Genomic DNA, 372,445 nt, shown 5'->3' with positions numbered 1-372,445 from the left:
GAGCTGGGGTAACGGGCAGTACAGGTGCGACCGGAACAGGTGTGACGGGAGAGACGGGTGCAACAGGAACAGTAGGAGTAACCGGAAGTACCGGAGCCACAGGGATCACAGGTCAGACAGGAGCCACCGGAGAGACGGGTGCAACAGGAACAGCAGGAGTGACAGGAAGTACCGGAGCTACGGGAATCACAGGTCCGACAGGCGCGACCGGAGAGACGGGCGCAACAGGAACAACGGGAGTGACGGGAAGTACCGGAGCTACGGGAATCACGGGTCTGACAGGCGCGACGGGAGAGACGGGTGCAACAGGAACAGCAGGAGTCACCGGAAGTACCGGAGCAACAGGAATTACAGGTGTGACAGGAGCCACCGGAGAGACAGGCGCAACAGGAACAACGGGAGTGACGGGAAGTACCGGAGCTACGGGGATCACGGGTCTGACAGGTGCAACAGGAACAACAGGAGTGACAGGAAGTACCGGAGCTACGGGAATCACAGGTCCGACAGGCGCGACCGGAGAGACGGGTGCAACAGGAACAACGGGAGTGACAGGAAGTACCGGAGCAACAGGAATTACAGGTCCAACAGGAGCCACTGGAGAGACAGGTGCAACTGGAACAACGGGAGTGACAGGAAGTACCGGAGCTACGGGAATCACAGGTCCGATAGGAGCCACCGGAGAGACGGGTGCAACAGGAACAGTAGGAGTCACCGGAAGTACCGGAGCTACGGGGATCACGGGTCTGACCGGCGCGACCGGAGAGACAGGCGCAACAGGAACAACGGGAGTGACAGGAAGTACCGGAGTCACGGGAACCACTGGACTAACAGGAGCCACTGGAGAGACGGGTGCAACAGGAACAACGGGAGTGACAGGAAGTACCGGAGCAACGGGTATCACGGGTCTGACAGGCGCGACCGGAGAGACAGGCGCAACAGGAACAGCAGGAATGACGGGAAGTACCGGAGCCACGGGAACCACTGGACTAACAGGGGCGACAGGTGCAACAGGAACCACTGGCTTAACGGGTACAACTGGGGCAACAGGTCTGACGGGAGCAACAGGAATTACAGGGGCTACGGGGACGATCGTAGGAACTGATGGGTTCTCCGCGTTTCTTCCTGCGGTGTCTACTTCGACTAGTACTCAATTGACAGGATGGACAGTCACTGCCCCTTATTACGATAGTGCGACATTTAATGAAGCTACAGGGAACTTTACAGTTCCGACAACAGGCCGTTATACGATTAATGCGACCATCAATTATTCTACTACCGCAGCACTCTCTATTTCCTTAGGAGCAGGAGTTAATCCCGCATTTGTTGTGCAAAGAACCTCGCCAACAACGACACCATTGATAAGTGGATTATTCCCTGTTCTCAACGTTAACGTGGCCTTAGTTCTTACTTTAAGAGCCATTCTCGGAAATGGAACGGTCACACTAACAGGGGATGTACAGCTCACGGCAGGTGACGTTATAGGGCTCTTCTACGCAGCTAATGGCTTAACTGTTGCTTTGGATCTTGGTGGAGCGGGTACTCCAGGGATTGTGTGGTCCATCCACCGTATTTCATAACATCCTATAAGTATAGGTACCTCCATTTCAAAAAAAAGAGCTGGCCGAATGGCCAGCTCTCTTCATGCTTCATCTGTAACTATGATAGCTTAGTCTTATTTTTTGAGAATAATTTCTTTGGCAGAGTTCAGCTCAGGCAACTGAGTGAGCTTCTCAAGGACTTCCTTAGGAACTTCCTTGTCGACAGTCAGGATCATGATAGCTGCTCCACCCACAATTTTCCGTCCTACCTGCATGGATGCGATATTAACATCGTTCTCGCCAAGCAGAGTACCAACGCGGCCGATAATACCCGGTTTATCGTTATGTGAGATGAAGATCTGATGCTCTTCCGGTGCAAAGTCGACAGGGAAATGATCAAGTCTTACGATCCGCTCGCCGTATCCCGCAAGTAAGGTTCCAGCAATACGACGTTCTTGTTCCTTCTGATTTTTGAGCGTTACGGTAATCAGATTAGTAAATCCTTTTGTACGAGGTGCTTGAGATACGACTACATTAATCTCCCGAGTCTTGGCAAGATGCAGGGAGTTAACGATATTCGCCTCGCTTCCAAGATGGCGTTCAAGAATCCCCTTCAAAATGTAACGCGTCAACTGCTGAGTGTCCACCTCAGACAATTCTCCTGCATAATCAACATGGATCTCTTGAACAGCTTCATTAGAGATTTGAGCAGCAAAACTACCCAGAGTTTCACCCAGTTTGAAATAAGGCTGGATTACATTCATGACACTTGCTGCAACAGGAGGCATATTTACCGCGTTTTTGAACGGTTCGTTACGCAAGATATGAAGCACCTGCTCCGATACGTCAATTGCTACATTTTCCTGCGCCTCAACAGTGGATGCACCAAGATGCGGAGTTACAATAATTTTAGGATGAGTCAAGAACGGATGATCCGCTTGAGGGGGCTCACTTTCGAATACGTCAAAAGCAGCTCCTGCCACGATTCCTTCGTCAACCGCCTCAACGAGTGCCATTTCATCAATGATCCCACCGCGTGCACAGTTAATAATTCGCATACCTCTTTTCATAACCTCGAATTGAGGACGCGCAATCATATGCTTGGTCTCAGGTGTCAGTGGTGTATGCACCGTCATAAAGTCGGCCTGACGCACAATTTCATCCACGCTAGCAAGAGTGATTCCCATCTTCTCAGCACGTTCTTGAGTAAGGAATGGGTCATAGCCCAGAATGTTCATACCGAATGCTTTGGCTCTCTTCGCGACCTCACTTCCGATTCGGCCCATACCGAGTACGCCAAGCGTCTTGTTTCTTAGTTCAACGCCAAGGAAGGTTTTGCGATCCCAGGTCCCGTTAATGGTCTTGGCATAAGCTTGAGGAATATGTCTGGCCAAAGCCATCATCATGGCAAAAGTGTGTTCACAAGTGGTAATCGTATTACCGTCAGGTGCATTAATAACGATAATACCTCTCTCTGTAGCAGCTTCCAAATCAATGTTATCGACCCCTACACCTGCACGCCCAACAACCTTCAGGCGACTTCCTGCCTGCATAATCTTACGCGTTACTTTAGTCTGACTGCGGACCAGAAGCGCATCATAATCACCGATAATTTGTACAAGCTCCTCTTCGCTAAGTCCCGTTTTCTTGTCAACACTTACATCTTCAGCATCCACCAGCTGCTGAATTCCCAAATCACTGATCGGATCAGATACCAATACTTTTAACATGAATCTCTTCCTCCTTGATCATTGTAACTAATATAGATTAAGAAGCGGCGCTCTAATATAACATTTGAGCAGGGCCATTTCATAAACTCGGTAAAATAGTAATGCGTCGCAGTAATAGAGTGTGATGCTGTAAGGATTTGTACTTCGTGAAAATAATCTGAATACACAAAAAAACTCCCAATCCTCATACTATCTCCATAGTAAGGGACGAGAGTTGTCGTGGTACCACCCTAATTCGCGATTGCTCTCACAAGCAAAAGCCTCAATGGTCATTTATACATGACCGGATTCTTAACGGGAATCATTCGATTGCACCTACTTAACGTTCAATGCAATAACTCAGGAGTGCTAAAGGTTCTCCGATTAATTACCGATTTCCACCTGCCATCGGCTCTCTGTTATATTACCCGGACCTTCTCTCCGTCTTCGTATTTCGTATTCATATTGAATTTTTTCATAATGTATCATGGGTTACATCACCATGTCAATAGTTGACCCACTAAACAAGATGAACGTCGTTAAACGTCGATTTGCCTCTTGTATAGACAGCTCTTTGGATGTGTTTCTTGAATCTCTCATCTATTTTGGCTATCATTTAATTAGACTACTATTGTTCAGTATACAATTTTTAGAATAGGAGTAAGAAGAGGCGATAATGAAGAAACAACAGCGCAGGAAATTTAAGTTGCAAAGGATAGAGCCTCATCAACTGACAGATCGCCTTTTGCTTATCAACTTGTATTTGACTCAGGGACTTACCCTGATCATCGGACTGGTATGGATTTTTTTTCAGCAGCGAAACCCGCTTGATCTCCTTGCACTGCCGGATGGATGGAGCTTTGTCATATACGGCTTAGGTCTTGCTGCGGTTATGCTCATCATTGATTTTCTCTTATCATCCTTCATGCCCGAGGACAGCATGGATGATGGTGGAATTAATAACATGCTGTTTCAGAACAGGCCGATCTGGCATATTGTATGTATAGCGGCTATTGTCTCTGTCTGTGAGGAATTATTGTTCAGAGGAGCAATTCAGCATGCCTTTGGTCCCTATTGGACAAGCATTATTTTTGCATTGATTCACTTCAGATACCTTAATCATTGGCTCCCAACCGGTTGGGTATTCTTGTCAAGTTATGGTTTGGGATACATCTATGAGCAATCCGGAACACTATGGGCCCCAATACTGTGCCATTTCTTAATCGATTTGATATCCGGACTCGCCATTCGTTTTCGGAGGGGAAAATGACTAATCAACTTAGCAGGGCGGAAACATACGGCCATCGTAAAAAGAGAGAAACCAAGCAGCGAAGCAAGAAGGATCATCATCAGCCTAATAAACCGACTCGCAGTAATAACACGGCAAAGAGCGCACAGCACAACTTATCAAAGAAGGTAGCTTCTGCTCCTGCTACATTATCAAGAGTGCAGAAGAAACAGCAGCCTAATACAAAAAAATCATCGCAAAAAATACAGGAAGCAGAAACTCTTCCTACAAGATCTGACTTATTTCCTTCACAGCGAATACGTCTAAGCAAATGGTTTGTTAATTCGCTTATTATCATATTTATATTGCTCACTGGAGCCCTTGTGTATTGGGGAATCATAGGCGCACCGCCGCTTCGAACGTTGCTATGACTTATAAAGTTTTAATCATTTGGAGAACTTCCTGTATTTAATACGCATGAGTTTGTCGACATAAGCGAACAATAGATGTGCATTAATCATACAAGGAGGTTTTTATCAATATGAGAACATCTTCTTTTCTGCTCGGTATAACACTGGGTGCTGTCGCAAGCTCGCTGCTCGCTAGAAATGTACACATGCCTACATCAGGGGATGCCCGCAGAATGCTGAACAACACGAAGGAAAAGATGATGGACATGACCTTTCCTGGTATGGAAAGCATGCTGAGCAAAGCAGGAATTGACTCACATGTCATTGATGCAAAAAGCACAGTTGTCAAACATCAGGTTTCACCGAAAGAAAGAGAAGAGAACATGAACTTGATCAAATCCTTTATTCGATCAAACCCAGATGTCAAAAAAGAAGTCGAGCAAGTGCTTAAAGAATCACACACGGTGATTCCAGGCGTGTAAAAAAGCAAGGGATTTGACATGGAATCATTACAGATCCTTTTTTAAAAGGGCTGCTAATGATTCTTTTTTTATCATTTTTATTGCGTGCAATTGTGGGTATAAAATGATAACATACTTACATAATCCATTTTCAGCACACAACACGAAATAGCAACATATTTTATTTATAACACATGCATGATACAAGGGGAGGATCCTGTATGAAAATAGAACGCTTAAGCCACGATAAGATACGGATTTTCCTTACTTTTGACGATTTAAGCGAGCGAGGCATCCAAAAGGAAGATATGTGGCAAGAGGAGCCTAAAGTTCACGAACTGTTTACAGAAATGATGGATCAAGCATATACAGAACTTGGATTTGATGCTACAGGCCCACTAGCTGTTGAGGTTTTTGCTTTGCCTGCTCAAGGAATGGTCGTTATTGTGACCAGAGGGAAATATGATCGCGAACGTTATGGCGCAGGGCATGAGGATGACATCGCGGATGAAATTTACGAAATGGAAGTGACACTGGAACAGAGCGATTCGGTCATGTACACTTTCAAGGATTTTGAAGTTCTGATTGAAGCAGCTCATATGCTTCGCAATAAAGTGACTGGAGCCGGTCGGTTGTATCATTATCAAGACAAATGGTTCCTGCACCTTGAACCGGATGAAGTTGATACAGAGCAGCACGGTGCGTTAATTGCTCTGCTTGCTGAATTTGGAGAAGGAAGCTCGGTGACGACGGCAGTCCTTCAGGAATATGGAAAGCTGGTAATGGCGGAGAATGCGGTCGCCACAATTTGTGAGCATTTTAAACGTCATGACGCATAATAAATAAATGTTAAGGAAAACAATTTGGAGGGATGAACGGTGCTTCTGTTTTCGGTCTTAACCGCAGCAATTGCTCCGGGACTCGCCTTGCTGACCTATTTCTATCTCAAAGACCGTTACGATGCAGAGCCGCTTCATGTCGTTATTCGGATGTTTTTTTTCGGTATGCTGACCGTATTCCCAATTATGATTATCCAGCGGGGACTTGAACTATGGCTTGGTCATAATCCATACCTTCATGCTGGGCTCATCTCAGCGGGTGTGGAAGAAGTGATTAAATGGCTCGTTATGTTTCATTTCATTTATCACCACACTGCGTTTGACGAACCCTATGATGGCATCCTTTATGCAGTAGCCATATCACTTGGATTTGCTACAGTAGAGAATGTATTGTATTCATGGGCTGGAAATGCCTCATTTGGACTTATGCTGTTTCGTGCTCTATTACCGGTCTCGGGACATGCGATGTTCGGCGTTATTATGGGGTACTACACAGGCAGAGCCAAGTTCTCTGACTCCCAGAAACTTAGGAACAAATTCCTCGCCATGTCTCTCATCTTGCCAATATTCTGGCATGCAATATATGACATTGTGCTGAATAAGGGTGGAGGCTGGTATTGGTCTATTCTTCCCATTATGGTCATTCTCTGGTATGGAGGGATGGGCAAGGTTTACCGGGCGAATAATCGCTCTCCGTTTCGATTCGTTAAGCGAGAAGAAGAGGTTAATCTGTAATTTATATGGACACACTTGTTGTATTCAAGCAGTTTTCAAGCTGCTTACAACGAGTGTGTTTTTTTGTTGTCTACAATGAATTTAAATGTGAAGAGGAAGGTGGCTTATTAATGAGAGTGAAGGTAAGGATCCGCTGCAAGCAGTGCGGCGAAAGATTTGTGCTCCGGGGAAAGAAGGAACGTGGAAAGATCGAGACCGGCTTCAAGCAATGCATTTGTGATAATCGAGATCGGTTTGAGATTGAAGAGGACGTAATTTGAATTTTAAGTACGATGATGAATAAGCTTCCTTTCTTCTTGTCACAATAAGGTCATCTTACCTGAAGGAAGGAGTAACGATTAAGATGTACAGACGAATAAGCTCGGTTCTGTTTCCTATTGTGACAGTGCTGCTCATAGGTGCTATCATCTGGGGATATCAGCTAAACCAGCAAAAGAACAGCGTCATGGTTCAATCCGAGAATCATTATCAAAGAGCGTTTCACGACTTATCCTATAATATGGACCGGATTCACTCCGAGCTGGGGAATACACTTGCGGTCAGCTCTGCATCTGAAGGGATGCACCGAAAGGGGCTTATGAATGTTTGGAGGCTGAGCAGTGAGGCGCAGAACGAGATCGCGCAGCTTCCAATCAGAACACTTCCATTTACGGAAACTGAGGAGCTGCTATCACGCATTTCCAAGTTTGCTTACCAAGCATCGATTCGTGATTTAACGAAAAATCCGTTGACGGATGAAGAGAAAAAGAACTTGCAAACCTTGTACAAAAATACGGAAGAGATTAACAAAGATCTGGATAATGTACAAATGAGCGTACTCAATGATCATCTGAAGTGGTCGGATGCTGAAATGGCGATGACGAGTGATAAAGAAGTGAAAAATGGAATTGTGGATGGCTTCCGCTCCGTCAATAAAAAAGTCGGGGAATATCCGCCGCTTGAATGGGGGCCTTCGGTATCGAGCTTGTATGAACAGCGCCAGGTTCGCAAATTGAACGGTGTACCAGTTACCACTGCCGATGTTAAACGCAAAGCACAAAAATTCGCTGACCTGAATCAAGAAGAGATTCAAGTGACGGAGAACGGAAAGGGAACAGATCACAGATCTTATACCGCTTCGGCCGTTCATCCGAACGGACATAAAGTAAGTATGGATTTTACTGCTGACGGTGGTTTGCTTATTTCTTACAATGATGAGAGAGAAGTGGGTCCGAAGAAAGTCGACCGAGAAACGGCAATGAATAAGGCAGATCAATTTCTGGTGAAGAAGGGCTATCGCGAGATGGAGGCGGTTGCTTACAATGAATACGATAATCTCGGGAATTTCACCTATGTTCGTCAGCATGAGGATGTACTTGTGTATCCCGAAAAAATTACGGTGCGTGTAGCTCTTGATAATGGTGAGGTCATCGGCCTACAGGCGACAGAGTTTCTGAATGAACACCAAGAAGATCGGAAATTTGACGCACCGAAAATGAAAATGAAGGATGCCAAAGCGAAGCTGAATCCTGACTTCAAAGTCAGCATGGTTCGTAAGGCGCTCATTAAAAATGAGTTCAGCGATGAAGTGATGTGCTATCAGTTTGTAGGCAAAATTAATGGTTCGCAGTATCGGATCTATCTGAACAGCGATACAGGTATAGAAGAAGCGGTAGAGGTTGTGCCAGGACAAACCAACCGTTTATAGTGTTACTAAGGTAAGCTTCTCTCTTGATAAGAGAGGAGCTTATTTGCATATACGTATGATCTTCATCACATGGTATAATATCCCTTAGTGTTATGAATAAGCTCTAAGGTGGAGATTGGCATTGAATCCGAAAGTAAATGAAGTTTTATATGTTCAAATTCCTTCAACAGAGGACAAAGAGAAGAAGCTGGAATACAAGTCAAGAGTAGCCGAGGTTGAAGAAGATTCGATTAGTATAGAAGTGCCCATGCTTGAGGGTAAGTATTTGCACCGATTGAGACTAGGAGATGAACTGGCGGCTAGTTTTGTGTCGGAAGGCGGAGTTAAGCATTTTTTTAATACATATGTCACAGGATTTAAAGAGGATGTTATTCGACTAATCAAGATACGCAGACCTTCTAAAGATGAAATATCTCAAGTTCAGCGCCGCAATTATTTACGCGTTCAGGCGAAGCTGGAGCTCGCTGTCAAATTCAAGCATGACTTCACAAGATTCTTAGCCTATACAGATGATGTAAGCGGGGGAGGACTTTCATTCTTTGAACACAACAGTTACAGTTTGGAACAAGGACAGAGCCTGTCGTGCTGGTTATTGCTTCCCTACAAAAATGGTGAGATTGAGCATGTCCCCTTTGAAGCTTCTGTCGTAAGAATTCAAGAGCTGGAAAGCGGAAGACGCTTAGTTATGTTAGAGTTTATAAGTATCACAGATATGGAGCGCCAAAAAGTAATTAAATACTGTTTTGAGCGTCAGTTGGATTTTCGCGGAAGATAAAAGAAGCCACAGAACAGAATAAGCTAGTCTCTCCCAGGGCATAATTTACCAAACTCTAAGTCGGAGGGACTGCAGATGAGCCGCGATCAGGAAGCAAGTCAGGAATATGAGAAGTTGTTCGCCGAATTCAGCAACAAAATAGAGCATGTTATCAAGCGGATCATAATCGGCCTAATAACCCTGCTGGTTATTATTCAAATACTGCTCCATATACCCGGGCTTGCCCCTTTATTATCCCCTGTATTCAACATGGAAGGAATTCCTCTTCAGCCCGCTTTACGATCTGAAATTAGGGGTAATGAAGAGTGAACGCTTTTGCATCAGCGTAGGTTGTGTGGTATAATTTTCACGTCGCAGGCAATGCCTGCTTTTTTCTTGAGGCTTAAGTTTGAGGAGGAATGGCCCGTTGACAAGCCAGAAAGCAGCAGAGAACGGGAAGTTGAATGTGGCTATTGACGGTCCGGCAGGTGCGGGAAAGAGCACAGTGGCCAGACGTGTGGCGAGTGAACTCTCATACATATACGTAGATACCGGAGCCATGTATCGAGCGGTTACCTACTATATGCTTCGCCATGAAATTGAACCGGAAGATGTAGATTCAGTTCTTAAGCACTTACGGGAGCTCAGCATAGAGCTTGTCCCGGATGCGAATGGGCAGAAAGTACTCCTTAACGGTGAAGATGTGTCGGGACCTATACGATCAAGAGAAGTAACCGGGATTGTGTCTCTATATTCTCAGATTGAAGATTTGAGAGCACATCTTGTTGAACTGCAGAGAGTTATGGCGCTCCGTAAAGGAGTGGTTATGGATGGCAGAGATATTGGTACTACCGTGTTGCCAGATGCAGAAGTGAAGATTTTTATGACTGCCAGCGTTAAGGAACGTGCACTTCGGAGGTTCAATGAATTGGAGAAGACCGATGACCTGACATTGGAACAGCTTGAATCAGATATTGCTGCTCGGGACAAGCTTGACCAGGAACGGGAGATTTCTCCACTCCGTCAAGCAGATGATGCCATCGTACTAGATACGACTTCGATGAGTATTGATGAAGTTGTTGAGCATATTGTGTCACGCTGTTACGAAGTCGGGAGAGAGGTCGATTTATGATTTATTCAATCGGTCGGGGTTTGCTGAGATTCATTTATACAGTATTATTCCGTTTAGAAGCTGTAGGAAGAGAAAATATTCCCCGTGACGGTGGAGTGGTGTTATGCTGTAATCACATCAGTAATTACGATCCGCCTACACTTGGGATTAAGATTGAACGCAAGGTAAGGTTTATGGCGAAGAGCGAGCTTTTTGATATTCCGGTCCTTGGCCCTGTCCTGAAGGCTGTTGGTGCTTTTCCTGTAAAGCGGGGAGGCGTCAGCAAGGAATCGATCAAGACGGCCCTTAACATACTGCGAGACGGACAAGTGCTCGGTATTTTTCCACAAGGCAGCCGCAACAACGATGGAGGAATTGGCAAGAAGGGGGCAGCGAGCTTCGCTTTGCGCAGCGGCTCAGCAGTGGTGCCGGCGGCAATCATCGGTGAATATAAGCTGTTCCGCAAGATGAAAATTGTCTATGGCAAGCCTGTAAATCTTGATGAGTTTAAAGATGATCCTTCAGGTGATGCGCTTGAAAGGGCTACAGAGAAGATTATGTCCAAGATTGACGAGATGACCAAGACGGGAGTACCTTCTCAGCCATAATAAACGCAGATGCATGATTCATTATATTTTATGGAAAGCTACGATTAACAGGTTTATGCAGTAATGTTTTGAACTCTGCCTTGGCAGGTTTAAATAAATGGGGTTTTTGAATTGAGGAGGGTATTGATATGTCGGAAGAGATTAAAAATCAAGAAGTAACAGAAGCAGCAACCCAAGATGAGCTGGATTCATTCGTATCTTTGAAAAAAGGGGATACTGTTAAAGGAACCATTGTCAAATTGGAGGATAACCAGGCTTATGTAAGCATTGGATATAAATATGACGGTGTGATTCCAGTTCGCGAGCTTTCTTCCCTGCAAGTGGACAACATTGGCGATGCTGTACAAGTAGGCCAAGAGGTAGAGTGCAAGGTAGTAAGCATCGATGATGAAAAAGAAAGACTGGTTCTTTCCAAACGCGCTATCGACAGCGAAAATGCTTGGGAGCAGCTTGAGAAACATTTCGAATCTGGTGAAGTATTTGAAGTTACCGTTTCTGATGTTGTAAAAGGCGGCGTGGTAGCAGACGTAGGCGTACGCGGATTTATCCCTGCTTCTATGGTAGAACGCCATTTCGTTGAAGATTTCAGCGACTACAAAGGACGTACACTTCGCGTTAAAGTTAAAGAGCTTGATCGTGAAGCGAATAAAGTCATTCTTTCTCAAAAAGATGTACTGGAAGCTGAGTTCGAAGCGAACAAACAAAAAGTGATCGCTGAGCTGAAAGAAGGCCAAGAAATCGAAGGAACCGTACAGCGTTTGACTCAATTCGGCGCATTTGTTGATGTAGGCGGCGTTGATGGTCTGGTTCACGTTTCCGAGATTGCTTGGAATCATGTGGATAAACCAGCTGATGTCCTTTCCGAAGGCGATAAAGTCAATGTTAAGGTTCTGAAAGTGGATCCTGAGAAAGGCAAGATCAGCCTTAGTATCAAGGCAGCTCAACCGGGTCCATGGGAAACGGCTTCTACGCAATTTAACACGGGTGACATCGTGTCTGGTGTTGTTAAACGTCTCGTGCAATTCGGTGCGTTTGTAGAGATCGCTCCAGGTGTAGAGGGTCTTGTTCATATTTCCCAGATCTCTCATAAGCATATCGGGACTCCAAATGAAGTGCTAAAAGAAGGTCAAGAAGTGCAAGTGAAAATTTTGGAACTCAGCACTGCTGAACAGCGTGCTAGCCTGAGCATCAAGGAGACAGAAGAAGCTCCGGCTCCAGCTGCTCGGGCAGAGAAGTCCAAAAATGCACCTCGTGAGGAAATCGACAACCCTAACGTTTCATTGAGCAACCAAGGACTTAGCATTACACTTGGTGAGCGTTTTGGCGACAAGCTTAGCAAATTTAAATGATCATCACTTTAACATAAGATTTATATCTGGCAGTGTATAGTGGCTAATGGAATTGGCGAACCCTCCGGGGTTCGCCGATTGTCGTTCGAAACGTGTTTTTTAGGATAACAAGGTCACAAAATATATACGTTTTGTTTTTGAATCTTTAGTTCTATGTATATAAATGAACTATTTTTTGCTATGATATGAGCGTAAGATGTGACAGGAGGAGTGTATTTATGGCAAGACCCGTTGTGGCTATAGTTGGGCGACCGAATGTGGGGAAGTCAACAATCTTTAACCGTATCATCGGCGACCGGCTGGCCATTGTGGAAGACAAGCCGGGCATCACCCGTGATCGGCTATATGGTGTTGCAGAATGGAACGGCAAGCCTTTCAGCGTCATCGATACCGGAGGTATTGAAATTGACGGTGAGGATGTTATTATCAAATCCATCCGTATGCAGGCTGAACTCGCCATCGAAGAAGCGGATGTTATTGTATTTATGTGTGACGCGAAGACAGGTGTTACGCAATCAGATGAAGAAGTAGCTCAAATGCTGTATCGCTCAGGCAAGCCGGTAATTGTAGCTGTTAACAAAGTGGATAATATCGGTCGAAGCGATCTGATTTATGAGTTCTACTCTTTAGGTTTCGGGGATCCAATTGGTGTATCAGGAAGTCATGGTACCGGGATTGGCGACCTGCTGGACGCCATTACGAACAATCTGCCTGAACTTGAAGAGGACCAATATGATGAGGATGTTATTCGGGTTGCTCTGATTGGACGTCCGAATGTAGGAAAATCCTCATTGGTTAATGCGATTTTGGGCGAGGAACGAGTGATTGTCAGTGACATTGCGGGTACGACCCGGGATGCCATCGATACTCCGTTTGAAAAAGATGGACAACGTTATGTATTAATTGATACGGCGGGTATGCGTAAACGCGGTAAGGTATATGAAACGACCGAGAAATACAGCGTAATGCGTGCGATGCGTGCGATTGAACGAGCAGATGTTGTTCTCATCGTGATTAATGGTGAAGAAGGCATTATCGAGCAGGACAAGCATATTGCAGGGTATGCGTATGAGGCGGGTAAAGCCTCCTTGTTTGTTGTGAACAAATGGGATGTTGTAGACAAGGATGACAAAACAATGCATGAGTTTGAGAAGAAGATCCGTGATCATTTCCTATTCATGACGTATGCTCCTATCGTATTTTTGTCTGCAAAAACGAAACAGCGTTTACAAAAATTGCTTCCTGTTGTGCAGCATGTATCTCAGCAGCATGTTATGCGTGTACAAACACATCTGCTTAACGATGTTGTATCCGATGCAGTTGCAATTAATCCGCCACCAACGGATAAAGGAAGAAGGCTGCGGATTAATTATGTAACACAAGTAGCCGTCAAGCCTCCGACAATCGTTGTATTCGTGAATGATCCAGAATTAATGCATTTCTCATATGAGCGCTACTTGGAGAACAAAATTCGTGCTGCCTTTAATTTTGAAGGTACACCGATCAGAATATTTACTCGGCGCAAGTCTGATGAGAGTTAGGAGAGAATCAATGTGGTTTGGTCAATCACAGCTGTAATCGTCAGCTATCTTCTGGGATCGGTAAGCTTTAGCTTTTTATTTGGCAAGCTGATGAAGGGTATTGATATTCGGGATCATGGAAGTGGAAATGCAGGTGCCACGAATACGCTGAGAACGCTTGGCAAAGGGCCGGCCATACTTGTACTGGCCCTCGATATTGCCAAGGGGATTGCAGCCGTATGGATCGGTAAATGGCTGGGAGGCGATTCGGCCTGGGTTCCCGCACTTTCCGGTATCAGTGCCATTATAGGTCATAACTGGCCCGTATTCTTCCGATTTCGTGGTGGAAAGGGGATCGCGACCGCTATTGGTGTATTAGCGACCCTCTGTTTTCTGCCTGCTTTGTATGCAGGAATTATCGCGATTCTATCGATTTTCATCACAAGATATGTATCGCTCGGCTCTTTAATATTCGTCTTTTTGACGCCATTATTTTTGCTTATTCTTCTATATCCATGGCCTCTCTTTTGGTCAAGCTTAATCATTTGTATCTTTGCATTTTGGAGACATCGTACAAATATTACGAAGTTGATTCAGGGTAAGGAGAATAAGTTAGGATCGAGTTCTTCGAAGGGAGGAAACCGGGTTGTCTAAAAAAGTAACGCTCTTGGTAGCTGGAAGCTGGGGAACTGCACTTGCAAGCGTGCTCGCTGACAATGGACATGATGTATTTGTGTGGACGAGAAGTGAACAGCAGGCGGCAGAAATTAATCTGCAGCACACAAACAGCCGTTACCTGCCCGGCATCACTCTGTCAGATCGTATTGTAGCCTCCAGTGACATGGAAGAAGCCGTAAAGGGCACGAGCGCTATAATTATTGTGGCTCCTTCTTCTGCGATGCGGACTGTGGTTCAGCAATTGAAACCGCACTATACTAAGGGTACGCTCATAATTCATGCAACCAAGGGTTTTGAGCTTCCCAGCTTAAAAAGGATGTCCGCAGTAATAGCGGAAGAATTGGATTCCGCCGAAGGCGATATTGTTGTCTTGTCAGGGCCAAGTCATGCCGAAGAAGTGGTGAAACGGAATCCTACAACGATTGTTGTGGCGGCATTAAACGATGAGAAGGCAAACTATGCAAGAGATCTATTCATGAATGTTAACTTCAGGGTCTATACCAACCGGGATCAAGTGGGTGTTGAACTGGCTGGAGCACTTAAGAACATCATTGCTCTCGGTGCAGGAATGTCGGATGGGCTTGGCTTTGGAGATAATGCTAAAGCGGCGATTATAACGAGAGGGCTTGCCGAGATTTCGAGAGTCGGTGTCCAAATGGGAGCGAATCCGCTCACCTTCTCTGGACTCGCGGGTGTTGGGGATCTTGTCGTAACTGCGACGAGTAAACATAGCCGGAACTGGCGGGCTGGATATGCGCTCGGTCAGGGCAAACCGCTGAATGAAGTGCTTGAAGCAATGGGGATGGTGGTGGAAGGTATCCGTACTACGGAGGCCGCTCACGCCATATCGATCAAATTCAATGTACAGATGCCGATTGCCGATCAGCTCTATCAAGTGCTGTTCACAGGCAAGGACAGTCGTACGGCAGTAGAAGCACTTATGGGTCGAGATCCGAAGACGGAGATGGAAGTTATGAAGCTTGAGACCTGGGAGCAATGGCATAAATAAAGAATTTAAGCTCGCTCGTTCTCATCGTAGGCTGGAGCCCTAGAATTGTGGAGTCCATCACCTTTCCCTAAGACAGCTCATATGATATTGTGAGTTTTTGTCTTGAGGAGGGGAATAAATGGGAGATTTTTCTAAGGATGCTTTGGATGCGATTAACAAGAAGACCGGTAAGAAAATATCCGAAGGGGCCGTCAAAAAATTGGCCAACACGGTTAAGCCTTCTACAATGCAAAATGAAGCACAGCTGCGGACATTAATCAAGCAGGTCTCTGCCATGGCCAATATACCGGTCAGTGAAGAAACGATTAAAGAAATCGTAAATGCTGTCAAAAAGAGCGGTATGAATCCAAGCAACATGGAAGCAATCATGAAAATGATGATGAAAAAGAAATAAGGTCTGATCTAGAACAAAGAGCGAGGCAGCAGCCTGTGATCTTTGTTCTTTTTTTCTTTTATTTGGAAGTTCAGTACTGTTTTTCATGATATAATAGGTCATGTTTATGGACAAACGTACCTAAAATAATGTTGCAGCGAAAGGGAGCAAATCATGAGTGCAATGGATAAAATGTGGCTTTCCATTATCGCAATTTTGATTATGGGAGTGTCTGTTTTTCTCATTACTTTTGCCAGAGCCAAAACTAAGGGTATAATAAAAGGGATTTTATCCGTCATTGCTTTTATTATCATGTTAGTTGGTTTCTTCAGCGGCGTAGTGTCAATCATGTAGCAACGATGAATGATATTGATGAATCCCTGCTATAACATATATGCGGCGAGCTTACTGAAGCATCAAGATATATACTTAAAGGATAAAAGGGAAGGTGAGCCGATTGGCAGGGCTATTTTCACCAAATGAATGGAGTCATGATGAGGTGCTGGATCGATCTTTGAAATTATTAATCAACATGTGGAATACAAATGACTATCTCTGGTTATTGGGAGGAAGCAGCAGTTTAATGCTCCAAGGTGTTGGACTCTCTAAGCCTCCGAATGATATTGATATCTATGCGGATCTTCGGGTTGCCAAATTACTGCATAGGCTCGCTCTAGACAAGCAAATAGACGAACAGGTCTTGGACAGGAGCGGCACCTACACTTCTCTGTTAAGCCATTATCGAGTTGAGGATTCCGCTGTTGAGCTGTCCGGTGGGTTTGAGATATGTACTGAGGGGTCATTTTATCGCACAGAAGTCGAGCTATTAAGCTCATATGCAATACCATACAGCGTACGGGGAGCTGCAGGCATGGTGAAGTTAACTCCACTGAGTCATGAGCTGCTATTCAATGTACTGCGTCAAAGAGAGGATCGTTACATTCCCATCGCTACAAAAATCAGTGAGAGCTTGGAGCAGCATTTGCCCCTTATTCAAGAGCTCATTGCCAGGAATGTTTGGTCAGATCAAGATTTAAGAAGGATAGAGGGGCTGCTAAATACTAGAATTTAAACACTAGCTTCAGCAGTGAAAATGCTTGCAGGAAGGAAGTTAATGATGAGTGTGAAGGTAACGTTTTTGCCGATGCGCAAGGAAATTACGGTCAAGCAGGGCACAACGTTGCTTCAAGCTGGGCGAAGAGCAGGAGTCCATATTCCTACTCGCTGCGGGGGGAAGGCGGGCTGCCTGATGTGCAAGGTAACTGTTCAAGAGCAGGAGCGCAAGAACTTGAGTGATCCAAGTACGGCTGAGATAAACAAGCTCGGAACTTGGCTGAATGAAGGAACCCGGCTTGCTTGTCAGGCGGTGATCCGTGATTCAGTCGTCGTAGAGCTTCCAGAGGACAAATTAAAGGCCGCAATCCGCAAGCAGCTTGAGAAACAGCAGGCTGAACGTGATGAATTGTGGTAATTTGGATATGCTTTTTTAACGTATTCACATATTGATTTAGAATAGGACGGACTTTGCGATGTCACATAATCAAGTACGATTCGCTAAGGGGAAGCTTCGGGTTGTTGTTCTCGGCGTACTTCTTCTGACCCTGGTCATGCTGACAGGCTGTATGTATCCGGGGACAAGCAGTGAATCAGAGGCTGTAATTGTGAACTATGACGACAGTGTTAACAGAATTCAGAATGCGATTGATTCCTTCCAGTCAGACCAGCATATTTTACCTATGATTACGGCTGGTAACGAGACTCCAAGATACGAAAAGTTTCGAATTGACCTGAACAAGCTGGAGCAGCAGGGATACCTGGATGATATACCGAATACTGCATTCGAAAAAGGAGGCAGCGTATATTATCTGCTTCAGAACGAAGAAACAGACCCGGTTGTAAAGGTGATGGACCTTACAACGGTTCAGCGTGTAAACGATGTTCAGCGTTCTGTTCAGACATATAAATCTGCACATGATGAATGGCCAGTCTCAGAGGAGGTATCACCCGGTATATTTCGGGTGGATCTGGACAAGCTGCAGAGCGGGGCCAATCAATTGCAGGAATTAAAGAGTGTATACTCTGGAGAAGTTCTTCCCTATCTGCTCGATGATCACGGAAATGTATATGCCGATTATGCTGTGGACATCATGCAGGTGATTGAGCGGGAGCAGCTTGCCCCTTCCGAAACTGAGGATCTTAGAGAACTGCTAACGGAGCGTTCACATCATGTGCCAGTAAAATCATTGCCGTATCATTGGGATGGCTCTGCCCCACTTGCAGTACTAGAATAAATATATCCAAAGCCGCCAGATTGGCGGTTTTTTTTGTGCCTAGAAATGGCAGCGCCTTGTGCCCTTGAGCGAAGTATCTCTTTAAGCAAAGTCCCCCCTCGAGCTACCTACAAAAAACCTCAGTGGAATTTTTAGATCCCAAACGACTTTTGCGAAGCAACCGGAGAGAGGGAGATAAAAATGGAACGCCTGAGAGGAACTAAAAATGGAACGTCGCGAGGAGCTAAAGAAGGAATGCGTTTAGTCCTTTAAGCGAACGACCACCTCGAACTACCTACAAAAAAACTTGAGTGGAATTTTTAGATCCTGAACGACTTTTGCGAAGCAACCGGAGAGAGGGAGATAAAAATGGAACGCCTGAGAGGAACTAAAGAAGGATGCGTTTAGTCCTTTAAGCGAACGACCACTTTCGAGCTACCTACAAAAAACCTCAGTGGAATTTTTAGATCCTGAACGACTTTTGCGAAGCAACCGGAGAGAAGGAGATAAAAATGGAACGCCTGAGAGGGAGGTAAAAATGGAACGCCAATAGCCGAACGTTCTAAAAAGCTCCTGAGAGTCATATGTTTAGTGTGGATGGACTGCAGAGGGTGACGTCTATCATCAGAAAAATCCGGTCTGGTGATAGAAATTTTAGAAAAGGCGTCATACCGCAGTGGTCATGTACATACTATGATACTAGTCCAAAAGCATGTACGAGTTACGCCGCTCATCTTCTCTCTTTGATCAGAATGTGATTGTCGGCGGCGGACGACTTCCGGGCAATTTTTATAAGCTGTTCTACCGCTTACAGGGTTTAACGTCTGATTGAAAACGAAGCGGATGCTCTTTAGCATTTTTCCTTCGGAGTATTTTTAGGAGGGGATTTCACTTGGAAAAAGTAGACATTTTCAAAGACATTGCCGAACGCACTGGCGGGGACATTTATCTCGGTGTTGTCGGCGCAGTTCGCACAGGAAAATCCACATTCATTAAACGCTTCATGGAAACGATCGTATTGCCAAACATTACGAGTGATTCCGATCGTGTCCGCGCAGTAGACGAATTGCCGCAGAGCGCTGCAGGTAAAACCATCATGACCACAGAGCCCAAATTTGTGCCAAATACGGCAGTGCAGATCAAGGTAGCCGACGGTCTTGATGTCAATGTGAGACTGGTAGACTGTGTAGGCTACGCGGTAGAAGGAGCAAAAGGCTACGAGGATGAGAATGGACCACGGATGATATCGACGCCATGGTTCGAGGAGCCAATTCCTTTTCAGGAAGCAGCTGAGATTGGAACACGTAAGGTAATTCAAGAGCATTCGACGCTAGGTGTTGTCGTAACGACAGATGGAACGATTGCCGAAATTCCGCGGGAGTCCTATGTGGAGTCCGAGGAGCGAGTCATCGCTGAGCTCAAAGAGGTCGGCAAGCCATTTGTTCTGATCATCAACTCCATCAAGCCAAAAAGTGAAGAAGCACAGCAGCTTCGTGCCGAGCTCGCAGAGAAATATGATATTCCAGTAATGACCGTAAGCGCAGCAACCATGACAGAAGATGATGTAACCGGCGTACTGAGAGAAGTACTCTATGAGTTCCCGGTTCATGAAGTGAACGTCAACTTGCCGAGCTGGGTCATGGTGTTGAATGAAAATCACTGGCTGCGTTCGAATTATGAAAATTCCGTGCGCGATACAGTCAAAGACATTCGCCGGTTGAGAGATGTCGATCGTGTGGTGTCTCAGTTCATGGAATATGAATTCATTGACCGCGCTGGACTCAGCGGGATGAATATGGGGCAGGGCGTTGCAGAGATTGATCTCTACGCACCCGATGAATTGTATGATCAGATTCTGTATGAAGTGGTGGGTATTGAAATTCGGGGCAAAGACCATCTGTTACAGCTCATGCAGGACTTTGCTCATGCGAAAAAAGAATATGATCGCTTTGCCGAAGCGCTCGAGATGGTAAAAACGACAGGCTACGGCATCGCCGCACCTTCGCTTGCTGAAATGGCGCTTGATGAGCCGGAGCTGATCCGTCAAGGAACCAGATTTGGTGTCAGACTGAAAGCGACTGCGCCTTCGATCCATATGATTCGGGTGGATGTCGAGTCTGAGTTCGCGCCGATTATAGGCACAGAGAAGCAGAGTGAGGAGCTTGTACGATACCTCATGCAGGACTTTGAGAATGATCCGATTAAGGTATGGGATTCAGATATGTTTGGCCGTTCGCTTCATTCCATCGTACGTGAGGGCATTCAAGGCAAGATTGCCATGATGCCGGATAATGCAAGATACAAGCTGCAGGAAACACTCGGACGCATTATTAATGAAGGCTCTGGCGGACTGATCGCCATCATTCTGTAACTTCAGGCTAGTCACTAAAATAACCGAAAGGATATATCCTTTTCGGTTATTTTGCTTGTCCATAAACGGTGTAATGGACCATTAGCTCATAAAACGGCGAAGAATCTATCAATTTTAACTATATATAGCGCTGAATTCACTTGAAATTGTATTCTGACTGTATTACTATAAAGTTTGTCCGTTCAAGAGAAATATAGTCCTGTGACTAGATATTTCCCCTTCTTGGCGCGGATGTAATGAGCCGGGCATATGAACCTATTAGTATAAAAATAGCCTAGCCACGTATATTTTGCGGTAAAACGGAAACACAGTATAACACTTAAGATATTTCAGGAGGTGAATACACTTGAATAAATCTGATCTGATTGCACAAGTTACAGAGGCAACTGAATTGTCGAAGAAGGATGTTACGAAAGCAGTGGATGCTGTATTCGAAGCCATTTCCGAAGCTCTGCAAAATGGAGATAAAGTACAACTCGTTGGTTTCGGTAACTTTGAAGTACGCGAGCGTTCTGCACGTAAAGGACGTAATCCGCAGACAGGTGAAGAAATCGAAATTCCTGCGAGCAAAATTCCTGCTTTCAAACCAGGCAAAGCGCTCAAAGATGGAATCAAATAAGATTTCTACATACGACCAGGTAACCAAAAAGACCGTGAATACGTTCACGGCTTTTTTCATTTAATTGAAAAGGGGCAGTGGGCATGGAAATTCCATTAGGCGGCGATTATATCGTGATTAAGGCAAAAGAGAACGGTGTGCACGTCATTGGACTGACCCGAGGACATGATACAAGATTTCATCACACGGAGAAGCTCGATAAAGGTGAAGTCATGATCGCCCAATTCACAGATCATACTTCAGCAATCAAAGTGCGGGGCAAAGCAGAAGTGATGACCAAGCATGGGAAGATCGAAACAGATCAATAACCGCTTATTTTTACGCGACTTCAAAATGCAGGCATAGCCTGCTTTTTTTCTTTGTACAATGAGGTATGGGCCTTGTCTTACGAGCTCACAATAGGAAATGGGAGGCGAATCTTTTTGAAGAAGAAAAAAGTCATTCTCATAGTCCTTTCCATCTCATTAAGTACACTCATGCTGCTAGCTACATTTGTTTCCATTCAAAAAGACTCCTTTCTTCAGGATGCCCGCGAGGTTCTGCAGAGCAGGGATCCGATTAGACTGGAGGACCACAATCTGGTCGATTACTTGCATGAATTGAAGCTTGAGGCACAGATCAGCAAAGTGAATTGGAACAGCAATGTTCTCACTATTGATTTGAGAGCAGCAGATGAATCAAGTGATCCATCTGATATTTACGAAGATATAGCGACTGTCGCATCCTTTTCTTTTGAGGAGACCGCTAATGTGCAGCAGCTGATGCTGCGGGTTCTGGCTCAGGATGATTGGACGGGAAGCCGTCATCTGCTGTTATCGGCAGATATCAGGCGGAGCGAGTGGAGTCTTGAAGCACTGCAATTGCTTGAAACCTGGAAGAGCGCTGAGCTCCCTGAGGAGCTTAAAATATGGTTTCATATGTCGGAGACGAATTTATGGCGCAGACAGTTCATTTTACGTTGAAAAGGGTTAATGATGCTTGTGCGATCATTTCGATCGTATGCTATAATAGATAAGATTGTGAATATATGCTATTTGAATTAATTTCTTATTTATGCAATTGATACGTTACTTATTTAATGGCTCGGAGGATCAGGATGACTACATACCGCGTACCTAATCTTGCAAAAAAATATACAAACTATGATATGATTCAGCGGCATACGGAAATTCCGAATTTTCCTGATGGCCGTGTACGGCTGCTTGCGTTTTTTTTGAATCGTGGACCGGTTCGATCAGCGGAGCATAGTGAGTTATATTCCCTCGTTACTGCACTTGTACAAATGGGTCTTGATACACATGAGATGATCGATGTTCATGAGGAGGATCTGAAGGAACAGGAGATGCGATCTCGTCAGCTAAAAGTACTTGGTGGCGATTATTTCAGCGCGAGGTTCTATCAACTTCTGGCTGCAGCAGGTCAAATCTCCGTTGTAGCATCCCTCAGTGAAGGAATCTGCATCGTGAACGAGCGGAAAATGAATCTGTACAATCGAATGAGACGACAGCTGGTTACAGCAGAGGAATACGTTAACGAATCCGTGCAGCTGAAGAAGCAGCTGTTTCTTTCTTTTCAGAGCATGATCTCAGCTGAAGAAGTCTCGTTGTTCGATCGAGTCCTCAGCGCATTTAGTTTGTTCGATATGCTCATTGAGGAGATTGAACATGTGAGAGATATGGAACGCTCTCGTTATCGTCTCGCTTATTATCAGATTCTAGGCCATACGGATTCCAATGTTAAGGGAGCCCTTAACAGGAATGAGCTTGAGCCTAATGAATGGATTCAGCTCACGCTTAAGCACAGAACACAGGAATTTTTAACGGACAAGCTTCGTCATTCGGTGAATGATACTGAACGATTTATTGAGAATGAAATAAGCGATCAGGTGGTTGTACAGGAAATCTTGAAGATGATGGAATCGTACCGTACATACAGAGCACCTGGCAAAGTTGTTTGATAAGTGAATAAAAGGTGGTTCGAACATGCAGCATGAAGGGGAGAATCCGAAGGAGCAGCACGTTCATTCGGTGTTTCAAAGCATTGCTACTAAATACGATTTTATGAACGACACGCTCAGCTTCAGGCGTCACAAGGCTTGGCGAAAGTTCACCATGAAGAAGATGAATGTGCAGCGTGGGCAAACGGCGCTGGATGTATGCTGCGGGACCTGCGACTGGACGATCAGCCTTGCAGAAGCAAGTGAAACAGGTCACATCAATGGACTGGATTTCAGCAGCAATATGCTTGCAGTCGGACGGGAGAAGGTGGCACAGCAGGGTCGAGATCAGCAAATTACGCTTGTTCAAGGAAATGCCATGCAGCTTCCTTATGAAGATCATTCGTTTGATTATGTAACCATTGGCTTTGGTCTTCGCAATGTCCCGGACCTAAGACAAGTGCTGTCAGAGATGCAGCGGGTCGTCAAGCCGGGTGGAATGGTCGTATGTTTGGAGCTGTCAAAGCCGACGTGGCAGCCTTTTAAGGGGATTTATTATTTTTATTTTAGACGTATTTTGCCTTTTATGGGTAAGCTTCTTGCTAAACGCTACGAACAGTACAAATGGCTGCCTGACTCTCTAGCGATGTTTCCTGGAAGAGAAGAGCTTGAACACATCTTCAGGGAAACGGGACTCAAGGATGTGAGGTCCTATCCGCTGACAGGCGGAATCGCAGCATTACATATTGGGAGCAAGGAGAGTCAGCATGTTTAAAAAGATCGGTGTTTTTCTGGAAATGATTAAAATAGAGCATACCTTATTTGCTCTGCCATTTGCTTTTATGGGAGCCATCCTTGGTTCTACAGAAATAAATGAAAGGCTGCCATTCTGGGCTGAGATTGGATGGATTCTGCTCGCCATGGTGGGAGCTCGGAGTGCAGCCTTCGGCTTAAACCGAATGATAGACCGGGTGATCGATGGCAAAAATCCGCGCACAGCCGGAAGAGCCATACCTGCAGGACTGCTCAAGATAAGTGAAGTTGTTATTTTTGTAATCATATCGTTTATTCTGTTATTCTGGGCCGCATCACAGCTTAATCCCTTATCGATGAAGCTGCTGCCTATTGCGGTGTTTATGCTCGTAATATACTCGTATACTAAACGGTTTACATGGCTGTGCCATGTTGTGCTTGGATTGACGATTGGACTAGCCCCGCTCGGCGGGTGGGTTGCTGTGACGGGGGAAATAAATCTTGCTGCAATTGTGCTATATCTCTCTGCCGCCTTTTGGACGGCTGGCTTTGATATAATATATGCTTGTCAGGATATCGATTTTGACCAGAAGGAAGGCGTGTATTCCATCCCTTCCCGATTTGGAACCCAAGGTGCATTGAATATCGCAAAATATTTTCATATCATAACGGCAATCGGATTTATTTCCTTATTTTTCATGACCGATTTGAGCTGGATATATGCAATAGGTATACTAATATCATGCGGACTTCTAATATACGAGCATATGATTGTGTCACCAAACGATATGAGCCGGGTACAGACCGCATTCTTTACGCTGAACAGCTGGGTCAGCATGGTCATTCTATTGTTTACTCTTATCGACGCGGTGGTGATCTGACCTATGAATAGATTAAAAAGACTCGCTGTCGGCATAACGGGCGCGAGTGGCAGTATTTACGGAGTCAGGCTGATCGAGACATTGCTTGATCAGGATTATGAGATACATCTTGTCGTTTCGAATGCAGGCTGGCGTGTGTTAAAAGAAGAACTAGGCTGGAATGTTTCGGACCGGGAAGGGATTTTGAACGAGAAGTTCGGGAACCGACCCGGTTCTCTTATATATCATCCTGTTAGCGATATAGGGGCTTCTATTGCAAGCGGATCCTTCTTAATGGATGGCATGATTATAATGCCGTGCTCAATGGGGACGTTATCAGCGATAGCGCATGGAGCCTCGGACAACTTGATGGCCAGGGCGGCTGATGTCATGATGAAAGAAGGACGTCCACTCGTACTGGTGCCCCGGGAAACTCCGCTTCATGCGATTCACCTGGAAAATATGCTGAAGCTGAGCCGGCTTGGTGTGAAAATGATTCCAGCGATGCCGGCATTCTATTATCATCCTAAAACGATGGATGACCTTATCCATTTCTTGGTGGGTAAAGTACTGGATGTTCTTCACATCGAGCATAACTTATTTAAGAGATGGGGGGAGGAGAATTGAAGGAATTACATCAAGTAACCACCATCGGAAAAATAAGCTACACCAATGCATGGCCTATGTATCACTACTTCGAGCCGGCTGGGCTTACGAATCCGGCAGAGCTGGTCACTGAGGTGCCTGCCAGATTGAATGAACGAATACATGAAGGATCACTGGATTTAAGTGCGATGTCTTCCTTTGCATACGGCATGGCATCGGATCGATTATTCCTGTTACCGGATATTTCAGTCAGCAGCCGGGGAGAAGTGAAATCCATTCTGCTATTCAGCAAGGAACCCATTGAATCTATCGTAAACCGTACGATTGCACTGACCAATACTTCAGCAACCTCAGTAAATTTGCTCAAAGTGATTATGACGAAGTTCTATGAGGGTAATCCTGATTATATTACGATGGAGCCTGAACTTGAGAGTATGATGGAGAATGCAGATGCTGCTCTGCTTATTGGAGACCATGCCATCAAAGCTTCCTGGGCAGACCATGATTATTATGTTTACGATCTGGGTGAGTTATGGTATCGGTATACTGGGCACCGGATGACTTATGCCGTGTGGGCAGTAAATCGAAGTTACGCGGACAACAATGGAGATGCTGTAAAAGAGATTGCTGATGCGTTTTATAGCAGCAAGACTGCAAGCCTGCGTGATCTTGCACCCGTTGTTAAGCATGCAGTACAGCACATTGGCGGTTCTGAGGCATATTGGTATGCGTATTTTAGAAATTTGGTTTATGATTTTGGCGAAAATGAGTTGCAAGGGCTGCAACTGTATTTCCGTTATGCACATGAGCTTGGTCTCATGGAGCATGAGGTCCAGGTGGATCTCTGGAATGAGAATAAGCTGATACGGGTGACGGAATGAAACTACTTGATATTTTGACAGCACTAAAAAAGGATATAAGTTATATAGAGAAAGAGTTATACCGCGGTGTAGAAACGAGTGAGCCTCTGCTTGCCGAAACGTCACTGCACTTGCTTAAAGCAGGCGGCAAACGGCTTAGACCGGTCTTTGTCCTGCTTGGGGGGAAGTTTGGGAACTATGACATCGAGGTATTGAAGCACGTGGCAGTTCCGCTAGAGCTGATCCATTCCTCGTCGCTTGTTCATGATGATGTAATTGACAATGCGGAAACAAGACGAGGACAGCTTACCGTCAAATCGAAATGGGACAACCGGATCGCGATGTATACGGGTGACTATATCTATGCACGTGCCATGTCGATTATAGCGGAGCTGCCTAATCCGCTGATCCATCAGACGATGGCGAAGGCTATGGTGCAAATGACGATTGGCGAAATGGAACAGATCAGGGACTTCTTTAACACCGATCAAAGTGTACGTAACTATTTGCTGCGGATACGGCGCAAAACAGCACTCCTTATCGCGATCAGCTGTCAGCTTGGGGCTGTGGCAGCCGGTGCCGATAAAGAGGTGTGCAGAAGACTCTACAGCTATGGCTACAATGTAGGCATGGCCTTTCAGATTCAGGATGATCTGCTTGATCTGAGAGGCACAGAGAAGCAGCTCGGCAAACCGCCCGGTAGTGACATGCTTCAGGGCAATATTACGATACCTGTTATTTTCGCGTTGCAGGAAGAGCGTATTCGGGAGGACCTGCTCCAGCTTATTCATCGGATTCATGAAGATGGAGACAAGGGGTCCGTGCAAGCTGCAGTAGGCATGATTCGTGAAAGCGATGGAATGGCTAAAGCTGAGGCGCTCGCTGACCGATATATGAATAAAGCTCTTGATGCACTGGAAGGACTTCCTGACATTAAGACGAAGAAAAATCTACGGGATATCGCTCATTTTGTTGTAAAACGTTCATATTAACCTGGCAGGAACATCAAGAAAGCAAGTCGAAAGTCATTATGCAGCTAGCTGGGGCGTGTCTTATAACTCACTGGAGTGGAATTTGTTTTTTGTGTTTAAGATACGCCCTGATTCTTAAACAAAGCCTGGAGGGAATAGACGATGGAGCGTACTTTTTTAATGGTGAAACCAGATGGGGTTCAGCGTGGATTGATTGGACGTATTATTAGCCGGTTTGAGGACAAGGGGTTTAAGCTGGTGGCAGGGAAATTTGTACAGGTCACAGATGAACAAGCTAAACGTCACTACGCCGAGCATGATGGCAAGCCTTTCTTTGATGACTTGGTGTCCTTCATTACTTCCGGACCTGTATTTGCGATGGTATGGGAAGGTGAAGACATTATCACTCTATCACGGATGCTCATCGGCAAGACAAATGTGAAAGAAGCGCTTCCTGGCACGATTCGGGGAGACTTTGCGGCGATCACTCCACATAATTTGATTCATGGCTCTGATTCCCCAGAGAGTGCGGCCAGAGAACTCCGTAATTTCTTTGCAGAAGAAGAACTGGTTGCTTATGATAAAACGATTGCTGTCTGGACATAAAATGTGCGGTTCTTTTCCTAAGAAAGAAGGTTTCATGTGTCCAATCTAGAGATGGAAACTACGCAATCCGATTACTTGCTATTTGTTCGTAATGTAAAACAGGCCACGGGTATTGATCTTTCGCAATACAAAGAAGCCCAAATGAAACGAAGACTTACGACGCTTCGTAACAAGCACGGGCATGAGGGCTTTGCATCCTTTTTTGATGAAATGACCCGCAACAAAGCTTTATTTCTTGAATTTCTGGATCGAATGACCATCAATGTCTCTGAATTTTGGCGGAACCGGAACAGATGGGAAGTACTTAAGGATCGCATTCTGCCCAGCCTGACCCGGGATCAACAGAAGCTCAAGATCTGGAGTGCCGCTTGTTCTACAGGCGAAGAGCCGTATACATTGGCTATGATTGTTGATATGTTGGGCTTGTTAAGTCAGACGGAATTGCTCGCAACTGATATTGATGAAGGGGCTCTGGCCAGAGCCAGCAAGGGTACATATCTGGAGCGTTCACTGAGAGAAGTGCCTGAGTCCGTGTGCAGACGTTACTTTACAGAGGATGGGCTTCAGTTTCATATTGATCGCAGGCTGAAACAGGCGGTGCGCTTTAGCAAGCAGAACTTGCTGTCTGATACATTTGAGGAAGGTTTTGATCTCATCGTTTGCCGAAATGTCATGATTTATTTTACGGAAGAGGCGAAGCATTTACTGTATCAAAAGTTCGCCAAGGCGCTTAGACCGGGCGGGGTATTGTTCGTGGGAAGCACAGAGCAGATCTTTTCTCCCGCTCAATATAACTTGGTTTCGGCAGACACCTTTTTTTACCAAAAGTCTATTTAAGTATAGTTCTAGTATGAATTGCCCAATACTGGAACTATCTGCGTAAAGACTTTTTGGGGGTAAAAGAATGGACAAAAGAACGGTAATCACTGCATATAGACAAGGGTTAATCAATATCCGGGAGTGTGCCCAGATCATCGGGCTGGACACGACTCAAATGGAGCGGATGCTTGGTGAGATCAAGTCTCAGTCTGATGCTGATCGTCATGAGCTGTCATGGCGGGCTGGACTAACGACTGGCAAGTAATGGAGCATATAAAGAAACGCCTGTCCCGTTATGAGGATAGGCGTTTCTTCATATCCCCATTCGAATAACTGGAATGGGGCGAAAACAGATCCATTCTTGTCAAACATAACATGCTATACTATAATGATCAAAGATTAAACATTTTAGCAGTTTAAAGCTTAACAGTATAAAGGGGGAACGTATTATGAGTCTTCGTTATTTAACCGCAGGGGAAACGCACGGACCCCAATTGACAGCAATCGTAGAGGGACTTCCAAGTAATATGAAAGTAGATTTTGAGGAGCTGAATTTTCAGCTGCATCGCCGCCAGAAGGGGTACGGACGCGGGCGTCGGATGCAAATAGAGAAGGACACAGCTGAATTTGTTGGCGGTATACGCCATGGATATACAACAGGAGCGCCGGTAGCACTGGTCGTTGAGAATAAGGACTGGACGCACTGGCGTAATATTATGAACATTGAGCCGATTGAAGGCACTGATGAAGAGAAGCGTAGAATCCATCGTCCAAGGCCAGGACATGCAGATCTGAATGGAGGACTTAAATACAATCTGAAGGATCTCAGAAATGTGCTTGAGCGCTCCAGTGCTCGGGAAACGACGGTACGAGTGGCGGTGGGAGCCATTGCACGTCAGCTTCTGGCTGAGTTCGGGATACAAATTGCCGGCCGCGTGCTGCGAATCGGTGAGATCGAAGCTCCGTATGAGGAACTCCCGATCGAAGAGCTGCGCAGCCGTACAGAAGCTTCCTCAGTTCGTGTAACCGATCCTGAAACAGAGAAGAAGATGGAAGCTTACATTGATCAGATCAAGAAAGATGGGGACTCCATTGGCGGCATTGTAGAATGTATCGTGGAAGGTGTTCCTGTCGGGCTTGGAAGCTATGTACAGTATGATCGTAAGCTTGATGGACGTATTGCACAGGCCGTCATGTCAATTAATGCCTTCAAGGGTGTCGAGATCGGTATTGGATTTGAAGCGGGTACGATTCCGGGATCACAGGTTCATGATGAAATCCTGTACAGTGAGGATAAGGGATACCATCGTGCATCCAATCGCCTGGGCGGGTTTGAGGGCGGTGTGACGAACGGCATGCCTGTTGTAGTACGCGGTGTAATGAAGCCGATTCCTACGTTATACAAGCCACTGCAAAGTGTGGATATTGATACGAAAGAGCCGTTCACGGCTCAAGTGGAACGTTCGGATGCTTGCGCAGTTCCTGCTGCGAGTGTAGTCATGGAGCATGTGGTTGCCTGGGAGATTGCCAAGGCGTTTCTGGAGAAATTCGGCGGAGATTCCATTGAGGAGATCAGAGCCAATCTGGATAACTATAATGCACAATTGGAGCGTTACTAACCATGAAGACGCTGAATGTTGACCTGGGCGAGCGTTCATACCCTATTTATATTGGAAGCGGGCTGCTTGCTAAGACAGGCAGCCAACTGGCTCAGCACGGAGTAAGCAGCAAGAGTCCGATCATGGTTATTACGGATGATCAAATAGCACCGTATTATTTGCAGATTGTGAAGGATTCCTTAGAGCAAGAAGGCTACAAGGTTGTATCCGCCGTGGTTCAGAGCGGAGAGACGTCCAAGTCTCTCTCCGTTTACACGGAAATGATGACCCTTGCGATCGAAGGAGGTCTTGATCGAAGCTCGGCTATTCTAGCCCTTGGCGGAGGAGTCGTCGGTGATCTGGCTGGCTTCGTAGCCGCTACATATATGCGTGGGGTTCGATTTGTGCAGATTCCGACAACAATCCTTGCTCATGACAGCAGTGTAGGGGGTAAGGTAGCGGTCAACCATCCGCTTGCCAAAAATATTATCGGTGCATTCCACCAACCTGAGTTTGTTCTGTATGATGTGGATACGCTGAAGACGCTGCCTCCACGGGAAGTTTCGGCAGGTCTTGCAGAAATGCTGAAGCACGGACTGATTCAAGACGAGGATTTTGCCTACTGGTGTGAAGAGCATGCGAATAAGCTGCTCTCCTTAGATAAGGACTCACTTGTGTATGGGTTGCTGCGCGGCTGTTCGATCAAGGCAGATATCGTATCCCAGGACGAAAGAGAAAATGGGATTCGGGCAACGCTTAACTTGGGTCACACAATTGGTCATGCGATTGAAGCGATCGCAGGTTATGGCAAATTTCTTCATGGTGAGGCGATCTCGATCGGGATGGTTGGTGCCGCACAGCTCGGAGTATTAAGAGGAGCTGATCCGGCGCTATACACTACGACCAAGCGCATGCTTGAAGCATTGAATCTGCCGACTTCACTTCCGGCAGACATCAGTACAGATGATATTCTGGCTGCCATGATGCATGACAAAAAATTTAGAGAAGGCCTAATGGTCTTTATCATCCCGACCAAGATCGGTGAAGTTGTCGTTGCGAATGATGTTCGGGTACAGGACGTCAGGGATGTTATAGATGGGCTGAAGGAAAGAGGCGTAAACGTATGATGTACACAAGAGGTATACGTGGGGCAACGACGGTAACGAGCAACACGGAAGTTGAAATCATGAAGGAAACTTCGAAGCTGCTTGAAGAGATCGTAGAACGTAATCAGCTTGAGCCGGAAGCAATCTGCAGTGTATGGATTACACTTACGCAAGATCTTGATGCTGCATTTCCAGCCAAAGCGATCCGTGAGCTGGATGGATGGGAGCTTGTGCCCTTAATGTGCTCCCTGGAGGTTCCTGTCAAAGGGGCACTGGAGAAGTGCATTCGCTTTATGATCCATGTGAATACAGCGAAATCACAGAAGGAAATTCAGCATGTTTATTTAAACGGTGCGAAGGCACTGCGTCCAGATTTGGCTGCTTCCGCTGAAAGCTAAAGGGTAAATAGAACCTTGCCAAAACGAGTTAAACTATGTATAGTGAACTGTAGCAGAGATGAGAAGAGTTTAGACGTTTGATGAGTAGAGCAGAGCTTAGCCATTATCAGAAGGCTGTGGCCGGCAGTGCATAAGGCATGACGGTAGCATGGCTGATGAAATGGGAGAAGTCCTTGGCCTTTAAGCATAAGGCAAGGCCTTTGAAGAGTTGAGAAACAGGAAGAATAAGAATATAGATACCCTGATTAGCTGTAAGTACAGGATTATTAATAATAGATTCTGCTACTGATGTTATTGGCGTAATCACTATAGGGTAAGTATATTTTCTTTGGGTTTCTTATGCTTACATACTCATATATTCGTTAATGAACCTCTACAGTCTCGTAGAGGTTTTTTTGCATACACGCATACTTCTTGAACTTCATCTTTCGCCCATCTTAAGCTCAAGGGAGTGTTTTAAGGATGTTGAATATAGAAGCACAAGAGGTACTTAGACAAGCCAGGGAATATAATCTGATTCCTGTCGTTAAGCGAATTCTTGCTGATATGGAGACACCCATCCGATTATTCAGCCGGTTCGCAGAGCAGGAATACGCATTTTTGCTAGAGAGTGTGGAAGGCGGGAGCAATTGGGCGAGATATTCATTTATCGGCACCGATCCATTCATTACGATCTCCGGTAAGAACGGAGTTATTACTGTAGAGCACGATGGACGAAGACAACAAATGGAAGGCAAGCCGATAGAAGAGCTAAAGGCGCTGCTCAGGCAGTACCGAAGTCCTATGGTGGACGGATTGCCGCCGTTTACGGGCGGAGCGATCGGTTTTTTCGGATATGACCTGCTGCAGTATTACGAGAAGCTGCCGAAGCATGCGGTTGATGATCTTCAGATGGATGATATTCAGTTTATGTTCTGCGACCAGGTCATTGTATTTGACCATGTGAAGCAGCAGCTGCTGTTAATAGGCAACGTTCATGTAGCACCAGGGGATCGGGATGAGGATATTCTGCGTAATTATCAGCTAGTGGATCAGAAGCTGGAGAAGCTCGCAAGGATATTAGCGGATGAAGGACCGAAGGAAAATGCCAATCGTCATTCTATGCCAAATGGGGTGGAACTTGGTGATGTGAAGTCAAATCTGACAAAAGATCAGTTTATTTCCAATGTTGAACAGGCTAAGGAATATATCCGTGCAGGGGATATTTTTCAAGTAGTGCTGTCCCAGCGCTTTCATATTGAGACCGAGGTATCTCCGCTTCAGGTATACCGGGTGCTTAGAACACTGAATCCATCACCGTATATGTATTATTTAAAGCTTGGAGAAGAAGTAATCGTGGGCACCTCGCCAGAAGCGCTTGTCAAGGTCGACGGCGGAAGGGTTCAAACTAGGCCAATCGCTGGCACGAGACCGAGAGGAGCAACAGCTGCGGAAGATGAGCGTCTAGCTCAAGACCTGCTTCAGGACGAGAAGGAATGTGCAGAGCACCTGATGCTCGTTGATCTCGGCCGTAATGATATCGGAAAGGTCAGTCAGTTTGGAACCGTAAAATGCGATTCATTTATGGAGATTGAGAAATACTCGCACGTCATGCATATGGTGACGAATGTATCCGGTACGATAAGGGAGGATAAGGATTTCTTTGATGCTTTTCTATCCTGTCTACCGGCAGGTACTGTATCCGGTGCACCGAAGCTGAGAGCCATGCAGATCATTGCAGAGCTGGAGCGTGAAGCACGTGGTGCCTATGCTGGAGCGATCGGATACTTAGGCTTCAGCGGGAATATGGACTCCTGTATCACGATTCGCACGATTATATTCAAGGAAGGCAAGGCCTATGTTCAGGCAGGGGCTGGCATCGTCTGGGATTCGGTTCCCGAGATGGAATATGAAGAGACAGTAAACAAAGCGAAGGCACTTCTAACGGCAATTCGATATGCTGAACAAATGTTTCCAAAAGCAGCTGTGCCACAGAACTACGCGAATCAAGACTATATTTATACATCTAACTGATAAGGAGGAGATCACGATGAGCACCATCATCACAGGAAATGCTGTTCAGCAAGGCCTCATGAGCATCATGGAAGGCAAAGATCTAACGCAGATTGAAGCAAGGAATGTCATGGGTCACATTATGAGCGGAGAAGCGACTGCAGCACAAATCGGCGGACTGCTGACGGCTCTGCGGCTAAAAGGAGAAACGGTTGATGAAATTACTGGATTTGCTGAAGCAATGCGAGAATCCTGTTCGAGAGTCCACACAGAGCAGAACAATCTGCTGGATACCTGTGGAACCGGGGGATCAGGGATCAGCAAATTCAATATTTCAACGGCTTCCGCCATCATCGCCTCCTCTTTATCCGTACGGGTTGCGAAGCACGGGAACCGTTCTGCAAGCGGAAGAGCAGGGAGTGCGGATGTACTCGAAGCACTAGGAGTTAACATTCATCTGAATCAAGAGCAGGCGAGAGACTGCCTGGATGCGATCAATATTTGTTTTTTATTCGCTCAGGTATATCATCCTTCCATGAAGTATGCGGCTGCACCGCGTAAGGAACTGGGGGTAAGGACGATCTTTAATCTGCTTGGGCCGCTTACCAATCCAGCTGGAGCAGACCGGCAAGTACTCGGGGTATATGACGTAACCAGAACAGAAGCCATTGCGGAATCGCTCGGCAGACTTGGACTGAAACGGGCACTCGTCGTAGCAAGCTATGATGGACTTGATGAGATTAGTATTTCAGACCGGACGAAGATATCGGAATTAAAGGATGGAGCTGTTCAAACCTATGATATTCACCCTGATGATCTGGGACTTAAGGTATATCCTTTGCAGCAGGTCCTTGGAGGAACAGCTACTGAGAATGCAGACATTATTAAACGTGTGCTCTCCGGCGAGCAGGGAGGATATCGGGATATCGTTCTTGCAAACGCAGGGGCTTCCATCTATGTAGCAGGACTTGCAGGAAGTATCGCAGAAGGGGTTCACTTGGCCAAAAATGCCATTGATTCCGGTAAAGCATCCGATAAATTGACACAGCTTATACAGAAGACGGGAGAGTATGAATATGTATCTTGATCGAATTGTCGCAACGAAGAAGGAAGAAGTCGCAGCATTATCCAGTGTATTCGACATGAACGAGGCAGAAAAAAGGATTGCGGCACTGTCGGCTACGAGAGGCTTCGAAAGAGCATTGTCCAAGGAGCATGCGAGGGGAATGGGGCTGATTGCTGAAGTAAAGAAGGCCTCTCCGTCAAAAGGATTAATTCGGAGTAATTTCGATCCTGTCGACATAGCCCAGGCATATGAGGCCGCAGGTGCAGATTGTATGTCGGTGCTGACAGATATCCATTACTTTCAAGGGAAGCCCGAATATTTGACAGCAATCCGTCAGCAGGTTAACGTTCCGCTGCTGCGCAAAGATTTTATTATTGATGAGAAGCAAATTGCGGAAGCCCGGATCATCGGTGCGGATGCGGTTCTGCTTATTGCAAGCATACTGGATTCAGCCCAGCTGTCTAAATATATAAGCTATGCACGGGATTTGGGCCTGGATGCACTCGTAGAAGTTCATGATAAGGAAGAGTTACTACGTGTTCTGGATATTGGCAGCGCAACTCTAATCGGGATTAACAACCGCAATCTTCGTACATTTGAAACTCGACTTGAAACGACCGCTGAACTTGCAGACCTTGTGCCTGAGCATGTCACCTTAATCAGTGAGAGCGGCATTCGCACACCGGAAGATGTGGAATATGTGAAGCAGGCAGGTGCCAAAGGCATCCTTGTCGGCGAGCAGTTTATGCGCCAGGATAATGTGAGTCAGGCTGTTCTTGAGCTTATGGGTGCAGGGGAACAGGTGAGGAAATGACGGTACAGAAGGATCAACCACTTCTAAAAATTTGTGGACTTCAGGACGTTGAAGTGCTAAAATCAATGAAGCACTTAACTGTTGATTTTATTGGGTTTGTATTCGCGAAGTCAAGACGCCAAGTATCTGCGGAACATGCAGCGCAGCTCTGTAAGGTACTGAATGAATGGGAAGCCATACCTTCTCCCAGATCAGCAGGGGTGTTTGTTAATCCTGATTGGGAAGAGCTTACAGACGTACTCGATCAAGCTCCACTGGACGTGATTCAGCTGCACGGACAGGAATCCCCGGATTTTTGCCAGAAGGTCAGAGAAGTGCTTGGGGTACAGGTGTTTAAAGCTTTCTCCATTCACGAGAATCAGACTCCAGGCATGAGTGCCCATGATCAGCTGAACCCGTATAAAGGTAAAGTAGATGCCATTCTGCTCGATACTTACGATGGAGTATATGGCGGGGGATCCGGTAAGACCTTTGCTTGGGAGAAGAGCCTGCCCTATCAGCAGTGGGCTGATCGTACGGGAATTCCGCTGTTTGTAGCCGGCGGACTTGATGCGGAGAACGTAACCGGGCTTGTGCGTCGTTATGCTCCGGACGGAGTAGATGTTTCAAGCGGCGTTGAGACAGATGGACATAAAGACATCGTTAAAATGACAGCTTTTGTGGAGAGGGTGAAGAAGGCATGACGCAATTACCGGATGAATATGGTCGTTTTGGTCCTTTTGGAGGGCGGTATGTGCCGGAAACGTTAATGAATGCCCTGATCGAATTAGAGCAGGAGTATAAGCGTTTTTCAGAGGATCCTGAGTTTAATGAGGAATTGAACTATTTGCTGAAGCAGTATTCGGGCAGGGAAACTCCTCTTTATTATGCAGAACATTTAACCCAGCAGCTTGGCGGGGCCAAAATATATTTGAAGCGTGAGGATCTAAACCATACGGGTGCTCATAAAATTAACAACGCACTGGGACAAGGACTGCTTGCTAAGCGCATGGGTAAGAAAAAGGTCATCGCTGAAACAGGGGCAGGACAGCATGGGGTGGCAACAGCAACGGTTGCAGCACTGCTGGGCTTGGAATGCAAGGTGTTCATGGGAGAAGAGGATACGAAGCGTCAGCAGCTAAATGTATTTCGGATGAATATGCTGGGAGCTGAAGTTGTTCCCGTCACATCGGGCACCCGGACGCTGAAGGATGCAGGGAATGAAGCTCTTAGGTACTGGGTGAGTAATGTAGAGGACACCTTCTATATTCTCGGTTCAGCAGTCGGACCCCATCCATATCCGCTGATGGTTCGTAATTTTCAGCGCGTCATCGGAGACGAAACGAGAAGACAGATTATTGAAGCAGAAGGAAGACTGCCTGATAAGATTGTAGCAGCTGTCGGTGGAGGCTCTAATGCAATCGGCATGTTCTACCCATTTTTAAATGACGACTCCGTAGAGCTTATTGGCTGTGAAGCTGCAGGCAAAGGCGTCGATACGGAATTTCACGCGGCTACGATGAGCAAGGGAACACATGGCGTATTCCAAGGTTCAATGAGTCTCTTACTCCAGGATAAATTCGGACAAGTTCAGGAAGCACACTCAATTTCAGCCGGGCTGGATTATCCAGGGGTCGGACCCGAGCATTCCTATCTCAAAGAGATCAAGCGTGCTCAGTATGTTCCGATTACAGACAAGGAAGCGCTGGATGCACTTCAATTACTCAGCCGTACAGAGGGAATTATTCCTGCGCTCGAATCCGCTCACGCAGTGGCAGAGGTGGCCAAGATTGCACCAGCCATGGAGAAGGATCAGATTGTGGTCATCTGTCTATCCGGCCGGGGAGACAAGGATGTTGAATCCATCATGAAATACACGGGAGGTCAACTCTCATGAGCATACAGTTGAATCTAATGGATCTTACGTTTGAGAGGCTCAAATCTGAGGACAAAACGGCACTGATTCCTTTTCTTACGATTGGTGATCCCGACATCGAGACAAGTATTGAAATTATACTCGAGCTGGAAGCAGCAGGAGCTGACGTCATCGAGCTTGGTGTTCCATATTCGGATCCTCTTGCAGATGGACCTGTTATCCAGCGGGCTTCTGAGCGTGCATTGAAGCAGCATATTACCATTCGCACATGCATGGAGGCAGCAAGAAGAGCCAGAGAAGCAGGGGCGAAGCTGCCGTTTGTACTGTTTACTTATTATAATCCTGTTCTACAAACCGGACTGGAGACTTTCTTTGAATTACTGAAAGCTCACGATATCAGTGGAATCATTATACCTGATCTGCCAATTGAGGAGTCGGAAGAAATTAGAGCCTATGCAGACAAAGCTAATATCCACCTTATACCTCTGGTGGCTCCGACATCAAAGACAAGAATAGAGAACATTGTTAAAAAAGCAAGAGGATTCATCTACTGCGTATCATCGCTCGGTGTGACAGGAGAAAGATCCTCGTTCCACCGGGAAGTTGAAGAGTTTATTGACACGGTAAAATCGTACACTTCTCTTCCCGTTGCTGTTGGCTTTGGCATTTCAAGCCGTGAGCAAGTGGAGCGGTTCTCTAAGCTATGTGACGGGGTTGTCGTAGGGAGCGCGATCGTTAGACAGATTGAGACAAGCATTCCATTACTGTCAGATCCGGCAACCAAGCAAGAGGGGCTTTTGCAAATCCGGAATTTTGTGGCACAATTAAAGCTGTAGCGAATGCTGCAGCTATTCTTATTAAGTATACAGAGGAGGGGCTTTAACAATGAAACCTAAATCACAGATCGTTAACATACCCGTCTATAAACCAGGGAAGCCCATTGAAGAAGTCAAACGTGAACTGGGGTTAAGCGAAGTGATCAAGCTTGCCTCCAATGAGAACCCTTATGGCAGCTCGCCAAAAGCAAGAGAAGCGATTCAGGCTGAGCTGATGAATTTAAGTATTTATCCTGATGGAAGTGCCGGAGATCTGACAGCTGATCTAGCTGAGCATCTTCACGTAGGCAGAGAGCAGATTATCTTCGGAGCAGGCTCGGATGAAGTCATTGCCCTCATTACCAGAGCGTTCCTTGTGAGCGGGGATGAGACAATCATGGCCGACCAAACATTCTCCGTTTATAAGAGCAATGCTGATATTGAAGGCGCAGTTAGCATAGAGGTTCCGCTGGTTGATGGCAAGCATGATCTTGAAGGAATGCTGGAGAAAGTCACCTCAAAGACGAAGATTATCTGGGTATGTAACCCAAACAATCCAACGGGAACGATCGTATCGGAAGCTGAGCTCGTATCCTTCCTGGACCGAGTGCCACAGGATATCATGGTAGTGCTTGATGAAGCATATTATGAGTACGTAACGGATGCAGCATATCCGCAAACGATTCCTCTTCTCGCTAAATACGCTAATCTTGTGGTGCTGCGCACATTCTCTAAAATATATGGACTTGCTGCGCTTCGCATTGGCTACGGTGTTGCACAGCCTGAGGTTATCTCGCTGATCAATAAGGTAAGAGAACCGTTCAATACGAATCGATTGGGGCAGTCCGCGGCCCGCGCAGCTCTGAGTGATCAGGCTTTTATTACACAATGCCGTGATCTAAACCGTGAAGGAGTAACGTATTTGCAGGGCGAATTCGAGCGTCTTGGAATCCACTACTTTGCTACGCATGGCAACTTTATTATGGTGGATACAGGCAGACCGGCCGGAGAGATGTTTGATGCTTTGCTTAGACAAGGGATTATTGTTCGTCCAGGTTTCCAAGTCTATCCAACCTATATCCGAGTATCTGTCGGTGCCAAAGAACAGAACGAGGCTTTCATCAAGGCACTGGAGCAAGTGCTGAAGGCTGAAACAACTGGAGTGTAACGGCTGCTTATGAATGGATCAGAGAATCATACACAAAAAATAGCCATTTTCGGGGTGGGACTCATTGGTGGGTCCCTTGCCTTGTGTTTCAGAGGAAAACCCGGAATTACCGTCGTAGGATATGCTCACGAGCCTGCCCTCCAAGAACGATACATGCAGAGCGGCGTATTGGATGAAGTAACGTTGTCAATTGAGGAAGCCGCTATGGATGCGGATTATATATTTTTAAGTGTACCGGTTGGAATGCTAAATTATTATCTTGAACATCTCAGCAAGCTTCCGCTTAAGAAAGGCTGCGTCATTACGGATGTGGGGAGCACCAAAGCTTCAATTACCTCGGCTGCAAAATCCCTTGATTTCCAGGATGCTTATTTTATCGGTGGCCACCCCATGGCTGGGTCCGAGAGGTCGGGTGTTGAGGCGGCTTCTGCCTTGCTGTTTGAGAATGCATATTATGTATTAACTCCTTTGGAAGGGGTTCCTGAGCATGTGTATAATGCACTGAAGGAGCTGCTTGCCCATACGAAAGCACAGGTCATTCGAGTTGATCCGAAGCATCATGATGATATCGTTGGAGCGATCAGTCATTTGCCGCATATCATCGCGGTAGCTCTGGTCAATCAGGTCAGCGGGTATAACGAGGCAGAGCCGCTGTATCAGCTGCTTGCAGCCGGAGGCTTCAGGGATATAACCCGGATTGCATCCAGTGATCCTCTTGTATGGAGAGATATATTATTAAGTAATCGGGAAGTGCTTCTGCGATTGTTCAAAGATTGGAATATGCAGATTCAGCGGTTTACTGATATGATAGAGCATCAAAATGGGGAAGCGATTGAAGAGGCATTTCGGTCTGCAGGCGCGTTTCGTAATCAGCTTCCAGAGCGAAGAAAAGGCGTTATTACCTCATTGTTTGATATTTATATTGATGTACCGGATACGCCAGGAATTATTGGCAGGATTGCAACAGAGCTTGGAACAGCGGCCATCAATTTGAGCAACATGCAAATTATCGAAAGCCGGGAGGACGTGCCGGGGATCTTAAGGCTGTCATTCAGGCAGGAAGAGGACATGGAACGTGCGGCACAGCTGCTGATCTCCCAGAATTACACCGTTAGAAGCTAGGAAGCGTGCAAGCGGCTTTCTGGCTTTTTATATTGCCTTCAACATGATTCTCAAACCTAATAAAATCGCTTTAACTGAGCAAATGAACAAGATAATAAATTAATGTATAATAATGGTTGACAAAATGAAAACGTATACATATAATAAAAGTACAGTATGGTTTCTCTCCACTCCTATCCAATAACTGAGTTGCTCTGAAAATGGGCAACGGGTCGTGAACTCGGTTCACGGCCTCTTTTTTTTATGAAGAGGAGGAGCTGTTCCAGCAGTAAAATATTATCTTCATGCGTCAATCACTTCAGTGAACCTCTCACTTATATCGTTTAAATCACAGAGGAATTCTCCCGCTATATAATTGATTTCTTTATTATGGGAAAGTCGCTCCTAACGAGCGGCTTTTTTTTGCATTTTAATATATTTCTTCTTTGCGATTTAAGCATAATTCAAAAATTAAATTCCAATTTACCTGCAACTATTTCCAGTTCAATTCCGTCTTTAATTTAGTAGTCGTTTAAGGTATGGATATGAAGAAAAAGGCTGGCCTAGGCTGAAAGTAACGATGTATATGAAGTTTACAAAAATTTAACTATTTTATTGGGAAACTATGGTCTGTTATATGGTATAATGTTCCTTGGTCATAAAGTCATGTTTAGGAAAGTGTTACTACATATGGGATGGAAATATGCAGCAAGTACAATCTGCACCTCCTTTCTACCATTACATTTTTGTCATTTATTTATAAATTTTCAATTTGGATGAAGATTCAAAATTCCTTTCAACGAAATTTGTCTGCCGTTTCTATACGGTCTGTCTTTATAACGGATTGTTAGACGTAATTATAGAAAGCGTGATCCCAATACTTATAAGTTGTTCTTAGATGCCTTGCATGGGAGCAGGCTAAGGATAGGCAAGGAGGAGTATAGGCCTAATGGATGATTCAGAGCTGATCAAGGAGATTAAAGAGGGGAATATTGATTTATACTCAGAATTAATGAAGCGCTATGAGCGTAAGATGTATGCTTTCGTATATCACATGTTGAGAAGTTCAGGACTTGAACATTTAGCTGAAGATCTAGTATCTGAAACTTTTTACAAAGCCTACCGGAGCTTGCATTCTTTCCGTGAAATTGATGCATCCTTCTCTACATGGGTGTATACTATTGCTAGAAATACGGTTCTTAGTGAGCTTCGCAAACAACGAACTGCAAATATTCCACTTGAAGAGAGCGGCTTTATGCCAATTGCTTCTGCAGACACAGTCCCTGAACAGGCGATGCTTACGAGTGAACGTGTTGTGAAGGTGCGCGAAGCAATTAACAATCTGCCTGACAAGCAGCGTACTGCAATCATTTTAAGAGAGTATGACCAACTAGACTATCAAGAAATATCTAATATTCTAGGACAGACGGTAAGTTCTGTTAAATCCTTGTTGTTTCGTGCTCGAATGAGTGTCAAGAATCAATTGCAGTCTTATTTCTTTGAACCGATTTACGAGGAATACGAGGGGATGAAGAATCAATGAATTGCAGCGATGCCCGAGAGCATATGGCAATGATTTGGGATCTGCCTGCACATCACCCAATAAGGCTTGAATTTATGCAGCATATTCAGGGATGTAAGGCATGCAGGACAGAGTATGAGGAATGGACTGAATTGTATGAGCTGATCCCTATGACTGCTGAACCAATACCCGAGAAGAAGATCCAATCTATGCATACCAAAGTCATGGATCGGATCTATAAGGATAATCCGAATATTCAGAAGAGCGATGTGAGAACCTATCCATTGTTGCCACAGCCAGTGAACCATCGGTTATCGATTTGGATATCTGCATGCCTGGCATTGTTTCTGTGCAGTGTTGTCTTTATGACTTCAAGTCTGGGCTCTGGCATGGGGGAAGTTGCCAAGCAGCAATCGGGTATTGTTCCGACGGCTGTAGCGAGTTCCTCTACATCGTTATCTTTTTGGCATCAAGATGAAATTAGAACAAGCGGTATAATGGAACCATTAGTCGTTGGAATGAAGGCGTACCCTGAACATTGGATGATTCTGTCTCTAATTGCTTTGGGAGTGGCGTTATTCTCTCTTCGACGCATCCATCATGGTCGGGCGATCACTTCTCGAGAAGGGAGCAAGCAATGAGAATAGGTCTTATTCGTCATGGATTGACTGACTGGAATGTATTAGGTCGTATACAAGGTCAAAGTGATATTCCGCTGAACGAGGAAGGAAGGCAGCAAGCAAGACTGCTGGCTAACAGACTTCTTGAGGAAGCTTACAAGTGGGATTACATCATTACCAGCGGATTGTCACGTGCGCAGGAGACAGGTGAGATTATTTCCGGCATTTTGAATACACCTATGCTGCCTCCAGATGAGCGTCTTAAAGAAAGATCCTTTGGTCAGGCTGAAGGACTTACTGCTCTGGAACGTGAAGAGAAGTGGGGAGTGGATTGGAACCTGCAGGATCTGGGTCAAGAGAAAGAACCTGCAATGCAGGCGAGAATCTTGTCCTTCATGAATGACTTAGCAGAGCAATACCCTGATCAGCATATTCTAGTGATATCCCATGGTGCACTGCTTGCTCAGTTGTACAGGGCTTTGTATGAAGACCAGTATTCGGAGCGGATCGGCAATTTGTCACTAACGATTCTGGAGAAGGCCGAGTCGGATTGGAATCCACTATTATATAATTGTACGAAGCATTTACTAGCAGCAGATTCTGTTCACGAGAAGTAGCTTTAAGCGGTAACCCGATAATATTTCGGGTTATTTTTTTTTGCGAATTTGGAATAAATGTTGTAATAATTCCCATAATGGTAGTAAAACGGCGAGGCGATGGAACAATGAATTTAGCGGATCTTCTCACATATGCCGATATCGGTCAGCTGAACCGCATTGCGGACCATTATGAGTGCTCAAGTAAAACCAATTCAAAACATGAATTGATTCAAAGCATCTTAATTACGTTAGGCAGCAAATCCTTCGTTGAAGAACAGGTGGAGAAGCTTCCGATCGGACATCTTTGTTTTTTGAATGCTTTGTTATTTGACCCAAGAGCCAGCTTCAGCATGGAAGAGCTGACTGCGCTTGCCAGACAAGCCATTGATCCGAAGGGCGGACAACCCGTCTCATTTTTCAGAGATATCATTGTCCATTTCACCAAGTCCGGATGGCTATTTAATGGCTCGACTCATCAGACGCGGTATTTGTATCAAGTACCTAATGATTTAAAGGTTAAATTTCTCCGCATATTGCAGGAAAGATTTTTACACTCGATGGTAAACATAAATGAACCTTCTGCTTATCGGGATGAACACCACCTGTTGGCCGAGGATCTCAGACAGATGTTAAAGTACATTGATCAATATGAGATTCCTTTGAACCAGGAAGGTTTTATGTACAGGCGTACTCAACAACAGCTGATGGAATTTCTGAACATTCAGGAATCTCTTCTCGGAAAGGGAGGGTGGCGCTTTGGATATGGCCGCACTTATAAAGAATACCCGGACCGATTAGCTCTCCTGTACGACTATGCGTACCATCATCGATATGTAACTGAACATGATGGACTGCTTGAACTGACTTCAGAGGGCAGAGCCTCGATGGAAAAAGCACTGGAAGAAGAGATGATACAGCTATTCCGCTTTTGGTTAAGACAGTATAAAGGGGCTATACCCAATGTAGCATCCGTCGTTTATTGGATTGGCAGGTGTGCTGAGAGGTGGGTCACAGTATCATCGCTGTTGGAAAGCATAGGGGATTTGGTACATCCGTTCTACTATGATTCCAAGGAAGTCGTTTTTACGCAGCGTATATTACAGATGCTCTTGCATTTAGGAATGATAAGGTGCGGAGATTCCGAACAGGAAGGTCAGGCTATACAAATGACGGCCTGGGGGAGCAAAATATCCAGCTCCAATGTCATCCTTCCTTGATTTCGGAGAAAATTGGATAAAACAATTGGTTGGAGGTGCATCCTATGGATAAAATGAAAGTTACTTACGAGGTCATGTTAGGACTGGCTGCTGAGATGGTGTGGGACGAGGCATTAAAGAAACATCGAAGTGAAAAGCTCTTGGATGAAATTGATAAAGCACTGGCATCGGGGGATGAAGTGGCTTTTCGTAACCTGACGGATGAACTGAGATTAATTAACTAACGAATAAAGGTCATGTTTTGCCTATAGACCCTAGTCAATTTCATAACTCATTTAGTTCAACCCCGCTTATATATATGGCTGGAGTCTCACCATATAATAAGTGGGGTTTTTGTGTTTTGTAAATATCATTCAATTCCTTGAATCTCTTTCCATCTGGTAGAAACAACCATTATAATAGAGACAGAATAACAAGCATGATAGGGAGGAATATACGTTTGAAATTCAGCGAGATCAGACCAGAAGAATGGGTGGAATGGAAGCCTTACTTGGATACATGTATTATTCCCTATACAGGCCTAACGGGACAGGAATCTCCTATTGAAGCTGTAAGCGCTTTAGAAAATCTAAGAGATTTTCTTGATATCGTTGAAACTCCATTCAAAGGACGGGTAGTCACGTATCCGGCATTTCATTATACGGCGGAGGAGCATTTGAACTCCTTAAATGATGTATGCAGACAATTGAAATCGAGCGGATTTAAGTTTGTCATCATCATGAGCACAGGACAAGAGATAAATCCCACCGAGGTTTCTGCTTCAGATTTGATATTTACATGCCCTAAATGTGAAATTTCGGTGAGAAGCAGCAAGGAAGAATCAGCAGAAAAAATCAATCAACTGTCACAAAAAATACATCGTGAGGTGTATCGATTATGGGGATTACAATAGATTGAAATAAATTGTGACAAAATACCAACATTTTCAATATAACGCTTCCATTCTTTATTTTAAAATGTGTGACAAATTCTTGACGGTCAATGGAGGCTAATATATGATTATGTATGTCCTAGTAATTTGTGGAATATTTTAAAAGAACAATGAAATAATTGGATGAAAAAGGGGGTTGGAAGAGGATGAGCAATCATAAAGACAAAGAGCACCAACTGCCAAAACCACCCGGTCGTAAAGAGATGTCACGCAGACAGTTTCTAACTTACACTTTGGGCGGTGCGACGGCTTATATGGCTGCGGGTGCAGCTCTGCCGATGATCCGTTTTGCTGTAGACCCGATACTGCAGAAGGATGACGAAGGCGATTTTGTAAAAGTCATTGAAGTGAGCAAGGTCACGGATGAGCCTCAGGAAGTGACTTTTGAGCTTAAGCAGCAAGATGGCTGGTATCTAAGCAATTCGTCCTTGGTTGCCTGGATCAGGAGGGGTGAGGATGGAGTCATTTACGCCTTATCGCCGATCTGCAAGCATCTGGGTTGTACCGTGCGATACAATAATAACCCGACATTCCCAGACGAATATTTCTGCCCATGTCATGGTGCGCATTATACGAAGGAAGGCAAGCAGCTGGAGGTTGCTTCAGCGCCGCTTGATGAATACACCGTTAAGGAAGAGGAAGGCTGGGTGTATCTCGGAAGCATTGTTCCAAATACTAGAGTCCAATAGGGAGGGCGTGAGTAGATGTTTAAGAATATTTACAACTGGGTCGACGAACGTCTGGACATTACCCCGATTTGGCGTGACGTTGCTGACCATGAAGTACCTGAACACGTGAATCCCGCTCATCACTTCTCGGCTTTTGTTTACTGTTTCGGCGGACTTACGTTTTTCATTACGGTAATACAGATTCTATCCGGCATGTTCCTCACGATGTATTATGTACCGGATATCATTAACGCTTATGCGAGCGTAGAGTTCTTACAGACCCAGGTTGCATTCGGTCAAATTGTACGGGGCATGCACCACTGGGGAGCTAGTTTGGTTATAGTTATGATGTTTCTACATACGATGCGGGTGTTCTTTACTGGTTCGTACAAAGCGCCTCGCGAAATGAACTGGGTAGTCGGGATGCTGATCTTCTTTGTCATGCTTGGCTTGGGATTAACAGGATATCTGCTGCCCTGGGACAACAAAGCGTATTTTGCGACTAAGGTTACACTTGAAATTGCAAACACGGTGCCTGTACTTGGCCCGGTTATCAAGGAACTTTTACAAGGCGGGTCCATTGTTGGAGCGGAAACTTTAACTAGATTCTTTGCTCTGCATGTATTCTTCCTTCCGGCTGTTCTGCTCATTCTGCTTGTTGGGCATTTTATCATGATTCGCAGACAAGGTATCTCCGGACCACTATAATCGAAGGGAGGATAAGCCTATGGCACACGGGAAGAAATCAGATGAGAAGGTTGTATTTGTTGGTGATTCTCGGGTTCGCAAGGGAGAGGGCTTTATTACTCCGCCTGACTATACGTCATATCCGGGTAAATCCGAAGCATTCATTCCTAATTTCTTATTGAAAGAATGGATGGTAGGTGTCGTCGTTCTGGTTGGTTTTTTAGTACTGACCATTTCGGAGCCTGCTCCACTCGGATATCCAGCTGATCCAAGTGCTAACGTCATACCGATGCCGGACTGGTACTTCTTATTCTTATATCAATACTTGAAATATCCATACGCATCAGGAGATTATGTCGTACTCGGTACACTCGGTGTTTCTGGGGTCGCGTTCGGTGCACTGCTCCTGGCTCCTTTTCTTGACACGGGTAAGGAACGCCGCTTCTATAGAAGACCGATTGCCTCCTCGCTCATGCTGTTGTCGATAGTTTCGGTTATCTACTTAACGAATGTTGCCTGGACACACTACAAGCATGAGCTTGAAGCTACGGGACAGGAGCCGGAGCATATTCAGCGGGAGAAGGAAGCAGAGGAGAGGCACGCGGCAGGCGAGTCCACATCATTTGCTCCGTCTCAGCAGGAGGATGAGATCGCGATTGTCGAGCCCGATGCTGCGGGAGCTGAGATTTATAAGAAAGCGACCTGTGTAAGCTGTCATGCCGTGGACTTGAAAGGGCAGGGTGCTCCGGCGCTGCTAGGCACCGGTGATAAGCACAGCCAGGAAGAAATTCTCACGATCATCAAAGAAGGTGTAGGTGGAATGCCGGCTCAATATGATAATAATATTGCCCAAGGTCTCACGGATGAAGATATTAACACCTTGGCAGAGTGGCTTGCACTTCAGAAAGCAGGACAGTAAAATAAAGGTTATAGCTGAAAGCCTGACTGCAGCCGCAGTCAGGTTTTTTTTCAGAATGTAGACATAATGTACATACTCTACTTCATATTGCAATTTTGTCAGAGGGGGATACAGGTGTTTTCGATTTCTTTTTTATGGAGCCGGGCCTTTCTCATGCATCGCGGTTTTCTCTGGTTATTATTTTTGTGTAACCTACTGGGAACGGTCTATGGTTATATATGGTATGGAGGGCAGCTGGAGTCCACGCTGGACAATTATCCTGTATGGCTCATTGTATTTGTTCCTGACAGCCCGACAGCAAGTCTGTTTTTTACCATATCACTTCTGTTCTTAATGTATCCTGCATCATCGTCTTGGTTGAAGAAAACAGGACATGTGATTCAAGCTTTGGCTTTTGTCACTTCATTAAAATACGGTATATGGGCAGTTGTAATGATTGTTGCAGGCTGGTCTCTTGGAGTAGACATGATCTGGTCGGATTTTATGCTGATTGCCTCTCACCTGGCGATGGCTGTCGAGGTGTTACTGTATGCTCGATTCTTCGGATTTAGACTGGGCAGTCTTGTGTTTGCTGGTGTATGGACGTTACTCAATGATACGCTAGATTACACGAAAGGCATCTATCCAGGTCTTCCGGATGCTGTTGACGTCTACATAAACCGTGTACGAAATTTCACAGTAGTGCTCTCACTGGCCTCCATCCTTACCGGCTTCATCGCGCTCAGACAAACCAAACGATTATAGTACTAGGCTCTCACATCCCCTCATACGATAAGGTAGGAGGGGATGTCCATGTTTTCGCTTATCAAACGATCTTCCTGTGTAATTACAGCTGTGCTCTGCTGTACGCTGCTCAGTGGTGCGATTGTTTCCAATGTGTCTGCTGCAAGTGTTCAGGAGACACAAGCTGATTCAGAGCTTATGAAGCAGCTGAACGATACAGCAACTTCATTGTACCGGAAATCCCTCGAGAACAATCTTGTCGGTGTTCGGGAGGATGTTCAGTTAATAACTACTCAGGTTGGGCAGATGTCCTATGATGGGGTAACGAGTGTAGAAGGGATGCATGCACTGACCGAAACCATCGTTGAAGTCAAGGAGGCATCCGCAAGTACGGATGCAGCTGCCGATTCTCTGCAGCATGCTTCTGCGAAATTAAGGCTGGCTGTGGATAGTCTTGCTCATCCCGAGAAGCCGCTGTGGCTGCAATATTATAAAATATTGAAAGAGGATATTGCCGCTGTTCAAGAAGGGGCGCTGAATCATCGAGCGGATTCACTCATGGTTACATATGGAGAGTTTGAGCAGCATTATGAAACCATTCGTCCTGCGGCAATCATCAAGAAGCAGCCTTATGAAATTGAACGTTTTGATTCGTGGATGTCCTATTTAAAGGGGCTGACGATGCGTTCAGAGCCGAACTATGAAGCGGTGGGTGAAGCCTTGCAGCAAGGAGATGAATTTGTAAATGCCCTGTTTGGCAAGGAAAAGGATGAAACGGCCTTCACTCCGTTTGCGAGTGGTCCTGAGCCTTGGGCTGCCGAGCTGTTCATAGGCTCCACCATTATGGCAGTATTGGCTTATGTAGGGTATCGTAAATTTCAAGGCACAGAAACGGCTCCATTTACAAGAAGATAGGTTATTGAAGATTGTGAATCAACGATAATTATTGGTAATCGATGTTAGTCTCATGTCATTCCGTATCGAAAAAAAGCCCGGTGATCCGGGCTATTCCTCTTTAAAACCCTCGCCATATACATCCTGCACCTCCGAGATAATCACAAACGCTTTGGCATCTGCCAATTTAATGATCTCCTGCAGCTGTCTAATCTCCTGTCTTGCAACCACACAATAGGCAACATGCTTTGCTTGTTTCGAATAAGCCCCGACAGCCGGCACTAATGTGACCCCTCTATCCATTTCAGCCGTAATTTTCTCTGCAATCTGCTCCGCATGATCACTTATTATAGTAAAGGATTTAAGGGAGTAGGCGCCTTCCTGAATAAAATCAATTACCTTAGAGCTGATAAAGACGGACACGAGTGTATATAAGACCTTATCCAGAGGAATGAAAAAAAGGGAAGATCCAATAATGATAATATCAATGCCGAGCATCACTTTACCGATACTGATTCCTGATCTGCGGGATAAGATTCTTGCGATGATATCGGAACCGCCTGTTGTGCCTCCGGCGCGAAAGACGATGCCAAGTCCTGTCCCAATCGTTACCCCTGCGTATAGAGCAGCGAGCAAAAAATCATGTTCTGTCTTAAACGGTACAATATAGCCTGCTTCAATCAGTCTCTCAAACAGGCCAAGAAAGACAGTGAGCAGAGCAATACCGATGCCAGTGTAAAGAATTTGTCTTCCACCGAGTACCTTCCATCCCAGGATGAACAGCGGGATATTGATGACTAAGGTCGATAAGGAGGGAGAGATACCAAACGCATAATTAAGCAGAACGGTGATTCCGGTTACTCCACCTTCCATCAGCTGATTCGGAATGATGAAGTACAGCAGACCAAAAGCAAAAACGGCGGTGCCGAGCATAATAGGAAGGATGATTTTTAATTGGGCAATCCATTTATTTTTTATCATCAATATACCTCACTGAGCTGATTGTTCTTTTACATGCATTTTATAACCCGTGATTTTACTCGTTAAAGTAGTCTGAGGGGTGTACAAACGTAGTATGCCTGTTTCCTCCCCAGATTAAAAAAATGATTTGTTTTCACTATCTCAATACGTTAACATTGGAATAAAGCAAATTTATCGGTAAGGAGCTACAACTGGTATGGAGAAAAGTCTTGCTGAAATTCAACGGGAAGTGGACCGTTACATTTCACAGTTCAAGGAAGGGTACTTCAGCCCGATGACGATGCTTGCGAGAATGACAGAGGAAGTAGGCGAGCTTGCCCGTGAGGTCAATCACGAATACGGGGAGAAGCCCAAGAAATCTACGGAGGCTGACAACTCCATTGAGCTTGAACTTGGGGACATTTTATTTATTACCCTTTGTTTTGCGAACTCACTCGGCATTGATCTGACGGAGGCTCACAACAAAGTGATGCATAAATTTAATACGAGGGATGCGAATCGCTGGACCAAAAAGGACACCGAATAATCCATCCTTACATATGCTGTACTAACCCATATCCGGGAGGTACAGCAAGCATGAAATCTTATCCTTATATCCAAGAAGCATACAAAGCTATTTTGCATGGTGATTACGAGCTTGCGGTTTATTGGTTCGAGACGGCCATTGAGAAGGAACCAGACAATGCCGAAATCCATTATCGCTGCTCCATTACCTATGCACGCAATGGGAAGCTGGAGCAAGCTTTGCTTCATGCTCAAAAAGCAGCAGAACTTGCTCCAGACCATGGTGAATATATGATGCATCTAGGGAGTCTTGAGGCGAAGAAGCTGACTGCAGGTGCACGGCTGCTCATTGAAGCTTCCGCGTCTGATTTGTCTAAGGCCAGAGAGGATATACTCGCACAGCTGAAGAAGTCGATCGAGCTCGATCCGCTATATACGGATGCATACGTGTGGCTAGCCATTGCCTATGCCGAAATGGATGAGTACATCCTAGCTATCGCGGTGCTCAAAGAAGCGATATCGCTGGAGCCGCAGAATGATCAATTAACACAGTTATTGCAGGATTTCCACAAGCGAATGAAGTCTAAATAAGAATAATTCATCAAGCTAGAATATAAGGAGTGTTTCTAAAGTGGCAGAGAAGTTGAAGGTTGTTGTTGTAGGCGCGGGAGGGCGCATGGGACGTGAAGTCGTCAAGCTAGTTCTGCAGGATGAGGAACTTGAACTGGCTGCAGCCGTTAATCGTTCCGGAGCAGGCGAGGATGCTGGCAGGCTGGTTGGTCTAGAGCCTTGCGGTGTCCTGGTTACGGATCAGCTGGAGGATGCGCTGAGAGAATCTAATGCGGATGTTATGGTTGATTTTACTACACCCCAATATGCTTATGAGCATACCTCCCTCGCTATTTCATACGGTGTAAGACCTGTTATGGGGACAACTGGATTTACCCCAGAACAAATTCAAGATTTGGACAAGCAATGTCAAGATAAAGGCATTGGAGGGCTGATTGCACCCAACTTCTCAATCGGGGCTATTCTAATGATGAAATTTGCAGCGCAGGCTGCTAAATATATGCCTAATCTCGAAATTATTGAGTATCATGGCGATCAGAAGCTGGATGCACCATCAGGAACGGCGATCAAAACTGCCGAGATGATTGCGCAGAACCGAGAGGAACTTCGTCAAGGTAACCCGAATGAAGAGGAGACGATTGAAGGGTCACGAGGCGGGTATTACAACGGATTCCGCATACATAGTGTGAGGCTGCCCGGTGTATTTGCACAGCAGGAAGTCATTTTTGGTGATTTTGGACAAACCTTGAAGATTAGACATGATTCTTATGAACGGGCTGGATATATGCCTGGTGTTAAGATCGGTATTCAGAAGGTGATGGAGTACTCCGGCATGATTTACGGTTTTGATCATTTTATTGACTAAACGGAATTGTTCATCATACCATCAGTGCTTCAACTCAAGTGATCAATCAAATTAAACTGCTTATACAGATATCAAAAGGGAGAGAACATATATGCTTAATATCGCTTTTATTGCTCATGATCGTAAAAAAGATGAAATGGTTAACTTTGTAACGGCTTATGAAAAAGCATTTGAAGGCAATAACTTGTTTTCTACAGGAACGACCGGTCAACGTATCATGGAAGGAACGAACCTTAAGATTCATCGGTTTATGTCCGGACCTTTAGGCGGCGATCAGCAGATTGGAGCGCTTGTGGCTAAGAACGAAATGGATTTAATTATCTTCCTTCGTGATCCGCTTATGGCACAGCCGCATGAACCGGATATCAATGCGCTGCTGAGACTGTGTGATGTGCAGGGAATACCACTGGCTACCAATGTAGCAACGGCTGAAATCCTTGTTAAGGCTTTGGAACGTGGTGATTTTGGCTGGCGCGAGCTTGTACATAAATATAAGCCAGGATCCGATATGGAAGTATAGGTCCATACAACGCTCGATTTAATATATGATCAGCATGGTTTATCGACATCATTATAAAGGAGGCCCTTCCCTTTGAATCAAGCGGGCAAACATTTAAAAATCGGGATTACCTGTTATCCGTCACTGGGCGGTTCTGGAGTCGTGGCAACGGAGCTTGGAAAGCGACTCGCCGAAAAAGGGCACCAAGTTCATTTTATTGCGAACAGTATCCCTTTCAGACTAGGCAAATTTCATCGTAATATCTTTTACCATGAGGTGGAAGTGAATGATTATTATGTGTTTCGATATCCACCCTATGATTTATCACTAGCGACCAAAATGGCGCAGGTTGCCAAGACACAACAGCTGGATTTGCTTCATGTTCACTATGCAGTTCCTCATGCCGTGTGTGCCTACCTGGCAAAGCAAATGCTGCCTGATGATCTGAAGGTAGTTACAACACTGCATGGTACAGATATTACGGTGCTGGCTCAGGATGAGTCACTGAAGGACTTGATTGAGCTTGCTATTAATAAGAGCGATGCAGTGACAGCGGTATCGCAGGATCTCATCCGTGAGACACATGAGCTGCTGGATGTTAAACAGAAGATTGATCTGACCTACAATTTTATAGATAACAAAATTTATTATCCACGTAACAGCGCATCACTTCGGGCAGAGTACGCTTCCAAGGATGAGAAGGTGCTGATGCATATCTCGAACTTCCGTCCCGTTAAACGAACGCTGGATGTCGTCGATATCTTTGCCCGGGTGAACAGAGAGCTCCCGACAAAGCTCATACTCGTCGGTGAAGGTCCTGATCTGCCCAAGATTCAGTGTAAAATACAGGAAATGGGATTGACAGATCGAGTACACTTGTTAGGCAAACAAGACGATGTCGCACAGGTTATCTCCATGGCCGATCTGCTGCTCCTTCCCTCGGAAAAAGAGAGCTTTGGCCTTGTAGCCTTGGAAGCCATGGCCTGTGGAGTTCCTACAATCGGCTCAACGGCTGGAGGAATTCCGGAGCTTGTTACGCATGGAAGTACAGGTCTGCTTGCCGGTATTGGAGATACGAAGCAAATGGCAGAATATGCATTAATGCTGCTGCGTAATGAAGAAATGATGAAGAGCTACAAGCAGGCTTGTCTTGACAGATCGAGTGATCATTTTGATATCGATAAAATTACAGCTCAGTATGAGCAAGTATATAGCCGCGTACTTACTCAGCAAAATGTTGGGGTTGGGCTGGAGCATTGATCGGAGATTTATAAAGGAGTTTAGGAAATGAACAATTGGAAGCATGTCGATCCTGCCATGGCAATTCAGGGCGAAGAGGTGCTTAAAAGGCTTAATGATCATGGCCATCAGGCCTTTTTCGTAGGTGGTTGTGTTCGAGATGAGATAATGAATAGGCCCGTAACGGATATGGATATAACGACTTCGGCCAAGCCTGAAGAGGTGATGGCATTATTTGAGGGCTCCATACCGACAGGGCTGCAGCATGGAACAGTAACCGTTCGAATGAACGGTTATCATTTTGAGGTGACGACTTTTCGTACGGAGAGCGGTTATGAAGATTACCGCAGGCCATCCGAGGTTCAATTTGTAGACCAGGTGGAAGAGGATCTTAAGCGTAGAGACTTCACCATGAATGCCATTGCACGAGATTATGTAGGACAGCTCATCGATCCCTTTAATGGAGTGACTGATATTGAACAGCGGATTGTTCGCTCTGTCGGCCTTGCAGAAGAACGATTTAGAGAAGACGCCCTTCGGATGCTAAGAGGCGTTCGTTTTGCATCCATTTTTGATTTCGACATCGACTCCTTAACCTGGGATGGAATTCTAGCGGAACGAGACAAGCTCCCTCACATCGCAATGGAACGAGTACGGACCGAAATGGACAAAATGCTGGCAGGACCATATCCTGCAAGAGGAGTCTGTTTACTTATGGATAGCGAGCTGCTCCATTATGTAAAGGTGCCAGTCGAATTATCCGGGCTGGATCGTACGGCTCTCAGCTTGTTAGATAAGCTGCCACAGGCTACAGAATTCAGATTGGGACTTCTGTTGTTGCTGCTGGGTGCAAATTCCTCTGATGCAGATCAAAAGCTTAGAGCGTGGACCTATTCGGGTAAAGTAAAGGATAGAATGACAAAACTTCTTGAACTTCATGAAGCTGTTCTGAACTCTATTTCAAAGATTGTGAAGGATGTTCAGGTGGGACAGTATAGAAGACATTTACAAGAAGAATGGAAACAATCCGTTCTTCGCTACGGTGTTTTGGCAAGTGAAGACTGGCATGTCATTCATACTCTGCTTCCTCAGTCATTCTATGATATGACCGGGGAGGAGTATCTGCTGCTGAAGGAACTGGTGGAGCATGCAGCGGAATGGATCGAGGAGATGGGAATTTACAGCTTGAAGGAGCTTGAGCTGTCAGGTTCTGATCTGCTTCGTGTCACTGGCCGTAAGGGTGGTCCTTGGCTCGGTGAAACGATGAATTGGCTGCTGCAGCAGGTGGTAACAGGACAACTCGTCAACAAACATGACATATTGCTTGAGGCAGCGAAGAAGGTGACATCTGATGAAAAATAAATTGCTGCTTGATTTGTTTTTGCAATCATCCCAAACCTTTATTTCAGGTGAGGAGATTAGCAGAAGACTCAACATCAGCAGAACAGCAGTCTGGAAACAAATCAATCAATTGAGAGACATGGGCTATGAATTTGAGGCGGTATCGCGGAAGGGATATCGAATGACATTTATCCCCGATTTTTATAAAGTGACTGATATTGAAGCGAAGTTAAACACCAAAGTATTGGGCAGGAAGATCCAGATTATGGAAACCACGACCTCTACTCAAGTGGATGCCATGACCCAAGCGGAGAGCGGTACAGAGGAAGGAGCACTGTTCATTGCTGAGCAGCAGAGCTCGGGAAGAGGAAGGCTTGGCAGAAAGTGGTTCTCTCCAGCAGGTAAAGGCATCTGGATGAGTCTGGTGCTTCGGCCGGAGCTTCCTATCCGATATATGCCTCAGCTTACGCTTCTGACGGGAGTTGCTGTCTGCAAAGCGATTCGCAGCGTGACAGGCGCAGAAGCAGCGATCAAGTGGCCTAACGATATATTGATTCATGGGAAGAAGGTATGCGGGATTCTTCTGGAATCGGCAACGGAAGATAATAAAGTAAAATACTGTATTGCGGGAATCGGAATCGATGTCAATCTATCCGCTGAGGATTATCCAGAGGAATTAACGGAGATTGCCACGTCGCTCAAGCTGGAAACAGGACATACTATAGACCGAGCGCTCCTCATAGCAGAAATCCTGAACGAAATGGAGCTTCTCTATAATCGTTATACCAGTGAAGGGTTCACCCCTATTCAAGTGGAATGGGAAGAGCATTCTGTATCGATCGGTCAAGCGGTACGGACTGAGACTTTGACGGAGACCATACAAGGAGTCGCGAAACGACTTGATCCGAGCGGGGGGCTAGTTATTGCTGCACCCAGTGGTGAGGAGAGAGTGGTGTATTCCGGTGAGGTTGAAATTATATAGCAGCAGTAAGCGTTTAGCTTGCTGCTGTGTCCTTTTTTGTAATGGATTGGCTGATGCACGATTTGGGTTATTTAATTAGAGAGAACCAATTTTTTAACTTTTTATAAGTAGACAATTACTTTATTTTTGGTATACTTTCTTGGTGAGGCGGTATTGATTATGTATCGAACTGCACTCATCAGTCAGTTATCATGAGTTTCAATACAATTGAATCGTATGCCAAGTTGTTGGATTCTGCTCTGAGCCGAAGAGGACCGAGACAGAAGGGACGATCGCGAGTGACTCTTTTTTGACTTATGGGACCTTTTTAGTTTGATACTAAAAGGTTTTTTGTGCGTCTGGATTGGGCGCCATCCCCGTTAGATCGGCTGAAGCACATCCGTAGGACACAGCTTTAGACATGGCATCAAAAATCTACGGTATTTCAGAAAAGAAGGGAGCCACTTGTATGGCAGCAACCAAAAAACCGCTTAATATTGTGAAAATGAAAAAAATGAAAGAAAATAAAGAGCCCATTACGATGCTCACTGCATATGATTATCCTTCTGCTGTGCTGGCTGAAGAAGCTGGTGTAGATATGATCCTGGTAGGGGATTCTCTTGGAAATGCAGTGCTCGGATATAATTCCACCATCCCGGTTACGATTGATGATATGGTATACCACTCCCGTGCCGTTGCTAGAGGTGCACAGAGTACATTTATCGTAACGGATATGCCCTTTATGACGTATCACGGCGGAATAGATGAGACCCTGAAGGGTGTGCGCCGCATTATGCAGGAAGGCCACGCCCATGCGGTGAAGCTTGAGGGCGGGGCTGAAATAGCAGACACGGTTAGAGCTGTTGTGAAGGCAGGCGTGCCCGTGCTGGGACACATCGGACTTACACCTCAATCTGTGAATCAAATCGGTGGTTTCAGGGTGCAGGGGAAGGACGCTGCGGACGCCAAACGACTGCTTGAGGATGCGAAGGCACTTGAAGAAGCCGGTGCATTTGCCATCGTACTGGAGCTGGTTACCGAGGCAGTTGCCGAGGCAATTTCCAATGAGCTGTCGATTCCAACAATCGGAATTGGTGCTGGGCGTGGTACGGATGGTCAAGTGCTCGTCTTCCACGATGTTCTGCAATATGCATCTCCATATATGCCTAAAAGATTTGTGAAGACTTATGCAGATGTAGGAACCATTATTCGTGACAGTATCGGAAATTATGTACAGGATGTCAAAAATAAATCCTTTCCTGCTGAGGAGCATGTGTTCACTGCTGAAGATGGTGTAGTTGAATCCTTATATGGAAGCAGTAAAGCAAAGGTGGAGAACAGATCATGATAACAGTTCGGAATATTGAAGAGCTGCGGGCACATATAGCCTCCATGAAAAAGAATGTTTGCGGAAAAGAACCGGCAGTTGGACTCGTCCCAACGATGGGATTCCTGCATGAAGGACATGCAAGCTTGATGCGCGAAGCTCGAAAGAATAATGATATCGTTGTTCTGAGCATCTTCGTGAATCCTATTCAGTTTGGTCCGAATGAAGACTTTGAAACGTATCCACGGGATGAGCAGCGGGATTTGGGGATTGCTAACAAAGAAGGAATAGACATCGTATTTATTCCAACTGTAGAAGTCATGTATCCTCATCCTACCAAGACTAAGATTAGAGTGGCTGATATTACAGACCGCCTGTGCGGCGCATCACGCCCTGGTCACTTCGATGGTGTAACGACCGTGGTCGCGAAGCTGTTCAACATTGTACAGCCTAACAACGCTTATTTTGGGATGAAGGATGCGCAGCAAGTAGCTGTTCTATCGCAGATGGTATCAGACCTTAATATGCCGATCAATATTGTGCCTTGCCCGATTGTTCGCGAAGCAGATGGGCTTGCACTCAGTTCACGTAACGTGTATCTGAACGCTAAGGAGCGCAATGAAGCACTTGTCTTGTCCCGCTCACTAAGAATGGCTCAATTGAAGTCTGAGGAGCAGGAAGATGCGACTGTGGGTCAAATTCGCAAGCTTATTATAGATGAGATCAACACGTCCGAAACGGCTGTTATTGATTATGTGGATATTTTAACCTTCCCAGGACTTGAGCCGATTGAAGATCGTGTGCAGATTACAGAGCCGGATGATGTAATTATTGCTCTGGCTGTTAAATTCGGAAAAACAAGGCTGATCGACAATCATCGGCTGCAGAAAGCAGAGGTGCTCTCCCGTGTTTAGAACATTGATGAAATCTAAAATTCACCGTGCAACGGTAACGGAAGCAAACTTAAATTATGTAGGCAGTATTACCATTGATCGTAACTTGATGGAAGCTGCAGATATTCTGGAAAATGAAAAGGTTCAAATTGTCAATAACAACAATGGAGCAAGACTGGAGACTTATGTCATTCCTGGGCCGCGCGGAACAGGTACAATTTGCCTTAATGGTGCTGCTGCACGGTTGGTTCAGCCTGGAGATACAGTTATTATTATTGCTTATGCAATGATGTCCAATGAAGAAGCAGTTCAACATAAGCCGACCGTTGTATTTGTGGACGGGGGGAATAAGCCGGTTCAAACCATGCATGAAGAAGTTCATGCGACCATTTTGTAATCCATGGAATGAAGAATGAAAAGTGCCCAAAGAGCAAAAAATGTGATTAGGTTACTGCACTAATCCATTTTGCTAAGGGTGGGATGCATGCCATGTTTCAACATCTATTTGCGGAAATGAATCAATCGCTTGATGAGATTGCCAATTACTACACCGCCGCACCCGTCGAGAAGAAACAGGAAATGCTGCAGCGATGGAACCTGCTTAAGAAAATGAGCGACGGCATTATCGACGAATGGATGTCATTTGAAGAGAAAATGGCCAAGATTCGCGAAAGTGGAATTTTCCGAGGGACAGATCCTTTTACATCGATTCCGGAGCTGGAGCTTCATACCTTTGTTAAAGGACTTGGTTATTTCAAGCTGCTCATGTATCAGCATGCTGCCGAGGAGTTTGGCAAAGTGGTGGAAGTATATCCCGATAGCCTGTTATCGAGGCTGTACCTCGCGATGTGCTACCTTCACCTGGAACAAATGCATACCGCATCTGCGGAGCTGAATCGGATCATTCTTAGCTGTGATCAGCCCAGAATGAAAGCCATGGCATACAATGCACTAGGTTGTATTCATGCGAAGCAAATGGAGCTCAAGCAGGCCCAGTCCTGCTTTGCACTTGCATTAGAACATGATCCATCCCTGCCGGAGCCGCTCTACAATCTGGAAGCATGCCGTTCCAAAAATGCCGTACTCCAGTATGGAACACAGCTGCTCTCCCTCTCCTAAGCACCTATTGAAACAGCGCAATCGCAAAAGGCGATGTCCTGACAAGACATCGCCTTTTTGTCTGTTTCATGTTCAAAAGTCTTTTTTTTTGCTATGCTACTAAAGAGACTGTAGAAGGGAACGTTTACTCATCATGAAATTTGCTGTGCTTGATTTTGAAACAACAGGTACTCAGTCCCTTGGTGAAATTATCCAGGTTGGACTTGCCATCATAGATCATGATTATACAATTAAAGACACTTTCAGCTCCTATGTGAATCCCGGCGTTCCCATTCCTCCATTTATTACGGGGTTAACGGGAATTACGGACAATGATGTGAAGGATGCTCCGGAGCTTGAGGAAATGATGATGGAGCTCGTTCCATTGCTGGATGATGTCGTACTCGTAGGGCATAATGTGAGCTTTGATTTTCATTTTTTACAAAATGCGCTTGACCGATGCGGGTACTTGCCATTTACAGGCCGCATTTTGGACACTATGGATTTCCTGAAAATTTGCTTTCCGTCCTTATCCTCCTATCAGCTGGGTTACGTAGCAGGCGAATTTGGATTCACCCATGACCGTCCACATCAGGCAGATAGTGATGCTCTGGCAACAGCACACATTTTCTTAAAGAGTCTTGAGGAGCTTAAGAGCCTGCCATTGATCACTTTACAGCGGCTTACCGATTTGTTTGCTGCGGAAGATAGTGATTTGGGCTGGTTTTTTGATGGGATTCTTTCAGAGAAAGAAATGGAGCCTATTCACGATCTGGATAATCAGACCTATTATAGACAGCTCGCGCTTAAGATTGACGATTGGTCACAGATCGCTCCGCCCAGGGATGAACATGAACCCAATCCATTAGAAAAATTAACTTTTCAAGAATATATGGATGAGGTTCAGCTGCGCCTGAAGCAAACACTGCCTCATTATGAGGAACGCGAATCCCAGAATATGATGTTCACAGAAGTGACGAAGGCGATGGATGAGGACAAGCATTTACTCATTGAAGCCGGGACAGGCACGGGGAAGTCACTGGGTTATTTGCTGCCTTCGATTTATCATAGTGTCAGACAGGAGACGAAGGTAACGGTAAGCACACATACGATCAATCTTCAGGAGCAGCTTCGTGAGCGGGATATTCCGCTACTCACGGAGGTGGTTCCTTTTCCGTTCAAAGCTGCTGTGTTCAAAGGAAGAGGGCATTACCTGTGTCTGCGTAAATTTGAACAGAAGCTGAACAACAAGGAGTTTGTAACCCCGAAGGAGGACGTATTTACTGCTGCACAGATGCTGGTATGGCTGACTCAAACCGAAACCGGTGATGATGAGGAGCTCAATCTAAGTTATCGCGGCGGTGATTTTTGGGAAACGGTACAAAGCGATTCGGATTCCTGCCTGGGCCGAAGCTGCCCTTGGTTTAAGAAATGCTTTTACCATCGTGCAAGACATGAGGCCGGCATTGCTGATGTAGTGATTACCAATCATTCCAAGCTGTTTACGGACGTTAAGGCTAGTCACCAATTGCTTCCTGCTTATGAGCATCTCGTCATAGATGAGGCGCATCAATTCGAGGAGGTCGCCGGTAAGCATCTTGGAATGCATATGAAATATTTTACGGTGGTTCATGCGCTTACCCGATTATTTAAAGATAGTCGGAACGGACAATTCCCTGCTCTGCGTCAAAAAATAGCGCAGTCCAGCCATGAGCAGATGGTGGAGTGGACCTCTGCTATTGATCAGCTGTTCCCATCCGCTCTAGAAGCGAAGGAAACTTGGGATCAGCTCAGTGAAATGCTGTTCAGCTTACTGCCAGAACGAAGTGATGCAGCCCCTGGAGAAGCAGGACAGTTCACATTAAGACTGAAGCCGCAGAACAAACCGAAGAAGTGGGATAAGCTTGCAGCAGTTGAGAATCAGTTCTATGTGACGGTTTCAGAATTGGTTCGTAAGGCAGATAAGGTTCTTAGTGAAGTAAGAGAAGATCTCGACGATTATACGGCCGACAGCCTTATTACAGACGTTACCGGGCTCGTTAAGGATCTGGCTGGCTTCAAAGATCAATTAAGACATTTCATGCGCCTTGATGATGCAGGGACCGTATATTGGCTGGAGGCCAGCGGACAATTCAAGAGCAAGTCGCTTCAGCTGTATGCAGTTCCTGTAGATGTAAGTCCTCAGCTGAAGGAAATGTTCTTTGATAAGAAGCGAAGCGTTATTTTAACCTCGGCTACTTTATCGGTAGATAAATCGTTCCAGTTTATGATCGATCAGCTTGGACTGACCGAAGCACAGGAGCAGCAGAGATTGCTCACATCACAGCTGCCGTCTCCGTTTAATTACCGGGAACAAGCTCTTCTTGTGGTTCCGCGTGATTTTCCAAGTGTGAAGGGCAGTGTGGGTGATGATCATTTTGTCAGTATGCTCGTCAAATCTTTGTCAGAGGCCGCACAGGCAACGAAGGGCAGAATGCTTGTCCTGTTTACCTCTTACAAGATGTTGAGACAAGTACATGAGCCGCTGAAGGAAGCTCTCGCCTCAAGTGATATTTCCGTGTTTGGACAAGGGGTAGACAGTGGGAGCCGGACCAAGCTGACGAGAAGATTCCAGGAGGCCAAAGCTTCTGTATTGCTTGGAACGAGCAGCTTCTGGGAAGGTGTCGATATTCCAGGAGAAGCTTTATCCTGTTTGGCTATTGTACGGCTGCCTTTCCAGCCTCCTAACCATCCTGTTGTAGAAGCCAAGAGCGAACTGCTGCAGCAGGAGAAGAAAAATCCGTTTATGAAGCTCTCGGTACCTCAGGCGGTTATTCGGTTTAAACAAGGTTTCGGAAGACTGGTGCGAACCGCTAAGGACCGAGGCATCGTTATCGTGTATGATACAAGAGTCATTGAATCGTATTATGGCAAGTACTTTTTATATTCCCTGCCAGGTCCTAAAATGGAGCATATGACAACGGACAAGATGGTTCCGCGTATCAGCGAGTGGCTAGAGGAACATGTAACGAATGAAGAGAAGTAATAGAAAGCACGGACACTGCTTGCAGTTGTGAGGGGGAATTGTAATTGAAGTCGGACAAAATTTCAGAGGCTGTCGTAAGAAGACTGCCAGTATATCTGCGTTATTTACAAGAGCTGTACAAAAGAGAAGTGACCACTGTATCTTCACAGGAGCTTGGTCTCAGACTGGATTTGAATCCAGCGCAAATCCGTAAGGATCTCGCTTATTTCGGGGATTTTGGACGCAAAGGCATCGGCTATGATGTAGCTTATCTCATCGATAAAATCAGACAAATCTTGAAGCTGGATCAACAGATTAATGTGGCACTTGTCGGTGCTGGTAATCTCGGACATGCCTTGTCGAACTATAATCGATATGTAAAAGACAATATGAAGATTGTCGCCGTATTTGATTCCCAGCCCTCGAAGATTGGCTCCAATATCAATACGCTCACGGTTCAGCCTATGGAAGAGCTGGTGAAAACAGTAAAGGATCTGAACATTAGAATCGGCATTATAACGGTTCCGGATTCGGAAGCTCAGCGTGTGGCGGATTATCTGGTGGAGGCGGGAGTTGAAGCGATCCTTAATTTTGCCCCGATTATTATCAAGGCTCCTGCTCATATCCGGATTCATACAGCGGACTTCACTACAGATCTGCTTAGTCTGGCTTATTATCTAGAGAACGAAGCAGGGAAAGAGGAGGAAGAGGATGTCAAATAAGTGGCTCATCAAGAACGGCAAATTTGCAGTAAGTGATCCTGAATGGCGAATCGTCAGCGGTTATATGCTGATTGAGGATGACCGCATCTCATATATAGGTGAAGATCTACCTGAAGGGACAGAAGGTCTTCCGGTTCATGACGGCAAGCACCAGCTGTTTATTCCTGGCCTTATCAATACACATGGTCATGCAGCGATGTCACTTCTACGCGGCTATGGCGATGATCTTGCTCTTCAGGTCTGGCTTCAAGAAAAAATGTGGCCGATGGAGGAAAAGTTCACAGCTGAGGATGTCTACTGGGGGACCTCGCTATCTGTTCTGGAAATGCTGAGAGGTGGAACTACCGCCTTCCTTGATATGTATGATCAGATGAATCAGGTGGCGAAAGTGGCACAGGAGTCGGGCATTCGCGCAAGTCTGATGCGGGGAGCGATTGGCTTCGGTTCAGATGAGCTGCGTGCATTTAAGCTGAAGGAAGCAACGACCTTTGCCCGGGAATGGCATAATCAGGCAGACGGACGTATCACGACGATGCTGTCCCCACATTCACCATATACTTGCGGACCAGAGTTTATTGAGAAATTTGTAGAAGCGGCACATGAGCTGAATTTACCCCTGCATACACATATGTCCGAAACGGCCGCTGAAGTAGAACAGAATGTAAAAGAGTATGGGCTGCGTCCAGTAGCACATCTGGAGAAGCTTGGCTTCTTCTCTAGACCTTCTCTCGTGGCACATGCTGTACATTTAACGGATGAAGAAATAGAGGTGCTCGCCAAATACAATGTGGCTGTTGCTCATAATCCTGGAAGCAACCTGAAGCTGGCGAGCGGTGTTGCGCGAGTACCTGAGCTGTTAAAAGCAGGGGTTGTTGTATCGCTTGCTACAGATGGTGCAGCAAGCAACAATAATTTGGATATGTTTGAAGAGATGCGCCTAGCTGCTCTGATTCACAAAGGAGTCAGCGGTGATCCAACCGCCGTACCTGCCACAGAAGCACTGCGTATGGGAACTGAATATGGAGCGAAGTCCATCTACATCAAGGATACGGGAGTGCTGGCACCAGGCAAAAAAGCTGATTTTGTTGCCATTGACCTGGATCAGGCTCATTTCCTGCCCTACACCGATTTGATATCACATGTCATCTATTCTGCAAGCAGCAAGGACGTTCAGCATGTCTGGGTGGATGGCAAGCAGTTAGTTAAGAACGGTGAGATGCTCACGATGGATGAAGAACGGATTAAACGCGAAGCACAAGCTGCTTTCGAAGGACTGACGTCCCGCTGATTGATGCTGGGGGCAAGAAGGGAGTTCAGCCTTGAGAAAAAAAAGAAAGTGGATACTCATCAGCATTGTGGCTTTCTTACTCGTGCTCTTAGGTATTTATTTATTTTATGAATATGTAATGAAGGATACATGGGCAGAGGAAGAAGCTGCAATCGCTATTGCAAAGGAAAAAGAAGAACTGGTTACGGTAACAAAGACACAAAAATCGGTCTGGTCTGAGGATGCCATATATTGGACAATTGAAGGTGTAAATGCCGACAATGAGCCTGTTATGGTGTGGGTACAATACGGTACTGACAAGAAGCCAAAGACAGATGAAAATAGTGTGCACAGTGAGAAGATTGAAGAAGGAACGTCGGAGGAAGAAATGCGGTCCAAGATCAGCTCACAGCTGCCTGGCATTGAAATCGTCAGACTGCAGCCGGCAGTTTATGATGAGACTTACGTCTGGCAGTTATTTTATAAAGAGAAGGACCGGTACTACTATCGTTTCTATCGTTTCAGTGATGGAACCGAGTTAGAGGAAGGATTTCAGCTTCCGATCACAGAATAAAGCACACAAAATATACCCTGAAGTGGTCGCAATTGGCCATTTCGGGGTTATTTGGATTGGAAACTGTGAAAAATAATTCATAGTTTAGATTTGGACGTCTGTATATGGTATGCTATATCTATATCCCATATCAATAATAAATAGAGTGGGTAAAATAGATGAGGAGGTTGTCACTTGAAATTACGTCCTATTCGGATAGCAATAACGGTTATGGTTACGGCTACGCTGCTGTTTGGAGGATGGTTTGTGTACCGTCAGGTGGCCCTTGAGAAGCCAATAGAGAAGTTGGTTGCCGACTATGACGGCGTAAACGATGTTCAACTAGATATTAACCAGAATCAAGTTGTTTTGAATCTCGATCTCGAGCCGAATACCAATATAAGAGGTCTTGTTGATTATATCCGCACAGATGGCAAGGAGCTTCTGAACGGAAGAACGATGAAGCTGGAGGTAAAGGATCATTCGACGGAAACGCTGGATGATTTCTGGTCCAATGCGTTATTTACCGTTGCTGAAGCAATGGAGACTAGACAATACACGCAAATTCCTGAGAAGCTCAAGGAAATGAGCGAAGGCAGCATCCAGGTTGACTATGATATTGATAATGAGAACGTATATGTAAGCCTGTCAGATGGAGAAGCAAGCAAGTATATTATTCTGCCGAGACAGCCGGCTACGATGGGAGTGTGGCCTAATGCCTAATTGGTTAAAGGAGATTTTAATCGGGGTCGTTCCGGTCGTGCTTCTATTTCTTGTCTTTATAGGAGTTAATATTATTCCAGTACTGCTTATTGCCCTGCTCGCAGGCGGTGTAGTCTTCCTGATGCAGACACGCGGCGGACTCGCCGTAGGAGCAAGCAGTGAGAAGAAGCGCAAGAAAGCGGGTCCCGCCAAGCTCACCTTTGAGGAAATTGGAGGACAGGACAGCGCTAAACAGGAGCTCCGTGAAGCACTGGACTTCTTAGTAAGACACGATGAAATTCAGAAGTTTGGCATTCGTCCACTGAAGGGTATATTGCTGACAGGCCCTCCGGGTACAGGGAAGACGCTGATGGCGAAGGCCGCTGCACACTACACCAATTCTGTATTTATCGCTGCTGCCGGCAGTGAATTTGTAGAAATGTATGTTGGTGTCGGGGCAGGACGTATCCGTGAATTATTTAAAGATGCCAGAACAAGAGCAGCCAAGGAAAACAAAGAAAACGCCATTATTTTTATTGATGAGATCGATGTCATCGGTGGTAAAAGAGAAGGCGGGCAGCAGCGCGAATATGACCAGACCCTGAACCAGCTGCTAACGGAGATGGACGGCATATACAATTCTGATGCACCGCGGATTCTGATTATCGCAGCGACGAACCGCAAAGAAATGCTCGACAGCGCACTTCTTCGCCCGGGTCGTTTTGACCGGCATATCCAAGTGGAGCTTCCGGATAAGAAAGGGCGTAAGCATATTCTGGAGCTGCATGCCAAAAATAAACCGCTTGCTGACGATGTAAGCCTGGATAAAATTGCGGAGGAATCCTACGGCTTCTCCGGGGCGCAGCTCGAGAGCTTGATGAATGAGGCTGCAATCTATGCGATGCGGGATAGTCTGGAGTTTATTACGCAGCGAAACCTGTCTATGGCCATTGATAAGGTGATGATGGGTGAGAAGACAGATCGTGAGTCCAATGCAGACGAGAAGAAGCGGGTTGCCATTCATGAGCTCGGACATGCAATAGCAGCAGAAGCGGTTCGACCGAACAGCGTGGGCCAGGTGGCACTCAGTCCGCGAGGACAGGCTCTCGGCTATGTTCGACATAATCCGCAGGAAGAGCAGTACTTGTATACGAAGGAGTTTCTTGAAGCTCAGATTATGATTGCACTCGGCGGTGCCGCTGCGGAGGAGATCTATTATGGAGGGCGCAGCACCGGCTCCAGAAATGACTTTGAACAATCGCTTGATATTGTCAAAACCATGATCAGTTCTGGACTAACTTCGCTCGGTATTGTTAACCTTGACATGGTATCCCAGGAAGATATGATGAGAGAAAATAACTACATTTTGAACGAGCTGTTTGCCCGTACAAAAGATCTCTTGCATGAGCATGCCACTATTTTTGATGAGTCGCTGGACATCCTGATGAAGGAAGAAGTATTGTCCGGTGGTCAATTCCGTGAACTATTTAAGAAAAATGCACTTTTGCCAGCATAATTATTTATGCTGGTTATTTTTTTTTACTTTTGATTCATGCTAAGATATTATTATATGTTGGGTCATAAAAATGTATTTTTCGACAAAGAAGGATACACACTATTCAGAAGAGACCAGGAAGGGATGGAGCAGTAACCATGTTGTTTAAAAAGATAGGAGTTATCGGCGGAGGTACGATGGGTCAAAGTATTGCCGAAATGCTGGCAGCTAAAGGCCTCGACGTTATGCTGGTAGAGCTTTCCCCGAACAAGCTTGATTATTCCATCGGAATGATCGAGACAGGGTTAGATAAAAAATTGGAGAAGTGGGCGATTACTCAGGCAGAGAAGAAATTGATCTTATCTAGAATTCATAGAGCGAATCTTAGTGATCTTTCTGCTTGTGATCTAATTATAGAGACCATTACTGAAGACCTGGAAGCAAAGATCAAATTGTTCAAACAGCTTGAGGAGATTGTGTCTGAAGATATCATTCTGACAAGTAATACCTCTACGCTGAGCTTGACTGAGCTTGCAAGTGCTACTAATCATCCTGAACGGGTGATCGGCCTGCACTGGATTTATCCGGTATCAAGTATTGATGTTGTCGAAATTATCCGCGGACTAAAAACTTCAGATGATACGTTTGAATTCACGAAGAAATTTGCTGAGGAAGTATTGGAGAAAAAAGGCGTTATGGTCTATGAGTCTCCTGGATTTGTAACTTCCCGGCTTATTTGCCTTCATATCAACGAAGCTCTTCATCTGCTTGAAGAAGGAGTGGCATCTGCCGAAGACATCGATCAAGCCGTTCGTATTGGATACAAATTCCAGCATGGACCATTTGAAATGGCAGACCGTTTTGGCCTCGATTCCGTTCATGCTGCACTTGACGGTATGTTCCGTGAGTTTGGCGAACTGAAATATAGACCTTCCACTATACTTAAGAAAATGGTTCGCGCAGGGCAATTGGGTGTGAAGACGGGCGAAGGCTTCTTCAAGTATGACAAGGATGGTGACCGGATATGAAAGTACTCGTAATTAATGCGGGAAGTTCTTCCCTGAAGTATCAAGTGTATGATATGACTGACGAATCTGTACTGGCAAAAGGATTAGTTGAGCGGATCGGTATGGATTCCTCCATTCTTACACATAAGCCGACAGGCAAAGAAGAAGTGACCGAAGTTAGCGAAATTCTTGAACATACGACAGCGATCCGTAAAGTATTGGACAAGCTCGTACATGCGGAGCACGGCGTGTTGTCTTCAATTGAAGAGATTCAAGCTGTCGGGCACCGGGTTGTTCACGGCGGTGAATTCTTTAACGAGTCTGCCCTGGTAACTGATGAAGTCAAAGCGAAGATTCGTCAATTGATTGACCTTGCACCGCTTCACAATCCAGCTGCGATCATGGGTATTAATGCTGCTGAATCCAATATGCCAGGTGTTCCTCAAGTGGTTGTATTTGATACGGCATTCCATCAAACCATGCCAGAGTCTGCGTATCTATATGCGATTCCACGCGTACTGTATAACAAGTACAAGGTTCGTCGTTATGGAGCACATGGTACTTCCCATTATTATGTAAGCCAGATCGCTGCTGAATTCTTGGAGCGTCCGATTGAGGACCTGAAGATCATTACGTGCCATGTTGGTAACGGTGGAAGTCTTACAGCGATTCAAAATGGTGTGTCTGTCGATACATCCATGGGAATGACGCCACTGGAAGGACTTATGATGGGAACGCGCAGTGGAGATCTTGACCCTGCGATTGTCCCTTATGTAATGAATAAAGAGGATTTAACGCTGAATGAAGTGAACTCTATGCTTAACAAGCACAGCGGACTGCTTGCCATCTCTGGAATCAGCAGTGATATGCGTGAAATTACAGAGGGTATGGAGAACGGAGATCCGAATTCTACACTCGCATTTAACATGTACGAATATCGTCTTCGCAAGTACATCGGTTCCTATGCTGCGGCGATGAATGGAGTAGACGTCATTGTCTTCACGGCTGGGGTTGGAGAGAACTCCGTAGTCCTTCGTCAAAGAGTACTGGAGCAGCTGACATATCTCGGAGTAGAGCTTGACGAGGAGCTGAACAAGATTCGTTCTGGCGAGCCTCGCCGTATTTCTACTGCGAATTCCAAAGTGGAAGTGTTGATCATTCCAACGAATGAGGAGCTTGTTATTGCTCGCGACACGAATCGCATTGTAGAAGAGTCAAAGTAAATTTTGAATTTGAATTTTAATAGAACGGGGAGAGATGAGACATGAGCACAAAGAGCGACATTCGCCATGTCAGTCAGCACGTTGGAGAAACGGTAACGATCGGTGCGTGGATTAACAATAAGCGCTCCAGCGGCAAAATTCAGTTTTTGCAGCTTCGGGATGGTACGGGCTATATCCAAGGGGTTGTTGTAAAAAGCGAGGTTTCTGAGGAAATCTGGAATAATGCAAAGAGCTTGACTCAGGAAAGCTCATTATACGTAACGGGTGTGATCCGCGAGGAGCCACGCAGTCAATCTGGTTATGAAATGACTGTGACGGATATCGAAATCATTCACTTAACGGAGAATTATCCGATTACTCCTAAGGAGCATGGGGTCGACTTCCTCATGGATCATCGCCATCTGTGGCTGCGTTCTTCCAAGCAGCGTGCGATTATGATTATCCGTGCTGAGATCATTCGTGCGGTTCAGGAGTATTTTGATACGAACGGATTTACGATCGTGGATCCACCGATTCTGACGCCTTCTTCTGCAGAAGGAACAACGAATCTGTTCCATATCAAATATTTCGATGAGGATGCGTACTTGACACAGAGCGGTCAGCTGTACATGGAGGCTGCTGCAATGGCGCTTGGTAAAGTGTATTCCTTCGGACCGACGTTCCGTGCAGAGAAATCCAAGACACGCCGTCATTTGATTGAATTCTGGATGATTGAGCCAGAGATGGCCTTCGTAGATCATGAAGAGAGTCTGCGTATTCAGGAGCAATTCATCGCGCATGTCGTACAGTCGGTAGTGAAGAACTGTCGTACAGAGCTTGAAAGTATCGGTCGTGATGTATCCAAGCTGGAGAATGTTACAGCTCCATTCCCGCGAATCACTTATGACGATGCGATCCAATTCCTGCAAGGTGAAGGCTTTGATATTCCTTGGGGTGAGGACTTTGGTGCGCCGCATGAAACAGCAATTGCAGAGAAGTATGACAAGCCTGTATTTATTACGCATTATCCAGCTGGGATTAAAGCATTCTACATGAAGCCAGATCCAAATCGTCCTGAGGTCGTTCTATGCGCCGACATGATCGCTCCTGAAGGCTATGGAGAGATCATTGGGGGCTCCCAGCGTATTGATGATCCGAAGCTGATGGAAGAGCGTTTTGAGGAGCATAATCTCTCCCGTGAAGCCTATCAGTGGTATTTAGATCTTCGCACGTACGGCTCAGTACCTCACTCCGGATTCGGTCTAGGACTTGAGCGGACGGTAGCTTGGATTTGCGGACTTGACCATGTTCGTGAAACGATTCCGTTCCCACGGATGCTGTATCGTCTATACCCTTAAGTCCAGGAGGAAAATGAATGAGCGAACCTAGCGTAGGAACTTGGGCGGACGGTGTCGCTTATGGCATGGCAATGGGTAGCGTCCAGCTTCCCTATGCACTGCTTCGTTATCATGCCCGGCTGGGATTATCAGAAGGAGAATTACTTCTTATACAGCATTTGCTTGGATTTCAGCAGGTGGAAGGAAATGAATTTCCGACGCTTCAGGAGCTGGCTGATCGGATGGGGATCCTTCCTGATGAGATAGCCAAACGGCTACAGCGCCTTATGAAGGAAGGTTTTATCCGGATTGAAGAGGACATGGATGCAGTGCAAGGCATTCAGTATGAACGATATAATCTGATCGGGTTGTATACCATACTGGCTCAGTGCATGTCAGAGGATCGAACCGCTCCGCTGTCAAAGTCATCTGTTCGCAGAAGTTCCTTGGAGAATGCCTTGAATCCGACTGCTGAGGAGCAAGAGGAGAAGAACATCTTCCGTATTTTTGAGAAGGAATTTGGCAGACCCTTATCTCCAATGGAGCTTGAACGAATTTCCAGCTGGCTGGATCAAGATCGATATCCTGATGAGTTAATTCTGCTGGCGCTAAAAGAAGCGGTATTTGCCGGCAAAGTCCACTTTACGTATATCGACCGTATATTGCTTGAATGGAGCCGCAACCGGGTTAGAACACCACAGGATGTGAAGGCTTATGCAGCTCGTTTTCGCAATGGAGGACGTTAAATAAATATCTGTTATTTATTCGAGATAGACATTCCTTATTTTGAGGGGTGTCTATTTTTGTTGCGATACTTCAGAATATCAACCATACCCATCCATTTTGCGAATTTTTATAGGATGAATATGAAACGATATTATTTTTTCGAAAAAATGCAGGGTTATACAAATAGCCGTCGTCTATATAAGTGGGGAAGGAGGAGAGAAGCCATTGATGAAGCAAGTTTGATCGATCAAATATTAAAGGGTGACCATGCTAAGTTTCGCGAGATTATTGATCGCTATGGCAGGCATGTATATCAGGTAACTTACTCCGTGCTTCACCAGGCACAGGATGCAGAGGACGCGGCACAGGAAGCGTTTATTCAAGTCTTTAAATCTCTCCCCCAGTACCGATCCGAAGGATTCAAGACATGGATTACCCGCATTGCTTTACATAAGGCAATTGATTTAAAAAGAAAATTGAATCGCAGGGAGGCGGAAGTGATTGGCCGTGAGGATGAGGTTGTACAAATGGCCGATCACCAGGCCGACATCATACATCAGCTGTTAAAGAAGGAGAGAAAAGAGACGCTGCTTCACAAGATATCCTCACTTCCGGCTCAGCATCGCGATATTATTGTTGATTTTTATCTGAAAGAAAAAAATTATGAACAAATTGCAGAAGAATCACAAATTGCCATAAAAACTGTAGAATCCAGACTATATCGGGCACGTCAGTGGATTAGAGCGCACTGGAAGGAGGGATCTTGGCGTGAATAAACAAGAACAGCAAGACTGGAAACGGTATATACAAGGCGAATTGCCGGAGCACGAGCGTGAAGCGATGGATAAACGCCTGCTGGAGGATCAAGAAGCTCTTGAGTCTTATTTGGCAGTCCTTGAACACACCTCAGATACGGGGTTAAGGGATGCAGAAGCCTTTGAAAAGCAAGTCATGAGCCATATCGAGCATGAGTGCAAGAAATTACAATCCAGCTCCAGTGGAAGAAACATTCAGTTTAAAAAATGGCTGAATCATAAGCTGGTCCATTATACCCTTGCCGCCTCCATAACGCTGCTATTCTTATCTACAGGCGTATTTGACCGAATGTTACCCGGACAGCTAAACGTGGATTCAGACGATAAACAGCCCTACAGCGAACAAATGGTGAGGAAAGCAACCCATTGGCTTGATGAAATTAAACCTGACCCGAATCAATTTCATAAATCAATAAAAAGGTGAATTTGAAACTATATATAGATAAATTAAAAGGTGAAAGGAATGAAGAATGTGCAGCAAGATCGCAGCAAGCTGCTTGCTTTTCTGCTTAACATGGTGCCTGGCTTGGGACATTATTACTATAGAAGCCGGGTGAAGGGATTTATTTATGGATTTATATTTTTTGGGCTGTTAGGCATCGGTTTTCTTTCGCTCGTTGGTGGAGGGGAGGAAGTAACCTTACTCTGTATTCTAGCGGCAGGAATTCTATGGTTAATCAGTATGTTTGATCTTGTCATCAAGCTTATCCGAGAGCCCGACCCTTCGGCTTATGCTCATTATCCAGGGTACCCGAATCACATCCCGCATGAGAACATGTACTACGGACATGAAGGAATACAAGATGAACACGGTATTCCCTTTCATAATCCGGAAGATCCAGCAGCGTCACCTCCTTACGGATTTCCGCCGCGTGAAGGATATGTCTATCCTGATCAGGGAAGAGGACGTGGTAAAGAAAGTGAACGGTTCTATACCATTCTCCTATCCTTTGTTCCGGGCTTAGGCCATTTGCATCTTGGTCTGCTGCAGCGAGGGCTATCCTTTCTCATTGGGTTCTTTGGGCTCGGCATCATGCTGTTTTTTGTCACTGCCATTACAGGACAGGAAATCTTTCTTCTCTTCCTGCTGCTGCTGCCGATCATGTGGCTGTACTGTATGTTTGATGCGGTGCAGCATGTGAACCGGAAGCAAGCCGGTGAGATTCTGGAGGACAAGACGTTATTTGAGCAGCTTGAACATGGCACAAGCAGAGGCAAGAAGAGCAAAGTCATTGCAACCCTGCTGGCAGCATTTCCAGGAGCCGGACATATGTATCTTGGACTGCAAAAAAGAGGACTACAGCTGATGCTGATCTTCCTTGGAAGCATTTATGTTCTAGATTTACTCGGTCTGTCCTTGTTTCTTTTTCTCATTCCAATCATTTGGTTTTATAGCTTTTTTGATGGATTACAGCAATCGAGCAAGTATGGTAGAGAGCGACTATATGATAAACCGGTCATTGAGAGCTGGACGCGATATCAGAAATGGATTGGGATTGCACTCTTGTTCCTCGGTGTTTACTATATACTAGTCCGGCTTGTTGTTCCTGAATTTGGAGATCCGTTTGGAGCTTACATCTATCGCATCCAGTCGCACATGAATACGATCATTGTATCTTTGCTGCTCATTGGCGGAGGCATCAAATTGTTATTTAAGCCGAGTAGAAGAGAATATGATGGAGAGCAGCTTCTTAGAGATTTGGAACGTGATTTGGAAGGCTCGCCATTTTCAGACGAACGAAAAAAATAGGATAGCTTCAGAAAAAAAGACCGGAGGAAGCATCACCGTTTAACAGGTGATATTCCCCCCGGTCTTCTGTTTAAATTAGACTGCAAAGCCGTATCATACATATGATGATCCAAGTTGTTGATCTGCTTGTTGTATTTTATCTCTACCTCGCTGCTTCCTTCAATTCTTCGCCCATCTCACGAGATCGTTCGGCACACCGGTGGACTGCTGCAATAACCGTCTCACTGAAATGACCTTTGGCCAGAACCTCAATGGCAGCCTGGGTCGAGCCATTAGGTGATGTAACGTTCCTCCGAAGTGTAGCAGGCGCCTCTCCTGTCTGCTGTACCATACGTGCTGCTCCCAGCACAGTCTGCACGGTCAGATCATGCGCTTGTTCGGCAGTGAGGCCACCTCTTACGCCTGCTTCCACCATCGCCTCCATCATATAGTAGATATAGGCCGGGCCACTGCCCGAAATTCCGGTCAAGGTCTCAAAATGCTCTTCTTCAATCAATGTAATTGTTCCAATCGCTTCAAATACAGTGTTTACAATCTGGCGATCCTCGTCCGTCACTTCTGGTGAGAAGGCGATTCCTGTCGCACCGAGTCCGATAGAACTGGATGTATTGGGCATAGTGCGAACGACAGCTGCTGGACGTCCAAGCAGGCTCTGAATTGTTTCTATAGTGAGCCCAGCAATGACAGAAACGACAACCTGCCGTTTGGATAGCAGAGGTCCCAGATATCGAAGCGATTCAGCCGCATCCTTCGGCTTCATGGACAAGATGATCAGATCAGCTTGTGTAAGCGCAGCTTCTTTGCTAGACGCATCTGCCGCCGTCGTCACGTTGTATTTGCGATGCAGCTCCACAAGACGGTCTTGGTTACTGCGATTGAACATCGTTATTTTCTCGGGAGAGATTACTTTTCGCGCGATGAGACCTTTAGCAATAGCTTCAGCCATAGCTCCGGCACCAAAAAAAGTGATCTTACGATTGATTAGAGATTGGGTTCCACTCATATTAATTCCTCCAGCTATGTCTAATGTTTAATTTGTCCAGAACCATAGATTCGATACTTTGTAGATGTCAGCGCAGGAAGACCCATTGGACCCCGTGCATGCAGCTTCTGAGTACTGATGCCGATTTCTGCACCGAATCCAAATTCGAACCCATCTGTAAAACGGGTAGAGGCATTATGATACACTGCAGCGGCATCTACTTCCTCCATGAACTTGGCGGCAGCGTTCGGGTCTCTAGTCACAATGCATTCAGAGTGCATCGTTCCATATTTTCGGATATGTTCTATCGCTTCTTCTATGTGATTGACTATTCGAACATTTAAGATATAGTCGTTATACTCGGTAGCATAGTTCTCCTCAGTTGCAGCTGTCGCCCATGGGACCAGCTTAAGGAAAGATTCACAGCCTCGGAGCTCGACAGAGGTATTTTTGAATTGCTCCGCAAGCTCCAGGATCGAATCGGCACCGTAATCACTGTGAATTAGCAGTGTCTCCATCGCGTTGCACACCGAGGGGCGTTGAACTTTCGCGTTAAGTGCAATCTGCAGTGCCATTTCTGGATCAGCCGCAGCATCGATATAGGTGTGACAAATACCCGCACCGGTTTCGATGACAGGAACCGTCGAATTCTGTACGACATTTTGGATTAAGGACGCTCCGCCTCTTGGAATGATGACATCAAGATATTCATTACATTTTAACATTTCATCCACACTAGAGCGATCCGCATCCTCCACCAGCTGTATTGCATCGGCAGGCAGGTCTGTTTTGGCCAGCGCTTGCTTCAGCACATGGATGATCTGCTTGTTGGAAGACAAGGCAGAGGAGCCGCCTCGCAGCAGAACGGCATTTCCTGTCTTCAGCGACAAGCCAACAGCGTCAACCGTCACGTTGGGACGAGCTTCATAGATGATGCCGATCACACCAAGAGGAACACGTTCCTTCTCAATGCGAAGCCCGTTAGGCCGTTTGATGACTTCCAGAATATCGCCAATCGGATCTGGCAAATCGATGATTTGACGCAGTCCTGAGGCAATCTCTTCGATTCGCTCATCCGTAAGGGAGAGTCTATCCAGCATAGGTAGAGCAGTTCCGTTCTGTCTACCCCGTTCAAGATCTTCTGCATTTGCCTCGATGATGGATGCCTTCTCAGCAATCAAAGCATCGGCCATTACCGACAGTGCTGCGTTCTTCTTCTCTGAGCTCAAACGGCCCAGTACCAGGGAGGCTTCTTTGGCAAGTCTTGCTTTATCATTAACTTCACTCATCATATTTACACTCCTATCTGTATTAAATGAATATCACTGTTTTGCACATATCAGTACACTAGCAATAAAATCACTTTAAAGTAATCCATTCATCGCGATGAACGACCTCAAGCCTGTGAAGTGATCCCTCCAGCTTTTTAAGCACATCAGGACTCGGCAGCCCAATAATGCTCCGCAGCTGTTCTGCATCATAATTGACGATGCCGCGTCCAATCAGGGAACCTTGAAGATTAACAACCTCGATTACATCACCAGCATGAAATTGTCCTTCAACCCGTCTGACGCCAACCGGAAGCAGGCTGTGTCCACCATAGATGAGCGCTTCTTCAGCACCTGGGTCAACATGGATGGAGCCTAACGGTGAGGAGATGAACCCAAGCCATTGTTTTTTTCGAGAGAGTGAATTCTGCCGTGTGTCAAAATAAGTACCCTTGCCATGGTCAGCTGTAGCGGCGAGAAGGTCGCCTGGCTCGTTTACACGCCCTACAAATACAGGGACACCGCCCCGGGTAGCGACTTTGGCTGCATCTACTTTGGAACGCATCCCTCCAGTGCCTACCAGAGAACCGCTTCCTCCGGCCACCTCGTAAATTTCAGCCGTTATCTCATCAATGCGATCATAGTGCTTCGCATCCGCATGATATCTTGGATCTGCTGTGTATAATCCGTCCGTATCGGTTAATATGATCAGTTTCTTGGCTTTGGTTAAGCCTGCAACCAGGGCAGACAGCATGTCATTATCCCCGAATTTGAGCTCGTCGACAGAGACGGTGTCATTCTCATTAATAACCGGAATCACATTCTGTTTGAGGAGCTCATCGATGGTCATTCCGGCGTTACCCATTCGCTTCCGATTCGTAAAATCTGTGCGTGTAAGCAAGATCTGCGCTGTTTTGATGTGGTGATGCGCAAAAGCCTGCTGATATGCCTGCATAAGCAGTGCTTGACCTACAGCAGCCGCGGCTTGCTTCTCATGAAGCAGCTTAGGCCTGGTCTCGTAGCCGATATGTCCAAATCCTGCAGCTACAGCCCCTGAAGTGACCAGCAGGACTTCATGCCCGGCTTGATGGAGAGCCGCAATTTCGGAGGCGTAAAATGACACGGCCTCGTGATTCAGTGATCCGGAATCCGTAGTGAGCGAGCTGCTGCCGATCTTGACAACAATTCTAGATGACAAGAAGCATCAACATCCTTTCTTGTGATAAAAAAAATAAAAACTTTCATCCTTGGCTGCTTAGCAAAGGACGAAAGTTTATTCTTCCGCGGTACCACCTTTATTGATGAGGGTATCATCCGACTCTTAAGCCTTATAACGTTAAGGCAACGTCCTGTATGAACAGGCCGCTCAAGGGGTAGGTTTCAGAAAAATCCGCGGTAAATTCTCTCAGCCTACTGGAATTTACTCTCTGCAAGCACGGAATTGAATTTCTTACTGGTCCCTGTCAGCACGTTTTCGCAATTTAAATTAATGATAGAATACCATGGAACCTCACTTGATGCAAAAAGAATCTAATAAAAGATATTAAAACAAATTTAGTCTGCCTATTCGTTGAACCGCTTCACGCAATCGTTCCTCCTCACTTAGGAGGCCGACCCTGACATAGCCTTCTCCATGCCTGCCGAAACCACTCCCAGGTGCGACAGCAACCTTTGCCTCTTTCAGCAATAAGTCAGCAAAGGATTCTGAGGAATAATCGGCAGGAACAGGGAGCCAGCTGAAGAAAGAACCCTGGGGCCGATTGGCCTTCCATCCGATCTGATCCAGCTCACTGAAGAGCGCATTCCGACGAGATTCATAGCGGTAAACAAGTTCTTTTACACTATCCTGTGATGAAGTCAGCGCAGTCGCGGCCGCGGCTTGGATCCCACCGAATAAGCTGACATACATATGATCCTGAAGTAGATTGATGAGGCTGATGATCTCTCTGTTGCCAAGTGCAAATCCGACACGCCAGCCTGCCATGTTATAAGACTTGGATAGAGTGTAGAATTCGATTCCTACTTCTTTAGCACCTGGTGTTTGAAGAAAGCTTACAGGCCGCTCTTCGTCAAATCCGATGGCTCCATAGGCAAAATCACTTGCTACGACGATATTGTGCTGTGCAGCGAATTCGACAGTATCTTGATAAAATGACAAAGGAGCAGTGACTGATGTCGGATTATTCGGATAATTAAGAAACATGAGCTTTGCTCTGTGAAGCTGGGGGCTGGCAATTTCATTATAATCAGGTAAAAAGTCGTTTGACTCAAGAAGGGGCATACATACCATTTCTGCTTTGGCCAGCGCTACTCCTGACCAATAATCAGGATAGCCTGGATCAGGCACCAGGCAAATATCTCCCGGATTAAGCAGTACTTGAGGAAGCTCGACAAGCCCTCCCTTCCCCCCGAACAACACAGCCACCTCCTTCTCCGCATCGAGCTCAACACCGTAATCTTCCTTATACCGATGAACAATTGCTTCCTTCAAAAATGAATATCCGCGAAATGGCGAATATTTATGATACAAAGGATTGGCTGAGGCTGTTTGCAGAGATTCTACAATGTGGTCCGGCGTTTTTGTATCCGGATTTCCTTGTCCTAGATTAATGACATCGTGTCCTGCAGAAATTTCTTGGTTGACTTTTTGAACGAGCGCAGCAAAAAATTGAGTAGGTAAGCTCTTCATGACCTCTGCTGGCTCGATATGAAATGCAGAGGCAGTGAAGGATTCTCGAGCAGACTTCATTTCATCACTCCGGTTCGGTTTGTTAAATAAAGTATTATTAATCTATCATGCTTACTCCAAGCTGTATAGATCATATAGAGTGCTGAAGAGTGATCAGGAATTGGGAAGGGGTGCAGGATGAGTATTCAAAGTCTGGATACAGAAAGCGTACAGCATCATAACAAAATAAAGCTGGCATTGCTGCAGTGCGATATTACGGTGGGCGATACCACAGCTAATCGGGAACGGATACAGCAATTGATTCATGAAACGATGCAGAAGCACCCTGATGTGCAGGTGATTCTTCTGCCTGAAATGTGGAACACCGGTTATGCCTTGACCGAAATTCATGAGCTTGTCGATGATGAGGGACGGATCGAACGCCATTGGATCAGCGAGTATGCTGCAAGCTACAAGGTAAATATTGTGGCAGGCTCCATAGCGGAGAAAAAAGATGGGAAAATATATAATAGTATGTACGTGTTTGACATGAATGGAGAACAGATTGCACGTTATGCGAAGCTTCATTTGTTCCGACTAATGGATGAGGAGAAGTATCTGGCTGCAGGAGATGAACCCGTTACGTTTACCTTAGATGAAAAATGGTTCTGCGGAGCGTCGATATGCTACGATATTCGATTTCCTGAGCTTATAAGATCTCTTGCTCTCAAGGGAGCGAAAATGCTGTTTGTACCGGCAGAGTGGCCTCAGCCAAGACTACATCACTGGCGGACTCTGCTGATGGCAAGAGCGATTGAAAATCAGATGTATGTTATTTCCTGCAACCGGGTTGGAACAAGCGGCAGCACCTCCTTCTTCGGTCATTCTATGATTATTGACCCGTGGGGCGAGATTGTTGCAGAAGGTACGGAGAATGAAGAGATTCTGGTGGGAAGCATAGATCCTGCTATGGTAGATGCAGTGAGAGAGCGCATTCCGGTATTTGAGGACAGAAGACCAGAAATCTATTTCAAAAAAAATATTTAAATTTGAATGATGATGTTTCGATTCCTTGGGACAGGTTAATATATAGTATCCCGTCACCAAAGGAGGATGATCACCATGGATTACCGCAAGGCTAACCATCTGGAAGACAAACTCAGGCGACAGGTTCACAAATTCGTAAGAGATGATAGGCACAGGCCCTTCTTAGAGAGCCGTGATGGAGATTTATCACCCCCGTGAATACTTTGAACCGCCGGATACAAATCAAGCAAACCGATTGGATTCCGGTAAAAGATTTCAAACCTACAAATGATGATTGACACTTTGTTCTTTAAGAAAGTAAAAATGCTGTAACGAAATAGCCAGGCGGCTCGGGAATGTATCCCGGGCCGCCTGTGCTGTGTATCGCTCTTATTTTCTTATTACATAATTTATCGCTCGGATCGTTAGTCTAACAGAGCCTGCATGGTTTCCTTAAAGGTTTGAATGAACGCTTCTGCTGCACCGGACAGGTACCGTCCCTGCCGATAAGCAATAACGAGTGTACGGCTAGGCGCAGGTGCAGTTAAAGGAAGATAAACCGGGACAAATTCACTGCGGGGAGCTCTTGCAATAAAACGGGGGACGAGCGTAATGCCCATGCCGGTTGCGACCAGTGATTTGACCGTTTCCATATTGTTGCTCTCAAACACGACTTTGGGCTCGAAGCCCGCTTGCTGACATAGATCAAAGGTCAGCTTGCGAAAGCCTTGTCCCTTCTTAAGAACAATGAATGATTCATCTACGAGTTCTGCGATGTCGACCGTCAAGTCAGGATACTCCTCCCATTTACGAGCAAGCGGATGCTCCTTCGGAACAGCAAGATCAATTTGCTCTTCTGCAATTTCTACATAAGAGAGGGAGGACTCCTGAAGCGGAAGGGATAGCAGGCTTAGATCCGTCTTGCCGCTGGCCGTTAATTTTTCCAGATTCATAGAAGAGTCCTCAAGCAATGTAATTTCAATATCAGGATAACGCTCACGAAATGCTGGGAGAACATAAGGCAATAAATGAGAGCCTGTAATCGGCATGCTGCCAAAGATGACTTTGCCCTTTCTCACTTGGGAGATATCGGCCATCTCTTGCTTTAGCAGCTCTACAGCATCTAAAATATTGCTCGCCTTAGATACGAAGGAAGCTCCCGCATGTGTCAGCTCTACCGAGCTTGTATTGCGCTGAAACAAGAGAACGCCAAGCTCCTTCTCCAGCTTAGACAGCTGCTGACTGAGTGATGGCTGAGCAATATGCAGCTTCTCGGCCGCTCTGGAGAAGTTTTTTTCGGATGCGATTTGTAAGGCGTATTGTAATTGTCGAAGTTCCATGGGAAGGTCACGTCCTTAAGAAGATTTCCGAATGTGGAGTACCATGATATCTATTATATAGGAATTTCCTCTAAAGCGATAACATCTAATCACCGTAATCTATAAGACATATTTTTCTTATTCTTACAGCACAATATGCAGATGATTTCCAGAAGATCAAATGAAGATTGCAAAGGAGTTAATACTTATGAAAATGATCTTTTCCCGTTTGGTTACAGTTGTCTTGATGTCAAGCCTGCTTATTGTTTACTCTGCCTTTACTACCCATCTCACAGCAGTTGAAGCGGCTGAACCTGAGTATGCACAGTGGGGGAACATCGCTGTTCAGGAGGCAAAGAAGCATTACAATGCGGTGATCACGGACTATCAGCATTTGGGACGCACGGTGCTGACAGACAAGACAGCAGAAGAAAGATTTCGTTTAATTGTGAAAAAGGACGGTACAGAGTTTCCAGTTACGGTTATCGTAAAATTTAATTCGGTCAGTAATGAGCTCATTGATGTGAAATTCAGTGAATAAGAAAATGATACGGAATTAGTACATGGACTGGAATTTGTCTATAGGGCAATCCTATCAGATCTATAGTTTTTATATCTTGGAACAATATGTCTTGCTCATGTTATATTGGATCTAATAAAGCACGGCATGACCTTGCCGTCACAATAGATCGAATAATAACTTTGAGGTGAGAATAATGAGCAAAAAGACGATGTTCGAGAAAATCTGGGATAATCACGTCATTACGCAGGAGGAAGGAAAACCAAGCATCCTCTATATAGATTTGCACCTTGTACATGAAGTAACTTCCCCGCAGGCGTTCGAAGGTCTTCGTCTCAGCGGACGCAAGGTACGCCGCCCAGAGCTCACTTTTGCAACGATGGATCATAACGTGCCAACACAAGACCGTTTCAATATCAAGGATCCGATCTCTAAGCAGCAGATTGATACATTGTCTAAGAACTGCCGCGATTTTGGCGTAACATTGTTTGACCTTGATACGATTGATCAAGGGGTGGTACACGTAATGGGACCGGAGCTCGGACTTACGCATCCGGGCAAGACAATTGTGTGCGGTGATAGTCATACATCTACACACGGTGCTTTTGGAGCACTTGCATTTGGTATCGGTACCAGTGAGGTTGAGCATGTACTGGCAACACAGTGCCTTCAACAAGCCAAAGCCAAAACGATGGAAGTGCGCTTTGTAGGCAATCGCAAGCCTGGAGTAACGGCTAAAGATATGATTCTCGGCGTTATTGCGAAATATGGTACAGACTTTGCTACCGGTTATGTCATCGAATACACAGGAGAAGCCATTCGGAGCCTTAGCATGGAAGAGAGAATGACCGTCTGCAACATGTCCATCGAAGGCGGTGCAAGGGCAGGGATGATCGCTCCTGATGAAACAACCTACGCTTATCTTCAAGGCAAGCAGTATGTTCCACAAGGTGAGAGCTTCGAAGAAGCCAAACAAAGATGGGACGCTCTTACAACAGACGAAGGTGCTGAGTTTGATGTAGTGGTGGAGTTTGATGTTGAATCTCTTATCCCTCAGGTTACTTGGGGAACCAGCCCGGGTATGGGTACGGATATTACTTCCCGTGTGCCTGTTCCAGCAGAGCTTCCGACAGAGAATGAACGCAAAGCAGCAGAGAAAGCCATTGAGTACATGGGTCTTGTGCCAGGCACGCCGATGTCCGAAATCGAAATTGACTATGTATTTATTGGATCGTGCACGAATGGACGGATTGAGGATTTACGGGCTGCAGCACAAGTCGCACGCGGCTACAAAGTATCCGAGCGGGTAACGGCAATCGTCGTTCCAGGCTCCGGACGAGTGAAGCTTCAAGCGGAGAAAGAAGGACTTGACGTTATATTTAAGGAAGCCGGGTTTGAATGGCGGGAAGCGGGATGCAGTATGTGTCTTGCAATGAATCCGGATGTGCTCCAACCGGGTCAGCGCTGTGCATCGACTTCCAACCGGAACTTTGAAGGCCGTCAAGGACGTGGAGGAAGAACGCATCTGGTATCTCCGGCAATGGCTGCAGCTGCAGCTGTTGAGGGACGGTTTGTTGATGTTCGTGACTGGAAGATCAAAGAAGAAGTAATGAACTAGTGATATATAGAACGAATTTGGTTATCTTTTGAATCGAGAGGAGAATACAAGCATGGAGGCTTTTACGAAATTAACAGGTCTTGTTGCACCTGTAGACCGAGTGAATGTGGACACGGATGCGATCATTCCGAAGCAATTCTTAAAAAGAATTGAGCGTACGGGATTCGGACAATTTTTGTTCTTTGAATGGAGATTTGACGAGCAGGGGAATGAAATTCCCAGCTTCTCCTTAAACCAAGAACAATATAAGGGGGCGTCCGTTCTCATTTCTAGAGCTAACTTCGGCTGTGGATCGTCTCGTGAGCACGCTCCATGGGCAATTCTGGACTACGGATTCCGCTGTGTTATCGCACCTTCGTTCGCGGATATCTTCTATAATAACTGCTTCAAGAACGGGATCCTTCCAATCAAGCTGTCGGAGGAGCAAGTAGAGGAGTTATTCCAGCGTACGAATGCGAACCCGGGTTATGAGCTGAACGTGGACTTGGAGAACAAAACGATTACAGATCAACATGGCTTGTTGATTTCATTTGAACTTGATGAGCACCGCAGACAATTCCTGCTGCAAGGGCTTGATGATATCGGCTTGACGCTTCAGCATGAGGACGCTATTTCTGCATACGAGCAGAAGCATGCTGCTAAATTGTTTGCATAATACAATCCATCTCAATGGATTCAAGAGAATAAACATATCAGTAAGCAGGTCTGGATAGAGATATCCGGGCTTGTTTTTTTATACACAATAGGGCTACATTTCTCGTTAATGTAATATGAAAGTAACATAGTTGATAGCTGGCATGCTAAAATATGACAAATTCGTAGCACCACAACGGATACTTTTTTGATATGATGAGATAGATCCGCAACTTTTATCCATTTCTGTCGTCTAATATTTTGTTAATAGTTGGATTCTTTCTATATTTAATAGAAAGCGAGCTATGTTCAAAAAAAGCAGAATTGGAAGGGTGACGGATGAAAAAGTTAAAAGTTTTAGTCGCATTGCTATGTTTCATGTGGATCTTCCCTGGTCTCGGACAAGCAGCGGCAGACATCAAGATCGTTCTCGATGGCAGTCAGTTGAGTCTACCCTCTGGCGTAAAGGCAGAGAATATTAACAGTAAAGTTATGATACCCATTCGTGTCGTCTCAGAGAAGTTAGGTTACAGTGTCGGTTGGGAGCAGAAGACGAAGACGGTTACTATAAAACAAGATCAAACAGTGATTAAAATGGTAGCTGGCAAGAAGACAGCGACCGTCAATGGTTCTACCGTCAATCTTGACGCTGCGCCAATCATCAAAAATGGAACAACGCTTGTACCCATCCGCTTCGTAGGTGAGACCATGGGATTACAGGTAAGCTGGAACAATCAAACGAAAACCGTATACCTCAATTCAAACAGCGGCTCAGGCGGAAGTGAAATTCCTCCTGCAGGCGGTAACGGCAATGATTCGAATTTGATTCAAGTGAATGGAATCAGCTTTACGGACAGTAAGCTTATGATTGCGACGAGCGGAGGAGCAGCTCCGACTGCGTTCAAAATGTCTGCCCCAGACCGAATTGTTGTAGACATTCCGAATGCCGAATTCAGCAGCTTGTTCGCAGATACACAAGCGCTCGACATCACCAAGAGTATTGCCGGGCAAATTGTCGTCGATGGTTATGAAGGTGTAGAGAAAGTAAGATATGCGCTTTTCAGCAATGATCCTTCCACAGTACGAGTGGTTATTGATCTGAGCTATGCGATGAATTATAAGATGACTTCCTCGAATGCAGGTTTGATTACCGTTACACTGGATACGGACAGTGGTACAACGACACCGCCGACGACGAAGAAGAAAACGGTTGTCATTGATGCAGGGCATGGAGATCAGGATCCAGGCGCAATCGGAGTAACAGGCAAATATGAGAAGAATTTTACCTTGACGATGGCACTCAAGATCGAACAGCTCCTCAAAAAGGAGCCGGGCATTAACGTTATTACGACTCGTGATGATGATACATTCCTTACACTGTCCGAACGAGTTAAAGTCGCAAACAATGCAAAGGCAGATGTATTTCTATCGATTCATGCGAATGCCGGACCGGCATCGGCAACAGGCTCAGAAACTTACTATAACCGTTCCAACAGCAAGTCACTGGCGAACACAGTGCACAAGTACATGGTACAGGCTGCAGGTCTTAGAGACCGTGGGGTCAAAACAGGTAATTTTGCAGTTATAAGAGATACGACAATGCCTGCAATATTGCTCGAGGTTGGATTCCTCAGCAACAAGAACGATGAAGCAGCACTCTTTAATACGACCTTCCAGAATCGTGTAGCAGAAGGCGTAGTGAAGGGCATTAAGGAATACTTAGGAATGTAGAATCCACAGCATGTAGTTGCATGAGTTTGTGTACGAAAGAAATGACAGTCCTTATACGTCTCTACAATTAGAAGACAGTACATTCTTCGTTCGAACTATATAACAGCTGACAAAAAAGGGTGATAGAGATGATGAGAAAAAAATGGTGGATGGTCGCATTACTGGCTGTATCACTGACTACACTTGCAGCCTGCGGTAACAATCCAACCGCCTCTCCACCGAATTCCGATTCGGAACAGCAAACAGGCAGTGAAACGGATCCGCAAACCGATGATACACAAGAACAAGAAGAAACGGAGCCGTCTAACGAAACTCAAACTCCTCCCGAAGAGAGCAACACTTCTGGAAATGGAGGGACAAGCTCCGGCGGCACGAATGGAAGCTCTGGTGAGCAAGCTGAGAATGTAGAGACCAAGGAAGCAAACATTCAGGTCTATTATACCGATCCGGAGCTGCTTGAGTTGAAGTCTGCGATGCAAACGATCTCTTACAAAACGGATTGGAGTAAATATGAAGCTGCCTTCAAGGCGCTTCAGCACAGTGACAGCGAAGAGCTGGTTCCGCTGTGGTCTGAAGAAATTACCATCAATAAGCTGGAAGTTGATGGAGGAAATATTACCCTTGATTTGAAAATTCCAGCGACCGCAAATCTGGGCTCTAGTGGAGAATCCTTTGCTATTGATGGGCTGAAGCAGACCTTCTTCCAATTTGAAGAAGTAGAGTCACTTGAGCTGCTTATCGATGGTGAGCAGAAAGAAAGTTTGATGGGACATGTGGAATTAGAACATCCCATGACAAGAGAATAGACATAGATGAATCCATTTCATAAACGTAAGACTTTTATGGAATGGATTTCAGCTATACAGCAATATCTTGCTGACGATCATGGTATACAAATTGATGTGCACGTATAGAGAGGAGAAGTAATCTTGACTTTCAAACCTAGCAATATCAATGCCAAGCATTCCAAAAAAATGGTATCTGCCATGCTCGCCAGTCTGATGGCGCTGAGTGCCGGTGCGGGAGCAGCGGGAGCTGACACAGCTCCCGCTGCTGTAACAACGGCGGCTCAAGGCGCATTCAGCGATGTAAAGAGCGGATACTGGGCCGAAAAGCATATATACAAGCTTGCATCCCTAGACATCTTGGTGGGAGACAGAGGGCTGTTTAGACCAGGAGATGCAGTAACCAAGCAGGAAGCTGTGACGATCGCCATTCGATTCATGAACCAGAAATCCAACCTGCCTGCTGGCAGCAGCATTAAATTGCCTGAAGGCATTAGCACGAGTGAGTATGCCAAATCCTATGTATCTCTTGCTTTTGAACTGGGCCTCTTAGAGGAAGCAGAGGAAAGCAAGGAGATTTTAGAAAAGCAAATTTGGGGACAACAGGCAGCTTCGAGAGAATGGATCGCGAAGCTTGTTATCAGAGCCATTGGTAAAGAAGCCGAAGCAAACGCTGGAGGAAATGCGAATTCGAGCTTTGCTGATGACAGCCTAATTACGGCAGCGAATAAGCCTTATGTCAATCTGGCAGCAGAGCTTGAGATTGCGCAAGGAACAACAGGTAACAAATTTAATCCGCAAGGCACTGTAACAAGAGCAGAAATAACTGCGTTTTTCAACCGCGGAAGTGAATACACCGATTATGAGTATGACAATCAGTACAAAGGATACATAACCGAACGAACAGACAGCAAATTAACTTTGTACACAGGCAGTGAGTATGTAAGCTTTACAGTGAATCCAGCTACAGCGTTTTATAATAGTTCATCTTCATCCAAAATCGCACCATCTGACATTAAGCTGTACACACAAATCGTTGTGTCAGGTTCTAATTCCAATGCGGCTTATGTGGAGAGCATGAGTGATACACCTCAAGTTGAAGTCATCGAGGGAAGCTTTGAACGTCTAACCGGCAGCAAATTATGGATGTTCACGGGGAATACGTATCAAGAGTTTGCATTTACAGACCTTACCGTGTTTTATGATCAGAATGGACAAGTCATCAAGCCAGAGGATATTACCGCAGGCAGCATCGTTGAATTACAGCGGGAAACCTTTACCTCTGCCAAAAATCCGGTTGTTGTACAAGTTAAATCCGGGATGGTGAACAAATCGGCAGAAGGTACCATTCAATCTATTGATTCAGCTGCAAGCACGGTGACTGTACTCAACAGCACGGGTACTACGGATGTGTTAAAGGTGCAAGAAGGAACGACCGTCATTCGTTATCATAACGAGATTGTAGCGTTAACGGAGCTTAAAGCAGGAACTGTGATTAAGTATTCCATAAAAGACAGCGTTACCCAATCCATTGAGGTTACAGCCGGTGTCGAACGTACAGTGCGTGGAACCCTCTATGAGCTGGGCTCAAATCTATCAACCATTACTTACGATCGAAACGGCTCGCTTGAAGTAAAGCTGCTTGCACCAGATCCGCAAATCGTAATCAGTGGGATCGATACTCCAAAGCTTACAGATTTACTTGCTGACAAAACCTCTGGAGATGAAGTAGAGCTTACACTGAATGCAGAGGATCAAGTGACCAAGATCCAAGTGCTTAATCGCCAGATGGAGCCGCTGAATATGGTTACGGTTGTATCCTATAACAGCAAGACCAAATTACTGACGGTGCTTGATTCTAACCAGAAGCCGCATGTGTTTACACTAAATGATGCAACAAAAGTAGATTACAACAGCACCAAGCCGACGTTATCCGGAATTGAGCCTTATTTGACGGACGGAAGAAAAGTGAACTTAACCACGATTGGTACACGTGCGCTTTCCATTAGCATTGTGTACAAATACGAAGGTACGGTGTCGGAGATTAATACCTCTTCCAAGATAGTAAAGCTGATTCAATCTAATGGGCAAACCATCAGCATTCCATATCAATCAACACCAACAGTTGAATTATATGGCAAAGCTTCGGCGTCCTTGTCTGATGTAAGTATAGGAGATCAGGTGACAGCAATGCTTAGCAGCAATCAGGACAACTTAAGCAAATTGTATGTCAAATCGGCCGCTCAATTTGAGGTCGTATCACTGAATACTTCAAATTATCGGGCAGAAGTGAAAAAAGACGGCGTAACGAGCTCCATATATGTGGATAGTCTACCGATCACGAATGATAACGGTGCAGTCATTAAGCCTTCGGATCTTCAGAAGGGGATGCTGATTAACGTATCTTTTGATGGTTCTTCTCCAACGGCTGTATCTGTAGTTAAGCAAATATGGGGCGAAATTAGTTCCATTAATGGTGGAGTTGTAACCTATAAGACAACGACTGGTTCAAATGAGACGATAAATGCGGGAAGTAAAGTGAAGGTTGTAAAGAACGGTACTACATCGAGCAGCATGAGTACACTGATTGAAGGCGACCATGTCATTGTGACTAAGGATGCTGATGGAACACCTGTATTCCAGGTGCTGACACCGCTCAGCAAAACGTTCTGGAAATACAATGCTGCAGCAAATGAATTACAGGTCAAGCGTGCATCCATGACAGATAATAACTATCGCTTTAATTTGTCACCAAATGTTTACATTCATGAAGGAGACACGACTTTAAGCGTGCAATCTCTCAAAGATAATGATAATATTGTAGTGTATCTGCTCAATAATGTAGTTATCGAGATTTCTAAACAGTAGTCATTTCTTTAAACGGCAAGCGAAAGAATGACCGTCTTGATACGGACCAAACGTATCAAGACGTTTTTTTTGTGGGAGGTAAGCTCTTCATGAATGCAGCGACAGTACGTCACATTCTTGATACGATCGCAAATATGTTTCCAGACGCTCATTGTGAATTGAACCACAGCAACGCGTTTGAACTCACCATTGCTGTATTGTTATCTGCACAATGTACGGATGAGACTGTGAATAAAGTGACAGCCGATCTATTCCAGAAGTACAAAACACCGGAGGATTATGTCTCCGTCCCGCTCGAAGAGCTCGAGCAGGATATTCGGAGAATCGGATTGTACAGGAACAAGGCAAAGCATATACAAAATTTGTGCCGGATTCTAATTGAACAGTACAGAGGAGAAGTTCCTAGCAAGCATGATGAGCTGGTTCTGCTGCCGGGAGTGGGCCGTAAGACAGCGAATGTGGTCGTTTCAAACGCATTCGGAGTCCCGGCCATAGCGGTAGATACCCATGTTGAGCGTGTATCGAAACGGTTGGGATTGGTGAATTGGAAGGATTCGGTGCTTGAGGTCGAGAAAAAGCTGATGAAGAGAGTTCCAATGGATGAATGGACGCTTACGCATCACCGTTTGATCTTCTTCGGTCGATACCACTGCAAAGCACAGGCTCCCAAATGCCAGGTGTGCCCGCTTCTCGATGTATGCCGAGAGGGCAAGAAGCGTATGAAAACGTCCCAAATCAGGAAAGATAAGGAACGTAGTTCATCTGCTTTACCTAAAAAAATTGCAAATGAATAGTAGAGGATGAGTTAATCATGAAATGTATTTCCGTGTATACTGACCAATTTGAAGCTTTTTCTGATATTTTTGAAGAGATCGTTTCAACTGAAATGAGCGAAAATGAAGAAAAAGAAATCGAGGGCATCACAGTGAGTCATTCCGGAGATGTACCTGAGCATTACTTGGAGCGCATGTCTCAGAAGCCTGAAGTAGTTGTTATGAAGGATAAGAGCAGAAATATTACCATTCTTCAGCATGGACAAGTGTTCGAAATCCTGCTTCCTGCGATGGAAAATGCGGTATAACGAAACGATTAAAGCTTAAGCTATTCAATAGCTGAGCAGCTATAGGCAACAGATTATACATTGACCGGGCACCTTTCACTAGGTGTCCGGTTATTTGGTATGAAGAACAATTTGAGCCGCGATGGTTCATTTCTATCAAGGTCAGTGATAAAATATACATATTTAACGAGATGAAGAGAAGGAGTCTTTAGAGGACATGCTGACGAGTGTAAAGAGACAGAACGACGATTTGCGTATGCGTTTACAAGATTTGCAGAAGCTCTTCCTAGACCATGATGATTCGAAAGCTGCAGCGTCAATTGCTGATCTTGAGGGAAAGGCGGAGGAGGGTGAACTGACCCTGGCTTTTTGCGGACATTTTTCGGCAGGAAAATCAAGTCTCATTAACCGCTTATGCGGCAAAAAAGTGCTGCCTTCGAGTCCGGTGCCGACAAGTGCAAATGTCGTAGCCATCCGGAATGGTCCGAGGCAAGCGAAGATTCATCGAACTGCACCCATATCGAATCGAGGCGAGCTTTCGGATCAGCCTAACCAAAACATCGATGCGGTGAATGCTGCGAGTCCGGATCCCATTACGGTGTCACCTGATGAGCTGGACGAATACTGCAAGAACGGAGAGCAATATGCTTATATTGAAGTGTGGGAGGACGTAAAGCTGCTCCAGGAACGAGCAGTTCTGCTGGATACGCCTGGAGTGGATTCCACGGATGGCGCTCACAAGCAAGCGACTGATTCAGCACTGCATTTGGCGGATGCGGTGTTCTATGTGATGGATTATAACCATGTTCAATCCGAGAATAATCTCTCTTTTGCGAAAAGTCTGTCAGATTGGGGCAAGCCGCTCTATCTCATCGTCACTCAGATCGACAAGCATCGAGATGAGGAGCTGTCTTTTGGTGAGTACCGGGCTGCGGTAGAAGCTGCATTTAATGCATGGGAAGTCTCTTATGCTGGGCTGTTGTTTACCACTTTACGAAAGCCTGAACACCCATATAACCAGCTATGTGTCCTTCCGAACGTTATTGAGGAGCTCCTGTCTATTCGAACCGAGCTGTTGAATCACAGCCTGGCATCCTCTGCGATCCATATATCGAAACAATTTCTAATGAGATATGAGGATGGAAGAGAGGAGCGTAAAGCAAGGCTCCTGACAGAGCTCGGTGGAGAAGAAGGCGCCGCGAGGCTTACCGCCCGCAAGGAGGCGATTGAACAGGAAATCCAGGCTGTCACGGAGCTCCCGCAGCTTGAACTCAACCGGATTCGAGAAGAAGTGGATCGTCTGCTTCAGAACGCGAATTTGACGCCTGCTGATGTCAGAGAGGCTGCCGGTAAGTATATCGAGAGCCGTCGCCCTGGCTTTAAGGTGGGATTTCTTTTTTCGGCAGGCAAGACAGAACAGGAGAAGCAGGAACGCTTCAATCATTTCTGGTCCTTGTTCAGCAAGCAGGCTGAAGGTCAAGCGGCATTCCATTTGAGAACGATGCTGCGTCAATTAGGCAACGCACACGAGCTGTGGAATGAGGAGTGGGATCAGAAGCTGGATGAACAGCTGTACAGTATCGATGAAGGGCTAATCACCTCGAAAAGTACTCCAGACGGAACCGTAACGGGTGAGTATGTGCTGAATTATTGTAAAGAGCTTCGAGCCGAGCTCATTGCAAGGTATCGCAAGTCTGCACTGGAGCTTGCTGAACAGCTGCTGGAGGGCTTAAAGTCGCGGGCTGCAAATCAGCATGAGGTGTTGTTAAGGGAGCTGGAAGAGCTCCGCAAACAATTCGCTGCAGCCGAGGCGTTAACGGCGATCGAGCAGGAGATCGCCGCGATGTCCGCTGCCGTGCAGGCCCTGCTGCCGGCAAAAGACCAGCTGACCGCAGGTGTGCTGCCTGCGGTCCCAGACCCTGCTGTGCCAGAGAATCTCGGCACAGCCCCGGCCGGAATATCAGCCATGTCCACATCGGCTGATATTCCGGCCGCAGCACGCGAGCCCCGCACGAGGCTCGCGCATGCGCCCTTAGCCGCTCGCAGGCACGAGCGGCTAGCCGCTGCGGCAGCCGGCCTTACGCAGGCGGCTGCCCTTGCAGCCCCGTATACCGCCATGAAATCGGCGGTACGGGGGCTCACCGCCCGCGCAGCGTCTCTTGCGGGCGGTACCTTTACCCTGGCGCTGTTTGGTGCCTTCAGCGCCGGGAAGTCTTCCTTCGCCAACGCCTTGCTTGGCGAAGCGGTGCTTCCGGTATCGCCGCATCCAACGACCGCGGCGATCAACCGGATTATGGCGCCGGCCGAAGGGGCGGCACACCGGACGGCCCGGGTTGCGATGAAGACCCATGATGCCTTATGGCAGGACCTGACCTTCTCTTTTGATCTGCTTGGACTCGGGAAGGCCGAAGAGCATTCCTGGAGAGAAAAGGTTGCTGCGCTGACTCCCCAGCAGGTACACCCGGCAGGAAGACCTCACTACAGCTTCCTCAAGGCAGCAGCTGCTGGATACAATGAAGCAGAACCTAGGCTTGGAAGTGCCTGGATTGCCAGCATGGACGAATACCGTGCCTATGTGGCAGAGGAGAAGAAGTCCTGTTTCGTGGACTCAATTGATCTGTACTATAACTGTGAGTTGACCTCGCAGGGAATTATATTAGTCGATACGCCTGGGGCGGATTCCATCAATGCGAGACATACGGGTGTAACCTTTAATTATATGAAAAATGCGGATGCTCTCGTATTTGTCACTTACTACAATCATGCTTTCTCACAAGGTGACAGGCAGTTTCTAAATCAGCTTGGAAGAGTCAAGGATGCCAAATCACTGGATAATATGTTTTTTGTCATCAATGCAGCAGACTTGGCATCCTCGGAGGAAGAGCTGGAATTGGTTAAGGAGCATGTTACAAACCAGCTGCAGCATAATGGTGTACGCGTTCCTAAGGTCTATCCGGTATCCAGTCTGATGGCGCTTCAAGCCAAACAGCAAGGTGATGAAGCCAAGCTGGATGCATCTCGGTTCACTGTATTTGAACGTGCCTTTAGTCATTTTGCGGGGGATGAGCTCCCTGATCTTGCAATCCATGCAGCCAGCAAGGAAGTCGGTCATGTTCGACAGCGTGTAGAGCAGTGGATTCGTGATGCCCGTCAGGGAGAAGCGGAGCGCCTGGCCCGCAAGCAGAAACTGACGGATATCAAACAGCACGGACTTGAGCTATTATCGGCTTATGGCTCATCTAACAAGGATGCGGAAATTGCCCAGGAAATGAAAGAGCTGCTATTCCATGTCGGACAGCGTATCAGCTACCGGATGTCTGAGTTTATGTCTGAAGCTTTTCATCCATCTGTATTGAGAGAAGACCAAGGCGATCTTAAAGGGATATTCCATGCCTCGGGAAGAGAGCTTCTGCGAATACTGTATCTCGAAATTGAGCAGGAGCTGCTGGCTACAACGCTGCGGATGGAGAGCAAGGGTCAGCGGCTGACCCAAGAGGAAGCAGAACGAACAAGCAAACGACTCGCGGAAATATCGGATGGAATTCAAGTGTATTCCGAAGTTACAGGGCATTGGGACACACCAACACTCAAACGAACCGATGTGAAAGAGCCGATTGCTTGGAAAAATGTCTGGAAATATTTCAAAAATCCAAAGCACTTTTTCGAAGGTCCTGGGAGGAAACAGCTCCAGGCGGCATTGGAGCCGGAATTAAAAGCTCTTCTTCTTCAGGAGCTTGAACACAACGAAGCGCATCTGATTACGTACTTTCAGAATTTAACTCGTGCCTCTCTAATGGATCATAAAGAACGAATGGAAGAGCAGTGGTCCGAGGAGATCTCTGGTCTGATCGGTGCATTGGAATATGCAAGTGATATCCGTACACTGGAAGAGCTGGCCTCACAATTAACTCAAGTCCAGGAAAGTTTATTTTAAACTGTTTATTACCTTGAGAAGCATCCCTCCTTTCGGGGCAACCGAAAAGGGATGCTTTTATGTTGATATCACCTAGCTAAGCTGAGAATATCCGACTATTTAATTGAGAGTTGCCCATTATTTCCTGATATTGCCCTTTCAAACCAAAAGAAGCCTGAAAATGAGGTCTTTTTCGCTTTGCCGGGGGTTTAAGCCGGTGATAAACTTCATTAATGTTCATAAGATTTTATACAAGATGAGTAAGATTTTTGAGGAGGAGAAACATGGATGTTCTCAGGCAGCTGCAGGGCTTCTTCTGGTCTAAACGGAATTTGATGTTTATGTCTATTCTGTGTTTGGCCATTGCCACTGCACTCGGGCTCGTGTACCCGAACCTTCTACGCGTGCTGATTGATGATGTCATTACCCCCGGGAATTATGAATACGTTCCCATGCTTGCCCTATCGGTACTAGGTGTAGTAATCATCAAAGCATCATTTCAATTTTTACACGGATTTCTTGGTGCAAGACTAGGGAACTACCTGGCTTATCGTCTGCGGAATGCATGCTATGAGAAGCTGCAATTCTTGTCTTTCCGTTACTATGATACGGCCAAGACGGGTGACCTGATGTCACGGTTAACCGGAGACTTGGAGGCAATTCGTAACTTTATTGGATTTGGATTTGCCCAGATTCTCAATATGGTGCTTATGGTAGTCTTTGGAGCCGTTATGATGATCTCCATCAACTGGCAGCTGACATTACTTACCCTCATTTTTATGCCTGTACTGGTCATTGTCGCCTTGAAATTTGAAACCCAGATTCACCCCGCATTTCAGGAAATGCGGCTGGCCATGAGCTCTCTGACAACCGCTGTCCAAGAGAACATTACCGGAGTACGTACCGTTAAATCCTTTGCCCGAGAGCCTTACGAAGTAGATAAGTTCTCTCTTCGCAACGAACGCTACAAATCGAATCAAATATTCGCCTCCTCACTGTGGGCCAAATTCTTCCCAGTTATGGAGCTGCTGGCATCCCTCAGTGTTGTTCTGCTGCTTGTTATCGGAGGAAGACTCGTCATCCATCAGGAGCTGACACTAGGTGAGCTTGTTGCCTTCTTTAGTTTAATTTGGTACATAATCGGACCGATGTGGAACATCGGATTTCATATCAATAACTATACTCAGTCCAAAGCATCTGGTGAACGCGTGCTTGAGCTGCTAAACCAGCCCATTGACGTACAGGATGGAGAAGATCCTATTACACTGGTGCCGGAGCAGGTCAAAGGGCATGTCACCTTCGATCATGTTACGTTTGCCTATGGTAACAAAATTCCTGCTGTTGTGGATATCAATCTGGATGCACCTCCAGGAACAGTGGTCGGGTTTCTAGGAGGCACCGGATCAGGTAAATCGACGATTATCCAGCTGCTTATGAGAGCCTACAACATTTCGAGTGGAACGATTAAGATTGATGGAATAGACATTAATGATATGAATATCAAGAGCCTGCGCAGTCAGATTGCGGCGGTCTTTCAAGAAACCTTCTTGTTCTCCTCCAGTATCCGAAACAATATTGCCTACGGCATGAAGGATGTGTCGATGGATGAAATTATTCGTGTATCCAAGCTGGCAAAAGCCCATGATTTCATCATGGAGATGCCGTTAGGCTACGATACTGTTGTTGGTGAGCGCGGAATGGGGCTGTCCGGAGGACAGAAACAGCGGATCGCCATCGCAAGAGCGCTGCTGCTGAATCCGAAGATTCTTGTCCTCGATGATGCAACCAGCGCGGTGGATATGGAGACCGAGCATGAAATTCAGTCCGGATTCCAGGAAGTGATGCGGGGAAGAACGACCTTTATTATCGCCCATCGTATCTCTTCGCTGCGTCATGCGGATGAGATCCTTGTGCTGAATGAAGGCCGTGTCGTTCAGCGGGGCACACATGAAGAGCTCATCAGCTCTCCTGGACAATACCAAGATGTATATCATATTCAATACGCAGATCATATTGCCCGCATCAAACGGGCGCCTGGAAAGCAGGTGACACATGAGTAACGATGCAGCTGTCGAAAAACAAAACATTCCCGGTGTGAAAGAGAAGAAAACACAGGAGCGCTTTGTTTATCAGGACGATGAAGTCATTGAAAAACCGTTTAACTGGGGTCAGTTTTCACGACTCTTTTCCTACATGAAACCTTACGCCAAACAGCTGCTTCCGATTGTTATTGTCATGATGGTGTTAGGAACAATTACAAAATTGACCGTTCCTTATCTTACCAGTCTGGCTATCGACAGGGCGATCGCTCCGACGGATGGAAGCAGTCCGAGTCTGACGCTGCTGTATTGGATCGCAGGTGGTATCCTGCTTCTCTATATTATCCAATGGGTAGCAGCCACAATCCGGATCAAATATACGAATATCATTGGTCAGCGGGTAATTTACGATCTAAGATCGGATCTGTTCAAGCATATTCAGAAGCTTTCCTTCTCGTTTTTTGATAAACGGCCGGCGGGCTCGGTTATGGTCCGGATTACAAACGACATTAACTCGCTTCAGGATCTGTTTACGAACGGGGTAGTCAATCTGCTGATTGACTGTGTTCAGCTCGTCGGAATTATTGTTATTCTGATGTTTATTAACTGGAAGCTGGGTCTTGCCGTCGTTCTAACAGTACCGCTCATGTTCTTTATTTCTACGAAATTACGGGTGAAGATTCGGCGGGCATGGCAGGACGTGCGTATGAAGAACTCACGTATCAACTCCCACTTGAATGAATCTATTCAAGGCATTCGTGTAACCCAAGCTTACACGCAAGAAGAAGAGAACATGAAGTTCTTTGATCAAATGAACATGACGAGCCGTAAATCCTGGAACCGTGCTTCCACGATGAACCAAGCGTTTGGTCCACTGATTGAAATTACGGGCGGAGTTGGTTCCCTCATTTTGTTCTGGTTTGGTGCTTATTTAATTCAAGAAGGAGAGCTAACCATCGGGCTTCTTGTTGCCTTTGCCAACTACGTCGGCAACTTCTGGGATCCGATTAACCGCTTGGGTCAAATGTACAATCAGCTTCTTGTAGCGATGGCATCTTCTGAACGCATTTTTGAATTCATGGATGAAGAGCCGGGCATTGCTGATAAACCAGGAGCGAAGCCGATTCCGACGATCCAAGGGAATATTAAGTTTGAGAACGTCATATTTGAATATGAGAAGGGACGGCAGGCTCTCAAGGGAATTGACCTTGATGTCCAGGCAGGTCAGTCGATCGCTCTAGTTGGTCATACGGGATCAGGAAAGAGTACAATCATCAATCTGCTGAGCCGCTTCTATGATGTAACGGAGGGCAAGCTGACCATTGACGGTTATAACATTCGGGATATTACGATCCGCAGCCTGCGCAGTCAGATTGGTATTGTGCTGCAGGATACGTTTATATTCTCAGGCACGATCCGTGATAATATCAGGTTCGGACGATTGAATGCGACAGATAAGGAAGTCGAGGCAGCTGCCAAAGCCGTCAATGCACATGAATTCATCATGAAACTGCCTGGAGGCTACGAAACGGAAGTGGAGGAACGAGGCAACGTTCTCTCCATGGGACAGAGACAGCTGCTGTCCTTCGCCAGAGCACTCCTTGCGGATCCTCGGATACTCATACTCGATGAAGCGACAGCGAGCATTGATACCGAAACCGAGCTTAAGATTCAAGATGCGCTGAAGGTATTGCTTGAAGGAAGAACATCGTTTATGGTAGCCCATCGCTTGTCCACCATTCGTAATGCGGACAATATTATCGTGCTTGATCACGGTGAAATTAAAGAACAAGGAAATCATGAACAGCTTATCCAAAAACAAGGGATTTACAATGGTTTGATCGAAGCGCAGTTCAGATTTTTGTAAATTTTATTCGCGAAATTTAAAATTTCCATGTAATATTCACAAGAAATAAGTCGAGCACTCTTGCATTATGTCTCAAGTTCCCCGAAAATAGAGAAATAGATATAGATTTCTCAGGTAGGGGGATTAGAGAGAAAATGTGGGGTGCTCCTTTTTCGGCAGAAACCAAAAAAATGCTGCTGCTTGGCAGCGGTGAACTGGGCAAAGAAGTCGTTATAGAGGCACAAAGACTGGGTGTAGAGACGATTGCTGTCGATCGCTATGACCATGCTCCTGCGATGCAGGTCGCCCATAGGTCCTACTGTATTGACATGCTGAACGCAGAAGCACTAAAAGATTTGATTCGAAAGGAGCAGCCTGATTTTATCATTCCCGAGATCGAGGCGATTGCCACAGAGGCACTCCTGGAGCTTGAACAAGAGGGATTTCGGGTTGTACCTACTGCAAGAGCAACTAGACTAACGATGGATCGTGAAGGTATACGCCGGTTAGCAGCTGAAGAGCTGGGCTTGCCTACGGCAGCTTATCGTTTTGCTGATAGTCTGGAAGAACTAGAGAAGGCAGTGCAAGAACTCGGCACGCCTTGTGTAGTCAAACCGCTCATGAGCTCTTCTGGTAAGGGGCAAACAGTATGCCGTGCTCCAGAGGAGGCATCAGCAAGCTGGAATGCTGCACTAGAAGGAGCAAGGGCTATAGCAACACGTGTCATCGTAGAAGCTTTTGTTGAATTTGAGAGCGAGATCACGCTGCTTACGGTTCGTTCCTCATCTGGTACTGTATTTTGTCCCCCCATTGGACACATACAGAAGGATGGAGATTATGTAGAATCGTGGCAGCCCCATTTCATGAACGAGGAACAGTTGGTCCAAGCACAGCATATCGCTAAGCGTATTACCGATGAGCTTGGTGGGTATGGTTTGTTTGGCGTAGAACTCTTCTTGACAAGAGAAGGGGTCGTATTCAGTGAAGTTTCTCCTCGGCCTCATGATACAGGGATGGTAACGATGGTTACGCAAGATTTATCGGAATTTGCCCTTCACGTAAGAGCAGTTCTCGGTTTTCCGGTGACGGGTGTTGAACTATTGACACCAGGCGCATCTGCAACGCTGAAGGCAGATGAAATTACAGCATCTTATACGATTCAAGGTGTTCCGGAAGCACTCGCCCTGCCTCGTACCCAGGTTCGCATTTTTGGTAAGCCTGAGACGAAGGTTGGAAGAAGAATGGCTGTTGCACTTAGTGCAGCCACCAGTGTAGAAGAAGCACGCGAAACGGCAACACAGGCCGCAAATTTGCTGAAAGTGGAGGTAAACCATGTTAAGTAATGTAGAAGCCCCAGTTCTGACCATTCGCTCATGTGAGAAGCAGGATGCAGAGTGTGTTACACATCTCATGCATGAGGTCAGCTATCCAACGACGCCAGGAGTTATGCGGGAGAGGATTGAATCTGCCCAGGTGAATGATAATACCTGTATGCTGGTGGCGGAAATGGATGGAGAGGTTGTAGGAATGCTAGGTCTGCAGTGTGTTCAATCGCATTCAGATCCAGAACAAGCGGCACAAATTACATCTTTGATTGTATGCAAAGCGCATAGAGGAGAAGGTATTGGCCGTAGACTTTTGGAACATGCGGAATCTTGGGCAAGCGAGCACGGCAGTCAGAAACTGCTTATTATCGAAGGCAATCGAGAACAGCATAAGCCGTCTTACAGTTTTTATGAGCATCTTGGCTTTACGAAACATGGATACCGGTTCAGCAAGAAGCTGTAATCCAAATAGATTATTTTATATGTCAGGCAGGTCCCTAATAAGACACTGCTAACTCAACCTAACGATCACGGATCGTTAGGTTTTTTTGTTTTCGCACTTTACGCAGATCGAATCTATAAAGTGAAGAGATAGAAAACTAGTAAAATTGAAACTAGCTGTCGAAATTATTACATTTTGGTTACGTAAATTTAATCTTTTCCAAAATTTATGGGTTAACAAATGTCGAAAGTGCTGTTATAATCCTAAGCATACCAGTTACAAAATTGTAATATTTAATACTTAGGAGCTGATATTTTTGAAGAGATCGTCTATTAAGAAAACTGTCATCGCTGGTAGTTTGAGTGCAGTTCTTGCAGCAGGAATGCTTCTGCCAGGCGCGGGTGTAGCTTCCGCTTCTCCAGCTAAGGATAAGCTCGAAAGCTATCAGCAATCCATTTTAGATTTCCTTAAGGAAAATGGTCATGAGGTGAAGGTTGACGGTAATACGATTACGATCGGCGGGAAAGTCATTACCGTTGGTGGTAACACAACTCAAAAACCGGATACAGGATCTAACGCAGGTTCGAATACTGGATCTGAAACAGGGTCTAGCAACGGTTCTAACTCCGGATCTAACACTGGTTCAAATACGGGATCTAATAGTGGTTCCAACTCTAACTCTGGTAACACTTCTACAGACTCCAGCTCTGTTGTATCCGCATATGCGAAGGAAGTTGTTGCTTTGGTTAACAAGGAACGTGCAGCAGGCGGTCTCAAACCGCTTACAATTCATACGAATCTGACAAAAATGGCCGTAGCGAAAGCGAAGGACATGAGTGACAACAATTACTTCAGTCACACATCTCCAACTTACGGTTCTCCATTCGATATGATGAAGACTTTCGGTATCAGCTACAGCTACGCTGGTGAGAACATTGCCAAAGGGCAAAAAACACCTGCTGAAGTAGTTAAAGCATGGATGAACAGTCCTGGACACAAAGCCAACATCATGAACAAAAACTTTACACTTATTGGTGTAGGGTATGTGAATGGCTACTGGGCTCAGGAATTTGTCGGAAAATAAGTTATTGTTGAATCTAATTTCATAACCCATGAACAAGGAATTATGAAGTTGCTTTAGTTAGTAAGGCTTTAAATGACCCTTAAGTCATCTCAAGCAAAATGCCATATTTTTTAGGTGCAAACATATTATGCTGTTGTTTTGGGATCTCCGTAACTGGAGGTTCTTTTTTTTGGACATTATTTGCAAATGGAGGCCTGAAGTTTTATGTTTATCATGAGAACCCATTTTACAATATGAAATTATTCATTATCGGGTTGTAAGTTTAGAGTCAAATTGGACGATCCTAATAATCCGGATTTTACATAAAACCTCATTTCGTACTTTTACCAGAAATTTTATGAATAAATTGTTGTGGAGGGAAGGTCCTTGTGAAATCTTCAACAAAAATATGGGCAATTGTAAGTACGACTTCGATTATAGTAACCATCGTTCTTATCACCGGTTTTGTCCTTGCGGTGCAGGATATTATCGCTCCATCAGGGAATACCGTACTTATGGAAGATGAAGGGGCAGATCGTGAAGTGCCCTTGGCAGCGCCAATGGAGCAAAGTAAAGAAATAAAAGTGGCAGCCATTGGAGATTCTCTGGCGAAGGGAACCGGAGATGACGATGGAAAAGGCTTTATTCGTCGTGTCGTCGGAATGCTGCAGGATGAAGAGAATGAGGTTCGAGTTACGGCCAATCTAGCTATTAATGGATTGACTACAGAAGGGCTGCTGCCGCAGCTCGATGAGACGGGAGTACAGTATGTTTTAAAGCAATCTAATTTAATTCTGCTGTCTATTGGAGGCAATGACTTATTCAAGGCAGCTCAGGCGTATGAAGAGGGCGCGGCAGAGCTGCCTGATGCTGAAGAGCTGTATGAAACTTTGCCGGGTGGAACGACTAATCTCAAAGAAATTTTACGAAAAATTGCAGAGATTAATCCAGAAGCCTGGATTGTATATGTAGGGTTATATAATCCTTTCAATGATTTGCCTGATATGAAGCTGCTGGGCAATACAGTGGTGTCGGCTTGGAATAGTCAGGCGCTGCAGCTTATTAATACAGACGATCAGATGATGATGGCGGAAACGTTTGATCTATTTGAGCATAGTGTTCCGCAATTGCTGTCTTCCGATCATTTTCATCCAAATGCACAGGGATATGAGGAAATCGCAGAACGGATCATTGAAGTGCTGGGAATTCACGATGTACATGGTCAGAGGGTGAAGACAGATGACGAGTAATTCAAGAGAGATTGTGTTGTCAGTTGAGCACTTAAAGAAGAGAATCAAGAAAAAGTGGATCATCAAGGATGTTTCATTTGAAGTTCGTGCTGGAGAAGTATTCGGCTTTCTAGGTCCCAATGGAGCGGGAAAGACAACGACGATCCGCATGCTCGTTGACTTGATCAAGCCCACGGAGGGTGTTGTGAGTGTATGCGGCTATCCCGTGCATCGACAGCCGGAGCAAGCGCTGAAATATGTAGGCTCCATCGTGGAGAATCCGGAAATGTACTCCTATTTGACCGGTTATGAAAATTTAGAGCATTTTGCGAGAATGCAGCCAGGTATTGCTGAAGAACGCATTAATGAAGTAACCGAGATTGTGGGTCTTGATCAGCGAATTCATGAGAAAGTCAGTACATATTCTCTTGGCATGAGACAGCGGCTGGGGATTGCCCAGGCCCTTCTTGGTAATCCAAAGCTGTTAATTCTGGATGAGCCGACCAATGGCCTTGATCCAAAGGGGATCAAGGAGCTCAGGGCTTTTATACGCAAGCTTGCGGATGAAGGACTTGCGGTGTTTGTCAGCAGCCATCTGCTTAGTGAGATCCAGCTCATGTGTGATAGAGTTGCGATTATAAGTAACGGAGAGATCCTCACGGTAGGCAAGGTCGATGAGCTTATTGAGGATCACAGCAATATCACGATCTGGCATTTATCTCCAAGGGAAGAAGGAGTTCGCTGGCTTCTCAGCCATTCACAGGTAAGAGAGCTGGAGGATGCAAGTATGCTGGACGATACTTTGACGGCGAGCCTCGGTAATAACGCCATTATCACTGAAATGCCCGAAAGCCTAATTCCCGATATGGTAAAAACCATGGTTCGTGCCGGAATACAGGTAGAAGGTGTACAGAAAGTCAATCCTACGCTCGAACAATTATTTTTGAAGATGACAGAAGGTGAATTGTTTTGAATAGTGTGCTGCCTCTTGTTCGTAATGAAGTCATCAAAATGATCAAGAAAAAGAGGTTTTATGTCATTCTGCTAGTATTAGTCGTACTAACACCGATGTTTACCTATGCTCAGATGAGAGAAGCTGAAACAAAACGTGAAAAGTTCGGACAGGACTGGCGGCTTGAAATGCAGCAGGCAATCACGGATAATCAGAATTCACTAGGCAGTGATCGTGTGCCGGAAGAGTGGAAGCAATATCGGCGAATATACATTCAACAGCTTCAGTACTATTTGGATCACGATATTAATCCGAATGAACCGAGCGGTGTCACGTTTACAAGAGAGTTCATGAACAATTCTATCAATTTGTTTATACCTTTGCTCGTGGTCGCCATGGCTTCTGATCTCGTGTCCGGCGAGAGGACGACAGGGACGATTAAGATGCTGCTGACAAGGCCTGTCAAGCGGTGGAAAATACTGCTGAGCAAACTAATCACACTGCTGATGTTTGTATCTCTTATTGTTCTTGCCGTATTTATCATTTGTTATTTTATTTCAGGTCTGTTTTTCGGATTTAAGGGCTTTACCTTCCCCATTTTTACCGGTTTTCAGATTAATGGCTCTGATGTGGATATGAGCAAAGTGCATGCAGTGGAGCAGTGGGAGTATCTGCTGATGCAGTCCGGATTAATATGGTTTGTTAGTATCATTGTGGCAGTGCTGTCCTTTATGGTGTCTACGCTGGTAAGAAGCACATCCGCAAGCATCGTTATTATGATGGCCGCACTGATCGCCGGCACAATATTGACGAATATGGCCGCCTCTTGGGACAGCGCAAAATATTTATTCATGGTAAATTTGAATCTGACCGGCTATTTGGCCGGAAATTTGCCGCCAATAGAAGGCATGACGCTTCTATTTTCGCTCTGTGTGCTGAGCATATGGGGGATAAGTTCGCTTGTTGTTTCATTCCTTGTCTTTACGAAACGGGATATCTTGAATTAAAATGGACAAGGATAAGAAACATCTGTTTGCATTTTTAAGCTGAGAACAGCATAGCTTGAAGACAACTTTATTCGTTCTTTATCTCTATCAATTTCATAAATCATTAAAACGGTGATTTTGAAGCTATATATACCTTTGATTGAAGCAGCTAAAGGTATTATGAAATTGATTTATTTATCTAAATATATTTTAAAAGTGTGATCATTCATGAAGAGTGAAGGCATAAGAGGGGGAGCATTCATGACCCAAGAGATGGATCTATCTGCTGACGTATCCGGGAATAACGGCTATGGAGCAGACGACATTCAAGTGCTGGAGGGACTTGTCGCTGTACGAAAAAGACCGGGTATGTACATTGGCAGCACAAGTAGCTCTGGCTTACATCATTTAGTCTGGGAAATTGTCGACAACGCTGTCGATGAGCATTTAGCAAAATACTGTGACAAGATTGAAATTACGCTACATAAAGACGCATCTGTTACGGTGCAGGATAATGGACGAGGCATTCCGACTGGGATGCACAAGACAGGTATTCCTACACCCCAGGTCGTGTATACGATACTGCACGCAGGCGGCAAGTTTGGCGGAGGCGGTTACAAAAAATCCGGTGGACTCCATGGTGTTGGTGCCTCGGTAACGAACGCTTTATCCGAGTTTCTCGAGGTGGAAATTTATCGAGAGGGTAAGATTCACCGGCAGCGCTTTGAATACTGGGTAGATAAGAAGGGAACCGAGCATGTCGGGGAGCCGGTTACAGGTCTTGAAGTTATCGGTAATACACGGCAAACCGGGACCAAGGTAAGATTCAAGCCGGACATCAAAGTTTTTAAATCCGGTATTGCTCTTAGCTACGAGACACTGGCTGATCGTTTGCAGGAGATTGCATTCCTGAACTCTGGGCTGAGAATAGTGCTCAAGGATGAGCGCAGCGGCAATCAAGACGAGTATTATTACGAAGGCGGTGCAAGTCAATTCGTAGCCTATCTGAATGAAGGCAAGGATCTACTGACAGATGTTATCCATTTTAATGCGGAAAAAGAGGACATCGAAGTCGAAATTGCGATCCAGTATAATGCGGGATATACCGAAACGATTGTATCGTTCGTTAACTCTATACCTACACGCGGCGGCGGAACACATGAAACAGGCTTCAAGACGGCATATACGCGAATCATGAATGAATACGCAAGACGTACGAGCATGATTAAGGAAAAAGACAAAAATCTGGAAGGAAACGATCTGCGTGAAGGCATGATGGCAGTCATCAGTGTTAAAATGTCTGAAGTGGAGTTTGTCGGCCAGACTAAAGATCAGCTTGGCAGTGCGTCAGCGCGCAGTACAGTGGATCAAGTCGTTACCGAGAGCATGCAGCGTTTTCTCGAAGAGAATCCGCAGGTTGCACAGACCTTGATCAAGAAGGCAGTTCAGGCTTCGAAAGCGAGAGAAGCGGCGCGTAAAGCCAGAGATGATATGCGATCCGGCAAGAAACGGAGTGAAAGCTCTAATCTGGGCGGGAAGCTGACACCGGCACAGTCCAAAGATTACTCTCGGAATGAGCTGTTCATCGTTGAAGGTGATTCCGCAGGCGGCTCAGCGAAGCAAGGGCGCGATTCCAAGATTCAGGCCATTCTGCCGCTCAAAGGCAAGCCGATGAATCCGGAGAAGGCAAAGCTGGCCGATATTATGAAGAACGAAGAATACCGGGCAATTATGTCTGCCATCGGTGCAGGAATCGGCACTGAGTTTGCTGTCGAAGACAGCAATTACTCCAAGATCATTATTATGACGGATGCGGATACAGATGGCGCTCATATCCAGGTATTACTACTAACCTTCTTTTATCGCTATATGAAGCCGCTTATTGATGCAGGGAAGGTGTATATTGCGCAGCCTCCTCTCTATAAGATCAGCCGGAAGACAGGTAAGCTTGAAACGGTCCGTTATGCGTTTACGGAGGATCAGCTGCAAATTTATGTTAAGGAATTCGGCAAAAATTACGAGTTACAGCGTTATAAAGGTCTGGGCGAGATGAATCCAGAGCAGCTGTGGGAAACGACGATGGATCCGGATACCCGTACCTTACTGCAGGTGAAGATTGAAGATGCAGCCAAGGCCGAAAGAAGAGTAACCACTTTGATGGGTGATAAGGTTGATCCGCGTAAGCGCTGGATCGTTGAGAACGTAGATTTTACAGAGTACGAAGAATAGAAGGTGCTTTGAATGAGTTTATCTGAACAGTTTTTACCAGCATTTCTAGAAGAAGTTGTAGGCGATCGATTCGGTCGTTATTCTAAATACATTATTCAGGATCGGGCGATACCTGATGTGCGTGATGGGCTCAAGCCCGTTCAGCGTCGTATCTTGTATGCCATGTACGATTCAAACAATACGCCTGACAAACCGTACCGCAAATCTGCAAAAACCGTTGGTGATGTGATGGGTAATTATCATCCCCACGGGGATTCCTCCATCTATGAGGGAATGGTGCGTATGGCGCAGCCTTGGAAGATGGGACATGTGCTTATCGATGGACATGGAAACTGGGGTTCTCAGGATGATGATCCAGCGGCAGCAATGCGCTATACCGAAGCACGCTTGTCACCGATTGCAATGGAAATTCTGCGCGACATTGAGAAGCGTACGGTTCTATTTAAAGACAATTTCGATAACACGGCCAAAGAACCGGTCGTTCTCCCATCTCGTTTTCCGAATCTGCTTGTGAACGGGGCAAGCGGGATCTCGTCCGGCTTCGCTACAGAGATTCCAACACATAATTTAAGAGAAGTAATTGACGCGTGTATTGCTGTGATGGAGAAGCCTTCCATCTCTCTTGAAGAAATTATGACCTTTATCAAAGGACCGGACTTTCCAACAGGCGGCATCATTATGGGTGGAAGTGGAATTCTGGACGCCTATCGTACGGGTAAGGGCCGCATCTATATTCGTTCCAAGACGGAAATTGAAAATTTGCGGGGCGGTAAGCAGCAGATCGTCATTACCGAAATTCCTTATCAGGTCGTTAAGTCACGGTTGGTTACTGCGATGGAAACGATTCGCCTGGAGAAGAAGATCGAGGGCATTGCTGAGGTGCGAGATGAGAGCGGGCGTGAAGGCTTGCGTATTGTCGTTGAGCTCAAAAAAGAAGCAGATGCCCAAGGAATTCTTAACTATTTGCTCAAAAAAACCGATCTTCAAGTCACGTATAACTCCAATATGGTGGCGATCGTGAATAAAGCACCTCATCAGCTTGGGCTTAAGCCGATACTTGAAGCTTATATTGCGCATCAGCGTGAGGTTGTCACTCACCGAACGCAATACGATCTCGAGAAAGCCGAGGATCGGGCTCATGTTCTGGAAGGACTTGTCAAAGCGCTTAACATTCTGGATGAAGTTATTGCTGCCATTAAAGCATCCAAGAATCGCCAGGATGCCCAGAACAATCTGGAATGGATGTTTGGCTTTACCGAGCGGCAGGCAGACTCCATTCTTACGTTACAGCTGTATCGTCTAACGAATCTGGAGATCACTACGCTGCAAAAAGAGCTGGATGAGATCCAGAAGAAAGTCGCCGAGCTTCGGAGTATTCTCGAAAGTGATCGGAAGCTCATCAGTATCATTCGAAAGGAGCTTAAGGAGATCCGTGAGAAGTACGGCATAGAACGCCGTTCTGCCATTCAGGAAGAGGTAGAGGAGCTGAAGGTTAACCTTGAGGTTCTCGTCAATTCGGAGGACGTGCTCGTGACGTTGTCCAACGAAGGATACATCAAGCGCACAAGTATGCTTTCCTTTACCCGTTCAGGAGGAGACCGGAGCAGCTCGGGTGTGATTGAAGGTGATGTCATCTCTTCGTATTATGATGTAAATACGCTGGATAATTTGCTTGTGTTTACACAGCGGGGACAATATTACCTTCTGCCAGTCCATCAGGTGCCGGAATTCAAATGGAAGGATCCGGGGACTGCGATCGTTAACGTTATTCCATTATCGAAGGAAGATCGAGTTGTCAGCATCATACCGGTACGCAGCTTCGAGCAAGAAGAGGCAAGTCTCGTCTTCGTAACACGGAGAGGGCAGATCAAGCGAACTGCATTAAAAGATTATGTGACCAAGCGTTCTTCGGCAGTTGCCGCATGCAAGGTCGGTGCAAATGATGAGGTTATCCGTGTTCATCTCAGTACGGGAGGAAGGCACATTCTGCTTATCTCCAAGCTGGGACAAAGTGTAAGATTCCTGGAGGATGAAGTGAACCCAATGGGCCGTGTATCCGGCGGTGTGAAAGGGATACAATTAAAAGACGAGGATGAGCTTGTCACGGCTGTATGGGTTGATGAGGATGAAGGAGAAATCTTTACCATAACGGATCTTGGTTATGGAAAGAGATCCCTTCTGCTTGATTATCCGCTGCAATCCCGCGGCGGTAAAGGTGTTGCCACCTTTGAATTCAAGGAAGGCAAACGTGTCAAGCCGAATGGCAGCCAAATCGTCGCTGCATACCATGTCAAAGAGCCACTGCAGCTGATCGCGTTGACAGAACAAGGCAAAATGCTAGGATTTTCTACAGAATCGGCACCGATCTCTGATAAGAGAAGTACAGGCAAAGCGCTGGTCAGCGTAGAGAAGAATGACTCGATTGTACGGGTCATAGATAATCGGGCGGTTGATTCGACATCCTAAATTATGTCATAAGAGCCTCTGATACGCCAGAAAACGGCATCAGGGGCTTTTTTTGACGTTACAATGCAAAGAATAAGAACCTTCGTCGATACCGGTCGAGTCGCCGAAATGGGGCAGGAATTGCATCAAAAAGAGCGAAATGATTCATCAGCTAAATAGTTAATGACTAAAGCAAGCACTTAATCTCTACAAGAGAGGGGAGAAGAACAGATGCATTCTTCTGAATTCGCTAAACTATGGGCAAGGCTGACGAAGGACTACAAAGCCCATATGGATCAGGCCCTTGCTCCTGCATTAACTGAGGCTCAGCTGACGGTGCTTGAACTGCTATCCGAGCAACCCCGTATGAAGCCGTCCGAATTCATTCCTTATCTGTCTACAACACCTGCAGCTATAACGATGCTGCTCGATCGTATGGAGAAGAATGAGCTTATACTTCGCAGCAGGGACGATCGCGATCGCCGAATTGTATGGGTCACATTAACAGAGAGAGGAAAACAAGAGGCACAGCGCGGAATGATTATCCGTGAAGATTTTATTAGCGGGACACTTGGCAAAATTTCTTCGCATAATCAACAGCTGCTTGTCTACCTGCTGACCAAGATCACTTCCCAAAGCTCCCCAACCAAGCAAACTTCTTGATAAAGATGAATTGGTTTATCCTTCTAATGGGATACGCGCTGCGTATTCCTTTTTTGTTTGGGCAATATAATTGATAAGAAAATAATTACATATAGAAGGTGTTGACTATTTTTTAAAACGGTCTATAATATTACTTTGTACTCCTTATATTTCGTATACGAAATATTTTATAAAATAATTATTTTGTAGCAAAGGTGAGTATCATGCTCGAATACGATGAGATGTATCAGATATTCTCGTCCTTTCGTCAGGTGAACCAGAGCTTTCATCGACTATTCTGGAAACAGGAAGAGGAGATGGAGATTACCCGTATTCAAATGCTGGTATTATCTATCCTAATTGAGCATCCTAACATTGGGTTGGCTGAATTAGCGGAGCTCTGCCATATGGGAAGCAGTACAACGAGCGGTGTCGTTGACCGTCTTGTTAAGGCTGAACTCGTGGAGAGAGACAGATGCCTTCATGATCGGAGGTCTTTGGAGCTTCAGGTTACGGTGAAAGGGAGAGAAGTGCAGAAGAGAGTCTATGAGCTATGGATGTCAAAAGTATCTCATATGATGGATTTACCGAGGGAAGATATCGACAATTTGCTTCGTATTCATTCCTTGATGCTTGAAAAGATGGAGAAAGAGAGATGATTGATTAATATGAGTAGTATTGCTGCAAATCAGTCTGGAAAGACGATCGAATTCAAAAAAGGTCCAATCTTATTTGCGATGCTGCTGGGTGCGTTTGTTGCCTTTTTGAACCAAACATTACTTAACGTTGCTTTGCCTAAAATTATGGAGGACCTCAGCGTAGGTGCAACCACAGTCCAATGGTTATCCACTGGCTTTATGCTTGTAAACGGCGTTCTGATTCCCATTACTGCGTATTTGATGGCGAAGTTTACGACTAGACAAATTTTTATTACCGGTATGACTTTATTTACACTAGGTACTTTGCTGTGTGCACTTAGCCCTACCTTTGCTGTCCTTATGACTGGGCGCGTTGTTCAGGCAGCAGGTGCAGGTGTGATCATGCCGCTGTTATCTGTTGTTATCCTTAATATTTTCCCGATTGAACAGCGCGGACGCGCAATGGGTATGATCGGTATTGCGATGATTCTGGCTCCGGCAATTGGCCCTACATTATCTGGATGGGTCGTCCAAACCTTCGACAGCTGGAAATTGCTATTCTATATTATTCTTCCAATTGCTGCGATCGCGGTGCTTGTCGGAATGAAGTTTGTTAAAAATGTTACAGAAGTGTCCAATCCGACGCTCGATATTACTTCGGTAATTTTATCAACGATCGGTTTTGGCGGACTGTTGTATGGCTTCAGTGATGCGGGATCTAACGGCTGGAACGATCCGATCGTTATTACTTGCCTAGTTGTAGGTGGTGTATCCTTGCTGCTGTTTGTACTGCGTCAATTCAAGATGGATGTTCCATTACTCGAGTTCAGAGTGTTCAAGAACCCAATGTATACGCTGAATACAGCGGTTCTCATCGTCGTAACGATGGCCATGTTCTCAGGTATGATTCTCCTGCCGATTTATTTGCAAACGATTCGTGGAATCAGTGCTCTTGATTCCGGGCTGCTGATGCTTCCAGGTGCAATCGTTATGGGTATTATGTCTCCTATTACGGGCTCCTTGTTCGATAAATTTGGAGCAAAATGGCTTAGCATTATCGGTCTGATTATTACGATCATAACAACATGGGAATTCAGCACGTTAACAATGGATACGTCTTATACACAGCTAATTATCGTGTATACGCTCCGGATGTTCGGTATGTCACTTCTCATGATGCCGGTTCAAACCGCTGCCTTGAATGATATACCTCAAAATTTGAATGCTCACGGAACGGTGATGCTAAATACACTGCGTACCGTATTCGGAGCCATCGGAACGGCTATTTTCATCACCATATTCAGTAACCGTACGACTCATTATGTGGATACGCATATGGCAGATATTAATCCACAGGATCAAGCTGCCATGCTTCAACTAGCAAATGATGCGCAAATCAACGGTATTAACTTCTCGTTTATTATTGCTACATGGGTTACCGTAGTGGCACTGGTACTCGCCTTCTTTATTAAGAGATCTGTACCGAAGGATGCAAAAGGCGTGGCTATGAAGGTGGCAGAAGTTAGCACTAGTGATAACAAATAATTAGATGAATCAATTTCATGAATCAGCAGCTAAAGTTATTATGAAATTGATTTAATAATATAAAAATCCCGATCTGCTTGAATTGCAGATCGGGATTTTTACGTATATGCATATTTTATACGAAAGGCTGAGTCGCTGCACTTTTATACAATGGTTCAGGCCATTCGCTCCATGGAAATTTGCGGGGCGGAACGGAAATCAGCTGCACGTGTTCCTTCGTTACGGGATGAGGAAAGCCAACGGACACGGACCAAAGCGCGAGCTGTTGTCCTGGCTTGTTTAATTCCGCTCCATATTTTTGGTCTCCATATAAGGGACAGCCCATTGCCAGACATTGAACTCGTATCTGGTGCGATCTCCCTGTATGCAGTACTACCTGAACGAGTGACAGCTTGTCTGTCTGTCCCAGCACGTAATAATCCAAGATCGCATTCTTTCCGCCAGGCGTACCTTCCGGCACAACAGATACGATGTTTGTCTTCTCGTTCTTCAGCAGTGTATGCGTAAGTCTACCCTGCTTGGCAGGAGGAGTTCCGTGAACAACAGCCATATAAGTCTTCTCAAACTTTCGGGTTCTGACCGCATCCGATAGCCTGGATGCAGCTTTTGAAGTTTTAGCAAAGATCATAGCTCCTCCAACAGGTCGATCCAGACGGTGAACGAGGCCAAGATATACATTTCCCGGCTTTGAGAATCGGACTTTAATATCCTCTTTGAGAATGGACAACATGTCCATATCACCGGATGCATCGGCCTGTGTTGGCACATTGACGATTTTTTCGACACCAAGCAGGTGGTTGTCCTCGTATAATATAGATAGCGGCTGTGAATCACTCATCGGATCAAGACTCCCAGCGACCCAAGATTCCACAAGGCAGCATCATATTGGATGCTGTAATCGGAAGCCCGATCTCACCAGATGAAATTTTACCGCCGTATTTATTTTGCATCGTCATCGTTAACATATTAGACAGCACGGTTGGTGAGATTCCTGTTGTATACGAATTAATGAGAACAAACAGGGGGTTATCCGTCAGAATGCCTGTGCATGATTCCAGGAATGGGTAGAGGTTCTGCTCCAGCTTCCAAGTCTCGCCATTCGGTCCACGTCCATAGGATGGAGGATCCATAATGATTGCGTCGTAGCGATTACCTCGGCGATGCTCGCGTTGAACGAATTTGAATACATCGTCTGTTATATAACGGACAGGCCGGTCGCCAAGTCCAGAGAGCTGTACATTCTCCTTAGCCCATTGAACCATGCCCTTCGCTGCATCAACGTGTACAACGCTGGCACCAGCGTAGGCACTAGCTACAGTGGCACCACCGGTATAAGCGAACAGATTCAGTACCGAGATCGGTCTGCCGGCATTTTGAATCTTGTCGATCATCCAGCTCCAGTTCGCTGCTTGTTCGGGAAATAAGCCCGTATGCTTGAAATTGGTTGGCTTAATGTAGAATTTGAGCTCTTCATAAGAGATTGTCCAGCGTTCGGGGATGGGCTTTTTCATATCCCAATTACCTCCGCCGGAGGAGCTGCGATGATAGTGGCCATGGACGTTTCTCCAGGCTCCAGTTTCCTTCTCAAGCGGCCAGATGATCTGCGGATCGGGTCTGCGGAGAATAATATCTCCCCAGCGCTCAAGCTTCTCCCCGCCGCCTGTATCTATGAGTTCATAGTCTTTCCATTGCTGTGATGCGTACATGTAATAATCCATCCTTCAAGTTCATTTTCATCTTATATTTACGAATTGCTATAATTACAATTAGGTACTATTGTACAACAATTACGTGTTTTCATGCCAGTATTCCCCGTTTTTTGCGTTATATTAGCTTGAGCTGGAATTCAAAAGGATTTTGATTCATTGGAAATGTGCTTAATCACCTCTTTTGGGGTAAAGTAAGAGAAGGGAGGTTTGATGATGAGTAATAGCAGAACATGGATCGCAGTAACTCTTGTCGCCCTTGGTATATTCTCCATCGTGTTGTATACATACTCATTTGTTTCGATGCAATCCGGATTCGATCTCGGATTTGTGCTATTCGGTGCTGCACCGCTAGCTTACGGCCTGTATGAGCTCTCTTCAATGAAGAAGAGACGGGAGCTTGCCCTTGAAAAGGAGCTTATGAAGCTCGCGATGAAGCATGAGTATTTATTAACGATATCTGAAATATCGCTCTACACGGACCTTCACAGCAAGGAAGCAGAACACATTATAGCCAGCTTGCGAAAAAAGGGACTGGTAAAGATCAAGGTTGCGGAGAATGGAACCTGGGTATATGAATTTGAGCCTTTGCTGACGAAAGAACAAAAAATGACCGCTGAACGCGTATAGATAGTGTTGTGACAAGCCTGTATTAATATAGAACTTAGTATAGAAAGGTTGAGCCGTTTTCTCTTTAGAGAAAGCGGCTTATTTTGTGTCGGAAATTTCAGCAGAATACACGATTTTCATTCATTTGTCGCAGGATAGCGGATCAGGCTGTCGTTCATTTACTGTTGACAATGAGAATCATTATCAAATATGATGGTTCCATATCAAAAGTAAATGAGGGATAATTAGCGATGGCAAACATCTTAATCGTATATGCAAGTTTAACAGGGAATACAGAAGAAATTGCGGAGCTTATTGCAGAAGGAGTACAGAATGCAGGTCATACAGCTGTACTGAAATCAGCGGAGAATTGTAACGCCGATGAAATGCTGAATTACGATGGCACCATGATCGGTCTATACACCTGGGGAGACGGAGATCTGCCGGATGAGTTCCTTGATTTTTATGATGAACTGGACGAAGTGGATCTGAGCGGCTATAAAGTAGCCTTGTTTGGAAGCGGAGATACATCCTATGACTTGTTCTGCGGCGCTGTAGATACGGCTGAAGCCAAGCTTAAGGAGCGTGGAGCCATTGTTACGGAGCCTTCACTAAAAATAGAGTACAGCCCGCTGGACGAGGAGAAGAAGGACTGCAGGGCGCTGGGTGAGCGGTTTGCCGGAATTTTAGCACATGTATCCTAATTTGTGAAATTGATTCAGATTATAACTAGACAGAGGCATAAATGGAGAAGAGCTTAAGGGAGAAGGAGAGAGATATCAATGGAGAGACCTTCTGAAGCGATACCACATAAGAGGATATTAACAGATTATAAGCTGGAGGAAATGTTATGGTCTGAAAGATCCCTTAACCGACTAAGAAATTTAGCCAAGGGCAAGCAGCAGAGCCTGGAATGGAGACATCGGGTTCAGTATGCTGTCAGTCATACCATTAATGATTACTACAGCTTGACTCCGGAGGTTCGCAGAGAAGTACCCATTCAGTATTTGCTAGAGAAAAGATGGCCTAAACATGCTACAGGTTTTGAATCCAGCGATCATTTTTGGAATGTGAAATGGGGAGTAACCGATGAGCTTGTCCGACTGCTAACACAGCATACGGAGCTGTTACAGCCTGTCCTGCTGTATGAAGAGCACAAAGCTTGTATATCAGACTTAAATATGGACCTGTCTGTTATCTTCCAGGTGGCATGGCAGCCTGATCGTATGGTGCGGAAAGGGCTCTATATCCAAAAATATATTGTCAATTATCACGAAGAAGTCATTCGGGCATACCAAAACATGATGATTGTATTCTGCCACCATGCTTTTGGATGTATTCCGGAACGAATCGAAGTCAATTGTTTGCTGGACCGGCGCAAGATAACGTTAATCCCGGATAAGCACAGATATGATGAGGCATTGGATTATGTCAAGCTCGTTACCCCTCTATGTCTCGATACAGTTGGAGCGTCGGATATTCCGCTATACGACGCCCCAAGCAAAGTCAATTAACAGCTCCGAGATCATGTATCTCGATTAGCTAGAAAGTTATGAATCAGCTGGCGATAATCTTCATGATTATCATAGCTGTTGTACATACGAATGTGAACCGTTTGGGCGCTTCCAAAAAAGAAGCGTTCAAATTGGCTTTGTCTTCCTCCAAATGGGCCGACAGTAAGCTCCCAAACCAGCCTGAATAATGCAATACGATCCTTGGCCTCCGTTGTGAGGCCTTTTAAATATTGATTCACATATAGACTTGGTTCTGATGAAAGATCATTTTTCATAGGGGACATAATGATGCCGCTGGATCCAAGCAATTGGAGCATATTGATTACTTCAAGATAAAATGGAGGAAACTGAACGCTCGCAGCGAGAAGTGGACTGCTTGAAGGGATCAGGATTCCCTGTTCATCCAGCTCGGCAGAAGTTTCAGAAGCAAGTCTCAGTGCTTTGAAGTTCTCCAGCATGGTCATGATTTTTGAAACATTGGCAACAGAAAGAGGCTCCAGCCCAACATTTTGTTCATCTGCCAAGGCCTCAAATAAACCCAGAAGAAATTCAGTTTTGGCAATGTAACGTGATATAATTTGATGTCCAATATGGGTATGAAAGTGGCCATCATGAAAGAGCCTGAAGCCAAAGGTTTCATCCCCATAATAGAACATGCGGTTATGCGGTACCAATACCCTGTCAAAAATAACTAGTGTATCCATCTCCTCGAATCTTGAGCTCAGTGGATGATCATAGGATGATTCTGATGCATGACTTTCGCGACAAATAAAGGTCATTCCCTCAAGAGTATTTGGAACGGCAAAAGCAAATGCATAAGGGTTCACTTCATCCTCAGGAGCAAGAGAAGGGGTAGGGAAGACAATCATCTCGTCACAGGTTGGTCCTTGCGTTGCCATCATAAAGGCTCCGCTGACGACGTAACCTTCCTCGGTAATTTCTTCAACTTTTGCAGCGATGGAATCCTCGAACTGATCGATTTGACCGGACCATTTGCTAGCAGGAGGCTGAATAAAGGCGTGGGATAAAGTTATGTCGTGATCTCTGCAATAGGCATAGTAATCTCTTAAGTTTTGAGCAAATGCGGGGTTATGCTCCTCCAGCGTATGTGCGGCGGTATAGAAGGACATCATCGCTGTATTCATGTAATCTGGTGATCTTCCAAGAAAACCATGATGCTCCCTTGACCATAGCTCAATCATCTTTCTTCGTTTCTGCAAATCTTCCAAGCTTTTTGGCGGTAGATACGATAGACCCACGGACTCACCCGTGTCTGGAGATAAATAAGTCATTTGATCTTTATATTTGTCATCACACTGCATGTCATACAACTTGGCCTGCGTTTGCATGAGTCCACTAAATACGGGATGCTTAGATAATGGACCATTAACTCGTTCGCCATTATACCATAAGTTAATATGTTGGCGATCGATTCGTTCAATGTACTGTTTACCGTTTTTGATAGGCACATCGCTCACCTCTTTGGGTACTGTTCACTCATGCGTCCCGATTTTATTTTTAGCATAATGTACGGGAGAACGAGTTCATAAGTACCTTGTACCTGGGCTTCTAGCCGAAGAAAGGGCGTTTGCCTGCATGATTAACAAAAATTGGATGGTAATCGTTAATCCACATATATAACGAGAGGAGCTTCTGGAATTTGAAACTTTTGCATAATGAAGATTTGCTAATGAGGTTTATCCAAACATATGAGCTGGATATACTGCTGAACACTGTAAATATTCACGATATGAAGCTGTATGAGCTTATGCATGGAGATCGGGTGTGCTCGAGCGGCGACGAGATCGACCATTTGTTCTTCCTGGTACAGGGCAGGCTTAAAGTCTATACGACCATGTCAAATGGAAAGTCTCTTGCCCTCCGGTTCAATGATCCACTCAGCTTGATAGGAGATGTGGAGCTGGTGACGAAGAATAAGGCGAGTACGACAGTAGAATGTGTAAGACCCGCCATTTTGATTGGAATCAGCTATTCAGCTCTTAATCAGCATTACATCAGTCAGCCTGCATTTCTGCATTTCCTGCTGGAGCATATGTGCTACAAGCTGACGAGTCTGAATCGTTCGAGCAGTGTTAATTTGCTCTATCCATTAGATAAGAAATTTGCGGGTTATTTGACCTCTATGATGTTGGATTCAGAGACGGGGGTTGTCTTGAATAAAATATCCAGCCGAAGCTTGAACGAAATTGCGGACTTGCTTGGTACAAGCTATCGTCATTTAAATAGAGTGGTCAAACAATTTACGGAGACCGGCATCTTAGAGCGCAGACGAGGGGAGCTTATACTGTTGGATGAACAGAAGTTGAGAGATATGGCACCTGATGATTTATATTTAAAGCGATAGCACAAGCATCAAAATAAAGATGACAGCATTTCGCTGTCATCTTGAATCAATCATTCTATGGTTAATAATAATATAGCTTAATAAAATGGCTGATTAAAGCATGCCGTTAATTGAGAAACGGAAGCATTTTTACGCAAAGACTCAAATAAATGGATGGCTTTTTTGAAATAATTGTCATTGTTAAGTCTGTCTGCTGCCCATAATGTATAGACTGCTGTACACAGCGCCTCAGAATGCTGATCGTTCAGCTGTTCATACTGAGCAAGCAAATATTGATACGATAAATATTGGGAAGCCATATTACGTTCTGCATAATAATCATAGCTGTTGATATTTTGCTTAAACCGCAATAATTGTCGATCAATACAGTAACCGTGTTCAATGGCAGATTCAAGCAGGATCGAGAGACCGATTAGGACTGCATAACCTGAATAATTCTCAAGATAAGCTTCATATTCGGGCAGTTTGCTAACATTTCCACGTAATATTTCAAGTGTTAACAAGTGAGCGGCAGCAAATGATTTGAATTCCTCAATTACGGCTTCTCCCGCCTTCGTACCATCACTAAGCCAGCTCAATTCCGAATAATAAGAAATATATTTGATCGACTCAGAGTATTGTTTTAGCTTTTGATAAGATAAGCTCGACATCAAGTGACTATAGGCAAAATAGTAGATGATATGCTTGTTGTATACATTGGTGGGACCATTTCGATGTACAATATCAAAATGTACCAGTTCAGCAGCATGTAGCAAAGCTTGAGATAAAGTAATAACTTCTTCCCAGTCCTCATGTGCGCAGCTTACTTCGATACTTTTAATAAGTGAATCCATATTGTTAGCTCTAACAAGTATATCAGGATCTACAACCATACTCACCTTCTCCTCAGTCTCACAAATTTACTTTATTTTACATATAGGTATACCAAAGGTCAATATATTCGTGAAAATTGTTAGTTAATTAGATTAGAAAAATGTAAAGCTCATATAGCTAAATTAATTAGGGTTTAGGTTAGTGAATGATGTAAAGGTAGATGTAATAGGATAACGATGGTTGAGAAGAAAAATAGAGGTAGATAAATATATAAATTTGCATTGCTGACGATGGAACTTAATTATTATTTAAACAATTTTTCGAAATATAAACAAGATTAAAGAATTTTTTCTGACGACATTCAATAAATGGTCAATATTAATTCAGTGCTTCATATTGTAAGTTTCTGTTGAAGTATGAATAAGTGCATTAGCCGTTATCTTAAACAGATTATCGTAGAAATGGAGGAGCTTATGATTAGAGAAACGGAAGGTCATCATTTAAATCGAGTCATTCAAGAAAATGAACAATATACGGCTGCAGCTGGCGAAGAACTTCTACACGGGGCCTACCGTCAGCTGGAGAATGCCTTTGATTCCGAACTCGGAAAAACTGAAGCAGGGCACCAACCTTTCTCTCCTGTTCAACTCATGTTCTTAATGAATTATGCCAGGGTATATAGCCAGGCCAAAGCCTTAGAAATGGTGGAACATACCCTGCATCGATTGTACCGAAGCAGTATTTATGATCATGTGGGTCATGGTTTTTTCACATATTCAACAGATGAGAGGGGCCTTGTTCCGTATTTTGAAAAAATGTTAAATAACAATGCCTTGCTTGCAATGACTTACCTTGAAGCCTATCAGTTAACAGAGCATCCGCTGTATGCGGAGATCGCAGAATCCATTTTCTCTTATGTACTAAGAGAGATGACTTCGTCTGAAGGAGCCTTTCATGCTGCAGAAGGTGCCAACTCGGAAGAGGAGACTGGACGATATTATGAATTTACCCGCCAGGAGATTGAAGATGTACTGGGTGTAGAGGAGATGCATCGATATTGTAATGTGTACGCTATTGAGCCTGAAGGTGATTTCGCAGGACTGAGCATTCCCAGTCTGATGAAAGGAACTCCTGAGGAGCAGGCGGAGCGGAGAGGTTTAAATCCACTCGCCCTGCGCAATTTGCTGGAGGAAGACCGGCAGAAGCTGCTGCAATATCGTGAGACGAGGGTGCGTCCAGTCAAGGATAACTGTGTACACACTGCTTCGAATGGTCTGATGATCGCAGCTCTGGCCAAGGGGGCTAAAGCGTTGCAGCAAACGAGATATGCAGATGCTGGAGCAAAAGCGGCTGATTTCATATGGAACAAGCTGCGTGATCAAGACGGCAATCTGCGTTCAGGCTATCGAGATGGAGAACTTGTGCATCCAGCGAATATAGAAGACTATGCATCTTTGTCTTGGGGACTGATGGAACTGTATGAAGTGACAGGGCAGCCTGCTTATTTGGTTAAAGCATTGGAGCTTAAGGATGCACTGTTCGGACGGTATTGGGAACCCACAGAAGGGAACTTCCAGCGGTCAGGAGTAGATCGAGAGCAGCGATATACTGACGGAAATGGGATTGATGGAGATGCATTGCCTGCAGGTACTACTATGGTTCTTTCGTTGCTGATTACCAAATGGGCAGCTATAACTCAGGATAGAGAGCTGATGCAGAAGGGAGAACAATGGCTTCATTCTATGGCAGGAGAAGCGAGTTTCCATGCTGATCGTCATGCGATGTATCTGCTTGGCATGTCCTACGCACGACTCGGAGGACGCCAAATTATAATCAGTGGAAGAACGAATGATATCAAGATGCAGGAGATGATCTCTATCATCCACAAATCATATACGCCTGATGCTTCCCTTATCATTAACTATGAAGGCGAGTCAGAGTATGCCCTAGCCGAACTTATTCCTGGTCTAGTCGACAAGCCCGCCATTAATGGAGAAGGGACTGTGTACATTTGCCGGGGCTTCTCCTGCAGCGCTCCTATAACGTCAACGGAGCAGCTTCGAGAAGAGTTTAGGCCTGTGAACTAATGAGCAAAAATAAAACCGCCTCGAGCATAAGCCCGAGGCGGTTAACGTTCATTGACTACGTACGAATTCTGGCTGTAATTTCTTCATCAAGCTCTAGTGTAACATCCTCACGGTAGGCACGGATATTATACTCCTGATGTACATATCGCAGAATAGCTTCAATCATATTGGATTCAATGAGATATTGGCTGCGTCCCTGAGCCCAAACCTCGGCTGAGTAGCCTGTATCTTCATCCCAACTAAGCTCCACCTGTACATCTGTCGGTTTGATCTGCTTACGTTCAGCGATATGAAGACATATGGCATTAACAATCTCATCCATTGTGATTACCATAGAGCTTAGTACCGTCCGTTTCCGTCATAGATGTTGCGGGATTTTTCTTTCTCTTCACGACGTCTCTTGATAGCTCTGTAGATACCTACACCAAGGCTGATTAATACAAAGATGGCAAGAAGGTTAATTGCAAGACCAAGAAGTTCTCCGAAGAAGCCCATTCCTCCGAACAATCCCCCGAAGAGCATACCTGCAAGTCCACCAATCATTAGACCTTTCATAAGTGAGCCGCCGCTGAAAAATCCGCGGTTTTGGTTCGTTGTAGAATTGGTAGCATTGTTATTACGGTTCGTTGTGGAATTTGAGACATTGCTGTTACTATCATTCGAACGATTAGGTGTATTTGTATAAGATTTAGTTCCGGATTTGAAACCGCCGCCACCACGACGTGCATCTGCATTATCTGGAATTGCTACAGTCGAGAAGATCAAAGTAAATGCCATCATGACCATAAGTAAACGTTTTGAACTGAACCATTTTTTCATGTGAGAAATGTTACCTCCTAAGAGTGATTTTTAGTGTTTAATACTTACATACGCTTAAAAAATATGTTGGTTTCATATTTTTAAATTTTAGTGTGAATTGGATACTTTTTGTTCAGCATGACCGGAACGAATCAGGTCGGATACCCAATCACACCATTCCATTCCTGCCTTGGCTTTCATTGCTGCCTTCGTGTTGACAATATAATCACCGAAATAGGAATGTGTAGGCTGTACAGCTTCGTCTGGAAGCGCTTTGAGAAGATCTTCGTAATAATCTTGACGAATCTGGTACCACTGTCTGCGTTCTTCAATCCATTGTCTGAGCAGGGCCGGATTCGTGATTTGAAAACAAATCAGCCGAAGACTCAGTTCGTCCCGAATAGGCGATGTAGATACGGGTGTATACATCCATTCCAATAATACCTGTATTCCCTTATCCGTGATCTTATACATCTTCTTATCCGGCTTATCTGTCTGCTCAATCCAGCGTGAAGAGAGAAGCTCATCCTCTTCCATACGGGACAGCAGCGGATAAATCTGACTGTGCTTGGCAGGCCAGTGGGGCTGAATCCTCAGCATGAGATCATAGCCAGATGATTCATCACGTGTCAATAACCCGAGCAAACCATAAGACAGTATGTTCAAGTGGACATGTCTCCTTTACTAAACTATAGTCTTGAATAACAGCGTAAAAGCGTTTTCCAGGACCATATATGTTTAAAAGTGTACACCACGACTGTATGGTTTGACAACCGTTATTGCCGTATGACGAGTAAACTGTTGTTATAAATGTCACAGAAATTTAATAAAAAAATGGCCTGGACTGCTGATTAGCAATCCAGACCCAAGGGATTAGAGAGATGCCTGGTTCTCATAACCATCCACAACAAGATCGAGAGCGCCTGTCTTAGGATCAATGATCATGCCGTGAACAGGAGTACCTGGGGGCAATAGTGGGTGATTACGAATCAACTCCACAGTTTCCATTACCCCTTCATGGACATTGTCAAACCCGCGCAGCCAGCGATCCAGCTTAATTCCTGCATGGTCGATCGTCTTGAGCACCTTCTCGTCGATGCCACGTTCTACCATATGCGAGAGCATCGCTTCACCATTTAGAGAGGCCATGCCGCATTCATGATGACCGACTACGACGACCTCGTCAGCACCCAGCTCATATAGGCCGACTAGAACGCTTCGCATCGCACTTCCGAATGGATGTGAGATGATAGCGCCGGCCGTTTTAACGATCTTGACGTCACCATTCTTGAAGTTCATCGCTTTGGGAAGCAGCTCAACAAGACGGGTGTCCATACAAGTTACGATCATCATTTTCTTCTGTGGGAATTTATCGGAGATATAGGCTTCATATTCTTTTTTCTCCACAAAGTTACGATTATGCTCCATGATTTGACTAATACTGTTCATTGTTTATACCTCCAGTTAATGAGTAATTATTTTCTAAGCATTAACCGCACGTTCATCGCGCGGAAAAATGTATAAACCATAGTGCTGACCACTGCTGGACAGACGTAAAGACAGGTCTCCGGGATCGGTTCCCAAATTCAGCTCTTCTTCAAAAAAAACAGCCTTTTGGCTGTCCAAAATAAACGTTAGATCCGGAACGTTCGTATCCAATACGATATCCCCGTCTTCTTGCTCATCAACAATACGAAACGCAGGAACTCCGCTAACCGCACAGCCGCACCCCTCGCTGTCATACATCAGTCGAATGAAGCCTGGCCTGTTACCGAGAACTTTGGTCAGGAGTTCTTCAGCTGCCTTACTAAGATTGATTTTCATAATTTAGGCCCACTCCTTTACTTGGTCATTTAGGGCTTATGTTATAACCCTAGTTAACGCTCTTAAATGTTGATTATAATCTTAGCTAAAAGTATGATCAATAGGTAGGCGAATTAAAATATGGATGGGGTGACACTGATGAGCCAGCAATTACAGGCTAAATTAGAGCAATTTCTGGATCTGAACAAAAAAATTAAAAGCTACAATGAAGCAATTGGACTCCTGCACTGGGATATGAGCACGGGTGCACCGCGTAAAGGAATTGATACCCGTTCAGAAACGATAGGGATGCTGTCATCGGAAGCTTTTAAACTGCAGACATCAGAAGAAATGAAAGATTTGATCTCTTTTTTGAAACAGGAGAACGAATTTGCCGCTCTGTCTGATGTACATCAGCGATTGATTAATGATTGTAAGAAAGAGCTCGACCGTACACAATCTGTTCCAGCAGAGAAGGTTCGCGAATTCAGTGTTCTTACGGCCCAGGCTCAAGCCAAATGGGAAGTAGCCAAGGAAAAGGCTGATTTTGCGTCGTTTGAACCCTACTTATCTCGAATTGTTGCTATGCAGAGTGAATTTATTGACTACTACGGTGTGAAAGATACACGTTATGACACACTTCTGGATATGTATGAGCCGGATTTGACGGTAGAGAAGCTGGATGAAGTATTTAGCCGACTAAAAGCTCGAATTGTTCCCTTACAGGAAGCAATTAGTCAATCCGTACATAAACCGGACACTTCCTTCCTCAAACAATCCTTTGATATTAAGCAGCAGTCCGAGTTCAGTAAATATATATTAAAGGAAATGGGATATGATTTTGAGGCAGGCCGATTGGACGAGAGTGTACATCCTTTTGCTATGGGATTGAATCCCGGCGATGTTCGTATTACCACTCATTATTATGATACAGATGTGGCGAGCGCCATTTTTAGCTCTCTTCATGAAGGCGGTCATGCCCTCTATGAGCAGAATATTGATTCAAATCTGGCAGGGACTCTTCTTGCCGAGGGAACATCCATGGGAATCCATGAGTCTCAGTCAAGATTATGGGAGAATATGATCGGCAGAAGCCGGGCTTTCTGGGAGCATTATTATCCGATATTACGGAGTTATTTTCCCAATCAACTGGAGAACATATCTCTGGATCAATTCTATGAAGCCATCAATAAAGTAGAGAGCTCGCTGATCCGCATTGAAGCTGATGAGCTCACTTATAATCTTCATATTATTATCCGCTATGAGATCGAGAAAATGCTCTTTAATGAACAGCTGGACGTAAAGGACCTTCCGCAGGTATGGAACGAGAAATACAAACAATATTTAGGCGTTACTCCTCCTGATGACGGAGCTGGTTTGCTTCAGGATGTACATTGGTCAGGCGGAGACTTTGGTTATTTTGCCTCTTACTCGCTTGGTAATATGTATGCAGCCCAAATCATGAATACACTGGCCAAGGAGCTCCCGGAATACGAGAATTATATAAAGGAAGGGAAGCTTGCTCCACTCAAAGAGTGGCTGACGGACAAGGTTTATCAATATGGCAAGTCCCGCAAGCCTTCCGAATTAATAGTTGCTATTACAGGGGAAGAGCTGAATCCGGATTATCTTGCTAATTATCTGGAGAACAAATATAAAGAAATCTATAAACTATAAAGAGATAACAGATAACCGAAAAGTTAAACATATCCCAAAAAGCTGAAGGATTCTACAAGAGTCCTTCAGCTTTTTTTGTGTGAATAAGAGCTTAGTTTAAGAGAGTCAGTACCTGGCTGATTAACCAAATGGGAATGGACTGCATAATTATAGTTCATACATTCTTTATTTCAAGGGAGGGCTATTCAATGAAAGGAAAAGCTTGGTGGATGCCTGCTGCAATTCTGCTGCTCTTATTCAGCGTCGTCCTAAGCGGCTGCAGTTCAAGCAGCAGCGGTAACGTTAAGGTTAACGTTGGCGAAGTAACCCGCTCTGTTTTTTATGCACCAGAGTATGTCGCTCACGCGCAGGGCTTCTTCGAGGAAGAGGGTCTGGATGTTGAGATCCAAACCACGGCGGGGGGAGACAAGACGATGGCGGCACTGCTTGCAGGCTCCATCGACATTGCGCTGGTAGGTTCTGAAACGTCAATCTATGTGTATCAGCAGGGAGCGGAGGACCCGGTCATTAACTTCGCACAGCTGACACAAACGGACGGCACCTTCTTATTTGCGAGAGATCAATCGGCGGAATTCGATTGGGATCAGCTGAAGGGGAGTGAGTTCCTCGGCCAAAGAAAGGGCGGGATGCCGCAAATGGCCGGTGAGTTTGCCCTAGGTAAGAAAGGGATCGATCCACATCAGGATCTGACACTGATTCAGAACATTGACTTTGCCAATATCACGTCTGCGTTTGCATCAGGAACAGGCGATTATGTACAGCTGTTCGAGCCGCAAGCATCCATCTTCGAAAAAGAAGGAAGAGGCAAGGTCGTTGCTTCCTTTGGAGTTGAGAGCGGCAAGCTTCCGTATACCGTATTTATGACCAAACAGAGCTTCATCAAAGACAACAAAGATGTGGTCAGCAAATTTACGAAAAGTATTCACAAGGCTCAATTGTGGGTCGAAGAGCATACGGCAGAAGAAATAGCCGATGTCATCATGCCATATTTCAAAGACGCGGATCGTGACATTATTGTGAGCAGTGTACAACGCTATAAGGATCAAGGCACGTATGCTTTGGACCCGATTATTGACGATAACGAATGGAATAACCTGCTTGATGTAATGGAGAATGCTGGCGAGCTGCAGGAGAGAGTCCCTGCGTCTGCGATAGTAGACAATACTTTTGCTGAAGAAGCTGCTGGAAAGTAAGGTTCGCCGTTCATAAAAAGGATGTGAATAAATGACACGGATAGAACTGGATCAAATTACACATGTGTACGTAACGGAACGGGAGGCAAAGCTGGCTCTGGATTCCATTAGTATGGAGGTCGAGGCTGGCGAATTCGTCAGCCTGGTAGGTCCAAGCGGATGCGGTAAAACAACCATTCTGTCCATGATTGCAGGCCTGCTGCAGCCAACGAAGGGGGAGGTGCGTCTGGCCGGAGAAAAGGTCACTTCACCTTCTTCCCAAGTGGGCTATATGCTGCAGCAGGACTATTTGTATCCATGGCGCACAATTTTGGCAAATGCCTCGATTGGACTTGAGCTTACCGGACAGCTCAGCGAAGCTTCGCTTCTAGCAACGCGTGATCTGCTCGCTGAGATGGGGCTTGCAGGTACAGAGGACGCATATCCGCAGGCATTGTCAGGCGGAATGCGTCAGCGTGTGGCTCTGGTAAGAACGCTAGCAACGAACCCTGATCTGCTGCTGCTCGATGAGCCCTTCTCGGCTCTGGATTATCAGACCAAATTGCAGCTGGAGGACCTGATCTCAGATACGCTGAAGAAGCAGGGCAAGACGGCCATTTTGGTTACACATGATCTATCTGAAGCCATTGCCGTAAGTGACAGAGTCATCGTGCTGGACAAAAATCCGGGACGAATCCGCAAAACCTTTGAGGTTCCTGCATCCATCAGGGATGTCCAGCCGTTCCATGCAAGGGAGCAGCAAGGCTTTAACGACCTGTTTAACGAAATTTGGGGAGAGCTTGATGACTCCGGAGGAAAGAGGTGATCATGCCTAATGGAAGCAAAACCGTTGGAAGCAGCACCTCATGAAAAAGCGCAGGAAGAGCAATGGCTTCACAGCATTCATCTCCAGCACAAGAAACGGAGAAGAAGATGGAGAAGATATGTCAGTCTGACGCAGATTGCGATTCTTATTATGATGTTCCTGTATTGGGAAATCGCGGGCAGATTAAGATGGATTGACGTGCTCCTGTTCAGCTATCCTTCCAAGATTGGCGCACAGCTGTGGAAGGATGTGGTCAGCGGCGAAATTTGGCTCCATACCTCAGTCACGGTGTTTGAAACGATTGTCGGCTTCCTGCTGGGCACACTGCTTGGCACGCTCATCGCTGTACTTATCTGGTGGTCCCCTTTCTTATCGAAGGTGCTTGATCCTTACTTGGTAGTACTGAACAGTATGCCGAAGGTAGCCCTTGGACCCATCTTTATCGTCATGTTTGGCGCTGGCTTTACTGCAATTGTCATGACGACCATATCTATTACAGTTATTATTACAACGCTTGTTGTGTATAACAGCTTTAATGAAGTAGACCCAAACTATGTAAAGGTTGTACGCACATTTGGAGGAAACCGAAAGCATATTTTTCGCAAAGTAATCTTTCCTGCATCCTTTCCTGCGATCGTCTCCACACTTAAGGTAAATGTAGGTTTGGCCTGGATCGGAGTTATTGTGGGAGAATTTCTTGTCGCGAAGGAAGGCTTGGGATATTTAATTATATATGGTTTTCAAGTGTTTAATTTCACCCTCGTTATGTCGAGTCTCATTGTAATTGCTGTAGTGGCGACGGTAATGTATCAGCTGGTAGCGTGGCTCGAGCGTAAGCTGATGAATGGCAGGGAGTATTAATCCGCTCTTGACTGAACTATGGATTCTATCTCACATCCGTAAATATGTCTGTGACATGTCACATTGTTCCAGAAGGAAAAATCGTGTACGATTGATACCTACGATCTGATTGGGTACTAATATAATGGAATCATTATTTAATGTACTCGCCTTATAGAGAGAAGAGAGGGTTATCATACATGGGTTTCCGCGTTATCAAAACAGCGATTGCTGCCTTAATGGCTGTGCTGCTGGCTGATGCTATGCAGTTAAAAGGACCAACGTCGGCAGGATTGCTGGCCATTCTGGGTGTCGATGTTACTCGTAAAAGAAGCCTGAAGACGATCTCGGCGCGATTTTTTGCGTCCGTAGTAGGGCTTCTTTTTGCTTCAGTACTTTTTTTCCTGTTTGGATTTCATTATTGGGTGCTGGCCATTTATATCCTGACGGCATTTCCTGCCATTGTGCGGTTTGGCTTTAAAGAAGGCATAGTCACAGGGTCCGTCGTCGTCTTCCGTGTGTTTAGCGGAGGAGAGATGAGCCTCGAAGTCATCTGGACACAAATACTACTGCTCATTGTTGGGCTTGGCTCGGCGATGGTCGTTAATTTAGCTTATATGCCAAAATCGGATAACATGCTCTTCAACATCCGTTCAGAGATCGATGAGCTGTTTTCGGTAATTTTCACCCAGTTTGGCCGCACACTAAGAGATCCCTCATACGTGTGGACGGGTGCTGAATTCATGGAAGCTGAGAAGGCAATAGATAAGGGAGTCGCAGCCTCCAAGCTGTATCTTGAGAATCAAGTGATCCATCCGAACGAGGAATGGACTGCATACTTTTATATGCGCAAGACCCAGCTGGATTCCATTCAGCATATGATGCATTTAATATCACAGGTATATACGACCATGCCGCATGCGGAAATGGTAGCTGAATTGTTCGAGCAGTTAAGCGATGATGTGTGCAATGAGTTCTATACTGGAAGGACCGAGAAACTTCTAAGCATGGTAGAGCAAGAGTTTAGAACGATGGATCTGCCCACAACAAGAGAAGAATTCGAGATTCGTTCGTCGATCCGTCAGCTGTGCCGGGAACTCGCTTTGTACTTGAAGATTGCGAAAAAGGACAAGGCACCGTTCCCTGTCCCTGCAAAAGGAAATTAGCTTATTCAACATCTAAGCCGCTATAAATTAAAAGTTATCTTTTTCAATTATATTTATCTGTAAATTGGTAACAAACGCCCATGTCCTGCATACATATAAATGGAATGATTGTATGGAGGAGGTTCAAAGATGTCATTGAGTCATAAACATCAATGTAGAGAGATTATAACGAAGGCGATCTGCGGCAAGGGTCGTAAGTTCTCTACCGTAACACATACCGTGACTCCGCCACATAATCCTACCAGTATTTTGGGGGCATGGATTATTAACCACGAGTACGAATCGGTCCCGGCAGGAGACGGAATTGAAGTTATTGGTACTTACGATATCAACATTTGGTATTCCTATGACCAAAACTCTCAAACCGATGTAGCGAAGAAGACAGTATCCTATGTAGAGAACATTCCACTATCCTATCTGGATCCTAAGCATCGTGCCTCCACTGTTGAGGTCTCTGCGGATGCAACGCAGGAACCGAGCTGTGTAGAGGCGACGGTAGCTTCGGGCGGAGGCAGTGTTGTCATCCGCGTGGAACGTGAATTTGCAGCCGAAATGGTTGCTGAAACCAAGGTTCGTGTTGTCGTGTGCAAGAACAACTGCAATGAAGAAGCAGACAAAGATTATGATTTCGGCTCACTTGATGGTGATTTTGACGAGCTTGATCCTGACTTGCTGGATGATGAGATCTAATTGGTGCTGCAATACCTATATGGCAATATATGCGCCGAACCCTTCGGCGTAGAGGGCGGCAGCCCTCCTTTTTTTATTTCTTTTTTAGGGGAAGGACGGTCTAGATGCCATGTTAGTAATTCGAAATTCGGAACATTACGAGTCGATGACAATGGAGGAGCGTGAGGCAAGATTAACCCGCTCAGGACTTCGTTCTTCCCTGATTCATCCTAAAGAGAATAAGCTGCAGTTCCTTGTGACTTATGAAGTCTTGATCAGTCAGCTTCATGCGTTAAGAATCGTGAAAAAGAGCTATGCCGGAATTCGGGAAGGCAACAGGACGGTGCTGCATAGGGAGGACAACATTTCGCTCTACAATCGAATTGAACGTGCTGCTGTTCGAGCGGCATATGCACTGAATCTGGAGCATGCAGAGGTTGTGCTGCAGGCTGGAGGACAGCAAGGCATTAGCGTAAGCAGCGTTCATTCACAGCCATGGTTAATTAGAGAAGGGATAGCAGAGTTGTACGAACAGGCGATGATGGAGAAGCAGCTTGCTCTTGAGGCAGAGAGAAATTTACATACGTCTCCGGTACTCGGTATGGATCCGGAATTTCTGCTGATTAGCCAACAGGAGGAGCGAGTTGTGCCTGCTTCTTTATTTCTAGAACGAACGGGCGAAGCCGGGTGTGACGCGGTAACTCGAGGCGGACGAAGATCTTACCCTGTCGCGGAGCTTAGACCTATGCCAAGCTCAGAGCCTCGGGAGCTCCTCGCTCATTTGATGCACGCGTTCTTAACTGCTTCAACGCTGATTACGGATCACACGCTGTTATGGAGAGCAGGCGGGCTTCCGGTAAGCGGTCTTCCGCTGGGTGGACATGTGCATTTTAGCAGAGTGGTTCTAACCTATGATCTGCTCCGTGCTCTCGACAATTACTTGGCGCTTCCGATCGCCATATTGGAGGATCCTCGCAGCAGCGGCCGAAGACCGAAATACGGCTACTTGGGTGATTTTAGAACTCAGCCCTATGGCGGCTTCGAGTACAGGACACTTCCGAGCTTCTTGGTATCTCCAATGATTGCCAAAGGGGTGGTATCCATTGCTTATCTGGTCGCTGCCAATTACCGGCTGCTTCAGCGAAGACCGCTTGATCTTACTGAGAATCATGAAGCTTTTTATAAGGGGAATAAACAAGTTCTTCGCGGACTGGTTCATCCCTTGCTGCAGGAATTAACAGCTCTGCCCGATTACAATCGGCATCATAAATATGTGAATCCCTTGATTACGGCACTCTATCAAGGGAAGACATGGGATGAATCCAAGGATATAAGACCTCTCTGGAATATTCAGCAAAAGCCATGAATAAGAGGTCTCTTTTTGATATAATAAGCGGATGAATCCGTATCATCGTTTTGATGAGCTATAACATTCATTTGGATAACCTAATATATGTGTTACCAGATGGATGATAGGACTCGAAATTATCGATGCAAATTGTGTGGCAGGAGTGGTATAATTCATGGCTCAATACACGCCAATGATTGAACAATATTTGAAGGTAAAAGAACAGGCGCAGGATGCGTTTCTTTTTTTTAGACTTGGTGATTTTTATGAGATGTTTTTTGAGGATGCAACCCTTGCTGCGAAGGAACTCGAGATTACGTTAACCGGCCGTGAAGGTGGTGGCGGAGAACGTATTCCCATGTGCGGCGTGCCTTATCATTCCGCCGATAATTATATTCAGCGATTGATTGAGAAAGGGTACAAAGTTGCGGTATGTGAACAAATGGAAGATCCGGCCGCAACCAAAGGAATGGTACGCCGTGAAATTGTGAGAGTGATTACGCCGGGCACCGTCATGGAAGGCAAGACGATTGGCGAGAAGTCAAACAATTATATGATCTGCTTGACACAAACCAGCGGTGTTTTGGCGATTGCTGCCTGCGATTTATCTACAGGAGAGCTGTATGTTACCTCTGCTCCATATTCTGAAAAGTGGCTTAAGGATGAAATTGGCATCTATGAGCCCTCTGAGCTGATCGGAGATGCTGAGCTGCTGCAGACGGTGCAGTCCGAGATGCTGGCAGGCAACCGGAAGATCACCTACACGGCTTGTGACAAGAGCAAAGCTGAGCTTGTTATAACCCAATTCGGTGAAGCTGCATGGGCCCGTCTGGGGGAAGAACGCAGACATTGTCTTGCGACGTTGTTTGCCTACCTGAATGAGACCCAGAAGCGCTCATTGGGGCAATTGACTCAAATCCAGACGTATGAACCCGATCATTATATGATTCTGGATCCATTCACGCGAAGAAATCTGGAGCTTGTGGAAACGGTGCGTGACCGCTCCAAGAAGGGCTCCCTTCTATCCCTGATAGATAAGACAGAGACCTCCATGGGAGCGAGAATGCTCAGACGCTGGATTGATAAGCCGCTTCTCCAACGACAGAAGATCGAAGAGCGTCTTGAAGCGGTGGACAAGCTGTACAACCAGTTTATTCTGCGAAGCGACATTCGTGAGCAGCTGAAGGAAATTTATGATCTGGAACGACTGGTTGGACGAATTGCATTCGGCAATGCCAATGGACGGGATTTGAATGCGCTCAAGGTGTCTCTTGAAATGATACCTGCGCTTGCCAAGCTGTGTGCAGATTCTCCTTCTAGCACCTTGCGCCGTATTGCAGAAACGATGGATGATTGCTCCGATTTGCGCGAGATGATTCATCATGCCATCGTGGACGAGCCGCCCGTCTCTGTCAGAGAAGGCGGAATGATACGCGAAGGATATCATGAACATTTGGATGAGCTGCGTTATGCAAGCGTGAATGGTAAGCGCTGGATCGCCGAATTAGAAGCACAGGAACGCGAAATTACGGGGATCCGCTCACTTAAGATCGGTTATAACAAAGTGTTCGGCTACTATATCGAAGTGACCAAATCGAATATTTCATCCCTGCCTGAGGGCAGATATGAGCGCAAACAAACATTGGCTAATGCCGAGCGATATATTACACCTGAGCTGAAAGAGAAGGAATCTCTCATTCTGGAAGCTGAAGATAAGATGGTAGGGCTTGAATATTCATTATTTATCGAGATTCGTGATCAGCTTAGCAAGGAGATTAAAAGATTGCAGAAGTTGGCTGAGCAGGTCGCAGAGATTGATGTGTACCATTCACTTGCTGCCGTCAGTGCAGAACGCGGTTTTGTTAAACCGAGCATCACGGATGGATTTGACATGAAGCTTATTGGAGGACGGCATCCTGTTGTAGAATCGGTCATGCGTGATGGTGCATTTATGGCAAATGATACGGTGTTAACACAGGAGGATCCACGAATTCTGCTGATTACTGGGCCGAATATGGCGGGGAAGAGTACGTATATGCGTCAAGTGGCGCTCATCTCTATTCTGGCTCAAATTGGCTGCTTCGTTCCTGCTGTGGAGGCTGAGGTTCCGATCATGGATCGAATATTTACGAGAATTGGCGCAGGTGATGATTTGATCGGCGGTCAGAGTACCTTCATGGTAGAAATGGCTGACATTCAGGTGATGACGGAAAAGGCAACTCCGCGAAGCCTGATTATTATCGACGAGCTGGGGCGCGGAACCTCAACGAGCGAAGGTATGGCGATTGCTCAGTCGGTCATTGAATATGTGCATGATCACATCGGGTGCAAAGCTCTGGTCTCTACTCATTTTCATGAGCTTGCCCATCTGGAGGATAGTCTTCCTTCCCTTCGAAATTATTCAATGGCCGTGCAGGAGAAGGAAAATGAAGTGCAGTTTCTACGCAAACTGATCCCTGGTGCGGCAAGCAGCAGCTATGGGATTTATGTCGCAAGACTGGCTGGGCTGCCGAGTTCGATTATTGATCGTGCGAGCAGGCTGATCCACACCATTGAAGAGCACTCATTTGATATCGTTGCTGAAGGGCATAAGGAGCCGTTCCAGAACGATTACCGTCAAGCCGAGAAGGAAGCGGCAGCTTCGTCAGATCAAATGATGCTGAAGGAGACGAAATTAGCTGCGAAGACGTTTGCAAATGAAGAAACGGAAGAGCCCGCTGCTATGTCAAATGAAGTTGTGCAGCTGTCGATATTTGGAGATGAATGGCCTGAGCCGAAGAAGAAAGGTGCGCAGGAAGCTCATGAGCTGGACCCTGTTGTCAAGCAGCTGATAAAACGGATTAGGAACGCGGATTTAATGAACATGACGCCGCTTCAAGCGATGCAGCTTGTAAATGAATTGAAAATGAAAGTAACAGATATGTAAGGTTATGAACCTATAAATAAAAGGGAGGGGTAAAAGGTGGCTAGAATTCATGTGCTGGACGAGCATATTGCCAATCAGATCGCTGCCGGTGAAGTGGTGGAGAGACCCGCTTCTGTCGTTAAGGAGCTTGTGGAAAATTCCATTGATGCAGGAAGCACCCGTATCGATGTATCCGTACATGAAGGAGGGCTCCAAAGCATCCGGATCACCGATAATGGAGGCGGAATTGATGCAGAGGATATGGAAACCGCCTTTTACCGCCATGCGACGAGTAAAATTGCCAACGGTCGGGATTTATTTGAGATCACGAGTCTTGGTTTTCGGGGCGAGGCCTTACCGAGTATTGCTGCCGTATCCAAAGTAAGGCTGATCAGTGCGACTGAATCCGACGGACGTGGGCGTGAGATTGTCATCGAGGGCGGCAAGCTGATCAAGCATGACGATATTACTGCCTCTCGCGGGACCGATTTTTTGGTTGAGGAGCTGTTCTACAATACCCCAGCCAGATTGAAATATATGAAGACGATTCAGACGGAGCTTGGGCATATTTCGGATGTCTTGTACAGAATGGCGTTATCTCACGCCGATATCGCATTCACGTTAAGACATAATGGCAACCTGCTCTTGCAGACCCTAGGCAATGGAGATCTGCTTCAGGTCATTGCTGCGGTATACGGAACCTCCGCTGCCAAAGCGATGCTCCCGATCAGCGGCGAGAGTCTGGATTATCGAATCAGCGGTTATGTAAGCAGGCCAGATCTTACAAGGGCTAATCGCAATGGCATATCGACCATCATTAATGGCCGTTATATTAAAAATTATGGGCTGAACCAAGCTCTGCTTAAAGCCTATCATACGCTGCTTCCGATTAATCGGTTTCCGCTTGCCGTACTGCAGCTGGACATGCATCCGTCATTAGTGGATGTTAACGTCCATCCGGCCAAATTGGAGGTTCGATTCAGCAAGGAGCCTGAGCTGTATACTTTTGTGGAGGAGCACACTCGCGCTGCACTTAAGCAGGAAGTGCTCATTCCCCAAGTAATTAAACAGAGTATTGGAAAGCCGGAGAGTAAATCGTTTATACAGGAGCAATTTCATTTTACAAAATCGAAGCCGCATGAAGTGCATGCAAGTGCAACGAATAAGGAGATATCTGGAACCTCATCCTTATCAAGCCCTGTGAAGAAGATGTACAATCCGACGGATAAGCAGGGCATTAGCCCACCTATTTATGAGAGGGATATGACCCGTTCCCAGCCTCAGCCAAGCAATGCTGAGAAAAGGGAACGTTTAAGCACAGCAAATACTGATCGTGCAGCAGGGAGTTCTTCTGCTGCACCGATTGAAGATATAGATGACAATTACACTGTGCGCGATTCGTTCAAGCAGCAGGTCATCAGAGAAACGAGAATGAATCGTGCGAATGGGGATTATTACCGGGACAGTGCTGCGCTTAAGTCAAAGAATGTACAAGGAATGATCAAAGATCATTATGGACAGCTAGCGGGTACAAAGGCAGAGCTGCCACAGTTTCCTGAGCTGGAGCTGATCGGTCAGCATCACGGAACTTATTTGATCGCACAAAATGAGAACGGGTTGTATCTGATTGACCAACATGCTGCACATGAGAGAATTAACTATGAATTCTACTACAACCAATTCGGCAATCCGGTTGAGGCATCTCAGGAGCTCCTGCTCCCGATCACTTTGGAGTTCACACCCTCGGAGACAGAGCAGCTAAAGGACAAGCTTCATTGGTTTGAACAGGCTGGAGTTTACCTGGAGCATTTCGGTGGACAAACCTTCCGTGTTACATCCTATCCTTATTGGCTGCCCAAAGGCGATGAAGAGTCAATCATTCTGGAGATGGCGGAATGGGTGCTGTCAGAGCGGGGAATTGATCTGTCTAAGCTCCGTGAAGCCGCGTCCATTATGTGCTCATGCAAGGCATCAATTAAAGCCAATCAGAAGCTGACAGATCAGGAAGCGGTCGTGCTGCTGGAGCGGCTCGCGGGCTGCAAGCAGCCGTATACTTGTCCACATGGAAGACCTATAGTCGTCTCGTTCTCAACCTATGATCTGGAAAAGATGTTTAAAAGAGTGATGTAATGTGGAACAACATGAAGTAGTTGAACTAAATCAGATGATAATGACTAGGAGAAAATAAATGATAATTACAACAGGCGATACGAATGCAAAGACGCTTGCGGAGCGTGCGGTTCGTCTTGCCGAGGTTACCCATTCAAGCTATGTTCAGCGAAATAAAGCTTCCCTGGCCAAGCTATCGGAACAATATGGCGATGAAGATATTATCGTTGTTGTAACCAATGGTGTTCGTTTGATCAGTCCGGGGGAGCCTGTGCTCGAATTTCATCCAAGCATGGGATTCGTTCGGGCGAAGCGCGTACTAAAAGGAGAGAGCGATCCTATGCTGGAAGCTGCGAAGTTCCAGAAGGGTGACTCTGTGCTGGACTGTACGGCAGGTCTTGGTACGGATTCGCTGGTCTTCGCCGTCGCTGCAGGAGGAGAAGGGCATGTCACCGCTTGTGAGAGTTCACATACTTTGTACACCGTACTGCTAGAGGGCATGAAGTATTATCGGAGCGGCAACAGCCGTGTGGATGAGGCGCTAAGATCCATTCAGGTGAAGCACAGCAACCATCTAGAGCTGCTCCGCGGCATGGGTGACAATAGTGTCGATGTCGTATATTTTGACCCGATGTTCCGTGAGCCTGTTATGGATTCAAATGCGATTCGTCCTTTGCGCAGATATGCGAATAGTTCGCCCTTGGCGCTGGAGAGCATCACAGAGGCCAAGAGAGTGGCTAGAAAGACAGTGGTTATGAAAGAAAAAAGGGACAGTGGTGAATTTGCGAGACTCGGTTTTAGTGCCGTGAATCGTGCCCATTCAAAAACAGTGTACGGAGTGATTGAACTTGACAGAAACTCGAAAGCCTAAGCTGCTTGTGCTGGTGGGACCTACCGCAGTAGGCAAGACAAAAATGAGCATCGAACTGGCTAAGACCTTTCAATGCGAAATTATCTCAGGCGATTCCATGCAGGTCTACAGACGGATGGACATCGGGACGGCGAAGATCAAGCCAGAGGAAATGGGAGGTATCCCACACCATCTTATCGACATTCATGAGCCGGATTACCCATATTCTGTCGCGGAATTTCAAGAGGAGAGCCGCAGGCTGATTCGAGAGATACATGAGCGGGGCAAGCTGCCTTTTATCGTAGGAGGGACCGGGCTGTATGTTGAATCGGTATGCTATGATTTTCAATTCTCTGAAGCAGGCTCTGATGAACAATTTAGAAAAGCCCAGTTTGATTATGCGGAAGCAAACGGAGCGGAGGCATTGCACCAGAAACTACAAGAGGTAGATGCAGACAGTGCCTCAAGACTTCATCCAAACGATGTGCGCAGGGTGGTGCGATCCCTTGAAATATATCACATGACCGGAGTCAAACAATCCGAACAGCTGGCTGCCCAGAATAAGCAGTCTCCCTACGAACTCTGTATCGTCGGTTTGACAATGGATAGAGAAATGCTATATAACCGTATTGAAGACCGTATTGACGAAATGATGAAGGAGGGGCTGGTAGAGGAGGTTGCTTCACTTCTCAGCCAAGGTGTGGGTCCCGGCTTTATTTCCATGCAAGGCCTCGGTTACAAAGAAATCGCTGCCTACCTGCGTGGAGAAGTACCACTGGATACAGCAGTAAGTGAACTGAAGAGGGATACGCGTCGCTTCGCCAAACGACAGCTGTCCTGGTTCCGTCATATGAAGGATATTCAATGGGTGGATATGACGGACACAGCAAATTTTTCTACGAACTTCGCTACTATACGTGATATAATAGCAGATAAGCTGAATTTGGAGCATGATTATTCTTCAAATCAATCTAATTGAACTTATTGGGGGTACGGCTAATGACCAAGTCCATCAACATCCAAGATACGTTCTTGAATCAAATGCGCAAAGAAAATATTCCAGCTACCATTTTTCTCGTCAACGGTTTTCAAATTCGCGGGACTGTCAAGGCATTTGATAACTATACCATTGTTGTCGACAGTGACGGACGCCAGCAAATGATTTACAAACATGCCATATCCACCTTTACACCACAACGGAATATTTCTCTTATGCAAAATGGCAGTGGTGAAGAATAAAATCAATCATTGAAACTTTTAAATTGTCCATTTCGTTTAATACGTATAGGATTGAGGCGGAGCAACCTGTAAAGGTTGTTCTTTTACTTCTCAGGAGAAAGTTTACAAATTGGTTTCAATTCTATGAAAAAAGATTTAAAGACTAGCATGAAGATGCTACACCTACAAGGGAGTCAGGAGGTACCATGTCAAACGATACATTGTCTAGGTCCGGGAATCGTAAGAATAATCAAAAAAAAGAGAAGAAACCAGGACCTCAGAAAAAGAAAAAAATATCGGGTAAACGTGTAGCCTGGACATTGTTTTTTACAGCTGCTTTTGCTATCTTTGTTGCGCTTGCCGGCTATCTGTTTATTATGGTGAGCGGAGAACGGATCTTACAGGCCAACTTTGACAAAATGACGGTGAATGAAACATCTAAGGTATATGACCGAAATGGTGAGGAGATCAGTGAGCTCTCTATTGAGAAGCGTGATCCTGTAGAAGGTGAGGAGATTCCTCAGATCTTAAAAGATGCCTTTATTGCGACAGAGGATAGAAGGTTCTACGAACACAATGGTGTTGACCTATGGGCGATCGGTCGGGCAGCAGTAACGGACATTATGGCCCGTTCTCTGGTTGAGGGCGGAAGTACAATCTCTCAGCAGCTTGCCAAGAACGTGTTTCTGACACGAGACAAGACGTTCTTCCGTAAGGCGACAGAGATGTCCATTGCGCTCGCGATCGAACGGAACTATTCAAAAGATGAAATCTTGACGATGTATTTAAACCGTACCTGGTTCGGATACCAGAATTATGGGATTCAAACCGCTTCGGAGTTTTATTTCGGCAAGAGTGACCTGAATGAGCTGGAGATTTGGGAAGTTGCAACGCTGGCGGCGATTCCTAAGGGTCCTTCTGCTTATAATCCAGCAGGTAATCCTAACGACTCCAAAGAAAGAAGAGGGGTTGTCCTTCAGTTAATGTATGATCAAGGATACATTTCGAAGGAAGAGATGGATGAGGCCAAAGCAGTGGATTACGCTTATGAGCGCCCGGAAGAGGAGAAGAAATACGTTGCTTATGTCGATTACGTGCTGAAAGAGGCTGAGCGTGTAACAGGTAAAACAACGGATGATCTGAACATCGGTGGTTATAAGATCTATACAGCGATGGCTCCTGAGGCTCAAGAAGCTGTAGAAGCCGCTTTTAAGAATGATGAATTGTTCGAAGAAAGTGCATCGGACCAGAAGGTGCAGGGTTCCATGGTCATCATGGACCATGCAACGGGCGGTATCGTTGCGATGCAGGGTGGCCGAGATTATCAGCGTCAAGGCTGGAATCGGGCGACAAGCAGTTATCGTCAGCCAGGCTCTGCGTTTAAGCCGATTGCTTCCTATGCACCGGCACTTGAAACCGGTGATTTTACAATGAATACACCACTCAGCAACTCGGAGCAATGTTTCGGTGATTATTGCCCTCGAAATCTGCACGGTTATTCTAATACGATTGGAATGGCGGATGCCATTACGACGTCTGAGAATATTCCTGCTGTATGGCTGCTGAATGAAATCGGCGTAAATACGGGATATGAATTTGCCGAGAAGCTGGGTATTACGATGACGGATGGTGATCGCAATCTATCCATGGCGCTTGGCGGCTTGGATAAAGGAACGAATACACTTGAGATGGCTGCGGCATACAGTGCTTTTGCGAATCGAGGTCAATATCAGGAAGGTCACGCCATTACACGGATTGAGAACAGCGATGGCAAGGTGATTTATGAATATGAATCAAACGCGGAGCAAGTGATGAGTGAGCAAACGGCGTATCAAATGACAGAAATGATGCAAGAAGTTGTCAATAGCGGTACAGGAACAAGCGCGAAGCTGGATCGTCCTGTGGCAGGTAAAACAGGAACGACACAGAGCGGTTACGAAGGAAACAGCTCGAACCGTGATGTATGGTTCGTCGGCTATACGCCTGAATATACCGCCGCAGTCTGGATGGGATATGATAATCCGGATCAGCAGCATTTGCTGAAGAACAGCAGCCGGCTTGCAGCTACTTTCTTCAAGACAGTGATGGAAAAAGCACTTGAAGGAGTAGAACGCAAGGAATTCTTTGTGCCGGATAGTGAAATTCCAGAAGTGACTGAACCGCCAGTTGAAGAGGAAGAGCCCGAAACGGATCTGACGGTTAGTGGACTGAGTGCTTCTTACGATAAAGAAGCTCAAGCCGTATCACTGAGCTGGAGTGGGTCATCAACTGAAGGTTTACAATACCGAATCTATCGTAAAGAGACGTCAGAAGGAAGCTTCAGTCGAATCCAGGATCAGATCTCGGGAACATCGGCAACGGACACGGGAGCTCTACCGGGTCTGACCTACGAATATTATGTCACCGTTATTAATCCGGAGAACGGGGAGGACGCAAGTGAGTCCAACCATGTGTCACTGTTTATCGAACCGGAAGAGGAAGCTCCTGTTACTCCGGAGCAGCCGGAAGTACCAGAGAATCCAGGTACAGATCCAGGTCAAGGTGAAGAAAACCCGGATAATAACGGCAACGGTAATGGAGAAGGGACCGGAGCTGAGACCGGTGAAGGAAACGGCCCAGGTAATGAGGGTAACGGTGGAAATGGTTCCGGCAATGGCAATGCGGGTAATGGCGAGGGTCAAGGAGGAAATGACACTGGCAATGCTGGTAATGGTACAACAGAGCCTCCTTCTAATGGAGGGGGAGGTAATAACGAAGGTGGAGAAACTCCACCGGAGGAAACTACACCTCCATCTGGTGAAATCTCACCTCCAGGTGAAGATAGCCCGCCAACCACTACAGTTCCCGGTACAACGACACCTTAATAATATTGGCGAAAAGACCTGCTGTCACAGTGACGGCAGGTCTTTTTTTCGCTCAAGGGTACTGATTTTATTGGATACGAGTAAATTTTGAGTGTATAACTTAAATATGGTAAGCTGTTTTTATTAAAGCGGATATTGGATGAGTAAAGAGGGATGAGGATGAAGAGAAAATTTGGAGACAGGGCGAACTGGCGCCGGATTACGAATCGGCAATTCACCTGTCGATATGTAGAGAGCGAGGAGTTTACCGGCTATTTATCCCTTTATACCATCCATGAGTTAAAGGAACCACTATGGAAAACATATGGAGGGTATACGTTCTGCACAGCGGATAAAGGGTATTCCTGGCTTCAGTATTTTCCAAAGGATGAGCACTTTGTTGTGACGGCGATGTTTGATGACCAGGAACGGATTATTGAGTGGTATATTGATACTTGCCGCAGTCAGGGAGTCACAGATCAGGGTGTTCCGTGGTTTGATGACTTGTATTTGGATGTTATTGTTCTCAAGGATGGTGAAGTATTCCTACTGGATGAGGATGAACTCGACGACGCTTTGGATAAGGGACATATTACGACCACAGATTACGAATTGTCCATGCGGACAGCGCAGTACTTGCTGCATTCAATTGATGCGCATTCGTTCCCTTATTTCCAGATGTCATTGGAACACCGTTCTACTTTGTTCGAGAATGGGGAATTCAAGGAGTGAGCTATGGCATTTGAGCAAGCAAAATCCATAAATAAAAAACCCAGGAACACGAAATTTTTGCAACATGCATTTAGGATATTAGCAGCACTCGTGATTATCGGACTGATCTGGGTTGTTTATGTACAATGGAAGATTTTTAATCCGAATGAGACAACGGAATTTGCGGATCCTGTTGACGTGGGCATTGTGCTGGGGGCGTCGCTGTGGGGCGACGAGCCCAGCCCGGGTCTCGCTGAACGGTTGGACAAGGCACTTGAGCTATATGAAGCAGGAAGCTTCCGATACTTTATCGTTACCGGCGGATTGGACAGTCCACAGCATCGACTTACCGAGGCCGAAGGCATGCAGCGCTATCTTGTAGAGCACGGGGTAAATGCCTCTCATATTTTCCTAGAGAACGAAGCGACCAGTACTTACGAGAATTTACTGTTCAGCCAGAACATTATGACGGATCAGGGCTTCACTTCATCGATCATAATTACACATGATTTTCACGGTATGCGATCACTTGAAATCGCTGAGTTTCTTGACTATGAAGCACCTGAGGTCGCACTCGCTGATTCTGTGGTTATGCCATTTTTGCCAAGCCAAATAAGGGAAACGCTTGCTTATACGAAATGGAAGCTGGATGCCGCTCTCCTAAGCTTACAGTAACAATTTTTTAAGGGAAACTTCTAATAACATTGAACTAACTAGAATACTTTAGATAGAGAAGTTAGCCCCTTATGGAGTTGAGGTGAGCGTGTATATGAACGGAAGAGCGATGGCAGCAGGAGAGCGGCCGGAAGGCAGACCTTCCCGGCAAATTAATGTTGTTTTGCGGAATCAGACAGAAGGCTATGGTCTGAACAAAGAGTCCATATCAGATCCGGAAGAGACTGCCGCCTCTTTAAAGAACAATCCGCAGTTTGCGATGTATCAGGATATACAGAAGGAATTGGATCAGCTGGTGGGCCTCGAGAGTATTAAGGATTTTGTGTTTGAAATTTATGCATTTCTGCAAATTGCGCAGATGAGATCTGATGCGGGACTCATGAGCGGTTCTCATGTGTATCATATGGTGTTTAAAGGCAATCCCGGTACCGGCAAGACCACGGTTGCTCGTATCGTCGCCAAGCTTTTTCAGAAGATGGGAGTCCTGACCAAAGGGCATCTTATTGAAGTCGAGAGAGCTGATTTGGTCGGCGAGTATATTGGTCACACGGCTCAAAAAACGAGAGATTTGGTGAAAAAGTCGTTAGGCGGCATTTTATTTATTGATGAAGCCTACAGCTTGGCACGCGGCGGTGAGAAGGATTTTGGCAAAGAGGCGATTGATACGCTTGTAAAAGCAATGGAAGACCACAAGAATCAATTTATATTGATACTTGCAGGTTATTCTGACGAAATTGATTTCTTCATGCAGACGAATCCTGGACTGCCGTCCAGATTTCCGATTCAGATTGAATTTCCTGACTATTCAATTGATCAGTTGATTCAGATTTCTGAGCTTATGGCTAAGGATCGAGATTATATTTTGATGCCTCAGACCATACTCAAGTTAAAGCAGCATCTGCTTGATGAGAAAAATGAAACGTCACAAGCGTTCAGCAACGCACGGTATGTTCGCAATTTGATTGAGAAGTCAATCAGGCATCAGGCGGTCCGGCTGCTGAATCAGTACTCCTCAGGAAACCCAGGCAAGCTGGAGCTGATGACGCTACGGGTTGAGGATTTGAAGCTAGACAAGAAATGAGCGATAATAGACATTCACTTACATTCCATAGGGACTGAAATTGTAGACGTTACCTATATCTGAAGGAGCTTAAGAAATGAATAACTCCACACATGAAACATCCACGGAGATAAAAGATAAGGCTGTATTAGTCAGCTTAGTTACCGATGAAGTTAAGCGGTCAGGCATTAACCCTGAGTATTCGCTGGAAGAGCTCGTTAAGCTTGCTGAAACAGCAGGCGTTGAAGTGCTGAGCGTCATATCTCAGAATCGGGAGACTCCGGACTCCAAGTGGTTTATCGGTAAAGGTAAGGTGGAAGAGCTTCGTGCAGCAGCAGAGGAGCTTGGTGCAACGACCGCCATTTTTGACCAAGAGCTGTCTGGAGCGCAGGTGCGTAATCTTGAAGAAAGCCTTGATCTCAAAATTATAGATCGAACCCAGCTCATCCTGGATATTTTTGCACAGCGTGCTCATACGAGAGAGGGCATTATTCAGGTAGAGCTGGCACAGCATTCTTACCTTCTGCCAAGACTGTCTGGACACGGTAAGAACCTGTCACGCCTTGGCGGGGGGATTGGCACAAGAGGACCGGGTGAGAGCAAGCTGGAGACGGATCGCAGACATATTCGCGGACGGATTAACGACTTGAAGCGTCAATTAGAAGAGGTGACTCGTCACCGCAAGCTGCACCGGGAACGCCGTAAGAAGAGCGGTGTAATTCAAGTGGCATTGGTTGGCTATACGAATGCTGGTAAATCTACACTTCTTAAACAGCTGACTTCTGCTGATGTATATATTGAGAACCAGTTATTCGCAACCTTGGATCCTACTTCCCGAACGATGGAGCTGCCAAGCGGTAAAGAAATTGTGTTAACGGATACAGTAGGGTTTATACAGAACCTTCCGCATGAGCTGGTTGCTGCATTTAGGGCAACGCTCGAAGAAGTGAATGAGGCAGACCTGATCCTGCATGTTGTTGATGCTTCTTCTACGATGAGAGAGGAACAAATGAATGTCGTTGAACAACTGCTGCAGGAGCTGGGTGCTTCCGATAAACCACAAATTGTGCTCTTTAATAAGAAGGATGCTTGTTCTCCCGAGCAGCTGCAAATGCTTCCGTCTGGCAAAGGCTATAGAAAAATCAGTGCATTTGATGAGCAGGACCTGCTGAGCATTCGTGAATTAATACAGGATGAACTGACTGGAGATACGGTTAAGTTTAGAATTCCTGCGGAGCGTGGAGATATCACTTCTGTCGTCTATCGAGTCGGCGATGTAATCGAAACGACATATGATGAGAATGATGTTATCTATGAGGTTCAGGTCCAAAAGGGCGAATATGAGAAGCATGGATATTTGTTAAAGGATTTTATTGATTCGTCAATTTGATGTAATTTTGCATACTAATAATGTAACGCACTAAAGTAATGTTGGTGTTAGTTTTGTGAGGAGAGAATAAAGAGGAATGGGTGTTTTTTCAGCAGATATTGTTAAGCTACAGCAAACGATTGAGCACAAGATAGAATCACGGCTGCGAGAAGTAGACCTAATCATCGACAGCAACCAATGGAAGGTAATAGATGCATTTCAGAAGCATCAAGTAAGTGACTTCCATTTTGCAGGCTCTACGGGCTACGCATATAACGATCGCGGCCGAGAAGTATTAGACGAAGTATACGCCGACGTGTTTGGAGCGGAGGCGGCTTTGGTGCGTCCGCATTTTGCATCCGGGACGCATACGATTGCCACCGCTCTTTTTGGTGTGCTAAGACCTGGAGATGAGCTCCTGTACATTACGGGCAAGCCTTACGACACGCTTCATAAGGTGATCGGCAAGCCAGGCGATGGCACAGGATCTCTGTATGATTTTGGGATTACATATCGCGAAACGGATTTGACTCCTGAAGGGCTGGTGGACTTCGCAGCAGTAGAACAGTCGATTCATGTAAATACCAAGGTCATTGGCATTCAACGTTCACGAGGATATGACTGGCGCTCCTCCTTTACAGTTCAGCAGATCAAAGAAATGATTGAGAAAGTAAAAGCGATCAAGCCGGATGTCATTGTATTCGTCGATAATTGTTACGGAGAATTTACAGAGGAGCAGGAGCCGACGGAGGCAGGGGCTGACTTGATAGCGGGTTCTCTGATCAAAAATCCAGGTGGAGGTATTGCCGAGACAGGGGGGTACATTTGCGGAAAAGCAGAGTACGTTCAGCTGGCTGCATACCGCTTAACTGCACCTGGCATTGGGGGAGAAGTGGGTGCAATGCTGGGTACCACCAGAGGGATATATCAGGGATTGTATCTAGCTCCATCTACCGTTGGACAAGCCATCAAGGGGAGTATCTTTGCCTCAGCCATGTTCGAAGCGGTCGGCTTTGAAACGAAGCCGGCATGGAATGAAGTGCGAACCGATTTGATTCAGGCGGTTTCCTTTAGTGGACCAGAGCATCTCATTGCGTTCGTACAAGGTATTCAGCGTGCCGCTGCAGTGGACAGTCATGTCGTGCCGGAGCCATGGGATATGCCGGGATATGAACATCCGGTAATTATGGCTGCGGGAACCTTTATTCAAGGAGGCAGTCTCGAGCTCTCGGCTGATGCGCCGATTCGCGAGCCTTATATTGGCTACATGCAAGGCGGACTTACTTATTCTCATGTGAAATACGGTGTGCTCATGGCGTTACAAACGATGAAAAATCGTAATTTACTGTAAGTTTACCTAACACATCATTGACACTTGGTATCATAAAAATGTACAATGATGATATCTTAGAATACTTGGAAGGTAGATGAACGAGATGGGTGACGAAATACGCAGAAACATGGCCTTATTTCCAATTGGTATTGTGATGAAGCTTACTGATTTGTCTGCACGCCAGATCCGCTACTATGAACAGCATAATTTGATCGTACCTGCACGTACCTCGGGCAATCAAAGAATGTTTTCTTTTAATGATGTTGAACGATTGCTTGAGATTAAAGCCCTCATTGAGAAGGGTGTAAACATAGCTGGAATCAAACAAGTGATGAATCCTGTCACGAAAGAGTCAGAGGAAGCAACGATCATCACAGCGGACACCGAAGTGAAGCGCAGAGAGCTGTCCGATTCACAGCTCCACCGTTTACTCAAGCAGCAGCTGGTGTCTGGCGGTAAACGCCCGGGTCAGGTATCCCTGATTCAAGGCGAGCTGTCAAGATTTTTTAACAAGAAGTGATGTTAGTTAACGAAGGGGAACGGGTATAAGGATAACAGGATAAGAAGGCTTAAGCGCTCGTAATCGCTTTCTTGACATCTTATCCTTTGCCTGTGACAATGAATGGGACCCATCATTTCTTGCAGCTCTGTAGTGGCGTTATCTGCGGTATATCATCAATCTGCAATAGCAATACTTGTTGTAGCTGATACTTTTAAGAAGAAGAGGGAGAGGATATAGTGAGTTATACAAAAGATGACATTCTCCGCATAGCGAAAGAAGAAAATGTACGTTTTATTCGTTTGCAGTTTACCGATCTGCTCGGAACAATTAAGAACGTTGAAATTCCCGTAAGCCAGCTGGAGAAAGCACTCGACAACAAGATGATGTTCGACGGCTCCTCCATTGAAGGCTACGTTCGTATTGAAGAATCAGATATGTACTTGTACCCGGATCTGGACACATGGGTTATTTTCCCGTGGGTAACAGAGAATCGTGTTGCGCGTCTTATTTGTGATGTGTATATGCCGGACGGAACTCCGTTTGCGGGGGACCCACGCGGTATTCTGAAGCGTGTGCTGACAGAAGCAGAGCAAATGGGCTACACTTCGATGAATGTAGGTCCAGAACCTGAATTCTTCCTGTTCCGTACGGATGCTAATGGTAATCCAACGGAAGAGCTGAATGACCAAGGTGGTTATTTTGACCTTGCTCCTACCGATCTTGGAGAGAACTGCCGTCGTGAAATCGTGCTGACACTTGAGGAAATGGGCTTTGAAATTGAAGCTTCACACCATGAGGTTGCTCCTGGGCAGCATGAGATTGACTTTAAATACGCCGATGCCATTAAGGCTGCTGACCAGATCCAAACCTTTAAGCTGGTTGTCAAAACGATTGCTCGTCAGCATGGACTGCATGCGACATTTATGCCTAAGCCGCTGTTCGGTATGAATGGTTCGGGTATGCACTGCCACCAATCTCTATTCAAAGACAATGTGAATACATTCTATGATGAATCCGATACTTTGGGACTCAGCAAGACAGCTCGCCACTACATGGCTGGTATTCTCAAGCATGCACGTGCTATGGCAGCAATTACGAATCCGACAGTGAACTCTTACAAACGTTTGGTTCCTGGTTATGAAGCACCTTGCTATGTAGCATGGTCTGCAAGTAACCGTAGTCCGATGATCCGTATTCCGGCTTCCCGCGGGCTGAGTACTCGTGTTGAAGTACGTAATCCAGACCCTGCTGCGAACCCTTATCTGGCACTGGCTGTTATGCTCAAAGCCGGATTGGATGGAATTAACCGTGAGCTGAGTCTACCTGCTCCAATCGACCGCAACATTTACATCATGTCTGAAGAAGAGCGTATTGAAGAAGGTATTCCTTCACTCCCAGCTGATCTGAAGGAAGCATTGCATGAGCTGATCCGCAGCGAAGTTATCACTGAGGCGCTTGGAGATCATGCCCTGGCTCACTTCTATGAACTGAAAGAAATCGAGTGGGACATGTATAGAACACAAGTACATCAATGGGAACGCGATCAATATTTGACGCTTTACTAAAACCGGAAACCCTTGGCGCTCTAAGCGCTCAAGGGTTTTTCTTTTTTTGGTGAGAAAACAATTTAAACAATATTATGACTAGTAGGCTTCAAATTCTTGCTCGTAACGACTGAATGCAGTGCTTAATCACCCGAGTAGGCGAGTAGAGAGCATGCTGGATATTAGTATTTCAGAAACTACTTACATCTTACTACAAAATAAGCCGAGATCTTCTCAAGAAGATCTCGGCTTTGTACATACTATACTAGAAATAAAAGAATGGCAAATTAATGAAGGAAGTCACGGAACAAGCCGATAACCTTACCCAAAATGGTTACTTTCGTAAGCCGGAGAGGTTCGTATGTAGGATTCTCTGGCTGCAAGCGAATATGGTCCTTCTCTTTATAGAACGTCTTAACGGTAGCTTCATCATCTTCCGTCATCGCGACGACGATGTCTCCGTTATTCGCTGTTTGCTGCTGGCGGACGATAACATAGTCACCATTCGAAATTCCCGCCTCAATCATACTGTCCCCGACAACAGATAGCATGAATACCTTCTCCTCGCCAACATATTGCATCGGCAGTGGGAAATAATCTTCAATATTCTCTGTAGCTGTGATTGGAATACCAGCAGTGACTTTACCAACGACAGGAACACGAGCAACTGTCTGCGTAAATTGAAGAACATTATCATCACTATCATCTTGACCAAGCAATTCAATAGCCCGTGGTTTAGTAGGGTCTCTACGAATTAACCCCTTCTTCTCCAGACGATCCAGGTGTCCGTGAACGGTTGAACTGGAGGCCAGACCAACAGCTTCACCAATCTCTCTTACGGACGGCGGATATCCTTTCAATCGGACTTCATTGCGTATAAACTCCAGAATTGCTAACTGCCTGCTGGATACCTTCGACATACCGTATCAACTCCACATAATAACGTTTGGGAAAATTATAGCATAGAACCTCCGTTCGTACAAACATTAGTTCTAAAAAAATACAGAACAATTGTTCTCAAAAACTATTGCCCAAAACACATGTTCGTGTTATAGTGAGTTTTGTAAGGAATGAGAACAAACGTTTGGAGGTTGGAATAATGCTTAAATACAGCACTTATCACAGCATACATTCTAGAACAGATGAATCGACTAATAATAATTTGGGTGAGACGATACATATTATAATGAAGAAGAACAAGCAGAGACTAATCCGTTTGATATTGATAGCTTCAATCCTTCTTCTGAGCTTAACGGGTTTCATGACGGTATTTGCAGACGCGGGTCAAGAGGTAGCATACGAGAAGATTGTTGTGGAGCCTGGCGATACTTTATGGGCGATCGGTACAGAGCATAAGCCGGAAGGTATGGATATAAGAGATTATGTTAATCAAATTCAGCATATTAATGGTTTATCCAGCTCTCATATACAAACAGGACAGCTGTTAAATCTCCCTTATTTTGATTGATATGTATAATTCGTTTATAATTTATAACATGCTAAGGACGCGGCTTAATCTGCGTCTTTTTTTCTATTCTGCATCAAATGCTGACTATACAGGTATTTACCTTGACAACCTTTTCTAATCATGTCAAAGTTAAAGAGACTATGCATTTTGGAGGGGAAGAAAGTTGGATATTGAAAGTCTAGTTGCGCGGATTAATGAGCTTGCCCGCAAGCAGAAGGAATCCGGGCTTAATGATGCAGAATTGGCTGAACGGGCTGAGCTTAGAGAGATCTATTTGAACAACATCCGCAGCAACTTCCGTCAGCAGCTGGAATCCATTGAAATTGTGGACGATGTAAGCGGCGACACTTATTCAAAAGGAAAATGATTCAATAAATAGGTACATGCTTTTGTTATAGATTGAAGGAGGATACTCATGGCGAGTTCATTTGAAAGATCAGTGAAGAAAAACCAGCAGAAAATTAATAAAGATCGTAAAAAAAGAGGCCAGCCATCCATCGGATCTGGTGTTGAACAAGAGGATGTATTTAAAGGAAGAGCCTTTTTGTTCCCATTTGTACTCGTTGTCCTTTCATTTATGTTCCTGACCCTTAGCGGCTTGACTACAGGTGGAGTAGGGGCATTTGATTGGGTCGTATTTGCGCTTTATCTTGGACTTGCTCTGATGTACTTTATGCGCCGGCCGTATCTCAAAGTCGGTAAGAAGCGGATTAAGACGATTAAGCTAAGCAGAGAACGTTCCATGGGTGCAGAGGATATTAAGAAAATTGTGTTGGAAAAAGGTTCTGTCATTGTTGAGCGCAACGGTAAAGGCGGTCCTTGGGTGTTCAGCAAACTGCTTAATCTATACGATGTAGAAGCGATGGGAGCACGACTTGTGCAATACGCACAGAATCATCAAATACCTGTCGAAGATAAGAGAGTGTAGTAAGAAGCCTAACATACGATACCATACTTTCGGGGGAGAGAGAAGCATGTCTATCAAAGCAGTGCTATTCGATTTGGATGATACACTCTTATGGGATGAGCGGAGTGTAGAGGAAGCTTTTTATGAAACATGTCTAGTTGCATCGAAGCAAACAGGCGTTGATCCTCATGAACTGGAGACTTCTGTCCGCAATGAAGCAAGGAAGCTGTATGAATCGTATGAAACGTTTGCTTTTACAAAAATGATTGGCATTAACCCTTTTGAAGGATTGTGGGCTAATTTTAATGGAAGTGACAGAGCTGAATTCAAGCAGCTTGAAGAAATTGCTCCTACTTACCGTAGAGATGCTTGGACCAAGGGTCTTCTTGCTCTGGGTATTAATCAGCCGGAACTCGGAGCGGAGCTAGCCGAGCATTTCGGTAAAGAACGCCGAAACCGTCCTTACATGTATGATGAGACGTTAGAGACGCTGGCTGAACTGCAAGGGAAAGTGAAGCTTCTCTTGTTAACCAATGGTTGCCCTGCTCTTCAGCAAGAGAAGCTGGATGGGGTTCCTGATCTGGTTCCTTTCTTTGACCATATTGTGATCTCAGGTACATTTGGCAAAGGAAAGCCGGATCCTTCTATTTTCAAGCATGCTTTGGAATTGCTGGATGTATCTCCGGAGGAAGCGCTGATGGTTGGCGATAAGCTCACTACAGATATTAAGGGAGCTCTTGCGTCTGGAATCAGAGCGGTTTGGATTAACCGTAATAACAAGCTGAACGAGGAAGCCTTCACTCCAGACGTAGAAATAAAGCATTTATCTGAAATAAAACAAATGATATAATCTTCCAAGTAACCGCATCTGCTGCAGAGCAGCGGCGGTTTTCTTTTTACTAGAATACAGGAAGGAAGATGAAAATATTGAAACTCTTCTTGACATCGAACAACTTCAATCCTATCCGGCGCCAAATATCGATGGGTTTCATTATATTAACTCTATGTATTCTAATCTCAGGATGCTCATTTGAAGCTTCTTCGGAGCCGGCTGCTCTCATGGAACCGATTGATGTCAAGCTGAGTGCGTCGAGTCAACAGATAAGCCTGAATGAAACCGTACATATGGAGGCTGTGGTGACTCAGCAAGCAGATGTCATAGATGATGCGGACGAAGTCATGTTCGAGGTTGCTACATCGGATGGTGTTAGTATGGAGTTTGAGGCGGAGCACCAAGGGGAAGGAGTCTATGTATTTGACTATCAGTTTAAAACTGCGGGAGAATACAAGGTTACTTCTCATGTTACAGCAAGAGGCTTCCACGCTATGCCATCTGTGCAGATTGTGGTGGAAGAATAGTGTCAACTAGAAGTATAGGACAAGCAAGGAAAAACTAGGACAACCTCAATGAGGTTGTCCATTTTTAATGTAAGCGGGATCAGGGTAAGGAGATAGGGTCCAACCGTTTTCTTTAATAGTTAACCGTACGGCAATGACCTCCTTGTTCTTCATTAGAGCAAATGAATGGGGAGTGTTCTCAGGAATCACAATGACATCCCCTGCGGTTAGCTCTATATCGAAATAACCTGAATTATCATCCTTCATACTTAAAATACCGTTGCCTGACAGAATGGCATGAGCTCCTTCATCTCCATGTGCATGCATTTCATCGAGCTCAGCAAGCTCCCCTTCGAGATTGGCAGTGGCATTTGACAAGGAAATGACTTCCCATTGTTGATAGCCGTGACGACCAGCCAATTCAGAAATTTCTTCTTTATAGAGGTCCAAGACCTGCTTTTGTTCTTCGTCAGACAGCAGCTTGTGGCCCTTGAGTTCTGCAGGCAGCTTGGTTGAATCCCATTGCTCATAGAGTACATTACAGTCTTTGAGATAATTACGAACATTCTCCACTCCGCTAATTCTTTCATTCGTGTTTTTGATCAATAGTTCTGGCATGATTATTCCCTCTTTTCAAATTGGTTTAATGAATTATTTATTCTGCCTTTGCTAAGTGTTGTTCGTGGATAATATGAATTGTAACTAGGCTTGAAGCCGATAACGCTGACATGACGCTGATTTTCTGTCGATGATTTACCTTCCCAACAGGTGGTGTTTCTGCTAAACTAAGATTTAACGTTTTGCGGGAGGTATGACAGTGATCAAGAGTGACTTAAAGGATGCGTTGAATAAACGAATATTAATTCTAGATGGCGCCATGGGCACCATGATCCAGCAAGAAAACCTGACTGCCGAGGACTTTGGCGGTGAAGAGCTGGATGGCTGTAATGAAATACTTGTGCTGACTAAACCGGAATTGATTCAAAATATACACGAACGTTATCTTGAAGCTGGCGCTCATCTTATTGAAACGAACACCTTTGGAGCCACTTCTGTCGTGCTAGCAGAATACGATATACAGCATCAAGCAAGAGAAATTAATCTCGCTGCGGCAAAGCTGGCTAGAGCAGCTGTGGATAAATATAATTCACCAGAATCTCCACGATATGTCGTAGGAGCTATGGGCCCAACGACAAAGACCTTGTCCGTTACAGGAGGGGTAACTTTTCAAGAGCTGATTGACAGCTATGAAGAGCAGGCTATCGCATTGATCGACGGCGGTGTCGATGTGCTTCTGCTGGAAACCTCTCAGGATACACTCAATGTCAAAGCTGGCAGCATCGGTATCCGGCAGGCGTTCGCCAAACGGAGCATCGAGCTTCCCATTATGATATCAGGGACAATTGAGCCAATGGGTACAACGCTAGCAGGTCAGAACATTGAAGCGTTTTATATTTCCTTAGAACACCTTAACCCGATATCGGTCGGGCTAAACTGCGCAACCGGTCCTGAATTTATGAGAGATCATATTCGTTCATTATCGTCCATGGCAGGAACAGCGGTCAGCTGTTATCCCAATGCTGGCTTGCCGGATGAGAATGGACAATATCATGAATCGCCTGATTCGCTGGCAACCAAGATTGCAGCTTTTGCAGAACAAGGATGGATCAATATTGCAGGGGGATGCTGTGGTACGACACCGGATCATATCAGGGCTCTTGCTGATAAGCTGGGAACGATGAAGCCACGTCCGCTAACTGGAGAACATCCTCCAGCTATTTCGGGTATAGATCCTGTGTATGTAGAACAGGATAATCGTCCTTATATGGTTGGTGAACGAACAAATGTACTCGGTTCCCGTAAATTTAAACGCCTGATTGTAGAAGGCAAGTATGAAGAGGCCTCTGAAATTGCGCGTGCTCAAGTTAAGAATGGAGCGCAGGTTGTTGATATTTGTGTGCAGGACCCTGATCGAGATGAAGCCGAGGATATGCGTAATTTCCTTGAGCTTGTTGTTAAGAAAGTCAAAGTACCTCTAATGATAGATACAACAGATAGTGAAGTCATTGATCTAGCCCTTCAATATTCCCAAGGAAAAGCGATTATCAATTCTATTAATTTGGAAGATGGCGAGGATAAATTTGAGAACGTAACGCCGATCATCCATAAATATGGAGCAGCTGTCGTTGTGGGAACGATTGATGAGCGAGGGCAGGCAATTAGCAGGGAAGACAAGCTTGACGTTGCCAAACGATCGTATGATCTTCTCGTGAATAAATACGGTCTTAAACCGGAAGACATTATATTTGATACCCTTGTGTTTCCTGTAGGTACAGGAGACGAGCAGTATATTGGATCTGCGGCTGAAACGATTGAAGCCATTCGGTTGATCAAGTCCGCATTACCAGGAACACATACGATCCTTGGAGTAAGTAATGTTTCCTTTGGACTGCCTGAGGCAGGGCGTGAAGTGCTCAATTCTGTCTTTTTGTATGAATGCACCAAGGCAGGACTTGATTATGCGATCGTTAACACAGAAAAAGTAGAGCGTTACGCCTCTATTCCAATTGAAGAACGTAAACTTGCCGAAGATTTAATCTACCGTACGAATGATGAAACCTTAGCTGCTTTTGTAGCCGCATTCCGTAATAAAAAAGTAGAGAAGAAAGTCCAAATCTCTAATCTGACCTTGGAAGAACGTTTAGCTGCTTACGTCGTTGAAGGCAGTAAGGAAGGACTCATCCCTGATCTGGAGCTGGCAAGAGCGAAATACAGTCCACTTGAGATCATCAACGGACCTCTGATGAAAGGGATGGAGGAGGTTGGAAGACTATTCAACAACAATGAGCTCATTGTTGCTGAGGTACTGCAAAGTGCAGAGGTAATGAAAGCTTCTGTTGCTCATCTGGAGCAATTCATGGAGAAGAACGAAACCTCGGTTAAAGGTAAGATTATGCTCGCAACGGTGAAAGGTGATGTGCATGATATCGGTAAGAACCTTGTCGAGATCATTCTCGCGAACAATGGTTACCAGATCGTCAATTTGGGTATAAAAGTACCACCAGAACGTATCATTGAGTCTTATCGTGCAGAGAAAGTAGATGCGATAGGTTTATCGGGTCTGTTAGTCAAATCGGCACAGCAAATGGTGCTCACTGCACAGGACTTAAGGAATGCAGGAATTGACGTACCCATTATGGTAGGTGGAGCAGCACTGACAAGGAAATTTACCAAAACTCGGATCAGACCTGAATACAGCGGAATGGTTGTATATGCGAAGGATGCCATGGACGGACTTGACATCGCCAACAAGCTGATGAATCCGCAATCCAGAGAGCTGATGCTGAAGGAAATGGAGCTTGAGAAGGAGAAGGATGCCGCAGCTGTTAGTAATGTGATCCCCTTACCCGAGCTGACGAGAGTGGAACGCTCCAAAGTTTCTCAAGAGGCACCTGTATATTTGCCGCCTGATCTAGCTAGACATACCATTCGGAATTATCCGATTAGTCATATTCTTCCTTATGTTAACATGCAGATGCTGCTGGGGCATCATCTGGGATTAAAAGGCAACGTGGAGCAGCTGCTTAAATCAGGTGATTCCAAGGCAATTCAGCTTAAAGAAACCGTCGATCAAATTATGGATGAGGCGGTCAAGGACGGAATCATTAAGGCCAATGCAATGTATCGGTTCTTCCCAGCGCAGTCTCAAGGAAATGATATCATCATCTATGATCCGGAAGATCATTCAAAGGTATTGCACACCTTTACTTTCCCGAGACAAAAAGTCGATCCATACCTTTGTTTGGCCGATTTCCTAAAGCCAGTTGAATCGGGTGTTATGGATTATGTAGGATTTTTAGTGGTAACCGCAGGACATGGCATTTCAGAGCTGGCTGCGGAGTGGAAAGAGAAAGGGGACTATCTCCGGTTCCATGCTCTTCAGTCCATTGCGCTGGAAGTGGCTGAAGGCTTGGCGGAGCGTGTTCATCATATGATGAGAGATACATGGGGATTCCCTGATTCGGCAGATATGACCATGAAGCAGCGTCTTGGAGCAAGATATCAAGGAATACGAGTTTCTTTTGGCTATCCTGCCTGCCCAGATTTGGAAGACCAGGAACCGCTATTCCGCTTGATGCGTCCTGAAGATATCGGCGTAGAGCTGACAGAAGGGTATATGATGGAGCCTGAGGCATCCGTATCGGCAATGGTGTTCAGTCATCCGGAGGCTCAATATTTTAATGTAGAGAAGGCGTAACAAGTGAAATGCTTGAGCTGATCTTTTCCTCCGATTCCACAATCGGAGGATTTTCATTTATAATCATATAATTAACCTTGATGGCCTATCATTATAAGCTGATTGTAATCCTTGCATGGTTCCGGTCTTATCTATCTATACTAGAATCAATTTCATATCCCATTAAAAAGGGGAATTAAAAACTATATATACTTTTGATTTAAGCAGCTAAAGGTATTATGAAATTGATTCTCTAATCCAAATATAACGAGGTGATACAATCGTGGAACTATATTTTTTGGGGACCAATGCGGGTGTTCCATCTTTACAGAGAAACGTTACGGCTGTTGCACTTCGCATGCTGGAGGAACGTCGTTCTATCTGGCTGTTTGATTGCGGAGAAGGTACACAGCATCAATTCTTGAAATCTCCACTCAAACTAAGCAGACTCGAAAAAATATTCATTACTCATCTGCATGGCGACCATCTCTTCGGACTTCCGGGTCTGTTATCCAGCCGTGCTTATCAGGGAGGAACGACACCTCTTACGTTGTACGGGCCGCCGGGAATTAAAAAATATGTGGAAATATCGCTTGAGCTTAGTCAATCTCGAATCAATTATGAGCTGAGCATTATAGAGCATGAGGGCGGTATGATCTTCGAGGATGATACGTTTATCGTGGAATCGGCTCTTCTAGAGCATAGAATCGACAGTTATGGCTATCGAGTAATGGAGAAGGATCGTCCGGGTAGTCTTGACCCCAATAAGCTCGCAGTTCATGGCTTGAAGCCAGGTCCGCTATTTGGCAAGCTGAAGCGTGGTGAAAGTGTGGATCTTGGAGATGGTCTTGTGCTTCATGCCCAGGATTTTTTGGGTGCTCCAAAACGAGGGAAGATCGTTACGATTCTCGGGGACACTAGGCCGACCGCTCATGTAGTGCCTTTATCGGCTGGAGCGGACGTCGTCGTTCATGAAGCGACTTTTCTGCATGAATTGGCCTCTACAGCGCATGAATACTATCATAGTACTGCCAGACAAGCAGCGGAAGCGGCAAAAGAGGCAGGTGCGAAGAAGCTGATTATGACGCATTTCAGTTCAAGGTATAAGGATGAGGAGCAGCTTCAGCCGCTATTAAGCGAGGCGAGTGAAATATTTTCAAATACGATACTCGCAGCTGAGCACGAGCTGATTCAGGTCTAACCAGGGTAGGCAGAGGCCCTGCTACTCACGTTTTGCAATCGATTTAAAAAGAATGTACGATGGGCATAATGCTTATCTAACAGCGTACATACTGCGGTTTTATTCTTTTTTTGTAAGGAGTGAAATGAATTGTCACAACCGAAAGCCTACTTGCTCGACTTGGACGGAACTATATATCATGGGAAGCACCGGATTGATGGAGCAGATGTGCTCATTCAGCATTTGCGGAATTCAGGCATTCCGTACTTATATGTAACAAACAATTCTTCAAGAACTCCGGAAGGAGTGGCTGAGCATCTGAGGTCCTTGGGCATTGAGGCGGCCGGGGAAGAAGTATGTACGTCGGCAGTGGCCGCGGCTGAGTATGTAGCTAAGGAATCACCAGGTGCCAGAGTAGCGTATATCGGAGAGGATGGATTGTATCAAGCCATTCAAGCTGCGGGACTTGAAATAACGGAAACGTCTCCCGAGTATGTGATCCAAGGAATTGATCGTGAATTTACATACCATAAGCTCACTCAGGCTCTGCGCTGGATTAACGGTGGAGCTCAGTTTATCATGACGAATCCTGACTTGCAGCTTCCTGCAGATGACGGTCTGACGCCGGGAGCTGGAACCATAGGGGCTGCAATTGAGGCAGCTACGCAGGTGAAGCCAGTCGTCATTGGCAAGCCTTCAAGCATTTTGATGAAGCATGCAATTGACAGATTAGGACTGCCGGCGGCTGAGGTTGCCGTCATTGGAGATAATATGCGTACAGATATTGCAGCTGGGGCAGCAGCAGGCTGTTCATCGATACTAGTGCTGACGGGTGTAACGACGAGAGAGAATATGGATGCCCATGTTCGTGCGACAGGCATTAAGCCAGATGAAATTTATGAAGATTTACACAAATTGGTGAGCAGCATCTAGTGAATGGCGTATAATGTAACATGGACAGCAACAAGTGAAAGGAAGAATGCAAAGATGCCGGAACTACCGGAAATGGAGAATTACAAGAAGCTATTATCTGATCGAATATTAGATATTCCGATAACTAAAGTGACCCTTAATCGTGAAAAATCTATAAATGTCACTTCAGACGAATTCACATCTTCACTACTAAATACACGAATCGTATATATCGAGCGCCGGGCAAAGCATTTGATATTTCACCTGAGCACAGGCCGCAGATTGGTATTGCATTTGATGCTTGGCGGTATTTTATATTTAGGAACAGAAGATCAGCGTCCAGATCGTAATACTCAGATTGAGATCCAATTCGGCGATATAACTTTATATTTTATCGGACTAAGATTAGGATATTTGCATCTGCTGAGTGCGAAGGAAACGGATGAGGCTATGTCAGAATTAGGGCCAGAACCGCTTGATTACCGCTTCACTGAGGATAAGCTCAGAGCTGTGCTGAAAGGTAGAAGAGGAACAATCAAATCGACGCTTGTTAATCAGGAGGTCATTGCGGGAATTGGTAACTGTTATTCAGATGAGATCGCATTCGCAGCAAGTCTCACACCAAGCACGAAGATCCAAAAGATATTGGAATCTGGTGAATTAACAAGCAGGCTGTACCGATCGATTCAATCTGTCTTGAGAGAAGCCACGGCAGGTGGAGGATATATGGAAATGCCGCTGTATGAAGGTGATGAACTCACTGGTAAATACAACGAACAATGCAGAGTATACGATCGTGAAGGGGAAACCTGCACGCGCTGCAATAAGGGGATCATTACCAAGACGCTGATTACGGGCAAGAAAGCTTTTTACTGTCCGGAATGTCAGAAGGAAGAAGCCTGATTTGTACATTGGGGGACATGTAAGCACGAGGGGCGGATATAAACAGGCTGCAATGAGGGCGTATGACATGGGAGGAACCTCATTTCAGTATTTTCCAAAGAACCCTCGTGGTCTAGGGACCAAGGCCTATGATCAGACGGAGGCTGCAAGATGTAAATTGTATTGTACTGACCATCATATCCAGTCTATTGCACATTCGCCTTATCCTACGAATCCCGCTGTAGGGAAGTTAAAAGGAACGGATCTGTACGAGTCGATGGTTGCCTCTCTCAAAAATGATCTGGAGATTGCAGAGGCTTGTGGCTCAGCAGGTGTGGTTGTCCATTTTGGACATGCGAAGACAGAAGATCCGCTGCAGTCCTATCGCAATGTGATCCAGTTTATGGATGAAGTATTATCCGGCTGGTCTGGTAAGGCCAAGCTCCTGATTGAGAATCAGGCAGGGGATCATGGTCCAATGGGCACAACGATGGAAGAAATCGTTCAGATTCGAAACTTGTCGAGTCATGCGGAAGCGATCGGATTCTGTCTCGATACTTGCCATGCTTTTGCAAGCGGGTTATGGAATGGGACGACGGATGACCATATGATACAAAAGGGACATGAGACGGGGTATTGGGCTCAGCTCGTTGCCGTCCATGTCAATGACTCCAAATATGGCTTCCGGTCGTTTAAAGATCGGCATGAACGGGTCGGCAGAGGACAAATCGGGGCGGAAGGACTGTCATGGCTGTTACATCGTCAGGAGCTCGCAGACTGCATTTGGGTTCTCGAAAGTGAAAAAGGTGACGATGGCAGTCACAAGGACGATATCGAGCAAATTCGCTCCTGGCTAATGAACTAACGAGGAGAGGAGAGCGGTTCATGAATATATTTATGGATGATTACCGGGCATGCCCTCCAGGATTTACACTCGCACGAGATGCAGATGAATGTAAGCTGCTGCTAAATGAATATGGTGTAAGCATTTTGTCATTAGACTACGATCTGGGTTATGGCAAGCCGACAGGGCTTGAGATCGCTTCTTTTATTGTAGAACACAAGGTGTATCCCGAGAAAATATACCTGCATACCTCCAGTGACTATGGCAGAAGAGCCATGTATGAATTGCTGTATTCAAACAAGCCTGAAGATGTGGAAGTGCATAACGGTCCCATTCCTTATGAATTGCTTGAGAGCATTGCACGGACAGTGGGGCAGGATTAGCATGATTGAAGCTACTGAACAGGAAATTTTGAAGATGGCTTGGGAGGGACAAGCTTTTGCCTTGTATGTCTACACTCCCTTATGCGGTACATGTCATGCAGCTCGGCGTATGCTGGAGGTATGTGAGCACCTACTACCTTCAGGCATTCTATATGAAGCGAATATAACCCAGATTCAAAGTCTCGTGCAGCAATATCAGATCAGGAGTGTCCCTGCCGTGTTGCTGTTTAGCGGTGCAAAAGAACTCCCTAAATCGATATATCGAATGGAATCCGTAGAGCATCTGCTCTCTCAAATCAGGAGGGTAATCATATGATCGAAATGGAGCACGTCAGTCTTCGCCGGGGAGACAAGGATATATTGAAGGATGTCAACCTTGAGATGAGGAAGGGAGAGAACTGGGTCATTCTTGGTAGAAATGGCAGCGGTAAAACGACCATACTTGAGATGATCATGGGCTATATGTTTCCCTCTGAGGGCAAGGTGAAAGTACTGGATTATTTATATGGTGAATGTGATGTGCGCGAGGTACGCAAGGAGATTGGCTATATCAGTCAAACACTGATAGAAAAGCTTGCTTTGAAGGATCCCGTATGGGAGGTTGTAGCCACGGGTGCTTTTGCGTTTTTACGCTTCTATCAGCATATTCCTGACGAAGTGAAGGAGCAGGCGCATGCCCGGCTGGCCGAGATTGGATTCGCTCATTTGGCGGAGCAGCCATTTGGGACATTGTCTCAAGGTGAAAGAAAAAAGGTGCTCCTCGCCCGCTCGCTCATGGCACAGCCTAAGTTGTTGATTATGGACGAGCCGTGCTCGGGTCTTGATTTATTCGAGAGAGAAAAAATGCTGTCAGCGGTTGATGAGATCGGGAAGAAAGATATTTCGGTCGTATATGTTACTCATCATATTGAAGAAATTATGCCCTTATTTACTCATATTGCGCTTATTAAGGATGGCATGGTTGCGGCCGCAGGGCCTAAGAAGGAAGTATTGACAAAAGAAACAATAATGCATACCTATGGTATTGCTGTAGAGCTGGATTGGTTCGAGGACAGACCATGGATACGGGTATGCAGTGGAGGTTAACCTATTTTGACTAATCAAGAACAATACGCAGAAGCACATTCTGCAAGATTCATTTGTACCGCAAATCATGGGTTTGCCCCGTATGCGCAAGAAGAGCTGCGAAGAGTATTTGGGAGTGTGAAAAGCTCAGTTATAGTACAGAGCGAAGTCTTCCTGGCGACCCTGCCGAGAGAGCAGACAGCAGTTAACGAGCTGCTCACGAGGGAGCCGCTCATATTCTTAAGACATGTGTTCCCGGTTCAGTTTGAAGAGAATGTAGAGGATCAAGAGGCTTCATTTGCCCGCCTGTATCGCTATTTACTGGCACATCCTGCTCTTCAAGAAGGGACATTTGCCTTGCAAGTGCGTAAGACCGAAGAAAGCGCATGGACGGAAACCTCGGGTGCATTAAAGCAGCATATTCTTGCCGACATTGATGGATTGCATGCAGAACATACGGTTCAAGAGGCCGACAGGGTTGTTTCTGTTTATCTTACAGGAGAACGTTTGTATGCCGGTGTTTCTGCTCCTGCGGATAACTTGTCCGATTGGAATGGAGGTGCAGTTCGTTTTCAGAAGGAAGAGGGACAAATCTCAAGAGCGAAGTTCAAGCTGCTGGAGGCCGAAAAAACGTTGGGAATCCCTTTCTCGTCCTTTCATCGTGCACTCGATATCGGCGCGGCTCCGGGGGGCTGGACTTCATTCCTTCTGGAAAGAGGCCTTCATGTCACAGCGGTAGATCCGGCGAAAATGAACCCTTCCCTGCTGGACCATCCGAATCTGAAGTACCTCTCCAAGAATGCGGGTGATGTCAAATTCAGAGATAATGAATTTGATCTGCTCGTATGTGATATGAGCTGGAGTCCGAAGCTTATGGCCAAACTGGTTACAGGCTTACTGGATAGTCTTCAATCAGGAGGAACAGCGGTCGTAACGGTTAAACTTATGCATAAGAAGCCGATGGCCCTAATCCGGGAAGTTATCGAAGTATTCGAGAATTCCCGAATGCAGGTGCAGAGAGCTAAGCAGCTGTTCCATAACCGTGATGAAATCACGCTTTATATGATTAAGTACTAAGCCGCATGATCTTATATAGAGGGTCCGTCTATTATAGCCGTGATCCTCTTTTGCTATATAAAGTAAAAAAACACTTTACATATCCCTGTCTATGTCATATAATTAACCCAAAATTAACCAGTATGGAAATGGGAAAGCATCCCTATAGCAAAGGTTCAGCAGGACACTGCAGACCGCTATAGGGGCTTTCCTTTTTTTGTGCCTGTTAGGGGGTTTTGGATGAAGCAGCCTTCCCGTTTGGAACGAGGCTCTGTCCTCGGAGGGAGATATCATGTGATTCGAAAAATTGGAACTGGCGGCATGAGCCATGTTTATCTAGCTGAGGATTTGAAGCTGCCCGGCAAGAAATGGGCTGTCAAGGAAAATGTAAGCCGTCCAGAGTTCCATGGGAGTATCGTGTCAGAAGCGGAGACCTTAATTACATTGCAGCATTCCAGACTGCCGCACATTGTAGATTTTTTTGCACCGGATGAGGAAGGATACAGTTATTTGGTCATGGACTTCATTGACGGAATAACACTCCAGGAGTACCTGCATCAGAAGAAATTTCAGATACCGGTGAATACGATAACTAGAATCATTCATCAAATTATGGAGGTGCTGGATTATTTACATGGGCTCACTCCGCCGATGATCTATCGTGATTTGAAGCCCAGTAATATTATGATCGCCCAGCATGATGAGATTCGATTGATTGATTTTGGAATCGCAAGGAAGTACAAGCTCTCTGGTAATGAAGATACCGTGAAGCTTGGTACGATCGGATTCGCAGCTCCTGAACAATTTGGTTCAGGGCAGACGGATGCAAGGAGCGATTTATACAGTCTGGGGGCATTATTTCTGTACATGTCAACCAGAGGCGCACATAGTGAATGGATCGCTGGTGTGGAGCAGCTGCTTAGGAACGATAGCGTTCGTAAATATATACCCGTTATGAGACGTCTATTAAGGTATGAACCACAGGCCCGATATCAATCGATCAAAGAGCTTAGAGAGGAAATGTACAGATTATCTGAACACTATGAGCACGGAAATGTGATTAGAGCGTCTGGCGGTATGATGCAAGGTACTCGAATTATCGCGCTCATCGGTACAGCAGCTGGAGCAGGTGTAACACACACCGCAATTGCGATAAGCCATTATTTAGCCAGACTGGGCAGCAAGGTGGCCGTAATTGAGATGTCGAAGAGGTCCGTTGCTTTTTCCAGGATTAAGGCGATTGCATACCGTGATGCTGAACTTATGCAAGCCAAGAGCTTCGATATTGAAGGAGTCCATTACGTCCAGAGGAGCAGCAAATATGAGATGGTTGAGCTGCTTGGAGGCAGCTATCAATATGTCGTCCTAGATCTGGGGAGCGAGAGGGACTATAGCCAGATGGAAGAATTCTTCAGAAGTGATCTTCCTATAGTTGTAAATGCTGCTGCCGAATGGAAGCAGGATGACATAGCATCGTTTTTGCAATCGTATCCTAATCAGCCCAAATTAAAATGGACGTATCTGCTGCCCCTTGCCTCCAAGGAGACGGTGAACAGAATGAGAAAAAGGATAGATACACCTAGAGTATATAGTATTCCACCACATGTTGATCCTTTTGACCGTACAGAGCATATGGATGAGGTATTGCAGGAGCTGTTAGACACGATTAAACCTATTAGCAAGAGAAGAAGGTTCCTATTCAAAAAAGCATAAGAAGAGTTTAGTAAAGGAGACCCCACGAGTGTCTAAACTTCGTAAACAGAGCAAGAAAAAAATAGTTGCCGGATTAATCGGAGCGGGAGCAGCAAGTATTTTATTTAGTGGATTACTGTTGTACGACTGGAAAATGGACAAGAACACCGCAGATTCACTTGAATCGAAGCATGAACAGGAACTTCTGGAGATCAAAAAGCAGCTCGTAGCCGAACAGAAGGATAGCAGGACAGGTTATGTCATGGTACATGATATTCCGGCAGGTGCTTTAATCAAAGATACAGATGTAAGGGCCGTGAAGGTGCCGCAAGGACAAGCGCCAGTCAATTTAATAAGCGAGCTGGATGATATTGCAGGAAGTGTATCGAAGATTGAGCTCAAGGCCGGGACTTCGCTGACTGCGGCAATGCTATATGAGGAGGAGCCGACACCCGATGACTTGAGGAATCGTGAAATTTCAGTTATAGCTCGTCCCTCACTATTGAATGCAGGAGATCGGATTGATGTGCGAATTCAGTTCCCGACAGGTCAGGATTACATTGTACTATCCAAGAAGAAGGTTCACGATCTGGATGGAGCTACGATGTGGATGACTTTAACAGAAGCAGAGATACTCACCTTATCCAGTGCCATGGTAGACGCCTATCTTCACAAAGCCTCATTATATTCTCTTACATATGTAGAACCTGAACTCCAAGAACGTGCAATACCAACCTATCCGGCCAATGAGGAAGTGCTGACGCTGATTGAATCTAATCCTAATATCGTAGATCTCGCCGAGCAGGCACTTGCTACGCAGCTACGCAGTTCCTTGGAAAGGGCATTAAATGAATCTTCCTCATCCAACTACATGGTGTCAGAATCCATTGAAGATGGACTCGCTCGGGCGAATGACGACAGAACGTCGAACTGGAATAACAACATGAACGAGCAATCAGACAATGGCAATAGTCTATTAAATGCATCAAATGATGAGGAGACCCTATGGAAGGATACGAATATGGATGCGGCACCGGAAGGGGGATCTGAGTGAAAAGCTATGTATTTGCCGGGCCGAGCAACAAAACCGACTTGCTGCTAAATTTTAGCAAAATATTATCTGTCAGCGGATATCGGGTCATTCTAGTCGATGGTACTGTAGATGGGCGATATCGATATTGTATTGAGGAAGGTCATTCCACTCCAGCCGTTACAGAATATGAAGGCTTTGATGTAGCCACGGGGTATCGGCAATTTAACGAGGTTGAGCAGGCGTTACTCGAGATGAATGAAGATGTCCTCTATGACTTTATGATCTTAGACATCGAGCTTGCGGAGTTCCTGAACACGGATCAATGGTTATCTGCTACTGCAAGAGTATGGGCGACGGATTATTCACGCAAGACCCTGGAGTGTGGCAAAGCATGGATCAAAGAGCTGTGCAGTCAGCTGTCTGCAGATCGGCTTCCTCCGTTCTATAGGCTGTATTTAGACGCAGTAGATACGCACATCGAGTCTTATATCTGGGCCTACTACGAGGACAGTCCGATTGATTTTCAGGGCAGCCCGGTATCGTTCCGCTTAGATGAACTGGATACAGCGGTTCGGCTCGAGAACGAGCATCATCGAAGACGCAGCTTTAGGCATTACTCCAGACATTACAAGAAATCGCTTGCTGAATTAATGGAAATGGTGGCTGGCTTTGAGCCTGCCGAAACGAGGCGGGCAATACAAATGAGAGAGAGGAAGAGAGCATGAGCACTGTAGTATTTTGGAGTCCGGTAAACGGAAGAGGGACGTCTTCTCACCTTATTTTATCCGCACTGATGATTACACTCACGCACCATGTTCGTGTCTTGTCCATGCATATGCAACGAGCGGGAGATAGTATAGAGGCAGCGCTGCCGGTCAGAGAGGACACCATGGACCATATGACGAACATTTTTGCAACCACTGGGTGGGACGCGCTGCTACGGCTCTATTTAAGCGGCAACCTTACGAGAGATAAATTCAGAGATTATACGGTGCCTGTGTCCAGACAGCTGGATTTACTGCCGGGAGCTAGAGTGCTGAATGGGGTAGATGTAATCGAAGAGTATTCAAAATATATGCCTTCGGTATTAAAGACGGCAAGTGAGGTGTACGATCTTGTCATGCTGGATGCCGGAAATAGAGACAGGATGGAGCGAGAAGTGTTGAAGGATGCTGATGTGGTAGTCATTAACCTGGATCAAAACTTGAGGGTGCTAGAACATTATTTTGGCGATACAGAATTAAAAAAAGACCTGGAAAACAAAAAGGTTATTGTGACAGTTGGGCAATACGACGCAGATTCCCATTGTTCCATAAACAATATGAAGCGGCGCTTTAATTACAAACATCCGGTCATTGCTGTGCCTTACTGCACTGAATTCAAGGATGCGTGGAATCGGCGGGATGTGCCTTCTTATTTGCAGCAGAACATGAATCAGGACAAGAAAAACGGTCAACGGGGTGAGCATGCTTCGAGCATTAGGGAGCTGGCCAAATGTATTATGGACAATGCAGGTTTACGTACGATCTTGAAGCAGCTGGAGAGGGGAGCATAGATGCGAGGAGAGGCTGCGGTGAATGCTCTTCTCATCTGCCTGGTTTGCATCTGTATGATATTGATCATGTTACGGATAAGAACGAGGACCAAAGCTTATTCTGGAATATCCTTAGGAGTTCATCATGAACCCAGTACGATCGAGAATTTGACGGAGTATATCAAGCAGTCGCTGCATGAACTCAGTCATAGCCAGCTTGCAGATGCAGGATTGCACGAAGAGGAATACAAACGAAAATTAAATCAGCGGGCCGAGATGAGACGCGCCCTCAAAGATTGTATCTCCGGAAGTGTCAGTGATAAGGCATTTGTCAAAAATTTAATCAAGGATTTATTGCTTCATAGCTATGGACTAAATGAGAAGAGCATTGACGAAGCAATTCCGTTTAATCACACCCTAAACTTAAACGTTCAGGATCAGTTTGAAATCGTATTTTATTTGTATAAACAACAATATGGAACAGAGGCACTTTCAAGCCTAATTGATACCTATGATTTGGCTGAACTGAGATGGGATCAGGAGGATGCTGCAGGCTATTATGCGATAACAGAGGAGGATATAAGACACATCTTCGCATGCGAGTATAGAGAGCTCCATTTTGCCGATAAGCTGAACATTGTCGTTCAACGGATCTATCAGCAATACAAGGGATTTTCTGTCGTTGACGAAATTCGTGACCAGCGAATCGATGGAGTCAGTGGAGGTGTAAGCGGGATGCTGGGTACAGATTTGTCTGCGTTTCCCCGTGATGGATTTAACAAAGGTATTCCTATAACAATGGATAGTGAAGATGACATTCCTTCGAAATCCATAGAGAGTGTCTGGATATTTTACAAAGGCAAGTCCATCCATCTTTCCTTTTTGTCTTTTGGAACAGAGCGGGAGCTGAGAAGAGTCTGCCAAAATATTTATAAATATAATCATCCCGGACAGTTGTCGGAATCAAAAGGCTACAAAGTAAACGAGATGAAGGACGGCTCAAGGGTGGTCGTGGTTCGTCCTCCGTTCTCCGAGTCCTGGGCATTCTTTGTTCGTAAGTTTGATCTGCAGAATACAGCTCTATCTAAATTAATTATTGGTGAGAATGCAGGGCCGGTCATTGAATTCATCGAGTATCTCATGAAGGGCAGCCGTATTACCGCCGTTACGGGAGCACAGGGATCAGGTAAAACAACACTATTAATGGCGATGATCAAGCATATCTATCCTTATCACACGCTTCGGGTACAGGAAATGGCCTTTGAATTGCATCTAAGGAAGCTATACAGCAGGCGTAACATATTAACTTTCCGGGAAACAGATCATATCTCAGGACAAGAAGGTCTGGATCTACAGAAGAAGACCGATGGAACGGTCAATATTCTTGGTGAAGTCGCAAGCGACGAGGTAGCCGCATGGATGATACAGATGTCACAGGTTGCCAGCTTGTTTACGGTCTTTACGCATCATGCCAAGACATTTCCGGATCTTATCTTCTCCTTAAGAAATTCGCTCCTAAAGGCGGGAATGTTCAGCCAGGAGTCTATAGCCGAGGAACAGGTAGCAAGTGTAATCAATTTTGATATTCATTTGAGAAAGGACGCAGACGGCAGAAGGTATATCGAACGGATCACAGAATGTGTGCTGGTTCCAGGCCATTTGCGATCAGGGCATCCCGCTTTTACATATAGAAATATTGTTGAGTATAGAGCAGGGAGATACTACATCGCTTCTGAGATATCTGAGGCCAACAGAGTAGAAATGCTATCGCATATGAACAAGGAAGATGCCGAGTCGTTTGAACGCTGGCTTCTGGCACATTGGGGTGAAGCTCATGTCTCTTAAAGAATGGCTGCTGATTCTCTTGTTTATCTCTCTGGCCGCATTTATAGCTGTAATCGGATTGATATCTCGCGTCAAGCGTCAGCAAGAGCAGCGAGTAGGAGCGGTTCCATACAATTCCAATGCAATAAGTACATCTGCGCAGCTAGCAGCATTCCTTCATGTTTTTTTTACTAAATCTTATTTGGTAGGAATCAAGATTCCTGTGCTGTCGGGTTACATCTTGCTGGTGAGGAAAAAATTAAGCTATCAGCAGGGGATGAGCGAGTACTCGCTCCGATGTCAGACGATGAAGCTTACATGGTCCATCTGGATTTCTTTTCTCACCGCAGGAGGCATCCTGTTCTCTCTACAGCCAGGGATCAGCTTCCTTATACTGTCCTGTCTTGTTGGAGTGATCATTAACAGCCTATTCCTGGATATGACGGTAGCAAGGCAAGAGAGGAAGCTATTGTCTGAAATGATTGAATTGTTCGCCGATGTACGTCACAGGTACCATCAGCACGGTATGGTGGAAGAAGCGCTGTATGAAGCTGCGGAGTTCGCTAATGGGGAGGCTGCCCGGCATGCAATGCATATTTATGCGGCCTTAACCTCTGTTAACCCGGATGAAGCACTTGAGCGATATTATGAGACAGCTCCCAATCGCTTCCTGAAAGCCTTTGCCGGAATCTCCTATATGGTCATGGAATTCGGTGATCAGCATGCGGATCAGAGCTCCATATATTTAACAGGGATCAGCAGCCTGACTCAAGAGATCCATCTTGAAATACTGCGGCTGGATAAGCTTGATTATCTATTAAAAGGACTGAATTTGATCAGTCTCATTCCGGTCTTCTTTACGAAGCCAATCGAGAACTGGGCCAGAAGCAGCTTTCCGACCATGAATGAATTTTATGACAGCAAGATGGGGTTCATCATTCTATTATCCATCTACGTCATCATTATTGGTTGTTATCTCATGCTTCAGCAGCTGCAGCGTAATCAGGAGACGACATTTCGGATTACTCAGCAAAAAAGAATCCTTGAAAAAAAGATTTATCGCTTGAAATGGATACAACCATTCGTTTCAAGCTTTGTGCCCCAGCCAGGTACCAAACGATATCATTCAATGGTCAAGCTGCTCCGTGATACGAATACGCATTTGAAAGTGGAGTGGTTTGTGGTAAGGCGGCTTCTATGTGCCAGTATTTGCTTTTTCGTCGCATTTGGAAGTGTGCTGTACTTGCATCATGTTGAGAAGCAGCACATTCTGACGAAGCCGGTGACCCAGACGACAATCTTTGGAAAGCTGCCTGATGATGAGCTCGAGGAAGCACGCGCATGGAGTGAGCTGGACGAGAAGGTAATGCGTGATCTGAATATGAATGCTCACAGCTCTTATGAAGAAGTTGAACGATCACTCCTTGCGATATCTGCAAATTCGCCAGATCAAGAAACAGTCCTTGCGTCCGTACCCCGAATTATGGACAAGCTTCAAGCTTGGAATGATGAATTCCTTAAGTGGTGGGAGCTGGCTCTCTGCTTCGGAATCGGGTATGTAGGGTTTCAACTACCGTTATTGCTGCTATACATGCAGCGTAAAGTTCGGAGTATGGATATGAAGCATGAAATTTATCAATATCAGACAGTGATTTCTATATTAAGAGAGATGGACCGAATGTCAGTTGAAGAAATTTTGGAGTGGCTGAACCGTTTTGCTGTCATTTTCAAAACACCGCTTCAAAAATGTCTGCTTCATTTCGAACAGGGACCAGAAGCAGCACTGGAGCTGCTTAAAGAAGAAGTGACATTGCCTGAATTTCAAAGAATGATAGATAAGCTTATGCTGTCTCTTGGTGCAATTACGATCAAGGAAGCCTTTGATGATCTGGAAGGGCAGATGTCGTTTTATTTCGAACAGCGAAGGCAGGAGTATGCCCAAATGATTGACAAGAAAGCGGAATGGGGAAAAATGATCGGTTTCACGCCGATGTACTCTCTAATCTTCCTTTATCTAGTTATTCCGCTGATTACGGTGAGCTTCGCACAAATGAATATCTATTATGAGCAAATACAGAAGCTTTGAGCCAGACTCTCGTGAAACCAATCATAATTTTTAAATGAGTTATAAAATGCATTCCTAATATATCAAATTATATCGGAGGTATAACCATGCAAAATGCATCATCTGCTCTTAAAGTAGCTGCAGGTATTTTTCTTACTATTGCGCTGATCACGATCGTCGTTATTCTATTTATTTCCGCTCAGGAGGCAACGAAGACAGCACAGAACAATTTTGCCGATATTCAGACCGAGCTGTCACAGGCTGCTTTTACTGTGTATGACGGAACAACAATCAGTGGATCCCAAGTGACGAATGCGCTACGAAAATTTGCAGGTAAAGATCAGTTCGGGATCTATATCAAAACAGGCAAGAATCCAGAAGGTCAGTGGTACGGATACCCGTTGAATACCAGCTCCGACACGAATAATGGATATGGGGAAGTCATTAATCCGGAAGGCGGTACCAGTGGAGTCCTGAACGATACGTTGAATGAGCGTTTGAACGAATACGTTAATCCTAGCGGCAGATTTAAAGCAACCGTGGTAAAGGACAACTCCAACGTAGTGAGAGGTTTACTATTTGTACAGTCCTAAGCACTTGCATTAATAGTGAGAGCAAGTAATGAGAGCTGCTTAATTATGGAAAGAGAGAAGGGGTTGTGATCTGGGAGAACACACTAGATCCATGCTGCTTATCGCTGTAGCTGTAACGACCTGGGTTTGCGCATGTTTATTAGCTGTATCTCTAGTATCTGCGATGGAAACTGCATCATCTGCAAGACATATCCATCAATCAGAACAGGATGGCCGTATACGGACCATCCTTGGAGAAGCAGTAAGACCTACGGTCAGCAGTGCTTATGTACGCAGCATGATAGAGTTTCCACAGGAGGACATTATCATATATGTTGACGGAAGCATAGCGGCTGACAACATTGAACTTCAAGCCGGAGCTGAATACAGCGTGGAATATATAAGAGGACCCGCTCGCGAGCTCAAGCAAATTCATTATCGAAAGGCGGCAGATGCTTAGTGATGAACAGTGTATCCAAAATACTTGCAGCTCTGCTTGCTGTCCTGCTCCTCTATGTGTACCCGGCAGTTGAAGCTGCTGGAAGACAGGATGATCTATCCCGGCTGACGACATATAACACAGTGACTAAATTTGTAGATGCGGTGCGGACGAAAGGGTATATTACACCGACTATGTACGAGCAGTTTCAAGAAGAATTGGCACTTACCGGCAACACGTTTGACGTTAAGCTTGAGCATATGCACAAGAAGTATGTCCCTGAATATACAGACCCGATGAATCAAGCGACGTTTACAGGAAAGTTCGAAGCCGTGCTGGATGGTTATTACGATGAACAGATCATGGGGGTTTTGTTTCCGGATAATGAAATGTCCAGAGATGATCAAGCCCGAGTATACAAGCTTACTGCAGGAGATTTTTTTCGTGTAACTTGTATGAATACCAACAAAACTCCAGCTGATCTATTCAAGGAATGGTTACTGCTCGATCAGGGAAATGGAAGCTCGATTCATGTGAACTACGGAGGAATGGTCATTAATGAGGATTACTGATTATGCCATCCTCTTCGTCCTCATCTTCTTTCCTGTATTCTGGTTCTATAGCATGGACATGAAGGATGAAGCCGAGGCTGTAAGGCTTGAGCAGCAGTATACGCAGGCTGTTCAAACAGCGGTACAGGACGCAAGCAGTGTGATGAATTTGAATGAAGATCCTTTGCTCGAAACCAGCTATGCCTCGTCCAAATTTACAAGGGTAGATAAGGATCTTCTGCTGGATACCTTTATGCATACGATCTCCATTAACTTTGGTTTGGATGAAGATCAATCAGCTCAATTAGCTTTTATGACATACCTGCCCGCACTTCTAGTCATTGACTATGATGGCTATTACATCTATCAGAGTACTCCCTATACGAATCAGGAAGGCCGGAATGCAGAAGAGCATCTATGGACTGAGAAAAAAATGTACATCTATGCGGATGAGCTGGGGAATACGGTCCGATTTACTTTGGATGATTATGTATATGCATATGAGCACAGGACGGGTCAATGGGTGGAAGGGTATTTGGATGAAATACGATCTCTTACCCGTATCCCACTCCTACAAGATGCTGATACTTTTGATCAAGTAAGAAGACAAACGATTGTTAGTGAGATTCAGGATGATCTCGCGTACGCTATCCACGTTCATAATGAGAAAGCCTTGCGTAATGGCTATGCCTATCAATTTACTCTTCCAGTAATTCCACAGGAGGAATGGTACAACACCATTGATGATGTGGGAGTGATGGCATTCATCCAAGGCATTCCGGTTGGAGCCGGATACTATAACAATTATGCATTTTCGGGAGGCAGGCTCGTGAAGACAACGCCTGTTGTAGGTGGAATTGATGCAGAGACAGGGATTAAATACTATTACCCAAGCACCTGTAATCTTGCATTTGTGCCGATGGAACGTTTTACAACATCTAAGGAAGCGGCAGCTGCGGGCTATTTTGAATATGGATGCATCAATAATGCACATTGATAGACAAGTAGAAAAATGGATTTTTTTATAAAATATGTATAGTGATTTTCCGATAAAATACTAGAATTATAGCTAATTTTAATTAGTAGGCAGCTGGAGCAAGAAAACAACTATACATAACAGGAGTGATAGGAAAATGAAAAAACTGATGAGCTCAATATTAGCAGGAGCCCTTATATCCGTTAGCATTCTAGGGAGCTCACTGCCTGTCAGTGCAGCTAACAGTAAGTTTAGGGATGTTCCTTCTACTCATTGGGCCAATCAATCCATTTCCACTGCAGTGGAGAAAGGATATTTCAAAGGCTATTCAGATGGAACTTTTCGTCCTAAAGCCAATATTACACGTGCTGAGTTTGCAGCGTTAATTGCAAGAGTTGCTAATTATGAAGCGGTTCAGGGTACTGCTGGTTTTTCAGACATGAAAGGTCACTGGGCAGAATCCGCGGTAAATGCAGCGGTAGGTATGGGTTTCATCAAGGCGACAGACTATCCTAACGGATTTCAACCCGGAAAAGCCTTGACCAGAGAAGAAATGGCAAAATGGCTGAGCTCTGGATTTGCAGCAAATGATGCCGAGTACAAGCAGGCTTGGTCAGATACCAAAACTACAGTTCTTCCAGTGAAAGAATATTTCCAAGGTAAGATCAGTCAGACGAAGGCTCCATTTATTGCGATTGTGATGGGGACAGGCCTAATGAAAGGTTACACGGATGGGACCTTTGGACTTACCCAAACGACAACCAGGGCAGAAGTCTCCGCCATTGTCCTTCGATTGGAGAGCGTGCTTAGCAAATCCGCAAATTCGTTCGCAGATTTAACAGAGCTGCGTGCCGTAGGTACGGAAAAATCGAATTTGGAATTAGTAACTCCGTTTACTACCGCGGGCGACACATTTGCTGATATGTCAGGTAAGAAGTTTACATTTAAAAATGGAGGAGGTAGTTTAGTCTTTCATAGGGCCATTGCTGTAAATACACAGGATTGGATTAACAAGCAAAGTATCTATGCGGATGTGTTTGTCTCTGAGAGAAATAAAACATTTCTCACACAACAAAAAGGAATTTATCCTGTATATATGCAGATAACAATATATCCTAAAGCTAGCAACTTCAGCTCAAGTCATTACAGTAATTCGGGAGCGAAGTTGTTAAGAGGAGAAACTATCTATAGTGAATTACCAGAAAAATATGGTTACGAAACATTACCTAATAATGAAACAGCTAAGTACTTCTCCAAACATAGGGATGGGGTCACTTTATGGGTTGTGCGCTACATAACTAAGAATACATTAATTGATGTAACTATGGATAATGGTACCTATCTTAGAGTAATCAATAAATGAAATATATAACAATGGGGATGTAAGATGAGAAAATATTTGCTGTCAATTGCATTCTTCTTCATTGTTCTGATTACGTTTTTGAGTCAAAACCAAGTCTTTGGTTTGTGGGAAAATGGGTACCCTCCTATTAATGAAAAAGAGGCTATTTTAACTCCTAACAATGGTAATATCCCATCTTTCAAAAAACAAACCTTGAAAGTTAAAGTAATTGGTTTTAGTGAGCCTAACCCAGCAACAACTTGGACTCAAGGCGATGATGAAAAATGGTCTGCAGTTAGAAATGAAGGTGCAGATAGGGTGGAGACTTCTACCGTTGGATCTGGGGATAACGCATGGCCTAAAGCTGAGAATTTTGTTACTGACAAAATCAATACTAGGAATTATGCACCAAATTCATTAATCGATTTCCAAGGCAATCCATACAGAGTTGAACATGTTAAAGAACTGGCATTAGAAAATATTGAATACGTCAATTCAACAAATTATGGTTATGAAGGTAAACCACAATGGGAACGAGGTAGTTTGTTTGCAGTAATTAGAACTAAAACAGGTAAAATTTCATTGGATTCTGATTTATATACTCATGCTGAACGTCGAGTCTATGGACAAAGACCTGATAGAGATAACAAATACCAAGTTAAATATGAGACACCTCTAACAATTGAATACACCGGCTTCATCAAAGAAATTAAAGAACTAAAAGTCGAAGAAGACATGACTATGGCCGTCGATGAGAAGAAGCCACTGTACGCAAAAGTTAAAACGACTCAGTATGATGGGACGGAATCAAGCTGGGTGGATGTTTCTTATCGGGACAGTGTGAAGTGGAGCTCGGATAACAAAGGGGTAGCCACTGTAGATGCTGCAGGCAGAGTGACGGCCGTTGGAGAAGGAACTGCTCGAATTACGGCGATCTGGGATAGTGAAGAAGGTCCATATCATCTATATGATTATGCCACGGTAACGGTTGGTGGTGATCCGGATGAAGAGCCGGAGCAACCAGGAGGAAAGGCTGCGTGTACTCCTACGATTAATCCACCTTCTCAAGGCTCCACTCCTGCAACGACTTTTATGGATCCTGGGGCTCAAGGACATATTCTAGCGGATGACGCCGCGAATGGTATTCATTTCGATGCGACGATCGGAATTCCCACCTCAGAGCACTTGTACGCCAACGCTTGGGCGTATCCATATCTGTACCAGCATACGTTTGGTCAGCAGAGAGGTACGATTACTTACGATTGTAACGCCGAGATCACCTATGTTCTGAAATGGGAGGAGGCACAGGATCCCGTACCTGATGAGGATGGGAATATGGTTGAAGTACCTCCAGAACCGAAGTCCGTATCTGAAAAGGTCAATTATCAATTTTCATTCGAAAGAGATTACTCTTATTGGACTGTGAATAACCTCGAGGTTTATGGTATTGAACAAGGAACGATGTCAAATTATGCGCTGCCCGGAAAGTCGGTAACGTTAAGGCCTAATGGATATACACCTCCTTCTGTGCAGCTCGACAAGTCTGAGAATGTGGAGGAACATGTCATACCAAAAAACAGCGGCGCAATTAGCTTTACTCCAGATGAAGTCGATGGAGGAGACAGTAAGCCTTCACCGCCTGATGATACTTCGATATTGCTCGGAATGGCTGAAGCTCAGACTGGACCACCCGAAGTGAAGAATGATTCGCTCGATTTTACTTGGAAAGGGACAACCACCACTGTAATGGATGGGAGTACTGTAATTCAGAATGGACCTAGTCCGACGAAAATACCTCAAGCACCCAAGATCAGGTCCTATAAGGATAGCGGAGAGACCCTATTGTACGAGGATCAGCTTCTAATTAGCCAGAGCTTGCTGAATGAATCGGATGCCCCATCGACTGGAACTATTAATTATACAGTTATTCAGCCTGCGGTGGGGGGTGGAGGAACTCGTAGCTATCCAATAACCCCCATCAATGAGGTTACCGTACATACGCCTGTGGTGAACTACTCACTCGTCTCCGACGATCAGGCTCATAACCAGAAGACGAATCCGAACATGAATCGTTCAGCCTTAATTTTGGAGCGTCCGTTTAAAGTAAGAATTCCGACGGAAGGACAGCATACGAGCTATCCTGGATATGGAAACCGAGATTATGCGAAGTATTATCGGATCAAGCAGGTGAAATTCCCTTTTGATGTGTTCAGCCATGACAAATTACATTTCTATCCGCAAGGGACATGGATTAATGTACCGGCAGCCCAGCTCGATACGACCTTTTATCTTCCTGTATGGGTGGATGAAGGTGATTATCAGGTAGAATTCAGGAATATCGCGGAAAATGCACCTTCGGATTATAATGCTCAAGATGAGCAGGATGCTAACCTGAATCTTATACATCATATCGCAAGTGATGAGGTATCTGTTGAGGTCATTGGAAGGCTGTACGATTTTCGGATAACCGATATTGCGGACTACAGCTGGGAAAATGTATTCCGGACAACTGAGGGCAGCAGTGCTCCAACAGGCGTATCTTATTGGGTAGGAACCTTGGGTATTGACGGTGATCCGAGAGGAATCGATGAGAAATTTACGACGCCGATCCGTCCGGGAAGCCATCCTGCCGAAGGGTACAAGAATGTAGCCATTAAGACAGGCTATCATTTCAAATTTGATTTCAAGACCAAAGGAAATATGTTTGGTCCCCAGGATGGAATTCGGATTACACCTAGCTTTTATTTCGTCACGAAGGATGGACAGACCCGAGTTCCTGTAGATCTCTATTACCATACGAAGGAGCAGAACTTTGTCCGGATCGGATCAGAAGAAGATCAGGTTCAGCGATATGTCGTTCTAAATGAACGACTGCGGAATGTGCCGGCAGGACAGCTTCAGGATACGGCAAGGTACAAATATCATCACGATGGCACCCTTCATACAGGCATGATTACCGAGAGTGCATACCAGAGTTATTATCAAACGGTGTTTACCAAAATGAAAACCCCTGTAGGTGGATGGGATCTTCTAATGATTCCAGAGCAGCTGCGCACCTTTATTGGACCGAAGACAAATATACCGGCAACGGCAAGCAGTGATGTTCTTCGTGCGAACGCCTCAATCCAGCAGTGGTACGGTGAGTATAGTCTGCCAGCCGAGCCTTATGTGGTGAGGCAAGGAACGAATATCGCAGAATATGCTAGGACGAATAGAGGAATTGACGAGAAGTCACCTATCTTCCTGAAGAACGGTTATATTATCGTAAACTTCAATCTGGAATCCATTCAGGAAGGAAAGGTTAATGCTCCGCATTTGCAGTATATCCATGCTCCTTTAATGAATCAGTGGAAGATGGAAGGATATCAAAACAGAGTCTTCGATGCATACGCTCAAGCCTTTAGCTTACTGGATGGAGATGTTGTGTTCTATCATGCCGATCAATCGAGCCGGGATGATTTCAGTCCACAGGTACCACATTAATCATTACTGGAGAAGACCCGGCTTCGGGTCTTTTTTTCATTACATCATTAATCGCCCGCCTCCGGCTGTTCCCGATTGACTTAAATCCTGACATTGGGAGGCGGCCAAAATGGAATAGCGGATGCTATTTTTGCATTGACTCCCAAAATCTTAGTATCAGTGAGCCTTCAAATTATGCTAATATATCATATTAGATGGATTGAGCTTTAGAGATTTCAGCAAGCTTGAAAAGTTTGCATACATCTCTAATCTTCAATGAATATTCGATTAAATATCAGAGACTAAAGGCGAATGCCATACAAGATAGGAGTAACTGCATTATATGAGTTTATTGACTGTAGAAAATGTCAGCCACAATTTTGGAGATCGCACATTATTTAAAAACGTTTCCTTCCGCTTACTGGCGGGCGAGCATGTGGGATTGGTCGGTGCGAACGGCGTAGGTAAATCAACGCTGATGAATATTTTGACAGGACAGCTGCTGAAGGACAGCGGCAAAGTAGAGTGGACACCGAAAGTCCGCTACGGATACCTGGATCAGCATACCAAGCTGACACCGGGCAAAACCATTCGTGACGTATTGAAGGACGCCTTCCTGCCTTTACTTGAACTGGAAAAAGAAATGATGGTCATTACCGAGAAAATGGCGGATGCCTCTCCAGAGGAATTAGAGCTGCTGCTTGAAGAAATGGGCGAGATTCAAGAGCAGCTGGATATTGGTGATTTTTATTTGATTGATGTCAAAGTAGAAGAGATGGCGAATGGGCTTGGTCTGAATGCGATAGGACTTGACCGTGACGTATCAGCCCTTAGCGGTGGACAGCGGACGAAGGTGCTACTAGCCAAGCTGCTTCTTGAGAAGCCTAACGTTCTTCTCCTGGACGAGCCTACGAACTATTTGGATGTTGAGCATATTGAATGGCTGACTCGTTATTTGAAGGACTATCCATATGCCTTCATGCTGATCTCACATGATACAGAGTTTATGAATCAGGTCGTGAATGTCATTTATCATCTTGAATTTGCGAAGCTGACCCGTTATTCGGCGAACTATAACAAGTTCCTTGAGATGGCTGATATCAACAAGAATCAGCATATTGATGCTTACGAGAAGCAACAGGAATTTATTAAGAAGCAAGAGGATTTTATTCAGCGAAATAAGGCTCGATATTCAACCTCAGGACGGGCGAAGAGCCGTGAGAAGCAGCTGGATCGTATTGAACGCATTGATCGTCCTGAAGAAGCGGCCAAGCCGGTGTTTGGTTTCAAGGATGCCCGCGCAAGCGGCAAGACCGTATTTGAAGGCATCGATTTTGAGATTGGGTATGACTATCCACTGCTTCCCAAAATGACCATGACGATTGAGCGGGGAGATAAGATTGCCATTGTCGGATGTAACGGCGTTGGTAAATCCACGCTTCTCAAGACAATTCTCGGAAAAATTCCTGCGCTGAGCGGGAAGACTTATCTGGGGGATTTCCTATTCCCGGCTTATTTCGAACAAGAAGTACGTCCTGGCAAAATTACACCAATTGATGATGTATGGAATGAATTCTCTCATTTGAATCAGCATGAAGTACGTGCGCATCTTGCGCGCTGTGGTCTTAAGAATGAACATATTACAAGACCGCTGAACATGCTGAGCGGGGGAGAACAGGCCAAGGTACGTCTATGTAAGCTCATGATGCGCGAGACGAATTGGATTCTATTCGATGAGCCGACCAATCACTTGGATGTGGTAGCCAAGGAAGAGCTGAAGCGTGCACTCAAAGAATTCAAAGGCACGGTATTGCTCGTTTCCCACGAACCGGATTTTTATGAGGATTGGGTAACCAAGACCTGGAATGTAGAAGAATGGTCAACTAAAGTTTAAAATCCTAGTCAAGTTAAGACTTTCCAAATCCTTGCTTATGTGTTAACATATTCAACGTAATTCTACAACTGTATAGTAATTTCACTAGGGGGGCTGCACGTGAGCGGCTGAGATGGAATGAATCGATTCCGGACTCTTTGTACCTGATCTGGGTTATACCAGCGTAGGGAAGTGGGAACTGATAGGATGCTAGAGCGCAGGCTTCATGATTCATCGATAGTGATACGCTCTGTAGATTTCATGTATCAGTCTTTGTTGCATTTTATCAATGTAAACTTAACCACTTCCATTAGGAAGTGGTTTTTTTGTTGCCGCGATGGCTTGCGGGACATGCGGGGATTTACCCACAGGCTTGTTTTCTCAATAAGGAGGTGATCTATCATATTGAAGCCCGAATTTGAACTAGAACTACATGTGATCTCTCCCTCCTCATCCCCATCTGACTGGATTCCCATATTCTCTACCCTATGGCCTTATACGACGGCTGTACATATCCGGGATAAAATCAGCAACGTGAAGGAAATCGAACAGTTCATAAATACCCTGATCCTTCATCACATTCCAGTGAGTAAGATAGGGCTTAATCGTCAAGAGGATCTGGTATACGAGTATGAGCCAGCCATTCTCCAAATCGGGATGAAGGAGCTTTATCAGATCGAGTCTCTCAAGAGCTCTATGACAAGACGTGGGATCACAAAGACACGTATTGGCGTATCTGTCCATTCCCTCCAGGAGGCAAAGCAGGCTGAGCACCTGGGAGCTGATTTTTTATTGTACGGTCATATTTATCCTTCCTCTAGTAAGCCGGGTGCTGCTCCGAGAGGAGTCGTCTCATTACAGCGGGTTTGTATGGAGGTGCATATTCCGGTTATTGCGATAGGAGGAATTAAGCCGACAGATATTGATGAACTCGTTAATGCAGGAGCATCAGGTATCGCTGTGATATCCGGAGTGATGAATGCAGCAGATCCGCTTGGTGCAGTGCAAGAATATCATCAAGCACTTTGTCGTTATGGACCGATCAAGTAAGGAGGAAGACGGATATGCAAGATTACGAGCAAAACGTGGATACCGCTCGCAGGTCAGAGTTTATCGTGGTTGGCGGAGGGATTATCGGTTCAGCCATTGCTTATTTCTTGGCAAGGGATGGTAAGGATGTTCTGCTGTTGGAGGGAGAGGGGATGGCATCGGGAGCTTCAGGAGCTGCTGCAGGTATGCTGGCGCCGCATTTAGAATCATTCGCAGTTCCTGCGCTAAAAAATTTGGCTGAACGCAGTCTTAAGCTAATCAAACCTTTAATTGATGATTTATCCGCTCTAACTCCTATCGATGTCGCATTGAATAGTGCTGGTTTTGTCTCACCGTTTATGAATGATTCTATGGAATCCATGAAAACGGATTATCAAGAGTACTGGAATCCACTCAAGCTTAGAAGGGAGATTCCCGCGATCTGTGACCAAGCAGAAGGCGCTTATTATTATCCTGATCAGCTTCAGCTGCTGCCTGCCCAATTGAATAGAGCTCTGATTGATGGAGCTAGGGTCAAAGGTGCACGTTATCTGGAGCAACAGCCCGTGGTTTCACTTAATATTCGGAATGGAAACGTTTGTGGTGTCGAAACATCAACAGGAAGCTACGCTTGTGACAACATCATTATCGCATCAGGACTCGGACTGGGTATCAGAGGGGGGCTGTCCAGCCTGGGGATCGATCTTCCTACAGTAGCTGTCAAAGGTGAAATTGTAGCCGTTTACTCACCTGAGATCAGATTGGATTATACCATTTATACACATGATGTTTATCTTGTACCTAAGCCAGGAGGGGAGATATGGATTGGGGCGACGAGCCTCCCTTTTCATAACGATAAGACGGTATCAGTAAAAGGAATACTTCAACTGCTCCAGAAGGGAAGCAAATGGATTCCGCAGCTTGAACACGCTGCTTATGCTCGTTGCTGGGCAGGACTCAGACCACAAACGATCGATGGATTGCCTTATATCGGCCAGTACAAAGGGATTACAGGTTTATACATTGCGGCGGGGCATTATCGTAATGGAATTCTTCTAAGTGCAGTAACAGGAGAAATGATCAGCAGACTTGTCGCGGGTGAGAGTGAAGAAGATCTCGGAATAACCGAATTCTCACCTATGCGAAGCTTGGAGAAAGGCAGGTTGGTTCATTGAAGCTATTCATTAACGGACAACATAAGCCAATTAACGATTCTATTATCTCAGTTAGCGATTTAATAGATTCTCTTGAGTTAGGTGTCAAAACGGTGGTGGTTGAGTGGAATGATCAAATATTAACAAAAGATTTGCATTCCACAACGAAGCTTACAGACGGAGACAAGATCGAGATCGTTCATTTTGTGGGAGGCGGTTAATGATGCTTAATATTGGAAATTATAGCTTTGGTTCACGGCTGTTATTAGGTACAGGTAAATTTGATGATCTGCATGTTCAGCGTAAAGCAGTTGAGATCTCCGAGACGGAAGTGCTTACTTTTGCAGTACGCAGACTGAATCTTGAGAAGAAGGATGAACCGCATTTTCTGGATCAGCTCGACTTATCCAAGTATACATTATTGCCGAATACGGCTGGAGCAAGAACGGCGGAGGAAGCTGTGAAAATAGCCAGACTAGCAAAAGCCTCTGGACTATGTGATATGATTAAGGTAGAAGTGATCGGGGATCAGACAACACTACTTCCAGACCCGCTGGAAACATATACAGCCTGCGAAACACTGCTTGCAGAAGGGTTTATTGTACTGCCATATATTTCGGACGATGTAATGCTTGCAAAGAGATTGCAGCAGCTGGGTGTTCACGCGATTATGCCGGGAGCATCCCCAATAGGTTCAGGACAAGGACTTAATAATCCGAGGGCACTGGAGCTGATCATTGAACAGGCGGCTGTTCCTGTTATCGTCGATGCAGGTATTCGTTCTCCTCGGGATGCATCCTATGCAATGGAGTTGGGGGCGGATGCCGTTCTACTGAACTCCGCAGTGTCTGGAGCAGGAGACCCTGTGAAAATGGCGGAAGCGATGAAATACGCGGTATGGGCCGGAAGGAAGGCCTACGAGTCTGGAATGATCCCGGTCAAACGCTACGCATCGGCAAGCAGTCCGATGGAAGGGATGATTCATACGTGAATAGACAGGATTTGAGCACAAATGCGTTAACCATACCTGATCGATACTCGAGACAGGAGCTGTTCGCGCCATTTGGCAAAGAAGGACAGCAGAAGCTGAAAAACAGCCATGTGGTCGTTGTTGGAGCAGGGGCACTTGGAACGGGAATTGCGGAAACGCTGGTTCGTTCGGGCGTAGGTCGTATAACGATCGCTGACCGTGACTATGTTGAATGGAGCAATCTCCAGAGACAGCAGTTGTTCAGTGAAGCAGATGCAATGTCCCGTCTTCCTAAAGCGATTGCTGCCGAGAACCGGCTTCGGCTTATTAATTCGGAAGTGCATATTGATGCTTATGTTCTGGATGTAGGCGCAGAGGAATTAGAAGAATTGGTTACAGGCTCGGACCTGATCATGGATGCCACCGATAATTTCGATACCCGTCTGATCATTAATGATATCGCCCAAAAGCACAGTACGCCTTGGATATATGGGGGATGTGTCGGCAGCTACGGTATTACATATACCATTTTACCTGGGAGAACCCCTTGCCTGAATTGTCTGCTGGGTGAGGTCCCGCTTGGTGGAGACACATGTGATACGGCAGGAATTCTTCCGCAGGCGGTCCAGATGGTCACTGCGAATCAGACAGCTGAGGCGTTCAAGCTCCTTACCGGAAACGATGAGGCGCTGAGAAGAAAGCTTCTTTCTTTTGACATGTGGCGCAATGAATATACTACGATTGGTGTTGATCTGGCGAAAAATCCGAGCTGCCTCTCCTGCGGGCATGAGAGAACATATCCTTATCTAAGTGCAGCAAATACCGATCGAACCGATGTGTTGTGTGGGAGGGATACGGTACAGATCAGGCCTGCACGCAGAAGAGAGCTTAACCTGCAAGAAACGGCCGATCGTTTGCGCGGTCTTGATCAAGGCAAGGTTGATGTGAATCCTTTTCTTGTCTCTTTTCAGCTAAAAGAAAAGGTTCGACTGGTCATTTTCAAGGATGGAAGAGCACTGGTTCATGGAACGAAGGATGTAGCGGAAGCACGAACGATTTATCATCGATATTTTGGCTGACTCAATATAGCTGTAAAACAAAACAAAAATCCATTCCGAATCGAATGGATTTTTGTTGTTATATTTAATCCTTGCTCTGAATGACAAGCAGAATGCCTTCCTTAATGCGTATCGTACCTGTTGAGTTTACAATTTGATTGCTGATCCCTAGTGAATCTCCGATGGACAGTACTGCGCCTGACAGAGGGTACATAAAGCCATCCAGATCAATACCGCGAACCTCAGTCGTTAGAGGGATTAGAGATATGTAGTCATATTCGCTCTTATGTAAAGTAATACGAGAATCCGTTGCAGTAATCAGGTTGTTTCGGTTTATGATGCTGCAGCGTACACCTTGCTTGAGGGTCTTGGATAAGATCTGTATATTCGCCAGCGTATGATCGAGTCTCGAGCCTGTTGCGCCAAAAATAACAATTTCGGCTGGATGAAATGAGTAGGCATATTTTAGAGCAAGCTCTGTGTCAGACAGGTCCTTATCAATGGGATCACACCTGACGACTTGGTGACTGTATTCTTCAATGCGCTTATATTGCTCCTCCGATACAGAATCAAAATCTCCAACCGCAATCGTAGGCTTGAGCTGCTGATTGACTAAGTACCAAGCGCCGTAATCGGCACCAATTAAGATGTCGTCTGCATTCAGCTTCTCAATATATTCCTCATGAAGCTCCCCGCCTGTAAAGATGGCAACTCGTGTGTTCAGCATTTGGTCACTTCCTTGCTACTTGTTATTCTTTTGAGTATAGTCCACAAATAAAGGTTGCACAAATGGATCGCCCTTGACTACAATGATACAAGTATTGAATATGACTTAATGAGTGAGGTATAGATCGTAAGTGGAAATGAATGTGTTTGAGATCTTTAGTATTATAGGCACAATTGCTTTTGCCATGTCCGGGGCGTTCGTTGCGATGGAAGAGGATTATGATATATTAGGCGTCGTCGTTCTCGGTATGGTTACGGCATTTGGCGGCGGAGTCATACGAAATATATTGATTGGTGTCCCCGTTACTACCTTGTGGAGTCAAGGCACGTTTATTATGCTTGCATTGTTCTCGATAGCAATCGCATTTATTCTGCCAAACTCATGGATCGGGCATTGGAAGAAGACAGAAATGTTCTTTGACGCGATAGGCTTATCGGCATTTGCCATTCAAGGCGGACTCTATGCTGCGGATATGAATCATCCGATCAGTGCGGTGATTGTTGCAGCAGTGTTAACAGGGATTGGCGGCGGAATTATTAGAGATCTGCTGGCTGGACGCAAGCCGCTGGTGCTCAGAGATGAAATTTATGCAGTGTGGGCTATTCTTGCCGGCTTGATGATTGGACTTCATATTGCGGAAGATACAGTAAGTTTACTCATTTTGTTTAGTGTGGTTGTCTTCTTCCGTATGCTGTCTGTCCACTATCGATGGAGGCTGCCGAAGCGTACGCTGCAGACGGTTGAGAATGAAGCTCCGGTTACACCAAGTAAGCAGCACACTATGAATAAATAATATATTTGTTGTATAGCGTGGAAGAAGGGAAGAGTGCAAGAAATGATTCGTGTATTATTCGTATGCTTAGGCAACATTTGCAGATCTCCGATGGCGGAGGCTATTTTTCGCCACAAAGTAAAAGAGAGAAATTTAGAGAAACACATTCTCGTAGATTCTGCTGGAACAGGGGACTGGCATATTGGAAAGCCTCCTCATGAAGGGACACAAAAGATTTTAAATCTGCATTCGGTTAGTTTTGAAGGGATGACCGCAAGACAGGTTACAAACAGCGACTTCGGTTCCTTCGATTATATCGTGTGCATGGATAACTCGAATGAGCGAAATGTCCGTAAATTACCCGGTGCAGAACAAGCGAACATATTAAAATTCATGGATCTACTTCCTGATGAACCGCATAGAGAGGTGCCAGATCCATACTACACGGGTAATTTTGATGAGGTGCATAGACTGATTGATTTGGGGAGCGACGTGCTGCTCGATAGAATAACGACAGAGAAGTTGAAATAAAAACAGGCCGGCTCAAGGCAGAGCCGGTTTTTTTGTGTCAACAATTGGTGTATGATAGAACCTGGAATGTAAACGTTAACAAAGATTATGTGCAAATCGGAGAGGACGAAGAGCTCCTGCCGAGCTAAATCTGTTTAGAACAGCTGCTGTGAACTACTTCATCCCCATACCCGAAGTGAATGTATTATTGTTTATCGAGGAAGTATTCGAGCGCGTCGGGCAGCTCATTTTGCCAGAAGCCCCACTGATGGCGGCCGTCTTTCTCTGTATACTTCACTTTTGCACCACGCTCTTCTAACAACTCACGAGTATCCTGATTCATTTCTACGAAGTTGAAGATGCCATGATCCGTCTCGAAGCGATCTTCTTGCAGTCCCACGATCATCCAGATGCTGAGCCATGACAGATCGGTGGACTGTGCATACAGCTCTTGGGATTCGGGGTAAAAGGCACCGGACAAGCTGATAACCTTGCTGAACATTTCTGAATACATAAGCGCAATGTGAAGCGAAACACTGCCGCCGAGAGAGTCCCCGGCAAGAATTCTTTCCTCTTTTGTACGCCGAACCGGATATTTTTGCTCGATATAGGGAATGATTTCTTTCGCAAAGGCAGAAGTGTAAGCCTCAAATTGTTCTCCAAAAGGGGCATACTCCTGAGTACGAGTTTTTATGTCAACTTCAACGCCGACAATGATAAAAGGCTCTACACCTTCATCTAAGATCAAACGATTGGCGGTAGTAGCTATACGGCCGAAGTTGAAAAACTCCTCACCGTCCTGACAGTAGACGACAGGATAGCTTAATACTTCATTGTAGCCCGGCGGGAGGTAGATCCGGAGATTTCTTTTTGCGTTTAAAAACCGGCTTTCAATTTCATCCTTCAGGATGGTTCGTTTCAAATAGCGAGAATCCGTCATAAATCGTCACCTTTCTTCGTCTATGTTTTGCATTCGTTTTAACAATAAGATAAGATTAACCCTAGTTGCTCGGCTAGTACAAGCAACAGGTTTTTTCCACAACTGTTATACTAATATAAAACAACTGTTATACATACAAACAAAAGAAAAACTTGAAAAAATCAACGTTTATCTTTGACGTATGTGACAAAACAGGTGTATAATAATTCTATAACAGCGGAACTTGATATTCAAATTTTTTGTTGAGGTGAAGAAAAAAATGAGCAAGGTTCCTTATGAAGTTTATACAGAGGATGTAGAGGCTCTCTCCGTATTGTCTCCTGACGGTGAAATCGTTAACAAAGACAAAATGCCTGAGCTGTCCGATGATCAATTGAAAGAAATTATGTACCGTATGGTATTTACACGTACTTGGGACGACCGCGCAGTTAACCTGGGCCGCCAAGGGCGTCTTGGATTCTACGCTCCAGTATCCGGTCAAGAAGCTTCCATGATCGGCAGTGAGTTTGCCATTGAGAAAGAAGATTACGTAGTACCTGGCTACCGCGACATTCCGCAGCTTGTATGGCACGGTCTTCCGCTGTATCAAGCCTTCTTGTACTCCCGTGGACATCAACATGGTGGTCAAATTCCTGACGGCGTAAACGTTATGATGCCGCAAATCATCATCGGTGCTCAAATTTTGCATGCGATGGGTATTGCTATGGGCTTTAAACTGAAAAACCAAAAGAACGTTGCGATCACTTACACGGGTGACGGCGGTTCTTCTGAAGGTGACTTCTACGAAGGTCTGAACTATGCAGGTCGTTTCAAGCTGCCGGTTATTTTCTTCGTACAAAACAATGGCTATGCCATCACAACACCTTTCTCCAAACAAACTGCAGCTCTGTCTATTGCACATAAAGCAGTAGCAGCTGGTATCAAAGGCATCAAAGTTGACGGAATGGACGTATTTGCAGTAATCACCGCTGTTAGAGAAGCTGCTGAACGTGCTCGCAATGGAGAAGGCGCTACTTTGATTGAAGCAGTGACTTACCGCTACCGTCCGCATTCCCTGTCTGACGATGCTTCCAAATATCGTACAAAAGACGAAGAAGGCGAGTGGAACGAAAAAGATCCAATCAATCGCCTTGCTAAGTACCTGGAGAAAAAAGGTCTCTGGACTGAAGAAGATACAGCTCGCGTGAAAGATGAAGCGAAAGCGAAAGTGAATGATGAAATCAAACGCGCTGAGAAAACAGAAAAAATGACAATCCCTGGCTTGATTGACAGCATGTTCGAGCATACTCCAAAACATCTGGAAGAGCAAAAAGCTGATTTTCAATAAAACTTTGGTGTAAGTAATCGTTCCGCTGACCCGGAACTCATATAGGCACGAACTGTTAAATGTTTAAGGAGGATATGAAGCAATGGCACAAATGAACATGAAAGAAGCAATCCGCGACGCCATGCGCGTCGAGCTTAAACGCGATCCGAATGTCTTGATTTTCGGTGAAGACGTGGGTAATGTCGGCGGTGTATTCCGTGCGACGGAAGGTTTGCAAAAAGAATTCGGCGAAGAGCGCGTATTTGATACACCCCTTGCAGAGTCCGCTATCGGTGGTCTGGCAGTAGGTCTTGGTGTGACGGGCTTCCGTCCAGTTGCAGAGATCCAATTCGTAGGTTTTATTTTTGAAGCACTTGACCAAATGGCGGTTCAAGCTGCACGTATGCGTTACCGCTCCGGCGGCCGCTACAACTCCCCGATCGTGTTCCGTACACCTTTCGGCGGCGGCGTAAAAGCAGCTGAGCTTCACACAGACTCCCTCGAGGGTTTGCTCACGCAAACACCGGGTATTAAAGTAGTAGTTCCTTCTAACCCTTATGATGCAAAAGGTCTTCTGATTGCGTCTATCCGTGATAACGATCCAGTATTCTTCATGGAGCACTTGAACCTGTACCATGCTTTCCGTGCAGAAGTTCCAGAAGAAGATTACACAGTAGAGCTTGGTAAAGCGAACGTGGTACGTGAAGGTTCTGACGTAACGATTATCGCTTACGGTATGATGGTTCACACTTCTGTTAAAGCAGCTGAAGAACTGGAAAAAACAAAAGGAATCAAGGCAGAAGTTATCGATCTTCGTACGATCAGCCCGATCGACATCGATACCATCCTTGAGTCCGTTAAGAAAACAAACCGTGCTATCGTGGTTCAAGAAGCTCAAAAGAGCTCCGGCGTAGCAGCTGAAGTCATTGCCCAAATCAATGAAAAAGCGATCCTGCACCTGGAAGCACCTGTACTTCGTGTGGCTGCTCCTGACACGGTTTATGCATTCGCTCAAATTGAGGACTCTTGGCTCCCAACTCCTAATCGCGTAATTGATGCGGTTAACAAAGTACTCGAATTCTAATAATTAGATGAACGAATGGACGAATCGTTCGTCCTAAACAGCATAAGGAGCTGAAGTATCAGCTCCTTATGTACAGTTCTTCTATGTAGTCATCTAAAGTAGGAGGTAATACAAGTGGCAAAATTTAATTACAAGTTCCCTGAGCTCGGTGAAGGTCTTCACGAAGGCGAGATCATCAAAATGCACATCAAACCAGGTGATAAAGTAACTGACGACGATATCATCATGGAAGTACAAAATGACAAGGCAGTCGTAGAAGTTCCTTGTCCAGTTAACGGTACAGTACAAGAAGTATTCGCTAAAGACGGCGACATCTTCACTGTAGGTGCTGTTGTGGCTGTAATTGATGCAGAAGGCGATATTCCTGAACAAGAGGAAGAAGAGCAAGCATCTCAAGAAGCTGACGCAGCTAAAGGCGGAGCTGATACAACTTCTTCTCCTGCAGCAAGCAGCCCAAGCGAAGCAAAAGAAGGCGGAGAGAAAGAAGTATCTTCTGCATCTGCAAAAGAAGTTCTGGCAACTCCAAGCGTTCGCAAATTTGCTCGTGAGCAAGGCGTTAACATCGCTGAAGTTACAGGTACTGGCAACAACGGTAAAGTAACGAAAGAAGATGTTGAAGCATTCAAAAATGGCGGCGGTCAAGCAGCTTCTGCACCAGCAGCATCTGCAGCTGAAGAAACGAAAGAAGCAGCTAGCGCACCGGCAGCAGCAGCGAATGCTCGTGCTGAAGAAGAGCGTGTACCATTCAAAGGTATCCGTAAAGCTATTTCCAATGCGATGGTTAAATCTGCATACACAGCACCACACGTTACAATCATGGACGAAGTGGATGTAACTGAGCTGGTTGCTTTCCGTACTCGCATGAAGCCAATCGCTGAGAAAAAAGGTACAAAAGTAACTTACTTGCCATTCATCGTCAAAGCACTTATTGCAGCTACTCGCGAGTTCCCTGTAATGAACGCAATGATCGACGAGCAAGCTAACGAAATTGTTTACAAAAAATACTACAACATCGGTATCGCTACAGATACAGACAACGGTCTGATCGTACCTGTTATCCATGACGCAGATCGTAAGAGCATCTGGATGATCGCGGACAGCATCCGTGATCTTGCTTCCCGCGGCCGTGATGGCAAACTGTCCCCTAACGAAATGAAGGGCAGCACAATTTCCATCACGAACATTGGTTCCGCAGGCGGTATGTTCTTCACTCCGATCATTAACTTCCCTGAAGTTGCAATTCTCGGAACTGGACGTATCAGTGAAAAAGCGGTAGTTAAAGACGGTCAAGTGGTAGCAGCTCCAGTTATGGCTCTGTCCCTAAGCTTCGACCACCGTATTATCGATGGTGCAACAGCTCAAAACTTTATGAACTACATTAAATCCCTGCTCGCTAATCCCGAGCTGCTGGTAATGGAGGTATAAAAACATGGTAGTAGGAGACGCTTCTCTCGATATTGATACTCTAGTCATTGGTGCTGGCCCTGGTGGTTATGTTGCTGCAATTCGTGCGGCACAGCTTGGACAAAAAGTGCTTATCGTTGACAAATCCGAGCTTGGCGGTGTGTGTCTGAACCGCGGTTGTATTCCTTCCAAAGCTTTGATCTCTGCAGCACATGCATTTGAGAATGCAAAACACGCGGATCAATTCGGTGTAACTGCTGAGAATGTAACAGTGGACTTTGCAAAAACTCAAGAATTCAAAAACGGCGTTGTTAAAAAGATGACTGGCGGCGTAAGCTCCCTTCTTAAAGGCAACAAAGTTGAAATATTCAACGGTGAGTGCATGTTCATTAACGAAAACGAAGCGCGTGTATTCAATGATCATGAATCTCCGCGTTACCGTTTCAAAAATGCAATCATTGCAACAGGTTCCCGTCCAATCGAACTGAAGCCATTCCCGTTTGGCGGACGCATTCTGTCCTCAACAGAAGCTCTGAACCTGCAAGAAGTACCTGGAAGCATGATCGTTATCGGCGGCGGCTACATTGGTGCTGAGCTTGGTCAAATGTACTCCAAATTCGGAACGAAAGTAACCATCATCGAAGGTATGGATACAGTGCTTCCTGGATTTGACAAAGACATGACTACGCTTGTTGCGAAGAACATGAAGAAAACAGGCATCGAAATCGTAACGAATGCAAAAGCAGAAAGTGCTGAGCAAACGGACAAAGATGTTACTGTTAAATACAGCGTAAACGGCGAAAGCAAAGAAATTACAGCTGACTACCTGCTCGTAACTGTAGGACGTCGTCCTAATACAGATGGTGAGCTTGGCCTGGATCTGATCGGTGTTGAAACAGACGAGCGCGGCTTCGTTAAAGTTGACAACCAAGGTCGTACGAACCATAAGCACATCTTCGCAATCGGCGACATCGTTGCAGGTCTTGCACTTGCACACAAAGCTTCTTACGAAGGTAAAGTAGCAGCAGAAGTTATCGCAGGAATGCCGTCTGTTGTTGATTATAAAGTAATGCCAGCAGTTGTGTTCACGGATCCTGAGTGCTCCAGCGTGGGTTACACTGAAAAAGAAGCAAAAGAGAAAGGATACAAAGTTAAATCCGGTAAATTCTCTTATGCAGGTAACGGTCGTGCCGTTTCCCTTGGACATCCTGAAGGCTTCGTGAAGCTGGTTGCTGACGAAGAAACAGGTCTTGTACTGGGCGGACAAATCGTTGGTCTGGAAGCTTCAAACCTGATTGCTGAAATCGGTCTTGCGATTGAGATGGGTGCTACGCTTGAGGATATTTCCTTGACGATTCACGCGCATCCAACACTTGGTGAAATCGTAATGGAAGCATCTGAAGTGGTACTGGGTCATCCAATCCACACAATGGTACGTTAATTAGTCACACTAAAGTTTCATTCATTAAACAGCATGCATTGATTTGGAGGCAAGAGAGCCATTCGTTCTCTTTGCCTCTTTTTTTCTGCTGACTGACCATGTTCCACATGGTAAACTGTTAAAATAGTGAATCCAATTCATAATACCTTTAGCTGCTTTATGAAATAGATTCTAGTGTTTTTACTATGATATAAATGACATCACATATTGAACTTCTATACTTATGGAATGGTTACTCAGAAAGGGGCAAGGTTTGTTGTGAAGGACTATCAAGAGCTGCTTAGAGATATTTTAGAGCATGGAGTTAAAAAAGAAGATCGCACCGGAACCGGCACGATCTCTGTCTTTGGACGTCAACTTCGGTTTGACCTGTCGAAGGGATTTCCGCTTGTTACCACCAAGCGTATTCATCTTAAATCTGTCATCCATGAGCTGCTATGGTTTATTAGTGGGGATACGAATATCCGATATCTCAAAGAAAACGGAGTTCGGATCTGGGATGAATGGGCCGATGAGAATGGAGATTTGGGACCTGTATATGGTTCACAATGGAGGGCTTGGGAGACTCCAGAAGGACAGTTTATTGACCAGATTGCGAATGTCATTGATTCAATTAAAAACAATCCGGATTCCAGAAGACATATTGTCAGTGCCTGGAACGTAGCCGAGATTGAGCATATGAAGCTGCCACCGTGCCATTTTGTGTTTCAATTCTATGTAGCCGGAGGCAAGCTGTCCTGTATGTTAACGATGCGTTCGGTTGATACCTTCCTGGGACTTCCATTTAATATTGCAAGCTATGCACTTCTGACACATATGGTCGCACAGCAATGTGACCTCGAAGTCGGCGACTTTGTATGGTCTGGTGGAGATGTTCATATCTATCTGAACCACCTGGAGCAAGTGAACACTCAGCTGGCGCGTGAGCCGTACCCATTGCCGACGCTTGTTATTAAACGCAAGCCGGATTCTATCTTCGACTATAAATATGAAGATTTTGAGTTTGAGAATTATGAGCATCATCCGGCCATTAAGGCACAGGTATCTGTCTGATTAGAATAGGAGGTGTACCATGGGAATTACGATGATATGGGCGATGAGCGCTAACGGTGTAATTGGCAGGGACAATGGCATGCCTTGGCGGCTTCCGAAGGATATGGATTTTTTCAAAGCACAGACCACTGGGCACACCATCATTATGGGCCGTAAAACCTGGGAATCCCTTAGGGGCAGAGCACTGCCTAATCGCCGAAATGTTGTGCTTACTCGTCAAGCGCTGGAGCTTCCGGGCGCTGAAGTGATTCATTCGGTTATGGAGGGTGTTGAGCTTGCGAAAGAAGAGGAATTGTTCGTCATTGGCGGTGCCAAGGTATATGAGGAGTTTCTACCTTATGCAGATCAGCTCATCGTCACCCGAATTCGTGAAACGATCGATGGAGACACCTACATGCCCGATATCAACTGGGATAAGTGGGATTTGACGGAAGAGATCCAAGGTGAGAAAGATGAGAAAAATCCATATGAGTTTTCGTTCCAATTTTATAGAAAAATCGTGTGAACAGCTTAAGTGGTAAGTTGGTACAAACACTTTTTGTGAAAACCCTGATAAATAAAATCGATCATAAGTTGACGCGATTTGTGATGAATAATACAAATTATTGTGCGCATAGTCCATTTAACATCAGGATTTGCGGGTGCTACTATAGTTGAAATATAGATTTAGGTGAGTTTCTGAATGTTGTTCTATGATAGGGATAATAGCTGTTTGTACATAAGGATTAAAAATTCGTTATTCCGATAAGTACAAATTATGCTTTTTTGTGATACAATAGTCAAAAACTCTACACGAACTGTCAACTATAGCGCTATTGTTCGGATTTTATAGGATAGCCCGTATCGTTGATGCAGATGAGAATGGATGGGGGAAATTGTAACATGTCTACACCTACAGGATTTATGGAGTATAAAAGACAGCTGCCGGCTGACAGACCTCCCGAAGAGCGGATTAAGGACTGGGAGGAATTCCACAAGCACATGTCAGAAGAAGAACTCCGTACTCAAGGTGCACGATGCATGGATTGCGGAACACCTTACTGTCACACCGGAATCGATATGATCGGGGGAACTTCAGGCTGCCCGGTGCACAACCTGATCCCTGAATGGAACAATCTTGTTTACCGTGGTCTCTGGAAGGAAGCGCTTGACCGTTTGCATAAGACGAACAATTTCCCTGAGTTTACGGGTCGAGTGTGCCCTGCCCCTTGCGAAGGTTCTTGTACGGTGGGCTTGATTGGTCAGCCTGTAACGATCAAGACGATAGAGGAAGCTATTATTGAAAAAGGATTTGAAGAAGGCTGGGTCGTTCCGAATCCGCCTGAAAAACGGACGGGCAAACGTGTAGCAGTCGTTGGATCAGGTCCTGCGGGACTTGCAGCAGCTGCACAGCTGAACAAAGCCGGGCATTTCGTGACGGTCTATGAGCGTGCCGATCGCGTCGGCGGACTGTTGACTTATGGTATTCCTAGCATGAAGCTGGATAAAGGTGTTGTAGAACGCCGTGTGAATCTGCTAAAAGCAGAAGGTATTACGTTCATTACGAATACGGAGATTGGTAAGGATATCTCTTCCCAGGAGCTTACGGAGCAGTATGATGCCGTTGTATTGTGCGGAGGAGCGACGAAGCCGCGGGAGTTCAATATTGAAGGAAGCGAGCTTAATGGTGTACATTATGCGATGGACTTCTTGAATGGAACGATCAAGAGCTACCTGGATTCCAATCTTGCCGACGGGAACTATATTTCTGCAGAAGGCAAGAAGGTCATCGTCATTGGCGGCGGCGATACGGGATCTGACTGCGTTGCCACTTCACTGCGTCATGGCGCCAAAAGCGTGACTCAATTCGGTACTCATGATAAGGCACCGCTTGAACGTGATCCGATTACGAATCCTTGGCCGCAATTCCCTAACGTGTACACGCTCGATTATGCTCAAGAAGAAGCAAAAGCCGTATTTGGCAACGATCCGCGTGAATTCTCCATCATGACAACCAAATTTGTCGGTGACGAGAAGGGTAACCTGAAGGAGCTGCATACCGTACAAATTCAGCGTATCGTCGATGAAACAGGCCGCAAAATCTACCAGCCGATCGAAGGCACGGAGCGCGTCTTTGAAGCGGATCTCGCTTTTATCGCCATTGGTTTTGATGGACCGGAGCAAACGATTCCTCAGCAGCTCGGACTGGAAACGACTCGGCGTTCGAATGTCAAAGCCCGCTATGGCAAATATACGACGAATGTCGATAAAGTATTTGCAGCAGGTGACATGAGACGTGGACAAAGCCTTGTCGTATGGGCAATTAACGAGGGACGCGAAGCCGCTCGTGAAGTGGATAAGTACCTGATGGGCTCCACTGTTCTTGTATAATTTATAACTTTGTAACAGAGATATTGCTATTATCTTTATCATCATATCAGCCCCTATCGAACCTTTCCCAGGTTCATAGGGGTTTTTGCTTCTCCCACTCTTAACTTGATGTTCTCGTTTTTTGAAAAGTTGTTCAGCTGTATGTACAGTGTAGGGAACGAAATGGGGCTGAGGGAGCGCAGCGGGCAACTGGCGTCCAGCAGACCCATTCGTTCACGGAACGGCGCCATACAGCAATCATGCTTGAAACTTACGAAACATCAAGTTTTCTGCTATAATGAGGTTACTTAGAAGCAAGGAGCTTCCGTCAAAATATGAGGGAAGCTCCTTTTTGGCTCGTACAGGGCTAAATTAGGGAGGAACGGACGGATGAAGACGCTCATTATCGCGGAAAAGCCCGACATGGGACGAACGATAGCAGCCGTGGTGGAACCGCGTGCCAAAAACAACCGAACGTATCTGGAGGGAGAAAGGTACATCATTACTTGGGCGATTGGCCATCTGCTGGGACTGGCTCAGCCGGAGGCATATGACTCCAAGTATAAGAGATGGAGTATAGATGATCTGCCCATCATACCGGATCGATTCAAGATTGTACCGAATCCGAAGACGAAGGATCAGCTCAAAACCATTGGGGAGCTCGCGCGAAGGGCGAATCTGATCATCAATGCGTGTGATGCAGGGCGTGAGGGTCAGTATATATTCGACCTCATTCAGCAGCAGCTTAAGCTGAACCAGCCTGTTAAGCGGCTATGGATTTCGGATTTGACCGCAGAGAGCATTAAACGCGGCTTCGACCAGCTGCATGACGCGTCGGATTTCTATCATTTGACGGAAGCGGCAAGAGCACGGAGCGAGGCAGATTGGCTGATTGGGATGAATGCATCCAGAGCCTTTACCACTAGACATAATGCTCTTCTGTCCGTCGGCAGAGTACAAACTCCTGTTCTTGCCCTTATTTATGACCGGGAGAAGGAAATTGAAGCCTTTGACTCGCAGACTTACTACGAAGTCGCAGCCACCTTCAAGCAGGACAAGACGGAGTATCGAGGGGTATGGCAAGGAGATCGGCTGACGTCGAGTGAAATAGCCCAGAATATAGCGGACAAGGTCAAGGGTAAGCCGGGTCGCATTGCCAAATACGATGTGAAGAATACGAAGGAATATCCGTTTAAGCTGTATGACCTAACGCTATTGCAGCGAGAGGCTAACGCCAAGTTTGGTTTTCCTGCCAAAAAAACATTGGATATTGCCCAGGCATTGTATGAGAAGCACAAGGTTATTTCTTACCCGCGGACGAATTCGAATTATGTGACCGAGCAAAATATTGATGGCATGCAGAAGACACTTCAGCTTCTAAAAAATGGGCCATACGCCGAGCTGGCGGGAGAAGCGAATCCTTCACTCGTGCACAAAGGTAATCGAAGCGTCTGCAATCCGCAGCGGGTCGAGGATCATCACGCGATTTTGCCAACACTTAAAAAAGCAGGCTCCTTAAGTAAGGATGAGAATCAGATTTATGATCTGATCGTGCGCCGTTTTCTATCCCATTTCTATCCTCCGGCAGAGTATAAGCAGCATACCGTGTTTACGGAAGTGGAAAAAGAGACCTTCAAAACGAATGTGAAGGAGCTGCTCTCCTTAGGCTGGAAGGTTGTTCTGCCACCCGAGGATACCGCTGCCAAGAAGCGCCGCAGTAAGAAAGACGGGGAAGATGAGGAGCAGGAGGAGCATACGTCTGAACCTTTCCATCTGAACAAAGAGCAGCCGGTCTCATGCAAGAAGAGCGAAATGAAGGAGAAGCAAACCCAGCCGCCTAAGAGCTACACGGAAGGAACTCTGCTGAAAGCGATGGAAAGTGCAGGGAAGCAGATTGAAAATGATGAGCTTCGAGATGCAATGAAGGATGCAGGTCTGGGAACACCAGCGACAAGAGCGGCGACTATTGAACGGCTTAAACAGGTTGGTTACATCCAGCTGACGGGCAAGAAGATGACGATTACGCAAAAAGGACGCACCGCTATAGAATTAATACGCAGTGCAGGAGTCGATCTGCTCGCTTCTCCCGAAATGACAGGACAATGGGAGCGCAGGCTGAATCAAATATCCAAGGGCGAGGCTGCACAGGACAAGTTCATGGACAATGTTAAACGGTTCACGATCTCCATTATTGAGAAGGTCCGTGTTCAGCAGCCTGCAGCAAAGGACGCTTTTGGTGATGAGGATATGAAGAAGAGAGGCAGAGGAAGCCGCAGCACTAAGGGCACCAAGCGAGGGACAAGCGTGTCAGCATCAGCTGGTTCGAGTAAAATGTCTACGTCGAATACTTCCTCTACATCCAAAGGAAGTTCAGCTTCCCGAGTATCGACTACTCCAAATGCTCCTTCGGCAACCCGCACAACGACTACAGCCAAGACTTCTAGTAGGCGCACCGCACTCGGCAGCTGCCCGCGCCCGGGCTGCGGCGGGACGATCATTGAAGGCCGGAAAGGATATGGCTGCAGTCATTTCAAGCAAGGCTGCGGATTTGTCATATGGAAGGATTTTGCCGGCAAACAAATCTCAGAGAAGATGCTTGAGTCATTACTATCCAAAGGCAAGACACAGCTGCTATCATTCAAGACAAGTACAGGAGCTGTCAATAAAGCCAGAGTGGTACTGGCAGACGCAGCATCTGGGAAGTTGACGCTAGAGCGTGAGTAGACGCAGTTGATCCCGGATCAAACGAGTACCTAACCCACATTACAAAAAGAACTGTCTCACTCCCCAAACAGCAATCTTGAATGGGAGAGGACAGTTCTTTTTTAAATTACGCCTTAATTTTGCAGACCGGATAAGTATCCTTGAATTACATCAGGAACATCGACCAGCTTCTTGATCGTGTATAAGGAATAATTGTCCGGCTTGTTCAGCTGAATTACGTTATATTGCCATTCCACGTCCTGCTCGATGTAGATTGCATGGATTCCTGCAGATATTGCAGGCTCAATATCCGTACGCAGCGAGTTGCCAATCATCCAGGTGACGGAGCGGTCAAAATTCCCCTTCTGCATGATGGCTTCGAGTGCCTCGATATTTTTGTGCTTCGTAATGTAGATTCGATCATCAAAGTACTCGCCAAGCTTCATTTGGTCGATTTTGCGCTGTTGGATCATACGCTCTCCACCTGTATACAGATGGAGCGTATGACCCTGGTCACGGAGCAGCTCCAGCGTTTCTACCATGCCAGGATAAGCTTCAACCTCCTGTTCGTATACGCTCATACCAAGCGATTGGAGCTGGGCCTGTTCATCCTGGTCAATGGCTCTGTGAACTTTTTTGGAGAAAAATACGTATGTATCAATCAGGGATTGTGGAAAGTGCTGGGAAGCGAAGCCGAAAATTTTAACCCCGGACACATCGATCTCTATTTGCTTCGATCTCACTTCATCAATCGTAATGTTGTAATCGCAAAACCATTCCTGCATGAGTTCGTAAAACGCACCGAGCGTTAAATTGAAGTATTTGTTGCAGTGTATGAGTGTATCGTCAAGATCAAATATAATCTGCTGCGGTACGTAGGATTTCATTATTTTCACTCCTTGCTGATCTAACGTTGTCATATTTGAATGTAAGCTTCCAGATACATGTTAAGCTCTGATAGTCCGTCGGTTCTAAGGCTATATTTTTCACTTTGGTCCTCACCTAAGTGGGTTTGCAGCAAGCCGGATACACGAAGAGCCATGAGATGGGGACGAAGGAATTCTTCAGACTGACCGAGCTCACTGGACATCTGTTTAATGGATTTAGGCTGATTGGATATATAACGAAGCAAGCGCAGTCTCTCAGGATCAGAAATGGCTTCGGTAAGTCTCAGCAAGCTGACAGGCGGTTCATCATCACGTTCTTCAGGCACATCAACCGGATACTGGATTAGCAGCATACCCTCATAGAAGCAATACATATTAATCGGCCTGTTATGAACGGTGGGAAACAATATAATTTTTTTTAACCCTGGTATGTCTTCCACGATAAGGCCTGCTGTTGCATAGTCAACCAGTCGGTCAGGACTCATCTTGGTCAATAGCAGTTCTTTCTCTGAGCTGTCTTCCTCTATTAGCTTCCGGTATTCAGGAAGGAGCGATTGATAATAATGCTTGTCCCATAGCTGAAGCAGGGGAATGTAATGATCACGAATACGGGAAGCTTCTTCAATCGTCAGGCTTGGAAGCACGGAACGAACGATATGAAAGAGCTCCTCAATCGGTCTGTCAGACATTTCTTCAAGGAATGGCTGCACCTCGCTCGTCTGCTCTCGCAGCGCTGTCCATGCAAAAAGCACATCATAATCGCTGAAAGGCCATGCAGCGGCAGCTCTAATGGAATCCCGTACATCCAAGCTTAGTGTGCTGTCTATGTTCTCAATCCATTCTGGACCGAGATCAAGACTGCGAACCCATCTTCTCGTCACATAGACCATAAAGCTGTTCAGCAGCTCGTAAATGGGAGAAACGTCAACTTTCACCTGATAACTCATCTGTATAAACAGACCTCCTATCACAGGTATCAGCTTATCTTTTACAAAAAGTAAGCGTTCATTTCATTATCGCTTGTATTTGGGCGTATTGTCCACTATAATGTTGAATACTTTGTAACCCGTTTCCACTGTCTGAGGACTATAATAGAGGACAGTGACAGGTCGTCAGCGATGACGATTTTTCTTTTTGTTCAATTGAAAGGTAGGTTCGCATTGAAGAAGGGAATACACCAAGAAGGATCATCACGGCATTTTTTGATATTAATTGCAATCATTATTGTAGCAGGCTTAAGTCAAGGTTTATTATTACCCGTTCTTTCCATATTTATCGAGAAGATGGGCGTATCATCAAGTGTGAACGGCATGAATGCCGCAGTCATGTATGTCGGTTCTTTTGCCATGACTTTGGTTGCAGAACGAATTCTTGGTGCGGTCGGCTTTAAGAAATTGATTGTTGCCGGACTTATCGTCGTCATGATCCCGTTAATTTTATTTCCGATCATCCCGGACCTGAGGTTATGGTTTCTGCTTCGGTTTCTGGTCGGCATTGGAGACAGCGCATTACACTATGCAACACAGCTATGGGTTCTGCTGGTGACACCACCGGGCTCAAGAGGGAGAAATATATCTATCTACGGAATGTCATACGGTATTGGATTTAGTCTTGGGCCGTTAGGTATTAAATTGCTGGATATCAATCAAATACTGCCGTTCGCCATATTGTTTCTGATCATGCTTGTTGTGCTGTTCTTTGCACTACGACTGCCGGATACACGTCCGGAGAAAATGAGTACGACCGACCAGGTCAAGGGGCGGTACAGAAAAGGCTTCATGCTTGCGTGGTATGCACTTCTTCCAGCCTTCCTGTACGGTTATATGGAGTCGGGAATGAACAGTAACTTCCCAATATATGGGCTTCGAATCGGCCTCTCTGAGAATGACATTTCAACGCTCCTGCCCTTTGTGGGGATTGGCGGACTGCTGCTGCAGCTCCCGCTAGGTGCACTTAGTGACAAATACGGGCGTAAAAAGATACTGATGATCAGTGGAATATTAGGTGGTTTATTCTTTCTGATGATACCAGTGGTCGGCACTCATTTTTGGTATACCTTGATTCTTCTTACACTTGCTGGTGGACTGGTGGGTTCATTCTTCTCGCTGGGGCTCGCTTTTGCGGCGGATATTCTTCCTAAGCAGCTGCTTCCATCTGCGAATGTCGTCGCTTCTTTTCAATTTAATATAGGAAGCATCCTAGGACCGAATCTAGGAGGTATCATGCTGGGCCTCGGTGCTCCGGGCGCTATGTTCTGGTTACTTGGCGGATGCTACTTGGTATTTGGAATAGCAGGCTTCTTTTTTCGATCGAAACAGGGATCAAATATGTAACGAATCTGAGGAATGTTTGTTCTCATATGGTAAATCGACTCTTTTTCCAATAAACTAAGAATATACAATCTACGGATAAGAGGAGTTTAAGCGTAAATGATCAGAGTAGAGAATCTAGCAAAAAGCGTAGGTCCGGACAAACTTCCGGTGCTTCGTGAGATAAGCTTTGACATGCAGCAAGGGGAATTTATCGGGATTGTGGGCGGCAGCGGCAGCGGCAAAAGCACGCTTCTTCGTTGTTTGGCCCTGAAGGAACAATGGGATAAAGGAAAATTTACGGTACATGGTACTGATATCTTTGGTGCTGGTTATGCTGGTAAAAAGCAGATTAAGCGCGAGTGGGCCTATTTAGAGCAGAACCCAGAGCTGTTCACGAATAAGACGGTGCTCAAGAATGTGCTTATTGGACGTTCTGGGCAAACGCCTTGGTGGAGAATGGTGACGGGGATGGTGCGTTCGGATGATTATATGGGAGCCATGGACATTATTGAGAGTGTTGGTTTGCTTGATAAAGCCCATATGAAGGCTGGACAGCTCAGCGGGGGAGAGCGGCAGCGTGTGGCGATCGCAAGAGCACTGACTCATGGCGCCAAGGTTATTTTGGCGGATGAGCCTGTTATTGGACTCGATCCGAAGTCAGCAGACAGTGTGCTTGAGAATTTTAAAAAGCTGTGCTCGGAAGAGAATGTTACTGTGATTGCCGTACTTCCTATCGAGCTAGCGGAACGTCATGCGGCAAGGATATGGGGGCTATCTGAAGGAAGAATTGCCTTTGATATCCGGGGCCGGCGTCTGACCATGCACGAAAAAAACAAGATTTAACGAGTGGAAAGAGTGATCAGGTGTTAAATGCACAACATATAAAAAGGATATTTCATGCAGTGCTGTTGTTTGCCGTACTTATGCTGCTTACTGCCTGCGCGAACGGACTTGATTCTTTCAACGATCCCAAGTCGCTTATGAAAACGCCGCAGCTGACATCGGAGCGGGAGAATCTGCTCAGCGTTATTCAGGGGGAATTGCCTGAAGGCTCTACGATTACACAGCCAAGAGAGATGTCTAACAAGATTATTCAGAAGGATTTGAATAATGACGGAATAATGGAGGCTGTCGTCTTCTACGACACACCAGATGAAGAAGTGAAAATTCATGGGATGGTGCTAGAGAAGCGAGGGGTTACCTGGGTCAAGAAATTAACCTTTGATGGTCTTGGATCCGTCCTCAATTCCTTTCGGCTGCAGGACATCACAGGAGATGACGATCTGGAGATTATCGCCGGCTTCTCCAACAGTGTAGAGCAGAATGCTCAGAACTGGCTCGCATCCTATAGCTATAATGGCAGCACCCTTCAAAAAATACTGGAAATGCCGTACTCCAAGTATGTCATTGTAGATGAGTCCCGCAACCCGATGGACATGAATGGTGACGGAATTAATGATCTGACGATTATGAATATATTGCCGACAAGCGGTCAAGGGACCGTAACGGTCTATCAATATAAAGATGAAGTATTCGAACCGATTGACAAGCTGACAATCGAAACTCGCATGAGGGATTTCTACAACGTATCAGCGGGTAAAATCTCACCGAATCATACAGGTATTTTGCTTGATATTGGTCTAGATGCGTCAAATTCCTATACAGATGTTGTGTATATGGAGAACAACCAGCTTGTTGAGGCCTATAAAGGAATTGATATCACCTTCAAGCCACGAAAAATTATAAGTGAAGATATTAACAACGATGGAATTGTTGAATTTGGACTGCTGGAAATTCCGCCAGGATGGGAGATGTTCGTCGACAGCGAGAAGCTCTACTTCTATTCCTTCTATCAGTGGAACGGGAAGGATGACATGACCTTTGTCATGCAGCAGTACCGTGATGACCAGGATCGTTTTTATTTCAACCTTAAGCCTGAGCAGCACGGAAATGTTACACTGGATACGAAATCGGTCAAGGATAAATACCTTCGCTTCAAGCTGATCGATACGGATGAGACCGTAGCAGAGATCAAATTCTTCTCACTTGATGAGTGGGAGAAAGTAAAAGTTGAATGGAAACAGATCGTCCGGTCGAGCAATCAGGTCATCGGATATCGTTTACCCAAACAGGCAGGTGTAACTGAATCGGATAATATCCCGCAAGAGATGGAACAGGAAGGAATGAGTGAATAAATGAGTAAAGTATTGATTATGGAAGACGAGGAATCGATCCGCAGTTTTATCGTGTTGAACTTGAAGCGAAACGGCTTTGAAGTGCTTGAAGCAGGAGACGGCATGGAGGCCATGAGAATTATCAACTCTGTAAATGATATCGATATTGCGCTTCTGGACGTCATGGTTCCTGGAATAGATGGCTTTGAAGTCTGCCGCAGAATTCGGGAAACCAACGAACGCATCGGGATCATCTTCTTGACAGCTAAGGTGCAGGAGCAAGATAAAGTCTATGCGTTATCCGTTGGAGCGGATGATCATGTCAGCAAGCCATTTAGTCCTACTGAGCTTATTGCACGGATTCAGTCACTGCTCCGGAGAGTGAACGTTCACCGTGAAACAGCTGCCAAGGTCACATTTGAATCAGGTCCGTTCTCATTAGATCTTATTTCTAAGCTGTTCAAAAGAAACGGTCAAGCAATTGAACTTACACCGACCGAATTTTCACTGGTGCAATTCTTCCTGGAGAAAGAAAATACACCGCTTAGTCGTGATGTGCTTCTAGATCATGTCTGGGGCAAAGAATATATGGGAGATCCCAAAATCGTGGACGTGAACATTCGGCGTCTGCGGCAAAAAATTGAAGACAACCCTTCAGAGCCGGAATACTTGCAAACGGTTTGGGGGCATGGCTACAAGTGGAAGGGTAGAGCTCAATGATGAAAGGCATACGCAGGCAAATAGTTCTGCAATATTTTATTCTCGTTCTGCTTGCGCTATTGCTGATCGAATCTATTTTCCTGGTTGCGATGCAGAAATATTATTATGACAGTATCTATAATTACATTGAATCCAATTCGAAAAATGTAATCCGATACTATAATTCTTCATTTATAGACAGCAGCAACGAAAGCTCGTTTATTTCCAATCTGATGTACTATCTCAAGCTGGACAATACCTCACTTGAGATATTGGATACAGAAGGAAATGTACTTGCCTTGTCCTCAGGCTTCGAGTCCGACCGGACGATTCAGACAAGTGACATACCTCAGGCACTGAAGGGAAGCACAGGGCGCTGGATCGGGAAAGACTCCGTAACGGGTGAGTCTGTAATGGCCGTGTCGACGAAGATCGACTACGGTAATGATAATGTGTACATCGCCCGTTACGTAACAAGCATGGAGCGTGTCAATGAAGCACTGATTGATATCCTTATCTGGTCCAGTCTGATTGTCGTTGGTGTCCTCGTGCTTGTCTTTACGATTAGTATCGGGCTTGCCAATTCCATTGTAAGGCCCATCAACATTATTACAGGAGTCTCCGCTGAAATGGCAAAGGGCCGGTTTGATGTTCGGATTGAAGGGGATTACAAGTATGAGATTGGAGAGCTGGCCTCTACGCTGAATTATATGGCTCAAGAAATTGTGCGCAGTAACCAGGTCAAGGATGATTTTATCTCGTCGATCTCTCATGAGCTCAGGACGCCGCTTACCAGCATCAAAGGCTGGAACGAAACGCTTGAATCCGGAGGTTATGATCCTGATGAGACGCGGATGGGTCTAAAGATTATATCGAATGAAACGAATCGATTAATCGGGCTTGTAGAGGAACTGCTTGATTTCTCCAAACTGCAGCAAAACGAAATGAAAATGGTTAAAGGTCCGGTTAGTGTACGTGAAATCATGCAGGAAGTGATGCTGAATGTATGGGCCAAGGCAGAGCAGAAGCAAATCCAGCTGAAGATGGACGCTGAGGAAGAGGAATATCTTATACTTGGCGATGGCAATCGTTTGAAGCAGGTATTTCTGAATGTCATTGACAATGCAATCAAGTTCTCGCACATGAATTCTTGGATCCACATTACACTTCAACGGGAAGATGAGTTCATCATCGTGTCGGTTCAGGATACGGGGATCGGCATCAGTGAAGAACACTTAGCAAGAGTAAAAGACCGCTTCTATCAAGTGGATCACCAGCATGGAGGTACGGGTCTTGGACTTGCTATCAGCCAGCAGCTCATCGAGCTTCATGGGGGCACCATGAACATGCAAAGTGAACTCGGCAACGGGACGACAGTAACGGTTCGCTTGCCTGCCTTGCAGGAAGAGTCTCATGAAGAGCAGGATCAGCAAGGAACCATTGAAGCATAAATGGTTATTGAAGGGGAGAGAGATCGTGTTAGACAATCTGGAGCTCATTAAGCAAAGAGAAGAACAAGGGGGCATGCTTGTACTCGTTAAAGCCACCCCTGATGAAACGAATGATATTGTATTTCTATTGAAGGAAGCAGCGGAATGGATGGTCGCAAGCGAATTGAAGCATTGGACACCGGACATGTTTACCCCGGAATCTGTCCGCTCCTATTTTGATGACCGTGAAGTATATGCCGCTTATCTGAATCAAGAACCAGTCGGTATGTTCACACTGCAAGGCAGTGATCCATCGTATTGGGGCCCGCTTAATGATGATCAATACGGCTATCTGCATCGACTAACGGTTCGCCAAGCGTTCCGGAAACGTGGAATTAGTGAGTGGCTGCTTGAAGCGGCAGAAGAGATTGTCCTCTCCCAAGGTAAGAAGGCACTAAGGCTGGATTGTATTACGCACAGTCCTAAGCTGAACGCATTTTACCAAGGTCTTGGGTTCAAGCATCAAGGTGTAACGGATATGGGGGTCCGGGTCGTTAATTTGTACGAACGATAAGAACGTAAGTAAGCGCGGGTATTATAAAAAGTGAAAAGAGCACTCCTATAAGAGGGGTGCTCTTTTCATTTGAAAATGTTATTATGAGGATAAGCCTTCCGCACGAAGGCGGCCTGTTTTTTCATATACTTCTTTGAGCAGACGATTAGGCTGAGTACGTACCGCAGGCTTAGAAACGACGGTCTCATAAGGTCCAATGACCACGATTTCGTCTACTTTGCCTTTGATGACTGCGCCATCTCTTACAATGGCACCTTCGCCAATAATCGCGTGCTCGATCGTTACATTACGACCAATCTTCGCATTCGGCATCACTACACTGTCTTTAATGGAACTGGATTTACCAATCTCGACACCGTAGAAGATGACCGAACGGTCTGCATTACCTTCAATGGCGCATGAATCATGAACCATACAAGTGTCGAAGCTGCTTGTTCTCGGTTTATGGGCACTTGGTTTGGTACGCCATTGGCGGGTAAACATCGGCCATGTTTGTTCAGTTTCCTTGTTTAAGGTTATTCCGTTCAAGAGGTCCATATGGGCATCCCACAGTGATTGAACGGTGCCAACATCTTTCCAGTACCCGTTGAAGTTGTATACATATAGCGGATCTTCGCTTGTAAGCATAGCGGGAATCAGGTCTTTACCAAAGTCATGCCCAGATTCCTGAATGGCTGCATCGCGAAGCAAATGCTCCTTCAAGTAGCTCCACTTAAATACATAAATACCCATTGAAGCTAGGTTACTCTCTGGTTTTGCTGGCTTCTCAACGAACTCGGTAACACGCATGTCTTCATCCGCACCCATCACACCAAAGCGATGCGCCTCATTCCATGGCACTTCAATAACAGCGATTGTAGCCTTAGCACCTTTGTTGGTGTGGTATTGAAGCAGCTCACGATAATCCATTTGATAAATGTGGTCTCCGGAGAGAATAAGTACGTCCTCTGGATCATGTTGATCAATAAATTCCATATTTTTATATATAGCATCAGCAGTTCCGCAATATCCTTCTTCACAACCGATATTCCATGATGGAAGGAGTGATATGCCGTTTTCGCCTGATTGGTTCAGTCTCCAAGGCTCACCCTCACCAATATGCTGATGCAGTGATTCAGCCTCATATTGTGTTAATACTCCTACTGTATCGATTCCTGAATTTACACAGTTGCTGAGAGGAAAATCGATAATTCGATAATTTCCACCAAAGTGAACAGCAGGTTTAGCAATGCTCGATGTCAAAGGCGCAAGGCGCTTTCCTTCTCCTCCTGCGAGCAACATGGCGATGCAATCTTTCTTAGCCATTTCGTTTTCCCTCCCGAATGTTAATGTTGACGTTGAGATATTATTAAACGGCGACCTTCATCCGTGAAACAACATTTTCAGAAAACTTGAGAAATAAATAAAAAAATGTTTTTTGAGCTATTTTTGCTATTCAAATTGGTGAAAATGGGGTAATAATGTGTTTGAAATTCTAATTAAAAAAGCAGGTGATCTTTTGATCGAGAACAAATGGTTGGAACAATCCATCACTTCTGAAGATATTTATTATTTTCATGAAGGGACGTCTCATTTCAGTCATCACTTTCTGGGGGCACACCCCGTTGTGGAAGACGGAGTTAAGGGTTACCGATTTACGGTATGGGCTCCCAACGCGATAAAAGTGGGTCTTGCTCACGATCGGAACGGTTATCATGGCCTTGACGAGTCTGATCTCTTATATAAGATACCCGTTTCGGGGCTTTGGACTCGTTTTTTTCCTGAAATAAAAGAAGGAATTTTTTACAAATATCATATTATTTCTCCCCAAGGTGAATCCTTGCTCCGTGCAGATCCCTATGCCTTCCATGCAGAAGTAAGACCGGCAACGGCATCGATAACAGCGGATATCGAAGGATATGTATGGCATGATGCGGCTTGGCGTCGCAAACAGAAGGAGCCTTATAATAAACCGCTCCATATATATGAAATGCATTTTGGAACATGGAAGCAAAAGGATGACATGAGCTTTTATACATACCGTGAAATGGCGGAGCTGCTCATTCCTTATCTTCATGAAATGTCCTATACTCATGTCGAGTTCATGCCGCTGAGTGAACATCCTTACGATCTGTCCTGGGGATATCAGAATACAGGTTATTTTGCCCCAACCAGCAGGTATGGTACTCCTAAAGATTTGATGTTTCTGATTGATCAGCTTCATCAAGCAGGGATAGGCGTTATTTTAGACTGGGTACCCGCTCATTTCGCCAGAGATGCGCACGGACTTCGCATGTTTGACGGTACACCGCTCTACGAATACGCGGATCCGCTCAAATCCGATAAGCCGGGATGGGGTACGCTGAGCTTCGATTATTCAAAGCCTGAGGTGAGATCGTTTCTGATCTCTAACGCCATTTACTGGATGGAAAAATATCATATAGATGGACTGCGTATTGATGCGGTTACCAGTATGCTAAGGCTGGATTTTGAAAAAAATGAAGGTCAATACGCCCTTAATGAGTTTGGTGGTGTCCAAAATTTGGAAGCCATTGATTTTATTAAACAGTTAAACACGACGATCTACCGCTATTATCCTAATGCGTTGATGATGGCTGAAGAATCAAGTGCATGGCCTGGCGTGACAAGCCCTGTATTCGCGGACGGACTCGGTTTTAACTACAAATGGAATATGGGCTGGATGAACGATACATTGGAGTATTTCAAAACGGATTTCCATGATCGGCCGAATAAACACAATTTGCTGACCTTTCCTGTCGTATATGCACAGGCGGACAACCACCTGCTACCTCTTTCACATGATGAGGTGGTGCATGGGAAGAAGTCGCTGCTGGACAAGATGCCAGGCAGCTATGAGCAGAAATTCGCAGGTCTTCGTACGCTCCTCGGTTATTTCATGACCTTTCCTGGCAAAAAGCTGCTCTTTATGGGAGGGGAATTCGGTCAGTTTATCGAATGGAAGGACGAAGAGCCCCTAGATTGGTTCTTGCTGGATTATGAGAGTCATCGTAAGCTCCATGCCTATTCTAAGGCGCTGAATGAACTGTATATTCGTGAAAAAGGACTATGGGAACTGGATCACTCGGGTGAAGGCTATGAATGGATATCAGCAGATGATCACTCACAAAGTGTTATTTCCTATCTCAGAAAAGGCAAGAAGCCAGGTGACACCCTGATCGTAGTCATTAATCTTCAGCCTGTGGCTAGACAGAATTATCGCATTGGAATTGCAAGACCTGGTTCATATACAGAAATTTTTAATAGTGACTATAAAGAATTCGGCGGAGAAGGGCAGCATGTAAATAACGAGATCCGCACAGAGAAAACTTCCTGGCATGGACAGCAGAACAGTCTAGTTCTCACGCTTCCGCCACTCAGTGTTGTTATTTTGAAGAAGACAACCCGTGGCAGAGTAAAAGCGGACGCTAAGCCTGTGGATCTCAAAAGTGAGACTGCACAGGATAAGAAAAAAGCTGTCAAGCCCAAAAAACGACAAACTAAGAAAGCACTGCAGGATGTCCCGATTGTATAAACACACCAGCAGTATATATGTAGAGCGAAAGCATCGATCAAGGAGGAAGCACTAATGAATGTACTATTCGCCGCAGCAGAAGGGCATCCATTCATCAAAACGGGAGGACTGGCCGATGTCATCGGCGCATTGCCTCAGGCATTGCGTAAAAATGGGGTTGATGTTCGAGTTGTGTTACCCAAATATAAAGGCATCAATGACCGTTACCGTGAGAAGATGGAGCCTGTAACGGTGGCCGATGTATACGTCGGCTGGCGCAAGCAGTATTGCGGAGTAGAGCGTCTCGTTCATAACGGCGTTACATTCTATTTCCTTGATAATGAATATTACTTCGGCAGAGATGGAATATACGGTTATATGGATGATGGTGAACGATTCGCCTTCTATAATCGTGCAGTTCTGGAAGTAATACCATATCTGGATTTCGAGCCGGATGTCATTCATTGTCATGACTGGCATACAGGAATGATTCCGCTAATCAAAAAGGCGCATTATGATCATCTCCCTGAATATCAGTCGATTAGAACGGTGTTTACGATTCATAATCTGTTGTATCAAGGTATATTCCCGTATGAGGTACATCATGACTTATTAAATTTACACGATCAGTATTTTACGATGGATGGTGTAGAGTACTACGGTAATCTTAACTTTATGAAGGCCGGTTTAGTGTACTCCGATCATGTGACCACGGTTAGTCCGACTTATGCTGAGGAGATTAAGACAGCTCACTACGGCTACGGTCTTGATGGACTGCTCCGATCGCTTGGCAACAAGCTTTCGGGAATCGTTAATGGGATTGACACGGACAGTTATAACCCTAAAACCGATAGAGATCTTGCTGCGGTTTATACCTCAGCAGATATGGATTTAAAACTAAAAAATAAGGCTGCTCTACAGCAGGAGCTTGGATTGCCCGTTCGACCTGAGGTTCCTGTTATCGCAATGGTTACTCGTCTTGTAGAGTCCAAGGGTCTGGATCTGGTATGCAGAACACTTGATGAACTATTGTATTATGATGATGTCCAGTTTATTCTGCTGGGTACGGGTGAACATGCATACGAGCACTGGTTCTATGAGGCAGGTCTTCGTCATCCTGAGAAGATGTCAGCGCAAATAAGGTTCAATGAAGGCTTATCCAGAAGATTCTATGCCGGCAGTGATCTGTTTCTGATGCCTTCCATGTTTGAGCCTTGCGGAATCAGTCAACTGCTCGCATTGCAGTATGGAAGCATCCCGATTGTACGTGAGACAGGCGGACTGAATGATACGGTACAGGCATACAACGAGTTTACAGGAGAAGGAACAGGCTTTACTTTCACCAATTACAACGCACATGACATGCTGTTTACAATTAGAAGAGCAATGCAGTTTTATGATCGAAAGGATCATTGGGAGAAGATCATGTCCAATGCGATGAACGGAGATTACAGCTGGGAAGTATCGGCAGAAGCCTATATGGATATATACGATAGGCTGCGATAAGGTGATTTACATCAGACTTAACTACTTAGCGATTCTAGCTTGAGCTCGTGGGTAGAATAAGGCTTTAACTTATTCGCTTCATAATAAAAAGGGTACCGAGAAATTACACTCGGTACTCTTTTTCTTTTGAGGGGAATTAATATGTGTTATTTGAATCAATTTCATAATACCTTTAGCTGCTTCAATCAAGGGGATATATAGTTTCTAAGCCACCTTGATAATAATTGATGAAATTGATTCATTTGCTGAATTTAAATGTTATTTACTGCACGGTGGGCTGTTTTAATGCGGGTAAGCAGTTCTGGTTGTGTGATGACATCATACGCCGTGTTTCCAAGAGCCTTTGCAGCCAGAAGCATGCCTGAGAGTGCTCGTTCCTCCATAGCCAAATCTCTAAATTCTTTTGAATGAAGCGCATGCTTCTCCTCAATAATTTTAATGTATGGATGGATGGCAGGAATTTTCAAAGATACATTGCCCATATCCATGGAGCCGTGATCGTTTCCGGTTCTGATCTCGTCCTCGCTAATACCAAGCTCTATTAAGTTCGCGCTAAAGACATCAGACAAAATCTCATTTGTGTTCATTTCATCATATGAAGTTTCATAATTGGAGGTCTTCAAAGTACAGCCGGTTTGAAGAGCACTTCCTTCTGCAATTTTAATGACACGTTCCGTCAGCACTTCAAGCTCTTTACGTGTAGATGCCCGGACATAAAACTGGGCTGAGGCGTAATCCGGAATAATATTGGCAGCTTCACCGCCATGGTTAATAATGCCATGGATGCGAACCGTGCTCTTCACTTGCTGACGGAAGGCATTAATTCCGTTAAACGTTTGAATAACGGCATCAAGTGCGTTAATCCCTTCATGGGGGCTTGCGGCTGCATGTGAGGATTTACCAAAGAACTCAAATTGAATAGCATCCATGGCCAGGGAAGTACCTGATTTCTCATATGCATAGAACGGATGCGTCATCATGGCAATATCACAGTCATCAAATAATCCGGCAGCAGCCATGGGTACCTTGGCTCCTTTGGTTTCCTCCGCAGGGGTTCCGAATACTTTGATGGATCCCCCGATCTCATCAATGACGGATTTGAGACCAACTGCAGCGCCTAAGCTCATCATACAGATTAAGTGGTGGCCGCAGGCATGCCCTAGTTCAGGAAGGGCATCGTATTCACACAGCAGTGCAATTCGCGGTCCGGGCTTACCAGCGCTGTAAGTACCGATAAATGCGGTCGCAAGGCCAAGCACAGGTGCTTCGACTTCAAAGCCATGGAAAATAAGTTCTTCCTTAAGTCTTGCGGATGCAAGAAATTCCTCGTTACCAAGCTCCGGGTTCTGACCAATATATAATGAAATCTCTTTGAAACGGGAACTATATTGATCAATGGTTTGATTAATGGTTTGTTTGCTCAATTCAAATCGCTCTCCTCGTGGCGGCCTGAATATAAACGGCCTTATTACACAAGCATTATAGCACTGTCAGCATAATGTCGTCTTTAACTTTGTCGAATTCATACTGTTTGAGTCGATTGCCGACGAATAAGCGTGAAAATTATTGGAAGTTCATTGCATATTCATACATTTTCACTTATAATGATGTTTCGATTATTAATAATTTAATTATATGTAAGTTAAGGAGAGACAAGGCTTGAAGAAAACATTTCGGTTGCTAATGCTCTTTATGTGCATGCTCCTCCTGCTTCCTGCAGGACTTCAGACGGCTTATGCACAGGATGCTAATAGTGACAAACAGCTAATATTGGGAACTAGTGCAGATTTTCCCCCTTATGAATTTCATACAACGATAGATGGTCAAGATCAAATTGTAGGTTTTGATATCGAAATTGCAAAGGCAATCGCGGAGAAGATGGGAGCAGAGCTGGTCATCCAGGATATGGGCTTTGACAGCCTGCTTCCAGCACTGCAGAGCGGTCGTGTTGACCTTGTAATATCCGGTATGACTCCGACGGATGAACGTCGGCAAAGCATAGATTTTTCCGATCCATATTATAAAGCAAGACAGGTTGTCGTGATTCGTGCTGAAGATACTGAGAAGTACAAGACGATGGCTGATCTTGAGAATACGAAGCTCGGTGTTCAGAAAGGCTCTGTTCAAGAGGAAATTGCGCAGGGCGTGCCGAATGCGAGTATAACCTCACTGGATAAGATCGGCGATATCATAATGCAGCTTGAAACGGAGCGGGTAGATGCGCTGATCGTAGAGGATACCGTTGCTGCCGGTTACCTAAATGATGACATTGTGCTTGCTGATGCTGTACCGGATGAATCGGAATCCGATGCTGCGATTGGTGTACAAAAGGGGAATACGGAGCTGCTGGCCGTCATCAATGAAACACTTGCTGAGCTTAAAGCAGACGACAGAATTACGGAAATGGTAGAGGAAGCAAGTCTTCTGGCAGCAGGCAAAACTGGAGACAAAAATATTTTTGAAGTAGCTTGGGAATACCGCAGCTATTATGCCAAAGGGATTGGATACACGTTATTGCTATCCGCTCTGGGTGTCATCTTCGGTTTCCTGATTGGTCTAATCATTACACTGGTTCGCATGTCGGGAATTAAGGTTCTTGCGTGGCTGGGTACTGCTTATGTTGAGGTGCTGCGCGGTACACCAATGCTCGTTCAGCTGATGATCATTCACTATGGTTTGGCCCTGGTATTTGGTATTAATCTGTCACCGCTGCAATCGGGTGTGATCACATTATCCATTAACAGCTCCGCCTATCTTGCAGAAATTTTCAGAGCAGGAATTCAGGGAGTGGACAAAGGACAAATGGAAGCTGCCCGTTCACTCGGTATGACGCGTGGAGCGGCACTAAGACATATCATTTTGCCGCAGGCGATGAAGACAGTCCTTCCTGCCATCGGTAATGAATTTATTACCATTATTAAGGAATCGTCTATCATTTCCGTTATCGGTATGATGGATATTATGTACCAGGCGAATACGGTTCGCAGTATTACGTATCAAGGTCTGAGCCCGTATATCATTGCCGCGGTCATCTACTTCATCCTTACCTTCATGCTGTCTAAGCTGTTAGGTGCATTTGAAAGGAAGTTGAGAACAAGTGATAAGCGTTAAAAATTTGCATAAATCCTTTGGGGATCTAAATATTCTGAAGGGAATCGACATCGAGATCGGCAAAGGCGAAGTTGTCGTCGTAATTGGGCCTTCGGGATCAGGCAAAAGTACATTTCTACGCTGCCTGAATCTGCTGGAAGTGCCGACAGATGGAACCATATTGTTCGAAGGCAATTCGATAACAGATCCGAAGCATAACATTAACTCTACCCGTGAAAAAATGGGTATGGTATTCCAGCACTTTAATCTGTTTCCACATAAGACAGTAGGAGAGAATATTACACTTGCCCCAGTCACGGTTAAAAATATTGCTGCACAAGAGGCTGATAAAATTGCCGATGATCTTCTTAAAACCGTGGGATTGTCTGATAAGAAGAACATTTATCCTAACCAATTGTCGGGTGGGCAGAAGCAGCGTATCGCGATCGCGCGAGCTCTTGCGATGCAGCCGCATGTCATGCTGTTTGATGAACCAACCTCAGCGCTGGATCCCGAGATGGTTGGAGAAGTGCTGGATGTCATGAAGAAGCTTGCTGAAGGCGGAATGACGATGGTCATCGTCACTCATGAGATGGGTTTTGCCCGTGAAGTGGGTGATCGAATTCTATTCATGGATGGCGGTAAGATCGTCGAAGAAGGAACGCCAGAGGAAGTATTCACAAACCCTCAGCATCCACGTACAAAGGATTTTCTCAGCAAAGTATTATAACGATTATATTCTGTAATGAAACTGCCCCAGACATTGATGTCTGGGGTATTTTTGTGTATGAATTAGACTGATTAATTTACGGTTTCCAACATTTACATAATACATGGTTACAAAATTGTGATATATTTACGTCAGTCAAATTCATGAGGGAGGACAATATGTTTAAATCTTTCAAGAAGACTAGCATTGCTGCAGCGATCTTAGGTGCGGCTTTGATGGTTCAGGTTGTTCCCGCGCAGGCGGCAAAGATTCATACTGCTGTAGAAGGGGACACATTTTACACCCTATCCAAAAAGTATAAAGTAAATTTACAACAACTAATGAATGCAAATAATAATATCTCACCATACAACATCTATGGCGGACTGAAGATTACCATTCCAACGACATCGAAATTAACGGCTCAAGCGGCTGGCAGCAACAGCAACCAAGCAGTGACTGCAAGCTTAAATGTAGACAGCTCGAACAAAGTGGTAGAGGCTTGGGGCAAGACGTTTGATTATAGCAAAACACTGAATGTCAAAGCGACAGCTTACTCCTCCGATCCTGCGGAGAACGGCGGATATGGAGCGGTCGATTATTTCGGTAATGATCTGAAGCTAGGTACCATTGCGGTTGATCCTGATGTCATTCCTCTTGGTACCAAGGTACTCGTAACAGGACATTCCCATGACGGGCTGCCTGATAAGGCTTATGTAGCCACGGCGACGGATATTGGCGGTGCAATAAAAGGTAACAAGATTGATATCTTCATTCCTGGAAGTCCGGGCTTTGTAAGTGAATTCGGAATACAGGACGTGAAATTATATTTCATTAAAGAATAAGCTAAGAATTTGAATTCAAATATTTGAATAATCAGCAAACTCGTGATGAGCCAGGGGCTTTCACGAGTTTTTTTATTTTTCCAGGCTGATTCCGAGCAGCTCAGGTACCGTGACAAGCTCATAGCCCAAGGCTTGGAGCCTAGTAATTACCTCAGGAAGAGCCTGAATCGTACCGCTGAGATCTGAGCCTACTCCACCTCCACCATGCTGAAGCACAATCGCTCCTGGTCTGATGTCAGACATAATGTTTTGTATAACCTCGTTTTTACCGAGTCCCTTCCAATCGAGCGAATCTACATTCCAATTCACAATACGATAGGAGTGGTCTACAGCCCACTTTAATTGTTCTTCGGTAATCTCGCCATAAGGGGGACGAATCATTTTTGGATAATATTCAATAATTGGATAGGCAGCCTGCTCTGTTCTTTGAATTTCATTCACAAATTCAGGAACGGTCAATCGGTTAAAGTTAGGATGGGAGTAGCTGTGATTACCGATGGCGTGACCTTCTTCATGAATTCTCCTAAAAATGTCGGGATATTTTGCAATCCGATGACCATTCACGAAAAAGGTAGCTGTTACACCATGGCTCTTAAGAATATCGAGTATTTGTGGTGTAAACCTAGGATCAGGAACATCGTCAAATGTCAGAGCTACCTTATTAACTCTCGGTCCATTGGTCAGGAAGTAATGGCTGTATTTCTTGCGGAGCTGTCCCAGAGTCGGCGGATGATGTTCTGAGGAAGCGTTTGAAGAATCAGGCTTCTGAATGGCTGCCGGCTGCTCAGCATTTGTATGATTCTTATAGAAGGCATCCGATAAGTCTGTGGAAATCAAAGCACTAATAATGGCGATACAGGGCAATAAAATGAAGATGTAAAATGACAAACGCTTCATAAATCATTTAACTCCTTTTTATGTATTTGAATGGCTAAACGGCATCGCTTTATGCAACAACGTGAATAACTACAAGTCATTACCTGTTTGTTATAACCTTAGTAGGATGATATTATTCTAGAAAAAAGGACGAGGAGCTGAGGAGCACTTGAGCCAATTGTTTGAGCCAATTAAGATAAAGGGCCTGGAAATAAAAAATCGCGTGGTCATGCCGCCGATGTGTCAATACAGTGTTACGGAGGAGGATGGAATTCCTAATGAGTGGCACTACGTACATTATGTCAGCCGTGCTGTAGGCGGTACGGGATTGATTATTGTTGAAATGACGGGTATACATCCGGATGGAAGAATTACTAATCTGGATACAGGACTATGGAGTGATGATCACATTCCATCCTATCGCAGGCTGGTGGACGCTGTTCACTCCTACGGTTGTAAGATCGGGATTCAGCTGGGGCATGCAGGCCGCAAGGCTCAAGATGCGAAACCGCCTGTTGCACCTTCTGCCATTCCATTCAGCGAGCGGTATGATATGCCAAGAGCGCTTGAGTATGAAGAAGTGAAGCAGTTGGTCATTGATTATAAAGAAGCGGCGAGAAGGGCAGTAGAAGCTGGGTTTGATACGATTGAAATACACGGAGCACATGGTTACTTGATTCATCAATTCCATTCTCCTCTCACAAATATCCGTGAGGACGAATATGGCCAGGATTTGTCACGATTCGGTGTTGAGATCATCACTGAGGTAAAAGAAGTGATTCCAAGTGATATGCCGATCATCATGCGCATCTCAGCGAAGGAATATGTAGATCATGGCTATGATGTCCGTTATGCGGTTGAACTCGGGCAAAAATATAAGGATGCGGGTGTAGATATCTTCCATATTACCTCTGGAGGAGAGGGCCCGATCGGTTCGGATGGAGGTCCTGCGGCGAGAGCCGGATATCAGGTGGATCTTGCTCATAAATTCAAGAATGAGCTGGAGCTTCCGGTAATTGCTGTCGGCCTGCTGGAGGATTATGAGGATGCGAGAAACGTGGTTGAATCGGGTCAAGCCGATCTTGTTGCGGTCGGTCGGGGAATGCTGCGTGATCCGTACTGGGCTCTGCACGCATCTCAAGCCATTGGCGGCAAGCAGTCTATACCCAAGCCTTATTTAAGAGGATTTTAATTATTTGAAACGCTTCTCAACTTGATTCGTAATATTGGATTAGAAGCAGCTTGCTGAGTTATGAAGAAGAATGCTTATAGAAAACCATTGGGAGGAATACGAAATGTCGTTTTTCAAAAGATTGCGTGATGTTACGATGTCTAACCTTAATGCACTAATTGATAAAGCAGAGGACCCGATTAAATTAACAGATCAATATATTCGTGATATGCAGGAAGACCTGGAGGACGCAGAAAAGGCGGTTGCCTCTCAAATTGCCCTAGAGAAGAAATTCAAAGCGCTGTACGAGGAACAAGAAGCGTTGGTTAAGAAGCGTGAAGAGCAGGCTCACACCGCTGCCAAAGCGCAGAATATTGATCTGGCGCGTCGTGCATTGGAAGAGAAGAAGAATGCAGAAGCGAAGCTTACAGAGTACAAGACAAGTTATGACCAGAACAAGGCAGCCGCTGATAATCTTCGCAGTAAGCTTGAGGAAATGCGTAAGCAGCTCGCTGAAATGAAGAGCAAGCGTGAAACTCTGGTAGCTCGATATAATGCAGCCAAAGCACAAACTGAAATTAACAAGGCAATGAATGATTTTAGCTCAGATTCCGCAACTGCAGGTCTGAAACGGATGGAAGATAAAATGCTGCAGGCTGAAGCTTTAGCAGAAGCAAGCAATGAAATGAACAAGAAGGATAAATCTCTCGACGAAGAGTTTGAGAATCTTGGCAAAGACCAGGCTGTTGAGGACGAACTCGCTGCGCTGATGAAGCAATACGACAATAAATGAGCGTTTTATTGATCAATCTAAGAATGGATAACAGGATCAGCACATATATAAGCGAGGGAGAGACCTTTAAAGTTTCTCCTTCGTTTTTCATGAGGAGTTATCTTGAACAGTGGGGGATGTAGGCCAAGATGGAATTTATGGATATTTTACGCATGCTGGTATGGACAGGATCGGGAGCTGTATTGCTTTTTATACTGATGTATATCGATTCGCTGTTTACGAAGTATAAGGATTTTGCAGAAGTGAAGGCAGGCAATATGGCGGTGACAACGAGACTCATTATGAAGCTGTTCGCACAAGGCTACATTTTGTCATCGTCGATATCTGTTTCGTATCATTTAGGAGACGCATTAATCGTCTCCGTTATTTCTTTTATCATTCTGCTTGTGATCGAAGCGGTTGTCCATTTCATTATTCGCAGGTTCGCTGCCTTTGATATTGATGGAGGCATGCAGCAGGGCAAGATTGGATATGGGTTGTTCTCCGGAACACTGCATATGGTAGGGGCACTGATCATTTCGGCTTCACTATAATTAGGATCGAGTAAGAAATAGGGGATTGATAGATAATGAGTATATGGAAAAGAGTAACGAATCTGCTGTCGAAGCCAAAGCCAGAACCGCAAGAGAAGAGCATGCTGCAGCTGGCTCCTGGAGATATATGCGAGGTATCACTTATCACTTACGAGGTCGTCGGCAGAGTGCAGAATCGTGGACGTAATGCAGTGGTGCTTACGCTTCAAGACGGCAATCAGCTTGCGTACCTGCATATAGAAGAGAGAGAACGACTCACCTACGGACTGTACCAGCCCATTGATGGGCGACTCGACAGCCCGGATGAAGTACCGACAACAATAGAGCTTGATGACAGAGATTATCATATGGAAGAACAATACGCAGGGCATGTGCTGACAACAGGAAGAACTCCTTTCTCCCAGAGCGGAGAGCAGCATGTCTGGCAGTATCAGTCTGATGACAATCACCTGCTCAGGATTGAATGGCAAAATGGACGTTTTATGCTGTACGAGGGAGAGCACATCATTCCAGCAGATGTTAAAGTTATTCGGGCAACCTAGGAGAGGTTAACCATGAACAAGCGTTTTTTTTACATGATCAAAATTGTACTTGTCCTCAGTTTATTCGTCTCTGTACTTAGTGGATGTGGAACAGCATCTGCGGTCAAAGAGAGCTACCCGCTCGAATCTGTGAATGGCAGCGGCAATTCAACTTCGTATGTATATCGTGCCGCGGGTATGACCGTACCTGAGGTTGCAGATGAGCTGATGGAAGAGAGATCACCGGAAGAAGTATCTCCGCAGGATACAGACCGAATGTTCCTAGTATATCCTGATGAGTTATATCATCTGCAGCAAGACCCGGAAGCACCGGAAGATACGCTCATTGAAGTGGACTCGCAAGAATATGTCAGACAGAACTACAGCTCTTCTTTTCTCCAGGGTTATATAACGGCATCGATTCTCGACAGTATGTTTGATTCGTTAAAAGGCGCAGGGAAATATCGGGGTTACACAACTCAGAAGACTTATAAACCATCCCAAGGAACGTATCGGACGCCGACGGATAACGATAAGTCGATCGCACCTCCACTAACGACGAATAAGAGTGGATCCATTATTAGAAGAGGACTGGGAGATTCAGGAGATACAAGCAAGTCAACCTCAGGAAACAGCGTGCTCGAACGAGGCTCCTCATCGTCCTCTTCTTCTAGCAAAGGAAAGATTGAACGAGGGAAGAGCAGTGGATCAAGCATATTCTCATCTCCGAAGAAGAGCAGCCGGCCCAAAACGAAAATTGGTTCAGGGCGAATTACAAGGCGAAGGTAAGTAAAGGTAAACAGGGAACACAAACAAATAAGAACTGAGCTGAATTTAAAGTGCATTTGCACTTTAGATTCAGCTCTTTTTTTGAACAGAATTATGGAATCAGGCTGTGCAGGCCTTGCAGGGATCGTAAGAAGCCGCTACACTTTGGAAAAAGATGATAAACATAAGGAGTATAGGATGACAAATCTATCAACAGATCCCAAGTTTAATCGTAAAGCGATACAAGTCGAAGCTGCTCAGCAGATGATAACGAGTTATATACAGGAGATGGACACGGAGCTCATAAGTATTGATGAGGTGCATGGCCGTACGATTAGTCGAGATATTCACGCACCGCACCCTTACCCTTATTTTCGGAGATCAGGGATGGATGGATATGCTGTGAAGAGCAGCGATCTTCATGAGGCTTCGGGTACGAATCAAATATGGCTTCAAGTCATTGATGAGATTCCATGCGGATATGCGTCAGATAAAGTTATTCACTCTGGAACAGCGGCCAGAATTATGACCGGAGCACAAGTGCCGGATGGAGCCGATGCGGTCGTTATGATTGAGGCTACCGAGGTCCGAAATGAAGCTGAAGCTAAGGCTGTCGGTTTTAAACGTTCTATCACAGCCGGCACCAATATTACACCCATCGGATTAGAAATCTCAGAAGGTGACCTGCTGATCAAAAAGGGAACGCTGCTGTCTGCAGGAGAAATATCGGTCCTTGCTACCTTCGGATTTCATGAGGTACCGGTATATCGTAAGCCACAGGTCGCTGTCTTCGCAACAGGAACAGAGCTGCTTCGTGTAGATGAAGAACTGCAGCCCGGCAAAATTCGAAACAGCAACAGCTATATGCTCGTATCTCAAGTGAAGCAGGCCGGCGGTGAACCGCATCTGCTGGGTTCGATCGTGGATGATATTGAGCTTGCGCGGCGCATGCTGGAGGAAGCGGTACAGAAATACGATGTAATTATAACGACCGGCGGGGTCTCTGTCGGGGACTATGATATTATGGGCGATCTTGTTCGGCAGGATGATGTAGAAATGCTGTTTAACAAGGTCATGATGCGGCCTGGCAGTGTGACCACCGCTGCTGTCGTGCAGCGTAAATTACTGTTCGCCCTGTCGGGTAATCCAGGTGCATGTTATGTCGGGTTTGAGTTATTTGTAAGACCGACTCTTCGAATGATGCAGGCATCGGATTCGCCTTATTTGGAGAAGTGGACCGCAACCTTAGGAGAAGATTATTCCAAGGTAAACAATTTCACTCGTTATGTTCGGGGCAAATTAAGCATTAAGGACGGAAAAGTATACGCATCTGCGGCAAAAGTGGACGAGTCGAGTGTCATGGTCACAATTAAGGATAGTGATTGTCTCATTATAGTTCGTCCAGAATCCAAAGGGCTTAAGGCAGGGGACTCCGTAGAGCTGCTTAAGCTGAACACGGCAGCCGGATGCTAGAAGAAGGGGGAGCAGGATGAGTTCTCATGATACACACTGCGTTCAATCGAGGATTTGGCAAGTCATTGGGTATAAGAATGCGGGGAAAACGACGCTCATTACAAAATTGGTGCAAGAGCTGAGAGAACGAGGGTATACGACGGCTGTAATTAAGCATGACGGGCATAACCATTTTGATATAGATCATCCAAACACAGACAGTGGAAAATATAGTGAAGCTGGTGCGGAAGCCGTTGCAGTCATTTCTGATACCAGACATGCGGTCATCGAGAAACGGAGTGCATCGCTTGAGGATATCATCAAGCGATTCTCTGTCTATGATTACATTTTGGTGGAGGGCTTCAAGAATGCAGCTTATCCAAAGCTGCTGATGGTGCGAGAACAAGAGGATCTTGCTTTACTTAAGCTGGAACAGGTGAGAGCAGTTATTGCTGCCGAGTCAGAATGGCTGGATAAAGAACAGCTGCCTGAATCGGCAGCCTGTTACAATCGTGACGATGTCACGGGGATTGCAAATTTTATGATTCGGTGCGGCGTTCAATAGCTTCGGACATTGTTTTGTCGGTTAGATGGGCATAGACCTCTGTCGTTTCTGTAGAGGCATGACCCAGCTGCTCCTTGGTCTTATAGATATCATTCTGTAAATAGTAGTCGGTCGCAAAGGAATGGCGAAGCTTATGAACCGTGAGATAAGGCTTCCCAAAGCGTTTGGCATACTTGATAATCATCGCTTGAATGGCACGCTTTGTCATGCGTTTCCCTTCTTTTTGACCATTGGGGACCGTGACGAAGAGTGCTTTTTCTCTTTTGGGTGTATGGTAGCGAAGTGTCCGCAGCTGCATGTAGGCGAGAAGATCGTCTTTTGCCTGCTCTCGGAAATAGACTGGATTCTTAAAGGTCTCATCGTTGTTACCCTTGCGGTATACATAAAGTACCTTGTTATTAAGATCAAGATCATCAACGTTTAGATTCACGACTTCAGATACCCGCAGTCCTGAATTGAGAATAAGACTAGCAATGCATGCATCTCTTTCCTTATTCTGTTCATGGGAGTACAGTGCTTGCTTGTTCTTCTCGACATCCTTCGCATATCCCTCTAATATGTAGCCGATAAATTCAAGCAGCTCATCCTCCTCGAGTATTTTACCTTTGAGCTTGGCCGCTGTATCCTTGGGTTTATGAACTCGCTTGATCTCGATTTTGGCCATAATATTGCGCTTCAGGAGCGGGTAAAACTCCTCATCCTCGGCAATCTGGCTGAGATAATGAAAGAGTGAGCGAAGAGAGGACAGCTTGCGGGAGATGGTAATTCGTGAATTCGCACCTTCTCTCTTCGTCGTTAAGTAGATCCGATAGCCTGTGATACTGTCCATACGGAGTACTTCCAGATCCTTCAAGGTGACATCCGAGTTCTTCTCCGCCGCAGATAATCCCTCTGCACGAAGCCAGGTAAAAAATGTATCGTAATCCCTGACATACTCCAGCAGAGTGGAGGGTGACAGGTCCGGCAGTTTGTAGTCAATGAATTGCTGAACGAACCAGGGCATGGTTACAACACGTTCATCAAGCTTCTTGCGGTCGGTTTCTTTTTGTATATGCATAGCAATGTAACCCCCGGTTTATTAGATTTATGGATTGACCTTATTTTACCACATTGATTTTTCAAAGGAAAAACACTCCGGCTTAGAAGAAGGAAGAAGATCAGACAGTACGCTTGAAGGTCAGAAACGAAAGTTTTATAGTTTAGTAGAATGGACTCGGTGTAATCGTGTTTAATAGACGTAGAGTGTATATAAAAAAGAACAAGCACGGGGTGATATAAAATGGAATTAAGCCTCACCATTGTATCCAGGGAAGAGAGCCAGGTTATAAGGCATTTGATGCAATTCTATTTATATGATTTTACCAAGTATTTAGATATTGATGTGAACAGTGATGGTGTCTTCCCCGAATATCCGAACTTGAACGAGTATTTTATCCGTTCGGACAAGTTCCCCTTTCTTATTCGAAGCGGACAAGTGCCTGCTGGATTTGCGCTAGTTGAACGATTGTCCGAACGCCGTGAAGGTGATTACTATATGACAGAGTTTTTTGTGATGCAAAAATATCGTCGCAGCGGTGTTGGCACCTGGGCAGCTCAGGAGCTATTCCGCCGCTTCCCGGGGGAATGGAAGGTGTCGCAGGTCCGTACGAATGTTGCTGCCCAGGCCTTCTGGCGGAAGGTGATCGGTTCGTATACGGACGGCCAGTTCCGTGAGCGATTCCACCCCGAGTCAGGGAATCCAAGCCAGCATTTCGTGACTTGAACCTCGGTTCAGTCCATGTGGTATGTCCAGGTCTGATTGAGACAAATATTTTGAATCACAAAAAGAATCGGAGCAAAAGGCTGGTTTGATTCTGTTTAAACCAAGTAGATAGCGCATTGTGAGGACCACCTTTTCCTGTAATGAGGGAAGGTGGTTCTTTTGTGTGCATACAGAGGACCATTGTAAACGGATAATTAACTTTAAATCAACAAATCTTTACGATGCGTTATTGGTTTTCTTTTACAATAGAATGGGAGTATTGCGCATTTAGAGCATGGGAGGATACATAAAATAATGAATTCAACAAATACAGTAACGATTACACTGCTCCAGACAAGTGATGTACATGGTCATATCTATCCAACAGACTACCGGGGACCGGGGGATAAGCCGCTCGGCTTTGCCAAGCTGTCAGAGCTCATCCATAAAGAAAGGATGGAGGATCCGTCTCTGCTGCTGGTGGACAATGGAGATCTATTGCAGGGGACTCCCTTCATGTATCATTATGCCAAGTACGATAGGAAGGGTGTCCATCCTGCAGCGACTGTGTTAAATACGCTGCAATATGATGCAGCGATAATTGGCAATCATGAGTTTAACTACGGGCTGGACCTGTTACAGCGCACGATGGGGGATACGAAATGCCCTTATCTCTCCGCTAACATTGTGAATGAGACGGATGGCCGGCCGGCGTTTGGACAGCCTTATCGTCTATTTGAGATGCAGGAGGGCATTCGAATTGCTGTTCTGGGTGTGACGACCCACTATATTCCGAACTGGGAGGAACCCTCGAACATTCAAGGTCTGGCATTCGAGGATGCGCTTGCCTCCGCGCAGCGCTGGGTAACTCACATTCGGGAGATGGAGAACCCGGATGCCATCGTCGTAAGCTATCACGGCGGGTTTGAGCGTGACCCTCATACAGGAGACGCCACGGAGCCTCTGACAGGAGAGAATCAGGGCTATGAGATGTGTATGCAGCTTGACGGTGTTGATGTGCTGCTCACAGGTCATCAGCATCGTCTGCTTACCGGAGAGCTGAACGGCGTGATCTATGTACAGCCGGGCTCTTCAGGACAGGCGATATCCAAGGTGCAATTGATGTTTAGCCGCAAGCCGGAAGGTGGATGGGTGATCCGTGACAGGAATGTCATGCTTCTGTATGCAGAGGATGCACAGGCAGATCCTGAAATTCTTCAGATCTTTGCCGAAGGTGAACGAAGAACTCAGACATGGCTGGATCAGCCGATTGGCAGAGTCGAAGGGGATATGTCGATTGCAGATCCCATGGCCGCAAGACAGAGGGATCATGCCTTTACGGAGTTCGTTAACCGGGTACAGATGGAGACAACAGGGGCACCCATCTCCTGTGCAGCGATTTTTACCAATGAAGCGAGAGGGTTCACCGAGCACATTACGATGAGAGATGTCGTTTCTAATTATATTTATCCTAACACACTCAAAGTGCTGCTTCTGACCGGCAGCGATATCCGGGCTGCACTAGAACAGAATGCTCGTTATTTCAGTCTGGATGAGAATGGAATAGGTCTTAGAACCTCCGAGAGCTATCTTCAACCGAAGCCGCAGCATTTTAATTATGACATGTGGGAAGGAATCGAATATGAATTGGACATTTCCAGACCTGAAGGAAGCCGAGTCACGAAGCTGTTATTCAAAGGCTCTCCATTAGCGGATGACGCTGAATATGAAGTGGTCATGAACAGCTATCGGGCAGGAGGGGGAGGGAACTTCTCCATGCTGGTGAACAAGCCTGTCGTACGGGAGATCCCGACAGATATGACGGAAATTTTGGCAGACTATATCATGAAGCGAGAAACCATACATGCTTCCTGCAATAACAATTGGAGAGTTATCTACTAAACCAGCTGTACTCTCCCGCTCAGAACATAGTAAAGAAACCTCCGAATGCATTCGGAGGTTTTTGGCTTGCAATGATTTTTTTAATATAAAAGAATCGATTTCATAATACCTTTATCTGCTTAGCTCAAGGGTATATTTGATTCAAAAGATTAGCCATTAACGAGCTTGGAGCGAAGTCGATTGGACATCCATTCGATAAGAAGGATAAAAATCACTAAGCCAATCAGAATGGAGCCGACTTGGTTCCAGCGGTAGCTGTTCATCGCAAAGATAAGAGGAGCACCGATTCCTCCTGCACCAACGAGACCCAGGATCGAGGCTTCACGCATATTCATGTCGAAACGGTAGATTGTCACCGACAGAAACAGTGAAAAGAGCTGTGGGATGATACCGTAGCGGATCTTCTCAAATGTGTTGCAGCCAAGAGAGGTCATCGATTCCAGTACCTGCTTGTCCAGTTCTTCAATGGAGTCAACATACAATTTGGACAGCATGCCGATAGAGGTGAGTCCGATGGTCAGCACGCCTGCAAATGGTCCGGGTCCAGTTACCCCAATGAACATAAGTCCATATACGAGCGCGGGAATCGTTCGAATCATAATGAGCAGCAGTCTTGTCAGCCAAGCGATAGGCTTTGGCACGATATTGGATGCTGCTAAGAAAGAGAGCGGAACAGACAGCACGGCACCGACAAGTGTTCCCAGTATGGCGATGGCTGTCGTTTGAAGCAGCAGGTAGAGCACTCCTTGCTCCGTTAGACTGAACAGCAGTTCGAGATCGGGAGTAACAATACCTGTTAATATATTTAATGCAATCGAAATTCCTTTTTGATTCACGTCCTCGAAGCTTACGGTGTCTAGTGACCAGATGAACAGAATCAGCACAATAATGGTAACCGTCCAAATATATCGATGATTCCGAGGGGAAGCACCCAATTGCTTCTCAATGGTTGTCATAGCATGGATCTCCTCATGTTAACTTTTTTCTGAAATGTTCACTGATCGATTCGATAATATAAACCGTGATGACCAGAGCAAAAACAATCATGCCAACGTTCGAATAATCACGCCAGCCCAGGTTCTCCTTGATCAGAAGACCGATGCCTCCGGCCCCTACATAACCAAGAATGGCTGCATAGCGTACGTTCCCCTCGAAGCAGAACAAGGATGTTGATAGATAACGGGAGAGTACTTGTGGAAAAATAGCATAGCGAAAAGCTTCCACCCGGTTCATTCCAATCGACTCCATCGCTTCAAATGGTCCCATGTCGACGTTCTCAATTTGCTCATACAGCAGCTTACCAACATAGGAGAGTGTGAATAAAATAATGGCGACGAGGCCCGCCATAGGTCCGAGTCCAAAGATAAAGGTCGCGATCAAGGCGATGACCAGCGTCGGCAGTGTTCTTAACAAGCTCATCATAATCTTGAAGATCGAAGTGATTACCTTGTTCCGCATCACGTTGGATGAAGCGAGCAGGGCAAACGGCAGAGCGAGGATCGCTCCAATCATAGAGCCGAGCAGCGACATTTGCAGTGTCGCGAGAAGGGCTTCCAGCAGCTTGGGGAAGTAGCTCCAATTTGGAGGAACCATTTCACCTAATATTTTGAAGAAATTATTAATTCTCGAAAATAGCAATGGAAGATCAAAGCCGGTTAATTGAACAGATGATGTAGTCAGGATCGCTAGAATAACGAGAATAAGCGGAAGTCTTGTTCTTTTTTGCATAACGACCTTACCGTTATCCAGCACCAGCTGCTTCGGCGGAAACAATTTATCATACATGGGTCAGTGCCACCTCCTCCGGGAGGGGAACATCCTTGAGCTTGCTGCCGTATATTTCATCCAGGGTGTCCTTGGTAACTTCAGACGGCGGACCGTCAAATACAATCTCGCCTGCTCGAACCCCAATAATACGCTCCGCATATTCGAGTGCGACCTCCACATGGTGGATGTTCATAATGACAGAGATGTTCAAGGTTTCATTGATATTCTTAAAGTCATCCATCACAATTCGTGAGGTGACCGGGTCAAGGGAAGCAATCGGCTCGTCAGCCAGGATGATGTCAGGATTCTGGGCAAGTGTCCGTGCAAGTGCTACCCGCTGCTGCTGTCCGCCCGACAACTGGTCCACCCGAACATAAGCTTTGTCGAGAATGCCTACCTTATCTAAAGCCTCTAGTGCTTTTATTCTCTGATCCTTGGTGAAGATTCCGGTCAGCTTGCGCCACATCGGAAGATGCGGGACAAAGGCGACAAGGACGTTATTGATCACGCTGATTCGGTTGACTAAATTGAAGGATTGAAAAATCATGCCAATTCTCTTACGAAAATTCCGCACCTGCTTGCCTCTTAGCTTGGATACATCGACTTGATCTACAAACAGCTGTCCGTCTGTAATATCATGCATACGATTAATGCACCGAATGAGGGTCGACTTACCTGCTCCGGACAGTCCGATGACAGCAACGAATTCGCCTTGCTCGATCTTGAGGTTAATATTTTGCAGTGCAGTTGTGCCGTTCTGGTAGGTCTTTTGTACATTGATAAACTCGATCATGGGTTAAACTCCATTCCTATGGTTTTTGCTGCCGAGATGAAAAAGGAGAACATCATTAGAAGCCTGATGCTCTCACTTTTTTTAAAAGCATATTATTTGGTTTGGTTCCGTTTATCTTATTGATTTTTCATGTTACGAATCAGCTCTTGTGCTTCTCTCTCACCGTCATAGTCAGAGGATTGAGCTTTTTGGTAGCCTTCGTGGCTGTATACAGCAATGACATTCTTACCTTCTTCTGTCTTCGCGATCTCGATAAATGCTTCCTGAAGAGCGGCTTTGAGATCATCGGTAATGACTTCACTGTTCTTGCTCACGCTGATCGTATCATTGTAGATTCCTTGGGTTACACCGATGACATTCGTCTCATCCCAGATCGGGCTTGTGCGGTTAAATTCACTAGTCCATTGTTCAGCGTAATCGCGTCTAGCGTCAGCAAATGCAACGATAACATCGACCTGCTCTGCAGCCAGTCGGCCAAAGGAGCTGCCGTAAGAATCGGATGTCACGACATTGGACAGATCCGTGATGCTCTTCTGGTAGTTGCTTTGCAGCCACAGCGTTGGATAAATATAACCTGCAGAAGAAGTTGTTGACATAACTGCCCAGTTAGCGTCATTCAATTCTTCCCAGGAGAGTTCTTCGCCGTTATTCACTTTCTCAGCAAGCTCTTGTCCTTTAGCAGATGGCCCTGCGATGACCAGTGAGCGATAATAGGTTGCTTGCTCACTAGTTAGTTCCGTTGGTTTGTTTTCATTCCAGTCTTTTGGAGCATCAGAGTCGTTAGACAATCCTGCACGAGTTGCGGTCAGAATGACATCAGCTCCGTCATCATACAGCGCGTAGGTTCCGCCGGGAATAAAGCCGATATCTGTCGTTCCTGCGGATAGTGCTTCACCGACAGCTTCATAGGTCGTACCTACATCGATGCTGATTTCTCCAACTTCAAAGCCTTGTGTAGAGAGCTGCTCCTTCAAGAGATCCTTAAGCGGGTCCGTTGCTGTAATAATATCTTTCGGGTCTTTGGAAGGAACAAAGCTGATTTTGAGCTGATCAATGGTTTGGGTTGTACTGGCTGCTTCGCCAGATGTTCCTGTGTTATCCGAAGTCTGTGAAGTGGTAGGCGCCGTTGGTTCTTGTGATGAAGTGCCGGCATTAGAGCCACAGCCTGCAATTAGAGCGGTAACCAGAGTAAAAGTAGTAAGAAGCATGTTTCTTTTTTTCAATTCATAACCCCCGATAAATTTGATTATTCAAGGCAAGGCAAGTATCCCTATCTTGAAAGACAAGCTCATTGTACCTTCGGAATGTTATATATTTATAAACGTAGTGTCAGAGGGGTTATAAATTTGGATATGTTTCCATCAATTTCTACATATTAAGTCAGGATTCGCGTTGTTTTTCGAGTACATTGTAAAATTATCTGTCTGTTGAGCCGCAATTTTCGCTTTTATACCTGTGGTCGAATTTCAAAAAGAACTTACAATGATGAAAGGAATATGTAGTTAGATATTCTAAATTATAGATTTATCGTTCTCCTTCCTTATAGTATAATTTCTTGGACAACAAGAATATTGCTGACTAGGAGAAGAAGGAAATGCAGTTATTTAAGAGATTTAGTTTTTGGCTCCCCCTTTTAAGTGTATTGGTGTGTATTTTTAATGCTACGGGCATAGATGACTACAATATGTTGCTGGTATTAACGAGTCCGCATTTGGCACTACTTGAAAATATTCCGTCTATTGGACGTCATTTAAATGGGATGACAATTATTTATTTTATTAATGTCTTTGGCTGGTTGGTCATTGGATTGATCATAGATTTGATCATTAATCAATTTAAGCCGGCTTAAAACGAAGTTAAACAGACTTCAAATATCTCAACTGAGAAAGCAGCCGTTATGATTAGCTGCTTTTTTTGCTTATTAACTTAGTAATTTTTTTTTATTAACAGTTGAAACCTAATGGCATTCTTATGCATCTAACATACGAATCGAAAGGGGGAAGTTATGGACATCGTCAAGGAAGTGAAGAAAGCCCAACGAGGTAATATTAGTTCGTTTGAGCAATTAATTAGTGCCTATAAAGTTACAATGTACCAGGTAGCTAGAACAATACTGGTCAGCGATGCTGATTGTTCCGATGCCATGCAAGAAGCGATTATAAAAGCTTTTTCCAAGTTGAAAAGCTTGAGAGAACCCCAGTATTTTAAAACATGGCTGCTACGAATCGTTATTAACGAATGCAACCAAATCCACAGGCGAAACAAAAACGTGATTGATTTTAACGAATTGAAAACCCCATTCACCAATGAGAGCGGTTTTGAAAGAGTAGAGTTAGAACAGTTACTGTCGACTTTGCCTGAAGATGAGGGACGACTGCTAAAGCTGTACCACATTGAGGATATTTCAATTAAGGATATAGCTGATATTTACGAAAAACCGGAAAACACCATTAAAACATGGCTGCGCCGTGCCCGTGAAAATGCCCGGTCACTCTGGGAAGAACAGGAGGAGTTCACATGGAAAAGTGGGAGCAGGAAATTGTGAAGCAGGTTAACAAACCTTTACCTGAATCGATCGAAGATCGTGTAAACCTAACTCTTAAAGGATTAAAAAGGAAACGTAATAGATCGTTAAAGCAACGTTTTGGTATTTTAACAGCGGTGATGCTATTCATTACCATTGGACTGTCATCTTTGTCTCCAAGTTTTGCGGAATCTCTCAGATCCTTCCCTTTACTTAAGTCAGTATTCGAATTAGTCGGCGGAGTGGATGTAAAAAGAGGCAGTGAGCTTCTGCTTACAACGGAGCTAGGACAGGAAGTTAAGATCAATGACCAAGAGATCATATTTACAGAGAGTCTGTACGATGGTTCTAAAATTAATCTTGGCTGGACAGTACCTTCGAATGATCCTGATCCGTGGGCATTTAAAGAAGATATCAAGTTCACAATTGATGGTAAGAGGATAGAAGATTATGGTGGAAATATCACTTATGAGAAGCTCGATAATGGTATGTATGCAGGGACGATTAGTATAGATATCAGGAGTGAGGAGCTATTGCCAGAGTCCTTCGTACTTGGACTTATATCGAAAGATGAAACGGTTACATACGCCAATATCCCCATTGTTCAAGAAGGTGAATATCAATCCTACACAATCGGACAAAGCAGAACTTGGGATGAGAACGAAGTGTTCCAAGTGGATTATGATACAGTTACTTTGTACCCGACCACGACTGTAATCTCATACAGTCTACCGAAATCAACAACTCATTTTTGGGATTTCCAGGTGTATGACGATCAAGGACGCGTGTTACAGCCAATCAGTGTGAGTGGAGTGGGCAAAACAAATGAAAACCACTATAAAGCATTTTTTGAGTCGTTTGAGACAATTCCTAACAAAATATTCATCAAACCTTACATGTTAAATCCTAGTTCAAAAGTTAGTGGTGAGTGGAAAGGGAAGCCAATAACGATTGATCAAGGAAAGGCAGGTTCTCTAAAGATTCTGGATCAAAAAATGGAAAACAACAAGCTGACACTGACTTATGAAGCTGAAGGATACCGTATCTTCGAACAATCCGATCGGATTTGGCTCGAAGATCGCAAAGGGAGAACATATCATAAAGATGGTACAGCGATACGAATTAAAGATACGAATAAGTATCAGCTGACTTTCTCAAACATTAGCGAAATAGATTCCTACTATATATATACGTATCAATTTAATACGAACTACCTGGAAGGTCTTGAGGTTAGCATCGATTTACAATATTAGCTTGAAGAGTTCTAGTTGCCCATTCTAAGGAATTGTTGAACGGGCATCTTATATTGTTTCGCTTTTTCATGAGGTGGTAATACGAACATGTCAGATATTTTAATAAAATTGACATTAACCCAAGGAGGCTAGATTTATGGAACAGCGCTCTTATGGAAACACAGGAATGAAGGTCAGCGTACTGGGTTTCGGCGGGTCAGAGATTGGATCTGGCATTTCGAAGCCTGAGGTGGATCGTCTGCTCGGAAGTGCGATTGAAGCTGGATTGAATGTGATTGATACGGCGGAATGTTACGGAGACAGTGAGGAATTGGTCGGGCAGGTGCTTGGTCCCAAGAGAGAGGAAGTGTATCTGTTCACGAAATGTGGACATGCTTCCGGATATGACCAGCCGGATTGGGATCCGGTCATGCTGTCTAATTCGATCGACCGCAGCTTAAGAAGACTGAACACAGATTATGTGGATATGATTCATTTGCATAGCTGCTCGGAGGAAGTGCTTCGTGAGGGCTCCGTCATTGAAGTATTGAAACGGGCCAAGGAAGCAGGGAAAACAAGATTTATTGGCTACAGCGGAGATCATAAAGATGCATTGTATGCTGTTCAGACGGGCGTGTTCGATAGCCTCGAAACTTCTGTCAACATAGCGGACCAAGAGGCCATTGAGCTGACCATTCCAGAAGCCCGGAAGCAGGGAATGGGCGTGACAGCGAAACGGCCGCTGGCCAACGTTGCCTGGACTTATGATACGCTGGAAGAAACGGCATATCCATTTGTGTATTGGAATCGGTTACGGGACTTGAATTACGGATTCTTAGGTGAGAGCAATGAGGAGGTTATTGCTAAGGCGCTAGGCTTTACTTTATCAGTGCCTGGTGTGGATACGGCCATTGTAGGTACCAAAAAGCCAAATCGTTGGCAGGAGAACGCGGATCTGTTACGAGAGCGGCTGCTTGCCAAGGAAGATTATGAGATCATCCGTGAGCGGTGGAGAGAAGTTGCATCCGACGACTGGACGGGTAGAACTTAATATCGTATTTGATCAGAACCTTAGGGTGAATAAGTCATCCTAAGGTTTTTTTATGGGAAATAACTTGAATTATTATATGATTATTACAACATATGAAAAATTCATAATAGAATAGTATAGAGGTATCTATTTACTATGGATTGTCCTGCCTCTTGTACGCGTGCTTACATGTATTGACAGATAGCGAATTAGCTGAAATGATATGTATTAACTTACTTATTAGCAGATTCAGATGGAGGCAATATGAACAGTCATTTAAAACAGATTCACCCGCTCGCTTGGACCATTATCGTAGGAACGATGTTCGGAAGAATGGCCACCTCGATGAGTATTCCTTTTCTGTCGATCTATCTCATTAAATCGATGGAAGCAAGTCCAGCGGAGGCAGGTATGGTTGTCGCTGTCAGCTCGCTGATCGGCGTATTTGCCAGTTTTTATGGGGGATACATATCGGACCGAATAGGACGTAAAAAAGTTTTGATCTTCTCGATTTTTAGCTGGGCGCTTGTATTTATCGGCTTTGCCGTGGCCAATCAGATTTGGATGTTCTTTGTTATGAACGCATTGAATGGGCTGTGCCGAGCTGTTTTCGAGCCAACCTCACGAGCGATGCTGTCGGATATTACAGATCCGAAGAACAGGCTGTTAATTTTTAACTTGAGGTATGCGGCCATTAATGTCGGTGTCGTGATCGGTCCTTTACTCGGATTGCAGTTTGGAACCTCACAGAGCGGAGCCCCATTCATAGCCGCAGGGTTGGTATACATCTTATATGGACTGGTTCTTGTATTCCAGTTCGGTAGAAAAAGTGATATTGACCTTGGCCGTGCTGCCATAGCTCAGTCCGTATCTTTAAAAGAAGCTTTTATGGTGACTAGCCGTGATCGTACCTTTATGTATGTACTAATCGGGTCTATATTCTGTGTGTTAGGATATGGACATTTTAGTTCGACGCTCCCGCAATATCTTGAGCTCAGCCCGAGCTTCGAGAATGGAGCAGAGATGTTTACTTACATGCTGTCCATGAATGCCGTAGTCGTGCTGATCGTGCAGTATCCGCTGGTAAGATGGTTTAAGAATTTTCCTCCTGCGGTATCTTTAATCGTAGGTAATGCTTTTGTGGCCAGTAGTTTGCTTGTATTTGGTTTGTTTGAATCCAGATGGATGCTGCTGCTTGGTGTCGTAATATTTACAATTGGAGAAGTGCTCATGTTTACGCTTATGGATCTATTAGTAGACAGGATCGCTAAACCAGAGCTGCGTGGGACTTATTTCGGTATGATCGGATTTAACAATATGGGGAATGTACTCGCCCCGGTCATTGGAGGGTGGTTGTTAACCTCGCTATCTGTGGATCAACCGGTAATGATATTTATGCCTTTAATGCTAATGACAGCATGTGGCATTCCATTCTTGCTGCTCGCCCACTTTAAGATGCGTGATCGGAAGATGGATCAGCCAGCTGACAAACAAGCTAATGTCGCTAGTTAACATGAAGTGAGCTCATTAAGTTTAATATAAAATAACGCCAGCATGGTAATGACTCTGCTGGCGTTATTTTTATTTCTACGACTTGCTTCGGAGTATCGAATGACCTGCCAAGAGCTGATCCAAGGTCATGAAATCTATGGATTCTGGTACATGTCCTGATCGGCTGCAAACCGCGAGAGAGTAATCAGGGTCGATTGCATAACTTCTAAAGGACCAAGCTTCTTCGTTCCCCTCGTTAGAGCTAGAGAATGTGATTTCTCCCTGATGGGTTATATCAAATTCGAAAGAATCAAGGGGAATGGAAAGTCCGGCACCTTTCGCTTTTACATAGCTTTCCTTAAGCGTCCATAGGGAATAGAATATATGCTTCTGCTCTAAGTTGACCTGGTTATGCACCAGCTCCGCTTCGTTCCGAGTAAAGAATCGATCTGCTAGAGTCAGGTCCACATCATTTATTTCTTCAATATCAATACCAACAGGGTGTCGATCAAAAGCAGCTACCACCCATGCCCCTGAGTGAGAGATATTGTAATGATGCGTGGGATAATGAACAAATTCAGGTTTACCGAAGCGATTGATCTGCCTGTCCAACTGGTTAGGGGACAGATTCCAATGTTCGACAGCGTAGCTCTGAATTAGCAGCTCTCCGCATAGAGATCTTAATTGGTCCGCATACCGTCTGAACCTGCGAATCTTCTTTTGCTGTTCGCACGGCAAAGCTCCTACGATCTCATTCAAATCAATGGGCTGCTCCATTGCAGTGTGCAGTTTGACCCCAAGAATGTCCATTGGCCTTAATGTTCACCTCCGGGAGTCAAAGGAGAGATCCACAGGTCTGTATTCTCAAGCAGGTGAGCCAGCTGCAGCATCTCATGCTCTCTTCCTTTAGCAGACATAAACTGAACACCCATAGGCAGCCCAGACTTACTAAGATGAAGGGGGAGGCTCATAGCCGGTGTACCTGTCAAATTAGCAAGTTGTGTGAACGGAGTGTAAGTTAAGCTAGGTTCAAACATGTCATAGATAAGCTCTTGCTGCTTGTCCTTAGATAACTCACTTACCCTAAGCAACTGCTCAATCTTCGCTGGCCCAGGCGTCAGTTCACCAATCTGTGGAGCCGGATAAGCATTGGTCGGTGTGATATAGAAATCATATCGGTCAAAAATAGTGGCCATTTGTGCTGCAGCAACGTCCCACTCTGCAAGACTATGTACAAATTCCGCTGCGGACAATTTTCGGCCAGCCTCTAGGAGCACCCAGCCTTCAATTTCAATATCCTCTGAAGTAATGGTTCTTCCAAGTCCACGCTCCATCTTCAGTACCATAGCTGCCATCTCACCGCTGTTCATCATATAATAGTTCTCCATGAGATGAACACCGTTTACTGGACTTTGCTTTTCTTCGACAATATGTCCTTCGGATTCCAGGTATTTCACGACCTTGAGCACCGCCTCCTTGGCATCCTCACTGACAGGCGTGCCTACTGGAGAATCCATCGTATAGGCAATTCGATATTTCCGTTCAAGCGATAAATACATATCCTCCAAGTGCCTTCCCGGGTACAGCGGAACTTGAAATGCAGCTTCGTTCTGAATCACCTGCAGTACATCGAGTAGTGCCGCACTGTCCCTCACCGTTCTCGATAGGGCAAAATCAATGGATGCACCCTGCCACTGCCGCCCAACTCCGGGGCCTACAGGAGTACGTCCACGGGTAGGCTTTAATCCGAACAGTCCGCTGAACGAAGCGGGAATACGAATTGATCCTCCGCCATCACTTGCTCCAGCGATGGGTACCATGCCGGAAGCAACGGCTGATGCCGATCCTCCACTGGAGCCGCCGGGAGAGTGGTTTGAATTCCAAGGGTTTCTTGAAGGGCCATGCAGCTTAGGCTCGGTAATATTCTTAAGACCAAATTCCGGGGTATTGGTGTGTCCAATCGGAATAAAACCGGCTCTCCGAAGCTTGGCTACATAATGAGAATCGTAGAGCGGCCTGTGTTCAGCAAATAATTTGGAGCCTGATGTCAGAGGCTCTCCAGCAATGGCTTGTGAAATGTCTTTTAGCAATATGGGGACACCTGCAAAAGGCTGGGCGAGTGTGTTCACCTCATCTGCTTCTTGCAGTGCAGCTTCGTAGCGAGTACGGACCACCGCATTCAGCTCAGGATTCAACTGATCGATCTGTTCAATGGCAGCATTTACAAGCTCTACTGGAGAGATTTGTTTATCTCTTATCAACTGGGCGAGCCCTACTGCGTCATATGATGTATACGGAAAAGAAGTCATAGGCTAATTGATCATCCCTTTCTAATCGTTCTCTCTATCATAACGCATAAATCTGTCAGGTTTCCATGTGCAGTTGGAGGGCAGTTGGAGGAGAGAGTGAGAACCTGAGCTGATATATAAAAAAAATCGCTGTCCAAACGGACAGCGACTTTACAATAACTTTTTAAGATCTAAAAGACATAGAGATCAAAATCCAGCTCAGCTCCAATGTCATTCACGAATGAGATCGTATCAATATCTAAATAAATGGCGTGAGTCTGATTCTGTTCAATTTTTATAACGATAAAGAATTTATAAAATAAGTCATGTGATCTTTTTAATTCGAGCAATTCATTCTTTTTGTTCTTTAGGACAGAAATCAATTTATTCAACTGCATATTTATATCCAGAGATTCCTCGTATCCAGTACTAATCGACCATGCGGATTCTTTACGAACGATGTCGCGGTTCTTTATTTTGTCTCCCTTAGTATAGAACTCTGAGGGTGTGATCTCTAGTTGACTTGTTATATCCTCAGCAGTGAAAAGTTCGCCGATGATTGAAAACTCAGTCATAACCGAAGTAGTATCCATCCTTCTTAATCCTTTCATCTCATGTCGTGCGCGAGACCAGCTGCTGGCTGCTCTGTTGCTGCTGACGAGCAAATATAAACAATGTTGTCCAGATCAGCACAAAACCAATGAGCTGAGCAGGAGTTACCAACTGTCCAAAAGCGATCCAGTTCACGAGCACACCCATCATCGGGAAGCTAAGCTCCGCAAGGGTAGCCATCGATGCTTTGGTCGAAGATAAGCCTTTATAATATAGCAGCAGACTGAGCAGTCCAGGAAGCAATGCCTGTGCCAACAAGTTAACTCCGATGCTTGCAAGATCCGCTCCTGCCTGTGGAAGATTCATCGATGCTCCTTCCAGCCAGGTCATGATGAGGAGTAAAGGCAGTGCGAGTACATATCGCAGGGAGGTTACCGTCTTGTATTGCGCCTGGCCAAGAAGCAGGCGTCCCATCACCGTGGATCCACCCCATAAAGCTGCGGCGAGTAAGGATAAGAGGCTTCCCAACTTAATCCATTCGCTATTCGTTCCAAAAGGAATGGTGAATCCAAAGGTAAGCAAATACGTTCCTACAATAGCAATGATGAAGAAGAAGCCGAAACGTTTGGGCAGCGTCTCCTTAAGAATCAGCTTTGCGAGCAGGATGGCAAAAATCGGCTGCATTTTTTGCAGCAGCACAACCGCATTCAGATCACCACTGGACAGAGCCATCGTAAAAATAACGGTAGCCAGTGCAGAACCTCCCCAAGAGATGACAAGCAGAGCGAATACATGCTTTAAACGCAGGTTTTTCAATTCAGATCGATTGACCCATAGAATCGGTACAGCAACCAGACAAACAAGAAGATGCTCAATCAGGACGACTTGCGTCGAGGTCATGTAGTCCAGCAGATGAATACGGAACAGGGGACCGATGCCCCACAGTGCTGCCCCGAGTGCGACGAGCCAGAAGCCGGTTGAGCCGGCTGCAGGTAATGCTTTTTTGTTCGTGTGTTCCATAATCCAAACTCCTTCGTAATTGAGAATTTGAATATGGTATCTTCAGATAGTAAAAAACCCCCGTGAATACGCACATGTAGCCATGCACGATCAACAGGGGTGATCAAATAAACATGCGTCTTAATATAACAACCGCATGTAATCGATGATCTTCTCTCATCCGGACTGTAACCGTCGGCCTTGGAATTGCACCAAGTCAGTCGCGTGCGCAAGGAATGCTTGAGCAGCGAGTCGCGGGCTTCGCTCTTCATTGCAAGAACGTCACCGCCGATTGGGAATTTCACCCTACCCCGAAGATCCATTATTCATTTATTAAGATAATATAAAATCGTAAGTAGATAATTAGTTGTAACCTACTCAAACATAATAATATAGAAAGCGCTATCGTAGCAACACTTATTTTTCGCCGGTTGGTCAATTAATAATAAAAATTCAAGTTCAGGGCAATCTGTTACCGAGGCTTAAGCCATATAATTCTAATTGAATGATGAAAGTTGACAACCCGTGCTAACTTTCGCATAATAATTGTTTGTGCTTAATTGCACTAAAGCGTTGCAACATTCATCTAGGAGTGACATTATGGATTTATTTCGCAAGAAGCATTTTGACCTGAACAAGGGAACCGGCCTCAAGAAGACACTCGGGGCGCTGGATCTGATATCACTTGGGGTCGGTGCTATTATTGGTACCGGTATTTTCGTCATTACCGGACAAGCCGCTGCAGAGCATGCTGGGCCCGCACTAATGATCTCCTTCGTTATTGCCGCCATCGCCTGTATTCTGGCAGCGTTGTGTTACTCAGAACTGGCTTCCACAGTTACTGTATCGGGTAGTGCCTATGCATACAGCTATGCTGCATTCGGTGAAGTGGTCGGTTGGTTAATGGGCTGGACACTGGTACTTGAGTATGGTGTTGCTGCGGCATCGGTAGCAAGCGGATGGTCAGCCTATGTACAAGGGCTGCTGGAAGGCTTTGGCATACATCTTCCCACCGCTATATCCGGTGCTTTTAATTTGTCGCAGGGACAAATCATAGATTTGCCGGCCGTTCTCATTATTATGGCTATATGCTTATTACTCACCCAGGGAGCGAGGGAAACGGCAAGATTTAATGCAATTATGGTTTTTGTCAAAATAGCAGTCATCATCATTTTCATTCTGGTTGGTGCATTTTATGTTAAGCCTGACAATTGGACTCCTTTCATGCCGTTTGGTTTCTCTGGGGTAATGAGTGGCGCGGCTGTTGTGTTTTTTGCCTATATTGGATTTGATGCGGTGGCTACAGCGGCTGAAGAAGTCAAAAACCCGCAGCGTAATCTTCCTATAGGAATTATTGGATCACTTATTGTATGTATGATTATGTATTCACTTGTTGCCGTCGTCCTGACGGGGATGGTTCCTTTTACGAATCTTGGAGTTGCAGACCCTGTAGCCTTCGCATTACGCTTTGTAGGACAAGACTTTGTAGCAGGACTTATTTCAGTGGGAGCCATTGTGGGTATTACGACGGTGCTGCTCGTTCTATTGTTTAGTCAGACCCGGCTCTTGTTTGCGATCTCTCGGGATGGGCTGCTGCCTAAGTTCTTATCTAAAGTGGATGAGAAGAAACAGACCCCTGTTCGCAGTACATGGATGGTAGGCATTATTATCGCACTCCTGTGCGGATTCCTGCCGCTGGATCAGCTTGCCAGCTTGACCATCATTGGAACCCTGTTTGCATTTGCTGTCGTATCCCTTGGTGTTATTGGTATGCGCAAGTCCAGACCAGATCTCAAACGAGGATTTTCTGTACCGTGGGTGCCGTTTCTTCCACTGCTGAGCGCTGCATTCTGTGTGCTGCTGATGCTTCAGCTGGACGGATCAACTTGGGGTGGATTTGCCGTATGGATTCTCGTCGGTCTAGGTATTTATTTCTTCTATGGATACCGGCACAGTGAGCTTGGAGACAAACCATCTAAGAAATAATAACAAGAATAAAGTACAACCATTTTCGCCCTTCTGATAGAGATCAGGAGGGCGAAATGTATTACAGAATAAAGAGGAACAAGTAACAGTTTTGACTCTCATTCAAAATAAAGTATGCTATAATGTCTAACTTAGAGGACAGCCTTAACAGGCACAAAGAGGTGGAATAGCATGCGAGAAACGACAAAGCGGGCTCTAGTATGTATGCTTATGATCACACTTGCGCTGACAGCTTGCACATCTTCGGAACCCGAGGAGGCTCAGCCAGTAGTCGTAAAGGAAGAGCAGCTGGAAGATGGCCAGACGATAACACTTATTGAACCTAGCAATTATGAAGTCGCTGAAGTAAACAAATATCAAATTCAGACACGATTAACAGATTTTCAACTAATCCATGGTTATGGCGGTCTGGCTTGGGGAGTGACGAGAAGCGAGCTTCGTTTATATTATACCCGTGACAATGGGGAGACCTGGACGAATATTTCTCCTTCATCTAATGTGAAGTTCGCGACGAATCCAGTTTACGGAGAGGATATTTTTTTCCTGGATGGCATGAATGGGTGGATTGTTCGTTCCGGAACAGATGGAACTGACAATGTGGTACTGCGAACAAATGATGGTGGAGAGAGCTGGATGATTTCTTCGCTCGAGGAAACTCAGAAGGTAACAGCACTTCACTTTGCTTCAGCTAAGGAAGGCTTCTTAATGACAAGTGACAATGCTGGTACGGGTAAAGAGGAGAAGAAAATATTCTCGACGCTTGACGGGGGAATGAATTGGTCTGAAGTGATGACAAGCTCCCCGCTTCAGCAAACGAATCATGCCATACCGCTGCGCGGATATGCTGAGGGTATGCAGTTCATCGACGGAGAGCGCGGTGTTGTATCCGTGCTGGAGCTTGGGGCTCCTAAGATTTATTTAACCCAGAATGCGGGGGAAGCCTGGTCTATTAACGAGCCGTATTTCAACAGATCCTCATCATTGTATGAGTCCTGTTCTTCTTATTCTCTTGGCGAGATTGAGAGCTTAAGTACGGACCATCAGCAACTGTATCTTCCTTTAGGCTGTGCGGAAGGCAGCGGAGTTCAGTACAGCGGTCTGTTTACGACAGATGGAGGCTCCATATGGAAGCATGTCCAGTTTAATCTGCCTTCACAGAGTGGGGTGAACAAGGATTTGTATCCGACTTTTGTCAGTGAGTCTGAAGGCTGGGCATTGCAAGGCACTTATGTCTATCATACGAGGAATCAAGGCGAGGATTGGGACAGACTGCCTGTGAGTGAAGTTCTCTCAGAGAAGCTTGTAGATTATCCTGAGGTTGTCAAGCTGCAGTTCGTAAGCCCTAAAGTAGGGTGGGTGCTGCTTGAGAATGCTAGTGAGAAAAAATCAATATTAATGCAAACAATGGATGGCGGGACCAGCTGGAGTGTCCTTTAAGATTAATCCCATGAAGTATTTCTTACCCGAACTGACAAGTTGACCGTACTACGGCATATACATAAACAAGTAGTCGGTTATTTTCAGACAAGAATTAGAGGACGGGAGGAGACGGCATGGGATTTGAATCTTTCTGGATGTTTGATTTTTTCGGAACGGTATTCCCGGCGGTATTTGTCGTGATTCTCGGTATTATCGCATTGACCCTGGGAAAAGAGCTCCTTGCTTGGGGACGGAACAACAAGCAGCCGGTATTGACTGTCTCTTCAAGAATTACAGGAAGAAGGATTCAGGTATCACAGCAGAGTCAAAGCGAAGGGCAGAATACGCGGACACTCTATTTTATTACATTCGAAGTGGACAGTGGAGATCGGATTGAGTTCAAGGTTGGCGGAGATGAGTATGGTTTATGCTCTGAAGGCGATGAAGGCCAGCTTACTTTTCAGGGGACTAGATATCTCGGGTTCAAGCGCTATAACAGAGTATATACCGAACGTGTTCGAGGTTAGTATGTGAAGGATCAGCCGTCCCAATGGGGCGGCTTTTTGTTTTCCAGCTGAATTGTACCGTTTCAATTGAGATATACTGGATTAATTATTCTTTATTAGGGGATTGTTTATATTTCGTTAAGAAATTGATTCGGATATATGTTAATACTTAAATTGTGTAATATATTGTTATCAGAGAACTATAGCTGGTTCTAATCTCTAGTCGTAAGGAGAGGTATCATGAAATTCAAAGATGATGTCGTCATCGTTACAGGCGCAGCGCAAGGTATTGGTAAAGTTGTAGCTGAAGCATACGCTGAGCAGGGAGCGAAGGTGGTCCTTGCCGATCAAAATGAAGAAAAAGGGGCCGCGGCAGCCGCAGCCATTCGTCAAAAAGGTGAAACTGCCATATTTGTTGCCTGCGATGTTAGGTCTGAAGAAGCAATTGTACATTTAATGAATACAGCCATGCGGGAATATGGGAAGATCGATATCCTGATTAACAACGCAGGTTATGGCATCTGGAAGTCTCCGCTTGAATTGTCCCTGAATGAATGGGATGATGTCATGAACACCAATGTTCGCAGCTGTTTTTTAACGACAAGAGAAGCGGCTAAATATATGGGGAATAATAAACAGGGCGGTGCTGTAATCAATATGGCCTCCACGAGAGCGACGATGTCCGAGCCGAACTCTGAAGCCTATGCTGCTTCCAAAGGAGCTATTGTTGCACTGACTCATGCGATGGCTGTTTCACTGGCAGATAAACGGATTCGGGTCAATAGTATTAGTCCGGGATGGATTGAAAAAGGAGACTACAGTAAACTTAGAGAAATAGATCATGTCCAGCATCCGTCGCAAAGAGTTGGCAAGCCGGAGGATATTGCAAGAGCTTGTTTATTTTTAACGGCACCTGACAATGATTTTGTAACTGGCGAGAACCTGGTCATTGATGGCGGTATGACAAGAAAAATGATATATGAGCCCTAATCCTGGGACTGGAATCGAATAATCAGGCTAAAGACCGAATATAGAAGAATGAGCCCAAGTTGAGCACCTGGGCTCATTCTTTTACTTTTGTCCACTGCTATAATAGCGTTGGTTCAAAAAAGAGAGGAGAATTGGAGGGAGGATATGATACGCAATCAATCCCGCGGTTTATTATGGGTTGTCTTATTCATAAGTGTTATATTTATGACTGCTTTTGAATCGACAAATTCATCTACGCGGGCAACATGGTTATGGCAGGCAGAGACCATTGCAGATGGCGGCCAAGATGTACTGGAATATGCCGACAATCAAAATATTGATCATATTTACTTAAGAATTGATATGAATCAGCCAGAGGAAATGTACCAGACCTTTGTACGAAATGCTCAGGAGCGGGGAATCAAGGTTGATGCACTCGCAGGCCATCCTTACTGGGCGACAGAAGGTGGAAGAGAACGGCTGCTTCAATTTGCTAACTGGGTTGTTGATTACAATGCTGAATCTGAGGAATCGGAACAGTTTGCAGGAATTCATCTTGATATTGAACCCTATGTCCTGAATGATTGGAGCGAAGACAGCGAGCCTGTCATTCAATCCTATTTAACCAATCTTGAACTCTTTTTAGACATTGCGAATCAGGATGCTTCCCTAATCAGTGCCATTGATCTGCCTTTTTGGTATGACCAATATGAAGTGCCTGAGACCGATACGCCGCTAATTCAATGGTTCATGAGCAGGTTTGATCAAATAACTTTAATGGCTTACCGTGATAAAGCGATGGGTGACGACAGCATTTCTCATGTGATTGAGCAAGAGATGGAATGGTCGGAAGCTTATGACGCGAAGATGGTTGTCGCTGTAAACACAAAACCGATGCCAGGTGAAGAGTACACCTCATTTGCAGGCAAATCAGCGGAAGAAATGGAAGCTGTACTTAACGAGGTGTCATTATCACTGCAGGAATACCGCAATTTTGCCGGCGTAGCGGTGCATGATTATGTGTATTGGTCTAACCTTAGCGAAAACGGTACAGAACCTGAGCCAACGCCAGAACCTGAGCCAACGCCAGAACCTGAGCCAACGCCGGAACCTGAGCCAACGCCGGAACCTGAGCCAACGCCAGAACCTGAGCCAACGCCGGAACCTGAGCCAACGCCAGAACCTGAGCCAACGCCGGAACCTGAGCCAACGCCGGAACCTGAGCCAACGCCGGAACCTGAGCCAACGCCGGAACCTGAGCCAACGCCGGAACCTGAGCCAACGCCGGAACCTGAGCCAACGCCGGAACCTGAGCCAACGCCAGAACCTGAGCCAACGCCAGAACCTGAGCCAACACCGGAGCCTGAGCAGGGATCTATTCGTGGGACGTACATTTGGCAAGCAGAGCAAGTGATTCATGACAGTGAACGCGTGCTCGAATTTGTAGAAGAGAAAAATATAAATTATTTGTATGTAAGACTTGATCTGGAGCAGCCGTTTGAGCTGTATCGAAATTTTGTCAGCCAGGCAGCAGCCATGGGGATTGAGGTTCATGCAATGGGAGGCCATCCGATATGGGGGCTTGAAGAGAACCGACCTCGTATTACCCGGTTAATCAATTATGTTAAGGAATATAATCAGCATGCTTCGGAGCAGGAGAAATTCCATGGTATCCATGTTGATGTAGAGCCGTATACAAATGAAGCCTGGCATATTGATCGTGACCGTGTACTTACAGAATGGGCTGCAAATATGGAATACTTTGCACAAGAAACCAAAAGAAATTCTGATCTGGAGACGAGTGCCGATCTTGCTGTATGGCTTGACGCATATGAGCTTCCAGGGAAAAATATGACGGTTAGCGAATGGATGATTCAGACACTTGATCATATTTCACTCATGGCCTTCCGTGATACCGCAGAGGGATCAAACGGGATAGCAGCAGTTGCAGCACAAGAAATGGAGATTGCAGACCGTTTAGGTAAGCCGCTTCTCATCTCTGTTGAGATGAAACAAAGCCATGAAGGCGATCATATTACCTTCTATGAAGAAGGAGAAGCTTACATGGAAGAAGAGCTTGCTAAATTACCGGATTTGCTTGCTAACTATGAAGCTTACCAAGGGTATGTTGTTCATTCCTACGATTATTGGATTACTGCTAATCCTTAATGAAAATGATGAAATGCATGACAGATATTACAGAGCTGCCCACGTCAGGGCGGCTCTTTTTTTCGTCTATAGACGATTATACATATTTAGGATAGATAAAAAGAGACAAATCTGTTACACCACATGAACGAGGTGGAGAATTGGAGCAGATATCATTACAGATGCCCAAACCATGTTTATCTTGGGGCAAATTGAGGAAGCAGCTTGGAAGGCCGAGGTTGAAAGATGGAGAACGAGCGCCGGAGATCAAATGACAGCAGAATATAAAGAATCCTACGAGAATACAAAATAAGAGTTACCGAAGAAGGCAATGGAGGTCCTTCCCGCGAATATTTGAATAGGAATAAACATTTAATTGTAACCGCATTCATGGAGAGTCGGGAGGGAAAATGAATAATGAGAGGTATCCTTTGCGAACAAATCGGAACATTTCGTTATGCTACAGATTTACCGGAGCCAGAACCGGGGCAGGATGAAGCAGTGATTGAAATAAAGCGGGTCGGTATTTGCGGTACCGACCTGCACGCCTATAAAGGGAACCAGCCTTTTTTTGAATATCCGCGCATCTTAGGACATGAACTGGCTGGAATCGTCACAAAGATTAGCAACCGTGATCAAGGCATATTACCAGGAGACCAAGTTAGCATTATTCCTTATTTACACTGTAATCATTGCATAGCCTGCAGATCTGGCAGAACCAACTGCTGCATGCAGCTTCAAGTGTTGGGAGTACATGTTGACGGCGGTATGCGAGAAAGAATTAAGGTTCCGATATCACATTTATTAAAGACAGAAGGATTATCACTGGATCAGACAGCGATGATCGAGCCGCTGGCTATTGGTGCTCATGCAGTTCGCCGAGCCGGAATTTCTCAAGGTGCAGCAGTCCTGGTTATTGGAGGCGGACCGATCGGACTTGGTGTCATGGCACTTGCAAAAGAGGCAGGAGCAAAAGTCATAGCTATGGATGTAAACAAGGAACGATTAGCCTTTTGCCGCTCCTGGGCTAAGGTCGATCTTACCATTAACGCAGCAGAGGAGGATCTACTTGAGCAGGTCTCAAAGTTAACGGCAGGAGAGCTTGCACCCATCGTCATCGATGCAACGGGAAATGTGACATCCATGACAAATGCCTTCGATTATACTGCTCATGGCGGGACTTTGATATATGTAGGTCTCGTTAAGGGCAATATCACATTCAACGACCCAGAGTTTCATAAACGAGAACTAACCATTATGGGCAGCCGGAATGCAACAAAAGAGGATTTCGCTCACGTCATCAAGACCATTTCCACAGGCAGGATCAATATGGATCAGTACATTACCCATCGCGCTCCGTTAGAAGAGATGGCTTATTTGTTTGATGAGTGGCTAAAGCCTGAATCCAAAGTGATTAAAGCCGTAGTGGAATTATAGATGGAAGTCGATTGCAGCTAAAGTATAAATTATATAAATACCTATATTTCAGGAGGAATCACATGTCTTTATCTGCCGAAACGATGCTATGGTACGACAAACCAGCTCAAAACTGGAATGAAGCCCTTCCGATCGGGAATGGAAGATTAGGAGGTATGGTGTTTGGATTCGTTGAAGAGGAGCAAATCCAATTTAACGAGGATTCGATCTGGTATGGAGGACCTAGAGATCGAAACAACCCGGATGCTCTAGAAAACCTCACTCGTATTCGCGAGTTACTGTTTGAGGGAAAACTGAAAGAAGCCCATCGTTTATCAGAAGCCGCCTTTTCCGGAACACCACGCAGTCAGAGGCATTACTTAACGGCGGGGGACTTTTTCATTCATTTTGATCATCCTGAAGGGGAGCTGTCCAATTATCGCAGAGAACTCGATTTAGAAAAAGCGGTGACCGTCACAACCTATGAATACGGTGGAATTACCTATCGACGGGAGGTATTTTGCAGTTATCCGGATCAGGTGATGATGATAAGACTTGAAGCGGGCCGCCCTGGTGCATTGTCGCTCACTTCCTGGTTCGACCGGAAAAACGGCAAGTATATGGATGAGTCTCATCGGTATGGAACGGATACGCTTGTTATGACAAATGATTGCGGTGGAAGAGAGGGGCTCGTTTATAGCGCGGCTGCCAAAGCCATCCCTGTCGGTGGAACCGTTAGGGTAGTGGGTGAGCATCTGATGATAGATCAGGCAGATGAGGTTGTTATCCTCCTCGCTGTCGCGAGCACTTTTCGTTTCAAGGACCCAAAGAAGCAATGCTACGAGCTGTTGAATCAGGCCGCAGCTAAGGAATTTAATCTCTTAAAAGAAACACATATTCAGGATTATCAGCATTTGTTTAATAGAGTGCAGCTTAACCTTGGAAAGCCCTCCGAATCGCCTTCTGTTGAACCCGTAAATAAACGGCTGGAAAGGCTGCAATCAGGAGGGGAGGATAAGGGTCTATACGCGTTACATTTTCACTTTGGGCGATATTTGCTTATTTCGAGCAGCCGTCCTGGATCACTGCCAGCCAACCTGCAAGGGATATGGAATGATTCGATGTCTCCGCCTTGGGACAGTAAGTTTACGATTAATATTAATACCCAGATGAATTATTGGCCAGCGGAGAGCTGTAATCTTGCAGAATGTCATCAACCGTTGTTTGAATTGATAGAACGAATGAGGGCGAACGGCCGTGTAACAGCACAGAAAATGTATGGCTGCCGTGGGTTTGTTGCTCATCATAATACCGATATTTGGGCTGATACCGCGCCGCAGGATATTTATCCACCCGCTACACAATGGGTTATGGGCGGCGCTTGGTTGACGCTTCATCTATGGGAACACTATAAATTTAATCCTGATCCAGTATTCTTGGAACAAGCATATGAAACCATGAAAGAGGCTGCCTTGTTTTTTCAAGACTTTCTCGTCGAAAGTCCTGAAGGGTATCTTGTGACCAATCCCTCCGTCTCACCTGAGAATCGTTATGAGCTGCCGAATGGAGAGTCAGGTACACTATGCTATGGTCCTTCTATGGACACTCAAATTTTAACTGAGCTATTGAATGCCTGTATTGAGGCCAGTAAATTGCTGAGCACGGATGAGAATCGCCGTGAGGAATGGGCCATGATCATTTCTCGTCTACCTGATATGAAGGTAGGCAAATATGGTCAACTGCAGGAGTGGCTAGTGGATTATGAAGAACAAGATCCTGGACACAGACACATCTCACATCTGTTTGCTCTTCATCCGGGAACGACGATTCGTCCCGATTCTACACCGGAACTAGCAGATGCGGCCAGGATAACACTTCATAGACGATTGGAGAATGGAGGAGGACATACGGGATGGAGCAGGGCGTGGATTATTAATTTTTGGGCTCGTTTGTTGGACGGAGACCAGGCTTACTATCATACAAGAGAGCTGCTGAGGAAATCAACACTTCCTAACTTGTTTGACAATCACCCTCCATTTCAGATTGACGGCAACTTTGGCGCTGCTGCTGGAATTGCCGAAATGCTGCTGCAAAGTCATCTTGATGGTATTCGAATTCTTCCGGCCTTGCCACAAGCTTGGGAGCAAGGGAGTGTAACAGGGCTCCGCGCAAGAGGAGGCTTCACCGTAGATATGGAATGGAAGGAGCATAAACTGACTAACGGCGTAATTACTTCGGATTGTGGAGAGAAGCTTCGCATATACTCGGATTTCCTCATCCGTATTACTTCACCAGATGGAAGAGAATTGCCGGCAGAACGCGTTGGGAATTTATTAGAGTTACCGACTGCAAAGGGTGATAAGTATATAATAACTGCTTACTAATATATAATACGCTTATCGATCAACTTGAAAAGAGGCATTACCCTACTAACACCGTCGTTATTTGCGTCGGTGTTTTTTTGAATATGAGAGCTATATCTAATCAACCTATGAGGTTAAGAGGAGAATTCAATGCTATTAGAAGAAGAGGTACTATTATTACTATCATTCTGTATGTTAGCGGTTTTGGTGACGGTTGTTGTCATTGTAATTGTGTTAATGGTTAGACATAAAAAAGCAGGCTACGGCTTTATCTTAGCACATTTAGTTTTATTTTCTTGGGGAGCAATGGGGTGGATCCAACTGTTGGAAACAAGAGCAACAGCCAGTTCATCACAGAATTCCCTAACGATCGGATGGATTGGAATACTTTGGGCCATTAGTATGATTTGTATGACTATCGGGTTACTTCAACTAAGACCTTCAACCAAGTGAAGAAGAAGGTTACGTGCGAGTGTTAGATTCGTTGTTACATTGTTCGTGTAATTTATGGAAGTTAGAGGAAGGAGTCTTATCTGATGAAGAAGAACGTACATATCATTCTTGCTGCGGGTCCTGCTATTCCTACGATTCCAGGAAAAGAACTAAACGCCATGTTGTTTTTACAGAATGAAATAAATATTACCCAAACCAATATGAAAAGCATTAAGGAATCCAGGATAAATATAGAGAACGCGGATTATGTTGTTGTTTCGAATGAATGGGATCCGCATGCGTATATTGAATTCGGAATAGCAGTGGAGTTGAAGAAAAGAATGATTGTAATCAAGGATGATGTGTTGATTGGCAGTGGTTTTTTTCCTAAATATATGGATATTTCTTATGAAATCTCACATCATGAGTCGTTGAAGGATTACTTAGATCGTTTGTTTAAAGATCAGGATTAAGAAATTTATTTCTAACTGGACAGAAAGTGGTGACACTCGTCTGTTTAATATTATTCGTTATTTTCATTGGTTTTGCCTATCCTGTAGATCGCTGCTTGATGCGGATACAGGATTTTTTTTGTATTTTTTTTGTAGAGAAGTGTCACGAACTGGGCGAATGCACAATAGGATATAGGGTATTAGGCGCGAGGCTTACGACTTACAGGGGAGGAGGGAACGTAATTGGCGGTTATTAAAGCAAATTCTGAGGATGTAAAAGTGCTCGCAAGGCTGATGAGAGCCGAAGCAGAGGAAGACGGCGAAACAGGGATGCTTCTGGTAGGGAATGTTGGTGTGAACCGGATCCTTGGCGGATGTCTTGATTTTCGTAATATTCGCTCCATTAATGATATGGTATTCCAGTCACCAGGCGGCTTTGAGGCGATTCAAAAAGGATACTTTTATCAAGCAGCGAGAGAGTCGGACATTCGTTTAGCCAGACGTGTAATTAACGGCGAGAAAATATGGCCTGCAAGCAATGCCCTCTGGTTCTTCAGACCAGCTGGAGCATGCCCGGCAACTTGGTATAATCAGCAGAATACGGGAAGATATCGTGCACACTGTTTCTTCAGCCCATCCGGGGCAGATTGTCCGGCAGTTTTTTAGCACAATGATGTACACCTTACTATTAGGGAGGTAATTAAATGTTTAACCAACCATATCAGCCTGTATCGTATAAGATCGGGAATTCGGGGCCTGCAAATGCTCCGAGAAACATGCAAGGGATGCAGGGAGGGATGACTGTCGTTCCACCAGAAGTTACGAGCGGAAGTGTAATGACGCCTAGTGGCACAGTCATCCAACAGAATATTCCGTTTACAGAGCAATCTTTTGTTGAAAATATACTTAGATTGAACCTTGGGAAATATGGTACTTTCTATGCGACATATGAAGGCAACAGAGAGTGGAATGCTAAAGTATTTCAGGGGATCCTTGAAGCAGCAGGCCGTGACCATATTATTATCAGTGATCCAAACACAGGTCAACGGATCATCATCCTGATGGTTAATTTTGATTATGCAACATTTGATGAGCCGCTGAATTATGAATATCCATATGCTCCAACAGCGCCTCGTGGCGGAAGACGTTAATAAATTGGTGTCACATTAAGAATTAGAATAGTCTTTGATCTCCAGTGGGTTAAGAAGTCTGGATATCAAAGACTATTTTATTGCCATTATTTCATCCGGAGCAGCATATATATCAGCAATTGTATGTGGTGTGATGACTCCATACTTGATAAAAAGGAGGTGGACCCGTTACCGAATTCGGGATACGGGACCTTATTTGAGTGACCCTCTATCGTTTGGGATCTATGCAATGATTATATTGGTATTAGCTCTGATCAGCGGGTTATTTGCAGCCCTTGACAGTGCAATTGGCCGATTGTCACTAGTGCGTCATAAGGTGAGCAGCCAGGAGACCGATCGTCAAGAAGCACTGACCATACTAGCTGCTGATAAAGCTAAATATCGCAGCACCTGTCAGCTTGGCATATTTCTGCCTGTTATTGGGCTCGGCTGGCTCAGTGAAGCTGCAATCTCCTCGAGATTAGCGCCGGTTCTGGAAAATATGGGTTTAGATATATGGCCAGCGGCAGTGCTGTCTACAACTCTTGCCATTGTTGTCATTACTTTAACCTATCTTGGAGCAGGAAGATGGATCCCCTCCGTGTTGTCTTCTCATTTTCAAGAGCACCTCTTAAGGAAGTCAGGAAGATTTCTTATCTTGTTTACGTTCTTCATGTCCCCTCTCATTTGGTTCTTGAATATAGGAGTGAGAGGTCCTGCTCATCGGGAGAGTACACATCTATCTGTGAAGAGGGAAAAGGTTCAGAGTGAAGAAGAATGGCTGCAGCTTATGAAGGACAGTAAAAACGACGGAATAATTGACGCATTTGAATACACACTGCTTGATAACATATTCGATTTCTCCGCAACAACCGCTAGAGAAATTATGATTCCACGTACGGAGATGATCTGCTTGAATACCGAATGGACGATTCAAGAGAATTTGACTATCGCTAGCATGCAAATGCGGACCCGTTATCCCGTCTGTACCGGTGATAAGGATCAGATTATCGGCTTTGTTCACCTTAAGGATTTGTTTATGTCAGGGATGGAAGAGTATTTAACGACAATTCGTCCCATTCTTTCGGTTCCGGAATCGACCTCAATTGCCATTCTGCTGAAACAAATGAAGATGGAGAGAACTCAGATTGCCATTGTAATTGATGAGTATGGAGGAACCTCTGGACTAGTAACGCTTGAAGATATCGTGGAGGAGATTCTTGGTGAAATCCAAGATGAGTTTGATAATGAGAGGCCGCTTGTGGAATATATAGGAGCTTCTGAATATTCCATTGATGGACTCATTCTGCTGGAGGAGCTTAACCAGCTCTTGTCCCTCGATATTGAAGAGTCTGGCTATGACACCCTTGGCGGCTGGGTATTATCCATGCTGAATTCCTTCCCGCCGAAACCAGGGGATTGCATCTCGTATGGTGATTACCAATATCGGATTGAGGAAGTGGATCATCATCGAATATCCAGAATTGAGGTCAAGAAGAAGACAGTGAGCAATCATAAGGAAGCTGGGGCTTAATTTAATTTATTAATAGTATAGCCATTGTTTAATACTTTGCGGACATTACCGTAAAGTATTTTTTTGTGCCATAGAGTCAATTTCAGAATAACCTCAGCCGCTCTTCTAAGGATCTAAGAGATTCATAATTTTTTGTCATCACCAAATTACAATCTATTAACCTGTGGAACGAGTACAAAACTTCGTCCGTACTATTTGATAGATTTAACCAAATAACATAGTGAGGAATGGTGATGTTAATGTTCAAGTCTAAGAAAACTCAAAAAATGAATGTTGTATTTCCTCTAATGCTCATCTTATCTTTGTTTGCTGCCAGCTTAGCGGGAGCCGAAGAACAACGTGAACCCGGAGCATTAACGTCAAAGCCGCCTGAGGAATCGGGTTTTATTACATCGTTTGCGACTTATCAATATCTTGGTGGTTTTAAATCGGAGTTAACGATGAGTGCCAGCAGTATTTACATAGCAGGACATACAGAAGCGAAGCTTGCTGCTGATTTTGTCAGTGTGGATGTGGCACTGCAAAGATGGGATGGTTCGGCCTGGAGGAACGAAAGATTAATTTCAAATTCAACAACTCATTCCAATAATGTGGAAACTAGCCAGACGGTATACAATTTAACTAAGGGTTATTATTACAGAACGCTCTCTACGCATATGGTTAGAAGCAATGGTACCGTGGAAAAGGCTTCATATTATACACCTGGCTATTTGTATAACTAGCATCTAGAGAATGTGAAAATTCAACATTTAATACGAATAATTCAGATAACAACCATTAATCGAAAAGATAAATAGACCAACAGAACATGAAAAAGGTGTCCTACGTAAATGTAAGACACCTCTTTTTCTCTCAGCTATTCTTTCATTGGAAATTTATTTGTCTCTTGAATGATATTAGCAAATTGAAGGAGCTCTTCCTTTGAAATAGACTTGGACCCCGTCAGCATGACCATTACCAGATTGCTTCGGTAAGTCAGCTGATCATAATCGGAGTCCTCGTAGAAAACAGCGACTGTGCCATCGTCGAGTGTAACTTCCTCAGGAACTCCACTAAATGCTGGAGCTTGCTCTGGTGCACCAGGGTTCACCGAGAACATTTTTTTAATGGAAACCTTAGCTAATCTTTCATCTCCATCAAAGTATTCAATATAAATTTGATCTGATAAGTAGGGGTTCTCCGGATAAAGCGGATTCTCCTGGTCCAGAAGCAGTTGATACTTGATATGCGTTGGAGTCAGCGGGAGATCGAAATTGTTTATATGAAATGTGGTATTGCTGAACGCCTTTTCTTTGGGTACCTCCACGAGAAATAAATTGTGCTGTACACTGTCTTGATTCTCGAATTGGCTGTACAGCTCTTCTGGGTCCCCGCTGAAATTTTGGCTTGGATCCTCAAGCAAACCTGGAGGCGGAGCTGTCTTCGCTCCCGAGAAATCCTGCCTGGGTCCCTGGAACACAAGAACCAAATTATCGCCAACCTGCTGAAGTCTCTGAACAAACGTATTTGCCTGAGTTCCTATCGGAGAGCTGAATATGGTTGCACCTATCGTAATCGAAGCGGCGATAACACCTGCAAGCTGCCAGCGTTTGATTCTTTTCTTGCGTTTCTTTATATTCTTAATTTCGTGATTAACCTTGTCCCAGGATGCTGCCATAGCTTCCTTATTCACTGATGTGGAGGCAGCTGCAGCATTCTCGAAAGCGAGGTCGAAGGCCTCCTCAAACTCTCGTTCGTATACTTCGTCAAATGGCTCATCGAGCCAATCATTTGACTTTTCTTTGCTCATGTGCTGCACCCCACTCTCTATGCAACAATTTTTTGATGCGTTCTCTGGCGCGGAAGAGACGCTGCTTAATGACATCTTCTCTTGTGTCCAGAAGTTCTGCCATCTCACGATAGCTGAGTCCTTCCTTCCATCGTAATTCGATCAGAGACCTGTACTCGGGCTTGAGTTTATCCATATAGCGCTCTATGGATTCCTGCATCATCTTCGTTTCCACTACGGATTCAATTGAAACTGATGTCTGCTGCGCGGTCTCTACATCTAAGAAAACACTGTCCGCGTCAAGTTGGTTACGATATTTTTTATTTTTTCTCAAATAATTAATGGCCGTGTTTTTGGTAACAACCTTCAGCCATGCTTTCAGTTTGGCTTCATTTTCAAATTCGGGCTTATTTTTAATAATTTTGATGAATGCTTCCTGAATAATGTCCTCAGCGGCGGAGTGATCCTTCAACATATATACGATAAACCCGTACATCATCTGATAGTATTCATAGTAGATCTCTCTCTGCAGGGATTCGCCTAGATCATTATAGTCCGCAGCCAACAGCAGTTGGATCCGGTCTGACATAAATATCCCCTCTCTATCATGAAGCTTCTCTATTTTTGGGCAATCATTCCACTATTTTACTATAATTTGAAGGTTTACTCCATAATTTTGAAATATAAGTTGCTATTGTCATTTAGCTGATTCCGTAATAAATGTGATAAATCTGATAATTAATCAAGCCATATGGTTAAAATATGCGTGAAAGGAGTGATATTTAGATGAAAGCATTAACATATCAAGGTAAAAAGAAGGTAAAAGTGAAAGAGGTCGCAGATCCCGCCTTACAGGATAATAACGATATCATTATACGAGTCACTTCAAGTGCAATATGCGGATCCGATCTGCATATTTACAATGGGCTGATTCCTGGTATGCATGAAGATTATGTGATCGGGCATGAGCCCATGGGAATCGTAGAAGAAGTTGCCAAAGGAGTAACCCATGTCAAAAAAGGGGACCGTGTCATCGTCCCGTTTAACGTCTCCTGTGGAGAATGCTTCTTCTGTAAACACGAAATGGAAAGTCAATGTGACCATGCCAATGATACGAAGGACAGCGGCGGTTATTTAGGGTATTCAGATACCTATGGAGGATATCAGGGAGGCCAAGCGGAATATCTCAGAGTGCCCTACGGTAATTTTATGCCCTTTGTTATTCCGGAAGATGCTGAATTGGAAGATGACAAATTGTTGTTCTTATCGGATATTCTTCCGACGGCCTACTGGGGTGTCAAGAATGCGGGAGTGAAGCCTGGTGATACGGTGATCGTGCTTGGCTGCGGTCCTGTAGGACTCCTCACTCACAAGTTTGCCTGGCAGGCAGGTGCCAAACGGGTTATTGCTGTCGATCATTTGAATTATCGACTTGATCATGCGAAGCGGACGAATCAGGTCGAGACCTATAATTTTGAAGAAATCAAAGGCTTTGAAGGATATATGAAAGAAATTACGCACGGCGGGGCCGATGTTGTCATTGATTGTGTCGGTATGGATGCCAAGAGAACAGCTGTAGAGAAGGTGGAGACAGCACTGATGCTGCAAGGCGGTTCGCTTGGTGCGTTCAGAACTGCATCTGAGGTTGTGCGCAAATTTGGTACCATTCAACTAATCGGTGTGTACGGGGCCAATTACAATATGTTCCCGCTCGGCCACTTGTTCGAACGGAACGTAGAGCTGAAAATGGGACAGGCTCCCGTAATTCACTTGATTCCAGAGCTGTACGCACAGATTAAGTCAGGTAAAATCGACCCGACCGATATCATAACACATCAGATGAGATTGGAAGATGCGGAGAGGGCTTACGAGGTGTTCAATAATAAGGAAGAAAACTGCATGAAGGTCATTCTCAAGCCGTAGCCTACCACAAACCTACGTGGATAAAAGGACATAAACGGCAAACCTCGTTCATGAGCACAAGTAAAGAGCCCAGGTCTTCTAAGGACCTGAGCTCTTTGATGTTTGTTATTTTAAATTAAAACGCCCAATTTCCTTTTAGGAAGATCGGTTCTTCCGTTCCATCCGCTGTAACGCCATAGATGTCCATTTCACCCGATCCAATCATGAAATCGACATGAGTTAGGCTCGTATTCAGTCCAGCTGCTGCAATTTGCTCCTGATCCATTTCTTTGCCGCCTTCGAGACAGAAGGCATACGCGCTTCCGATGGCAAGGTGATTACTCGCATTCTCATCAAACAAGGTGTTATAGAACAGAATGTTCGTGTCCGAGATCGGAGATTGATGGGGCACAAGTGCGACTTCACCAAGGTAGTGAGAGCCTTCATCAATTTCAACCAGGTTTTGCAGTGCTTCCAGCCCTTCTTCTGCGGTTACGTTTACGATTCGTCCATTCTCGAATGTGAGCGAGAACTTATCAATCAGATTGCCTCCATAGCTGAGCGGCTTCGTACTGGACACCGTTCCATTCACACCTGTCTTAAGGGGTGCTGTAAATACTTCTTCTGTTGGCATATTAGCTACAAACGTAAAGCCCTTCTCATTGATACTATCGCCTTGAGCCCAGAGATGTCCTTCCGGAAGCTCAATTGTAAGATCCGTACCCGGTGCCTTGTAGTGCAGCTTCTTATATTTCTTCTCGTTCAATGTCTTAGACTTGCTCTCCAGTGTGGAGAGATGTGTCTGCCAAGCAGCTACCGGATCTGCTTCTCCGATTCGAACGGTATGGAAAATAGCGTCCCATAATAACGATACTTGTTCTTCTTGTGGTGCATCAGGGAACACTTTAGCTGCCCATTCGGGTGATGGAACAGCGATGAGGCACCAGCTGAATTTATCAGCCTGCTGATAAGCACGGTACTTCGCCATCGCTTTGCCGCGTGCCTTTTGAGAAGCGACGATTCGTTCCTGCTTGACGCCCTTCAATAGGTCCGGATTCTCAGACAAGATATGTAACACGGCTGCACCTTGCTCAACGAGCTCGGTCATTTCTCCTGCAGTCCATTTCGGCTCTTTGGAGAATACTTCATCAGCTGCAAGTTCATACTGCATGCGGGTAATCTGCTCATCATTCCACTGAACCTTGACGAGAGCAGCTCCCGAATCATAGGCTTCCTTAACGATCAAACGAACGAATTCCTTGGATTCGACTGGAGCATGAACGATCAAGGTTTGGCCAGGCTGGATGTTGACGCCAACTTTTACAGTAAGCTCAGCATATGCTTTTAATTTTTGTTCGAAATCATTCATTTCATTAATCCTCCAATACTCGCTGTGAATTCACAGCGCAATAATAATTTACCTATGGTAGAAAAGAACAAGCTTCCCTAGTTTAACGTAAACGGGTTGCTTTCGCATATCTATTTTATTATTGTACAATATACGTGGTATTCATGAATAAAACCATTAAAAAATTCATTAAACCAGCTGCATTAAAAAATAGCTGTCTAATAAGGAGAGAAGAAAAGTGAGTTACAAAGTAATCAGAGCCTCTATGGGTAAGAATGAGGATAACGAATGGCTGGGCAGTACGGTATTTACGATGGATGAGAGTCCGGTGGAATATGAGATTTCATTCTACAGCAAGAAAGGAAAGGACTGGGATTACAGTCTTCATTTTGCCGGAGAGCCTGGAGAAGAAGAGGAATTTCTGAAGCTGGATGCCAGAATTGAAGAAGACGATGATCTGTTCGACGATTTGCTGGATGCGGCAATTGATACCATTCCGGAGTAAAGGAACGATAGAGACGGTTTGTAAGTTTAAGTCTTGGACCGTTAATACTTGGTCTATTCCTATGACATGCTGACTATATTTAATAAGGTGAGTTCTCTGCTGTTTGGACCATGCATACCGGACTAAGGCTCGGGGTACTCTATAATCTGGTTACATAAAGGAGCGCATTCCAATATATTTATGGGAGGTATCCGTCATATGGAGTCTGACAATCTGATTACTGAGGGCAAGACGGCACTGGAAGAGGCTGCACCCGATATATTGAGTTTGCGCACGTTATTTGTCAATGTCTTGTTTGTAGGCATGCCTGGTACTAGACATTGGGTACTGATCGATACAGGACTTGCAGGCTTTGCGAGCGATATTATCCATATTGCTGAAGAAAGGTTTAAAGGACCACCGGCGGCAATCATTTTGACGCATGGACATTTTGACCATGTAGGCAATGTTATAGAACTGGTACAGCATTGGGGATCGCCTGTGTATGCCCATCCAATGGAGCTGCCCTATCTGACTGGAGTAAGCGATTATCCTCCTGCGGACCCGTCAGCGAGCGGAGGGCTTCTTGCCAAGCTGTCTTTTGCATATCCGAATGAAGCGATTCATTTGGACGATCGGGTAGCTGAGCTGCCTGCAGATCATTCTATACCTGGAGCCCCGGATTGGCGCTGGGTTCATACACCGGGACATTCACCGGGGCATGTTTCGTTGTTTCGAGACGCAGATCACGCGCTGATAGCAGGGGATGCGGTGATTACCGTGCAGCAAGAATCTCTATGGCATGTATTATTTCAGGATAAAGAGCTGAACGGACCTCCTGCATACTTCACAACAGACTGGAAGCTGGCTAAACGTTCTGTTGAGAGCTTAAACCAATTACAGCCGGAACTGCTGATTACGGGTCATGGGCATGTAATGAGAGGCTCCCAAATGACTGAGCAGTTCGAAAGACTGGCTCGTAATTTTGAGATTCAGGCTGTCCCTAGGCATGGGAAATATGTGTAACAGATATTGCTGAGTAACTGATCAACTTAAATCATTGGAAGATATATCTAAGGAAGATTGCAGTCTCGACTGATGTAGAGCTGCAATCTTTTTTTCGTGTGTCTAGAGGCGCTCCTTACCTGTGCTGGATAGAATTTTTTTGAATAACATGGTATATTCGTTCAGTAGGTAAGTCATTTTCATATAAAAAAATGGATTCACGGTACTAGTTCAATACTAGATATGAAAGCGCTACATAATAGGAGGAATGATGAGAGAATGGCATTAGAACAAATTTATTCTGCAACAGAAGGTGTGTACGGCGGTCTTGCCGCGATCAAGCTGAAGCACGGTGCTTATGAAGCTGCGCTCATTCCAGAGATCGGGGGCAATCTTGTCTCTTTTCGAGATGTAGAGCGTAATCACCAGTATCTCAGAGAGCCTGGGGAAGACAACGTTGAAGAATTGAAGGCGAACCCAGGTATTTATGGTATCCCTGTACTGTTCCCGCCGAATCGATATGAAGATGGTAAATTTCCATGGAACGGCGAGGTTTATCAGCTTCCTGTAAATGAAGAAGCAACGGGCAACCATCTGCATGGATTTTTACACTACATCCCTTGGAATGTGGTCAGTTATGGTGCAAATGATCAGGAGAGCTATGTCACAGTTGAACAAGTGGTTCGAGAAGGTCATGAGTATTTTCAATACCTCCCGTTTGAATATACGATTCGTTTACGCTATACATTGAGTGCAGCAGGTCTGCAGCAGCAGATCACGATACAAAATGAAGGTCAGACATCCATGCCGAATCTTCTTGCCTTCCATACCGCCATTAATGCACCGTTTGAACCGAATAGCACGGCTGCGGATTATGTAGCCAAAGCGACGATTGGACAACGGGTAGAGCTGAATGAACGCAATCTTCCAACGGGCAATACACAGCCTCTGACAGATGATGAAGTGCTGTTGAAGACGGAAGGAGTGAGCCCTTATTTTGCTTCGATGGACAACCATTACACTGCAGAGCCGCAGAACGGTCGCAATTACATGGAGCTGACGAATACGAAATCCGGAACCAAGCTTGTGTATGATGTAGGCACATCTTATAAGCACTGGATGATCTGGAACAACAATGCATGTGAGCAGTTCTTCTGTCCGGAACCTCAGATGAATTTGGTCAATGCGCCGAATGTATCAGGACGATCCGCCGAGGAGATTGGTCTTGTTGCCCTTGAACCTGGAGACATCTTTGAGGAGACAAGCCGTCTGTATATCGTGAATCCAAAGTAACGCCGAATCTATATGCCAAGATGATAAAACATCCTATCTCATATACCTAAGGAGGAGTTGCAAGTGGAATATCGCATCGAGAAAGACACATTGGGTGAAATGAAGGTGCCTGCTGACCGCTTATGGGGTGCACAAACGCAGCGCAGCAAGGAGAACTTCCCGATCGGGCAAGAGAAAATGCCAATTGAAGTGATTCGAGCTTTTGCGATACTGAAAAAAAGCGCAGCCGAGAGCAACTTGAAGCTCGGTAAATTGTCCGAGGACAAAGCAGCTGCCATCCGCTATGCAGCTAACGAAATTCTTGCAGGACGTATTGATGATCATTTCCCACTGGTTGTATGGCAGACCGGAAGCGGTACACAATCCAACATGAACACGAATGAGGTTATTGCCAATCTCGGGAATAAATGGCTTGCTGAGCAAGGCAAGGAAGAGCGACTTCATCCGAATGATCATGTAAATATGTCTCAGAGCTCTAACGATACGTTCCCAACAGCGCTGCATGTCGCGGGTGTACTGGCAGTTGAGGATCAGCTCCTTCCTGCGATCTCCGTGCTGAAAGAAACATTCCGCAAGAAATCAGAGGAGTTCCAGGATATTATCAAGATTGGCCGTACTCACTTGCAGGATGCAACTCCAATTACATTAGGACAAGAAATAAGCGGCTGGGAAGCGATGCTGGCCAAGAGTGAGCGAATGATCAAGACGAGTGTAGAATCCATGAAAGAACTCGCTATCGGCGGAACGGCTGTTGGAACGGGAATCAATGCGCATCCTAAATTCGGTGAAATGACTGCTGCCGAAATTAGCAGTATAACGGGTAAAGATTTCGTATCGGCTCCAAACAAATTCCATGCGCTGACAAGTCATGACGAAGTCGTTTACACTCATGGGGCAGTCAAGGCACTAGCAGCCGATCTAATGAAGATTGCTAATGATGTACGCTGGCTTGCGAGTGGTCCGCGCAGTGGACTTGGTGAGATCACCATCCCTGAGAATGAGCCGGGCAGCTCCATCATGCCAGGTAAAGTAAACCCGACACAGAGCGAAGCGCTGACTATGGTTGTAACTCAAGTCATGGGGAATGATGCGGCAATCGGTTTTGCTGCAAGCCAAGGGAATTTTGAACTGAACGTATTTAAGCCGGTCATTATCTATAACTTCTTGCAGTCTGTCCAATTGCTAGCGGACTCCATTATTGCATTCAACGACAAGTGTGCAATCGGGATTGAACCGAACCGTTCGCAGATTGAACACAATCTGAATAACTCACTGATGCTGGTGACCGCGCTTAATCCACATATTGGATATGAGAACGCGGCAAGCATTGCCAAGCTGGCGCATAAGAAAGGCCTTTCCTTAAAGGAAGCAGCTCTGGAAACAGGACTGCTCACAGAAGAGCAATTCGAGGAGTATGTGGTTCCAGCCAAAATGATTGCACCAAAAGCATAATCATATGATCGATTCTAAGCCAGAGCATAGTTCTCTGGCTTTTTTTGTGTGGGAAAGAAGAGGTAGATAAGTTAATAGCAAATTAAGAAAATAGTAATTGACAAATCGTAAGGATTACGATAAATTAATTTTTGTTATTCGTAAAACTTACGGAATGATAGCTTATAAAGCATTACAGACACTGGTGAGTTATTATTTCTTGTCAGTTTCTTTTAAAAATACATAACGCATGGTCTGATTAATAGAATGATAGACAATAAGCGTGCTGTTGCTCTCAATTAAAATACTGGTGCTCAAAGGAGAACTACTCACTATGGAATCCAAATTGTATCATCCGATTTTAAAAAAACACAAAACTAATTTAAGAACTTACCTTCTTAAGGTAAGTATGTTGTTAATGAGTATTTTCTTAATTACTGCTTGTTCTTCTCCCTCAGAAAGCAGCAATGGAGAGAAACATCTCCATTTTCTATATAATTTTTCAACGAACTCGTTAGACCCTCATGTGGATTCGAGCTACGTTCCTTTAAGAGCGGGGATCACAGAAACTTTAGTACGTCTAGATGAAGATAATCTGACGGTTGCTCCCTGGCTGGCTGAAAGCTGGGAGGGCGAGGACGGACAGCATTGGACAATTAAGCTAAAGGAGAACATAAAGTTTCATAATGGAAATACAATGGATGCGGCAGCAGTGAAGGCTTCCCTTGAACGTGCACTGAATGAAAGTGTCGCTATACAAAATGCACTTAAAATAGACCGCATTGAAGCTAATGGATATACGTTAGAAATTACGACAAAGGAACCGTTTCCTGAATTTATCTCTGAACTTGTCAATCCTAATGTCTCCATTATTGATGTTACAGAGACAGATTTTATTAACAAGCCCATAGGAACCGGCCCGTTTGTATTAACATCCTTCGCACCTGGCAGTAAGCTTGAGCTTGAACGTTTTGATGATTATTGGGATGGTCCTTCTAAGCTGGATTCGGTTACGTTCTCGTTTAATGAGGATGCCAATGCCAGAACACTAGCTTTGAAATCCGGTCAGGTTGATGTCGTGTATCGCCCAGAGACCGAGAGCTTGGAGTCACTTCAGGCTCAAGGCGGAATAAAAGTGGAGTCTACTGCGACCTTTCGTGTTCATCAGATGACAATGAATATGGAGCGGGAGAGTCTGCAGGATATCCATGTGCGACGTGCCGTAGATGCCCTGATTAATCGCCAGAAGCTTGTTGATAGTATTCTGTTAGGACATGCAGAACCGGCCGTCGGTCCATTTTTACCATCGCTGCCATTTGCCCCAACTTATGAAGCGAGTGAATCAGGAGCCGAAATTGCGGCCCGGCATTTGAATAATGCTGGATATTCTCTAGTTGATGGCGTTATGCAAAAAGACGGTAAACCGCTTCAGTTTACCTTACTGACTTATAGTGCAAGAGCAGATTTGCCGCTGATTGCACAAGTTTTCCAATCGGATGCCAAACAGATAGGTATTGAGGTTGAGATTCGACAAATTGATGTTCCAGAGGACTACATGGCCTCTAACCGTGATTGGGATCTTGCAACATACAGCAATCTTACTGCCCCTCGCGGCGATGCTGGGTACTACTTAAATGCAACTTATCATCCAACAGGTGCACTTAACTTTAGCGGTACGGAGGAACCTGAATTGACAGCGATTATTGACGAGCTTAACCGAACTGTTAATCAAGAAGAGCGAGCAGCATTGGCAGAGCAGGCTGCCGACTACGTCCACGAAAATGTGATTAATTCGTTTGTACTGCATCCTTCGACGATCGTTGCCTACAACGAGGATAAAGTGAAAAATTGGGTGACGACTCGAAGTGAATACTACATGATTACAAATCAGTTGGATGTGAATTAAATGCTTCAAATCTTAGTTCGTAAATTTTCAGAGGTTCTATTCTTTATATTGTTCATTACATTTATCAGTTTTTTATTTATTCGGCTTGCACCTGGCGATCCGGTACTGACCATCCTTAATGTGGATGAATTGTCTGTTAGTCAGGAGCAGGTTGAGACTGTCCGAGAGGAAATGGGATTCAATGAACCGCTGCTTGTTCAATACGGACAATGGCTGCTCAATTTTATACAGCTTGATTTTGGAAACTCATATATAACGGGTCAACCTGTAATGGATGTCATTCTAACCGGCGTTCCTGCGACATTAGAGTTAGCTGCTGGAGCCTTGATCGTCATGCTGATAATAGCTGTTCCGCTGGGTTCTCTATCTGCACTGTACAGGAATAGCTGGATTGACCATATAAGCCGAACTCTCTCGATCCTGGGAGCGGCAGTGCCTAGTTTTTGGTTAGGCCTGATCTTGATTGAATGGTTTGGTGTGAATCTTCAATGGCTTCCGACTATGGGAAGAGACGGCTGGATCACTCTAATCCTACCGTCTCTTACGCTTGGTTTAGCGATCTCAAGTGTGTATGTACGTCTGCTTCGTTCCAGCTTGCTAGAGTCCCTCAGTCAGGAGTTTATACGTGCAGCAAGAGGTCGTGGAATGTCAGAGAAGAGAATATTTTTTGTTCATGCATTTCGTCACAGCCTTCCGCCAGTGATTACATTTTTCGGAGTCAGTCTCGGAAGTCTGATTGGCGGTGTCGTTGTCATTGAAGTATTATTCGCTTATCCAGGAATTGGGAAGCTTGTTGTGGATGCAATACGCCAGCGTGATTATCCCTTAATTCAAGGGTACATTTTGATTATGGCGGTTATTGTGTTTATCATTAATACATTTGTAGATATATCTTATCGTTATCTAAATCCTGAAATGAAGCTTAAAGAAAGGGAGACATACTAATGAAAGGCTTGACTCTACAATTGCCAAGATCTAAAAAGCGTATATGGCAAGGAGGAGCAGCAGTCTTGAGCATACTTCTTATCCTTCTTCTTACCATGTATGCATTCTTGTTCTTACGGCATGATCCTAACTTAACAAACTTAGATCAGCGGCTACAGGGAATGAGTCTACAGCATCCATTGGGTACGGATCAGCTGGGCAGGGATGTTCTTACACGCCTTTTACTGGGTGCTCAGCAAACGATAGGCTTCAGTCTTCTTGCATTAAGTGTATCCCTTTTGATCGGAATCCCATTTGGTCTTATTTCAGGCTATAAGCGTGGAATAGTCGACCGTATTTTTATGCGGGTAGCTGATGGATTTCTAGCATTGCCTGATACCATCGTGGCCATTGTGCTTAGTGGCTTACTTGGAGCAGGCATTAACAACCTTGTTCTTGCGATCGTGATGGTGAAATGGGTTAGTTATGCGCGTCTAGTAAGAAGTACAGTACTCTCCGAGTCTCAAAAAGATTATATTCTGATTGCAAAAACGAATGGGCTGTCTTCTGGGAAAATTATGCGTAAGCATCTGTTCCCTCACATTGTGGGACATGTTCTGGTTCTTGCCAGTCTGGACTTGGGAAAGATCATTTTACTTATCTCTGCCTTTTCTTATATTGGACTCGGTGCTCAGCCTCCTACTCCCGAATGGGGTGCTATGTTAAATGATTCACGTCCTTATTTCCAGTCTAAGCCAGAGCTTATGCTGTTTCCCGGACTATCAATTGTATTTGCTGTACTGCTGACCAATATGCTCGGCGATTATCTGCGCGATTATTTTGATGTTAAGAAAGAGGTGCGATAATATGCTATCGATTGATCAAGTATCAGTAAGCAGCAAAGAAAAGAAAATTGTCAATCATGTATCACTATCCATCCGTGAGGGAGAATGGTATGCATTAGTGGGGCAAAGTGGAAGTGGAAAAACGCTACTCTCCCAAGCTATCGGTCGAATGCTGCCAGCTAATTTGCAGGTACATGGGAATATTCGGTTTAATGAACAGGATCTCATGTCTTTGACAGCAAAAGAGATGAGATCTCTTCGGGGTAAGAAAATATCTTATATTTTTCAAGATTATCAAGGCTCCTTTACTCCGTTTAGAACCATCGGTCAGCACTTTGATGAGTACCAGAAGGTTCATGATATCTCAGATGCTTCAACTAGGCTAAACCAAGCTGTGGAGGCATTACATTCCGTTGGTTTAGAGGAATCGCTATTAAAAAGATACCCATTTCAATTAAGTGGAGGACAGCTTCAACGTGTATCCATTGCGACGGCACTTCTACTGTCACCTGATCTAATTATTGCAGACGAGATAACTACCGCACTTGACAGCATCTCAGGCCACAAGATACTTGAATTACTGGCAAGACGTCAAAAGGAAAGTGGCTTTGCCATCTTATTTATCACACATGATTGGCGTCATGTAAGACGTTATGCGAATCATCTAGCTGTGATGAAGGAAGGGCAAATCGTTGAAGCAGGTCAAAAGGACCAAATTCTTTCTAATCCACAGCATGAATATACCAAGGAACTCATTAAGGCAGCTCCAACACTTCAGCGCAGCGTTTTAAACATACGGAAGGGGGTCACTATATGAAGCTGCTTAGTGTTAAACATTTAACTAAATCATATAAGGGACAAAAAACAGCAGTAGACAACCTTTCCTTGGAGCTGAATCAAGGGGAATGTTTAGGCCTGGTTGGGGAGAGTGGATGCGGTAAAAGTACACTTGCCCGATGTTTGCTTCGAATTGAACCGATCAGTGGAGGTTCTATATATTTTAAGGATCAAGCTATTGAGAATCTGAATGAACGCAAGCTGCAGCCCTTTCGTCAGAAGATGCAGATCGTTTTTCAAAACCCGTCGGCAGCCTTAAATCCAAAATTAAAAATTAAAGATTCACTAATCGATCCCTATGAGCAATACCATAAAAAGCTCCAACTCCAGCATTTTTCCTACACTTCAAAGGAAGCCTATGTTAAGCAGCTTCTGGAGGCGGTCGAATTACCCGAGAAGCTTGCCCATCAGTATCCGCACGAATTGAGCGGTGGACAACGTCAGCGCGTAACCATTGCACGTGCCATAAGCATCGAACCGGAGTTGATTGTATTAGATGAACCTACCGCAAGTCTTGATGTAATATCTCAAGGTGCGGTTCTTTCTTTATTGACAGAGCTTCGTCAGACCTTGAATCTCTCATATCTGTTCATCTCTCACGATTTAGCGGCTGTAGCACAAATGAGTCAGCGTATTATGGTGATGAAAGATGGAAAAATAGTGGATCAATTCAGCCTTGATCATTTGTTTTCAGACGAAAGACATGATTATACTAAAGAACTTATTTCAATTTTTTAAAAGAGGATGATATATCCTCATTAATAAGAAGCTTATATGAGGCCGCTGTTATAGTAGGCCTTTTATATATTAAGGAGGAAGACCAGCATTGAGTCAGCTTAAGCCTCTTTCTATATCCTTCATTCGTTTATATTTGTTAGCACTAGTGTTTTTTGCCGCTAACTCCTTATTCACTATTATTTTGCCGCTGCAAAGTGAAGCCGAAGGCATCGGACAAGCGGAAATCGGTCTTATGATGGGGGCATATATGCTGACATGTATGTTTCTGCGTCCCTATGCTGGACAGCTGATGGGGAAATATGGACCCCTGACCGTGATGAGAGGCTTACTGCTTGTTCACGTTCTATGTCTCTTTTTATATACCCTCAGCGGAGTGGAAGGTTATATTTGGCTGCGTGCGCTGCAAGGAGCAGGAACGGCGTTCTTTTCCATGACGATGCAGACCGGCATTGTTGAAAGATTGGCAGATCAAGACCGCGCTCAGGGCATGTCCATGTACACGCTCTTCACGATGGTTCCCTCTCTATTTGTACCTATTGTGGCAATGGAGGTATGGGAGAGCGGTATGGGCTGGGTCTATACGCTGGTTGTGATCTCGATCGGAGCGCTCACCCTCTTGGTAGGCTTCAACGTACCACTTCCACAGGAGACAGAGCACAAGAAATCATATACCTTAACGGAAATGTTCAAATCGTTTGCAATGATGGGTAGGAGCAGGCCGCTTCTGATCAGCTCGATCGTTATGCTTCTAGGCTCTTGTATTTTTGGAGCGACGGCCACCTTTCTTCCACTGTACATGGTGTCAAGTGGATCAGGCAGTGCAGGTCTGTATTTAATGATTCAAGGGATTGTCGTGGTTGGCTGCAGATTTGTGCTGCGCAAAAAAATTCCGTCCGATGGAAGCTGGAACACGGCTCTGATCTCTTCGATGCTTCTATGTGCCGCAGCAGGATCATTGCTGCTTGTGCTGATGGATTGGGTCGGAGGCTTTGTGTACATCTCTGCAGTATTTAACGGTATTGCGGTTGCACTGCTCTATCCAACACTGACAACATATCTGTCCTTTGTGCTCCCTGCCGAATCAAGATACGTACTGATGGGGTTGTTTATGTCCTCATATGATCTCGGATATTCTTTCGGCGGACTGCTCATGGGGATCGTTATACAGGCATTCTCATATCAAGTGATGTTTGTTGTTTGTACCATACTCGCACTCACTGCTGTGCTTGCAGTATGGGGGAGCAAGAAGCAAATGGAGAATACGCCGAAGAACACGTCCTTAAGCATTTAGAGAAGAGTGAATATATATAGGGTTCAAAGAAGACGGATAACGGTATCCTAGATACGATACGGCTATCCGTCTTTTTTTGTTTAGAGGACATATGTCCTTTTCGAATGCTTTATCGTGTTATTTAATAGAAACAGTCTTATTCCACAAAGTAAGCTACACGTAACGCAGAAAGGGGAACACAGCAAGTGAAAGGTATATTATATGCAGCATTGGGAGGGGCTTGTATTACATTGCAAGGAATCGCCAATGCAAAGATCAGCGCCGATGTAGGGACATGGCAGGCTGCGACCATTACACAGCTAACCGGATTTATCTTGGCTCTGTTTATTCTCATGCTGGTTCGCGATCGAAGCTGGAAAGAGCTGAAGAATGTGAAGCCGCTCTATATAACAGGTGGCGCCATGGGGGCCATTATCATTTTCAGCGAAGTTTCGGCTATTCAGCAGGTTGGGGTTACCTTGACCATATCAGCACTGCTGATTGCACAGCTCAGTCTTACGTATCTTATTGATACAAACGGGTGGTTTGGTGTTATAAAACGAAAAATAACGCTTCCCGGCTTAATTGGCATCGCAATGATGATATCGGGTGTTATCATATTAAAACTGTAAAACAGAAAGGAATATATAATATTATGGCACTTGGAATTATATTGGCGTTGGTTGCCGGTGCATTCGTAAGTCTGCAGGTCATCTTTAATAGCAAAATGAATGAGCACACCGGCTCTTGGTTGACTACAACCATAGTACTGGGTCTTGGAGCGGTAGCTGCCTTGACTGCCAGCCTTATCTTTGAGGGAGCGGATACGTTCCAGCTTCAGCATATGAAGCCATGGTACTGGTTCAGTGGTATGATTGGAGTAGCCGTTGTGTTTAGCCTGATGCAGGGCATCAAGCTGCTCGGTCCGACCTTCTCAACCTCGATCACACTCACCTCCCAGCTTGGCTTTGCCGTGCTGTTTGATTCCTTGGGACTGTTTGGACTGGACAAAATCGATTTATCAGTAAATAAAATGATCGGTGTTCTCATCATTGTAGGAGGAATCCTGGTGTTTAAATACGGTGAACGTCTGGGGGATAAGAAGAGGGGCAGAGCAGTAGAATAACAGTTCTGTAATCCTTGGAAATAAAATAAATATAGAACAGGAACGACTCTAGATGCGGATGAGGGTCGTTCTTTTTTTTGGAGAAAAATATTTTTTGTTGTATATTCCCAAACAGCATTTTGATGTTATAATAGTTAACAATACTCAGTTTAACATTACATAGGATGTTAGATATGAAAGAGGTGGGTTCCAATGCAGTTAACGGTAAAAGAAGCCTTATCCATATATCCGCTTTCGGAAGCGAAGCTTGTTGCAGGTGCTGAAGGGACCATGCGTACACTCAAGTCAGTGAATGTCATGGATGCACCTGATATTGCAGATTGGATCAAATCAGGCGAGTTGTTGTTCACTACCGCTTTTGTCATGAAGGATAGCGAGGATGATGCAGTTAAACTGCTGCGCAGGTTGAATGAACGAGGCTGTGCCGGACTCGGTGTGAAGCTGGGCAGATTCTGGCAGAACATACCTGCACAGATCATTGAGGAAGCGGACGCGCTTCAGCTGCCGCTGCTTGAACTGCCTTTTCAATTTACTTTTTCAGATCAGATGAATGCCTTGTTTAAGGCTGAATATGAACGAAATACACGAACGCTGGAGACGGTTGTAAACAAGCAAAAGCGACTCATGCAGTTTGCGCTTGAACAGGATCAGAAGAACGATGTTTTCTCTAAATTGGCTGCTGTTCTGAACTATCCCATTGCGGTGATCGGCTCCCGGGGGCATCTGCTGTATGTCAGCGAGGAAATGAGGGATACGAATATCCAGCAGGGCTGGCCCTTCAAAAATGTCATGCATCGTGTCAAATGGGATCACGGAAGCTGTTATCGTGTACCCGTGATGCAGAAGGATGAGGATTATGGATTTTTGTTGATTTATACAGATGGTGCATACGGACTTAAGGCTGAGGAGGAGTTGTTTCAGCAGGCGTCCGAGGTGCTCGCATTTTATATGGATATGACCTATCGGGAACACATTAACCCTACGGTTCAAGATGAAATTAGAGTGATCGTGAGGCAGTATCTGGATCGCAAGGTGGGCTGTGAGGAGCTGATGCGCAGGTCGGAGGGACTGGGAGTTCAATTGTTTCAGGATTCCGGGACGTATCAATGTGTGCTGACGACAATCGAGTCGGAGGGTTATGCAGAAGGGAAGCTGATCAAGCAGGTGCATCGGGAGCTTCAGTATAATCCGATGATGCAGCTGACTGCATCGCACCATATTCAGATGGATGAAGGGATTCTGTCCATCTACGCATGTCCGGCTGACAAGGATTACGGTGAAGAGCTCTCGCGATTCCTGACTTCGCGATTTGAGGATTTGATCGGAGGAAGGAAGGCAGGGGGCACTGGACCAAGATTCTGGATCAGTAAGATGAAGCATGAACCCAAATCACTGCGTGAAGCATTCCAGGAGTGTCTGGATACACGGGCCATCGCTAGCCGGTTCGGAATGAAGGATACAGCGCTGCAATTTGAGATGCTGGAATTCGCCTATGTGTTTCAGCATGTTCCTGAATCCATCATGGAAAATTATTGCAACAAAGTGCTTGAACCTCTCTTAGTGAAGGATGGAGATCCGACACAGGTGCTGATGAACACGCTTGAAGCGTTTATCGAAAATGATGGACTGATTAATGAGGCTGCCAAACAGCTCTTTGTGCACCGTAACACCGTGACTTACCGAATGGATAAGATAAGCAGTCTGCTGCAAATGGATTTCAAAAAATCGAATGATCTGCTTAAGCTCAAGCTTGTTTTCACTTTCCGCAAATTTCTTCAGGATCAAGGCGTGCATAAGTAGTTGTTGTGAAAATGTAACAATTAATACGTGCATGAGACACAAAGGAAATGGCTTGCGTTATTTTATATAACAAATCGACGTGATTTATATTGTCATACATTCTCTCCCCACACTACAATGCTCATATACATTCGATCCAGAGGTGATTCTTTCTGAAATTATCAATTGATGATGTTAACTCTTATACCAAGGAACAATTCCTAGAAGCCTTCGGCACTTTATTCGAACATTCGTCCTGGGTTGCAGAAGAGGCGTACAGCAAGAAGCCATTCACATCCATGAATCAGTTACACGAACAAATGAAGAATGTCGTTGAATCGGCGGATACGGAACGAAAGTTGATCCTTCTGCGAAATCATCCGGATTTGGGAGCCAGAATCGCAATGAGCGATCATTCTGTTCAGGAACAAGCCGGCGCTGGGCTGCAAGCCTTATCAGAGGTACAGCACAGTGTGCTGTCCGAATTGAACCAGAAGTATACGCAGACCTTCGAGTTCCCATTCATTATTGCGGTGAAGGGGAAATCCGCTGACGAGATTATCGCCGCGATTAAGAATCGTGTCCATAACAGCTATGAGACGGAGTTTGAGACAGCCCTTCGAGAAGTATATCTTATCAGCTGGTATCGGCTTGAAGCATGGATGTTAGAACATATGGAAGAGGAGAGGTAATCAATATGACTAGAGATCAGCTGGGATCCAGAACGATGTATTACGGTAAGGGAGATGTGTGGGTGTTCCGTTCCTATGCTAAACCACTCACAGGGATTACAGTCATTCCGGAATCTCCTTTCCGCGGCCGAGAGAATGTGCTGTTCGGTATGAATATCAAAATTGCAGTAAAAGGCGAGGAGTTTCTAACCTCCTTTACAGAAGGGGACAATTCCCTTGTTGTTGCAACGGATTCAATGAAAAATTTCATATTGAGACATGCCGCTCACTATACTGGAGCCACGATGGAAGGATTTTTGGAGTATGCAAGCCGTCGTTTCATTGAAACCTACCCGCAGATGACCGGAGTTCGTATGAACGCTACACAAGTGCCATTCGAAAATGTACAGATTGGCTCTCCTGACGGCAATATCCCGAGCGATCTTGTCTTCAAATACTCGCACAACGAAAGTGCAGGAGCGATTGTAGAGGTAGAGCGCAGCGGAGAGAATATCGAAATAACTTATGCACAGAGCAGTGTCAAAAATCTACGCCTGATTAAAGTGAAAGGCAGCGGGTTTGCAGGTTTTGTCCGGGATGAATATACAACACTACCTGAAACTTATGACAGACCTCTGTTTATCTTCCTCGATATTCATTGGAAATACAAGAATCCGGCGGACGGACTTGATGATACCCGTAACAGCTACGTTGATGCAGAACAGATCCGCGATATTGCAGCAACCGTGTTTCATGAGAATAACTCCCCATCCATTCAATATCTCATCTATCTGATTGGCCTTCGTATTTTGAAAAACTTCAGTCAATTGGAGGAAATATCGTTTGAGTCCAATAACCGTACGTGGGAAACGATTGTAGAAACTGTAGATGAAGGTCCGGGCTCCGTATTTACTGAACCTCGTCCACCTTATGGCTTCCAAGGGTTCTCTATGACGCAGGAGGATCTTGCTGCTTATGAGAACAAGCCTCAAGAAGCAGGGAGTGTATAATGGCAGGCAGACTGACGACCCACGTGTTGGACACAAGCAGAGGTATACCGGGAAGAAGCATGAAGGTTGAGCTGTATTTCATTGAGAGTACAGGTGAGGCGAAGTATTTAGCGTCCGCTCAAACGAATGACGATGGAAGAATCGATACTCCCTTTCTTGAGGGGGAGCTGACTATTGGCACTTATGAACTCCGGTTTTATGCAGGGGAGTATTTTGAATCTTTTTTGAATGAAACGGGAATTCGGTCGATTTGGGTTGTGATTCCGCTGCAGTTCTATGTTGCCAGCCCTGAGGAACACTATCATGTTCCATTACTGGTTGCACCTGGAGGCTACAGCACTTATAGAGGAAGTTAGTATAAGACGGCAGATGCCTCTGCTATAGTTAAGCTATGCGTCTACAAGGGAGGGCTTCTGATGAAATCGAGTTATGAGGTCATTATCCAGGGCGGGCACGTTGTATTGCCGCATGGAATAGAGAAGATGGATATCGGCATTAATGAAGGCGTCATTGTCGCGCTGGAGCCTCAATTGATTCCAGGCGGGGACACGATGATATATGACGCAACGGACCTTGTCGTGATGCCGGGAGCCATTGATGCGCATGTCCATTTCAATGAACCGGGACTGGCTTCATGGGAAGGATTCGAGACAGGCTCTGCATCCCTGGCTGTGGGGGGGATTACAACATATATTGATATGCCGCTGAATGGTGTGCCCCCCACGACAACGATGCGCGGCTGGGAGATGAAGGAAGCGCGGGCGAAGGGTCACAGTTATGTGGATTATGCTTTTTGGGGAGGTCTTGTTCAAGATAATCTCGAAGAGCTTGCGCCGCTTGCAAACGCGGGTGCTGCCGGCTTTAAAGCTTTTATGTCTGAGCCGGGTGGTGAAGGAGAAGAAATCTTTACACGTGCAAATGATCAGACGCTGATTAAGGGGATGGAGCGTATCGCCGAGATCGGCGGGGTGCTGGCACTTCACGCAGAGAGTGATGAGATGACGAGCGCATTATCTTATGCCAAGCAATCGCGAGGGCAAGTCACTGCTAGAGATTACCTGGACTCGCGTCCACCGGAAGCGGAGATCGAAGCCGTTCAAAGAGCGTTAGTCTATGCCAGACAGACCGGATGTCCACTTCACTTTGTACATATCAGCACTCGGCAAGCCGTTGAGCTTATACAGACGGCGAGGATAGCTGGACTTGATGTCACGGTAGAGACTTGTCCCCATTACCTGGTACTGTCCGAGGAGGATGTGCTTGAGCTAGGAGCCATTGCGAAGTGTGCACCTCCGCTGCGTACCTTAACCGAGCAGGAGCTGCTGTGGGAAGCCATAGAACAAGAACAGATTGATATCATTGCCTCTGATCATTCACCGTGCCTTCCATCCATGAAAGAAACCGATAACTTCTTCGAGATCTGGGGAGGTATTGCTGGTGCCCAGAGCACTTTGCTTCTAATGCTTGATGAAGGGTACGTGAAGAGAGGAATACCGCTGACGACAATTGCAAGACTGCTCTCGGCAAATCCAGCGAAAAGGTTCGGACTCGCTGCAACTAAGGGGGAAATTCAAGTCGGTAAGGACGCAGACCTTGCGATCGTCGATTTTAATCAAGGATATGTTCTTAACGAACAGGACATTCGTTACCGGCATCCGCAGTCTCCCTATTTGAACAGAAGCTTCTCGTGTAGGATTAAAGGTACATTCAGTCGTGGCATTCTCGTTTATAATGATGTTACAGGATTAATAGAGCAGAAGCCGGGAAGATTCATTCCGGCTGGATTAAGGAAGACAATGGCAAGCAAAGGGGGAGATCTGTATGCCTGATCCTGCTGATATTACATCATTGCCGCTGCTTCAAGAAGAAGCGCTCGAGGCATATTCAACTCTTCTACATAAGTTACTGGATGATCTCGAAGAAATGTCCGCCAGTGAGGCGGGTGGATGCACTAGACTGCTGTACTCTCCTTCCTGGCTGGAAGCCCAGCATTATTTGGCGGATTTCATGAAGGAACGAGGGCTGGGTGTATCGTTTGATGAAGCCGGCAATCTGTATGGATGCCTGCAGGGAACAAGGAATGATGCTCCGCTGTATACAGGTTCTCATATTGATACGGTACAATCTGGCGGCAAGTTTGACGGTGCGCTGGGTGTGGCAGCAGGCATAGCCGCATTATTGTATTTGAAGGAGACATACGGAGAACCAAGCCGTTCGCTGGTTGCCTTATCGCTCAGCGAAGAAGAGGGCAGCCGATTTCCCTTTGCTTTTTGGGGATCAAGGAGCATTACAGGGCTCAGCAGCTGGGCTGCAGCCGGAGAGCTTAAAGACGCGGAAGGGATAACTTTACAGCAGGCAGCTGAAGCGGCGGGATTTGGTCCTGATTCAGGACTTCGTTCTGGAATTGAAGCACCTGCCGGTTATGTGGAGCTTCATATTGAGCAGGGATCGGTACTGGAGCGAACGAATACATCCATTGGTGTCGTCACTGGAATCGTTGGGCAGAAGCGAATTGATATCACAGTTCAGGGTGAGGCCAATCACGCGGGCACGACGCCGATGTCCTATCGAAAGGATGCACTCGCTGGAGCAGCCGAGATGATCAGCGAAGTAAGGAAGCAGGCGATAGCCTATGGTGATCCGCTGGTAGCTACCGTCGGTAATATAGAAGTATTCCCTGGAGCTGTGAATGTGGTGCCGGGCACGGCACAATTTACACTGGATATCAGACACACGGATCAAGCTATCCTTCACGAATATACTGAGTTCATCTTGCAACGAATTCAAACCATTGCAGATTCTTATGAGTTAATAGCCAGTTCAGAGGAGCATCTAGCTGTTGAACCGACGCCAATGAATCCGACATGGGTAGAGAACACCGTAGAAATATGTGAGCAATTAGGGCTCAGTTATCGAAAAATGCCAAGTGGAGCAGGACATGATGCTCAAATATTTGCGAGCAAATGCGATGTTGCAATGATCTTTGTGCCAAGCAAGGACGGCATCAGTCATAATCCACTGGAGTATACGTCACGCGAACAGATTGACCAAGGATTTAAAGTGCTCATTGAGCTGCTGCATCAATATGGCTACAGGGGGAAGACAGATGAAGAAATATAAGGAACTAAACCCGTCACTTCGAACAATTATGACGCCTGGACCCGTGGAAGTAGATCCGCGTGTGCTCCGAGCCATGTCATTTCCTATATTGGGTCAATTTGATCCCGAATTTACGTCCTTAATGAATGAAACGATGGAACTTGTCAGGGAAGTATTTCAAACGAATAATCAGTGGAGCTATCCCGTAGATGGTACGTCCAGATCCGGACTCGAAGCAGTACTTGTAAGCATTATACAGCCTGGAGATAAAGTGCTGGTACCGATCTATGGCCGATTTGGGCACCTGCTGGTTGAAATTGCGGAACGCTGCGGGGCAGACGTCGTTCACATCGAGACGGAGTGGGGCGGTGTATTTGATCCAGAGACGGTGATTGAGGCCATTCATGAGCATAAGCCCGGCATCGTAGCGATGGTGCATGGAGAGACCTCTACAGGGCAGATGCAGCCGCTTGCCGAGATAGGCCGAACGTGCAGGGAGCTGGATATTCTCCTAGTTGTTGATGCGGTCGCTACCATTGGCGGAGTACCGGTCGAGACCGATAACTGGATGCTCGATGCGGTTATGGGAGGTACTCAGAAGTGTATCTCTGTTCCTTCCGGTATGGCTCCGATTACTTATAATGACCGAATTGAGCGTAAGCTCTTGTCCCGTAAAAGGGTTGAGCGGGGACTCAGAGACCCGGCTAATGTTGAACTTGCGAATGATGGACAGATGATCCGAAGCAACTATTTTGATCTGAGTCAGATTCAGGATTACTGGAGTGCTGCAAGGCTGAATCACCATACAGAAGCAACATCCATGCTTTACGCTCTTCATGAAGGGCTCCGAATTCTGCTGGAAGAAGGTCTTGAAGCCCGATTCCTAAGACATGAGCATAATGCCAGAGCGCTCGTGCAAGGAATTAAAGGGATGGGTCTCACCTTGTTCGGTAATGAAGAGAGCAAGCTTACTTGCGTAACATGTATTAATATACCGGAGGGAATTGATGGAGAAGCTGTTCGCAGCAGATTGCTGCATGATTTTGGAATCGAGATCGCAAGTTCATTCGGACCGTTAAAAGGGAAAATATGGAGAATTGGAACGATGGGCTTCAGCTGCAACCAGAAAAATGTGCTTCACACCTTGGGTGCATTAGAGGCTGTACTCATCCGGGAAGGGTATCGCTTGCCGGCTGGTGAAGCGGTACAGGCCGCACTCGATGTCTACTCTGTGGTCAATAAGGAGGAAATTTCATGCTGAATCAAATGCCTGTAGGTATGGAAGTCATGGTTACCTCACCACATTATTTAGCCAGCAGTGCGGGAGCAAGAATGCTGGCAGATGGTGGTAATGCCTATGATGCGGCGATTGCAGTGAGTGCTGCGCTGGCTGTCGTTTACCCCCACATGACGGGACTGGGGGGCGATTCTTTTTTTCTGACTTATAACGCAGCATCAGGAGAGCTATCTGGATACAACGGTTCAGGCCGCTCACCAGCTATGCTGACCAGAGAAATGTTTGAACAGATGCAGCTTCGATCCATTCCGCAGCGTGGTGTGTTAAGTGCGCTCACTGTGCCAGGGATGGTGGATGCCTGGTGGGAAGTATCTCAGAAGTTCGGAAATCTGTCATGGTCCGATTTGCTTGCTCCTGCAGTCTTCTACGCAGAGCACGGCTGTCCGGTATCGCGCAACTTGAGAGAATGGCTCATCAAGGATGAGCAGTTTATTCGAGCGGATCAGGGTTTGGCTTCTGTCTTTTTAAAGGATGGAGAACTGCTCAAGGAAGGTGACATTCTTGTGCAGCAGGAGCTGGCTGCATCTCTCAAATTGCTGCAAAGCGGTGGGAAGGACGCCTTTTATAAGGGGGCGCTTGCAGACCAGATCACGAGTGCGGTGAAGAAGGATGGCGGCTTTTTGCAAAAAGAAGATTTCGAGAATCATACCGGGCAATGGGTAACTCCTGTATCTACGGATTATCGAGGTTATGAAGTCTATCAAATGCCCCCGAATTCGCAAGGCTTCTCCGTACTAATGATGCTGAATATGCTTGAGCATAAGGACATATCCTCCATTGAACGCATTTCAAGCAGTTATTATCATCTCATGACAGAAGTGACGAAGAAGGCATTCCGTGATCGTGATCGATATTTAACAGACCCGGATTTCAGAGAGATTCCACTTAAGGAGCTATTGTCTAAGCCATATGCCGATAAGCTATGGCAGGAGATTGAACAGCACCCGAATAAGGCGGAGCCGACACTGTCCAAAGCCATGGGCCAGGATACAGCTTATGCAGCGGTAGTCGACCGTGAAGGAAACGCAGTCTCCTTCATCCAAAGCCTCTATTTCGATTTTGGCTCAGGATATATGCCTCAGGGAACCGGTATCGTTTTACAGAACAGAGGTTCATTCTTCTCTCTAGATCCAAGTGAAGCCAATGTACTGGAACCAGCCAAGCGCTCCTTCCATACCTTGATGCCTGGAATGGTATTTAAAGATGGGAAACCATACTTGCTGCTAGGGACCCAAGGCGGTGAAGGTCAGCCGCAAACCCAGCTGTCACTTCTTACGGCTGTACTGGATTACAACTTGTCCGTTCAAGAGGCGATCAGTCTGCCTCGCTGGGTGTATGGACGTACTTGGGGAGAAGAAGGAGATGAGCTGAAGCTGGAACAGCGGTTTAATGATGCAATATTGGATGAGCTCAAAGAGATGGGGCATAAGGTACGGGCTCTTGGTCCATGGGACGATCTGATGGGGCAGGCTCAGGGAATTTTGATTCAAGAGAACGGATTGCGCAGCGGGGCTGCTGATCCGCGCGGCGACGGAGCTGCGATCGGATGGTAAGAGAATATATGAATTCGTGAAGAGCACCTGTACACATTTGAATCTTGATCAAGGGGAGGTCGTTATATGGGAACGATCCTCATTAAAGGGGCTCAAATCGTCACCATGAATCCGAATGAAGAAGTGTTGATAGGTGACTTATTAATAGAAGATAACCGGATCAAGGAAATCGCGGTAAGCATTGATGTTACAGCGGACCGCATCATTGAAGCGGGCGGCAAAGCACTTCTGCCTGGATTTATACAGACGCATATCCACTTATGCCAGACCTTGTTCCGCGGAAGGGCGGATGATCTGGAGCTCATGGATTGGCTTCGCAAGCGGATCTGGCCGCTGGAAGCAGCACACGATGAGGAGTCGGTCTATTACTCTGCTCTGCTCGGGCTGGGTGAACTCATAGCGAGCGGCACGACCACCATTCTGGATATGGAGACTGTACACCATACGGAATCGGCCTTTCAAGCCATTGCACAAAGTGGAATCAGGGCCCTCTCTGGAAAGGTCATGATGGATCATGGTGATGAAGTGCCTCTGCCGCTGCAAGAGACAACTGCGGATTCCTTGCAGCAGAGCGTTGCTTTGCTTGAGAAATGGAACGGCTTTGGTGGAGGAAGAATTCAATATGCCTTCTGCCCGAGATTTGTTGTCTCTTGTTCAGAGGAGCTTCTAACCGAGGTTCGTGATCTGTCGGCACAATATAATGTGAAGGTGCACACCCATGCCTCTGAGAATCGGGGCGAGATTGAGCTTGTCGAGAATGAACGGGGGATGCGGAACGTCGTATATCTGGATCATATCGGACTTGCGAATCAGCGGCTCATTCTTGCACATTGTGTGTGGTTGAGTGAGGAAGAGAAGGAGATTATACGCAAGCGGGATGTCAAGGTAACACATTGTCCTGGCTCAAATATGAAGCTGTCTTCCGGCATCGCTGACATTCCGGATCTGCTGAACCGGCAGGTTCATGTGGGCATCGGAGCAGACGGTGCTCCATGCAATAACAATCTGGATATGTTCCAGGAGATGCGTTATACAGCTCTTATTCATAAAGTAGAGCATGGACCGACAGTTATGGACGCGAGGACAGTCCTTCGCATGGCTACGATGGGCGGTGCTGAAGTGCTTGGTCTGGCCAAAGAGATTGGCAGCCTTGAGGTTGGGAAGAAGGCAGATCTGGTTCTGCTCGACTTAAATGATTTTCATACGTATCCATCCCATGAGGTTGATGTCTATTCCCGTGTCGTATATTCAGCCACACGAAGCAATGTAGATACCGTCATAATTGATGGCCAGATTGTCCTTGAGAACCGTATGGTCAAGACCATTGACAGGGGCATTGTGCTGAGAGAAGCAGATCTGAGTATAGCCCGGTTAATGAAGAGAAATAAACATATATCTTAACATGGATTGTCCCGGATACGGGCGGCAGCTGCCGCTCGTATTTATGCATTCTGAAGCCATGTCAGCTTTATGCAGCCAATATCATTAGGAGGGAATCGGTATGGAAATGCATGATATCTGCAAGCTGGTTCAGACCACGGAAACAAAGCTTGTGCTTGCTACCGCTGTATATGTAGAAGGTCATGCCTACCGCAAACAAGGTGCAACTATGCTGTTCGCAGAACAGGGGCTCATGTATGGAAGCATTAGTCCTGGATGTATAGAGACCGATCTCTCCTTGCATGCAGAGTATGTAATGTCTACTGGATGCCCTCAAAAAATCGTCTACGATATGCGCCCGGACGATGACCTCTCTTGGGGCGAAAATATGGGCTGCGGCGGTTTGCTCCACATTCTGCTGGAGCCTGTCGATGCGGCATTGAAGCAGATACTGCTGGAAATGGGCGGGCTGCTAGATCGCGGAATTCAAGTTGATCTGCGTAGAACCTGCTCTGCAGACGAGGGAGCAATTCGAGATTATTCCGTTCAATACATTCCCCATAAGGATAGCGAATCTTCAAAATCACATGCTAAAATAACCAGCCATCCAAGTCTCGTAGCTCAAGAGTGGCACAGTGGGGGATGGCTGTACACTCATACTTACACACCGAAGCCGAGGCTTATTGTAATCGGTGCGGGGAATGACAGCATTTCTGTCGTTCGTATGGCAATAGCCTCCGGGTTTCGAGTAGTGGTAGCTGACTGGCGTGAAGCGCTTGTCAGTGCAGACCGATTCCCGGGTGCAGAGCTCTTGGTTGGTTTTCCAAATGAAATCTATCGACATCTCCAAATAACAAGCCAGGATTATATATTGCTGTTAAGTCATCATTATCCTCATGAACGCAGCTTCCTCGAATTGTTGTCAGCTGCGTCTTACACCTATTTAGGTATTCTGGGTTCCCGGACGAGAACTTCCAGATTGGTAGAAGGACTTCCTGCCTTGCCTCGACTACACGCACCGGTGGGCTTAGCTATTGGATCAGAAGGACCGGAGGAAATTGCGATTGCTATTGTCGCAGAGCTTATTTCCGTTAAGCGAGGTCAGCCATTAAGTACCGGTAAGGAGGAGAAGACAGATGCGAAAGGCAGGAATCATTCTGGCTGCAGGAAGCAGTCAGCGAATGGGTGAACCCAAGGTGAATCTTCCTCTGATTGATGGGATAACGATGGGAGCCGTGGTACTTCAACGGGCAATTGCTTCTGAGCTCGACTTCATCGTCGTGGTCGTTAGACCGGATGATCCGCTGACATGGGTCAGTACAGCTGAAAAGCAGAAGGTATATATGTCCGTGTGCCATGAAGCACGGGGTGGAATGTCTTATTCGCTGCGGGAAGGAATCAGTTCTGTGAAGGAAAAAGGAGCCGATTGTGCCATGATACTGCTTGCAGACCAGCCCCTCATTCAACAGGCGCACATCAATCAACTGATTGCATGTTTTAAGTCTTCTCCTGATCTTGATTATGTAGCGGCCAAAGATCATGACGAGCTTAAGCCGCCCATTTTGTTTAGCCGTACCATGTTTAACTTTTTAATGCAGCTCAAAGGGGATGAAGGCGCGAGGAAACTACTGCGAAGAAGTTCTTTTCAAGGCATCGGCATTTCTTTTGAGAGCGATATGTTCCTAGATGCGGATACAAAGGAAGAGCTTGCTGTAATCAAACAAAAATTGTCGCAGGAAAGCAAGCTTGTACATTCGCATTCAGATGATCTCTATCAAGATCAAGATACATAGGAAGCTGGAGGGGGTACTTCAATGTCATTGAATGAGCATAATCCTATAACTTATCCAACCGTATGGCGGCCTGGAGATCTATATGAAGCAAGGAATGTATCAGAAAAATTGAATGCAGGCTATGTCTGGGCTTCAGGTACAACGCTTCTGCGAACACAGTGGGAGATGGGTACCGCGCTGATGCCGGGTCATCTGATCAGCCTGGATCGAATCCAGGAGATTCGGAACATATCAGAAGATCCGGAGAAGCTGAATATTGGAGCCATGTGCAGGCTCCGGACATGTACCGAGGACATTCGAATTCGGGACAGCTTCCGACTCATTCATGATGCAGCTGAAGTCATCGCGGCTCCTTCTATTCGAAATCTAGCCACCATCGGGGGCAATGTCGCTTCAGGTGTGGGAGATATCATTCCAGCCCTTCTCGTCTACGATGCTTCACTGCTATGGCTAGCCGAGAAGGGGCTGGAAGAAAAGAGCCTTCTGTCCTGGCTTGAGGAATGGAGAACAGGACAGCGGAATGCTTCTGATCTGCTGCTGAACATCTATATTCCGTTAGAGATGAGAATCCATACGCATGGTCAGAAATACCGACCTGTCTCCTTCTTCCACAAAATCGGCAGAAGAGAAGCTTTTACTCCTTCATTAGTGACCGTTGCAGTTCATGGATTTATAAATGAGGCAGGCACGTGGGATTCCATAGCGATTGCAGCAGGCGGAGGCTCCGGTCAAGCGATGAGGCTTAGAGAAAGTGAAGCCTTGCTGAGCGGACACAAGCTGGAGGAGTCCTCTCTAACCAAGCTTGCTGAAACGATTGAAGCGGAGTTCGTAACCTATTCAGATTTGTACGCCTCAGAAGCTTACCGCAAGCAGTTGGCTTCGAATCTGATTGTATCCGGATTATGGAAGTCCATGAAACAGGTGTCTATGGGAGAAGGAGTGTGAAGCTTAATGCGGCTAAACAAGGAAAACAGTGGAAAGAGATGGTATACCCGACCAGATGGCAAAGAAAAAGTAACGGGTACACTACAGTATTTAACCGATAAATCACTTCCAGGCATGCTGTATGGAAGGGTACTTCGAAGCATCCATCCCTATGCGAGGATCGTTAGTGTAGATACTGTGGCTGCTGAAGGTCTTCCTGGTGTGCAAGCTGTGCTTACCCATAAGGATGTTCCAGGGATGAACGCCTTCGGCATCGCTACCCCTGATCAGCCTGTCTTCTGTGATGAATTGGTTCGTTACACAGGAGATGCCGTCGCAGCAGTAGCTGCAGACACACTGGAAATAGCGGAAGCTGCGCTTAAGCTGATCAAGGTCGAATATGAAGTGATGTCACCACTCAGCTCCCCAGAAGCAGCGCTTGCTCCAGATGCGCCTAAGCTCCACCCGCATGGCAATATTTTGCATCGTACGGAAGTGAAGAGAGGGAATGCGGAAGCTGCGTTTACAGAAACAGAGCATATCATCAGAGAGACATACTATACGCCTCGTCAAATGCACACCTATATGGAAACAGAGGGAGGACTGTTCGTTCCGGAAGAGAACGGCAGACTCAGTGTGTACGCACCGACCCAGCATGGTTACAAAGACAGAATGCAGCTATCCCGTATTTTAAATATGGATGAGGAAATGATTCGGGTCGTCTCAAGCCCAATAGGCGGATCGTTTGGAGGCAAGGATGAACTGAATGTTCAACCCTACGGTGCGCTGCTGGCCCTAAGAACCAAACGTCCAGTCAAAATTCATAATTCTCGCAAAGAGTCTGTGCGTGCCGGCTTGAAACGGCATCCGATGAAGATTGTGATGGAGACCGGATTTACGAAGGAAGGGTTGATAACCGCTCATCGTGTAAGAATTACAGCCGATACAGGAGCCTATGCGACGCTTGGTGCGCCTGTATTGAACTTTGCGACAGAGCATTCCATGGGCCCTTATTCAATTCCACATGTAGATGTGGAAGGGCTATCGGTCTATACCAATAATGGAGTTTCGGGTGAGTTCAGAGGGTTCGGCGGGAATCAGGCGATCTTTGCTATGGAAGGACAGATGGATCGTGCTGCTGCACAGCTGGGGATAGATCCATGGGAGCTAAGAAGACGGAACCTTAGAAGTAATGGTGATCCAGGACCACTTGGTCAGCAAATTCTGGTTACAAACGGGCTGCAGGAAGTATGGGAAGCCGTTCATCATTCAGATCTATGGATACATGAGGAGCGTACCGAGCTTCCACCTTGGATCCGTAAAGGGAAGGGTGCTGCGATAGCAATGCACGGAGCGGGTCTTGGTTATGGCATTCCCGATCCTGCGGGAGGCAGATTGCGGCTGAATGAGGAGGGGAAGATTGAGGCGGCCTTCAGCTACGAGGAATTTGGGCAGGGACTCGTATCGACCCTCGAGATCATGCTGTGTGAGCTGTTTGACTGTGTCCGGGAGGATCTTGAGATTGTAATTGGAGATACCGATCGTGTACCGCACAGCGGTTCGAGCACGGCTTCCCGGTCAACCACGATGGCTTGGATGGCATTGCAGCGGTTAAAGTCACCGTTCCGAGACAAGATCACTCGTCTCACCAGCGAAGCGACCGGGATTCCCGCACATGAGCTTGTCACCGGACCAGGGGGAATTTGGCGCAGGGGCCGGGAGAATGGACAGGATCAATACAGGGTTCTGTCATTTCTAGAAATCACACAGCTTGCGTCAGCTGAAGAGCTCACCTTCGATACCAAATTTGACTATCCCACAACCCCTGACGAAGTCGTTGGTGGACATTATTTATATACCTATGCCGCGGTTATGGCAGAGGTTGAGGTGAATACCTTGTCAGGTCAAGTGAAGGTTGATGACATCAGACATGTCGTAGCGGCGGGTCCGGTTATGAATCCCATGGGTTATGTCGGCCAGATTGAAGGCGGCAGCGGGATGGCCCTCGGGTTTACACTGATGGAAGATTCCCTCATGGAGAATAGTGAATACATGACAACAAATCTGGACACGTATCTCATTCCAACTATTCAAGATATGCAAAAAAGACTGGATGTAGAGGCGATTGAAAATTTGCCGGAAAATGATCCATTCGGACCGAGGGGCATAGGAGAGATTGGATCTGTTGCTCTGGCTCCTGCTATTGTCAGTGCTATATATCAGGCAACCGGAGTCTGGCTTAATAAGCTGCCTGTTCAGAGAGAGAAGCTGATCAAGCCCGTATTCAGCGATAAAAAGGAAGGGGTGCAGCCATCATGATGGGAAACGAAATGATGGAGTGGAGCTGTACGATAAATGGAAGTGATGTTCAGCTGACGGTTCCGGCTACCGAGAGACTGGTAACGATCCTCCGGGATCGTCTTCAACTGACAGGTACGAAAATAGCCTGTGAGATTGGCCGCTGTGGAGCCTGCATGGTGCTATTAAATGATGAGCCGGTAAATTCCTGCCTGCTTATGGCTTATCAATGTGACCATCAGCAGATCGTTACGATTGAAGGTCTCGCACCTTCTAATGATGATGAGCTTCATCCTATACAGCAGGCCTTTATCGATGAAGGAGGATTCCAGTGCGGATATTGCACACCAGGCATGATTTTGACGACCAAAACATTACTGGATGCTCATCCTGAACCGAGCCTGGAGCAGATTGAGAAGGCCCTTTGCGGTAACTTATGCCGCTGTACCGGTTACGGAGGGATTATACGAGCCGTACAGCAAGCAGCCTGTACGAAGGCGGCGAAGCCTTTGCAGGAATAGCATACTTGAATAGCTTGGTGACTACTCATATCGATAGGATATGAGTTGTTTTTTTGCAGGTACTGCGAGTTGGAGGATGGGAAGAGGAATTTATCACCAGTATAGTCCACATCAATTGTTCTTAAGAATGAATGGCTTAATGCATTGTCTGATCAAGAGATTTGCACTATGATACATAGCAGAGAAGTCCACCGAGAAACAATGAATTATTCAATTATCCATGCATATAGGAGAGTTTACATCATGTTATTAAGAGAGATTGAAGAGAGAGATAATAAGCAAGTGGAGGATTTGATTAGAACCTGTCTAATTGAATTTGGAGCGAATAAGCCGGGAACGGCGTGGACAGATCCGAATCTGGGGGATTTCTATCATCTATACAACCACGAAGGCTCTAAATATTGGGTCGTCGAGAAAGATTCCAAGATTATAGCGGGCTGCGGCATTGGACCCATCAGTGGTTTTCCACATATATGCGAGCTGCAGAAAATGTATGCTTTCAAAGAAGCACGCGGTACGGGAGCAGCAAGCCAGCTGCTGGAGGCGGCGTTGGATTATGCCAGATTGTACTACAATGAGTGTTATCTTGAAACGTTTAACAACATGGTAGCTGCTAATAAATTCTATCAGAAGAACGGTTTTGTGGCCTTAACGAAGCCTTTGATGGATACAGAACATTTCGCATGCGATGCGTGGTATATCAGATCACTGTAGCTGGGTTAGATAAGGGATTCTACTCCGATCAGTCTAACAATAGGGTTAAACCGATGCCTGATTGATATGATCGAGCGGCTGTTATATACGGCCGTTTTTTTGTTTATATAAAATCCCGGTCTAAATCGTGCTAGAAACGTGACTTATTAATCAAGGTTTATAGCGTCTGAATACACTAGAATGATGTACATCTAAAGCTATTAAGTTAAAAGATAGAATGGAGTGCATCGCATGCAGTACATAAACCCCGTTATTTCCGGATTTCATCCGGATCCCAGCATTTGCAGAGTGGGCGAAGATTACTATTTGGTTACCAGCTCATTTCAATACTTCCCAGGTGTACCGATATTTCATAGCAACGATCTTGTGAATTGGGAGCAGATTGGACATGTGCTCACCACAGAAGAGCAGCTTCCCTTAACGAATGTACCGAGCTCATGTGGTATCTTTGCTCCTACAATCCGATATCATCAGGGTTGGTTCTATATGGTAACGACAAACGTCGGGGGCATCGGTAATTTCTATGTGAAGACACAGGACCCCGCAGGAACATGGTCAGCCCCGATTCGTGTAGCACAGGATGGGATTGATCCTTCCCTTTTGTTTGATGAGGATGGCAGCGTCTATTTTCAGTCAACCCGTTCCGGAGATCAAGGGGATGGAGTCTATCAATGTGAGATTGACATAGAAACCGGACAAATGCTGACAGACAGTCGTCTGATCTGGACGGGAACAGGAGGCGCCTATCCGGAAGCCCCTCATTTGTACCGAATAGGCGATTACTACTATTTAATGCTGGCCGAGGGGGGGACCGAGTACGGTCATATGGAGACCATAGCGAGAAGCAAAGAGCCTTACGGACCATTCGAAGCTTGTCCCCATAATCCCATTCTGTCTCATCGTAGTCTGAAGAGCAGCATTCACGCTACAGGCCATGCTGATATCATTGAAGCTCATGACGGCAGCTGGTGGGCTGTGTTTTTGGGCATCAGGCCGGCTTCTTACCCAATGCGCCACCATTTGGGAAGAGAGGTATTTCTCGCACCTGTGACTTGGACTCCAGATCAATGGCCAATCATTGGGGAGGATGGACGAGTTGAGCCTGTAATGCAAGCACCAGAATTCATGGGGCATCCGTTACCAAACAAACCCATTAGAGATGACTTTGACCAAGCTGAGCTTGGAGTGGATTGGGCATTTCTGCGTAATCCGAGAACGGATCGGTGGTCATTGACGGAACGGGCAGGTTATCTAACGCTCCGAGGAGATTCGGTTACACTCGACGATGTCGGATCTCCAGCATACGTTGGGCGCAGGCTTAGTCATTTCAACAGCAGAGTAACGACTTCTATTGAGTTTGAGCCTGTGCTAGATGGAGAAGAGTCGGGACTTACTGTTTATATGAATGAGAAATACCATTATGAACTGGCGATCATTTCTGTGAATGGATGCAAGAAGATTATATTCAGAAGAACCGTAGGTTCCTTGAAAGTCGAAGAGTATTATAACTGCCCTTCAGGACCTGCTCAGCTTGAGATTCAAGCCGATCGAGAATACTTCACCTTCTCCGTTCGTGATGCGGCTGGTTTAGTGTTGGTTACAGCAGGAACGGCAGAAACGGCCTTTCTATCTACAGAAGTTGCTGGCGGTTTTACGGGGGTTATGATTGCGATGTACGCGACAAGTCCTGCTGGTCATTCTACACCTTCCTATTTCGATTGGTATGAGTATGAACCTAAGGATGAATAGAGTAGAACGAAGAAACCTCGATTTACTGAACATCCGATATTATTGAATATAGTTTTAAAATAACAAAAGAGAGAGATTGACATCAAGAATGACGTCGATCTATCTCTTTTTTTGCATTACTCATCATTAGATATTGCGCTTATCCATCAGGATGAATCACTTTGCCTGAATGCTTTGGGGGATAATCCATATGCTTTTTTTTAAAACTGTCTAGTCGCAGATTTTATAATCCTGCGGATCCTTGTATCCATGGACCGTTTCACCGTTAATGACAAATACATGCCCTTTCTTGATAAAAGATACTTCATTTATTGACGATATGGGTTGCATTTAATTGAACCTTATTCACAAAACCGCCATCGAGCTGTACATGATCATGTCTATATCATCCTATATTGCTGACTGAAAAATCAAGGTTTGTGTTCTATTTATTCCATATACTGTGATTAAGAATTTGTTGTAAACGCATTCATCCAAAAGATTAGAAGTTCATAAGAAATAGGGGGTTATAATATGAAGAAAAAGAGATTCGCCGCTTTGTTACTCACAAGCTCCTTACTCCTGGCTGCTGGATGCGGCAGCTCCACAGGGAGTGATGCACCCGAGAGTACAGATGAAGATAGGCCGATTACATTCACATTCTTCGGAGCAGATGCCAGTCCCAATTGGAACAGAATGCAGGATGCCGTAGGCAAGAAGATCACTGAAATGACGGGTGTAACCATTAATGCGGAGTTCGATATTTCCAGCGGAGGCGGAAATGACCGGATTTCACTCATGGCTGCGAGCGGCGAATATCCCGATTTAATCTTTCCTAAAGGGAACTTATCCAGACTTGTCGAAGCGGGGGCCATGCTCGATCTTACAGACTTAATTGAAGAACATGCGCCAAACATAAAGAAAGCTTATGGTGAGCATTTCAATCGATTAAAGTACAGCAATGAGGATCCATCAATTTATTGGCTTCCAACCAATGGTGCCATTGACCAGACGTATTTTGATGCGACTAATGGAGTTGCGATTCAGCACCGTGTTGTCAAAGAGCTGGGGTATCCCGAGATCAAGACGATAGAGGATTACGAGAATGTGATGAGAGAGTATTATGAGCTGCATCCAACTACAGAAGATGGTCAGCCGACCATCCCGCTCACACTTAGCGCAGATGGATGGCGTCGGATGATTACCGTGACAGACCCGGCGGTTATGGCTACCGGTGGTCCTGGTGATGGAGAGTACTTTATTAATCCTGAGACTTATGAAGCGCAGCTTCATTACAAGCGACCTGAAGAGAAGGAATATTTCCGTTGGTTAAACAAGCTGTGGAATGATGGTCTAGTTGATAAGGAAAGCTTTGTTCAGAAGGATGATCAATACAAGGCCAAGATCGCTAGCGGTCGTGTACTATCTCTCTTCGATCCGAACTGGGGATTTAGCGATGCAGAGAATGCGCTTAAAAGCGCGGGTCTAGACGAAAACACTTATGGATTTTATCCAGTTACCTTGGATGAGTCCTTCAAGCGTGCAGACTTTCAGCCTATGGGCTTTGATGGATATGGCATTGGTATAACGGTGGATGCGGAAGATCCTGTTCGTGCTATCAAGTTCTTGGATTGGTTGTCCTCTGAAGAAGGGCAAATTTTAAGAAACTGGGGTATCGAAGGCGAGCATTATGTTGTAGAGGATGGGGTTCGGAAGATTCCGGCAGATATTCAAGATCGGAAAAACAACGATAACAGTAACTTTACCAAAGAAACAGGGATTGGCCTCTACAATATATTTGGAGCGCATTATGGTGACGGGGTGAAGGATTCGACAGGTAACTATTTCACGACCAATTTCCCGGAGCAGATTCAAGAGGGTTATTCAGCAGTTGAGAAGGAAGTGCTTGCAGGCTACGGAATTCGTACCTGGAAGGAACTGTTCCCATCCGAGGATGAATTCCCGATAAAAGAGTGGGGGGCTGCATATAATATGCCGATCCCAACGGACAGTGGAAATTACAATGTCATCTACCAAAAAACGCAGGATATTATTCAGAAGCGCATTCCCGAAGCCATTATCTCAGCACCAGATCAATTTGATGCCATCTATGATAATATGCTTGCTGAGCTGGATAAAGAAGGCGCGGTTGAAATGGAGCAGCAATATACAGAATGGATTAAAGATCGAGTAAGATTATGGACAGGTAAGGATATAGATTAAGATGAATACATGGGTAAGAGGTTGTTGAATCGCCTGAATATCAAAGATTGGATTAGAAAGTCGCCTTCCTTCATGGCGGCTTTTTTCTATATGGTCAAGCTTGAGCTACTATGCCCTATATGGATGAAACGCATAGTGATAAAGAAATGTCTTAACAAATAGACAATCAATGCTTATAATGTTCAGAGCTTTGTCTTTTTTCGGAATCTCATGCTTGTGCATGCATCTTCAGAGGGACAAGCCAGCGGCTTGTTATTTACGACCGAAACAAACGTAAGCTAAATTTCATAAGAAATTAGGTGTTTTCTGCGCATGCTGCATAATCCAACAGGTAAAGAGCGATTAGCATTAGCATTTTTGTTAAGCTTGCTCGGCATATTAGGACCGTTCAATATCGATATGTATCTTCCCAGCTTCCCCGAGATTGGAGAGGATTTGGGTGCAAGAGCTTCATTGGTTCAGTTAAGCTTAACCTCATGCTTGATTGGTCTGGCTGTAGGTCAAATCATTGTGGGTCCCATCAGTGATGCACGTGGTCGAAAAATTCCGCTTCTCATTTCACTCAGTTTATTTGCTTTGTCATCGCTATTTTGTGCTCTCGCGCCTAATATTTCTCTGCTGATTGCGGCAAGATTCCTTCAAGGCTTCACCGCTGCTGCTGGACTTGTGATTTCACGTGCAGTCGTACGAGATGTGTTTGACGGCAGAGAGCTCACGAAGTTTTTTGCGTTGCTGTCGGTCATTAATGCTGTAGCTCCAATGGTTGCACCGATGTCAGGGGGAGCTATTCTGCTCATTCCATCAGCGAATTGGCAATCCATCTTCTATTTCCTATGTTTGTTTGGGCTATTGATCGTGCTGATTATAGGGATGCGTCTCAAAGAAACATTGCCTCCAGAGAAAAGGATGCCAAGCTCGCTTGGACATTCTGTGAAGACGATGGGAGAATTGTTCAAGGACAGGGTATTCATTGGATACGCTCTGACCGTCGGATTTGTTCATGGCGGGAGCTTTGCCTATGTTTCAGGTACGCCTTTCGTTTACCAGGAGATCTATGGGGTGTCACCACAAGTATTCAGTGTATTATTTGGCATTAACGGGATAGCAATCATCTTCGGAAGCTTTCTGATTGGCCGTTTTGGCGGCATTGTTCCTGAACGCACACTACTCAGAATTGGGGTGTGGGTTGCCGTCAGTGCTACACTGCTGCTCTTAGTGACAACCGCATTTCGCGGACCTTTATTCCTCGTCGTAATATGTATCTTCGTTTATATGATTACCATTGGAATAGTCGCTACAAGCACATTTACGCTGGCAATGGAGCATCAAGGACATCGGGCAGGGAGCGCCAGTGCTGTATTAGGATTAGTACCGCTTCTTATCGGTTCTGCCGTTTCTCCTCTCGTCGGAATTGACGAAACAACCGCAGTGCCCATGGGAGCTATTTTATTCGTTACAGCCTGCCTGGGAGCTTTCGTATTTACGAAGCTGACTGGTGAGAATAAGCTAACTGCTATTGGCAAATATGAGTCATGAGGCAGCCGAATAGGCTGTCTCTTTTTTATATCAAATCCCCGTATGAAAAATCATTAAATTCATTTGTATTTCTTCGTTTTGAATTCGGCTGCTTCCGGTTATAAATAGAATAGTTCTTGAAAAAAATGAGGGGGAACTTAATGTCTGACTTAGTTACAAAAAGCAAGCATTGGGAAAGTTTGTTCTACAGAGCTCCGATTCCCTCTGCAATTGTGTTGGAAGAAGATGGCGTATGTATCAAAGTGAATAAGGCAATGGAGAACTGGCTGGATATAAGCGGCGGTCGAGCGAACTCAAAACTGACTTTATTTGATATCATGGCGAACCCGAATCCTACGGAGTTCAATCTTATCCATATTGTACAGCAGCTGAAGACTACTGAAGAAATGTCAACAAGCCGGCGGCTGCAATTCGTGAATCAGCGGGGCGTTGTCAGTACAGCAGACATGTGGATCAGTCTTGTAGAGGAAGAAGAAGGGTGTGTCATCGTACAATTTGTCCCTTCTCCATCGAAGAGTCCAGTAAGGAAGGTAGAGAGGCTAGAGTCTGAGGAGATGGAGCGGGAGCTGCTGGAATATAAATCTTTATTTAAATACAACCCGCTTGGGGTAGCGTCTTTAGATCTTAATGGTAACCTGATTCGAGTTAATGAAGGCCAGTGTGCGTTGACAGGGCATACCCAGGAGGAGCTGTTAACAGGTCATTTTTCACCCTTAATTGATCCGGACAGTTTACAGAAGACTCACTATCACTTCGCTCAAGCAGCCAAAGGAATTCCCCAGGAGTACAATATCAAAATGCTGCATAAATCCGGTCATGCCTTTGAAGCACACGTCATCAATGTGCCTATTATTATGGATGGCCGTGTCGTAGGCGTCTATGGCATTACCGCGGACACAACAGAAAGCACCGTCTATTTGAAGCAGATCGAGAATCTGGGCAAACAGCTCGAGTTAATTCTGAATACGGTTAAGGATGCGATCTTCGGTGTGGACTCGGAAGGACGGATATTGTATTTAAATAAAGCGGGTGCGAAGCTGCTGTCAATGAACGAGGATGTGGTAATCGGATCTCGGCTGGCGGATTATCTAATCCAGTTTAATGAAAACTACTATCCGTACGACAAGAATCAGATGCCGATTCACAGAGCGATTCTATCAAATGAAGGGCACACTTGTGTGCAAGAGGCAGTCTTTGGAAAAGAGGATGGCAGCACTTTTATTGCTGAATATCAAGTGCATTCTATTATAGATCAGGACAAAAAGGGTTCTGTCGTGGTTCTCAGAGATTTGACTTCAATGAACGAAATTATGAAAGCAAAGGATGAGGCGGAACGGGCAGAGAAGGAAAAATCCGAATTTCTATCCATCATGAGCCATGAAATACGAACACCGATGAACGCCATTATGGGTATGGCTTCTCTGCTTGTTGATACGAATCTTAATGAAGAACAGCTCAGCTATGCGGAAATTATACTTAGCAGCAGTGATTCACTTATTCAAACATTGAATAATATTCTGAATCTGAGCAAGCTGGAAACTAGCCGGGTAGAAGTTCAGCAATCCTCATTTAATTTTCATGACGTGTTAGATGAGGTAACGAATCTCTTCAGTGTACAAGCAAGAAATAAAGGAATCACACTAACGAAGGAATGTGATACAAGAATACCGTACAATATGATCGGTGATGAACCAAAAATAAGGCAGATTCTCATCAATTTAATCAGCAATGGAGTGAAATTTACGGAATCAGGCGAGGTACTGATTCGGGCAGAAGCCGTTCATATCCCTGGGCGCAAGCGAGTACTGCTGATGGTACAGGTTCAAGACACAGGAATCGGCATACCGAGACACAAGGAACGGCTGCTGTTTCAATCCTTCTCTCAATTAGATCCTGATATCAGCCGGAATTACGGAGGTACGGGTCTGGGACTGGCTATAACTAAACGTCTCGTTGAGCTTATGGGAGGCAGTATTAGTGTTCAAAGTACAGAAGGAAAGGGCTCGACATTTCAGTTTCTGCTAGAGCTGGAACATATCTAAAATGAAAAATATAAATAGGAAAAGCAGGCCAAACATCAGGTGTAAACCTCATGATCGGTCTGCTTTTTCGTTGTTCTTAAGAAGTGATTAAGATACGATTCATGGAACTGTTATACCAAGCAAGAATTTATATTGACATAATCTAGTGGAGTATCTATTATTGTAAACAGTGATGATAATGATAACCATTATCAATAATAATTATCATCTAGTATTAATTATAAAATACATAGAGGTTTGAGGGGGAAATGCAGTGCGTAATGCAAAGAGTTTGGTGTTCATCGTTTTAATGTTTGCTCTGGTGCTTGCTGGTTGTGGAGGTGGTTCAGGTACCGCTTCAAATGAGACTTCCGGGTCCGGAGAATCAACAAATCCACCTGCACAGAGTGCAGATAGTAATACAACCGAGCCTCAGACAAGAACCATTAAACATGTGCTCGGAGAAACAGAAATTACAGGTGTACCTCAGCGTATCGTTGCACTGGAGTGGCTGTATGCTGAAGATGTGATGGCGCTTGGGGTTCAGCCCGTTGGGATTGCTGATATTGAAGGAATGAATACATGGGTTGATATTCCGGTTGAAATTGGTGCCGATGTGACGGATGTGGGTACCCGTCAGGAGCCTAATCTGGAAATCATTGCGTCACTGAAGCCTGACCTCATCATCGGGCTCAAATCCAATCTTGGCTCCAATTACGAGGCTTATACCAAGATTGCTCCGACGCTTGTGTTTGACCCTTATCCTGCTGAGGGAGATGGAGATCAGTATGAAGAGATGCTGAGTACTTTCAATACGATTGCAGACGTGCTCGACAAGAAAGACGAAGCGGAAAAAATACTCAGTGAGCTGGATCAAACCTATGCTGACTCCAAAGCAAAATTGGAAGCAGCGGGTATGACAGAGCGTCCATTTGCACTTGCGATGGGCTTCAGCAACCAGAATGCAGTAACATTCCGCATATCGACGGATAATTCACTTGCGGTCAAGATTCTGGAGCACATCGGCTTGAAGAATGCATATAAACCAAGCCAATTTGAAGTTTACGGCTTCACAACGACGGATGTAGAAGCTCTGCCCGCTCTGGAGGATGCGAATTTCCTTCATATTATTCAAGAAAGTGATAATGTCATCGATAATCAGCTGAAGGACAATCCGGTCTGGAACGGACTGAATTTTGTTAAAGAGAATCGTGTATATGCACTTGGTGGTGATATGTGGCCATACGGCGGCCCATTATCCGCACAGGTCATGGCACAGAAGACGGCTGATTTGCTTACACAATGAATTTAGGGAAATATCGAGCTCAAGGTTCTGGGCCTGCGAGCATTCATCCAGCCCCCTCCGTCGATTCACGGAGGGGCTGGAAGCCGTTATGGATGTTAATTGCAGGAGCTGTATCACTCTTATTCCTTACATTTCTTAGTTTGACTCAAGGTTTAGCTGATATATCCGTCAAGACCGTCGTGCAGGCTCTGGCAGCTCCTCAGGATCTGGCAGAACATCATATGATCCGCAGTGTTCGGCTGCCCAGAACAGTGATCGGTCTCTTGGCGGGTGCAGCACTTGCGGTATCAGGTGTACTGATGCAAACTGTTACACGAAATCCGCTGGCATCAGAGACGACCCTTGGTGTTAACGCGGGTGCTTATCTGGCTGTCGTTGCAGGAATGATCTTCTGGCCTGGACTTCAGCATATGTATGCCCTGCCCTTGGCTGTCATCGGGGGGACTCTAGCTGCCCTGTCCGTGTTTGCGCTTGCGGGCAAAACAAAGGGTTCTCCGCTTCGGATTGCCTTGTCAGGCATGATCGTAACACTCGTGCTATCCTCGGTGACGAGTGCGCTGCTGCTGCTGAATCAGCAGACGACACAAGGTATTTTTTTATGGGGCTCAGGATCACTGATTCAGAATGACTGGGACGGAGTCAACTTTACATGGCCTTGGATTATAGGCGGGCTCATCGTACTGATCATGGGAGTGCGGCAATGGGATGTGCTGACACTAAACGAGGAGTCTGCTCGTTCCATTGGACAAAAAGTAGGGACGATACGCTTCCTTGCTATGGGGGCTTCCGTACTGTTAGCCTGTGTTACGGTAAGTGTGGTCGGTCCAATCGGATTTATCGGACTCGTTGCACCCCATCTTGTGCGTTTGTCCGGAGTGAATCGGCACGGTGGGTTAATTCCGCTTGCCGCCCTATGGGGGGCAGCACTGCTAGTGGGTGCGGATACCATTTCCCGCACGTTCGTGGATGCATACGGTGAATTGCCAGTTGGCGCGATAACGGCTATGATTGGAGCTCCTTGTCTCATTTGGCTTGCCTTGCGTGTATCCCGATCGATGATTGGCAGCAGTGATAGTTCTGGCAGTTCCATGATGACAGGGACCAGTCTGCGTCGTCTGCCATATCCTTTGCTTGTTGGCATATTCAGTGCATTGTTGGTACTTGTATGGATCGTCAGTCTGATGAATGGGAGCTTGTACATCCCATTTGCGGAAGTAGCCGCACTATTCACCGGAGGCGGTGACGAATTGTATCGCTCAATCCTGCTGGATAACAGGCTGCCTAGGCTCCTGACCGCTGGATTGTCTGGTATGGCGATTGCCGTCAGTGGATGCTTGCTGCAAAATGCCGTTCGTAATCCGCTGGGCGATCCTCAGGTCGTCGGAGTTACTAGTGGTGCAGGAGCTGGAGCATTGCTCATTATGGTTAGCTTTCCGGCATTATCTGCGAATTGGATACCTGTCGGTGCGGTTATTGGTGGAATCGTCGCTGCTGCGATTGTCTATGCGGTATCTTGGAAAAGGGGGCTTCATCCAACGGTTCTTACACTCGTTGGAATCGCTGTGGCTGCCTTTGGATCCGCAATTATTAATTTAATGATTATCCATGCCGAGCTAGATGTCGCACCTGCCTTGTCATGGATGGCAGGCAGCACCTACAATCGAAGCTGGACAGAGGTCTTGCGCATTCTTCCCGCAATCCTGATTCTGCTGCCGCTCGCAGCATGGCTGGGACGAAGGGTTGACCTGCTGACCTTCAGTGAAGATACATCCAATGGTCTTGGGCTTCATGTTCGGAATACGCGTATCTATGTTGCGGTCATTGCCGTACTCCTTGCTTCGATTGCAGCGGCTAATGTCGGTTCAGTTGGATTCATCGGTTTGCTTGCACCTCATGCGGCAAGAATGCTGGTTGGTTCTAACCATCGGAAGTCAATGGTGATCGCTGCTTTGATCGGCGGCATACTCCTGGCTGGTGCGGACTTGATCGGGAGAGTGGTGATCATTCCCAAGGAATTGCCTTCGGGGATTGTCACTGCCCTGCTGGGAACACCCTATTTGTTATATTTGATGAGTCAAACCAATAAGCTGAAGCGAAAATAAATCACCGAATGGTCAATTTAAGCATCACACTAAAGCTATCCTAAAAGCGTAATAACGCAGGGATAGCTTTTTTTTGCAAGTAATCACAGATTTTTAATTTAAACTGACATGCGGTGTAAGTGAAGATGCTCCATGATCGAAGCGAAGACACAAAAACCTCTACTCATCCATAATTTTTGTGCATAATTCCGAAATAGTGTTAATTATATTGACCTGATGAAGCACTAAAATTATCATAATAGCAAATTAAGAATTTAATCTTATTCGAAAAGTAACTAATCTACAGGATGGAGTGAAAATATGAGCAAGCGAAAGGAGATGGAAATCTACAAGGCAATCAAATTGGCGATAACTCAGCATAAGCTTCTTCCGAATACACAATTAGTTGAGGACTCGCTCGCTGAAGCTTTTCAGGTCAGCCGCACTCCAATTCGAAATGTGCTTCGGCGATTGGCGATGGAGAAGCTGGTTACGGATATTCCGTACCGAGGTGCTTTTGTATCCTGTCCCAGTGCCCAAGAAGCGAGAGAAGTATTTGAGATGAGGCGGGTTATTGAGTCCTCGATGGTCAAAAAGCTCTGTACCATTGTCAGGCCAGAACAGCTCGGTCCACTGGAGGCTCTAGTACAGGAGGAACATAAGGCCAGCCATGAAGGGGACATTGTAGGAGCGCTTGATGTCACCGTAGATATTCATTTGAAGCTGGCTGAGCTGGCAGATAATTATTACTATTTTCACTTCTTAGAGGAATTAATATCACTAACTTCTGTCATTATCGCAATATACGGAACCAATCAAAGTTTCTGCCAAGATCATCAAGAGCTGATTAAGGCTATTATCCGTAAAGACGAAGAAGAAGCAGTGCAGATTATGACCGATCATTTATGGCAAATAGAGCGTTCGCTAAATTTTACGGAGAAGTCAGTAACCATACTGAATTTCAAAGAAATTTTTCAGTAAATTTTTTTTGCAGCGGATTGTATCCAATTTTGGATTCCAAATCTTCCTGAAATGAATACAAAGGAGTGGGGAGAGTTGAAAAGGACATCTGTTATGCTGGCTTTGATCCTTGCATTATCGAGCGGACTGACTGCATGTGGTGGATCTACAGATAGCGAAACGATGAGCGGCGACGAAGATCAAATTACGATTACATTAATGCACAGGTATCAGAAATCGAATATAGGTAAGAGTCCTGAGGATACAGCCGTGCTCGATGGTCTTGAAAGATTCAGAAAAGATTACCCTGACATTGAAGTGATAGAAGAGCAGCTGCAGAATGAGGATTATTCAATTAAGGCGCAGGCGCTTGCGGCAGCAGATGATATGCCGGACGTATTCATTGTACCTGGATCGTGGATGACCAACTTCGTAAATAATGAGATTGTGCTTCCGCTGGATACAGAGCTGGAGAAACGACCTGAGTGGAGAGATGGATATCGGCCTGGAACGCTGGATGCAGGGACAAGAAATGGTCAGGTGTATGGAATTCCGATCGCCGCAGGTCCAACACATTTAATTTACTATAATGCAGAATTATTTGCGGAAGCCGGATATACCGAATTTCCATCCTCATGGGATGAATTGATGCAAGCAGGTGAGAGACTCGCTGATAAAGGAATAAACCTCTTCTCCTATGGAGATAAATCCAAAGGATATGCGATATCCAGCTGGATCAGTGCGCTGACAGACCGGTTCACTGGCCCTGAATGGACGGAATCGATACTAGCAAAAGGCGGCGCCAAGTTTACGGATAATGGCTTTGTAGAGGCTGTTACTGTGATGAGTGATCTAGCTAGTGCCGGTTACTTAAACAAGGATCTCAATTCGATTGATACTGAGACGATGGTCAATTACTATTTCGAAGGACGTTCTGCAGCTTTTGTCAGCGGAATATGGTCGGCAATGAACGTTGTCAATAATGCGCCAAGCCATATTAAGGAGACTACAAGAGTAGCTGTATTCCCAGGAGTAGAAGGGGGACTAGGTCATTCACTGAGTTCATCTGGCGGAGCGGGTGTGTACTACAGCATCAACTCTAAAGTAGAGGCTGGAGAGAAGCTGGATGCAATGATGACGCTGCTTGAGTACATGACAGGAGCGACCAGCGCAAAGCTGATGGCAGAAGTTGGCGGCTTTCCAGCTTACGATCCCGGAACGTTTGACACTTCCAAGCTTCATCCCGTAGCGCTCGCTGCCTATGAGGCTAGTGCGGCAGCGGAAGCGACTAAGATCTTCGACCTGTGGTTTGATGCCTCCATAGTAGAAGTCATAAACACGGAGATCCAAGGAGTTATGGCAGGATCCATTACACCTATGGATTTTGCAGAACGCACTCAGCGTGCATACGAGACCTATCTAAATAAGCCTTAAAAGTCCTATACCTAAGTAAATGAGGATCAAAAATGAGTAGGTGGTGATCTTAACTTATGGGAAAGGCGCTTCGCCCCAAGGGGTGGTTACTTCTGCTATACCTGCTTCCCGGATTGTTAGTTTATTCTTTCGTCGTCCTGTTACCCATCCTTGCAGCCTTTCGCGACAGCTTCTATTCATGGACAGGCGGGCCGAAGAAGACGTTTATTGGAATGGACAATTACAAGGAGCTGCTGCAGGATGAGGTGTTTTGGAATGCGTTTGTGAACAATGTATGGATGACGGTGTATGGATTGATTGGGCAAGTGGGGCTGGGCTTTGTATTTGCTCTCCTGCTCATGTCAAAGCTGGTTAAGATGAAAGGGCTGCACCGTACAATGAGTTATTTTCCTTCTACGCTTGCACCCGTTATTATCGCCTTTTTATGGATGATGATCTACAACTACAACTACGGTCTGTTAAATGGTGGTCTTCGTGGAGCAGGACTTGGAGAATGGGCACAATCTTGGCTGGATTTGACGGGGCCTATTGTGCTGTTAGTATCCATACCGTTGTCCTGGCAGAATATCGGTTTTTTTACTCTACTCATGCTTGCCGGCCTGTCGTCCATTAACAAAGAAGTACTTGAAGTAGCAGAACTCGATGGAGCTACGGGCGTTCGCAAAGCTTGGTATATCATGATTCCACTAGCCAAACCAACACTTCTCGTCGCATCCCTCCTATGTATTGCCAACAATATGCGTGGTTTTGAACATGTATTTGCGCTAACCGGCGGTGGACCGGGCAACGCTTCATCCGTCATGGCTCTCTATGCGTATGAAACTTCCTTTCTTCGTTTCCGTTACGGCTATGGATCAGCGCTGGCAATCGCCATCATTACTCTGACCATGCTGATGATCCTCTTATGTACACTATTCATGCAGAAACGTCAGAACAAGAGTGGGGGAGCCTTGTAATGGAGCTAGAGCTTAGGAAACAGCAGAGTATTCAGAGATTCGTCCCAAGGTTCGCCAGCTTGGCAGTTAATGCCGTTATGTTTATCTTTACCTTTAGTTGTATTTACCCTCTTGTCTGGATTGTCTATTCGTCCCTCAAGACACAACCAGAATTCGCGAACAGTATTTTGAGCCTGCCGAAGAATCTCCATTTTGCAAACTACGTAGAAGCACTTGAGCTGACCAATATGCTGCAGCTGTCATGGAACAGTGCAAGGGTTACCTCCTTATCCGTTCTAGGTATCATCATTATTTCATTCGTAACAGGTTATATTGCAGCACGTCTTGATTTCAAAGGAAAAAAAGTTATGATCTTCTATTATTTGTTTGGTATGCTAGTGCCAATTCATGCTCTGTTGGTTCCCATCTATTTGCTCTTCAAAAATTGGGGACTGGCTGATCAATGGTACACACTGATTATCCCGTATGTGGCCTTCAATCTCTCCATGCCGATTATGCTGATCTACAGTTATGTGACAGGGATTCCGAGGGAAATAGAGGAGGCTGCGGCTATTGACGGTCTAAGCTTCAGCGGTACGATGTTTAAAATTGTTGTCCCCATAGCAGTACCTGTGCTTACCACCGTTGCTATATTACAATTTTTTGCTTGTTGGAATGAGTTCTCATTTGCACTTGTGTTACTGAATGATGAATCGCTCCGAACGGTACCCTTGGGAATGTCGTATTTTAAATCCCAATACAGCACCAATTATCCTCAGCTTATGGCAGGAATGGTAATGTCCATGCTTCCGGTAGCCGTCGTATATTTCGCATTCAGCTCTCGTATCATTGCGGGTGTGATGAGCGGAGCAGTGAAAGGGTAGCATGCAAAAAATAAGATTGATATGGAGGGAACATGTCATGATTAACCAGTATCCATACGTAACAGGAAAGATAGAGTCAGTACAACCGCGATTACTGGATCGTTCCAAGTGGAATGAGTCCTTTTACAGAAGATCAATGGAGCTACCAGATGAGCTGCTAATCGGTGCGATTGACAGCCATGTTCATGCGGGACCCGTTCTGAACTCCAATCCAGGACATATGGACCCTATCCAGGTTGCCCAGGAGGCCGCAGCTGCTGGTATGAAAAGCATCGTTTATTATGATGTATTTGGCTGGGCATCAGGCATGGCATGGATTGTTAACAGACATGTGCCGGGAATACATACCTATGGCGGCTATCTTATGAATTCCTGTCACGGTGGTATTAATCCCCGTTCTGTAAGGACAGCGCTGCATCTGGAGGAAGGCTGCCGTTTCATCAGCTTCGGATCACACTGCACCCGGTTCTCTGCTGAGCGGGAGTCCACACTGATTGATGGCAAGCTGGTTCCTTTCAAAGATGCCTTCCCTAAGTTTGCCGAAGAGGAGCTGCCTGTTGCGACATCCATACCTCTGGAAGGACCCATTTCAGAAGAACTGCATGAAATATTATCAATGATTTCAGAGCGTCCTGAGGTCTATTTAAATACAGGGCATGTATCGGTGCCGGAAGCGCTTAGACTACTGGATCTGGCGGAAGAGTACGGAATCAGCAAAGTATTGATTGCCCATCCGGTGCGTGGACAGATGACGATCGAGCAGCAGAAGGCAGCTGCTGCAAGAGGTGCGTTTCTGGAAGCGTGTCTTGTAGACTGGCTGTATCCGGATGTACCTAGAACCCATTATTACGTCGAAAAAGAGTACATGGATATGGGAGCCGAATTGGGACGTTTCTCAAATGCCACTGCATGGATGAAAACAATCAGAGAAGTAGGCATTGATCAGTTTGTGCTCGGAACAGACTATGGTATTCGTGCGGCTCCGACTCCGGTTCAAGGCATGCGCACGATGATTGCGACAATGCTCGATTACCAATTCTCCCCTGATGATATTTACCGGATGGTCGCAACTAACCCCGCGAAGCTGATAGGTATGGATGATTAGAAGGAGGTATGCTGCTGTGACAGACAATCGCTTCTCTGCTGTGCAATCGGATCTGATTGCAATACTGGAGGATATTCCTCCAGAGCGTATGCGGCTCTATGTCGACCGATATTTGGGAAAATTACAGGAGACCGTCATAGCTGATCCTGATCTGCTGTTAACACTCGAGACTTATGTTTCATGTCACGGTCAAATGAATGAGCTTTCTTCAAAATTATTCATTCACCGCAATACTGCCGCTTATCGGCTAATGAAGCTGGAACGGCTGCTGAATATGCAGCTAAAGTCCACGGACAGTCTGCTGCTGCTGCATCTGGTGTTTATGTTCCGCAGCATCTTAGATATCAGGGGGAAGGAAGCTAGTCTGCCTGAAGTGGATATGAACACAACTCCTTACAAGTTAACTCGAAAGGTATAAAAAAAGATTAGCCGAGGCTCAATTTGCTTGAGCCTCGTTTTTTGTTCCTTATTTCAGAAGGTATTGACATAGCCTTCAATGCAGTATATATATTAATAGACTTTATAAAGTATGTTTATAAAGTCTATTAATATGTGGATAGCAGGTGATCGCTATAGAAAAAGCGAGTGCAAGTCTAATGAAACAGATGAACTTGAACATGATTCGGCGAGTGATGAAACAGATTGGAGCTGGAACGAAGCCGCAGCTTGCAAATAAGACAGGGCTGAGTGTTGTCACAATCAATTCACTAGTGAAGCATCTGGTAGACAGCGGAGAACTGTTTGAAGATAAGATTCAGGTGTCTAGCGGAGGCAGGCCTGCCCTTACTTATCGATTCAATTATAACTACAGTCTGGCGCTTGTGCTTCATATGGTGGAGGAGCAGGGTGAAGATGTGATCAAGGCTAGTGTAGTGAATCTCAATGAAGACATATTGAAGCAGGAGAGACATGTTTATCAGGAGTTTAACCCTCATATCGTATTCCAATGTATAGATCGGTTGCTGGAGCAATTTGAGTCAATCAAAGTCATCGGAATCGGGATCCCGGGCCAATCTGTTGACGGAGTGATTACAGTTACAAGTCATAAGCTGCTGTATGGGGTACGATTGACGGAGCAGCTGGAATCAGCTTATGGATTGCCTGTTATCGTCGAGAACGATGTCAATGCAGCTATAAGCGGGTATGCTTACCGGAAGCAAGTATCTGATGATCAGTGTATCGTCGGTATATACTTCCCGGAGAAATATCCGCCGGGTATGGGTACGTATCTAAGTGGAAGAGTCATTAAGGGGAAGTACGGAATGGCCGGTGAGATTAAATATCTTCCTATCGATGTAGATTGGAGCAAACCTCTGGATACGGGAGCCTTTAATGAAGCTGCTTGCCGCATCATGCAAAGTGTGAACGCCGTCTTGGCGCCCGATACCATCGTTATATATAAGGAGCAGATTGATGAAGAAGCGTTCCTGAACGAATGGAATAGCTATCTAATAAGTCATGCAATTCCGACTTGCCCTGAGCTTGTTTTGGAGCCGTCTGTGGCTCGTGATTATGCGGATGGATTAAAATGGCTGGCTTTGAACGAGTTAGAGCCCAAGTATACAGAACTTAGTTAATGAGAGCTAGGAGAGGGATGGAGAAATGGCAACTTGGTTTTTGATTATTATCTATTTAGCATTTATTAGTCTTGGGCTTCCGGATTCCATGCTGGGTGCAGCGTGGCCGGTCATGCAGCCTGATATTGGAGCCTCCTTTGAGTCGGCAGGGCTGCTGTCTATGATTGTTGCAGCAGGTACCATTGTATCAAGTCTCGCAAGCGGGAGGCTAATACAAGCTTTTGGAACAGGGAAGATTACTTTGTTCAGCTGTATACTGACCGCAGGAGCGCTGATTGGCTTCTCATTTGCACCTTCACTTGCATGGCTGATTATACTGGCAGTTCCCCTTGGTCTAGGAGCAGGTGCAGTCGACTCTGCACTGAATCACTATGTAGCATCTAACTATAAAGCGCATCATATGAGCTGGCTGCATTGCTTCTGGGGAATAGGAGCAACCGGTGGACCTATTATTATGTCTTATTATATCGCCGAGCAGAATTCCTGGAGAGATGGATATTTCGTCGTCTCCATGATTCAGTTCAGTCTTGTACTCTTGCTCTTCATCACACTTCCTTTGTGGAAAAAGGTGGCTCAGCTGCATCAATCAGATCAGCTGAAGGAACAAGCGAATGTCGAAGACATCACTCACTCGGCGCCCAGGGAGATGCTAAATTCCAAACCTCAGCACCCCCTTCGGATGACAGGTGTCAAGTACACACTGGTTGCCTTTTTATTCTACTGTGGGGTGGAGATGACTGTCGGTTTATGGGGAGCGAGTTATCTGGTAGGGGAGAGAAATGTATCGGCTGATACTGCCGCAGTATGGATTTCGCTCTATTACGGCGGAATTACCATCGGCCGTTTCATTACCGGATTTATTACATTGAAATTAAGCAATCGGGTGTTAATACTTGCAGGTCAGCTCATAGCGGTCCTTGGCGGTCTGTTCTTATTGCTGCCGCTGCCGGAGATCTTCCTTCTTGCGGGCTTCGTTCTCATTGGTCTCGGATTTGCTCCGATCTACCCTGGATTTATTCATGAGACACCTGCAAGATTCGGCAAGGAGCATGCTGCGAAATTAATCGGCTACCAGATGGCCGTTGCTTATACAGGGACCACATTCCTTCCGCCGTTATTTGGACTTATCGCTACAAACTTCGGCATCAGCCTGTTCCCGGCTGTGGTATTACTGTTAACACTTCTCATGTTAGTCAGTTCGGAACGAGTGAATCAATTATTGCGCAATAATCGCCGACAAAATTAGAGTTTATATGGATACGGAAGGGATCAATGCTAAGCTCCTTTTTTAGGAGTTTAGCATTTTCATCCTTTTTTAGGGGGAGTGTGCGCAGTGAGAAGTAGATAAATCCATTCTGGATTGAAGATGAATATCAACCAAGTAATTTTCTCAAGCTAAATAGACTTGCTTATTACAACAGTAAGAGGAGGCGGTTATCGCTAGTGAAGGATTCAGTAAGGCAGGCTAAGCCGTGCGAATTATGCGGCAGGATTGTACCCGTAACGACCGAGCATCATCTGACCCCACGTGAATTAGGTGGAAGCTACAAGGGGACGGCGGATCTCTGTATTCCATGTCATAAGCAAATTCACCATCTATTTACGAACAGGGAGCTTGTTGTTCTGGGTTTGACTTCCATTGAAGCGCTGCAGGCTGACCCGAAGATCCGTTCTTATCTAAAATGGATATGCAAGCAGGCACCGACCACGATTCCAAAATCGATTAAATCAAACCATGTCCGCAGCCGAGGACGATAGAATAGTCGTCATATTTTCTATGAAAGATGGTGACATTCTCAGCAAACTTTGCAAAACTTTACGTTTAACGCAGCTTGCAAATTACGTGTAAATATGGTGATATGTAAGTAGGTACATATTGGAAAACAACTGTTTTATGGTTATAATACTAATAGACTGACCAGTCAGTTTTTTGGAGGGGTTATCGATCGAAGTTAAACGCAGAAAAGATGTAGCTCAGATTAAAAAGGATATCGCACGAAATACAAAAGAACTCTTCGCTCAAAAGGGATACAATGCAACTTCGATGGAAGAGATCTGTACCGTTAACAATCGAAGCAAAGGCAGTATATATTATCACTTCAAAAGCAAAGAGGAGCTGTTCATGTTCTTGATCAAGCTGAATAATCAAGAGTGGATGGATTCTTGGCAGGAGAAGGAATCACAGTACGAAACTACCGTTGACAAGTTGTATGGTCTAGCGGACCACTATGTAGATGATTTGGCAAACCCGCTGAATCATGCCATTAATGAATTTGTTTCCGGTCAAGTCGTCAGTCAAGATGTGCTAGATGAAATGCTGTCACTTATACGTATCCCTTATGTAACCTATGAGCGTATCATCATTCAAGGAATTGAACGCGAGGAAATAAAGCCTAGTGACCCACAAGATTTAATGTACATTATTAATGGATTATTTAACGGGTTAGGTACGCTTTATTATGAAAAAGACTTATCAGAAATTCGCAGATTGTATAAACTAGGAATCGCAAACCTGCTGACAGGAATTCAAAGCACAAGTAAAATAATGAAGGACTGATATCTACTTATCAGTTTTTCTTTTATAAATTAGTAGACCGAATAGTCGGTTTAAAAAAGGAGATGGCTATGAATAATCTGTTTAAGAACCGGGCTTTCCTTGTAATTACCTTTTCTGATCTTCTTCAAAATTTAGCGATCTGGATTAGAAATATGGCTATTCTTTACTTTATTATGGATCAAACCCAAGGGGATCCGATTGCTGTATCGCTTATAACTGTACTGGAATACGTTCCGATCTTTGTATTTTCCTTTATTGGAGGAGCACTTGCTGATCGCTGGAATCCCAAACGGACCATGATTCTTGGTGATATTCTCAGTTCACTTTCGATTGTGCTTATACTGGCAGTAATGGCTTCAGGATATTGGCAGGCACTGTATGCTGCCACTTTTGTATCATCCATCGTCAGTCAATTTTCTCAGCCGTCCTCTGTTAAGATTGTTAAACGAAATGTGGAAGAGGAACATGTTCAGTCGGCTATTGCGATCACACAGAGCTCACAATCGTTATTCCTTATCCTCGGCCCCATCGTAGGAACGTTCATATATACTACACTCGGAATTCAAGCTTCCATGTATTCTCTCCTTGTTCTGTTTATTTCTTCGGCTCTCATATTAACGCTTCTGCCCAAAGACGAACCGAGTGCCGCTGAGCGCTCCTCACTCATTAGTGAGATGAAGGAAGGCTGGAAATACGTTCTGGGGTCCAGCTCTCTAAAGTTCCTGACTCTCTTATTTATAATTTTGGGATTATCTTCGGGTCTAATCAGCCCTTTAGAAATCTTTCTGATTACGGAGCGACTCGGTCTAGAACAAACTTCGGTTCAGTATCTAACGGGTGCATCTGGCTTAGGGCTGCTCATCGGCGGAGGCATTGCGGCCGCATTAAGCAGCAAGCTGGATCAAAATCGTACGCTTGTTCTAGGCGTTGTTCTTCTGGCGGTCACCACCATTGGAGAGGTATTATCAGGTTGGCTATGGCTCACCCTGGTCATCAGCTTTTTAAGCTCTTTATGTCTTGCTTTTGTAAATGTAATTATCTCGACATTTCTCGTTACCAAAATAGACGAACAAATGATTGGACGCGTAAATGGAACTATAACCCCTATGTTCATGGGTGCTATGTTGATCGGGTCCTCCTTAGCAGGAGTCGTTATGAGCAATACTTCGTTACTGACGGCTTACATCCTATCTGTTCTTGTGCTTACTGTTGGATTAATTCCAGGAATCAAGATTAAATTTGACAGCAGCAAAGATAACGTAGAAGCACCCATCCCAGCAGATCAAGAGCTTAGCCGGGCTTTGGAATAGAGGGGGCAGCTATGAAAAGAATTCACCTGTTCTGTTTTCCTTATGCCGGAGGATCATCTATGATGTACTTTCGCTGGCGTAACCAACGGAAGGAGACCATTTCTTTAATAACTAGCATTATGAGGTTATTGCTGAGCAAATAAAGAGAGTGCTGCTATAATAGAATTACAATGTAAAATGGATCAGATGAAACTTATAGCGAGCTGCCGATGAAACGGCAGCTTTGTTTTGTTTGCGGAGAGGTTTTAGCTAAGATGAACAATCTGAATATAGGTTATATAACTCTTCCTATGACCTATCATATATATTACATTTCGTGTTACTTAAAATGATGATCGGCATAGAGTTAGGCGAGTTTTCTCTTGATCTAATTTAGTTAATCTCGAACGCATATGTGCTTTTTCACAAAAATAACGACACTTATTATTTAAAATGATAAATATATGTAAGATTAATTGACGTTAATTGGTCATTCATCTAATATCAAATCATATTCAGAGAGGTGAAGGGGAGAAGAAAATGGGGAGTCAGACAGTGGAACTGAATCATGTTGTATTTTTGAAGCGCTGTGTAGAAGTATCACGTTTGGCCAGAGAGAGTGGGAATACACCGTTTGGCGCGCTGCTCGTAGATAAAGAAGGTAATATCCTGCTGGAGCAGGGAAATGTCGAGATTACGGAGCATCGCTGTACGGGTCACGCTGAAACTGCGTTGATGGAAAAAGCATCCCATACATATGACCCTGCATTTTTATGGGAATGTACCTTGTATACGACAGCAGAGCCTTGCGCCATGTGCGCAGGAGCGATGTATTGGGGAAATATCGGGCGGGTCGTATACGGCATCTCCGAGAAGGAACTGCTGGTGCTGACAGGCAATGATCCCCAGAATCCGACTTTTGACATGCCTTGCCGTGAGATCTTTGCCAGAGGACAAAAAGAAATTGAAGTGATCGGGCCGTTCCCGGAGCTGGCAAATGAGATCGTCGCTGTTCATGAAGGTTACTGGAGCCCCGACGAATAGCTGTCAAATATAGCAGAAAATCACTCGAAAAATATCAGTATATCTAAAAAAGATGAGCGGAGTGTGAAGGGTAATGTGGAAGAAACCGGTAAAGTGGAGTAATAATAGAACAAAGATAAGCGGAGTGTTTCTGGCTGTGATGTTAGCTATAACCGCATGCGGCGGCGGAGACACGGGATCGGATACCACGAGTGCCTCGGGCGAATCAAGCGAAGTAACTCCAGTTAAGGTCGTGCTTAATTGGTTCGCTAAGTCGGAACATGGCGGGTTCTATGCAGCCGAAGAGAACGGGATTTATGAAGGGAAGAATCTCGACGTAACGATTGAGCCGGGAGGTCCTCAGGTCTCGTCCATTCAGATCGTTGCTTCCGGTAAAGCGGAATTCGGAGTAGCCCATGCGGATCAGATTCTGCTTGCTCGTGAAGAAGGCATTCCAATCGTCGCCTTGGCGACGACTTTTCAGATCAGCCCGCAGGCTCTCATGTTTCATGAAGAGTCCGGTATTGAAGATTTTGACGATCTGAACGGCAGAACTGTATTTATTCAGCAAGGGCAGCCTTACTGGGAATTCTTGAAGCATAAGTACAGTCTGGATACGGTTAAGGAAGTCGCTTATACAGGTCAGCATGGTAACTTTATTGAGGACCCTCAGTCTGCTAGCCAGTCTTTCGTTAATGGTGAACCGTATGTTGTGGAGAAGCAAGGCATTCAGGTAGGAACGAAGCTCATTGCTGATTCCGGATATGAACCATATGCTGCCGTAGTATACACCACTGAGAAATATTTAGAGGAGAACCCGGAGACAGTCAAAGCGTTCATTAACGGTACGGTAGAAGGCTGGTACAATTATAAAGAGAATTATGAACAGATAAATAAAAAGATTCTTGAAATTAATACCAACCTGGCAGAAGATGAGATTGCCTTTGGAGAAGAACAACAAAGAGAATTTGTATTTGGCTACGACGCGGAAGCGAACGGCATGGGCTATATGACCGAGGCTCGATGGAATGAGCTTAAGGATCAGCTGCTGGAGATCGGCTTGCTGACCAAAGATTTAGATGTAAGTGAAGTGTTCACGACAGAATATTTACCTGCCAAATAAGTGGATACTGGATTATTAGCATGATAAGATTTCATTAAGGCTATAATTCAATAGACAAAAGGCACAGAGTACATTCATTATTGAATGAGGCTCTTTGCCTTTTTTTATTGAGCTGCGAATTCGATTCAAATGGAATTCATGACATAAAATTGAGGTGCATGACAGCGTCGGGATGAATACTTAATCCGATCATTTCATTATAGAGGAGTAGAGAATCTCAATGGGTGTATCTATCATTTTGTTTATACTTGCCGGACTTGCCGAAATTGGCGGAGGATATCTAGTGTGGCTGTGGCTCAGAGAAGGAAGACATTATTTCTATGGAATTGCAGGAAGCTTAATTCTTGTACTCTATGGCATCATTCCTACGCTGCAGCAATTTCCCACATTTGGCAGAGTGTATGCAGCATATGGAGGCGTCTTCGTCATTATGGCAATATTGTGGGGCTGGGGAGTCGATAAGAAAACACCGGACTTCTACGATTGGCTTGGCTCCTTCATTTGTCTTGCGGGGGTTGCAATTATTCTATGGGGACCAAGAAACGGTTAACTCTTCACTTGTATGAAGGGAATATTCATTCAAAATTCATCCATTTCATTATAAAATAAGGGATGATTTGGTAGATTTATGTTTCCTATTCTATTATGATAAGACTCAAATGGGAGAAAGGATGTGGAATCATAGTGGAACGTGAATTGGCGCTTGAGATAGTCAGAGTAACAGAACTAGCTGCATTGGCATCAGCTCCTTGGATGGGCAGGGGGGATAAGAATAGTGCGGATGAGGCCGCCACTCTGGCGATGCGCGCCATGTTTGACTCTGTATCCATTAAGGGAACGGTAGTCATTGGTGAAGGGGAAATGGATGAGGCTCCAATGCTGTATATCGGTGAAGAAGTAGGCAATAGTGAGGGGCCGGAAGTGGATGTTGCTGTGGACCCGCTGGAAGGAACCGAGATTGTAGCCAAGGGACTTAATAATGCGTTATCCGTTATCGCTGTTGCAGGCAAAGGGAATCTGCTTCATGCTCCAGATATGTACATGGAGAAGCTCGCGGTCGGACCAGCGCTGGTTGGTAAAGTCAGCATTGAGGATCCGATCGATGTTACCCTGCGCAAGGCGGCCACTGAGTTAAACAAGAACATCTCTGATCTGACCGTTATGATTCTAGACCGCGATCGCCATGAGAGCATCATTAAGACGCTGCGCAAAGTAGGCGTTCGAATCAAGTTTCTGAGTGATGGAGATGTGGCTGGAGCGATGGCGCCGGCATTCCCGGAAGCGGGGATTGATATTTATGTCGGTTCAGGAGGGGCGCCGGAAGGAGTGCTTGCTGCTGCAGCGCTGTCTTGCCTCGGAGGAGAGATCCAGGGCAGATTAATGCCTGCGAATGCTGATGAATATCAGCGCTGCTTGAAGATGGGAATTACGGAGCCTTATCGAGTTCTGACAATGGAGGATATGATCGGCAAGGACGATGTTATTTTTGCAGCCACGGGAGTCACTCCAGGTGAAATTCTTGGGGGAGTCAGATACCTGGCAGATGACAGAGCCGAGACGCAGTCGATTGTCATGAGAGCCAAGACCCGAACCATCCGCTACATAAGAACACAGCATTTTCTTCCGGGCAAAGAGGTACTGCATAAAGTCAGACAAGCCCAGTCCTCAGAATCTGCGCCTGGCAGCACGCTGAAGAAGCAGCCCAAAGCGAGTAAAACGGAAAATGCTGCGGGCTCCGTAAAAGAAGCAATGAATCAAGGCTGATGTAAACGGAGTACAAACCGTTATCCATATATATACGCTCATGAACTTATAACACCTGATCATGAATAAAGAATTTATTCAGGGTCTGGTAGAGATCATGGGCGTATTATTTTTGTAAAATATGTATCAAATCAATTGACAATCGGACCTCTCCATGAGAAAATGTACGCGCGTACATTAGATAAGGAAATGAGTGGATCTATTATTGCAACACGAAGAGAAGTTGCTGATTTAGCGGGTGTATCTGAGGCTACGGTTTCCCGAGTACTGAATGGCGTGGGTCCTATTAAAGAAGAGACGCGGATCAGAGTTCTGGATGCTGCCAACCAGCTTGGTTATGTGCCCAGTAATCTCGCGCGCAGCTTTGCCCGCCGCAAGAGCGGGAATATTGGCGTAGTTCTGCCTTATATTCCGAAGGCAAGACTGTTCTCAAGCTACTATTTCTCTGAAATACTCAGTGGCATGGGAAATACGGTGCGGGAGCAAGGCTACGATCTTCTGGTTCTGTTTCGCAGTGGAGAGGAAACACCGGAGTATGAATCATTTTTCCGGATGCAGAAGGTAGATGCTCTTGTTGTGCTCGGTGCAAAGGATGAGCCGGGAGAACGGGAAGCCCTTCGAAAGCTGCGGGAGTCAGGGCATCCCTTTATTGTGGTCAATCAGCATTTTGACGGGGAGAATTTCCCGGAAGTGGATGTAGATCATGAGGAAGGAAGCCGAATGGCTGTTGAGCACTTAATTGATCAAGGTCATCGCAGAATTGCATTTCTAAACGGACCACTCACGTATTCAAACAGTCTGGATCGTTTCAAGGGTTATGAGAAAGCGCTTCAGCAGAGGGGTCTTGAACGGGATGACAGACTTCTATTTGAAGGGAATTTTGGCAGACGAAGCGGCTATGCCATAGGTGATGAAATTGCGAAAAGGATTGAAGAGGTCGATGCCGTCTTTGTTGCAAATGATCGGATGGCTGTCGGTCTGCTTCAGAGGCTGAGGGAATTACTCCCGGATCAGCATCGTTTCCCCGCGATTGTCGGTTACGATGATTCGGATTCTGCGGACATTTGTGTACCTCCGCTCAGCAGTGTTAGAGTTCCCTTTTATGAGATGGGGGAGCTGGCTGCACGATTGATGCTGACGGCATGTGAAGGTCCATCCAATGGGTCCGAGGTACTTAAGGAGCATCCCAGATATTTGTTACAAGCTGAACTGATCGTTCGAGATTCATCCAAATAACGTACAGGAGGGTAATTTCATGAGTTCTGTTCGCGTAGGTATGATTGGCTATAAATTTATGGGTAAGGCGCACAGCAATGCGTATCGCAGTGTCCCTATGTTCTTCCCACAAGTGGTGAAACCTGAAATGTCGGTCATTTGCGGCCGTGACCCCAAGGGAGTAAAGGAAGCGCAGCAGCAGTTCGGCTGGCAGGAGAGTGTGACCGACTGGAGAGAGCTTGTAACTAGAGAAGATATCGACCTTATCGATATCAATGCGCCAAGTGATGTCCACAAAGAAATTGCCATTGCCGCAGCACAGGCAGGCAAGCATATTTTCTGCGAAAAGCCGCTTGCCCTGAATCTTAAGGATTCCCGCGAAATGCTGGAGGCTGCCGAAAGAGCAGGCATTAAGCATATGATTGGCTTTAACTATCGTTTCTCACCAGCGGTTCAGCTGGCCAAGGATCTTGTGGAGAGCGGCAGACTCGGGAAGATTTATCATTTCCGTGCGAATTTCCTGCAGGACTGGATCTTGGACCCTGAATTCCCGCTTGTCTGGAGACTACAGAAGGAAATTGCTGGCTCTGGTTCACATGGCGATCTGGGAGCACACCTGATTGATATGGCTCGCTATTTGGTTGGAGAGTTTACAGAAGTAATCGGTATGAGCGAGACCTTCATTAAGGAGCGTCCGATTGCATCAGAGATGACAGGACTTACCGCGAAGGGCAATAGCAGCACGGAAAAAGGACCCGTAACCGTAGATGATGCGACACTGTTCTTAGCCCGGTTTGAAAGCGGTGCCATCGGCAGCTTTGAGGCAACCCGCTTTGCGGCGGGTCATCGAAGCACTAATTCGTTTGAAATTAATGGCAGCTTGGGCAGCGTAAAGTTTGATTTTGAACGAATGAATGAGCTTGAGGTTTACTTTGTAAATGATGCAGAGGATGTGCAGGGCTTCCGCCGCGTCATGGCGACAGATGGGGTTCATAAGTATGCGGAGGCATGGTGGCCTACAGGACATCCGATTGGATTTGATCATACCTTCACGCATGAGGTTGTGGAATTTATGAATGCGATTGAAGAGAATAGGCAGCCTGTGCCCAATTTCCATGACGGAGTTGCCTGTCAGGCGGTTCTTGAAGCGGTAGAGCGCTCGGTGGAAGAACGCCGCTGGGTGACGCTGTCTGAAATGGCTGATGTCTAAGAGAGTCCTAATCGCTTAGATCTCTAAATGATCCGAGTATTGATCAGTTGATCAGTTGTTTAGCACGAGTCCATTGTTTGATCCAATAACGTTTAAGGAGTGTGTATCAGGATGAAAAAAGCACTAATCGTATGGGGCGGCTGGGACGGCCACGAGCCAGAACAGGTATCAGCATTGTTTAAAGCATGGCTGACGGAGCAGAATTTCGAGGTGGAAGTCGCGAATACTCTTGAAGCCTATCGTGATGCGGAGAAACTGAAGAATTTAGATCTCATCATTCCCTGCTGGACTATGGGTGAGATTGAGAAGGAGCTCGCAAGCAACGTTTCTACCGCTGTAATGGAAGGGGTCGGCCTGGCAGGGCTGCATGGAGGAATGTGTGATGCCTTCCGTACGAATGTTGACTGGCAGTTTATGACGGGTGGCCAGTGGGTAGCCCATCCGGGTAACGACGGAGTGGAGTATACGGTAAATATCAAGAACAGCTCCAGCACACTGCTTGCTGGCATTGAAGATTTCCAAGTGAAAAGTGAACAGTATTACCTCCACATTGATCCCGCTGTCGAGGTGCTGGCTACGACAAGATTCCCGATTGTAGAGGGGCCGCATTCTACGAACGGTGCTGTTGATATGCCCGTCGTATGGACGAAGCGCTGGGGACAAGGGAGAGTGTTCTACAATTCGCTTGGTCATCACGCGGATATTGTGGAAATGCCACAAGTCAAAGAAATCATGGTTCGTGGCTTCCTGTGGGCTGCAGAGGGTAAGCAAGCAGCTGCGGCGAAGCAGGGTAAGGCAATACAATATACAGGTATGGGCGATAGTCAGATCTAATATGAGACCTTACATGGGTTGAAGGGAGAACAGCATTCGATGGATAAAGTAAAGGTAGGTATTGTCGGCTGCGGTAAAATCAGCAGCATCTACATGGAGAACTGTAATAAATTCGAATGTCTTGAATTAGTGGCTTGTGCTGACCTTGACCTGTCGAGAGCAGAAGAGCAGGCCAAGGCGTACGGTATACCAAGAGCGGTCAGTGTTCAGGAGCTGTTGAATGATCCAGAGATTGAGCTGGTCATCAATCTGACGATTCCCGCCGTGCATGCAGATGTTTGTCTGCAGGCAATAGAAGCGGGCAAGCATGTTTATGTCGAGAAGCCTCTGGCGGTTACTCGGGAAGAGGGAGCTGCGGTACTTCAGGCTGCAAAGGAGAAAGGACTGCTCGTTGGTTCTGCACCCGAAACGTTTTTTGGCACAGGCATCCAAACTTCACTGAAAATCATAGAAGAGGGACTTATCGGCACTCCTGTAGCAGTGACCGCTTTTATGATGAGCCGTGGTCATGAATTCTGGCATCCGGACCCTGAATTTTACTATGCCAAAGGGGGAGGCCCGATGTTTGATATGGGGCCTTACTACCTGACTGCACTCATTCAATTACTAGGGCCGATCTCGAGCATTACAGGGATGACAGGTAAGGCGCTTGAAGAACGTACGATCAGCAGTGAGAAGAAGTACGGTCAGAAGATCAAAGTGGAAATTCCTACCCATGTCGCAGGTTTACTTCGGTTTGAACAAGGTGCCATCGGCACCATTGTAACCAGCTTTGATATTTTTGGAGGAAGCCAGCTTCCTAATATTGAGATTTACGGAACACAAGGGACACTTCGTGTGCCGGATCCGAATACGTTCGGCGGACCTGTACTGCTGAAGCGTATGGGAGAGCAGGATTGGGAAGAGGTTGAGCTCTTGCCAGGCTACGATCAGAACACACGGGGAATTGGACCGGCAGATATGGCGTATGCCATTCGGAGTGGACGTGAGCACCGGGCCAGCGGTGAACTCGCTTATCATGTCCTTGAAGCCATGTGGGCCTTCCATGACGCATCAGATGATGGTCATCACTACACCATGAAGAGTACGTGTAAGCGTCCGGCTTCACTACCAGCAGATCTGCCACTGTACACGCTGGATAGCTAGTCATCATTCGGGAGTATATATTGATACGATTGTAAAATAAAAATGACCACAATAGCCGCTTATCTGCGGCTATTTGTTTTTGATTATCATAATAAAAGCGCCGGGGCTTGTAAGTCGCAGCCGGCGCTTTGCATATAGGAACAAGAATTATATGATGGCTTCATCAACTAATTAGTTATAGGATCAAAGCCCTCGGTCAAGGAAAGATTAGAGAACTTTGCATAATTCAACTGTTCAATTTCATTAGCAACATCATTACTGTCAACCGCAAAGCCGACATAAACGGAGTCCGGCATGGCAACAGTCTTCTCCCCGATCTTACTCCAGTCGGTTCCGTTCGTAGAACCATAAGCATAGAAAGTGTCGCCCTTTCGGCCAAGCTTGAGCCAGTATCCCTGTGAGGCACCGCTCACTTTGAAAGGAATGTCGGCTAACAACTGGATGCCGGCAGATTCAGCTGCCGCTGGACTATCCAGCGTCTCAGTCAGCTCATCAAATGGGGCTCCCGCCTGATTTCTACCGGCCAGATAAGCTGACCAGCTGGTGTCCTTCGACAGCTTCACCCAAGATAGACCAAGTACGGCCGCCGGGCTGTCCATACGGAGATCCTCACGAATCATCAGTCCAGTAAAAGCGTGGTTATCGATTGAGCCGATGTCTTCCAGTTTTGCGGTAAGCTCCATATCGCCACTCATCTTCTTGTATACAAAATGGAAATCGTCCTTGGCAGCATCTCGCTCAGGTGAACGTTCACCGCTGCCTTCGCTTTTGCCTAGTTTACCGTTCCCTTTTACCGTCAGAACTCCTTCGGTTATACTACCCGAGCCTCTGAGATCTGGTGAGCCGATGTCCTTGGAAGACCAGCCTGCTTGATCAAGCGTCTGATCGCTCGTATTCACATGAATGCTGGCAGCTGTCGTTTGTGTCTCATGACCCTCTGAATCGGTCACTCGGGCAGAGATAAAGTAAGAAGCATCCTTCAGTCCCTTGATCGTGTACTGATACGTATTTCCTCTCTTCACAGCGTCTCCAAGATACTCAGATCCGTTGTATATTGCAACTTTCTCGATTTTATTCTTGAACTTGGAAGCAGCATTGACTTTAACCTGAATAGGTTCTCCGAGCTTAAATTGCTCATTATTAGAAGGTGCTTGGAGCTTCGCTTCAGGGTTCTCCGCAGCGTGCTCCATATCAACCAGGCTGTTTATATATAGCTCGAGCCAAGTATAGCCTGAACGCGTAACGGTCTTGTATGCATCCTCAACACCCCAGATTTTGTTCTTCTTCTCCCATTGGTCTTCAATTCCATTAAGGTTCGAATCATATCCATCCGAATGCTGATCTTCGATGACACCGAAGCTGCTAATATATCCACCAACCTCGTGCTCCGTATTGATATATCTTCCGAGACCTTGCTCTACTTCGGCTACAATCCGAGCATCGATGGCATCTCGGCGGGGATACGTTGCTCCGGCCTGACGAAGAATGGTACTCAGCAAATGTTCATTGGCATCGAATACGCCTTGGAGGACATGCTGGTCGAAGCCCTTGTTCGTTACGCCGTGATTAACCCCTGTGCTGTCCGCGGATAAATAAGGCTCGGCTGCAAATGTCGTTAACTGATCACCACTTGCGTCACCCGAGCTTTTTACATAAGCCGATGAACCATCCAGCCAGCCAGTGAGCTTACCGTTGATCCGGTTACCCGAAATATAAAAGCCGCCCAGCTTGCCGGACTCTCCTGCATCAATGACTCGATCGGATACATTATCCCTGGTGCCGGGACCTGCAATTTCAATATTGTTCATAAAGTTCGTGAAATTGAAGCCTCCACCGTATGTGCCATTGAAGCCCCAATTGTAGATTACATTGTTAGCAAATTGGACAACGGCCACATGATCCTTGTCTGCTTTACCAGCATATCCACCCCCGAGTCTGGGGTTTCTGGACGTATGACTCGTGTATAGATTGTGATGGAATGTCGTTTTGTCACCGCCCGCTATGCCGCCATAACCATGTCTCCCCTTGGAATGTCCAGATAGTGTCAAGCTTTCGGAGATGATCGACCACTGAACGGTCCCATTCTCACCCCGGTATAACGACAAGGTCTCATCTGTGTTCCAGCTGAAGGAGCAGTGGTCAATTATAAATTGTTTATTGTCCCTGCCCCAGAGTGCATCCATGGAATCACTGCCATTAAATACGTTGGTAGCACCGGGCCTAAAGGATAGGTAACGAATAATGATGTTTTCTGAATTGCTGATGTTCGTATCCCAGCCCGCAATCGTTATGCCGTTACCAGGGGCGGTTTGGCCTGCAATCGTCAAATTTTTAATATTGTTTAATCGCAAGGAGCTCTCAAGCTCAATCGTGCCGGAAACATGAAAGACAATGGTGCGTCCTTCTTGCGGCGTGGATAAGATACCGTACCGCAGAGAGCCTTCAATAGGCTCCTCATTTTCCTTATAATCTTCTAGGTTAGTCACGATGTATACATCTCCACCCCGGCCGCCTGTTGCATAAGCCCCGCCGCCTTCCGCACCCGGAAATGCAAGAACAGAGGCATCAGGAACAGGTTTCTTAGTGGCCTCAAGAGCCATGGCAGCAGAAGGGGCTTGGACACCCATAATTGAAAGCGCTACCGAAAAGCTCAACCCGATAGACATTAATCCTTTGAATCGCTTATGATTTGATTTCATATGCAAGTTGTCTCCCTTCGATTTGTTTAGTTAGATAGAAGGTTACGTATCCGCCATTCACTCCTCCTTATAGATCTTCCTTACAACTATATACTTTAAGGCTTTTGGTAAATATTTACCTGCCACTATTTTGCGCTTACGTGCCAAAAATTGATCTTTTCACTTGTACTTAGGAGGAAGCTCATATTATGTTTTTGTTAACGTGATATGTAAAATTTGCAGGTGCTTCTACACTGGGTCGGAGGGATCGTATATGAAGATTAAATATCAACAGCGTGACCAGCAGTTCCATTCATTTATATCCAGGAATAACACGTATCCGCTTCATTTGCACAAGAATGTCGAGATCGCCACAATTCTTTCGGGGAGCGTGCAGGCGAATATCAGCCGCGACACCTATTTGCTCACGACAGGGGACATACTCCTCATTTTTCCGAATCAGCCTCACAGCTATAAGACCATTGAGCACAGCGAAATGATGCTCATCTTCTTCGATGCTGCCTTTCCGGGGGATTATACAGGGGATCTGCTTCATTCTGCTCCGAGTCGTCCTATGATTAAGGAGAATGACCTGCTGAATAAATTCATGTGGACGCTATATCATCTCTATAAAGAACAGGGCGAGCAGCGCCTGCTGAAGGCCTACACCTCGGTCATACTAGGGCACGCTATGCCCCTTCTATCCTTGCGTAAAGTAGATTATTTGAAAGAAGTAGATGAAGTTCAGAAAATTTTAGCCTATATAGATCGCCACTTTTTGGAACCCCTTACATTGGATGTGCTAGAAAAAGAGCTTGCCATTAATAAATATCTTATTTCCCGAATCTTCTCAGAGCAGTTCCATGTCTCCTTCCGTGATTATATCAACGGTTTGCGTGCGGCGTTTGCTCACATGCTGCTAAGATCTACGACGGATGCCGTAACCGATATCGCCTTTGATTCAGGCTTCAACAGCCTGCGCTCTTTTTACCGTGTCTTCAAAAAGGAGTATGGGGTTACTCCTAATGAATTCCGGCGTCACGCAAACATGTGAGGTATATCACATGGGAGTGAATTAAATTAGATTAGAATGATATAGACAAAGACAATAAAGGTAAGGACTCAATTGGTAACCGAAGTGAATCCATTCTTACATGAAAATCATTTGACCTCTTGAAATTCTTATAAAACCTAGTATAATACTCGGTAAAAGAGAGTAAAGGAGACACTGGATCAATCATGACAATACAACGGATGACGAATTCATTACAAATAGATGATTATTTGGATCTCCTAAATTATGCGATCCGAATTGATGACACAGAATGGCAGCAAGAAATTATAAATTTGATGAAGAATTATACAGAGCTGAAGAAGAATATGGATACACCGGTATTGCGAAATGAGTTATGGTTGCAATTCGACGCGCTGAATGACGAGCTGTTATCTTTGTTTAAGCAGTTAAGTCTGGAGAAGGATGAAGCGGAGAAAGCCAAAGTAACCGAACGGATATGGGAATTGAAATATGAACGCGTTATGATCTCCCAGAAGCTGGAGTCTATTGTAAATAGGAAGCATCATTCTTCTAAATAATAGGGAGATAGATTATGGAAAGAGCCGGATTGCATTTGCGATCCGGCTCTTTTTAATGGAAATGACAGAATGATAGCGAAGGTAACGTGAATATCAAATAAAATAACAATTAATACCATTAATTATATTATATACTTGTATTTTTTGTGTAGCATGCCTAGTTTATTTTTGCTAAATAAGCATTTCTCCAAAATTATGTTAGATAAATTGACGTCATATATCGCCCGGCATATAGTTATAAAAAATAACAGGATGGATATGGGGGCGTTATTGTGGAGGTTGCACAAACGATGGAGAGGAAGCCTTTTTACAAAGGATTGTTTTTTCAAATCATAGTGGCCATTGCACTGGGGATTGCGGTAGGTTATTTCTGGCCTTCCTTCGGAATAGCACTCAAGCCACTCGGTGACGGATTTATCAAATTAATTAAGATGATTATATCACCGCTTGTCTTCGTCGTCGTTGTGCTTGGCATCGCAAAGGTAGGTAACATCAAAACCGTCGGCAGAATTGGCGGAAAGGCCTTAATCTATTTTGAGGTGGTTACCACCATCGCACTCATCGTCGGTTTAGTGGCAGCAAACGTCATGAAGCCAGGACAAGGCATGAATGTGGACCCGGCCAGCCTGTCCGTTGACGCGGTTGGACAGGCCACGAACAATTCTGAGCTTCCAACAAAAACCGAGTTTATCATGAACATCATTCCTGAGAGTGTCGTGTCGGCATTCGCATCCAATGCCATGCTGCAGGTTCTGCTTGTCTCTTGCTTATTCGGTTTTGCACTCGTTCGGATCGGGGGCCGAACCTCTGAATTTCTGATTGATCTGCTCGATCATGTCAGCAAAGTTATCTTTCAAATTATGGGCTTCATCATGAAGCTGACCGTTATTGCAACCTTTGGAGCGATGGCTTATGCGGTAAGTCAATATGGAATGCAGACCCTGCTCTCATTCGGCAAGCTGTTTCTGGCCATGGCGGCTGCATGCTTCATTTTCCTGCTCGTACTTGAAGTCATAATGCGGCTCTTTGTGGGCATTGGCTTGTGGGGAGTAATCAAACTGATTCGGGAGGAAATTATTTTCTCCTTCGCTACCGGTTCAACAGAAGCGGTGATGCCGCAGCTGATGACGAAGCTGGAGAAAGCAGGATGTGATCGATCCGTCGTAGGTTTGGTGGTACCCACAGGCTACTCTTTTAACCTTGACGGAGCCTCAATCTATTTGTCACTCGCACTCGTATTCTTGGCCCAAGCAACAGGAACAGATCTCGGCTTGTACGAACAGCTTGTGCTGCTTGCTGTGCTGCTTCTTACATCCAAGGGAATGGCAGGTATACCGGGCTCTGCGTTTGTTGCCCTGTCCGCAACGGCTGCAAGCACAGGCTTCATCCCCATCGCAGCTGTTGCACTAATGCTGGCTCCAGACAGGATTATGGGGAATTTCCGTACGACAATTAACTTGATAGGTTATGCCGTAGCGACGTTTGTCGTTGCCAGATGGGAAGGACTTTTCAATAAAAAGCAGGCTCTACTGGTGATGAAATCTGGATTGATTGCAGAAGAAGAGGTATCTCCTGCACCGACTGTCACGGATCTGCCTGCAGCTAGAAAATTGGAAGTAGAGTAAAGCCTAAAATATTTATCGCTGAGAGGCATAATCCGATAACCGCTGAAAAGGAATGATTAATTCCATTCAGCGGTTTTTTTGAATGATACATACTCTTGATTAAATCAGCTAAAGGTATCATGAAAATGATTGGATTTAACTACGACAGGTATTGTCATATTTCACATTTACAATAAGTAGGAAGGACTACAGAAGTCCTGATGTATAAGAAAAAAGAATAATAGAGGAGTGAAAGAATAAGTGACATCCTTAAAAGGTAAAGTTGCAGTTGTAGCAGGTGCCACCCGCGGAGCAGGAAGGGCGATTGCCGTTCAGCTGGGAGCGGCCGGTGCCACAGTTTATTGTACGGGACGCAGTACTCGCCAGGATAAATCGGATATGAACCGAACGGAAACCATTGAAGAAACGGCAGAGCTGGTGACTGAGGCAGGAGGAATTGGAATTGCAGCCCAAGTCGATCACACAGATCCTGAGCAGGTGGAGCGGCTGTTTGAGCGAGTCGCCCGAGAAAGAGAAGGGCGGCTGGATATCCTCGTAAATGATGTGTGGGGAGGTGATCCGCTGACAGACTGGTCCAAATCGTTCTGGGAGCACTCGCTAGAGGATGGATTAACGATGCAGAAGCGGGCAGTCCATTCGCACATGATCACCAGCAAATTTGGAGCGCCGCTGATGGTAGCAAGGAAGCAAGGGTTAATCATAGAAATAACGGACGGTATTGATGATAAATATCGAGGTAATCTTTACTACAGCTTAGCCAAAGTATCGGTTATTCATCTGGCAAAGGCTATGGCCGAAGAATTGAAGCCGCATAACGTAACAGCGCTGGCACTTACCCCCGGTTTTTTGCGTTCAGAAGCTATGTTGGATTACTTCGGTGTAACCGAAGAGAACTGGAGAGATGCAGTGCGTACGGAGCCACATTTCATTGCTTCGGAAACACCTGATTATGTAGGCAAGGCAGCTGCGTGTCTCGCGGCAGATCCCAAGGTGCATGAGAAGAGTGGGCTTGCACTCAGCTCATGGGGATTGTCTGATGAGTATGGATTTACAGACAGGGATGGTAGCCGGCCTCACTGGGGCAGATATGCAATAGAACAAGGACTGTAATTATATACTCTGGATTAAAGCAGTTTAGGAGATTATAAAATGAATTGATAGAAAAAATATTAAAACAATAAAACAAACAAAGCTCCAGGAAAGCAGGAGCTTTGTTTGTTTTGTTAATCTTTTTAACTCACTGCATATGTGTTAATTCTCGATCCAAAGCGCTAAAGTGGTTGCGGGTTCCCATCCAGCCAAAGCCGTATGAGCTTGACGGCATTTATACACTACTCCGTTGTAAGTTACAAGATCATTCACTTTATACGCTGTTCCTGGTGTCCATGCAGGTGCTGTCGTTGAAGGCGGCGCTGAAGTGGAGAGGGTTAGTGTATTGCTCGCAGGAGAGATGTTGCCTGCCGCATCCTTGGCTTTTACTGTAAAGGAATAGCTCGTATTGGCAGTAAGACCCGTGACATTATATTCCAAGGTAGTACCGGATACCGTAGCGACCAGTGTGGAGCCTCTGTAGATTTCATATCCCGTTACTGCTGTATTGTCAGTAGCTGCTGACCACATCAGGGAGACAGAGCTCGCAGTAACACCCATGGAATGCAGCCCGCTTGGAGCTGAAGGCGCAGACGTGTCTGGAGTACCCGCCCCGGAAGTTGTAATGCTTAATGCGTTGCTCGCAGCAGATACATTGCCCGCCGCATCCTTCGCCTTAACTGTAAAGGAGTAGCTTGTGTTGGCTGTAAGACCTGTAGCATTGTATGTCAGGGTTGAACCAGATACGGTAGCAACCAATGTGGAGCCTCTGTAAATTTCATATCCAGTGACACCAACATTGTCTGTAGATGCTGACCACATCAGGGAGACGGAGCTCGCAGTAACACCCATAGAGTGCAGTCCACTTGGTGCTGTAGGTGCAGTTGTATCCCCAGGGTTTCCTCCTCCGCCATTCAAGTTCGCATCAATGGTGTTATAAAATGCATTTCCTGTATCTGCGATTTCCCATACGGCAAGAATAAGATGGTAGCCGCTGCGGTCAGAAGGAATATTACAAGAATGCGTCACTGTGTAGTCAGGTCTTTTGCCACCGTCATTAATCGAACAGAACAATTCAATATCGGAACGTGCGAGCGCTTTGTTCTGATCCCAGCCCGGTTTAGTAATGTAGTACTTCCATTCAGTAGTCGCATGAGCGGCTGTAAGTGTCCACGTAAAAGTGTTTGGTCCTGTATTCATGTTGACTTTCGTCCAGCGAGTAGGAGACTGTTCATTCATTTGTGGGAAGATTCCAGCTCCTGAAATTTGTCCGTCGGCAGGTCCTGCTGCAGGGAAATTACCTTTTGCTTCTAAGGATTGGGGCTCATACTGTACGTTACCACAGTTTGTGTTCTGTTTAAGATGGCAGAGATAAGCCCGGCTTTGCGGAGCACTTATGTAACCATGAGCCGAGGCAATCTCTGCAACAATCAAGCATGTGATGAATGCCAATACGATTCCAAGCAGCAATCGAAAGTGGAATTTCTTTTTGCTTTGGACCAGAACATTTTCCATTTATAAATTTCCTCCTCAACATTTTTGGCGGGCGAATTCTGTTTTTCGCCTCCTATTTCTTATTTTAAAGATTCCAAATGAGTTGGTAAGGGTAAATAGTTTTAAAACAGGGGATAAAAATATAAAAAACATCACAGTGATGATCGTTTTATTAACATTTTATGTAACTAAAATTGGTTAAAAAGTACGTTGTCAACAGAAGATATGGAGTAGTGAAGGGCTTGTACAAAATTCTGAGTGTGGGGACTGACCTCTATCTACAGGCATATACGCAAATATTAGGAGGAAAATTTGGATGAACGATATGTTAAACTCACGTATTTCTATAATAGGACTTGGGACTGCACTTCCTACTCATGCTTTGTCACAGACAGATGCAGCCAAGCTAATGGAATCAACACTCGGCGAGAAGCCAGAGCTGGCTCGTTTCGCGAGAAGAATATTCAGATCCTGTGGTGTTGAGATGAGATATACATGTGAGCCCAGCTATACAGGGAACCCAGAGGACTGTGAGTATCTGCCTTACACTCAAGATCGAGAGGTTCCAACTACGGAAGAGCGCATGTATACATATAAAAAAGAAGCGGTCCCGCTTGGAATCCAGGCCGCGGAAAAAGCACTTAAAGATTCAAATACGGCACCTGAGGCAATTACGCATTTGGTTACCGTCAGTTGTACCGGACAATTCTTACCTGGGCTGGATGTGCTATTGATCAAGCATTTGGGCTTATCCCCACGGATGACACGTATTCCACTGATCTTCCAAGGATGTGCGGCAGGGCTGAGAGCTATCCAAGCAGCAAGGGATGTAGTACAAGGCGATCCAAGTGCGAAAGTACTCGTTGTGTGTGTGGAGCTGTGTACACTTCATTTTCAACCCGTGATGGAACGGGAAGCGCTGTTCGCCGCTTCATTCTTCGGAGATGGCGCTTCCTCATGTGTCGTGAGCATGGCTGAAGATCAGCATCAGCATTACTATCAGCTGGGTAAGGGCTACTCAGTTCTATTACCGGATTGTGCCGAGGATATGACCTGGGATGTGGGAAACACCGGCTTTGATCTGTATCTGTCTCCGCGAATTCCCAAGCTGCTCGGAACCCATCTAGCCGAAGAAATGGATTATCTGCTCGAAGGTGCACCACAGCCTGAATTATATGCTATTCATCCGGGTGGCAGAGGAATTGTGGATTCGGTTCAGGAAGTCCTCGGACTTCGTGACGATCAGACCAAATACAGCAGAGACATCCTGAAGAATTACGGCAACCTGTCTTCTGTGACCATTATGTTTGTGCTGGATGCGATGCGCAGCGAGCTGAGATCTCAGCGGCGTGAGACAGCAGAAGGTGTGGCGATGGCATTTGGCCCCGGGTTAACGGCTGAGCTTATGAGATTCACCTATGTTCCTTCGTACAGTTCTTCATCTGTAGAGGCAGATCATGTCTATCTTTAGGAAGCTGGATCGGAGAGCGAAGGAAGAGGAATTGATGGATGATTTCTCCTTGGGCGGAGCGGAGCTGACCGAAGCGCTCAAACATTTAAGGAGATTAAATAAAATCTTCGCGGCTCCAGGACCGACGAAATATGGAGTTGAGAAGCTGTGGAAGGAGATGGGCAGGCCGAGCAGCTTGTCAATTCTGGATGTTGGTGCAGGGTCGGGAGACGTAAACCGCAAGCTGCTTCGCTGGGCCGATGAACGCGGTGTCCAGCTGAGTATCACGCTTGTAGACATGACACCAGAAGCATGTGATGAAGCAAGGGCTCTATTCAAGGGAGAGAACAGAGTCACTGTCCTGCAGGCCGATGTATGTGACCTGCCGGATGCATCAGCAGATATCGTCACAGGCTCCCAGTTTGTACATCATTTTGACGGTGAGAAGCTCGTTGAGATCGTATCCCATATGCTGCGTGCGTCCAGATACGGGGTTGTGATCAATGATATTCACAGGCATACCGTTTCCTATACAGCAGTATGGATTACAACACGGATCATATCGAGAAATCGTTATATACGGCATGATGGACCGCTGTCCGTCGCAAAAGGATTCAAAGGCTCGGATTGGAAGGAGCTGCAAAAACGGCTTGATCATCAATCCATGACCTATAACTGGAAGCCCTTGTTCCGATATGCCGTAATTATCCCAAGACAGTAAGAGAGAGGCGCCAACAGAAGAAGGGAAGGTGAGGCATATGGACAACCAAAATGAATTACACATGGAACAACAAGTGGATATCATTGTCATAGGAGCAGGAATTGCGGGAAGCGCATGTGCTGTACAGCTTGCAGGTATGGGATATACCACGGTATTGTTAGACCGCAAAGCATTTCCAAGGCATAAAACATGCGGGGAGTTCATGTCACCGGAGACTTTAGAGATGCTGGCTTATGTGGGTGTTGATCCGTTCGCTTTTCAAGTGGAGCCCAGCGTGATGGACAGTGCAAAGATCATCATGCCAAATGGAGGCGAGATCGATTCAGCCCTTCCAGGCAAAGCCTGGGGAATCAGCCGATATGAGCTGGATATGATGCTGCATCAAAAAGCCATCGAGGCGGGTGCAAGCATCGTAACCAAAGCGATGGTGCTGGATATTGTACAGCTTGACGACCACAGCTATCGAGTATCCGTACGGCAAGGAAAGGATGTCGTCCACTATCATACCCGATCTGTTATCGGCGCCTATGGAACCCCTAGACCCAAGTTTGTTCAAGGTATGGAGATCGATGTCCCACTAGATTCGGAGGTTTATGTCGGCGTTAAATCTCATTATACTGGCATCAAGACAGAGCCGCGGGTGGAGCTGTATTTCTGTGAAGGCGGTTATGTTGGAATATCTCCTATCGAAGGAGGAGAGAAGGCGAATGTCGCTGCGCTGCTTCCACTAAAGACGGTTCAGCGTATTGGGAAGTCCGTATCCGATATATTACAGGCGGCAGCACAGGATAATGAGAAGCTGTCGGTCAGACTGAGCACAGGGGTCCCTGCCCCAGGATCGCAGGTATCCATTGCTCCGGTCAAATTATCTACGGTTCCCGAGCCGTGGTCAATCTTCCCTCATATAGGAGATGCGTTAATGGTGATTCCTCCATTATGTGGTGACGGCATGTCTATCGCGTTAAGATCATCTATCATCTGCTCGACTGTAACAGATCGATATTTAAGATCTGAGATTACCTATGATGAGTGGCAGAGCGAGTATACTTTGGAGGCGAACCATCATTTTGGCAAGCTGCTGAAACGGGCTAAACGTATCCAGAAGCTGGCTTTTGCCAAGACCAATCGTCTATATCCTGGGGCTGCAAAATTGTTCCCAAGTCTAGCTTCTTATCTTGTGAAGGCGACTCGTTTGACCGAGATGGGAATTCAACGATAAATTAAATCTTCATGAGCTGAACCCAGTTTGATTAATAAGCTGGGTTTTTTAATCGTGTCAACCATCAAATTTAAAAGCTATATTCAGAAAATACAACATATGAAAAATTCAAAGTAGATCATGTTTCTTAAATTATGCTGTTATAACATGCTTATAACTTCTGTTATGGCAGTTGGAGTGTTTAAATAGAGCTGATCCACGAATTATTTCTCGGGCAATCGCACAATTCTGTATTTTTCGACATGGATGAATTAAATTTCTCTAACTAGTAAGATAAAAAATATTAATCATTCAACTATTTAATTAAATGAGAATAAATGGTATTATAATTAATATTAGCTATAACAAGTCATTCAAAAATAACTTTTGCGCTATATTAAAGTGTAAGTATAAATAAGAGAAAAGGAGTGGAGAACATGGATATTCAAATCAACAAAGATCTTATTGAAGATGATCGCGGCAATATTTATCTGGTCGTCGATAAGAGTCATGACACCTTGGTGCTGGTTAACGCTTTTGTCCATGCATCATTTAAGCATCGGATCATGTTTGATACAGCATTTAAGGACCAGTTCAAAGATTACGAAGGACAATACATAGGCAAACCGGCCATGGATGAGGTTAGACATGATTATGTGTTTGCACTTCATGAATGGGAAGGGAAATTATTTTCACTTAGCGAAGTGGAGAGCAACTATTCATTACAGTTCATTAAGATGATTGAGTATTACAAGCATCCGGGGACGTTATAAGTGAGGGGAACGATAATGATGTATTTTTGGAAAAAACATAAGAGTAAACTAATCATAGGATTGCTATCGATCCTGCTCGTTGCTAGTGCAGCGCTGAATATTCATCTAATGGATTACAAGGAGGCTCAAAGGGAAACAAACGAAAGATTATGGAATGAAGCGGTTGGCAGGGGGTTCACTTTGCCGATAGAAGATATTGCCTATTTGACAGAGAAGCTTAAGACAGATGACTTACTAGAGACCGATGAGGTGGTGAGTCGACTTGATGCGGCAGCACGCAGTCTGGAACTGGGCAGCATATCGCTTCAGCAGATGGAGCCTTACTTTAGACAGCAAGACAGTGCATCTACCCGAGTGATGGCAAATCTCTTGCAGGACTACCACCAGTATGTTGAGAGTGATCTCTTGCAGCCATTGCAATCGACAAATAACCTGCGTCATAAATCACATCAGCTGCTTCTAGAGGATTTGGATCGCCTGCAGGAGGATCTGGTCTATCTCAAGGGCGTGATGAGCAAACAGTCTGTTACGAAGGATAAGCCCGCAGATATCCAGCAGACTTGGAAGCAGGCCATTCAGAGGATGGTCGAGCAGAATCCGGATCATGCCTTTCATCAGGGGATAAGAGAGAAGTATGACTGGATCTGAGTCAATATAAGAGTTGCATTTCAGAATGAAGAGGGGAAGCGGAATGGAGCTTAATTTCAGGAATAACTTTTTCAGCTCGGGTATGACAGAAATTGTGGATGGCACGGGTCAAGAAGCCGGAAGTATCGATTTAAAGAGTGCTTTCGGCACTTCTCTGGACATTTATGGACCATCCCGTGATTTGGTTTATTCGGGTAAATTTCGTGCGTTCTCGGGAAAGTGGAATGTAATGGACCCTGAGGAAGAGATTATTGGCATCGTCAGGGCCAAGATGAGCTTTTTGACGAAAAGGTATGAATATCATGCGGGTTCACGAGGAATCTATTCCATCACTTCTCCGGCCTTCTCCAAAGAATATACGATTGAGGATGAATCGGGGAATGTAGCAGCGACCTTTACAAGAACCTCTGGCTTCTTCGGTCCGGGCTCCTATCGTCTAGATAACCTATCAAGTGAAGTGGATTCTTATGAATGGATCGCAGTTGTCATGGGAGTTCACTCGATTCAGGCCAGGCAGAATAATGCTGCGAATGCAGCAACTTAAAGACGTAAGAGACACAAGCGCTGTGTCTCTTTGTTAGTTATAGGCACTTGCATGCCATATTTCGGATGCTGGTGCGATTTACACGCCCCTTGATTGAAGTCCTCGAAATAACGCATAGTACAGTAGTGCACTGATCAGCGACGAAGCAAAAATAAGGCTGAAGATACCAAGCGGTGCAACCCAGGCAGATAAAAAAACAGTAATGGGTGCAAAAAGACGGCCGGCAATATACTGCAAATGGTCAGCTCCCATATATTGTCCTCTGGCGTGCTCTGGAGCATATTGGCTTATGAAGCTATGCATCACGGGTGATCTTACGATCTCTCCAATTGTGAAGATGATTGTGCAGCCAAATAAGTACCAGATATTCGTGCCCAGTCCGAGTAGAAATGTACCGATTCCTGTCAGCAATGCAGATAGAATGAATACGTTACGGTCTTGTACAGGACGCAGCCATCTGGTGACTGGGAGTACAAACAGCACAAACATAAGACCGTTCAAGCCCAGAACCCAGCCCAATATTTCAGTATGTTCCAACCGGATGTTTATATCAAACATAGAGATTAAGGACTGTGCTGGAACGTAATTGGTAATATAGACTGCTAAATAAAGATCCAGCTGCATGATTGAAATGAGCGAGAATACTCCTGCCAGCAAGTAGAGAAGAAACATTTTATCTCGGAAAATAATCCCGTAGCCTGTCCATTGTTCCCTTAGTAAACTCAGAAATGAATGGGAGGATGTACGATGGGTAACAGATTCGGGCTTGCTCTCATGAACGAAGAAAAAGATCAGAGCCCAGTAGATCAGCATGATGGAGGTACAGCACCACAGCAGCTCTTGCCGATATTCGAAGAAGAATACAGCGCCCAAGGCGGGGCCAAGCACGGCTCCTAAATTGTTCGCCGTCGTATAAGCAGCAAATACTTGTCTGCGGTCCTTCTGCGGGACCAGATCTGCGACCATCGCGGAACTGGCGGGTTTGTACAAGGCGGAACCCAGGCCAATTCCTATAAAAGCCGCATAATCTATTACATGATGAGTCGATGCGGCAAACAGGGCAAACATGATGGTCTGCAGTGCTGTACCGATAAGCATCACTGTACGTCTGCCTAAACGGTCAGCCATGTATCCGCCAATTAAGCTGCCGGCCAAACTGAACAAGGGAGGCACTGTCATCATAAGCCCAGCTGTCTGTAATCCGAACACTTCGCTGAAATAAACCGTAATGAAAGGGAAGTACATCCAGTACAGCATGTTGAACAGCGATTCACCAAATAATCGGATCTTCAGATTGGTGTTCCACAACCGAATCTTCACTTTAAAGCTAGCCTCCATTCTTGCACATTAATATATTCACCTGGCCAGGTCTATCAAAATATAGATGATTTTTTTGGAAAAATATAGACTTATATTTATTCAGGATTTATACTAATAATATGAAAAGCAAGGCGACGCCTGTCTAATTCCGAAGCTGCAAATATCGAACATATGTTCCGTTGGTGTTAAACTGAACAAACCATTCGCTCAACCTGATGTTACTCATACAGCTGTTTTCAAGTAGTTAAACTATTTGAAAACAGCTTTTTTTGCTTGAAAATCATTTATAATACGAATTTGCACAGCAACCGCGCAGAAAATGAAGAAATGATAGCGGTCCAATTCTGTATATGATGCACCCCCCTTTAAGAAAAAAAAGAACCCGAGTCTTTACAAAAAGACCGGGGTTCTCCAGAATAGTCCTAAGTATAAATGATATTGTAGGTTGATTTGATAACTCCACTAGAGTATTGCTTCATTTCCACTAACTTTAAGTTAAGACGTGGCTTTACGCTTCCAAATAGAGAAATACCTTCACCAACTATAATGGGATTAACCTTCAGCACTAATTGATCAATGAGTTTATGATTAATCAACGACCCAGCTAATTCTCCACCTCCACATAGCCAAATTTTTCCGTTCCCATGCTGTTTAAGATTTTTAATAAATCCTACTGCATCACCTTTAACAAGCTCGACCTCTTCGTTTGACTCAAACTGCATGGAGTTAGAAAATATGTAATGCTTTATGCCCTTATAGCCAGGTTCACCTGGCTTAGCACCAAGTTGAAATCCAAACTCATATGTTTTTCCACCCATCAATACGGCATCGTATTGTTGAATATCGGATAAAAAGTCTGGGACATGATCCCCATCAAATAAAAAGCTGGAATTATTAATCTTTCCATCGATCATACCTTGATCCGCAATAAAGTTATCTAGTGAAACTGCAACATGATAAATCAATTCGGCCATTCAGTCATCCCTCCAAGAAAATGAATTATCTAAATCAATTCTATAAAGCAGGTTTCAATCCCTTTTCTTATTAATCTCTTTAACTTTATTTCGTTTCCGAATATCCATATTTCTCTATATTTCCTTTCATTTTCTTTTGCAAACTATAGAGGTTGTATATGATATAGTACTAAAGAAATATCACTTATACGTATGAGGAGAGACGTTAGATGCCTGCCCAATTTTTAATCGGACAATATGGTGGTTTTGATCTCGGTAAATATGAAAGGGATTTCAAGAGTCACTTTTTTGGAATTGAGAATTGTTTATATGAGTCTGTGGAGGATTTTGATAGGCTTTTGTCCTTGTCCCATAAGGATGGATTCAAGTATGGATTTCATTTCGCTCCTCGTGCTGGGCAACATGATTCGCGGGATGCGCTCTTTATGTCATCAGATGAGAACACTAGAGAAGAAGCATTCCGTTTCATTGAACAAGAGCTGGAGTTTTTGCGTGATAAGCAATTAACACCAGAATATGTACTGTTTCATTATCCTAAGCCGGTAAGACTGGATCCACAGAAGGATTGGGAGCTGTGGTATTTTGACAATGAAGCGGAGTATGAATGGGAGAGCGAGCATTCGAACCTATCCTTTGAAGCCAGAAGTGAAGAGGTATTTCAGAGATTATCCCATTATGGGGAGCAGTACGGTTTTACGCCGGTTCTTGAATTTGACGCTGTACCGAGTGTCATTGTGGAAACCGATCTGCTGATTCGACTACTGGAGAAGTATCCCTCTATTCGAATCTGTCTGGATACGGCCCGATTGTTTCTTCAGTCCTTGACCGATCCGGAATTTGATGCGATGAAAGTAATTCGCAAGTACGCTCCCTATGCCAAGCTAATACATTTATCCAATGCCCGTTACACAGATAACGCGGTTCTAAGGCATCATCCGGTGCTTCCGAGGTTATCTCCTATTGATGGCTGGGCACCGATCGAGGATTATCTGATCGCCATTCGGGAGCTGAATTCGGATGTCCTTATACTATTCGAGCACCGATCTGATCGTATCACGGATGCTGAGCTTGCGGAATGCTATGAGTGGGTAGATGGACTCATGAACAGGGAAAAAACAGCTTGTTAAGATATAACTGCAAGCATGCTGCGAGAAGGAGTATTCATTATGAATCTAATAGAGGAAGCCATTAAATTAAGAAATGAAGGAAACAAGGAAGAAGCGCTGGAAAGACTACTTCATATTAAAAATACAATTGAAAATGACCAATCGGCGCAAATAAGATATCAGATTGCTTGGACTTACGATTCATTAGGACTTGAGAAGGAAGCTGTTCCTTATTATTTGGAGGCCATTTCCATGGGGATACAGGGAGAAGATAGATCAGGAGCTTTGTTGGGACTGGGCAGTACATATCGAAGCTTGGGTCAGTATGAAGCTGCCGAGAACATATTAAGGCAAGGTATAGAAGAATTCCCGAATCATAGAGAGTTTAGAGTCTTTCTTGCAATGGTTCAGTATAATCTCAAAGAATATGCATCCGCCATGAGGCTGCTGCTGGAGGAAATCGCTGAAAATTCTAATCATTCCGGAGTTCAGAGCTACAGACAGGCCATTGCCTTCTATGCGGATAAGCTGGATCAGCGCTGGGATTAACTGGAAATGTCCTTTCGTTGAAGAAACGTTAAGTATCAGCTCTCGAATTTCGGGACTTCGATGTCATTTATTTTACGGAACTTGTAAGTTTTTTCGTGATTTCACTTGCTAACTTCAATTTTGTAGTATAAAATGACATCAATATTTAAATACGATGAAGAGGAATAGTACATCAATTCCAAGCGATCAGAGAGCTGTTGTCCGGTGCAAAACAGCCGCATAGGAATGTTGGAACTCGCCTTGAAGTAGCTCGCTGAACTGGAGTAGGTGGAGCCGGAGTCCTAACCGTTATCAATTAGGGGATATAAGTTCATTGCAACTGGACCTGTATCTGCCTGAGTGCATACCTTATGGTATGAATTAGAGTGGTACCACGTAAGATGTAAAGTCTTTCGTCTCTTATGAAGAGATGGAAGGCTTTTTTTGCATCCATAAATCAGATGTACATACTATTGGGAAAAGGGTGGTCGTTACGATGAAAAATGTGGAGAAATATGCAAGAGGTTATTTTATGCCCCCGAAGACAAGCATGAACTGGGCAAAAAAAGAATATATTTCCGAAGCACCGACCTGGTGTAGTGTCGATCTTAGAGATGGAAACCAGGCGCTCGTGGTGCCTATGAACCTTGAAGAGAAGCTGGAGTATTTTAATCTCCTTGTGGACATTGGATTCAAAGAGATTGAGGTCGGCTTTCCAGCTGCATCCGAGACAGAATTTGCTTTTCTTAGAACCTTAATTGAGCAGAACCTTATTCCAGATGATGTAACGATTCAAGTACTTACCCAATCCAGAGAGCATATTATTCGCAAGACCTTTGAATCCCTTAGAGGAGCCAAAAGTGCGGTCGTCCATCTGTATAACTCCACAAGCCTTGCTCAGCGTGAGCAGGTGTTCCGCAAATCCAAGAAAGAAATTATTGATATTGCGGTATCCGGAGCAAAGCTGTTGAAGCAGTGTGCCCAGGATACAGAAGGGAATTTTAAGTTCCAATATTCGCCTGAGAGCTTTACCGGTACGGAGATAGAATTTGCTCTTGATATCTGCAACAGTGTACTCGATGTATGGCAGCCTACAGCAGACAATCAGGTGATTATTAATCTGCCTGCTACCGTATCGATGTCCATGCCTCACATTTATGCGAGCCAGATCGAATATATGAGTGAACACTTAAGCCATCGGGAGCATGTAATCTTGTCGGTCCATCCGCACAATGATAGAGGAACCGGTGTTGCAGATGCGGAGCTGGCGATGCTGGCAGGTGCACAGCGGGTAGAAGGAACCTTATTTGGTAATGGAGAACGTACAGGGAATGTAGATATCGTCACTCTAGCACTGAATATGTATTCTCACGGAGTAGATCCTCAGCTAGATCTTACCAATATTCCTCAGATCATCTCGGTATATGAACGCCTGACGAAAATGAATGTGGATGAGAGACATCCATATGGCGGGGAACTTGTATTTACGGCCTTCTCAGGCTCACATCAGGATGCGATCGCCAAAGGGATGAAATGGCGTGAAGAGGAGCAGCGTACCCACTGGTCCGTTCCTTACCTGCTGATTGATCCGATTGATATCGGCCGTGAATATGAAGGTGACATTATTCGTATCAATAGTCAATCCGGCAAGGGCGGTATCGGGTTCATTTTACAACAGAAATATGGCCTTGATCTTCCGCCGAAGATGCGCGAAGACTTTGGTTATGTCGTCAAGAATGTGTCAGACCGTACACAAAAAGAGCTGATGCCAAACGAAATTTACGATATCTTCATGCAGGAATATGTAAACATTTCAGTACCGGTCGAATTTGTGAAATACCAGTTCCCGGATGATGAGGACTTCCATACAATTGTAACGATTCAAACGGGTGGAGAATTAAAACAAATTACAGGTAACGGTAACGGAAGACTGGATGCCATCAGTAATGCGCTTCAGAATCATTGTGGACTAGAATATAAGGACCTGGTATACCGCGAGCATGCACTTGAGACGGGCTCCAAATCACAGGCTGTTTCTTACATCGGTATTACATCCAGTAATGGAACCGTATTCTGGGGCTGCGGCGTTGACGCCGATATCGCCAAATCCTCTGTCAAGGCTTTGTTTAGCGCGGTGAATAAAATGAACCAGAAGCAGTAACTATTTCATTTACAAGGTCATATATCGTTTGATTAAATCCCCTTCCAAAAAACTGGGTGAATAAGCCATCACAACAATTCAATGGTGATGAGCATACTCCAACCTTAGCGGAAGGGGAATATTTGTTTTTATACTAAATACTCATTATGTTGTCTTACAAGTTACTGCTATAATATAATACATATTGAATAATAACTAATAGAATATGAAATCAAGCAGAAGGGATGTGATCTGTATTCAATTCAACCGAGTGACTAGCAGCAAGCTGTATATACAAATCTATGATCAAATCTTGTCTCAAATACAGTCAGGAACATTTGATATAGGTGACAAATTGCCAACAGAACGAGAACTCTGTGCTCAGTTTGGTGTAAGTCGTGCGCCGATTAGACAAGCATTGAGCGCTTTGGAAATGAACGGTTATATTTATTCACGTCAAGGAGAAGGTGTTTATGTAAAGAGTACTCAGAGTCCTTCAGAATCAGCTTCCTCTGAAACGTCTTTTATGCTTGAATCTATTGCACCAGAGGATATTGTTGAGGCGAGAATGAATATCGAACCATTGATTGCCAAATATGCTGCACTAAGAGCATCGAAGGAAGAGATTGAAGCTCTTCGCATGACCGTGGCGCAGATGGAATTAGAGACAGCCCAAGGGGAATATGTGCCAGAGACGGATGAAAGACTGCATACCGAAATCGCTAAAGCTTCTCATAACGACCTGTTTCTTCAGTTTGTAACCGCTATAGTGGAGGCCATGAAACAGCAGGAAATGTGGAAGTTTATCCGTGATCGCACGGTTACCCGTCCGGATTATAGAGACACGAATTTCCAAGAACATAAAGAAATTATTTCAGCCATTGAGCAGCATGATGGAGATCGGGCGGAGAAGCTTATGACTTCGCATATGCAAAACCTATATGACCGCTATTGGAAACATGAATAGCATGAATCAATCCTCTGTTCAAAGAAGGGATGAACGGAGGATTTTTCTATGAAAAAGATCCTATTATTGAACAAGTCGTGAATAAAGTGTTGACATATTTATTAAGCGAGTTTTATACTAGGGATGCAAAACACTTAGGATACAAGTTAACAAGTAGATCAATTTACAAAAACTTGTATAATGTTCATGGAAGAAGGGAGAGAGGAAATTTATTTTTTTAGTTTTTGTAAGCGGTTAATTTAGCAGGTTCGCCACCGCAGGTCAACCTAGATAGCATGATTATTACACCTTTATGGGGGAATTTGTTATGGATATTCAGCAGCTAGAGAAATCAACGACCCGCAAGGTTACGCTTCGATTAATTCCGTTTTTGTTTCTATGCTTTACAATATCCATCCTTGACCGGGTAAATATTGGATTTGCTGCACTTCGTATGAATGAGGATTTAGGCTTCTCGGATGCGGTATATGGCTTTGGAGCCGGCATCTTTTTTGTAGGTTATTTTCTGCTAGAAGTACCGGGCAGTGCGATGATGACCAAAATCGGAGCAAGACGCTGGATCAGCCGCATTATGATATCGTGGGGACTCATTGCGATCATTATGGCTTTTGTCCAAACTCCGGTGCAATTTTATATCGTTCGATTCCTGCTTGGGGTAGCAGAGGCAAGCTTTTACCCCTGCATGGTTCATTATCTGAGTGGATTTTATCAATCCAAGCATCATGCCAAGGCAATTGCTGGCTTCATGATTGCCATTCCCGCAGCGAATGCGATCGGATCACCACTCTCTACATTTTTACTCCAGATTGATTGGTTAGGACTTTCTGGTTGGCAATGGCTATTTATTTTGGAAGCGATTCCAGCAATTCTGCTAGGTATTATCTGCTACTTCTATCTGACAGATCGGATTGAGGACGCGAAATGGTTGACGAATGAAGAGAAAACGTGGCTTATCGACGTAACGACGAAGGAAGCGCAAGCGAAGCAAAAGGTGAAAAACTATACGTTCTGGCAAGCAATCAAAGACCGTGACGTCATTATATTGTCATTTGGATACTTTTTTTGGATGTTCGGTTACTACGGAATAAATATGTTCCTGCCGACGATCTCTCAAGGATTAACACAGACGACAGGGTTGTCTTTGCAAAATATGGGATGGGTGCTTGGAGCCATGTATCTGTTCGCCATGGTTGTCATGTTTTTCGTAGGTAGAAGCTCAGATAAAACCAATGAACGCAGGCTGCATGTAGCAGGATGTCTTATCATAAGTGCTATTGCGATGATCCTTAGTGTGTTTATTGCTGAATACAGTATTGTAGGCGCATTCATTTTGTTGACGATCAGTTTGTGCGGAGCTTTTGGAGCCTATTCTCCGTTCTGGGCTATTCCGCCGTCCTTCTTGACAGGGGCTGCAGCAGGTGGAGCGATCGCTTTCATTAATAGTATCGGTAATCTTGGAGGCTTCTTCGGTCCCTATTTTGTAGGGTTCATCAATGACCTTACCGGAACACATAATATGGGAATGATTATTCTGGGAATTAGTATGATTGTAAGTGCCGTTATTGTCGTTACTCTTGTGAAGCAATCCGGCAAGAACAACACTGCCGAGAGTCAGGCTCCAATAAAAAATACGAGTGATACTTTAGTATGATTCTATTCAAGTGCAGATTAACAACCAAATTAGAAATAAGCGAGTATAAATAAGCAGATTTACTTCTATACTCGTTTTTATTTAAAGTAACTTAGGAGACAAGTAGACAAAATTACAAATGCGAAGTCTATATTTTTCATTTCACTAAAACATGAGGTGATCATTCATGCAGCAACCGAGTATTGAACAATTAAAGAACATGGCTGTTGAATTACGGCAAACTGCTCTGACCATGATTTACGAAGCACAGTCCGGACATCCCGGGGGATCTTTTTCGGCAGCCGACATTATCGCAGCTCTATATTTTAAGGAAATGAATATTGATCCTGCAAACCCGAAATGGGAGGATCGGGACCGGTTCGTTTTGTCCAAAGGACATGTATGCCCAATCCAATATGCGGCCCTGCTGCATAGAGGCTATGTACCTTTTGAGCATGTCCATACGTTACGTAAATACGGTTCTCCATTTCAAGGTCATCCGGATATGAAAAAATGCCCGGGCATCGATATTTCTACCGGTTCGCTAGGCCAAGGGTTATCCTGTGCAGTCGGTATGGCGATTGCAGGTAAACGGGACGAAAAAGATTACAGGGTATTTGCGATGCTGGGTGATGGAGAGTGTCAAGAAGGACAGATCTGGGAAGCCGCACAAACGGCCAACAAGTATCAATTAGACAATCTGATTGTCTTCGTTGACGATAATAATCTGCAGATTGACGGCACCTGCGATGAAATTATGCCAAACCTTGATCTAGAGCTGAAATTCCAGGCGTTCGGTTTTGAGACTAAACGAATTGACGGCCACGATATGGAGCAGATTGTGAGCACCTTGGATGAAATCCGAGACAAGCAGAATGGTAAACCTAAATGTATCGTTTGCAACACGGTAAAAGGCAGAGGAGTTTCATTTATGGAAAATGTTTGCGGCTGGCATGGAGCTGCTCCAAAAGAAGCTGAATATTTAGATGCTATGAAAGAAATTGCGGGAGGTTTGAAATGATGAACACATCCAAAACAAACACGCAAAATAAGAAAATAGCGACGAGAGACGCCTTTGGTCACGAAATCGTTGAATTGGGCTTGCAGAACAAAAATATTTATGTTGTCGATATAGATATTGGCAAATCATGTAAAACGACAGATTTTGCAGCTAAGCTGCCAAATCAGCACATCAATGTCGGTATTGCTGAGCAGAATGCAGCAGGCCTTGCAGCAGGTCTCGCAACAACAGGGAAGATTCCTTTTATTAGCACTTATGCGGTATTTGGGTCACTGCGTATGGCTGAACAAGTCAGGCAGGAGGTGTGCTATCCGAATCTTAATGTGAAAATCGCCTGCTCCCATGGTGGACTTACCCCTGCAAATGACGGAGGCAGTCATCAGGCAATTGAGGATATGGGGGTCCTGCGTACTATACCTAATATGACAGTTATTATGGGAGCGGATTATTATTCCACTCGTAAGCTGGTTGCCGCTGCAGCGGAGCATGATGGTCCTGTCTATCTGCGTTTTACACGGGATACCATTCCCGTCATATATGATGAAAATGAAAAATTTGAGATCGGAAAAGCCAAGCAGCTGAAGAATGGCACAGATGTAGCCATTATTGCCAACGGAGATACTGTCCATCTAGCTATGGAAGCAGCAGAAGATTTGGAGAAGGGAGGTATTTCTGTAAAGCTGCTTGATATGCATACCCTTAAACCGCTCGATCGGGAAGCCGTGGTCGATTGCTTGTCTATCGGAAGAATCATTACTGTGGAGGATCACAACATCTTGAATGGACTTGGCAGTGCAGTGAGTGAGGTGGTCGCAGAAGAAGGCGGAGCCATTGTCAGACGGATTGGTGTACAGGATCGCTTCGGTGAATCTGCCCCTTACGAGAAACTGCTGGAGTTGAACGGTATTACCGTGCAGAACATTGTATCTACGGCTAAATCAATGTTGAAATGACGAAATCAAAATTACAGGTACAGGAGTGTTTACATCATGTTTGAATTAACGAACCAGACAGCTGTTGTTACAGGAAGCGGATCTATAAGAGGGATTGGGCGTACTATTGCAATGACCCTTGCAAAGCAGGGAGCAGCAGTCGTTGTGGCTGACCTTGATATGAATGGAGTTCAGGATACCGTTCGGGCCATTCAAGCTGCAGGTGGAGAAGCATTGGGTGTTGAGCTGAATGTTACCAGTGAAGATTCTGTAAAAGCGATGATGAATAAAGTGATGGAAGTTTACGGACGAATTGATATTCTTGTGAATAATGCAGGCATATCGCAGAAGGTAACTGTCGAAGAAATGAGTCTGGCAGATATGTCACGTGTTTTTAACGTAAATATGTTCGGATTATTCCTATGCTCACAGGCTGTACTCGAACCAATGAGAAAACAGAAATATGGACGGATTATCAGCTTGTCGTCCGTGTCCGCGAAACGAGGAGGCGGGGTCTTTGGAGGAGCTCATTACTCCGCATCCAAGGCAGCCGTACTCGGATTCTCCAAAAATTTAGCCCGTGAGGTGGCAAGCGACGGTATTACGGTCAATTGTGTCGCTCCAGGCCTAGTGAATACGGATATTTGGAAGTCGATGGAAGCGTCTGCTGCAGAGGCTGTAATCGCCGGAATTCCAGCTGGTCGACCGGGAGAAACGGAGGAAATTGCAGCAGCAATTGCTTTCTTAGCTTCCAAAGAAGCAGCTTACATTACGGGTGAGGAGATTGATATTAACGGCGGATCTCATATGGATTAATTTATTCATCATGATACAACAAGCACAAAAAAGAGGCATTCCTTATATGGAATACCTCTTTTTTGCTCAGTCTATTAGTATCCTCCAAATCCGCCCCATTTAAAGGATGCGGAAATGATAACCAAGAGAATAAACAGTACAAGAACAGCTCCGATTGTGTTATCGCCGCCATGGCCGTACCCAAAGCCTCCAACTAAACCGCTCACAGCAATTCCTCCTTTATATCAGGTTAAGAAATTCTATGCTGGATTATTAGTAACCACCAAAATAGCCTTTACCAAAGGATGCAGCAATGATAACCAAGAGAATAAAGAGTACTAAAATAGCGCCGACCTTATTCCCACCGCCGTAACCACCCATACCGTAACCGCTGTAAGATTCAACAACTCCGCTCATCTCAATTCCTCCTTTAACCGAAGATAAGATAAGGTATGACAGAAAAATGGAATTGATCTAGACGAATGTGGAATTGTCGAATTACATTCCATCGTTTCGTTTTTGCAATAAAATGAATTATATATTCAAGAAGAAGAACTCCTTGGGTATGTCTACACGGAAGGAAATGAAGAGCATGCTGAAGGCAGTGTGGAATATATTGCAGTAGCTGCTGCAGCTCGAATTCTACATTCTAAATACTTAAGAATTGTGAGTGAAGCCTATATTTATCCTGGAATCAGGAGGATATGGGCTTTTTTATGTTCTAGTTGTAATATACAGCTGCATTTATCCTAGTACATTTCGACTAAATCTTTCATTAGCTCGATACAAAATGTAGCGCTAATTTCCTGTTTTTCTATTTTAGATTCCGAGATTCTGAGTCGATCTGACAAAAAATCTATCTATTATACAGCATTCAACCAATGGTTGATTAGAATTGATGTCAAAAAACTTCACCTAAGCAGTTTGTTATGTTCGATTTTATACGAAAATAGCTCGAGTTTTATGTAAAAACAAGGTGTTTGACAACAATTCTACCATCATATAAGGCATATCAGGAAATTCTACAATGTTTTTAAGCGTGTTGAATTAAAATAGTTTTCGAAGAACGAACCGCGTTACTTCAAGCTACATAAGTAGAAGTTTATCGAAAAAGGAGACATGCGATGAGGAGAAGACATGAAGATTGATAGAGTATTGCAGAAACTTAGCTTACATTGAATCGTATAGGAGGAGTAGTATGCAGTCTAAGCCCATTCGACGCAGATTGATGTCATTATCGGTTGTCTCCACGTTATTCCTTTCCACAGTATTTCCCGCAGTAGTCTCCGGAGCAGAAGCAACGAATAGGAAGTTTGATCCTTCCATATTTAATGTAGACGAGAGTAATTTATTATCTAGTATTGAAGGTAAATCATTAAATTATAATCAGAAGCTAGAAGCAATGGAACGTTCGGGCGGCAGTACGAATTCCACTCCTAGATCAAAACCGGTACCGAACAGTGAACTATCCGGTCTTTCATCCTCTCAGAGTGCACCTCAAAATTTTGTTCCTGAATCCGACAGCACCAGTACAATCAGTGTAATTGTAGAACTATCCCAAGACCCCGTAGCCCTTCACGAATCCAAGGTAACTCAAGGCTTAAGCTCCTCAAGAAGCGACCAGCGTAGTCTGATTAAGAAGGAACAGCAATCTTTTGCTTCGGCAGCCAAACGACTTAATGCAACCATCAAGACAGACTACTCCGTCGTATTCAATGGGTATGCAGTCGACATAAGAGCGGATCAAGTAGAGTCTCTGCTGACATTACCTGGCGTTAAAGCGGTCTATCCAGATTCGGAGATGTTTGCAACACCACTGGACAGCATGACACCGAATATGGACGACAGTGCTCCAATGATAGGTTCTCAGCAATTCTGGGATATCGGATACGATGGCACCGGGATTAAAGTGGGTGTACTTGATACAGGAATTGATTATGACCATCCGTCTCTTCGAGATGCATACAAAGGTGGCTATGACTTCATCGATAATGATGACGATCCCTATGAAACACCACCAGATCCAAGAGATCCAGATGCCCAGACCGATCATGGTACCCATGTAGCCGGTACGATTGCGGGTCGAGGCAATCCATTAGACCCTGAAGGAGATACCGGTTGGGTTAAAGGGGTAGCTTACGGAGCAGATCTGTATGCTTACCGAGTACTGGGTCCAGGTGGATCAGGTCCAACATCAGGCGTTATCGAAGCAATCGAACAATCGGTATTAGATGATATGGATGTCATTAACCTATCTCTAGGCAGCAGCATCAACAATGAGATTGATCCTGCTTCTGTAGCCTTAAATAATGCAGCTCTCTCGGGAGTTGTCGCAGTTGTTGCTAACGGTAACGATGGTCCGGATGGATATACACTGGGTTCACCAGGTTCAGCTGAAATACCCATTTCAGTAGGTGCTTCTGCACCGGTGTTAAATCTACCTACAGTGACTGGAGAAGGATTGATTAAATCTTTCGGAAGTCTCATGACTTTCTCTCCCGACATTACTCCTTTAGAAGGACAAGCACTTGAGGTGGTATATGCAGGTCTGGGCACGACAGGCGACTTTGAGGATAAGGATTTAACAGGAAAAGTTGCACTCATTCAAAGAGGCGGCATATCCTTCACGGAGAAGTCTGTAAATGCTCAGGCTGCTGGGGCTGTAGCTGCACTCGTGTATAACAATGAGCCAAGAAACTTTGGAGGAACCTTAGGTGCTCCGGGTGACTACATTCCTACGTTAAGCCTCTCACTTGAAGATGGAGAAGCGCTTAAATCAAAAATCGAAGCAGCACCTGGTTATACCATTACATTAAATACAGAAATGAAACAGGATTATATCGGAGATTTCAGTTCCAGAGGTCCAAGTTTGCCAAACTATATAGTTAAGCCGGATATTTCGGCACCAGGAATCGCAATAAGATCCTCTGTACCTGCTTATGGTGGTGATTACACAGATGCTTATGCAGATTTTCAAGGGACAAGCATGGCCGCACCACATATTGCCGGGGCTGCTGCACTACTGCTCGATAAGGACGAGTCTTTAAGTCATTATGAAATCAAAGGACTCATGACGAATAACGCGTTGAAGATTAATGACCTGTACGGCAATAGACACAAGCATAATGAACAAGGGGCGGGTCGTATTGATCTTGAAAGTACGCTTGAAGCCAAAGCAGTAGCGCTTGTTCAGGAGACGACGACAGCCGTAGAATCGAGAGAGGAAACACCATATGAAACCGGTCTTCTTAGCTTTGGGGTGCTTGGTGAAGGTGCTGAATCCTCCAGAACCGTTGATGTAAGTGATGTGATCGGTGAGTCTTCTTCCTACAGTGTATCAACACAATGGTATGGAGCAGAGCCAGGAACACTTACTGTAAGTGAGAATTCAATCTCCGTTCCTGCGAACGGTGAATCCTCTTTTGACGTGAGCATTGCAATGAATGCTGAAGTTCCAGAAGGCAATTATGACGGGGAGATTATTTTGACAGAAGCCGGCGGTCACCAGCTTCAAATCCCAGTAAACGTCTATGTAGGAGAGCCGGTGAAGAATCCTGAGGTAATTACAGAACTCGATCCGAAGTACTTCTCGCCAAACGGAGACTTTGTCAGCGATGTGACGGATGTCTATTATTATGCCAGCATAGACACGAACTATATATCACTTGATGTATATGATCTTTATACTGGTGATTGGGTTGGTGTAATTGATGAGGTCGAAGATGAAATCAGATCCGGTGAATATGTTGTTGAGAATTGGGATGGGACCGTAAGTGATTATGATCTGGAAACGGAAGATTCTGAGCTTGAACAGGGTGTCTACGCTGTGGTTCCATGGATTGAACTGAATGGTGAACTCGTAGGTTTGTTCGAACACGCATACCCATTTATTTTAGATGTTGAGGCTCCAACTTCCACACTTAGCGATCCTCAAATTACAGTTGAAGGAAATATCGGCACGATCTCTGGGCAAATTGGAGAAGATCTGATGATCGACGCGCTAGGGAGTTATTCGGGCATCGTGATCGAAGCAGGTTATGTTGTGGACGGTGAATGGGAATATGTCGAAGGCACGATTTCTGGAAATGGTAAATTTGAAGTCGAAGTGCCCATCGTAGAAGGTCAGAATGAATTTGAAGTGTATGTGTATGATCTTGCGGGTAACGGATTCTTAACCCCTTCTTATATTGTCGAATATGAGAGTGACGGTGAAGAACCCGGAGAACCAACTCCAGGTGAAATCTCCTTAACGGTTGAACCTTCCGCCGATGAAGTTGGTGTCAATGAATCCTTCAATCTGGATATCGATTTCTCCGAAGTGGAGGATCTCTATTCCGCTCAGTTCAGCTTGACGTATGATGAAGATCTAGTAAAAGGTACAACAGCACCAAGCGTGGTTCTCGCAACTTATCAGGAAGAGCAGAATCCAGGTGTAACTCCATACGTTTATGAAGAAACAACGGCACTCGGTAATGGATTAGCGAAAACAGACTATGTCATTACGCTGGTTGGACTGGAGTCCGGTTACACCGGAGATGGTGCACTCGCATCATTTAACTTCGCTGGCTCAAGTGAAGGCGAGTATGATTTCGAGTTATCAAATATTCGTGCACTGAACAGTACTTCTGCAGATATTGCAGTTGGTGATGTAACCGGAGCGACTGTAACGGTAACAAGTGATCCTTCACCTGGTCAATACTCCATCACAGGCAGCATCGATGCTGAAGCCTTCGCTGACAGTGTCGACTACAGTGAGACTTGGTACCAAGGTGCGGATGGCGTGCACAAGGTTGTTGTTGAAGCTGTCGATAGTAACGGTTCAGTAGCAGGCGTAGGAACGGTTCGTGCTGACGGCACTTATACCATCGAAGTTATAGAAGGAACTTACACGGTTCGCGTTGTTGTTCCGGGTCACATTACGGAAACAGCAGGCGTAACCGTAGACGGCAGTGAAACGTTGAACTTTGGACCGCTGACAGCAGGTGACGTTAATAATGACGGTGCAGTGAATCTCGTGGATCTGCAGCTGACAGCCAAAGAGTTCGGCAAAACGAAAGGTTCCGCTTGGCCAAATGCTAAAGCCTCTGCAGCGGATATCAATCGTGACAGTGCAGTAGACCTGCTGGACATCTCATACATCATCGGCAACTACGAGCTGTAATTATTTGATCCTAGCAATATGTAAATTTCGAAAGAAACAGTAAGCTGGAGGGAGGACTATTAGTCCTCTCTCCTTACATAACAAGAAGACAGGAGCTGCACTCATGATGATGAAAACTCCGTTATCAAAGAAGTTAGCAACGATTCTACTGGCGAGTGGTCTGATCCTTAGCTCGTATCCTGCTGCCATGCTCGCTGCAGAATCCACAGCCGTTACTTCAGCCTCGAACAGCCAATCCGATCTTCCGATAGTTCGTCTCGTGCCCTCTTCATACCATGTCAAGACAGGAGATATTGTTGAAGTTGCAATTTGGCTGCAGGGTTTTACGGGAGACTACAGCAAAGTACAGGGCTATGAGGTTCACTTGAATTTTGATAAAGCACTGCTTGCGCCTGTCGAAGGAGAGAACAAGCTTACGCCAAGCGTTTTTAAGAAGACAAGTAATCCGATGAGCCTGCTTAATAAAGTGAATGCGTCAGGTACCGTACAAATTGCCGAGGCCATTACATCAAAGAATGCGAAGCTGTTTACGGGCTATGGAAAAGTAGGAACGGTGAAGTTTCGTGCATTGAAGGCGGGATCAGCCAAGTTAACCCAGTCCAAATCCATCATTATTCAGCCGGATAATCCTGGCATCAACATCATACATCGTGTGAACCATCCTACAATTACAATCTCAGGAAGCGGATCGGGAACAGGTAAAGTAAATGAAGTCGTTGAGACTGTGGGAGATCAGGCTGAGCAAAAAGTAAGTCCTCCAACAAGTAAAGAAATTATCTCCGGGTTTAAAGATCAGTCAGCATTAACCAAAGTCAAATGGGCGGAGAACGCCATCATTCGTCTAGCTACAAGTGAAGTGCTTGTCGGTACGAACGAAGGCAACTTTGAACCGCTCCGTAATATGACTAGAGCTGAATTCGCCAAAGCGGTTGTAACTGCACTTCAGCTTGATATGGCTCAGACGATGGCACCCTCATTCTCGGATATCCAAACGACCGATTGGTATTATGATTATGTGGAAACCGCTGCGAGTTACGGTCTGATTCAGGGTTCCAAGGATAAGAGCGGGGCGCTGACGTTCAAGCCGAATGCTCCCATTACAAGAGCAGAATTAGCTGCGATCCTATCCAGGCATCTCACGGCAGGGACAAGTGAGTTGGCCGTTAAAGCTGCGCCATTTACAGATATTCAGAATCACTGGGCCCAGTCCTCCATCTCCTATCTGTACAATAACCAGTTGATTCAAGGCAAATCCCAGTCTAAATTCGCACCAAATGATATGGCGAATCGTGCTGAGGTCAGCGTCATGCTGAATCGAATTCAAGAGTGGACTGACTAAAGGTTCTGCTCCACGAAAATTCATAGGATCATCGTCTGCTTCCTTTGCTCAGGAGCAGACGTTTTTTTGTAACCAATAAATTTCCGTGTTACGATATGTGATGGGCTAGTAGAAAGCACGACACATCGCCCCAAATTTACATATTTAGATGGAGGTATCAGGAGTGAGCCAGCAATTAAGTCAATTTGAACCCATGTATCGTTACATCGAACAGAAAGTGCAGGCTGGAGCATGGCCATCTGCTGTACTTGGCATCACAGATAAAGAGCATTCTATTGATCTACGGTCTTATGGCATTCATGATCATGGAACAAATATAGACGGTACAAGCACTTATCCGGTATTCTCCATTACGAAGCCTATGTTTGGATTAGCTATTATGCAATTATGGGAGCAGGGTTTACTTCATCCCTCCCAGCTTATATCTGAGCTGCTCCCTGAGTTCGGTGAGCAGGGGAAAGACAAGCTTGCCCTATGGCATTTGCTGACCCATACGTCAGGGCTGGATGAGTCCTATATGGCAAGGTGGGCACAAGGCAAGCTCGAAGCAGACGGTATGAATCATGCCAAGATCTTCACTTCTCTCGTATCCAGTACCTTGACAGCTGCTCCTGGTATGGCAGTAAGCTATAACAATATTGCTTTTACCGTGCTTGCGGAGATCATCGAGCGTGTCAGCGGTATGACCTATGAAGACTATCTGAAGACACATATCTTTGATCCGCTGGGTATGAAGGATACCAGCTTTGGTGAACCAGGGGCAGATCAGTCCCGAATGGCACCTATAGGAAGCTTTGAAGCGATAGCGGGGCGAATGGACCAGCTGATGAGTGCTAAGCTGCCCTTTGGCGGCTTGATTAGTACAGCGGATGATCTGATGATCTTCGCGAAAGCCATGCTGAATGAAACGAAGTATGCGGAAGACAAGCGTCTTCTACAGCCGCTGACATTCAGGCAGATGGTTACACCGCAGACGCTTCATATTGACGAGGTCGAATCGGATTACGGATTTGTATGGAAAATGCCGGTACGTCACAAAGGGTACATCGAACGAGATATTTTTGGTCATAACGGCATAGGCGGCTGTATGGTCTGGATGTATCCGAAGCAAGGATATGCATTTGTGCTGATGACGGCGCAGCTGGCCAAAACGGTGGACAATATTCATGTGCATAATGTGTTTGCTTCTTGTCTTTCATAGAAAGTTTACTTTATTATGAAGTTATGATGTTATAAAGAAGCTAGAGTTAAACCAAAGCAGTCCGTTGTGGACTGCTTTGTTCTATCCTAATCTAGTAATAAGGGGGAATGATTGTGAAAGTAAATGTCGTCAATTATAACGAGTATTGGATTGAACTTTTTGAAGTAGAAGCAAAGAATCTGAAGGTCATATTGGGTGATCAACAGGTAGACATCCATCATATAGGCAGTACCTCAGTTCCTGGATTACGTGCCAAACCAATTATCGATATCATGCCTGTCGTGCACCGAATTGATCTTGTCGATACATATAATCCACAGATGGAGCGGCTAGGCTATGAATGTATGGGCGAGTTCGGAATGCCAGGTCGAAGATACTTTAGAAAAGGTGGGGATGATCGTACGCACCAAATTCATATTTTTGAAGCCGGTGATGTCAATGTAGCTCGTCACCTCGCATTTCGGGATTACTTGAGAACACATCCAGAAGATGCTGCGAAATATGCTTCATTAAAAACGGAATTAGCACAAAAATTTCCTAACGACATACAGTCCTATTCCTATGGGAAGGATGCATTGGTCAAAGAAATTGAAGCAAAAGCTCTTACTTGGTACGAGGGACAAAAATCTTAATCGGATAGGGTATAAAATGTAACCGTTTACCAAATGGTTAGTTTCGATTAGAATATAGCTTATAATCATTTTGAATACGCTTCATAATTGTGAAGCGCTTATGAATGAATAGAGGCTCTGTAAGCCTGTATCACCAAATCATTTGTATCTGCATAAAGCTATAGAACATAAAAGACAGACGAAGGGTGATGGATGTGAGGGTACATGAATTCATCGTGCAATCTGATTATGACCAGCAGGAACTCATTCAAATTTCGAATCTGGCATCAAGCTTTGTCTCTCAAATTATCATCACGTACACAGACCCTAATGACAATGAGCATGTGATTGATGTGAAGAGTCTGCTTGGTATGATCCTGCAGCCCATTCACGCGGGGACGAGGATTCGCTTGTCTACGAGAGGGAAGGATGAGCTCGAGGCGCTGGAAACGTTGATTGATTGCTTTAGCAGAGTACAAGGATTGGAAGCGGAGCATTAGCTTCATATCGGTTTTTATATCATACAAAGAAAAAGACCTGGAAACACGATTTCCAGGTCTTTTTGCTGTGCTCGCTGCCTAATTAAGCACTTGTCTATGGTTCGGAAAAAGACCGCCACAATCATGTTCATTCCTTACGCTTGAGTCATTTTTGTTGAAAGCGGGTATGAAAGTTACAGGTAACTTGCTTGGAAGAGCGCAATTACAAGCAAAATCAAAATATATAATCTAGAAAATAGAGAGACTTTTACTGGAAAGGGGATCCACATTGAGTAAACTTATTTTTGTATCAAATCGTCTGCCTGTTACTGTCAAGAAGAACGAGTCCGAACTCACCTATAGTAAGAGTATTGGTGGTCTGGCAACGGGACTGAAGAGCTACCATGAGCAAGGAAACAGCGTTTGGGCCGGATGGCCGGGAATCTCCAGCAATGAGCTGTCTGATGTGGATCAAGCATCCATTAACACCGAACTGTCAGAGCAATACAACTGTCTTCCTATTTTTCTATCTGAGGAAGAGATCGATCAATATTATCATGGCTTCTGTAACGAAACGATCTGGCCTTTGTTTCATTACTTCACGAGCAATACGGAATACAGCAAAGATACTTGGGAGGCCTATAAGCGAGTTAATCAGAAGTTTTTTGACGTACTGGATGAAGTCATTGAGCCCGATGATACGATATGGGTGCATGATTATCAGCTGATGCTGCTGCCGCAAATGATTCGAGAGAAATACCCGAATGCCAAAATCGGCTTTTTCCTCCACATTCCTTTCCCTTCTTTCGAAATATTCAGACTATTGATCTGGCGCAAAGAGATACTTCAGGGATTGCTTGGGGCTAATTTGATCGGCTTCCATACTTACGATTATGTTCGGCACTTCCTCAGTACCGTACGCAGAATACTCGGGGTGGAACACAGCTTGAACAAGCTCAGCTACGAGACACATAACGTGCAGGTTGAAGCTTTCCCAATGGGTATTGATTATGAATATTTCTCCAATACGGACACAGTGGAATTGTCGAGCGAGCTGCAGGATTTTGTAGAAAGTACACGCACCATCCAGAACATCTTGTCTATTGACCGGCTGGATTATACCAAGGGCATTCCTGACCGAATCAAAGCCTTTAAGCGGTTCTTGACGAAATATCCGGAATATCACGAGAAGGTTCGTCTGAATCTGATTGTTGCACCGTCACGAGTGGAAGTGGAAACCTATGACACGTTAAAAAAACATATCGAAGTGCTCGTCAGTGAAGTCAACGGTCAGTTCGGTACGGTCAACTGGATGCCGATATGGTTCTTCTTCCGCACGTTCAGCCAGGACGATCTGATCGCCTTCTATCGCCATAGTGATGTGCTTCTGGTCACTCCGCTTCGAGACGGTATGAACCTGGTAGCGAAGGAATATATTGCTTCCCGCAATGATTACAAGGGCATGCTGGTGATGAGTGAAACAGCGGGCGCGGCGAGTGAGCTGGGCGAAGCGGTTATCGTCAATGCGAATGATCACGGTGCCATTGCAGAAGGACTTAAGACCGCGCTTGATATGCCGGATCATGAGAAGATTGAGCGTAATACAATGATGCATCATCGTCTATCCAGATACAATATTAACTTCTGGGCAGATGAATTTATTACAGCTCTGGGGAATAGCGAAACAGGGGTCCTGCAAACGAAGCCTTTGGTCGATGTCTCTGATTCTTCGGTGATAAAAACCGCCTATACGGATGCAGAGCGGCGCCTGATCCTTCTGGATTATGATGGAACGCTTGTCGGCTTCAAGCCGACGCCGGATCAAGCCAAGCCGGATGAGGAGCTAAGGCAGCTGCTGGCTGGTTTATCACAAGATCCGAAGAATACAGTCGTTATTATTACCGGCAGAGATCGCGGCGTTATCGAAAAATGGCTCGGAGATCTGAATCTCCATTTGATCGCCTCCCATGGATTGTGGTTTAAGCAAGCTGGAGGGGAATGGATCAAGACCATTAATGTCGATAATGATTGGAAGGATAAAATTCGCCACATTCTCGAAATGTATACAGATCGGATGCCAGGCTCGTTAATTGAGGAGAAGGAATATTCCCTGGCTTGGCACTATAGGCAGTGTGAGCCTGATGTCATCGCACTCAAACGGGATGAGCTTAGAGAAGCATTGATATCCATTACGCAGTCCATGAGCCTTGGTGTACTTGAAGGAAGTAAAGTGCTCGAGGTGAAGGACAGCCGAATCAATAAGGGACACGGGGTTCATTTGCTGACACGGGCAGAGGCCTTTGATTTTATTATTGGTGCGGGTGATGATTATACAGATGAAGATATGTTTAATGCACTTCCCGAAGAAGCATTCTCTATTAAGATTGGCTCCGGGAACACAAATGCCAAATATCAGCTGAAGACCAACAAGGAATTCAGAACTCTGCTTAAAAAGCTTGAGGAACTAAGTGACACAGCTAAGCCCGCATCCACAACAGCAGCAATGAGGAGGAGAACAACATGAAAATTCGTAAAGCGATTATACCGGCAGCAGGTATGGGAACTCGCTTCCTGCCGGCAACAAAAGCAATGCCCAAGGAAATGCTCCCGATTGTCGATAAACCGACGATTCAATATATTGTAGAGGAAGCTGTTGCTTCCGGTATTGAGGATATTATCATTGTAACAGGGAAGAGCAAACGGGCCATTGAAGATCATTTCGACAATTCGTTTGAGCTAGAGTATAATCTGGCTGAGCAGCATAAATGGAAACTGCTGGATGAAGTGCGCAAATCGTCTGAAATGGCAGACATTCACTACATCCGCCAAGGTGAACCACTTGGACTCGGTCATGCGATATGGTGTGCCCGTAAATTTGTCGGCAATGAACCCTTTGCCGTAATGCTTGGGGACGACATTGTAGAGTCCAAGGTGCCATGTCTCAAGCAGATGATGGACATATACGAGAAGCATGAATCTTCCATTGTCGGCGTACAGCCGGTGCCTTGGGAGCAGGTCTCGCGATATGGTCTCGTCGATGGTGAAGAACTGTCAGAGCGAGTATACAAGGCGAATCGTTTTGTAGAGAAACCGAAGCGTGAGGATGCACCGTCCAATCTGGCCATTCTTGGCCGTTATATTTTGACGCCTCGTATTTTCGATATTCTGGGTGAAACTCCAGCCGGGGTTGGCGGGGAGATCCAGCTGACCGATGCGCTCGCTAAATTAGGACTTGAAGAGGATCTGATCGCGTATCACTTCGATGGTACTCGTCACGATGTAGGCGAGAAGCTGGGCTTCATTCAAACGACCATTCATTATGCAATGCAGAATGAAGAATTGAAGGATGACCTCGCGGTTTATTTGAAGAAGGTGCTTGAGCAGCGTGAATTGGTTTAAGGGCTCGTCTTCTTTTTATGACCTGTACATGGATTGTGCACAGTAATGGCACTAAAATCAGTGGTATTGTTTTATAACCCATACAACACATAAAGCGTCTTATTGCTGCTTCAAACCTACACATGCCTTTACAAGGAAAAAAGGGGGAGGTTAAGCAATAAGGCGTTTTTTAATGAATGTAAAATGAACTGGAAATACCCCACAATCCTAAGAAATAAACTATACTTGATGCTACAGTCACATTTGATCGGAACGGGGGATTTAACGCATGAAAGAATTATTAAAATTTGAGGAATGGCACCTACCTGAGGGAGTGTCTACACATGGTCTAGTTGTCAACGCCCGTGAATTGCTGCATGTTGGCCTTGAAGGCAGAAGGGTAGAGCGCTTAACAGGTGAATTTTCTGAAAGCTACATATTAAAGCAACTTCCTCTCGAAGGAGTGAATACAGGAGAAAGCTGGGCTTATGCAAAAGTATTGCCTCATCTCCCTGTCATGTATCCTCGACTGATTGCCCAATCGAAAGATCGCACGCAGGAGACACCATGGCTTCTCTTTGAGGATATGGGAACGATACATCACGAAGTAGATGAGTCTATGCTTATACAGATTGCTGAATGGATGGCGTTATGGCATGCTGTGCCGCTCGATCCTTACCCGGAGTTATCACGTTCTGGTCAGAAGCCGGGATATGATGCGATTGTGACTGATTTATCGGCAAAAAGAAGTGTAATAAGTAGGCTCTTAAAGTCGCTAGGTTTTGAAAAGAATGTAGCTAATGCTTTCTATGATAGGCTGGAGGGATTGTCTTTCTCCGATGTAGAAGTGTATTCTCATGGTGATTTGCATCCTGGCAATTATGGAAGGACATCCTCTGGCAGAATTGTGGTGCTCGATTGGGAGCACAATCATCGGAATTCACCCTTGTGGGACTTGTATCATATGCTTGATATGTCGCATCCGCTGTATCCAAGAATGCCTGACGTACTCATTCGTGACAAGGTGCTGGATGCTTACCTTGAATTCTCTCAAGCGCATGGAAGGCTTTATGATAAAGAACCGTTCAAAAAAGATTATATGCTGTTCGCAGCAGCCTTTTCCTTGTGGATGCTTACCCTGATAGATCATGATTTGCAGGACCCAGAGAGCATCTGGCCGCAGGATAGCTTGAGGAGACAGAGGGAAGAAACATGGAAGACAATCATCGATATACTTGAAACATTCTGAATTAAATTCGAGTCATATTAATTTATCATTCGTACAAAAAAACCTAACAAATATGTTAGGTTTTATCTATTATTTCTTTTATGAAAAATGCAATCTCTCTCCCAAAAGCGATGCTGCCTCGATCCGGTAACCTTTGACTAGTGTGTCTCCATTCCAAATGTCGGTATCAAATGCACGTTTAAATCCCAGCCTTTCATACAGCTTTACAGCAGAAGCCATCATATCCGAGGTATGTAAATTTAGTGTGGATGCTCCCAGCTGAATCGACCTGCGGGCAGCTTCTTGAATGAGGAGGGTAGCAATTCCAAGACCTCGTGCCGCAGGGGAGACGGCTAACAATCTAATAATTGGAGAATGTATTCCCATTTCAGGTTTTCCATAGGCCGATTCTGAAGAATGAAACATTTGTACACTGCCAACGATGTTCCCTTCAGTTAATGCGATCAAACGTGCAACAGGAGCACTCCCGTATACAGAAGCCTTAATCGATTCACGATATTCTTCCCATCGGTCCGGAGGCATCGTGAGGGCATACTGCCCATAGGCTTCTACCATGACTTCAGCAATCATATCGGCTTCCCATTCCTCAGCATCACGGACGATAACATTTTGTACGTTGGAACTCATTGATGTCACTCCTTATTAAAAAAGTATACGCAAATGATAAAGTGAGATTAGTATACAACTGAATACCAACTAAACATATAGGAAAATAAAAATATTAATATTCTAATAAAAAAAATCTATATGTAAAATTTTTAATTTTCACATGTATTACATTCGGATATGTCTTAATGATAGGAACTGGAGATATTCCTTTTAATTTGCATAAAAGAATAAATAAGGATTGACAACGATATGTTGACTACCTAAGATAAGAATAATTTATAGGACTCCTACACGCTTAAAACCTTCTATATTCATAGGAATTATATGCTTTAAATTATTGGAGGTGCTCATATTGAATATCGAGAACATCGAGGCATTTGTTTATATTAACCACTATGGCAGTTTTAACAAGGCAGCGGACGTTCTTTTTCTAACTCAACCTACAGTGACCGCACGAATTCAATCACTCGAACGTGAACTTGACTGCAAAGTATTTGACCGGCACGGTAAGCAAATCCTGTTAACAGAGAAAGGAAGACAGTTCCTCCCTTATGCTCAGCAGATCCTGCAAACCTTTCAAAAAGGAAAACATCACCTTCAGTCCAAAAAAACAATGTCCAATGAGCTGCGAATCGGCAGCACGGTTTCTGTCTCCAATTATTTAATGCCAGATCTCTTGATGGTTTTGAACCATCGGTTTCCGGACGTAAGATTTAAATTGTTTACCAATACGACAGATGAGCTTATCAATAAACTGATCGCTAAGGAGATAGACTTGGCCTTTGTTCGTAAAATAGTGAATCCAGCCTTTCAGTCATTTCCATTCTATGAAGATCCCATTCGTCTCTATGTGTATAAGGAACACCCCCTTGCCTCCGAAGGAACAGCCTCAATTCGCAGCATCCGGCACGAACCTTTAATTTTTTTTGAATGCGGATCTTTAGATTGGTTAAGGATACACCGCGTGTTTGAGAGCTTGGAGCAGCCACCCAACATTGTATTCCAAGCGGATAATCTAGAAACGGCAAAGAAACTTGTTATAAAAAAAGCAGGAATCTGCTTCCTTCCTGAGTTGTGTGCTAGACAGGAAATGCAGGAAGGCACGCTTGTGCCTATCGATATTACTGAAACAGCGGGAATCTCATTACAAACGAATTTGATTTCGTTAACTGGCGCAAACAGCATATTTGTAGAATCCCTACTCGAACAAGTCGTCCAGCGATCTTATTGATGAAATTCATAGATGAATAGAAAAACTCTATTAGACGGCGCTGGATAATCACGGTAAAGTTAGTAACTATAATAATTCTTACTAAATACATAGGGATTATAGTAAATGAAGAGCATATGTAAAAAGAGAGGGGAAAGGGTCATGAGGAAATCCTGGGGTTTCACATTTGCTATTCTACTTGCTGGAGTTATAGCTGGCTGCGGTGCAGATTCAAACAGTGGAGCGCAATCAAACGAAACAGCAGCGAGTGCGAATGATACACAAGTTAAAAAGATCATCGTAGGAACAGGAACAGGATTCCCGCAAATCTGCTTCATAGACGAACACGGAAATTTGACGGGGTTTGATGTCGAGCTCGTTCGTGAAATCGATGAACGGTTATCTGGATACGAGTTTGAATTCCAAACTCAGGAATTTTCCAATCTGCTGCTCAGTCTGGAGACAAAAAAAGTGGATTTAGTTGCCCACCAGATGGAGAAAAACCCGGAGAGAGAAGAGAAGTATTTGTTTAATAAAGAGGCTTACGCGCATTGGAGAAATAAAATTATTGTGTCCAAGGACAACAAGGAGCCGATTCAATCGCTTGATGATTTGAAAGGGAAGAAGGTTCTGACTTCAGCGACCAGTGCCGCAGCACAGATCTTAGAGAATTACAACAAAGACAATAACAATGCGATTAATATCGTTTATCAGAATGGAGCCGCAAACGATACCGTAAGTCAGATAACAACCGGGCGAGTCGATGCAACCATCGGGGAGGATTTCACCCTATCGCTTATTGATCCTCAAAGCAAGCTGAAAACAATCGGGGACGAACTATCCAAAGCGGACATTCTGTTCGTATTCCGGAAAGACGATCCTGAAGGACAACAGCTGGCGGATACCATTGACGGGGTTATTAAGGAATTAAAAACGGACGGTACCTTGTCGGAGCTCAGCAAGGAATGGCTTGGCGAAGACTTTACGACAGAGTAAGGACTGTACAATCATAGGAAGGAGGACTGCCGATGGGTGCTCCGTTTGATTTCTCATTTATTATTGATTTCCTGCCCAAATTACTGTCAACGCTGGGTATCACCCTAATGATTGTGACAGGCTCACTTCTCATCGGTATAATCGTCGGCTTCCTTATTGCCCTTCCTCGTCTCTACCAGTTACCGGTGCTTCAAACCTGTTCCAAAGTGTACATTTCATTTTTTCGGGGCACACCGATTCTGATTCAGCTATTTTTATTTTATTACGGTCTTCCTGAGCTGCTCATGCTCATCCAAATCGATATGACCCGCGCTCCTGTACTTGTATTTGTCATTCTAACATACGGACTTCATACAGGAGCTTACATGTCAGAGATGATCAGGGCAGCGGTTACTGCCGTAGATAGAGGACAAATAGAGGCAGCCTACGCAATAGGAATGAAAGGACATCAAGTTTTTCGTCGAATCGTCTTTCCACAGGCGCTGGCCATTGCTGTACCTGTGTTCTCGAATACAGTTATTGCACTCTTAAAGGATACCTCGCTTGCATTTACACTGGGGGTAATGGAAATGACTGGTAAGGCACAAACCTTGGGGTCGATTACCCAGCACTTTATCGAGGCATATATTGCTCTTGCTCTCATTTATCTTGTGGTCAGCATGACGCTTGAGAAAACTCTGCTGGCTGCAGAGCATCGGCTATTGCGGCATGAGCTGCCTGATGCGGAAGTTCGGAGTAAATTCCGTCTTCTAGGAAGAAGGCGTCTCTCAGGGAGTCTCACCGCAAGCGGCGGAATGAAGAAAAGGGGGGCATAAACGGTGAAGATTGATCCTTCCTTCATATGGACTGCATTCACTCTATTGTTATCTGCCATTCCGACGACACTTGTCATTACAGCAGTTTCGGTAATCGCCGGTTTTGTTATCGGTGTCATTGTGGCATTTGTTCGAATCTATAAAGTCCCCGTGTTAAGCCATTTGGCGGGAGCCTATGTCACCTTCATTCGCGGAACGCCAATGCTTACCCATCTGCTTCTAATCTATTTCGGGCTGCCCGTGATCATCGATTGGGTTTCTGCGCAGCTCGGCTGGGGCTTTAAATCTTCCTCCCTGCCCATGATCGGATTTGCCTTCGTTTCTTTCTCAATAACTGCAGGTGCCTACATGTCAGAAGTGGTGCGATCCGGACTCCTTGCGGTTAACCGCGGACAGCTGGAAGCGGCCTATTCCATAGGAATGACCACGATGCAGGGCTTGAGAAGAATTGTATTCCCTCAGGCACTAGCGGTCAGTCTGCCGAATCTTTCCAACTCAGTAATTGGCATGCTTCATGGCTCGACTCTTGCCTTTACCGTATCGGTCGTAGATATTAACGCGAAGGCTCAGATCGTAGCATCGACAAACTGGAAGTATTTTGAGGCTTACTTGGCGGCTGCACTGATTTTTTGGGGACTGACACTACTGATCGAGCGAATGACAGCAATACTTGAGAAAAGATTAAATCTGCATAATCGAGGTGGAGCCTTATGATCAAACTGTCGAACATATCCAAGTCCTTTGGGCAAAATCAAGTGCTGAAATCCGTGGATATGACAGTAAACAAAGGGGAGGTTGTCGTCATTCTTGGTCCGAGCGGCTCCGGTAAAACGACGCTGTTGCGCTGCCTGAATTATTTGGAGAAACCCAATAGCGGAGAAATTGTGATAGGTGATTACCGAGTAGACTGCAAGCATACAACGAAGAAGGAAATCCATGCGCTGCGGCAAAAATCAGCCATGGTGTTTCAGCAATACAATTTATTTAAGCATAAGACAGCACTAGATAATGTCATGGAAGGTCTCGTTATCGTTAAAAAGATGCCAAAAGAAGAAGCGAAAGCACGCAGTGTCGCTTTACTAGAAAAGGTGGGTCTGGGGGAGAAACTGGATTCCTATCCAAGCCAGCTATCAGGTGGTCAGCAGCAGCGAGTCGGTATTGCGAGGGCGCTGGCATTAGAACCCGAGGTCATTCTATTCGATGAACCGACATCAGCACTTGATCCTGAGCTCGTAGGAGAGGTTCTGACTGTAATCCGCAACATTGCGAAGGAAGGGATTACGATGATCGTTGTCACACATGAAATGGGTTTTGCAAGAGATGTGGCAAATCATGTTGTGTTTATGGATGGTGGAATGATCGTCGAGGAAGGCACGCCTGAGCAGATATTTCATCATCCAAAAGAGGATCGGACGAAGCAATTTTTGAAACGGATCACGCCTGAACTCAATTACGTCATTTAGGAGGAAGAAAGGCATGGCAATTACAATAAGCGTTCTTGATCAAAGTCCCATTTACCCTGGAGAGACAGCAGTCCATGCATTTGCACACACGGTTCAGCTCGCTCAAAAATCAGAAGAACTCGGTTTTAAACGTTTCTGGGTATCTGAGCATCATGATTCGGATACTGTAGCTGGCTCCTCTCCAGAGGTCCTTATCTCTTACTTGCTGGCAAAAACCAATCATATTCGAATCGGCTCGGGAGGTATTATGCTTCAGCACTATAGTCCGTATAAAGTGGCAGAGAACTTTAATGTGCTTGCTTCACTGGCTCCGGGACGGGTTGATCTTGGTATAGGACGCGCGCCGGGCGGCTTACCCCGCAGTACTCAGGCATTACAGCAAGGAGTACAGCAGCAGGCAACACTAACCGACAAGATTGTGGAGCTGGAGAAATATGTGTATAACCGACTGGAAGAACAGCATCCTTTATCTGGGTTGCGCGCAGCTCCATTGACCGAAACGCCTCCTGAATTGTACATTCTCGGGGCCAGCACGGGCAGTGCAGAAATTGCTGCAAAGCTGGGCCTTCCATACGTATTCTCCTTATTTATAAACGGTGACGAAAATATTGCGCTAGAAGCGATACGAACCTATCGTAATTTCTTTGATGCTTCCCATGGCACTACACCTCAAATCATTGTAGCTGTATCCGTTATTGTAGCTGACACGCACCAGGAGGCCGAGGCCCTTGCAGGATCGCATAAGCTTGTTAAAATTCATCTGGCCAGCGGCAAGACGCTGACTCTTGGCACACTCGAACAAGCGGAGGAATTCGGAAGGCAAGCTGGTGAATCCTATACGATTGAAGAACAAGAGCCAGCCATTATCAAAGGAACAAAAGAAACCGTGCGGGATAAATTACTCGAACTGGAAGAGCGTTCAGGAATAAGCGAATTTATAATAACCAGCAACATACAACCGTTTGATAAGCGCGTTCATTCCTACGAGCTGCTGAGTGAAGCACTCTCCGAGGTTAAGACAGAAGTCTGAATTGAGGCCGTAAATACCGTTTTCTTACAGGAGGACAACTAGGTGACGAAGCAGAATGAATCACTCCGCGTTACAGCGGACCGGATTGTAGATATTCGTCGTGAGCTGCACCGATATCCAGAGCTTTCAAATGAAGAATTCGAAACGACCGCTCGTATTCGGGGATGGCTTGAAGAGGCGCAGATTCGTATTCTTGATTACTCACTTTCAACGGGTATCATTGCAGAAATAGGAGACGCACAGAAAGGACCGATTATTGCCCTGCGTGCAGATATTGATGCACTTCCCATTCAGGAAGAAACGGGGCTTTCTCATGCTTCCTTGTATCCAGGCAGGATGCATGCTTGCGGGCATGATTTTCATACGGCTGCATTAATAGGGACAGCCTATGCACTCAAAGAGAAGGAGCATCTGCTAAAGGGAAGAGTCAGACTCATATTTCAGCCTGCTGAAGAAAAAGCGAAAGGAGCTCAGCAGATCATTAACAGCGGAGCACTTGAAGGGGTACAGGCGATATTCGGCATGCACAATAAACCGGATCTTCCCGTCGGCACGATTGGAATTAAAGAGGGACCACTCATGGCTGCTGCAGACGGATTTATTGTGGAGATCGCTGGAAAAGGATCACATGCTGCTGTTCCTGAAGCCGGAATTGATCCGATCGTCACAGCATCTCATATCATTACCGCATTGCAAGCCATTGTCAGCAGGAATGTGAGCTCTTTGAAGAGTGCCGTGATCAGCGTCACCAAACTGCACAGTGGCACAACGTGGAATGTCATTCCCGACAAGGCGCTGCTTGAAGGGACGATTCGCACTTTTGATGAGGAAGTGAGAGGGGATGTACTTCATCGGTTTAGTCAGGTCGTTGATGGAGTTGCGGCAGCCTTTGGAACGACAGCAACGGTCCGTTGGATTGAAGGACCTCCTCCTGTAAACAACGATCCTATACTCGCGAAGCTTGGCACAGCAGCAGCTGCAGCAGCTGAATATATGACGGTAGTTCCTGTACCATCCCCCGCAGGCGAAGACTTTGCGGTATATCAGCAGCACATACCTGGATTATTCGTCTTTATGGGAACATCAGGCCTTCACGAATGGCATCACCCTTCCTTTGATTTGGATGAACAGTCCATCCCTGTCAGCATTGGTTTTTTCACTGCACTGGCAGAGCTTGCACTTGAACATTATGCGGAGTAAGCAGATTCGTTTTCTTTAAGTCTCGTAATCATTTGATAAAAAAATGTAGGAGGAGATTTATGTGAGTAACGTTAATATTGAAGCTTTCTTAAATACATCCCATCAGCTGCAAACCGCCATTGCTGGCCTTGAGGAAAGTGAGCTCAAGTGGAAACAGGCTCCGGAAATATGGAGTGTCCAAGAGGTCATTTCTCACCTGGTTGATCACAGCATTGTCGTCTCATTTCGAATTAGAGATATTCTAGCGGGGACCAAGGTTCAGCTTCCGGCCTTTAATCAGGATGCTTGGGTCAGTGGTCAATACTCCAATGAGGGAAACTTGTCCGATGTTTTGATAACATTCGAAGCCCTGCTCTATTACAACGGTCTGCTTATTCGTCGGTTAAACAGCGCGGATTTGGCGAAAACAGGGATTAACCCCAAAGGGGAGACGGTTAGTATATCACAGATTATTGCTGGGTTTACGAATCATCTTCAAAACCATTTGGGTCAAATCGAACGGATTCAACAAGCGAAGGCCGCTCAGGCAATTCATTAAACGAATTCAGATAAGGAGAGGATGTAAGATGGTTAAACGACGTCAATTAAAGCTTGGGGCATTGCTTCACGGAGTCGGAGGGGGGACCTCCATGTGGCGTCACCCAGACGCACAAGCGGATGCAAGCGTAAATATCGATCTATACAAACAATGGGTCCAAAAAGCAGAAGAAGGAAAGCTAGATTTGATCTTTATAGCAGATGGCTTGTATATCAATGAGAAATCCATTCCACACTTTTTGAATCGGTTTGAGCCGATTACAATATTAAGCGCGCTTGCTACTGCCAGCAAGAACATCGGTCTTGTCGGTACTTTGTCGACTTCCTACAGCGAGCCCTTTACCGTTGCCCGCCAGTTTGCTTCCCTGGATCATATTAGCGGAGGCCGGGCAGGATGGAATATCGTCACTTCTCCTCTTGAAGGCTCTGCCTTGAATTACGGCAAGAAAGAGCATCCGGATCATGACAAGAGATATCGGATTGCGACTGAATACCTTGAAGTCACTCGTGGTCTGTGGGACTCATGGGAAGATGACGCTTTTGTTAGAGATAAGGAGACCGGAGTATTCTTCGACCCGGAGAAAATGCACACCTTGAACCATGAAGGTGAATTCTTCTCCGTCAAAGGTCCGCTGAATATTGCCCGTTCCAAGCAAGGACAGCCTGTTATCTTCCAAGCAGGTTCATCTGAGGTGGGGAAAAATTATGCGGCTAAAGAAGCTGACGCTGTGTTTACAGGTCATGAAAAGCTTGCGGATGCGGTTAGCTTCTACCAGGATGTGAAATCTCGTGCTGCTTCATTTGGACGCAGCCCGGACAGCATTCTTATATTTCCGGGGATTAGCCCGATTATAGGAAGCACACCGGAGGAAGCCGAGCAGAAGTATCAGGAAGTGGCCGGTCTAGTCACGATTGAGAATGCACTAAACTATTTGGGAAGATTTTTTGAGCATCATGATTTTTCTCAGTACCCGCTTGATGAACCTTTTCCTGAACTAGGTGACCTCGGCAAGAACAGTTTCCAAAGCGGCACAGATAAAATCAAGAGGGATGCAAAGGAAAAAGGCCTTACGCTGAGAGAAGTTGCTCTGCAGTCAGCTACCCCTCGCGGCGGTTTTATTGGCACCGCGGAACAGGTAGCGGACAAGATCCAGGAATGGTTCGAAGCAGGTGCAGCAGACGGTTTTATGATTACTGCTGCCGTCCCGCGCGGGCTCGAGGATTTTGTTGAACAGGTCGTGCCGATTCTTCGAGAAAGAGGAATCTTCAGAACCGAGTACGAGAGCGACACACTGCGTGGGAATCTTGGACTTTCCGTTCCTGAGAATCGTCATGCGAAAGCCAAGGCTGTCCGTTAACTCAAGTTCTTCTCTACTATAATAATAACTTTAATACTGCTTACCCAAAGACCACGGTCTATATTGCTGGATCGCGGTTTTTGGTTTGCATTTCTCGATAGCTCAACAAAAGACAGGCCTTAATAGAGTTTGAATATACGTTAATAGAACTTCTCTATATGATCTTGTTCTGGAATAAGCAAGATGATAGAGTTTTCCATACATTAAGTCCTAGTATACTGATGGGAAAAATAAACTCGTTCACAAATGTCTTGAAAATAATATATTGGGGTGATTTTGAGTGGGTAAAAACAAACAGCTGCGTCTTGGTGCCTCCATTCATGGAGTAGGAAGTAGTCATACGGCGTGGAGACATCCGGACATTCCTGCGGATGCCAGTGTGAATCTTTCATTCTATACCCGTCAGGCACAAAAGGCGGAAGAAGGGAAATTTGACTTTGTATTTATAGCTGATGGTCTTTACATCAATGACAAATCAATCCCTCACTTTCTCAATCGGTTTGAGCCAATTACGATTCTATCTGCTTTGTCATCCGTTACTTCCCATATCGGTGTTGTGGGAACTCTTTCTACCTCATACAGTGAGCCTTTTACAGTTGCAAGACAATTTGCATCACTTGATCATATCAGCAAAGGACGTGCAGGATGGAATGTAGTCACCACTCCTTTGGAAGGTACAGCATTAAATTACGGCGGGCGTTCTCACCCATCCCATTCGGAGCGTTACCAAATCGCAGAAGAATATCTAGAGGTTGTTAAAGGCTTGTGGGATTCCTGGGAGGATGATGCCTTTATCCGTGATAAGGAGAGCGGAACATTCTTTAATCCTCTAAAATTGCACCGATTTGACCATGAAGGCAGCTATTTCTCAGTACAAGGACCGCTTAACATTGCGAGATCAAGCCAAGGGCAGCCTGTTATATTTCAAGCAGGATCGTCTGACAGTGGACGTAATTTGGCGGCAAAAACAGCGGATGCCGTATTTACGGGGCCGGATTCGCTTGAGGAGGCAAAGCAGTTCTACAACGATGTGAAACAGCGTGCTGCCGCATATGGTCGATCACCAGATGAAATTTTGATATTACCTGGCATTGGGCCTATTGTTGGTTCCACCGAAGAGGAGGCTGAACTAAAGTATCGGGAGATCGCGGAGCTGGTTACTCCGGAAAAAGCGCTTCAGTATCTAGGTCGTTATTTCGAACATCACGATTTCTCTCAATATCCTCTGGATGAGCCGTTTCCTGAGCTCGGGGATTTTGGCTCAAACAGTTTCCGCAGCACGACAGACCGCATTAAGCAAAGAGCGAAAGAAGATAATCTAACCCTTCGCCAGGTTGCATTGCAAGAAGCTACGCCAAGAACGGCTTTTATCGGAACACCCGCGAAGGTGGCCGATCTTGTACAGCAGTGGTTTGAAGAAGAAGCTGCGGACGGCTTCATTATCGGGTCAAGCGTGCCGGGAGGACTTGATGATTTTGTTGAGCAGGTTCTACCTATTCTGAGAGACAGGGGTTTGTTCCGAACCGATTATGAGGAAGATACCTTACGGGGAAATTTGGGCATACCCATCCCAGTAAATCGATATGCGAAACAGAAGGATACTGCGATTAACGGATAAGATTGTGCACGACCTAAATCGGAGGGGGGACTTTAAATGAAAATACATACACGCATAAGAAAGAAAAGTATCGCAGCAGTTTCCTTGGCGTTATCCATTGTAATGATGTTGACCGCGTGCGGAGGAAGTCAAACGACGCAAGGAACGGAGTCTGTGAAGAGTCAGGGTGCAGCTCAAGGAAATTCCCGGCAAGGCGGAGAGCTGACTTTTGCCTTAGCGACTTCACCGGATACGCTGGACCCTCATCGTAGCGGGCTCGCTGTATCTGTAAGGGTCATTCGCACCATCTACGATTCTCTTGTTGTACAGCTTCCCGATAATACAATTAAGCCTTGGCTCGCAAAGGAATGGACAATTTCAGAAGATGGACTTGATTATACCTTTGAGCTAAGAGAAGATGTTGTATTCCAGGATGGCACGCCATTCAATGCAGAAGCGGTCAAATATAACTTTGATCGCATTCTTGATCCGGCGACGAAAGCTGCCAATGCTGCAGCCCTTCTTCAGCCTTACGAATCTTCCGAAGCCATTGATGAATATACCGTTAAGATTCATCTATCCACCCCCTCCAGAGCATTCCTCGGAAATTTGAGTCAGGCTCTGCTTGGTATCGTATCTCCTGCTGCTGCTGAAAAATACGGGGATCAGCTCGGACAAAATCCGGTAGGGACGGGTCCGTTCAAATTCGTGAAATGGGATGAGAATGCGAGTATCCAAGTAGAACGCAATCCGGATTATAAGTGGGCACCAGAGCTGGTATCGAATCAAGCAGCTCCTTACCTTGACGGTATAGATTTCAAAATTGTGCCGGAAGAAGCTACACGTATCGGAAGCGTCCAAAGTAATCAGGTGCTTGCTGCAGAAACGGTGCCTCCACAAAATATTCTGACCTTGCAAAATGATCCTAATTATCAGCTGCTTCAAACCAACACCGTAGGTTTACCTTACACACTATTTTTTAATCTAGACCACGAGCCATGGAATGAATTGAAGGCAAGACAAGCCGTTCAACTGGCAGTTGATGTCGATACGATTGTAAAAACATTATATCTCGGTACGTATGACCGAGCCTGGTCGGCATTATCGCCAGGAATATTCGGCTATGATGCCACACTCGAAGATTCAATCTCTCCAGATATCGATAAAGCGAACCAGCTGCTGGATGAGCTGGGGTGGACTCAGGGTTCTGATGGCGTTCGGGAGAAGGACGGCAAGAAGCTGCAGCTGCACTATGTCGATGGAACACCTAATCGGGAAAAGCGTAACGATATCGCGGTCATGATCCAACAGCAGTTGAAACAAATCGGTGTTGAGGTTGAAGTTGAAATTACGAAAGATATCCGTACGGTAGTGTATACGAACGGTGACTATGATTTATACGGAAACAGTCAGGTGAACTCTGATCCGAACGCCTTGTATTCATTCTATCACTCCTATGACCCTAATACACAGGCTTCGCTATCCAGACTGTCCGTTCCTCAGGTTGATGAGTGGCTTGAACAAGGAAGAGTTGAAAAAGATGATGCGAAGAGAGAGCAGCTCTACAAACAGGTTCAGCAATATATTATTGATCAGGCAATTATTCTTCCAATATATGTATTTCCGTACACGGTAGCCGCATCTAAAACCGTACAGGGGATACAGTTTGATTCCCTCGGTTATCCATTGTTCAATGATGTTTCTTTACAAAAATAGGACGGAGGGTGAAGAACAGTGGCATGGAAAATTACACAACGCCTGCTGACCTCTGTTATGGTCATCTTCGGCTCATTGGTTCTGGTATTCTCCATACTCTATGTACTGCCAGGAGATCCAACAGATAACATGGTCGATCCATCCATTGCAACGCCTGAAATGATTGCCAACCTGCGTGAGCAGCTGGGAGTCGACCAGCCGTTCCATATTCAGTTCGCTCGTTATTTTGGCAATATTCTGCAGGGTGACTTCGGCAATTCATTGATTAATTCAGATCCGGTACTTCCTAAAATATTGGAGAATTTCCCCGCTACTTTAGCCCTTACCGCTGCAAGCTCGCTTATATCGATCATCGTCGGTATTCTGCTTGGCGTGCTGTCAGCCATTCATCGAAACGGAATCATTGATTTCATTGCCCGATTGATTGGCTTGTTCGGTATTTCCATGCCGACCTTTTGGTCAGGCATTCTCCTTATCCTTATTTTTTCTATAACGCTTGGATGGTTTCCGGCGATGGGATCAGAGGGATGGGAGACTTTAGTTCTGCCAGCAATTGCACTGGGAACCGTCGGAGCCGGTTACATTGTCCGCATGGTGAGAAACAGTATGCTTGATGTCATTAATGAACAATTCATGGTGACCCTTCGTTCAAAAGGATTGAGGGAGCGGAGAATTATGTACTTCCATGCTCTTAGAAATGCACTCATTCCCGCTGTAACCATGATCGGGATGCTGATCGGAGAAATGCTGGCAGGGACGGTTGTCATTGAAACGGTGTTCTCAAGACAAGGCATTGGCCGAATTATAGCGGATGCCATTATGGCGAAGGATTTGCCAGTCGTTCAAGGTGTTATATTATTTTCTGCGATTATCTATGTGCTTGTAAATCTGCTCGTGGATATTTCTTATACCTTCATTGATCCGCGTGTAAGACGTTCGGCGTGATAATGCTTCTAAATGAGGAGGGAACAAGGATGAGAGAGGAGGCGGTATCCTCCAAAACGTTATGGCGGACACGAAAGACGGTATCTCCACCTGCTATTCGCCAAAAGGGCAAATTTACAGTAAGCAGCTTATTCTTGTATGGAGCAGCCTTGTTGATTCTGTTCACATTGACGTGTGCTGTTGTACCCGGCTGGATTGCTCCTTACTCGCCTACGGAAATGTTAACTGATCGTATATTGCAGCCACCTAGTGCCGCTCATTTGTTCGGAACAGATTATTTCGGCAGGGACATCTTCAGTGTGGTTGTTCACGGAAGCCGGGATTCGCTGTTTATCGGTTTTGCATCCGTCCTCGTCGGCGGGTTAATTGGTGGTTCCATTGGAGCTCTTTCCGGATATGCGGGAGGATGGATAGACACGCTTATCATGCGGTTAAATGATATTTTGATGACCATTCCCGGTATTTTGCTGGCTTTAGCCATCGCGAGCGCCCTTGGACCAAGTCTGTTCAATATTGTGCTGGCCGTGGCTGTATCCTCCATCCCAGGTTATGCCCGAGTCATGAGAGCCCAAGTCATGAGTATCACCAGTCGGACCTTTGTCAAAGCAGCAGCCTCCATCGGTGCATCACCCATTCAAATATTTTGGAAGCATGTGCTCCCTAATAGCCTGTCACCACTGCTCGTCATGGGCGCAATCGGGATAGGAACCTCCATCTTGACAGGTTCCGGTCTGAGCTTCCTTGGTCTCGGCGTGCTTCGTGAGGTTCCGGACTGGGGAACACTGCTGTCCCAAGGCAGAGGTTATTTGACGGTCGCGTGGTGGATATGTACCTTCCCGGGTCTCGCCATAACCGCGTTTGTTCTTTCGGTCAACATTATCGGAGATCGTCTAAGAGATCATCTTGATCCGAAAAACTTAACGCAGCGATAAGAGGGGGGCTAACTTAATGAGCAGATTACTAGAGATTGAACAGCTATCCGTTGATTTTCATACACCCAAAGGAAGCATTAATGCCATCAGGGATATCACTTTATCCATTAACGCAGGAGAAACCGTATGTCTTGTAGGAGAGTCCGGCAGCGGGAAAACGGTAACATCCAAAGCGATCATGCGTTTAATTGATCATGAGAACGGCCAGATCACTAAAGGAAGACTGCTGCTGGATGGTACTGATATCGTGACGCTGCCAGAACATGAGCTGCGCGAGTTCCGAGGTAAGAAGATGGCTATGGTATTTCAGGAACCGATGTCGGCATTTGATCCGGTGTTTACGATTGGTCATCAAATTCAAGAGACCATTATTGAGCATGATAAAGTAAGTAAGCGAGAAGCAAAAGACAGAGTGATTCAATTGCTAAAGAAGGTCGGTATTCCAGACCCGGAACAGAGATATCGGCAGTATCCCGGGGAGATGTCGGGAGGCATGCTTCAAAGAGCTATGATCGCCATGTCTTTGTCTTGTCAACCTGACCTTCTTATTGCGGATGAGCCTACAACTGCGCTTGATGTTACCATTCAGGCGCAGATTCTGCAGCTTCTACAGGAACTGCAGGAAGAGTACGGGCTGTCCATCCTTCTCATAACCCATGATCTTGGAATCGCAGCAGAAATCGCAGACCGGATCGTCGTTATGTACGCTGGTGAGGTTGTCGAAGAAGCAAGTGCAGATGACTTGTTCGCTCTTCCAGGACACCCATATACAAGGGGGCTGCTGCGTTCCATTCCGACGTTGGATTCCGTTCGAGGTTCGAAGCTATATTCGATTAAGGGTTCAATACCTAGTCTTAATTCACTACCAGACGGCTGCAGATTTCAAACTCGTTGTCCATTTGCTACAGAGCACTGTAAACAGGAAGCTCCCCCTTTAGCGGAATATGGGGATCGAAAAATTGCATGCTGGCGTTCAGACGAGCTCGTTCGTAGTGATTTCTGGTTAAACGGATCTGAAGTTTCTGTTGAACCAGAACCATCAAATTTAAGTGTTGTGATGTCGGAGAGCAAAGACACAAAAGCACTATTCACAGTCCATCATTTAAGGAAATATTACCCTTTGCAAGGGAGTGGTCTGGTCCGAGGTCATAAAGTAATTCGTGCGGTGGACGATGTTTCCTTCTCCATCAACAAGCATGAAACCTTCGGGCTTGTAGGGGAGTCTGGCAGCGGCAAATCAACCCTTGGAAGAGTTCTGCTTCAGCTTGAAAGAGCCACACAAGGCACCGTTACCTTTGATGGACAAGATCTGACAAAGCTAAAAGGAACGGCTCTCCGTTCGGTAAGACAGCACATGCAGACCATTTTTCAGGATCCATATGGATCATTTGATCCTCGTTGGAAGATTGGAGACAGCATCGCAGAACCGCTTAAGGTTCATCAGAAATTAAAGGGTGCAGATTTACACTCGCGTATACATGAACTGCTTGAACTCGTAGGACTCGACCCAGCCTGGTCTGAGCGATATCCTCATGAATTTTCAGGAGGACAACGACAGCGTATCGGAATCGCTAGAGCGATTGCCCTGAATCCTAAGTTTATTCTAGCCGATGAAGCGGTGTCTGCTCTGGACGTATCCGTTCAGGCGCAAATCATAAATTTGCTTCAAGAGTTGCAGGGAAAGCTGGGGCTCACTTATATGTTCATCGCTCACGGGCTTCAAGCGGTTAGGCATATATCTGACCGGATCGGCGTGATGTATCTAGGGAAGCTTGTGGAGATAGCA

Annotated in this window: 344 protein-coding genes, 1 pseudogene, 2 riboswitches and 2 other annotated features (1 of these 349 cut by a window edge); of the genes and pseudogenes, 301 read left to right on the top strand and 44 right to left on the bottom strand. The window is 45.3% G+C overall.

The window, feature by feature from the left end:
- Positions 1 to 1,577: pseudogene (locus ACFSVM_RS14330) on the top strand (collagen-like protein); the annotation flags it as partial.
- A gap of 95 nt (positions 1,578 to 1,672) precedes the next feature.
- Here the strand turns inward: ACFSVM_RS14330 and serA are convergent.
- Positions 1,673 to 3,268, bottom strand: coding sequence for a phosphoglycerate dehydrogenase (gene serA / locus ACFSVM_RS14325; protein WP_076312915.1), 1,596 nt, complete (start codon positions 3,266 to 3,268; stop codon positions 1,673 to 1,675).
- Between the two features lie 200 nt (positions 3,269 to 3,468).
- Positions 3,469 to 3,704, bottom strand: a binding site (T-box leader).
- Positions 3,705 to 3,923: 219 nt separating this feature from the next.
- Here serA and ACFSVM_RS14320 point away from each other — a divergent pair.
- From ACFSVM_RS14320 to ACFSVM_RS14050, 55 genes are all read left to right on the top strand, one after another.
- Positions 3,924 to 4,517, top strand: a complete 594-nt coding sequence (locus tag ACFSVM_RS14320) for a CPBP family intramembrane glutamic endopeptidase (RefSeq protein WP_076312914.1) — start codon at positions 3,924 to 3,926, stop codon at positions 4,515 to 4,517.
- Positions 4,514 to 4,906 carry a hypothetical protein gene (locus ACFSVM_RS14315; protein ID WP_090723953.1) on the top strand — a complete coding sequence of 131 codons (393 nt, stop codon included), beginning with the start codon at positions 4,514 to 4,516 and terminating at the stop codon, positions 4,904 to 4,906. Before ACFSVM_RS14320 ends, ACFSVM_RS14315 begins: the two co-directional genes overlap by 4 nt.
- 110 nt (positions 4,907 to 5,016) lie before the next feature.
- Complete coding sequence (locus ACFSVM_RS14310) at positions 5,017 to 5,367, top strand: hypothetical protein (protein ID WP_076312912.1); 351 nt, start codon at positions 5,017 to 5,019, stop codon at positions 5,365 to 5,367.
- 200 nt (positions 5,368 to 5,567) lie between these two features.
- Positions 5,568 to 6,185, top strand: a complete 618-nt coding sequence (locus ACFSVM_RS14305; RefSeq protein ID WP_076312911.1) for a genetic competence negative regulator — start codon at positions 5,568 to 5,570, stop codon at positions 6,183 to 6,185.
- 39 nt (positions 6,186 to 6,224) lie between these two features.
- Positions 6,225 to 6,920 carry a glutamic-type intramembrane protease PrsW gene (prsW, locus tag ACFSVM_RS14300; protein ID WP_090723955.1) on the top strand — a complete coding sequence of 232 codons (696 nt, stop codon included), beginning with the start codon at positions 6,225 to 6,227 and terminating at the stop codon, positions 6,918 to 6,920.
- A gap of 110 nt (positions 6,921 to 7,030) precedes the next feature.
- Positions 7,031 to 7,180 carry a hypothetical protein gene (locus tag ACFSVM_RS14295; protein WP_177178677.1) on the top strand — a complete coding sequence of 50 codons (150 nt, stop codon included), beginning with the start codon at positions 7,031 to 7,033 and terminating at the stop codon, positions 7,178 to 7,180.
- A gap of 83 nt (positions 7,181 to 7,263) precedes the next feature.
- Entirely contained in the window at positions 7,264 to 8,607 is a 1,344-nt protein-coding gene (ypeB, locus tag ACFSVM_RS14290) for a germination protein YpeB (protein ID WP_076312909.1), read from the top strand.
- 121 nt (positions 8,608 to 8,728) lie between these two features.
- Complete coding sequence (locus ACFSVM_RS14285; RefSeq protein WP_090723957.1) at positions 8,729 to 9,382, top strand: flagellar brake protein; 654 nt, start codon at positions 8,729 to 8,731, stop codon at positions 9,380 to 9,382.
- 75 nt (positions 9,383 to 9,457) lie between these two features.
- Positions 9,458 to 9,691 carry a hypothetical protein gene (locus tag ACFSVM_RS14280; protein ID WP_090723958.1) on the top strand — a complete coding sequence of 78 codons (234 nt, stop codon included), beginning with the start codon at positions 9,458 to 9,460 and terminating at the stop codon, positions 9,689 to 9,691.
- Between the two features lie 97 nt (positions 9,692 to 9,788).
- Positions 9,789 to 10,493 carry a (d)CMP kinase gene (gene cmk / locus ACFSVM_RS14275; protein ID WP_076312906.1) on the top strand — a complete coding sequence of 235 codons (705 nt, stop codon included), beginning with the start codon at positions 9,789 to 9,791 and terminating at the stop codon, positions 10,491 to 10,493.
- Positions 10,490 to 11,080, top strand: a complete 591-nt coding sequence (locus ACFSVM_RS14270) for a lysophospholipid acyltransferase family protein (protein ID WP_076312905.1) — start codon at positions 10,490 to 10,492, stop codon at positions 11,078 to 11,080. The genes cmk and ACFSVM_RS14270 overlap by 4 nt, the downstream gene beginning before the upstream one ends.
- Before the next feature lie 128 nt (positions 11,081 to 11,208).
- The gene (gene rpsA, locus ACFSVM_RS14265; RefSeq protein ID WP_090723959.1) at positions 11,209 to 12,429 is read left to right on the top strand and encodes a 30S ribosomal protein S1; all 1,221 of its coding nucleotides are present in this window, start codon (positions 11,209 to 11,211) and stop codon (positions 12,427 to 12,429) included.
- Between the two features lie 218 nt (positions 12,430 to 12,647).
- A complete protein-coding gene (gene der / locus ACFSVM_RS14260; RefSeq protein ID WP_076312903.1) occupies positions 12,648 to 13,970 on the top strand; it encodes a ribosome biogenesis GTPase Der in 1,323 nt (440 codons plus the stop codon).
- 12 nt (positions 13,971 to 13,982) lie between these two features.
- Positions 13,983 to 14,603 carry a glycerol-3-phosphate 1-O-acyltransferase PlsY gene (plsY, locus tag ACFSVM_RS14255; RefSeq protein WP_076312902.1) on the top strand — a complete coding sequence of 207 codons (621 nt, stop codon included), beginning with the start codon at positions 13,983 to 13,985 and terminating at the stop codon, positions 14,601 to 14,603.
- On the top strand, positions 14,596 to 15,636 hold the full coding sequence (locus tag ACFSVM_RS14250) for an NAD(P)H-dependent glycerol-3-phosphate dehydrogenase (protein ID WP_076312901.1): 1,041 nt from the start codon (positions 14,596 to 14,598) through the stop codon (positions 15,634 to 15,636). Before plsY ends, ACFSVM_RS14250 begins: the two co-directional genes overlap by 8 nt.
- Before the next feature lie 118 nt (positions 15,637 to 15,754).
- Positions 15,755 to 16,030 carry a stage VI sporulation protein F gene (locus ACFSVM_RS14245; protein WP_047911123.1) on the top strand — a complete coding sequence of 92 codons (276 nt, stop codon included), beginning with the start codon at positions 15,755 to 15,757 and terminating at the stop codon, positions 16,028 to 16,030.
- A 153-nt stretch (positions 16,031 to 16,183) separates the two neighbouring features.
- Positions 16,184 to 16,363, top strand: a complete 180-nt coding sequence (locus ACFSVM_RS14240) for a DUF2768 family protein (RefSeq protein WP_047911124.1) — start codon at positions 16,184 to 16,186, stop codon at positions 16,361 to 16,363.
- A 103-nt stretch (positions 16,364 to 16,466) separates the two neighbouring features.
- Positions 16,467 to 17,081 carry a hypothetical protein gene (locus ACFSVM_RS14235; protein WP_076312900.1) on the top strand — a complete coding sequence of 205 codons (615 nt, stop codon included), beginning with the start codon at positions 16,467 to 16,469 and terminating at the stop codon, positions 17,079 to 17,081.
- Positions 17,082 to 17,126: 45 nt separating this feature from the next.
- Positions 17,127 to 17,480, top strand: coding sequence for a 2Fe-2S iron-sulfur cluster-binding protein (locus tag ACFSVM_RS14230; protein ID WP_090724513.1), 354 nt, complete (start codon positions 17,127 to 17,129; stop codon positions 17,478 to 17,480).
- Positions 17,481 to 17,538: 58 nt separating this feature from the next.
- Positions 17,539 to 18,300: a hypothetical protein gene (locus tag ACFSVM_RS14225; protein WP_090723961.1), complete on the top strand. Its 762-nt coding sequence runs from the start codon at positions 17,539 to 17,541 to the stop codon at positions 18,298 to 18,300.
- Between the two features lie 871 nt (positions 18,301 to 19,171).
- Positions 19,172 to 20,650 (top strand): stage IV sporulation protein A, encoded by a 1,479-nt coding sequence (gene spoIVA, locus ACFSVM_RS14220; protein ID WP_047911125.1) that lies wholly within the window; start codon positions 19,172 to 19,174, stop codon positions 20,648 to 20,650.
- 346 nt (positions 20,651 to 20,996) lie between these two features.
- Entirely contained in the window at positions 20,997 to 21,269 is a 273-nt protein-coding gene (locus ACFSVM_RS14215; RefSeq protein ID WP_047911126.1) for an HU family DNA-binding protein, read from the top strand.
- A gap of 83 nt (positions 21,270 to 21,352) precedes the next feature.
- Positions 21,353 to 21,577 (top strand): trp RNA-binding attenuation protein MtrB, encoded by a 225-nt coding sequence (gene mtrB / locus ACFSVM_RS14210; RefSeq protein ID WP_047911127.1) that lies wholly within the window; start codon positions 21,353 to 21,355, stop codon positions 21,575 to 21,577.
- 114 nt (positions 21,578 to 21,691) lie between these two features.
- The gene (locus ACFSVM_RS14205; RefSeq protein ID WP_090723962.1) at positions 21,692 to 22,231 is read left to right on the top strand and encodes a hypothetical protein; all 540 of its coding nucleotides are present in this window, start codon (positions 21,692 to 21,694) and stop codon (positions 22,229 to 22,231) included.
- 134 nt (positions 22,232 to 22,365) lie between these two features.
- Positions 22,366 to 23,226, top strand: coding sequence for a heptaprenyl diphosphate synthase component 1 (locus ACFSVM_RS14200; RefSeq protein WP_076312897.1), 861 nt, complete (start codon positions 22,366 to 22,368; stop codon positions 23,224 to 23,226).
- Positions 23,227 to 23,251: 25 nt separating this feature from the next.
- Positions 23,252 to 23,980 (top strand): demethylmenaquinone methyltransferase, encoded by a 729-nt coding sequence (locus tag ACFSVM_RS14195; protein WP_076312896.1) that lies wholly within the window; start codon positions 23,252 to 23,254, stop codon positions 23,978 to 23,980.
- Positions 23,973 to 24,839 (top strand): UbiA-like polyprenyltransferase, encoded by an 867-nt coding sequence (locus tag ACFSVM_RS14190; protein ID WP_076312895.1) that lies wholly within the window; start codon positions 23,973 to 23,975, stop codon positions 24,837 to 24,839. Before ACFSVM_RS14195 ends, ACFSVM_RS14190 begins: the two co-directional genes overlap by 8 nt.
- Before the next feature lie 3 nt (positions 24,840 to 24,842).
- On the top strand, positions 24,843 to 25,445 hold the full coding sequence (locus tag ACFSVM_RS14185; protein ID WP_076312894.1) for a UbiX family flavin prenyltransferase: 603 nt from the start codon (positions 24,843 to 24,845) through the stop codon (positions 25,443 to 25,445).
- A 56-nt stretch (positions 25,446 to 25,501) separates the two neighbouring features.
- The gene (locus tag ACFSVM_RS14180) at positions 25,502 to 26,305 is read left to right on the top strand and encodes a menaquinone biosynthetic enzyme MqnA/MqnD family protein (protein ID WP_256209704.1); all 804 of its coding nucleotides are present in this window, start codon (positions 25,502 to 25,504) and stop codon (positions 26,303 to 26,305) included.
- Positions 26,302 to 27,276 carry a polyprenyl synthetase family protein gene (locus ACFSVM_RS14175; RefSeq protein WP_090723965.1) on the top strand — a complete coding sequence of 325 codons (975 nt, stop codon included), beginning with the start codon at positions 26,302 to 26,304 and terminating at the stop codon, positions 27,274 to 27,276. Before ACFSVM_RS14180 ends, ACFSVM_RS14175 begins: the two co-directional genes overlap by 4 nt.
- Before the next feature lie 141 nt (positions 27,277 to 27,417).
- Complete coding sequence (gene ndk / locus ACFSVM_RS14170) at positions 27,418 to 27,861, top strand: nucleoside-diphosphate kinase (RefSeq protein ID WP_047911134.1); 444 nt, start codon at positions 27,418 to 27,420, stop codon at positions 27,859 to 27,861.
- Between the two features lie 36 nt (positions 27,862 to 27,897).
- Positions 27,898 to 28,698: a CheR family methyltransferase gene (locus tag ACFSVM_RS14165; protein WP_090723967.1), complete on the top strand. Its 801-nt coding sequence runs from the start codon at positions 27,898 to 27,900 to the stop codon at positions 28,696 to 28,698.
- 67 nt (positions 28,699 to 28,765) lie between these two features.
- Positions 28,766 to 28,945 carry a hypothetical protein gene (locus ACFSVM_RS14160; protein ID WP_076312890.1) on the top strand — a complete coding sequence of 60 codons (180 nt, stop codon included), beginning with the start codon at positions 28,766 to 28,768 and terminating at the stop codon, positions 28,943 to 28,945.
- Between the two features lie 184 nt (positions 28,946 to 29,129).
- The gene (gene aroC, locus ACFSVM_RS14155; RefSeq protein ID WP_090723969.1) at positions 29,130 to 30,299 is read left to right on the top strand and encodes a chorismate synthase; all 1,170 of its coding nucleotides are present in this window, start codon (positions 29,130 to 29,132) and stop codon (positions 30,297 to 30,299) included.
- A 2-nt stretch (positions 30,300 to 30,301) separates the two neighbouring features.
- Positions 30,302 to 31,405, top strand: coding sequence for a 3-dehydroquinate synthase (aroB, locus tag ACFSVM_RS14150; RefSeq protein WP_090723970.1), 1,104 nt, complete (start codon positions 30,302 to 30,304; stop codon positions 31,403 to 31,405).
- The gene (gene aroH, locus ACFSVM_RS14145) at positions 31,405 to 31,782 is read left to right on the top strand and encodes a chorismate mutase (RefSeq protein WP_090724514.1); all 378 of its coding nucleotides are present in this window, start codon (positions 31,405 to 31,407) and stop codon (positions 31,780 to 31,782) included. Before aroB ends, aroH begins: the two co-directional genes overlap by 1 nt.
- Before the next feature lie 462 nt (positions 31,783 to 32,244).
- Positions 32,245 to 33,795, top strand: a complete 1,551-nt coding sequence (trpE, locus tag ACFSVM_RS14140; protein WP_090723972.1) for an anthranilate synthase component I — start codon at positions 32,245 to 32,247, stop codon at positions 33,793 to 33,795.
- 16 nt (positions 33,796 to 33,811) lie between these two features.
- On the top strand, positions 33,812 to 34,861 hold the full coding sequence (trpD, locus tag ACFSVM_RS14135; protein WP_076312885.1) for an anthranilate phosphoribosyltransferase: 1,050 nt from the start codon (positions 33,812 to 33,814) through the stop codon (positions 34,859 to 34,861).
- Positions 34,851 to 35,654, top strand: a complete 804-nt coding sequence (gene trpC, locus ACFSVM_RS14130; protein ID WP_076312884.1) for an indole-3-glycerol phosphate synthase TrpC — start codon at positions 34,851 to 34,853, stop codon at positions 35,652 to 35,654. The genes trpD and trpC overlap by 11 nt, the downstream gene beginning before the upstream one ends.
- Positions 35,651 to 36,337 (top strand): phosphoribosylanthranilate isomerase, encoded by a 687-nt coding sequence (locus ACFSVM_RS14125; RefSeq protein WP_076312883.1) that lies wholly within the window; start codon positions 35,651 to 35,653, stop codon positions 36,335 to 36,337. Before trpC ends, ACFSVM_RS14125 begins: the two co-directional genes overlap by 4 nt.
- Positions 36,334 to 37,530 (top strand): tryptophan synthase subunit beta, encoded by a 1,197-nt coding sequence (trpB, locus tag ACFSVM_RS14120; protein ID WP_090723973.1) that lies wholly within the window; start codon positions 36,334 to 36,336, stop codon positions 37,528 to 37,530. The genes ACFSVM_RS14125 and trpB overlap by 4 nt, the downstream gene beginning before the upstream one ends.
- Positions 37,531 to 37,538: 8 nt before the next feature.
- Positions 37,539 to 38,345, top strand: a complete 807-nt coding sequence (trpA, locus tag ACFSVM_RS14115) for a tryptophan synthase subunit alpha (RefSeq protein ID WP_076313517.1) — start codon at positions 37,539 to 37,541, stop codon at positions 38,343 to 38,345.
- A 49-nt stretch (positions 38,346 to 38,394) separates the two neighbouring features.
- Positions 38,395 to 39,492, top strand: a complete 1,098-nt coding sequence (gene hisC, locus ACFSVM_RS14110) for a histidinol-phosphate transaminase (RefSeq protein ID WP_076312881.1) — start codon at positions 38,395 to 38,397, stop codon at positions 39,490 to 39,492.
- A gap of 9 nt (positions 39,493 to 39,501) precedes the next feature.
- Positions 39,502 to 40,614 (top strand): prephenate dehydrogenase, encoded by a 1,113-nt coding sequence (locus tag ACFSVM_RS14105; protein WP_090723975.1) that lies wholly within the window; start codon positions 39,502 to 39,504, stop codon positions 40,612 to 40,614.
- A gap of 928 nt (positions 40,615 to 41,542) precedes the next feature.
- The gene (locus ACFSVM_RS14100) at positions 41,543 to 42,136 is read left to right on the top strand and encodes an RNA polymerase sigma factor (RefSeq protein WP_076312879.1); all 594 of its coding nucleotides are present in this window, start codon (positions 41,543 to 41,545) and stop codon (positions 42,134 to 42,136) included.
- Positions 42,133 to 42,756 (top strand): anti-sigma factor family protein, encoded by a 624-nt coding sequence (locus ACFSVM_RS14095; RefSeq protein ID WP_076312878.1) that lies wholly within the window; start codon positions 42,133 to 42,135, stop codon positions 42,754 to 42,756. Before ACFSVM_RS14100 ends, ACFSVM_RS14095 begins: the two co-directional genes overlap by 4 nt.
- Entirely contained in the window at positions 42,753 to 43,352 is a 600-nt protein-coding gene (locus ACFSVM_RS14090) for a histidine phosphatase family protein (RefSeq protein WP_090723976.1), read from the top strand. The genes ACFSVM_RS14095 and ACFSVM_RS14090 overlap by 4 nt, the downstream gene beginning before the upstream one ends.
- Before the next feature lie 107 nt (positions 43,353 to 43,459).
- Positions 43,460 to 44,551 carry a hypothetical protein gene (locus ACFSVM_RS14085; RefSeq protein WP_090723978.1) on the top strand — a complete coding sequence of 364 codons (1,092 nt, stop codon included), beginning with the start codon at positions 43,460 to 43,462 and terminating at the stop codon, positions 44,549 to 44,551.
- A gap of 44 nt (positions 44,552 to 44,595) precedes the next feature.
- Positions 44,596 to 44,775 carry an IDEAL domain-containing protein gene (locus tag ACFSVM_RS14080; RefSeq protein ID WP_047911150.1) on the top strand — a complete coding sequence of 60 codons (180 nt, stop codon included), beginning with the start codon at positions 44,596 to 44,598 and terminating at the stop codon, positions 44,773 to 44,775.
- 215 nt (positions 44,776 to 44,990) lie between these two features.
- Positions 44,991 to 45,443, top strand: coding sequence for a DUF2487 family protein (locus ACFSVM_RS14075; RefSeq protein ID WP_177178678.1), 453 nt, complete (start codon positions 44,991 to 44,993; stop codon positions 45,441 to 45,443).
- A 185-nt stretch (positions 45,444 to 45,628) separates the two neighbouring features.
- Positions 45,629 to 46,171: a QcrA and Rieske domain-containing protein gene (locus tag ACFSVM_RS14070; RefSeq protein WP_076312874.1), complete on the top strand. Its 543-nt coding sequence runs from the start codon at positions 45,629 to 45,631 to the stop codon at positions 46,169 to 46,171.
- 15 nt (positions 46,172 to 46,186) lie between these two features.
- Positions 46,187 to 46,858 carry a menaquinol-cytochrome c reductase cytochrome b subunit gene (qcrB, locus tag ACFSVM_RS14065; protein WP_047911153.1) on the top strand — a complete coding sequence of 224 codons (672 nt, stop codon included), beginning with the start codon at positions 46,187 to 46,189 and terminating at the stop codon, positions 46,856 to 46,858.
- Positions 46,859 to 46,877: 19 nt separating this feature from the next.
- Positions 46,878 to 47,756: a menaquinol-cytochrome c reductase cytochrome b/c subunit gene (locus ACFSVM_RS14060; RefSeq protein WP_090723982.1), complete on the top strand. Its 879-nt coding sequence runs from the start codon at positions 46,878 to 46,880 to the stop codon at positions 47,754 to 47,756.
- 153 nt (positions 47,757 to 47,909) lie between these two features.
- Positions 47,910 to 48,500 (top strand): DUF1405 domain-containing protein, encoded by a 591-nt coding sequence (locus ACFSVM_RS14055; RefSeq protein WP_076313516.1) that lies wholly within the window; start codon positions 47,910 to 47,912, stop codon positions 48,498 to 48,500.
- A 48-nt stretch (positions 48,501 to 48,548) separates the two neighbouring features.
- The gene (locus tag ACFSVM_RS14050) at positions 48,549 to 49,394 is read left to right on the top strand and encodes a sporulation protein YpjB (RefSeq protein ID WP_177178679.1); all 846 of its coding nucleotides are present in this window, start codon (positions 48,549 to 48,551) and stop codon (positions 49,392 to 49,394) included.
- A 90-nt stretch (positions 49,395 to 49,484) separates the two neighbouring features.
- On the opposite strand, the gene ACFSVM_RS14045 is transcribed toward ACFSVM_RS14050, so the two are convergent.
- Positions 49,485 to 50,354 carry a YitT family protein gene (locus ACFSVM_RS14045; RefSeq protein WP_076312871.1) on the bottom strand — a complete coding sequence of 290 codons (870 nt, stop codon included), beginning with the start codon at positions 50,352 to 50,354 and terminating at the stop codon, positions 49,485 to 49,487.
- 196 nt (positions 50,355 to 50,550) lie between these two features.
- On the opposite strand from ACFSVM_RS14045, the gene ACFSVM_RS14040 reads away from it, so the two are divergent.
- From ACFSVM_RS14040 to ACFSVM_RS13925, 24 genes are all read left to right on the top strand, one after another.
- Complete coding sequence (locus tag ACFSVM_RS14040; RefSeq protein WP_076312870.1) at positions 50,551 to 50,880, top strand: nucleotide pyrophosphohydrolase; 330 nt, start codon at positions 50,551 to 50,553, stop codon at positions 50,878 to 50,880.
- A gap of 50 nt (positions 50,881 to 50,930) precedes the next feature.
- Complete coding sequence (locus ACFSVM_RS14035; protein ID WP_076312869.1) at positions 50,931 to 51,449, top strand: tetratricopeptide repeat protein; 519 nt, start codon at positions 50,931 to 50,933, stop codon at positions 51,447 to 51,449.
- Between the two features lie 40 nt (positions 51,450 to 51,489).
- Positions 51,490 to 52,293: a 4-hydroxy-tetrahydrodipicolinate reductase gene (dapB, locus tag ACFSVM_RS14030; protein ID WP_076312868.1), complete on the top strand. Its 804-nt coding sequence runs from the start codon at positions 51,490 to 51,492 to the stop codon at positions 52,291 to 52,293.
- A gap of 91 nt (positions 52,294 to 52,384) precedes the next feature.
- On the top strand, positions 52,385 to 52,813 hold the full coding sequence (locus ACFSVM_RS14025; protein ID WP_047911160.1) for a methylglyoxal synthase: 429 nt from the start codon (positions 52,385 to 52,387) through the stop codon (positions 52,811 to 52,813).
- Between the two features lie 72 nt (positions 52,814 to 52,885).
- Positions 52,886 to 54,052, top strand: coding sequence for an N-acetyl-alpha-D-glucosaminyl L-malate synthase BshA (bshA, locus tag ACFSVM_RS14020; protein WP_090723986.1), 1,167 nt, complete (start codon positions 52,886 to 52,888; stop codon positions 54,050 to 54,052).
- 27 nt (positions 54,053 to 54,079) lie between these two features.
- Complete coding sequence (locus ACFSVM_RS14015; protein WP_076312866.1) at positions 54,080 to 55,393, top strand: CCA tRNA nucleotidyltransferase; 1,314 nt, start codon at positions 54,080 to 54,082, stop codon at positions 55,391 to 55,393.
- Positions 55,380 to 56,354, top strand: a complete 975-nt coding sequence (locus tag ACFSVM_RS14010; RefSeq protein ID WP_090723988.1) for a biotin--[acetyl-CoA-carboxylase] ligase — start codon at positions 55,380 to 55,382, stop codon at positions 56,352 to 56,354. The genes ACFSVM_RS14015 and ACFSVM_RS14010 overlap by 14 nt, the downstream gene beginning before the upstream one ends.
- 448 nt (positions 56,355 to 56,802) lie before the next feature.
- Positions 56,803 to 57,681: a 3-methyl-2-oxobutanoate hydroxymethyltransferase gene (gene panB / locus ACFSVM_RS14005; RefSeq protein WP_090723989.1), complete on the top strand. Its 879-nt coding sequence runs from the start codon at positions 56,803 to 56,805 to the stop codon at positions 57,679 to 57,681.
- Positions 57,678 to 58,574 (top strand): pantoate--beta-alanine ligase, encoded by an 897-nt coding sequence (gene panC / locus ACFSVM_RS14000; RefSeq protein ID WP_076312863.1) that lies wholly within the window; start codon positions 57,678 to 57,680, stop codon positions 58,572 to 58,574. Before panB ends, panC begins: the two co-directional genes overlap by 4 nt.
- Positions 58,567 to 58,950, top strand: a complete 384-nt coding sequence (gene panD, locus ACFSVM_RS13995) for an aspartate 1-decarboxylase (protein WP_076312862.1) — start codon at positions 58,567 to 58,569, stop codon at positions 58,948 to 58,950. Before panC ends, panD begins: the two co-directional genes overlap by 8 nt.
- 92 nt (positions 58,951 to 59,042) lie before the next feature.
- Positions 59,043 to 59,672, top strand: coding sequence for a hypothetical protein (locus tag ACFSVM_RS13990; RefSeq protein ID WP_076312861.1), 630 nt, complete (start codon positions 59,043 to 59,045; stop codon positions 59,670 to 59,672).
- 133 nt (positions 59,673 to 59,805) lie between these two features.
- A complete protein-coding gene (dinG, locus tag ACFSVM_RS13985) occupies positions 59,806 to 62,676 on the top strand; it encodes an ATP-dependent DNA helicase DinG (RefSeq protein WP_076312860.1) in 2,871 nt (956 codons plus the stop codon).
- Between the two features lie 44 nt (positions 62,677 to 62,720).
- Positions 62,721 to 63,377: a redox-sensing transcriptional repressor Rex gene (locus ACFSVM_RS13980; protein WP_090723991.1), complete on the top strand. Its 657-nt coding sequence runs from the start codon at positions 62,721 to 62,723 to the stop codon at positions 63,375 to 63,377.
- Positions 63,367 to 64,665 (top strand): amidohydrolase, encoded by a 1,299-nt coding sequence (locus tag ACFSVM_RS13975; protein ID WP_090723993.1) that lies wholly within the window; start codon positions 63,367 to 63,369, stop codon positions 64,663 to 64,665. Before ACFSVM_RS13980 ends, ACFSVM_RS13975 begins: the two co-directional genes overlap by 11 nt.
- Positions 64,666 to 64,696: 31 nt before the next feature.
- A complete protein-coding gene (locus ACFSVM_RS13970; RefSeq protein WP_076312857.1) occupies positions 64,697 to 65,218 on the top strand; it encodes a cell wall elongation regulator TseB-like domain-containing protein in 522 nt (173 codons plus the stop codon).
- Between the two features lie 174 nt (positions 65,219 to 65,392).
- Positions 65,393 to 65,920, top strand: coding sequence for a hypothetical protein (locus ACFSVM_RS13965; protein WP_177178680.1), 528 nt, complete (start codon positions 65,393 to 65,395; stop codon positions 65,918 to 65,920).
- Complete coding sequence (locus ACFSVM_RS13960; protein WP_090723995.1) at positions 65,913 to 67,415, top strand: AAA family ATPase; 1,503 nt, start codon at positions 65,913 to 65,915, stop codon at positions 67,413 to 67,415. Before ACFSVM_RS13965 ends, ACFSVM_RS13960 begins: the two co-directional genes overlap by 8 nt.
- A gap of 137 nt (positions 67,416 to 67,552) precedes the next feature.
- Positions 67,553 to 68,422 (top strand): 3-hydroxyacyl-CoA dehydrogenase family protein, encoded by an 870-nt coding sequence (locus ACFSVM_RS13955; RefSeq protein WP_076312854.1) that lies wholly within the window; start codon positions 67,553 to 67,555, stop codon positions 68,420 to 68,422.
- The gene (locus tag ACFSVM_RS13950; RefSeq protein WP_076312853.1) at positions 68,419 to 69,624 is read left to right on the top strand and encodes an acetate/propionate family kinase; all 1,206 of its coding nucleotides are present in this window, start codon (positions 68,419 to 68,421) and stop codon (positions 69,622 to 69,624) included. Before ACFSVM_RS13955 ends, ACFSVM_RS13950 begins: the two co-directional genes overlap by 4 nt.
- Positions 69,625 to 69,665: 41 nt before the next feature.
- Positions 69,666 to 70,961: an asparagine--tRNA ligase gene (asnS, locus tag ACFSVM_RS13945; protein WP_047911176.1), complete on the top strand. Its 1,296-nt coding sequence runs from the start codon at positions 69,666 to 69,668 to the stop codon at positions 70,959 to 70,961.
- 17 nt (positions 70,962 to 70,978) lie between these two features.
- Entirely contained in the window at positions 70,979 to 71,686 is a 708-nt protein-coding gene (locus tag ACFSVM_RS13940) for a DnaD domain-containing protein (RefSeq protein ID WP_076312852.1), read from the top strand.
- A gap of 120 nt (positions 71,687 to 71,806) precedes the next feature.
- Entirely contained in the window at positions 71,807 to 72,442 is a 636-nt protein-coding gene (locus ACFSVM_RS13935; RefSeq protein WP_256209659.1) for an RNA polymerase sigma factor, read from the top strand.
- Positions 72,435 to 72,905 carry a hypothetical protein gene (locus tag ACFSVM_RS13930; protein ID WP_090723997.1) on the top strand — a complete coding sequence of 157 codons (471 nt, stop codon included), beginning with the start codon at positions 72,435 to 72,437 and terminating at the stop codon, positions 72,903 to 72,905. The genes ACFSVM_RS13935 and ACFSVM_RS13930 overlap by 8 nt, the downstream gene beginning before the upstream one ends.
- A 39-nt stretch (positions 72,906 to 72,944) precedes the next feature.
- Positions 72,945 to 74,231, top strand: a complete 1,287-nt coding sequence (locus ACFSVM_RS13925) for a multi-tm2 domain protein (RefSeq protein ID WP_256209660.1) — start codon at positions 72,945 to 72,947, stop codon at positions 74,229 to 74,231.
- Positions 74,232 to 74,373: 142 nt separating this feature from the next.
- Here the strand turns inward: ACFSVM_RS13925 and proC are convergent, their stop codons facing one another.
- The 4 genes from proC to ACFSVM_RS13905 form a co-directional block, all read right to left on the bottom strand.
- Positions 74,374 to 75,234: a pyrroline-5-carboxylate reductase gene (proC, locus tag ACFSVM_RS13920; protein ID WP_090723999.1), complete on the bottom strand. Its 861-nt coding sequence runs from the start codon at positions 75,232 to 75,234 to the stop codon at positions 74,374 to 74,376.
- Positions 75,235 to 75,254: 20 nt separating this feature from the next.
- Positions 75,255 to 76,502 (bottom strand): glutamate-5-semialdehyde dehydrogenase, encoded by a 1,248-nt coding sequence (locus ACFSVM_RS13915; RefSeq protein ID WP_076312848.1) that lies wholly within the window; start codon positions 76,500 to 76,502, stop codon positions 75,255 to 75,257.
- Between the two features lie 70 nt (positions 76,503 to 76,572).
- The gene (proB, locus tag ACFSVM_RS13910) at positions 76,573 to 77,679 is read right to left on the bottom strand and encodes a glutamate 5-kinase (RefSeq protein ID WP_090724001.1); all 1,107 of its coding nucleotides are present in this window, start codon (positions 77,677 to 77,679) and stop codon (positions 76,573 to 76,575) included.
- Between the two features lie 345 nt (positions 77,680 to 78,024).
- On the bottom strand, positions 78,025 to 79,230 hold the full coding sequence (locus tag ACFSVM_RS13905) for a pyridoxal phosphate-dependent aminotransferase (RefSeq protein WP_090724002.1): 1,206 nt from the start codon (positions 79,228 to 79,230) through the stop codon (positions 78,025 to 78,027).
- A gap of 117 nt (positions 79,231 to 79,347) precedes the next feature.
- Here ACFSVM_RS13905 and ACFSVM_RS13900 point away from each other — a divergent pair, with 117 nt between their 5' ends.
- A complete protein-coding gene (locus ACFSVM_RS13900) occupies positions 79,348 to 80,196 on the top strand; it encodes a carbon-nitrogen family hydrolase (protein ID WP_076312845.1) in 849 nt (282 codons plus the stop codon).
- Between the two features lie 404 nt (positions 80,197 to 80,600).
- On the opposite strand, the gene ACFSVM_RS13895 is transcribed toward ACFSVM_RS13900, so the two are convergent.
- On the bottom strand, positions 80,601 to 81,515 hold the full coding sequence (locus ACFSVM_RS13895; protein WP_076312844.1) for a LysR family transcriptional regulator: 915 nt from the start codon (positions 81,513 to 81,515) through the stop codon (positions 80,601 to 80,603).
- A gap of 187 nt (positions 81,516 to 81,702) precedes the next feature.
- Between ACFSVM_RS13895 and ACFSVM_RS13890 the strand changes: the two genes are divergently transcribed.
- From ACFSVM_RS13890 to ACFSVM_RS13785, 22 genes are all read left to right on the top strand, one after another.
- Complete coding sequence (locus ACFSVM_RS13890; RefSeq protein ID WP_177178681.1) at positions 81,703 to 82,035, top strand: DUF3889 domain-containing protein; 333 nt, start codon at positions 81,703 to 81,705, stop codon at positions 82,033 to 82,035.
- A gap of 175 nt (positions 82,036 to 82,210) precedes the next feature.
- The gene (gene leuC, locus ACFSVM_RS13885; RefSeq protein WP_076312843.1) at positions 82,211 to 83,632 is read left to right on the top strand and encodes a 3-isopropylmalate dehydratase large subunit; all 1,422 of its coding nucleotides are present in this window, start codon (positions 82,211 to 82,213) and stop codon (positions 83,630 to 83,632) included.
- 52 nt (positions 83,633 to 83,684) lie between these two features.
- Entirely contained in the window at positions 83,685 to 84,287 is a 603-nt protein-coding gene (gene leuD / locus ACFSVM_RS13880; RefSeq protein WP_090724004.1) for a 3-isopropylmalate dehydratase small subunit, read from the top strand.
- Positions 84,288 to 84,604: 317 nt separating this feature from the next.
- The gene (locus ACFSVM_RS13875; RefSeq protein WP_076312841.1) at positions 84,605 to 85,996 is read left to right on the top strand and encodes an N-acetylmuramoyl-L-alanine amidase family protein; all 1,392 of its coding nucleotides are present in this window, start codon (positions 84,605 to 84,607) and stop codon (positions 85,994 to 85,996) included.
- Between the two features lie 128 nt (positions 85,997 to 86,124).
- Complete coding sequence (locus tag ACFSVM_RS13870) at positions 86,125 to 86,802, top strand: GerMN domain-containing protein (RefSeq protein WP_256209662.1); 678 nt, start codon at positions 86,125 to 86,127, stop codon at positions 86,800 to 86,802.
- Between the two features lie 123 nt (positions 86,803 to 86,925).
- Complete coding sequence (locus ACFSVM_RS13865; RefSeq protein ID WP_379262775.1) at positions 86,926 to 89,649, top strand: S-layer homology domain-containing protein; 2,724 nt, start codon at positions 86,926 to 86,928, stop codon at positions 89,647 to 89,649.
- An 89-nt stretch (positions 89,650 to 89,738) separates the two neighbouring features.
- Positions 89,739 to 90,443, top strand: a complete 705-nt coding sequence (nth, locus tag ACFSVM_RS13860; protein ID WP_076312839.1) for an endonuclease III — start codon at positions 89,739 to 89,741, stop codon at positions 90,441 to 90,443.
- Positions 90,444 to 90,460: 17 nt separating this feature from the next.
- The gene (locus ACFSVM_RS13855; RefSeq protein ID WP_047911189.1) at positions 90,461 to 90,730 is read left to right on the top strand and encodes a hypothetical protein; all 270 of its coding nucleotides are present in this window, start codon (positions 90,461 to 90,463) and stop codon (positions 90,728 to 90,730) included.
- Between the two features lie 196 nt (positions 90,731 to 90,926).
- A complete protein-coding gene (locus ACFSVM_RS13850) occupies positions 90,927 to 94,643 on the top strand; it encodes a dynamin family protein (protein ID WP_090724008.1) in 3,717 nt (1,238 codons plus the stop codon).
- A gap of 263 nt (positions 94,644 to 94,906) precedes the next feature.
- Complete coding sequence (locus ACFSVM_RS13845) at positions 94,907 to 96,682, top strand: ABC transporter ATP-binding protein (RefSeq protein WP_076312837.1); 1,776 nt, start codon at positions 94,907 to 94,909, stop codon at positions 96,680 to 96,682.
- Positions 96,675 to 98,528 carry an ABC transporter ATP-binding protein gene (locus ACFSVM_RS13840; protein ID WP_076312836.1) on the top strand — a complete coding sequence of 618 codons (1,854 nt, stop codon included), beginning with the start codon at positions 96,675 to 96,677 and terminating at the stop codon, positions 98,526 to 98,528. The genes ACFSVM_RS13845 and ACFSVM_RS13840 overlap by 8 nt, the downstream gene beginning before the upstream one ends.
- A 134-nt stretch (positions 98,529 to 98,662) precedes the next feature.
- Positions 98,663 to 99,850, top strand: coding sequence for a formate-dependent phosphoribosylglycinamide formyltransferase (gene purT, locus ACFSVM_RS13835; protein WP_076312835.1), 1,188 nt, complete (start codon positions 98,663 to 98,665; stop codon positions 99,848 to 99,850).
- On the top strand, positions 99,840 to 100,295 hold the full coding sequence (locus ACFSVM_RS13830; protein WP_076312834.1) for a GNAT family N-acetyltransferase: 456 nt from the start codon (positions 99,840 to 99,842) through the stop codon (positions 100,293 to 100,295). Before purT ends, ACFSVM_RS13830 begins: the two co-directional genes overlap by 11 nt.
- A gap of 295 nt (positions 100,296 to 100,590) precedes the next feature.
- Positions 100,591 to 101,358: a CAP domain-containing protein gene (locus tag ACFSVM_RS13825; RefSeq protein WP_076312833.1), complete on the top strand. Its 768-nt coding sequence runs from the start codon at positions 100,591 to 100,593 to the stop codon at positions 101,356 to 101,358.
- 368 nt (positions 101,359 to 101,726) lie between these two features.
- Positions 101,727 to 102,587 (top strand): GDSL-type esterase/lipase family protein, encoded by an 861-nt coding sequence (locus tag ACFSVM_RS13820; protein ID WP_379262769.1) that lies wholly within the window; start codon positions 101,727 to 101,729, stop codon positions 102,585 to 102,587.
- Positions 102,577 to 103,539 (top strand): ABC transporter ATP-binding protein, encoded by a 963-nt coding sequence (locus ACFSVM_RS13815; protein ID WP_076312831.1) that lies wholly within the window; start codon positions 102,577 to 102,579, stop codon positions 103,537 to 103,539. The genes ACFSVM_RS13820 and ACFSVM_RS13815 overlap by 11 nt, the downstream gene beginning before the upstream one ends.
- On the top strand, positions 103,536 to 104,525 hold the full coding sequence (locus ACFSVM_RS13810) for an ABC transporter permease (protein WP_379262766.1): 990 nt from the start codon (positions 103,536 to 103,538) through the stop codon (positions 104,523 to 104,525). Before ACFSVM_RS13815 ends, ACFSVM_RS13810 begins: the two co-directional genes overlap by 4 nt.
- Positions 104,526 to 104,765: 240 nt before the next feature.
- Positions 104,766 to 106,733 (top strand): DNA topoisomerase IV subunit B, encoded by a 1,968-nt coding sequence (parE, locus tag ACFSVM_RS13805; RefSeq protein ID WP_076312829.1) that lies wholly within the window; start codon positions 104,766 to 104,768, stop codon positions 106,731 to 106,733.
- Between the two features lie 12 nt (positions 106,734 to 106,745).
- Positions 106,746 to 109,199, top strand: a complete 2,454-nt coding sequence (gene gyrA, locus ACFSVM_RS13800; RefSeq protein WP_076312828.1) for a DNA gyrase subunit A — start codon at positions 106,746 to 106,748, stop codon at positions 109,197 to 109,199.
- Positions 109,200 to 109,409: 210 nt separating this feature from the next.
- Complete coding sequence (locus ACFSVM_RS13795; protein WP_047911200.1) at positions 109,410 to 109,841, top strand: MarR family winged helix-turn-helix transcriptional regulator; 432 nt, start codon at positions 109,410 to 109,412, stop codon at positions 109,839 to 109,841.
- Between the two features lie 203 nt (positions 109,842 to 110,044).
- Positions 110,045 to 110,479, top strand: a complete 435-nt coding sequence (locus ACFSVM_RS13790) for a MarR family winged helix-turn-helix transcriptional regulator (RefSeq protein WP_076312827.1) — start codon at positions 110,045 to 110,047, stop codon at positions 110,477 to 110,479.
- A 9-nt stretch (positions 110,480 to 110,488) separates the two neighbouring features.
- Positions 110,489 to 112,003: a DHA2 family efflux MFS transporter permease subunit gene (locus ACFSVM_RS13785; protein ID WP_379263008.1), complete on the top strand. Its 1,515-nt coding sequence runs from the start codon at positions 110,489 to 110,491 to the stop codon at positions 112,001 to 112,003.
- A 115-nt stretch (positions 112,004 to 112,118) separates the two neighbouring features.
- On the opposite strand, the gene ACFSVM_RS13780 is transcribed toward ACFSVM_RS13785, so the two are convergent.
- On the bottom strand, positions 112,119 to 112,841 hold the full coding sequence (locus tag ACFSVM_RS13780) for an RluA family pseudouridine synthase (RefSeq protein WP_379262762.1): 723 nt from the start codon (positions 112,839 to 112,841) through the stop codon (positions 112,119 to 112,121).
- A 4-nt stretch (positions 112,842 to 112,845) separates the two neighbouring features.
- The gene (locus ACFSVM_RS13775) at positions 112,846 to 113,709 is read right to left on the bottom strand and encodes a class I SAM-dependent methyltransferase (protein WP_379262760.1); all 864 of its coding nucleotides are present in this window, start codon (positions 113,707 to 113,709) and stop codon (positions 112,846 to 112,848) included.
- A 213-nt stretch (positions 113,710 to 113,922) separates the two neighbouring features.
- On the opposite strand from ACFSVM_RS13775, the gene ACFSVM_RS13770 reads away from it, so the two are divergent.
- The 3 genes from ACFSVM_RS13770 (at position 113,923) to ACFSVM_RS13760 (ending at position 115,832) form a co-directional block, all read left to right on the top strand.
- Positions 113,923 to 114,339 carry a hypothetical protein gene (locus ACFSVM_RS13770; protein WP_379262758.1) on the top strand — a complete coding sequence of 139 codons (417 nt, stop codon included), beginning with the start codon at positions 113,923 to 113,925 and terminating at the stop codon, positions 114,337 to 114,339.
- A 230-nt stretch (positions 114,340 to 114,569) separates the two neighbouring features.
- Complete coding sequence (locus ACFSVM_RS13765; RefSeq protein ID WP_076312823.1) at positions 114,570 to 115,022, top strand: flavodoxin; 453 nt, start codon at positions 114,570 to 114,572, stop codon at positions 115,020 to 115,022.
- Between the two features lie 78 nt (positions 115,023 to 115,100).
- Positions 115,101 to 115,832 (top strand): hypothetical protein, encoded by a 732-nt coding sequence (locus ACFSVM_RS13760; RefSeq protein ID WP_379262755.1) that lies wholly within the window; start codon positions 115,101 to 115,103, stop codon positions 115,830 to 115,832.
- An 11-nt stretch (positions 115,833 to 115,843) separates the two neighbouring features.
- Here ACFSVM_RS13760 and ACFSVM_RS13755 read toward each other — a convergent pair whose 3' ends face one another.
- Positions 115,844 to 117,301, bottom strand: a complete 1,458-nt coding sequence (locus ACFSVM_RS13755) for a 4-hydroxyphenylacetate 3-hydroxylase family protein (protein ID WP_379262753.1) — start codon at positions 117,299 to 117,301, stop codon at positions 115,844 to 115,846.
- 191 nt (positions 117,302 to 117,492) lie between these two features.
- Here ACFSVM_RS13755 and ACFSVM_RS13750 point away from each other — a divergent pair, with 191 nt between their 5' ends.
- On the top strand, positions 117,493 to 118,197 hold the full coding sequence (locus ACFSVM_RS13750; protein ID WP_379262751.1) for a Crp/Fnr family transcriptional regulator: 705 nt from the start codon (positions 117,493 to 117,495) through the stop codon (positions 118,195 to 118,197).
- Between the two features lie 77 nt (positions 118,198 to 118,274).
- On the opposite strand, the gene ACFSVM_RS13745 is transcribed toward ACFSVM_RS13750, so the two are convergent.
- Positions 118,275 to 119,069 (bottom strand): hypothetical protein, encoded by a 795-nt coding sequence (locus ACFSVM_RS13745; RefSeq protein WP_379262749.1) that lies wholly within the window; start codon positions 119,067 to 119,069, stop codon positions 118,275 to 118,277.
- A 414-nt stretch (positions 119,070 to 119,483) separates the two neighbouring features.
- On the opposite strand from ACFSVM_RS13745, the gene ACFSVM_RS13740 reads away from it, so the two are divergent.
- Positions 119,484 to 121,097, top strand: coding sequence for a thioredoxin domain-containing protein (locus ACFSVM_RS13740; protein WP_379262747.1), 1,614 nt, complete (start codon positions 119,484 to 119,486; stop codon positions 121,095 to 121,097).
- A gap of 55 nt (positions 121,098 to 121,152) precedes the next feature.
- Here the strand turns inward: ACFSVM_RS13740 and ACFSVM_RS13735 are convergent, their stop codons facing one another.
- The 5 genes from ACFSVM_RS13735 to ACFSVM_RS13715 form a co-directional block, all read right to left on the bottom strand.
- Positions 121,153 to 121,431, bottom strand: coding sequence for a YxcD family protein (locus ACFSVM_RS13735; protein ID WP_379262745.1), 279 nt, complete (start codon positions 121,429 to 121,431; stop codon positions 121,153 to 121,155).
- 5 nt (positions 121,432 to 121,436) lie between these two features.
- Positions 121,437 to 121,916 carry a hypothetical protein gene (locus ACFSVM_RS13730; RefSeq protein WP_047910682.1) on the bottom strand — a complete coding sequence of 160 codons (480 nt, stop codon included), beginning with the start codon at positions 121,914 to 121,916 and terminating at the stop codon, positions 121,437 to 121,439.
- 87 nt (positions 121,917 to 122,003) lie between these two features.
- The gene (locus tag ACFSVM_RS13725) at positions 122,004 to 122,561 is read right to left on the bottom strand and encodes a PadR family transcriptional regulator (RefSeq protein ID WP_379262743.1); all 558 of its coding nucleotides are present in this window, start codon (positions 122,559 to 122,561) and stop codon (positions 122,004 to 122,006) included.
- Positions 122,562 to 122,768: 207 nt separating this feature from the next.
- Positions 122,769 to 123,344 (bottom strand): beta-class carbonic anhydrase, encoded by a 576-nt coding sequence (locus ACFSVM_RS13720; protein ID WP_047910680.1) that lies wholly within the window; start codon positions 123,342 to 123,344, stop codon positions 122,769 to 122,771.
- Between the two features lie 33 nt (positions 123,345 to 123,377).
- The gene (locus ACFSVM_RS13715) at positions 123,378 to 123,719 is read right to left on the bottom strand and encodes an iron-sulfur cluster biosynthesis family protein (RefSeq protein ID WP_379262740.1); all 342 of its coding nucleotides are present in this window, start codon (positions 123,717 to 123,719) and stop codon (positions 123,378 to 123,380) included.
- Between the two features lie 138 nt (positions 123,720 to 123,857).
- On the opposite strand from ACFSVM_RS13715, the gene ACFSVM_RS13710 reads away from it, so the two are divergent.
- The 20 genes from ACFSVM_RS13710 (at position 123,858) to glnA (ending at position 148,536) form a co-directional block, all read left to right on the top strand.
- The gene (locus ACFSVM_RS13710; RefSeq protein WP_379262738.1) at positions 123,858 to 125,375 is read left to right on the top strand and encodes a carboxypeptidase M32; all 1,518 of its coding nucleotides are present in this window, start codon (positions 123,858 to 123,860) and stop codon (positions 125,373 to 125,375) included.
- A gap of 188 nt (positions 125,376 to 125,563) precedes the next feature.
- Complete coding sequence (locus tag ACFSVM_RS13705; protein ID WP_379262736.1) at positions 125,564 to 126,568, top strand: ABC transporter substrate-binding protein; 1,005 nt, start codon at positions 125,564 to 125,566, stop codon at positions 126,566 to 126,568.
- Positions 126,569 to 126,599: 31 nt separating this feature from the next.
- Positions 126,600 to 127,373, top strand: coding sequence for an ABC transporter ATP-binding protein (locus tag ACFSVM_RS13700; protein WP_076312812.1), 774 nt, complete (start codon positions 126,600 to 126,602; stop codon positions 127,371 to 127,373).
- Positions 127,374 to 127,382: 9 nt separating this feature from the next.
- On the top strand, positions 127,383 to 128,234 hold the full coding sequence (locus ACFSVM_RS13695) for an ABC transporter permease (protein ID WP_090724021.1): 852 nt from the start codon (positions 127,383 to 127,385) through the stop codon (positions 128,232 to 128,234).
- 179 nt (positions 128,235 to 128,413) lie between these two features.
- Positions 128,414 to 129,379, top strand: coding sequence for an aromatic acid exporter family protein (locus ACFSVM_RS13690; RefSeq protein ID WP_379262734.1), 966 nt, complete (start codon positions 128,414 to 128,416; stop codon positions 129,377 to 129,379).
- Positions 129,380 to 129,508: 129 nt separating this feature from the next.
- Entirely contained in the window at positions 129,509 to 130,069 is a 561-nt protein-coding gene (locus tag ACFSVM_RS13685; RefSeq protein WP_076312809.1) for an outer spore coat protein CotE, read from the top strand.
- A gap of 109 nt (positions 130,070 to 130,178) precedes the next feature.
- Complete coding sequence (locus tag ACFSVM_RS13680; RefSeq protein ID WP_379262731.1) at positions 130,179 to 131,414, top strand: putative amidoligase domain-containing protein; 1,236 nt, start codon at positions 130,179 to 130,181, stop codon at positions 131,412 to 131,414.
- Between the two features lie 157 nt (positions 131,415 to 131,571).
- Positions 131,572 to 134,322, top strand: coding sequence for a DNA mismatch repair protein MutS (mutS, locus tag ACFSVM_RS13675; RefSeq protein ID WP_379262729.1), 2,751 nt, complete (start codon positions 131,572 to 131,574; stop codon positions 134,320 to 134,322).
- A gap of 36 nt (positions 134,323 to 134,358) precedes the next feature.
- Complete coding sequence (gene mutL, locus ACFSVM_RS13670) at positions 134,359 to 136,431, top strand: DNA mismatch repair endonuclease MutL (protein ID WP_076312806.1); 2,073 nt, start codon at positions 134,359 to 134,361, stop codon at positions 136,429 to 136,431.
- A gap of 58 nt (positions 136,432 to 136,489) precedes the next feature.
- On the top strand, positions 136,490 to 137,281 hold the full coding sequence (locus ACFSVM_RS13665; RefSeq protein WP_379262727.1) for a class I SAM-dependent methyltransferase: 792 nt from the start codon (positions 136,490 to 136,492) through the stop codon (positions 137,279 to 137,281).
- Positions 137,259 to 138,239, top strand: a complete 981-nt coding sequence (miaA, locus tag ACFSVM_RS13660; protein ID WP_076312804.1) for a tRNA (adenosine(37)-N6)-dimethylallyltransferase MiaA — start codon at positions 137,259 to 137,261, stop codon at positions 138,237 to 138,239. The genes ACFSVM_RS13665 and miaA overlap by 23 nt, the downstream gene beginning before the upstream one ends.
- Positions 138,240 to 138,259: 20 nt before the next feature.
- Positions 138,260 to 138,499, top strand: coding sequence for an RNA chaperone Hfq (hfq, locus tag ACFSVM_RS13655; RefSeq protein WP_047910668.1), 240 nt, complete (start codon positions 138,260 to 138,262; stop codon positions 138,497 to 138,499).
- 185 nt (positions 138,500 to 138,684) lie between these two features.
- Entirely contained in the window at positions 138,685 to 141,342 is a 2,658-nt protein-coding gene (locus ACFSVM_RS13650) for a transglycosylase domain-containing protein (protein WP_090724028.1), read from the top strand.
- 159 nt (positions 141,343 to 141,501) lie between these two features.
- Positions 141,502 to 142,053 (top strand): DUF402 domain-containing protein, encoded by a 552-nt coding sequence (locus ACFSVM_RS13645; RefSeq protein WP_076312802.1) that lies wholly within the window; start codon positions 141,502 to 141,504, stop codon positions 142,051 to 142,053.
- A gap of 57 nt (positions 142,054 to 142,110) precedes the next feature.
- Positions 142,111 to 142,707, top strand: coding sequence for a SanA/YdcF family protein (locus ACFSVM_RS13640; RefSeq protein WP_379262723.1), 597 nt, complete (start codon positions 142,111 to 142,113; stop codon positions 142,705 to 142,707).
- A gap of 94 nt (positions 142,708 to 142,801) precedes the next feature.
- Positions 142,802 to 143,788, top strand: coding sequence for an AAA family ATPase (locus tag ACFSVM_RS13635; protein WP_076312800.1), 987 nt, complete (start codon positions 142,802 to 142,804; stop codon positions 143,786 to 143,788).
- A 76-nt stretch (positions 143,789 to 143,864) separates the two neighbouring features.
- Positions 143,865 to 145,157, top strand: coding sequence for a GTPase HflX (gene hflX / locus ACFSVM_RS13630; RefSeq protein WP_379262720.1), 1,293 nt, complete (start codon positions 143,865 to 143,867; stop codon positions 145,155 to 145,157).
- A gap of 76 nt (positions 145,158 to 145,233) precedes the next feature.
- Complete coding sequence (locus ACFSVM_RS13625) at positions 145,234 to 146,487, top strand: methionine gamma-lyase family protein (protein ID WP_076312798.1); 1,254 nt, start codon at positions 145,234 to 145,236, stop codon at positions 146,485 to 146,487.
- Between the two features lie 85 nt (positions 146,488 to 146,572).
- Positions 146,573 to 146,989, top strand: coding sequence for a MerR family transcriptional regulator (locus ACFSVM_RS13620; protein WP_047910662.1), 417 nt, complete (start codon positions 146,573 to 146,575; stop codon positions 146,987 to 146,989).
- 218 nt (positions 146,990 to 147,207) lie between these two features.
- A complete protein-coding gene (glnA, locus tag ACFSVM_RS13615) occupies positions 147,208 to 148,536 on the top strand; it encodes a type I glutamate--ammonia ligase (protein ID WP_076312797.1) in 1,329 nt (442 codons plus the stop codon).
- A gap of 266 nt (positions 148,537 to 148,802) precedes the next feature.
- Here the strand turns inward: glnA and lexA are convergent, their stop codons facing one another.
- On the bottom strand, positions 148,803 to 149,435 hold the full coding sequence (gene lexA, locus ACFSVM_RS13610) for a transcriptional repressor LexA (RefSeq protein WP_076312796.1): 633 nt from the start codon (positions 149,433 to 149,435) through the stop codon (positions 148,803 to 148,805).
- 179 nt (positions 149,436 to 149,614) lie between these two features.
- On the opposite strand from lexA, the gene ACFSVM_RS13605 reads away from it, so the two are divergent.
- From ACFSVM_RS13605 to ACFSVM_RS13585, 5 genes are all read left to right on the top strand, one after another.
- Positions 149,615 to 149,983 carry a LysM peptidoglycan-binding domain-containing protein gene (locus tag ACFSVM_RS13605; RefSeq protein ID WP_076312795.1) on the top strand — a complete coding sequence of 123 codons (369 nt, stop codon included), beginning with the start codon at positions 149,615 to 149,617 and terminating at the stop codon, positions 149,981 to 149,983.
- Between the two features lie 163 nt (positions 149,984 to 150,146).
- The gene (locus tag ACFSVM_RS13600; protein WP_076312794.1) at positions 150,147 to 150,350 is read left to right on the top strand and encodes a DUF896 domain-containing protein; all 204 of its coding nucleotides are present in this window, start codon (positions 150,147 to 150,149) and stop codon (positions 150,348 to 150,350) included.
- 48 nt (positions 150,351 to 150,398) lie between these two features.
- Positions 150,399 to 150,911, top strand: a complete 513-nt coding sequence (locus ACFSVM_RS13595; RefSeq protein WP_076312793.1) for a hypothetical protein — start codon at positions 150,399 to 150,401, stop codon at positions 150,909 to 150,911.
- Positions 150,912 to 150,957: 46 nt separating this feature from the next.
- Positions 150,958 to 151,740 carry an HAD family hydrolase gene (locus ACFSVM_RS13590; RefSeq protein WP_076312792.1) on the top strand — a complete coding sequence of 261 codons (783 nt, stop codon included), beginning with the start codon at positions 150,958 to 150,960 and terminating at the stop codon, positions 151,738 to 151,740.
- Positions 151,741 to 151,949: 209 nt separating this feature from the next.
- Positions 151,950 to 152,249, top strand: a complete 300-nt coding sequence (locus ACFSVM_RS13585) for a FixH family protein (protein WP_379262715.1) — start codon at positions 151,950 to 151,952, stop codon at positions 152,247 to 152,249.
- Positions 152,250 to 152,294: 45 nt separating this feature from the next.
- Here ACFSVM_RS13585 and ACFSVM_RS13580 read toward each other — a convergent pair whose 3' ends face one another.
- Positions 152,295 to 152,846, bottom strand: coding sequence for a cupin domain-containing protein (locus tag ACFSVM_RS13580; protein WP_379262713.1), 552 nt, complete (start codon positions 152,844 to 152,846; stop codon positions 152,295 to 152,297).
- 259 nt (positions 152,847 to 153,105) lie between these two features.
- Here ACFSVM_RS13580 and metH point away from each other — a divergent pair, with 259 nt between their 5' ends.
- The 27 genes from metH (at position 153,106) to ACFSVM_RS13445 (ending at position 184,382) form a co-directional block, all read left to right on the top strand.
- Entirely contained in the window at positions 153,106 to 156,486 is a 3,381-nt protein-coding gene (gene metH / locus ACFSVM_RS13575; protein ID WP_371264546.1) for a methionine synthase, read from the top strand.
- Between the two features lie 262 nt (positions 156,487 to 156,748).
- On the top strand, positions 156,749 to 157,666 hold the full coding sequence (gene rnz / locus ACFSVM_RS13570; protein WP_379262711.1) for a ribonuclease Z: 918 nt from the start codon (positions 156,749 to 156,751) through the stop codon (positions 157,664 to 157,666).
- 129 nt (positions 157,667 to 157,795) lie between these two features.
- The gene (locus ACFSVM_RS13565) at positions 157,796 to 158,578 is read left to right on the top strand and encodes a TIGR01457 family HAD-type hydrolase (RefSeq protein WP_076312788.1); all 783 of its coding nucleotides are present in this window, start codon (positions 157,796 to 157,798) and stop codon (positions 158,576 to 158,578) included.
- Positions 158,579 to 158,632: 54 nt separating this feature from the next.
- Positions 158,633 to 159,460, top strand: a complete 828-nt coding sequence (locus tag ACFSVM_RS13560) for an Fpg/Nei family DNA glycosylase (RefSeq protein WP_076312787.1) — start codon at positions 158,633 to 158,635, stop codon at positions 159,458 to 159,460.
- 1 nt (position 159,461) lies between these two features.
- Positions 159,462 to 160,304 carry a deoxyribonuclease IV gene (locus tag ACFSVM_RS13555; protein WP_076312786.1) on the top strand — a complete coding sequence of 281 codons (843 nt, stop codon included), beginning with the start codon at positions 159,462 to 159,464 and terminating at the stop codon, positions 160,302 to 160,304.
- Between the two features lie 20 nt (positions 160,305 to 160,324).
- Positions 160,325 to 160,666, top strand: coding sequence for a cyclic-phosphate processing receiver domain-containing protein (locus tag ACFSVM_RS13550; RefSeq protein WP_076312785.1), 342 nt, complete (start codon positions 160,325 to 160,327; stop codon positions 160,664 to 160,666).
- Position 160,667: 1 nt separating this feature from the next.
- Positions 160,668 to 160,982 (top strand): thioredoxin family protein, encoded by a 315-nt coding sequence (locus tag ACFSVM_RS13545; protein WP_090724050.1) that lies wholly within the window; start codon positions 160,668 to 160,670, stop codon positions 160,980 to 160,982.
- Entirely contained in the window at positions 160,979 to 161,752 is a 774-nt protein-coding gene (locus ACFSVM_RS13540; protein WP_076312783.1) for an ABC transporter ATP-binding protein, read from the top strand. The genes ACFSVM_RS13545 and ACFSVM_RS13540 overlap by 4 nt, the downstream gene beginning before the upstream one ends.
- Before the next feature lie 3 nt (positions 161,753 to 161,755).
- The gene (locus ACFSVM_RS13535; RefSeq protein ID WP_379263005.1) at positions 161,756 to 162,808 is read left to right on the top strand and encodes an SAM-dependent methyltransferase; all 1,053 of its coding nucleotides are present in this window, start codon (positions 161,756 to 161,758) and stop codon (positions 162,806 to 162,808) included.
- A gap of 219 nt (positions 162,809 to 163,027) precedes the next feature.
- A complete protein-coding gene (locus ACFSVM_RS13530) occupies positions 163,028 to 164,500 on the top strand; it encodes a serine/threonine protein kinase (protein ID WP_090724055.1) in 1,473 nt (490 codons plus the stop codon).
- Between the two features lie 28 nt (positions 164,501 to 164,528).
- Positions 164,529 to 165,533 carry an SAF domain-containing protein gene (locus ACFSVM_RS13525; RefSeq protein WP_090724056.1) on the top strand — a complete coding sequence of 335 codons (1,005 nt, stop codon included), beginning with the start codon at positions 164,529 to 164,531 and terminating at the stop codon, positions 165,531 to 165,533.
- Positions 165,530 to 166,237 carry a hypothetical protein gene (locus ACFSVM_RS13520; protein WP_076312779.1) on the top strand — a complete coding sequence of 236 codons (708 nt, stop codon included), beginning with the start codon at positions 165,530 to 165,532 and terminating at the stop codon, positions 166,235 to 166,237. Before ACFSVM_RS13525 ends, ACFSVM_RS13520 begins: the two co-directional genes overlap by 4 nt.
- Positions 166,234 to 167,067, top strand: a complete 834-nt coding sequence (locus tag ACFSVM_RS13515; RefSeq protein ID WP_379262706.1) for a hypothetical protein — start codon at positions 166,234 to 166,236, stop codon at positions 167,065 to 167,067. Before ACFSVM_RS13520 ends, ACFSVM_RS13515 begins: the two co-directional genes overlap by 4 nt.
- Entirely contained in the window at positions 167,068 to 168,891 is a 1,824-nt protein-coding gene (locus ACFSVM_RS13510) for an ATPase, T2SS/T4P/T4SS family (RefSeq protein WP_379262704.1), read from the top strand.
- Positions 168,833 to 170,956 (top strand): hypothetical protein, encoded by a 2,124-nt coding sequence (locus tag ACFSVM_RS13505; protein ID WP_379262702.1) that lies wholly within the window; start codon positions 168,833 to 168,835, stop codon positions 170,954 to 170,956. The genes ACFSVM_RS13510 and ACFSVM_RS13505 overlap by 59 nt, the downstream gene beginning before the upstream one ends.
- Before the next feature lie 86 nt (positions 170,957 to 171,042).
- Positions 171,043 to 171,528, top strand: a complete 486-nt coding sequence (locus ACFSVM_RS13500; RefSeq protein WP_076312775.1) for an ABC transporter permease — start codon at positions 171,043 to 171,045, stop codon at positions 171,526 to 171,528.
- Between the two features lie 91 nt (positions 171,529 to 171,619).
- Positions 171,620 to 171,967 (top strand): hypothetical protein, encoded by a 348-nt coding sequence (locus tag ACFSVM_RS13495; RefSeq protein ID WP_090724061.1) that lies wholly within the window; start codon positions 171,620 to 171,622, stop codon positions 171,965 to 171,967.
- Positions 171,967 to 172,518: a hypothetical protein gene (locus tag ACFSVM_RS13490; protein WP_379262699.1), complete on the top strand. Its 552-nt coding sequence runs from the start codon at positions 171,967 to 171,969 to the stop codon at positions 172,516 to 172,518. Before ACFSVM_RS13495 ends, ACFSVM_RS13490 begins: the two co-directional genes overlap by 1 nt.
- The gene (locus ACFSVM_RS13485; protein WP_379262697.1) at positions 172,505 to 173,494 is read left to right on the top strand and encodes a hypothetical protein; all 990 of its coding nucleotides are present in this window, start codon (positions 172,505 to 172,507) and stop codon (positions 173,492 to 173,494) included. The genes ACFSVM_RS13490 and ACFSVM_RS13485 overlap by 14 nt, the downstream gene beginning before the upstream one ends.
- Before the next feature lie 136 nt (positions 173,495 to 173,630).
- Positions 173,631 to 174,836, top strand: a complete 1,206-nt coding sequence (locus ACFSVM_RS13480; RefSeq protein ID WP_379262695.1) for an S-layer homology domain-containing protein — start codon at positions 173,631 to 173,633, stop codon at positions 174,834 to 174,836.
- Positions 174,837 to 174,860: 24 nt separating this feature from the next.
- The gene (locus ACFSVM_RS13475) at positions 174,861 to 178,298 is read left to right on the top strand and encodes a DUF5704 domain-containing protein (protein WP_379262692.1); all 3,438 of its coding nucleotides are present in this window, start codon (positions 174,861 to 174,863) and stop codon (positions 178,296 to 178,298) included.
- A 322-nt stretch (positions 178,299 to 178,620) separates the two neighbouring features.
- On the top strand, positions 178,621 to 180,171 hold the full coding sequence (locus ACFSVM_RS13470; RefSeq protein WP_076312769.1) for an ABC-F family ATP-binding cassette domain-containing protein: 1,551 nt from the start codon (positions 178,621 to 178,623) through the stop codon (positions 180,169 to 180,171).
- Between the two features lie 76 nt (positions 180,172 to 180,247).
- Positions 180,248 to 180,358, top strand: a riboswitch (TPP riboswitch).
- 197 nt (positions 180,359 to 180,555) lie between these two features.
- A complete protein-coding gene (locus tag ACFSVM_RS13465; protein WP_076312768.1) occupies positions 180,556 to 181,200 on the top strand; it encodes a thiamine phosphate synthase in 645 nt (214 codons plus the stop codon).
- Positions 181,201 to 181,214: 14 nt separating this feature from the next.
- Positions 181,215 to 182,354 (top strand): glycine oxidase ThiO, encoded by a 1,140-nt coding sequence (gene thiO / locus ACFSVM_RS13460; protein ID WP_379262689.1) that lies wholly within the window; start codon positions 181,215 to 181,217, stop codon positions 182,352 to 182,354.
- Entirely contained in the window at positions 182,351 to 182,554 is a 204-nt protein-coding gene (thiS, locus tag ACFSVM_RS13455) for a sulfur carrier protein ThiS (protein WP_379262687.1), read from the top strand. The genes thiO and thiS overlap by 4 nt, the downstream gene beginning before the upstream one ends.
- Positions 182,555 to 182,556: 2 nt before the next feature.
- Complete coding sequence (locus ACFSVM_RS13450) at positions 182,557 to 183,324, top strand: thiazole synthase (protein ID WP_076313509.1); 768 nt, start codon at positions 182,557 to 182,559, stop codon at positions 183,322 to 183,324.
- On the top strand, positions 183,321 to 184,382 hold the full coding sequence (locus ACFSVM_RS13445; protein ID WP_379262685.1) for a thiazole biosynthesis adenylyltransferase ThiF: 1,062 nt from the start codon (positions 183,321 to 183,323) through the stop codon (positions 184,380 to 184,382). Before ACFSVM_RS13450 ends, ACFSVM_RS13445 begins: the two co-directional genes overlap by 4 nt.
- Before the next feature lie 64 nt (positions 184,383 to 184,446).
- On the opposite strand, the gene ACFSVM_RS13440 is transcribed toward ACFSVM_RS13445, so the two are convergent.
- Positions 184,447 to 185,088, bottom strand: coding sequence for a thiamine diphosphokinase (locus ACFSVM_RS13440; protein ID WP_379262683.1), 642 nt, complete (start codon positions 185,086 to 185,088; stop codon positions 184,447 to 184,449).
- A 136-nt stretch (positions 185,089 to 185,224) separates the two neighbouring features.
- Here ACFSVM_RS13440 and ACFSVM_RS13435 point away from each other — a divergent pair, with 136 nt between their 5' ends.
- Together ACFSVM_RS13435 and ACFSVM_RS13430 are read left to right on the top strand one after the other, a co-directional pair.
- Complete coding sequence (locus tag ACFSVM_RS13435; protein ID WP_076313508.1) at positions 185,225 to 185,881, top strand: trimeric intracellular cation channel family protein; 657 nt, start codon at positions 185,225 to 185,227, stop codon at positions 185,879 to 185,881.
- Between the two features lie 42 nt (positions 185,882 to 185,923).
- A complete protein-coding gene (locus tag ACFSVM_RS13430; protein ID WP_379262681.1) occupies positions 185,924 to 186,391 on the top strand; it encodes a low molecular weight protein-tyrosine-phosphatase in 468 nt (155 codons plus the stop codon).
- A 184-nt stretch (positions 186,392 to 186,575) separates the two neighbouring features.
- On the opposite strand, the gene ACFSVM_RS13425 is transcribed toward ACFSVM_RS13430, so the two are convergent.
- Positions 186,576 to 187,310, bottom strand: a complete 735-nt coding sequence (locus tag ACFSVM_RS13425) for an alpha/beta hydrolase (RefSeq protein WP_076312762.1) — start codon at positions 187,308 to 187,310, stop codon at positions 186,576 to 186,578.
- Between the two features lie 259 nt (positions 187,311 to 187,569).
- On the opposite strand from ACFSVM_RS13425, the gene pdhA reads away from it, so the two are divergent.
- From pdhA to ACFSVM_RS13385, 8 genes are all read left to right on the top strand, one after another.
- Entirely contained in the window at positions 187,570 to 188,637 is a 1,068-nt protein-coding gene (gene pdhA, locus ACFSVM_RS13420) for a pyruvate dehydrogenase (acetyl-transferring) E1 component subunit alpha (protein WP_047910617.1), read from the top strand.
- A gap of 82 nt (positions 188,638 to 188,719) precedes the next feature.
- Positions 188,720 to 189,700 (top strand): alpha-ketoacid dehydrogenase subunit beta, encoded by a 981-nt coding sequence (locus ACFSVM_RS13415; protein WP_076312761.1) that lies wholly within the window; start codon positions 188,720 to 188,722, stop codon positions 189,698 to 189,700.
- Between the two features lie 114 nt (positions 189,701 to 189,814).
- On the top strand, positions 189,815 to 191,125 hold the full coding sequence (locus tag ACFSVM_RS13410; RefSeq protein ID WP_090724079.1) for a dihydrolipoamide acetyltransferase family protein: 1,311 nt from the start codon (positions 189,815 to 189,817) through the stop codon (positions 191,123 to 191,125).
- A gap of 4 nt (positions 191,126 to 191,129) precedes the next feature.
- Positions 191,130 to 192,545, top strand: a complete 1,416-nt coding sequence (lpdA, locus tag ACFSVM_RS13405) for a dihydrolipoyl dehydrogenase (protein ID WP_076312759.1) — start codon at positions 191,130 to 191,132, stop codon at positions 192,543 to 192,545.
- 258 nt (positions 192,546 to 192,803) lie between these two features.
- Positions 192,804 to 193,598: a thymidylate synthase gene (locus ACFSVM_RS13400; RefSeq protein WP_076312758.1), complete on the top strand. Its 795-nt coding sequence runs from the start codon at positions 192,804 to 192,806 to the stop codon at positions 193,596 to 193,598.
- 19 nt (positions 193,599 to 193,617) lie between these two features.
- Positions 193,618 to 194,103, top strand: coding sequence for a dihydrofolate reductase (locus ACFSVM_RS13395; RefSeq protein ID WP_379262677.1), 486 nt, complete (start codon positions 193,618 to 193,620; stop codon positions 194,101 to 194,103).
- A gap of 377 nt (positions 194,104 to 194,480) precedes the next feature.
- Positions 194,481 to 195,968, top strand: coding sequence for a glutamate synthase subunit beta (locus ACFSVM_RS13390; RefSeq protein ID WP_076312756.1), 1,488 nt, complete (start codon positions 194,481 to 194,483; stop codon positions 195,966 to 195,968).
- Between the two features lie 369 nt (positions 195,969 to 196,337).
- Positions 196,338 to 198,671, top strand: a complete 2,334-nt coding sequence (locus ACFSVM_RS13385; protein WP_379262674.1) for a type IA DNA topoisomerase — start codon at positions 196,338 to 196,340, stop codon at positions 198,669 to 198,671.
- A gap of 113 nt (positions 198,672 to 198,784) precedes the next feature.
- Here ACFSVM_RS13385 and ACFSVM_RS13380 read toward each other — a convergent pair whose 3' ends face one another.
- Both ACFSVM_RS13380 and ACFSVM_RS13375 read right to left on the bottom strand, forming a co-directional pair.
- Complete coding sequence (locus ACFSVM_RS13380; protein WP_379262672.1) at positions 198,785 to 199,537, bottom strand: HAD family hydrolase; 753 nt, start codon at positions 199,535 to 199,537, stop codon at positions 198,785 to 198,787.
- Positions 199,538 to 199,566: 29 nt separating this feature from the next.
- Positions 199,567 to 200,484 (bottom strand): ArsR family transcriptional regulator, encoded by a 918-nt coding sequence (locus ACFSVM_RS13375; RefSeq protein WP_076312753.1) that lies wholly within the window; start codon positions 200,482 to 200,484, stop codon positions 199,567 to 199,569.
- Between the two features lie 213 nt (positions 200,485 to 200,697).
- On the opposite strand from ACFSVM_RS13375, the gene ACFSVM_RS13370 reads away from it, so the two are divergent.
- The 6 genes from ACFSVM_RS13370 to ACFSVM_RS13345 all read left to right on the top strand — a co-directional run bounded on the left by ACFSVM_RS13370 (position 200,698) and on the right by ACFSVM_RS13345 (position 206,726).
- Entirely contained in the window at positions 200,698 to 201,870 is a 1,173-nt protein-coding gene (locus ACFSVM_RS13370) for an MFS transporter (protein ID WP_379262670.1), read from the top strand.
- Between the two features lie 96 nt (positions 201,871 to 201,966).
- Entirely contained in the window at positions 201,967 to 202,692 is a 726-nt protein-coding gene (locus ACFSVM_RS13365) for a phosphonate ABC transporter ATP-binding protein (protein WP_076312752.1), read from the top strand.
- A 20-nt stretch (positions 202,693 to 202,712) separates the two neighbouring features.
- On the top strand, positions 202,713 to 204,044 hold the full coding sequence (locus tag ACFSVM_RS13360) for a hypothetical protein (protein ID WP_379262667.1): 1,332 nt from the start codon (positions 202,713 to 202,715) through the stop codon (positions 204,042 to 204,044).
- Positions 204,045 to 204,743, top strand: coding sequence for a response regulator transcription factor (locus ACFSVM_RS13355; RefSeq protein ID WP_047910605.1), 699 nt, complete (start codon positions 204,045 to 204,047; stop codon positions 204,741 to 204,743). It abuts the gene before it with no gap.
- The gene (locus ACFSVM_RS13350) at positions 204,740 to 206,173 is read left to right on the top strand and encodes a sensor histidine kinase (protein ID WP_076312750.1); all 1,434 of its coding nucleotides are present in this window, start codon (positions 204,740 to 204,742) and stop codon (positions 206,171 to 206,173) included. Before ACFSVM_RS13355 ends, ACFSVM_RS13350 begins: the two co-directional genes overlap by 4 nt.
- Entirely contained in the window at positions 206,136 to 206,726 is a 591-nt protein-coding gene (locus tag ACFSVM_RS13345) for a GNAT family N-acetyltransferase (RefSeq protein WP_379262664.1), read from the top strand. Before ACFSVM_RS13350 ends, ACFSVM_RS13345 begins: the two co-directional genes overlap by 38 nt.
- Before the next feature lie 81 nt (positions 206,727 to 206,807).
- Here the strand turns inward: ACFSVM_RS13345 and ACFSVM_RS13340 are convergent, their stop codons facing one another.
- The gene (locus tag ACFSVM_RS13340) at positions 206,808 to 208,031 is read right to left on the bottom strand and encodes a glucose-1-phosphate adenylyltransferase (RefSeq protein ID WP_090724090.1); all 1,224 of its coding nucleotides are present in this window, start codon (positions 208,029 to 208,031) and stop codon (positions 206,808 to 206,810) included.
- 166 nt (positions 208,032 to 208,197) lie between these two features.
- Between ACFSVM_RS13340 and glgB the strand changes: the two genes are divergently transcribed.
- Together glgB and glgA are read left to right on the top strand one after the other, a co-directional pair.
- Entirely contained in the window at positions 208,198 to 210,258 is a 2,061-nt protein-coding gene (gene glgB / locus ACFSVM_RS13335) for a 1,4-alpha-glucan branching protein GlgB (RefSeq protein WP_379263002.1), read from the top strand.
- Positions 210,259 to 210,312: 54 nt separating this feature from the next.
- Positions 210,313 to 211,743 carry a glycogen synthase GlgA gene (glgA, locus tag ACFSVM_RS13330; protein ID WP_379262662.1) on the top strand — a complete coding sequence of 477 codons (1,431 nt, stop codon included), beginning with the start codon at positions 210,313 to 210,315 and terminating at the stop codon, positions 211,741 to 211,743.
- Positions 211,744 to 211,994: 251 nt separating this feature from the next.
- Here the strand turns inward: glgA and ACFSVM_RS13325 are convergent, their stop codons facing one another.
- Entirely contained in the window at positions 211,995 to 213,167 is a 1,173-nt protein-coding gene (locus ACFSVM_RS13325) for a M20 family metallopeptidase (RefSeq protein ID WP_379262660.1), read from the bottom strand.
- A 235-nt stretch (positions 213,168 to 213,402) separates the two neighbouring features.
- On the opposite strand from ACFSVM_RS13325, the gene ACFSVM_RS13320 reads away from it, so the two are divergent.
- The 3 genes from ACFSVM_RS13320 to ACFSVM_RS13310 all read left to right on the top strand — a co-directional run bounded on the left by ACFSVM_RS13320 (position 213,403) and on the right by ACFSVM_RS13310 (position 216,387).
- Positions 213,403 to 214,854, top strand: a complete 1,452-nt coding sequence (locus tag ACFSVM_RS13320) for an ABC transporter substrate-binding protein/permease (RefSeq protein ID WP_379262658.1) — start codon at positions 213,403 to 213,405, stop codon at positions 214,852 to 214,854.
- The gene (locus tag ACFSVM_RS13315; RefSeq protein WP_090724095.1) at positions 214,841 to 215,563 is read left to right on the top strand and encodes an amino acid ABC transporter ATP-binding protein; all 723 of its coding nucleotides are present in this window, start codon (positions 214,841 to 214,843) and stop codon (positions 215,561 to 215,563) included. Before ACFSVM_RS13320 ends, ACFSVM_RS13315 begins: the two co-directional genes overlap by 14 nt.
- Positions 215,564 to 215,721: 158 nt before the next feature.
- On the top strand, positions 215,722 to 216,387 hold the full coding sequence (locus ACFSVM_RS13310; protein ID WP_076312743.1) for a 3D domain-containing protein: 666 nt from the start codon (positions 215,722 to 215,724) through the stop codon (positions 216,385 to 216,387).
- 72 nt (positions 216,388 to 216,459) lie between these two features.
- Here ACFSVM_RS13310 and ACFSVM_RS13305 read toward each other — a convergent pair whose 3' ends face one another.
- Positions 216,460 to 217,284: a polysaccharide deacetylase family protein gene (locus tag ACFSVM_RS13305; protein WP_379262655.1), complete on the bottom strand. Its 825-nt coding sequence runs from the start codon at positions 217,282 to 217,284 to the stop codon at positions 216,460 to 216,462.
- Between the two features lie 148 nt (positions 217,285 to 217,432).
- On the opposite strand from ACFSVM_RS13305, the gene ACFSVM_RS13300 reads away from it, so the two are divergent.
- The 7 genes from ACFSVM_RS13300 to mobB all read left to right on the top strand — a co-directional run bounded on the left by ACFSVM_RS13300 (position 217,433) and on the right by mobB (position 223,066).
- Positions 217,433 to 218,455: an NADH:flavin oxidoreductase/NADH oxidase gene (locus ACFSVM_RS13300; protein WP_076312741.1), complete on the top strand. Its 1,023-nt coding sequence runs from the start codon at positions 217,433 to 217,435 to the stop codon at positions 218,453 to 218,455.
- Positions 218,456 to 218,558: 103 nt separating this feature from the next.
- Entirely contained in the window at positions 218,559 to 219,227 is a 669-nt protein-coding gene (locus tag ACFSVM_RS13295; RefSeq protein ID WP_090724102.1) for a PspA/IM30 family protein, read from the top strand.
- 128 nt (positions 219,228 to 219,355) lie between these two features.
- The gene (locus tag ACFSVM_RS13290) at positions 219,356 to 219,760 is read left to right on the top strand and encodes a DUF350 domain-containing protein (RefSeq protein WP_076312739.1); all 405 of its coding nucleotides are present in this window, start codon (positions 219,356 to 219,358) and stop codon (positions 219,758 to 219,760) included.
- Positions 219,761 to 219,795: 35 nt separating this feature from the next.
- Positions 219,796 to 220,302: a DUF4178 domain-containing protein gene (locus ACFSVM_RS13285; RefSeq protein ID WP_047910595.1), complete on the top strand. Its 507-nt coding sequence runs from the start codon at positions 219,796 to 219,798 to the stop codon at positions 220,300 to 220,302.
- Between the two features lie 12 nt (positions 220,303 to 220,314).
- Positions 220,315 to 221,070: a DUF4247 domain-containing protein gene (locus ACFSVM_RS13280; protein ID WP_379262652.1), complete on the top strand. Its 756-nt coding sequence runs from the start codon at positions 220,315 to 220,317 to the stop codon at positions 221,068 to 221,070.
- Positions 221,071 to 221,247: 177 nt separating this feature from the next.
- Positions 221,248 to 222,522, top strand: a complete 1,275-nt coding sequence (locus tag ACFSVM_RS13275; protein WP_379262650.1) for a molybdopterin molybdotransferase MoeA — start codon at positions 221,248 to 221,250, stop codon at positions 222,520 to 222,522.
- Between the two features lie 16 nt (positions 222,523 to 222,538).
- Positions 222,539 to 223,066 (top strand): molybdopterin-guanine dinucleotide biosynthesis protein B, encoded by a 528-nt coding sequence (mobB, locus tag ACFSVM_RS13270; protein WP_090724106.1) that lies wholly within the window; start codon positions 222,539 to 222,541, stop codon positions 223,064 to 223,066.
- On the opposite strand, the gene xerS is transcribed toward mobB, so the two are convergent.
- On the bottom strand, positions 223,041 to 224,123 hold the full coding sequence (gene xerS / locus ACFSVM_RS13265; RefSeq protein ID WP_076312735.1) for a tyrosine recombinase XerS: 1,083 nt from the start codon (positions 224,121 to 224,123) through the stop codon (positions 223,041 to 223,043). The genes mobB and xerS overlap by 26 nt on opposite strands.
- A gap of 222 nt (positions 224,124 to 224,345) precedes the next feature.
- Here xerS and ACFSVM_RS13260 point away from each other — a divergent pair, with 222 nt between their 5' ends.
- Together ACFSVM_RS13260 and ACFSVM_RS13255 are read left to right on the top strand one after the other, a co-directional pair.
- On the top strand, positions 224,346 to 224,828 hold the full coding sequence (locus ACFSVM_RS13260; protein ID WP_076312734.1) for a GNAT family N-acetyltransferase: 483 nt from the start codon (positions 224,346 to 224,348) through the stop codon (positions 224,826 to 224,828).
- A 294-nt stretch (positions 224,829 to 225,122) separates the two neighbouring features.
- A complete protein-coding gene (locus ACFSVM_RS13255; RefSeq protein ID WP_379262647.1) occupies positions 225,123 to 226,709 on the top strand; it encodes a bifunctional metallophosphatase/5'-nucleotidase in 1,587 nt (528 codons plus the stop codon).
- A gap of 149 nt (positions 226,710 to 226,858) precedes the next feature.
- On the opposite strand, the gene phnE (ACFSVM_RS13250) is transcribed toward ACFSVM_RS13255, so the two are convergent.
- The 4 genes from phnE (ACFSVM_RS13250) to ACFSVM_RS13235 form a co-directional block, all read right to left on the bottom strand.
- Positions 226,859 to 227,665 carry a phosphonate ABC transporter, permease protein PhnE gene (gene phnE / locus ACFSVM_RS13250; protein ID WP_379262645.1) on the bottom strand — a complete coding sequence of 269 codons (807 nt, stop codon included), beginning with the start codon at positions 227,663 to 227,665 and terminating at the stop codon, positions 226,859 to 226,861.
- A 13-nt stretch (positions 227,666 to 227,678) separates the two neighbouring features.
- Positions 227,679 to 228,494, bottom strand: coding sequence for a phosphonate ABC transporter, permease protein PhnE (gene phnE, locus ACFSVM_RS13245; protein ID WP_379262643.1), 816 nt, complete (start codon positions 228,492 to 228,494; stop codon positions 227,679 to 227,681).
- The gene (gene phnC / locus ACFSVM_RS13240) at positions 228,487 to 229,269 is read right to left on the bottom strand and encodes a phosphonate ABC transporter ATP-binding protein (RefSeq protein ID WP_379262642.1); all 783 of its coding nucleotides are present in this window, start codon (positions 229,267 to 229,269) and stop codon (positions 228,487 to 228,489) included. The genes phnE (ACFSVM_RS13245) and phnC overlap by 8 nt, the downstream gene beginning before the upstream one ends.
- Positions 229,270 to 229,385: 116 nt before the next feature.
- Positions 229,386 to 230,492, bottom strand: a complete 1,107-nt coding sequence (locus tag ACFSVM_RS13235; RefSeq protein WP_379262640.1) for a phosphate/phosphite/phosphonate ABC transporter substrate-binding protein — start codon at positions 230,490 to 230,492, stop codon at positions 229,386 to 229,388.
- Positions 230,493 to 230,863: 371 nt separating this feature from the next.
- Between ACFSVM_RS13235 and ACFSVM_RS13230 the strand changes: the two genes are divergently transcribed.
- The 5 genes from ACFSVM_RS13230 (at position 230,864) to ACFSVM_RS13210 (ending at position 235,567) form a co-directional block, all read left to right on the top strand.
- Positions 230,864 to 231,118: a hypothetical protein gene (locus ACFSVM_RS13230; RefSeq protein WP_379262638.1), complete on the top strand. Its 255-nt coding sequence runs from the start codon at positions 230,864 to 230,866 to the stop codon at positions 231,116 to 231,118.
- A gap of 156 nt (positions 231,119 to 231,274) precedes the next feature.
- Positions 231,275 to 231,814, top strand: a complete 540-nt coding sequence (locus tag ACFSVM_RS13225) for a sigma-70 family RNA polymerase sigma factor (RefSeq protein ID WP_379262636.1) — start codon at positions 231,275 to 231,277, stop codon at positions 231,812 to 231,814.
- On the top strand, positions 231,787 to 233,046 hold the full coding sequence (locus ACFSVM_RS13220; protein ID WP_379262635.1) for a DUF5643 domain-containing protein: 1,260 nt from the start codon (positions 231,787 to 231,789) through the stop codon (positions 233,044 to 233,046). The genes ACFSVM_RS13225 and ACFSVM_RS13220 overlap by 28 nt, the downstream gene beginning before the upstream one ends.
- Before the next feature lie 136 nt (positions 233,047 to 233,182).
- Positions 233,183 to 234,076: an aldo/keto reductase gene (locus tag ACFSVM_RS13215; protein WP_379262633.1), complete on the top strand. Its 894-nt coding sequence runs from the start codon at positions 233,183 to 233,185 to the stop codon at positions 234,074 to 234,076.
- Between the two features lie 243 nt (positions 234,077 to 234,319).
- Positions 234,320 to 235,567 (top strand): MDR family MFS transporter, encoded by a 1,248-nt coding sequence (locus tag ACFSVM_RS13210; protein ID WP_076312728.1) that lies wholly within the window; start codon positions 234,320 to 234,322, stop codon positions 235,565 to 235,567.
- A 75-nt stretch (positions 235,568 to 235,642) separates the two neighbouring features.
- On the opposite strand, the gene ACFSVM_RS13205 is transcribed toward ACFSVM_RS13210, so the two are convergent.
- The 4 genes from ACFSVM_RS13205 to ACFSVM_RS13190 form a co-directional block, all read right to left on the bottom strand.
- Entirely contained in the window at positions 235,643 to 236,356 is a 714-nt protein-coding gene (locus ACFSVM_RS13205; RefSeq protein WP_083655858.1) for a 4'-phosphopantetheinyl transferase family protein, read from the bottom strand.
- Positions 236,357 to 236,361: 5 nt separating this feature from the next.
- Positions 236,362 to 237,855 carry an amidase gene (locus tag ACFSVM_RS13200; RefSeq protein ID WP_379262630.1) on the bottom strand — a complete coding sequence of 498 codons (1,494 nt, stop codon included), beginning with the start codon at positions 237,853 to 237,855 and terminating at the stop codon, positions 236,362 to 236,364.
- A 170-nt stretch (positions 237,856 to 238,025) separates the two neighbouring features.
- Positions 238,026 to 238,427 (bottom strand): DUF4279 domain-containing protein, encoded by a 402-nt coding sequence (locus ACFSVM_RS13195; RefSeq protein ID WP_379262628.1) that lies wholly within the window; start codon positions 238,425 to 238,427, stop codon positions 238,026 to 238,028.
- Between the two features lie 19 nt (positions 238,428 to 238,446).
- The gene (locus ACFSVM_RS13190) at positions 238,447 to 239,406 is read right to left on the bottom strand and encodes a DMT family transporter (protein WP_076312726.1); all 960 of its coding nucleotides are present in this window, start codon (positions 239,404 to 239,406) and stop codon (positions 238,447 to 238,449) included.
- 144 nt (positions 239,407 to 239,550) lie between these two features.
- Positions 239,551 to 239,708, bottom strand: a riboswitch (FMN riboswitch).
- Between the two features lie 277 nt (positions 239,709 to 239,985).
- On the opposite strand from ACFSVM_RS13190, the gene ACFSVM_RS13185 reads away from it, so the two are divergent.
- The 13 genes from ACFSVM_RS13185 to ACFSVM_RS13125 all read left to right on the top strand — a co-directional run bounded on the left by ACFSVM_RS13185 (position 239,986) and on the right by ACFSVM_RS13125 (position 254,462).
- Complete coding sequence (locus ACFSVM_RS13185; RefSeq protein ID WP_379262626.1) at positions 239,986 to 241,371, top strand: amino acid permease; 1,386 nt, start codon at positions 239,986 to 239,988, stop codon at positions 241,369 to 241,371.
- A gap of 171 nt (positions 241,372 to 241,542) precedes the next feature.
- A complete protein-coding gene (locus tag ACFSVM_RS13180) occupies positions 241,543 to 242,808 on the top strand; it encodes a WD40/YVTN/BNR-like repeat-containing protein (RefSeq protein WP_379262625.1) in 1,266 nt (421 codons plus the stop codon).
- Positions 242,809 to 242,924: 116 nt separating this feature from the next.
- A complete protein-coding gene (locus tag ACFSVM_RS13175; RefSeq protein ID WP_076312723.1) occupies positions 242,925 to 243,317 on the top strand; it encodes a DUF2500 domain-containing protein in 393 nt (130 codons plus the stop codon).
- Between the two features lie 219 nt (positions 243,318 to 243,536).
- A complete protein-coding gene (locus ACFSVM_RS13170; protein WP_076312722.1) occupies positions 243,537 to 244,286 on the top strand; it encodes an SDR family NAD(P)-dependent oxidoreductase in 750 nt (249 codons plus the stop codon).
- Positions 244,287 to 244,430: 144 nt separating this feature from the next.
- Positions 244,431 to 246,434 carry a hypothetical protein gene (locus ACFSVM_RS13165; protein ID WP_379262622.1) on the top strand — a complete coding sequence of 668 codons (2,004 nt, stop codon included), beginning with the start codon at positions 244,431 to 244,433 and terminating at the stop codon, positions 246,432 to 246,434.
- A 396-nt stretch (positions 246,435 to 246,830) separates the two neighbouring features.
- The gene (locus tag ACFSVM_RS13160; RefSeq protein ID WP_379262620.1) at positions 246,831 to 247,850 is read left to right on the top strand and encodes a zinc-binding alcohol dehydrogenase family protein; all 1,020 of its coding nucleotides are present in this window, start codon (positions 246,831 to 246,833) and stop codon (positions 247,848 to 247,850) included.
- Between the two features lie 62 nt (positions 247,851 to 247,912).
- The gene (locus ACFSVM_RS13155) at positions 247,913 to 250,213 is read left to right on the top strand and encodes a glycoside hydrolase family 95 protein (protein ID WP_379262618.1); all 2,301 of its coding nucleotides are present in this window, start codon (positions 247,913 to 247,915) and stop codon (positions 250,211 to 250,213) included.
- 129 nt (positions 250,214 to 250,342) lie between these two features.
- Positions 250,343 to 250,645, top strand: a complete 303-nt coding sequence (locus tag ACFSVM_RS13150; protein WP_379262616.1) for a hypothetical protein — start codon at positions 250,343 to 250,345, stop codon at positions 250,643 to 250,645.
- Positions 250,646 to 250,728: 83 nt separating this feature from the next.
- Positions 250,729 to 251,097: a hypothetical protein gene (locus ACFSVM_RS13145; RefSeq protein ID WP_379262614.1), complete on the top strand. Its 369-nt coding sequence runs from the start codon at positions 250,729 to 250,731 to the stop codon at positions 251,095 to 251,097.
- A 222-nt stretch (positions 251,098 to 251,319) separates the two neighbouring features.
- A complete protein-coding gene (locus ACFSVM_RS13140) occupies positions 251,320 to 251,742 on the top strand; it encodes a cell wall hydrolase (protein ID WP_076312719.1) in 423 nt (140 codons plus the stop codon).
- A gap of 38 nt (positions 251,743 to 251,780) precedes the next feature.
- The gene (gene gerQ / locus ACFSVM_RS13135) at positions 251,781 to 252,227 is read left to right on the top strand and encodes a spore coat protein GerQ (protein ID WP_076312718.1); all 447 of its coding nucleotides are present in this window, start codon (positions 251,781 to 251,783) and stop codon (positions 252,225 to 252,227) included.
- 229 nt (positions 252,228 to 252,456) lie between these two features.
- Positions 252,457 to 253,740, top strand: coding sequence for a hemolysin family protein (locus tag ACFSVM_RS13130; protein ID WP_379262612.1), 1,284 nt, complete (start codon positions 252,457 to 252,459; stop codon positions 253,738 to 253,740).
- 233 nt (positions 253,741 to 253,973) lie between these two features.
- The gene (locus ACFSVM_RS13125; protein WP_379262610.1) at positions 253,974 to 254,462 is read left to right on the top strand and encodes a DUF6147 family protein; all 489 of its coding nucleotides are present in this window, start codon (positions 253,974 to 253,976) and stop codon (positions 254,460 to 254,462) included.
- Between the two features lie 134 nt (positions 254,463 to 254,596).
- On the opposite strand, the gene ACFSVM_RS13120 is transcribed toward ACFSVM_RS13125, so the two are convergent.
- Together ACFSVM_RS13120 and ACFSVM_RS13115 are read right to left on the bottom strand one after the other, a co-directional pair.
- Entirely contained in the window at positions 254,597 to 255,529 is a 933-nt protein-coding gene (locus ACFSVM_RS13120) for a hypothetical protein (RefSeq protein ID WP_379262608.1), read from the bottom strand.
- Positions 255,507 to 256,097 (bottom strand): RNA polymerase sigma factor, encoded by a 591-nt coding sequence (locus tag ACFSVM_RS13115; RefSeq protein WP_076312714.1) that lies wholly within the window; start codon positions 256,095 to 256,097, stop codon positions 255,507 to 255,509. The genes ACFSVM_RS13120 and ACFSVM_RS13115 overlap by 23 nt, the downstream gene beginning before the upstream one ends.
- Positions 256,098 to 256,294: 197 nt before the next feature.
- Between ACFSVM_RS13115 and ACFSVM_RS13110 the strand changes: the two genes are divergently transcribed.
- Positions 256,295 to 257,431, top strand: coding sequence for a zinc-dependent alcohol dehydrogenase (locus ACFSVM_RS13110; protein WP_379262605.1), 1,137 nt, complete (start codon positions 256,295 to 256,297; stop codon positions 257,429 to 257,431).
- A 115-nt stretch (positions 257,432 to 257,546) separates the two neighbouring features.
- Here ACFSVM_RS13110 and ACFSVM_RS13105 read toward each other — a convergent pair whose 3' ends face one another.
- On the bottom strand, positions 257,547 to 258,779 hold the full coding sequence (locus ACFSVM_RS13105; protein ID WP_076312712.1) for an aminopeptidase: 1,233 nt from the start codon (positions 258,777 to 258,779) through the stop codon (positions 257,547 to 257,549).
- 217 nt (positions 258,780 to 258,996) lie between these two features.
- Between ACFSVM_RS13105 and ACFSVM_RS13100 the strand changes: the two genes are divergently transcribed.
- From ACFSVM_RS13100 to ACFSVM_RS12845, 52 genes are all read left to right on the top strand, one after another.
- A complete protein-coding gene (locus tag ACFSVM_RS13100; RefSeq protein ID WP_256209669.1) occupies positions 258,997 to 259,263 on the top strand; it encodes a hypothetical protein in 267 nt (88 codons plus the stop codon).
- A 198-nt stretch (positions 259,264 to 259,461) separates the two neighbouring features.
- Positions 259,462 to 260,268, top strand: a complete 807-nt coding sequence (locus tag ACFSVM_RS13095) for an MBL fold metallo-hydrolase (protein ID WP_076312711.1) — start codon at positions 259,462 to 259,464, stop codon at positions 260,266 to 260,268.
- Between the two features lie 258 nt (positions 260,269 to 260,526).
- Positions 260,527 to 261,540 (top strand): aldose 1-epimerase, encoded by a 1,014-nt coding sequence (locus ACFSVM_RS13090; RefSeq protein WP_379262602.1) that lies wholly within the window; start codon positions 260,527 to 260,529, stop codon positions 261,538 to 261,540.
- 63 nt (positions 261,541 to 261,603) lie between these two features.
- Positions 261,604 to 262,992: a class II fumarate hydratase gene (gene fumC, locus ACFSVM_RS13085; RefSeq protein WP_379262600.1), complete on the top strand. Its 1,389-nt coding sequence runs from the start codon at positions 261,604 to 261,606 to the stop codon at positions 262,990 to 262,992.
- A 397-nt stretch (positions 262,993 to 263,389) separates the two neighbouring features.
- Positions 263,390 to 264,877 carry a nickel ABC transporter substrate-binding protein gene (nikA, locus tag ACFSVM_RS13080; RefSeq protein ID WP_371264540.1) on the top strand — a complete coding sequence of 496 codons (1,488 nt, stop codon included), beginning with the start codon at positions 263,390 to 263,392 and terminating at the stop codon, positions 264,875 to 264,877.
- Positions 264,878 to 265,822, top strand: coding sequence for a nickel ABC transporter permease (nikB, locus tag ACFSVM_RS13075; RefSeq protein ID WP_076312709.1), 945 nt, complete (start codon positions 264,878 to 264,880; stop codon positions 265,820 to 265,822). It abuts the gene before it with no gap.
- The gene (gene nikC / locus ACFSVM_RS13070; RefSeq protein WP_090724125.1) at positions 265,822 to 266,667 is read left to right on the top strand and encodes a nickel transporter permease; all 846 of its coding nucleotides are present in this window, start codon (positions 265,822 to 265,824) and stop codon (positions 266,665 to 266,667) included. Before nikB ends, nikC begins: the two co-directional genes overlap by 1 nt.
- Before the next feature lies 1 nt (position 266,668).
- Complete coding sequence (locus ACFSVM_RS13065; protein WP_090724127.1) at positions 266,669 to 267,463, top strand: ABC transporter ATP-binding protein; 795 nt, start codon at positions 266,669 to 266,671, stop codon at positions 267,461 to 267,463.
- A complete protein-coding gene (locus ACFSVM_RS13060) occupies positions 267,460 to 268,221 on the top strand; it encodes an ABC transporter ATP-binding protein (RefSeq protein ID WP_379262596.1) in 762 nt (253 codons plus the stop codon). The genes ACFSVM_RS13065 and ACFSVM_RS13060 overlap by 4 nt, the downstream gene beginning before the upstream one ends.
- 88 nt (positions 268,222 to 268,309) lie before the next feature.
- On the top strand, positions 268,310 to 269,512 hold the full coding sequence (cntE, locus tag ACFSVM_RS13055) for a staphylopine family metallophore export MFS transporter CntE (protein ID WP_379262594.1): 1,203 nt from the start codon (positions 268,310 to 268,312) through the stop codon (positions 269,510 to 269,512).
- 185 nt (positions 269,513 to 269,697) lie between these two features.
- Positions 269,698 to 270,123, top strand: coding sequence for a DMT family transporter (locus ACFSVM_RS13050; RefSeq protein WP_090724131.1), 426 nt, complete (start codon positions 269,698 to 269,700; stop codon positions 270,121 to 270,123).
- Positions 270,124 to 270,146: 23 nt separating this feature from the next.
- Positions 270,147 to 270,617, top strand: coding sequence for a DMT family transporter (locus ACFSVM_RS13045; protein ID WP_076312703.1), 471 nt, complete (start codon positions 270,147 to 270,149; stop codon positions 270,615 to 270,617).
- A gap of 192 nt (positions 270,618 to 270,809) precedes the next feature.
- On the top strand, positions 270,810 to 272,417 hold the full coding sequence (locus ACFSVM_RS13040) for a PucR family transcriptional regulator (protein ID WP_379262591.1): 1,608 nt from the start codon (positions 270,810 to 270,812) through the stop codon (positions 272,415 to 272,417).
- Positions 272,418 to 272,569: 152 nt separating this feature from the next.
- A complete protein-coding gene (gene uraD / locus ACFSVM_RS13035) occupies positions 272,570 to 273,088 on the top strand; it encodes a 2-oxo-4-hydroxy-4-carboxy-5-ureidoimidazoline decarboxylase (RefSeq protein WP_379263000.1) in 519 nt (172 codons plus the stop codon).
- Positions 273,089 to 273,093: 5 nt separating this feature from the next.
- Positions 273,094 to 274,077 (top strand): factor-independent urate hydroxylase, encoded by a 984-nt coding sequence (gene pucL, locus ACFSVM_RS13030; RefSeq protein WP_379262589.1) that lies wholly within the window; start codon positions 273,094 to 273,096, stop codon positions 274,075 to 274,077.
- The gene (uraH, locus tag ACFSVM_RS13025; RefSeq protein ID WP_379262587.1) at positions 274,077 to 274,433 is read left to right on the top strand and encodes a hydroxyisourate hydrolase; all 357 of its coding nucleotides are present in this window, start codon (positions 274,077 to 274,079) and stop codon (positions 274,431 to 274,433) included. Before pucL ends, uraH begins: the two co-directional genes overlap by 1 nt.
- A gap of 60 nt (positions 274,434 to 274,493) precedes the next feature.
- A complete protein-coding gene (gene allB, locus ACFSVM_RS13020) occupies positions 274,494 to 275,906 on the top strand; it encodes an allantoinase AllB (protein WP_379262585.1) in 1,413 nt (470 codons plus the stop codon).
- A complete protein-coding gene (locus tag ACFSVM_RS13015; protein WP_379262583.1) occupies positions 275,899 to 277,197 on the top strand; it encodes a M20 family metallo-hydrolase in 1,299 nt (432 codons plus the stop codon). The genes allB and ACFSVM_RS13015 overlap by 8 nt, the downstream gene beginning before the upstream one ends.
- The gene (locus tag ACFSVM_RS13010; protein ID WP_076312697.1) at positions 277,184 to 278,437 is read left to right on the top strand and encodes a pyridoxal-phosphate-dependent aminotransferase family protein; all 1,254 of its coding nucleotides are present in this window, start codon (positions 277,184 to 277,186) and stop codon (positions 278,435 to 278,437) included. The genes ACFSVM_RS13015 and ACFSVM_RS13010 overlap by 14 nt, the downstream gene beginning before the upstream one ends.
- Complete coding sequence (ggt, locus tag ACFSVM_RS13005) at positions 278,431 to 280,026, top strand: gamma-glutamyltransferase (protein ID WP_379262581.1); 1,596 nt, start codon at positions 278,431 to 278,433, stop codon at positions 280,024 to 280,026. The genes ACFSVM_RS13010 and ggt overlap by 7 nt, the downstream gene beginning before the upstream one ends.
- Positions 280,027 to 280,092: 66 nt before the next feature.
- Positions 280,093 to 281,427, top strand: coding sequence for a 5'-deoxyadenosine deaminase (locus ACFSVM_RS13000; RefSeq protein WP_379262579.1), 1,335 nt, complete (start codon positions 280,093 to 280,095; stop codon positions 281,425 to 281,427).
- A gap of 100 nt (positions 281,428 to 281,527) precedes the next feature.
- Positions 281,528 to 282,595, top strand: coding sequence for an XdhC family protein (locus ACFSVM_RS12995; protein WP_379262577.1), 1,068 nt, complete (start codon positions 281,528 to 281,530; stop codon positions 282,593 to 282,595).
- Entirely contained in the window at positions 282,543 to 283,199 is a 657-nt protein-coding gene (locus tag ACFSVM_RS12990; RefSeq protein ID WP_379262575.1) for a nucleotidyltransferase family protein, read from the top strand. Before ACFSVM_RS12995 ends, ACFSVM_RS12990 begins: the two co-directional genes overlap by 53 nt.
- A 21-nt stretch (positions 283,200 to 283,220) precedes the next feature.
- Entirely contained in the window at positions 283,221 to 284,144 is a 924-nt protein-coding gene (locus ACFSVM_RS12985) for an FAD binding domain-containing protein (protein ID WP_379262573.1), read from the top strand.
- A gap of 6 nt (positions 284,145 to 284,150) precedes the next feature.
- Positions 284,151 to 286,442, top strand: coding sequence for a xanthine dehydrogenase subunit D (pucD, locus tag ACFSVM_RS12980; protein ID WP_379262571.1), 2,292 nt, complete (start codon positions 284,151 to 284,153; stop codon positions 286,440 to 286,442).
- Entirely contained in the window at positions 286,442 to 286,942 is a 501-nt protein-coding gene (locus ACFSVM_RS12975) for a (2Fe-2S)-binding protein (protein WP_076313499.1), read from the top strand. Before pucD ends, ACFSVM_RS12975 begins: the two co-directional genes overlap by 1 nt.
- 243 nt (positions 286,943 to 287,185) lie before the next feature.
- A complete protein-coding gene (locus ACFSVM_RS12970) occupies positions 287,186 to 287,656 on the top strand; it encodes a GNAT family N-acetyltransferase (RefSeq protein WP_090724153.1) in 471 nt (156 codons plus the stop codon).
- A gap of 231 nt (positions 287,657 to 287,887) precedes the next feature.
- Positions 287,888 to 289,405 (top strand): glycoside hydrolase family 43 protein, encoded by a 1,518-nt coding sequence (locus ACFSVM_RS12965; RefSeq protein ID WP_379262568.1) that lies wholly within the window; start codon positions 287,888 to 287,890, stop codon positions 289,403 to 289,405.
- A gap of 513 nt (positions 289,406 to 289,918) precedes the next feature.
- Positions 289,919 to 291,607 (top strand): ABC transporter substrate-binding protein, encoded by a 1,689-nt coding sequence (locus tag ACFSVM_RS12960; protein ID WP_379262566.1) that lies wholly within the window; start codon positions 289,919 to 289,921, stop codon positions 291,605 to 291,607.
- A 312-nt stretch (positions 291,608 to 291,919) separates the two neighbouring features.
- Positions 291,920 to 293,143 carry a Bcr/CflA family efflux MFS transporter gene (locus ACFSVM_RS12955; RefSeq protein ID WP_076312687.1) on the top strand — a complete coding sequence of 408 codons (1,224 nt, stop codon included), beginning with the start codon at positions 291,920 to 291,922 and terminating at the stop codon, positions 293,141 to 293,143.
- Between the two features lie 140 nt (positions 293,144 to 293,283).
- On the top strand, positions 293,284 to 295,185 hold the full coding sequence (locus tag ACFSVM_RS12950) for a PAS domain-containing protein (RefSeq protein WP_177178686.1): 1,902 nt from the start codon (positions 293,284 to 293,286) through the stop codon (positions 295,183 to 295,185).
- Positions 295,186 to 295,438: 253 nt separating this feature from the next.
- Complete coding sequence (locus ACFSVM_RS12945) at positions 295,439 to 296,470, top strand: ABC transporter substrate-binding protein (RefSeq protein ID WP_076312685.1); 1,032 nt, start codon at positions 295,439 to 295,441, stop codon at positions 296,468 to 296,470.
- Entirely contained in the window at positions 296,467 to 298,572 is a 2,106-nt protein-coding gene (fhuB, locus tag ACFSVM_RS12940) for a Fe(3+)-hydroxamate ABC transporter permease FhuB (RefSeq protein ID WP_379262562.1), read from the top strand. Before ACFSVM_RS12945 ends, fhuB begins: the two co-directional genes overlap by 4 nt.
- 300 nt (positions 298,573 to 298,872) lie before the next feature.
- Complete coding sequence (locus tag ACFSVM_RS12935) at positions 298,873 to 299,532, top strand: GntR family transcriptional regulator (protein WP_076312683.1); 660 nt, start codon at positions 298,873 to 298,875, stop codon at positions 299,530 to 299,532.
- A gap of 75 nt (positions 299,533 to 299,607) precedes the next feature.
- Positions 299,608 to 300,945 carry an extracellular solute-binding protein gene (locus tag ACFSVM_RS12930; protein ID WP_379262560.1) on the top strand — a complete coding sequence of 446 codons (1,338 nt, stop codon included), beginning with the start codon at positions 299,608 to 299,610 and terminating at the stop codon, positions 300,943 to 300,945.
- Between the two features lie 56 nt (positions 300,946 to 301,001).
- Positions 301,002 to 301,901 carry a carbohydrate ABC transporter permease gene (locus ACFSVM_RS12925; protein WP_379262557.1) on the top strand — a complete coding sequence of 300 codons (900 nt, stop codon included), beginning with the start codon at positions 301,002 to 301,004 and terminating at the stop codon, positions 301,899 to 301,901.
- Entirely contained in the window at positions 301,901 to 302,764 is an 864-nt protein-coding gene (locus ACFSVM_RS12920) for a carbohydrate ABC transporter permease (protein ID WP_379262555.1), read from the top strand. The genes ACFSVM_RS12925 and ACFSVM_RS12920 overlap by 1 nt, the downstream gene beginning before the upstream one ends.
- Before the next feature lie 37 nt (positions 302,765 to 302,801).
- Positions 302,802 to 303,869 (top strand): DUF6282 family protein, encoded by a 1,068-nt coding sequence (locus ACFSVM_RS12915; protein ID WP_379262553.1) that lies wholly within the window; start codon positions 302,802 to 302,804, stop codon positions 303,867 to 303,869.
- 16 nt (positions 303,870 to 303,885) lie between these two features.
- A complete protein-coding gene (locus tag ACFSVM_RS12910) occupies positions 303,886 to 304,287 on the top strand; it encodes a PucR family transcriptional regulator (protein ID WP_076312679.1) in 402 nt (133 codons plus the stop codon).
- A gap of 178 nt (positions 304,288 to 304,465) precedes the next feature.
- Positions 304,466 to 305,446 carry an ROK family protein gene (locus ACFSVM_RS12905; RefSeq protein WP_379262551.1) on the top strand — a complete coding sequence of 327 codons (981 nt, stop codon included), beginning with the start codon at positions 304,466 to 304,468 and terminating at the stop codon, positions 305,444 to 305,446.
- A gap of 25 nt (positions 305,447 to 305,471) precedes the next feature.
- On the top strand, positions 305,472 to 306,692 hold the full coding sequence (locus ACFSVM_RS12900) for an MFS transporter (RefSeq protein WP_379262549.1): 1,221 nt from the start codon (positions 305,472 to 305,474) through the stop codon (positions 306,690 to 306,692).
- Between the two features lie 197 nt (positions 306,693 to 306,889).
- Entirely contained in the window at positions 306,890 to 307,204 is a 315-nt protein-coding gene (locus ACFSVM_RS12895; RefSeq protein WP_379262547.1) for an HNH endonuclease, read from the top strand.
- A 187-nt stretch (positions 307,205 to 307,391) separates the two neighbouring features.
- Positions 307,392 to 308,003, top strand: a complete 612-nt coding sequence (locus tag ACFSVM_RS12890; protein WP_379262998.1) for a TetR/AcrR family transcriptional regulator — start codon at positions 307,392 to 307,394, stop codon at positions 308,001 to 308,003.
- A gap of 62 nt (positions 308,004 to 308,065) precedes the next feature.
- Positions 308,066 to 309,313 (top strand): MFS transporter, encoded by a 1,248-nt coding sequence (locus tag ACFSVM_RS12885; RefSeq protein WP_379262545.1) that lies wholly within the window; start codon positions 308,066 to 308,068, stop codon positions 309,311 to 309,313.
- A gap of 519 nt (positions 309,314 to 309,832) precedes the next feature.
- The gene (locus tag ACFSVM_RS12880) at positions 309,833 to 310,336 is read left to right on the top strand and encodes a nucleoside deaminase (RefSeq protein WP_379262543.1); all 504 of its coding nucleotides are present in this window, start codon (positions 309,833 to 309,835) and stop codon (positions 310,334 to 310,336) included.
- Between the two features lie 73 nt (positions 310,337 to 310,409).
- Entirely contained in the window at positions 310,410 to 311,438 is a 1,029-nt protein-coding gene (locus tag ACFSVM_RS12875; protein WP_379262541.1) for an ABC transporter substrate-binding protein, read from the top strand.
- Positions 311,439 to 311,658: 220 nt separating this feature from the next.
- Positions 311,659 to 311,988: a YnfA family protein gene (locus ACFSVM_RS12870; RefSeq protein WP_081872244.1), complete on the top strand. Its 330-nt coding sequence runs from the start codon at positions 311,659 to 311,661 to the stop codon at positions 311,986 to 311,988.
- A gap of 134 nt (positions 311,989 to 312,122) precedes the next feature.
- Positions 312,123 to 313,202 carry a class II fructose-bisphosphatase gene (glpX, locus tag ACFSVM_RS12865; protein WP_076312672.1) on the top strand — a complete coding sequence of 360 codons (1,080 nt, stop codon included), beginning with the start codon at positions 312,123 to 312,125 and terminating at the stop codon, positions 313,200 to 313,202.
- A gap of 162 nt (positions 313,203 to 313,364) precedes the next feature.
- Positions 313,365 to 314,438 carry a LacI family DNA-binding transcriptional regulator gene (locus tag ACFSVM_RS12860; RefSeq protein ID WP_256209674.1) on the top strand — a complete coding sequence of 358 codons (1,074 nt, stop codon included), beginning with the start codon at positions 313,365 to 313,367 and terminating at the stop codon, positions 314,436 to 314,438.
- A gap of 19 nt (positions 314,439 to 314,457) precedes the next feature.
- Complete coding sequence (locus ACFSVM_RS12855; protein ID WP_076312671.1) at positions 314,458 to 315,627, top strand: Gfo/Idh/MocA family protein; 1,170 nt, start codon at positions 314,458 to 314,460, stop codon at positions 315,625 to 315,627.
- 111 nt (positions 315,628 to 315,738) lie between these two features.
- The gene (locus tag ACFSVM_RS12850; RefSeq protein ID WP_076312670.1) at positions 315,739 to 316,461 is read left to right on the top strand and encodes a ThuA domain-containing protein; all 723 of its coding nucleotides are present in this window, start codon (positions 315,739 to 315,741) and stop codon (positions 316,459 to 316,461) included.
- Positions 316,462 to 316,500: 39 nt separating this feature from the next.
- Positions 316,501 to 317,607 carry a Gfo/Idh/MocA family protein gene (locus ACFSVM_RS12845; protein ID WP_076312669.1) on the top strand — a complete coding sequence of 369 codons (1,107 nt, stop codon included), beginning with the start codon at positions 316,501 to 316,503 and terminating at the stop codon, positions 317,605 to 317,607.
- A gap of 167 nt (positions 317,608 to 317,774) precedes the next feature.
- Here the strand turns inward: ACFSVM_RS12845 and ACFSVM_RS12840 are convergent, their stop codons facing one another.
- Complete coding sequence (locus ACFSVM_RS12840; protein WP_076312668.1) at positions 317,775 to 320,306, bottom strand: pectate lyase family protein; 2,532 nt, start codon at positions 320,304 to 320,306, stop codon at positions 317,775 to 317,777.
- A 253-nt stretch (positions 320,307 to 320,559) separates the two neighbouring features.
- Between ACFSVM_RS12840 and ACFSVM_RS12835 the strand changes: the two genes are divergently transcribed.
- The 4 genes from ACFSVM_RS12835 to ACFSVM_RS12820 all read left to right on the top strand — a co-directional run bounded on the left by ACFSVM_RS12835 (position 320,560) and on the right by ACFSVM_RS12820 (position 324,613).
- Positions 320,560 to 321,339, top strand: a complete 780-nt coding sequence (locus ACFSVM_RS12835) for an AraC family transcriptional regulator (RefSeq protein WP_076312667.1) — start codon at positions 320,560 to 320,562, stop codon at positions 321,337 to 321,339.
- A gap of 185 nt (positions 321,340 to 321,524) precedes the next feature.
- Entirely contained in the window at positions 321,525 to 321,878 is a 354-nt protein-coding gene (locus tag ACFSVM_RS12830; protein WP_379262536.1) for a hypothetical protein, read from the top strand.
- A gap of 272 nt (positions 321,879 to 322,150) precedes the next feature.
- Complete coding sequence (locus tag ACFSVM_RS12825; RefSeq protein WP_379262534.1) at positions 322,151 to 323,503, top strand: cation:dicarboxylate symporter family transporter; 1,353 nt, start codon at positions 322,151 to 322,153, stop codon at positions 323,501 to 323,503.
- 240 nt (positions 323,504 to 323,743) lie between these two features.
- Positions 323,744 to 324,613 (top strand): SDR family oxidoreductase, encoded by an 870-nt coding sequence (locus ACFSVM_RS12820; RefSeq protein ID WP_379262533.1) that lies wholly within the window; start codon positions 323,744 to 323,746, stop codon positions 324,611 to 324,613.
- A 141-nt stretch (positions 324,614 to 324,754) separates the two neighbouring features.
- On the opposite strand, the gene ACFSVM_RS12815 is transcribed toward ACFSVM_RS12820, so the two are convergent.
- Complete coding sequence (locus ACFSVM_RS12815; RefSeq protein WP_076312663.1) at positions 324,755 to 326,107, bottom strand: lytic polysaccharide monooxygenase; 1,353 nt, start codon at positions 326,105 to 326,107, stop codon at positions 324,755 to 324,757.
- A gap of 295 nt (positions 326,108 to 326,402) precedes the next feature.
- On the opposite strand from ACFSVM_RS12815, the gene ACFSVM_RS12810 reads away from it, so the two are divergent.
- From ACFSVM_RS12810 to ACFSVM_RS12785, 6 genes are all read left to right on the top strand, one after another.
- A complete protein-coding gene (locus ACFSVM_RS12810) occupies positions 326,403 to 327,557 on the top strand; it encodes a type III polyketide synthase (RefSeq protein WP_076312662.1) in 1,155 nt (384 codons plus the stop codon).
- Positions 327,544 to 328,257 (top strand): SAM-dependent methyltransferase, encoded by a 714-nt coding sequence (locus ACFSVM_RS12805; protein WP_076312661.1) that lies wholly within the window; start codon positions 327,544 to 327,546, stop codon positions 328,255 to 328,257. Before ACFSVM_RS12810 ends, ACFSVM_RS12805 begins: the two co-directional genes overlap by 14 nt.
- Before the next feature lie 37 nt (positions 328,258 to 328,294).
- Positions 328,295 to 329,476: an NAD(P)/FAD-dependent oxidoreductase gene (locus tag ACFSVM_RS12800; RefSeq protein WP_256702797.1), complete on the top strand. Its 1,182-nt coding sequence runs from the start codon at positions 328,295 to 328,297 to the stop codon at positions 329,474 to 329,476.
- A 416-nt stretch (positions 329,477 to 329,892) separates the two neighbouring features.
- Entirely contained in the window at positions 329,893 to 330,228 is a 336-nt protein-coding gene (locus tag ACFSVM_RS12795) for a hypothetical protein (RefSeq protein WP_076313569.1), read from the top strand.
- Positions 330,229 to 330,243: 15 nt separating this feature from the next.
- Complete coding sequence (locus tag ACFSVM_RS12790) at positions 330,244 to 330,876, top strand: hypothetical protein (protein WP_379262529.1); 633 nt, start codon at positions 330,244 to 330,246, stop codon at positions 330,874 to 330,876.
- 43 nt (positions 330,877 to 330,919) lie between these two features.
- A complete protein-coding gene (locus ACFSVM_RS12785) occupies positions 330,920 to 331,420 on the top strand; it encodes a hypothetical protein (RefSeq protein ID WP_076313571.1) in 501 nt (166 codons plus the stop codon).
- A gap of 78 nt (positions 331,421 to 331,498) precedes the next feature.
- Here the strand turns inward: ACFSVM_RS12785 and ACFSVM_RS12780 are convergent, their stop codons facing one another.
- Both ACFSVM_RS12780 and ACFSVM_RS12775 read right to left on the bottom strand, forming a co-directional pair.
- Positions 331,499 to 332,740, bottom strand: a complete 1,242-nt coding sequence (locus tag ACFSVM_RS12780) for an MDR family MFS transporter (RefSeq protein WP_379262526.1) — start codon at positions 332,738 to 332,740, stop codon at positions 331,499 to 331,501.
- Positions 332,741 to 333,162: 422 nt separating this feature from the next.
- The gene (locus ACFSVM_RS12775) at positions 333,163 to 333,714 is read right to left on the bottom strand and encodes a dihydrofolate reductase family protein (protein ID WP_379262524.1); all 552 of its coding nucleotides are present in this window, start codon (positions 333,712 to 333,714) and stop codon (positions 333,163 to 333,165) included.
- A gap of 209 nt (positions 333,715 to 333,923) precedes the next feature.
- On the opposite strand from ACFSVM_RS12775, the gene ACFSVM_RS12770 reads away from it, so the two are divergent.
- The 8 genes from ACFSVM_RS12770 (at position 333,924) to ACFSVM_RS12735 (ending at position 342,854) form a co-directional block, all read left to right on the top strand.
- The gene (locus ACFSVM_RS12770; RefSeq protein ID WP_379262522.1) at positions 333,924 to 334,841 is read left to right on the top strand and encodes a sugar phosphate isomerase/epimerase; all 918 of its coding nucleotides are present in this window, start codon (positions 333,924 to 333,926) and stop codon (positions 334,839 to 334,841) included.
- Positions 334,842 to 334,880: 39 nt separating this feature from the next.
- Positions 334,881 to 335,369: a tetratricopeptide repeat protein gene (locus tag ACFSVM_RS12765; protein WP_379262520.1), complete on the top strand. Its 489-nt coding sequence runs from the start codon at positions 334,881 to 334,883 to the stop codon at positions 335,367 to 335,369.
- 145 nt (positions 335,370 to 335,514) lie between these two features.
- Positions 335,515 to 335,772: a binding site (T-box leader), on the top strand.
- Positions 335,773 to 335,844: 72 nt separating this feature from the next.
- Positions 335,845 to 337,509, top strand: coding sequence for a 2-isopropylmalate synthase (leuA, locus tag ACFSVM_RS12760; RefSeq protein ID WP_076313576.1), 1,665 nt, complete (start codon positions 335,845 to 335,847; stop codon positions 337,507 to 337,509).
- Positions 337,510 to 337,714: 205 nt separating this feature from the next.
- Positions 337,715 to 338,455, top strand: a complete 741-nt coding sequence (locus ACFSVM_RS12755) for a FadR/GntR family transcriptional regulator (RefSeq protein WP_076313577.1) — start codon at positions 337,715 to 337,717, stop codon at positions 338,453 to 338,455.
- A gap of 307 nt (positions 338,456 to 338,762) precedes the next feature.
- Positions 338,763 to 340,106: an MFS transporter gene (locus ACFSVM_RS12750; RefSeq protein ID WP_076313578.1), complete on the top strand. Its 1,344-nt coding sequence runs from the start codon at positions 338,763 to 338,765 to the stop codon at positions 340,104 to 340,106.
- Between the two features lie 166 nt (positions 340,107 to 340,272).
- Positions 340,273 to 341,106 (top strand): transketolase, encoded by an 834-nt coding sequence (locus tag ACFSVM_RS12745; protein ID WP_076313579.1) that lies wholly within the window; start codon positions 340,273 to 340,275, stop codon positions 341,104 to 341,106.
- Positions 341,106 to 342,059 (top strand): transketolase family protein, encoded by a 954-nt coding sequence (locus ACFSVM_RS12740; RefSeq protein WP_143757757.1) that lies wholly within the window; start codon positions 341,106 to 341,108, stop codon positions 342,057 to 342,059. Before ACFSVM_RS12745 ends, ACFSVM_RS12740 begins: the two co-directional genes overlap by 1 nt.
- Positions 342,060 to 342,095: 36 nt before the next feature.
- Positions 342,096 to 342,854 (top strand): SDR family NAD(P)-dependent oxidoreductase, encoded by a 759-nt coding sequence (locus ACFSVM_RS12735; protein ID WP_076313581.1) that lies wholly within the window; start codon positions 342,096 to 342,098, stop codon positions 342,852 to 342,854.
- A gap of 74 nt (positions 342,855 to 342,928) precedes the next feature.
- On the opposite strand, the gene ACFSVM_RS12730 is transcribed toward ACFSVM_RS12735, so the two are convergent.
- The gene (locus ACFSVM_RS12730; protein ID WP_143042098.1) at positions 342,929 to 343,060 is read right to left on the bottom strand and encodes a sporulation protein YjcZ; all 132 of its coding nucleotides are present in this window, start codon (positions 343,058 to 343,060) and stop codon (positions 342,929 to 342,931) included.
- A 46-nt stretch (positions 343,061 to 343,106) separates the two neighbouring features.
- Entirely contained in the window at positions 343,107 to 343,250 is a 144-nt protein-coding gene (locus tag ACFSVM_RS12725) for a hypothetical protein (RefSeq protein ID WP_177178688.1), read from the bottom strand.
- 781 nt (positions 343,251 to 344,031) lie between these two features.
- Here ACFSVM_RS12725 and ACFSVM_RS12720 point away from each other — a divergent pair.
- From ACFSVM_RS12720 to ACFSVM_RS12685, 8 genes are all read left to right on the top strand, one after another.
- Positions 344,032 to 347,994: a S8 family serine peptidase gene (locus ACFSVM_RS12720; RefSeq protein WP_379262515.1), complete on the top strand. Its 3,963-nt coding sequence runs from the start codon at positions 344,032 to 344,034 to the stop codon at positions 347,992 to 347,994.
- A gap of 103 nt (positions 347,995 to 348,097) precedes the next feature.
- Positions 348,098 to 349,333 (top strand): S-layer homology domain-containing protein, encoded by a 1,236-nt coding sequence (locus tag ACFSVM_RS12715; protein ID WP_379262513.1) that lies wholly within the window; start codon positions 348,098 to 348,100, stop codon positions 349,331 to 349,333.
- A gap of 163 nt (positions 349,334 to 349,496) precedes the next feature.
- Positions 349,497 to 350,534, top strand: coding sequence for a serine hydrolase domain-containing protein (locus ACFSVM_RS12710; RefSeq protein ID WP_379262511.1), 1,038 nt, complete (start codon positions 349,497 to 349,499; stop codon positions 350,532 to 350,534).
- A gap of 107 nt (positions 350,535 to 350,641) precedes the next feature.
- Positions 350,642 to 351,166, top strand: a complete 525-nt coding sequence (locus tag ACFSVM_RS12705; protein WP_177178690.1) for a GrpB family protein — start codon at positions 350,642 to 350,644, stop codon at positions 351,164 to 351,166.
- Between the two features lie 194 nt (positions 351,167 to 351,360).
- On the top strand, positions 351,361 to 351,645 hold the full coding sequence (locus ACFSVM_RS12700; RefSeq protein ID WP_379262509.1) for an HPr family phosphocarrier protein: 285 nt from the start codon (positions 351,361 to 351,363) through the stop codon (positions 351,643 to 351,645).
- A gap of 268 nt (positions 351,646 to 351,913) precedes the next feature.
- Positions 351,914 to 354,148 carry a bifunctional alpha,alpha-trehalose-phosphate synthase (UDP-forming)/trehalose-phosphatase gene (locus ACFSVM_RS12695; protein WP_379262507.1) on the top strand — a complete coding sequence of 745 codons (2,235 nt, stop codon included), beginning with the start codon at positions 351,914 to 351,916 and terminating at the stop codon, positions 354,146 to 354,148.
- Positions 354,145 to 355,023, top strand: a complete 879-nt coding sequence (galU, locus tag ACFSVM_RS12690) for a UTP--glucose-1-phosphate uridylyltransferase GalU (protein WP_047910485.1) — start codon at positions 354,145 to 354,147, stop codon at positions 355,021 to 355,023. Before ACFSVM_RS12695 ends, galU begins: the two co-directional genes overlap by 4 nt.
- A gap of 268 nt (positions 355,024 to 355,291) precedes the next feature.
- Positions 355,292 to 356,251, top strand: a complete 960-nt coding sequence (locus tag ACFSVM_RS12685) for a phosphotransferase (RefSeq protein WP_379262504.1) — start codon at positions 355,292 to 355,294, stop codon at positions 356,249 to 356,251.
- A gap of 78 nt (positions 356,252 to 356,329) precedes the next feature.
- On the opposite strand, the gene ACFSVM_RS12680 is transcribed toward ACFSVM_RS12685, so the two are convergent.
- Positions 356,330 to 356,878, bottom strand: coding sequence for a GNAT family N-acetyltransferase (locus ACFSVM_RS12680; protein ID WP_379262502.1), 549 nt, complete (start codon positions 356,876 to 356,878; stop codon positions 356,330 to 356,332).
- 334 nt (positions 356,879 to 357,212) lie between these two features.
- Between ACFSVM_RS12680 and ACFSVM_RS12675 the strand changes: the two genes are divergently transcribed.
- From ACFSVM_RS12675 to ACFSVM_RS12610, 14 genes are all read left to right on the top strand, one after another.
- The gene (locus ACFSVM_RS12675) at positions 357,213 to 358,091 is read left to right on the top strand and encodes a LysR family transcriptional regulator (RefSeq protein ID WP_379262500.1); all 879 of its coding nucleotides are present in this window, start codon (positions 357,213 to 357,215) and stop codon (positions 358,089 to 358,091) included.
- 141 nt (positions 358,092 to 358,232) lie between these two features.
- The gene (locus ACFSVM_RS12670; RefSeq protein ID WP_379262498.1) at positions 358,233 to 359,066 is read left to right on the top strand and encodes a transporter substrate-binding domain-containing protein; all 834 of its coding nucleotides are present in this window, start codon (positions 358,233 to 358,235) and stop codon (positions 359,064 to 359,066) included.
- A 32-nt stretch (positions 359,067 to 359,098) separates the two neighbouring features.
- Positions 359,099 to 359,881 (top strand): amino acid ABC transporter permease, encoded by a 783-nt coding sequence (locus tag ACFSVM_RS12665; RefSeq protein WP_076313591.1) that lies wholly within the window; start codon positions 359,099 to 359,101, stop codon positions 359,879 to 359,881.
- Positions 359,882 to 359,884: 3 nt separating this feature from the next.
- Positions 359,885 to 360,595 (top strand): amino acid ABC transporter permease, encoded by a 711-nt coding sequence (locus tag ACFSVM_RS12660; RefSeq protein WP_379262495.1) that lies wholly within the window; start codon positions 359,885 to 359,887, stop codon positions 360,593 to 360,595.
- Entirely contained in the window at positions 360,592 to 361,344 is a 753-nt protein-coding gene (locus tag ACFSVM_RS12655) for an amino acid ABC transporter ATP-binding protein (RefSeq protein WP_379262493.1), read from the top strand. Before ACFSVM_RS12660 ends, ACFSVM_RS12655 begins: the two co-directional genes overlap by 4 nt.
- Before the next feature lie 13 nt (positions 361,345 to 361,357).
- On the top strand, positions 361,358 to 362,374 hold the full coding sequence (locus ACFSVM_RS12650) for an LLM class flavin-dependent oxidoreductase (RefSeq protein WP_379262491.1): 1,017 nt from the start codon (positions 361,358 to 361,360) through the stop codon (positions 362,372 to 362,374).
- Between the two features lie 42 nt (positions 362,375 to 362,416).
- Complete coding sequence (locus ACFSVM_RS12645) at positions 362,417 to 363,574, top strand: amidohydrolase (RefSeq protein ID WP_379262489.1); 1,158 nt, start codon at positions 362,417 to 362,419, stop codon at positions 363,572 to 363,574.
- Positions 363,575 to 363,635: 61 nt separating this feature from the next.
- On the top strand, positions 363,636 to 364,112 hold the full coding sequence (locus ACFSVM_RS12640) for a DinB family protein (RefSeq protein ID WP_379262487.1): 477 nt from the start codon (positions 363,636 to 363,638) through the stop codon (positions 364,110 to 364,112).
- A gap of 28 nt (positions 364,113 to 364,140) precedes the next feature.
- Complete coding sequence (locus ACFSVM_RS12635; RefSeq protein ID WP_379262485.1) at positions 364,141 to 365,469, top strand: LLM class flavin-dependent oxidoreductase; 1,329 nt, start codon at positions 364,141 to 364,143, stop codon at positions 365,467 to 365,469.
- A gap of 280 nt (positions 365,470 to 365,749) precedes the next feature.
- Positions 365,750 to 367,087: an LLM class flavin-dependent oxidoreductase gene (locus ACFSVM_RS12630; protein WP_379262483.1), complete on the top strand. Its 1,338-nt coding sequence runs from the start codon at positions 365,750 to 365,752 to the stop codon at positions 367,085 to 367,087.
- Positions 367,088 to 367,123: 36 nt separating this feature from the next.
- Positions 367,124 to 368,782 carry an ABC transporter substrate-binding protein gene (locus ACFSVM_RS12625; protein WP_379262481.1) on the top strand — a complete coding sequence of 553 codons (1,659 nt, stop codon included), beginning with the start codon at positions 367,124 to 367,126 and terminating at the stop codon, positions 368,780 to 368,782.
- Between the two features lie 18 nt (positions 368,783 to 368,800).
- Positions 368,801 to 369,727: an ABC transporter permease gene (locus tag ACFSVM_RS12620; RefSeq protein ID WP_076313600.1), complete on the top strand. Its 927-nt coding sequence runs from the start codon at positions 368,801 to 368,803 to the stop codon at positions 369,725 to 369,727.
- 29 nt (positions 369,728 to 369,756) lie between these two features.
- Positions 369,757 to 370,659, top strand: coding sequence for an ABC transporter permease (locus tag ACFSVM_RS12615; RefSeq protein ID WP_379262479.1), 903 nt, complete (start codon positions 369,757 to 369,759; stop codon positions 370,657 to 370,659).
- A gap of 16 nt (positions 370,660 to 370,675) precedes the next feature.
- Positions 370,676 to 372,445, top strand: the 5' portion of a protein-coding gene (locus ACFSVM_RS12610) for an ABC transporter ATP-binding protein (RefSeq protein WP_379262477.1). It continues 255 nt past the right edge of the window; only the first 1,770 of its 2,025 coding nucleotides appear in the window; the start codon lies at positions 370,676 to 370,678; its stop codon lies off the right edge, out of view.

Source organism: Paenibacillus shunpengii, from assembly GCF_042684905.1.
GTDB classification, from domain to species: Bacteria; Bacillota; Bacilli; order Paenibacillales; family Paenibacillaceae; genus Paenibacillus; species Paenibacillus shunpengii.
Note: the sequence above shows the minus strand (reverse complement) of the source record. Positions and strands in the feature narration are given on the sequence as shown.

Bases quoted from the DNA above. Each gene is read 5' to 3' on its own strand.
- ACFSVM_RS12975 (WP_076313499.1), top strand. From the start codon at position 286,442: ATGGGAAACGAAATGATGGAGTGGAGCTGTACGATAAATGGAAGTGAT.
- ACFSVM_RS12905 (WP_379262551.1), top strand. From the start codon at position 304,466: ATGAAACAGATGAACTTGAACATGATTCGGCGAGTGATGAAACAGATT.
- ACFSVM_RS12900 (WP_379262549.1), top strand. From the start codon at position 305,472: ATGGCAACTTGGTTTTTGATTATTATCTATTTAGCATTTATTAGTCTT.
- ACFSVM_RS13180 (WP_379262625.1), top strand. From the start codon at position 241,543: ATGCGAGAAACGACAAAGCGGGCTCTAGTATGTATGCTTATGATCACA.
- mutS (WP_379262729.1), top strand. From the start codon at position 131,572: ATGGCTCAATACACGCCAATGATTGAACAATATTTGAAGGTAAAAGAA.
- ACFSVM_RS12950 (WP_177178686.1), top strand. From the start codon at position 293,284: ATGTCTGACTTAGTTACAAAAAGCAAGCATTGGGAAAGTTTGTTCTAC.
- ACFSVM_RS13500 (WP_076312775.1), top strand. From the start codon at position 171,043: ATGCAAAATGCATCATCTGCTCTTAAAGTAGCTGCAGGTATTTTTCTT.
- ACFSVM_RS13505 (WP_379262702.1), top strand. From the start codon at position 168,833: ATGCCGAGTCGTTTGAACGCTGGCTTCTGGCACATTGGGGTGAAGCTC.
- ACFSVM_RS13105 (WP_076312712.1), bottom strand. From the start codon at position 258,779: ATGAATGATTTCGAACAAAAATTAAAAGCATATGCTGAGCTTACTGTA.
- ACFSVM_RS13830 (WP_076312834.1), top strand. From the start codon at position 99,840: ATGTTAAGTAATGTAGAAGCCCCAGTTCTGACCATTCGCTCATGTGAG.
- ACFSVM_RS13625 (WP_076312798.1), top strand. From the start codon at position 145,234: ATGGGTGTTTTTTCAGCAGATATTGTTAAGCTACAGCAAACGATTGAG.
- ACFSVM_RS14095 (WP_076312878.1), top strand. From the start codon at position 42,133: ATGAATTGCAGCGATGCCCGAGAGCATATGGCAATGATTTGGGATCTG.
- ACFSVM_RS13845 (WP_076312837.1), top strand. From the start codon at position 94,907: ATGGATGTTCTCAGGCAGCTGCAGGGCTTCTTCTGGTCTAAACGGAAT.
- ACFSVM_RS12855 (WP_076312671.1), top strand. From the start codon at position 314,458: ATGAGTTCTGTTCGCGTAGGTATGATTGGCTATAAATTTATGGGTAAG.
- trpC (WP_076312884.1), top strand. From the start codon at position 34,851: ATGTATCTTGATCGAATTGTCGCAACGAAGAAGGAAGAAGTCGCAGCA.
- ACFSVM_RS13580 (WP_379262713.1), bottom strand. From the start codon at position 152,846: ATGCCAGAACTATTGATCAAAAACACGAATGAAAGAATTAGCGGAGTG.
- ACFSVM_RS13715 (WP_379262740.1), bottom strand. From the start codon at position 123,719: ATGAAAATCAATCTTAGTAAGGCAGCTGAAGAACTCCTGACCAAAGTT.
- ACFSVM_RS12755 (WP_076313577.1), top strand. From the start codon at position 337,715: ATGAAATCAAGCAGAAGGGATGTGATCTGTATTCAATTCAACCGAGTG.
- ACFSVM_RS13645 (WP_076312802.1), top strand. From the start codon at position 141,502: ATGAAGAGAAAATTTGGAGACAGGGCGAACTGGCGCCGGATTACGAAT.
- ACFSVM_RS12735 (WP_076313581.1), top strand. From the start codon at position 342,096: ATGTTTGAATTAACGAACCAGACAGCTGTTGTTACAGGAAGCGGATCT.
- ACFSVM_RS12785 (WP_076313571.1), top strand. From the start codon at position 330,920: ATGGAGCTTAATTTCAGGAATAACTTTTTCAGCTCGGGTATGACAGAA.
- trpD (WP_076312885.1), top strand. From the start codon at position 33,812: ATGAGCACCATCATCACAGGAAATGCTGTTCAGCAAGGCCTCATGAGC.
- ACFSVM_RS13115 (WP_076312714.1), bottom strand. From the start codon at position 256,097: ATGTCAGACCGGATCCAACTGCTGTTGGCTGCGGACTATAATGATCTA.
- ACFSVM_RS13295 (WP_090724102.1), top strand. From the start codon at position 218,559: ATGTCGTTTTTCAAAAGATTGCGTGATGTTACGATGTCTAACCTTAAT.
- ACFSVM_RS14045 (WP_076312871.1), bottom strand. From the start codon at position 50,354: ATGATAAAAAATAAATGGATTGCCCAATTAAAAATCATCCTTCCTATT.
- ACFSVM_RS13200 (WP_379262630.1), bottom strand. From the start codon at position 237,855: ATGACTTCTTTTCCGTATACATCATATGACGCAGTAGGGCTCGCCCAG.
- ACFSVM_RS13900 (WP_076312845.1), top strand. From the start codon at position 79,348: ATGAGTATTCAAAGTCTGGATACAGAAAGCGTACAGCATCATAACAAA.
- ACFSVM_RS12850 (WP_076312670.1), top strand. From the start codon at position 315,739: ATGAAAAAAGCACTAATCGTATGGGGCGGCTGGGACGGCCACGAGCCA.
- ACFSVM_RS14085 (WP_090723978.1), top strand. From the start codon at position 43,460: ATGAATTTAGCGGATCTTCTCACATATGCCGATATCGGTCAGCTGAAC.
- ACFSVM_RS13045 (WP_076312703.1), top strand. From the start codon at position 270,147: ATGGCACTTGGAATTATATTGGCGTTGGTTGCCGGTGCATTCGTAAGT.
- ACFSVM_RS14230 (WP_090724513.1), top strand. From the start codon at position 17,127: ATGAGTGTGAAGGTAACGTTTTTGCCGATGCGCAAGGAAATTACGGTC.
- ACFSVM_RS13875 (WP_076312841.1), top strand. From the start codon at position 84,605: ATGAAAAAGTTAAAAGTTTTAGTCGCATTGCTATGTTTCATGTGGATC.
- ACFSVM_RS14060 (WP_090723982.1), top strand. From the start codon at position 46,878: ATGGCACACGGGAAGAAATCAGATGAGAAGGTTGTATTTGTTGGTGAT.
- ACFSVM_RS13915 (WP_076312848.1), bottom strand. From the start codon at position 76,502: ATGAGTGAAGTTAATGATAAAGCAAGACTTGCCAAAGAAGCCTCCCTG.
- ACFSVM_RS13795 (WP_047911200.1), top strand. From the start codon at position 109,410: ATGCATTCTTCTGAATTCGCTAAACTATGGGCAAGGCTGACGAAGGAC.
- ACFSVM_RS13545 (WP_090724050.1), top strand. From the start codon at position 160,668: ATGATTGAAGCTACTGAACAGGAAATTTTGAAGATGGCTTGGGAGGGA.
- glgA (WP_379262662.1), top strand. From the start codon at position 210,313: ATGAATGTACTATTCGCCGCAGCAGAAGGGCATCCATTCATCAAAACG.
- ACFSVM_RS13225 (WP_379262636.1), top strand. From the start codon at position 231,275: ATGGACATCGTCAAGGAAGTGAAGAAAGCCCAACGAGGTAATATTAGT.
- phnE (WP_379262645.1), bottom strand. From the start codon at position 227,665: ATGACAACCATTGAGAAGCAATTGGGTGCTTCCCCTCGGAATCATCGA.
- purT (WP_076312835.1), top strand. From the start codon at position 98,663: ATGTGGGGTGCTCCTTTTTCGGCAGAAACCAAAAAAATGCTGCTGCTT.
- ACFSVM_RS12915 (WP_379262553.1), top strand. From the start codon at position 302,802: ATGATTAACCAGTATCCATACGTAACAGGAAAGATAGAGTCAGTACAA.
- ACFSVM_RS13635 (WP_076312800.1), top strand. From the start codon at position 142,802: ATGAACGGAAGAGCGATGGCAGCAGGAGAGCGGCCGGAAGGCAGACCT.
- ACFSVM_RS13185 (WP_379262626.1), top strand. From the start codon at position 239,986: ATGGATTTATTTCGCAAGAAGCATTTTGACCTGAACAAGGGAACCGGC.
- ACFSVM_RS13255 (WP_379262647.1), top strand. From the start codon at position 225,123: ATGAATTCAACAAATACAGTAACGATTACACTGCTCCAGACAAGTGAT.
- ACFSVM_RS13780 (WP_379262762.1), bottom strand. From the start codon at position 112,841: ATGAGTGATTCACAGCCGCTATCTATATTATACGAGGACAACCACCTG.
- ACFSVM_RS13730 (WP_047910682.1), bottom strand. From the start codon at position 121,916: ATGAAAAAATGGTTCAGTTCAAAACGTTTACTTATGGTCATGATGGCA.
- ACFSVM_RS13650 (WP_090724028.1), top strand. From the start codon at position 138,685: ATGTCAAACGATACATTGTCTAGGTCCGGGAATCGTAAGAATAATCAA.
- ACFSVM_RS14105 (WP_090723975.1), top strand. From the start codon at position 39,502: ATGAATGGATCAGAGAATCATACACAAAAAATAGCCATTTTCGGGGTG.
- ACFSVM_RS13765 (WP_076312823.1), top strand. From the start codon at position 114,570: ATGGCAAACATCTTAATCGTATATGCAAGTTTAACAGGGAATACAGAA.
- lpdA (WP_076312759.1), top strand. From the start codon at position 191,130: ATGGTAGTAGGAGACGCTTCTCTCGATATTGATACTCTAGTCATTGGT.
- ACFSVM_RS13065 (WP_090724127.1), top strand. From the start codon at position 266,669: ATGCTATCGATTGATCAAGTATCAGTAAGCAGCAAAGAAAAGAAAATT.
- aroB (WP_090723970.1), top strand. From the start codon at position 30,302: ATGAAGACGCTGAATGTTGACCTGGGCGAGCGTTCATACCCTATTTAT.
- ACFSVM_RS13785 (WP_379263008.1), top strand. From the start codon at position 110,489: ATGAGTAGTATTGCTGCAAATCAGTCTGGAAAGACGATCGAATTCAAA.
- ACFSVM_RS13175 (WP_076312723.1), top strand. From the start codon at position 242,925: ATGGGATTTGAATCTTTCTGGATGTTTGATTTTTTCGGAACGGTATTC.
- ACFSVM_RS13735 (WP_379262745.1), bottom strand. From the start codon at position 121,431: ATGGTAATCACAATGGATGAGATTGTTAATGCCATATGTCTTCATATC.
- ACFSVM_RS13475 (WP_379262692.1), top strand. From the start codon at position 174,861: ATGAGAAAATATTTGCTGTCAATTGCATTCTTCTTCATTGTTCTGATT.
- ACFSVM_RS14175 (WP_090723965.1), top strand. From the start codon at position 26,302: ATGAAACTACTTGATATTTTGACAGCACTAAAAAAGGATATAAGTTAT.
- ACFSVM_RS13855 (WP_047911189.1), top strand. From the start codon at position 90,461: ATGAAATGTATTTCCGTGTATACTGACCAATTTGAAGCTTTTTCTGAT.
- ACFSVM_RS13745 (WP_379262749.1), bottom strand. From the start codon at position 119,069: ATGGTTGTAGATCCTGATATACTTGTTAGAGCTAACAATATGGATTCA.
- ACFSVM_RS13170 (WP_076312722.1), top strand. From the start codon at position 243,537: ATGAAATTCAAAGATGATGTCGTCATCGTTACAGGCGCAGCGCAAGGT.
- ggt (WP_379262581.1), top strand. From the start codon at position 278,431: ATGCTGAATCAAATGCCTGTAGGTATGGAAGTCATGGTTACCTCACCA.
- ACFSVM_RS13470 (WP_076312769.1), top strand. From the start codon at position 178,621: ATGAGTTTATTGACTGTAGAAAATGTCAGCCACAATTTTGGAGATCGC.
- ACFSVM_RS12810 (WP_076312662.1), top strand. From the start codon at position 326,403: ATGAACGATATGTTAAACTCACGTATTTCTATAATAGGACTTGGGACT.
- ACFSVM_RS13215 (WP_379262633.1), top strand. From the start codon at position 233,183: ATGGAACAGCGCTCTTATGGAAACACAGGAATGAAGGTCAGCGTACTG.
- ACFSVM_RS13690 (WP_379262734.1), top strand. From the start codon at position 128,414: ATGGGTTTCCGCGTTATCAAAACAGCGATTGCTGCCTTAATGGCTGTG.
- ACFSVM_RS13550 (WP_076312785.1), top strand. From the start codon at position 160,325: ATGAATATATTTATGGATGATTACCGGGCATGCCCTCCAGGATTTACA.
- ACFSVM_RS14295 (WP_177178677.1), top strand. From the start codon at position 7,031: ATGAGAGTGAAGGTAAGGATCCGCTGCAAGCAGTGCGGCGAAAGATTT.
- panB (WP_090723989.1), top strand. From the start codon at position 56,803: ATGGCAGCAACCAAAAAACCGCTTAATATTGTGAAAATGAAAAAAATG.
- ACFSVM_RS12955 (WP_076312687.1), top strand. From the start codon at position 291,920: ATGCTGCATAATCCAACAGGTAAAGAGCGATTAGCATTAGCATTTTTG.
- ACFSVM_RS13935 (WP_256209659.1), top strand. From the start codon at position 71,807: ATGAAACGATATTATTTTTTCGAAAAAATGCAGGGTTATACAAATAGC.
- ACFSVM_RS12705 (WP_177178690.1), top strand. From the start codon at position 350,642: ATGATTGTGAAAGTAAATGTCGTCAATTATAACGAGTATTGGATTGAA.
- ACFSVM_RS12805 (WP_076312661.1), top strand. From the start codon at position 327,544: ATGTCTATCTTTAGGAAGCTGGATCGGAGAGCGAAGGAAGAGGAATTG.
- ACFSVM_RS12875 (WP_379262541.1), top strand. From the start codon at position 310,410: ATGTGGAAGAAACCGGTAAAGTGGAGTAATAATAGAACAAAGATAAGC.
- ACFSVM_RS13850 (WP_090724008.1), top strand. From the start codon at position 90,927: ATGCTGACGAGTGTAAAGAGACAGAACGACGATTTGCGTATGCGTTTA.
- ACFSVM_RS13010 (WP_076312697.1), top strand. From the start codon at position 277,184: ATGAAGAAATATAAGGAACTAAACCCGTCACTTCGAACAATTATGACG.
- ACFSVM_RS13380 (WP_379262672.1), bottom strand. From the start codon at position 199,537: ATGAAATCCTACGTACCGCAGCAGATTATATTTGATCTTGACGATACA.
- ACFSVM_RS12670 (WP_379262498.1), top strand. From the start codon at position 358,233: ATGAGGAAATCCTGGGGTTTCACATTTGCTATTCTACTTGCTGGAGTT.
- rpsA (WP_090723959.1), top strand. From the start codon at position 11,209: ATGTCGGAAGAGATTAAAAATCAAGAAGTAACAGAAGCAGCAACCCAA.
- ACFSVM_RS13695 (WP_090724021.1), top strand. From the start codon at position 127,383: ATGGAAGCAAAACCGTTGGAAGCAGCACCTCATGAAAAAGCGCAGGAA.
- ACFSVM_RS13160 (WP_379262620.1), top strand. From the start codon at position 246,831: ATGAGAGGTATCCTTTGCGAACAAATCGGAACATTTCGTTATGCTACA.
- hflX (WP_379262720.1), top strand. From the start codon at position 143,865: ATGAATAACTCCACACATGAAACATCCACGGAGATAAAAGATAAGGCT.
- ACFSVM_RS12860 (WP_256209674.1), top strand. From the start codon at position 313,365: ATGTACGCGCGTACATTAGATAAGGAAATGAGTGGATCTATTATTGCA.
- ACFSVM_RS12775 (WP_379262524.1), bottom strand. From the start codon at position 333,714: ATGGCCGAATTGATTTATCATGTTGCAGTTTCACTAGATAACTTTATT.
- ACFSVM_RS13775 (WP_379262760.1), bottom strand. From the start codon at position 113,709: ATGTACGCATCACAGCAATGGAAAGACTATGAACTCATAGATACAGGC.
- ACFSVM_RS14160 (WP_076312890.1), top strand. From the start codon at position 28,766: ATGGACAAAAGAACGGTAATCACTGCATATAGACAAGGGTTAATCAAT.
- ACFSVM_RS13290 (WP_076312739.1), top strand. From the start codon at position 219,356: ATGGAATTTATGGATATTTTACGCATGCTGGTATGGACAGGATCGGGA.
- ACFSVM_RS12835 (WP_076312667.1), top strand. From the start codon at position 320,560: ATGAAGATTAAATATCAACAGCGTGACCAGCAGTTCCATTCATTTATA.
- nth (WP_076312839.1), top strand. From the start codon at position 89,739: ATGAATGCAGCGACAGTACGTCACATTCTTGATACGATCGCAAATATG.
- ACFSVM_RS13165 (WP_379262622.1), top strand. From the start codon at position 244,431: ATGATACGCAATCAATCCCGCGGTTTATTATGGGTTGTCTTATTCATA.
- ACFSVM_RS13195 (WP_379262628.1), bottom strand. From the start codon at position 238,427: ATGGATACTACTTCGGTTATGACTGAGTTTTCAATCATCGGCGAACTT.
- ACFSVM_RS12680 (WP_379262502.1), bottom strand. From the start codon at position 356,878: ATGAGTTCCAACGTACAAAATGTTATCGTCCGTGATGCTGAGGAATGG.
- ACFSVM_RS12725 (WP_177178688.1), bottom strand. From the start codon at position 343,250: ATGAGCGGAGTTGTTGAATCTTACAGCGGTTACGGTATGGGTGGTTAC.
- ACFSVM_RS13440 (WP_379262683.1), bottom strand. From the start codon at position 185,088: ATGCTGAACACACGAGTTGCCATCTTTACAGGCGGGGAGCTTCATGAG.
- ACFSVM_RS14320 (WP_076312914.1), top strand. From the start codon at position 3,924: ATGAAGAAACAACAGCGCAGGAAATTTAAGTTGCAAAGGATAGAGCCT.
- ACFSVM_RS14280 (WP_090723958.1), top strand. From the start codon at position 9,458: ATGAGCCGCGATCAGGAAGCAAGTCAGGAATATGAGAAGTTGTTCGCC.
- ACFSVM_RS14200 (WP_076312897.1), top strand. From the start codon at position 22,366: ATGACTACATACCGCGTACCTAATCTTGCAAAAAAATATACAAACTAT.
- asnS (WP_047911176.1), top strand. From the start codon at position 69,666: ATGAGCACAAAGAGCGACATTCGCCATGTCAGTCAGCACGTTGGAGAA.
- fhuB (WP_379262562.1), top strand. From the start codon at position 296,467: ATGAATTTAGGGAAATATCGAGCTCAAGGTTCTGGGCCTGCGAGCATT.
- thiO (WP_379262689.1), top strand. From the start codon at position 181,215: ATGCAAGATTACGAGCAAAACGTGGATACCGCTCGCAGGTCAGAGTTT.
- ACFSVM_RS13595 (WP_076312793.1), top strand. From the start codon at position 150,399: ATGGCGAGTTCATTTGAAAGATCAGTGAAGAAAAACCAGCAGAAAATT.
- ACFSVM_RS14270 (WP_076312905.1), top strand. From the start codon at position 10,490: ATGATTTATTCAATCGGTCGGGGTTTGCTGAGATTCATTTATACAGTA.
- ACFSVM_RS12635 (WP_379262485.1), top strand. From the start codon at position 364,141: ATGGTTAAACGACGTCAATTAAAGCTTGGGGCATTGCTTCACGGAGTC.
- ACFSVM_RS12790 (WP_379262529.1), top strand. From the start codon at position 330,244: ATGATGTATTTTTGGAAAAAACATAAGAGTAAACTAATCATAGGATTG.
- ACFSVM_RS12995 (WP_379262577.1), top strand. From the start codon at position 281,528: ATGGAAATGCATGATATCTGCAAGCTGGTTCAGACCACGGAAACAAAG.
- ACFSVM_RS13585 (WP_379262715.1), top strand. From the start codon at position 151,950: ATGGAACCGATTGATGTCAAGCTGAGTGCGTCGAGTCAACAGATAAGC.
- ACFSVM_RS13770 (WP_379262758.1), top strand. From the start codon at position 113,923: ATGATGAGTAATAGCAGAACATGGATCGCAGTAACTCTTGTCGCCCTT.
- ACFSVM_RS12845 (WP_076312669.1), top strand. From the start codon at position 316,501: ATGGATAAAGTAAAGGTAGGTATTGTCGGCTGCGGTAAAATCAGCAGC.
- ACFSVM_RS14070 (WP_076312874.1), top strand. From the start codon at position 45,629: ATGAGCAATCATAAAGACAAAGAGCACCAACTGCCAAAACCACCCGGT.
- ACFSVM_RS14100 (WP_076312879.1), top strand. From the start codon at position 41,543: ATGGATGATTCAGAGCTGATCAAGGAGATTAAAGAGGGGAATATTGAT.
- ACFSVM_RS12770 (WP_379262522.1), top strand. From the start codon at position 333,924: ATGCCTGCCCAATTTTTAATCGGACAATATGGTGGTTTTGATCTCGGT.
- ACFSVM_RS13890 (WP_177178681.1), top strand. From the start codon at position 81,703: ATGAAAATGATCTTTTCCCGTTTGGTTACAGTTGTCTTGATGTCAAGC.
- ACFSVM_RS12650 (WP_379262491.1), top strand. From the start codon at position 361,358: ATGGCAATTACAATAAGCGTTCTTGATCAAAGTCCCATTTACCCTGGA.
- ACFSVM_RS13705 (WP_379262736.1), top strand. From the start codon at position 125,564: ATGAAAGGAAAAGCTTGGTGGATGCCTGCTGCAATTCTGCTGCTCTTA.
- phnE (WP_379262643.1), bottom strand. From the start codon at position 228,494: ATGTATGATAAATTGTTTCCGCCGAAGCAGCTGGTGCTGGATAACGGT.
- ACFSVM_RS13345 (WP_379262664.1), top strand. From the start codon at position 206,136: ATGAAGAGCAGGATCAGCAAGGAACCATTGAAGCATAAATGGTTATTG.
- ACFSVM_RS12815 (WP_076312663.1), bottom strand. From the start codon at position 326,107: ATGGAAAATGTTCTGGTCCAAAGCAAAAAGAAATTCCACTTTCGATTG.
- ACFSVM_RS13120 (WP_379262608.1), bottom strand. From the start codon at position 255,529: ATGAGCAAAGAAAAGTCAAATGATTGGCTCGATGAGCCATTTGACGAA.
- der (WP_076312903.1), top strand. From the start codon at position 12,648: ATGGCAAGACCCGTTGTGGCTATAGTTGGGCGACCGAATGTGGGGAAG.
- ACFSVM_RS12685 (WP_379262504.1), top strand. From the start codon at position 355,292: ATGAAAGAATTATTAAAATTTGAGGAATGGCACCTACCTGAGGGAGTG.
- ACFSVM_RS12965 (WP_379262568.1), top strand. From the start codon at position 287,888: ATGCAGTACATAAACCCCGTTATTTCCGGATTTCATCCGGATCCCAGC.
- xerS (WP_076312735.1), bottom strand. From the start codon at position 224,123: ATGCATATACAAAAAGAAACCGACCGCAAGAAGCTTGATGAACGTGTT.
- ACFSVM_RS12960 (WP_379262566.1), top strand. From the start codon at position 289,919: ATGAAGAAAAAGAGATTCGCCGCTTTGTTACTCACAAGCTCCTTACTC.
- panC (WP_076312863.1), top strand. From the start codon at position 57,678: ATGATAACAGTTCGGAATATTGAAGAGCTGCGGGCACATATAGCCTCC.
- ACFSVM_RS13905 (WP_090724002.1), bottom strand. From the start codon at position 79,230: ATGAAGTCTGCTCGAGAATCCTTCACTGCCTCTGCATTTCATATCGAG.
- ACFSVM_RS13975 (WP_090723993.1), top strand. From the start codon at position 63,367: ATGTCAAATAAGTGGCTCATCAAGAACGGCAAATTTGCAGTAAGTGAT.
- ACFSVM_RS14315 (WP_090723953.1), top strand. From the start codon at position 4,514: ATGACTAATCAACTTAGCAGGGCGGAAACATACGGCCATCGTAAAAAG.
- mtrB (WP_047911127.1), top strand. From the start codon at position 21,353: ATGGAAATTCCATTAGGCGGCGATTATATCGTGATTAAGGCAAAAGAG.
- ACFSVM_RS12655 (WP_379262493.1), top strand. From the start codon at position 360,592: ATGATCAAACTGTCGAACATATCCAAGTCCTTTGGGCAAAATCAAGTG.
- ACFSVM_RS13540 (WP_076312783.1), top strand. From the start codon at position 160,979: ATGATCGAAATGGAGCACGTCAGTCTTCGCCGGGGAGACAAGGATATA.
- ACFSVM_RS13040 (WP_379262591.1), top strand. From the start codon at position 270,810: ATGCAGTTAACGGTAAAAGAAGCCTTATCCATATATCCGCTTTCGGAA.
- ACFSVM_RS13515 (WP_379262706.1), top strand. From the start codon at position 166,234: ATGAGCACTGTAGTATTTTGGAGTCCGGTAAACGGAAGAGGGACGTCT.
- ACFSVM_RS12795 (WP_076313569.1), top strand. From the start codon at position 329,893: ATGGATATTCAAATCAACAAAGATCTTATTGAAGATGATCGCGGCAAT.
- ACFSVM_RS14180 (WP_256209704.1), top strand. From the start codon at position 25,502: ATGTATCACTACTTCGAGCCGGCTGGGCTTACGAATCCGGCAGAGCTG.
- mobB (WP_090724106.1), top strand. From the start codon at position 222,539: ATGAGTTCTCATGATACACACTGCGTTCAATCGAGGATTTGGCAAGTC.
- ACFSVM_RS13710 (WP_379262738.1), top strand. From the start codon at position 123,858: ATGAGCCAGCAATTACAGGCTAAATTAGAGCAATTTCTGGATCTGAAC.
- ACFSVM_RS13925 (WP_256209660.1), top strand. From the start codon at position 72,945: ATGAAGAATGTGCAGCAAGATCGCAGCAAGCTGCTTGCTTTTCTGCTT.
- pdhA (WP_047910617.1), top strand. From the start codon at position 187,570: ATGAGCAAGGTTCCTTATGAAGTTTATACAGAGGATGTAGAGGCTCTC.
- ACFSVM_RS14185 (WP_076312894.1), top strand. From the start codon at position 24,843: ATGAATAGATTAAAAAGACTCGCTGTCGGCATAACGGGCGCGAGTGGC.
- ACFSVM_RS13090 (WP_379262602.1), top strand. From the start codon at position 260,527: ATGGCATTAGAACAAATTTATTCTGCAACAGAAGGTGTGTACGGCGGT.
- ACFSVM_RS12720 (WP_379262515.1), top strand. From the start codon at position 344,032: ATGCAGTCTAAGCCCATTCGACGCAGATTGATGTCATTATCGGTTGTC.
- pucD (WP_379262571.1), top strand. From the start codon at position 284,151: ATGCGGCTAAACAAGGAAAACAGTGGAAAGAGATGGTATACCCGACCA.
- ACFSVM_RS13530 (WP_090724055.1), top strand. From the start codon at position 163,028: ATGAAGCAGCCTTCCCGTTTGGAACGAGGCTCTGTCCTCGGAGGGAGA.
- ACFSVM_RS14090 (WP_090723976.1), top strand. From the start codon at position 42,753: ATGAGAATAGGTCTTATTCGTCATGGATTGACTGACTGGAATGTATTA.
- ACFSVM_RS13425 (WP_076312762.1), bottom strand. From the start codon at position 187,310: ATGACGGATTCTCGCTATTTGAAACGAACCATCCTGAAGGATGAAATT.
- ACFSVM_RS13220 (WP_379262635.1), top strand. From the start codon at position 231,787: ATGGAAAAGTGGGAGCAGGAAATTGTGAAGCAGGTTAACAAACCTTTA.
- ACFSVM_RS14055 (WP_076313516.1), top strand. From the start codon at position 47,910: ATGCATCGCGGTTTTCTCTGGTTATTATTTTTGTGTAACCTACTGGGA.
- ACFSVM_RS14050 (WP_177178679.1), top strand. From the start codon at position 48,549: ATGTTTTCGCTTATCAAACGATCTTCCTGTGTAATTACAGCTGTGCTC.
- serA (WP_076312915.1), bottom strand. From the start codon at position 3,268: ATGTTAAAAGTATTGGTATCTGATCCGATCAGTGATTTGGGAATTCAG.
- lexA (WP_076312796.1), bottom strand. From the start codon at position 149,435: ATGTCGAAGGTATCCAGCAGGCAGTTAGCAATTCTGGAGTTTATACGC.
- allB (WP_379262585.1), top strand. From the start codon at position 274,494: ATGAAATCGAGTTATGAGGTCATTATCCAGGGCGGGCACGTTGTATTG.
- aroC (WP_090723969.1), top strand. From the start codon at position 29,130: ATGAGTCTTCGTTATTTAACCGCAGGGGAAACGCACGGACCCCAATTG.
- ACFSVM_RS13015 (WP_379262583.1), top strand. From the start codon at position 275,899: ATGCCTGATCCTGCTGATATTACATCATTGCCGCTGCTTCAAGAAGAA.
- ACFSVM_RS13740 (WP_379262747.1), top strand. From the start codon at position 119,484: ATGATTAGAGAAACGGAAGGTCATCATTTAAATCGAGTCATTCAAGAA.
- ACFSVM_RS13790 (WP_076312827.1), top strand. From the start codon at position 110,045: ATGCTCGAATACGATGAGATGTATCAGATATTCTCGTCCTTTCGTCAG.
- ACFSVM_RS13870 (WP_256209662.1), top strand. From the start codon at position 86,125: ATGATGAGAAAAAAATGGTGGATGGTCGCATTACTGGCTGTATCACTG.
- ACFSVM_RS13340 (WP_090724090.1), bottom strand. From the start codon at position 208,031: ATGGCTAAGAAAGATTGCATCGCCATGTTGCTCGCAGGAGGAGAAGGA.
- ACFSVM_RS13815 (WP_076312831.1), top strand. From the start codon at position 102,577: ATGACGAGTAATTCAAGAGAGATTGTGTTGTCAGTTGAGCACTTAAAG.
- ACFSVM_RS13485 (WP_379262697.1), top strand. From the start codon at position 172,505: ATGAGGATTACTGATTATGCCATCCTCTTCGTCCTCATCTTCTTTCCT.
- ACFSVM_RS13940 (WP_076312852.1), top strand. From the start codon at position 70,979: ATGAGCGAACCTAGCGTAGGAACTTGGGCGGACGGTGTCGCTTATGGC.
- ACFSVM_RS13130 (WP_379262612.1), top strand. From the start codon at position 252,457: ATGATTATATTGGTATTAGCTCTGATCAGCGGGTTATTTGCAGCCCTT.
- ACFSVM_RS13305 (WP_379262655.1), bottom strand. From the start codon at position 217,284: ATGAAGCGTTTGTCATTTTACATCTTCATTTTATTGCCCTGTATCGCC.
- ACFSVM_RS13760 (WP_379262755.1), top strand. From the start codon at position 115,101: ATGGAGAGACCTTCTGAAGCGATACCACATAAGAGGATATTAACAGAT.
- trpB (WP_090723973.1), top strand. From the start codon at position 36,334: ATGACGCAATTACCGGATGAATATGGTCGTTTTGGTCCTTTTGGAGGG.
- ACFSVM_RS13395 (WP_379262677.1), top strand. From the start codon at position 193,618: ATGGGAATTACGATGATATGGGCGATGAGCGCTAACGGTGTAATTGGC.
- ACFSVM_RS12765 (WP_379262520.1), top strand. From the start codon at position 334,881: ATGAATCTAATAGAGGAAGCCATTAAATTAAGAAATGAAGGAAACAAG.
- ACFSVM_RS13605 (WP_076312795.1), top strand. From the start codon at position 149,615: ATGCTTAAATACAGCACTTATCACAGCATACATTCTAGAACAGATGAA.
- ACFSVM_RS12970 (WP_090724153.1), top strand. From the start codon at position 287,186: ATGTTATTAAGAGAGATTGAAGAGAGAGATAATAAGCAAGTGGAGGAT.
- parE (WP_076312829.1), top strand. From the start codon at position 104,766: ATGACCCAAGAGATGGATCTATCTGCTGACGTATCCGGGAATAACGGC.
- ACFSVM_RS13560 (WP_076312787.1), top strand. From the start codon at position 158,633: ATGCCGGAACTACCGGAAATGGAGAATTACAAGAAGCTATTATCTGAT.
- ACFSVM_RS13155 (WP_379262618.1), top strand. From the start codon at position 247,913: ATGTCTTTATCTGCCGAAACGATGCTATGGTACGACAAACCAGCTCAA.
- leuC (WP_076312843.1), top strand. From the start codon at position 82,211: ATGAGCAAAAAGACGATGTTCGAGAAAATCTGGGATAATCACGTCATT.
- nikB (WP_076312709.1), top strand. From the start codon at position 264,878: ATGCTTCAAATCTTAGTTCGTAAATTTTCAGAGGTTCTATTCTTTATA.
- ACFSVM_RS14240 (WP_047911124.1), top strand. From the start codon at position 16,184: ATGAGTGCAATGGATAAAATGTGGCTTTCCATTATCGCAATTTTGATT.
- galU (WP_047910485.1), top strand. From the start codon at position 354,145: ATGAAAATTCGTAAAGCGATTATACCGGCAGCAGGTATGGGAACTCGC.
- ACFSVM_RS13840 (WP_076312836.1), top strand. From the start codon at position 96,675: ATGAGTAACGATGCAGCTGTCGAAAAACAAAACATTCCCGGTGTGAAA.
- ACFSVM_RS12990 (WP_379262575.1), top strand. From the start codon at position 282,543: ATGCGAAAGGCAGGAATCATTCTGGCTGCAGGAAGCAGTCAGCGAATG.
- ACFSVM_RS13280 (WP_379262652.1), top strand. From the start codon at position 220,315: ATGAACAAGCGTTTTTTTTACATGATCAAAATTGTACTTGTCCTCAGT.
- ACFSVM_RS13095 (WP_076312711.1), top strand. From the start codon at position 259,462: ATGGAGTCTGACAATCTGATTACTGAGGGCAAGACGGCACTGGAAGAG.
- ACFSVM_RS13190 (WP_076312726.1), bottom strand. From the start codon at position 239,406: ATGGAACACACGAACAAAAAAGCATTACCTGCAGCCGGCTCAACCGGC.
- ACFSVM_RS13000 (WP_379262579.1), top strand. From the start codon at position 280,093: ATGGGAACGATCCTCATTAAAGGGGCTCAAATCGTCACCATGAATCCG.
- uraH (WP_379262587.1), top strand. From the start codon at position 274,077: ATGGCAGGCAGACTGACGACCCACGTGTTGGACACAAGCAGAGGTATA.
- ACFSVM_RS13350 (WP_076312750.1), top strand. From the start codon at position 204,740: ATGATGAAAGGCATACGCAGGCAAATAGTTCTGCAATATTTTATTCTC.
- qcrB (WP_047911153.1), top strand. From the start codon at position 46,187: ATGTTTAAGAATATTTACAACTGGGTCGACGAACGTCTGGACATTACC.
- ACFSVM_RS12870 (WP_081872244.1), top strand. From the start codon at position 311,659: ATGGGTGTATCTATCATTTTGTTTATACTTGCCGGACTTGCCGAAATT.
- trpE (WP_090723972.1), top strand. From the start codon at position 32,245: ATGTTGAATATAGAAGCACAAGAGGTACTTAGACAAGCCAGGGAATAT.
- ACFSVM_RS13430 (WP_379262681.1), top strand. From the start codon at position 185,924: ATGATTCGTGTATTATTCGTATGCTTAGGCAACATTTGCAGATCTCCG.
- leuA (WP_076313576.1), top strand. From the start codon at position 335,845: ATGAAAAATGTGGAGAAATATGCAAGAGGTTATTTTATGCCCCCGAAG.
- hisC (WP_076312881.1), top strand. From the start codon at position 38,395: ATGAAACCTAAATCACAGATCGTTAACATACCCGTCTATAAACCAGGG.
- ACFSVM_RS13480 (WP_379262695.1), top strand. From the start codon at position 173,631: ATGAAAAAACTGATGAGCTCAATATTAGCAGGAGCCCTTATATCCGTT.
- ACFSVM_RS12840 (WP_076312668.1), bottom strand. From the start codon at position 320,306: ATGAAATCAAATCATAAGCGATTCAAAGGATTAATGTCTATCGGGTTG.
- ACFSVM_RS12925 (WP_379262557.1), top strand. From the start codon at position 301,002: ATGGGAAAGGCGCTTCGCCCCAAGGGGTGGTTACTTCTGCTATACCTG.
- ACFSVM_RS14225 (WP_090723961.1), top strand. From the start codon at position 17,539: ATGTCACATAATCAAGTACGATTCGCTAAGGGGAAGCTTCGGGTTGTT.
- ACFSVM_RS13590 (WP_076312792.1), top strand. From the start codon at position 150,958: ATGTCTATCAAAGCAGTGCTATTCGATTTGGATGATACACTCTTATGG.
- ACFSVM_RS12880 (WP_379262543.1), top strand. From the start codon at position 309,833: ATGGGGAGTCAGACAGTGGAACTGAATCATGTTGTATTTTTGAAGCGC.
- ACFSVM_RS13385 (WP_379262674.1), top strand. From the start codon at position 196,338: ATGAAGACGCTCATTATCGCGGAAAAGCCCGACATGGGACGAACGATA.
- ACFSVM_RS13210 (WP_076312728.1), top strand. From the start codon at position 234,320: ATGAACAGTCATTTAAAACAGATTCACCCGCTCGCTTGGACCATTATC.
- ACFSVM_RS12740 (WP_143757757.1), top strand. From the start codon at position 341,106: ATGAACACATCCAAAACAAACACGCAAAATAAGAAAATAGCGACGAGA.
- ACFSVM_RS13310 (WP_076312743.1), top strand. From the start codon at position 215,722: ATGTTTAAATCTTTCAAGAAGACTAGCATTGCTGCAGCGATCTTAGGT.
- ACFSVM_RS14080 (WP_047911150.1), top strand. From the start codon at position 44,596: ATGGATAAAATGAAAGTTACTTACGAGGTCATGTTAGGACTGGCTGCT.
- ACFSVM_RS13355 (WP_047910605.1), top strand. From the start codon at position 204,045: ATGAGTAAAGTATTGATTATGGAAGACGAGGAATCGATCCGCAGTTTT.
- ACFSVM_RS13720 (WP_047910680.1), bottom strand. From the start codon at position 123,344: ATGAACAGTATTAGTCAAATCATGGAGCATAATCGTAACTTTGTGGAG.
- nikA (WP_371264540.1), top strand. From the start codon at position 263,390: ATGAGTATTTTCTTAATTACTGCTTGTTCTTCTCCCTCAGAAAGCAGC.
- ACFSVM_RS13895 (WP_076312844.1), bottom strand. From the start codon at position 81,515: ATGGAACTTCGACAATTACAATACGCCTTACAAATCGCATCCGAAAAA.
- ACFSVM_RS12750 (WP_076313578.1), top strand. From the start codon at position 338,763: ATGGATATTCAGCAGCTAGAGAAATCAACGACCCGCAAGGTTACGCTT.
- ACFSVM_RS14040 (WP_076312870.1), top strand. From the start codon at position 50,551: ATGGAGAAAAGTCTTGCTGAAATTCAACGGGAAGTGGACCGTTACATT.
- gerQ (WP_076312718.1), top strand. From the start codon at position 251,781: ATGTTTAACCAACCATATCAGCCTGTATCGTATAAGATCGGGAATTCG.
- ACFSVM_RS14305 (WP_076312911.1), top strand. From the start codon at position 5,568: ATGAAAATAGAACGCTTAAGCCACGATAAGATACGGATTTTCCTTACT.
- ACFSVM_RS12745 (WP_076313579.1), top strand. From the start codon at position 340,273: ATGCAGCAACCGAGTATTGAACAATTAAAGAACATGGCTGTTGAATTA.
- leuD (WP_090724004.1), top strand. From the start codon at position 83,685: ATGGAGGCTTTTACGAAATTAACAGGTCTTGTTGCACCTGTAGACCGA.
- ACFSVM_RS13285 (WP_047910595.1), top strand. From the start codon at position 219,796: ATGAGTATATGGAAAAGAGTAACGAATCTGCTGTCGAAGCCAAAGCCA.
- ACFSVM_RS13435 (WP_076313508.1), top strand. From the start codon at position 185,225: ATGAATGTGTTTGAGATCTTTAGTATTATAGGCACAATTGCTTTTGCC.
- ypeB (WP_076312909.1), top strand. From the start codon at position 7,264: ATGTACAGACGAATAAGCTCGGTTCTGTTTCCTATTGTGACAGTGCTG.
- phnC (WP_379262642.1), bottom strand. From the start codon at position 229,269: ATGATCGAGTTTATCAATGTACAAAAGACCTACCAGAACGGCACAACT.
- ACFSVM_RS12665 (WP_076313591.1), top strand. From the start codon at position 359,099: ATGGGTGCTCCGTTTGATTTCTCATTTATTATTGATTTCCTGCCCAAA.
- pucL (WP_379262589.1), top strand. From the start codon at position 273,094: ATGACTAGAGATCAGCTGGGATCCAGAACGATGTATTACGGTAAGGGA.
- ACFSVM_RS14015 (WP_076312866.1), top strand. From the start codon at position 54,080: ATGAACAATTGGAAGCATGTCGATCCTGCCATGGCAATTCAGGGCGAA.
- ACFSVM_RS13495 (WP_090724061.1), top strand. From the start codon at position 171,620: ATGCTGCTTATCGCTGTAGCTGTAACGACCTGGGTTTGCGCATGTTTA.
- ACFSVM_RS14035 (WP_076312869.1), top strand. From the start codon at position 50,931: ATGAAATCTTATCCTTATATCCAAGAAGCATACAAAGCTATTTTGCAT.
- ACFSVM_RS13275 (WP_379262650.1), top strand. From the start codon at position 221,248: ATGACAAATCTATCAACAGATCCCAAGTTTAATCGTAAAGCGATACAA.
- ACFSVM_RS13700 (WP_076312812.1), top strand. From the start codon at position 126,600: ATGACACGGATAGAACTGGATCAAATTACACATGTGTACGTAACGGAA.
- ACFSVM_RS14310 (WP_076312912.1), top strand. From the start codon at position 5,017: ATGAGAACATCTTCTTTTCTGCTCGGTATAACACTGGGTGCTGTCGCA.
- ACFSVM_RS14195 (WP_076312896.1), top strand. From the start codon at position 23,252: ATGCAGCATGAAGGGGAGAATCCGAAGGAGCAGCACGTTCATTCGGTG.
- ACFSVM_RS14245 (WP_047911123.1), top strand. From the start codon at position 15,755: ATGGGAGATTTTTCTAAGGATGCTTTGGATGCGATTAACAAGAAGACC.
- ACFSVM_RS13680 (WP_379262731.1), top strand. From the start codon at position 130,179: ATGTTAGTAATTCGAAATTCGGAACATTACGAGTCGATGACAATGGAG.
- ACFSVM_RS12935 (WP_076312683.1), top strand. From the start codon at position 298,873: ATGAGCAAGCGAAAGGAGATGGAAATCTACAAGGCAATCAAATTGGCG.
- ACFSVM_RS14125 (WP_076312883.1), top strand. From the start codon at position 35,651: ATGACGGTACAGAAGGATCAACCACTTCTAAAAATTTGTGGACTTCAG.
- ACFSVM_RS12715 (WP_379262513.1), top strand. From the start codon at position 348,098: ATGATGATGAAAACTCCGTTATCAAAGAAGTTAGCAACGATTCTACTG.
- ACFSVM_RS13145 (WP_379262614.1), top strand. From the start codon at position 250,729: ATGAAGAAGAACGTACATATCATTCTTGCTGCGGGTCCTGCTATTCCT.
- metH (WP_371264546.1), top strand. From the start codon at position 153,106: ATGGGCACCATGATCCAGCAAGAAAACCTGACTGCCGAGGACTTTGGC.
- ACFSVM_RS13665 (WP_379262727.1), top strand. From the start codon at position 136,490: ATGATAATTACAACAGGCGATACGAATGCAAAGACGCTTGCGGAGCGT.
- ACFSVM_RS13150 (WP_379262616.1), top strand. From the start codon at position 250,343: ATGCTATTAGAAGAAGAGGTACTATTATTACTATCATTCTGTATGTTA.
- ACFSVM_RS12920 (WP_379262555.1), top strand. From the start codon at position 301,901: ATGGAGCTAGAGCTTAGGAAACAGCAGAGTATTCAGAGATTCGTCCCA.
- ACFSVM_RS12885 (WP_379262545.1), top strand. From the start codon at position 308,066: ATGGCTATGAATAATCTGTTTAAGAACCGGGCTTTCCTTGTAATTACC.
- ACFSVM_RS13060 (WP_379262596.1), top strand. From the start codon at position 267,460: ATGAAGCTGCTTAGTGTTAAACATTTAACTAAATCATATAAGGGACAA.
- ndk (WP_047911134.1), top strand. From the start codon at position 27,418: ATGGAGCGTACTTTTTTAATGGTGAAACCAGATGGGGTTCAGCGTGGA.
- ACFSVM_RS14190 (WP_076312895.1), top strand. From the start codon at position 23,973: ATGTTTAAAAAGATCGGTGTTTTTCTGGAAATGATTAAAATAGAGCAT.
- ACFSVM_RS13260 (WP_076312734.1), top strand. From the start codon at position 224,346: ATGGAATTAAGCCTCACCATTGTATCCAGGGAAGAGAGCCAGGTTATA.
- hfq (WP_047910668.1), top strand. From the start codon at position 138,260: ATGACCAAGTCCATCAACATCCAAGATACGTTCTTGAATCAAATGCGC.
- ACFSVM_RS13415 (WP_076312761.1), top strand. From the start codon at position 188,720: ATGGCACAAATGAACATGAAAGAAGCAATCCGCGACGCCATGCGCGTC.
- gyrA (WP_076312828.1), top strand. From the start codon at position 106,746: ATGAGTTTATCTGAACAGTTTTTACCAGCATTTCTAGAAGAAGTTGTA.
- aroH (WP_090724514.1), top strand. From the start codon at position 31,405: ATGTACACAAGAGGTATACGTGGGGCAACGACGGTAACGAGCAACACG.
- ACFSVM_RS13960 (WP_090723995.1), top strand. From the start codon at position 65,913: ATGCCTAATTGGTTAAAGGAGATTTTAATCGGGGTCGTTCCGGTCGTG.
- ACFSVM_RS13230 (WP_379262638.1), top strand. From the start codon at position 230,864: ATGCAGTTATTTAAGAGATTTAGTTTTTGGCTCCCCCTTTTAAGTGTA.
- ACFSVM_RS13390 (WP_076312756.1), top strand. From the start codon at position 194,481: ATGTCTACACCTACAGGATTTATGGAGTATAAAAGACAGCTGCCGGCT.
- ACFSVM_RS13950 (WP_076312853.1), top strand. From the start codon at position 68,419: ATGAAAGTACTCGTAATTAATGCGGGAAGTTCTTCCCTGAAGTATCAA.
- ACFSVM_RS13990 (WP_076312861.1), top strand. From the start codon at position 59,043: ATGTTTCAACATCTATTTGCGGAAATGAATCAATCGCTTGATGAGATT.
- ACFSVM_RS13375 (WP_076312753.1), bottom strand. From the start codon at position 200,484: ATGAGTTATCAGGTGAAAGTTGACGTTTCTCCCATTTACGAGCTGCTG.
- ACFSVM_RS13205 (WP_083655858.1), bottom strand. From the start codon at position 236,356: ATGGACATTCTTGGGGTCAAACTGCACACTGCAATGGAGCAGCCCATT.
- ACFSVM_RS13955 (WP_076312854.1), top strand. From the start codon at position 67,553: ATGTTGTTTAAAAAGATAGGAGTTATCGGCGGAGGTACGATGGGTCAA.
- ACFSVM_RS13125 (WP_379262610.1), top strand. From the start codon at position 253,974: ATGTTAATGTTCAAGTCTAAGAAAACTCAAAAAATGAATGTTGTATTT.
- ACFSVM_RS13685 (WP_076312809.1), top strand. From the start codon at position 129,509: ATGTCATTGAGTCATAAACATCAATGTAGAGAGATTATAACGAAGGCG.
- ACFSVM_RS13365 (WP_076312752.1), top strand. From the start codon at position 201,967: ATGATCAGAGTAGAGAATCTAGCAAAAAGCGTAGGTCCGGACAAACTT.
- ACFSVM_RS13450 (WP_076313509.1), top strand. From the start codon at position 182,557: ATGCTTAATATTGGAAATTATAGCTTTGGTTCACGGCTGTTATTAGGT.
- ACFSVM_RS14025 (WP_047911160.1), top strand. From the start codon at position 52,385: ATGCTTAATATCGCTTTTATTGCTCATGATCGTAAAAAAGATGAAATG.
- ACFSVM_RS13620 (WP_047910662.1), top strand. From the start codon at position 146,573: ATGGGTGACGAAATACGCAGAAACATGGCCTTATTTCCAATTGGTATT.
- ACFSVM_RS12800 (WP_256702797.1), top strand. From the start codon at position 328,295: ATGGACAACCAAAATGAATTACACATGGAACAACAAGTGGATATCATT.
- ACFSVM_RS12830 (WP_379262536.1), top strand. From the start codon at position 321,525: ATGACAATACAACGGATGACGAATTCATTACAAATAGATGATTATTTG.
- ACFSVM_RS12615 (WP_379262479.1), top strand. From the start codon at position 369,757: ATGAGAGAGGAGGCGGTATCCTCCAAAACGTTATGGCGGACACGAAAG.
- ACFSVM_RS12985 (WP_379262573.1), top strand. From the start codon at position 283,221: ATGTCATTGAATGAGCATAATCCTATAACTTATCCAACCGTATGGCGG.
- nikC (WP_090724125.1), top strand. From the start codon at position 265,822: ATGAAAGGCTTGACTCTACAATTGCCAAGATCTAAAAAGCGTATATGG.
- ACFSVM_RS13510 (WP_379262704.1), top strand. From the start codon at position 167,068: ATGCGAGGAGAGGCTGCGGTGAATGCTCTTCTCATCTGCCTGGTTTGC.
- ACFSVM_RS12625 (WP_379262481.1), top strand. From the start codon at position 367,124: ATGAAAATACATACACGCATAAGAAAGAAAAGTATCGCAGCAGTTTCC.
- proC (WP_090723999.1), bottom strand. From the start codon at position 75,234: ATGAGTGGAACCCAATCTCTAATCAATCGTAAGATCACTTTTTTTGGT.
- dinG (WP_076312860.1), top strand. From the start codon at position 59,806: ATGAAATTTGCTGTGCTTGATTTTGAAACAACAGGTACTCAGTCCCTT.
- ACFSVM_RS13110 (WP_379262605.1), top strand. From the start codon at position 256,295: ATGAAAGCATTAACATATCAAGGTAAAAAGAAGGTAAAAGTGAAAGAG.